The organism is Enterobacter sp. WI-ESBL-E8, assembly GCF_053364895.1.
The window spans coordinates 3,995,630-4,447,746 of sequence record NZ_JBRWXJ010000001.1 but is presented as its reverse complement, the minus strand read 5'-3'; the positions used below and the strand labels follow the sequence as shown (position 1 = coordinate 4,447,746).

The following is a 452,117-nucleotide window of genomic DNA, read 5'->3' as shown; positions in this document are numbered from 1 at the left end:
ATGCGGTCTCTAAACCGATAAATTTACATGAATACGTAATTTACTGGGGTGTACTGGAATCTCCCCGCGATGGCGCGGGGAGAAACAAGGGGGTTAACGGTCGCGCTGAACGGCGATGTGGGCCAGACCAATTAGCGCATCGCGCCATGGGCTGTCTGGGATTACCTGCAGTGCAGCGATGGCTTTATCCGCTTCTTCTTCCGCGCGCTGACGGGTCCACTCCAGCGATCCGCAGATGGCCATAGTTTCCAGTACAGGTTCCAGAAGATGGCGGCCATTTCCCTGCTCAATCGCTTCACGGATCATTTTCGCCTGGTCGGCAGTTCCGTTGCGCATTGCGTGAAGCAGCGGCAGGGTTGGTTTGCCTTCGTTCAGGTCATCACCCACGTTTTTGCCGAGCGTCTCACCGTCCGCACTGTAGTCCAGCAAATCGTCAATTAACTGGAATGCCGTACCCAGATAACGACCATAGTCCTGCAGCCCTTTTTCCTGTGCCTCGGTACAGTCCGCCAGAATGCCGGAGCACTGGGCGGCCGCCTCAAACAGGCGCGCGGTTTTACTGTAAATCACACGCATGTAGTTTTCTTCGGTGATGTCAGGGTCGTTGACGTTCATCAGCTGCAGCACTTCGCCTTCTGCAATAACGTTAACGGCTTCGGACATCACCTCCAGCACTTTCAGGGAACCCAGACTGGTCATCATCTGGAAGGCGCGGGTATAAATAAAATCCCCCACCAGTACGCTGGCTGCGTTTCCGAAAGCGGCATTTGCCGTGGCTTTTCCACGACGCATATCCGATTCATCCACAACGTCATCATGCAGAAGCGTCGCCGTGTGAATAAATTCGATGAGTGCTGCGATCGTGATGTGGGCATTTCCCTCATAACCAACGGCTCTGGCAGCCAGAATGGCGATCATCGGACGAATGCGTTTACCGCCGCCGCTGACAATGTAATAGCCCAACTGATTGATCAGCTGAACGTCAGAGTTGAGTTGCTCCAGGATTGCTGCATTCACACCCGCCATATCTTGCGCGGTTAACTCGTTGATTTTTTCTAAATTCATCGCAAAAGCCGGGCTTTTTATCCTGTTGATCCCATCTACAATGGGGTAACGAAGGGTTTCGGTTTATCAATAGTAGTGCTGATTGTACTGAAAAAACGGCTCAGATAAACGTTACCGTACGCGTTGTGTTTTTTTTCTTCATGTATTGACGGTAGCACTTGTCAAAGGCTCGCGTTTTGCGTAATATTCGCGCCCTATTGTGAATATTTATAGCGCACTCTGAATCATACGAGGACGTGCGCGGAAGCGGAGTTTATATGTACGCGGTTTTCCAAAGTGGTGGTAAACAACACCGAGTAAGCGAAGGTCAGACCGTTCGCCTGGAAAAGCTGGACATCGCAACTGGCGAATCTGTTGAATTCGCAGAAGTTCTGATGATCGCAAACGGTGAAGAAGTCAAAATCGGCGTTCCTTTCGTTGATGGCGGCGTTATCAAAGCTGAAGTTGTTGCACACGGTCGTGGCGAGAAAGTTAAAATCGTTAAGTTTCGTCGTCGTAAGCACTACCGTAAGCAGCAGGGCCACCGTCAGTGGTTCACTGATGTGAAAATTACTGGCATCAGCGCCTAAGACCTGAGGAGAGATTTAAATGGCACATAAAAAGGCTGGCGGCTCCACACGTAACGGTCGCGATTCAGAAGCTAAACGCCTTGGCGTTAAGCGTTTCGGTGGCGAATCCGTTCTGGCGGGTAGCATCATCGTTCGTCAACGTGGTACCAAATTCCACGCTGGCAACAACGTAGGTTGCGGTCGTGACCACACTCTGTTTGCTAAAGCAGACGGTAAAGTGAAATTTGAAGTTAAAGGCCCGAACAACCGTAAATACATCAGCATCGTTGCTGAGTAAGGTTTTCTCGGTCCGGTAACGGATTAAAGCCCCGCAACGTGTTGCGGGGCTTTTTACATTGGAAACCCGGAAAATTTTCTGTAGGGAAAACGGGCATGAAGCAGCAGGCCGGCATAGGTATTCTTTTGGCGCTCACCACCGCAATGTGCTGGGGCGCGCTGCCAATTGCAATGAAGCAGGTACTGGAAGTGATGGAGCCGCCTACGGTGGTCTTTTATCGCTTTCTGATGGCAAGCATCGGCCTCGGGGCCATTCTGGCTGTCAAAGGTAAGCTTCCACCTTTGCGACTCTTCCGTAAACCGCGCTGGCTGGTGTTGCTGGCTATCGCGACGGGCGGTCTGTTTGGTAACTTCATCCTGTTCAGCTCTTCCCTGCAATACCTTAGCCCTACGGCGTCACAGGTGATTGGTCAGCTTTCACCCGTGGGCATGATGGTCGCCAGCGTCTTTATCCTTAAGGAGAAGATGCGCGGTACGCAGATTATCGGGGCGAGCATGCTGCTATGCGGTCTGGTGATGTTCTTCAACACCAGTCTGCTGGAGATTTTTACCCGACTGACGGATTACACGTGGGGTGTGATCTTCGGTGTCGGGGCAGCAACGGTCTGGGTGAGTTATGGCGTCGCGCAAAAGGTGTTATTGCGTCGTCTTGCCTCACAGCAGATCCTCTTTTTGCTGTACACTTTGTGTACAATAGCATTGCTGCCATTAGCAAAGCCGGGTGTGATTACCCAGCTTAGCGACTGGCAACTGGCGTGCCTCATTTTTTGTGGGCTGAACACGCTGGTCGGTTATGGCGCGCTGGCCGAAGCGATGGCGCGCTGGCAGGCAGCACAGGTGAGCGCGTTAATTACGCTTACTCCGCTGTTTACGCTGTTATTTTCAGATTTGTTATCAATGGCCTGGCCCGATGTCTTCGTCAGACCGATGCTCAACCTGTTGGGTTATCTCGGTGCGTTTGTCGTGGTTGCGGGCGCGATGTATTCCGCCATTGGTCATCGTCTTTGGGGACGTTGGCGCAAAAATGAAGCGGTTGTAGTAGTCCCCCGCTCAGGCGAATGAGTTACGGAGAGTAAAATGAAGTTTGTTGATGAAGCGACGATCCTGGTCGTGGCTGGTGATGGCGGCAATGGTTGCGTGAGCTTCCGCCGTGAAAAATATATCCCACGTGGCGGTCCTGACGGCGGCGACGGCGGGGATGGTGGTGACGTGTGGCTGGAGGCGGATGAGAACCTCAACACGCTGATCGACTACCGTTTCGAGAAATCCTTCCGCGCTGAACGTGGCCAGAACGGCCAGAGCCGTGACTGTACCGGGAAACGTGGAAAAGACGTCACCATTAAGGTTCCGGTCGGTACGCGTGTGATTGACCAGGGAACCGGTGAAACCATGGGTGACATGACCAAACACGGTCAGCGCCTGATGGTTGCGAAAGGCGGCTGGCACGGTCTGGGTAACAGCCGTTTCAAATCTTCCGTTAACCGTACGCCGCGTCAGAAAACGATGGGTACACCGGGCGATAAGCGCGATCTGCAGCTGGAGCTGATGCTTCTGGCAGACGTGGGCATGCTGGGTATGCCAAACGCCGGTAAATCGACGTTTATTCGCGCTGTCTCTGCTGCAAAACCAAAAGTGGCGGACTATCCGTTTACCACCCTGGTACCAAGCCTTGGCGTTGTCCGTATGGATAACGAGAAGAGCTTTGTGGTTGCCGATATCCCGGGTCTAATTGAAGGCGCGGCGGAAGGGGCGGGGCTGGGTATCCGCTTCCTGAAACACCTTGAGCGTTGCCGTGTACTGCTGCATCTCATCGATATCGATCCTATCGACGGTTCCGATCCGGTTGAAAATGCCCGCATCATTATCGGTGAGCTGGAAAAATACAGCGAAAAACTGGCGAATAAACCACGCTGGCTGGTCTTCAACAAGATCGACCTGATGGATAAAGCCGAAGCGGAAGCGAAAGCCAAAGCGATTGCAGAAGCGATGGGTTGGGAAGATAAATACTACCTGATCTCTGCGGCAAGCCAGGTTGGCGTGAAAGATCTGTGCTGGGATGTGATGACCTTTATCATCGAAAACCCAATTGTTCAGGCGGAAGAAGCTAAGCAGCCTGAAAAAGTCGAATTCATGTGGGATGACTACCACCGCCAGCAGCTCGAAGAGCTGGAAGCGGAAGAAGATGATGAAGACTGGGACGATGACTGGGATGAAGACGACGAAGAAGGCGTCGAGTTCATCTACAAGCACTAATATCTGTCCAAAGCCCCCATTATGGGGGCTTTTTTTATTCCAGCGTTGATGGCAACCAGCAGCTGGCGATTAAGCCGCCCTCAGCGCCATTTTCTAGCGTCAGCTTGCCGCGGTGGAGCTGCACGATGCGTTGCACGATACTCAGGCCCAGACCACTGCCACCGTAGCGCTGGTCAAGACGACGGAATGGCTCCGTAATTGACTGCCGGTGGGCTTCATCAATACCGGGCCCCTGATCGATAACGCTGACCTGAGTACCGCCTTCAACTTCGTTTAATGTCACTTCAATCGTTGTCCCTGACGGGCTGTATCGTCCGGCATTCTCCAGCAGGTTTCGCAGCATCAGGCGCAGAAGCACTGCGTCTCCCTGAACCGTGAGCGCGCTCCTGGCCGGCCATATCACCGTATGCTCTTTGGCTTCATGCTCAAGACCAAGCGGCATAATGATATTGTCCGTCCAGTTAACGGTATCGTAGTGGCCGCTGGCCATTGCCTGTCCGGCCCGGGCCAGCATCAGCAGTTGTTCAACGGTATGCATGAGCTGATCGATGCGGCTGATTAACGTCGCGGCCTGTGGCGCGCCAGACTGCGCCATGAGCTCCAGATGGAGCCGGATCCCGGCAAGGGGCGTTCGCAGTTCGTGTGCGGCGTCTGCGGTGAATAGACGCTCCTGCTGAATGGTATTATCCAGCCTGGCGAGTAACTGGTTCAGGGAAGTGGTGACCGCACCAATTTCTTCCATGTCGGAATACATAGGGAGCGGGGTTAAGTTATCCGCCGAACGGTTAGCCAGGCTGGCGCGCAGTTTATTCAGGGGCCGGGTTATCCAGGTAACTGCCCAGAATGAAAACAGCAGCGTGAAACCGACCATCACCAGAGAAGGAACGAGAAGAGAGGCAATCGCTTCGCGGATCTCTTTCTCGACATGGTTATTGCGGGCTTTGGCAGACAACGTTTCACTGACCAGAAAACCAATCTGTTCACGGCTTTCATGCCACAGCCAGATAACGCTTATCAACTGGAAAAATAACAGAATGACCGCCAGCAGCACCATCAGGCGCCGACGCATGCTGTTCATTTCTGGCTCTCCAGGCGATAACCAACGCCACGGACAGTTTTGATCCTGTCTTTGCCGAGCTTACGACGCAGGTTGTGAATATGGACTTCAAGGGTATTTGACCCCGGATCGTCCTGCCAGGAGTAGATATCCTGCTGGAGGGTTTCTCTGTGCACCGTTTGCCCGCTGCGCATGATCAGACGCGTAAGCAGGGCGAACTCTTTTGGGGTCACCTCAACCGGTTGGGCCTGGCGCAGTACCTGCTGGGTTTGCAGATTCAGCGTAATATCGCCGTCGGTGAGTAAGTTGTCACTGTGCCCCTGATAGCGGCGAATCAACGCGCGCACCCGGGCCTGCAGCTCCGCAAGTGCAAAAGGCTTCACCAGGTAATCATCAGCACCGGCATCAAGGCCGGTGATACGATCTTCAATGGCATCGCGTGCTGTCAGGATCAATACCGGGTTGGCGATACCGCGACGTCGCCACTGGGTCAGGAGCGTGGCGCCGTCTTTGTCAGGCAAACCCAAATCGAGGATCACCAGACTGTATTCGCCGCTCTGAATCAGGGCATCCGCCTCCGCCGCCGTGCTGGCACAGTCGAGTGCATACCCTTCATTGGCCAGACCCAGCGCCAGCCCTTCCTGCAATAACAGATCGTCTTCAACTATGAGTAGTTTCATCGCTAGTTATTCTGATAAATGTCCTTATAGAGCCTGCTTTCGAAGCGAACAAGCGGAATACGGCGATTGCGCTGGTCGGTCGGTTCGACGGCATAGCCGGAAAGATACTGCACGAATGCCATGCGTTGTCCGCTGGCGGTAGTGATGAAGCCTGCAAGGTTGTAAACCCCCTGCAGTGAACCGGTTTTGGCGGATACTTTGCCATCCACACCGGCAGCGTGAAGCCCGGCGCGGTACTGCAACGAACCATCATGACCGGCCAGTGGCAGCATTGAAATAAAGTTTAGCTCAGTGTCATGCTGTGCAATGTACTGTAGCACTTGCATCATTGTGGCCGGAGAGATCAAATTATGACGCGATAATCCGGAGCCATCGACGGCAATGGTATTACCCAGATCGATCCCTGCCTGCTGGCGCAGGATCTGACGAACCGCGTCAGAGCCCGCGCGCCAGGTTCCCGGCACGCCAAACCGTGCGTGACCAATCATGCGGAACACGGTGTCGGCAATCATGTTGTCAGATTTTTTCAGCATAATTCGCAGCAAATCGTGCAGCGGCGGAGACTGCTTGCTGGCGATGACCGTGCCGGGCTGGTTGACCTGCGTCTGACGAAGCAACGTGCCGGAGTAGGTTATTCCCGCTTGTTTCAGCTCATCTTTCAGAATGGCGCCCGCGTAGCTGGCACCGTCCTGTATCGCAAAGGCCAGCGGCAGCGGATCGGCACGCTGCGTCAGGCAGCCGGTAAGCGTGAAGCGGTTAAGATCGCCTGGCACCACATCCAGTTCGCAATACTGTGCATCCGGGGATCCCTTGGCCAGCGTGCGGACCTGGCTAAACATCGTGACCGGGTAGTAGGATGCTATGCGGATAAACGCTAAGTCATCAGGCTTTGGCGCGCTGTAAAGCGAAACCGAGAAGCAGTTACGGTCAACAATCGCGGCGGCGGGTGGGGCGCTAAAGCATTGCGTCATATCGTTCCACGGCCAGCCTGGGGCTTTATCGTGGCTGGCAAAGATGGACGTATCTATCAGCACATTGCCATCAATCCTCTGCACGCCGGTTTTTTTCAGTACCGCAACCATATTGCGGATATCCTGGCGTTTAAAGGTCGGGTCACCGCCAAAGCGGGCGATAAGATCGCCTTTCAGTTCGCCACCCTCGACGTTACCTTTGGTCTCAAGTGTGGTGGTAAACCGGAAGTCGGGCCCAAGTTGAAGGAGGGCGGCAAGCGCAGTAATCACCTTCTGGGTACTGGCAGGCAGGGCCATCTGTTGACTGTGGTAGTCAATCTCTGGCGTCTGCGCCCCGACCTTTTGCACCATCAAGGCAAGGTTGGCACCTGCGGGCAGTTGATTAATATACTCATCAACATTCGCGGCCTGAACGCTGAACGTTATACTGGTAGTCAATCCGATGATAAATCTGGAAAATCGCATAATCTCGCGCTAACAACCCGAAAACAAACCGTCATACTACGGTGCATAGCACTGCAAAGTAAACGATGACCCATAGTGAACTTCGCGGTAAAATGCATATCAAATTGAAAATTGCTGCTGACCTGGGGCGTTGCTCCCGGGTCGGTTTTCTTTTTGCTTCTGGCCTGCTCATGAGGGCCGGGGCAGGGAACACTGCTCCCAACAGGAATGTTTAAGAGGTATAACAAATGCAAGCTATTCCGATGACCTTACGTGGTGCCGAAAAACTGCGCGAAGAGCTGGATTTCCTGAAATCCGTTCGTCGTCCTGAAATCATCGCCGCTATCGCGGATGCGCGCGAGCATGGCGACCTGAAAGAGAACGCTGAATATCACGCCGCGCGTGAGCAGCAGGGCTTCTGTGAAGGGCGTATTAAAGATATCGAAGCAAAACTGTCCAACGCGCAGGTTATTGATATCACTAAGATGCCTAATAATGGCCGCGTGATTTTCGGTGCAACCGTTACCGTGCTTAACCTCGACAGCGACGAAGAGCAGACGTATCGCATCGTGGGTGATGATGAAGCAGACTTCAAACAGAACCTGATTTCGGTGAACTCACCGATTGCTCGCGGCCTGATTGGCAAAGAGCAGGATGATGTTGTCACCATCCGCACCCCAGGTGGTGAAGTGGAATATGAAATTATCAAGGTTGAATACCTGTAATTCGCCTCTCTGCTAAGATGTTGATACATTGTAAAGAAAAGAAAAAGGCCGCATAGCGGCCTTTTAACAACTCAAGGAGCGTGGCATTTTGCTCACCTGCTGACAGAAATCCCTCGTTTTACACAGAAAATGTGTTCAATTCAGGATATCCTTAACGTGGCAGCGAGATTTTGCGCTCTTTAGATGGGCGATAGAGCACCAGCGTTTTACCGATGACCTGTACATTACAGGCACCGGTTTCGCGCACGATGGCTTCCACGATCAGGTTTTTAGTGTCTCTGTCTTCAGAGGCGATTTTCACCTTGATCAGCTCGTGGTGTTCCAGCGCTTGTTCAATCTCGGCAAGCACCCCTTCGGTCAAACCATTGTTGCCAAGCATAACTACAGGCTTGAGCGGATGTGCCAGACCTTTAAGGTGCTGTTTTTGTTTAGTACTCAGATTCATCGTATATTTTTGCTTACGTTGGGATTGAAAACGGTTCATTCTACCGCCATCTCCCTAATATCGCCAAACAGCAGCGTAGAAATTTACGCCAAAGGTAAGCAACGATGAACCCGGACGGAAATGTTAAATGACAGGTAAAAAGCGTTCTGCCAGTTCCAGCCGCTGGCTTCAGGAACACTTTAGCGATAAATATGTTCTGCAGGCGCAGAAAAAGGGGTTACGTTCCCGCGCCTGGTTTAAACTTGATGAAATACAGCAAAGTGACAAACTTTTTAAGCCGGGGATGACGGTTGTCGACCTCGGTGCAGCACCTGGCGGATGGTCCCAGTATGCGGTAACGCAGATCGGCGGAGCGGGTCGAATCATCGCATGCGATCTTTTACCAATGGATCCCATCGTTGGTGTCGACTTTCTTCAGGGCGATTTTCGTGACGAATTAGTGCTAAAAGCGTTACTTGAACGTGTGGGTGACAGTAAGGTCCAGGTTGTCATGTCTGATATGGCACCAAATATGTGCGGAACACCGGCGGTGGATATCCCTCGCGGCATGTATCTGGTGGAGCTAGCGTTAGAAATGTGTCGTGATGTACTAGCGCCTGGTGGTAGTTTTGTTGTGAAGGTGTTTCAGGGCGAAGGTTTCGAGGAGTACCTTAAGGAAATTCGCTCCCTGTTTGCGAAGGTTAAAGTTCGTAAACCGGACTCTTCCCGGGCGCGTTCCCGTGAAGTGTATATTGTAGCGACCGGGCGAAAATGATAACCGGTAGATTTCAGGCGAAAGTTTGAATGAAACTGGATATAGAGTATCCTGACGCTGTTTTTAACACAGTTGTAATGTGAGGTTAATCCCTTGAGTGACATGGCGAAAAACCTAATTCTCTGGCTGGTCATTGCCGTCGTGCTGATGTCAGTATTCCAGAGCTTTGGGCCCAGCGAGTCGAATGGCCGCAAGGTGGATTATTCTACCTTCCTGCAGGAGGTCAATCAGGACCAGGTTCGCGAAGCGCGTATCAACGGACGTGAGATAAACGTTACCAAGAAAGATAGTAACCGTTACACGACCTACATCCCGGTGAACGATCCTAAGCTGCTTGATAACCTTCTGACCAAAAACGTCAAAGTGGTCGGCGAGCCGCCAGAAGAACCAAGCCTGCTGGCTTCTATCTTCATTTCCTGGTTCCCGATGCTGCTTCTTATCGGCGTCTGGATCTTCTTTATGCGTCAGATGCAGGGCGGCGGTGGCAAAGGTGCCATGTCGTTCGGTAAGAGCAAGGCGCGTATGCTGACGGAAGACCAGATCAAGACCACGTTCGCTGACGTCGCCGGGTGTGACGAAGCGAAAGAAGAGGTGGGTGAGCTGGTTGAATACCTGCGCGAACCGAGCCGTTTCCAGAAACTGGGCGGTAAGATCCCGAAAGGCGTGCTGATGGTTGGCCCTCCGGGTACCGGTAAAACCCTGCTGGCGAAAGCCATTGCGGGTGAAGCGAAGGTGCCGTTCTTTACTATTTCTGGTTCTGACTTCGTAGAAATGTTCGTGGGTGTCGGTGCATCTCGTGTGCGTGACATGTTCGAGCAGGCGAAGAAGGCAGCACCGTGCATTATCTTCATCGATGAAATCGACGCCGTAGGCCGCCAGCGTGGCGCAGGTCTGGGCGGTGGTCACGATGAACGCGAGCAGACGCTGAACCAGATGCTGGTTGAGATGGACGGCTTCGAAGGTAACGAAGGTATCATCGTTATCGCAGCGACTAACCGTCCGGATGTACTTGACCCGGCGCTGCTGCGTCCAGGCCGTTTCGACCGTCAGGTTGTGGTCGGTCTGCCGGATGTTCGCGGTCGTGAACAGATTCTGAAAGTCCACATGCGTCGCGTACCGCTGGCGCCAGATATCGACGCGGCAATCATTGCGCGCGGTACCCCGGGCTTCTCCGGTGCGGACCTGGCTAACCTGGTCAACGAAGCAGCACTGTTTGCCGCTCGCGGTAACAAGCGCGTGGTGTCCATGGTGGAGTTCGAGAAAGCGAAAGACAAGATCATGATGGGTGCGGAACGCCGCTCCATGGTGATGACGGAAGCGCAGAAAGAGTCCACAGCATACCACGAAGCAGGCCACGCGATTATCGGTCGTCTGGTGCCGGAACACGATCCGGTGCATAAGGTGACGATTATTCCTCGCGGTCGTGCACTGGGTGTTACCTTCTTCCTGCCTGAGGGCGACGCGATCAGCGCCAGCCGTCAGAAACTGGAAAGCCAGATTTCTACCCTCTACGGTGGTCGTCTGGCGGAAGAGATTATCTACGGTGTTGAACATGTTTCTACCGGTGCGTCCAACGACATTAAAGTTGCGACAAACCTGGCGCGTAACATGGTGACGCAGTGGGGCTTCTCCGACAAACTCGGTCCGCTGCTGTACGCAGAGGAAGAGGGCGAAGTCTTCCTGGGCCGTTCTGTGGCGAAAGCGAAACATATGTCCGATGAGACGGCACGTATCATCGATCAGGAAGTTAAGTCTTTGGTTGAGCGTAACTATGCACGTGCTCGCCAGATCCTGAACGACAATATGGACATCCTGCATTCGATGAAAGATGCGCTCATGAAATATGAGACCATCGATGCACCGCAGATTGACGACCTGATGGCGCGCCGCGAAGTGCGTCCGCCAGCGGGCTGGGAAGATCCAGGCGCGTCCAATAATTCTGACAATAATGGCACCCCGCGTGCGCCGCGTCCGGTTGATGAACCGCGTACGCCAAACCCGGGCAACACCATGTCAGAACAGTTGGGCGATAAGTAAGTTACTGCTGTTGAAGCATTTGTCCGTACCTCAAACCCTGGAGCTTGCTCCGGGGTTTTTCATTTCTGTTTAACCGTATAAATACCAGGGATTTCGCCATGAAATTATTCGCCCAGGACTCGCATCTCGATCTTTCACATCCTCATGTGATGGGGATCCTGAATGTTACCCCTGACTCCTTCTCTGACGGCGGCACGCATAACACGCTTATTGAGGCGGTTAAGCACGCAAATTTAATGATTAATGCAGGTGCCACCATCATTGACGTTGGCGGCGAATCGACGCGTCCGGGGGCGGCGGACGTGTCCGTGGAAGAAGAGCTGGCGCGCGTGGTGCCGGTGGTGGAAGCAATTGCACAACGCTTCGAAGTATGGATATCCGTAGACACTTCCAAACCTGAAGTGATCCGTGAAGTGGCGAAAGTGGGCGCTCACATTATCAATGATATTCGTTCACTCACCGAGCCGGGCGCGATTGAAGCGGCAGCGGAAACCGGGCTGCCCGTTTGTCTTATGCATATGCAGGGTCAGCCGAAAACGATGCAGGAAGCGCCGAAGTACGACGATGTCTTTGCCGACGTGAATCGCTTCTTTATTGAGCATATCGCGCGCTGCGAACGTGCAGGTATCCCAAAAGAGAAATTGCTGCTCGACCCGGGGTTCGGTTTCGGTAAAAATCTCTCACACAATTATGCGTTGCTAGCACGCCTATCGGAATTTCATCACTTTGACCTGCCGCTACTGGTGGGGATGTCGAGAAAGTCGATGATTGGTCAGTTACTGAATGTTGGGCCAGCTGAACGCCTGAGTGGGAGTCTGGCCTGCGCGGTGATTGCGGCGATGCAGGGCGCACACATTATTCGTGTCCATGACGTCAAAGAAACAGTAGAAGCCATGCGTGTGGTGGAAGCCACACTGGCAGCGAAGGAAAACAAACGCTATGAGTAATCGTAAATATTTTGGTACCGATGGTATCCGTGGGCGTGTAGGCGATGCTCCAATCACCCCTGATTTTGTTCTGAAGCTCGGCTGGGCTGCTGGCAAGGTACTGGCGCGTCATGGTTCCCGTAAGATCATTATCGGTAAAGATACCCGTATTTCAGGCTATATGCTGGAGTCTGCTCTGGAAGCCGGCCTGGCGGCGGCTGGGCTTTCTGCCTCCTTTACTGGCCCAATGCCAACGCCTGCGGTCGCATACCTGACCCGCACCTTCCGCGCCGAAGCGGGGATTGTCATCTCGGCTTCTCACAACCCGTTCTATGACAACGGCATCAAGTTCTTCTCCATCGATGGCACCAAGCTGCCGGACGAAGTGGAAGAAGCAATCGAAGCCGAAATGGAAAAAGAGATCACCTGTGTTGATTCCGCAGAGCTGGGTAAAGCGAACCGTATTGTCGATGCGGCGGGTCGTTATATCGAATTCTGTAAAGGCACCTTCCCAAATGAGCTGAGCCTGGCGCACCTTAAAATTGTGGTGGACTGTGCCAATGGCGCGACCTATCACATCGCCCCGAATGTCTTCCGCGAGCTTGGCGCGAAGGTGATTACCATTGGCTGTGAGCCGGATGGTCTGAACATTAATGAGCAGGTCGGTGCAACTGACGTTCGTGCCCTGCAGGCGCGCGTTCTGGCGGAAAAAGCCGATCTGGGCATTGCGCTTGACGGCGACGGCGACCGCGTGATCATGGTCGACCACGAAGGCAATAAAGTCGACGGGGACCAGATCCTTTACATCATCGCGCGTGAAGGCCTGCGTCAGGGTCAGCTGCGCGGCGGCGCCGTCGGTACCCTGATGAGTAACATGGGCCTGGAACTGGCGCTGAAACAGCTCGGTATTCCGTTTGTCCGCGCGAAAGTGGGTGACCGCTATGTGCTGGAAAAACTGCAGGAGAAGGGCTGGCGTATTGGTGCAGAAAACTCCGGTCACGTGATCCTGCTCGACAAAACGACCACCGGAGACGGTATCGTGGCCGCGCTGCAGGTGGTTGCCGCGATGGCGCGCAACCACATGAGCCTGCACGATCTCTGCAGCGGAATGAAAATGTTCCCACAAATCCTGGTGAACGTGCGCTTCACTGCCGGCAAAGGCGATCCGCTGGAAAATGAGAACGTGAAAGCGGTAATGGCTGACGTTGAAGCGGCGCTGGGCAATCGTGGACGCGTGCTGCTGCGTAAGTCTGGCACCGAACCGCTGATCCGCGTCATGGTGGAAGGTGAAGACGAAGCGCAGGTCAATGAGTTTGCACACCGTATTGCGGATGCTGTAAAAGCTGCATAATCTTGCACGCTAAATGTTTAAAAAGGCGGCTTTTGTCGCCTTTGTTTTAAGCAATTAATGGCTTTTTGCTGTTTTTTTCCGCAGTTGATACAATGCGTCAAAAATGCCCTTGCGAAGGTCATTCGCTTTGGTTAGTATTCACACCCGCTTCAGTGGGAAACAAAAATCCTGCTAATTGGTCGAAGCATTGGTATGCGGCAAATCCGCAAGGAACAGGTTGATTATGTACGAAGCTCTTTTAGTTATTTTCCTTATTGTAGCCATCGCTCTCGTAGCGCTGATTATGCTGCAGCAAGGTAAAGGCGCTGATATGGGAGCCTCCTTCGGAGCAGGCGCTTCCGGTACGCTGTTTGGTTCAAGTGGTTCTGCGAACTTCATGACCCGCACAACGGCGATTCTGGCTACGCTGTTCTTCATCATCAGCCTGGTGCTTGGCAATATCAACAGCAACAAGACCAGTAAAGGAAGCGAGTGGGAAAATCTGAGCGCGCCAGCTAAAACTGAGCAAACTCAGCCAGCTGCACCGGCTAAGCCGACTAGCGATATCCCGCACTAAGTATTCTGTACCGAGGTGGTGGAATTGGTAGACACGCTACCTTGAGGTGGTAGTGCCCTAACGGGCTTGTGGGTTCGAGTCCCATCCTCGGTACCAATATTCCAGAAGAAAGACGTCGAAAGACGTCTTTTTTTTCGTCTGTACTTTTTGTTGTTCGTAGGCCCGGTCAGCGCAGCGCCACCGGGCAAAATGGCGGGTGGCGCTGCGCTGACCCGCCCTACAAAAGGCCACAAAAAAGGCGTCCAGTGGACGCCTTTTACATTCACATCAGCGATTACTTCTTATCGCTGTGCTCCAGGTTTTCAACCTGCGGCAGGCCGTTACCTGAGTTTGCGGAGAGCAGGCCATTCTCAACATAGTTGAACAGCTTCTCACGGGTATCGGTGATATCCAGGTTACGCATGGTCAACTGCCCAATACGATCGTCCGGCGAGAACACGGATTCACCTTTCTCCATGGTCAGACGCTCTGCTTTATAGGTCAGGTTGTCAGACACGGTATTCAGGATGGAGTAGTCGTTACCGCGACGCAGCTCCAGGGTAACTTCACCGGTGATCGCACTTGCTACCCAACGCTGCAGCGCATCACGCAGCATCAGCGCCTGTGGATCGAACCAGCGGCCCTGATACAGCAGTTTACCCAACTGGCGGCCATGAGAGTGATACTGCTCAATGGTGTCTTCGTTGTGAATACCAGTCAGCAGACGCTCGTAAGCGATGTGCAGCAGCGCCATTCCCGGGGCTTCATAGATGCCACGGCTCTTCGCTTCGATGATACGGTTTTCAATCTGATCGCTCATGCCCAGACCGTGACGACCGCCAATACGGTTAGCTTCCAGCATCAGCTCAACGTCATCAGAGAAGGTTTTACCGTTCAGCGCAACCGGATGGCCGCGTTCAAAACGTACGGTCACTTCTTCGGCCTGGATTTTGACATTCTCGTCCCAGAACTTCACCCCCATGATTGGGTTCACGATCTTCACGCTGGAGTTCAGGAACTCCAGGTCTTTCGCTTCGTGCGTCGCACCCAGCATATTGGAGTCGGTGGAGTAGGCTTTCTCAACGGACATCTTATAGTCAAAACCGCAGGCGATCATAAACTCGGACATCTCATGACGACCACCCAGCTCGTCGATGAAGTCGGTATCCAGCCACGGTTTGTAGATCTGCAGTTCGGCGTTGGTCAGCAGGCCATAACGATAGAAGCGTTCGATATCGTTACCTTTATAGGTGCTGCCGTCGCCCCAGATGTTCACACCGTCTTCTTTCATGGCGGCAACGAGCATAGTGCCGGTGACTGCGCGGCCCAGCGGGGTGGTGTTGAAATAGGTCAGGCCGCCGGTGGTGTTATGGAAAGCACCACACTGAATAGCCGCAATACCTTCAGCGACCAGTTGTTTACGGCAGTCAATCAGGCGCGCGTTCTCTGCACCATACTCTTTAGCGCGACGAGGAATAGCATCATAGTCTTCCTCGTCCGGCTGACCCAGGTTCGCAGTATATGCATACGGAACCGCTCCCTTCTGGCGCATCCACAGCAGTGCAGCGCTGGTATCCAGGCCGCCTGAGAAAGCGATGCCAATACGTTGTCCTACAGGAAGATGCTTGAGAATCGTCGTCATAGAATAAAACCCTGCTTGATTGACTGATTAGAGACCGCTTTCGCTCTCTTGTGCATTTTTATGCAAAATAAGTGAGTATTCATTTAATCATCTTTTGGCGAAGACCGGAAGAGACTCATGCGTTTTTTGTAAAAATTTTGGTCTGATCGAGCTGACGGAAGTCGCCTTGACAGGTGGGGTCAACTATCAATATACTAAACGCCGATTTTACGTCCCGTCTTCGGTACCAAATCCCAGCATTATTTGCAAATTCTGTCCAAAACGCGTAGAATTTGCCACGTTTCAGGCGCGGGGTGGAGCAGCCTGGTAGCTCGTCGGGCTCATAACCCGAAGGTCGTCGGTTCAAATCCGGCCCCCGCAACCACTTTCCCATAAAGTTCTTTTTCAAATATACTGTGAAGACTTAGAGCCTTCGTAGCTGGATTTGAAAAAATTCTTTCGGAGAGTGCTCCAGGCCACAGTTGTGGCTATAGGGTTCAGTTATCTAAAGCCCCGATTTATCGGGGTTTTTTGTTATCTGACTACAGAATAACTGGGCTTTACGCCCTTTTTTTATGTCTTGGGGGTGGGCTTGTCCACATTAGAGCAAAAATTAACAGAGATGATTACTGCACCGGTCGAAGCACTGGGCTACGAACTGGTCGGCATCGAATTCGTTCGCGGCCGTACATCGACGCTGCGCATCTATATTGATAGTGAAGATGGCATCAATGTTGATGATTGTGCTGATGTTAGCCACCAGGTGAGTGCGGTTCTTGATGTTGAAGACCCGATTACCGTTGCGTACAACCTGGAAGTTTCCTCACCTGGCCTCGATCGCCCGATGTTCACGGCCGAGCACTATGTGCGCTTTACCGGTGAAGAAGTGGCTCTCGTTCTGCGTATGGCCGTACAGAACCGCCGTAAATGGCAGGGAATTATCAAAGCCGTTGATGGTGAAATGATCACGGTGACAGTCGACGGCAAAGATGAAGTGTTCGCGCTGAGTAATATCCAGAAGGCGAACCTGGTTCCCCACTTTTAACAGTCTGGATTGAGGTGAAAAGCCCGCGATGAACAAAGAAATTTTGGCTGTTGTTGAAGCCGTCTCCAACGAGAAATCACTGCCGCGTGAGAAGATTTTCGAAGCGCTGGAAAGTGCACTGGCTACAGCAACCAAGAAAAAATACGAACAAGAGATCGATGTTCGCGTAGAAATCGATCGTAAAAGCGGTGACTTCGATACATTCCGTCGTTGGGTAATCGTTGAAGAAGTGACCCAGCCGACCAAAGAGATCACGCTGGAAGCGGCACGTTTTGAAGACGAAAGTCTGAACGTGGGTGAATACGTTGAAGATCAGATTGAATCTGTTACGTTTGACCGTATCACCACCCAGACCGCTAAACAGGTTATCGTGCAGAAAGTTCGCGAAGCCGAGCGCGCGCTGGTTGTCGATCAGTTCCGCGATCAGGAAGGCGAGATCATCACTGGCGTGGTGAAGAAGGTGAACCGCGACAACATCTCCCTGGAGATCAAATCCGAAGGGTTGCCGGGTAACGCTGAAGCCGTGATCCTGCGTGAAGATATGCTGCCGCGTGAAAACTTCCGTCCAGGCGACCGTATCCGTGGTGTTCTGTACGCTGTGCGTCCAGAAGCGCGCGGTGCGCAGCTGTTCGTGACCCGTTCTAAACCAGAAATGCTGGTAGAACTGTTCCGTATCGAAGTACCGGAAATCGGCGAAGAAGTTATTGAGATTAAAGCGGCGGCTCGCGATCCGGGCTCCCGTGCGAAAATTGCGGTGAAAACCAACGACAAGCGTATCGACCCGGTCGGTGCTTGCGTCGGTATGCGCGGTGCGCGTGTTCAGGCAGTCTCTACTGAGCTGGGCGGCGAACGTATTGATATCGTTCTGTGGGATGACAACCCAGCGCAGTTCGTGATCAACGCAATGGCTCCAGCTGATGTGGCGTCTATCGTTGTTGACGAAGACAAACACACTATGGATATCGCTGTTGAAGCGGGCAACCTGGCGCAGGCAATCGGCCGTAACGGTCAGAACGTACGCCTGGCATCTCAGCTGAGCGGCTGGGAACTCAACGTTATGACCGTTGATGACCTGCAGGCTAAGCATCAGGCTGAAGCCCATGCGGCGATCGATACCTTCACCAAATACCTGGATATTGACGAAGATTTCGCCACTGTTCTGGTTGAAGAAGGTTTCTCTACGCTGGAAGAACTGGCCTATGTGCCAATGAAAGAGCTGCTGGAAATTGACGGCCTGGATGAACCAACCGTTGAAGCCCTGCGTGAACGCGCTAAAAACGCACTGACCACCCTGGCACTGGCTCAGGAAGAAAGCCTTGGCGATAAGAAGCCGGCTGATGACCTGCTGAATCTGGAAGGTCTTGATCGTGCGATTGCGTTCAAGCTGGCTGCCCGTGGTGTTTGTACGCTGGAAGATCTCGCTGAGCAAGGCGTTGATGACCTGGCTGATATCGAAGGTTTAACCGACGAGAAAGCCGGCGAGCTCATCATGGCCGCACGTAATATTTGCTGGTTCGGCGACGAAGCGTAATAAACTGTAGCAGGAAGGAACAGCATGACTGATGTAACTGTAAAATCGCTGGCTGCTGAGATTCAGACCTCCGTGGACCGCCTGGTACAGCAATTTGCTGATGCAGGGATCCCGAAGTCCGCTGATGACTCGGTGACCGCGCAAGAAAAACAAACCTTGTTAACGCACCTGAACCGCGAACACGGTTCTACGCCTGACAAGTTAACGCTGCAGCGCAAAACGCGCAGCACGTTAAACATCCCTGGTACCGGTGGCAAAAGCAAATCGGTACAAATTGAAGTCCGCAAGACGCGCACCTTTGTAAAACGTGATCCGCAAGAGGCAGAACGCCTTGCCGCGGAAGAGCAGGCACAGCGTGAAGCGGAAGAACAAGCTCAGCGTGAGGCGGAAGCAACCGCTAAACGTGAAGCAGAATTAAAAGCTGAACGTGAGGCCGCAGAAAAAGCGAAACGCGACGCAAGTGATAAAGCGAAGCGTGACGCTGCGGAAAAAGACAAAGTGAGCAATCAACAGACAGACGAAATGACAAAAACCGCCCAGGCTGAAAAAGCCCGCCGTGAAAATGAAGCTGCCGAGCTGAAGCGTAAAGCGGAAGAAGAAGCCCGCCGTAAGCTGGAAGAAGAAGCTCGCCGCGTGGCCGAAGAAGCGCGCCGTATGGCAGAAGAAAACGAGAAGAACGGTGTGAATGTCGCTGAAACGACTGAAGATACCAGCGACTATCACGTGACCACTTCTCAGCATGCGCGTCAGGCTGAAGATGACAACGACCGTGAGGTTGAAGGTGGCCGCAGCCGTACTCGCAGCACCAAAGCTGCACGCCCGGCGAAAAAAGGCAACAAGCACGCTGAATCCAAAGCTGACCGTGAAGAAGCACGCGCAGCCGTTCGCGGTGGTAAAGGCGGTAAGCGTAAAGGTTCCGCTCTGCAGCAGGGCTTCCAGAAGCCTGCTCAGGCCGTTAACCGTGACGTTGTGATTGGCGAAACCATCACCGTTGGCGATCTGGCGAACAAGATGGCCGTTAAAGGCTCTCAGGTCATCAAAGCGATGATGAAGCTGGGCGCTATGGCAACCATCAACCAGGTCATCGACCAGGAAACCGCACAGCTGGTTGCTGAAGAGATGGGCCACAAAGTTATCCTGCGTCGTGAAAACGAGCTGGAAGAAGCGGTAATGAGCGACCGTGACACAGGCGCAGCGGCTGAACCGCGTGCACCTGTTGTGACCATCATGGGTCACGTTGACCACGGTAAAACCTCTCTGCTCGACTACATTCGTTCTACGAAGGTTGCCTCTGGTGAAGCGGGTGGTATTACCCAGCACATCGGTGCTTACCACGTAGAAACAGAAAACGGCATGATCACCTTCCTGGATACCCCAGGCCACGCAGCGTTTACCTCAATGCGTGCTCGTGGTGCTCAGGCAACGGATATCGTTGTACTGGTTGTTGCTGCAGACGACGGCGTGATGCCACAGACCATCGAAGCTATTCAGCACGCGAAAGCGGCGCAGGTGCCTCTGGTTGTTGCAGTCAACAAAATCGATAAGCCAGAAGCTGATATGGACCGCGTGAAGAACGAACTGTCCCAGTACGGCGTTATGCCGGAAGAGTGGGGCGGTGAAGCGCAGTTCATCCCAGTATCTGCTAAAGCGGGTACCGGTATTGACGACCTGCTGAACGCTATCCTGCTGCAGGCTGAAGTTCTGGAGCTGAAAGCTATCCGTAACGGTATGGCGAGCGGCGCGGTGATCGAATCCTTCCTGGATAAAGGTCGTGGTCCGGTTGCTACTGTTCTGGTTCGCGAAGGCACGCTGAACAAAGGCGACATCGTTCTGTGTGGCTTCGAATACGGCCGCGTTCGTGCGATGCGTAACGAACTGGGTCAGGAAGTGCTGGAAGCGGGTCCGTCCATTCCAGTTGAAATCCTGGGTCTGTCCGGTGTTCCGGCTGCCGGTGATGAAGTGACCGTGGTGCGTGACGAGAAGAAAGCGCGTGAAGTGGCACTGTATCGTCAGGGCAAATTCCGCGAAGTTAAACTGGCTCGTCAGCAGAAATCTAAACTCGAGAACATGTTTGCTAACATGACCGAGGGTGAAGTTCACGAAGTGAACGTTGTCCTGAAAGCCGACGTTCAGGGTTCTGTGGAAGCGATCTCCGACTCCTTGCTGAAACTGTCTACCGACGAAGTTAAAGTGAAGATCATCGGTTCTGGCGTAGGTGGTATCACCGAAACCGACGCCACCCTGGCTGCTGCCTCTAACGCTATCCTGGTTGGCTTCAACGTTCGTGCTGACGCCTCTGCGCGTAAAGTTATCGACGCTGAAAGTCTGGATCTGCGTTACTACTCCGTCATCTATAACCTGATTGACGAAGTGAAAGCAGCAATGAGCGGCATGCTGTCGCCAGAGCTGAAACAGCAGATCATCGGTCTGGCTGAAGTGCGTGACGTGTTCAAATCACCGAAATTCGGTGCGATCGCGGGCTGTATGGTTACCGAAGGTACCATCAAACGTCACAACCCAATCCGCGTCCTGCGTGACAACGTGGTTATCTACGAAGGTGAGCTGGAATCTCTGCGCCGCTTCAAAGATGACGTTAACGAAGTTCGTAACGGCATGGAATGTGGTATCGGCGTGAAGAACTACAACGACGTTCGCGTTGGCGATATGATCGAAGTGTTCGAGATCATCGAAATTCAGCGTACCATCGCTTAATCTTCGTCGGCTTTTGGGCCGCTACTGCGTTGGCTGCGCTCGTTCACCCCGGTCACATAGTTATCTATGCTCCCGGGGATTCACGAGCTTGCCGCCTTGTTGCAACCCAAAATCCTTAGAAGATTAACTAGCGTAGGCCGGGTAAGCGAAGCGCCACCCGGCAATAATTTCAAAAAGGGGCTTTAGCCCCTTTTTTGTCTGGAGAATTTATTATGGCGAAAGAATTTGGTCGCCCACAGCGCGTAGCGCAGGAAATGCAGAAAGAGATCGCACTCATTCTGCAACGTGAAATCAAAGACCCACGCGTTGGTATGATGACCACCGTGTCTGGCGTTGAGATGTCCCGCGATCTGGCTTATGCCAAAGTGTTCGTGACTTTCCTGAACGATCAGGACGAAGCCGCGGTGAAAAACGGCATTAAAGCGCTGCAGGAAGCCTCTGGTTTCATCCGCTCTCTGCTCGGCAAAGCGATGCGCCTGCGTATCGTGCCTGAACTGACCTTCTTCTACGACAACTCGCTGGTCGAAGGTATGCGCATGTCCAACCTGGTGACCAGCGTGGTTAAACATGACGATGAGCGTCGTGTTAACCCGGCGGACGACAGCAAGGAGGACTGATGAGTCGTCCTCGTCGTCGCGGTCGCGACGTGCATGGCGTACTGCTGCTGGATAAACCGCAGGGCGCATCCAGCAACGACGTGCTGCAAAAAGTTAAGCGTATTTTTAACGCCAACCGTGCGGGCCACACCGGCGCGCTCGATCCGCTGGCAACCGGTATGCTGCCGGTCTGTCTGGGAGAGGCAACAAAGTTTTCCCAGTACCTGCTCGACTCCGATAAGCGTTATCGCGTCATTGCTAAACTGGGCCAGCGCACGGATACCTCCGATGCGGATGGCCAGGTGGTGGAAGAACGCCCGGTGACGTTCAGCCCTGAACAGCTTGATGCGGCGCTGGAGAGCTTCCGCGGGGACACGATGCAGGTGCCGTCGATGTATTCGGCGCTGAAATATCAGGGCAAAAAACTCTACGAATATGCGCGTCAGGGCATTGAAGTCCCGCGTGAAGCCCGCCCGATAACCGTGTATGAGCTGCTCTTTATTCGCCACGAGGGTGACGAGCTGGAGCTGGAAGTTCACTGTTCTAAAGGGACGTATATTCGCACCATTATCGACGACCTCGGGGAAAAGCTGGGCTGCGGCGCGCATGTGATTTACCTGCGCCGACTGGCGGTGAGCAAGTACCCGGTCGAGCGGATGGTGACCCTGGAACAGCTGCGCGAGCTGGTTGAACAGGCGGAATCGCAGGGGATTGCATCGGCAGATTTGCTCGATCCCTTGCTGATGCCGATGGACAGTCCGGCAGCAGACTTTCCGGTGGTTAATCTTCCTTTTACATCGTCCGTTTACTTTAAGAACGGCAATCCGGTTCGTACGACGGAAGCGCCGCTGGAAGGGCTGGTCCGCGTCACCGAAGGTGACGAAGGTAAGTTCATCGGGATGGGCGAAATGGATGGCGAAGGGCGCGTTGCGCCGCGTCGTCTGGTCGTCGAATATCCGGTCGAAGCGTGATGGCGATAACGGCTCACCTTGCGATAAGCAGGGGAGACGAGTAGAATATCGCCGCTTAACGCCTGGTAAATTGTTTAACAATCTGCGGGGCGTACATTGGATTGCTGAATTAGAGATCGGCATCCTTACATTCTTTATACTTTGGAGTTTGAAAATGTCTCTAAGCGTTGAAGCTAAAGCTAAAATCGTTTCTGAGTTTGGTCGTGGTACTAACGACAGCGGTTCTACCGAAGTTCAGGTTGCACTGCTGACTGCACAGATTAACCACCTGCAGGGTCACTTTGCAGAGCACAAAAAAGATCACCACAGCCGTCGTGGTCTGCTGCGTATGGTTTCTCAGCGTCGTAAACTGCTCGACTACCTGAAACGTAAAGATGTTGCACGCTACACCGCGCTGATCGAGCGTCTGGGTCTGCGTCGCTAAGTCTTGCGAGTTTCAGAAAAGGGGGCCTGATGGCCCCTTTTTTCAACCAGACGGCAGCAATTCACTGGAAACTATTGTATTGTTGCTATAAATGATCTTCATTGCAGAGGTTCGCGCGGCTAATGAGAGGCTTCACCCATGGGGGTGTTGGTTGTCATTAGTCGCGAGGATGCGAAGAAGGTCGGGTTAAATCGACAGCACACCGGTGGTGTGCTGTCAAACATTTAAGAAAGGACAGAACTTTGCTGAATCCGATCGTTCGTAAATTCCAGTATGGTCAACATACCGTCACGCTGGAAACCGGCATGATGGCACGTCAGGCTACTGCTGCCGTTATGGTAAGCATGGATGACACTGCGGTATTCGTTACCGTAGTTGGCCAGAAAAAAGCTAAACCAGGTCAGGACTTCTTCCCGCTGACCGTTAACTACCAGGAGCGTACCTACGCTGCCGGTAAAATCCCGGGTGGTTTCTTCCGTCGTGAAGGCCGTCCAAGCGAAGGCGAAACCCTGATCGCGCGTCTGATTGACCGCCCGGTTCGTCCGCTGTTCCCGGAAGGCTTCGTTAACGAAGTGCAGGTTATTGCGACCGTTGTTTCCGTTAACCCACAGGTTAACCCGGACATCGTGGCGATGATCGGTGCCTCTGCTGCCCTGTCACTGTCTGGTATTCCATTCAATGGCCCAATCGGTGCAGCGCGCGTTGGCTACATCAACGACCAGTATGTGCTGAACCCAACCCAGGAAGAGCTGAAAGAAAGTAAGCTGGACCTGGTTGTTGCGGGCACTGAAGCCGCTGTGCTGATGGTTGAATCCGAAGCTGAACTCCTTAGCGAAGACCAGATGCTGGGCGCTGTGGTCTTTGGCCACGATCAGCAGCAGGTTGTTATCCAGAACATCAACGACCTGGTGAAAGAAGCCGGTAAACCACGTTGGGACTGGCAGCCAGAAGCGGTAAACGACGCGCTGAACGCACGCGTTGCTGCACTGGCAGAATCTCGCCTGAGCGATGCATACCGTATCACTGACAAACAAGAGCGTTATGCTCAGGTTGACGTGATCAAGTCTGAAACTATCGCGACGCTGGTTGCTGAAGACGAAGCGCTGGATGCTAACGAGCTGAGCGAAATTCTGCACGCAATCGAGAAAAACGTTGTTCGTAGCCGCGTTCTGGCAGGCGAGCCGCGTATCGATGGCCGTGAAAAAGACATGATCCGTGGTCTGGATGTGCGCACTGGCGTACTGCCACGTACTCACGGTTCTGCACTGTTCACCCGTGGCGAAACGCAGGCGCTGGTTACTGCAACGCTGGGTACCGCGCGTGATGCACAGAACATCGACGAACTGATGGGCGAGCGTACTGACAGCTTCCTGTTCCACTATAACTTCCCTCCGTACTCCGTAGGTGAAACCGGTATGGTAGGTTCGCCTAAGCGTCGTGAAATTGGTCACGGTCGTCTGGCGAAGCGCGGCGTGCTGGCAGTGATGCCAGAAGCGGATAAATTCCCGTACACCGTTCGTGTGGTTTCTGAAATCACCGAATCCAACGGTTCTTCTTCAATGGCTTCCGTGTGTGGCGCATCTCTGGCGCTGATGGATGCAGGCGTGCCGATCAAAGCCGCTGTTGCGGGTATCGCAATGGGCCTGGTGAAAGAAGGCGACAACTATGTTGTTCTGTCTGACATTCTGGGCGACGAAGACCACCTGGGCGATATGGACTTCAAAGTGGCGGGTTCCCGCGACGGTATCTCTGCTCTGCAGATGGATATCAAAATTGAAGGTATCACCAAAGAGATCATGCAGGTTGCTCTGAACCAGGCTAAAGGTGCGCGTCTGCACATCCTGGGCGTGATGGAACAGGCGATTAATGCGCCACGCGGCGACATTTCCCAGTTCGCACCGCGTATCCACACCATCAAGATCAATCCAGACAAGATCAAAGATGTTATCGGTAAGGGCGGTTCCGTCATCCGTGCGCTGACCGAAGAGACTGGCACCACTATCGAAATCGAAGATGACGGTACTGTGAAAATCGCAGCAACCGACGGCGAGAAAGCGAAATTCGCCATTCGTCGCATCGAAGAAATCACTGCAGAAATCGAAGTGGGCCGCGTCTACGCAGGTAAAGTGACCCGTATCGTTGACTTTGGCGCGTTCGTTGCCATCGGTGGCGGTAAAGAAGGTCTGGTCCACATCTCTCAGATCGCTGATAAGCGTGTTGAGAAAGTGACTGATTACCTGCAGATGGGTCAGGAAGTACCGGTTAAAGTTCTGGAAGTTGATCGCCAGGGCCGCATCCGTCTGAGCATTAAAGAAGCAACCGAGCAGTCTCAGCCAGCTGCTGCGCCAGAAGCACAGGCAGCAGAACAGCAAGGCGAGTAAGTTGCAATTTGCCCTCCGCTTTGCGGAGGGCCTATTATCAGGCAGGACGCCTTGTTAAGCCGCCGGGGGACAGGACGTTCATCCAATTGTTGTCTTCGGGAGTGGGAAATGAAGCCTTTTTTGCGCTGGTGTTTCGTTGCGACAGCTTTAACGCTGGCAGGATGCAGCAACTCTGCCTGGCGTAAGAGCGAAGTCCTCGCAGTGCCATTGCAACCGACTTTGCAGCAGGAAGTGATCCTGGCACGCATGGAACAAATACTTGCCAGTCGGGCTTTAACCGATGACGAACGCGCACAGCTTTTATATGAGCGCGGAGTGTTGTATGATAGTCTCGGTCTGAGGGCATTAGCGCGAAATGATTTTTCACAAGCGCTGGCTATCCGACCTGATATGCCTGAAGTATTCAATTACTTAGGCATTTATTTAACGCAGGCAGGCAATTTTGATGCTGCCTATGAAGCGTTTGATTCTGTACTTGAGCTTGATCCAACTTACAACTACGCGCACTTGAATCGCGGTATCGCCTTGTATTACGGCGGTCGTGATAAGTTAGCGCAAGATGATCTGCTGGCGTTTTATCAAGACGATCCTAATGATCCTTTCCGTAGCCTGTGGCTTTACATCGTTGAGCAGAAGCTCGATGAGAAGCAGGCAAAAGAGGCACTGAAACAGCGCTTCGATAAATCGGACAAGGAACAGTGGGGATGGAACATTGTCGAGTTCTACCTGGGCAACATTAGCGAAGCAACGCTGATGGAACGCCTCAAGGCGGACGCAACGGATAACACCTCGCTCGCTGAGCATCTCAGTGAAACCAACTTCTATTTAGGTAAGTACTACCTAAGTCTGGGGGATATGGACAGCGCTACGGCACTGTTCAAATTAGCGGTTGCTAACAACGTACACAACTTCGTTGAGCACCGTTATGCATTGTTGGAATTATCGCTCTTGGGCCAGGAGCAAGACGACCTGGCAGAATCGGACCAGCAATAGCTGACGACATAAACATCAGCCCGTAATCTTTTTGATTGCCATCATCTTAACTGGTGAGGGCGTTGTTGTTCGTCAATACACCTACTTTGAGCCGGTTCACACTTTTCAATGAAAATTGCTAATCATTTTCACGATGAGCTAAGTAGACTGGCCGCCATTAATATCGAGGCACTTGTACTACATGGCTGAATTCGAAACCACTTTTGCAGATCTGGGCCTGAAGGCTCCTATCCTTGAAGCCCTTAACGATCTGGGTTACGAAAAACCATCTCCGATCCAGGCTGAGTGTATCCCACACCTGCTTTCTGGTCGTGACGTGCTGGGCATGGCCCAGACTGGTAGCGGTAAAACCGCAGCATTCTCGCTGCCGCTGCTGAACAACATTGATCCGGACCTGCGTGCACCGCAGATCCTCGTCCTTGCTCCAACCCGTGAACTGGCTGTTCAGGTTGCAGAAGCAATGACGGAATTCTCTAAACATATGCGCGGCGTAAACGTGGTAGCCCTGTACGGCGGCCAGCGTTATGACGTGCAGTTACGCGCCCTGCGCCAGGGCCCACAGATTGTTGTCGGTACGCCGGGCCGTCTGCTGGATCACCTGAAGCGTGGTACTCTGGACCTCTCTAAACTGAGCGGCCTGGTACTGGATGAAGCAGATGAAATGCTGCGTATGGGCTTCATCGAAGACGTCGAAACCATCATGGCGCAGATCCCAGACGGTCATCAGACTGCGCTGTTCTCTGCCACCATGCCAGAAGCAATTCGTCGTATCACCAAACGCTTCATGAAAGATCCTCAGGAAGTGCGCATTCAGTCAAGCGTAACCACTCGCCCGGACATCAGCCAGAGCTACTGGTCTGTGTACGGCATGCGTAAAAACGAAGCGCTGGTACGTTTCCTGGAAGCGGAAGATTTTGATGCGGCGATTATCTTCGTTCGTACCAAAAACGCGACCCTGGAAGTGGCTGAAGCGCTGGAGCGCAGCGGTTACAACAGCGCAGCGCTGAACGGCGACATGAACCAGGCTCTGCGTGAGCAGACTCTGGAGCGTCTGAAAGACGGTCGTCTGGATATCCTGATTGCAACCGACGTGGCAGCACGCGGCCTGGACGTTGAGCGTATCAGCCTGGTTGTTAACTACGACATCCCGATGGACTCCGAGTCTTACGTTCACCGTATCGGCCGTACCGGTCGTGCGGGTCGTGCGGGTCGTGCGCTGCTGTTCGTTGAGAACCGCGAGCGTCGTCTGCTGCGTAACATCGAACGCACCATGAAGCTGACCATTCCAGAAGCTGACCTGCCAAACGCAGATCTGCTGGGCAAACGCCGTCTGGAAAAATTCGCCGCGAAAGTACAGCAGCAGCTGGAAAGTAGCGATCTGGATCAGTACCGTGCGCTGCTGTCGCAGATTCAGCCTACCGCTGAAGGCGAAGAGCTGGACATGGAAACCCTGGCTGCAGCACTGCTGAAAATGGCTCAGGGCGAACGTAGCCTGATCGTGCCACCAGATGCACCGATGCGTCCTAAGCGTGAGTTCCGTGACCGTGACGAACGCTTCGAGCGTCGTGCTGACCGTAACGATCGTGGCCCACGTGGTGACCGTCCAGAGCGTGGTGGTGAAGACCGTCCACGTCGTGAACGTCGTGACGCGGGTGACATGGAACTGTACCGCATTGAAGTGGGCCGTGATGATGGCGTTGAAGTTCGTCACATCGTTGGCGCGATCGCTAACGAAGGCGACATCAGCAGCCGTTACATTGGTAACATCAAGCTGTTCGCTTCCCACTCTACCATCGAACTGCCAAAAGGCATGCCGGGTGAAGTACTGCAGCACTTTACGCGTACCCGCATCCTGAACAAGCCGATGAACATGCAGCTGATGGGTGATGCACAGCCACGCCCTGACCGCGGCGGTGAACGTCGTGGCGGTGGTCGCAGCTTCGGTGGCGAACGTCGTGAAGGCGGTCGCAGCGAAGGTCGCGGTGGTGAAGGTCGTCGTTTCTCCGGCGAGCGCCGCGAAAACCGTGGCCCACGTCGTGAAGAAGGCACCAGCCGTCGCCGTGACGCGTAAGCCTTACGTAACTGACGTAAAGTAAAATATACAGCCCCGATACATGCTATCGGGGCTTTTTTTATTCCTTTTGTACTCTTGTACTGGTGCAGTGTGTCACATTAAAATGCAGAACCACATTTTTGACTGGAGATAAGGCTGTATGGCGACACTAACCACCACCCAAACGTCACCTTCGCTGCTTGGCGGCGTGGTGATCATCGGCGGAACCATCATTGGTGCCGGGATGTTTTCCCTGCCCGTGGTCATGTCCGGTGCGTGGTTCTTCTGGTCGCTGGCCGCGCTGGTCTTTACCTGGTTCTGCATGCTCCATTCCGGGCTGATGATCCTCGAAGCCAACCTGAACTACCGCATTGGCTCCAGCTTCGACACCATCACCAAAGATCTGCTGGGCAAAGGCTGGAACCTGGTGAATGGCCTCTCCATCGCGTTTGTGCTCTATATCCTGACCTATGCGTATATTTCGGCGAGCGGCTCGATTCTGCATCACACCTTCTCGGAGATGTCGCTGAACGTTCCGGCGCGTCTGGCGGGATTGTGCTTTGCGCTGGGCGTGGCGTTTATCGTCTGGATGAGTACCAAAGCGGTGAGCCGGATGACGGCCATCGTACTGGGTGCAAAGGTTATCACCTTCTTCCTGACGTTCGGCAGCCTGCTGGGGCACGTAACGCCGGCAACGCTGTTTAACGTCGCCGAAGTGAATACTTCCTACACGCCGTATTTGCTGATGACACTGCCGTTCTGCCTGGCGTCGTTTGGCTACCATGGGAACGTGCCGAGCCTGATGAAATACTACGGCAAGGATCCGCGCACCATTGTGAAGTGCCTGGTCTACGGTACGCTGCTGGCGCTGGGGCTGTACGTCATCTGGCTGCTTGGGACAATGGGCAACATCCCGCGCCCGGAATTTATCGGCATTGCGCAGAAGGGCGGGAATATCGATGTGCTGGTGCAGGCGCTGAGCGGCGTGTTGAACAGCCGCAGTCTGGATCTGCTGCTGGTGGTGTTCTCCAACTTTGCGGTAGCGAGCTCTTTCCTCGGGGTGACGCTGGGCCTGTTTGACTACCTGGCGGATCTGTTTGGCTTTGATGATTCTGCGATGGGGCGCTTCAAAACCGCGCTGCTGACCTTCCTGCCACCGATTGTGGGCGGCCTGCTGTGGCCGAACGGTTTCCTGTACGCCATCGGCTATGCCGGACTGGCGGCGACCATCTGGGCGGCAATTGTGCCGGCGCTGCTGGCCCGTAAATCACGTAAACGCTTCGGCAGCCCAAAATTCCGCGTCTGGGGCGGCAAGCCGATGATTGCACTGATACTGGTGTTTGGCGTTGGTAACGCGCTGGTCCACGTGCTGTCGAGTTTTAACCTGTTGCCTGTTTACCATTAAATCGTGCGGCCTGATCCCCTCACCCCGGCCCTCTCCCGAAGGGAGAGGGAGAAAACCGTAGGCCGGATAAGGCGAAGCCGCCATCCGGCAAAAAAACTACCCCACCAACTCCTCTTTCACCTGCATCGCCAGCTCAAACGAGTGCAAACGTGCCTGGTGATCGAAAATCTGGCCGTTAACCATAATCTCATCGGCCTGCGTCTCGCGCAGCACCGCTTCAAGCCCGTGACGCACCTTCGCTTTATCACCCACCAACGACATGCTCAGCGCCTGTTGAACGCCATACTGCTCGGAGGCTGACCACAGCTGGTGCATATTCTCCACCGGCGGCGGAAGCTGGCCCGTCTCCCCGCGACGCAGCTTCACAAACGCCTGCTGCATGGAGGTAAACAGGAATTCCGCATCGCGATTGCTATCAGCAGCAATGATGTTGATACACACCATCGCGTACGGTTTCTCCAGCCGTTCGGAGGGTTTGAAGTTCGTGCGGTAGAGATGCAGCGCCTGATGCAGCATATCCGGTGCGAAGTGTGAGGCGAACGCGAACGGCAGCCCAAGCTGCGCGGCGAGCTGTGCGCTATACAGGCTTGATCCCAACAACCAAACCGGGATCTTCTCACCGTAGCCCGGCACCGGGCGCACGTGCGGGTTAGGATCGCGCGCGTCGAACCAGTCCACCAGCTCGGCCACGTCGCGCGGGAAGTTGTCGATATCGCCGCTCATATGGCGGCGCAGGGCGCGCATGGTTGGCTGATCGCTGCCCGGCGCCCGGCCAAGCCCTAAATCTATGCGGCCCGGATAGAGCGTATTCAGCGTGCCAAACTGCTCGGCAATCACCAGCGGGGCGTGGTTCGGCAGCATCACGCCGCCGGAGCCCAGGTGCAGGGTAGTGGTATTTGCCGCCAGATAGCCGATCAGAACCGAGGTCGCGGCGCTGGCGATGCCCACCATGTTGTGGTGCTCGGCCAGCCAGTAGCGGTGATAGCCGCGCTTTTCAGCCAGACGTGCAAGATCCAGAGAGTGGGAAAAGGCCTCTCTTGCCGAGGAGCCTTGTGGGATCGGCGCCAGATCCAGCACCGAAAACGGAATGGTTTTGTCGGTCATAACAGCTCACTTTGTCGACGGTGAATCTTTAATATTGCATTAAAAAATCATAACCGTTGTTAACAAAGTGAGCCTTTTTTACGCCTGCAGCTCCAGCCCGGCGAGACGTTTCCAGTAGCCGTTGCAGTCGCTGTTAGCCTGCAGCGGCAGCGGTGCGGCACCGTTTTCGTTGGCGCGGAAGGCGTCCAGCATCGCGAACACGCCGGTATCCAGCGGCGACAAACGCACCATATCCACCAGCCCGTCCATCGACGCCAGCTCGTTGCCGAGGTTATAGACATAGCCGCTCATGGTCTGTATGCCGTTCAGGACAAACACCTGCTGGTTTTCCTGCGACAGCATGCTGCGCCCGTTCGGGTACTTGATGCAGCAGGTTTCGCATTCGTCTTTCGGGCGGTCTTCCGAGCGTGCGGTAAAGCAGCGGGCGGAGTAGGCCAGCGGCAGATGCCCGTAGCTCAGCACTTCCACTTCAAACTGATTGCGAATACCCAGCTCGTCGCACTGATTCAGCAGGTTTTCCAGCCAGTCGCGGGAGAGTTCAACCGGCATGCACCAGCGCATCATCCCCTGCTTAAGCAGCAGGCGCAGGGTCACGGCGTTATAGCAGTTCAGGGCATGGCCCGCGACAAACGGCAGTTTGCGTTCAGCGCACATGTTCACCACACCGAGATCGCTCGCTTCCAGCAGGAATTCGCCGTTCTCCACGTAGCGTTTTAGCTCGCCCAGTTCGGAAGAGGCCTGAACCAGCGCGAGCGTCGAAAGCACCACCTGCTTGCCGCTTCCGGCGAGGGTTTTCGCCATATCCAGCCAGTCGCCTACTTTGGTGGCGCGGCGCTTGCTGCATACCGCTTCGCCGAGGTAAATCACATCGGCGCTGCTGGCGGCGGCCTGTTGGTAAAAATCTTCCAGCGTCTCTTTTGGCCAGTAGTAGAGCACCGGCCCTAATGAATATTTCATGATTATCTCACTGCCATTTACGGTGATACGCGCCCAGCGTGGTTTGCGTGCCTTCGGACATCGACCCAAGCGTCTCCATCCACGCCGGCTGCGGGGCGTAGTTCTGCGGATCCGCCATGCAGCGGTCAATGGCCTGACGCCAGACTTTCGCTACCTGGCTCACGTAGGCCGGGCTGCGCTGACGACCTTCGATTTTCACCGAGGCAATATTGGCCGCCAGCAGTTCCGGCAGCAGCTCCAGCGTGTTGAGGCTGGTGGGCTCTTCCAGCGCGTGGTAGCGCTCGCCGTCGACCAGATAGCGGCCTTTACACAGGGTTGGATAACCGGCGTTTTCACCGTCCTGATAGCGGTCGATCAGCACCTCATTCAGGCGAGATTCCAGCCCCTGCGGCGTTTGCTGCCAGCGGACAAAGCGGGCAGGGGAGCAGGCTCCGACGGTATTAGGCGATTCCCCGGTTAAATAAGAGGAGAGGTAGCACCGGCCTTCGGCCATGATGCACAGGCTGCCGAAGGCGAAAACTTCCAGCGGCACTGGCGTGACGCGCGCGAGTTGCTTAACCTGATGAATAGAGAGAACGCGCGGCAGCACCACGCGGGCCACGTCAAAGTGTTGATGATAAAAACGTACGGCCTCTTCGTTGGTGGCGGATGCCTGAACAGAGACGTGGCGCTCAATATGGGGATAGCGTTCTGACGCATACTCAAGCATGGCGAGATCGGCCAGGATCAGCGCATCGGCCCCCAGCTGTGCTGCCATATCCACCGCGCGCTGCCAGCGGGCGTAGCCGTCAGGATGGGCAAAGGTGTTGATGGCGATATGCAGTTTGCGGCGGTGCTGGTGAACGAAGTTAACGGCTTCCTGAAGCTTTTTCTCCGTAAAGTTGAGGCCAGCAAAATGGCGGGCGTTGGTATCATCCTTCAGCCCGATATAGACCGCATCGGCCCCATTTTCGATGGCCGCCTTAAGCGCCGGAAGGTTTCCGGCAGGGCAGAGCAGCTCCATAATTTATCCTGATGTAGTCGATCGCAAAATTGTTAACGAGCTGGGATTTTAATTAACCCATACGCGACAATTTTTGATTTAAGGCAGCTAATGGCGTATTGATGACACCAATAATGAGGTACCCCGGAGGACGGTTTGTTGATTTACGCCGCTATGTTGTCCTTCGGATATGGCAAAATAGCAGGACTATAGATATCAGGGAGTAAAGCTCGTGCTGGATAAACTGCGTTCACGTCTCGTACAATTTGGTCCATCAATGCTGAGCGTGCCGGTAAAGCTGGCGCCGTTCGCGCTTAAACGCCAGGTGCTGGAGCAGGTCCTGACCTGGCAGTTTCGTCAGGCGCTGCAGGATGGCGAGCTGGAATTCCTGGAAGGCCGCTGGTTAAGCATTGAGGTGCGCGACATCGGGCTGCGCTGGTTTACCTCCGTTGAGAATGACCAGCTGATCGTACGTGAATCCGCCGACGCGGATGTGAGCTTTAGCGCCAACGCCAGCGATCTGCTGATGATCGCCGCGCGCAAGCAAGACCCGGACACGCTCTTCTTCCAGCGCCGTCTGGTGATTGAAGGCGATACGGAGCTTGGCCTGTACGTTAAGAATTTAATGGATGCCATTGAGCTGGAGCAGATGCCGAAAGCGCTGCGCGTGATGTTAATGCAAATGGCAGATTTCGTTGAGGCCGGGCTGAAAACCCCGCCGGACGGTAAACACACTTCAGTAGGTGAGCCATGCTGATTCGAGTCGAAATTGGGATTGATGCGCCGGGGATCGATGCGCTGCTGCGCCGCTCTTTTGCGAGCGATGCTGAAGCCCAACTGGTCCACGATCTTCGCGAAGACGGCCTGATAACGCTGGGGCTGGTTGCCACCGATGACGAAGGTCAGGTGGTGGGCTATGTTGCCTTCAGTCCGGTCATCGTCCAGGGCGAAGAGCTCCAGTGGGTAGGAATGGCGCCGCTGGCGGTAGATGAAAGCTATCGCGGGCAGGGACTGGCGCGTCAGCTGGTCTATGAAGGACTGGATTCGCTCAATGAGTTCGGTTATGCGGCCGTTGTGACGCTGGGCGATCCGGCGTTCTATGGTCGTTTAGGCTTTGAGCAGGCCGCGCATTACGATCTCCGCTGCCGCTGGCCGGGGACGGAATCCGCCTTCCAGGTGCATCGTCTGGCGGACGACGCGCTCAACGGCGTGAATGGCCTGGTTGAGTACCACGACCATTTCAATCGCTTTTAATCAGGCTCTCGCGTAGCGCCTCAAAGGAGCCGTCTCCGGTCACGAGGCGCTCTTTCTGGCGCTTCGTCAGCTGCTTAATTCGGTATTCCAGCCTGAGCGCCAGCGATCTGTCGCCCACGGCGGCTGAAAATGCCAGCTGCAGTTCCCCTTTTCCCCGCAGCGCCTTCGCCCCTTTCCCCGTTTGATGCTGTAAAAAACGCCGCGCCACATCGGTGGTGATCCCGGTGTAGAGAGCGTTATCAGCGGTTCGGACGAGATAGAGAAACCAGCACACGGTAAACGGATTCAGTATGTTAAGGTGAACGCACCATAGCATGAGAGAGAACGAAAATGGAAACACTGGCCGCCATTAACCGCTGGCTGGCGAAGCAGCATGTCGTCACCTGGTGCGTGTACAGCGAGGGTGAGATGTGGTGTGCAAACGCGTTTTACTACTACGATCCCGAGCGCGTCGCGTTTTACGTCATGAGCGAAGACAAAACGCGTCATGCGCAGATGACCGGCCAGCAGGCAAAGGTGGCGGGCACGGTGAATGGCCAGCCTAAAACGGTCGCGCTGATCCGTGGGGTGCAGTTTAAAGGGGAAATTCGTCGTCTGGACGGAGAAGAGAGCGACGCGCGTCGTAAGCACTACACGCGCCGCTTTCCGGTTGCCGCTGCGCTAAAAGCCCCGGTGTGGGAAATCCGCCTCGATGAGCTGAAATTTACCGACAACACCCTGGGCTTTGGCAAGAAGCTGCACTGGTTACGCGCCGAGCAGGCGTAGCGCTTCGCGGTTAAACGCCGGGAGATCGTCCGGGGTCCGGCTGGTGATCAGCTGGTCTTTGTCGTTGACCACTTCCTGATCGTAAAACTCGGCCCCCGCGTTTTTCAGATCGATAACGATCGGCTTCACGGCCGTGAGCTTACGCCCGCGGACAACCTCCGCGCTGATCAGCAGCTGCGGGCCGTGACAGATGGCAAAGACCGGTTTGCCGGTAGAGACAAAGTCCCGTGTGAAGGTCACGAAACGCTCGTCACCGCGCAGGGAATCCGGCGAATGGCCGCCGGGTAATAGCAGGGCGTCAAAATCGGAGGGGCTTACGTTATCGATACTCTCGTCGATGGTCACGCTGGCCTCGCCCTTATGGCCCTTCACCGTTTTACCCGCTTCTTTCTCAATGGTGATGACCTCATGTCCCGCCTTGCGGAACGCCTCTGCGGGAGAGGTGAATTCTGAATCTTCAAACTCGTCGGTAATCAAGACTGCGATTTTCTTGCCCATGCTTCCTCCGTTGTTTTGGCTTCAGACTGATTTTTCTCCGCTTGTGGTAAATACTTACCTGTAACAGACTTTTAAGTGTGGTCGACCACGGCGAGTTCGCAAACGGACAATTCTGTAAAGGGGATACGATGAGTCAGGTACTGATTACGGGCGCCACCGGGCTGGTGGGGGATCATCTGCTGCGGTTGCTGATTCAGGATCGCCGCGTGAACTACATTGCAGCGCCTACGCGTCGGCCGCTGGCGGACGTCTCCGGCGTATTTAACTCGCACGATCCGCAGCTGACGGACGCGCTGGCGCAGGTCCAGGATCCCATTGATATCGCCTTTTGTTGTCTGGGTACCACGCGGCGTGAGGCGGGCAGCAAAGAGGCATTTATCCATGCCGACTACACGCTGGTGGTGGACACGGCGCTCACGGCGAAAAAACTGGGGGCCAAACATTTTCTGGTGGTCAGTGCGCTGGGTGCCAATGCCGGATCGCCTTTTTTCTACAACAAGATGAAGGGTAAGATGGAGGATGCGCTGATCGCGCAGAAATGGGAGCAGCTGACGATTGTGCGCCCCTCGATGCTCAGCGGCCACAGGGACGAACGCCGATTTAACGAGTCGATATTGGCCCCGCTGTTTAAGATCCTTCCCGGCAACTGGAAATCTATCGAGGCGCGGGACGTCGCAATTGCGATGCTAAAAGAAGGGCTGGCACCGTTGAAAGCGGGGGTCAACATTATCCCTTCGGCAAAACTGCGTGAAATCGCCCAGGACGAGGCGTAAACTCCCCCGGCTAATAACCTAATACTCTCCGGGGAATGCTATGACTGGTCAGTCTTCATCTCAGGCGGCAACACCTGTTCAATGGTGGAAGCCCGCACTTTTCTTTCTCGTGGTCATTATTGGCCTCTGGTATGTGAAGTGGCAGCCTTACTACGGTAAAGCCTTCACGGCTGCCGAAACGCACAGCATCGGAAAATCTATTCTTGCTCAGGCTAATGCCAGCCCGCTGCAGGCGGCGTGGGATTACGCCATGGTCTACTTCCTTGCCGTCTGGAAAGCCGCTGTGTTAGGCGTCATTCTGGGGTCGCTGATTCAGGTGCTTATTCCGCGTAACTGGCTGGTGAAAACCCTCGGGCAGTCGCGCTTTCAGGGCACGCTGCTGGGGACGATTTTCTCCCTGCCGGGCATGATGTGTTCCTGCTGCGCCGCGCCTGTGGCGGCAGGGATGCGCCGCCAGCGCGTGTCGATGGGCGGCGCGCTGGCGTTCTGGATGGGCAACCCGCTGCTCAACCCGGCGACGCTGGTATTTATGGGCTTTGTGCTGGGCTGGCATTTCGCGTTCATCCGTCTGGGTGCCGGGCTGCTGACCGTGCTGGTCGTCGCGACGCTGGTGCAAAAATGGGTGAAGGATACTGACGCAGAACCCGCCTCAGTTGAGCTGGACGTCAGCGAGCCGCAGGGCGGTTTCTTCACACGCTGGGGTAAGGCGCTATGGCAGCTTTTCTGGAGCACCATCCCGGTCTATATCCTGGCGGTACTGGTGCTGGGGGCGGCGCGCGTCTGGCTGTTCCCGCATGCGGATGGCGCTATCGACAACACGCTGATGTGGGTGATTGCGATGGCCGTTGCAGGCTGCCTGTTCGTTATCCCGACGGCTGCTGAAATTCCGATTGTTCAGACCATGATGCTGGCCGGCATGGGCACCGCGCCTGCGCTGGCGCTGCTTATTACTCTGCCTGCGATCAGTCTGCCGTCGCTCATTATGCTGCGTAAATCATTCCCGGCGAAAGCGCTGTGGCTCACCGCAGGGCTGGTGGCGTTGAGCGGGGTGATTGTGGGGAGTGTTGCGTTGCTGTAAAAAAAAGCCCGGTAGCGCTGGCGCTTACCGGGCCTGTAGTCAGGTGTGGCTTACTTGATGTAAGTAAACGCGGTGGTGACGTGCTTCACGCCGCTCACACGGCTGGCGATATCGGCCGCCGCTTTCCCTTCACGCTCGGTCACCAGACCCAGCAGGAATACTTCACCGTTTTCAGTCGTCACCTTCACGTTGGAGGATTTCACCTGGTCCGAGCCCAGCAGCTGGGAACGCACTTTGGTGGTGATCCAGGTATCGGATGAGGCATCACCTAAACCAATTGGTTTGCCCTGGCGCACTTCGTTAAACACCTCTGTGGTACCTTCTACGCCCATCGCAATTTGCTTCGCACGAGAGGCGAGTTCCATATTCGGCGCCTGGCCTGCCAGCAGCACTTTGCCCTGATAAGCCGTCACGTTGATACGCGCTTCTTTCTTGATTTGTTCGTCTTTCGACAGCGCACTGTTGACGCGCAGCTCCAGCGTACCGTCATCCACCTGTGTACCCACAGTGCGCGGATCGGTTGCCGCTTTGGTGCCTACCGCGGCGGTACCCACAACGGCCGCAGCGATACATCCCTGAAGCAGTAATGCAGACATAAGGACTGCGAGGGTCGATAAAGCCTTCATAAGAACTCCTTAATCATCCTGGTGAGGGAAAAGCGTGTTATCGATCAAATCACATAAGCAGTTCACCGTGAGCATATGCATCTCCTGAATACGCGCGCTTCGGTGAGACGGAATGCGAATTTCCACATCTTGCGGCCCAAGCAGACCCGCCAGCTCGCCACCGTCATAGCCGGTTAAGGCCACGATAGTCATGTCGCGGGTAACGGCGGCTTCAACGGCTTTGACAATATCCCGGCTGTTGCCGCGCGTGGAGATTGCCAGCAGCACATCTCCGGCATGACCCAGGGCTCGCACCTGCTTTGCGTAAATTTCGTCATGCAGACGATCGTTAGCAATCGCTGTTAAGACCACATTATCGGTATTAAGTGCAATGGCAGGTAAACTCGGGCGTTCTGTTTCAAAACGATTGATCATGCTGGCAGCAAAATGCTGTGCGTTGGCGGCTGAAGTGCCGTTGCCACAACAGAGGATTTTGTTGCCGTTGAGCAGGGATTGCACCAGCGTCATCGCGGCACGAGAGATAGCATCCGGAAGGGCTTCCGCCGCGGCAATCTGAGTCTGGATGCTTTCTGTGAAGCACACTTTAATTCTTTCGAGCACGTTATCCCTTTTAAATCTTAATTATGCGTCTTCGCCAAAAGCGTTTTTAAGCCATTCGATCTCATTTCCGGTGAAGGCTATCACATCGAACCGGCAATCCACAGTATCAAAACTCCCATTATGGCGGGCAAGCCACAAGTGGGCAGTCTGTAATAATTTATGTTGTTTGGCGAGCGTCACGCTGGCGGCAGCACCGCCAAAACGGGAGGACTGTCGAAAGCGGACTTCTACAAACACAATGACCTGACCGTCTTTCATGATCAGATCAATTTCGCCGCCGCGCCCGCGGACGTTAGCGGCGATAAAGCGCAGTCCATTGCCTTCAAGCCAGCGACGCGCTTTTAACTCCCACGCGTCGCCGGTCCCTTTACGGCTTAACTGGCCGGGACGATTTGCCCCTGCTGGTATTTGAGCCATGATAACTTCCTGTTGATCACGCAGTCCTGAGTTGCGGTCAGATCGCCGGTGTTGCCGTTAAGCTCAAAGCCCGGCACCTGACGCATCTGGGTAAAGTGGTTCGCCAGCGCCCACGCATCGACACCCATCGCGTACAGACGCGCCAGAGAGTAATCGTTACGCACCGTGCTGAGCGCCTGCTGCATCAGCGCCGGATTGCTGCCAGCCAGCATAGGGATTTCACTGTACTGCAGGCCGTCCATTTCCAGACGGAAATCAGGGCCTGCGGTGCCCTGCGCGCTGCGCGAGCTGGCGTAGAGCGTTGCGCCACTCTGGCTGCCGTTACGCATCGCAATCATCGGTTTGATAAAGGCGATCTCCTGCGGTGTGGCAACGATATAGGCCGCATCCACTTTACCGCCACCGCTAATCTGCGCGTCGGTAGGTGGGGCAGGGATCGTCAGGCCGCCAATGGTCACGCCCTGCTGCTGCGGCAGGCTCGCGGTCACCGGGCTACCGTTAAGCGCGATACCCGCTCCGCCGTTTACGCCCGCGCGCAGTTCAGAGACGGAACCGAATTTCTGCTGCAGCACCACGCCGCCGCCCAGCTTCTGCCACTCATCGGCAAAGGCATTGGCCACGCGATCGCCAAGCGTGCTGCGTGGGATGAGCAGCAGCGGAGCCTGCTTACCCTGCTCGTGAATATGACGCGCCGCATCGCGGGCCTCATCTTCAGGAGAAAGCGCGAAGTAGCAAATATTGGCCCGGTTCTGAACCTGCTCAGGCTGGTTGAGCGCCAGCACGTTCAGCGTGGTATTGCTCTTCATCAGCTCTTCAACGTTGTTTTTCAGCAGCGGGCCGACAACGATGCTCGCACCGTCCTGCTGAACCTGCGCCAGAACCTGGTCAAGCGGCTGCGAGCTGGTGTCATAGACTTTCAACTCAGCGCCCGGGTTGGCGCTGGTGGCTGCCACGGCCTGCGGTTGAGCGGCAGGTTGTACAGGCTTCTGCTGAGTCTGTTGAGTCTCCTGGGGCTGTGCGGCTGGGGCGTCAGGTGCAGGCGCTGCCTGTGTCTCAGCCGGAGCCTGCGTCTCAGGTGCTGCAGTAGCCGCAGGCGTCGTCGGGGCCGTCACCGGGTTTTGCATCGTGCCCTGCGCCGGGGTTTGCGCGGTGGTCAGGTCGCTGGTCTCCGCGGCGGAAGGGCTGACAACGTCATTCACGTTGGCCGCCTGGGCCGCCTGGGCGGGAACCGCGCTGCCCGTTACCGAGGTGGTGCCGTTTTTCGCCGCTTCAAAGCCCTGCTGAATGGTACGGCCGAACACCGCCGCCTGGCCGTTGAGCGGCAGAAGCAGGGCGATTTTGCTGGTGGACGCAGGCTTAAAGTTCTGCACGTTCACCAGCTGGGTTGGCAGCATTTTCGCGCCCGGGTTTTGCGGGTAGCGCGTCTGCCAGTCCGTAATACCGGCTTTCAACATCTTTGGATCGCTGCGGTTGTTAAACCACATCTGCTGTAGATCCAGCCAGCCCTGAAGAACGTTTTCATCCGCGTTGATGACCAGCGCCTGCGCCTGTTCCTGGGTCATAGAGGCAAGCGCTTGCCAGGTGGCATCAATATTTTTCTGCTTGTCCGCGCCGCCGAGCAGTGGCTCTTGTGCGACGAGCGCCCGAAGCAGCGTCAGCGAAGGACGCCCCTGTTCAGCGGTAATGCCCGCCTGCCAGAAGCGGGCCTGCTGATTTTTATCCAGCGCGCTCACGTCAATGTCCCCGAGAGTCTTCTTCGCGGCGGCGTAATCTTTCAGTGCGACTTTCAGTTCGGCAGAGAGCAGGCCCTGCTCACGACGCTGGGTGTCGTTAAGATCTTTCGGCAACTGGTTAAACAGCTCGGCAGCCTGCTGGGTTTTACCCTCTTTCAGCAGTGCACGAATGGCGAGTAATTGCCAGTTGATCCTGGTATCATTTGAACTCTGCGACATTTGTTGCAGATAAAAGCCAGAATCAGCCTGAGCGGAACCCTGAAGATGGGCCGTGCTCTGGTCAGGTGCCTGGGTGCCACAGCCTGCAAAGATCAGGGCTGCCAGCAGAAGCGGCACGCTGCGCGTGGCTTTTTTTCGAAGAAACGTTAACGGTACCATACTGTATCCAGTGATTTTTTTACGCAATGCTCAATATTAAATCGGCAATACGGACGAAACAATGAAACAACACGAAACGGCAGATAATTCTCAAGGCCAGCTTTATATTGTACCTACTCCTATCGGGAATTTATCTGATATTACCCAACGTGCGCTCACCGTATTGCAAGCTGTTGATTTAATTGCCGCCGAAGATACCCGACACACCGGATTACTGCTGCAGCATTTCGCGATTAACGCCCGTTTGTTCGCCCTGCACGATCACAATGAGCAACAAAAAGCCGAAACGCTGGTGGCGAAGCTGAAGGAGGGGCAGAACATTGCGCTGGTCTCCGATGCCGGTACGCCGCTCATTAACGACCCTGGCTACCATCTGGTGCGTACCTGTCGCGAAGCCGGTATCCGCGTTGTGCCGCTGCCGGGGCCGTGCGCCGCCATTGCCGCGCTGAGCGCCGCGGGTCTGCCGTCCGACCGTTTCTGCTATGAAGGCTTCCTCCCAGCCAAATCCAAAGGCCGCCGCGACGTGTTGAAGGATCTGGAAGCGGAGCCGCGTACCCTGATTTTTTACGAATCCACACACCGCCTGCTGGAAAGCCTGGAAGACATGGTCACCGTCTGGGGAGAAGGCCGCTATGTGGTGCTGGCGCGCGAGCTGACCAAAACCTGGGAGACCATTCACGGCGCGCCGGTGGGCGAACTGCTGGCGTGGGTAAAGGAAGATGAAAACCGCCGCAAGGGTGAAATGGTGCTGATTGTCGAAGGGCATAAAGCGCAGGAAGACGCGCTCCCTGCCGACGCGCTGCGCACGCTGGCGCTGCTGCAGGCAGAGCTGCCGCTTAAGAAAGCGGCTGCACTGGCGGCGGAGATCCACGGCGTGAAAAAGAATGCGCTCTATAAGTATGCGCTGGAGCAGCAGGGGGAGTAATCCCCTGCGTATTTTTTTGCCGGGTGACGGCTGCGCCTTACCCGGCCTACGGTTAGTTAACAGGCATCGCCTCAAACACCAGCGTTTCCAGCGGTTTCAGGGTAATCACCACCGCGTTTTTATACTCCTCCGGTACGCTATCGTTACTGCCGTACACCGCTTTCAAATTGAAGTGCGTCGTGCCGTCTGTCGGGATCTCAAAGTCTCTTGCCAGATCCAGATAGTAGCTTTGTGGTTTATCCGATGGGTTACGCAAGCCAATAATCGCTTTGTCCTTGCTCCAGGATGCCCAGCCGTAAACCTGCAATGCCGTCGGGTCACCGCCAATCCAGTGGGTATCCACCAGCACGCTGGCGTTATCCCGGGACCACTTCGCGGCCTGCGCCAGGACATCCCACTTCGCCTTGTTGAGCATGGATGGGGTGATATACAGCTCCTGCAACTGGGTTCCGGTGGCGAAGTAGCTCCAGACCTGGTCGGCAAAATCGCTGTCCGTTTGCACCTTCTCCAGACCGTAATACGCGTTCTCCGCGCTGACGATCCCGTGATACATCAGGGAGTTCAGCGGGAACAGCGGACCTTTACGTACAATGGAGCGATACGTTTCCGCATCGCGGTAGGTCATCCACTGCTGCACCGGCGTGCCGGGGCCGTACAGGTTGATATCATCTCCCTGGCGCCAGATGGAATCGGCGTAGAACAGCCAGGATGGGCTGGCGTTGGTACCGGTCGTCAGGTTAATAAACAGATTCGGATTGGCGCTGCGCATGTTATGCAGCAGAGCGATAGAGGCGTCAAAATCCGAGGCGAACGGGCTGCCCTTAATATGCGAGTTGGCATTACCCATCCCGTCGAGCTTGAACGAGGTAATGTGCTCGTTTTTGATAAGCTTAACGATCTGCTCATTAAAGTTTTTAAAATAGTTCGGGCCTGACAGCGCCAGCTTCCCGTCTACCGTTTCGAAACCGTACTCTTTTGCATGCGAGACGCGCGTATCGCGCGGTTTGTTATATCCGCCCCACGGCGAGAGCCACAGGCCGACGGAGCTGTGCAGGCTGTCAGCTTTCTCCCGTACCTTGCCAAAACCCTTGTTGAAAGCCGGGCCAAACAGCCAGCGCCCGGTCAGGTCATCCCAGCCATCGTCAAGCAGGAACGCATCCAGCGCCACGCCGCGCCCGGTGATAAATTCCTTATTCCATTCATCCATCCGCCCCAGCACGTCCTGCTCGGAGTACGGGGTAAAGAAGCCGATATCCATCCAGCTGTTGTAGTGTAAATAAGGCTTATACGGACGCGGACGGACGGCATCAATAAACTGGTTTACGCTACGTCGCAGCTGGCTGGTCTCCGGGAAGGTACCAAAGTACGTGGTGTAGCTGACCGGGGTTGCGGGCTGAATAGGGGTTGTTAGCTCAACGTTGAGGTTGGTTGTCGCTTCATAGGCGTAAGTGTTAACGATGGGCTTATCCGGCAGAATAAAGAACGAGTCTGCGACGATCGGCGAGCTGTTAATTGCCCCGTCTACGTAAGGGGCCTGAGCCTGCTTTTTGGTCGGGAAGAAGGTGATTTTCGCCACGTCCCGGGGCTGACCAACGGCGGCTATGGTGTAGTCGATGCTGGCGTATTTGCCCTTCACCAGGTTCAGCTTCACCGTCACGTTAAATTCCGGATGGGTGAAATCAACGACAATCCCGCTGTCCTGCTTTTCGACATGCTTGATTTTAAAATCCGCGGTGTGGATTTTAGTCTCGTCCGGCAGCGTCAGAAAGAACAGCTCCTGCGGCGTGAGCGGATGGTTAGCTTTGCTGTCCTTAACCACAACCGTTGAGTTTGCATCATCAAATGACAGGGCGATATTGTCGTTATTGAGCGTGTAGTTCGCGGCCACCGCGCTATGGGATACGCACAGGGCCAGCACTGAGAGTGCGAGAATTTTTTTCATCAGCGTAAGCTCCATTTTAATCAGGCTTCTGCCGGAAGCAGCAATCGGTTTGCCGAGCCGCAAACGGTGATTTTGCTTCTGACCACCTCTTTCATGGCGTCCATACCGACCCGCATATAGAAGCGCGGATCGTTACCCTGCGGGTTTTCAGCAAACCAGGCCTTCACCGCGTCAGAGAAGGCGATTTTCAGTTCGGTAGCCACGTTGACTTTGCACACGCCCAGCGCGATGGTGCGGCGAACATCTTCATCCGGCACATCGCTCGCGCCGTGCAGCACCAGCGGCACGGTGACCATGTCGCGGATCTCGGCCAGCCGCTGGAAGTCGATTTTCGGGCGTTTGGTATACAGGCCGTGTGCGGTGCCGATGGCGACGGCGAGGCTATCGACGCCGGTCAGTTCGACAAAGCGTTTCGCTTCCTGCGGGTCGGTGAGAAACGCGCTTTCGGCGTCGACGCTCATGTCATCTTCCACGCCGCCAAGACGCCCCAGCTCGGCCTCGACGCTACAGTCGTTGAGGTGGCAAAAATCGACCACCGATTTCACCAGCTTCACGTTTTGTTCGAACGGATAGTGGCTGCCGTCTATCATCGCGCTACGCACGCCCGCGTTAACCTTGCGACGAATATCGTCGAGTGATTCGTGGTGATCGAGATGCAGCGCCAGCGGCATGTCGTAGGTTAACGAGTATGCGCTGCACAGGGCGTAGATCTCTTCCAGCGCAATGTGCTTAAAGGTGCCCGGCGTGCCCGCGAGGATCACCGGCGATCGCATTTCGCTGCACACTTCGAGGATCGCCTGGATCGTCTCAGCGTTGTGGATGTTGAACGCCGGCACCGCGTAGCCTTTTGCCTGCGCGTCCTGCAGAAGATATTTCGTTGAGATAATGCTCATAGTGCGATCCTCTTAAGCCTGCCACGGATGAATAACGACGCCCTGCACCACGCGGTTGACCGTGCCGCTGGCAGATGGCGTATCGGGCGTATTGCCCACGCTGAGGGACTGAGACAGCGCAAAGACCTGGGCGTACATCAGGAAGCAGAACGCCTGTTCCATATCGATAAACGGGCGGGAAGGCGGCAGCAGGATGTGCGGACCCGCTTCAATAACCGGATCGTTTTCAGCGGCGATGGCGACGACGCGCAGAGCCTGGCGTTCGCGGCGCAGTTCGGCCAGCAGATCGAGATCGTACTGACGCGTATACGGATGGCTGGAGACAAACACCACCACCAGCGTTTCGCTATCCACCAGTGATTTAGGCCCGTGACGGAAGCCGGTTGGGGACTCGTAGAACGCCGCCAGCTTGCCCGCCGTCAGCTCCAGCACCTTCAGCGCCGATTCACGCGCCGCGCCCTGCAGACCACCGCTTCCCAGGTAAACGATCCTTTTCCACGGTTCGTTGCCAAAGACCCCGTGGCGGAAATCGCCGAGTGAGGTGAGGATCGCCTGACAGCGATCGGCCACGTCGCGGAAGGTGCGGCTACCGATCGTCTCTGGCGCGAATACCGCCAGGCAGCTCACCATCATGGTGGTAATACTGCTGGTCATCGCGAAGCCGCGATCGTGCGTTTCGGCAGGCATCAGCAGGGCATAGGCGTTATCGCTGTCGACGGCGTTCTGATACAGGCTGCCCGCCTCGTTACAGGTGATCGACAGGTGGTAGCACTCCGGCACGAACTGATTGGCAAGCTCTACTGCAGCCACGCTTTCCGGGCTATTGCCGGAGCGGGCAAACGAAACCAGCAGCAGCGGATATGCCGGGCTGAAGTAATCCATCGGGTTCGTGACCAGATCGGTTGTGGGTACGGCGGAGATGTTTTTCCCGGTGTGGCTCGCAAGCCATGGCGCAATGATATCGCCAATAAACGCGGACGTGCCCGCGCCGGTCAGGACGATCCGCAGATCGCGCTTGCGCAGCAGCGGGGTCAGGAAACCGTCAATCGAGGAACGCAGGTTATCGATGTTGTTGAGCGAGCGGATCCAGCTGGCAGGCTGCTGGCGGATCTCTTCTTCGGTCCAGGTGCCGGTTGAGGCGGCGGGGGTGATTTGTGGCATAACTCAGTCCTTAGTCGTGTGAATTCCACATCAGACGCTGGCAAACGTGTCGCTATCTTTCGTTTCGTTTCACTTGTTCACTTTAGCAGTTAAATAAAATCTATAGAAAAGAAATCGAAAGTTCAATGAAAGAAAAGAAATAAAACGAAAAGTGTGATCGTGAAAGAAAAGGGCAAATTTAAGGAAAGGAAAAGAAAGGCCTTACGGTTTCAGGCCTTAAAGCCAAAAGGAGACACAATGAAAGGGCTAAAGGGGGAGAGCCTGGCCCTGAATCCAGATCTGCTGAAGGTGTAAACCCCCGTCCAGCGCAATCATATTGGCGCGTTTTCCCGGCGTTAAGGATCCGAGCTGACGATCGATGCCCAGCAGGCGGGCAGGGTGCAGCGAGGCCATATGAATAGCGTCTTCAGCGGCGACGCCCGCGTGCTCCACCATATTCCTGACTGCGGCATCCAGTGACAGCGTGCTGCCCGCCAGTCCGCCGGAGGCGGTTTTCACCACGCCGTGGTGCATCGTGACCTCTTCACCGCAGAGCGTATACCGCCCATCCGGCATACCTGCCGCCTGCATGGCATCGGTAATCAGCACCACCCTCTCTTTCGCACAGCAGCTGCATAAGCGCAGGGCTCCCGGATGAACATGGTGGCCGTCGGCGATAAGCTCCAGCCACGCCCGCTTGTCCGTCAGCCCCGCGCCGACCATGCCGGGCCCTCTGTGATGCAGCCCCGTCATGCCGTTGTAGCAGTGCACCAGCCCGTCCGCGCCGGCGTCAAAGGCGGCGAGGGTTTGCTCGTAGGTGGCGGCACTGTGGCCCAGCATCACGCGTAAACCCCGCTGCTTCAGGTGGCGGATCGCCCGTAGCGCGCCGGGCTTTTCCGGCGCCAGCGCCACCACCTTCAGCGTGTGGTGCGAAAGCGTAATTAGCGCGTCCAGCTCGGCGATATCCAGCTCCCGAAACAGCGCCGGCGGGTGCGCCCCTTTGTTCTGCGGAGTGAAGTAGGGCCCTTCCAGATAGCTGCCCAGAATCTGCGCGCCGGGGCCGCCCGACCGACAGCGTCGGGCGATGCGCGTGAGGGCTCCGTGAATGAGCTCCAGCGGTGCGGTGACGGTGGTGGGCAAAAATGCCCCCACCCCTTCACGCGCTTTATGGATGGCTAAAACGTCCAGCGTATCGGGTGCGTCATCCATCACGTCCACACCCATGCCACCATGCACGTGAATATCAATGTACGCCGGGCAGAGCTTATCGGCATCGCGGGCGTGAATGCCCGTGGGGATGGGCTCAATCGCCGCGATAACGCCGCTCTCGATAAGAAGCTGGTGATCATCCAGCCAGCCCTGTTCGGTCAGCACCCGTCGCGCGCGCAGCAGCTGGCTCATATCCCTTCCTCAGCGGGCGCTTCCTCGCGGCAGCGGCCTAGTTCGTCCACCAGGCTCGTCAGGCCGCGATGACCGCACTCCAGCGCCTGCAGACGAAACGCTTCGCTGGTTAATCCGTCGCGCTCCAGCACCATCTCCAGCAGGAGCTGCAGGTTGGTGCCGGTGATGACTTCGCTGCCCGGTCTTTGCATCGCGAGCGTTGAGGCCACGCGAAACGGCGTGCCGCCCAGCAAATCGGTAAGAAACACAATATCGTGCCGGGCGTCGAGTTCGCTCACCGCCTGCTCAAGCTGAGCGGTCAGCCGCGCCGTGGTGGACGTTTCAGGAAAATCGATGGCGATAAACTGCGGCTGCTCGCCGAGGATCTGCTTCATCGCCTGCTCAAGCCCGCTGGCAAAACCGCCGTGACCCGTCAAAATAATGCCTAACATTGCTACCTCTTTGCTTTTACAGGAAGTGACAGAATTTACCGACAACGCCCAGCACCACGGTAATACCAATCAGCCGCAGCGGGCTCCAGCCACGGCGCACCAGCCAGAACATGGTCAGGGTGTAGACCAGCGGCAGAAACGCAGGCATCAGCTTGTCGATAACGTCGGCCTGCAGCTTGACGACCGCATCCCCGGCTTTGATTTCGAGCGTGGTGTTGAGGCGGACATAGGTTGCCACCAGCGCGCCGATCACCGTCATCCCGACGATGGAGGCCGCATGGCCGACCTTTTTGGTGTTGGCCTTGATCAGCGGAATGGCCGCAACGCCCATCCGGTAAGCGTAGTGCGCCAGACCAAAACGCAGGCCGAGGTGCACAACGTTAAACAGCACGATAAAGACCACCGCGCCCAGAATCGATCCCTGCAGCGCCAGGCTGGCACCAATGCCGCCGCAGATGGGCAGAAGGGTTAGCCAGAACATGGCGTCACCGATGCCGCCGAGCGGCGCACCGACGGCAATTTTGGTGCTCTGGATGCTGTTCACATCCTGTTTGGAGCGCTCCATCGCCAGAATGATGCCGATAACAAAGGTCACGAGGAACGGGTGGGTATTAAAGAAGCCCATATGGCCTTTCATGGCCCGCGCCAGGTCCCGCTTGTTGGTGTGGATCTTTTTCAACGCGGGCAGTAAGCCATACAGCCAGCCGGAGGCCTGCATACGTTCATAGTTGAACGAGGCCTGCAGCAGCATGGAGCGCCAGGCGACGCGGTTAATATCCTTTTTCGTCAGTTCGGCACCGATGCTTTGGTCTTCGTAGACGTTTTCGTTGATGCCGGTCAGCAGGGTTTCTTCAGTTTCAGACACGCCCGGTAGCGTTGTTTGATTAGATGCCATCTTCGAATTCCTCTTTCTGGGCCGCTGGAGCCGTCGGTTCAGGTGATTTACGCATCAGGTCGATCAGCGCCATAGCCAGCGCAGCGGCCGCAATCGCCAGGACCGGAAGCTTGAGCCAGGCCGCGGCGACAAAGCCGATAATGAAGTAGGGGATATAGACGTTTTTCATCATGATCTTCAGCAGTACGGCGAAGCCGATAGCGGGCATGATGCCGCCTGCGACGCCGAGGCCGTCAATCAGACGCGCCGGCAGAACGTCAATGGCGGTTTTCGCGTGCTCCGCACCGAAATAGATGGGTAGAAACGCGCACAAGAAATAGAAGATGCCGAGCGCCAGCAGGGCCAGATAGTTAACCCGCTCAATGCCGTTGGTATCCGCATTGGCCGCCATTCGATCGCAGCGGGACATCACGCCGGACATCACCGAGAAGAGGAACGTAATCCCCATCTGTACCGCAACAGCAAACGGCACGGCGACGCCAACGGCAACTTCTGGCTTCACGCCTGTGCTGATGGCAAATGCGGTACCCACAATCGTGCCGATAATGACGTTTGGCGGTTGTGCGCCCGCGAGCGGCGCCAGGCCCATCCAGACCAGCTCTAACGTCCCGCCGGTCAAAATCCCGGTGTGCAGATCGCCAAGAATCAGGCCAACCAGCGGCCCGAGAACGACCGGGCGGTGCATGTGCGTTAACCCGTTAAACATATCCAGGCCCGCGATAAAGGCGAGAAGCCCCAGCGCGAATGCCTGCAACAGACTGATTTCCATTGTGAATCCCTCAGAGCAGTTTAAAGAGATCCAAAGCAGTTTCTGTCGGAACGCCCTGAACAAAGCATTCCACCCCGGCCGTTTTCAGGCCGTTGAACGCGGCGATATCGTTCGCGTCGACGGAGACCGTTTTGGCAATTTGTTGTTTGCCACTGGCGTAGTGCATGTTTCCTACGTTGATACGGGTGATGGGCACGCCGCCCTCAACCAGCTGCAGAAAATCGGCGGGAGATTTACAGACCAGCAGGATTTTCTGGCGGTCCGCGGCGCGATGAATGTTGTCGATGACTTTTTGTAATGACCAGAACCGCACGGCGATCCCTTCCGCGAGCACCATTTCCATCAGGTTCTGTTGAACAGGATCCTCAGCCACCTCATCGTTGGCGACCAGAACCAGGTTTGCCCCCGCAAACCCTACCCACTGCACGCCCACCTGACCGTGGATCAGGCGTTCATCAATGCGGCATAAGACAATGTTTGGCATCGTGCTTTCCTCTTTTTATTATGCGTTTTGCGTCGTTACGCCTTCGCAGGCGGCGTGGTATTGCTGGAGTATGTCCTGAATGTGGTCGAGGATGAGTTCCCGAGGCGTCGACTTGAGAGCGCCCTCGCGAACTTTGCTGTACTGCAGCGGCAGGTACTGGCTGATCAGCGGCAATGGAATGGGGTCGTTTGCCAGGTTGCGTACCAGCCGCGCGAAGGCTTCGTCGATCTGGCTGTCCGGCCAGTAATAACGCACGCGGTCAGAGTAGCTGTAGCCGCGCGCCAGGCGACGCGCGTTGCCGTCACCGTGGTAATGGCTTTGCCAGTACTCCGGTCGGTCGAGCATCACGTTTTCCAGCACGTGGCGCAGGCCAGAACTGGCTTTCGCTGGCAGCAGCTCCTCTTCGATAGCGGCCAGTGAGAAGAGGGCTTCGCGCAGGGCAAAGGTCAGGGCCGGACCGACTTTTAAGATGGCGAAGTGATCTTTTACCAGCTGGCGCAGCGCCTGCGGCGTCTGGTAGTCAGTGGAGTGCGCTTCAAAAACCAGCGTATCGTAGGCTTCCACCATTTCGCTCAGGGCGATGGCTTTTTCCGGCCGGTAGTCGCAGACGTGTGCGTGGTCGAACTCCACGCCGGGCTGTACCACCAGGCCAATAATGCGCGGCCAGATGTCGCTTAATCCTTCCTTTTCGAACGCGTGACGATGCGCTTCAAGCGTCGCGCGCGCCGCGTCTGGCGTGGTGACCTCAAGCTCGGTGAGCGTGTCGTGCGCGCCACCCGGCACCGGAACCTCCGTGCCGATAACGTAAACCAGATCGGATTCACCAAACTGTTCCCGGCAGGTCGCTTCGGCAATTTTCGCCAGACGCGCGGCGCGTTCGGCGACGATCGCGTCGGTCAGGGGAACCGGATCGTCCTCACAGGACATGCTGCAGTCGAGGTGGATCTTTTTGAACCCGGCCGCGACATAGCTTTTAATGAGATCGTCGGCATTGGCCATGGCTTCCCGCGCGGGCAGGTGTTGCCAGCGGTTTGGCCCTAAGTGATCGCCGCCGAGAATCAGCCGTGACGCCGGGAATCCAAGAGAGTCTGCCAGCCTGCAGACGAACCCGTGAAAGTCGGCGGGCGTCATGCCGGTGTAGCCGCCAAACTGATCGACCTGGTTAGAGGTGGCCTCAATCAGCAGCGGCGTCTGCTGCGAATAGGCGTAACGAATCGCAGCTTCAAGTACCAGCGGATGTGCGGAGCAGACGGCATAAATTCCGTTTGCCTTCCCCCGTTTATGCTGCTCCACCATTTCTGTCAGATGTTTCACTTTCCTCTCCATGTCGGATGGTAATGATATTTATCTTTCGTTTTGTTTCATTTAATCCTGCATCATGGTGATATAAAAATAAAACGAAAGATAATAGTTTTCCGATCTGTTTCACAAAAGAAACACAATGAAAGGTTTCAGCGCAGGTTAAGCGAATGCCAGGCGGGGTTTCAGGGCTTGCATTCCACCAAAAGAAAGGCGTTAATAGGCAAAACGAAATAAAACGAAAGTGTTTTTACTAAGGAGCTCGCATGGGCAGCACCGATCCATCCGCAGAAAAGCGCATCACCGGCACCAGCGAAAGGCGAGAGCAGATCATTCAGCGGCTGCGGGCGCAGGGAAGCGTACAGGTTAACGATCTTTCTCATTTATATGGCGTATCAACGGTAACGATCCGCAACGATCTGGCATTCCTGGAAAAACAGGGCATCGCCGTGCGCGCTTACGGTGGCGCGCTCATCTGCGAAGGCAATACGCCGGGCGCTGAGCCATCTGTGGAAGACAAAAGCTCGCTCAACACGGCGGTGAAGCGCAGCATCGCGCAGGCCGCTGCCGCGCTGGTGAAGCCCGGACACCGCATTATTCTGGACTCCGGTACCACGACGTTTGAAATTGCCCGCATGCTCCGTCAGCACACGGATGTCATTGCCATGACCAATGGGATGAACGTGGCGAATGCGTTGCTGGAGGCGGAAGGCGTTGAGCTGCTGATGACCGGCGGGCACCTGCGCCGCCAGTCGCAATCCTTCTACGGCGACCAGGCGGAGCAGTCCCTACAGAATTATCACTTCGATCTGCTGTTCCTGGGCGTTGACGCCATCGATCTCGATCGCGGCGTGAGCACGCATAACGAAGACGAGGCCCGCCTGAACCGCCGGATGTGTGAAGTTGCGGAGCGTATTATCGTTGTGACCGACTCCAGCAAGTTTGACCGCTCAAGCCTGCATAAAATCATTGATACGCAGCGGATTGATATGATTATCGTCGACGAGGGGATCCCGACGGAGAGCCTGGACGGGTTGCGTAAAAGCGGGATCGAAGTGGTGTTGGTGAAGGGGTAGTTTCTCTCCTCACCCTAACCCTCTCCCCATAGGGGAGAGGGGACTGCTCGGTGCGGTTTTTACCCTCTCCCCTATGGGGAGAGGGCAGGGTGAGGGGCAATCACGTCACCGGCGCTGGGTTAAACACCGCCAGCTGGTTATGCAGCCCCCATTGGTCAGAGAAGGTTTTCTTCCGCCCGCTCGCCACGTCCAGAATGAAGTGGAACAGCTTCCAGCCTACCTCTTCAATACTCTCTTCCCCGGTGGCGATGGTGCCCGCGTTGATATCCATTAAGTCATACCAGCGGTTTGCCAGCTCGGTGCGCGTCGCCATTTTAATCACCGGCACCGCCATCAGGCCGTACGGCGTACCGCGCCCGGTGGTGAAGACCTGCACCGTAATGCCGGATGCGACCTGCTGCGTGCCGCAGACGAAATCGCTGGCCGGCGTTGCCGCGTAGATCAGGCCGCGCTTCGTTGGGCGCTGGCCCGGAGAGAGCACTTCAGCAATGGCGCTCTGACCGGATTTGGCAATGGAGCCGAGAGCTTTTTCCACCACGTTTGCCAGACCGCCCTTTTTGTTCCCCGGAGAGGGGTTGGCGCTGCGGTCGGTTTTGCCCATGTCGAGATAGTTATCGTACCAGGCCATCTCCTCCAGCAGGCGTTTGCCGACCTCTTCATTGACGGCGCGCGGCGTAAGCAAATGGATGGCGTCACGGACTTCGGTCACTTCGGAGAACATCACCGTGGCGCCGCAGCGAACAAGCAGATCGGACGCATAGCCCACCGCCGGGTTGGCCGTCACGCCGGAGAATGCATCGCTGCCGCCGCACTGGGTGCCCACCACCAGTTCCGAGGCCGGACACGTTTCGCGCTGGCGGCGGTTGAGTTTGTCCAGATGGCGCTCTGCGACCTGCAGAATATCGTCGACCATTGAACGAAAACCGACGTGGCGTTCGTCCTGCAGGCGCACAATGCTGGCCTCGTCTGCCGGGATGGCTTTGACATCTTCCGTGCCCTGCAGCAGGCGCTCGGGCTGGAGCTTTTCGCAACCCAGACCAATCACCATCACCTCGCCGCCAAAGTTCGGGTTGAGGGCGATGTTGTGGATGGTCCGGATGGGCACGACCGCTGCCGGTGCGTTAATCGCCACGCCGCAGCCGTAAAGGTGGTTAAGGCCGACCACGCCGTCCACGTTCAGGTATTTCGGCAGCAGATCGCGCTCGATGATTTTCACCACGTAATCCACTACGCCCGCCACGCAGTGCACGCTGGTGGTAATGCCGAGCAGATTTTTGGTGCCGACGCTGCCGTCCGCATTGCGATAGCCTTCAAAGGTATAACCTTCCAGCGGAGGAAGCGGCTCCGGCACGCGGGTTGCCAGGGGCAGCGTATTGAGCGGCGGTGCTTTTGGCAGCTCAACCAGCGACTCCTCAATCCAGCTACCCTGCGGAATGAAGCGGACGGCATAGCCGATGACTTCGCCGTAACGCACGATTTCGCCGTGAGCCGGGATATCCACCAGCGCAACTTTATGTCCCTGCGGAATATGCTCAGTCAGCTCCAGCCCGTCCGGGAATCGGGTTCCTGCTTTTAAGCCATTGTCGTTGACAATAATAGCCACGTTATCGGTGTCGTGTACTTTTATATAGAACGCCGTCGGCGATGCGTGTCGAATTTCAATGTCGGCCATTGTTCACTATTCTCCAGCAAAGTGTCTGATAATAAATTCAGCCAATTTTCTAATGGTAGAAATAAATACGCGGCTTTCAGAAATAAAGCATGTCAGCAGATAGGATATGAAAATGTGATCCCGATCGCTCCCGAACCAGTAATGCCTGATTCTGTGCATTAGCGCCCAGTGCTTTGTGCATATGCTCAAAATATTATCAAAATGCACCGGAATGCTTGAGCATTAAAACAATGTGCAGTGGTGGATTGCGTCTTATACTGAATGACGATTTTATAACGCCAAACCAGCTCAGAATAATAAATATAACCCTGTCGCTGCGTCTGAATAAATAAAATGATATTGAACAAGGCTGCGGAATTAAAAAGGTAAACGCGATGAATAACGATATCTTCCCGAATAAGTTTAAAGCGGCCCTTGCGGCGCATCAGATTCAGATTGGCTGCTGGTCCGCGCTGGCCAACCCCATCAGCACGGAAGTGCTGGGTCTGGCCGGCTTCGACTGGCTGGTGCTGGACGGCGAGCATGCGCCGAATGATATCAGCACCTTTATTCCGCAGCTGATGGCGCTCAAAGGCAGCCACAGCGCGCCGGTTGTGCGCGTGCCGACCAACGAGCCGGTGATCGTTAAACGTCTTCTGGATATCGGTTTCTACAATTTCCTGATCCCGTTTGTGGAAACGGCAGAGCAGGCGGCGCTGGCCGTGGCCTCCACGCGCTATCCCCCGGAAGGGATCCGCGGCGTCTCCGTTTCACACCGCGCCAACATGTTTGGCACCGTACCGGACTACTTCGCCCAGTCCAACAGCAACATCACCATCCTGGTCCAGATCGAGAGCCAGCAGGGCGTCGATAACGTCGATGCGATTGCCGCCACCGACGGCGTAGACGGTATCTTCGTTGGCCCAAGCGATCTGGCTGCCGCGTTCGGACACCTGGGGAATGCCGGTCATCCGGAAGTACAGCGTGCCATTCAGCACATCTTTGCCCGCGCCAAAGCGCACGGCAAACCGTGCGGCATTCTGGCACCGGTTGAGGCGGATGCCCGCCGCTATCTGGAGTGGGGTGCCACGTTTGTTGCCGTCGGCAGCGATCTCGGCGTATTTCGCTCGGCCACGCAGAAATTAGCGGACGCTTTTAAAAAATAACCATCATTGAGGAAAAAACTATGACGCTGAAAGTGGGTTTTATTGGCCTGGGGATCATGGGGAAACCAATGAGTAAGAACCTCATCAAAGCAGGTTACTCACTGGTGGTATCCGATCACAATCCGCAGGCGGTGGCTGAGGTGATAGCGGCTGGCGCAGAAGCGGCCACTACCGCGAAAGCCATTGCCGAGCAGTGCGATGTCATCATCACCATGCTGCCAAACTCACCGCATGTTAAAGAGGTTGCGCTGGGTGAGAACGGCATTATCGACGGAGCGAAGCCTGGCCTGGTGCTGATCGATATGAGCTCTATCGCACCGCTCGCAAGCCGTGAAATCAGCGAGGCGTTAAATGCGAAGGGCGTTGAAATGCTGGACGCGCCGGTCAGCGGCGGTGAGCCGAAAGCGATCGACGGCACGCTGTCGGTCATGGTCGGCGGCGACAAGGCCGTTTTCGACCAATACTACGACCTGTTGAAAGCGATGGCGGGCTCCGTGGTGCATACCGGGGACATCGGCGCCGGTAACGTGACCAAGCTGGCAAACCAGGTGATTGTGGCGCTAAACATTGCCGCCATGTCGGAAGCGCTGACGCTGGCTACCAAAGCGGGCGTCAACCCGGACCTGGTCTATCAGGCGATTCGCGGTGGTCTGGCGGGTAGCACCGTGCTGGATGCCAAAGCGCCGATGGTCATGGACCGAAATTTCAAACCCGGCTTTCGCATCGACCTGCATATTAAAGACCTGGCCAACGCGCTGGATACCTCTCACGGCGTGGGGGCACAGCTGCCGCTGACCGCATCGGTTATGGAGATGATGCAGGCGCTGCGCGCGGATGGCCTGGGCACGGCCGACCACAGCGCGATTGCATGCTACTACGAAAAGCTGGCGAAGGTGGAAGTCGCGCGTTAATCGCGTCTTGCCCACGCCTGAGGGTGACAGCGGCGCGCAAACCCTCTATACTGCGCGCCGAAGCTGACCAGACAGTCGCCGCTTCGTCGTCGTCCCCTTCGGGGGAGACGGGCGGAGGGGAGGAAAGTCCGGGCTCCATAGGGCAGGGTGCCAGGTAACGCCTGGGGGGGAAACCCACGACCAGTGCAACAGAGAGCAAACCGCCGATGGCCCGCGCAAGCGGGATCAGGTAAGGGTGAAAGGGTGCGGTAAGAGCGCACCGCGCGGCTGGTAACAGTCCGTGGCACGGTAAACTCCACCCGGAGCAAGGCCAAATAGGGGTTCACAAGGTACGGCCCGTACTGAACCCGGGTAGGCTGCTTGAGCCAGTGAGCGATTGCTGGCCTAGATGAATGACTGTCCACGACAGAACCCGGCTTATCGGTCAGCTTCAACTTCTTAAAAAACCCCGCTTTGGCGGGGTTTTTGCTTTCTGGGCTTTGCAGGCCGGGTACGCGCAGCGTCACCCGGCAATCGCCTGTGCGATATAAATTCTCATATTTGCGACATTAAGCACATTTCACTGTTTTTATCCCTTCATCGTCTATTCAACATCTGCTTACGATCGACATCACAAAATTTCACGCTAAAAAATCATCAATCTTCAGTGTTGATAGTTTGTTGTGTTTGTTACCTTAATGATCGCGAAACTTTTCTCGTTTGATATGTACATATTGAATTTAAAAACATTCGCCCCGTGAATGTGTGACGTATTCCTCTCTTTATCGGTAACCTGCAAAATTACGTCTGCAAATTTTGATAAATTAAAAGAATGTTTCAAATGAATAGTGGTTATTTATTGCCCTTTAATTGTCTGAAATATCGTCTTTATTGATTTTTTATGAACGGTAAAATTTAGCCGGGTTATCGCCATAAAATAAATTTATTACCGTGGGTTTTATTGATCAATATCAGCGTAATGGCGTATTTTAATTTCAGTATTTTATTGATATTAAAGGTTTTTTATTGGGTTTTGCAGCGGCTGGATTGGATGCGAAAAGGCAAATTGTGAGTAACAGCACATACCCCTTTAAACATTATTGAGTAGAATTCACCCCGTCATAGGGAAATAAGCGCAGAATATTATGAACACTATTATTCTACCGAAAACACAGCACCTCGTGGTATTTCAGGAAGTCATTAAAAGTGGCTCCATAGGTTCTGCGGCAAGACAGCTGGGCCTGACGCAGCCCGCCGTCAGCAAAATCATCAGCGATATCGAATCCTACTTTGGCGTGGAAGTGATGGTGCGCAAAAACACCGGCGTCAAACTCACTGCCGCGGGCCAGGTTCTGCTCTCGTACTCCGAGTCGATCACCCGTGAGATGAAAAACATGGTGAGCGAAATCAACAGCCTGAGCTTCAGCACTGTCATGGACGTCTCCTTTGGCTACCCGTCGCTGATCGGCTTTACCTTCCTGTCAGAGATGATCAAAAAATTTAAGGAAGTGTTCCCAAAAGCACGCGTCTCGATGTATGAAGCGCAGCTGTCGTCTTTCCTGCCGGCCATTCGCGACGGTCGGCTGGATTTCGCCATCGGTACGCTGAGCGATGAAATGCTGCTGCAGGATCTGCACGTCGAGCCGCTGTTTGAGTCCGAGTTTGTGCTGGTCGCCAGTAAGTCACGAACGTGCACCGGCCCGACGACACTGGCATCGCTCACGCACGAGCAGTGGGTGATGCCGCAAACCGATATGGGCTACTACAAAGAACTTCTGACCACCCTGCAAGACAACCACATCAGCATTGAAAACATCGTCCAGACCGATTCCGTCGTCACCATTTATAACCTTGTGCTGAATGCCGATTATCTGACGGTCATTCCCCGCGACATGATTGCCCCGTTCGGCTCCGATCAATTCATCGTCCTGCCGGTTGAAGATGAATTACCCGTGGCGCGTTATGCCGCCGTGTGGTCGAAAAATTACAGAATTAAAAAATCGGCGTCAGTATTAGTTGAGCTGGCAAAACAATATGCCTCACTCACCAGCGAAAGACGACGATGATGTATTAATCCCCTGAGAAGCATTAAACCTTTATAAAAACACCCAGAGTTTATTTTAACAATGCTCTGATACCCTGACTTTGCCCGAAAAGAATGAATTATTATAACGAGGATATTATGCACATAACCTACGATCTCCCGGTAACGATTGAAGATATTCAGGATGCCAGAAAACGGCTGGCAGGAAAGGTATATAAAACCGGCATGCCGCGCTCGAATTATCTCAGCGAACGCTGTAAGGGCGAAATATTCCTGAAGTTTGAGAACATGCAGCGTACCGGTTCGTTTAAGATCCGCGGTGCGTTTAATAAATTAAGCTCGCTGACCGACGCTGAAAAACGCAAAGGCGTGGTCGCCTGCTCCGCAGGAAACCACGCGCAGGGAGTGTCTCTCTCCTGCGCCATGCTGGGCATTGACGGCAAAGTGGTGATGCCGATGGGCGCGCCGAAGTCCAAGGTGGCCGCGACGCGCGACTACTCGGCGGAGGTGGTGCTGCACGGCGAGAACTTTAACGACACCATCGCCAAAGTCAGCGAAATCGTCGAGATGGAAGGGCGTATTTTTATTCCACCTTACGATGATGCCAAAGTAATTGCCGGGCAGGGCACCATCGGCCTGGAAATTCTCGAAGATTTATACGATGTGGATAACGTCATTGTGCCAATCGGCGGCGGCGGCTTAATTGCCGGGATCGCGACGGCGATTAAATCCATCAACCCCACCATTAATATTATCGGCGTGCAGTCAGAAAATGTTCACGGCATGGCGGCATCGTATCAGGCGGGAGAGATTATAAACCATCGCGTCACCGGTACATTAGCCGATGGTTGCGATGTCTCTCGTCCGGGTAAATTAACCTTCGAAATTGTTCGTGAATTAGTCGATGACATTGTGCTGGTCAGTGAAGACAACATTCGCGACAGCATGATTGCGCTTATTCAGCGAAATAAAGTGGTGACGGAAGGTGCCGGTGCGCTGGCCTGTGCCGCGTTATTAAGCGGCAAGCTTGACCACTATATTCAGGGTCGTAAAACCGTCTGCATTATTTCCGGCGGCAATATCGATCTCTCTCGTGTTTCCCAAATTACCGGCTTCGTTGACGCATAAAGGTGACCTATGAGCAACACAGAAAGCATTATCGTTGGCCAGACAAAAACGTCCTCCTGGCGTAAGTCTGATACCACCTGGACGCTTGGCCTGTTCGGAACCGCCATTGGCGCAGGCGTGCTGTTCTTCCCCATTCGCGCAGGCTTTGGTGGCCTGATCCCTATCCTGCTGATGCTGGTTCTCGCGTTCCCGATTGCGTTTTACTGCCACCGGGCGCTGGCGCGCCTGTGTCTGTCAGGCAGTAACGTCTCGGGCAACATTACCGAAACGGTGGAAGAGCACTTTGGCAAGACCGGCGGGGTGGTCATCACGTTCCTCTACTTCTTCGCCATTTGCCCGCTGCTGTGGATTTACGGCGTAACCATTACCAACACCTTTATGACCTTCTGGGAAAACCAGCTCCAGCTGCCCGCGCTGAACCGTGGCTTTGTGGCGCTGTTCCTGCTGCTGCTAATGGCTTTTGTTATCTGGTTTGGTAAAGACCTGATGGTGAAGGTCATGAGCTTCCTGGTGTTCCCGTTTATTGCCAGCCTGGTGCTGATTTCCCTGTCGCTGATCCCTTACTGGAACTCGGCGGTCATCGACCAGGTCAACCTCAGCGATATCGCCTTCACCGGTCATGACGGCATCCTGGTCACGGTGTGGCTGGGGATCTCCATCATGGTCTTCTCCTTTAACTTCTCGCCCATCGTCTCTTCGTTTGTGGTCTCCAAGCGCGAAGAGTACGAGCCACAGTTCGGTAAAGAGTTTACCGAGCAGAAATGTTCCAGAATCATCGGTCGCGCCAGCCTGCTGATGGTCGCCGTGGTGATGTTCTTCGCCTTTAGCTGCCTGTTTACGCTCTCCCCGCAGAACATGGCGGAAGCCAAAGCGCAGAACATTCCGGTGCTCTCATACCTGGCGAACCACTTTGCGTCGATGTCGGGAACCAAATCGACGTTCGCGACGGTACTGGAATACGGTGCCTCCATCATCGCGCTGGTCGCTATCTTCAAATCCTTCTTCGGCCACTATCTGGGGACGCTGGAAGGGCTCAATGGTCTGATCCTCAAGTTCGGCTACAAGGGCGATAAGAAGAAAGTGTCCGTGGGTAAACTGAACACCATCAGCATGGTGTTCATCATGGGCTCCACCTGGGTTGTTGCGTACGCAAACCCGAACATTCTTGACCTTATCGAAGCGATGGGTGCGCCGATCATCGCCTCTCTGCTGTGCCTGCTGCCGATGTATGCCATCCGCAAAGCGCCGGCCATGGCGAAATACAAAGGCAGACCGGAGAACATCTTCGTCACGATTGTGGGTCTGCTGACCATTCTTAATATCGTTTACAAACTGTTCTAACCAAAGCTCAGGAAGAGCGGAGTCACATGATGATTGAGTTTCCGGTAGTACTGGTTATTAACTGCGGATCGTCCTCTGTTAAGTTTTCGGTGCTCGACGCCAGCAGCTGCGATGCCCTGCTGACGGGCATTGCGGACGGTATCAACACTGAAAAGGCCTTTATTTCCGTAAACGGGGGTGAGCCAGTCAGGCTGGCTTACCATGACTACGAAGGGGCGCTGGCAGCCATCGCCCTGGAGCTGGAGAAGCGTAACCTGATGAGCAGCGTGGCCTTAATTGGCCACCGCATTGCGCACGGCGGCGACCTCTTCAGCGAGTCGACCCTGATTACGGAAGAGGTGATTGCGCAGATCCGCCAGGTTTCCCCGCTGGCGCCATTGCATAACTACGCAAACTTAAGCGGCGTGGAAGCCGCAGAGCGCCTGTTCCCGGGCGTACAGCAGGTCGCGGTGTTCGATACCAGCTTCCACCAGACGCTGCCGCCGCAGGCGTATCTGTACGGATTGCCGTACCGCTATTTTGAAGAGCTGGGCGTGCGTCGCTACGGCTTTCACGGGACCTCTCACCGCTACGTGGCCGGACAGGCGCAGGCGCTTCTCGGGCTGTCCCCCGATGACAGCGGCCTGGTGATTGCCCATCTCGGCAACGGGGCGTCCATCTGCGCGGTGCGCAATGGCGAAAGCGTGGATACCTCCATGGGGATGACGCCGCTGGAAGGGCTGGTGATGGGCACGCGCTGCGGCGACGTGGATTTTGGTGCAATGGCGTGGATTGCCCAGCAAACCGGCCAGTCGTTTGAGGATCTGGAGCGGGTGGTCAACAAAGAGTCGGGGCTGCTTGGCATCTCCGGCATCTCTTCAGACCTGCGGGCGCTGGAGAAAGCCTGGCACGCGGGCAATGAACGGGCCCAGCTGGCGATCCAGACCTTTGTGCACCGCATTGTGCGTCACATTGCCGGTCACGCCGCGTCGCTGCACCGCCTGGATGGGGTGATCTTTACCGGCGGCATCGGCGAGAACTCAACGCTTGTCCGCGCCCTGGTGGCGGAACGCCTGACGGTGTTTGGCATTGTCCTCGACGACGCCAAAAATGCCCTGCCGGGCAGCGCGGGTGAACGCGTCATCAGCACCGAGTCGTCCCGCGTGGCCTGCGCGGTTGTCCCTACCAACGAAGAAAAAATGATCGCGCTGGACGCCCTCCGTCTTGGGAAGGTTACCCCGGCTGCGGCTTACGCCTGATAAAGCGAGAATAAAATGAAAGTAACAATCGATACGGGCGTCGCGCCCTACAGCGACGCATGGGCCGGGTTTCGCGGTGAAGAATGGAAAGACACCGTCAACGTGCGCGATTTTATTCAGCATAACTACACCCCTTATGACGGCGACGAAGCTTTCCTCGCGCAGGCGACGCCAGCAACGACGGCGCTGTGGCAGAAGGTAATGGTCGGCATTCGTCAGGAGAACGCCACCCACGCTCCGGTGGATTTTGACACCAACATTGCCACAACCATTACGGCGCACGGTCCAGGCTATATCGACCAGGATCTGGAGACGATCGTCGGCCTACAAACCGATAAACCGCTCAAGCGCGCGCTGCACCCGTACGGCGGGATCAACATGATCCGCAGCTCATTTGAAGCCTACGGCCGCGAGATGGATCCGCAGTTCGAATACCTGTTTACCGATCTGCGCAAAACCCACAACCAGGGCGTGTTTGACGTGTATTCGCCGGAGATGATGCGCTGCCGTAAATCCGGCGTGTTGACCGGTCTGCCGGACGGCTACGGGCGCGGGCGCATCATTGGCGACTATCGCCGCGTGGCGCTGTACGGGATCGCTTATCTGGTGCGCGAGCGTGAACTGCAGTTTGCCGATCTGCAGGGGAAACTGGAGCGCGGGGAAGATCTCGAGGCGACGATCCGCCTGCGTGAGGAGCTGGCGGAGCACAAACGCGCGCTGCTGCAGATCCAGCAGATGGCGGCGAACTATGGCTTTGATATTTCACGTCCGGCGATGAACGCCCAGGAAGCGGTACAGTGGGTCTATTTTGCCTACCTGGCGGCGGTGAAATCCCAGAACGGCGGGGCGATGTCGCTGGGGCGCACGGCCTCGTTCCTCGATATTTACATTGAGCGCGACATGCAGGCCGGGCGTCTGAATGAGGTTCAGGCGCAGGAGCTGATCGACCACTTCATTATGAAGATCCGCATGGTACGCTTCCTGCGCACGCCGGAGTTCGACACGCTTTTCTCCGGCGATCCGATCTGGGCGACGGAAGTGATCGGAGGCATGGGGCTGGACGGCCGCACGCTGGTGACCAAAAACAGCTTCCGCTATCTGCACACGCTGCACACCATGGGGCCTGCGCCGGAGCCTAACCTGACGATCCTCTGGTCAGAACAGCTGCCGATCGCGTTTAAGAAATACGCCGCGCAGGTATCGATCGTCACCTCGTCTCTGCAATACGAGAACGACGACCTGATGCGTGCGGACTTCAACAGCGACGACTACGCCATTGCCTGCTGCGTCAGCCCGATGGTGATCGGCAAGCAGATGCAGTTCTTTGGCGCCCGCGCCAACCTCGCCAAAACGCTGCTGTACGCGATCAACGGCGGGGTGGACGAGAAGCTGAAGATTCAGGTCGGCCCGAAAACCGAGCCGCTGCTGGACGACGTGCTGGACTACGACACCGTGATGGCGAGCCTCGATCACTTTATGGACTGGCTGGCGGTGCAGTACATCAGCGCGCTGAATCTCATTCACTACATGCACGACAAGTACAGCTACGAAGCCTCGCTGATGGCGCTGCACGACCGGGACGTTTACCGCACCATGGCCTGCGGCATTGCTGGCCTGTCGGTAGCGGCGGATTCCCTGTCGGCCATTAAATACGCCACGGTTAAGCCGGTGCGCGACCACACCGGCCTGGCGGTCGACTTTGTGATAGAAGGGGACTACCCGCAGTACGGCAACAACGACGACCGCGTGGACAGCATTGCCTGCGATCTGGTGGAGCGCTTTATGAAGAAAATTCAGGCGCTGCCCACCTACCGCAACGCGGTGCCGACCCAGTCGATCCTGACCATTACCTCCAACGTGGTTTACGGCCAGAAGACCGGTAACACGCCGGATGGACGTCGCGGCGGCACGCCGTTTGCGCCAGGCGCAAACCCGATGCACGGCCGCGACAGAAAAGGGGCGGTGGCCTCGTTAACCTCGGTCGCCAAGCTGCCGTTCACGTATGCCAAGGACGGGATCTCCTACACCTTCTCCATCGTGCCGCAGGCGCTGGGCAAGGACGAGCTGGTCCGCAAAACCAACCTGGTGGGGCTGTTGGACGGGTATTTCCATCACGAAGCGTCCATCGAGGGGGGGCAGCATCTGAACGTCAACGTCATGAACCGGGAGATGCTTCTGGATGCCATTGCGCACCCGGAAAATTATCCGAACCTGACCATCCGCGTTTCGGGATATGCGGTGCGGTTTAACGCCCTGACGCGCGAGCAGCAGCAGGATGTGATTTCAAGGACGTTTACGCATTCCATCTGACGCAAATGACGCCTCATGCCCCCTCAGCGCAGGGGGCATTTTTTTGCCCGCTAAACATACAAAATTGTTTATATAATTACTCACACATATTCATCCGCTCTTGAAAAACAATACGCCTGCTTTCCCCTATAACAGCATGTAAGGACAGTAAGATGATGAAAATGACCCGTATTGCGTTGGCCGCCGCCGCGCTGGCCCTGTGCAGTTTTACGGCGCAGGCCGCAAACGTTGAGGCTGCCCCTTCTCCATCGCAGGATCCGCTGGTCCAGCACCTGAAGCTCAGCAATGAGCAGGTGAAGAAGATTGAAGATCTGCATAAGCAGCTGGAACAAAATGTCAGCAACATTCCGATGACGGGCGTGAAGGACGGGGCGCTTATCGACATGTTCCAGGCGGGTAAATGGGACGAAAATACGGTGAAAAGCCAGCTTACCGCGTTCAGCAAAATTGAAGAGCAGACCCGTTATTACCGCGTGAAGTATTATTTCGACGTCAGCCAGGTATTGACGCCGGAGCAGCGCAAGCAGATCAGAACCGATATGGCTAACGCGCTGGCAGAGTGATTTCGTCGTCGCGTACGGAGCTGGATGATTCTGCCGTGGCTCAATCGGTCCCCTCTCCCGTTGGGAGAGGGTTAGGGTGAGGGCGTTCTCTAAACCGGCAAATCAATCAGCAGCGCGCGCAGCGGCGTATCTGCCACCAGCGTTATATTCGCTTCATCACGAATAAACGCCCCGTCGCCGCAGGTGAGCGCTTCTTTCTCTTCCGCATGCGTCACCGCATGCACCGTGCCGTGAATCGACTGCAAATAGGCGCGCGGCCCGTGAAGCTGGAAGCTCGCCTGTTCACCTTTCTTCAGCTCGATATGGTGCAGCCACACCTGCTGGCGCAGCTGCAGACTACCTTTGCTGCCGTCCGGGGATGCGATCAGATGCTGCTTATCGCCCGTTAAATCTAACTTCTGTACCAGCGGATTTTCCCGCTCGGGGCAGGCATCAAGCCACAGCTGCATGCGGGTCAGCGTTTTATCTTTGCTGAGGTTATGCTCGCTGTAGCTTATGCCCGGCTGAGTGGAAATTAACAACGCTTCGCCAGCCTTTGCCTGGACATGATTGCCCTCGCTATCGCGGTATTCTGCCTCGCCTTCCAGGATCAGGTTCAGGATATCGACTTTCGGGTACGTGCGCGGCTGGAAGGAGGCACCCGGGGCGAGCACTTCCTGATTCAGCACGCGTAGTGATGCGTAACCGAGGAGTTTAGGGTCAAAGTAGTGTCCAAAGGAAAAGGTGTAGCGGGCCTGCAGCCAACCGAAATCGGCTTGTCCGCACTGTTTAGCTGTTCTTGTCGTAATCATAAACTTGACCTCTCTTTACACTAAAACAATGGTAAAGGTATGGACGCTGCATTGTTAGCCAGATATTCTGCCCGGTATGTTCAAATTTCCTGAATGAGAACGAGATGGCTAAAGAGAGAGCATTGACGCTTGAGGCGCTTCGCGTCATGGACGCGATTGACCGACGCGGCAGTTTTGCGGCGGCAGCTGATGAACTGGGGCGCGTTCCGTCTGCGCTGAGCTACACCATGCAAAAGCTGGAGGAAGAGCTGGACGTGGTGCTGTTTGACCGCTCCGGTCATCGAACAAAATTCACTAACGTCGGGCGAATGCTGCTGGAGCGCGGCCGCGTGCTGCTGGAAGCGGCGGATAAGCTCACGACGGACGCCGAAGCGCTGGCGCGGGGCTGGGAAACCCATCTGACGCTGGTGACGGAAGCGCTGGTGCCGACTGAAGCGCTGTTCCCGCTGGTGGACCGCCTCGCAGCCAAAGCCAACACGCAGCTGTCAATTATCACCGAGGTGCTGGCAGGCGCGTGGGAGCGTCTGGAGACGGGCAGGGCGGACATCGTCATTGCGCCGGACATGCACTTTCGTTCCTCATCGGAAATCAACTCGCGCAAGCTTTACAGCGTGATGAACGTCTACGTTGCCGCACCCAATCATCCGATTCACCAGGAGCCGGAGCCGCTCTCTGAAGTCACGCGCGTGAAGTATCGCGGCGTGGCGGTCGCGGATACCGCGCGCGAGCGCCCGGTGCTGACGGTGCAGCTGCTGGATAAACAGCCTCGTCTGACGGTGACCTCACTGGAAGACAAACGGCAGGCGCTGCTGGCCGGTCTCGGCGTGGCGACGATGCCTTATCCATTTGTGGAAAAAGATATTGCGGAAGGACGGCTGCGCGTTGTCAGCCCGGAATATAGCCACGAGGTGGATATCATTATGGCGTGGCGTCGCGACAGCATGGGCGAAGCCAAATCGTGGTGCCTGCGCGAAATACCCAAACTCTTCGCCCACCACAATAAATAAACGCGTAGGCCCGGTAAGCGTAAGCGCCACCGGGCTCTGATTTACACGCCGGCTTTCGGGTCCGGACCAAAGCGGTTTTCACCCGGCGTGCCGCTCTGACAGTTGAAGATCAGAATCACGATCCAGCCGACAATCGGGATCAACAGCAGCAGTAACCACCACGCCGAACGATCGGTATCGTGCAGCCGACGGAACAGTACCGCCCATGATGGCAGCAGGACTAACAGGCCATAGATGGTAGTCAGCACGCCTTCTCCGCCAGCCCGCTCCCAGCCAAGAATTTTATCAATAATACCCAGCACCATAATGAGAATGAAGTTCACCAGAACAAACATCCAGTACTCTTTACGGCGGGCGCGGCCACCAAATCCAATATAGTTACGCAGTACTTTTAAATACCAGTCCATTTTCCTTGCCTCAATAATCGGTCAATCACTTGTTTTCTAAGCAATCAAAGTAAGGATAGATGGAGATTGTGAATTAAAAAAGGGCATCTATTGATGCCCTTAATATTTATCCAAATCGAACGTCGCGCCCGTGCGGTTCATCCAGATCCTGCCACGGGCCAATGGAGATAATGCCCGTTGGGTTGATGGTCTTGTGGCTGCGGAAATAGTGGGTGCGGATATGGTCGAAATCGACCGTGTCGGCGACGCCCGGCATCTGGTAGATGTCGCGCAGGAAGCCATACAGGTTCAGGTAGTCGCTGATGCGGTGTTTATCGCACTTAAAGTGGGTGACATAGACCGGATCAAAGCGAACCAGCGTGGTCCACAGGCGAATGTCCGCTTCCGTCAGGCGGTCACCCGTCAGGTAGCGATGCTGGCCGAGGATCTGTTCCAGACGCGCCAGCGATTCAAACACCTTCCCGACCGCTTCGTCATACGCTTCCTGGCTGGTAGCAAAACCGGCCTTGTAAACGCCGTTGTTGACGTTGTCGTAAATCCAGCTATTCAGCTCATCAATCTTTTCGCGCAGTTCAACCGGATAGTAATCCCCGGCGCGGGCGCCGTGAGCGTCAAACGCGGTGTTGAACATGCGAATGATTTCCGCAGACTCATTGCTGACAATCGTCTGGTTTTTCTTGTCCCATAGCACCGGCACGGTAACGCGCCCGGTGTAGTGCGGATCGGCGCGCAGATAGAGCTGGTAAAGGAAATCGTGGTGGTAAAGATCGTCGCCGGTCGCGGCAGGGAAATCACCGTCAAACGTCCAGCCGTTTTCCAGCATCAGCGGGTTCACCACGGAAACCGGAATTAAAGATTCGAGACCTTTGAGCTTCCGAACAATCAGCGTGCGGTGTGCCCACGGGCAGGCAAGGGAAACATAAAGATGATAACGGTCTTTCTCCGCCGCGAAGCCGCCTTCGCCGCTCGGGCCAGGCGCACCATCAGCGGTGAGCCAGTTACGGAAGGCCGAAGCTGAGCGCTTGAAGCGACCACCGGTGGATTTGGTGTCATACCAGACATCCTGCCAGACGCCGTCTACGAGTTGTCCCATTTTTTCTCCTCCTTCAGATAGCAAAAGCGAGGAGATGTCTCCTCGCTTTGTGTTCATTCAGTATAGCGCGCTTACCACTTCTTATTCAGAACGCGGTCGATGCTGTATGCGCCCGGGCCAGTGATGGCCAGCAGCAGGAAGCCACCCGCGATGGTCAGGTTTTTCATGAACATCAGAGAGTTCACGCCTTCCGCAAAGTTGCTGTGGAAGAGGAACGCTGTCAGCAGGGTGAAGCCCGCGGTGAACAGCGCGGTGGTGCGGGTCAGGAAGCCGAACAGAACCGCCAGGCCGCCGCCGAACTCAAGAAGAATGGTCAGTGGCAACAGGAACCCCGGAACGCCCATGGCTTCCATATATTGCTGGGTACCCGCATAGCCGGTGATTTTTCCCCAACCTGCGACGATGAACAGAATTGGCATCAGAATACGCGCTACCAGTACACCAACATCTTCTAATTTTTTCATTTTACTCTCCAGGAAACCACATCAGCGGCTGAACTTTATTTGTCTGCAATTCCGGGTAGATACCGCGTCATTGCTGTCGATGGAGAGCATCATAAACGTGACGGTTGGCGATTGTTAGCAAGGAAAACTGTCAATCTAATTCAAAGATATTGAGTAAGGGAGGTTGGGGAAATGTTGCCGGGTGGCACTGCGCTTACCCGGCCTACGATTCAAAAGTAGGCCGGGTAAGGCGTAGCCGCCACCCGGCAAGAAGGCTAGCGCAGCTGCTGCTGACGAATCGTGGCTTTCACCAGACGCCAGGCGCTCCAGGCACCGAAGCCACGGCGGGCCCAGCGGATCAGCATATTCGGATGACGAACCGTCCAGATAGCCATCACGCTGCTGCCGACCAATGCCCAGGAACGCAGGCTCAGGACGGTATTCCAGCCACGGTCAAAGCGTCGCGTCGCATCAATCCAGTCGCGACGGCTGGCAGACAGGTCCAGCCGTTGCTGCTGGATCTGACTTAACAGGTACGCTTTTCGCTTCTGACGTTCGGCTTTACCGCTCACGGCTTGTCATCCTCCAGCAGGGCGCGATCGTTAGCCAGCTCCTGGCGCGTATGGCGCAGGAACGTGGATTTACGCGCTTTGCGCAGCGTCCAGATACCGCCAATCAGCGCCGCGACCAGCAGAACGACGGTGGTGGCGATCATCGCGTTAAGACGATACTGCGGGTCAATGGCCCAGATGATTAACACCATCAGGCTCATCAGACCAAACGCGGCGAAGAGCATGGTCAGCCCGAGCATCAGCAGCATCTGGAAGAGGTTTGCTTTCTCCTCTTCCAGCTCGACCACTGCCAGCCGGACGCGCGTTTCGGCAATTCCAACCAGCGTCGTTAGAATACGCTGGCCGATGCCGAGGACGTTGTTAGCAGGCCCTTGTGCGTGACGAGGATCTTCCATATCAACGACGCGTCAGAAGGACACCCAGTACCACACCGACTGCGGCACCAATTCCTACGCCCGTCCATGGGTTATCACGCACGTATTCGTCCGCACGGGCAGCCGCTTCGCGGGTCTGTTTCGCCAGCGCATCGCCGGTTTCACCCAGACGATAGCGGCTCTCCTTCAGCGCCTGCTCCGCTTTGCTGCGCAGTTTGCTGACCTCTTCTTTTGACTTGTCAGCAGAGGAGTTCAGCACCTCTTCAAGGGTATCGGCCAGGGATTTCAGTTCAGCGCGCAGATGTTCAGACGTCGTATCTTTTGACATGATTCTCTCCTGTTGAGATTTCCGTTAACTCAATAATCGCGAGCTTCCAGCGCTTTCAGGTCGTCCTGCGCTTCTTTCAACTTCTTCTCGCGCTTGGCAATTTTTTCCGCATCCCCTTTCTCTTTCGCTTCCTGCAGGTCGCGACGGCGCTCGGCTATCTCGTCCTTCTGTTCAGCGATTTTTTTCTGGTGATCGGCACGAAGCTTGCTGTCTGAACAGTTCGCTTTCACTTCGCTCAGCGCTTTTTTAAGACCATCAACACGGTGCTGATTGTTATGCTTTTCGGCATAACCGATCTCACGCTGAATATCCTGTTCTTTCTCCTGACAGAGAGAGGTTGCGAAGGATGCTGTGCTTAAAGAAAAAAGGGCCAGAGCCAGAGTAATGCGGAATTTCATTATCGAAACCTTCCATTGTGTTACGGCGTAAGCCGTTATCCAAAATTATGCGGAGTACATTCGAGGGATGCTCCGCGTACTTAAGCATAGTAAGTAAACGGGGGATTCACCAAAGTGAGTGAAAAGATTCGGAATCGTGGTAATTATCCAAACCGATGCGACGTATCGCGAATCAATGACAGCCAGGCTGCAGGCTGGCTGACTTCTTCCTGCTGAGCAATGATATACCCGTGCGGCAGCGTACGGTCGAGCACCACTTTCGCGGCGGCGCTTTGTGCACGGGAATCAAACTTAATCAGTAAAACATCGTCCTGCGGGGTGATGCTCTTAAAGCGGATTCCGTTCGCATCCAGATGATGCCAGACAGAAAAACCGTCAGGCACGCTGGCACCCTGGTTTACCGGGCGAATGGCCAGCGTCGATTCCTGATGCGAAAGCGCGCTCCAGGCCAGCAGCATGGCGCTGAGTACCACCAGTGCAACCACGGCAAAGGCGAAACGGCGCAGAGCGAGCGGTGAGATAGCCATCGTTAACCTCTGGCTCCGTATTTCTTTTTCCACAGGACAACCAGGGAGCCAATCAGGCCAAAGACCAGCAGCACAACGGGCAGCAGCATCAGGCAGGACATCAGCTGGTCCTCATATTTCATGAAGACCGGGGTTTTACCCAGCGCGTAGCCCAGCGTCGTCAGAATAAGCACCCATAGCAGGCCGCTCATCCAGTTGAAGAACTGGAAGCGCGCGCTGCTCAGACCGGACAGGCCGGCAATCGTAGGCAGCAGGGTACGAACAAAAGCGATAAAGCGTCCAATCAGCAGCGCGGAAAGCCCGTGCTTATGGAACAGGTGGTGCGCCCGCTGGTGATAATGCGCGGGAAGATGAGAAAGCCAGTTCTGGACGATCCGGGTATTGCCCAGCCATCGCCCCTGGATGTAGCTCACCCAGCAGCCGAGGCTTGCGGCGACGGTCAGTAACAAAATGGTTTGTGGAAACGCCATCGCCCCTTTGGCACACAGCACGCCAACGAGCACCAGCAAGCTGTCACCGGGCAGGAAGGCAGCAGGCAGCAAACCGTTCTCAAGGAACAGGATCATAAACAAGACGAAATAGAGCATGCCAATCATGGAGGGGTTGGCCAGCGTTTCAAAATCCTGCGCCCAGAGGGCATGCAGTAGTTGGGTCAAAAGTTCCATTCAGTGTTCCTGGAAATCGGTTAACGTCACGCCTGTTATCCGGGACAAACAGCACGGCGACATTGTTGTGATTTCATTATGGTCGCTCGCGGACACATTGCGGTGTGGCCAACACTGTTCCCTGTTAATTGGCTGGTTAGCAAGCACTAACTTACAAAATAACGAATTGAATCCAATTGTAACAAAGCCCAACGTTCTGCGTCACAGAATTTGCAGGGGTGAGTTGATTTTGGCGTAAGCCATGGAGGGGAGCGAGGGGATTTACAAAGGCTGACACTATATATGTTTTGCTTACCCACTCAAGCCGGAGGGCGCAGCGAAGCGCCTGCCGGCAGAAAGGTCATCTATTTTGCGGCACTGGACGCCGTATCGAGATGAACAACGGGATTATCGGCAAAAAGATAGCGGTCAGCGTTAAATTCGAAGTCATCGCTGGTTTCATTGAACAGCATCTGCTTGGTGTTCTCCAGGTGCTGCCACATCGCCAGCTTAGCGGCATGCGGGTCTTTACGAATCAGCGCCTTGAGAATTTGATCGTGGTCGTCACACCAGTTGTCGACGGTACGAGAATCGATATGGTCGTGCAGTTTTTTCCAGTACGGGTTGTGAACGCGTTGAGTCCACATTTTCTCAACAATTGCCGCCAGCGCCGTGTTTTGGGTTGCCAGGGCGACCTGAACGTGGAACTGCAGATCCCATTCTGAATCACGGAAACATTTTTCCTTGCGGGCATTCTCCTGGATTTCCATCAGCTTCATGATGTCCTGCTTGGTCACCTGCGTCGCGGCAAATTCGGCAATATTGCTTTCGATCAGCTGGCGAGCCTGGAGCAGCTCAAACGGACCATAGCTGGCGAATTCCAGACTTTCGTCCGCGACGGGAGAGTGTTTCGGCAGATTAGAAATCACGTGAATGCCGGAGCCTTTGCGTACCTCAACGTAGCCTTCCACTTCCAGCATGATGATTGCTTCGCGCACGACGGTGCGGCTCACGCTTTTTTCATCCGCGATAAAGCGCTCGGCGGGAAGTTTATCACCGACAAGATAGACCCCTTGCTCGATGCGATCTTTGAGCTCGGCAGCAAGTTGTTGATATAAACGACGTGGTTCGGTGATTTCCATATGCGCTCCAGGCAGGGTACGGCAGATGATTTGTTATACCACTTTTGCGTGCCACTCTCCAGATTATGCCATTAAAAAAGCCGCCCGGAGGCGGCTTCGGTGAAACGCATTTTCGCTAACTCTGCGTTGCCGGTTTTCCGAGGGACTCTTTCGCCAACTCCTCTGCCGACTTGCTTCTTAGCACCGTCCAGATAACCACTGCCCCCAGCAGGTCGAAGATTGCCAGCACCGCGAACAGCGGGCTGAAGCCGATGGTATCAGCCAGCGCGCCGACCACCAGAGCAAACATCGTACTTGCGGTCCAGGCAGCCATCCCGGTCAGGCCGTTAGCGGTTGCCACTTCGTTACGGCCGAAGACGTCAGAGGAGAGCGTAATCAGCGCGCCGGACAGGGACTGGTGCGCAAAACCACCGATGCACAGCAGGGCGATAGCCACGTACGGGCTGGTGAACAGGCCGATCATACCCGGACCAATCATCAGCAGCGCGCCCATAGTCACCACCATCTTACGGGAAACGATCAGGTTCACCCCAAACCAGCGCTGGAACAGCGGTGGCAGGTAGCCGCCAACGATACAGCCGAGGTCAGCAAACAGCATTGGCATCCAGGCGAACATCGCGATCTCTTTCAGGTTAAAGCCGTAGACTTTAAACATGAACAGGGGGATCCACGCGTTGAAGGTACCCCAGGCCGGTTCAGCCAGGAAACGCGGCAGGGCGATACCCCAGAACTGACGGGTACCCAGGATCTGCCAGACGGTCATTTTTTTGCCGTTGTTGGTCTGATGCTGCGCTTCCTGACCCCCAATGATGTACTCGCGTTCTTCTTCAGACAGTTTTTTCTGATCGCGCGGGTGTTTATAGAAAATCAGCCACGCCATGGCCCACGCAAAGCTCAGCACGCCAGAGATGATGAACGCCATCTGCCAGCTGTGCATCACGATAGCCCACACCACCAGCGGCGGCGCAATCATCGCCCCGATGGACGAGCCGACGTTGAAGTAACCGACCGCAATGGAACGCTCTTTTGCCGGGAACCACTCGGAGCTGGCCTTCAGGCCTGCGGGGATCATGGCGGCTTCTGCCGCACCGACCGCGCCGCGCGCCAGCGCCAGACCACCCCAGCTGCCGGCCAGCGCGGTTGCTCCGCAGAACACCGCCCAGGCGATGGCGAAGAAGGCATAACCGATTTTGGTGCCGAGAATGTCCAGCACATAGCCTGCCACCGGCTGCATGATGGTATACGCCGCGGAATAGGCGGCAATGATGTAGGAGTATTGCTGCGTGGAGATATGCAGCTCTTCCATCAACGTTGGCGCTGCTGCTGCCACGGTGTTACGCGTCAGGTAGCCCAGCACGGTGCCTAACGTCACCAGCGCGATCATATACCAACGTAACCCTTTAATTTTACGCATCTAAAACCTCATCGTTATGTTATTTCCGCGCCAGAACGCGGCAACCTCTCAACCGTTTCCGGGAGCAGTTGTGTAACGGGAGGGGCGTAGCCGGGAGCATGTCCCGGAACGACCCGAACCTTGCCATAAGTAAGCGTGCATAAGTCGGTATCCGTACCGTTAAACCCGATGTCTCTCACACCGGTAATGCATTCCGTCGGCTGAGTGTTTGCGACGGCGAAAAGATAACTTGTCATACAACTTTAAAAGGTGAGTGACATCACAAATGTATGATTCTTTGTGGGGACATTCATCGTCGCGGGCAAAGCCAGTATTGGCGCGGGTTGCAGAAGGGTTTACTCCATTGAGGGTAATTTATTTGTTGACGTTTATTGATCTCACTCACGAAAAAAGCTTCGGTGGGTGGAAATTGGTGTGATAACTTTGCAGCATATGAACATACGCTTTCTGACGCTCCCGTAATGAGGAAGACGATAATGACGCCGTTTATGACCGACGATTTTCTGTTAGATACCGAATTTGCCCGCCGCCTGTACCACGACTACGCAAAAGACCAGCCGATTTTCGACTACCACTGCCATCTGCCGCCGCAGCAGGTTGCCGAAAATTACCGTTTCAAAAATCTGTATGACATCTGGCTGAAGGGTGACCACTATAAATGGCGCGCCATGCGCACCAACGGCGTCGCTGAGCGCCTGTGTACCGGCGACGCCAGCGACCGCGAAAAGTTTGACGCCTGGGCTTCCACCGTTCCGCACACCATCGGTAACCCGCTCTACCACTGGACGCACCTTGAGCTTCGCCGCCCGTTTGGTATTACCGGAACGCTGCTCTCCCCAACGACCGCCGATGAAATCTGGGAGCGCTGCAATGCGCTGCTGGCGCAGGATAACTTCTCCGCGCGCGGCATCATGAAGCAGATGAACGTGAAGATGGTGGGCACCACCGACGATCCGATCGACTCTCTGGAACACCATGCGGCAATCGCCAAAGACGGCGCGTTTGACATCAAAGTGCTGCCAAGCTGGCGTCCGGATAAAGCTTTTAATATCGAACAGGCCACGTTCAGCGATTACATGGCGAAGCTGGCGGAAGTCTCTGATACCGACATTCGTCGTTTCGCAGACCTGCAAACCGCGCTGACCAAACGTCTGGATCACTTCGCGGCGCACGGCTGTAAAGTTTCTGACCACGCGCTGGACGTGGTGCTGTTTGCGGAATCAAACGAGGCCGAGCTGGACAGCATTCTGGCGCGTCGTCTTTCCGGCGAAAGCCTGAGCGAGCACGAGGTGGCGCAATTCAAAACGGCGGTGCTGGTGTTCCTCGGCGCGGAATATGCACGCCGCGGATGGGTACAGCAGTACCATATCGGCGCGCTTCGCAATAACAATCAGCGCCAGTTTAAGCTGCTGGGCGCGGATGTCGGCTTCGACTCCATCAACGACCGTCCGCTGGCCGAAGAGCTGTCTAAACTGCTGAGCAAACAGAACGAACAAAACCTGTTGCCAAAAACCATTCTCTACTGCCTGAACCCGCGCGATAACGAAGTGCTGGGCACCATGGTCGGCAACTTCCAGGGCGAAGGGATGCCGGGCAAGATGCAGTTCGGCTCCGGCTGGTGGTTCAACGATCAGAAAGACGGCATGGAACGTCAGATGACGCAGCTGGCGCAGCTTGGCCTATTAAGTCGCTTTGTCGGCATGCTGACCGACAGCCGCAGCTTCCTGTCCTATACCCGTCATGAATATTTCCGCCGCATTCTGTGCCAGATGATTGGCCGCTGGGTGCACGCAGGCGAAGCGCCAGCGGATATCCAGCTGCTGGGCGAAATGGTGAAAAACATCTGCTTTAACAATGCGCGTGACTACTTCGCCATTGAACTGAACTAGGGCCGTTTGAGGTTGATATGCAATACATCAAAATCCATTCGCTGGATAACGTGGCCGTCGCGCTGACGGATCTCTGTGAAGGCGACGTGGTGACCGTCGATAACCAGAGCGTCACCCTGCGTCAGGCGATCGTTCGCGGGCATAAGTTTGCCGTGAAGCCTCTCGCCAAAGGGGACAACGTTGTGAAGTACGGCCTGCCGATTGGGCATGCGTTAGCGGATATCGCGCCGGGTGAACATATTCATTCCCACAATACCCGCACCAATCTTAGCGATCTGGACGAGTACAGCTATCAACCTGAATTACCCGCGGAAGCGATGCAGGCGGCGGATCGTGAGGTGCAGATCTACCGTCGCGCCAATGGCGACGTGGGGATCCGCAACGAGCTGTGGATCCTCCCGACCGTCGGCTGCGTGAACGGGATTGCGCGTCAGATCCAGACGCGCTTTCTGAAAGAGACCAACAATGCCGAAGGCACTGACGGGGTGCATCTGTTCAGCCACACCTATGGCTGCTCCCAGCTCGGTGACGACCACATTAATACCCGTACCATGCTGCAAAATATGGTGCGTCACCCGAACGCGGGCGCGGTGCTGGTGATCGGCCTGGGCTGCGAGAACAACCAGGTGGACGCCTTCCGCGAGACGCTGGGTGAGTTTGACCCTGAGCGCGTGCATTTTATGGTGTGTCAGCATCAGGACGATGAGGTGGAAGCGGGCATAGAGCAGCTGCATCAGCTTTATGAGGTGATGCGCCACGACAGGCGCGAGCCGGGCAAGCTGAGCGAGCTGAAGTTTGGTCTGGAATGCGGCGGGTCTGATGGCCTGTCCGGTATCACCGCCAACCCCATGCTGGGCCGCTTCTCGGACTATGTGATCGCCAACGGCGGCACGACGGTGCTGACCGAAGTGCCGGAAATGTTCGGCGCGGAGCGTATTCTGATGAGCCACTGCCGCGACGAAGAGACGTTTGAGAAGACCGTCACCATGGTGAACGACTTCAAGCAGTACTTCATCGCCCATAACCAGCCGATTTATGAGAACCCGTCTCCGGGCAACAAAGCGGGCGGCATCACCACGCTTGAGGAGAAGTCCCTCGGCTGCACCCAGAAAGCGGGCGCGAGCCAGGTGGTCGATGTTCTGCGCTACGGCGAGCGCCTGAAAACGCACGGTCTGAACCTGCTGAGCGCGCCCGGGAACGATGCGGTTGCTACCAGCGCGCTGGCCGGGGCAGGCTGCCACATGGTGCTGTTCAGCACCGGGCGCGGCACCCCGTACGGCGGCTTTGTACCGACGGTGAAAATTGCCACCAACAGCGAGCTGGCGGCGAAGAAAAAACACTGGATCGACTTTGATGCGGGCCAGCTGATACACGGCAAAGCGATGCCTGAATTGCTGACGGAGTTTGTGGACAGCATTGTGGAATTCGCTAACGGCAAGCAGACCTGCAACGAGAAGAACGACTTCCGCGAGCTGGCGATCTTTAAGAGTGGCGTGACGCTTTAAGTGTGATGTCGGGTGGCGCTAACGCTTACCCGACCTACGAAATCCTGTAGGCCCGGTAAGGCGTAGCCGCCACCGGGCTTTTCTTTTTACCCGCGCACTGCGTTCTTTGCCAGGCGTGCGTCTTCCGCCTGGCATACGGCGGCGGTGAACATCACGTCGGTGGAGGAGTTGATCGCCGTTTCGCAGGAGTCCTGCAGCACGCCGATAATAAAGCCTACCGCAACCACCTGCATGGCGATCTCGTTCGGGATGCCGAACATATTGCACGCCAGCGGGATCAGCAGCAGAGAGCCGCCCGCCACGCCTGATGCACCGCAGGCACAGAGAGACGCTACCACGCTCAGCAACAGCGCAGTAGGCAGATCCACAGGAATACCCAGCGTATGTACGGCCGCCAGGGTTAAAACGGTAATCGTGATCGCCGCCCCCGCCATATTGACCGTCGCCCCAAGCGGGATAGAGACGGAATAGGTATCGCGGTCCAGATTCAGCTTTTCGCACAGCGACATATTAACCGGAATGTTCGCCGCCGAGCTGCGGGTGAAGAAGGCGGTCACACCGCTTTCGCGCAGGCACATCAGCACCAGCGGATACGGGTTACGGCGGGTCTGCAGAAATACCAGCAGCGGGTTAATCACCAGTGCCACAACGGCCATACAGCCAATCAGTACCAGCAGCAGTTGCGCATAGCCCCAGAGTGCGCCGAAACCGGTCGTTGCCAGCGTTGAGGCGACAAGACCAAAAATACCAATCGGCGCAAAGCGGATGACCACCGTCACGATAAACGTCACGGCGTGAGAAAGGTCGTTGACCAGGTTTTTTGTCGTGTCGTTGCTATGACGCAGGGCAAAGCCCAAACCGACTGCCCATACCAGGATCCCGATGTAGTTCGCGTTGATAAGCGCGTGGATCGGGTTGGCAACAATGCTCATCAGCAGGCCATGCATGACTTCAACGATACCCGCCGGCGGCGTAATGTCGGTTGCGCCGGTGGTCAGCTGCAGCGTGGACGGGAAGATAAAGCTCACCACCACGGCCGTCAGGGCCGCAGAGAAGGTGCCCAGCAGGTACATCCACAGAATGGGGCGGATATTGGTTTTTTGCCCTTGCTGATGATTCGCGATAGAGGCCATCACCAGCGTCAGAACCAGCACCGGTGCGACCGCTTTCAGTGCGCCGACGAAGAGGGTACCGAGGAGGCCAGTTGCCTCTGCGGCAGGTTTTGAGATCAATGCCAGCGCGACGCCGAGCACCAGGCCAACCAGTATTTGCTTAACGAGGCTGCCGCGCGAGAGGCGCGCAAGCATACCCGACGAGGATGTAGTCATAGGTGTTCCTTAAGTGAAATTGCGTTCCATCCCGGATGTGCTCTAAGTCACATTTATGTCCGGATGTAAGTAAATGTTTGCCTGGTCGAGTATAGGGAATGCAAGAAAGGAGGGAAGCGTAAAATGCTGGGTTTTACGTGTTGCATCATATTTTTTAACTACTGCGTTACAAAAGTGTGTTCACCCTCTCCCTGTGGGAGAGGGGCGGGGTGAGGGAATTACTCCACCTGCTGCTTCTTATCATGCTGGCGGTTAACCCAGGTATTGATAATCAGCGTCACGATCAGAATGCCAAACACTACGCCGAGCGAAATGGCGATCGGGATGTGGTAGAAATCGACGATCAGCATCTTGATACCGATAAACACCAGGATCACCGACAGACCGTACTTCAGCATCGAGAAGCGTTCCGCCGCGCCTGCCAGCAGGAAGTACATTGCACGCAGGCCGAGGATCGCAAACAGGTTAGAGGTCAGCACAATGAACGGGTCGGTGGTCACCGCGAAAATGGCCGGGATGCTGTCGACGGCGAAAATCACGTCGCTCAGCTCAACCAGAATCAGCACCAGCAGCAGCGGGGTGGCGAACAGCAGGCCGTTCTTGCGCACGAAGAAGTGCTCGCTCTCGATCTTGTCGGTCATGCGCAGATGTCCACGGATCCACTTCACCAGCGGACGATCGCCAATCGCAGAGCCGTCCTCTTTCGCCAGCGCCATTTTGACCCCGGTGAACAGCAGGAACGCGCCGAAGACGTACAGCAGCCACTCGAACTGGGTAATCAGCCAGCTGCCGGCGAAGATCATAATGGTACGCAGAACAATCGCGCCCAGCACGCCGTAAACCAGCACGCGGCGCTGCAGGGCAGCAGGCACGGCGAAGTAGCTGAACAGCATCAGCCAGACGAAGACGTTATCAACCGCCAGGGCTTTTTCAATCAGATAGCCGGTGAGGAAGGCGAGCGCCTGAGGATCGGCCACCGCGCGGCCTTCGGTCGAGGCCAGATACCACCAGAAGGCAGCACAGAACAGCAGAGAAAGGGTAACCCACACCAGAGACAAGGCCGCGGCCTGCTTCATGGACATGCCGTGCGCGCCGCGACGGCCCTGCAAAAAGAGGTCGATCGCCAGCATGATGAGCACGACAACCGCGAATCCGCCCCACAACATTGGAGTGCCGACAGAATGCATACTATTTTCCTTACACATAAAAAACAAAAACGGCCATGGTCAGAAGACGATAGCCGTTAGCTTTTTATGCATAGACCTCGCCTTCCGGCAAGGTCTCACTTACAACCACGAGGGTTGCCCGGCGACCGGATGCGGTATTGCACGCATCGTAATGACGATCCACCGACGAAGAAGTTACTCCCCTTTGCAGGTAACAAAATATGTCAGACCATTGGTTTCGTCAATGGTCTGCGCCGTTTCATTACACAGCTTTACGCGATAGCTTCCGCGCTCACGCCGTCTGCCGGGAACACCACGCCGGTCTGACGGCGGATCTCCGTTTGCAGCTTCGCCGTGGTGCGGCTGACCGCAAGACCCGGGTGATTCACTTCGTTGTCTTCCACCAGGCGGGCGAAGACCTCTGCCTCATAGAGCATAGTGTTAATATGCTGAGGCTGCGTCAGCTCCTGCGCTTTACCGCCGCGTGGCACAAAGCTCACCTTCTGGCACTCGGAGATCTTCTCGATAACCAGCGAACCCGCTTCGCCCTGAATTTCGCTCGGCAGCACGGAATCGCTGACTTTGGAGTGCTGCAGCGTGACGCTGAAATCGCCGTAGTCCAGCACCACTAAACCGTGTGCATCCACGCCGCTCTCCAGCAGGCTGGCGGTGGCCGTTACGCCATGCGGCTCGCCCCACAGGGCCACGGCAGAGGCCAGGCAGTAGAAACCGATATCCATAATCGAGCCGTTAGAGAAGGCCGGGTTAAAGGTATTTGGGTTCTCGCCGTCGAGGTAGCGCTGGTAGCGCGACGAGTACTGGCAGTAGTTGATAAAGGCTTTACGCACTTTGCCAATTTTCGGCAGCGACTGCTGCAGCAGCAGGAAATTTGGCAGGCTGGCGGTTTTGAACGCTTCGAACAGCACCACCTGGTTTTCGCGGGCAAGCGCAATGGCCGCTTCCACTTCCTCGATATTCGACGCCAGCGGCTTCTCGCAAATCACATGCTTTTTATGGCTGAGGAACAGCTTCGTTTGCGGGAAGTGCAGAGAGTTTGGGCTGGCGATATAGACCGCGTCAATGGCGTCGCTTTGCGCCATTTCATCGAGCGAGGTGAACAGATGTTCAACCAGATAGTCGTTCGCGAAGCTCTGCGCCTGCTCAAGGCTGCGGGAATAGACTGCGGTAAGTTTAAGTTTGCCGGTTTCATGGGCGGCGTCGACGAACTGGCGCGTGATCCAGTTCGTACCAATGACTGCGAAACGTATCATAAACGTTTACGTACTCCGTAGCGGGGAACCTTTAGCCACTGTAGCACGTCATCATGACAATTCGCGTGCGCTATTCCGCATTACTATTTAACGATAAATGCGTAAGCCATAGCCGGGTATCAAACTCCAGCTGGTGGTACTGCGGCTCCATGTGGCAGCACAGGGAGTAGAACGCTTTGTCGTGCTCTTTCTCTTTGAGGTGCGCCAGCTCATGCACCACGATCATCCGCAGAAAGGCTTCCGGCGCGTTACGGAAAACCGTCGCGACGCGGATCTCGGCTTTGGCTTTCAGCTTGCCGCCCTGCACGCGGGAGATGGCGGTGTGCAGGCCGAGCGCGTTTTTCAGCACGTGGATCTTGTTGTCATACATCACCTTGTTGATCGGCGGCGCGCTCTTCAGATAACGGCTTTTCAGATCCTGCGTATACTGCCAGAGGGCCTTATCGGTCGCGAAATCGTGCGTACCGGGATAGCGTTTTTCCAGCACCGCGCCGAGCTTCTGCTCGTCAATCAGGCTGCGAACCTGAGTCAGTAAATGCTCCGGATAGCCCTGGAGATAAGTAAGTTGGTTCATCAACGCCCCAAATCGACAATAAAACGGGTATACTCACGCACCCTTTTCAGGGATACGCCAAATTTTACCATTCAGGAGGGCCGATGAGCCACTTAGACAACGGTTTCCGTTCACTCAACCTTAAACGTTTCCCGGAAACGGACGACGTTAACCCGCTTATGGCGTGGGAAGCGGCGGATGAATATCTGCTGCAGCAGTTGGATGAGACTGAAATCCGCGGCCCGGTTTTGATCCTGAATGACGCGTTTGGAGCGCTGGGCTGCGCGCTGGCTGAACACACCCCGTACAGCATCGGCGATTCTTACTTAAGCGAGCTGGCGACGCGTGAAAACCTGCGTCACAACGACATCGAAGAGTCCAGCGTCAAGTTCCTCGACAGCACCGCGGACTACCCGCAGGCGCCAGGCGTGGTATTGATTAAGGTGCCAAAAACCATGGCGCTGCTGGAGCAACAGCTGCGCGCGCTGCGTAAGGTTGTGACGCCTGAAACCCGCATTATCGCGGGCGCCAAAGCGCGTGATATTCACACCTCGACGCTTGAGCTGTTCGAGAAAGTCCTCGGCCCGACCACCACGACGCTGGCCTGGAAAAAAGCGCGCCTGATCAACTGTACGTTCAGCGCACCGGAGCTGGCCGACGCGCCGGAGACCCTGAGCTGGAAACTGGAAGGCACCGACTGGACCATCCACAACCATGCGAACGTTTTCTCCCGCACCGGGCTGGATATCGGCGCGCGTTTCTTTATGGAACATCTGCCGGAAAACCTGGAAGGGGAAATCGTCGATCTGGGCTGCGGTAACGGCGTGATTGGCCTGACGCTGCTGGCGAAGAACCCGGACGCCAGCGTAGTGTTCAGCGACGAATCGCCAATGGCGGTAGCGTCGAGCCGTCTGAACGTGGAAACCAACATGTCGGAAGCGCTGGATCGCTGCGAGTTTATGATCAACAACGCGCTGTCGGGCGTAGAGCCGTTCCGCTTCAACGCCGTGTTCTGCAACCCGCCTTTCCACCAGAAGCATGCGCTGACGGATAACGTCGCGTGGGAGATGTTCCACCACGCGCGCCGCTGCCTGAAAATCAACGGCGAGCTGTACATCGTGGCAAACCGCCACCTGGACTACTTCCACAAGCTGAAGAAGATTTTCGGCAACTGCGTCACCATTGCGACCAATAACAAGTTCGTGGTGCTGAAGGCGGTGAAGCTGGGGCGTCGTCGTTAAGATTGTTTTGCCCGGTGGCGCTGCGCTTACCGGGCCTACAATGGCCTCGAACCCGTAGGCCGGGCAAGCGAAGCGCCGCCCGGCAATGCCCTAGATCGCCAGAGCCAACTTCGTCCCCTGCGCAATTGCCCGCCGCGCGTCAAGCTCCATCGCCACGTCGCACCCGCCAATCAAATGCACCGTTTTACCGGCTTCGCGCAGCGGATCCGCCAGATCGCGCTTCGGCTCCTGCCCGGCACATAAAATGACATGATCCACACGCAGCAGCTGCGGTTCGCCGCCGATCGTGACGTGCAGCCCCTCGTCGTCGATTTTCTGATAGCTGACCGCCGGGATCATCTTCACCCCGCGCGAGAGCAGGGTGGCGCGGTGGATCCAGCCCGTGGTTTTGCCCAGCCCTTCGCCCGGCTTGCTGGCTTTACGCTGGAGCATCACGATCTGGCGCGGGCTTTTCGGCAGCTGCGGCCCTTCGGGGCGTAGCCCGCCGGACTGGTTCAGGCTGGTGTCGATCCCCCATTCCACGCAAAACTCGGCAATGTTCTGGCTGGTGGCCTCACCCGGCTGGCTTAAGTACATGGCGGTATCAAAGCCGATCCCGCCGCAGCCGATAATCGCCACCTTCTCGCCAACCGGCGCTTTGTCACGCAGCACGTCGAGATAGCTCAGGACCTTTGGATGATCGATACCCTCGATCGCAGGCAGGCGCGGGGCAATCCCGCTTGCCAGAATCACCTCGTCGAACGCCAGCAGATCGTCTGCCTTCACCCGCTGGTTAAGCCGCAGATCCACGCCCGTCAGCTCGATCATCCGACGGTAGTAGCGCAGGGTTTCATAGAACTCCTCTTTGCCGGGGATCTGTTTGGCGATATTAAACTGCCCGCCGATCTCGCCTGCGGCATCAAACAGCGTCACGCTGTGCCCGCGCGAGGCGGCGTTGACTGCAAACGCCAGGCCCGCCGGCCCTGCACCCACCACCGCCAGGCGCTTTTTGTTTTGCGCCGGAACGATCGGCATTTTGGTTTCGTGGCAGGCGCGCGGGTTGACGAGACAGGAGGTCACCTTTCCGACGAAAATCTGATCCAGACAAGCCTGGTTACAGCCGATGCAGGTGTTGATCTCATCCGCGCGCCCGCTTTGCGCTTTCGACAGCAGTTCGGCATCGGCGAGGAACGGCCGCGCCATGGACACCATATCGGCATCGCCGCGCGATATCACATCGTCCGCCACCTGCGGGTCGTTAATACGGTTGGTAGTGACCAGCGGAATAGACACTTTCCCCTTCAGCCTTCGCGTCACCCAGCTGAACGCGGCGCGCGGTACCGGCGTGGCGATGGTCGGGATGCGCGCCTCGTGCCAGCCGATGCCGGTGTTGATAAGGGTGGCCCCTGCGGCTTCAATCGCCTGCGCCAGCTGCACGGTTTCGTCGAAGGTGCCGCCGCCCTCCACCAGGTCGAGCATCGACAGGCGGAAAACAATAATAAAATCAGCGCCCGCACGTTCGCGCACCGCGCGCACGACCTCCACGGCAAAACGCATGCGGCGGGCATAGTCGCCGCCCCATTCGTCGTCGCGCTGGTTGGTGCGCGCGGCGAGGAATTCGTTAATCAAATAGCCTTCTGAGCCCATCACCTCAACGCCGTCGTAGCCCGCCTCGCGCGCCAGCGCCGCGCAGCGGGCGAAGTCGTCAATCAATGCCAGGATCTCGTCGTGGGTGAGAGCGTGAGGTTTAAAGCGGTTAATCGGCGCCTGAAGAGCCGACGGCGCGACCAGGTTCGGCTGATAGCTGTAGCGTCCGGTGTGCAGGATTTGCAGGGCGATTTTACCGCCCTCGCGGTGGACCGCGTCGGTCACAATGCGGTGGTGCGCCAGCTGTGACGCATCGTTCAGGACCGCGCCGCCCTCCATGCCCACGCCGGAAGGAGCAGGGGCCACGCCGCCAGTGACAATCAGCGCCACCCCGTGGCGGGCGCGCTCGGCGTAGAAGGCCGCCAGACGCTCGGCCCCGTCCGGATGCTCCTCCAGCCCGGTGTGCATTGAGCCCATCAACACGCGGTTTTTGAGTGTGGTGAACCCCAGATCGAGGGGGGCGAATAGCGACGGGTAGCGGCTCATAGTCTCTTCCAGTGTAAAATTATTGTTATGTGGTCGGATGAGTTACTAATTTAGCCAGCGGGGAGTAAAAGGGAAAAGGGGAATGCAGTGATTGTGATGGGATTCAAATATTGGTGTGGCCTGATGCCCTCACCCTAACCCTCTCCCTAAGGGAGAGGGGACTTAATCTCCCTCTCCCTTAGGGAGAGGGGCGGGGTGAGGGGGATGCCCGCACTAACCCCGGCGCCTGCCACATCGACGTCGTCAGCCCGCTGTCCACCAGCCCAAGCTGGTCGGCGTACACCGCCTGCCACTTCTGCATCATGCCGTCGTACAGCTCGCGGTGCTGCGGGTTGGGCGTGAACTCGCGGCTCCACTTCACCAGCCGCTCGCCCGTCGAGGCCATATCCGCAAACAGCCCCGCGCCTGTTCCGGCCGCGATCGCGCAGCCCAGCGCCGTTGCCTCCTTCACTTCCGGTACGCGCACCGGCAGCCCGGTGACGTCGCTTAAAATCTGGCTCCACAGGGCCCCTTTTGACCCGCCGCCCGCGAAGACCAGGCTCTCAAACGTCACGCCGGAGAAGCGCGAAATCTGCGCCAGGTTGCAGGCCGAAACAATCGCCGCATTCTCCTCCAGAGCGCGGAACAGCGTCGCTTTGTTGCACTTTTCCGGGTCGATGGAGAGGTTAATAAACGACGGCGCGGCGTGGTACCACTGCTTAAAATGCATCGCGTCAGAGAAGATCGGCATTACCCCGTGGGAGCCTGCCGGCACGCGGCTGGCCATCTCTTCCATCAGGGAATAGGTGTCCATGCCCATCCGCTCGGCAATCAGCTTTTCCTCGGCGCAGAAGGCGTCGCGGAACCAGCGCATGGTCAGCCCGGTAAAGAAGCTGATCGACTCAGCCTGCGCCATGCCGGGGATAACGTGCGGGTTCACGCGGATGTTCATCTCGGGATCGGTGCGCACCTGCGGCAGGTTCACTACCTGCTGCCAGAAGGTGCCGCCCAGCACCGCCGTCTGCCCGGCGCGGACCACGCCCAGCCCAAGACAGCCAAGCTGCACGTCGCCGCCGCCCATCACTACCGGGGTGCCTTCGCGCAGGCCGCTCTGCTGCGCGGCCTCTTTGGTGATAGTGCCCAGCACGGTGCCGGTCTCTTTCACCGGGGAGAGGATATCTGCCCGCAGCCCGGCCATGTCGAGCAGCGCCGGCCGCCAGTCGCGGGAGAAGAGATCGAGCATGCCGGTGGTGCCCGCGTTGGACGGGTCAACCGCCAGTTCGCCCGAGAGCTTCGCCGCCAGCCAGTCGCTGATCATGGTGATAGTGGCGGCCTTGCGGTAAATATCCGGGCGATGGTGTGCCAGCCACAGCAGGCGCGGCATGGCGCTCAGCGCCAGCGTCTGGCCGGAAACGTCATACACCTCGGATTCAAAACGGTCGTCGTGGATCTCTTTGAGCTCCGCCACCTCGCGGCTGGCGCGGGCGTCGACGTTGGCGCAGGCCCAGATGGCCTCGCCGTTGCGGTCGTACAGCACGATCCCTTCGCGCATCGAGCAGCAGGCGACGGATTGGATATCCGCCGCGCTCAGGCCTGCACGCGCCAGCGCCTGATGAATACACTGACAGGCCAGCCGCCAGTTGGTCTCCAGATCAAACTCCATCGAGCCCGGCACATTCTCAACGCTCAGGTGCTTCCACTCGGCCTGGCCGACGGCAATCTGGTTGCCCTGTAAATCGAAAATCACGGCGCGAACGCTGCCTGTCCCTGCATCTAACGCTAAAAGGTAACTCATGAGCTTGCCTCGTGTCAGGCGCAGGGCTGCTCTTATCCGGCCAGAGCCAGCACCGCGCGGGCTGTCGTCTCTTCCGTCACCAGGCCATTGATACGGCGACCTTTGAGTGCGGCATAAATCGCATCGGCTTTCTCTTCTCCTCCGGCCACGCCAACGATGGTGGGCAGCTGCGCCAGTTCATCGAGCGTGACGCCCAGCAGTTCTTTGTGGATCTCCAGCTCCTCGACGCATTCCCCTTCGGCATTAAGGAAATAGCCGAGAATGTCACCGACCGCACCTTTGCGGGCGTACATCAGCTGCTCGCCCTCGCTGATATAGCCGGAGCGCAGTATCGTTGCGTCACGGCGCTGGTTTACCGAACCAATGCCGACCACCGCCACGTCGGCAGCGGTGGCGGCGAGGATCACGTCCCGCACGCTGGTTTCGCGTTTTAAGATCCCGGCCACCTCGGCGGATGACACGCGAAGCGGGGCGGGGATCATGCTCACGCTGCAGGCCGCATCCAGCTGGCCGATACCGGTCATGTAAGGCCCCACGCCGCCGGAGAGCGTCACCAGGCGGATCTGCTGCGAGCTGATAAAGCCGCTCAGGTGCTGCAGGCTGCTCATGGTGGTTTCACCAAACCCCACCGCCAGAAGCTGGCCGGGCTCCAGCACGCCCATCAGCGACTGCGCGGCGCCTATGCCTAACCGCACGTTCATCGGCGGGGTATTCAGCGCCGGCATCACGCGCACCAGCTTCAGGCCAAAGCGCTGTTGGAGCTCGGTTTCCAGCGCCAGACAGCCCTCGTAGCGGGAGTTGATCTGCACCCGGATCACCCCGGACTGACGGCCCTTCTCCAGCAGGCGTGAAATCTTCAGGCGCGGCAGCCCGAGCCGCTCGCCGATGTCGTTCTGGGTCAGCCCGTCGTGGTAGTAACACCAGGCCACGCGCGCCACCAGCTCCTCTTCCGCCAGCGCCAGCCCGGCAAACCGTCCTTCTTCCGCAGTGCGTTTATCGCTCATAATTGAACTCTTATAAAAATTTAGATCATATGTTCGTGATGGCGCGGAGGGAAAGTGTGAGCCACGCGACAAAACGGATCTTTTAGATTGTTTGAAGCCTGTCTGGATCTTAATCGATAAAACTGTGATCCCTGCACGGTTGTAAATATAGTTCACCGTCTACGCTTTTGAACATTATTAAATCTAAAAATCATTTGTTCAATAGCGGAGCGATGATGACCTCACTTCTTGAAGCGCGAGATATCAGCAAGCAGTTCTCCGGCGTGCCGGTACTAAAAGGCATTGATTTCACGCTGCTTGCGGGCCAGGTGCACGCGCTGATGGGCGGGAACGGTGCGGGAAAATCGACGCTGATGAAGATTATCGCCGGGGTCGAAACACCGGACAGCGGTGAACTTTCCGTCGAGGGACAGTCATATGCGCGGCTCACGCCTGCGCAGGCGCACAGGTTAGGCATTTACCTGGTGCCGCAGGAGCCGCTGCTGTTCCCCAACCTGACGGTCAGGGAAAACATTCTTTTCCGCCTGCCGCGCGAACGCGATCGGGAAAAGCGGCTGGCGGAGAAACTTAAGCAGCTGCAGTGCCCGCTTAATCTCGATGCCGCGGCCAGCACCCTGGAAGTGGCGGATCAGCAGATGGTGGAAATCCTCCGCGGATTAATGCGCAACGCCAGGATCCTGATCCTTGATGAACCCACGGCGTCCCTTACGCCCGGCGAAACCGAGCGGCTGTTCCGTCAGATCCGCGCCCTGCAGGATCTCGGCGTTGGGATTGTCTTTATCTCCCACAAGCTGCCGGAAATTCGCATGCTTTCGAGCCACGTCTCGGTGATGCGCGACGGTGCGGTGGTGCTGAGCGGCGAAACGGCGCGGTTCGACGATAACGCCCTGATCGCGGCGATGACGCCGGTGAGCCGGGAGAAAGGCTTGAGCGACGCGCAAAAGCTGTGGCTGGCGCTGCCGGGCAACCGCCGCACCCAGCCGCAGGACTTTCCGGTGCTGCGCGTGGACGAACTTACCGGGGAGGGGTTTATCGATCTGAGTCTTGAGATCTACGCCGGTGAGATCGTCGGCCTGGCCGGGCTGCTGGGATCCGGGCGCACCGAGTTTGCGGAAACGCTCTACGGCCTGCGTCCGGCGCGCGGCGGGCGGATCTGGCTGGAAAACCAGGAGATCACCGCAGATCCGGTCAGTTCACGCCTGGACAAAGGGCTGGTCTACCTGCCGGAAGACAGACAGGTGTCCGGCCTGTTCCTCGACGCGCCGATCCGCTGGAACACCGTGGCGCTGAACGAGCCGTCTCTCTGGCAGCAGCGCAAGCGGGAGTCTGCGGTGGTGGAACGCTATCACCGGGCGCTCGGGATCAAGCTCAACCATGCGGATCAACCCGTGCGCACGCTCTCCGGCGGCAACCAGCAGAAGGTGCTGCTGGCGCGCTGCCTGGAGGCCAATCCGCTGCTGCTGATCGTCGACGAACCGACGCGCGGCGTGGACGTGGCGGCACGCGCCGATATCTATCAGCTGCTTAAAAGCGTGGCGGCGCAGAACGTCGCGGTGCTGATGATCTCAAGCGATCTCGATGAGTTTCCGGGCCTCGCGGACCGCGTGCTGGTGATGCATCAGGGCGTACTCAGCGGTGAACTGCCGCGCCACGCCGTCAGCCTCGACCGGATGATGGCGCTGGCGTTCGGAGGACAATCATGAAGATCTTACTGAAAAACCGCGAGCTGAGCGCCTTTCTCGCCATTCTGGCGCTGTTCGCCGTGCTGGTGGCGCTGAATCCGTCCTACCTGAGCCTGCAGACGCTGGGGATGATCTTCGCCAGCTCGCAGATCCTGATCCTGCTGGCGCTCGGCGCCGCGCTGGTGATGCTGACCCGCAATATTGACGTGTCCGTCGGCTCTACCGTCGGGCTGTCGGCGATCGCCGTCGGCGTGGCGCTGAACAGCGGCTACAGCCTGCCCGTTTCCATTCTCTTCGCGCTGTCGACTGGCGCGCTGGCGGGGGCGTTCAACGGTTTTCTGGTGGTGGGGCTGCGCATTCCGGCGATTGTCGCCACCCTCGGCACGCTGGGGCTGTACCGCGGGGCGATGCTGCTCTGGACGGGCGGGAAGTGGATTGAAGGGTTGCCGCCGGGGCTGAAATCCCTCTCAGAACCGGTTGCCATCGGCATTTCGCCGCTCGGTATGGTGGTGCTGTTTTTAGCGGCCGCGGGCGCGTGGACGCTGTCGCGCACCGCGTTCGGTCGTGATTTCTATGCCGTGGGGGATAACCTCGCCGCCGCGCGCCAGCTGGGCGTAGCCGTGAACCGCACCCGCATGCTCGCCTTTACCCTCAACGGCATGCTGGCGGCCTGCGCCGGGATCGTTTTTGCCGCGCAGATTGGCTTTGTGCCGAACCAGACCGGCAGCGGGCTGGAGATGAAGGCCATCGCCGCCTGCGTGCTCGGCGGCATTTCGCTGCTGGGCGGCACGGGCACGCTGGTTGGCGCGCTGCTCGGCGCCTTCTTCCTGACCCAAATCGACACTGTGCTGGTGCTGTTCCGGCTCCCGGCGTGGTGGAACGACTTTATCGCCGGGCTGGTGCTGCTGGGCGTGCTGGTGCTCGACGGGCGCCTGCGCCAGGCGCTGGCGCGTCATCAGCGGGCGCTGAAGTATGGCCGCTTTCAGCCGGGCAACAGAGGGGGAAAGCACGTCACCCCTTTTCCAAAACGCAAAAAAGAGGTGGCGTAAATGAGGCTTAACTGGGAAAGCGCGCTGCTGATTTTGCTGGTGCTGGAGATCCTGCTCTTTGGCGCCATCAACCCGCGCATGCTCGACGTCAACATGCTGCTGTTCAGCACCAGCGATTTTATCTGCATCGGCATTGTAGCGCTGCCGCTCACGCTGGTGATTATCAGCGGCGGGATCGATATTTCGCTGGGGTCGACCATCGGCCTGTGCGCTATCGCGCTGGGAGTGATGATGCAGGCGGGGTGGCCGATGGCGGTTGCTATCCCTCTGACGCTGCTGCTGGGACTGCTGTGCGGATTATTTAATGCCGCGCTTATTCACTACACCGGCATTAGCCCTCTGGTGATTACCCTCGGCACGCTCTACCTCTACGGCGGCGGCGCGCTGCTGCTCTCCGGCATGGCGGGGGCGACGGGCTACGAGGGCATCGGCGGCTTTCCGGACAGCTTCACGGCGTTCGCTAACCTCACGGTGCTGGGCATGCCGATCCCGCTGGTGATGTTCGCGGTGATTACCCTCTTCTTCTGGCTGATTACCCACCGCGGGCGCTTTGGCCGCCATCTTTTTTTGATTGGGCAGAATCCTCGCGCGGCGCGCTATGCGGCGCTGTCGGTGAACGGTATGCCCTACGCGCTGTACGGGCTGGTGGGCGTGGCCTCGGCGGTTGCCGCGCTGGTGATGGTCTCCTATTTCGGCTCCGCGCGTTCGGATCTGGGGCGGGATTTACTGATGCCAGCGCTCACTGCCGCCGTGCTTGGCGGGGCCAATATCTACGGCGGGTCAGGTTCGGTTGTCGGTACGGCGCTGGCGGCGCTGCTGGTGGGCTACCTGCAGCAGGGTTTACAGATGGTCGGCATCGCTAACCAGGTGTCGAGCGCGCTGTCAGGGGCGCTGCTGGTTGTGGTGGTGATGGGACGTTCGCTGAGTCTGCACCGTGAATGGGTGCGATCTCTCTTTAGAAAACTATCCGGAGCGTAAGATGAAAACAAAACTGATAGTCCTGGCAATGGCCCTCAGCTTCGCCTCGGTGCAGGCGGCGGACCGCATTGCTTTTATCCCGAAGCTGGTCGGGGTCGGCTTTTTCACCAGCGGCGGCAACGGCGCGAAAGAGGCGGGGAAAGATCTTGGCGTGGACGTCACCTACGACGGCCCAACCGAGCCGAGCGTCTCCGGTCAGGTGCAGCTCATCAATAACTTCGTCAACCAGGGCTATAACGCCATCATCGTCTCCGCCGTGTCGCCGGACGGCCTCTGCCCGGCGCTGAAGCGCGCGATGCAGCGCGGCGTCAAGGTGCTGACCTGGGATTCCGACACCAAACCGGAGTGCCGCAGCATCTACATCAACCAGGGGACGCCGGAACAGCTGGGCGGCCTGCTGGTGGAGATGGCGGGCAAGCAGGTCACCAAACCGAATGCCAAAGTGGCGTTCTTCTACTCCAGCCCGACCGTCACCGACCAGAACCAGTGGGTGAAAGAGGCGAAGGCCAAAATCGAGAAAGACCATCCGCAGTGGCAGGTCGTCACCACCCAGTTTGGCTATAACGACGCCACCAAATCCCTGCAAACCGCCGAGGGGATCTTAAAAGCGTATCCGGATCTGGATGCGATCATCGCACCGGATGCCAACGCGCTTCCAGCCGCCGCGCAGGCGGCAGAAAACCTGAAGCGGGAAGGGGTGGCGATTGTCGGCTTCAGCACGCCGAACGTGATGCGCCCGTACGTGGAGCGCGGCACGGTAAAAGCCTTCGGCCTGTGGGATGTCGTACAGCAGGGCAAAATTGCGGTCAATGTCGCCGATCGTTTGCTGAAAAAGGGCGATCTTAACGTGGGCGACAGCGTGGACGTAAAAAATATCGGGGCGCTGAAGGTCGAGCCGAACAGCGTGCAGGGCTACCAGTATGAGGCGAAGGGCAACGGCATCGTGCTGCTGCCGGAGCGCGTGGTGTTCACCAAAGAGAACATCAACAAATACGATTTCTGACGGGGGAGCAAATGGCTGATTTAGACGACATCAAAGACGGTAAAGATTTTGGTATCGGCACGCCGCAGCAGAATGTGCCTTTCACTTTGAAGGGCTGCGGCTCGCTGGACTGGGGCATGCAGTCCCGGCTGGCGCGCATCTTTAACCCGCAAAGCAACCGCACGGTGATGCTGGCCTTTGACCACGGCTATTTTCAGGGGCCAACCACCGGCCTTGAGCGCATCGATCTCTCCATCGCACCGCTGTTCGGCGAAACCGACGTGCTGATGTGTACCCGCGGCATCCTCAGGAGCCAGGTACCTGCCGCGACGAACAAACCGGTGGTGCTGCGCGCCTCCGGCGGTAACTCGATTCTGGGCGAACTCTCCAACGAGTGCGTGGCGGTGGCGATGGAGGACGCGCTGCGCCTGAACGTCTGCGCGGTGGCGGCGCAGGTCTATATCGGCAGCGAGTTTGAGCATCAGTCGATCAACAACATCATCAAGCTGGTGGACGCGGGCGCGCGCTACGGCATGCCGACGCTGGCGGTGACGGGCGTCGGGAAAGAGATGGCGCGCGACGCGCGGTATTTCTCGCTCGCCAGCCGCATCGCCGCCGAAATGGGGGCGCAATTCGTCAAAACCTATTACGTGGACGAGGGCTTTGAAAAAGTGACCGCCAGCTGCCCGGTGCCGATCGTCATCGCTGGCGGCAAAAAGCTGCCTGAGCACGAGGCCCTGGAGATGTGCTGGCGCGCAATCGACCAGGGCGCCTCCGGCGTGGACATGGGGCGCAATATCTTCCAGTCCAGCGCGCCGCTCGCCATGCTGAAGGCGGTGAAAAAAGTGGTACACGAGAACTGGAATGCCCGCGATGCGTTCCAGTTCTGGCAGGAAGAGAAACAGGGAGAAGCACAATGAACGTGACGTTAGTGGAGATCAACATCAAACCCGAGCGGGTGGACGAGTTTCTGGAGGTATTTCGCGCCAACCACGAGGGGGCAATCAAGGAGCCGGGAAACCTGCGCTTTGACGTATTGCAGGACCCGCGCGTGAAAACCCGGTTCTTTATCTACGAGGCCTATAAAGACGAAGAGGCGGTGCTGGCGCACAAGAAAACCCCGCATTATCTGGCGTGCGTGGATAAGCTTGAAGAGTTAATGTCGGAGCCGCGCAAAAAGCGCAGTTTTGTGGGGTTGTTGCCGGAGTAACAGGTGTTATAAAGGTTTTGTAGGCCGGGTAAGCGCAAGCGCCACCCGGCATTTTTCAGGCCAGATCCAGCAGCTGCACCTGAGCAGTGGCTCCCGGCATCAGCCGCTGCAGGCTATCCACCAGCTCCGCACCCGCCTCTTCCAGCGCCGCAAGCGGCATCGACGGCAGGCTTTCAAGAATAAACCACATGGTTTGCGCCCGACTGTCCAGACGCGTCCGTATCCCCTGGCGCCAGTTCCAGCGGCGGCAGGTGACGCCGAGATCGTCGCGCCAGATAACCTCGCCCGGTTCCGGATGTTCCACCACCGGCTGTCCCTCTTTGAGGGTATCAAACGGCTCGCTGCCGTCGGCCAGCGTCAGACGCGGCGCGCCTGAATAAGCCGCGAGATTTTCTCCGCCAACTGGGATCGCGTAGCGAATACTCACCGCGTTATAAATATCCACCACCGGGTCCAGCGGCGGCAGCGAGCCGTCTTTCAGCACCCGCTTACGCAGGGCGGATGCCGAGCAGGGCGTGCGTTTCGGTTTCGCCCCGAAGGCTTTAAACACCTCATCCCAGCCTGAAAGGTGTGCCGCAGCCCATGGCACATCATCATTAATCATCTGCTGGCAGGCCTGCGCCAGCGCGGCAGCCGCCACCTCCGGGTGGGTAATCGGCGCTGCTTCAACCAGAATGCTCAGCGCCCGAAAGCCGGGGGCAATCCCGGCAAGACGCGAGTCTATTGACGGCGTAACGAGAGACATAAATAATCCTGTATTGACTGTTTTATACCATGGTAGTGACCAATGACTGAAAAAGTCAATATAATGACTACGCAGGGCGCCGACGTTGCCCAGGTAAGCCTGGCCGTGGCGAACCGCATCCGCAACTGGCGGAAAGAGAAAAAACTGTCGCTGGATGAGCTGTCCCGCCGCGCCAGCGTCAGCAAAGGCATGCTGGTAGAGATCGAAAAGGGCGCAGCCAACCCCAGCATCGCCATTTTGTGCAAGCTGGCCGCCGCGCTCGGTATCTCAGTGGCGGATATCGTTAACGTCTCCAGCGAGCCGCAGGTGCACGTTATCGAAGAGGCCGCGATTCCGGTGCTGTGGCAGGGCGCACGGGGCGGTTACGCCAGGCTGCTGGCGGGCACCGCGGGCCCGGATATGATTGAGCTATGGCAGTGGGAGATGCAGCCGGGAGAGCGCTTTACCTCATCGGGGCATCCGGCGGGAACCTTTGAGCTGCTGCACGTGAACGAAGGTATGTTAACCCTGACGGTGGACGAGACGGTAACGCAGGTGGCTGCCGGGGCGTCGGCGGTGGCGAAAACGGAAGCCGCGCACGGCTATGCCAATGAAGGCGATACTGTACTTCGCTTCACCATGACGGTGGCGGAGTTTCACCGATAAAAAGCAGCCCGGTGGCGCTACGCTTACCGGGCCTACAGATGCAGTATTTGGTAGGCCGGGTAAGCGTAGCGCCACCCGGCGTTGATTACGCCTCTTCCACGCTCACGCGCAGCGCTGCCAGCGCTTTGCGCGCCGCTTTCAGCACCTGCTCACACTGCTCAATGGTCAGCGTCAGCGGTGGCTCGATGCGGATGGTTTTCGAGTTGTTCAGCGTGCCTGCCACCAGCACCCGCTGGCGGAACATCTCGCTCGCGAAGCTGTAGCCGATTTCGTTATCAACAAACTCAATGGCCATCAGCATCCCTTTGCCTCGCGCCTCCTGCACCAGATCCGGATATTCACGGCCCAGCTGGCGGAAGCCGTCCAGCAGCATGTCGCCTTTCTGCTCGGCCTGCGCAGGCAGGTTTTGCTCCAGCAGCACGTTGATGGTCGCCAGCGCCGCCGCACAGGCCAGCGGGTTGCCGCCAAAGGTGGTGGTATGCAGGAACGGATTGTCGAACAGCACCGAGAAGACCTCTTCTGTCGCAACCGTCGCACCAATCGGCATAACGCCGCCGCCCAGCGCTTTCGCCAGGCATAAAATGTCCGGCTGAACGTTCTCGTGCTCGCAGGCAAACATCTTGCCGGTGCGCCCCATCCCGGTCTGGACTTCGTCGAGGATCAGCAGCGCGCCAAACTCATCGCACAATTGACGCACGGCAGGCAGATAGCCCGGCGGGGGGAGGATCACGCCGCCTTCTCCCTGGATAGGCTCCAGGATCACCGCAGCCACGTCATCGCCGGTTTTACGGCATTCAGTCAGCACGGTGCGCATGGCGTTAATGTCGCCGAACGGCACGTGGCGGAAGCCCGGCAGCAGCGGCATAAACGGTTTGCGGAAGGTGGATTTGGCGGTAGCGGACAGTGCGCCCAGGGACTTACCGTGGAACGCGCCGCTGGTGGCGATAAAGGTGAATTTCCCGCGCGGCGACTGGTACGCTTTGGCGAGCTTAATCGCCGCTTCGACCGATTCCGTGCCGCTGTTGCTAAAGAAGCTGTATTTCAGTTTGCCGGGCGTTAAGGCCGCCAGCGTTTTCGCGAGCATGGCGCGAAGCGGGTCGAGCAGCTCCTGGCTATGGAGAGGTTGTTTCGCAAGTTGATTCTGTACGGCGGAAACCACAACTGGATTACGGTGCCCCACGTTGAAAATGCCAAAACCACCCAGGCAATCGATAAACTCCTGTCCCTGGGTGTCGACAAGCGTGTTAAGACTCCCCGCTTGCCACTCTACGGCTCCGTAATCCCCGCCGGCGGTAACAGATTTGCGATACTCCAGAAAACCAGGATTGACATGCTCTTTAAAGTAATCGATGACCTCTCGGTTAAGTTGTTTCATCTCCTCATGATCGAGCGTTCGCTTTTCAATGAGATTCAGTGCGTGCGCGGTACAGGCAAGAGCCGAGGCGCTGGAAGGTAACCTGTTCAAAATGTGCTCCCGGGGATCGCGTATCACATGATACTGAGTTAAGTATTGCAGGGATTACGCCACTTCAGATGCCTTAACGAAAATCGGGATAAACGCCAGGTTAAAATAATGTTGCGCAATATTTAATCATGCCGATACAACCGAAACGGGATTTAGCGGGACACGGCAGAGCGCATCAAGAAGGGATGAAAGGGGCGGATGCACTAAACCAGTGCACGTGCTGCGACTTTAGCGAGCGTTAACCAATCCTACTTTGTGGGTAATTTCTTACCGAAAGTATTTGAAATCAATGAATTATAAAATCGTATAAAAAGTATGGTTTAAGTCAAATCTGCGATCTTCATCAAGTTTAACAACTAAAGATAAATTGTTTACCGCCGAAATAACAATGACCCACAAAATTAACATTCAAATAACCTGCAAGGGATGCCCACGATGTCCTCTCCAACCTATGTCACCCAGAATGAATATCCTCTGGACGATGACACCACCTTAATGTCTACCACAGACGTCCACAGCTACATTACCCACGCCAACGACACTTTTGTGCAGGTGAGCGGCTACCAGCTCGATGAGCTGACGGGCCAGCCGCACAATATGGTGCGCCACCCTGATATGCCAAAGGCCGCGTTTGCCGATATGTGGTACACGCTGCAGCAGGGCGAACCCTGGAGCGGGATCGTCAAAAACCGGCGTAAAAACGGCGACCACTACTGGGTGCGTGCTAACGCGGTGCCGATGGTGCGCCGCGGGCAGGTGACGGGCTATATGTCGATCCGCACGAAGGCCACAGCGGAAGAGATTGCCGCCGTGGAGCCGCTCTACCGGGCGCTGAATGACGGGCGCTGTAAAAAACGTATTCATAAAGGGCTGGTGGTGGGAAAGGGCTGGCTGGGTAAACTGCCGGCCATGCCGCTGCGCTGGCGCGTGCGCGGCGTGATGGCGGCGCTCTTTGCCCTGCTCGCCGCCTCGCTGGTCGCGACCAATGCTGGCTGGATGCCGCTCGCCGCTGCCGCGGTGGTGATGCTGCTGGGAACGCTGCTGTTTGAGCAACAGATTGTCAGACCTGTAGAGAATGTGGCGCGACAGGCGCTGAAGGTCGCAACCGGCGAGCGCAACAGCGTGCAGCATCTGAACCGCAGCGACGAGCTGGGGCTGACGCTGCGCGCGGTAGGGCAGCTGGGCCTGATGTGCCGCTGGTTGATCAATGACGTCTCGAGCCAGGTGGTGAGCGTCCGCGACGGCAGCGACAGGCTGGCGCAGGGCAATGAAGATCTCAACGATCGTACGCGTCAGACCGTGGCCAACGTGCAGCAGACCGTCGCGACAATGAACCAGATGGCCGCTTCCGTTCAGAGTAACTCTGAAACCGCCGCCGAGGTGGATAAACTCTCGGTCGCCGCCAGCGGCGCGGCGACGAAAGGGGGCAACGCGATGCAGACCGTCGTCAAGACCATGGATGACATCGCCGACAGCACGCAGCGCATTGGCTCGATTACGTCCCTGATTAACGATATCGCTTTCCAGACCAATATTCTGGCGCTGAATGCGGCCGTTGAGGCGGCAAGGGCAGGCGAGCAGGGGAAAGGCTTTGCCGTGGTCGCGGGCGAAGTTCGCCACCTCGCCAGCCGCAGCGCCAGCGCAGCGAATGATATTCGTAAATTGATTGATGCCAGCGCCAGCAAGGTGCAGTCCGGCTCTGAGCAGGTTCACGCCGCAGGCCGAACGATGGATGATATTGTCGAGCAGGTGAAAAACGTGACGCAGCTGATCGCCCAGATTAGCCACGCGACGTCCGAGCAGGCAACCGGGCTGTCAGAGTTAACCCGCGCGGTGGCCGAGCTCGACAGCATCACGCAGAAAAACGCCGACCTGGTGGAGGAGAGCGCGCACATTTCTGCGATGGTGAAACACCGCGCCGGACGTCTCAAGGATGCCGTAACCGTGCTCCATTAAACCGCGATGTTCCAGAAAAGCCGTGTATACCGTAAGGCATACGCGGCTTTTCTATTCTATAGATGTGACTATTAATGTAGTTTGTTGTTAAATTAATATTAAATAACTAAAAAAAGTGCCTCAGTTATTTATTCCCGCCTAAGTCAATTCTTCAGAATGCTATTTCGAAAAAGCCCCGTCAGGTGGTCTGGTAACGATCGATGGAGCAATATTAATAGTCTCTACCTATCAATTGTGAGGGTTATGAAATAAAAAAACGATCAAAGTCATAAAGTTAGCGAATTCGTTACCGATAACAGCGATCGTCTGAGAAATAATCACATCGATGGAGAAAATATGTTCCTACATGACGTAAAGATCGGCACGAAATTATTTCTGGCGTTTGGGTTCTTTATTGTCCTGATGGCGATCAGCGCAAGCTTGTCTTTGCTGAGTCTGAATCGGGCAAATAATGGGATGCAGTCCATTATTACCAGTGACTATCCAACCACGGTAAAAGCGAACCAGTTAATCGATAACTTCCAGGAATTTATTAGCACTCAACAGCTGATGCTGCTGGACGAACAGGGCACTTATACCGGGCAATCTCAGCAGCACCTGAAAGAGATCAGCGAGCACATCACGGTGATCCTGGGCGAGCTGAACAACGCGCTGCAGGATCAAAAATCTCAGCAGGTGCTGGCGGAAATCCGCAGCGTGCGCCAGCAGTATCTGGACTCGCGCTACCGCATTTTGCAGGCGGTGCAGAACAACAATCGTGCGGGCGCTATTCAGGAGATGATGACCACGACCCTCGCCGTGCAGCAGGCTTACAAAGCGAAGGTGAAGGAGTTGATCGCCATTCAAAACAGCGAGATGCAGAGTGCAGGCGCGCAGGTGGAAGGGGATTTCAGGTCTAACCGCCTGCTGCTGATCCTGATCACCCTCTTTAGCGTCGCGGTCGGCAGCCTGATTGGCTGGTTCATCGTGCATTCTATCACCCGCCCGCTCGGCGAGGCGGTGCATTTTGCAAAAGCGATTTCAGAGGGCGACCTGACGGGCAGCATCACGCCGCACGGCAAAGACGAAACGGGCCTGCTGCTGCATGCGCTGATGGAGATGAAGACGCGTCTGCTGGACATTGTGCAGCAGGTACAAACCGGCTCGGAGAATATCTCCAGCGCAGCTGCGCAGATTGTCGCCGGGAACCAGGATCTGGCCGCGCGCACGGAAGAGCAGGCAAGCTCCGTTGAACAGACCGCCGCCTCGATGGAGCAGATCACCGCGACGGTGAAAAACACGGCCTCGCACACCGGGGAAGCGACCAACCTCTCGGCAGATGCCGCCACGGTGGTCAAAAACAACGGCGAGATGATGAAGCAGGTGACCAGCAAAATGCGCCTGATTAACGAGACGTCGAACCGGATGTCCGACATTATCGACCTGATCGACGCCATTGCTTTCCAGACCAACATTCTGGCGCTGAACGCGGCGGTGGAAGCGGCGCGCGCCGGGGAGCACGGTCGCGGCTTTGCGGTGGTAGCCGGTGAGGTGCGTCAGCTTGCCCAGAAGAGCGCGTCGTCGGCCAGCGAAATCCGCGAGCTGATTGAAAGCTCAACCAGCCAGACCCAGGACGGGATGAACCTGGTCGAGAAAGCGAGCGCGCTGATCAACGGGATGGTGGGCAACGTGGAGGAGATGGATGTGATCCTGCGCGAGATCCGCCAGGCCAGCCACGAGCAGACGGAGGGGATCTCCCAGATCAACAGCGCGATTGGCCTGATTGATGCCACCACCCAGCAAAACTCCGCGCTGGTGGAGGAGTCCGTGGCGGCGGCGGCCTCGCTTAACGAACAGGCGATGCACCTGAAAGAGCTGGTACGCGTCTTCCGCGTGAGCGAGCACGCACCGGCTTAATCCAGCTGGGAGATCTCCAGCGCCGCGCGGTCAATCACCCCGACGATTTGCCTGAGCTGCGCGTCGCTGAGCTCTCCCTGATTCACCTTCAGGTCTAACACCGCTTTGAAGTTATCCAGCGCCCGCTTCATCTGCGGGTTTTTGCGCAGCTGAAAGCCGACGGAACGCGCTTTGATACGCGCCCGTATGTGCTCAAGCTGCTCCTGGTTTTCATCCAGCCACTGCTGGCCCGCAGCGGTAATCGTAATTCGCTTACGCCCGCTCTCTTCTTCCGTAATAGCGATAAACGTCTGATCCTGAAGATAATCCAGGGTCGGATAGATCACCCCAGGACTGGGAGTGTAATTCCCCTGCGTCAGGTTCTCTATCTCTTTGATCAGCTCATAGCCGTGGCTCGCGCTGCGGGTCAGGATGTCCAGAATCACCAGCCGCAGGTCGCCGTGGCCAAAAAAGCGCGGTCGGCGCCCGCCGCCGTCGTGTTCGTGTCGCATAATATGCCCTTCAATTTGATATATCTAAACTATATCTAAGATATATTCAGATGCAATCTAAAAGATCTTGCATTTTTTCTTATTAGTAATCATTATCATTTGAAAATTGATTTAGATATATCGTATTCACCAGAGAAGGGGCTAAAAATGGCATCTACCCGTTACCCACAGCGCGTTCGTAATGACCTGCGTTTTCGCGAGCTGACGGTGCTTCGCGTTGAGCGCGCCAGCGCGGGTTTCCAGCGCATTGTTTTAGGCGGCGAGGCGCTGGAGGGCTTTAGCTCCCGCGGTTTCGACGACCACACCAAAGTCTTTTTCCCGGCGCCCGGGGCAACGTTTGTGCCGCCGGTGGTTACCGATGAAGGCATCGACTGGGGCGACGGCGTGCGTCCGCAGGCGCGCGACTATACGCCGCTGTACGATGAGGCCCGTCATGAGCTGGTGCTCGATTTCTTCGTTCATGACGGCGGCATTGCCAGCTGCTGGGCGGTTGAGGCGAAAGTGGGCGACAGGCTGACCATCGGCGGCCCGCGCGGTTCGCTGGTTGTGCCGGAAGATTACGCCTGGCAGCTGTACGTGTGTGATGAATCCGGCATGCCCGCGCTGCGCCGACGCTTAGAGGGCATTGCTAAACTGCCGGTTCGCCCGGAGGTTCATGCGGTAGTGACGGTTGGAGACGAAGCTTACAAAGAGTATCTGGCGCACCTGAGCGCGTTCGACATCACCTGGGTGGTGGGCCACAGCGAGCAGGCGGTAGCCGACCATCTGGCGGCGCTGAACGTCCCGGCGGAGGACTACTTCATCTGGCTGACTGGGGAAGGGAAGGTGGTGAAAACGCTGAGCCGTCAGTTTGAAACCGACGCGATTGACCCCCAGCTGGTGCGTGCCAGCGCATACTGGCACGCCAAGTAGTCACGCGGCGGAATCCAGCTGCGCTTCGTTCACCTGATGTTCGAGCGAGGCGCGGACCTCGTGCAGCGCTTTCTCCTGCTGAGCGAAGTACGCTTCCATATTGCTCAGCGACGAGACCAGAAGCCAGGACTCCTCTTTCTCCAGCTCCGCCAGCTCGTTCACTAAAATGTCGATCTGCTCGCGCACCTGCGCCATTTTTTTGCGGATACGTTCCAGATCGTTCAGCCTGTCGCTGGCCATCAGCGGCTCGAAGCCCTGCTGCAGTCGGGCCACCAGAGAGCGAATGGATTTAACGTCGCCGCGCTGCTTCGCCTGGTTGAGCTGCACCATCATCGCGTTGGCTTCTTCTTTCAGGTCGTCTGCCACCAGGTCAGGGTGGCAGAGCTTGCTCGCTTGCCGCCAGAGACGCTTCAGTTCGTTCCGATCTTCTTCCGAGAGATCTTTGCCCTTGCGCAGCCGCACTTCGGCATCGTGATGCTGCTCGCGATATTTCTCGTACTCTTCGTTGGCCTCGTCGCGCGCCTGGCGCGCGGGCTCCTCTTCGCGCGTTAAGCCGCTCTCCAGCTCCAGCGCCTCGGCCAGCAGGTTGGCAATCAGATCGCTTTGCTGCTCCAGATGCTTGCGCGCCTCGGCGGCCTGCACGGAATCCGCAGGCAGATCGCGCCAGCGCTGGGTGAGCGTTGCCAGCACCTCAACCGCCTGCGCCATGTAGCGCTGGCAGCGGCGATAATCTTCCTCGCGACGACGCGCCTCCGCCTGCTGACGCCGCAGGTTCAGCTCCGCCAGGGTTTTACGCAGGGCGAGGATCTGCTGCATCAGGGGACCCAGGCGGGAGAAATAGAGATCGTTGAACTCGTCAAGCTGCTGCACCCGCGCGTTGCGCCGGTCTATCAGATCGCGCAGGCGCTCTTCCAGCGCCTTCAGCTCCAGCTTGCTGGCAGCCACCTGCGGGTCGCGCCACGGGGTAACCGCGCGCTGGCCCTGCAGCCAGGCGACGATGGCCGCCATCGCCGCGGTGTAGTTCTTCTCCTCAAGCGCCACGACGATCGCCTGTAGCTCATCGTCAAACGCTTCATTTTTCAGGCGTGTCAGCTGGCTGTGGATGATGTCGTCATCTTCCAGCTCAATGGCATTTTTAATGATTTCTAGCCGTTTGATCGGTGTGCTCATGATGCCTTTCGCTTTGGCGCTTAAGTATTTGAGTTAAGGATAGTTGTGGTCAACGCTACAGGAAATAATACACACGGATGATGATCGGCGCGATGGGGGATTTCTTTAATATTGCTTCGTATTTATCCCTGCAAAAATCTGAAAATGCGCCAGAAGTATCCTTATTTTCTTTATTGATATTTACACTATTTACTTTTTGAAATAAGTTGCTCGTTTTTTAACAGTCAAGTTTGAAAGCGGACTTTGAGCGGAGAGTAAATAGTGTTAGGGAAAACATCAGCACGCACGCTGCTGACAGCCATCGTGTTACTGGTGCCAGACATCGCACTCGCCGCCCCGTTGTCGCCGGCCGACCGCAATACCATTCAGCAGCAACAGCAGCAGTTGCTGGATGAAAATCAGCGCCAGCGTGAAGAACTGGAGCGCAGCGTGGTGTTACCGCGTCCGGCTCAGCCCGACAGTACCGCGACCCCACAAGGCCCCTGTTTTGCTATCTCGCGCATCGAACTGACGGGTGCCAGCCTTCTCTCTCCGTTAGCTAAAGAACGGCTGGTTGCGCCGTGGCTGAATCAGTGCCTTGATATTGCCCGTTTAAATACCCTGACTAACGCCGTGTCTGACTGGTACATCAGCCGGGGCTATATCACCAGCCGTGCGTTTTTGACCGAACAGGATCTCTCCGGTGGTGTTCTCCAGCTCGCGGTTCTGGAAGGTAAGCTCCAGCAAATACGCCTTGAAGGTGTTCCGGCGCGCACCCTGAACATGACCTTCCCCGGGCTCGAAGGAAAAATTCTGAACCTGCGCGATATCGAACAGGGAATGGAGCAGCTCAATCGCGTGCGCCAGACGCCGGTTGAAATAGAAATCTTGCCCGGCGACAGGCAGGGCTACTCGATCGTTAATCTGACGGCTACGCCAGAATTCCCGCTCAGCGGAACAGTGAGTTTCGATAACAGCGGACAAAAGAGTACCGGGACCGGGCAGCTCAATGGCGCGGTGTACGGCAATAACCTGCTGGGTCTGGCGGATAAGTGGTTTGTCAGCGGCGGGCGCAGCAGCGATTTTTCGAATAGCCATGATGCGCAGAATTTTGCCGCCGGGGTCAGCGTACCTTACGGCTACGGCTTGCTGGACTATAGCTACAGCTGGAGCAATTACCTCAGTACCATCGACAATAACGGTTATCTCTGGCGTTCGACGGGGGATACCGAGACGCACCGCCTGACGGGCTCCTGGGTGCTGTTCCGCAATGGCGATATCAAAACCGGCGTGTCGGCGGGTCTCACGCACCGTATCAACCATAACTATCTCGACGATGTTCTGCTGGCCACCAGCAGCCGCAAGCTCTCCAGTTTCTCGCTGGGCCTTAACCACACGCAAAAAATCGCCTCCGGCGTGGCGACCCTGAACCCGACCTTTACTCAGGGGGTACCGTGGTTTGGCGCAGAAGATGATAACGACAAGCACGGCGATGTGCCGAAAGCAGAGTTTCGCAAATGGAGCGTAAACGGCAGCTTTCAGCGCCCCGTTGCGGACAGGCTGTGGTGGCTGACCAGCGTCTACTTTCAGTGGTCGCCGGACCGGCTGTACGGCAGCGAGCGGCTGACGCTGGGTGGCGAAGCCTCCGTGCGCGGCTTTAAGGAGCAGTACATCTCCGGCGATAACGGCGGCTACTGGCGAAATGAGCTGAATTATTCGCTCTTTACGCTGCCGTGGGTAGGGGATGTCGGCCTGCTGGCGGCAATCGATGGCGGCTGGCTGAAGAAGGACGGTTTCGACCGTTACGCCTCCGGCACGCTGTGGGGTGCTGCACTGGGTCTTACGACGGCTCATCGTAACTACTCAAGCCAGTTTACCGTTGGCACACCGATGGCGTACCCGGACTGGCTGGGGCCGGACCACCTCACGATTTATTACCGCGTATCAGTGGCTTTCTAAGGGACAGGGATGATGAAACAGGATCAGGTTCGTTTTTCGCAGCGCGCGCTGAGCGCGTTACTGAGCGTGCTGCTGACGACGCAGCCGCTGCTGCCCGCGATGGCAGCAACCCTCACCCCGTCCGGCAATACGCAGATGGACAAGGCGGCCAACGGCGTGCCGGTGGTGAACATCGCCACGCCGAATCAATCCGGTATTTCCCATAACAAGTACAACGATTACAACGTCGGGAAAGAGGGGCTGATCCTCAATAACGCGACCGGGCAGCTCAACCAGACCCAGCTGGGCGGGATTATTCAGAACAACCCCAACCTGAAAGCCGGGCAGGAAGCCAAAGGCATCATCAACGAAGTCACCGGGACTAACCGCTCGAATTTACAGGGCTATACCGAAGTCGCGGGCAAGGCGGCTAACGTCATTGTGGCGAACCCCTACGGCATCACCTGTAACGGCTGCGGGTTTATCAATACGCCGAATGTGACGCTCACCACGGGTAAACCGGTGCTCGATGCCAGCGGTAAGCTGCAGTCGCTTGATGTGACCAAAGGCGCCGTCACCATCGAGGGCGCGGGGCTGAATGGTAGCCAAAGCGATGCGGTGTCGATCATTTCCCGCGCGACCGAGATCAATGCGCAACTGCATGCGAAAGATTTACGTCTGGTAACCGGGGCGAACCGGGTCGCGGCGGACGGTAGCGTCAGCGCGTTAAAAGGTGAAGGCGAAGCCCCAAAGGTGGCGGTAGACACCGGCGCGCTGGGTGGCATGTACGCCAACCGCATTCGTCTGGTCTCCAGTGAGGCGGGTGTGGGCGTAAACCTGGGCAACCTTAACGCGCGTCAGGGCGATATCGCGCTCAACAGCGCGGGCAAAGTGGTGCTGAAAAATTCCCTTGCCAGCGGCAGCACCACGGTCAGCGCGGCGGACGTGACGTTACGCGGCGACCATAAAGCGGGTGGCAGTTTAACCGTCTCCGGTCAGAGCGCTCTGACGCTTGACCAGGCCCGCATCGCCGCCGATGAAAACCTGCAGTTAACAACCGGCGGCACGCTGACGCAGAACGGCGGTGCGTTCACGGCCGCAAACGACGCGACGCTTGCGGCAAAAAGCGTTATCCAGAGTGCCGATGCCCAGGCGGGTGCCGGTCGTCACCTTGCCGTGAACGGTGCGGAAAACGCGGTGCTTAATGGCGCTGTCGTCGCGGGCCAGCAGCTGTCGGTTCAGGCTGGCGAGCTGGTACAGCGCGGAAATCTCAGTGCCTCAGCGATTGCGCTCAGCGGTCAGACGCTGACTCAGGAGAGCAGCAGCACCACCAATGCCAGCGGGAATATCACGCTCACCACGTCCGGCCACAGCCGGCTGAACGGCAGCAACGTCGCCGGACGATCCCTCGCCGTCAGCGCGGGCAGCCTCACTCACCAGGGCACGCTTGCAGCCGCTGCGGATACCCGGATTACCACCGGGACATTCAGCAATACCGGCACCGTTCAGGGCAGCAGCCTGACCGTCTCGGGGACCGATATCACCAGCTCCGGCACGTTGAACAGTGCCTCGACGCTGGATATCCGCGCACGCAACGTCACCCTTTCCGGCGACACCGGCGCGAAAGGCAAAACCACCGTTATCGCGAGCGGTAACCTGAACAACAGCGGCAGTCTTATCAGCGATGACGCGCTGACGCTGAACGCGGCGCAGATCGTCAACAGCGGTACGCTTTCCGGTGCCCGGGGGCTCACGACCTCTGCGCAGACGTTCACCGCCAGCGAAAAGTCAGTCACCCACAGCGACGGGGATCTGCTGCTTAACAATACCGGGACCACGCTTGCCGGTGAAACCAGCGCGGGTGGCGCCATTACTCTGCACGGAAACAGCCTCAACACTACGGCCACGGCACAGACGCAGGGCAACAGCATCAGCGTGGACGTGCTCAATGCAAAGCTTGAAGGAACGCAGGCTGCCAAAGGCAGCCTGATTCTGAAGGCGGATAACAGCCTCAACCACGCGGGAAAATCATCGGCTTCAGGGCTTAAGGTTGAAACCGGTCATCTCAGCAACAGCGGGACGCTGACGGCCTCCTCGCTCGCGATCGACAGCCCTGACGTCATTAACAGTGGCCTGATCCACGCCGAAACGACGCTTTCACTGGTCACCCGTCTGCTGGATAACCGCAGCAGCGGGGTGCTGTACAGTCCGGCCGCGCTGTCACTTTCACTCGCTGAACTGAAAAACGCCGGCATTATCACCAGCGATGCCGCGCTTTCCCTGTCTGGCTCATCCCTGACCAACAGCGGCGAGCTGAGCGGCGCCTCACTTCTTGTTGATTACGACTCGCTGAATAACAGCGCGGGGGGGCTGCTGCTGGCTCACGGGGCAAACCGCATCACGGCGCAGTCGGTGTCCAGCGCGGGCAGCATCGTGGGGAACACGCTGACGCTGAATGCCGATCGCCTCGAAAGTGCCGGTCTGTTACAGGGCGATAGCGCACTGTCTCTGACCGCCGGAATGCTGGATTTACTGGCAGGCTCCCGCACGCTCACGGCCGGGGTGCTCAGCCTTTCAGGAACCGCGCTGACCACCGCAGGCCAGCTACAGGGAGAGAACGTCAGCCTCCGCGGGCGTGACTGGACTAACCGCGGAAGTTCACTCGCGACCGGTTCACTGGACGCTTCGGCCAGCGGAACGCTCAGCAATACCGGCGAAATGATGAGTCAGGGCGACATCACGCTGAATGCCATCAACACCGTGAATAACGGCAGCCTGCTGTCGGCGGGCGATCTGTTGCTCACGGGAAATACGCTGCGCAACAACGGCACGCTTCAGGGGAACCGCGTCACCGCGCATCAGGATAGCATCACGAACAGCGGAACGCTGACCGGGATTGCCGCCCTGACGCTGGCCGCCCGCCTGGAGATGGCGGCGCCATTACTGGCGCTGGTGAATGACGCGTCGGGATCGTTGCTGACGGCGGGCGAGTTGTCCGTGACAGGCGGCGATCTGCGAAATACAGGGCAGTGGCAGGGGAAACGGGTACTTATTAATGCGCAGGCGCTTACGAACGGCGGTGCGATCCAGGCAGAAAATCTACTGGATGCGCAAATCGACAGCACCCTTACCGGCACTACGGGGAGCAAAATCACCTCAAATGGTGAGCTGGCGCTCTCAGCACTGACGCTGGCAAACAGCGGGCAGTGGATTGCGAAGCACCTCACGCTGAAGGGGAAGACGCTGACCAACAGCGGTGAAATCACCGGCGTTGATGCGCTGTCGGTTGCCATGAATCAGGAGCTGAACAATCTGGCCGGTGGAAAACTGCTCAGTGCAGGCGCGCTGACGCTTGATACGGGCAATGCGACCAACGCCGGGCAAATCCAGGGGAAAACGACCGCCGTTACGACAGGGCAGCTTATCAACAGCGGACGCCTTCAGGGAGAAGGGCTGACGCTGAATGCGGCCGGGGCACTGAGCAATACCGCCAGCGGCGTGCTGCTGAGTGAGAACGCGCTGACGGTATCGGCTGCCACGCTGAATAATCAGGGAACGATACAGGGCGGCGGGGAGTCTGCGGTGAAAGTCACCACCCGCGTGCAGAACGACGGCAAAGTGCTCTCTGGCGGCAGCCTCACGCTGACCGCGCCGGAGCTGGAGAACAGCAGCAGCGGGCTGGTTCAGGCGGTGAGGTTGCTGCTGGACGCGGTGAACGCCGTGAATAATGGGCGGATACTGGCGACCAACAACGCCGAGCTACGGGGAACGACTCTCACCAACGACGGCACGCTGCAGGGTGCAGACCTGCTGGTTAACTATCAAAAACTGAATAACCGTGGTACGGCACTCGGCACCGCTTCGCTTACGGTGAAGGGCGATGCGATCACCAATGCCACCAGCGGCAGGTTGTTCAGCGCGGGTAACCTCACGCTTAACAGCGGCACGCTGAACAACGCGGGTCAGATTGTGGCGCTGGGGGACGTCACGCTTCATCTGTTAAGTGCGCTGGAGTTCAGTGGAACGCTGGCCGCCAGCAAAACGCTTTCTCTCTCCGCTGAGGGTGATATCACCAATAATGGCACGCTACAGGGAAACAGCCTCGTTCTGAGCGCCGGTGGGGCGTTAACCAACAACGGCCAGTTCACCGCAGGTAAGGGTGACACCACGTTCAGCGCGCAACGTATTTTGCTCAATGCAGCCGGTAGCCTCTCTGCAGGCGGCGACGTGGCCTTTAACAGCCTGAGCGACATTACCGTAAATGGCTTTACCGGTACGGCAGGCAGCCTGACGATGAATGCTGCGGGTACCTTGCTCAATACCGCACTGATTTATGCCGCGAATAATATGCAGATTTTCGCTGACCGTATCCATAACGTCTACGGCGATATTCTGGCAGGGAATAGCCTGTGGATGCAGAAAAATGCGGCGGGTGCGGCGAACAGCGAAGTGGTGAATAAATCCGGGAATATTGAGACGCAGAAGGGTGATATTACGATTCAAACCCGGCATTTTGAAAATAACAGGGATGCATTAACGTCAAAAGTTGTTGAAGAAACCTTCTACGATCAACTGTCCGATGCGAATGGAAGCACAATTACAATTTGGGGCAATGAAGATGGTCATCCGGATTACGAAATTTTTGTTGGTGGAGGTAACGCCGGACCGGCACCTATGCTCGTTGTTAAACCCGATGAAACAACGAGTACAAAAAAATACTTAGTTGAAAGAAAAACCGAATCGGTTGATATCTCCGGAACGGCGGGACGTATTTCCTCTGGCAGAGATTTGACTATCGGTGCTGACTATTTTCTCAATAATGCATCCCAGATTCTGGCTGGCAGGGATATTCTCTTAACGGGGAATCGGTTTGATAATTTAAGCTACCAGGACAAAGTGATTGAAACCTGGCGCACGTATACTTTTTCAAAAGCAGGTTTTTACTCTAACTGGATCCCCAAGCCAGAAGAAATCTACTTCATTTATGAACTTTCAGATAATGAAGTTACCGAACGAACTGGAGATGTTGTCCGCGCAGTTATTCAGGCGGGAGGTAATGTCCAGGCGAACTTCACAGAAGGTGTGAATAATGGCGATTTCTCACCATTAACAGGAGAGATTGTCAATAACATCTCGACCCCAACGCTGACCCCACTCAGCAACCAGTCCATCGCCAACGGCGAGCAGGCGGAGTCTCTTGTCGAAGCGGATGCGCAGGACATCACCACGCCGCAATGGCGTGATGCGTTAAGCGACGCCCTGAAAGATATTTCCGGTGGTTCATCACTTGCCGACCAAAACGGCAGCAGCGGAAACTATCCACTGCCGTCCGGCAGCAACGGCTATTTTGTCCCGTCAACCGATCCCGATAGCCCGTATCTGATTACGGTGAACCCGAAGCTTGATGACCTCGGCAATATGGACGACAGCCTGTTTGACGGACTGTATGACATGCTCGGCATAAAACCCGGCAATGTGCCGCGTGAAACCAACAGCGCGTATACCGATCGGAACCAGTTCCTCGGCTCGGCCTATTTCCTTGACCGTCTGGGCCTGAACCCGGACCGCGACTACCGGTTCCTCGGTGACGCGGCATTTGATACCCGTTACGTCAGCAACGCCATTCTCAACCAGACCGGCAGCCGCTATATCAACGGCATCGGTTCCGATCTCGATCAGATGCGCTACCTGATGGACAGCGCCGCAGAGCAGCAGAAAACGCTTGGGCTGAAATTCGGCGTGGCGCTCACGGCGGCTCAGGTTGCCGCGCTTGACCACAGCCTGCTGTGGTGGGAAGCGGCGACCCTCAACGGCCAGACGGTGATGATCCCGAAAGTCTACCTTTCACCGAAGGATGTGACCGTTCACAGCGGCAGCGTGATTAGCGGTAATAACGTCCAGCTGGCGGGCGGTAACGTCATCAACAGCGGCAGTACGATCGCGGCGCAGAATGGCCTGACAATCGACAGCAGCAACAGCCTGAGCAACCTCAACGCCGGGCTGCTGAGCGCAGGTGGCGAGCTGAACCTGAGCGCGCTGGGGGACATCAACAACATCGGCTCCACCATCAGCGGTAAAACGGTAGGGCTGGAGAGCGTCACCGGCAGCGTTAACAACGTTACCCGCGCGCAGCAGTGGAATGTCGACGCGGGCAATGTGCGTTTTAGCGGCACGGACGTGGGCGGGACGGCCTCCATCACCGCCACCGACGGGCTGACGATGCGCGCCGGACAGGATATCAACGTGACCGGCGCCAACGTGTCGGCGGGCGGCAGCCTGGCCATGGCGGCGGGGAATGACATCAACATCACCGCCAACGAGATTGCGACGAGCGAGGGACGTGCCGGGCGCAACCGCGCGACCACGGAGACGGCGTCCGTCACGCATCAGGGCAGTACCCTGAGTGCGGGCGGCGATCTCACCCTACAGGCGGGTAACGACGTGAACGCCCGTGCGGCAGCGATGGCCGCAGAAGGGGATGTGGGGATTCAGGCCGGGCGGGATGTGAATCTGCTGGCGGAAGCGTCAACGGAACGCTCCAGCAGCCAGGCGAAGAAAAAAACCGCCATCGATGAATCTGTTCGTCAGCAGGGAACGGAGATTGCCAGCGGCGGCAATACGGCGATCGTCGCCGGGCGAGACGTGACCGCGCAGGCGGCAGAGGTCACTGCGCAGGGCGATATCGGCGTGGCGGCAGGCCGCGACGTGAACCTGACGACGGCAACGGAGAGCGATTACCGCTACCGCGAGAAAACCAAAACCAGCAGCGGGTTCCTGAGTAAAAAGACCACCCACACCATCGAGGAAGACAGCGCGACGCGGGAGAAAGGCTCGCTGCTGAGCGGCGACAACGTGACGGTGTCGGCAGGGAACAACCTGCTGGTGAAAGGTTCTGCGGTTGCCGGAGACGGCGACGTGGCCCTGTCCGCAGGCAACAACGTGGACATCGTGGCGGCGACTAACACCGACACCTCATGGCGCTTCAAGGAGACCAAAAAGTCCGGCCTGATGGGCACGGGCGGTATCGGCTTCACCATCGGCAGCAGCAAAACCACCCACGACCTTCGCGAGCAGGGCACGACCCAGAGCGAGAGCTTCAGCACCGTCGGATCAACGGGCGGTAACGTCAGCATTGCCGCAGGTAAACAGGCGCATATCGGCGGGGCGGATATCATCGCGCAGAAGGATATCAGCCTGACCGGCGACAGCGTGGTGATTGAACCGGGGCATGACAAACGCACCCGCGATGAGACGTTTGAGCAGAAGAGCAGCGGGCTGACGGTGGCATTGTCGGGGGCGGCGGGGAGCGCGGTGAATAATGCGGTCACCACCGCACAGAGCGCGAAGCAGAGCAGCGACTCACGTCTGGCAGTACTGCAGGGCACGCAGGCGGTGCTGTCCGGCGTACAGGCCGGCCAGGCGGTGGCGCTGGACCAGGCGAAGGGCGATTCTGATAAACGCAATAACAACACCATCGGCGTCAGCGCGTCGATTGGGTCACAGTCGTCCAAATCTTCATCGCACATGGAGAGCGAGACGACGACGGGCAGAACCCTGAGCGCGGGCAATAACGTCACGATAAAGGCCACCGGAAGCGACATCACCGTGGCGGGGAGCCAGATTAAGGCCGGGAAGGACGTGACGCTGGACGCGGCGCGTGACGTTAACCTGATTTCTTCGCAGGACACGCAGCAGACGACGGGTAAAAACAGCAGCAGCGGCGGCAGCCTGGGTGTCGGGGTGGGTGTCGGCTCCGGTGGGGCGGGCATCAGCATCTCGGCGAACGCCAACAGCAGCAAGGGGCACGAGAAGGGTAACGGCGTCTGGCAGAACGAGACCACGGTGGATGCAGGTAACCGCGTGACCATTAACACCGGGCGTGACGCGACGATTGCCGGAGCGCAGGTGAGCGGCGAAGCCGTGGTGGCGGATATCGGGCGCGATCTGACGATTGCCAGCACCCAGGACAGCGACCACTACAACAGCAAGCAGAGCAGCGTCAGCGGCGGTGTGGGTTATACGTTTGGTGCAGGCACGGCCTCCGGCAGTATCAATGCCAGCCGCGACAAAATGACCAGCGACTACGACTCGGTGCAGGAGCAGAGCGGGCTGTTTGCAGGCAGCGGCGGGTTTGACGTGACGGTGGGCAACCATACGCAGCTCGACGGCGGGGTTATTGCCTCCACGGCAACGGCGGATAAAAATCGCCTCGACACAGGGACGCTGGGCTTCAGTGATATCCATAACCAGGCGGACTTTAAGACGGAGCACCAGGGCGCAGGCATCAGTTCGGGCGGCAGCATCGGCGAGCAGTTTGCCGGGAACATGGCGAACGCTCTGCTGGCCGGAGGCGGTAACAGTGGTCACGCGGAAGGCACGACACAGGCGGCGGTGAGCGAGGGGACGCTCATCATCCGCGATAAGGAGAACCAGAAGCAGGATGTGGCTGACCTGAGCCGCGATGCGGAGCATGCCAACGGCAGCATCAGCCCGATATTTGACAAGGAGAAGGAGCAGCAGCGCCTGCAGGAAGTGCAGCTGATTGGTGAGATTGGCTCGCAGGCGGTGGATATTGCGAACACTTATGGAGAGACAGAAGGGCTGAAGGCAGCGCGGGATGCGCTGTCGAAAGAGGGCGTGACTGAGCCGGACGCGGATGCCAGCGACGCACTGAAAAAGGCCTATCAGGATGCGCTGCGCGGGACCTATGCGTACAAAACCACGACGGCAAAATACGGCACGGGCAGCGACCTGCAGCGGGGTATCCAGGCGGCGACGGCCGCGCTTCAGGGGCTGGCGGGCAGCGACCTGAAGGCAGCGCTGGCGGGGGCCTCGGCACCGGAGCTGGCATACCGTATTGGTCACGGCATGGGGATCGATGACAATACGGCAGCGAAAACCATTGCGCATGCCATCCTGGGCGGTGCGGTTGCGGCGCTGCAGGGAAACAGTGCGGCAGCGGGTGCGGCAGGCGCGACGACCGGTGAACTTGCGGCGAAGGCGATAGCGGGTATGCTGTACCCTGACGTCAAAGATTTGTCGACGCTGAGCGAGGAGCAGAAACAGACGGTCAGTGCGCTGGCAACGATATCGGCCGGGATGGCGGGTGGACTAGCCGGAGACAGTACGGGTTCAGCGGCTGCGGGTGCGCAGGCCGGGAAGAATGCGGCGGAGAATAATTCTCTGAAGAGCATGATGTGTGCGGAAACCCCCTGGGATTGTCGTGATAACCCGCTGATTGAAGGTGGAGGAGCCAGAGGTGCTTACAATCCTACAGGTAGAAATGGTAATCCCATGAATACCAAAGGTTCTAACTCGCCAGCAGTAATTGGTGAGCGAACATATTCAGCTCATGCAGTTGATCGTATGCAAGGGCGTGGTGTTCCGCCTTCAGCAGTAGAAAATACGATTAAGACAGGGAATACTTATCCGACAAAGTCTGGAACTACGGGGTACTACGATGCAACAAACAATTTGCGGGTAATTATTAACTCTAATACAGGCGATGTTGTAACTGTAATTCCAGGAGCACCGACAAAATGAATGATCGCTTTTTACATAACCAAGTTAAGGCTGTTTTATTACATGAGTGGGATCCTATAGGTATCAACGACCTCATTGAGGCCGATGATGAATATGATGCATATGTGCAGCCTATCTGTGAGATGTTATATGCGGGAAAAGAAATCGAAGACATTTATCACTATCTACATTGGGTTACTACTGAGTATATGTGCCTGAATGGAGATAGTGATTTAGAGCGTAGAGTTGCCGAAAAGTTATTTTATTTGCCAAAAGTTCACTAAAAAATGAAAGCTCCCGACTGTCGAGGCGGGAGCGTTATCAGTAGTTACGTTTACATACAATGCCCGTTGCTGGCGAGTTGCTAACAATCATCCATGTCGTTACTTGGGGTTACATTAAATGGATATAGAAATTAATAGTCCTATAAATATTACTCTTGATGTAATGGAGCTTGACGGACATATTCCATCCATGAAGTTTAGTGTAGCTATTCGGGTAAGGAAATTTTGCTATAGCTCCGAGGTAAGCTCTCAGTTCTGGATAGAATGTCAGGGGGTTGACAGGTTTATCGATAATATGAAAAGGGGTGATGTAGCAATACTTAAAGATATGAACCATTTTTTCGAGTTGCGGGTATTTTCTTCTCAAGGCTGGCTAGAATGGTCATGCACCAAAGAAGATTTGGAAGGAAATGTTACATCCTTCCAAGGAAAGGAAAAGCTAACTGAAGAATCAACGCGCATGATATATGAAGCATTTCGAGATTATCCTAAATGGTGGTAACCAGGAAGATCCCGGCCTGTATGTCGGGATAAACTATTACGCTTTATTCGAAATTCTCGTATCTGCGCTGGATCACTGACAGATTGCCGACATTTAACGGCAGTGGATATTGCAGAATGCAGGGGAACGACAACTTAGGCCTGAACTAAGTACGAAAGAGCGGTAAGCGTAAGAAGTAGAAGGATATTCTCCTTCATTATTTTATCTCAAGGAAAGAAAATGAAAGTAACAAAATTCACAGCAACTACTTTACTTTTCGTTGTAGCGCTAACGGGTTGTGCCAGCAAAATAAAGCCTGAAAAAATAACCTCTTCAAATGGTAGTTCGATTGAGATTATGGCTGTGGCAGCACAGGCAGACCTTAATAATAATCGTATCGCAGATAATTCACTACGCGTAGTTACCCCAACTCATAATGCTGTAGGAAAAGGGCTAGCCGTTTTGTCTGTGTTAACCGGAAATATAAATTCCAGCAGTTTTGATAAAGAAAATTATAAAGGGGAAATCATCGAGTCGATCAAAAACCCTACTGATACCTATCTCGCTCAAGGTGCAAAGAAAAGTATCAGTAAGTGGATGGACTCCCAATCCAGCGGATATGTTTATAAAGAGCAACTCTATATTGGCCATGCTACCTGGGCATTGATCTTTAAAGATGCTACGGCAACCACTCCCGTTTATCAGCTGAAATATAAGGTACTTTTCTATAAAAAACCTGAGGGTGGGAATATGTTTTCCGCTTATATTGTAGCTGAATGTTCCCCAACTCCTGTGGAAGCGAATCTGTCAGAATGGGAACGTGAGAATTATAAGAAGGTGACTGTTGAAACCCAGAAGTATATGGATGCCTGTATCCTTGAGTTAAATAATCAACTCCCGAGCTTGCTTAAAAAGTAGCATCTATATTAAGTTATCCAATCCCGGTTTTAACACCGGGATTTTATTTTTTAAATGTCATTTACCCCGTTTTATCACCGGTACATCTCCCAAATCATTCAGCGCTCCCGGAAAGGTCTTTAACCACTGTGCCACTTTCTTTTTATTAATATTCACCACACTCATACCTTCCAGGCATCCCCATAACTCACGCGTATGCTGCGGCGTAATCACAATACAATCCTTCATCACCCGGATTTTTACAGGCATCCCGTCAATAAAACCTGCATTTGCGAGCCACTTGCCGCTAAGGGGGAGATATTTACAGTCCACCCGTGAATAAAGTTCGCAACAGGCAGAGCAGTCTTCCGGTGTTTCCGCTCGGGGGTGAACAGGGGCAGCATCAGTCCGGTTCCCGTGCAAACGGCGAATATCATTTTTGCGTATCAGATCGCGGTTTTCGGTAATACTGTTAAAAGCGTCTGATTCTGTTTTGAAAACAGTAAACTCTGGCTTAAAATTCGTCTCAGCCATATTCAACTCCTTGAAAGTTGTTTTTGGTTAGCGGCATGTAGGTGTTCCACCACCTTCATGCTGCGTTCGTTAATAATATTAAAAATTATATCCGGTTAACGCTTCCTTTACTGTGAAGTGATTTCCTTTGCGTTGATTATACCTGGCTGAATAAAAATACAGTATCTGATTAAAGGGTAAGTTCGGGAATTGCGAGGTAACTTCAGAAAATATGACTGTGATTGTTGTGTCACTCGTTAATTATCATTAACGGTTTTTCGTATCGCCCACCTATCCTGACAATCTTCCTAAATCACCTGTCGTTTTAAGAAGTCCAATTAATCACGGTCTGATGGGACGGGTCGCAGTGCGGATGAACCAAATAACGGTCAATAGCCTGAACGTGCCGGAAAACACCACAATGGATGCGACCGAAATGGAAACGGTTCACACCGATGGCGCGATTGTCCTGCTGCGTTTTCCCACAACCGTTAACTGATTGAAATAGCGATAAACAGATCAAAAAACAAGACCAATCCCTACGTAAAATTACCAGGTTAAACGCGTATTCATCCGAATAGTTTGCCCCTTCGGGACTGCTTATGCTTCGTCTCACTGACTTTTTCCTGCCAACGGCGGACGACTGTTCGACGTGCGGAATATTTTTTCAACGGAGTAGAGATGAATATGAAAGCTATTTTAGCCGCCCTGCCGATCGCAATGATTCCGGCCACTGTTCTGGCAGCAAATAACGAGGAAGGGTATTACGGTTCGGCAAAATATCTGCAGGTTGAACAGCGTGCGAAAGAGATGGATACCAGCGCGCGCCCGGGTGTCGGGCAGTTTGTGGGTGGTAAAGAGAAGGAGCACTTCGGCAGCGCGGCGATTGCAGCGGGCTACCAGTTTGGTAACGGCTGGCGTACCGAGGGTGAATATACTTTTAAGCAGAAGGCCGAATATACCAGCGGCTCCAGCACATTCGCTAATAGCTATAACCACCTGAAAACAGAAACTGAGCGCCTGATGGTCAACGTTTATCGTGACTATGAGCTGGGTTATGGCGTTTCCCTGTACGGGACGGCAGGCCTTGGCGTAAGCAAGATTAAAGCCGGCGGCTGGCAGGGTAACTCGGGCCGTGAATATGCCTCAATCACGCAAAACAACCTGACCTACGCCTTAGGAGCCGGTGTGAGTTACACGGCAATTGAACGCCTGTATGTTGATCTGGGCTACCGCTATATCGATATGGGCAAGATCGAAAGCGGATATAACAACTTCACTAACGCGCGTGGTTTAAAAGACGAACAGATGAAAGCACATATCGTCTCTAATGAATTTACCCTTGGCATGCGTTATGTCTTTTAGCCTGTTGTAAGCGTCACTGCCTTAAAAACAGGGCCAACGCCGCAGGAATGCGGGGTTGGCTTTTTTATTGCGAGCATGCGGTTTTGATTACCCGCACGCCATCAGTTCACCTCGCTGTAAATCCCCACCACGCGACCCACCGTTTTGATCTCGTCGATACCGCATTCAAAGGGAACCTTGCCCCCCGCCACGTGGAGCTTTTTACCCGGCAGCAGCGTTAAGTCGCGGATGCTGGTGGTGCCTTCAATCTCAACCAGCCACAGACCGTCGGTTAACGACGCCTCTTTCTCAATAAAGTGCAGCTTGCCCTCCGCCCTGACGGCGATGCCGCGCGCCAGCGGTTTGCTAAAGACAGCAGAATCGATACTCAAAATAGTATTTTCTTCTAGTCTTCCATCACTAAGGGTGAACGCGGAAACCGAAACGGGATCGCCCGGCGCGGGGTTACCTTCAAACTGCGCACCTTGTCCGGTCATCAGCCAGCGAAGGCTGGCGCCGGTGTCCAGCGCGCACTGAACCGCAAAGTCATAAGAGATGGTACCGCGCGCGTAGCGGTTCTGAAGCGAGCTGGCGGCGATATTAAAGTGCCGGGCCAGCTGGATTTTCTGCGTGAAACCATATACCTGACAGATTCTATCGAGTAACTCTTCATTATTCACTTGAGAATCTAAAATCAAAATATGTTCCTTTGAGTGTTTACTAATACTCATTTGGGTATTAATATCATTACAAATTCGGGCAATCAGCGGCAGACGTTGGCAAACAGAGGCTAATGATTGCAGACAGTATCAAAATGGGAATCATGCAGCATGGCTTCTGAAATCGCAATCCTCAAACGGCGGAAAAAGCCGTGCTGTGCCCGTTATCAGCGCATTAGCGTGCGTGAATTTACGCGAGGGGAGATATGGCGATAGAAGCTGCCCGTGCAAGGGTTCCACTTAGCGTGGGGGCTCGTCTTAGCGGGCTTAACCACGTCGCTGAACTGCGCGCCCGATACGGGAGCGATAGCGGAAAAGAGCTGGCGCGGTTTATGGCCGAGCTGCGCGATAAGCGCGATCCCTGTTTTGAGGAGAACAGCAGGGCGCTGGCCGCCATCTTTTTCCTGGCGAGATTGCCCGTCGCCCGTCACGAGTGCGATATCAGCGAGCTGACGACCGAGGAGAAAAGGGCGCTGATTACCGCCATGAACCATTTTCGTGCTGTTGTGAGTCTATTTCCTGAACGGCTGACCATGCCGGTGTAACCCAACCAAAAAACGAATGGCGTAAACCCGCCGGGCATTCTATTGCCTGAAATTAAGGAGAACGCGTGATGCGAAACAGTGAAAACCGCCCTTATCCGATTGGAAGTGAAGAACTGAAACGCCTGCTGAGGGAGGCAAAAACAGAGGAACGATGCGCACGAGCCCGCGCGGTCTCCCTGCGCCTGGAGGCGCTGGCGAGCCATATCTTCAAAACCGGCATGAGCGGGGAAGACGTTGCCGAACTGCTGTGCCTCGAGGCGGCCCGCTACGAGCGCGAATCACAGGAGCTGCACTGATGGCTGATTTTATCGATCTTGCGCAGGCGCGCGAGCAGGAAGACAGAGAGCGGCACATAAATCACGCCCGCAGACGGCCCGCATCGCCTTCGCGTTTCCTCTGCGAGGACTGCGAGGCCCCGATACCCGAGGCGCGCCGCATGGCGGTGCCCGGCGTGGCCCTGTGCGTCACCTGCCAGGAGATCGCGGAGATGAAAAATAAACACGTCCGGGGAGGATGAGTTGGCTACGTCATTTGCTTATCCGTGGAACGCTCCGCGGTCGGCCATTGCCAGCCCCTACCTTACTCATGCCCAACTGCAGCGCCGCGATCGCCTTTTCGCGGCGCTGCAGCAGGCAAGAATTGCCCTCTCACAGCAGCCTGACTGCGTGCGCGTTGACGTCTGGCGCACGGTCGACGCCCTCGAACAGCGTCGGGGCAGCCCGCAGGCCAATGCCTTTTTGATCCGCTTCTGCAACAGGATGCTGCCCCGCCTGCGGCAGGTCTCTGAACGCTATGCCTGCGCGGGCCTGCACAGCGCGGTCTCCCGGGCCGTGTTTGACGGCCATTTCGACACCCGGCTTCTGCAATACCTTGCCTCGCGCATGGTCGAGTTGGTTGCCCGCTATAACCGACTTCCGGATATGTCCCGCGCGGATATCGACCTGCTGGCCGCCGATATCGCCAGCTTTATTCGCGGCGAGCTGGCGAATATTAACGATGCTGACATGGGTGAATACCAGACGCTGTTCGTCTGGTATCAGCGCGCCGGGCTGATCGCCCGTCAGTTCAACGTGTCGCCTCCGCACTGGGAGCGGGTGTCGAAGACGTTTTTTAACAAAGATGATGTTGCCGCGGCGGTGATCCGCCTGTTTTCCGAGGCGTGGTGGCGCGGGCGCCTGCGCCGGATCGCGGCTGCCTGGCGCGAGCATTTGCAGATTGCCCTCGGCAACGTCAGCAAAAAGAGAACGGCGTATGCGAGCAAGCGCTGCGTGACCGAGTGGCGCGAGCAGAAGCGCCGCACCCGCGAATTTCTCAAGGGCATGGAGCTGGAAGATGAAGAGGGCAACCGCATCAGCCTGATTGATAAATACGACAGCTCGGTGGCCAACCCGGCGATACGTCGCTGTGAACTGATGACCCGCATTCGCGGCTTTGAACACATCTGCCAGGCGCTGGGCTATGTGGGCGAGTTCTATACGTTAACCGCGCCCGCGCGGTATCACGCGACCGTTAGTGCGGGCTACCCCAACGCGAAGTGGGACGGTGCCAGCCCGGCGGAGACGCAAAGCTACTTTACCCGGCTGTGGGCGCGCATCCGCGCAAAGCTGCACCGGGAGGGGCGCCGTATTTTTGGTATCCGCGTTGCGGAACCCCATCACGACGGTACGCCCCACTGGCACATGCTGATGTTTATGCGGCCGGAAGAGGTCGAATGCGTTCGCCGGATTATAGGGGACTACGCGCGGGAGGAGGATGCCGCCGAGCTGCAGAGTGAAGGCGCCAGACAGGCGCGCTTTCACGCAGACGCCATCGATCCGCAGAAAGGCAGCGCTACCGGCTATATCGCCAAATACATCTCCAAGAATATCGACGGCTATGCGCTGGATGGTGAAACCGATAATGAAAGCGGCGGGCTGCTGAAGGAGACGGCGTCCGCCGTGTCGGCCTGGGCGGGGCGCTGGCACATTCGCCAGTTTCAGTTTATCGGCGGGGCGCCGGTAACGGTCTACCGCGAGCTGCGACGTCTGGCGGATACCGAGGCCGCGCGCGGTCTGAGCGTCGAGTTTGCCGCCGTCCATGACGCTGCCGACGCCGGGGACTGGGCGGGTTACGTCACCGCGCAGGGCGGGCCGTTTGTGCGTCGCGATGATTTACAGGTGCGCACGCTGTATGCCCCGCGCGCCGGGTTTAACCAGTACGGCGAGGAGACCGTCCGCATCCGCGGCGTGTACGATTCCGCCGTCGGCGCGGGCAGCCCCATTTTAACCCGGCTCACCCAGTGGAAAATTGTGCCGAAGCGGGCCGTGGAAGATAAGACTGCGCCTCCTCGGAGTTCTGTCAATAACTGTACGGTGAGCGATCTCTCTCAACCTCTTAACCGGCGTGCGAGACGGGCGTTAACCGAACGCATCAAACGCATCCGGCCCGGCGCAGCGGCGCCCTTTGTCTACGAGCGGGATCCGCAGAACGGGGTTCCGGAGAGGGTGATTGACGAGATCCGGCTTGCCACCGGAATCGCCATCAGCCGGGGAGAGGCCCTGCATCTTATGGCGGGCGGCGTCAGCCGCTTTAACGACAAATGGTGCAGAGGCGCAGCTGACGGATCGCTCTTTCCGGCGGGGCGTTCTTATCAGGAAAAGGCGCGAAAAATCCTTGAACGTATTGGGCATTTAACGGAACTGCTCACCCAGCGGGTACGCTAATCTCCATCGATATCATGTACATACCGCGAAGGGTTCTGATTTTTCGCTTCACTCTTTTTATGAATACGTGCTACTGTATGTTTATACAGTATCTCGTGGTGGAGGTTGTGTGGACAGAGAGTTGAACGAGCAGGTCATGATTGAACGCGTCGAGATGATTGCGCGACTCACGACAGAAGGAACGTGTCAGGAAAGAGATCGTGAAATTGCCCTGAATTTGATTGCTGAGATTGCGCGGGGAAATTTAATCAAGAACAACGCGTTTACCGTTGTTTTCTCGGCATCGCCTGTTCCGGAACGCATTAAAAAAGAGGGTAACGTTCGGGTGAACATTACCCTCGATAAAGATCGGCAGATTGGCCATGCCGTCGTCGAGGCCTTCCAGTGCGAACTGACCCGCAGAATACGGTCCCTGTTTCCGTCATCCCGGGTGAACGTGAAGTTAGGCTCGGTGACGGGAGTCGAGCTCCAGGGGCTTGAAAGAGAGGCCGATCGCGAGGCGCTGGACGCTATTCTCCGGGAAGTCTGGGAAGACGAGAGCTGGCGCTAGCCCCGGCTCATTACCCGACCCCACGCCCTCATTCAGATTTTGCGCTTCCGGTGAACCACGCGTCGCTGCTCGCGGACGGTCTGTTGTGTCCGCGTTTGCCCATCTCTCAGCGATAGCGAAAAGACCGCCGGCCCGGGAAACTCTACGGTACCTGGAAAACCGGATGTTGGGAGCGTCTGATGAAAATCTATGCAATGCAGGGGGACACGCTTGAAGCCGTTTGCGCTCGCTTTTATGGGCGCACGGCAGGCGTCGTTGAAGCCGTTCTGAAGGCCAATTCTGGCCTCGCGGAGTTAGGCGTTATCTTGCCTCACGGCACGCCGGTAGAGATGCCGGAGGTGGATAGCGCCCCCACAAAAGAATCCGTAAACCTATGGGACTGAGCCTGGAGAAGATCACCACGTTTATCGCCTACTGGCTGGCCGTGGCGCTGGCCTGGTTCGGGGCGATGTCTCCTGAAAAAGTCGCGCTGTACGTGGGAAGCCTTTGCGCCATTTTTACCGCGCTGACGAATTACTGGTTTAAGCGAAAAACCTGGCGCTATCTCCAGTCTCTGGGCCTCGACAAGAAGAGCATTCGTGAACTCAATCATTAAGCGTTGCAGCGTCGCCGGCGTGCTGGCCCTGGCGGTGCTGATGCCTGACTTTCGGCTACTGAAAACGTCCCCGGAGGGGCTGGCGTTGATTGCCGATCTCGAAGGATGTCGCCTCTCGCCTTACCGGTGCAGCGCCGGGGTCTGGACGTCAGGCATTGGACACACGGCAAACGTCGTGCCGACGCGGGACATTACCGAGCGTGAGGCCGCGGTAAACCTGGTCGCTGACGTGCTCAACGTTGAGCGGCGGCTGGCGGCCTGCGCGCCGGTGGAGATGCCGCCCCGGGTCTACGACGCGCTGGTGAGCTTTACCTTTAATGTCGGCACGGGCGCCGCCTGCCGTTCGACCCTGGTGTCGTTTATTAAGCGTAAACAGTGGCCGCAGGCATGCGGCGAGCTTACCCGCTGGGTGTACGTCAACGGCGTCAAAAATGCCGGGCTGGAAAACCGCCGCGTTCGCGAGAAAGCCTGGTGCACGAAGGGGCTGCCGTGAGGGTCCTCATGCTGATATTGGCCGGGCTGCTGGCCGTCACGCTGTGGCTTCGTCATGACAACCAGACCCTGTCCCGCTCCTTGGCCACCGCTAACCGGGTCGCCAGCGAGCAAAAAAACGCTCTCGCCGCGCTTAATCAACAGCTTTCCCTGGCACATCGGATGGCCAGATCCAACGAAAACGCCCAGGTGAGGCTCCGTGAGGCGCTGCTCGTTGCCAATGAGGAGCAGGCGAGACGGGAAGCGACTATCGGGAGATTGCTCAATGAAAATGAAGCGTTACGCCGCTGGTATACCGCTCAGCTGCCTGATGCTGTCCGCAGGCTGCACACCCGCACCGCCTGCGCCTCCGCAGCACATTGTTTACAACGCCTGCCCGAAGGTGAGCCGCTGCCCGATGCCGGGAAGCGAACCCGCCACTAACGGCGATCTCAGCGCAGATATTCGCAGGCTTGAGTACGCCCTTATCGCCTGCGCGCTGCAGGTGGAAACCATTAAAGACTGTCAGGATAAACTCGATGCACAAACTCAAGAGCCTGCGTCAGGCATTAATTGACGCGATCCCCCAGCTGAATGCTCACCCGGAGCGCCTGCAGATGTCGGTCGGCAGCGGCAATATTGACGCCCGACTGGCCTCCTCGCTCTCCTTTGAAAAGCGCTATGCGCTGAACGCGAAGGTCAGCGGTTTCACCGGCGACAGCGAGGGGGTTTTCGTCCCGGTGCTGGCCTGGCTTCGGGAAAACCAGCCGGACATGTTTACCCTCGATGAAGGACACAAAAACGGATACACCTTCGCGATCGTCCTGAACGATGACGATACGATGGACATCAGCATCAGCGTGCAGGTGACCGAGCGCATTCTCGTGTCCCAGGAGCAGGGCGCTCTGCACGCGACGTACTCCCCCGAACCGCCGCTGCCGGAGCCCGTCACGCGTCCGAAAGAGTTGTACATTAACGGCGAGCTCGTCAGCAAGTGGGAGGACTAACTCCCCCGCGCTGAAAGCCGCCTGCGGCCTGCTGTCTGGACAGCTTGTTGTTTCATCCCGCAGAAAACCCCGTCTCGTTGCTGCCGTTCTTCCTGAACGGCATTCTCTTCTCATGAATACATTAACTTCCATGAACGGCATCGCTCGCGCGATCCGCAATCTGATTCGTATCGGTGTTGTGACCGATGTTGACCTCAACAGAAGGCTTTGTCGCGTCCAGACCGGCGGGATGAAAACCACCTGGCTGAACTGGCTAACCTGCCGCGCGGGACGTTCGCGCGTGTGGTGGGCCCCTTCCGAGGGCGAGCAGGTGCTGCTGCTGGCCATCGGCGGGGAGCTTGATACCGCCTTCGTGCTGCCCGGCATTTTCTCGGACGACCATCCGGCGCCGTCCGGATCGCCTGACGCGCTCCACGTCTCGTTTCCGGACGGCGCGGTCATTGAGTACGAACCCGGGCGCGGGGCGCTGACGGTTTCAGGCATTAAAACGGCCGACGTTACCGCCTCTGAATCGCTGACCGCCACCGTGCCGGAGGTGCGGGTGACGTCAACGTCACGCATTACGCTGGATACGCCTGAAGTGGTGTGCACTAACAAGTTAATTACCGCCTCTCTTGAAGTGCAGAAGGGCGGTGTGATGGCCGGAAATATCGAGCATTCCGGCGGTAAATTCACCTCCAACGGGGTGCAGGTGGACAACCACGCGCACGGCGGCGTGCAAAGCGGCGGAAGCTGGACTAAGGGGACACAATGACGGTGCGTTACAGGGGAATGAACAGGCAGACCGGGCTTAGCATTTCAGAGGCTGACCACATCCGGCAAAGCGTGCGCGACATTCTGGTCACGCCGATTGGCTCGCGGGTCATGCGCCGGGATTACGGCTCGCTGCTGGCGGCGATGATCGACAGGCCGCAGAGTCCGGCGCTGCGCCTGCAAATCATGGCTGCCTGTTATTCCGCCATCCAGAAATGGGAGCCGCGGATAAGCCTGACGGCCATCACCTTCGAGCGTTCGGAGAACGACGGGACGTTGTATGTCGATATCACCGGCACGCGCCCGACCTCCGGACAATCCTTTTCTATCACCATTTCACTGAGTTAAACGCTATGGCTATTGTTGATCTGAGCCAGCTCGCCGCGCCTGATGTCGTGGAGGAGGTGGATTATGAAACGCTGTTGGCAGAACGAAAGGCCACCTTTGTCTCGCTCTATCCGGAAGAGGAGCGAGAGGCGATTGCACGGACGCTGACGCTGGAGTCAGAGCCGATTGTGAAGCTCCTGCAGGAGAACGCCTACCGGGAAGTTATCTGGCGCCAGCGCGTTAACGAGGCCGCGCGTGCGGTCATGCTGGCCTATGCCGCAGGCAGCGATCTGGACCAGATTGGGGCAAACGCTAATCTTGAGCGCCTGGTGATTACCCCTGCCGACGACACCACCTTCCCGCCCACGCCGGCCGTGATGGAGTCCGATACCGATTTTCGTCTGCGCATCCAGCAGGCGCCGGAAGGGCTGAGCGTGGCCGGCTCAACAGGGGCGTATCAGTTCCATGGCCGCAGCGCGGATGGCCGGGTGGCGGATATTTCTGTGATCAGCCCACAGCCGGCGAACGTCACGGTCTCCGTGCTCTCCCGGGAGAATAACGGCGTGGCGTCTGAGGAACTGCTCGCCGTTGTTCGCAATGCGCTGAACGATGAGGACGTCAGGCCCGTTGCCGACCGCGTGACCGTCCAGTCGGCCAGGATTGTCGACTACAGCATTGACGCCTCGCTATTTCTCTTCCCCGGCCCTGAAAGTGAACCCGTGCTTAGCGCGGCAAGGGCCCGGCTACAGGCCTACATCACGGCCCAGCATCGGCTTGGACGTGATATCCGCAAGTCAGCCATTTACGCCGCACTTCACGTGGAAGGGGTGCAGCGGGTGGAGCTGGCCGCCCCCGCGGCGGATATCGTGCTTGATGAAACTCAAGCCTCATGGTGCAGCAACTACAGCGTAACCGTGGGGGGAAACGATGAGTAATACCCGCCTTTTACCGGTTGGCTCATCGGCGCTTGAGGTCGCGGCGGCGCGGGCCTGTGCGGACATCGAAAATACGCCTGTTCCGCTGCGCCAACTCTGGAATGCGGATACCTGCCCGGCGAATCTGCTGCCCTGGCTGGCGTGGGCGTTTTCGGTTGACCGTTGGGATGAGAACTGGCCGGAGGCCACCAAGCGGGAGGTGATCCGCGCCGCGTGGTTTATTCATGCCCACAAGGGAACGATTGGCGCCGTGCGTCGCGTGGTGGAGCCGCTTGGCTATCTGATTAACGTTACCGAGTGGTGGCAAACCGACGATCCGCCCGGCACCTTCCGCCTTGATATCGGCGTGTTAGACACGGGCATCACCGAGGAAATGTATTACGAAATGGAGAGGCTTATCGCCGATGCGAAGCCTGCCAGCCGCCACCTTATTGGCCTGAATATCATCCAGGACATACCGGGTTATCTCTATACCGGCGCCCTGAGCTATGACGGCGACATCATCACGGTTTATCCCGGATAAGTGAGAGCACAATGACAGTGAAATATAAAACGGTTATCACCAAAGCCGGTGCCGAAAAACTGGCTGCAGCAACCGTCCCGAACGGTAAGAAAGTCAATTTTGCGGCGATGGCGGTTGGCGACGGTGGCGGCACGTTGCCAACGCCAAACGCAAACCAGACGAAACTCATCAATGAAGTCTGGCGCCATGCGCTGAATAAAATCAGCCAGGACAAAAAGAATAAAAACTATGTCGTGGCGGAGCTGCTGATCCCTCCAGAGGTTGGCGGTTTCTGGATGCGCGAGATGGGGCTGTATGACGATACCGGGACGCTGATTGCGGTCGGGAATATGGCTGAAAGCTATAAACCCACGCTGGTGGAGGGCTCGGGTCGCGCGCAGACATTGCGAATGGTCATCATGGTAAGCGATATCGCATCCGTCGAGCTGACGATTGACACCTCAACGGTGATGGCAACCCAGGATTATGTTGACGAGAAGCTGACGGAGCATGAGCAGTCGCGCCGCCATCCGGACGCGACCCTTGCTGCGAAGGGCTTTACGCAGCTCAGCAGCGCCATTGACAGTGCTTCAGAGGTGCTCGCTGCAACACCGAAAGCGGTGAAGGCGGCGTACGATCTGGCTAACGGGAAGTACACGGCAGCGGATGCGACGACGGCGCGCAAGGGCATCGTTCAGCTCAGTAGCGCTACTGACAGCGTGTCTGAATTGCTGGCGGCGACGCCGAAGGCGGTGAAGACTGCGTACGATCTGGCAAATGCCAAGTACACCGCGGTGGATGCCACTACGGCGCGCAAGGGGCTTGTCCAGCTCAGCAGCGCGATCGACAGCGTGTCCGAGGTGCTGGCAGCGACGCCGAAGGCGGTGAAGGTCGCGTATGATCTGGCTAATGGGAAGTATACGGCTGCGGATGCAACAACGACGCAAAAGGGCATCGTTCAGCTCAGTAACGCGACTGACAGTACGTCCGAGACACTTGCCGCGACGTCGAGAGCGGTTAAGGCCGCGAATGATAATGCCAGCGGGCGCGTGCCGTCAGGGCGAAAGATTAATGGTTATGCGCTAACAAATGATTTCAATATTACTGCCCAGGACATTTTTAACGGTCAAGCTGTAGGAATTGGCAATGCTGCTGACTTAAATGCTTACACGACACCAGGGCTGTATTACCAGCCAGCAAATGCGCAGGCCGCAACAGGGAAAAATTACCCTGAGGCAAATGCCGGTTCGCTGGAAGTCTATAAGCATGCTGGTTTCACGCAGATTTACCGGATTTATAACAGCTCTCGCACATACATTCGCACGCTTTACAGTGGAGTGTGGTCAGCCTGGACCAGGCAGTATGATGAGGCCAATAAACCAACGGCTGTGGATGTTAGTGCGATCCCCCTGGCGGGCAGCACCGCAGTCAGTGGGGTAGTAAGAAATTCAGCTGAATTTCAAAGCATTTCGGCAAATAGCTATCGTATGGTTTATGGCAACTACGGTGCATTTTGGCGTCAGGATGGTAGCAATTTGTATCTCATGCTGACTAATAGCGGCGACCAGTACGGCAGTTATAACAGCCTTCGTCCTTTAGCGGTTAGCTTGTCTTCTGGTGATGTCACCATGGGTAAGCTGAATTTAACAAATTTTCAGTATTTCGATGCTCGTTATTATACCAAAGCGCAATCGGATGCTGCCTACATGGCGAAAACGGGCGTATATACCAAAACAGAGAGCGACGGACGATTTCAGCCTAAAGGGAGTTATACCCCTGCAGGCCAGGCCTATACCAAAGCAGAATCGGATGCCCGATACGGCGTTGGGAAAACGACGACGGGTAATAACAACGCCTACTACACACACGGCAATGGAGCTGTTTTCATGCAGGCTGTAAGAGGGATCTCTATTGGTAATAACACCGCCGTCACCGTGACTCTGCCTACGTCATTCCCTAATGGCATTTTGGGGACGGGGGTCAGCTATTACGGTTCTGGAGGCAATAACTCGGACTCGTTTTATCTTTGCACTCCGGTTGGGAAAAATCAGGTGAAAATTGAAACCCATAACTGCACTGGAACATTTTCGTTAATTGTCTCGGGTTATTGATATGAATAAATATTTTAGTAATACAGAGAGTAGTTTTTACCTTGAGGAAACTGTTCAGGTATACGAAGAGCAAGGTATTTCTGTTCCCTCAGATCTGATGAAAATAACCGACTCAGAATATGAATCATTTATGGTGTCACCAGACAGAAAGACGCCACGATTCAATATCAATCGTAATTGCATGGAGTGGGTCGATATAGCTCCGCCCTCAAAAGAAGAAGCTATTCAACATGCCGATTCATTGAAAGCACAATTGATGTCTGTTGCTACTCAGGCCATCTTACCGTTACAGGATGCTGTTGATTTAGAGATGGCTACTGATAAAGAGACGATTTTACTGACGGAGTGGAAAAAGTACCGTGTACGTCTAAACCGTATTGACGTCAATGCAGCACCAGATATTGAATGGCCTGAATCACCGTTAAGCGAATAAATAAACTTCAACTTATAGTGCACCCTAATAGCTGGACATCCCGTTATTGAGGTGCACTTTTCTATAACAAAGAAAATACTCCCTCAAAAAATTCTTATACCAGTAACTCTGGAACAACCATTGCTGTTTAATTAGACAATAAAATTATCATCAGCGATCAAAGCTTCGGGTAAATCAATTCAACTGCTCATTGTATGTTGTGCTGCCCTACCGCCAACGGCATTACGTTTCATACCTCCTCCGCCCAAGAGAAAATAGCCTCACCACTAAACGAAGGAGTTAACCGGATGGGCGACTATCACCACGGCGTGGAAGTCATCGAAATCAACGATGGCACGCGCACCATTTCTACCGTCTCGACGGCAATCATCGGCATGGTCTGTACGGCCAGCGATGCTGACGACAAGACATTTCCGTTAAACGAGCCAGTGCTCATTACCAACGTGCAAAACGCGATTGCGAAAGCCGGCAAGGCGGGGACGCTGTCCTCTTCTCTGCAGGCGATCGCTGACCAGTGCAAACCGGTTGTCGTGGTTGTGCGCGTTGCCGAAGGTATCGACGACCCGGAAGATCCGGAAGCGGCACAGAAAGGGACTATCTCTAACATCATCGGTACCACCGACGAAAACGGCAAATACACTGGCCTGAAGGCGCTTCTGACCGCGAAAACGGTAACCGGCGTGAAGCCGCGCATTCTCGGCGTGCCGGGGCTGGATTCTCAGGAAGTGGCGACCGCACTGGCAGCGACGTGCCAGAGCCTGCGCGCGTTCGGCTACGTCAGCGCATGGGGCTGTAAAACGATTCCTGAGGCAATCAACTACCGCAAAAACTTTAGCCAGCGCGAGCTGATGGTTATCCACCCTGATTTTCTGGCATGGAATACCACCACGAACGCAACGACAACGGCCTGGGCTACCGCCCGTGCGCTTGGCCTGCGCGCCAAAATCGACCAGACCATGGGCTGGCATAAAACCCTGTCAAACGTTGGCGTCAACGGCGTCACGGGCGTAAGCGCCTCCGTCTCCTGGGATCTTCAGGAGCAGGCCACCGATGCGAACCTGCTTAACCAGGCTGGCGTCACCACGCTGATTCGCAACGACGGCTTCAAATTCTGGGGTAACCGCACCTGCTCAGACGACCCGTTATTCGTCTTTGAAAACTACACCCGTACCGCACAGGTGCTGGCCGATACCATGGCGGAAGCGCATGCGTGGGCGATGGATAAACCTATCACCCCAACGCTTATCCGCGACATCGTTTCCGGTATCAACGCCAAGTTCCGCGAGCTGAAAACCAACGGCTATATCGTCGACGGCACCTGCTGGTATGACCCTGAATCGAACGATGCATCCACCCTGAAAGCGGGGAAACTGTATATCGATTACGACTACACCCCTGTCCCGCCGCTGGAAAACCTGACCCTGCGCCAGCGCATCACCGATACCTATCTGGCAGATCTGTCAGATTCGGTTAATAGCTAAGGAGCTGAAGCATGGCGTTACCACGCAAACTTAAATACCTGAATATGTTCAACGATGGCCTGAGCTATATGGGCGTTGTTGAGTCTGTCACCTTACCGAAGCTCACCCGCAAGCTGGAGAAGTATCGCGGCGGCGGTATGCCTGGCTCGGTCTCTATCGACCTCGGCCTGGACGATGATGCCCTGGCGCTGGAGTGGACCATTGGTGGTCTGCCGGACGTGGCGCTGTGGGCGCAGTATGCCTCTCCGGGCGCGGACAGCGTGCCTCTGCGCTTTACCGGCTCTTTCCAGCGCGACGACACGGGCGAAATCTCCGCCGTCGAGATCGTGATGCGCGGCCGTCACAAAGAGTTTGATGGCGGTGAAAACAAGCAGGGCGAGAGCGGCACCACCAAGATGTCCACCGAGTGCGCTTACTACCAGCTGACCATCGATGGCAAAGAGATTGTCGAAATCGACATCATCAACATGGTGCTGAAAGTCGACGGCGTCGATCGTCTGGCTGAACACCGTAAGGCGATTGGCCTGTAACCCTTTAACCGGCCGGGACTGCCGGCCGGTAAGTTAACTTTCTGAAGAGTAACGAAATGGACAACATCAACGAGACTGCCATGAACGAAAGTGAAAACCTACATATCGTCACGCTGGATAGCCCCGTTCTGCGCGGCGAGCAAAAAATCGAAAAGGTGACCGTCGCCAAACCCAATGCGGGAACCCTGCGCGGGGTGTCGCTGGCGTCGCTGGCGCAATCTGACGTCGATGCGCTGATCAAGGTGCTGCCGCGAATGACCTCGCCGGCGCTGACCGAGCATGAGGTTGCGCGCCTGGATGCCTGCGATCTGCTCTCTTTTGCAGGTAAGGTGATCGGTTTTTTGTCACCGGCTTCGGCTCGCTGAAATTTCCCGAAAAACTGTCGGTCGACGATCTGATGGCGGATATCGCGGTGATCTTTCACTGGCCGCCGTCAGAGCTGTACTCCCTGAGCGTGACCGAACTCCTCTTATGGCGCGAAAAAGCGCTGCAGCGAAGCGGAAACCACCATGAGTAATAATGTCAGTCTTCAGGAACTGCTTAAGGCAGTCGACCGGGCAACCCGACCGCTTAACGCTCTCCATAACGCCAGCCTCACTCTCGCGAGCGATATCCGCAGTGCGCAGGCGACGCTGGGGGCGCTCGATGAGCAGGCAGGGCGTATTGACGGCTTCAGGAAAGCAAACGCCCGGCTCACCGTGACGGAGCAGTCGCTTGCCCTGGCGAAACAGCAGGCAGCGGCGCTGGCGGTGCAATTTAAGAACACGCAAAACCCCACCCAGGCCCAGGCCGATGCGTTGTCCGCAGCCCGAAAATCGGCAGCCGACCTTAAGCTTGAGTACAACAGCCTGCGCTACTCGGTGCAGCGCCAGCGCGCTGAACTCGCCCAGGCGGGAATAAACACGCGCACGCTCTCGTCGGATGAGCGTCGTTTACGCACCCACATCAGCGATAAAACGCTGCAGCTTAACCGACAGCGTGATGCGCTGGCCCGCGTCAACCAGCAGCAGGAGCGGCTGAGTACCGTTCAGAATCGCTATGAGTCAGGCAAACGCGTTGCCGCACGGGTGCATCAGCTGGCTAATGCGGGCGTGGGCATGGCCAAAGCGGGCTTTGACCAGACGTCCCGGTTCATGGCCCCCGGCATCAGTTTTGAAAAGCAGATGTCGGCCATACAGGCAAGCCTTGGCCTGGAGAAGGGCGACGCCCGGCTTGAGGCCATTCGCCAGCAGGCGCGGGAGGTAAGCGTCAGCGCCGGCGTACCTGCGGATACGGTCGTTCGGGCTCAGAACGCGCTGGCCCGTTCAGGCTATGACGCCGATGGGCTGCTTGCGGCCACCGCGCCAGCGGTCAACCTCAGCCTGGCGGGGAACGTCGACGCGGCTAAGGCGGCCGATACGATCGCCAGCACGCAGGCCGCGTATCGCCTGGCGAATACGGATGCGGGGCGCATCGCAGACGTGCTTACGCGCGGTTTTACCTCTTCAAATACCACCCTCGCTGAGATGGAGGCCGCCATCACCTCCGCCGCGCCCGCTGCGGATGCTTCCGGTCTGGGGCTTGAAGAGACCACCGCGCTGCTTGGCGTTCTGGCGGAAAAAGGGATGAAAGGTGCGGCTGCCGGGGACGCGCTCAGCGCGATGCTGCGCCATGTTCAGACTCCGGATGCCATAAAAGCCGCGGGGGTGCTGGCTTCCGCTTCGGGTGATGGATCGCTTGATGAAAAACGTCAGCAGCTGCAGGGGGCGAAGGGCAGTACCGCACTCGCGGCTTCCGTTCAGACCGATAATCTTGACGGCGACATCAGCCGGTTCCAGGCCGCGTTGAACGGGTTGAAGATTGATGTATTTGATAAATCGGATGGCGCTTTGCGCAATCTGACCACTACCGCAACGGGGTGGGTCGGCACGCTTTCGCTTTGGGTAAACGCTAACCCTGAGCTGACGCAAACCCTGGTCAGCGTGATTATCGGCGCACAGGCATTTGCCGGCGTACTGGGCACCTTAGGGATGGTCGTCGCGCCGGTGTTGTCTGGCCTGAATCTGGTCATGACCGCCGCAGGAATGTTGGGAACGGTATTCAGCGTGGTGGGTGGTGCCATCATGACGGTGCTGGGCGCCCTTAGCTGGCCGGTTATTGCCCTTGGCGCGGCGATTGCCGCCGGTGCTTTGCTGATTTTTAAATACTGGGAGCCCATCAGCGCCTTCTTTGGCGGAGTGATTGAGGGGCTTTCTGCGGCCTTCGCGCCGCTGGGCGAGCTGTTCGCTCCGCTGTTACAGGCCTTTGGTTTCATTTCAGAAAAACTGGGCGGGATCTGGCAGTGGTTTACCGATCTGATTGCGCCGATTAAGGCAACGCAGGAAACGCTCGACAGCTGTAAAAATGTCGGCGTGGCGTTCGGTCAGGCGCTGGGCGATGCGCTAATGGCGCCGCTTAATCTCTTTAACAGCCTGAGCGGCAAGGCCAGCTGGCTGCTGGAGAAGCTCGGCGTCATAAAAAAAGAGTCGGGCAATATCGACTCGGCTGTGCCGAAAGAAGGCACATCCTCTGCTGACGCCGGCAGTGCCTGGGACCTGGAGCCACCTGTTTATAGCGGCTTCATGGGATACCAGCCGACGGCTGCCGCGGGAGGACGCTCTTACGTCGATCAGAGTAAAAGCGAATACAACATCACGCTGCAGGGGAGCACGGCCTCCGGAACGGATCTGACTCGTCAAATCCGGGAGGCAATAGAGAGCAGTGAACAGGATAAAGCGAGACGGCAGCAAGCCAGCTTTATGTATGGTTGAGGAGAGAGAAAATGTTAATGGTGCTGGGTCTGTTTGTCTTTGAACGACGAACCTTACCGTATCAGTCAATGCAATTTTCAAAGGACTACCGCTGGGTGTCCAACGATCGCATCGGAAAACCCAAAGCCTGGCAGTATCTTGGCGAAGGTGAGACTTCTCATTTGCTCACAGGGACGCTCTATCCGGAAATCACCGGCGGGCGACTCTCCCTGAAGGCGATCGAGCTGATGGCGAATGAAGGACGGGCGTGGCCGTTGATAGACGGCACCGGCATCATTCACGGCATGTTTGTCATTGAGAAAGTCACGCATACGCACACGGATTTTTACAGCGATGGTGCCGCCCGAAAAATTGAGTTTACCCTGTCGCTAAAACGCGTGGACGAATCGCTGATGACGATGTTTGGCGACCTGAGAACGCAGGCTTCAGAGCTGGTGGAAAGCGCACATAATAGCATTGGAGGGCTGGCGGGATGATCGCTGAAATGAATATCCGGGCGGGTGGGAAAATCGCCCCTGATTTTATGCTTAAGCTTGACGATCGCGATATCACGCAAAATTTCAGCCATCGTCTTATCAGTTTGACCATGACCGACAAGCGCGGGCTGGAGGCCGATCAGCTGGATATTCAGCTGGATGATTCCGACGGGCTGTTAGACCTGCCTGCCCGGGGGGCAACGCTCTCCTTATGGCTGGGATGGGCGGGAACCCCGCTCGAGCAGAAAGGGAACTTTACGGTCGATACCATTGAGTTTCGGGGCGCGCCGGACACGCTGACCATTCGGGGATGCAGCGCGGATTTTCGCGGAAAGCTAAACGTGCGGCGCGAACAGTCGTGGCATGACACGACGATCGGCGCGATCGTGAATACCATTGCTCAGCGTAACCGGCTGACCGCCAGCGTCGCGGCGGATCTTTCATCCATTGCTATTTCTCATATCGATCAGTCTCAGGAGACAGACGCGGCGTTTCTCACCCGCCTGGCCGAACGCAACGGTGCCTTTGTTTCAATTAAAGCCGGCAAGGTTATTTTTATGAAAGCGGGCCAGGCCGTGACGGCTGGCGGCACCTCGATTCCCTTGATGATGATTGAACGTGGGGATGGCGATAAGCATCTTTTTTCCGTCGCGGACCGTGAAAATTACTCCGGCGTGACGGCCAAATGGCTGCAAACGCGCGACCCCAAAAAGCAAAATCCTCAATTGAGTATTAATCGTTTGCCTGAGGGGCAGGCGGCAGAGGGGCTGCAGCACCCGGATGCCGCTGCGCCGATTGCGGGAGCAGGGGGGAAGGAGCAGAAGCCGCAAGAGATGCTGGTGGGATCGGCGGAAAACGTATTTGAGCTCACCACGGTGTATGCCTCGGAAGAGCAGGCGCTGAGGGCTGCGGAGGCGAAGTGGCGCGCGCTTCAGCGCGGTACCGTGAATTTTTCCATCCAGCTGGCGCTGGGACGCGCCGATCTGTTCCCCGAAACGCCGGTGCTGGTAAACGGCTTTAAACGCGTCATTGACGAGCAGGCCTGGATCATCAGCGAGGTGGTTCATACCCTCAGCGGGAGTGGATACACCACGAAGCTGAACCTTGAGCGTAACGTCACCGACGAAAAATTTGCTGTCGACAGTGAGTAATTTATTTGCCTTTACGTTGTTTTTGAGTATTATTAATTCACAAATTGTGAATTAAACGGAGGGGTACATGTTTCATTGTCCTAAGTGCAAGCATTCAGCGCATGCGCGTACCAGTCGCTACTTGAGTGAAAATACCAAAGAGCGGTATCACCAGTGCACCAATGTGGACTGCAGCTGTACGTTCGTGACGATGGAGTCCGTGGAGCGTCTGATTGCGACTCCCGGTGCCTCTGAACGTGTCCGAACGGCTTCGCTGAACCACGGTTAGCGACTGCGTTACCGGCTCAAAAAATCAATAAAAAAGCCACTCAATTGAGTGGCTTAATCATATGATTCTAAAAATAAAATTTGGTGGCCCCTGCTGAACTTGAACCAGCGACCTGCCGATTATGAGTTCCAATTTAAAGTCTTATAAAATAATAGGTTAGATTTAAAATGGGTTGTTGCATCGAATAATTTCAAATATGAAAGCATAGTGAATAGGTCTGCTGCCATTTTGCTGCCAATGATGCCTATAAAAAATGATAATCGCCATTCAAGAGGTAGAGGGCTAAACCAATCATAAAGGAGCCGAACAGCGAAAACACAGTGTTATACCAGTAGAAGTAGATAGGTGTTTCGGATCGGTAGATGTAGTAATTTTCATATGTGCCTTTATACCAGCCGACGAAGACCCCACTTCTAAGAACTTTTGCAGAATGAAAAATCATCCACAATCCGCAAAGAAGTACACAGGTCAATACTAATAATGTATCCCATTCCATAGCTTGTCTTCTAAACACAACGCCTTATAAAAGTGTTAGTGGGTTGAGCAATGTCGCTTCATTCAGGTGGTCAGGTGCAAAGTGAGCGTAGCCGAGAAACTCGAAAATTCGGAGCTATGGAGGCGCGCAGCAACGCGCTCGCTTGAGGTGATGTAATTTGCCAGACCAGACCGACAAAACGCGCGCAGCGGCAGCGGTACGTCGCAATAACTGCCAGAGAATGCTTAACAGCATAAAGCATGATTAAAATACCCCAAACGTATAAGAAGTGCGGAGAGCCAGCACCGGGTGATCGCGCGGGGTATTGCCATCGAGGGAGGCTACGTGCTGGCAGACCCAGGATGCGAAAGAATTGGCACTAAAAACAATATAGGGCGGCTTAACCGCCCCCTTTTTTTATACTGTTACACGCTCGTTCCACGCATCTGAATATTGGACGTTCCCATCACAATACTTCCAGGTGATCCGCTCATAGCGCAGCTGTACGCCCTCATTATGATTATGCATCTGTAAACCTGGCTCTTTGCAGTTATGCATAACTGGGTTAATGCTGACTACCCGCACATTCTCAAGCAGCATGTTGAAATACTCGACCTCTTGCCCCGCGTCGTTGATTCTGTACCACTTAATTTCAACACTTTTAAGCGTCCGGCCGGTTGCTACCGCTTTATAGAGATATGGGCTGGAGCTATCAAATTCTTTCTCGATCATAAGCGGCGCATGTAAGCGTGTACCCGTGATTTTGCCCGTGTTGCTATCGGTTGGAACAAGCAAGCCGTGACTAAAAGAGAGAATTTCTACGCTACTTTCACGATCCTGAACATCTACAGACCCCCTGATCAGGTTGCCGCCATCGTCTTTAAGCCACATGTAAGCTGGAATAGCCATTTTTAAAACTCCATTTAATGAGGGTAAACCCTCATTAAACGGCTAAAACCGGATCGCAGGTGATACAAATTGTGTTATCGGTATGAGTGATTAAAATTCGTTAAATATTGATATTAATAATAAAAATGATTGATTGATCTCAAACAGTACCGTGCAGCGCCGTTGCTCTTATGTTGCTGGTTTTGCCAGGCAAAAGGGAATAACGATGGCATGTATACCGATTTACCCGCCCCGCGGGCTGGAGATATTACGCGAACACATCAGGCTTGCGCGGGCGCGTCACGGAGTCCAGGATATGGCTACCCCGCTTACGTATACGTGGTTTTATGAGCGAGTAAGAAACGGCGGGGTGTGGGATTACAAACAACAAAAACGGGCTTACGCTGACTTCGGGAATTTTCATTACGGCGCAGTGGGTTATGCAGCGTGCATACCTGCAAAGATTTTGCTTATTGCCGCCGGCGCGGCGCAGTGGAAAGCCGGCACATCAAGACCAGAGTGGGGGAATTTTACGGGGGCCCCGCCGTTTGGTGATGATCCGATGGACCAATTTTGGATAAAGCAAGGCATAGACTATGTTAAGCAGCACCACTATTAAGGCGTTTAAGGCGTTGCATTTGGTGGCTACATTCGCTATGGCTATCGTGATTGCGGGGTACTGTTATTTCCAGCATATCCAGCGCTTAACGGTGAGTGACAAACTTTATGAGGTTCGCCAGCTCACGCCCCGTACGTGGTTATATATAACTGAATATGACGGCTCGAACATGACCACAGGGGAAGTATATCGTTATTTTTTAGCAAGCAAGATTGACGGCGATCCGCTGGTGGCTCTCGAAAAACAACATATCGCCCCAACGCTTACAGCGAACACCGCCCGTGTGAAAGTTGACGGTATAGGCAACAATATCTCATTTACTGTTTATGGCACCGTGTACAGCTTCACAACGTCCGCATTTTTTTATGATGCAGAGGGAATAGCGGCCGCGCCGTCAATCGACTTAACGGCCCGCGGCGAGGGCAGGGACAAGGGGAAATTTAGTCGATAGATAAATATTCATTTAAAAATCCCTTGCGGTCGGGTCAATGACCCGATGAGCCGCGTGTAAGTTTTCACGGCGTACCCGTAGCGGTTCATGGATCAAAGGTACATTGTGATTGCCCGCCGGGCACAAATTGGGTTATTGCCCCTGCAGGTCAATGGCTGGGGCGTGGGTGAGATCCGGTTGATGTTGCCAGGGAAGAACTTCCCTGCAAAAATTACAGCCAGAATCCCCCACATACGATCTGCGAATTCGCAACTTTTGGTTTAATGATTTCGGGAATCATCATGATGCTTCGATCGTCTCAAAACACATGTCGGCGGTAGGTCTAGCGGGTTTTTTGGCAGGGGAAGGCCTGATAATTCGCGGATATGCCTTACCCTGCTAACTGTTAAAAAATGATAAGGTTTTTGGGGCATACCTTCAAAAGGATTTTTGCGTTGATTGCTGCGAGCAAAAAGAAAAGGCAGCATTAACTGATAAGCTTTTCCGGTTGAGTCAACTTTCATGGGCGGATATCCGCCAGCAGCACCGGCATAAACTCGGATACGAAAAAATTTCCCGTAACTCAATCAAGGAGACCATCCCCGCGCATGTTACCGAAGACGTGGAGCTGGTCACCAGACCGCCAGACCGAGCCAGTGCTGGCAGTTTTACGGAAAACCGAAACTAAAAGATTGAAAAGAATTTCAGTATTTTTCAGTGAAATGGATTCGATGAGGATTTTGTGAATTCTTAACCAACAGATAAATAAGGATATTTATTGTTTTATGTGAAACTGGAGGAGCAAGTCATATACAGAAACATAACTTAGAAAAGTTAGCAGAAGTCAAATGGGGCGCGGGTTGACAGTGAAATTTACAATTGGACTGGAGTGAAAAAATTGAACGACATGGATCATTTTTGCGAGTGGGCAAACTGTACTTCATATGGGAATCTGCGGAAACTTGGGATGCAACAATCGAAAGCACTGGTCATGGATTAAGCCGCGTGGCGTAGCATACAAAACAGAGCAGCAGACGCTCACCGAGGCGGTTGAGCTTAACAGCAAGAGTTATAAGCAATTTTATTAGGAAATATAACTTTTTGGCTCAGTGGTTGAGCCGAACCGTCTGGGATTCGGCTCAATTGGAATTCTTCATCTACGATTAATTTGCATGGCTAGCCCACAAGTGCCTTGATTGTGGCTTCGGCTGCCGATCCCAATACCGACATTACACCAAAATTTATTACCTGAAGTGAAGCCAGACTCATTTATTCTTAGTTCATCACCATTTATCTTAACTTCTACCCCGTTGCAATATAGGCTCCCTCTTGTTATCACAACTTTATTAGGAGGTTTAAAATCAATCTCGAGCAAAATTACTCTCTCTTTTTCTCTTATAGTCAATTTTGTGCCGACAAGTTGTATGTCCCAAGCATTAATGTTGTAAATCAACTGGTTGTTTATGATTGATATCAAAGGGTTATTTTCACGGTCGAATAAGTTAACGTTGAGCAAGATATGATTGTCTTGAATAACAAAACCTATAAGTGGAATTCCATCCACCATCACTGGAGCTACCCAAACAAAGGATTGTTCTTCTGTGATCGGAGTGAAAAATTCATCAGTCCCAATTTTTACGCTCATCTCGGAGCCTGAAAAATGAAGAGTGTATGGCGGAGATACCCCTGCACGAAGGTTGAAAGGGTCTAGATTGGCTTTGCGTACATCTTCTTTTGGCAGCCACCCATTAGTTTTTTCTTTATGATGTTTATCACATAGCAGGGTAATCTCCTCTGCAACGTGTCTTTTCACTTCCGCCCATTCCTCCATATGTTCATATTCATATAGGGGGGTCCCACAAATTACACATCCAAACCCGCAGCGTTGCCGGACTTCCCTCTGAATAGGTCTTGGTATGTTCCTACTCGTGCATGCAGCACTTTCAGTCATAGTGCGTTTCCTCGGATTAGTCGACGTTTGTTGCCAACCGGTCTAAGAAAGATAGGTCAGCGACAAAATTTTCTTTAAGAAGAACTCTGCTAAATCAATGTACTTGTATGGAGTGGATCTGGAAAGACATGATACCGAAAAATCTTGCGACACTTTTGCGACAGTCATATGTTAGACAACAAAAAAGCCACTCAATCGAGTGGCTTAATCATATGATTCTAAAACTAAAATTTGGTGGCCCCTGCTGGACTTGAACCAGCGACCAAGCGATTATGAGTCCCTATCTTTACTGTTAAAAAACAATAATATACTTAATTTTCATAAACTTGTTTCATAGAATAGTGAAGAATATGACAGCATAGTGATTAGATATGCTGCCATTTTGCTGCCACTGCGGGAGTCGTCGGTCGTTCTTTTTAACTTTTGATAAGGGCTATGAGGGTAGTCTTTTCAAGCTGCGAGTGATGATAACCTTCTGATTGATCGAAAAGAACATGGCATTTATTGGTTGTTTTATTATCTAGAATGCTAAATACATCATCTGCGACTTTACTAGTGTCGAAAGCTTTCAAAAATCTTTCATAGAAAATATCGTAACTATCATACTTTTTAAAAGTAAGTTGTTCAAATGAAGGGCCTGTTGCGATATTGGCTGATCCACTCAGGCATTCCACATAATTATCATTTACGCCGCAATAAATTTTTGCATGAAATCGAGTGTTTTTAATAGCTTCTTCTATCACTTGTGGCGTAAATTTAAATTTGCTTAAAACGTTATAATCATGAAAAACCTCTGATACTGCTTTTTTAAAAGAGTTCAATGTTTGAGTTTTAGTGATTATTTTAAGTTTGTTTGAGCTTGATTGGGATATGATTTCGCCCCATAATTCTAGTAGTTCAGAATTTTCGGATCTTGTATGACCAACGTAAGGGAATATTAGATAAGTTTTTTCAAATAATAGCTCCCACCTAACAATTAATTTTTTTATGGCTTCTATAAAATCAGATTTCGTAATGGTTCCATCGATTCTGTCTTCGAGAGAAACGCAATTACTTATATTTCCGAGTAGAAAATCGTTATCAGAAAAATCGCAATGGTCAAACTTTTTGTAGAACAAAGCGGAATGATTTTTACCACAGGAGCAAGTCAAATCGATTTTTAGTATTGATTTTTCTGCATTATATCCATAACCTGATATGTCTTCAGATATGTATTGATAAACTTGCTGGCCCCATTCTTGATATTCACTTGCCATGCTTTCGTAGGCTATTTTTTCTAAGTTATCATCACAGCTATGACATTTGTAAAGATTATAAGATTCAAAATCAAATTTTGGGTTGTTTCTGAAAATATCACCTTTATATTTGAATGCTACTGTTAGTTTTTTGAGGTTTGATGGTGATTCACACTCATAATCCAAGTAATCTATTTTATCTGCTCCACTAACAATATACGATTCATCTGGATTCTTACATTGAATACCAAAAGTGTCCCCGCAACTTTGACATTTTGCGAGCATTTCCCCAATGTCATTTTCCATTTGGAATTTAAGTTCGTGATAATCAATTACATTATTGCAGTGTGGGCATGTGCCTTTAAATTGTTTTTTAGTGTGATACATGATGGCATCCATTTAAGAATTTCAATTGTTTAATAACGTTAATGGGTTTAGTTTAATTGCTTCAGTAAGATGATCTGGGGCGAAGTGAGCATAACGCATCGTCACCTTAATATCCGTATGGCCTAAGATGCGCTGAAGAACTAAAATATTACCTCCGCGCATCATAAAATGACTGGCAAAAGTATGCCGAAGAACATGCGACAGCTGGCCGTCTGGCAGCTCTATCCCCGCGCGCTTTATCGCGCTCCTGAATGCTGCATAACATCCGGTAAAGAGTGGTTTGGAAGTTCGGTTTTTGGGTAGCAAATCGTACAGCTCATCACTGATTGGAACCGCACGGTTTTTCTTACCTTTCGTTTTGATAAAAGTGATTTTGCCGGGGCTTATCTGCTTGCCAGTTAAGCTTTCAGCCTCTCCCCATCTTGCGCCGGTCGCAAGGCAGATTTTGACAATTGTGGTTAAATCACTTGCTTTGCTTTTCTCGCATTCCTCAAGCAAGCGCGTCGCTTCCTCAACCGTAAGCCAGGCTAGCTCAACTTCTGCAATCTTAAACTCTCTGACGTTTTCGAGAGGGTTTGGTGCTGTCCAGTCATCAAGTCTTTTCAGCTCATTGAACATAGCCCGAAAGTAAGCCAGTTCCAGGTTTACCGTGCGAGGAGTTACGGACTTAACGCGATCCGAGCGGGTTATTTTCCCGCTTAAACGCTGCTCTCTATACGTTGAGAATAATTTTGCGTTGAATTCAGTTGCGAGGGGGTCGCCCATAGCGAGACAGGCAAACTCCATTGCGCCTTTACGCTTCTCGCCATCAGCGAGTGTTACACCATGTGCGTTATACCAGGCTGTAACCAAATCACGAACGCGGCGTTTGTCTGTTTTCTCACCCAGCCACGGCTTATCTTGGGCTTGTTCCTTTACATGGCGCTCGAATGCCATAGCCTCCCCTTTGGTGGCGAATTGGCGACGAATACGCCGCCCATCCCTACCGTTGGGGAAAACCTGAGCCTGCCACTTACCATTGCTTAATTTGCTAACTGCCATTCTATAGGCCTATTGAGTTATGGAATTACCACCACGCATTAGAGCTTGCCAGTGTTCCTCGCTGAGGATTTTCAGTGGAACTCCTTTATTGTCACGATAATCAATAGCCTGTTCTATCTTTCTTCCGAAGCTTTGAAATTTCCAATCCTTCGAGCTAAGGGCGCCAATAATTAAATAGTCCAAATCTTGAGTAACACGATCAACAATTTGGCAACCAAGCTTTATAAGGTCACTTTCACATTGTCTACGGGAGCTGCATAGAAACTTACCAGTGAGGCAAACTTTACTATCTATAGGATTAAACTCGTCAATTAGGTCAACAGGTGAAGTTGTGGAATACCCATCCACAATACCCTCAGAAATATTTGAGCCTGTAAAAGCGGTTATTTCTTGTAATAATTTGGTGCGCTCTTCGTCTGTTATCACTCCATCACTCAGGATTGATTGAACCAGTTCGTAAAGATGTTTACCGGGGTAATTGCTTTTTAAAGCTGCATTTGTAGATAAGAACCAGTTTAAATAGCTGATTTCTTCATCGCTCAAATGATAGTCAGAAGCAAGCCCCTTACATAGCCCCTCAAGCAAATGCTTGTCAGAGTCTGCAGAGTATAGGTCAATGTTTGGAGTATCCATCAAGCCGCGTTGCATTTCATGGAGCAGTTCTTTCAATTCGTCTAATTCAACTTTTTCAACTACACCATCCGAAAGGATTTCGCTTATTTTATCTCTGATGCAGTTTACGAAATAATTTTGGGAAAGAACGTCTGATTCCATCAGCCATGTATCAAGGAAAATCATTTCTTTTTCAGTTAATTTTCCATCACAGGTCATCCCTTCAATTAGGTTGATTAAGTTAGCGATGGCTTTATCTCTATTGTGTGTATAGTTGAAAGCGCTAAATTGAGTCATACCAATATTCCTTATTCAGTAAATGTTATTTTGCTGATCACTCTGCCATTGGCTTTAATATCCGATGGTGTGCATTCAAAGGATGCGGGGCCATTCTCTACGCGTAAGCGCCCACCTGGAAGACGGTAAACCTGTCTGATGCTCATAAAGCCATCTAATTCAATCAACCAGATTCCATCGTTGATCTCTCCCCTGAACTCGTCCACGAGATAGAGCGAATTTTCAAACTTCACAATGAATGGGGCCGTTGTGCCTTGAGGTAAAAGGCGAGCGTCGTAGCGAACTTGCTCAGAGGATGAAATAACCCCATTTGAGATTTCTTTTAATTGCAAAGGCAATCCATTGTCGCCATCTGCTTTTGTTGTGGATGAACCTTGCCCTGTAGTTAACCAAAGCATCGATGCGCCCGTGTCAAGATGGCATGCAATGAGCCAATCGTGCGGGAAAGTATCGCGCATCCAACGGTTTGCCATAGTGCTTTGTGATACCCCTAGATGGTCGCATAAAGCCTGTCTGGTACTGAATCCGTATGCCTGGAGGATACGCGTTATCGCTTCCTTCCCACCACTTTGAGATGGAAAGTTGTATTTTGAGATCGCTTCAGGGGTCTCTTTTGTGTTTGACATATTTAAAATGCGATCCTATTATCGGTTTTGTGGTGTTCGGAATGATTGCGAATAGTTCCGAATAGTGAAGTTTTTAAACACAAACTGAGGAATAGTGCATCATGAAAAGCAATTTTTCAATGCGCCCCAGCATCAACCTTGTGGTATCTGAGCCATTCATCACGCTCGATGAGTTCTGCCGCCGCACAGGTTACAAGCCAAGCTATGCCCGTCAGATGATCCGTGAAAACCGCCTTCCTATCAGGAAGAAGGCCGGAGTTAACAGCCTAATCGAAATAAACATGTTTGCGTTGACTATGGAAGCGGCCCAGGGCTGCGAAGTCACAATGCAAGCCTGATAGTTCCATTTTGGGATAAAAAAGGACTTACGACATGTTTGATTATCGCGTTTCCAAACATCCTCACTTTGATGAAGCCTGCCGCGCTTTCGCACAGCGTCACAATATGGCGAAGTTGGCAGACCGGGCAGGCATGAATGTCCAGACGCTGCGCAACAAGCTTAACCCTGAGCAGCCCCATCAGCTCACGCCGCCGGAAATCTGGCTGCTGACGGATATCACTGAGGACTCCGCGCTGGTTGATGGTTTCCTTGCTCAAATTCATTGCCTGCCGTGCGTACCTACGAACGAAGTGGCAAAAGAAAAACTCCCGCATTACGTCATGAGCGCGACAGCTGAAATTGGTCGTGTGGCAGCCGGTGCTGTGTCGGGTGAAGTCGGGACAACAGCTGGGCGCCGCGATGTGATCAGCAGCATCAATTCTGTCACCCGCCTTATGGCGTTGGCTGCGATATCCATGCAGGCGCGTCTGCAGGCTAACCCAGCCATGGCTAGCACAATTGATACGGTTACAGGTATCAGTGCGACTTTCGGGTTTATGTGAGGTGGTCATGCTGAAAAACGAACCTTCTTTCGCCTCGCTCCTGGTAAAGCAAAGCCCGGCAATGCACTACGGCCACGGCTGGATTTCAGGAGATAACGGCAAGCGCTGGCACCCGTGCCGCGATCAGTCCGAATTATTAAACGGGCTGAAAACAAAAGCGGCTAAGCCGTCAGCTTTTTTAATTATTCGCATTGCTCGTTTGATTATTAAAGGAGTGAAACATGTCTCGTGATGAGCTGAGAATTATTCTGGGCGTGATCATCCCAAATATGGCGGAAGGTTTTGAAATTAAAACCCGCGACGGCGCTGTTTTGCGTGTCGATCCTGAATGGGAATGCTGCAAAGAATTTAAAGAAGGTTTGCAGGCTGAAATTATCAACCAAATTAAAAGTAAGCCCGTCCCTGTTTCTGGTTATATCTAAGTAATTAACCCGTGTTTTATGGCGTAAACCCGCCGGGCATTTTTTTGCCCTAATTCTGAGGAAATGTATATGAAAAATACTAAAACCCACTCAACGAAAACAGGCCCAGACGATGCTGGTCTGTTCGCTTTGTTAAATGAAACGCGCCTGGATGAGCGCCGTTGCCGCGCTGATGCAATGGCGGCTCGTCTGGATAGTCTCGCCGTGCGCATCGTTTCCCGTCAGTTGAGCCATATCGAGGCGGCCGAACTGCTTCGCGTTGAAGCGGTACGCATCCAGAACGAAGCGCAGGAGTTGCATTAATGGCTGATTCAATGGACCTCGCCCAACTGCGCGAACAGGAAGATCGTGAGCGCCATATCAACAATGCCCGCGCCAAAGTGCCGGGCGTTTCCCGTGTTCTCTGTGCGGAGTGTGATGCTCCGATCCCGCCAGCTCGCCGCCGCGCTATTCCAGGCGTGCAGTGCTGTGTGACCTGTCAGGAAATCGCAGAGCTAAAAAGCAAACACTACAACGGAGGTGCGTTATGACCACGCGCGTTCACCAGGTAAAAATCGCTCCGGCTTATTTCAATGCCGTTGTCACAGGGGAAAAACGTGCAGAGCTTAGGAAGGATGATCGGGGCTATAAAGTCGGTGACGTTCTTTCTTTGTGCGAATGGGACCACGACGGCAAATATACCGGCAGAGAATGCGCCGCAGTTATCACCCATATTCTGCCAGTAAATGACGTTCTTCCTATGCCGGGAAACTGGATTCCGGGTAGTTGGGTGATGCTTTCAATTCGCCCGTTCACAACCATAGAAGCGCTGGTTCACTTATTCACAGGGAGTGGCAAATGAGCACTATCCTGAAATGGGCGGGAAACAAAACCGCCATCATGCCCGAACTGAAAAAGCACCTCCCAGCTGGCCCGCGATTGGTTGAACCTTTCGCGGGTTCCTGTGCTGTGATGATGGCAACAGACTATCCTCATTATCTTGTCGCAGATGTTAATCCAGACCTGATAAATCTTTATCAGCAAATCGCACTTAACGCGGAAGATTTCATTAAATGCGTTAAAGTTTTATTTGATGAAGATAATAACCCTGAAAGTTATTACCACAATCGCATGCTCTTTAACGATGGCTCAACGCTATTTTTAAGAGACCGTGCCGCCCTGTTTTTGTATCTTAATCGTCATTGCTACCGTGGTCTGTGTCGTTATAACAAGCGCGGCCTATTCAATGTGCCGTTTGGTAATTATAAAAAGGTATATTTCCCAGAGAGAGAAATACGCGCATTTGCTGAAAAGGCTAAGCGTGCCATTTTTATTTGTGCCAGCTATAACGAAACGCTGGATTTGTTGGTGCCAGGCGACGTTGTTTATTGCGATCCGCCTTATGACGAAACATTTAATGATTATCACACGGAGGGTTTCACCGAATGTGACCAGTATCGTCTGGCCTCAATTCTTGAGTGCCGGTCATCAGAAGGTTATCAGGTGGTGGTTTCGAACAGCAGCACGTTGCTGACTCGTTCTCTTTATCGTGATTTTAAGCACTACAAAATCACAGCTCCGCGCAACATGGGAGTTAAAGGAGGTGCAGGAAAGTCTGCGCCTGAAATTATCGCTGTATCGAAACCGTCCAGAAATGACTGATACAGTTTTCCCCTACGCATGGAATGCCCCGCGCCCTGCAATCGGCGGTTTTAAGCAAGCCGATGCGGCGCCGGGGATTATGTATCTGACGCCGGACGGCAATCGCAAGCGTTTATCGATTGCCGAACTGGCAGAAACGGATGAAGCACCAGATCGGGGCCGGGCGGTTCGTCGTCGCCTGGCTTCGCTGCCTCATTTTGTCCGTCGTATGTATGCTCAAAAACTTGAACAGGTAGACCGTAAAGGCAAACAAGCTGCTGATGCCTGGCTTATCAATACCTTTGAACGATTCGTTCTGAGTCGCATAGATCAGGTCAATGAGCAGTATCTGCCGCAGGGGGTGATGCCTGCGGCTTTGTTGCCTCTGCGCGAACAATTCTGGCGCCTGCTTTGGGCTGGAAAAAAAGAGCTGAAACGGCTGGCGCATAATCTTGCTGACCTGTTGGGTAGCGAGTTTAACCGCGAGTTTGATTTCCAGATGGCCCGCACGTCCGATCCTCATTTCGCCACTCTGTCAGGTTATGGCCGCATGGGGTTTCTTGCCAATCACCTCAAAACACCGGTCCCGTGCTGGACGGACTACTGCAAAGAAGAACTGGAGGCGGAAGACGCACTGAAATCAGTGGCCCGCCTGCAGTCTCCGCAGTGGTGGCTTAATCGTCTGCGTCGTATGCACGCTCGCTGGCGTGAACATCTGATGGTTGCGGCTGGATACGTACACAAGAAATCAGCACCGTACTGCAGTGATCCATGCTTGCAGGAGTGGACGGCTCAAAAGAAAGCCAACCGCGAATTTCTGAAAGCGATGGAGCTGGAAGATGAGGACACCGGAGAGCGCGTATCGCTGATTGATAAAGTGGCCGGCAGCGTTGCCAACCCAGCCAACCGACGCCGTGAACTGATGGCGCGCATGCGTGGGTTCGAAGATTTAGCGAATGAGGCCGGACTGGCCGGGGCATTCTTCACGCTTACCGCTCCATCCAGATATCACTCAATGCAGTACGACGGGCGCCGGAACAACAAATACAGCGGCGCGTCACCGCGTGAAACGCAGAAATATCTTTGCAAGGTATGGGCGCGCACGCGTGCGGCCTGGCTGCGCAATGGTATTCGCGTGTTTGGCTTTCGCGTTGTTGAGCCTCACCACGACGAAACCCCGCACTGGCACCTCCTGCTCTTCATGCGCCCGGAGCATATCGAACCGGCAACAGCAATCTTTCGTAAGCACGCCATGCGTGAGGACGGGAATGAGCCTGGCGCCGCTGAAAACCGCTTCGAAATGAAACCCATCGAGAAAGAGAAGGGCAGCGCAACGGGCTATATCGCCAAATACATTTCAAAAAATATTGATGGCTATCAGCTTGATGACGATCTGGATGATGAAACCGGCAAGCCTCTGAAAGAGATGGCGCGCCGCGTAAGTGCCTGGGCGTCTCGCTGGGCGATCCGTCAGTTCCAGCAAATAGGCGGCGCACCGGTAACAGTGTGGCGTGAATTGCGCCGCCTCGGTGATCGTGAGCTTGTCCTTCACCCCGAAATTGAGCCAGTGCGTCAGGCCGCCGACAGCGGCGTGTGGGATTTGTATGTGAGTGCTCAGGGTGGCCCGCTGGTTTCCCGTGATCTCCTGCGCGTGCGCCTCAGCTATGAAGTCACCGAAAACGGCAACCTTTACGGGGATGACGTCTCCAAAATTTCCGGCGTTTACTCTCCGATCTGTGGGCCGGAATCGCTGATTCATACGCGCACTACCAAATACAAAATTGTGCCGAAACGTCAGGCCGACGGCGTTTCCGGTTTTGATCTTGATTTTTCAGGCGGCCCCGCCGCCCCTCGGAGTTCTGTCAATAACTGTACGCGGGAGCCGCGGGAGGTTGAAAAACGCGCCGATCCTGACGGCACGGTCATGAATGACTGTGCCAGCTGGGCGGATATTGGCTCTTTATCCCGGAAAGAAAAACGGGTGGTGGCGCAGCGATTGAGCGAAGCGGCAAAGGCAACTAACAAGCGCGTCAAAGTGAGGCCAAAAGCTAGCCCTATGACGGAGCAGGAAAAGCAAATTAGGGAGCTGCTAGCTCTGAGAGGTGTGGATGCCAGTGCCGGAATGGTCCGTTCGTTGATTTCTGGCGCGGTGGTTGCCTTTGGCGATCAAGTGTTAACGGTTGAAGAAGGGCGCCTTACTGTCCGAAACCGTACTTCGGCAGGTGTTGAACGTCTTCCGTCCCAGATTGTGGAGATTAAACAGCAGGCGGATGACCTTTTGAACCGAATGAAGCGTGCATTTTCAGCGCGCGAATAGCCCGTGATCAACATGGTCAGGTCTGACGGTGTGGTACCGCGTTCCGGCATTCACCGTCAGAAATGACAGTGCTGGCCATTCATCGAGTAACGTCATTTTCGACTGTGCTGCAGGTGAATTAAAACGAAATCAGGAGTTGAGGAAAACAGAAATGACCTATCTGGGAAGCAAGGCCGCAAGCGGTGTTTTTCAAAAGATTATTGCGGAAATGCCGCCGCATGATACCTACATTGAGACGCACCTGGGCGGTGGCGCTGTCATGTTGCGTAAACCACCGGCCCGCCGCAATTGGGGCATTGATATTGATCCCCTGACGGTTGAGGCGTTCTGCCAGGGCAATGCTGATTTCCTTGATACCGTGGGCGATAGCCTTTTTATCGATGTTGCCGATGCGGTGCGGTTTTTAAGGGACTTCGATTTTTCCTCCGCCGGTCGTGTGCTGGTTTACGCAGACCCTCCCTATCTGCATGAAACGCGCACCAGTGCCGCGCGTTATCGCAATGAATATACCGTTGCCGATCATGAGCGGCTGCTGGCCTGCCTTAAAAACCTGCCAAAAAATGCCAATGTGATTTTGTCCGGCTACCCATCAGCGCTTTATGACGAACTGTTAACGGGCTGACGCCAGAAAGAATTTCAGGCCATGACACGCGGCGGTGTGCGCACAGAGAAAATCTGGATGAATTACCCAGAGGGGAGAGCCTACTCGCACACTTTTGCGGGTAAGGATTACAACGACAGGGAGCGCATCAAACGCAAGGCGAAGCGCTGGCGCAAAAAGTTCGCAGCTCTGCCTCATGCTGAGCGACTGGCAATAATGACGGCGCTGAGTGAAGTTAATGATTAACCTCAGCAAACAGACTCATCTGATTGATTGATAAAAAATATTTTACAACACCGAAATCCTTCTATACTGTATATATAAACAGTGGATATATATACAGTTGTTGGTGTCTCTTCCTGGGGATGCTGGCTGGTTTATCCCGTAGTGAGGATAGGAGGGAAAATGCAGGACTATCTTTTGGAGTCGTTGAAACTCCAGCGTATTGATTTCTTTATCAAGCTTGTAGCGGCTAGTGAGTGTAGCGAAGAAGAGAAACGCCTTGCGATCCAGTGGGTGTCGGAACTGACGGACGAGCTGATGGCGAAAATTCGTAACCATGATTACGGCCAGGCAATGGACGTTATCAACTAAAGGGGGCTTTATGCGCATTGAAATAATGATCGATAAAGAGCAGAAGATAAGCCAGGCAACACTGGAAGCCCTTGAATCCGAGCTTTACCGAAATTTGCCCCCTCTATCCAAAAACGGCAATCCGCATACGTAAGGGAAGCGCTAACGGCCTGGAGCTTAGCGCCTTAAAACTGGACGAAGATAAAAAGCGGGTATTGGAGATTTTGCAGCAGGTCTGGAAGGACGACAGCTGGCTACATTAGCGAACCTTGCGGACGAAAAACTAGTTTTTACCGTCCGCAAGGTTGAACAACGAGCCACGCGAGGTGTTAGTTATGAGAGAAAATATCCGGCTGTATATCGAGATTAAATGCTAAAAACAAATAAGTTATGGTCAGTTGATTCTCTTTCATCTCTGAAAAGAGTTTGGCGGTGCCATAAATTGGAAAGCACTTTGTATGATTGTTTCAGATGAGTTGTAGCAATTGTATCGTGTAAGATGGGTTGTGATACTTGGTAATGGCTACAAGAGTGGAGGCAGCAAGTCAAAATTAAATTGTAATTTGTCAATGTTTGATTAGTATCACATTATCTGAATATGAGACACATGATGTGATTATGGTGTGGTATCACTAGCGAATAAAATACATTGCATACTAATCTTGGAGTTGTCAGATGAAAAAAGGGATAATAACTAATCCAGCAAAATTCACTTTTGATGGTCGTAGTGTTAAAGCTGAGTCGTTTATTGACTCTAAAGATGTTAGATACCTGCTTATGTATTGGGATAGGATTATTATCCCCCAAAACAACGTTATATATGATGAAGCAACCTCTGAACAGGAAGTTTTGATTGATCAGGGATTCCTTGAACGACCTTTACATTCGGTTGAATTTAATGGTGCTTTGAATGCAAGTTTTCTTATGCAGGCTGTTCTGGACTCACAAATAATTGCCACTAAAAAAGTAAAAGAGGCTGAACCTGAAGTTGAATGGGCTATTCATCAATTCTCAGAGGAATTATTGTTGGGTGAAGAAGCTATGGATGAAAAAAGAACTATCAGAATAAATCTGATTAATGCTTTACCTTCACCGCCGGAGCATGCGCCAATAGAGGAAGTGATTGATTTTAAACTGAGGCGCTCTGACATGTTGGCCGCATTTCATAAGCAGATGGATGATCTTTATATTGATGCACTCAAATGCCCAGACAGAAGTTTAGGATTTAACCGTTCCTTAGATCAACTGAATGAAATTTTAAGAGATCTAGAACGCGTGTCTAATGAAAAGTGGCCTGTTTTAAATAGATTTAATTGGTCACCTCAATATAATTTTGATGTCGCAGCAATTGCGGGGTTGTCTAATGCTGCGTTCGAGTATTTTACTACACAGAGTATACATAATTTTTCAGGGCTGATGGCGGCAGGATTGGCTTTCTTATCTATACAAGCAAAAATAACGTCAACACCAGAATGGAATAAAAATAATCCTATTCTTGCCTATCTGACCGCCGCCAAAAGAGAAGGTGTTATGTAATTTTTAATAAGTTTTCAGTCATGAGTCTTAGCTGGTTACTGTGCACTCAGTGCATGACTATGCCGCATGAGATTGCATGATCGTTTGAGGATCGTTTTTGCTGAGGCCCGCCAGGAATGGCGGGCTTTTGCTTATGTCATGCAGGCGCATGAAAACCATTACGTAAAGCGGGCAGGCGTGGCGGGGCTACGAGCGCGCGCTCATGGTTGAATTTGTGAATTTGTGGTATCAAAGGGCTGGGTTTTCAAGCCGTTGATGTTCAATAGTAAGGCATAAGTTTCACCAGTAGGAGGAGGGCTGACATGGTGACGTTAGTGGACGACTGTCCAAGGTGTGGTTCACAAAAAATTTCTTTTGATTTTAATGGATTGAATTGCACTAAAGTTTACACAAACCTAGGTGGAGCAAAAACGTATGAGTACGAAATTTACTGCGTTTGTAGGGAATGTCGTCAAACGACTATGTTTATGTGCTGGCCTTTGGAAAAAAATAAAACGTTAGATGGTTACAATTGGGGGAGTGGGCTTTTTGGGCTAAGGGAAGTTGTTGAAGTGGGCAGACCTGTTTCACCCGCTGACATAGCCGTAGATGAACCACCTGAATTTTTGCCTGAACACATAAACAACGCTTATGAGGAAGGGGCAAAATGTCTGGCAATCGGCTGCTATAATGCAGCGGCAACCATGTTTAGACTTTGTCTTGATTACGCGACTAAAGGTCTTGTCCCTGAAGGTGAACAAGGGCCTGCACAGAAAATAAAAAGAAGCCTAGGGTTAAGAATGGAGTGGCTCTTTGATAATCACCTTTTACCTGAGTCTTTGAGAGAGCTGGCTGAGTGTGTCAAAGATGATGGAAATGATGGTGCCCATGAGGGGATTTTGGATAAGGCGGCCGCTGAGGATCTTGAAGATTTTACCTATCTTTTTTTAGAACGGCTTTATACTGAGCCTCAGCGCCTTATCGAAGCCCGGACAAGGCGTGAGCAAAGACGAAAAAAATAAGTTAAGAATTATTCATCTTCAAGAGTATAGGGCGTGAATTTAATCACTTTCTCGCCCAGCCAGTCGTTAAGTTCCTGTAGTCGCTTCTGCAGCGGCATTAGCTCGTTGCGGACAAAGACACGGCTGGCCTTTTCCACATCACCAAAGCCGCCGGTATTATTGGGAATGATACCCATCATCTGCGGTGGAACGCGGTGAGCCGCCATCATGTCGTCCCGGCTAACATTCTTAATATTCAGAAATTCATCCTTCGCTGCCACCTCTGACAGCGGGATGATCTGAATCCCGTCTTTTTTGCCGTTGGGCGAGTACATGAACAGGTTTCGGAAGTTACCCGGGCCCTTGGCGCTTTTCATGGCCTGGCGGATGTTGTTCACGTCCTCCTGGTTCTGCGCGGCATCGGTCATGTACATGATAAAGCCCGCGTGGCTGCCGTTAATGTAATACTTCCGGCGGAACAGTGTGGCGGACTCATTGAGCAGGGCGGAAGGGATAGCTGATAAGTATTCCGGAAGGCCGTAAATCTCCTGGTTCAGGTCCGGTTCCATCAGGTGAAAAATGCTGCCTTTGGTGAACTCGTAGGGCTGCGTGGTCATGCCGTATTGCACAAACCAGTAAGTGTCGAGATCGATCCCGCGGCGGGTGTATTTCGCCAGCGACGGCTCCAGCGACAGAATGCCGCCGAGCCGATTGGTGCGCTTTTCCAGATAGGCATTCCCGAAAACCAAATAGTCCTGCACGAACCGGCTGAACGCCTGCTGACTGAGTAACGGATGCGGAATAAACGTGCTGGTAAGAATGTTGCGCTTAACGGCAATCGGTGAACTGTGATGCACGGCTGCGCGATAGGTGCGCGCCATCCCGTCAAAACTCACCGGCGGTTCATACCAGCGATCCATCTGCACACACTCCACATAATCCAGCAGTTCCCGGCGGTCCAGTACCGGGATCGGGTCGCCAAAGCTAAAAGCCTCTGCCGAGGTGGTTTTAGTTTCTTCTGTGGTTAGGGTATCGCCAGGGGCGTTAAGATCACTCATCAAAAAATCTCCACAATGTTGCTGGTATTGGCGGCTTCGCCCTGCAGCGGTTCGTTAAACAGTGCGTGCATCGTTGCCCAGGCCAAATCTGCGTGGCTGGCTTCTTCGCTGCGGCTGGCTTCATAGGTTGGGCGGTTGCCGCTGGCGGTGGTGGCCCGGCGGATAGCCATAAAGGACTGCGCAATGTCGGTGTGTCCCGCGTCAAACTCCAGACGGCGGTGGCTGATAATGTCGTATGCCTTGAGCACCAGGGCGTTTTTGACGTTGGGGTTGTAGACAAACTCCCGCACCGCAGGAAAGAACGCTTTCACATTCTCGTAGACACCGTGACCGACACCGGTCGAGTCGATGCCGATATAGGTCACGTTGTACTGCTGCGTCAGCTTTTTGATAGCGTCAGCCTGGGCGCGGAAGTCCATCCCGCGCCACTGGTGCCGCTCAAGAATGCGGAACTTGCCGCCCGGCACGGTTGGCGGTGCCACCACCACACACCCGGCGCTGTCACCGTTCTGCGTGCCTTTCGCCGGGTCGTATCCGATCCAGACTTCGCGCCAGCCAAACGGACGCAGCGCCAGCGCCTGAAAATCGGACCAGACTTCCCAGCTGTCCACCATGCACGCCTGCAGCTCGCTGAGCGGGAACACTGACGCCAGATCGTCAATAAATTCGCACATCAGCAGGTTCTGGTATTCGTCCGGGCTGTACTCCATGCGCAGCTGGTCAAGGTCGAACAGATTACAGCCGCCGCGCACCGCATCCTCTACGGTGACGATCTGGCGATACTGTCCGTCCGGACAGAGCACGCCGCGCGCAAGGTTGCTGTGGGTCAGGTCAATATCCACCTTGTCCGCTTTGGCGCGGCCCCGGTTGAACAGCGCGCCGGACCAGAACGGATAGGCGCTGTGGGTCAGGCTGGACGGCGTGGAGAAGTAGGTTTGTCGCCATTTCTTGTGAATGGCCATGCCGGAGGCAACCTTGCGCAGCTCCTGGAATTTCGGTATCCAGAAATATTCATCAAGGTACAGGTTGCCGTGGTAGCTCTGCGCCGTGCGGGCGTTGGTGCCAAGGAAGTACAGGCACGCTCCGTTGCTGAGCGTCATCGGGTCGCCTTTCAGCTCAACATCCACCTCTTTTGCAAAGTCGATGATGTACTGCTTAAAAACGTGTGCCTGCGCCTTACTGGCTGAGAGAAAAATCTGGTTGCGCCCCGTGGTGATGGCGTCAATCAGCGCTTCGCGAGCAAAAAAGTATGTTGCCCCGATCTGGCGTGATTTAAGCAGGTTGCGAATGCGGTGTTTTACGCCTGCCTGCCACCAGTGGCGCTGATATTCAAACATGCCGTTGCGGAAGATTTCCTCCAGCTTTTCGGTCTGTTCGTCGGTGAAAACGTTCTTTTCAGGCTGCCTGCGCGGGCCTTTGTTACGGTTGGCAACCTTCGGATTTAAGTCAGCTTCGTTGCCGCCATCGTTAAATTTCCCGATCCGGGCGTGGCGCTCGGACTGGCGCGCCAGCAGGTCAATTTCCTTGAAGTCTTTCCCTTCCTTCTGCTCCTTCATAATGAGCTGGCAGTAACGTGCGGCAGTGGTGAGCTGCATCTGATCCAGCGGCCCATACTCGCCCCACTTGTCGCGCTTCTTCCAGCTGTGAACGGTTGCAACTTTCTCGCCCAGCATTTCAGCAATGCGGGCGACGCGGTATCCCTGAAAGTACAGCAGCATGGCCTGCCGACGGGGATCGAGGTCTGCGGGGGTCAGTGTGGTGTTCATGGCACAAACATACGGCCTTGACAGGCTGCTTTCCCCGGCTGCGGTTTGTGTGGTTTACCGTACAAGTGCCGCGCGTTGTTTCACTCCCCCCATCACCGCAAACATAAGGCTCCAGTAAGTTATTTCTAACGGAGCACGGCTCATGACAGTGAAAGCAAAGCGTTTCCGTATCGGGGTGGAAGGTGCCACCACTGACGGGCGCGAAATCCAGCGTGAATGGCTGGTACAGATGGCTGCCAGCTACAACCCGACGGTCTATACCGCGCTGATTAACCTTGAGCACATCAAGTCTTATCTGCCGGACAGCACCTTTAACCGCTACGGCAGGGTGACGGGGCTGGTAGCAGAAGAAATCAAGGACGGGCCGCTGGCGGGCAAGATGGCGCTTTATGCCGATATCGAACCCACGGACGCCCTGGTGGAACTGGTGAAGAAAGGCCAGAAGCTTTTCACCTCCATGGAGGTCAGCACAAAGTTTGCCGACACCGGCAAGGCCTACCTTGTGGGGCTGGGTGCGACGGACGATCCGGCGAGCCTTGGCACCGAAATGCTGGCATTCAGCGCCAGCGCCGCGCATAACCCGCTGGCGAACCGTAAGCAGAACCCTGAAAACCTGTTTTCGGAAGCGGTTGAAACGCTGATCGAACTGGAAGAAGCCCAGGACGAAAAGCCGTCCCTCTTTGCCCGCGTCACCGCGCTGTTCACCAAAAAAGAGCAGACCGATGAGGCGCGTTTCTCCGACGTGCATAAAGCCGTGGAACTGGTCGCCACCGAGCAGCAGAACCTGAGCGAGCGCACGGATAAATCCCTGTCCGAACAGGACAAGCGCCTTTCTGAGCTGGAGTCCTCCCTGCAGGAGCAGCAGGCGGCCTTTGCCGAGCTTGAGCAAAAGTTGAGCCGTGAAGACAGCCGTAAAGACTACCGCCAGCGCGCGCCGGGCGGTGACGCACCGGCAGGCACCCTGACCAATTGCTGATGGAGCATAAAACCCGATGAAAAAGAAAACCCGCTTTGCCTTTAACGCTTACCTGCAGCAGTTGGCGCGCCTGAACGGTGTGGAGGTTGAAGAACTCTCCAGCAAGTTCACCGTGGACCCGTCCGTGCAGCAGACGCTGGAAGACCAGATCCAGCAGTCCGCCGCTTTCCTGACGCTGATTAACATCACGCCGGTCACTGAGCAATCCGGGCAGTTGCTGGGGCTGGGCGTTGGCAGCACCATTGCCGGAACCACCGATACCACCACCAAAGAGCGCGAGCCTACCGATCCGACGCTGATGGAAGACGTGGAATACAAATGCGAGCAGACCAACTTTGATACGGTGCTGACTTACGCAAAACTGGACCTGTGGGCGAAATTCCAGGACTTCCAGGTGCGTATCCGCAACGCCATCGTCAAGCGTCAGGCGCTGGACCGCATCATGATCGGCTTTAACGGCGTGAAGCGCACCAAAACCTCCAACCGTGCTGAAAACCCGCTGCTGCAGGATGTAAATAAGGGCTGGCTGCAGAAAATCCGCGAAGACGCGCCAGATCACGTCATGGGCAGCAAAACCGCAGAAGACGGCACCACTACTGCGGAACCGGTAAAAGTAGGTCCGGGTGGTAAGTATGTAAATCTTGACGCGGTGGTGATGGATACCGTCAACGAGCTGATCGATGTGGAGTATCAGGATGATGACGAACTGGTTGTTGTCTGTGGTCGTGAATTGCTTTCTGACAAGTATTTCCCCCTGGTCAACAAAGAGCAGGACAACAGCGAGAAAATCGCCGCCGATCTGATCATCAGCCAGAAACGCATGGGCGGCCTGCAGGCTGTGCGCGCGCCTTTCTTCCCGGCAAATGCCCTGCTGATCACCCGTCTGGATAACCTGTCCATCTACTGGCAGGAAGACACCCGCCGCCGTTCTGTTATCGACAACCCGAAACGTGACCGGATTGAAAACTTTGAATCCGTCAACGAGGCGTATGTGGTCGAGGACTACCGCTGCGCGGCGCTGGTAGAAAACATCGAAATCGGTGATTTCAGCGCGCCTGCCGCACCGGAAGGTGGGGAATAACGCATGAGCCTGAGTCCCGCACGGCAGCACCGCCTGCGCATTCAGGCCGAACAGGCCGCCCGTGAGGGCGGCAGTGTTCGCCATGCGTCGGGCTATGACCTGATGCTGCTGCAGCTGGCAGAAGACCGCCGCCGCCTCAAGGGCGTCCAGTCCACGGTGAAAAAGGCGGAAATCAAGGTGGAACTGCTGCCGAAATATTCCGCCTGGGCGGAGGGCGTGCTGGCTGCCGGAGGTACGCAGCAGGATGACGTGCTGATGTACGTGATGCTGTGGCGTATCGACGCCGGTGATTATGCCGGTGCGCTGGAAATCGGGCGTCATGCGCTGCGCCATGGTTGGGTAATGCCGCTGGGCAACCGTAACGTGCAGACCGTGCTGGCAGAAGAAATGGCAGACGCGGCGCAAAGCGCTCTGCTGGCCGCAGCCGGTTTTGATGCCGATCTGCTTTTGCAGACGCTGGACCTGACAACCGATCTGGATATGCCGGACCAGTCGCGGGCGCGTCTGCATAAAGCCATCGGCGCTGTACTGAGCGAAAGCAACCCGGCATCAGCTCTGAATCACCTTACCCATGCGCTGCAGCTCGATCCCCGCTGTGGAGTTAAAAAAGAAAAGCAGCAGCTGGAGCGCAGACTGCGCAATGACAGCCGCTAAAGAACGTGCCCCGCGCACGGGCGGCACGGGGTGGCGAAAGGCACTGCCACATCAAAACCCCGTCCACCGCCCACTTATTCAGGAGAAAGCCGCATGAAGTTTGTTGCGCCCGAACAGGCACCGGAACAGGCGGAGGTCATCAAAAATACGCCGTTCTGGCCTGATGTGGACCTGTCGGAATTTCGCAGTGTGATGCGCACTGATGGCACGGTGACGCAGCCGCGTTTAAAGCAGGTCGTGCTGACGGCGATCTCTGAGGTTAACGCTGAGCTGTACGACTTCCGCAACCGTCAGCAGATGCTGGGCTGGCGGACACTTGCTGAGGTTCCCGCAGAAATGCTGGACGGCAAAAGCGAGCGTATCCAGCACTACCACAACGCTGTTTTTTGCTGGGCGCGCGCTGTGCTCAATGAGCGTTATCAGGACTATGACGCCACGGCGTCAGGCGTGAAGCGAGGGGAGGAGCTGGCGGAGGCCAGCGGCGATCTGTGGCGTGATGCCCGCTGGGCTATCAGCCGGGTGCAGGATGCACCGCACTGTACGGTGGAGCTTATCTGATGAAAGTGCGTGCGCATCAGTATGACACGGTGGATGCGCTTTGCTGGCGTCATTACGGGCGCACGCAGGGTGTCACTGAGCAGGTTCTGCAGGCAAATCCGGGGCTGGCTGAGTACGGCCCATTTTTACCGCACGGGCTGCAGGTGGAGCTGCCGGACATTACGGCGTCAACCACGGCGCAGACCGTCCAGCTATGGGACTGAATTATGACGCTTGAACGAATCAGCGCCTTTATCACTTACTGCATCGCCGTGCTGCTGGCATGGCTGGGCGATCTGTCGCTCAAGGATGCGTCAACGGTTGGCGGCGTACTGATTGGTGTACTGATGCTGGCTATCAACTGGTACTACAAACACCAGTCTTTCAAATTGTTACGTGGCGGCAAAATTTCGCGGGGGGAATATGAATCCTTCAATCGTTAAGCGCTGCCTTGTCGGGGCGGTGCTGGCTATCGCCGCCACGCTGCCCGGTTTCCAGTCGCTTCATACCTCCGTTGAGGGGCTGAAACTGATCGCCGATTACGAGGGATGCCGCCTGCAGCCTTATCAGTGTAGCGCGGGCGTATGGACCGACGGGATCGGCAATACATCTGGTGTGGTGCCGGGCAAAACCATCACGGAACGGCAGGCGGCGCAGGGACTTATCACCAATGTGCTGCGCGTAGAGCGGGCGCTGGATAAATGTGTGGTGCAGCCGATGCCGCAAAAGGTCTATGACGCGGTGGTGTCGTTTGCTTTCAACGTGGGCACCGGCAACGCCTGCAGCTCCACGCTGGTTAAGTTGCTGAACCAGCGGCGCTGGGCGGATGCCTGCCATCAGCTGCCGCGCTGGGTATATGTCAAAGGTGTTTTTAATCAGGGGCTGGACAACCGCCGCGCGCGGGAAATGGCCTGGTGCTTAAAAGGAGCATAACGGAATGAAAAAGAAAGTCATGAGCGTTTTTTTCCAGCTGGCATGGGCTGCGCTGTTGGTTATCAGCCTGCTGTATCCGCGCAGCGGTGCGCCGGTTCTGGTTGGTGCGTCTGTCTGGGTGTCATGCTTCCTCGCCTGGCTGCTTGCTGCGCTGTGCGCTGTCGGGTGGTTCGCCGGAGAGAGGGCGCGCGATGAGGTCAGGGCGGCATTGCTGAAATTCAGGGTGCACCCTGTAAAACCCGTGCGTACATGGATAATCAGGCTGCTTATTGTTCTGTGCCTGGCGTTTTCGGGATGGGTGATCACTTTGGTGTTTTACCTGCTGACGCTGGTTCTGTATCAGATTGCCCGCGCGCAGCTTCATGAGCCGATGGCGGCCTGATGCGTGCGCTGGCGGTAGTGCTGGCGCTGGTACTTGCGGCGCTGGGCTGGCAGTCATGGCGGCTAAACAATGCCAGCCACACCATCGAAACGCAGGGCGCGGCGCTGAAAAGCAAAACGCAGGAGCTGACGAAGAAAAACAGCCAGCTGATCGGCCTGTCCATTCTGACAGAAACCAACAGCCGGGAGCAGACGCGGCTTTATGCGGCAGCGGAACAGACCACCGCACTGCTGCGAAGCCGCCAGCGACGGATCGAGGAACTGAAACGTGAAAACGAGGATTTGCGCCGCTGGGCTGACACTCCTTTGCCTGCTGACATTATCCGGTTGCGGGAGCGTCCAGCCCTCGCCGGAGGTGCAGCTTACCGTGAGTGGCTGTCCCAGAGTGACGCAGTGCCGCCTGGAAAGGTCAGCGCCGCGCAGTAACGGCGATCTGAATACGGTGCTGGATGAAACCGAGGCCGCCTGGGCGGTCTGTGCTGACAAAGTGGACACGATTATTGCGTGTCAGGAGCGAGACAGTGAACAAACCGCAGTCCTTACGCAGCGCCCTGAATAAAGCGGTTGCCTACGTCCGCGATAATCCGGACAAGCTGCACCTTTTCGTTGATAACGGCTCACTGGTGGCAACCGGTGCCAGCTCCATGTCATGGGAGTACCGCTACACCCTGAATGTGGTGATCGAAGATTTCAGCGGCGACCAGAATCTGCTGATGGCTCCTGTGCTGCTGTGGCTAAGTGACAACCAGCCGGATGCTATCAATAACCCGGAGCTGCGCGAAAAACTGTTCACCTTTGAAGTGGATATTCTGCGCAACGATGTGTGCGATATCAGCCTGAACCTGCAGCTGACGGAGCGCGTGCTGGTCAGCACTGACGGCAGCGTGTCGAGCGTTGAAGCGGTGCCGGAGCCGGACGAACCCGAAGAAATGTGGACGGTGAAACGTGGATGAACTGCAGAGGATGGATGACTGGCTGACGGCGCTACTGGCGAATCTGGAGCCTGCCGCGCGCAGCCGTATGATGCGGCAATTGGCGCAACAGCTGCGCCGGACGCAGCAGCAGAACATCAGGCTGCAGCGTAATCCTGACGGCAGCGGCTATGAGCCGCGCCGGGTGACTGCCCGCAGCAAGAAGGGACGCATCAAACGCCAGATGTTTGCAAAGCTTCGCACCACAAAATACCTGAAAACCGCCGCCAGTGCGGACTCCGCCAGCGTGCAGTTTGATGGCAAGGTGCAGCGCATTGCCCGTGTTCACCATTACGGCCTGCGGGATCGCGTCAGCCGAAAAGGCCCGGAGGTCCGCTACGCAGAGCGCCGCCTGCTGGGCGTGAATGAAGAAGTGGAAACCGTCACCCGTGACACCCTGCTGCGCTGGCTGGCGGGGTGATCTTTGTGCCACCGCTGGTACAAGCGCTCGCACTGCCTCCCTTTTCCCTCTGATGGCAACCTTTCGTTATGAATGCACAACTGACCGAAATTATGCGCCTTATCACCAACCTGATCCGCACCGGCACCGTGACCGAAGTGGACCGGGAAAACTGGCTGTGCCGGGTGAGAGTGGGCGAGCTTGAAACCAACTGGATTAACTGGCTGACGCTGCGTGCCGGTGGTGCCCGTACATGGTGGTGTCCGTCGCCGGATGAGCAGGTGGTGGTGCTGAGTATGGGCGGCAATCTGGAAACCGCTTTTGCGTTGCCTGCCATCTATTCCAATCAGTTTGCGCCGCCGTCGGATTCCGTGGACGGTTGCGTGACGGAGTACCCGGACGGAGGCTGGTTTGAGTATGAACCCGCCACCGGGCGGTGGCATGTCCGGGGTATCAAATCCATGGTGATCGAGGCGGCGGACAATATCACTCTCAAAACCGGTGAGTTTGTGGTGGAGGCTGACACCACGCGCATTAACAGCGAGATGGTGATCAATGGCGGCGTCACCCAGGGCGGCGGCGCGATGAGTTCCAACGGGATCGTGGTGGATAAACACGGTCACACCGGAGTTAAGTCCGGCGGCGATACGTCAGGAGGGCCGGTATGACGCTGTATATCGGCATGAGCCAGGGCAACGGCAAGGCCATTACTGATACTGACCATCTGCGCCAGTCAGTGCGGGATATTCTGCTGACGCCCCAGGGCAGCCGGATCGCCCGCCGGGAATATGGTTCCCTGCTATCCGCCCTGATTGACCAGCCGCAGAACCCGGCGCTACGCCTGCAGGTCATGTCTGCGGTCTATGTGGCGCTGAGTCGCTGGGAGCCACGGCTTACGCTGGATTCCATCACCATCAGCAGCAATTTTGACGGCTCCATGGTGGTTGAGCTTACCGGGCAGCGCAATAACGGCGCGCCGGTTTCCCTTTCGGTATCAACAGGAGCAGACAATGGCAGTGATTGACCTTTCCCAACTGCCCGCGCCGCAGATAGTGGACGTGCCGGATTTTGAGTCGCTGCTGGCTGAGCGCAAGGCCGCCTTTGTGGCCCTTTACCCGGCAAATGAACAGGAGGCTGTTATGCGAACATTAGCGCTGGAATCTGAACCCGTCACCAAACAGCTACAGGAAAGCACCTACCGTGAAATCCTTTTGCGCCAGCGTATTAACGAGGCCGCGCAGGCGGTCATGGTGGCATATGCCATCGGCGGCGATCTCGATCAGCTGGCAGCCAACTACAACGTAAAACGCCTGACGGTAACGCCTGCCGATAACGACGCGGTGCCGCCGGTTGCTGCCGTCATGGAAAGCGATGATGCGCTGCGCCTGCGTGTTCCGGCTGCGTTTGAGGGGTTGTCCGTTGCGGGGCCGACGGCGGCCTATGAGTTTCACGCCAAAAGCGCGGACGGGCGCGTGGCAGATGCCAGCGCAACCAGTCCGGCACCGGCGGAGGTGGTGCTTACCGTGCTGAGTCGTGAGGGTGACGGTACAGCAGGGGCTGAACTGCTGGCGGTGGTGGAGCAGGCGCTTAACAGCGAGAACGTGCGTCCGGTGGCAGACCGACTGACGGTGCGCAGCGCCGAAATAATCCCGTACAGCGTGGATGCAACGATTTTTCTTTATCCGGGGCCGGAAGCTGAGCCGGTGATGTCGGCGGCAAAAGCCAGCCTGCAAAAGTACATCGCCAGTCAGACGCGGCTGGGCCGCGATATCCGTCGCAGCGCGATTTATGCCGCGCTGCACGTTGAGGGCGTCCAGCGTGTGGAGCTGGCGTCCCCGCTGGCTGATGTGGTTCTGGATAAGACGCAGGCGGCGTCCTGTACGGAATGGAGCGTAACCAACGGGGGCACGGATGAATAGCCTGCTGCCGCCCGGTTCATCGCCGCTTGAGCGCCGACTGGCGCAGACCTGCAGCGGCATTTCCGATCTGCAGGTGCCGCTGCGCGACTTGTGGAACCCGGAAACGTGTCCGGTCAGCTTTCTGCCGTATCTGGCGTGGGCTTTTTCCGTTGATCGCTGGGACGAAAGCTGGACGGAGAGCGTCAAGCGCCGGGTGGTGCAGGATGCTTTCTATATCCATCAGCACAAGGGGACTACCAGCGCCGTGCGGCGAGTGGTGGAGCCGTTTGGTTTTCTGATCCGCATCATTGAGTGGTGGCAAACAGACGAGACGCCGGGCACATTCCGCCTGGACATTGGCGTGCAGGACCAGGGCGTCACGGAAGAAACCTATCTGGAGCTGGAGCGCCTGATCGGTGACGCCAAACCTTGCAGCCGCCATCTGATCGGCATGTCCATCAACCTGCAGACCAGCGGCCCCTATTTTGTAGGCGCAGCTACCTACACTGGCGAAGAAATCACGATCTACCCGTATATCAACGAAACCATTATTTCCGGCGGCACCGCTTATGAGGGCGGAGCGGTCCATGTTATTGACACAATGAGAGTGAATCCATGAGCGCAAAATTTTATACCCTGCTGACGGATATCGGCGCGGCGAAACTGGCAAGCGCCGCCTCGCTCGGTGTTCCGTTGAAAATAACCCAGATGGCTGTGGGGGATGGAGGCGGCGTGCTACCGACTCCAAGCGCGCAGCAGACAGCGCTGGTTGCTGAAAAACGCCGCGCTTCCCTCAATATGCTGTACATCGATCCGCAGAACAGCAGTCAGATTATTGCTGAGCAGGTGATCCCCGAAGCTGAGGGCGGTTGGTGGATTCGTGAGGTTGGTTTGTTCGATGAAACCGGCGCACTGATTGCCGTCGGCAACTGCCCTGAGAGCTACAAGCCGCAGCTGGCTGAGGGGAGCGGACGCACGCAGACAGTGCGCATGGTACTGATTACCAGCAGCACCGACAATATCACCCTGAAAATTGACCCGGCAGTGGTGCTTGCAACCCGCAAATACGTGGATGACAAGGTGCTGGAGTTGAAAGTGTATGTGGATGATTTGATGGCAAAGCATACCGCCGCCAGCGATCCTCATACGCAGTATGCGCCAAAAGCCAGCCCGACATTTACTGGCACACCGAAAGCGCCGACGGCGGCTGCAGGTAACAATACCACTCAGCTTGCTAACACTGCTTTTGTGCAGGCGGCGCTGGTTGCCCTTGTTGGCGGAGCGCCCGCTACACTGGATACACTGAAAGAAATTGCAGCGGCTCTCAATAATGATCCAAATTTCAGTACGACCATTAATAACGCGCTGGCGCTGAAAGCTCCATTGGCAAGCCCGGCCCTGACCGGAGCGCCAACAGCACCCACAGCAGCACAGACGGCGAACAACACGCAGATTGCTACTACCGCTTTTGTTAAATCTGCTATTGCGGCTTTGGTTGCTTCATCTCCGGCGGCGTTGGATACACTGAATGAACTGGCAGAAGCATTGGGTAATGATCCGAATTTCGCCACTACTATGACAAATGCACTGGCTGGAAAACAGCCGCTGGACAGCACTCTTACCGCGTTATCCGGAAAGACTGTAGCGGGTATTCTTGAATACCTCAGCCTGGGAACTGCGGCGAGCAGGAACGTAGGTTCAACAAATGGCACCAGTCAGATCCCGGATATGAACGCGTTTGGCGCGGGAACTCAATGGTTTAAGTTACCCACAGGAAATATTGTCCAGGCATGGCAGGCAACTATTAATGGTGCCGACGTAAACGGCACCACAGTAAATCTGCCTGTTGCATTTCCGAATGCCCTGTATGCAGCTAACGCGATATGGATAGATGGCTCAACACTTGCGCCTGTCACATACAAAATCATCGCACATACAAAAACCACAGTGACAATTAAAGCCAGTGGTACTGGTTCGTATGGTACACAAATAATTGCAATCGGGATCTAATATGAACAAATACGCCTACTCAGCCTCAGCAAATGCCCTTTTTCCCCTGACTATGCGCCAGGATTATGTAACTGCAGGCACGTGGCCGGAAGATGCACTGATTATCAGTGATGAAATTGCGTCTGAATTTATGGCGGAACCACCGGCAGGACAGATGCGAGTAGCCGGGGCAGATGGCTTCCCACAGTGGAGCAATAAACCAGAGCCAACTCATGAAGAACAGACTGCCATGGCGGATTTGGAGAAACAAAGCCTTATAAATCAGGCTAACGAATATATGAATAGTAAACAGTGGCCCGGTAAGGCAGCTATAGGACGCCTCAAAGGTGATGAACTGGTACAGTACAATCTCTGGCTTGATTATCTGGATGCGCTTGAGGCTGTTGATACCACTGAACCGCATAAAATTATCTGGCCTGAAAGTCCTGAAGCATAATCCCGTCCCCGCGTCTGCGGGGATTTTTCTACCCCTTCCATTGTGCCATTTCCCACACATAGCCCGGCGCGTGCGCCGCGCGCATATCAACCAGAACATAGGCACACCCCCTGTAAACCGGAGAGACTGCCTTATGGCTCAGGATTACCACCACGGGGTGCGCGTTGTTGAAGTCAACGAGGGCACCCGATCCATTACCACGGTGAGCACCGCCATCGTGGGCATGGTCTGCACCGGCGATGATGCTGATGCGTCCATGTTTCCCCTCAATAAGCCGGTTCTGCTGACCGATGTGTTGACCGCCAGCGGTAAAGCGGGCGAGTCCGGCACGCTGGCCCGTTCACTGGATGCGATTGCAGATCAGGCTAAACCCGTGACCGTCGTTGTGCGCGTGGCGCAGGGCGAAACCGAAGCGGAAACCACCTCCAACATTATCGGCGGCGTGACCGCTGACGGTAAAAAAACGGGCATGAAAGCGCTGCTTTCAGCGCAGTCGCAACTGGGCGTCAAGCCGCGCATCCTCGGCGTGCCGGGACACGATACGCAGGCGGTTGCTACTGAGCTGCTGAGCGTGGCGCAGAGTCTGCGCGGGTTTGCCTACCTGTCCGCCTACGGCTGCAAAACGGTGGAAGAAGCGATTGCCTACCGTGACAATTTCAGCCAGCGCGAGGGGATGCTGATCTGGCCTGACTTCATCAACTTTGACACCGTGCTGAATGCAGATGCGACGGCTTACGCCTCCGCCCGTGCGCTCGGCCTGCGCGCCAAAATTGACGAACAGACCGGCTGGCATAAAACCCTGTCCAACGTGGGCGTGAATGGCGTCACCGGCATTTCCGCTGATGTGTTCTGGGATCTGCAGGACCCGGCAACCGATGCGGGATTGTTGAACCAGAACGACGTCACGACGCTGATCCGCAAAGACGGCTTCCGCTTCTGGGGTTCCCGCTGCCTCAGTGACGATCCGCTGTTTGCCTTTGAGAACTACACCCGCACGGCGCAGGTGCTGGCTGACACCATCGCAGAAGCACACATGTGGGCGGTGGATGGCGTGCTTAACCCGTCGCTGGCCCGTGACATTATCGAAGGTATCCGCGCCAAGCTGCGTAGCCTGAAAACGCAGGGCTACATTATCGGCGCAGACTGCTGGCTGGATGAATCGGTGAACGATAAAGACTCCCTGAAAGCCGGGAAACTCACTATCGATTACGACTACACGCCGGTGCCGCCGCTTGAAAACCTGATGCTGCGCCAGCGCATCACCGATCAGTACCTGCTGGATTTCTCCAGCCAGGTCAGCGCGTAAGGGGACACCATGGCTTTACCACGCAAGTTAAAACACCTGAACCTGTTCAACGACGGGAACAACTGGCAGGGGATCGTTGAGTCCCTGACCCTGCCGAAATTCACCCGCAAGTTTGAGAAGTATCGCGGCGGCGGTATGCCGGGCGCGGTGGACGTAGACATGGGGCTGGATGACGGCGCACTGGACACGGAATTCTCAATCGGTGGCACCGAACTGCTGTTATTCAAGCAGATGGGTAAGGCCACCGTTGACGGCATCCAGCTGCGTTTCACCGGCTCCATTCAGCGTGACGATACCGGCGAAGTGCAGGCCGTTGAACTGGTTGTGCGCGGGCGTCATAAAGAAGTGGATTCCGGCGAGTGGAAAACCGGCGAGAGCAGCACCACCAAAGTCAGCAGCACCAACAGCTACGCGAAGCTGACCATTAACGGTGAGGTGCTCTATGAGGTCGATCTGGTCAACATGGTTGAAATCGTTGACGGCGTGGACCTGATGGAAGAACACCGTAATGCCATCGGCCTCTGATTAACCTTAACGGCGCGGGCAGCCGCGCCAGTAGTTCATTAACAGGAAACGAACATGAGTGACAAACTGACTGAAAAGACTGTGCAACTGGATACCCCAATCAAGCGCGGTAAAACTGAAATTACCGAAATTGTGCTGCGCAAGCCGCAGTCCGGCGCACTGCGTGGCACCCGTCTGCAGGCCATTATGGATATGGATGTGGGCGCGATGATGACCGTAATCCCGCGTATCTCTACCCCGACGCTGACCGCACAGGAAATGGCAGAGCTGGACCCCGCCGATCTCACCGCGTTGTCGGTTGAGGTGGTGACTTTTTTGTTGAAGAAGTCGGTGCTTGCCGGTTTACCGACAGCCTGACGGTTGATGATCTGGTGGCAGATATTGCCACCATCTTTCACTGGTCGCCGTCCACCACTGATGTTATGCCGCTGACTGATGTGCTGGAGTGGCGGCATAAAGCGATTCAGAGAAGCGGGGCCAGCGATGAGTGACAACAACCTGCGCCTGCAGGTGATTCTTAATGCGGTTGACAAGCTCACCCGCCCATTCCGATCCGCGCAGGCCAGCTCGAAAGAGCTGGCTGCAGCCATTCAGCAAAGCCGCGCCCGTTTAAAAGAGTTAGATGCTCAGGCGGGGCGCATTGACGGTTTCCGCAAGGCCAGCGCGCAGTTGGCAGTCACTGGTAATAGCCTTAAAGCCGCACGCGAAGAAGCGGCGAAACTCGCCACACAATTCTCTGCCACCAACCGCCCGACGGCAGCGCAGGCGCGGCTGCTTGAGCAGGCAAAAATTCGTGTTACGGAGTTGCAGAGCAAATATAACGGTCTGCGTCAGTCGGTGCAGCGCCAGCGTCTTGCGCTCAATGAAGCCGGACTGGACACGAAAAAGCTCAGTAGTGCGCAGCGGGAACTACGGCAGAATGCCGACGAAACCCGGCAGGCGCTGGACCGGCAGCAGAAATCCCTTAAACGCCTGGGCGAACAGCAGGCGCGAATGAACGCTGTCCGCGATCAGTATTCGCGCCGTCTTGAGGTACGGGATCGCATCGCCGGGGCAGGGGCTACCACCACTGCTGCAGGGCTGGCAATGGGCGCGCCGGTCATGGCAGCGGTGAAAAGCTACGCCAGCATGGAAGATGCCATGAAAGGTGTGGCAAAGCAGGTAAACGGGCTGCGGGACGATAACGGCAACCGCACGACACAGTTTTATGACATGCAGGATGCCATCAAGGCCGCCAGCGAACAGCTGCCGATGGAGAACGGCGCTATAGACTATGCCGCACTGGTTGAAGGTGGTGCGCGCATGGGCGTGACCAAACAGGACGATCCTTACGAAGACCAGAAGCGTGACCTGCTAGCCTTTGCCTCCACGGCGGCAAAAGCCGCAACGGCCTTTGAGCTACCCGCTGACGAGCTGGCGGAAGGGCTGGGTAAAATTGCGCAGCTGTATAAAGTACCGACCCGCAATATTGAACAGCTGGGCGATGCGCTTAACTACCTGGACGATAACGCTATGTCGAAGGGCGCGGATATTATCGACGTGCTGCAGCGCATGGGGGGCGTGGCTGACCGCCTGGACTATCGAAAAGCGGCGGCGCTTGGTTCCACGTTCCTGTCTCTTGGCGCTGCGCCGGAAATTGCCGCCAGCGCCTCGAATGCCATGGTACGCGAGCTGTCAATTGCGACCATGCAAAGCAAGCGGTTCTTTGAGGGTATGGATCTGCTTAAACTCAATCCCGCTGAGATTGAGAAGCAGATGACCGCCGACGCAATGGGCACTATCCAGCGTGTTCTGGAGAAGGTCAACAAACTACCCAAGGATAAACGCCTATCTGCCATGACGATGGTTTTCGGCAAAGAATTTGGTGACGACGCGGCAAAGCTGGCTAACAACCTGCCGGAGTTGCAGCGCCAGTTGAAACTCACATCAGGCAATGAAGCGAACGGCTCCATGCAGAAAGAATCTGATATCAACAAAGACTCTTTATCTGCGCAGTGGTTGCTGGTCAAAACAGGGGCGCAGAACGCTTTCAGTAGTCTGGGTGAAACGCTGCGCCAGCCACTGATGGACATTATGGATTCCGTAAAACGCGTCACCGGCGCATTACGTCGCTGGGTGGAGGCCAACCCGCAGCTGGCAGGCACGCTGATGAAAGTTGCTGCAGCGACTGCCGCGATCACCGTTGCGCTCGGCACACTGGCAGTGGCGTTAGCTGCTGTGCTGGGGCCGCTGGCGGTGATCCGGTTTGGCATGTCTGTGCTGGGTGTAAAAACTTTACCTTCTGTTACTGCCGCAGTGACCCGCACCGGAAGTGCGTTGTCATGGCTGGCAGGCGCTCCACTTTCCCTGTTGCGTCGTGGTATGGCCTCATCCGGCGGCAGTGCCGGGCTGCTGAGCGCTCCCCTTAATTCCCTGCGACGTTCCGCCGGGCTGGTTGGCAACGCACTGAAAGCGGTAGCAGGTGCGCCGCTTACCATGCTACGCGCGGGAATGTCAGGTATTCGTAATGTTACTGGTATGGTGATGAATCCGCTGGCGGCGCTGCGGGGTGGGTTATCTGCTGCCGGTGGCGTGCTGCGTTTTCTGGTATCCGGTCCACTGGCATTACTTCGTGTCGCGCTATATGGCATTTCCGGCCTGCTGGGTGCGTTACTTAGTCCGATAGGGCTGGTTGTGGCTGCGCTGGCTGGCGTGGCGCTGGTTGTCTGGAAATACTGGCAGCCGATCAGCGCATTTTTGGGTGGTGTGGTGGAGGGATTCAAAGCCGCTGCTGCACCGATCAGTGCTGCCTTTGAGCCATTGCGGCCTGTTTTTCAGTGGATTGGCGACAAGGTGCAGGCTTTGTGGGGGTGGTTCACTGATTTGCTTACGCCGGTTAAATCCACTTCCGAAGAACTGAACAGCGCAGCTGCAATGGGCCGCAGGTTTGGTGAGGCACTGGCGGAAGGTCTGAATATGGTGATGCACCCGCTTGAGTCTCTCAAGTCAGGCGTGTCGTGGTTGCTGGAAAAACTCGGCATCGTCAGTAAGGAAGCGGCAAAAGCAAAACTACCTGAACAGGTTACACGACAGCAGCCTGCTACGGTGAACAGCGACGGTAAGGTGGTGTTGCCGCTTGGCGGATTTCCGTCGATGGGGTTTGCAGGCATGTATGACAGCGGAGGCACGATCCCGCGTGGTCAGTTTGGCATCGTTGGGGAGAACGGCCCCGAAATAGTGAACGGTCCCGCAAATGTGACCAGCAGACGGCGCACTGCTGCGCTGGCTTCCGTTGTTGCTGGCGTCATGGGCGTAGCGGCAGCGCCTGCAGAAACTGCTCCACTACATCCTTACAGTCTGCCTACTGTGGCATATAAACAAAGCCATCCAGCGAAATCTGCCGGCGCGCCGCCAGTGATGCACTTTGAAACTCACGCGCCGATCACTATCTATGCTCAGCCAGGGCAAAGTGCGCAAGATATTGCCCGTGAAGTTGCCCGACAGCTTGACGAACGCGAGCGCAAGACCAGGGCTAAAGCACGCAGCAATTTCAGTGATCAAGGGGGATATGAATCATGATGATGGTACTGGGGTTATATGTCTTCATGCTGCGCACAGTGCCATATCAGGAGCTGCAGTATCAGCGAAGCTGGCGACACGCCGCCAACAGTCGGGTGAACCGGCGACCATCAACGCAGTTTCTTGGCCCGGATAACGACTCGCTGACATTATCTGGCGTACTGCTGCCGGAAGTCACCGGCGGCAGGCTGTCATTGCTCGCGCTGGAGCAAATGGCAGAGCTGGGAAAAGCATGGCCTCTGATTGAGGGTAGCGGGACCATTTACGGCATGTTTGTGATCGAGAGCCTGAGTCAGACCAAAACGGAATTTTTTGAAAGCGGGATGCCGCGCCGTATTGAGTTTACGCTGACCCTGAAAAGGGTTGATCAGTCGCTGTCTGATATGTTCGGCAGTCTCAGCGATCAGCTCAGTAACCTGCAGGACTCTGCAACGTCTGCGATAGGTAATATTAAAAATACGGTTGGAGGGTTGATGCAGTGAATTTAAGCTCTGATCTTTTTGACCTGAACAGCAGAAGCCCGGCTTTCAGTATCACTATTGAAGGTAAGGACGTGACCACCGCGCTGGATGCGCGCCTGATGAGTCTGACGCTGACCGATAACCGGGGTTTTGAGGCTGACCAGCTTGATCTGGAGCTGGACGACGCCGACGGGCAGATCGTTCTGCCGCGACGTGGTGCCGTTATTCAGCTAGCGCTGGGGTGGAAGGGCCAGCCGCTTTTCCCTAAAGGGGCGTTTACTGTCGATGAGATTGAGCACAGCGGTGCTCCTGATCGTCTGACTATCCGTGCCCGTAGCGCTGATTTCCGTGAAACCCTCAATACTCGGCGCGAAAAGTCATGGCACCAGACAACCGTTGGCGATGTGGTAAAGGAAATTGCAGCACGGCATAACCTCAAAATGGCGCTGGGTAAAGACCTGACGGACAAGGCGCTGGATCACATGGACCAGACCAATGAAAGCGATGCCAGTTTCCTGATGAAGCTGGCGCGCCAGTATGGGGCGATTGCTTCCGTTAAGGATGGAAACCTGCTGTTTATCAGGCAGGGGCAGGGAAGAACAGCGAGCGGTAAGCCGTTGCCGGTTATAACTATTGAACGTAAAGCCGGTGACGGTCATCGTTTTACCCTGGCTGATCGTGGTGCTTATACCGGTGTAATTGCCTGTTGGCTGCATACCCGCGAACCCAAGAAAAAAGAAACAACCAAGGTTAAGCGCCGCCGGAAGAAAACCACCGCGCTCAAAGAGCCGGAAGCAAAACAGGGTGATTATCTGGTGGGAACGGATGAAAACGTGCTGGTTCTTAATCGTACTTACGCAAACCGCAGCAATGCTGAGCGTGCGGCAAAAATGCAATGGGAGCGCCTGCAGCGTGGTGTTGCGTCTTTCTCCCTGCAGCTCGCTGAGGGCCGAGCAGATCTCTACACCGAAATGCCGGTAAAGGTGAGCGGCTTTAAGCAGCCTATCGACGATGCCGAATGGACCATTACAACTTTGACGCATACGGTCAGCCCTGATAATGGTTTTACTACCAGTCTGGAGCTTGAAGTAAAAATTGATGATTTAGAAATGGAATGATTTTGTTCACAAAATGGATGTGTGGTGTATCATTATGTGATTGCGAGGAATCGGTGGGGAGAGACGGATATGATGAATTGTCCGAAATGCGGACATGCTGCGCATACTCGTAGTAGTTTTCGGGTGTCTGATAACACTAAAGAACGCTACTGCCAGTGCCAAAATATTAATTGTGGCACCACTTTTGTTACCCATGAAACCGTCGTGCGCTACATTGTTACCCCTGGACTTGTCGATCATGCTCCGCCACACCCATTAAATAGTGGTCAGGGACACATGAATTTCTAACAAATTAACCCGCTTCGGCGGGTTTTTTGTTGATGGTAGCTGAAATCCTGCTGCCATTTTGCTGCCAACGAATATCCAGATAACAAAAAAGCCACTCGCTAGAGTGGCTTAATCATATGATTTTAAAGCTAAAATTTGGTGGCCCCTGCTGGACTTGAACCAGCGACCAAGCGATTATGAGTCGCCTGCTCTAACCACTGAGCTAAGGGGCCGTGGCGGTGAATTATAAAGTAACTCCCCGCAGCAATCCAGCCATTCACACCTGCCTGCTGTTTTTATAAACAACGCATAATCAATCCTTTATACTTCAATCACGATGTATCGATCGGGAGTAAAGATGATCAACGATATTCTGGCCCCTGGCTTGAGGGTGGTGTTCTGCGGAATTAACCCCGGCAAGTCCTCGGCGCACACCGGTTTTCACTTCGCCCATCCGGGCAATCGCTTCTGGAAGGTGATCTACCAGGCCGGGTTTACCGACAGGCTGCTCAAGCCCGAAGAGGAGCAGCACCTGCTGGATACGCGCTGCGGGATCACCATGCTGGTCGAGCGGCCTACGGTGCAGGCGAGCGAGGTTAACTTGCATGAGCTGCGAAGCGGCGGGCGAGAGCTGGTCAAAAAGATAGAGGATTATCAGCCGGCCGCGCTGGCGATCCTCGGTAAGCAGGCCTACGAGCAGGCGTTCAGCCAGCGCGGGGCGCAGTGGGGCAAGCAGGCCATCACCATCGGCGTGACGCAGGTGTGGGTACTGCCGAATCCGAGCGGGCTCAACAGGGCGACGCTGGATAAGCTGGTGGAGGCGTATCGGGAACTGGATGAGGCGCTGATGGTGCGGGGGCTTTAGGGGCTTCTGTGGCCTGATGCCCTCCCCCTGACCGGTTTAGGAATCCTCAGTAATTTTTTAACCGAAAGCGACGAATGTTGTTTCAGGAAAATGAATGACTTACAGCGATGCCCTGGTCCGGCTGTAAATCGCTGAGGCGTTTCCTGCAGGCCGGGGCGAGGCGCAGGGATGCGCCGAGAGGGCGGGCTTTACAGGGATGTTACCTCCGCCCGTCCCCGAAAAGCCGGAAGGAATAAGCCGAAGGCACCGCGAAGCGGCGATTTACCGCCGGAAGCCCGGGTCGCCAGGGTGGTGGCGAGTGAGCCACCCTGGCACGTTCACAGGCCATGTCGTTACAGAGTAGCAAGGAACATAAAGTGAACGGAATTACCTCCACAGCAGTATGTTCCCCCTCACCCTAGCCCTCTCCCTCAAGGGAGAGGGGGACGTCTGTGCTGGCATTATTTTGTGGGGATCCCTCAGCCCACAGGGAGAGGGGATAGGCAAAAAAAAAGCTCCCGACTGGGAGCTTTTTGCTGTTTACCTGGATTAATCGTCCAGGAAGCTACGCAGCACTTCAGAGCGGCTTGGGTGACGCAGCTTACGCAGCGCCTTCGCTTCGATCTGACGGATACGTTCGCGGGTCACGTCGAACTGTTTACCCACTTCTTCCAGCGTGTGGTCGGTGTTCATATCGATACCGAAACGCATACGCAGCACTTTCGCTTCACGGGCGGTCAGGCCAGCCAGAACGTCGTGCGTTGCAGCACGCAGGCTCTCGGTGGTAGCAGAGTCCAGCGGCAGTTCGAGGGTGGTATCCTCGATGAAATCACCCAGATGCGAATCTTCATCATCACCGATTGGTGTTTCCATGGAGATTGGCTCTTTGGCGATCTTCAGCACTTTACGGATCTTGTCTTCCGGCATCAGCATGCGCTCGGCCAGCTCTTCTGGCGTCGGCTCGCGGCCCATCTCCTGCAGCATCTGGCGGGAAATACGGTTGAGCTTGTTGATGGTCTCAATCATATGCACCGGAATACGGATGGTGCGCGCCTGATCCGCGATAGAGCGGGTGATAGCCTGACGGATCCACCAGGTTGCGTAGGTGGAGAACTTGTAGCCACGACGGTATTCAAACTTGTCTACCGCTTTCATCAGACCGATGTTGCCTTCCTGAATAAGATCCAGGAACTGCAGACCACGGTTGGTGTATTTCTTGGCGATAGAGATAACCAGACGCAGGTTCGCTTCAACCATCTCTTTCTTCGCACGGCGGGCTTTCGCTTCACCGATGGACATACGACGGTTGATGTCTTTAACCTGCTCGATGGTCAGGCCGGTCTCTTCTTCAATCTGATGCAGCTTCTGCAGGCCGCGATGCACATCGTCCTTCACGTCGTGCAGTTTTTCAGACCATGGCTTGTTCATCGCGATAGCGGCGTTGAACCAGGTTTCGCTGGTTTCGTTGCCGGTGAAGAGGGTGATGAAGTTCTTCTTCGGCATTTTGCACTGCTCAACGCACAGCTTCATGATGATGCGTTCCTGGGTACGTACGCGATCCATCATCACGCGCATGCTGTTCACCAGGTAGTCGAACTGTTTTGGCACCAGGCGGAACTGTTTGAACACTTCAGACAGCTTCAGGATCTCTTCCTGAGCGGCGGCATGGCTGCGGCCTTTCGCTTTGATGGTGTCACGCGTCACTTCGTACTGGGTACGCAGCTCGGCAAACTTCTCACGCGCCAGCTCCGGGTCGATGCTGTTGTCATCATCCGCGGTGTCGTCGTCGCTCTCTTCCTCATCTTCGTCTTCGTCATCATCCATCTCTTCCTGAGACAGTTCAGAACCGACGTGAGTGGCGGTAGGCGCCATATCTTCTTCAGCGTTCGGGTCGACAAAACCGGTGATCAGGTCAGACAGGCGCGCTTCTTCCGCTTCAACGCGATCGTACTGCTCCAGCAGATAGGTGATCGCTTCCGGGTACTCGGCAACAGAGCACTGAACCTGGTTGATCCCGTCTTCGATGCGTTTTGCGATGTCAATTTCGCCTTCGCGGGTCAACAGTTCAACGGTACCCATTTCGCGCATGTACATGCGGACCGGGTCAGTGGTACGCCCGATTTCAGATTCCACGCTGGACAGTACCTGTGCAGCAGCTTCTTCCGCATCTTCGTCAGTGTTGTTGGAGGTTTCAGCCAGCAACAGATCATCGGCATCCGGTGCTTCTTCCATCACCTGAATGCCCATGTCATTGATCATTTGGATGATGTCTTCGATTTGATCTGAATCGACGATATCTTCCGGCAGATGGTCATTGACCTCGGCATAGGTCAGATAGCCTTGCTCCTTACCACGTTGGACAAGAAGTTTCAGCTGTGACTGCGGGTTTTGCTCCATAAGACGGTATCCACACTTAATTCGTTTGATTGGTGTCGGCGATGGGGCTGCCAACCTTTAAAGCGAGGGCGTACTTATATTTTTGCCGCTGCCTCTCAGTGCGGCTGCCGGGGGCTTCCCGATCGATATTCGGCACTTAAGCCGTTAAATACTATTGTCTTTGACTTATTTCTTCGCCAGTTCCTGGTTTATCATCCAGAGCTCCCGGCGTTCTTCGCTGCTCAAACCGTGCGTGCGCTCGCGAGCAATCAACTCTTCCTGGCGCAGCTCGAGCATCGAATCAAACATATGGTTGAGTGAGTCGGTGAACGTTTTTTCTGCAATGTCCTTATCTGCTATATCGTCCCACATCGACAATTTTTCAAGGGTAGCGGCCTCTTTTGTGCCGCGATAATGCTCTAAAAGTTGTCCGGTGGTCAGACCTGGCTGAGACAAACAAGTGTTGACCAGTTCTGAAAATAAGCCAAGTCCGGGCAATTTTTCGTGGTTCAAACCCGCCAGCGACGGCACCTGCGGTGCAAGCTCGGGATTTTGTACCAGCAACCCTATCAGTATACGCATGGTTGTGCGTTTTAGCTGAGGCGCGGCGCGAACCGCACCGTTTTCAGCGTGTTTAGGCATTAAACGTTCAAGCTGGCTGTCATCCAGAATGCCGAGCTTGTTGCCTAACTCCTGACGCAAATAGATGCGCAGCGTTTCGCCGGGCACCTGGCTGATTAACGGCAGCGCCAGCGTACTGAGCTGCGCGCGCCCGTCAGGGGTACTCAAATCGACCTGCGGCATCAGGCTGTTAAACAAAAACGTGGAAAGCGGCTGAGCCTGCTCCATCCGCGCTTCAAATGCCGCTTTGCCCTCTTTACGCACCAGCGTATCCGGATCTTCGCCGTCGGGCAGAAACATAAAGCGCAGCTGACGGCCGTCGGTCATGTAGGGGAGCGCGGTTTCCAGCGCGCGCCAGGCGGCGTCGCGTCCGGCGCGGTCTCCGTCGTAACAACAAATCACGTTGTTGGTCACGCGGAACAGCAGCTGGATGTGATCCGCCGTCGTGGACGTTCCTAACGACGCCACCGCGTAGTTAATGTCGTACTGCGCCAGCGCCACGACGTCCATATACCCTTCGACGACCAGAAGACGCGGAGGTTCCGCGTTATTCTGTTGCGCCTCATAAAGGCCGTAGAGCTGGCGGCCCTTATGGAAAATATCGGTTTCCGGGGAGTTGAGGTACTTCGGCAGGGCATCACCCAGCACGCGACCACCAAAACCAATTACCCGGCCACGCTTGTCGCGGATCGGGAACATCACCCGTTCGCGGAAGCGGTCGTAGCTTCGTCCCTGGTCGTTGGTGACCAGCATGCCTGCATCGATGAGAGACTTACGATCTTCGCTATTGCCGCCAAAACGCTTTAACACGTTGTCCCAGCCGGGCGGAGCGTAACCAATAGCGAAACGCGCAATGACATCGTCGCTCAGTCCGCGCTTGTTCAGATACTGACGCGCAGGCTCAGCCGCAGAGTGCTTAAGAGACTGTTGGTAAAACGAATTCAGGCCATCCATCAGTTGATACAGCGTTTGCCGTTGATGGCGCTCGATCTGACTTGGCCCACTGCCTGCTTCATACGGCACTTCAAGGTTATGCATCGCCGCCAGTTCTTCGACGGTTTCAACGAACTCGAGCTTGTCGTAGTTCATTAAAAAATCAACGGCATTACCGTGAGCACCACAGCCGAAGCAATGGTAAAACTGCTTTTCACCGTTTACGGTGAAGGAGGGGGTTTTTTCGTTATGGAACGGACAGCACGCATGGTAATTCTTGCCCTGCTTTTTCAGCTTTACCCGCGCGTCGATGAGATCGACGATGTCGGTTCTGGCGAGCAGGTCATTGATGAAAACGCGTGGGATTCTTCCGGCCATATGCCCCGTTATTTTTAGCGACTCATAAACGAAAACAAGCCGCGCATTCCTTCCGGAAGCACGGCCTTACGACTATTACTCTGTCTGTCAATTGAGGGCTGAGGCCCTCAACCAATTAGTACAGACGAGTACGGCGTGCGTTTTCGCGAGCCAGTTTCTTCGCGTGACGTTTCACAGCGGAAGCTTTAGCGCGCTTACGTTCGGTCGTTGGTTTTTCATAAAACTCACGACGACGAACTTCAGCCAGAACACCTGCTTTCTCGCATGAACGTTTGAAGCGACGCAGTGCTACGTCGAACGGCTCGTTTTCACGTACTTTAATTACCGGCATGTAACTCTCACCTTTAATAAATTCGGTTTGCCGCTGGCATCAACGCCAGCTTATTTCAAAATGGTGCGGAATTTTACTGCAAATGCTGCTGCTTTGTAAAGCACCGATGCGATTTTGAAAGGGACTTTAATAAGGGTGAGGAGTATACACGAGCCTTCTTCCTGGGGCGAACAAAGTTTTACATCAACCCGCCCAGGCTCTACACTGCGCGGTATTGAAACGAGGTAAAACAAGTCATGCGTGTACTGGGTATTGAAACATCCTGCGATGAAACCGGCATCGCTATTTACGACGACGAAAAAGGCCTTCTGGCCAACCAGCTGTATAGTCAGGTGAAATTGCACGCTGACTACGGCGGCGTCGTGCCTGAACTGGCCTCTCGTGACCACGTGCGTAAAACGGTTCCCCTGATTCAGGCGGCGCTGAAAGAGGCCGGGTTGAGTTCAAACGATATCGACGCCGTGGCCTATACCGCGGGCCCGGGTCTGGTCGGCGCGCTGCTGGTCGGTGCGACGGTTGGTCGTTCGCTGGCCTTCGCGTGGGATGTTCCTGCCATTCCGGTTCACCATATGGAAGGGCATCTGCTGGCGCCGATGCTGGAAGAGAATCCGCCTGAGTTTCCGTTTGTGGCGCTGCTGGTTTCGGGTGGGCATACCCAGCTGATCAGCGTGACCGGCATTGGCAAGTATGAGCTGCTGGGCGAGTCAATCGACGACGCCGCCGGTGAAGCGTTCGACAAAACCGCCAAGCTGCTGGGGCTGGATTACCCGGGCGGCCCGATGCTCTCGAAAATGGCGTCGCAGGGCACGGAAGGGCGCTTTGTCTTCCCGCGTCCGATGACCGACCGTCCAGGGCTGGATTTCAGCTTCTCTGGCCTCAAAACGTTCGCGGCCAATACTATCCGCAATAATGACGACAGCGAGCAGACCCGTGCCGATATCGCCCGTGCGTTCGAAGACGCGGTAGTCGATACGCTGATGATCAAGTGCAAGCGCGCGCTGGATCAGACCGGCTTTAAGCGCCTGGTGATGGCCGGTGGCGTCAGCGCCAACCGCACGCTGCGCGCGAAGCTTGCTGAGATGATGCAAAAACGTCGCGGGGAAGTGTTCTATGCGCGTCCGGAGTTCTGTACCGATAACGGGGCGATGATCGCCTACGCCGGGATGGTGCGTCTGAACGCCGGTGCAACGTCTGACCTGAGCGTGTCCGTGCGTCCGCGCTGGCCGCTGGCGGAACTGCCGGAGGCGTGAGTTTTTTTGCCCGGTGGCGCTGCGCTTACCGGGCCTACAAAACCGTAGGCCGGGTCAGGCGAAGCCGCCACCCGGCGATAAACCGCACTATACCCGCAGCATCCCTTTCTCTTCCAGAAACGCAATAATTGTCGCCAGGCCGTCGCCCGCTTTCAGGTTGGTAAACGTCCACGGACGCTCGCCGCGCATGCGGTTGGTGTCGCGCTCCATCACCTCCAGCGAAGCACCCACGTACGGCGCGAGATCGGTTTTGTTGATCACCAGAAAATCGGATTTGGTGATCCCCGGTCCGCCCTTGCGCGGGATTTTTTCCCCTTCGGCCACGTCAATCACGTAGATGGTCAAATCCGCCAGCTCCGGGCTGAAGGTTGCGCTTAGGTTATCGCCGCCGCTTTCAACGAAGATCAGATCCAGATTGCCGAACTTCTCGCTGAGCGCTTCTACCGCCGCAAGGTTCATCGAGGCGTCTTCGCGGATGGCGGTATGCGGGCAGCCGCCGGTCTCTACGCCGACGATGCGCTCCGGCTCCAGGGCTCCCGCTTCGGTCAGGATGCGCTGATCCTCTTTGGTGTAGATATCATTCGTCACCACCGCCAGGTGATACGTGTCGCGCATTGCCTTGCAGAGCGCTTCCAGCAGCGCGGTTTTACCCGACCCCACCGGGCCACCCACGCCCACGCGCAGGGGATGTTTGTAATCAGCCATGTTGCTTCCTCAGGAACGGAATAGTCGTGAATATTGTGTTTCGTGCCGCGCAGAGGCGATCGCGGACAGCGGCGTCGCCGCGCCTATCTCGTCGTCACTGCATAAAAACGCCTGTTCAAACCGGGCAGCAAAATGGTCGCTCAGTTCGATAATCAATTGCTGCGCCGCCTGCTGCCCAAACGGCACCAGCTTGACGCCCGCCATTACCGCGCTCTCCATCCAGCTGTATCCGAGGCTCAGGGCCAGCTCGCGTACGCTAATGCCCCAGCGCGCGCCGAGCCATGCCATGCCGCAGAGCTGGCTTTGCTGACATAGCGCCAGCCACGCGGGCGGACAGTCGGGCTCCCAGCTCTTGATGAGGCGCGTAAAGGCTGCCCCGCGGTTGCGCTCCTCGTCGCGCAGCTCGCGCGTTTCCCGGCAGGCGAGCAGCCAGGACGTCCAGCGCGTGGCCGCCTGCAGATCGTCCTGCACGCAGGCCTGGCAGAGACGGTGAAACAGCGGCAGATCGACGCAGAAAAAGCTCTGCTCCATCTGCTGGATTTGCCAGCGCTTAAAGTCCCCTGCGTCGGCAACCCAGCCGGCTTCAACGGCCCACTCCAGCCCCTGCGACCAGGTAAACGACCCGACCGGCAGGCTGCTGCTGGAGAGCTGCATCAGGCGCAGCCGCTGGCGAGAAGCGTCCATTAGCCCATCAACGCCAGCAGGGCAGAGACGATCAGCCCGCCGCCGAAGGTTTTACGCAGGCCGTCGTGACGGCGCAGCAGCAAGCCTGCGGCGAAACTGGCGCACAGCACGGTGGCGCTGGCGAACATAAATCCGCTGGTGAAGAGCCAGAAGCTGTGGCCGGACATCTCCACGCCGTGCGCCCAGCCGTGGAACATCGCCAGAGCCGGTACCGCCAGCAGCAGGCGGTTTTCAGTTTTAAACATCATCACGCCGCAGACCGCCAGCGAGGTGATAATCAGCATCTCCATGCCGCTAAAGCCTCCGAGCAGGCTGCCCGCGATGGCGCCTACAAGCATCATCCCGAGAGTGGCAAATGGCAGCAGGAGCTTGCGGCCGCTCAGCGCCGAGAGCACGCCTGCGCCCGCAAGCATCAGCAGGTGATCGAGCCCGGTCAGCGGGTGGAGAAAACCGGCCTGAAAGCTGTCGGCGCCGTGGCCGGGATGGGCGAGTGCGGGTACGGAAACGGCCAGCAGTAACAGCGGTAAATACTTACGCATGATGGATCCTTAATGTGAATGGGCGTGAGAGTGGCTATGGCTGTGGGCATCGCTGGCATACGCGCCCGCTTCCGGTTCAAACGGTAGGCTGGCGTAGGCCACCTCCAGCCCGAACTGGCGCAGCATATCGTCGAGAACGTGATCGTGGTGATAGCGCAGCTCGCCGGGCATGACCTGCAGCGGCACGTGGCGGTTGCCCAGGTGGTAGCAGGCGCGGGCGAGCAGGAACGGATCGGCGCAGCGCACCACGGAGACGGACTCCGGCGCGGCGATCACCTCAATCACCTCGCTGCCGTCGTCGGTAGTCAGCAGGTCGCCCCCGCGCAGCAGCAGGCCGCGCGGCAGCATCAGCCCGGCTTCGCGACCGTCGTTCAGCGCCACGCGGGCGCGGCTTTTCACCCGCACGTCAATCGGCAGCGTGACGCTGGCGGTAATCGGGTGCGCATGGTCCAGGCGTTGGGTTAAATAGATCATCATCACTCCTCAAAACAGGAAATAGCGTTGCGCCATCGGCAGAACGTCAGCCGGTTCGCTGGTAATCAGTTCACCGTCGACGCGCACCTCGTAGGTTTGCGAATCGACGGTGATATTCGGCTGCAGGCCGTTGTGGATCATGTCCGCCTTTTTCACCGTCCGGCAGCCTTTCACCACCGCGGTAGCGCTCTGCAGGTTGAGCCGTTGCGGGATGCCGTTGGCGCTGGCGGCCTGTGAGACAAACGTCAGCCGGGTGGCGTGTCGCGCGGCGCCCAGCGCGCCAAACATCGGACGGTAGTGCACAGGCTGCGGCGTAGGGATCGAGGCGTTGATATCGCCCATCGGCGCGCAGGCGATCATTCCGCCCTTGACGATAGTGGCGGGCTTGACGCCGAAGAACGCCGGGGACCAGACCACCAGATCCGCCAGCTTGCCCGCCTCAATCGAACCGACTTCGTGGGCAATGCCGTGGGTAAGCGCCGGGTTAATGGTGTATTTGGCGACGTAGCGCTTCACGCGGAAGTTGTCGTTCTCGCCGGTCTCTTCCGGCAGCGCGCCGCGCTGGACCTTCATGCGGTGCGCCACCTGCCAGGTGCGAATAATCACTTCTCCGACGCGGCCCATGGCCTGCGAATCTGACGAGGTGAGCGAGAATGCGCCGATGTCGTGCAGCACGTCTTCAGCGGCGATGGTTTCACGACGAATGCGGGATTCCGCAAACGCCACGTCCTCGGCGATATCCGGATCGAGGTGGTGACAGACCATCAGCATGTCGAGATGCTCGTCGATGGTATTGACCGTGTAGGGCAGCGTCGGGTTGGTGGAAGAGGGCAGAATATTCGGGTGCGCGCAGGCGGTGATGATATCCGGCGCGTGGCCGCCGCCTGCCCCCTCGGTGTGGAAGGTGTGAATAGTGCGCCCACCAATGGCGGCCAGCGTGTCTTCCACAAATCCGGACTCGTTCAGCGTGTCGCTGTGCAGCGCCACCTGGATATCCATCTCTTCGGCCACCTCCAGCGAGCAGTTGATGGCCGCAGGCGTCGCGCCCCAGTCTTCGTGGATCTTCAGACCGATGGCGCCGGCGGCGATTTGCTCGCGCAGGGCATCCGGGTTTGAACCGTTGCCCTTGCCGAGCAGGCCGATATTTACCGGCAGGGTATCGGCAGCCTGCAGCATGCGGGCGATATACCACGGCCCCGGCGTGCAGGTGGTGGCGTTGGTGCCTGCCGCCGGTCCGGTACCGCCGCCGATCATCGTCGTGACGCCGGAGACCAGCGCCTCTTCCGCCTGCTGCGGGCAGATCCAGTGGATGTGGGTGTCGATCCCGCCGGCGGTAACGATCTTCCCTTCGGCAGCGATGACTTCCGTCGCGGCGCCTATCGGGATCGTTACGGCGGGCTGAATATCCGGGTTGCCGGCTTTGCCGACGGCAAAGATCCGCCCGTTCTTCACGCCGATATCGGCCTTCACGATCCCCCAGTGATCGACGATCAGCGCGTTGGTGAGCACCAGATCCACGCAGTCGTCTGCGGTCATCTGTCCCTGACCCATGCCGTCGCGGATCACCTTCCCGCCGCCGAACTTGACCTCTTCGCCGTAGGTGGTGAGATCGTCTTCCACTTCTATCCACAGCTCGCTGTCGGCCAGCCGCACCTTATCGCCGGTGGTAGGGCCGAACATATCGGCGTAAGCCCGGCGCGAAATTTCAGCCATGTTTCACCTCTCCCATCACCTCGCCGCGAAAACCGACTATGCGCTGTGCGCCCGTAACCTCAACCAGCGTCACTTCGCGCTTCTGGCCGGGTTCAAAACGCACGGCGGTGCCCGCCGGAATATTCAGCCGGTAGCCTTTGGTGGTTTCCCGGTCAAACTTCAGCGCCGGGTTGACCTCGTAAAAGTGGTAGTGCGATCCGACCTGGATCGGCCGATCACCGTGGTTTTCGACGATGACGCGCCGGGTTTCACGCCCGACGTTGAGGGCAATATTGCCGGGCTGGATCTGATATTCGCCTGGGTTCATCACGCGCTCCTTAGACGATCGGGTTATGAACGGTGACGAGCTTGGATCCGTCCGGGAAGGTCGCTTCCACCTGGATATCCGGGATCATCTCCGGCACGCCCTCCATTACCTGGTCGCGCGTCAGAACGTGTCGGCCCGCCTCCATCAGCGAGGCGACGGTTTCGCCATCGCGGGCGCCTTCCATAATGAAGGCGCTGATCAGCGCGACCGATTCCGGATAATTGAGCTTTACCCCGCGCGCAAGGCGGCGTTCGGCAACCAGCGCGGCGGTGAACAGCAACAGCTTGTCTTTTTCTCTGGGGGTCAGTTCCATAACGTTTCTCTTATGTCTGCCAGATACGCGGCGAACAGGCGGTTTTAGTGGTGAGAAGCGGGCGAAGCGACTGCCAGATGTCGCGCATCACCCGCTGACAAATCAGGTTATCGTGGGAGAGAAAACGCACCGACAGCAGATCGTCAGTGAGCGTTGCGCCGGCAAAGGTACCCAGCGGGGCGAGCCGCTCGTGTACCGTGTCGAGATGCGCTTCCCCGGCCGGATAGAACAGCAGCGTGCCGAGCCACGGATGCCCGGCAACGGGCGTGAGATCGCCATGGCTGAGATGCTGGCGCTCAATCAGGCGCGGCGCGTCGTCGACCCAGACCTCAAGACGGCTCTCCAGCGTGCCGTGGCTGAAGGTTTCACCGATCACCGGTCGTCCCAGGCAGTACAGCTCCCACGTCAGCAGCGTGCTGGAGGCCTTCAGGTGGAAGACGGAGCGCAGCGCGGCATTCGCACCGGGAAAAATAATGGTGTCCTGCGGCAGCCATTCAAGGATGGCGTCTTCATCGAGATAAAAGTGCTGATTGAGGCAGGCCTGAGGGCCGCTGCTGCGATAAAACTTGCTGGCGCCGGGCATGGTGATGAGCGCGTGGCTGTTGGCGTCCAGCCGGACAGAAATATCCAGCGTATCGCCGCCCACAACGCCACCGGGTGGGTGCAGCAGATAGAGGTGGCAGGTTTCGCCTTCAGGATAAAACGGCCGCTGAACGGTGAGCGGCCCGAGGTGATGAGCAGAGTGCAGGAGGGTTTTCTCAGGGGTGTGACAAAACTGCAGGGCAAGCGACGCCTGCCAGCCTTTATACGTATTATCAGTGACCTGAGCTGCTAACATGCTGCATCCATCCGCTCATCATCGGGGTCGTTTCAGTATGCCCTGGCAGAATTGAAGGCTGTCATATGAGTCGCTTATGGATGGCGGTTAAGACGAAACAAAAAAGCACGCCCCAGGGGGCGTGCTGTCTGATAAACATCGCGATGCTGTTATTTCAGGTGCTCATGCAGCGCTGCGCCAGCCTGCTCCAGAGCAACCTTGACCGTAGGCTCTTCGCTCAGTGGATTGAGCAGGCCGTAATCGTGGATCATGCCGTTATAGCGCGTGACGGTCACCGGGACGCCAGCCGCATCCAGTTTACGCCCGAATGCTTCACCTTCATCCCGCAGAACGTCCAGCTCTGCTGTCTGAATCAGCGTCTCGGGGAAGCCTTTCAACTGCGCGGCACTGGCGCGAAGCGGAGAGGCAAGGATATTGTTGCGATCGGCTGCGTTGGTGGTGTAGTTATCCCAGAACCATTTCATCATGTTTTTCGACAAGAAATAGCCGTTCTCGAACTGGTTATACGAGGCAGTATCAAAATTTGCATCGGTAACAGGCCAGAGCATGACGTTGTAGCGAATTTTTGGCCCATTGAACTGTTTTGCCTGCAGCGCCACGGAAGCCACCATATTGCCGCCCACGCTGTTACCGACCAGACCCAGACGGCTACCGTCCACGCCAATTTCCTGACCGTGCCCGGCTACCCATTTTGTCGCTTCATAGGCCTGATTAATGGCTACCGGGAAATGGGCCTCAGGTGACGGCGTGTAATCAACGTAAACCGCTGCGGCACCCGACGCGCGAACGAGATCGCGGATCAAGCGTTCGTGGGTTGGGAAATCACCCAGCACCCAACCGCCGCCGTGGAAGAACATAAATGCCGGCAGCGTGCCGGTTGCGTTTTCAGGTTTCACTATTTTCAGTTTGATCGCCTGACCATTTACCTGGATCGTTTTTTCTGAAACCTGAGCGGGGGGCAGTTTTGCGCCTTGCTGCGCGCCGATCAGTACCTGGCGGGCCTCCTGCGGAGTCATCTGTTCCATTGGCTTACCCTTGCCTGAATTGAGAACATTAAGAAATGCCTGTACGCCTGCGGTCGGGGTAGGGGTATTGGTGGTGTGAGCGGACGCTGCGGCTGACGCGAATACGGAAGAAACCAGGATGGCGGTTAATGTTTTCATGGTAGTACCTCTTTAAGCGAGTGTTAAACGGTGACGTTATTTAAGTAGTGCGCTACTAAGTTGTTGCTGTAATACTTGCGCGCAAGATACTTTTAGTCAAACTTTATTTATAATTTTTTTTATAAAACTGACTCAGGGTTGATAGAGAAATGAAAGAAAACAAGACATTAGATGATTTACTTTGCTTTTCACTGTACTCGGTCACCAACGCGTTCGTTCGGCAATATCGTCCCTTATTGCAGGAAATGGATCTGACCTATCCGCAATTTGTTGTTTTGATGGCGCTTTATGAGAAAGACAATATTCCACTTCGCGATCTCAGCGATAAGACGTTTTTTGATTCGGGCACATTGACCCCGCTGGTACAAAAGCTTGAGGCAAAGGGGTTTCTCAACCGTATCGCGGTTGTGGGTGACGAAAGAATGAAAAATGTTGTTCTGACGGAGAAGGCTAACGCACTGAAAAAGCAGGTGATGGCGCTGCCGGACCAGATTCGCTGCAGCATGCGGATGAATGATGAAGAGCTTGAGATGCTGAAAAAACTTTCCCGAACGCTGCTGGATAATTTGTAAGAACCCTTCGGTGGGGTTAACCCACCGAAGCGAGGTCATTAGCGGTAATCCTCCGCATCCACGTCATACCCGGACGGCTCCCAGCGGATCGTCAGCAGCGAGGCCAGACCGATAAACGGCGCCAGCGCAATCACCCAGAACACGGCAGTGTCGAGGGATGCAACCAGCAGCGGGAACAGGAACAGCGACACCGTGGAACTGCTGCGCATCAGCGTCTGGTTGAGACCCACGCCGACGCCGCGCAGCGAGGTCGGGTAGCTCAGCGAGGCAAACGTCATGGTATGCGCGCCCGGGCCGAAGCCCTGACCGAACAGGAACAGCGCCAGCATGCCGACGGCAACCACACCTTCCGCTGCGCCTTCTGGCCGCCCGACCAGCGCCAGCCCGAGCAGCGCGACTAGCTGGCAGGCGTAGCCCGCAAGCGACATCCGCCAGGCACCGAAGCGCGGGACGTAGCGTACCGCCAGCAGCCCGCCGACGAAGGCAAACAGCAGGTTAAGCACCAGAGAAATCAGAATGGTGGTGAGCATCGACTGGACAAAGAAGCTGGAGATGATCACCGGCAGGCCAAATGCCACGGCGTTATAGGCAAACGACGAGACGACGGACAGCAGCGTGGCGAGTGTCGTGCGGCGTAAATAGATGCCGCGAAACAGGTTCAGGTAGTTAGACCATTTCGCTTTATTGACGATGGGTGCGGGCTGGCTGAGCGCGTCCTGCGGCACGTGGGCGTTGATGTTATAGGACTGGCGCAGGATCGAGGCTGCCTCTTTCAGGTTGCCCTGATTCGCCGCCCAGACCGGCGATTCGCTCATATAGCGGCTGCGGATGGCGATAATCACCAGCGCCGGCACCGCGCCAAAGCCCAGAATCAAACGCCACAGCCAGTCGCTGTGGCTTTCCGGCAGCACGGCGTAGAAGAAAAGCACCAGGAGATACGAGATGCTGATGGCGGCATACCAGGTGGGGCACCACATCGCGACGCTGGAGGCCTTATTCCCCGGGCCTTTGAGTTTGGCAAACTCGCTTAAAAACGCCATCGCCACGGGAAGGTCGATCCCCACGCCGAGCCCCATCACAAAGCGGGCGCCCGCCAGCACGTATTCGTTAGGTGCCAGCGCACAGGCGATGGCGGCCACCACGAAGAAGAGCATGTCGGCCATAAAGACCCGGTAGCGGCCAATCTTGTCCGTGAGGTAGCCGCCGAGCAGCGCCCCGACAATGGCCCCGAAGGTAATGGCCGAGGCCACCATGCCGGTGCCTGCCGGCGTAAGGTTAAATTCTCGGGTGATGTCTTTTATGCCGAAGGCCAGCGCGCCGAGATCGTAGGCGTCGAGGAAAATCCCGCCCAGCGCGATACCGATGACGATGCGCGCATTCGCCCGTCCCTGAGAACCGTCATTGACCAGCCGCGAGACGTCAGCGGCGCTGCGCACCCACTGGATGTCGCCATTCGCTGAATGTTGTGGTGTTGAAAGGGGAGTGGTGTCTGTAATGTCTGCCATTTTCTTCTGATGTGGTTGTGTTGTGTCTCTAACAGTTACCACAGGCAGAAGGTGGCCAAAATCACATTTGGCTATAAGGCATAACTAACCCTTCGGAGCGTCTTTTTTCTTTCTCTTGAGCTTCGTCCAGATTTTGGTCTCCTGACGACGCCACAGGCGCTGAATATTATCGTGATGGCGCAGCAGGATAAGGCAGGAGAGCATCGACACCGGGAAGGTAAACTGGGGTTTGAACCACCAGACGTAGAACGGGGCAATCAGCGCGCTGACAATGGCGCCAAGGGACGAATAGCCGCTCAGAAGAATGGTCAGCAGCCAGGTGCCGGCCATGACGCCGGTTAAGTCCCAGCCGATAGGCGCAATGGCGCCAAAAGCCGTAGCCACGCCTTTGCCGCCTTTAAAGCCGAAGAAGACGGGCCAGATATGACCAACGCAGGCGGCAATGGCAATGAGCCCCAGCCAGAACGGCGTAACGCCCAGCGCGTACGCGCCCCAGACGGGTAGCATCCCTTTCAGAACATCAAAAATCAAAACCGCTACGGCTGCTCCCTTGCCGCCAATTCGTAGTACGTTGGTCGCTCCCGGGTTCCCGGAACCACTTTCACGCGGGTCAGGTAACCCGGCGATGCGGCAGACCAGAATGGCGCTGGAGATTGAGCCGCAAAGGTAGGCGAGGAGGATCATTCCAGGCGCGATTGCACTCATAACGCTGTTCCGTTTTGAAAATGTATCTGTATTCTCAGCATCTGTGGATAATACGCATAATTCGCCGGAAGTGGTATCCGGTTTAGCCAAAAAGCAGGCAGGTCGTGATGGATATTGTATTTATAGAGCAACTTTCGGTAATCACCACGATTGGTGTTTACGACTGGGAACAGACCATCGAGCAGAAGCTGGTGTTCGATATCGAAATGGGCTGGGATAACCGCAAATCGGCAAAAAGCGATGACGTGAACGATTGTCTGAGCTATGCCGACATCAGTGAAACGGTCATCGGCCACGTTGAAGGGCAACGCTTTGCGCTGGTCGAGCGGGTGGCGGAGGAAGTGGCGGAACTGCTGCTCACCAAATTCAATTCGCCGTGGGTGCGCATCAAGCTGAGCAAGCCGGGCGCGGTGGCGCGAGCCGCCAATGTCGGCGTCATCATCGAGCGTGGCACAAATCTGAAAGGACAGATTTAACGTCATAATAGCTAAACCATTTTAGGTTATATCGGTCTTAAAGCTGTATCTTTCACGGTAGCCGTTGGGGCGACCGTTTTTTTATATCTTTTTAGGGGTTTATAGATGAGCGATATGCACTCGCTGCTGGTGGCGGCAATACTGGGTGTGGTCGAAGGATTGACGGAATTTTTACCCGTTTCCAGTACGGGCCATATGATTATCGTTGGCCATCTGCTGGGCTTTGAAGGCGATACCGCAAAGACGTTTGAAGTGGTCATTCAGCTGGGTTCGATTCTGGCGGTGGTGGTGATGTTCTGGCGTCGCCTGTTTGGTCTGATCGGCATCCACTTTGGTCGTCTTCCTCAGCGCGAAGGTGAAGGCACCGGCCGTCTGACGCTCATCCATATCCTGCTCGGGATGGTCCCTGCGGTGGTGCTGGGTCTGGTTTTCCATGACGCCATCAAGTCTCTATTTAACCCGATTAACGTGATGTACGCGCTGGTGGTGGGGGGCTTCCTGCTGATCGCCGCGGAAGTGCTGAAGCCAAAGACGCCGCGCGCGGAAGGTCTGGACGACATGACGTATCGTCAGGCGTTTATCATTGGCTGTTTCCAGTGTCTGGCGCTGTGGCCGGGCTTCTCGCGTTCAGGCGCAACGATTTCTGGCGGGATGCTGATGGGCGTGAGCCGTTATGCCGCGTCGGAGTTTTCGTTCCTGCTGGCGGTGCCGATGATGATGGGTGCCACCGTACTCGACGTCTATAAGAGCTATCACTTCCTGACGGCTGGCGACATTCCGATGTTCGCCGTGGGCTTCATCACCGCGTTTATTGTGGCGCTGATTGCCATCAAAACCTTCCTGCAGCTGATTAAGCGTATCTCGTTTATTCCGTTCGCGATCTATCGCTTTATCGTGGCGGCTGCGGTATACGTGGTCTTCTTCTGACCGATGGCCCTCAGTCTTTCGGCTGAGGGCAATGCTTTTCCTTCCAGTCCGAAACCGCCTGAATTCGCCGTTTTGTCAGCTCTTCCCGAATCTCCGGTCCTTTGAATCCCGCGTCGACAACGTCTTTCGTCGGCACCGCTTTTGCCACGTCCCAGGCTTTACGCAGCAAACGACCCTGCGGGTAATCGCACGCTTCAAACCCGGTACGACCGCGCACGTCCGCTTCGCTGGTGAGCGCGATTTGCTCCACGCGCTGGGGTTTGCGCCAGGCGTCGATGTTATCGAAAAGCTTGACGATGGTGGCCGGCTTCAGGATCGGGAAGGTGTGGATCAGGTCGTGGAACTCGGCGACCAGTTTCGCCAGATCGCGGATCTCGTTTGGGACGCGCAGACGCTGGCACAGTCCCTCGACCAGCTTCACCCCTGCCGGGCCGTGCCCGTGGTGGCGAGGCCAGAATTCTTTTGGCGTTAAGCCTTTGCCGAGATCGTGGCACAGGGTGGAAAAGCGTACGTCCACGTCCGGGCTGAGCATGGCCGCCATGCTCAGCGTCATCAGCGTATGCACGCCGGTATCAATTTCCGGATGCCATTTCGCCGGGGCGGGAACGCCAAACAGCGCGTCTATTTCCGGGAACAGCACCTTCAGCGCGCCGCAGTCGCGCAGGACCTGGAAAAAGATCTGCGGGTTGCGCGTGGTGAGAGCATTTTCCGTCTCTTTCCAGACGCGCTCTGGCGTCAGGTGTGCAAGCTCGCCCGCCTCGGTCATGGCGGTCATCAGCGCCATTGTCTCATCGGCAATACGAAAGCTGAGATGCGCATAACGCGCGGCAAAGCGCGCCACGCGCAGGACGCGGAGCGGATCTTCAGAAAACGCGGGGGAGACGTGACGTAAAAGACGGTTGCGCAGATCGTCCTGGCCGCCATAGGCGTCAACGATCTGGCCGTTTTCGTCCTGCGCCAGCGCGTTGATGGTGAGATCGCGGCGCAGGAGATCTTGCTCCAGCGTGACGTCCGGTGCGGCATAGCAGGTGAAGCCGGTATAGCCCGAGCCCGATTTCCGCTCGGTACGCGCCAGGGCGTACTCTTCGCGGCTTTGCGGGTGCAAAAACACGGGGAAATCGCGGCCTACCTGCTGGTAGCCCGCGTCGAGCATCTCTTCAGGGGTGGCGCCAACCACCACCCAGTCTTTATCTTTGACCGGCAGACCTAACAACGCATCACGTACCGCACCACCGACCAGATAACTCTTCACGCCTTACACTCCCGTTTTCTCTTTTCCAGAATGATACGTAAGTCTGGCAGAGAAGACGAATTAGTTCATCCAGCGGTCTTTACGCTTACGGCTTGGGATCAGATGCGGCAGAACCAGACCCAGCACCAGACCAACGCCCAGCACGCCGCCGCCATACATGAACCACTGCATGATGATGGTGCGCTGTTTGTCATCGAGCTGCAGATTGGCGGCATTCACTTTCTTCTGCGCGACAATCAGCTCATTTTTCAGTTTCTGGTTCTCTTCTTTCAGACCGTTAATCACGCCGTCGCTTTGCGCCACTTTCTGCTGCATTTCAGCGGTGCGCTGGTTCCAGGTTCCGTCGATGTTGTTCAGCTTATCGGTCAGGGTTTTCACCTGGTTTTCCAGATCCGGGACGCGGGTGCGCAGGCTTGGTACGGTGCTCAGCTCTTTCAGCGGGATCCATGAAGTACGACCGGTGCTGTCGCGCACCTGGCCGTAGTTGGTGTCCGCGTTGGTCTGTAACAGCGTGACTTCCTCGCCGGCATTTACCGTACCCACGAGGCGATAATTGTCTCCAGGGCCACTGCGTACCCAGGTGTTCAGTTCGTCAGAAACGTAACGCTTCTCTTCAGCGTGCACTGCGGTTGCGGCGCTAAAAGCGAGTAAAGTAAGTCCAATCAGGCGTAATTTAAGCATCATTAGTCGTTATTTTCATAAATAGTGGAACGATAGTAGTGGCAACAGTGTCTCTACGCAAAGCATTCATCAGCAATCAGAATCATCTGTGTCACGACTCTACACATTTACGCCCGTCAAATTGCTCATTGCATGGCAATTTGGCGCAAAATACTATGTACTGACAAACAAATGGCGAGGAAGTTCGCCCTCATTGACGCGTCTGTGACGCCCGCAAAAGTACAAGGCTATGGCTCAGGAAATCGAATTAAAATTTATCGTCGAAAAAGACAGCGTTGACGCACTCCGCCAGCATCTGCATACGCTTTCCGGCGAACACCATGCACCGGTACAACTGCTTAATATCTATTACGAAACGCCGGACAACTGGCTGCGCCGCCACGATATGGGGCTGCGCATCCGCGGTGCGAACGGTCGCTACGAGATGACGATGAAAATTGCCGGCCGTGTGGTCGGCGGTTTGCATCAGCGCCCGGAGTACAATATCGACATCAGTAAGCCAGAACTTGAGCTGGAACGTTTCCCTGCCGAAGTCTGGCCGGAAGGCGAGCTGCCTTCCACGCTGGCGGAGCAGGTGCAACCGCTGTTCAGCACCGATTTCTGGCGTGAAAAATGGCTGGTGACGGAAGGCAAAAGCCGCATCGAAATCGCCCTGGATTTGGGTGACGTGAAGGCGGGAGAGTTCCATGAGCCGATTTGCGAACTGGAGCTTGAGCTGCTGGAAGGGGATGCGAATGACGTGCTGAAGCTGGCGCGCAGGCTGGTGAACCAGTCCGGATTACGTCAGGGGAGCCTGAGCAAAGCCGCTCGGGGTTACCATCTGGCCGCCGGGAATGCGCCGCGCGTGCTGAAAGAGACGACCATTTTGCACGTTGCGCCGAAAGCCAGCGTTGAACAGGGCCTGGAGGCCGCGCTGGAGCTGGCGCTTTCTCAGTGGCAGTACCACGAAGAGCTGTGGGTGCGAAACGTGAAAAACGCCAAATCCCACGTGCTGGCGGCGATTGCCCTGGTGCGCCATACCCTGACGCTCTTCGGCGGTATCGTGCCTCGAAAAGCGAGCGCTCACTTACGTGATCTGCTGACGCAAACCGAAACGCTGATGCACTCCGACGTCTCTGCGCAAACGGCGATCTACAGCCCGCAAAACGCGACGGCAAAACTGGCGCTGACCGAGTTTCTGGTGACGCGCGGCTGGCGTTCGTTCCTGGATGCGAAAGCAGAGGCCAAAATCGCGGAAAACTTCAAACGCTTCGCGGATATTCATCTTTCCCGCCATGCCGCTGAGCTGAAGACCACGTTTGCCTATCCGCTTGGCGACCAGTATGGCGATCAACTTCCCCGCCTTTCGCGCAACGTCGACAGCATGCTGCTGCTTTCCGGCGCTTATGACGGCGCGAAGGCCCAGGCCTGGCTGGAAAACTGGCAGGGACTGAAGCATGCCATTGAAACCCGTCAGCATATCGAGATTGAGCATTTCCGTAACGAGGCCATTTCGCAGGAGCCGTTCTGGCTGCACAGCGGAAAACGTTAACTCTGGCAAGGAACCCCAAAAATGCCGCTTTCTTCGCAGTTACAGCAGCAGTGGCAGACCGTTTGCGAACGTCTGCCTGAGTCATTACCGGCGTCATCGTTAAGCGAGCAGGCAAAGAGCGTGCTCGTATTCAGTGATTTTGTGCAGGAAAGTATCACCGCCAACCCGGACTGGCTGGCGGAGCTTGAGAACTCACCGCCGCAGGCAGACGAGTGGCGGCACTATGCTGGCTGGCTGCAGGCTGCACTCGAAGACGTTGCGGATGAGGCCACGCTGATGCGCGTCCTGCGCCAGTTCCGTCGTCGGGTGATGGTGCGCATTGCCTGGGCGCAGGCGCTGGAGCAGGTGAGCGAAGAGAGCACGCTGCAGCAGTTAAGCGAGCTGGCGCAGACGTTGATCGTCGCCGCGCGAGACTGGCTCTACGCCGCCTGCTGTAAAGAGTGGGGCACGCCGTGCAGCGAGGAAGGGGTTCCTCAGCCGCTGTTGATTCTGGGGATGGGCAAGCTGGGCGGCTGCGAGCTGAACTTCTCCTCCGATATCGACCTGATTTTTGCCTGGCCGGAGAACGGCTCCACGCGTGGCGGGCGTCGCGAGCTGGACAATGCGCAGTTCTTTACCCGTCTCGGCCAGCGCCTGATTAAGGCGCTGGACCAGCCCACGCAGGACGGTTTTGTTTACCGCGTTGACATGCGCCTGCGTCCGTTTGGCGACAGCGGGCCGCTGGTGCTGAGCTTTGCGGCGCTGGAAGATTATTACCAGGAGCAGGGACGCGACTGGGAGCGTTACGCGATGGTCAAAGCGCGGATCATGGGCGACAGCGACGACGCTTACGCCAACGAGCTGCGCGCCATGCTGCGCCCGTTCGTGTTCCGTCGCTATATCGACTTCAGCGTGATCCAGTCCCTGCGAAATATGAAAGGGATGATTGCCCGCGAGGTGCGCCGCCGTGGTCTGAAGGACAATATCAAGCTCGGCGCGGGCGGCATCCGCGAAATCGAATTTATCGTCCAGGTCTTCCAGCTTATTCGCGGCGGACGCGAGCCGTCGCTGCAGTCCCGTTCGCTGTTACCGACGCTGAGCGCCATTGCGCAGCTGCATCTCCTGCCGGACGGCGACGCGCAAACCCTGCGCGAGGCCTATCTTTTCCTGCGTCGTCTGGAAAATCTGCTGCAAAGCATCAACGACGAACAGACTCAGACCCTGCCGGGCGACGACCTGAACCGGGCGCGTCTGGCCTGGGGAATGCGCGTGGAAGAGTGGTCAACGCTGACCGAACGGCTCGATGCCCATATGGCAGGCGTGCGCCGCATCTTTAACGAGCTGATCGGCGATGACGAAAGTGAGTCGCAGGACGATGCGCTCTCCGAACACTGGCGCGAGCTGTGGCAGGATGCGCTTCAGGAAGATGACACCACGCCGGTGCTGACGCACTTAACCGACGACGCGCGTCATCGCGTGGTGGCGCTGATCGCTGATTTCCGCCTTGAGCTGAACAAACGCGCCATCGGCCCGCGCGGTCGTCAGGTGCTGGATCACCTGATGCCGCACCTGTTGAGCGAAGTCTGCTCGCGGGCGGATGCGCCGGTGCCGCTTTCGCGGATGATGCCGCTGCTGAGCGGGATTATCACGCGTACCACGTATCTTGAACTCCTGAGCGAGTTCCCCGGCGCGCTGAAGCACCTGATTACGCTCTGCGCCGCGTCGCCGATGGTGGCCAACAAGCTGGCGCGTTACCCGCTGCTGCTGGATGAGCTGCTCGATCCGAATACCCTTTATCAGCCGACGGCGACCGACGCCTACCGGGACGAGCTGCGCCAGTATCTGCTGCGCGTGCCGGAAGAGGACGAAGAGCAACAGCTGGAGGCGCTGCGTCAGTTTAAGCAGGCCCAGATGCTGCGCGTGGCGGCCGCGGATATCGCCGGAACGCTGCCGGTAATGAAAGTGAGCGATCACTTAACCTGGCTGGCGGAAGCGATTATCGACGCGGTGGTGCATCAGGCATGGGTGCAGATGGTGGCGCGCTACGGCCAGCCGAAACACCTGGCCGACCGTGACGGCCGCGGGTTCGCGGTGGTGGGTTACGGTAAGCTCGGCGGCTGGGAGCTGGGCTATAGCTCCGATCTGGATTTAATCTTCCTTCACGACTGCCCGGTTGACGTGATGACCGACGGCGAGCGCGAGATTGACGGGCGGCAGTTCTACCTGCGCCTGGCGCAGCGCATCATGCACCTGTTCAGCACCCGCACCTCGTCGGGCATTTTGTATGAAGTGGATGCCCGTCTGCGCCCGTCCGGCGCGGCGGGTATGCTGGTCACTTCGACGGAGTCCTTCGCCGATTACCAGAAGAATGAAGCCTGGACGTGGGAGCACCAGGCGCTGGTGCGCGCCCGCGTGGTGTATGGCGATCCGCAGCTCAAAACGCAGTTTGACGTCATCCGCAGGGAGGTCATGACCACCCCGCGTGACGGCAGTACGTTGCAGACCGAAGTGCGCGAAATGCGCGAGAAAATGCGTGCGCACTTAGGCAATAAGCATCGCGATCGCTTTGATATTAAAGCCGATGAGGGTGGAATTACCGATATTGAGTTTATTACCCAGTATCTGGTGCTGCTGCACGCGCACGACAAGCCGAAGCTCACTCGCTGGTCGGATAACGTGCGCATTCTGGAACTGTTGGCGCAAAACGACATTATGGACGAGCAGGAGGCGCAGGCCTTAACCCGCGCCTACACCACGCTGCGCGATGAGCTGCATCATCTGGCGTTGCAGGAGCAGCCGGGGCACGTGGCGCTGGACTGTTTCACCGCCGAACGCGCTCAGGTAACGGCCAGCTGGCAGAAGTGGCTGGTGGAACCGTGCGTAACAAATCAAGTGTGATATTATCGCGCGCAAATTGTGAATCTTTCTGGAGTCAGGAATGAAAGTAACACTGCCAGAGTTTGAACGTGCTGGGGTAATGGTTGTTGGGGATGTGATGCTGGATCGCTACTGGTATGGGCCGACCAGCCGCATCTCTCCGGAAGCACCGGTACCGGTAGTTAAGGTCGACACCATTGAAGAGCGTCCCGGCGGCGCGGCAAACGTGGCGATGAACATTGCCTCTCTGGGCGCGCATTCGCGTCTGGTGGGCCTGACCGGCATCGACGATGCGGCCCGCGCGCTGAGCAAGTCGCTGGCGGACGTGAACGTGAAGTGCGACTTCGTTTCTGTTCCGACCCACCCGACGATCACGAAACTGCGCGTACTGTCGCGTAACCAGCAGCTGATCCGCCTCGACTTTGAAGAAGGGTTCGAAGGCGTTGATCCTGAGCCGCTGCACGAGCGTATCAACCAGGCGCTGGGCAATATCGGCGCGCTGGTGCTGTCTGACTATGCGAAAGGTGCCCTGGCCAGCGTGCAGACGATGATCCAGCTGGCGCGTAAAGCCAGCGTGCCGGTGCTGATCGACCCGAAAGGGACCGATTTTGAGCGCTATCGCGGCGCGACGCTGCTGACGCCAAACCTGTCAGAGTTTGAGGCGGTGGCGGGCAAGTGCAAAACCGAAGAAGAGCTGGTTGAGCGCGGCATGAAGATCATCGCTGACTTCGAGCTGTCCGCGCTGCTGGTGACTCGCTCCGAGCAGGGAATGACGCTGTTGCAGCCAGGCAAAGCGCCGCTGCATATGCCAACCCAGGCGCAGGAAGTGTACGACGTAACCGGTGCCGGTGATACGGTGATTGGCGTCCTGGCGGCGACGCTGGCGGCGGGTAATTCTCTCGAAGAAGCGTGCTACTTTGCGAACGCGGCGGCGGGCGTGGTGGTCGGTAAGCTCGGGACGTCTACCGTTTCGCCTATCGAACTGGAAAACGCGGTGCGCGGTCGTGCCGATACCGGTTTTGGCGTCATGAGCGAAGACGAGCTGAAAGTGGCCGTCGCCGCTGCGCGCAAGCGCGGTGAGAAAGTGGTGATGACCAACGGCGTGTTCGACATCCTGCATGCGGGCCATGTTTCCTATCTGGCGAATGCGCGCAAGCTGGGCGATCGCCTGATTGTGGCGGTTAACAGCGATGCGTCGACGAAACGCCTGAAGGGTGAAACGCGTCCGGTGAACCCGCTGGAGCAGCGTATGATCGTGCTTGGCGCGCTGGAAGCCGTGGACTGGGTGGTGTCGTTTGAAGAAGACACGCCGCAGCGCCTGATTGCCGGTATTCTGCCAGACCTGCTGGTGAAAGGCGGGGATTACAAACCGGAGCAAATCGCGGGGAGCGAAGAGGTCTGGGCCAACGGCGGTGAGGTGATGGTGCTCAACTTTGAGGACGGGTGTTCAACCACCAACATCATTAAGAAGATCCAGAAAGACAGTCAGTAGTCCGTGCGGGCTGATGCCCTCACCCCAACCCTCTCCCACAGGGAGAGGGCGCAAACCAAAAAGAACGGCAACCGAGGTTGCCGTTTTGCATTGATTTTAGGCCTGGTCGTCCACCGGCGGAATCGCCGGTGCCGGCTTCACTTCTTCCGGGGTATTGCGGTTTTCCAGCTCGGTCAGGCGCTGTTCCAGCAGCGCCAGCTTTTCGCGGGTGCGCAGCAGAACCTGGGTTTGCACGTCAAACTCTTCGCGGCTCACTAAATCAAGGCGAACCAACTGCGCCTGCAGCGTCTGGCGGATTTTCTTCTCAACGTCATCACCAAACTCACGAATGCCTTTTGGCATGGACTCGTGAACCTGACGCGCAATTTGCTCAATTTTCTTCGGGTCAATCATAGCGGCTTCCCTTGATAAAACGGTGTTGATGAACATTGTAGCGCGTCATGCTCCAGGATAAAGCAGATTTGTTTGAAGCTTATGCATTGCCCAGATTAATCAATAGCGTTATAGTTATCTCGCTTATTCTCAGGGCGGGGCGAAATTCCCCACCGGCGGTAAATCAGCTTAACGCTGAAAGCCCGCGAGCGCTTTGGGTAAATACTCAAAGGTCAGCAGATCCGGTGTAATTCCGGGGCCGACGGTTAGAGTCCGGATGGGAGAGAGTAACGATCCAGTCGGGCATGGGCCCGCTCACGTTATCTTTTTGCCGCTTGTACGGCGCTCCTAAGACTGCCCTGATTCTGGTAACCATAATGTTAATGAGGTTTTTTTACCATGAATCAGACGCTACTTTCCTCTTTTGGCACTTCAACTCAACGTGTTGAACATGCACTGGATGCACTGCGCGAAGGCCGCGGTGTGATGGTGCTTGACGATGAAAACCGTGAAAACGAAGGCGATATGATTTTCGCCGCCGAAAACATGACCGTTGAACAGATGGCGCTGACCATCCGTCACGGCAGCGGCATCGTATGCCTGTGTATTACCGAAGACCGTCGTAAGCAGCTCGACCTGCCGATGATGGTCGAAAACAACACCAGCGCTTTTGGTACCGGGTTTACCGTGACCATCGAAGCGGCGCACGGCGTGACGACCGGTGTGTCTGCGGCTGACCGTCTGACCACCGTTCGTGCTGCGATTGCCGATGGTGCTAAGCCGTCCGACCTGCATCGTCCAGGCCACGTCTTCCCACTGCGCGCGCAGGCGGGCGGCGTGCTGACCCGTGGCGGTCATACCGAAGCGACTATCGACCTGGTGACGCTGGCAGGCTTCAAACCTGCGGGTGTGCTGTGTGAACTGACCAACGATGATGGCACCATGGCGCGCGCGCCGGAGTGCATCACTTTTGCGCGTCTGCACAACATGCCGGTGGTGACCATTGAAGATCTGGTGGAGTATCGCCAGGCGCACGAGCGCAAAGCCAGCTGAACGTGCTGATGTGAAAAAGCCGGGGAAACCCGGCTTTTTTGTGTCTAGTGGTAGTTGATTTTGAATAGCACGACGGTTTCAAAAGGGCCTGAAACAATGCCCGAACCTTCGGCGTGAGAAAGCTCGGCGGTGTAGGTGGTTTCGAACTGCAGCACCGAACCGGTAAAATCGGCATACTCGTCATACTGATTGAAGGTATAGGGCTGTGTGCCGTTAAGAATACGCAGCTTTAAGCCGTTGCCGATAAGCAGTGCCGTGTCGTTGGCGGTGAGCGTTTTATCGGTATAAAACGAAGAGTCAATCTTAAACCCGTCGGAGCATTGCGCATCCTGCACCTTCGTCGTTTTTACCGAAAATGTGCGGGTTCGCGCGCCCTGATTCACGATGTCTCGCGCGCTGAAGGTGCCAAAATCGATCTCCTGATTCTCAGGATAAATACTGAACGTTGCCCCGCAGTCCAGCACTTTGATGTTTTCCAGCCCGTTAATATGATATTTAAGGTTTTTCGCATCAGAAAGGGTATTTACGCCCCCTTTGCCGTCAAACTGCACTACGATGTAATCTCCCAGCGTGCTGATATACCCCTGAGGCGGCGCTGCTTTGAGTTTGACGTACAGCCTGAAGCGCGCCACAAAGGTGCGTGAGGTATGAACGTCCCACGGATTCCCCGAACACACGTATTTCTCCCAGCCCATCGCTTTGAGCTGTTCAGGCGTGTAATTGCTCAGGCTGTTGTTGTCCAGACACTGGCGAGTGTCCGCACCGTAGGGTTGCCCGGCGGCATCGTAATCCGCACCCTCGTAGGTCACGCCCAGCTCGTAGTAAGGATCTGACACGGACGGGTAAGGGTTCACCCAGGCGAACACATCTTCATTCTCATGGTTTGAGGCGGTATTTCTGTCGCAGTAAACTGGGATCTTGATGTCGCTGGATTCCCAAATTTTTTGGCCGATCGTGGCGTTGCTGGGGATCGAAAATTCAGACACCGTTTTGGTTTGCTCAACCGGGCCGTTTTGCGTGCCGAGATAGCAGTTCAGCGCCAGCGCTTGCTTAAGCGGCGACATCACCCACAGCAGAAAGTAAAGCTTAACGAGATGTCGCATGTTGCCCTGCCTTGCGCGGCGTCAGCGTGCATTGGGTTGACCCGGAGCACGTTAAATTGACCTTGCGCAGCGCGCCATAATCATCAATGTACCCGATGGTGTAGCCTGTTCCTTCTGCCGTGCTCAGCGTCAGCGTGCGGGTCGCAAACGGATCGATCATCAGGCTGTCGAAGCCAGGCAGCATGGTTTTGCCGTTGTTGCTAAGCCACGCCAGCGTGACGAAGTACGGCGTAGGGTTATGCAGCGTCATGGTTTTACCCGACAGGGTGATGGCGAGCCGCATTTCCGTTTCCTCTCCGGGCTTTTTGTGAATAGCGTCTGGACGCCAGAACAGCTTGATGCGGCTTTGCATGGCAACCTGCATCACGCTGCGATCGTCTTTCGGGCTCTCGCTTTTAGGCGGCACTTCGCGCAGGTTGAAAAAGAACAGGGTCTCCCTGTCTTTCGGCAGCTCGCGTGTTGCCGGCTGTTTTACCACCCGCACCTGTGATGAGGTGCCTGGTTCAATGCGCTGCAGGGGAGGAAGCACCATAAAATGGCTGTCCTCTTTGCGCCCCTCACCATCTTCAATCCAGGCGAGCGCCAGATAGGGAAGCGCATGGCTCTGGTTTTCAATCGTCAGGCTGCTGGCTTTGTCGCTTTCGGGAAAGACAATTCGCGTGCGATCCAAATTGATCGCCGCGAACGAGGCGCAGGAGCCAAAGAGAAAAAGGGTTGCTGATAACAGGTGTAATTTCATCATGATATCTACTGGCAGGGCAGCATAAGCTGCGTCGTGTTTTCCAGAGAAGCGGGCAGGGAGAAGCGGCATTGCTGGCCGTCCCCCCACGTCACCGTAAAATGTTTTTCTGCTTTTACCGCACCCAGCCAGAGATGGCCGTTTTCGGCAACAATGCTGACTTCGGCGCCGGTCTCCTGGTCGTGAACCCGCGCGCCGAGCGGCGGCATGCCGGTGGGCGTGCGCAGAATGCCAACAACATCCTGCCCCTTACGGGTAGCGATTTGTCGATAACCTATGGCCCCCTCGGTCCATGTGGCGCGGATAATGCGACTGTCGACATCCACACCCTCCGGCAGAGCATTGAGATTGACCTGTACACTGGCAGGTAAATAGCTCGAAAAAGCCGGTAGCACGCCGATGCCAAACGCGTTGGTGGCGTCACGGGACATATTTAATGGGATATTGCCGATGCTTTCCGTGCTGACCATGACGCGCGGCTCGTTGCCATAGCTTCGGCGATGCAGTGCGGCACCCTGGGCAGTCGCGGTGAACGAGCCGTTCCAGCTCGCGCTGACCGAACGGTATTCGTTGGCCTTATAGCTTCCGGAAAGGTTGAGATCTCCCGTCCCGGCATAGTGCTGATAGGTACCGCTGAGCTGCGCGCCGGCGTCGGGCTTTTCACTTTCCGTACTCGCCGATATCCCCCAGGTGTTATTCCTGTCCGAGGCGTCGTACCAGGAGAGCGTCTGGCGCGTATTGTCACCGTTTCTCAGGTCGTAGCTCAGACGACGATCGGGGGCCAGCGGTACGCTCAGCGAGACGTAAACCTGCGTATCATCACCCTGGTCCTGATAATAGGTTTTGCTCCAGGAGGCCGTGACGGCAAGATTTTTCCAGCGACCCAGATCGAAGCTGTAGCCTGCCGTCAGGGTTCCCGTGGTGGAGGAGGCTCTGTCCCACCATGTCTGGCGCAGCATGCCGAGATACAGGTTCAAAGACAGGGCGGGAAGGTACTGGCTGGCGGTAACGCTCAGGGTCTGCTTTTCCGTCTCCTTATTGTCCTGCTCATTTTCAAGAAAACGGGCGTAGCTGAGAAATCGGCTGTCGGAGTAACGGTAGCTCGCAAGCGTAAGCTGGCTGCCGGTGGTGTCGAACCGTTTGCTGTAATTGATGCGGTAGCTGTATCCCGTCTGTTGAGCTTTACCGTCTGGCTGGCTGGTGGCCTGCGTGACATCAAACGAGAGCGCGCCCAGCACATCCAGGTTTTGTCCGATGCCCGCAGCCAGCGCGCGATAATCATTGCCGCTATTCAGTACGCCGCCGTACAGCGAGGTGTGGGACATCATGCCCCAGGAAAATTCGCTGCTCAGAAACGCATTGCCTTCAATGCGGTGCGAGCTGTCCTCACGGGCTTTCCCTCCCGACAGTTTGTAGCGAACCTGGCCTTTGCGGGTAAGGAATGGTACTGACGCCGCAGCAACCTGGAATGTGCTGGTACGTCCATCTTCTTCAGCGACCTTGACGTCCAGGGTGCCCTGTACGGACTGATTGATATCCTGAATCACAAAGGGGCCGGGCGGCACGTTGGTCTGATAGATAATCCGGTCAGACTGGCTGACGGTCACGGTTGCATTGGTCCGGGCGATGCCGGTGATTTGCGGCGCGTAGCCGCGCAGTGACCATGGAAGCATGCGCTCGTCGCTAATAAGCGAGGCGCCGGTATATGAAAAACCATCGAAAATATCGGACTGAAAATCAGACTCACCCAGCGTCAGCTTTGAACCCAATGATGGCAGAGGGCGAAAAAGGTAAGCGCGGGACAACCGGCCTTCGCTCTGCGAACCCTCATCGGTACGATTAAGGGCATACTGATAATCTCCCCGGAGCCGCCAGGCGCCCAGGTTCGCTCCGGCGGTCCCGTAGGTGTTCACGTTATCGCTGCCTGGCCCTTCATCTGGCTGGTAGCGACTGGCGAAGAGATTGTAATCCAGCAGTACGCCGGAGACGCCGTTGTCCCAGGTTGCAGGCGGCATCCAGTCGGTGGCGCGGTACTTTAGCCAGGCCTGAGGTATGGTTACCTCCAGCGTTTGTGTCGCCTGGATAAACTCGAAATGCACCTGCGGCAGACCGGAAAAATCGACGCAGCCTGTTTTATCGGCAAGCGTGCCGCGGATCTTGTCATCCAGGCCGAAAGTATCAGCCAGGTCTGCCGGAATGCAGACCTCCGTTGTGTCACCTTTTTTTTGCCAGCCCAGCTGCCAGCCAGCGGCAAGCGGGGTTTTATTTATCGAAACGGTAACGAAATAATATCCTGGAGCAATATGACGTTTATCTCTGAACTGTGATAAATCAATATTGCTGCGCTGATCTTTATCGATAGCGTTAATGTTAAACTCAACGGCGAGAAGCGGGTGTGAGATAAGAAAGCCTGCGATGATTAATCCTGGTGAACTGTATTTCATCATTCAGCTCGAAAATAAAATAACCGCAATGGCTGGCAAATATATTGCCAGCCGAAATAAAATTAACGATATTTGCTTATTTATACAGCAATACATAATTCGCGGTTGATTCAACCTGACCGGCCGTTGCTGTTTTACCGTTGACTACTTCCATCTGAGCTTTGAAATGCAGCGTCTGAGTAGAGGAACCTTCTGACAGGTCGACGCTGTTCGCGGAGCCCAGTGTAATGGGGGACTCTGCGTTATTCAGCAGACGAACCCCGACGTTCTGCGCACCGCCGGCATAGGTGTTGCTCATCAGGTTGCTATCGGTGGTGTCGGTTGCGGTGCTGCTGAAGGTCACATCCACCTTGGTGACGGGAGTTGCAGTTTCATCTGCAGCATCAAGCTGGCAGTTTTCCAGGTTAATATCAACCGGTACCGCGGTGGATTTTTTATTCGCATTCATCATCGCCGTGGTGAACTGGCCAAGTTCAATCTCTTTATCAATACTGTCTGGTGCAATATTACACGGTGCGTCAATAATAACGCCCTTAAAGGTGATTTTACCGGAGCCCTGATCGCTTGCCAGTGCAGTGCCAGAGATAAGAGAGGTTAACGCAACCGCTAAAAGTGCTTTTGAAATATTTCGCATGAAATATCCTTTTATGAATAATGTTTAAAATGTATTTGTTTTCGAGGCAGTCGCATTCTAAAACTAATTGTAACGGTCTGTGATTAAAAAATAATTAAAGACTCATTAAGCTTTGATTCATTAATTATTGAAGTGAATGGCTTATGCAGAAAAAGAGAGGGTGAAATGCTAAAAGAGCAGACCAACATGAGATGCTGGTCTGCTTTTTGATCAATTATTGATAATTGATTTTGACAATAATGTCTTTAATGAAGGGTCCGAGAGCAATGGCTTCACCCGGTTTGCGGGTGAGTTCAGCCGTATAATCGTGAGTTAGCGTCGTCACCGTATCATCAGGGTGATAGGTTGCAAAAGGAAGATACTGATTGTACGTCACGTCGCCGTTGGTTTTATCAATGAGACGCATGAGTAAACCATTTCCCATGTCCAGATGCGTATCATCGTAGAGCGTATCGGTGGTGTAAAAGCTGGTCGTTACGTCAAACTGTTCTGAACAGCCTGCAGTGGCATCCCGGATTGTCGAAATGCTAAACGGTGAGGTGAGGGCGCTGGTGCTGACTGCACTCTCCGTAAACTGGCCAAAATTCACAATCTGATTTTCAGGATAGATCCGGATATCCACACCGCAGTCCAGGAAGTGAATATTGGAGAGGCCGGCGATATCGTAATGCAGGTTTTTGGCACCAGGCATGACATTTATTCCGCCAACACCATCAAAGGTAAGTACGGTGACCGAAGGGAATGTGAAGTCAAACTGCTCTTTTGGTACCGCTTTTAACTTTACGTAGAGGCGAAACCGCACGGTGAAAGTGACGTTTTTTTGTATTGTGGTACCGTTACACGCTGCGACTTTATATTCCCCGTAAAAGTCCTCTTTTTTATCGAGACAGGCGCCGGTATCAATTTTGATATCAGGGGTATCATAGTCAACGCCGTTATAGGTCACCCCAAATGCCAGATAGGGATTGTTGGTCATCAGGCTATCGGTATTATGAAAACTGTCCAGGATATAGGCATATATATTTTCACTCCATGGATCCTGGTCGACCGGCTTAGTGTGATCGCGCGTAGCGTTATCGCAATACACCGTCACCAGCAAATCGCCGCTTTCCCAGATTTTTTGGCCGGCAGGGGCGTTTGCGGGCACGGTGAAAGCCGGCAACGTGGTTGTCACCAGGCTTGCCCCCCCTTTTGAACCTTTATAGCATTCCAGCGCCCATGCGGATGATGAGAACAAACAAAATAATGCGATTGCAGCGAAGCAGATCCTTTTCATCATTATCCCTTTTTCACCGGCTTGCTCTGACAGGTGTTTTGCACCGCATTACAGTTCACTTTAAACATTTCCAGCCCGCCGTAATCTCCAACATAGCCTATCTGAAATTCTGCAGGTAAATTCCGCAGCGTCTGAGAGGCCTGGCCGAAAGGTTCAACCATCACGCTTTCTGCACCCGGTAACAGCGTTTTGCCATTCAGTCCGATATATCCCACGGTGATGTAATAGGGGCTGTAATTTTTGAGTTGCAGACCGTCAGCCGAGCGGGATATGACCACTTTTTCCAGCGGCACAAATTGTCCCTCTTTCAGCTCAATGGCTTTTGGCCGCCAGAACAGTTTAAGCCGGCTTTGCATGGCGATTTGCATCACGTTCTTCTGCTCGGCTTTGGGCGGGATCTCCCGCATGTTGTAATAAAACAGCGACTCGCGATCGGCGGGCAGTTTGCTGAGGTTTTGCTGTGCCATCAGGCGAACCTGCGCCTGTTCGTCAGGCTCGATACGCAACAGTGGCGGAATAGGGGAGATAAACTCGCGCGTTTTTTTTCCCTCTTTATCCTCAATCCAGGACTGAGCCAGATAAGGGGCGGTTTTACTCTGGTTCGTCAGTCTGACCGACACGCTTTTTGCTGAGGCGTTGAAAATGATGCGCGTTCTGTCTGGCGATACGGTGGCATGTGCAATACCGCACACGGCCAGCATGTAGATAAGTCCTTTTGTTAAAAAAGTCATGTTCATTTTATTCGTCCTGAATTAATGCACTGTTTTACAAGGTAAAAATATAGCGTCACCGCTAAGGTTACTTTGGTTCGGCGGCGTGATTTCGCAAGCGTTGCCGGACCAGGTGAGACGTAGCGTGCTGTTTTCCTGAATCCCGCTGAGATAAGCGAAGCCTTCTTCGGCAACCAGCCCGACCTCTTTACCCGTAGCGCTGTCGACGATACTGACGCCCAGGGGCGGGAACTGTCCGTTTTCCTGCCGAATGATGCCGACAATCTGGTAGCCCGTGGTGGCGTTCAGCTTACTGTAAACAATGGCACCTTCGGTCAGCGTGATGCGAATGACGGAGGTTTCAATGTCTACGCCATCAGGCAGCGTGTTGTTGTTAACACGCACCGTTGAGGTGGTGTAGTTGCTGAGTGAAGGCACGACGGCAATACCGAATGCGTTGGTACGCGTGCGCGAACTATTGACCTCAATTCCGGCAACGCCGTCGGCATCGATCATCATGCGGGCGTTATCGGCCGGGCTGTAATCATGCAGGGCTACGCCATGCCGCGTGGCGGTAAGCGAGCCATTCCAGCCCGCGCTGATCGAACGATATTGGTTAGGCTGAACGCTGCCTGAAAGGTTGAGACGTCCGTAGGGGGAATAGTGCTGGTATCCGCCGCGCAATGACGGTTCACCTTCGCGCAAATCGTCTTCCGTCGTCGAGGCAGAGAGGTTCCACGTATTGTTGCGATCGGAGGCGTCATAGTAGGAAACCATGTGAGACGCGCTGTCGCCGCCCGATCGCTGGTAGCTGTACATAATGCTGCGACTCTGTTCCAGCGGAAGGGTGAAGGAGAAGTAGACCTGATTTTCGTCGCTGTCGTCCCAGCGGACCCGGCTTAGCGCCAGCGATGCGGATAAACCTCTTAAATTGCCAATATCAAAATTGCGGCTCACCGAAAAGGAATAGTTCGTGTTGCTGCTGTTGTCCCAGTAGGTGTTACGGGTGACGTTGAAATAGGTATTTAAGGCCAGAGAATCCAGGTACTGGTTGAAAGAGATAACATAGCTCTCTTTTTCGTTTGTCGTTGAGGTATCGCCGTCCCGGGAGGCGAGATATTCGCTCATTGAGACATATTCTTTATCCGAGAATCGATAACCTGCGAAAGTAATCTGGCTGCCGGTTGCCTCAAAGCGTTTCGCATAGTTCGCGCGATAGCTGTAACCACGCTGTTTATCATTTTTTTCCCGATGCAGCGTGGCCTCAGCGCCCGTCACATCAAAAGATATCGAACCGAGCGAATCCAGGTTGAAGCCGATACCGGTGGTCATGGCCTGATAATCATCAGATGTGAGCATGGTACCGCCATAAAGCGAAACGTTACTTAACCAGCCCCAGGAGAGCTCTCCTGTCCAGAAAAGAGGGTTATTGATGTCGTTATGGCCCGTAGCGGTAGGTTTACCGACGGACGTTTTATAACGCACCTGGCCTTTTCGGGTCAGGAAGGGAATTGAGGATGAACCCACCTGGAAGGTGGTTTTGCGCCCATCTTCCTCTTCGACCATTACGTCCAGCTGTCCCTGGTAGGTTTCACCCAGGTCAGAAATTGTGAACGGGCCCGGCGCGACGGTTGTTTGATAAAGAACGCGGCCAGACTGGGAGACGGTCACTTTGGCATTGGTCTGCGCGATGCCGGTAATTTGCGGAGCATAGCCTTGTAAATCTGGCGGCAGCATACTTTCATCACTTTCCAGCGATGCGCCCGTAAAGTGGAAGGTATCAAAAATATCTGAACTTAAGTCGTACTGCCCCAGCTTCATTTTTGATGACAGCGAAGGGATAGGGCGGTAGAGATAGGTCCGTGCCAGACTGCTGTCGCTGCCCGTAGACTCGCCGTGTCGAAAGTTTTGATTGTACTGATAATCTGAACGTAGACGCCAGGCACCCAGGTTAAGCCCGAGCGTACCGTAGGCGCTGACATTCTGGCTGTCGTCGCCCCCGTGCGGATCGTACTGGCTGGCATAGAGATTATAATCGAGTAAAACGCCCGCAATACCTTCATCCCAAAATTCCGGCGGCGTCCAGTTTTGCGCCTGATACTTCATCCATGCCTGGGGAACGGTGACGGAAAGCACCATTGTCCCTTTATTAAGGGAAAAGCCCAGCTCCGGAAAAGTCGAAAGATCAAGGCAACGTCCGACCTGTGAATAATGGAGTCGCGAAATAAAATCGGTGCTCAGTCCGAAATCGGATAGTTGACCGGCATTCACACAAATTTGCGAACCGCTTTCGTTTTCCGTTGCGATCCATTCCATTGTTGCGGATTGAGGCAACGTGTTTTTATTCACCTGAATGCGGACCAGATAGCTACCCGGCGCGATGTGGCCTTTTTTCTCGAACTGGGAAATATCGATATTACTTCGGTCTTCAACGTCAATCATATCTGTGTTGAATTCAACCGCGGAAACTGGCAACACGAATAATGCTGAGTAAAGTGTGGCACTCAGCGAATGCTTAATAAAAGCAGAGAGGCGAGAGAGTTGATGCGCTGAGTGTTTTAGCATAAATCCGTTTCGCTTTTAAAAAGAATGCATAAAAGCCGATGAGTCCTTCATCGGCTACGTTTTCAGACGACAATCAAATTACTTGTATTCAAGAATATAGTTCGCCTGGGCCTGAACGTTACCCGGGGTAGCCGTGCTGCCGGACACGGGCTCCATACGGGCTTTGAAGTTCAGTTCCTGATAGGCATTTGTGGTTGGGAATGACACTTCAATCGGTTTACCCAGCGTGACTTTATTGCTGCCGCTGTCCAGCAAGCGAATGCCTACACCTGTTGCACCGCCAATGTTGCCATCGAGGGTGTTTTTCATCAGGCTGGTGTCAGTCGAATCGGTACTTGCGGAGGCAAAGGTGACCTTCACTTTGTCGATCGTGGTGGTGGTTTGCCCGGTCGTTGTAGAGAGAATGCAATCCTGCAGGTGGATATTTACGTCAACCGGCAGCGAGTTTTTACCGCTGTTCAGCACGCTATCCGCGACTTCGCCTAATTCAATGGTCTGATTTTCATCTCCCGGGGTGATAGAGCAAGGCGCACTGATCACCTCACCGGTAAACGTGATCTTCCCTGAGCCCTGGTTATCTGCCGCCACAGCAGTAAATGACAGGCCAGAAAGCAGTGCCGTTGTCGCAACTGCCAGAATAGTCTTGTTAAACATGAAGATATAATCCTTTATCTAAGATTGGATGGCGCAATAAGTTTAATGAATTAATATTGCAACACATTTATTTCATTAAAGCGGTCGAAATATATCAACCACAATATGGATTATCTCGTGAGCATTTCTTAATGAGCGATTTAGATGTGGTTAATATATTTTTTGAGATTATGAGAGGGATGGATACCTTTTCTATAAAGCCAGAGGCTAGGTTTAAATAGTGATTAACATCAACCTTTTGAGTTTTTTTTAATACACGGAGTGGTAATTGTTTTACGGAAAATAGTTATAAATAATATTTCTTAAGTGAATTCTATGGTGTTCAGAAAGTATGGTGCCGGACTTTGTATCATTAATACTGATAGTTGGCATTCACTGACATTAGAAAAAATTGCGCTCCCTTAATAAGGGGAGCGCAACCGTTCAGCCAATACCCGCCGATTGTAACAAGACGAGGCTGAATCCCATTACGGACATGCCGCACAGCACGCCATAGCTGGGGTTGTTATTAGGGTCGATCTCTTTTGCCAGCGGCATCAGCTCATCTACCGAAAGCGCGACCATAATCCCGGCTACCGCTGCCATGATGGCTGCCATCACAACGGGGGAGACCAGGCTACCCAGGATCAGCCAGGCCAGCACGCCGCCGAGAATTTCTGCCATCCCTGATATCCCTGCCCAGAACACGGCGGTGCGCTTTGAGCCGGTGGCGGCGTAAACCGGCCCGGCGACGGCCAGTCCTTCAGGAATATTGTGTAAGGCGACCGCCAACGCGATGCCAAAGCCCATTTCCAGATTGCTGCTGGCCGTCACGTAGGTGGCGACCCCTTCCGGGAAGTTATGCAGGCTGATGCCCAGCGTCAGCAGAACCGCTGTTCGCTTAATATTCCGCGGCATGGGCGTTACGTTTTTCTGCATTAAATCCTGCGGGTGCGCGTGCGGTAGCATACGGTCGAGGGCAAAGTATCCCAGCAGGCCAAAGACAAACATGCCGTAACCCAGCAGCGGAGACATGCCTTCTGTACCCAGTGCGGCAGGGAGCATCTCCATCAGGGAGATGAGCAGCATGATCCCGGCAGCAAAGCCCAGTGAAAAGGCCAGTACGCGGTTAGATGGCTTCTGGCCAAGCACGCCGAGGATCGCACCGATGAAGGTCGCGGCGCCCGCCAGTATGGTCAGGATCAAGGGGACTGACATGCATTGCTCCTTATGATAATGATTCTCATTAATAGTAATGATTCATTGTGTGCAAAGCGAGAGAGGGAGCTCCGTTTTACACATTCCTTACATTCAAATTTCCTGATGATGATCTTCACGCTTATCTGCGTTCATCTTTGCCCGATTGGGCGTAATGTAGCACCATTAAATTGACACCTTCTGTAAGGATATCACCATGACTTCTTCCCGTATGCCAGCCCTGTTTTTAGGCCACGGTAGCCCAATGAATGTTCTGGAAGACAACGTCTATACCCGCGCATGGCATCATCTGGGCGAGACGCTGCCGCGTCCAAAAGCAATCGTGGTGGTGTCTGCGCACTGGTTTACCCGTGGGACGGGCGTAACCGCGATGGAAACGCCAAAAACCATTCATGATTTCGGTGGTTTCCCGCAGGCGCTGTATGATACGCATTATCCGGCCCCCGGCTCGCCCGAACTGGCGCAGAAGCTGGTGGATTTGCTGGCACCTGTCCCGGTCGCGCTGGATAAAGAAGCCTGGGGCTTTGACCATGGCTCGTGGGGCGTGCTGATCAAAATGTATCCTGAAGCGGATATCCCGATGGTGCAGTTGAGTATCGACAGCACCAAACCCGCGGCATGGCACATGGAGATGGGCCGTAAGCTGGCATCGCTTCGTGATGAAGGCATTATGCTGGTGGCGAGCGGCAACGTGGTGCATAACCTCCGCACGGCGCGCTGGCACGGTGAAAATACCCCGTACCCGTGGGCAACCTCTTTTAACGACTACGTAAAAGCGAACCTGACCTGGCAGGGCCCGTTCGAACATCATCCGCTGGTGAACTATCTGGAGCACGAGGGCGGTTCGCTCTCTAACCCGACGCCGGAGCACTTCCTGCCGCTGCTGTACGTTCTTGGCGCGTGGGATGGTCAGGAACCGGTGACGATCCCGGTCGACGGAATTGAGATGGGGAGTTTGAGTATGTTGTCGGTGCAGGTAGGGTGAAAACATGCCCGGTGGCGCTACGCTTACCGGGCCTACAAAACCGTAGGCCGGGTCAGGCGAAGCCGCCACCCGGCAGATCTTACTCCACAAAGATGTGCGGATAGAAGCGTGACAGATCCTGCGTGATCAGCGCGCGATCTTCGCGGATGCCAATCCCGGCAGGTTGATCGTTGATGAGCCAGCTGCCAATCAGCGTATAGCTGTCGCCAAATTTCGGCAGTTGATAAAATTCCTGGACGATCATGCCTTCCTCGCCGTAAGGCCCTTCAACCGCTTCCAGCGTCTTACCGTTTTCGATGATCGACACGTTTGCGCCTTCGCGGGAGAAAATCGGCTTAACGACGTATTTTTCCATTTCTGGGAAATCGTCTTCCGCAAAGTAGGCTGGCAGCAGGTTCGGGTGGTTCGGGAACATCTTCCACAGCATTGGCAGCAGGGCTTTGTTGGAGATAATGCTCTTCCAGGCCGGTTCCAGCCAGCGCACGCCAGCATCTTCCAGCTTGGTGGAGAACATCTCACGCAGCATATATTCCCACGGGTAGAGCTTGAACAGGTTGCTGATGACCTGATCCTGCATATCCGTAAACTGACCTTTTTCACCCAGGCCGATATCCTCGATATAGAGGAACTCGGTCGCTACCTCCGCTTCGGCGGCGCAATCCTGCAGATACTGAACCGTTCCGCGGTCTTCTTCCGTATCGCGGCAGCAGGCGAGATGCAGCAGGTTGAAGCCATGCTGTTCGTGCAGCTCGGCAAAACGCTCAATCAGCTTTTCCTGCAGGCTGTTGAACTGGTCACTGCCTTCCGGCAGGTTTCCGGCATTGGCCTGGTCTTCCAGCCAGATCCACTGGAAGAACGCCGCTTCGTACAGGGAGGTTGGCGTATCGGCGTTATTTTCCAGGAGCTTAGGTTCACCCACGCCATCCCAGGCGAGATCGAGGCGAGAGTAAAGTGAAGGTTGGTTCGTTTTCCACGACTGGCGTACAAAGCTCCAGGTGTGCTTCGGAATGCGGAATTTGGTCATCAGCTCATCGCTGTCGATAACCTTTTCCACGACCTTCAGGCACATCTGATGCAATTCAGCGGTGACCTCTTCCAGTTTTTCAACCTGGGCCAGCGTGAGCTTGTAATAGGCGTCTTCACACCAGTACGGCTCGCCGTACATGGTGTGGAAGTTAAAACCGTATTCGGTGGCTTTTTCACGCCAGTCCGGGCGCTCGACAATACTGACTCGTTCCATAATCAGCCGCCCATTGAGCGAGTCGAAGACCCGGTCGCGCTGCGCTGCATGGTGGTTTGTTTCGCCACAGATTCACCAAAGCCACCGCGGGTGATGGTGCTGGTGGTTGCTGGCTTAGGTGCCATCGCCGTTTTAGGCACGGTCGTGGTACGGCCAGGCGTTGCTGCACCGTAGTTTTTACCGGTGGCGTCTGTGTATTTACCGTATGCCGGGCTGTTTGGGTTTTTGGAGCTAAACAGCGGCTGCTGCTGGTAGCCCGCGCCGCCGCTCATCATTCGGCCCATCATGTAGCCCGCCATCAGCGGCATCCAGAAGCTGCCGCTGGACTGCGCCTGCGCCTGGTTTTCCGGCGCCATGCCTGCCTGAGCAGGAGCCTGCTGGCACTGGCCTTCGCCAAATTCCGCCACGCAGTCTTCGCGCGAAGCATATTTCGGTGCGGTACGTTCCGCTTCTTTCAGCGCGCTGGTGTAGGCCGTCTTACATTCGGCAGCTTTACCGGTTGCGGCAGAGCAGTCGTCTGCGTTTTGATACATCGAGACCGTTTCGTCGCTTTGCTCACAGCCTGCCAGCATAAAGACGGCGGTGACCGCCAGTGCAACAGGGGTGAGGTGACGTGCGTTCCAGCTTTTGCGGAACGACGCGTGATTCATCGTTTTTGTCCGTTTCATATTTGTCTTCCAGGACCCAGTGGTAATAACGCTCAGGATAGAGGATGAGTGGTTGAAAATGAAGCGAAGAGGGGCGGAATCAGGGGGATCTTTACGTTGGCTTACGTTCGGGTGTGATTTTGCGCCGGGTGGCGCTGCGCTTACCCGGCCTACGATCAAGTAGGCCCGATAAGCGAAGCGCCATCGGGCAATGTTTAGTTACGGAACGGATTATTGCCTTTGCTGGCAGGCGCAGTGGTACGCGCAGCAGCTGGCTGTGCAGCAGGGGTATTGCTGTCACCGTTGAAGTTATCTACGGCGGCAACCTGCTCCGGGTTCTCCGGTGCAACGCTGTCCGGAGAGGTGGAGACCGGTTTACCCAGCGCGCTGTTCAGCATCTGCAGGTCTTGCTCGTTCAGCGTACCCAGAGCCTGTTTGATGTTCAGCTGGTTAATCAGGTACTGGTATCGCGCGCTGGAGAGCTGCTGTTTAGCGTTATAAAGCGTGGTGGTCGCGTCCAGCACGTCAACGATGGTACGTGTACCGACGGAGTAGCCCGCTTCCATCGCATCCAGGGAACTCTGTGCAGACACAACGGCCTGTTTATAGGCGTTGATGCTGCTGATCGAAGCGTTTACGTTGTTGAAGGAAGAACGCACGGTCTGCACCACATTGCGGTGAGCGCTTTCCAGTTGCTCGCTCGCGCCAACAAAGTTGTACTGCGCCTGTTTCACCTGGGAGTTGACCTGACCGCCCTGGTACAGCGGCAGGGAGAAGCTCAGGCCGACTTTGTTCTGGCCCTGGTTGCTGTCGTCATACTGGGCTGTGTTGGTTTTAGAGCCGCTATAGGTAGTATCAGAAACACCGGTAGACGCGCTCAGGCTCAGGGTTGGCAGATGGCCGTCCTGCGCCTGACGAATTTGCTCGCGGGCCAGGTCCTGGCTCAGACGCGCCTGCAGCAAGGTCAGGTTGCGGTTTTCCGCTTCTTTCAGCAGGGCGTTAACCGCCTGCGGTTTATCCGTTTTGAAGCTGTCCACGTTCAGGGACGCCAGTTCAGGATAGTAATTCCCGGTGACCTGGCGCAGGGATTCCAGCGCGTTATCGAGGTTGTTACGCGCGGTCACTTCGTTGGCCAGAACGGTGTCGTACTGTGAACGGGCGTTCTGCACGTCGGTGATCGCCACCAGACCCACGTTGAAACGCTGGGTGGTTTGATCTAACTGACGGTAAATAGCCTGTTTCTGCGCTTCGGTGTAGGAGAGCGCGTCAATCGCGCTCAGCACGTTAAAGTAAGCCGTGGCAGTGTTCAGGATCAGCGTTTGCTGGTCGGTCTGATAGGTCACATCCTGGATACCCGCGCTCTTTTCCTGCAGGGTCAGGGCGCGCCATTTGGACATATCAAACAGCGTCTGTGTTAATTGCAGTGAGGCGCTGGTAGCATTGGAGTTAACGCCGTTAGCGTCGCGGAAACCGTTGCTGTAGGTATAATCTGCACCTAAACCTAACTGTGGCAGCAATGGGCTACGCGCTTCGTTAATCTTTTCAAACGCAGCATCACGATCGGCCGCTGATTTACGTAAATCAGGGTTGCCCAGACGTGCCTGCTGGTAGACCTGTAACAGGTTTTCCGCCTGGCTCATTGCACTGAAGCCCGTCAGGCTCAGGCCGATAAGGATGGGGAGCAATTTCTTCATTTGCATTCCTTGTTGTGAAGCAGTATTAGCGCTGATCTAATTAAAAAATAATTGCCGATTCTAACAGAATCATCCACACCAAAAGGTTGGCGTTACGTGCCATCTGGCGGTAATTTGCACCAATCTATCATATAGCCTTACAAACGGCAGCCAAACAGCCTTGAAATTCACAATTTCATCACCATTGCTACCAGGACTCGACTCATGCAAAAACCAGAAAAGTTGCCCGTGACATTCGCCAAAAACGATGTAGAAATTATTGCACGAGAAACGCTTTATAGCGGTTTTTTTTCAATGGAACTTTACCGTTTCAGGCATCGCCTGTTTAACGGTGAAATGAGCGGCGAAATCAGACGCGAAATTTTTGAGCGCGGGCATGCGGCAGTCTTGCTACCCTTTGACCCAGTGCGCGATGAAGTTGTGCTGGTGGAACAGATCCGCATAGCCGCTTATGACGTGAGCGAGAGCCCGTGGCTGCTGGAGATGGTGGCCGGGATGATCGAAGAAGGTGAGTCGGTCGAAGACGTCGCCCGGCGCGAGGCGCTGGAAGAGGCGGGGCTGGTGGTGGGCCGCACAAAACCGGTGCTGAGCTATCTTGCAAGCCCGGGAGGCACCAGCGAGCGCTTGTCCATTATGGTGGGTGAAGTGGACGCCACGACGGCGGAAGGGATCCACGGTCTGGCTGATGAAAACGAAGATATTCGGGTTCATGTGGTGAGCCGGGAGCAGGCTTACCAGTGGGTAGAAGAGGGGAAAATCGACAACGCAGCGTCTGTCATCGCCCTGCAATGGCTACAGCTGCATTATCAGACATTACGAAACGAGTGGAAAAAATGAAGCGCTATACGCCTGACTTCCCAGAAATGATGCGCCTGTGCGAAACCAATTTCGCACAATTGCGCCGCCTGCTGCCGAAAAACGACGCACCCGGCGAAACGGTAAGCTATCAGGTGAGCAACGCGCAGTATCGGTTAACCATAACAGAATCAACGCGCTACACTACGCTGGTGGAGATTGAGCAAACGGCACCCAGCATTAGCTACTGGAGCCTGCCGTCGATGACGGTCCGCCTCTACCACGATGCGATGGTCGCTGAAGTGTGTTCAAGCCAGCAGATCTTTCGCTTCAAGGCGCGGTATGATTACCCGAATAAAAAGTTGCATCAACGCGACGAAAAGCATCAAATTAACCAGTTTTTAGCCGACTGGCTAAGATATTGTTTAGCACATGGAGCAATGGCGATTCCGGTTTGTTAGCGTCATAAACCTACCTAAGGACACCATTTGGAAAGCCTGTTGAACCTGACTGTTGCTGGTGGGGCGCCAGTCAGGATATTACAAATCACCGATACCCACCTTTTTGCCGAAAAGCATGAGACGCTACTGGGGGTCAACACCTGGGAGAGTTATCAGGCGGTACTGAGCGCCATTCACGCTGAAAATCGTGTATGCGATCTGATTGTCGCAACCGGCGATCTGGCGCAGGATCAATCCTCCGCGGCCTACCAGCATTTTGCTGAAGGCATCGCGAGCTTTAGCGTACCTTGCGTCTGGCTGCCAGGAAACCATGATTTCCAGCCTGCGATGTACAGTTCCCTCCAGGATGCGGGGATCTCTCCGGCGAAATGCGTTTTTGCGGGCGAACAGTGGCAGATCCTGCTGCTGGACAGCCAGGTGTTTGGCGTCCCGCACGGTGAGTTAAGCGAGTTTCAACTCGACTGGCTGGAGACCAAACTGGCTGCTGAACCTGAACGTCATACGCTGTTGCTGCTTCATCATCATCCTCTGCCAGCCGGGTGCAGCTGGCTCGATCAACACAGCCTGCGCAACTCCGCGGCGCTGGATCGCGTGCTGGCAAAGTTTCCGCGGGTGAAAAATCTGCTGTGTGGACATATTCATCAGGAACAGGATCTCGACTGGAACGGACGTCGGATGCTGGCGACGCCGTCGACCTGCGTTCAGTTTAAGCCGCACTGTGCCAACTTTACGCTGGATACCATCGCGCCAGGCTGGCGCTGGCTGGAACTGCATGCCGATGGCACGCTGACCACGGAAGTCTGTCGTTTAACCGGCGCACAGTTCCGCCCGGACACCGCTTCAGAAGGCTATTGATGTCTACGCTCCTTTATCTGCACGGATTCAACAGCTCGCCGCGCTCCGCAAAAGCGACACAGTTTCGCCAGTGGCTGAGCGAGCATCACCCCGACGTTGAGATGATCATCCCGCAGCTGCCGCCTTACCCGGCTCAGGCCGCGGAGATGCTGGAATCTATCGTGCTCGGGCACGGCGGAGAATCATTCGGTGTGGTCGGCTCATCGCTGGGCGGGTACTACGCCACCTGGCTCTCGCAATGCTTTATGCTGCCCGCCGTTGTGGTTAATCCGGCGGTACGGCCGTTTGAGCTGCTGCGGGACTTTCTTGGCGAAAACGAGAACCCCTACACCGGCCAGCAATATGTGCTAGAGTCACGCCATATTTACGATCTCAAAGTTATGCAGGTCGACCCGCTTGAGGCACCGGATCTCATCTGGCTGCTGCAACAGACGGGAGATGAAGTGCTGGATTACCGCCAGGCAGTGGCGTATTACGCATCCTGCCGCCAGACTATAGAAGAGGGCGGAAACCATGCTTTCACGGGCTTTGAGAATCATTTCACCCAGATTGTCGATTTTCTTGGACTGCACAGCCACTGACAATCAATGCGAATTGCTAGTTTAAATCATGACGCAAACCTACAACGCTGATGCCATTGAGGTCCTCACCGGGCTTGAGCCGGTTCGCCGCCGCCCGGGGATGTACACCGATACGACGCGCCCAAACCATCTGGGCCAGGAAGTTATTGATAACAGTGTGGACGAAGCGCTGGCTGGCCATGCCAAACGCGTTGACGTTATCCTGCATGCCGATCAGTCGCTGGAAGTCATCGACGACGGGCGCGGCATGCCGGTGGATATCCACCCGGAAGAGGGTGTGCCAGCCGTCGAGCTGATCCTCTGTCGCCTGCATGCGGGCGGTAAGTTCTCCAACAAAAACTACCAGTTCTCCGGTGGCTTACACGGCGTGGGCATTTCCGTCGTCAACGCCCTGTCCAAACGCGTGGAAGTGAACGTCCGTCGCGACGGCCAGGTCTATAACATCGCGTTTGAAAATGGCGATAAGGTGCAGGATCTGCAGGTTGTCGGCACGTGCGGTAAACGCAACACCGGGACCAGCGTCCACTTTTGGCCTGACGAAAGCTTCTTCGACAGCCCGCGCTTTTCTGTTTCTCGCCTCACGCACCTGCTGAAAGCCAAAGCGGTGCTGTGTCCGGGCGTAGAAATCACCTTTACCGATCACGTTAACAATACCGCACAAACCTGGTGCTACGCCGACGGTCTGAACGACTACCTGTGCGAAGCGGTAAACGGCCTGCCAACGCTGCCGGAAAAACCGTTTGTCGGTAACTTTAGCGGCGATACCGAAGCCGTGGACTGGGCGCTGCTGTGGCTGCCGGAAGGCGGCGAGCTGCTGACCGAAAGCTATGTTAACCTGATCCCGACCATGCTCGGCGGTACCCACGTCAACGGCCTGCGTCAGGGGCTGCTGGACGCGATGCGCGAGTTCTGCGAATACCGCAATATCCTGCCGCGCGGCGTGAAGCTGTCGGCGGAAGATATCTGGGACCGCTGCGCTTACGTGCTTTCCGTGAAGATGCAGGATCCGCAGTTTGCCGGCCAGACCAAAGAGCGCCTCTCTTCACGTCAGTGCGCGGCGTTCGTCTCCGGCGTGGTGAAAGATGCGTTTACCCTGTGGCTGAACCAGAACGTTCAGGCGGCAGAGATGCTGGCTGAAATGGCCATCTCCAGCGCCCAGCGTCGTCTGCGTGCCGCGAAGAAAGTGGTGCGTAAAAAGCTCACCAGCGGCCCCGCGCTGCCGGGCAAGCTGGCAGACTGTACCGCGCAGGACCTGAACCGTACCGAGCTGTTCCTCGTGGAAGGGGACTCGGCAGGCGGATCGGCCAAGCAGGCGCGCGATCGCGAATATCAGGCGATCATGCCGCTCAAGGGTAAGATCCTGAATACCTGGGAGGTCTCTTCAGATGAAGTGCTGGCCTCGCAGGAAGTTCATGATATTTCGGTAGCGATCGGCATCGATCCCGACAGCGACGATCTGAGCCAGCTGCGCTACGGCAAGATCTGTATCCTCGCGGATGCGGACTCCGATGGTCTGCACATCGCCACGCTGCTGTGCGCGCTGTTTGTGAAGCACTTCCGCACGCTGGTGAAAAACGGTCACGTCCACGTGGCGCTGCCGCCGCTGTACCGTATCGACCTTGGCAAAGAGGTTTACTACGCGCTGACGGAAGAAGAGAAAGCGGGCGTGCTGGAGCAGCTCAAGCGTAAGAAGGGCAAGCCTAACGTTCAGCGCTTTAAAGGGCTGGGCGAGATGAACCCGATGCAGCTGCGCGAAACGACGCTGGATCCGAATACCCGCCGTCTGGTACAGCTGACGATCAGCGACGAGGACGAACAGCAAACCAACGCCATGATGGATATGCTCCTTGCCAAGAAACGTTCGGAAGACCGACGTAACTGGCTGCAGGAGAAAGGCGATATGGCGGATATTGAGGCCTGATGCTGAAAAAGCCCTGCGATGCAGGGCTTTTTTTTGCCCGGTGGCGCTGCGCTTACCGGGCCTACGATCGATCCCCTCGCCCCTCTGGGGAGAGGGTTAGGGTGAGGGGAACACCCCGCACTGACATCAAAACTCCATCTTCACCGTAAACTGCACTTCGCGCGGATCGCCAATCTGGTTGCCCAGGTTGTTGGTCGCGATAGACGAGGTGTAGTAGGTCTTATCAAACAGGTTCTTCACGTTGACCTGCAGCGTCACCGGATACTGCAGCTTCATCTTATATGCCGCAAACGCATCCGCCACGACATACCCCGGCAGGTAGTAATCCGCCCCGTTGGTTGCGGAACGACGGCTTACGCCGTGCCCGCCGCCGCCCAGCGTCAGGGTATTCCCGGCAAACGCATTGTGAATATCGTAGGTCAGGAACAGGGAGCCGGTATGGCGCGGCACGTTCGGCAGCGGTTTGCCGGCATAGTCCGGATCTTCCAGCACCTTCGCGTCGGTATAGCCGTAGCTGGCGATAATGTTGGTGTTTTCGGTCAATGACCCGGCAAGATCCACTTCAACGCCCTGAGAGCGCACGCGGCCCGCGGTTTTGGCGACGGTTTCATCTCCAATGCTCTCGGTGTACAACACGTTGCGCTTGTGGATATCAAACAGCGCAATGTTGGCGGTAATGCCGTTGAACAGGTCAAACTTGGCGCCCACTTCGTAAGCATTCGACGTTTCCGGCGGCAGGTCGCCAATGTAGCTCGCAATGGACGACTGCGGCATAAACGTCTGGGAATAGTTGGCAAACAGCGAGACCGCCGGGGTGAGCTTATAAACAAGACCTAGCTTCGGCGTCCACTGGTCGTCGCGGCTGTCGGTGTTCACGTTAAACGGACGGCCTTTGCCCGCGTACTGGGTGTAATACTGGTAGCGCAGTCCGGCGACGGCGATCCACTTATCGGTCAGGTACAGCGCGTCCTGCGCGTAGGCGGAGTAGCTCTCCTGCTTAATGGTTTGATCGCTGTCGGATGCCGAGACGGTGGTGCACTTGCCCAGGCTGCCGTAACTCGGGTTGTAAATGTTGAAGTCCTTAACGTTCTTACAGCGGATCATATCCGTACGCAGCAGATCGTAATTCTCATACGACACGCCGGTCAGGATCTCATTGTAAAAGCCCGCGATGTCCACGTTCCCCTGCAGATCCGCTCGCGTCGTGTGCATACGCTGGGTCGAACCCTGGGTCGCATCCACGCGGCGGGTCAGGTTGCCGGTTTTTGAATCATAGGCCATTACGCGGGCCTGGTTATCGCTGTATTTATCCTGGCTGAAGCTATAGTCGAACTTCGCGGTCCACTGGCTGTTGAGGCGATATTCCGCGTTGAGCTGGGCGAGATCGGACTGCCCGTCGGTGACGTTAAACGGCTCGTCAAAGCGGGTTTTACGATCCACATTCACCGGCTGTTTAGTGTTGAGATCGAAGATCGTTCCGCGATCGAACGGCGTCTTATAGTCGCGATGCGAATAGAGCACGGTCACGGTGGCATCGTCGCCAAACCAGGTGAGCGACGGAGCGATAAAGGTGCTGCGCTCGTTGCCAAAATTACGCCAGTAATCCTCGTCCTGATATTCGCCCGTGAGGCGATACGCGAGACGCGTGCCGTCAATCGGGCCGGTCACGTCTACCTGTCCGGTACCGCCGCCAAAGCTGGAAGAGGTGGCGGAAATCGAACCGCCGAAGGTCTTCTCCGGGCGTTTGGTGACGACGTTAATCAGGCCGCCCGGATCGAGAATGCCATAAAGCGTCGAGGCCGGGCCTTTCAGCACCTCTACGCGCTCGGTTGCGGCATTAAAGCTGCGCGGCAGTACGGTGCGCAGGCCATTGGTCATGATCGAGCCGTCGCGGTTCGCGCCAAACCCGCGGCGCACAAAGGCATCCTGCGTGCCGCCCAGGGTGTTGGTCTGTACCACGTTGCTGACGTTATAGAGCGCTTCATCCAGCGTGGTGGCGTGCTGATCCTCCAGCACTTTATCGCTGACGGTATTCACCACCTGCGGGATATCCAGCATCGGCATGTTGGTTAGCGTGGCGGTGGAGGTATTCAGCGGCTGATAGCCATTCGTAGCCTCCACCACGGTATTTGCATCGGCGGTGACGGTAAGCGTTTCGCCGTCTTTAGCCGCGGTGGTATCTGCCGCCTGCACCAGCGGTGCCATAAACAGCAGTGAAAAGAGCGCGCGCCCTTTTACCCCAGAGAGGGAAGGTGTGAACGTAGCCATTACATCTGTTATCCCGAAATATCCCGCGAATGACGTTTCGCGGAAGAATGTGTGAGTCATTGCCCTTAATGGTCTGCTCGTTAGCCTGAAACGGCATCGAACATGTAATTGAGAATCATTCAATCATGTGCGGATGTAGTAGTAAATGGAAAAAAGCAAAAATCAGCTACAGCTATAAGCGATGCGTAAAAGTGCAGAGAAATAACATTCAATTCATTGAAATTAAAGCTTTTATTATTTTGGTGTTTTTTGTAATGCCTTCCGTTTACCCCTTGTGTTTTCAGGGTGTTTCTTCTCTTGACTACTACATAGCGCGGCGTCAAACTCTCAAAAGAGAATGAGTTTTATTTTTATTTGTTATTTTTTTCATTACGTTGGCGTTCACGTGGCTCACAACACAAACAAACCGGGACTGGTTCTGGAGAACCTCTCTGCGGGCTATCAGAAAAAAATCATCATTGATGAGATCTCCCTTGCGATCCCTCAGCAGAAAATGACGGTGCTGGTAGGGGCGAACGGCTGCGGGAAATCAACGCTGTTAAGTACTATCGCGCGGCTGCTGCAGCCGCTTGGGGGAACCGCGCTGCTGGACGGCAAAGCCATTCATGAGCAGCCAACCAAAGCGGTTGCCCGCGAGCTTGGCATTCTGCCCCAGTCTCCGCTGCTGCCGGAAGGGTTAACCGTCTTCGATCTGGTCTCGCGCGGGCGGTTTCCCTGGCAAAATTTTATGCGTCAGTGGAGTGACGAAGACGAGCTGGCGGTGGAAGAGGCCCTGCGCCTGACCGGCACGGCAGACTTTGCGCACCTGCCGGTCGAAAGCTTGTCCGGCGGCCAGCGCCAGCGCTGCTGGATTGCCATGGCGCTGGCGCAGCAAACGCCGTATATCCTGCTTGACGAGCCCACGACGTTTCTCGACCTCCGCTATCAGGTGGAGATCCTGGAGCTGCTGCACGCCCTGACCCGCCAGCACGGACGTACCGTGGTGGTGGTGCTACACGATCTCAACTTCGCGGTGAACTACGGCGATTCGCTGGTCTTTTTACGCCAGGGAAAAGTGGAGGGGGTATTGCATGAAGGCGACGTCTGCACGCCGGAGCTAATTAAAGCGGTGTTCGATGTCGACGTGCATATGTCCATTAACCCGCTGACCGGCAAGCCGTTCTTTATGCCCTTTCGCCAGGTCGCAGAAAAATGATGATGCGCACGTCTCTGGCATTTATCCTTTTTGCGCTCCTGCTGGCGGCGGCAGCGGTTGCACACCTCGGGATCGGCGCGCGCGTTATTCCTCCCTGGACGGTGGCCCAGGCTTTTTTCGCTTTCGACCCGCATAATTTCGACCATAACGTCATCATCAGGCTGCGCCTGTTACGCCTCATTGCCGCCACGGTGACCGGCGCGGCGCTGGGCGTGGCGGGGGTATTATTGCAGTCGGTCATCCGCAACCCGCTGGGCGAGCCGCATATTCTGGGGCTTAATGCCGGGGCGGCGCTGGCGGTGGTGCTGACGAGCGCGCTGGGGCTGACCCTGCCGGTTGGCCAGCCGCTTATTGCCGCCGCCGGTGCCGCCACGCTGTTTTTACTGGTGCTGATGTTCTCCTCTTCCGGTCGCACCGGGCTCACGCCGATGAAAATCACCCTGTACGGCGTCGCGATGTCGGCTTTTGCCTCGTCAGTCACCGCCGCCGTGTTGATTCTGGACGAACAGACGCTGCTCTCCCTGCGTACCTGGCTTGCGGGGGATTTAGCCGGGGTTAACGCACAGACGCTGCAGAGCGCCCTGTGGGCTGCAGCAGCCGGCTTGGTTCTCGCTATCGGACTGTCACCTTCTCTCAACATGCTGGCGCTGGGCGACAGAATGGCCCAGGGGCTTGGCGTGTCGCTGCTGAAAACCCGCCTGCTTGCCCTGTTGGCCATCGCGCTGCTCTGCGGCGCGGCCGTCTCCATCGCCGGGCCGATTGGCTTTATCGGCCTTGTGGTGCCGCAGCTCATTCGCCGTCTGGTGTCGGTCGATCTACGTGCGATGGTGCCGCTGTCTGCCCTGTGCGGCGCATTGGTTTTGCTGCTGGCGGATATCGCCGCCCGCACGCTCTTTACGCCCTGGGAGCTGGCAACCGGCATTATGACCGCGCTGGCTGGTGCCCCCGTCTTTATCTTCATGGCCTCGAGGATATTTAAATGAACCGCGCCGGACTGCGCGCGCTGCGCGTTGGCGCTTTCTCGGCGCTGGTTCGTCCAAAGGCGCTGGCGTGTCTGGTCATCCTGGCGCTGGCCGCCTGCCTGCTGACCGGTTTTGGCCTGACGCACGGTTCCCTGCCCATTCCCACATCCGATGTCGGGCGCGCGCTGTTTTATCCTGAAAGCCTGACGGCGGAGGCGCGCTACATCGTGATGGACATCCGCCTGCCGCGCTTGCTGATGGCAATACTGAGCGGCGCCATGCTCGGCATGGCTGGGGCGGCAATGCAGTCAATTACTCGCAATGGCCTGGCTGACCCGGGGCTTATCGGCGTGAAAGAGGGCTGTAGCGCGGCGGTACTGCTGCTGATTTTTCAGTTCCCGGCGCTGGGTCTGGCCTGGCGCCCGCTGGTCGGGATGGCCGGCGGGCTGTTCACCGCGCTGCTGGTGATAGCCCTGGCGCGCGATATCTCGCGCCCGCGATTCATCCTGATCGGTATCGGCGTGTCGTGGGCATTTGCCGCGGCAATGGGCGTCTTTATTACCACCGCTGACGTACGCGACGTGCAGACGGCGATGCTCTGGCTGACGGGAAGCCTGCACGCGGCTAACTGGACGCTGGTGGGACTGGCCGCACTCTGGGCGGCTCCCGCGGTTGCGCTGCTGCTGTTAACCGCGCGGGCCGCGGACGTGGCGTTGCTCGGCAATCAGGCCGCTACGGGTCTTGGCGTTCGCACAACCCGGCTGGCGCTGCTGCGGGTTCTCGCCCCGGTGGTGCTGACGGCGGCCAGCGTCTCCTGCGTGGGCAGTATTGGTTTCGTGGGGCTGATTGCCCCGCATATGGCACGCCTGCTGCTGCGCGGTGGGCAAACCGCGCTCCTGGCGGGAAGCGCCGTGCTGGGCGCGCTGCTGGTGCTGCTGGCGGATAACGTTGGCCGTTTGGCATTCCTCCCGCTGCAGCTGCCGGCGGGAATTGTGATTTCACTGATTGGCGGACCGTTTTTCCTGCTGCTGCTCTGGCAGCGTCGGGACAGATTTTAGGGGACTGTGATGCGCGTAGTATTTTCGATGCTGTTGCTGGTGGGGTTTGCGGTGAGCGCGGCGGAGCCGACTCAGGTATTTACCGACGATTTGGGACGCAAGGTCGTTGTGCCGGTTCATCCGAAGCGGATTGTCTCATTACACGATTTGGATATCACCATTCCGCTGATTGAGTTAGGCGTGCCGCCGGTGGCGAGCCATGGCCGTACGCGGCCGGACGGCAGCCATTTTCTGCGCTCCAGCGGGATGTTGACGGGCGTCGACTTCGATAATTCCGACATCAAATTTATCGGCACGGCAGATATCGACATTGAAGCGATCGCCGCCGCAAAGCCCGATCTGATCGTGACCGAGCCGACCCGTAACACGCCGGTGGAACAGCTGGCAAAAATTGCCCCGACGGTCAGCATCGATCATCTCGATGGCGGCGCCCCGGAGATCTACCGCAAGCTGGCGCAGCTCACGGGCACGCAGGCGCGGCTGGCGATCCTTGAGCGTCGCTATCAGGAGCAGATCGAGGCGCTGAAAGCGACGGTGGATACCCGCAAAATTAGCGTGTCCGTGATTCAGGCGAATCAGGGGAAGATTAACGCCATGCACAGCTACCACTCGCTGGGCCGCGTGCTCCGTGATGCCGGGTTCACCTTCCCGCCGCTGATTGAGTCCATCCCGGAAGGGGGACGAATTGACGTCAGCGCCGAGCGCCTGCCGGAGCTGGATGCCGATTTTGTGTTTGCCACCTGGCGCGGGGATACCGGCGGTAAACCGCAGGACGAGCTGGCGGCGATGGATGCGGTGATGCCGGGCTGGTGTCAGTTCCTGAATGCCTGCCGGACCGGGCATTATGTGCTGATCTCGCGTGAAGAGGCGATCTCGAATTCGTTCGCCTCGTTAGGGCTGATGGCCGCGCAGGTGCAGTCGCAGATTGCCGGGCGTCCGCTGCCGGAGGCGTCACGGTGATTCGCAAAGAGAAGGGACGCGTGGATGTCTATGGCGACCGCTTTCGCGCCCGCGCGCATCAGCTGTCGCCGCGCCTGCTGCAGGTCGCACGCTATATCCACGATAACCGCGAAGCGGTGATGGAGCAGACGGCAATGGAGATTGCTGCTGGGCTGAAAACCTCGGACGCCACGGTGGTTCGCGCCATCCAGGCGCTGGGTTTCGCCGGGCTGCGCGATCTGAAGCAGACCCTGGAGCAGTGGTTTGGTCCGGTGGTGACGTCCAGCGAAAAGATCTCCACCACGGTGAATACGCTTGCCAGCGACGTCAACGCGAGCATCGATTTTGTGCTGGAGGGGCATCAACACACCTGCAACGTGTTATCCGAGCCGCATAACCGCTACGCGATGGCGCAGGCGGTTTCCCTGCTGGCGCAGGCGAGGCAGGTTGCCATATTTGGCATTGGCGCATCAGGCATTCTGGCCGAGTACACCGCCAGGCTGTTCAGCCGCATGGGGTTACCCGCCACGCCGCTTAACCGCACCGGGATAGGGCTTGCCGAACAGCTGATTGCGCTTCAGCGCGGCGACGTGCTGGTGATGATGGCGCAGAAGTCCGCGCACCGGGAGGGGCAAACCACGCTGCGTGAAGCTAAACGTCTGGGCATCCCAACGATCCTGCTGACCAACGCCCTTGACTCGCGTTTCAGTAAGGAGGCCAGCGTGGTGATCCACGTTCCGCGTGGCGGCGAAAAGGGCAAAATCCCGCTCCACGGCACGGTGCTGCTGTGTCTGGAGATGATCATTTTATCCGTCGCCTCCACCGAGCCGCAGCGCACCATCAAGTCCATGAAGCGCATCAACGAGCTACATCGTGGGTTAAAACCGGGGAAGAAAAGCAGCTGATTTCCCCGGCTCGCGGATTACGCTTTAGGAATACGCAGCGTCTGGCCAGGATAGATTTTATCCGGGCTGGAGAGCATCGGGCGGTTAGCCTCAAAAATCTTATTGTACTGGTTGGCATCACCGTACACGGTTTTGGAGATAGCGCTCAGCGTATCGCCGGATTTCACCGTGTAGTAGGTGGCTTCATCTTTGGCATCGGTCGCGGTGATGTTGTTCTCCACCTCGCTGACGCCCGCGATGTTCCCGACGGCAACCTGGATTTTCTCTTTCTGCTCCTGGGTCAGCCCGTCGCCCGTCACGCTGGCTTTGCCGTCGGTGACGTTAACCTGAACCTTATCTGAACCGGGAATATTGAGTTTTTTGAGATGCTCGGTGATTTTGTCGCTCTGGCCTTTATGATCGGTCAGGTTATCCCATAGCTTTTCGCCTGCTTCTTTTACGAAGTTAAAAAGACCCATTCCATCCTCCTGTTAATCATGAAGTCAGAATAAGCATAGCAGTTGAGTTTTAAGCCGATAAAAAAAAGCCCGGTAGCGCTGACGCTCACCGGGCCTGGATATGTTCTCCCTCTCCCCGTGGGAGAGGGCTGGGTGAGGGGAAACTTAAACCCCTTGCTCCAGAATGCGGATGTGGGTTTCCAGCACGTCACCCTTCACCGCCTCGCTCCACGCTTTCATGTGCGCGGTCTGCAGGTGCGCTTCAAGATGCGCGACCGTTTCCCACTGCTCAACCATGATGATCGAGTCTGGTGCGGTCGCCTGGAAGCTGGCGTCAGTGGCGGCATCCACCATCGGCGCGTAGCCGTGGCAACCTTCTTCTTTCAGTACGGTCGGGATAATTTTCGCGAACTGATCCAGCACCGCCTGGCGGTGATGTTGACCTGGACGAGTACGGATTTCTGCAATAACGGTAAGCATTGTGACTACTCCTTTAATTCCAGGGTACCAGTTAAGCAAAAATTTCCGCGAGATGCTTGCGATATTCTGCGATATAGCTCGGGACATCAGGCATTTTAATCACGTCGTTGACGATAAAGGTCGGCAGCGGATCCATTCCCAGGAACTGGTTAGCCTTGTGGAACGGCAGGTACGCGCCGTCAACGCCCACGCCTTCGAAGAACTGATCTTTCTCGGTGAACGCTTCCATCGGCGCGTTCCAGGTCAGGGACAGCATGTATTTTTTGCCCTGAATCAGGCCGCCGGAGCCATATTTTTTAGAGGCATCGGAGCGGGTGCGGCCGTCGCTGGCATACAGTGAGCCGTGGCCTTCGGTGAACACGTCGTCCATGTATTTTTTCACGGTCCACGGCGCGCCCATCCACCAGCCCGGCATCTGCCAGATCACCACGTCGGCCCACAGGAAGTTCTGCACTTCGGCCTTCACGTCGTAATTGCTGTCCGCGCGCACGACCTTAACATCATGCCCGGCGTCGCGCAGGAAACCGTCCGCGACCTCGGTCAGGGTGTCATTCAGCTGGCCTTTAGAGTGTGCGAATTCTTTTGCGCCATTGATAATCAGAATGTTGCTCATTATTTGTCCTCGGTGATGAGAGTATGGCGAGTATTCTACGCGCGAGGACGGTGCGGTAAAATAAGCAAAATGTGCAAAGTCTTTTGCGTTAAATGCAATAATCCCTTACCAACTGACCTTTACTTCAAAGCCCCCTGCAGGCGCATTGTTCAGCGAGACGTGCATCCCATGCAGTGCGGCAATGCGTCTGACGATAGATATCCCCAGCCCGCTGCCCGTGGCATCCTGGCCAGGCGGACGATAAAAGCGTTCGCCGATGCGCGCCAGCGCATCAGGTGAAATACCGGGGCCGTTGTCGCGAACGGTAAAGCTGCGCGGGTCCAGCGTCACGTCCACCACGCTGCCGCGCGGGCTGTAGCGAATCGCGTTATCCAGCAGGTTGCGCACCAGCAGGCTCAGGAGCAGCTGCTGGCCCGTGCGCGTAACCTCTGGCGCATGGATGTTCAGGCGAATATCAATGCCCGCCTGCCGGGCCGGATGCCAGATATCCAGCACGGCCGACTGCAGTAAATCGGCCAGGGTAATCGGTTCGACATCGTCAAGATTATCCAGCGAGTCCAGACGCGACAGCGTGAGGAGTTGATCCACCAGCCGGGAGGCGCGGTCGATACCCGCATGCAGCTGCATCAGCGCTTTTTCCCGCGCCTGCGGATCGTCCTGGGAAAGCTGCGCCACATCGGTTTGCACCTTCAGGGCCGCCAGCGGGCTGCGCAATTCGTGGGCGGCATCGGAGGTAAAGCGGCGCTCGCGGGTCATCATCTCCTGAGTGCGTGCGAAGAGATGATTCAGCGCGTCGAGCAGGGGGCGCACTTCGGTTGGTACACCCTCCGTCGGCAGTTTATCGGTGGCATCCGGTGAGCGAGAACGCAACGTCTGCGCCAGATTTTTCAGCGGCTTCAGCTCGCGGCTTAGCAGGAAGATTAGCAACAGCAGCATCACGGGCAGCGCCACCAGCCACGGCGTGAGCTGCGAGCTGACCACGTCCAGCGCCATATCCTGCCGGTACTCCCACTCCTGGCCGACCACCACGCGGTACTTCCCGTCAGGCGACGTCAGCCATAAGAAGCGCCATTCGTCGTTGTCGTCCTGCAGCTGCCCATTATCGAACCCGTCGCGGCGATAGTGGTACGGAATATCGCGGCCGTTTTCACCGTCGTTGAGGATCATTTTGCCGTCGACGGCGTAGATGGCGAACGCCAGCGCGTCGTCGTCCAGGTGTCCGTGTTTGGCTTTTTTGGGCACTTCGCGCATGCGTTCAGGCGCGCGAAGCTCGTCGAGATCCATCGTCAGCAGCCGTTTGGCAAACAGCATCTGCTGGGTATCAAAGAGCTTGTCGAGCTTGTGGGTGGTCTGCTGCCAGGCGACCAGGCTGGCGGTAAACCAGGCCGCAAGCGACAGCAGCAGGAAGAGAATCGTCAGGCGCAGCTTCAGGCTCAGCTTCATGCGTCACCCAGGGTATAGCCGATGCCGTGCACGGTGCGGATAAACTCGCTGCCAAGCTTGCGGCGCAGGTGATGGACATGAACCTCGATGGCGTTGCTGGAGACATCATCGTCCCAGGTATAGAGTTTTTCCTCGATAAGCTTTCGCGGCAGCACCCGGCCCGCGTTACGCATTAACAGCTCAAGCAGTGCAAACTCTTTGGGCTTTAGCGTCAGGGGAGCGTTGTCCAGCGTGGCGACGAGGCGGGTTGGATCGAGCGTAACCTTACCGTGGCGTAGCGCGCTGCACGCCTGGCCGTGGCTGCGGCGGACCAGCGCTTCGAGGCGAGCCCCCACTTCAATCAGCGCGAAGGGCTTACAGAGATAATCATCCGCGCCCAGGCGCAGCCCTTCGACGCGCTGGTTAAGCGCATCCCGCGCGGTCAGGATCAGTACCGGCTCGCTGCGCCCGCTTTCGCGCCACGCGCGCAGGATCTCAAGCCCGTCGACTTCCGGCAGCGTCAGATCCAGCACCACGGCATCATAAGGCGCAGAAGCGAGGGCGGCCTGGCCGGTTTTTCCATCGGTAAACCAGTCCACGCTAAAGCCCATTTTGCCTAATCCCGTCTTAATACCGTCGCCGATTAAGGTGTCGTCTTCTACCAGTAAAATGCGCATGTTCCCTCCGTGATGCCGCCAGTAAACCCTCTGTAAGCGCCTGCTGTACAGTAAAAATAAATAAATTTTTCCCTTAAGAAGTTGTTAAGGATTACCCTGTTAAATGGTTTGCGAAACCAGATTAAAGGGAGAGTTAATATGAAAAAATTCGCTGCTATTGCCGCCATCATGATGATGACCACTGCCCCCGTTTTTGCCGCGCAGGGCGGATTTAACGGCCCGTCTGCCGCACCAACCCAGACCCAAACGCAGGCAGGCGGTTTTGTCGATAATGACGCGAACCTCACCACCGCGGTGAAGGTAAAAGAGATGAAGGACGACAGCTGGGTGAAGCTGCGCGGGAACATCACCCAGCGCCTGTCCGACGACCGCTACACCTTCCGCGATGAGACCGGCACGGTAAACGTCGAGATTGACCACAAGCGCTGGAACGGCGTGACCGTTACCCCGCAGGATAAGGTGGAAATCCAGGGCAAGGTCGATAAAGAGTGGAACGATTTCGAAATCGACGTGAAGCAGGTTATTAAGCTGAACAAATAACCCGGAAAGGGCCGCATAAGCGGCCCTTTTTCTTTGTGACTCAACTCGCCAGATAGGGTAGTATCTGCGGCAATATTGCCTGAAACCCATCGGTTTCTGAGTTGAGGAATCACACGTAATGAGCGATATGGCAGAGCGCCTCGCGCTACATGAATTCACGGAAAACGCCTACCTGAACTACTCCATGTACGTCATCATGGACAGGGCGTTGCCGTTTATCGGGGATGGCCTGAAGCCCGTTCAGCGCCGCATCGTCTATGCGATGTCCGAGCTGGGGCTGAACGCCACCGCCAAGTTCAAGAAATCCGCCCGTACCGTCGGTGATGTGCTGGGTAAATACCATCCGCACGGCGACAGCGCCTGCTATGAAGCGATGGTGCTGATGGCCCAGCCGTTCTCTTACCGCTATCCGCTGGTGGATGGGCAGGGGAACTGGGGGGCACCGGACGATCCGAAATCCTTCGCGGCGATGCGTTATACCGAATCCCGCCTGTCAAAATATGCCGAAGTGCTGCTGGGCGAGCTGGGCCAGGGAACCGTTGACTGGGTGCCTAACTTCGACGGTACGATGCAGGAGCCGAAGATGCTGCCTGCGCGTCTGCCGAATATCCTGCTGAACGGCACCACCGGTATCGCGGTCGGTATGGCGACGGACATTCCGCCGCACAACCTGCGTGAAGTGGCGAAAGCCGCCATCACCCTGATCGAGCAGCCGAAAACCTCGCTGGACGAGCTGCTGGATATCGTGCAGGGGCCGGATTACCCGACCGAAGCCGAAATCATCACCTCGCGCGCGGAAATCCGCAAAATCTACCAAAACGGTCGCGGCTCCGTGCGCATGCGCGCGGTGTGGAATAAAGAAGACGGCGCCGTGGTGATCACCGCGCTGCCGCATCAGGTCTCCGGTGCAAAAGTACTGGAGCAGATCGCCTCCCAGATGCGCAATAAAAAGCTGCCGATGGTGGACGACCTGCGCGACGAATCCGACCACGAGAACCCGACCCGTCTGGTGATCGTGCCGCGCTCTAACCGCGTGGATATGGAGCAGGTGATGAACCACCTGTTCGCCACCACCGATCTGGAAAAAAGCTACCGCATTAACCTGAACATGATCGGCCTCGACGGTCGCCCGGCGGTGAAAAACCTGCTGGAGATCCTCAGCGAATGGTTGACGTTCCGCCGCGATACGGTACGACGCCGTCTGAACCACCGTCTGGAAAAAGTGCTTAAGCGCCTGCATATCCTCGAAGGTTTGCTGGTGGCGTTCCTCAATATCGACGAAGTGATTGAGATCATCCGCACCGAGGACGAACCGAAGCCAGCGCTGATGTCGCGCTTTGGCATCAGTGAAACCCAGGCCGAAGCGATCCTCGAACTGAAGCTGCGCCATCTCGCCAAACTGGAAGAGATGAAAATCCGCGGCGAGCAGAACGAGCTGGAAAAAGAGCGCGATCAGCTGCAGGCGATCCTCGCGTCCGAACGCAAGATGAACACCCTGCTGAAGAAAGAGCTGCAGGCCGATGCTGACGCATTTGGCGACGACCGTCGCTCTCCGCTGCACGAGCGTGAAGAAGCGAAGGCGATGAACGAGCACGACATGCAGCCGTCCGAGCCGGTGACTATTGTCCTGTCTCAGAGCGGCTGGGTGCGCAGCGCCAAGGGCCACGATATCGACGCACCGGGGCTCAGCTACAAGGCGGGCGACAGCTTCAAAGCGGCGGTGAAGGGCAAGAGCAACCAGCCGGTGGCGTTTATCGACTCCACCGGTCGCAGCTACGCCATCGACCCGATCACGCTGCCTTCCGCGCGCGGGCAGGGCGAGCCGCTCACCGGTAAGCTGACGCTGCCGCCGGGGGCAACGGTTGACCATATGCTGATGGAAGCCGATGACCAGAAGCTGCTGCTGGCGTCTGATGCGGGGTACGGTTTTATCTGTACCTTCAACGATCTCGTCTCCCGTAACCGTGCCGGTAAGGCGCTGATCAGCCTGCCGGACAACGCTCACGTGATGGCGCCGCTGGTGATCGAGAACGAAAGCGACATGCTGCTGGCAATCACCACCGCCGGCCGTATGCTGATGTTCCCGGTCAGCGATCTGCCGGAGCTGTCAAAAGGCAAGGGCAACAAGATCATCAACATCCCGTCGGCGGAAGCCGCGAAAGGCGAAGATGGCCTGGCGCATCTCTTCCTCCTGCCGCCGCAGAGCACGCTGACCATTCATGTCGGCAAGCGTAAAATCAAACTTCGCCCGGAAGAGTTGCAGAAGGTGGTGGGTGAGCGCGGTCGCCGTGGCTCGCTGATGCGCGGTCTGCAGCGTATTGACCGCGTGGAGATTGACTCTCCTGCACGCAGCACCACGGGTGACAGCGAAGAGTAATGTCGTGATATCCCCCTCCGTCCGGAGGGGGAATTTCAATAAAATTTCCCGTAAAATCGTTGTTAATTCGTGCGTTGCGATTAACAATACGCGCTCGTAATAAAGTCCTTACCTGGCCACAGGTGAAGTATAATTGTCAGCTGTTGGGGCTTCAGAGGTCGCTATGCTATACATTGTTCGTCTCATTCTTACCGTTATCTACTGCATTCTGGTCTGTATCTTCGGCTGCATCTATTGCCTGTTCAGCCCGCGTAATCCGAAGCATGTTGCCACCTTTGGCCATATGTTCGGTCGCCTGGCACCGCTGTTTGGTCTGAAGGTTGAAAAACGCCTGCCTGAAGGGGCTGAGAATTTCGGTAACGCCATCTATATTGCTAACCATCAGAACAACTACGATATGGTGACCGCCGCAAACATCGTTTTACCTCCGACCGTGACGGTGGGGAAAAAGAGCCTGCTGTGGATCCCGTTTTTCGGTCAGCTGTACTGGTTGACCGGTAACTTGCTGATCGACCGCAATAATCGTGCGAAAGCGCACAGCACCATCGCCGAAGTGGTGAATCATTTTAAGAAGCGCAAAATCTCTATCTGGATGTTTCCGGAAGGGACGCGCAGCCGTGGTCGTGGCCTGCTGCCGTTTAAAACCGGTGCGTTTCATGCCGCAATTGCGGCAGGCGTTCCAATTATTCCCGTGTGCGTTTCCAATACATCGAATAAGATTAATCTTAACCGCCTGAATAACGGGCTGGTGATTGTCGAAATGCTGCCACCCGTCGATACCAGCAAATACGGTAAAGATCAGGTGCGCGAGCTGGCAGCACACTGCCGTGAGCTGATGGCTCAGCATATTGCGCAACTCGATAAAGAAGTCGCAGAGAGAGAAGCCGCCGGTAAGATTTAATCCGGCGTTAAAAGGGAAAACGAATTCCCGCGTTGTTAGTCGTTTCAGATGGAGCTTATATGTCACTCAGTCGGCGTCAGTTTATTCAGGCTTCGGGGATCGCCCTTTGTGCGGGTGCGATGCCGCTGACAGCCAGCGCCGCCGGGCAGCAGCAGCCGCTGCCCATTCCGCCGTTGATTGAATCCCGTCGCGGGCAGCCGCTATTCCTGACCCTGCAGCGTAGCCACTGGTCCTTTACTCAGGGGACGCGCGCGCAGATATGGGGAATCAATGGGCGCTACCTTGGCCCAACCATTCGCGTGTGGAACGGCGATGACGTTAAGCTGATTTACAGTAACCGTACGACTGAAAATGTCGCGATGACCGTCAGCGGCTTACAGGTCCCGGGCCCGTTGATGGGGGGGGCCCCGCGCATGATGTCACCCAATGCCGACTGGGCGCCCGTGCTGCCAATCCGCCAGAGTGCGGCAACGCTGTGGTATCACGCTAACACCCCTAACCGCACCGCTCAGCAGGTCTATAACGGCCTTGCCGGAATGTGGCTTATTGAGGATGAGGTCAGTAAAGCTCTGCCGATCCCGAACCACTACGGCGTGGACGATTTCCCGATTATTATCCAGGACAAACGTCTGGATAATTTCGGTACGCCGGAATACAGCGAGCCGGGCAGCGGTGGCTTTGTTGGCGATACGCTGCTGGTCAACGGCGCACAAAGCCCCTACGTTGAGGTCTCGCGTGGTTGGGTGCGCCTGCGCCTGCTCAACGCCTCTAACTCGCGCCGCTATCAGCTCCAGATGAGCGATGGCCGACCGCTACACGTGATCTCCGGCGACCAGGGCTTTTTACCGGCGCCGGTGTCCGTCAAACAGCTGGCGCTCTCGCCGGGCGAACGTCGCGAAATTCTCATTGATATGACCAACGGGGATGAGGTGTCGTTGACCTGCGGCGAGGCGGCCAGCATTGTGGATCGCATCCGCGGGTTCTTTGAACCGTCGAGCATTCTTGTCTCCACGCTGGTGCTGACCCTGCGCCCGACCGGCCTGCTGCCGCTGGTAACCGATAGCCTGCCAATGCGCCTGCTGCCGCAGGAGATCATGAGCGGCTCTCCGGCGCGCAGCCGTGATATCAGCCTGGGCGACGATCCAGGCATCAACGGCGCGCTGTGGGACGTTAACCGTATCGACATTACCGCACAGCAGGGCACCTGGGAACGCTGGACCGTTCGCTCGGATATGCCGCAGTCGTTCCATATTGAAGGCGTGTCATTCCTTATTCGCAACGTGAATGGCGCGATGCCGTTCCCGGAAGATCGCGGCTGGAAGGATACCGTCTGGGTGGATGGTCAGGTCGAGCTGCTCGTCTACTATGGTCAGCCTTCGTGGCCGCACTTCCCGTTCCTGTTCCACAGCCAGACGCTGGAGATGATGGACAGGGGCTCCGTGGGGCAGATGCTGGTGAATCCGGCGCCGTAAAACGAGTCGGGTGGCGGCTTCGCCTTACCCGACCTACAAGCCCTTAGGCCCGGTAAGCGTAGCGCCACCGGGCAATAAATACCCCTTCAATTCCTTCAACGATCCAGCGTATAATCCCCGCCCTTTTGTCTATTTTTTCTTCGGAAGCATTATGAGCGCAATTTCCCTGATCCAGCCGGATCGTGACCTCTTCTCCTGGCCCCAGTACTGGGCGGCCTGCTTTGGACCGGCGCCGTTCCTGCCGATGTCCCGGGAAGAGATGGACCAACTGGGCTGGGACAGCTGCGATATCATTCTGGTCACGGGCGATGCCTACGTTGACCATCCGAGCTTCGGGATGGCCATCTGTGGCCGTATGCTTGAAGCGCAGGGCTTCCGTGTGGGGATCATCTCCCAGCCTGACTGGAACAGCAAAGACGACTTTATGCGTCTGGGTAAACCGAACCTGTTCTTCGGCGTCACCGCAGGTAACATGGACTCGATGATCAACCGCTATACCGCCGACCGTAAGCTGCGCCATGACGATGCCTATACGCCGGATAATGTGGCGGGCAAACGCCCCGACCGCGCCACCCTGGTGTATACCCAGCGCTGTAAAGAAGCCTGGAAAGACGTGCCGGTGATCCTGGGCGGCATCGAGGCAAGCCTGCGCCGCACCGCGCACTACGACTACTGGTCAGATACCGTTCGCCGCTCGGTGCTGGTGGATTCCAAAGCCGACATGCTGATTTACGGTAACGGTGAGCGTCCGCTGGTGGAAGTGGCGCACCGTCTGTCGCAGGGTGAACCGGTGAGCAGCATCCGCGATGTGCGCAACACCGCCATCATGGTGAAAGAGGCACTGCCGGGCTGGAGCGGGGTGGATTCCCGTATCATCGATATGCCGGGCAAAATCGACCCGATCCCACATCCGTACGGCGAAGATCTGCCGTGTGCCGATAACAAGCCGGTAGAGCCAAAGAAGGCGGAAGCGAAAGCTATCGTCGTACAGCCGCCGCGCCCGAAGCCGTGGGAAAAGACCTATGTGCTGCTGCCGTCCTACGAGAAGGTGAAAGCCGACAAGGTGCTCTACGCGCATGCGTCCCGTATCCTGCACCATGAAACCAACCCGGGTTGCGCCCGCGCGTTGATGCAGAAGCACGGCGAGCGCTTTATCTGGATCAACCCGCCGGCGATCCCGCTCTCTACCGAAGAGATGGACAGCGTCTTTGCGCTGCCGTACAAGCGCGTGCCGCACCCGGCGTACGGCAACGCCCGTATCCCGGCGTATGAGATGATCCGCTTCTCGATCAACATCATGCGCGGCTGCTTCGGCGGATGCTCTTTCTGCTCCATTACCGAGCACGAAGGGCGTATTATCCAGAGCCGCTCTGAAGATTCGATCATCAACGAGATCGAAGCGATTCGCGACTCGGTGCCGGGCTTTACCGGCGTGATCTCCGATCTTGGTGGCCCAACCGCAAACATGTACATGCTGCGCTGCAAGTCGCCGCGCGCGGAGCAAACCTGTCGTCGCCTCTCCTGCGTCTATCCGAGCATTTGCGAGCACATGGACACCAACCACGAGCCGACGATCAACCTCTACCGCCGCGCGCGCGACCTGAAGGGCATCAAGAAGATCCTGATCGCCTCCGGGGTACGTTACGACATTGCCGTGGAAGATCCGCGCTACATCAAAGAGCTGGCGACGCACCACGTCGGCGGCTATCTGAAGATTGCCCCGGAGCACACCGAAGAAGGCCCGCTGTCGAAGATGATGAAGCCGGGCATGGGCAGCTACGATCGCTTTAAAGAGCTGTTCGATACCTATTCGAAGCAGGCGGGTAAAGAGCAGTATCTGATCCCTTACTTCATTTCTGCGCACCCGGGCACGCGCGATGAGGACATGGTGAACCTGGCGCTGTGGCTGAAGCAGCGTCGCTTCCGTCTGGATCAGGTGCAGAACTTCTATCCTTCACCGCTCGCCAACTCGACGACCATGTATTACACCGGCAAGAACCCGCTGAGTAAGATTGGCTATAAGAGTGAAGAGGTGGTGGTGCCGAAAGGGGATAAACAGCGTCGTCTGCACAAGGCGCTGCTGCGCTACCACGATCCGAAAAACTGGCAGCTGATCCGTCAGGCGCTGGAAGAGATGGGTAAAAAACACCTGATCGGCTCGCGTCGCGACTGCCTGGTACCGGCCCCGACGCTGGATGAGATGCGCGAAGCGCGTCGCCAGAATCGCAATACGCGCCCGGCGCTGACCAAGCACACGCCAATTGTGCATCAGCGTTCGAACGGTGTTGCGGGAACGAAGAAGAACGTAAAACGTAAGACCGGTTAAACCTGTAACAATGCCCGGTGGCGGCTGCGCCTTACCGGGCCTACAGGTCAGAACGTAGGCCGGGTAAGGCGCAGCCGCCACCCGGCTTTTTTCTGCATAAGGGCAGGAGGCCCAAAATGAAAATAAAGAAGTTGACGGGAGCGATGCTGATTGGCCTGACGTTAAGCGGTTGCGTAATGCACCGCCAGACACAGCCAGAAGTGGAAGGACGTCTAATCGACAGCGCAGGTAAGCCAGTCCCGGGCGCTAAAATAACATTAGAGAAGGAGCAAACGCTTTCTGACGACAACGGTCGTTTTGCTTTTCAGAGCCAGCATGAGTGGAGCTTTTTTCTGCCAATAGGTCCGATGGACTGGATTTATCACACCCCGCTCCAGATAAGTGTCAACGGAAAGAAATATGAAGCTGAAGCAGGCGGCGGTCTTGGTGGGCCACATGAACTTGAAGGGAAAGCGTTTAACGTTATTTGCACATTGCCTGACCTTCCCGGAGAAGCGAGATGTCAGTCCGGTTTATAGATTAAAACGAGCCCGGCGGAAGACCGGGCTCGTTTTAGGTATTACCCGCCAAACTGATCCGGATCGGGCCCTAAACGCTTGCCCTTATCCAGCTTCGCAATTTCACCCAGCTCATCTTTGTCCAGTCGGAAATCCCAGACGTCGAAGTTCTCGGCGATGCGCGACGGCGTGACCGATTTCGGGATCACCACCAGACCGTTGTCCAGATGCCAGCGAATGACAATCTGTGCCGGCGTCTTGCCGTATTTATCCGCCAGGTCGCGGATAATCTTCTGATCGAACACCCCTTCACCGCCCTGGGCCAGCGGGCTCCAGGATTCGGTCTGAATTTTGTGCGTGGCATTCCAGGCGTGAAGCTGGCGCTGCTGCATCAGCGGGTGCAGTTCAATCTGGTTAATCACAGGCGCGACGCCCGTCTCGTCAATCAGGCGCTGCAGGTGATGAACCTGGAAGTTACAGACGCCAATGCTTTTCACCAGCCCTTCTTTCTGCAGTTCAATCATCCCTTTCCAGGCGTCAACATAGTGATCGATGGCCGGAACCGGCCAGTGCATCAGATACAGGTCAACGAAATCGAGCTGGAGTTTCTCCAGGCTTTCCTGCAGGGCTTCGCGGGGGCGCTTTTGATCGTCATTCCAGAGTTTAGTGGTGATGAATAGCTCATCGCGGGAAACGCCGGCGCTGGCCAGGGCATTGCCTACGCCGTCCTCGTTTTTGTACGCGGCGGCGGTATCAATCGACCGATAGCCGACTTCCAGGGCTTTATGAATGGCGGAGACGACCTCGTCGTTACCGGCTTTCCATACACCTAGCCCCAGCTGGGGCATCACGTTGCCGTCCTGCAGCTTGATTACGGTTTGGTTTGCCATTTTTCCTCCTTCAGGTACGCATCGCCGGAGGGGGACTCCGGCGATGGGGTGTGCATTAAGTCTGGACGAAATGTCAAAAAACGAAAGTCGGGAGGGCAAAAACGCTTAGCGCGCCGCTTCGTAAATGCGACGGCTGACGTCCAGCGTAATGTCGCCGTGCTCGCCCAACTGGGTCATGCCGTGCTCTTCAAGTTTTGCCAGCAGAGCAGGGATGGAACTGCCGTCCAGGCCGTAGCCGGACAGACGGGTTGGCACGCCCAGGCCTTCGAAGAAGCTGCGGGTCGCTTCGATTGCCGCGTCAATACGCGCATCGTCAGAACCCTCGGTGATGTTCCACACGCGCTCGGCGTACTGCAGCAGTTTGGCACGTTTGGTATCACGTTTTTCGTTCCACAGCGCAGGCAGAACGACCGCCAGCGTCTGCGCGTGATCCAGACCGTGCATCGCCGTCAGCTCGTGGCCCAGCATGTGGGTCGCCCAGTCCTGCGGCACGCCAGCCCCGATCAGGCCGTTCAGCGCCTGCGTTGCCGCCCACATCACGTTGGCGCGAACGTCATAGTTTTCCGGCTCTTTCAGCGCTTTCGGACCGTCTTCGACCAGCGTCAGCAGAATGCCTTCCGCGAAGCGATCCTGAATTTTTGCATCGACCGGGTAGGTGACGTATTGCTCAACGGTATGCACAAAAGCATCGACCACGCCGTTCGCTACCTGACGCGCAGGCAGGGTGTAAGTGTAAACCGGGTCCAGGATGGCGAACACGGGCTGAACGTGCTCGTTCATAAAGGCCTGCTTATCCCCGGTGGTTTTGCGGGAGATCACCGCACCCTTGTTGGATTCAGAACCGGTGGCCGGGAGGGTCAGCACGGAGCCCATCGGGATGGCGCTTTTAATGTCGCTGCCGCGGGTTTCCAGAATGTGCCAAGGGTCAACGCCGTCAGCGTAGTGGGCTGCTGCCGCGATGAACTTGGTGCCGTCCAGCACGGAACCGCCGCCGACGGCCAGCAGGAAGGTGATCTTCTCTTCGCGGGCGATTTTCACCGCGTTCATCAGCGTTTCGTAAGACGGGTTTGGCTCGATGCCGCCGAACTCACGCACGTCGAGGCCGTCCAGCGCGCTGTAAACCTGATCCAGCACGCCGGTTTTTTTCACGCTGCCGCCGCCGTAGGTGATTAGAACGCGGGCGTCAGCAGGGATCTGCGCGCGCAGGTCAGCGATAGCGTCTTTACCAAACAGAATGCGGGTTGGGGTGTGAAGATTAAAGTTGTTCATTGCTCGTTCCCTTTAGTGGGTGAAAAATCGTGGTGGCGCAGAGGGCAACCTGATGCTGCACATTGTGGCCGTCCGGGGATATCCTCTCAATGCACATTCCTGCCGATGTCTTGCCCATTTCTACAGAGCGCTGGAGAAAGCGCGGAAAACGACGCACACTGTCAGCGTCGGAAACCGTACCCGGAGTAACGTAAAATGAATCGTGACGCGATCTGCCATCAGCTCACTGAGCAGATTAAAAGACTGATAGATAACGAAAAAGGTATCAGCGAACTGCTGCCGGATATTCGCCTGCTGTACGGCACGCAGCCCGGGACGCGCACGCCGGTGATGTACCAGCCGGGCATCGTTTTTCTCTTTTCAGGCCATAAAATTGGCTATATCAACGAGCGCGTCTTCCGGTACGACACCAATGAATATTTGCTCCTGACAGTACCTTTACCCTTTGAATGTGAAACTTTCGCGACAGAGGCGGTTCCGCTGGCGGGGATCCGCGTCAATGTTGATATCCTTCAGCTGCAGGAGCTGCTGATGGAGATTGGCGAAGACGAACTCTTCCAGCCGTCAATGGCGTCGAGCGGGATTAACTCCGCAACCTTATCAGAAGAGATACTTTGCGCCATTGAGCGTCTGCTGGACGTTATGGAAAGGCCGCTGGATGCGCGTATTTTGGGCAAGCAGATTATCCGCGAAATCCTCTACCACGTGCTGCTGGGGCCCGGCGGTGGGGCGTTACTCGCCCTGGTGAGCCGACAGACCCACTTTAGCCTGATAAGCCGCGTGCTCAAGCGTATTGAAAGCCAGTACACGGAAAACCTCAGCGTCGACCAGCTGGCCGCGGAAGCGAACATGAGCGTCTCGGCGTTTCACCATAACTTTAAATCGGTGACCAGCACCTCGCCGCTGCAATACCTTAAAACCTACCGTTTGCATAAGGCGCGAATGCTGATGATCCACGATGGCATGAAGGCCAGCGCGGCGGCGATGCGGGTGGGTTATGAAAGCGCGTCGCAGTTCAGTCGGGAGTTTAAGCGCTATTTCGGCGTCACGCCGGGAGAGGATGCGTCGCGCATCCGAACCATGCAGGGAGCTTAGGCTTTTTTCCCCTCTCCCCTATGGGGAGAGGGTCAGGGTGAGGGGGGTCACGCGCTGCAATATTTCTTCTTAATCACTACCGCAATAGTCCCCACCAGTCCCGCGACCAGCAGGAACATCGGCAGCACCATCAGGAAGGTCATCACCTGATCTTCATGGTGTTTCACAAAGGGGATCATATTCAGCGCGTAGCCGAGCGTGGTGACCACGCCAACCCACAGCAGAGCGCTCAGCCAGTTGAAGAACTGGAAGCGACGGTTCGACAGGCCGGAAATGCCCGCCATGGTGGGCAGAAGGGTGCGAACAAACGCCAGGAAACGCCCCGCCAGCAGCGCCAGCAGACCGTGGCGATCGAACATGCAGGTCGCACGCTGATGATATTTATGCGGTAGCTGCGCCAGCCAGCCTTTTACGATGCGCGTATTCCCCAGCCAGCGGCCCTGCAGATAGCTCAGCCAGCAACCCAGGCTGGCGGCGGAGGTGAGGATAACCATTGTTGGCGTAAAGTCCATGACGCCTTTGCCGATTAACGCCCCGGCAAGTAAAAGCAGGCTGTCACCGGGTAAAAACGAGGCTGGCAGTAATCCGTTTTCCAGAAACAGGGTTGCGAACATCACGAAATAGACGATACCGACGACGTGAGGATCCGCCAGCGCGGCAAAGTCGTGTTGCCAGAGCGCCGCGATAATATCTTGAATTACAGCCATGGACTTTCCTGTGGAACAGCAGATATAGAACTATTGTACTCCCTTATTCGCCCGTCGGGTTTGATCCCGGGCGCAACTCATGCAGACTTTTCTGCTTGCAGTGTCCACAAATGCGTCCAGGGAGTACATTTTCAGCCAGCACTCTACACGATACGCTCAAACCCTGCTGCTAAATCCGCAATTAAATCGTCCACATTTTCTAAACCAATATGCAGCCGGATCAGGGTGCCGCTGAAGTCCACTTCGCCCCCGGGGCGCAGGGCCGCGACCTGCTCCGGCTGGTTAGGCAGGATCAGGGATTCAAAACCGCCCCAGGAGTAGGCCATGCTGAAGAGGGTAAAATTATCCAGATAGCTTGCCAGCTCGTCGTTATTCAGCCGTTTTTTCAGCACGAACGAGAACAGACCGCTGCTGCCTGTAAAGTCACGCTGCCAGAATTCATGACCTTTACTGCCGGGCAGCGCGGGATGATTAACGCGCTCCACCAGCGGGTGCTGCGCCAGCCATTCGGCCACCTTCAGGCTGCTTTCATGGTGCTGACGCAGGCGAACCCCCAGCGTGCGGAGTCCGCGGCTGGTCATGTACGCCGTGTCTGCATCCACCATCTGGCCCATCAGGTAGGCATTTTCACGCAGCTGGTCCCAGCAGCGCGCGTTGGAGACCGCGGTTCCAATCATGCCGTCAGAGTGGCCAATCAGGTATTTCGTCGCCGCCTGGATGGAGATATCGATGTCGAACTCCAGCGCTTTAAACAGCACGCCTGCCGCCCAGGTGTTGTCGATCATGACGATTGCCTCTGGCGCTTTGCTGCGCACGGCCTTCACGATAGCCGGCACGTCGTGGACTTCCATGGTGAGCGAACCCGGAGATTCCAGGAACACAATGCGCGTGTTTGGCTGAATAAGTTCGGCAATGCCTTCGCCAATCAGCGGGTCGAACCAGCCGGTCGTGACGCCGAGCTTGCTGAGGATTTTGGTACAGAAGTCCTGGCTGGGTTCATAGGCGGTGTTGGTCATCAGGATATGGTCGCCCTGTTCCACAAACGCCAGAATAGTGTTGGCCACCGCAGCCGCCCCGCACGGGAACAGCGCGCAGCCTGCGCCGCCCTCCAGCTCGCACATGGCTTCCTGCAGGGAAAAATGGGTTAGCGTGCCGCGACGGCCATAAAACAGCCCGCCTTTAGCGCGATTGCGCGTGGCGATTTTTTTCTCCTCAACGGTGTCAAACACCAGCGAGGAGGCGCGCTGAATCACGCTGTTGACCGATCCCTGAGTGTATTTTTTGCTGCGTCCAGCCTGTACCAGCGTGGTATCAAGATGCTTCTTTGTCATGTTCGCTAACCCTGTTTTTATACGTCTGGACGTCCAGACTACCACGATTGGAAAAAACTGCACCCGCAGGCTTATCGAATAAGCAGAAAATTTCAGCAAAAAAACGCATAAGAAATTTTTACTGCGTAAGCGCAAGGAAAGTGAACGAAAATTGCGGCACCATGTAAATACTAATGAGAACGACTATCAATTCGACGACGTTTTGATATTATTACGGTCAGATTTTGTGATTTGCGTCCTGGAGATACAGAGTGGGTAATAATTTGATGCAGACGGATCTCTCCGTTTGGGGCATGTATCAGCATGCTGACATCGTGGTTAAGATTGTGATGATCGGCCTGATTCTGGCGTCCGTTGTCACCTGGGCTATTTTCTTCAGCAAGAGCGCCGAGCTGCTTTCGCAGAAGCGTCGCCTCAAGCGGGAACAATTGCAGCTGGCTGAAGCCCGCTCTCTGGATCAGGCCTCGGATATGACCTCATCCTTCCATGCGAAAAGCCTGACCACCCTGTTAGTGAATGAAGCACAGAACGAACTGGAACTCTCCGCAGGCAGTGAAGATAACGAAGGCATCAAAGAACGTACCGGCTTCCGCCTGGAGCGTCGCGTTGCGGCCGTTGGCCGACACATGGGGCGTGGCAATGGTTATCTGGCGACCATTGGTGCAATCTCACCGTTTATCGGTCTTTTCGGTACCGTATGGGGCATCATGAACAGCTTTATCGGTATCGCGCAGACCCAAACCACCAACCTGGCGGTTGTGGCACCGGGCATCGCAGAAGCGCTGCTGGCGACGGCAATCGGTCTGGTCGCCGCTATCCCGGCGGTGGTTATCTACAACATCTTCGCACGCATGATTGGCAGCTACAAAGCCACACTCGGCGATGTTGCCGCGCAGGTTCTGCTGCTGCAAAGCCGCGATCTCGACCTGAATGCCAGCTCGGTTAAGCCGGTGCATGCGGCGTCTAAACTGCGCGCAGGTTGATACGATGGCGATGCGTCTAAACGAAAATCTGGACGATAACGGCGAAATGCATGAAATCAACGTGACGCCGTTTATCGACGTCATGCTGGTTCTGCTGATTATCTTCATGGTGGCTGCGCCGCTGGCGACGGTCGACGTGAAGGTAAACCTGCCTGCCTCATCCAGCCAGCCACAGCCGCGCCCGGAGAAGCCTGTCTACCTGTCAGTGAAGGCGGATAAATCCATGTTCCTCGGCAACGATCCGGTGACGGCGGACTCCGTCATCCCGGCGCTGGAGCAGCTTACGGGCGGTAAGAAAGACACCACGGTCTTCTTCCGTGCGGATAAAACCGTTGATTACGAAACCATGATGAAGGTAATGGACACGCTGCATCAGGCGGGGTACCTGAAGATTGGGCTGGTCGGCGAAGAGAAAGCGGCCGCGAAATGATATGCTATCGTAGCGGAATGTAGGCCGGGTAAGCGCAGCGCCACCCGGCAAGACAGGCGGCTGGTGAAAGCCGCCTTTTTTGTTTTCTTCTACGCGAAATCGTTATTATTTTCTGCTGTTTGTCCCCATACTTCATATTTATTAATCAATAAAGCCATAGTTAATAATCTATTGATAGTTAAGTAAATATCAATATTCTGCTGCGCTTTTAAAATATATCTTTTGTTGAAATGGCGTCGCGGAATATCCCCACTACGCTTAAAAAAGATAATAAAAACAGACCTTCTTCGAAGGATCTTTTCATCTGCACAGCAAGAGACTCCCTATGGCTACGATGACATGGCTGTATCCGCACGCGCCTCAAAACGACCAGTTCTCGCTTTCTGCAATTCGACGACGCGCCGACAGGCTAATACTGGGGCTTATCTGGTCGATGTGGGGCATCTCGCTAGGCGTAGGTTATATAAACGAGAATATTGTGCAGGGTGCGGTTGTTGGCACCTCGCTGGCCGGTTTATCGACACTGCTAACGCTGTTGCTTCCCGGCACGCTGCTGCTCCGACTGAGCTCTGCGTTTGTGCTAATGGCATTTTCCGCGTTGCTCATTCATCTGGGCGAGGGGGAAACCGAATACCATTTTTCTGTTTTCGTCCTGCTTTCCGCGCTGCTTGCCTGGCGAGACTGGCGGCCCCTGGTGATGGGGGCTGCGGTCATCGCGTTACATCATCTGGTATTTAACTACCTACAGGAAAACGACCTTTACGGTGTCGTGGTGTTCATGCACACCGGCTTTCATATGGTGGTTTTTCATGGTCTTTTTGTGGTGGTCCAGACCGCGATCCTGGTCCTGCTGGCGATACGAATGGAGCAGGACGCCCGTTCAGCGAGCGAGGTGGCAAGGCTCGCGGGCGTGATCAACAGCGAGCCAGGGTACCTCACGCTTGCCATTGATGCGGTGCCGGCAGAGTCCCCTTTTGCCCGCACCTTTAGCCTGACGCTTGGCACTATGCGTGCCACGCTTGAGCAGGTCAGCGTCAATATCGGGCAACTGCTGGAGGCATCCCGCGCGTTAGGACAGCGCAACAGCGCGCTGTCGGAACGAACCGATCATCAGGCAAGCTCGCTGGCAACGGCGGCCAGTGCGATGGAACAGTTAAGGGCAGTCGCAACCCTGACCAGTGAAAAAGCCAGCCAGGTCAGGGAGGTGGCGTTTAGCACCAGTAACGTGGCGGAACAGGGGGGCCATAACGTACGGCAGGCGATTGCGGCGATGGAACACATTCGCGAGGAGTCGCAGCGTATTTACGCCATTCTGGAGCTGATCGACGGGATTGCATTTCAGACAAATATCCTGTCGCTCAACGCCTCGGTCGAGGCTGCAAGAGCGGGCGAACATGGCAAAGGCTTTGCGGTGGTTGCCTCGGAAGTGCGCGTATTGGCCCAGCGCAGCGAGGGGGCTGCAAAAGAGATCCGCCAGCTTCTGACCGCATCGCAGGCGACCACGCAGCAGGGCGTCGAGCAGGTTGAGCATGCCGGTATGACAATGAAGTCGATCATTGAGAGTATCGAAGGGCTCCGCTCTCTGCTTGAAGAGCTGTCTCAGATGAGCGAGCAGCAGCGGGCAAGCATTGCGCAGATGAACGACAGTATTGCCAGCATCGATGCCAGCGTGCAGGAGAATGTGCGACACGTTGCGCAAACATTGCAGGTAGCCGACGCGCAGCGACAGCAGACGGGTCAGTTAAAAGAGGCGATTGCCGTCTTCAGATTTAACTAGCTTTGCTTTTCAGAAGGGGGGCTGGTGTCAGACGCCAGCGCGTCCTCATCCAGCGCAACGCAGGTGACGTTTGAGGTACGGTACTCACCGTCTGACAGTTTGCGCGTCAGGCGCAGGGTGGCAATTTCACGGGCAAGCAGATACTGGTAATTGGCCTCGAGGCGTCCAAGAAGCTTCTCTTTCAGCTCGGGACGCTGTTCAATGATGGCGTTCATCACGGCACCGTAAATTTCTTCTTTTACCTGCAGAGGATAAATCTCGCGGCGATTCTGCCATTTCAGATGGACCAGCGTCGCCGGGATCGATACCAGGTCTTGTGTAATTCGCGTCATCTCGGCATTTTTTGTTTTTCGCAGCGCGTCGAGATTTTGCTTTAAGATAAATTCATCACTTTTTTTATCATCTAAAGTCAAATAAACGTCGTTATTTTTAACTTCTGTCACGTTAATCTTCCCCCAGGCTATAAAAAATTGGGTTGTTTTTTTCTCGCGTAATTAAGTTAAGCCAAATTTCATTGCCCGCTTCATTAATTTCTTTGGTTTTCTCGGCCATTATTTGACTTAGTTTCTGGGCATCTATTTCACCTTCGGCCTGCAGGTCGTTCAGCAGGTGGACAAAGGCTTCAATTTTTATGGCGCGAAATAAGCGGTCCTTTATATGACGATCGTGCTCTTCCAGCAACATATTACGGGATTTGCCGGTGCGGGAAACACCAATTAATATATCAGGCTCGAAATCAGAGAGCTTTCTTTTCCCCTGAGTGAAACTGACCTCTTTTTCTGCTTCCGTCGGTTGCTGTTCCACAGGCGTAATATGATACTTAGCCGGGACGAGATAGTCGGGCAGCATTTTTAATTTCCTTTAATTTCAACAGGGTGGGGTTGGTAAAGGCGTGAGATTCGTTGACAATATCATGAGGCAAATTTAAAATCAAAAAAAATGGAGCCTACCCATGAACAGCATCTTTTTTACGGTCATCACATTACTATTACTGACCGCTGGTGTTCTTTTATTGATGCAGGAGTTCAATAAAACGAAAGTGTCGAAAGACACCAGTGAACCCCCACAACCGGAGCTCATGACAAAAGAGGAAGGTGAAGACCATTTCTCTGTATTGATGAACTCCGTTACGCCTGTTTGGTACTGGCGGGTGAACCACGAATATATCGACTTTTTACATGCGACAATTAAACGTATGAAAATGTCGGAAATTAATGACACGCCTGGACTGTTTGAGGCGCAGCGTCGTTGTAGCGACCTGAATTCAGCCGTGTATAAATATTATGACAATATCAAAAAGCGCTGCCTTAACGGCGAGAAGGTATCTTATTCCGACCTGGACGTATTAAATTTGCGTCAGTGTTTTCGTGAGTTCAGCCTGGAAGCCTACCCGGAACTGGTGGTATTGGTCTGGCCGGAGTATGCCCGTCCGGAGGTTAACCCAGACAACGTCTGAGTAACGTACTGGTTAGCTATTGCAAACAGTCAGCGCCGTTGAGATATACTGGGCGCTGGTTTCTTTTGCAAACAGGACTTTATGGAACGCTTTTTTGAAAATGCCATGTACGCCTCCCGCTGGATACTGGCCCCCGTCTATTTTGGCCTTTCGCTGGCACTTGTCGCGCTGACGATTAAGTTCTTTCAGGAAATCTGGCATGTTCTGCCGAACATTTTTTCCATTGCCGAAGCAGATTTAATTCTGGTTCTGCTGTCGCTGGTGGATATGACCCTGGTGGGGGGACTGCTGGTGATGGTGATGTTCTCCGGCTACGAGAATTTTGTCTCCCAGCTCGATATCGACGAGCGTAAAGAAAAGCTCAGCTGGCTGGGCAAAATGGATGCCTCGTCGCTGAAGAACAAGGTGGCCGCATCGATTGTGGCGATCTCCTCTATCCACCTGCTGCGCGTATTCATGGACGCGAAGAACGTGCCGGATAACAAACTGATGTGGTACGTCATCATCCATCTGACGTTTGTGCTGTCGGCGTTTGTGATGGGATATCTGGATAAGATCAGTAAGAAATAAAGTACACCTCACCCCTCACTCTAACCCTCTTCCCAAAGGGGAGAGGGGACCGCTCGGTGTGGCCTTTCTCCCTCTCCCTGCGGGAGAGGGCCGGGGTGAGGGCTATTTATCCGACGACGCCTGCCAAAGATTCAACTCCCCATCCGCAACGTGCTGGTCAATCCGCTTGAGTTCGTCCTCCGTAAAGCGCAGGTTTTCCAGCGCCTGAACATTCTCTTCCAGCTGTTCCGGACGGCTTGCGCCGATCAGCACCGATGTTACACGTTCATCCTTGAGCAGCCAGCTTAGCGCCATCTGCGCCATCGTCTGACCGCGGGCATGAGCCATCTCATTCAGCAAACGCAGGCTGTTCAGGTTGGCGTCGGTCAGCATTTTTTCCGTCAGGCCGCGTACCTTCTTACCTTCACGCTGCATGCGTGAACCTTCAGGAATACCGTTCAGGTATTTTCCGGTCAGCAGCCCCTGCGCCAGGGGCGTAAACGCGATGCAGCCCGTACCGTTTTTCTCAAGCGTATCCAGCAGGCCGGTGTGATCCACCCAGCGGTTGAGCAAGTTATAGGATGGCTGATGAATTAGCAGCGGGATTTTCCACTCGCGAAGCAGGTCGGCCATTTTCTGCGTGCGCTCCGTTGAATAGGACGATATCCCAACGTACAGCGCTTTCCCGCTCTGCACGGCGTGGGCCAGCGCAGCGGCAGTCTCTTCCATCGGCGTGTTTTCATCCACGCGGTGGGAGTAGAAAATATCCACGTACTCGACGCCCATACGCTTCAGGCTCTGGTCGAGGCTGGCGAGCAGATACTTACGCGAACCGCCCGAACCGTACGGTCCCGGCCACATATCGTATCCCGCCTTGGTGGAGATGATCAGCTCGTCGCGATACGCGGCAAAATCCTCGCGCAGCAGGCGGCCGAAATTCTCTTCCGCGCTGCCCGCCGGCGGGCCGTAGTTATTGGCGAGATCGAAATGGGTAATGCCGAGGTCGAAGGCTTTGCGCAGCAGCGCGCGCTGGGCATCAAGAGGCTGTACGTGGCCGAAGCTGTGCCACAGACCCAGCGACAGCGCAGGAAGGCGCAGGCCGCTGTTTCCACAGTAGCGGTACTGCATATGTTCATAGCGGGTAGCGTCAGGGTACCAGGACATGATGTCTCCTTTTCTTATCGATAATTTTTTGAAACGTCGTTTTCATTCTGAACTTATCACAACACTCAGTGCGAAGATAATGGTTAACGGTGGCTGTGCGACCAGTGAAGCCACGCTAATTAAAAATGATCACAAAACGTTATAATTTCCCTGTTTCCTGCCGATAACGAGAGGAGTACTCGCCTCTGGGCGAATTCACCCTCACGGCAAGGAAGACTTATGAACATGCTCCGTAATTTTACGATCCGCTTCGTCATGCTGACGATTCTCGGGATCTTTTGTTTAATGTGGGCGGGCGTTGGCTTGTACAGCACCTGGTCCCTTTCTCGCGTTTCAGATGGCAATGAGGTGGACCGCCAGCTGGTTAAACAGATGACGGTACTCAGCCAGGGCAACGATCAGTATTTCCGCTTTGTGACCCGTCTGAGCCGCGCAATGGAAGTCAAAGCCGCAGGCGGCACGCCGGATCTGGCCTCTGCCCAGCAGGCGCTGGATAACATGGGCAAGAAACTGGCCGAGATGAAAGCGATCTCTCCAGGCCCGATGGATGAGCAGATCTCTTCCCGGGTGATTGGCACCTGGCAGGCGCTGCTTGAGCAGGGCGTCACGCCGCAAATGCAGCAGGCGAAGCAGGGGGCTCTGGAGGGTTACCGCCAGCAGGCCAACAACGTTACGCCGCCGCTGAGCCGCGCGTTCGGTGCGGCTGCTGAGGCGTTCAACAATGCTGCCGCGAAGTCCCTCGACAGCACCCGCGTGGTGGTGGACGGCCTGACCAGCATGACCCGCACGGTGATTATCGTCGCCACGATTATCGGCCTGCTGATCCTGCTCTTCACCGACCGCTACCTGGTGGCGATGCTGGTCAAACCGCTGGACCGCATCCGTCAGCAGTTCCGCCAGATTGCCCAGGGCGATCTCAGCCAGCCTATTGAGCCGTTCGGACGCAACTGTGTGGGACAGCTGGTGCCTCTGCTGAGCGCCATGCAGGATAGCCTGCGCGAAGCGGTCAGCACGATTCGCTCCGGAAGCGAGAATATCTGGCGCGGTGCGACGGAGATCTCCAGCGGTAACAACGATCTCTCTTCCCGTACCGAAGAGCAGGCGGCCGCGCTGGAAGAGACGGCGGCCAGCATGGAACAGCTGACCGCCACGGTGAAGCTGAACGCGGAAAGTGCGCGTCAGGCAAGCCAGCTGGCAGATGTGGCCTCAACCACCGCAAGCCGCGGCGGCTCGCTGGTGGAAGAGGTCGTGAGCACCATGAGCGGTATTTCTGAAAGCTCGAAGAAAATTGCTGAAATTACTAACGTCATCAACAGCATTGCCTTCCAGACCAATATTCTGGCGCTTAACGCGGCGGTTGAAGCGGCGCGCGCGGGCGAACAGGGTCGTGGTTTCGCGGTAGTGGCTGGCGAAGTTCGTAACCTGGCAAGCCGCAGCGCCAACGCCGCCAAAGAGATTGAGGGGCTGATTACCGATTCGGTTTCCCGCGTTGAGCAGGGGGCGCAGCTGGTGAGCGACACCGGCACAACCATGGATGCCATTTTGCGGGATGTCACGGAAGTGACGACCATTATGAAGCAAATCGCATCGGCTTCTGAGGAGCAAAGTAAGGGGATTTCTCAGGTCGGTATCGCCATTACCCAGATGGACGGCGTCACCCAGCAAAACGCCTCGCTGGTGGAGGAAGTTTCCGCCGCGGCGGCGGCGCTGGAGCGCCAGACCGAAGATCTTCAGCGCTCGGTGCAAAAATTCCGCCTTACGGCATAACGCTATTTTGCAAGGCCGCCCCGTGCGGCCTTGCTTTATTAGCGCCTTTCACATTCAGGTCTCTCTGAAACTGCTATTCTTTGGCTAACCCCACTGACGTTCTGGGCTCCTTCCACGAGGTGTTGCTATGAACAGATCGTTATTTGCCATCTCTGTCCTTTCGTTCATTTTCATGGTGCTGTTCCCGATTTCTGCCAGCGCGACCGAGCAGGCGCAGGAACGTCGCGTGGCGCGTGATGTCAGGCAGGAAACCCGCGATGCGTCACGCCAGGTGAAGCAGACCTGCGTGGCGAGCAATAACCAGAGTAATCACGACTGCCGTCAGGACAAGCGGCAGATGAAGCAGGCTGGCAGACAGAAAGCGCGGGACATCAAGTATTAATGCAGCAGATGAGGCGGCATGCGGGAATATCTCTTGCCGCCTTTTGCAATAGCGTTAGTCAATCTCTTTCAAGTATTAATTTATCCTCTTGTAACAACATATTTGGCATTTTCTGCATATTCCAAATCCTGAAAATTAATATTCTCTTAAGCCTCACCCGACATAATTAGTTTTCTTCCAGATACCGGAAATAATACAATTTATGAAAAAACCTATTATTTTACTTGCTGCCCTGGCAGGTTTTGCTATGGTCAATACAGCCATGGCTCAGAGCGTTACGGTCGATGTTCCGGCCGGGTATAAGGTCGTTATTGTTCCGCAGTCCACTTCAGTTCCGGAGGCGGTAAGCGTTGCGCCTGCGCCTGCACCCGCTCCGGTTTATCACCCGCGTGCGCGCCATGTGGCGAGCGTGGCAGAAGGGATGGTGATTGAACATCAGTATGACGATCGTCATTGATGCTTCGCCCGGGTATCACATCCGGGCCAACTTTGAAGCACCTCTCACGCTGTTGCGTTTAACCCTGCTGTTGCAATTCGGGAGATCGGGTATCCGGTTGCAGATGCCACTTCTGCGATACGCTTAAATGAGGGGTTACCGTTTGGTGAAAGTGATTTATAGAGTGATTCGCGAGAAATACCTGCACGTTTTGCGATGACAGTCATCCCGCCAGAGGCTTCAATAACATGCCGTAAAGCCAGCATGAACGCCTCATAGCCTCCGGGCTCGTCAATTTCAATGAAAGCCTGATGAAGATATACGGGCGCGAAATCCGGAGAATCTTTCAGGAGTTGTACCATTGCGTCATCATGAAGTACTGATTTAGCCATTCTGATTTCCTCTTATATTCTGCGCTTGTAGTCGTTGAGATACTCAACGGCCCTTTCAATATCTGCATTTTGCTTTTTTTTAGTTCCAGTCAATAGCACCAGACTCACTGCGCCATCTGCCGGATCGGAGACTTCGCTAAAATAGACACGGTAACCCGGCCCCTGGTTAATTCTGAGTTCTGAAACGCTCTCTCTGCATGATTTGCAATCACCATAGTTATCCGTTGACATTCTGGCGACACGCGTAGCAATCATGGCTTTTGCTATGGGATCTTTCACACTTCTCAGATATGTATCAAAAGGGTCATACCCGTCTGCTGTGATGTAGTGTTTAACCTTAGCCATTATTGTAGCCTGTAGTTTACGATAAGCAAATGCATTGTAATCTTCAGGCTACGACAGGCAATTGTTCACAGAGTTGTGACAGAGGGGAAAATGTGATTTCTGAAAGCGGATCGCAAAAATTAGAGACCTGGGGCAGGGGGTATTACTGAATAAGGAGGCCGGGCTCGCAGAGCGCTGCCCGGCGATATCTGTCAGTGAGTCGCTTCACCAATCAGTGCGCCTGTACCCGCGCCGACGGCCGCACTTTTCAGCACGCTCTTCCCGGTTACCGCCGCAGCGCCCGCGCCCACGGCGGCCCCTACCGCGCCGCCCTTACGCGCGGCTTTACCCTTGTCACCATTTTTGAACATGGCACCGGTACCTGCGCCCACGACAGCGCCGCCAACGGTCGATTTCAGATCTTTGCCCGTGGCCGCGCCAATGGCAGCGCCCGCAACCGCGCCTGCGGCAGTTTTGTCGATGGCCATTCCCGAGGTGGAAAACATGAGGGCGCTGATAACCAGCGTAGTTTTAATCAGTTTCATAACAGATCCTTTGTGACTGCTGTCGGTTGAGACGTCATCTCTCTGCGTTTGACAGGAGAGAAACGGCCAGATAGTGCCAGCAACACCGGCCCAACCTTTAGGCTAATCATGCCCTGAGCAAGGATCTGCCGGGCGGCGAACCGCCCGGCCAGTCGTCACGCCTGACGCTTATCTTCCGTATTCGTCTCAAAGTCGCTCGCCGCGTGGCGCTCGTGGAGCTGCTCGTTCAGCTCGCCGCTGGTGCGGTTAACGATGCGTCCGCGCTTGACGGCATGGCGGTTCGCCACGTCTTTCGCCCAGCGCTGCACGTGAGTGTACTTCTCTGCGTCGAGGAACTCGGCGGCGTTATAGACGCTGCCCAGCGCCACGCAGCCGAACCATGGCCAGATGGCGATATCCGCGATGGTGTACTCCTCACCCGCGACGTAACGACCGCGCGCAAGCTGTTTATCCAGCACGTCGAACAGGCGCTTGGCTTCCATGGTGAAGCGGTCAATCGCGTACTCAATTTTCACCGGCGCGTAGTTGTAGAAGTGACCAAAGCCGCCGCCGAGGAACGGCGCCGCGCCCTGGAGCCAGAACAGCCAGTTCAGCGTCTCGGTGCGTCCTGCCGGATCTTTCGGCAGGAAGTGACCGAACTTCTCTGCCAGATAGAGCAGGATATTGCCGGATTCAAATACGCGCGTTGGCGGGGTCGTGGAGTAGTCGCGAAGTGCCGGTATTTTCGAGTTCGGGTTCACATCAACAAAGCCGCTGGAGAACTGGTCGCCCTCGCCGATGCGGATCAACCACGCGTCGTACTCCGCGCCCGTCACGCCCAGCGCCAGCAGCTCTTCGAGCATAATCGTCACTTTCTGGCCGTTGGGTGTACCCAGAGAGTAGAGCTGCAGCGGGTGAGAGCCGACAGGAAGATCTTTCTCATGCGTTGCGCCGGAAATCGGACGGTTGATGTTGGCGAACGCGCCGCCGCCGTTTTTATTCCATTCCCATACTTTTGGTGGCTGATACGTGTTGTCTGACATGTTGGCCTGCCTTTTTAGTGATGTGTTGAGGCAGTGTAGCAGGAGATTTGTGAACCGTTTAACGTTGTGAGCGCAAGCAATTAACCGCTATTCCTTCTGGCGCTTATATATATCAAATCCGGCATAAGCTTAATCGAAAATCGCATTTTCATAATTAATGCGTAAATGAATAAAGCTGCATATGATGCTTCAACATAAATAAAAGATGCAGTAATAAACACTTTATAAGGCAAGGAGTTAGTGAGATGCGCAAGCTTCTGTTATCGGCAGTGGTCGTTTCGCTCGCGTTAGGCCTGGCGGGCTGTGATGATGCGAAAAATAAAGAGACAAATACGCCCCCGGCGGCAAAAAGCGACGCGCCGAAAGAGGGTGGGTCACTGATTATCGGGATTACCTCCGGCGACCCGTTAGCCGTTAATCCGCTCTACGCCAGCGACCGCACAACGTTAACCATCATGCAGGCGCTCTATGCCCCGCTGTACAGCTTTAATAACGGCAACATCGAGTGGGGCCTGGCGGAAAGCCTGACGCCGTCTGCCGACAACCTGAGCTACACCCTGACGTTAAAACCCAACCTGAAATGGCAGGACGGACAGCCGCTGACGGCGGACGACGTGGTCTTTACGTTCAACAAGCTGCTGGATGCCAAACAGCACAGCTTCTTCCGCAGCATGTTCACCTACGGCGATAAGCCGGTACAGGTGAGCAAGGTTGACGACCGCACCGTTAAATTCACATTACCGCAGGTTAGCGCCGCCTTTACCGGAACCCTGGTGCAGATCTACCCGATCCCGCAGCACGTGTTTGCCGGTGAAGGCGATCTGGAAAAGAGCACCAAAAACGATGCGCCGGTAGGCTCCGGACCGTTCAAATTTAAAGAGTACCGTGCCGGGCAGTATTACGCCCTGACCCGTTTTGACGATTACTGGAACGGCAAAGCGAAGCTTGATTCGGTTACCTACCGTTTCGCCAAAGACAGTAACGCCGCCAACCTGGCGCTGCAAAACGGTGAAATCAACCTCAAGATGGTTGACCCGCAGGATGTGAACCGCCTGAAAAATACCGGTAAGTTCGACTTCGTGGTCTATCCGGAAGGTCGTCTGGCCTATATGACGTTCAACCAGAACGTGCCGGTGATGAAGAGCAAAGAACTGCGTCAGGCCATTGCGTACGCCATCAACAAGGACGAGCTGACCCAGACTGCGTTTACCTCGCTCGACTACGCCAAACCGGCAACGTCTTTCCTGACGCCAGATACGCTTTACAAGACGGATGACGTCGAGCAGTACAAATTCGATCTGCAAAAAGCCAAAGATCTGCTGAAGGCGTCCGGCGCGCCGGATAACCTCAAGCTGCGCCTGGCGTATGTGAACACCAACAAAACCCAGGAGAGCATGGCGCTCTACATTCAGCAGGCGCTGAAGGGCATTGGGGTGAACGTGGAGCTGATGCCGCTGGACTCCAACGCCATGTCTCAGCGCAGCCTCGACATGAACAACACCGCATGGGAGCTGAACCTGGGCGGCTACATCATGGGCTCAGAGCCGGACGGCTATAAATCGCTGTTCATGAGCAACGAGGCCTATAACTACGCGCACTACAAAAATCCGCAGTTCGATGCCCTGTGGGATAAAGGCGCCGTGGAAACCGACGCCGCGAAACGTGCCGATATCTATAAGCAAATTCAGCAGACCGTGGCAAACGACATGACGTACTACCCGATCGCCTATACCAATGCGACCGTCGCGGTGGACAAGCGTTTCGGCGGCACCCAGGAAGCAGAGCCGAAACCGGTTTATCTGTTCCAGGATCTGTCAAAAATCTATCAGAAATAAGCGATTGCCCCGGCCTTCAGGTCGGGGCTTTGGTAAGGGCACGTCGTGAACACACTCCTCACGCGTCGGCTGCTGCAATTGCTGCCGATGCTTTTCTTTATTTCGCTGGTGGCGTTTTTGCTGGTCAAGCTCGCGCCCGGCGATCCGGTAGCGGCGTACATCACGCCGCGTATGGCCCCGGAAGATATCGAACGTATTCGCCAGAGCCTGGGGCTGGATAAGCCGCTGGTCACGCAGTACGTTCTGTGGCTGAAAAACGTCCTGCAGGGCGATCTCGGCTATTCGCTGATTTACCACCGCCCGGTGCTGGAGATGATCGGCGAACGCATTCCGGCCACGCTGGGGCTGATGGGGGCGTCGCTGCTGATGGCGATCGTGCTGGCTATTCCGCTGGGCCTGCTGGCGGGGGCATTTAAGCACCGCTGGCTGGATCACCTGCTGAACCTGTTCGCCTATATCGGCATCTCGGTGCCGATTTTCTGGTTCGGGATCTTGCTCATTACCGTCTTTGCCGTGCAGCTTAACTGGTTTCCCAGCATGGGGATGCGCACTATCGGCGTAGAGGATAACGGGCTGGACGTGCTGCGCCACGGCGTGCTGCCGTGCATTGCGCTCACGTTCTACAACCTCTCAAGCTACGTGCGCTACATTCGCTCTAACACCATTTCGCAGCTCTCCGCCGACTACGTGCAGACCCAGCTTGCTTACGGCGCAACGCGTTCCAGTATTCTGTTCCGCCACGTGCTGAAAAACGTGCTGCTGCCGGTGATTACCCTGTTCGGCCTGTCGTTCGGCGAGCTGATTGTGGGGGCTTATGTGACCGAAAGCGTCTTCTCCTGGCCGGGGATGGGGCTGCTCGGGATCCAGTCGATCGCCTCATTGGACTACCCGCTGATCATGGCGATCATTATGCTTTCGTCGATGATGCTGATCGTCGGTAACCTGATCGCCGATGTGCTTTACCGCTTCGCCGATCCCCGCATTCGTACGCTGAGGTAACCCGGATGAGCAGACGCTGGCAGCAGGTTCGTCACCAGCTGCGCCGCAACCGTCCGGCGCAGTTCTCTCTGTTTGTGCTTTTTATTTTCGTTGTCGCCGCGCTCTGTGCGGGCTTGAGTCCGTACGATCCGGATCGGATGGCGCTCGGCGCGCGCACGCTACCGCCGGATGCCGCGCACTGGTTCGGCACCGATGAATACGGGCGCGACTACTTCACCCGCGCGCTGTATGGCGGCCAGATCTCCCTGATGGTCGGTTTTCTCGCCATGCTCTTTTCCACGCTTATCGGCACGGTGGTGGGAACGGTGAGCGGCTATTTTGGCGGCTGGCTGGATAACCTGATGATGCGCGCCGTGGATATCCTGATGGCCATTCCGGCCTTCTTCCTGCTGCTGGTGGTGAATGCTTACCTCAAGCCGGGCGTGGATAACATCATCCTGATTATCAGCCTGCTGACGTGGATGAACATGTCGCGGCTGGTGCGTGCCGAAACGCTGTCGGTGAAAGAGCGCGAGTATGTGCTTTATGCCCGCGCGTCGGGAGAGCATCCGCTGCGCATTATCGTGCGCCACATTATTCCCGGCGTGCTGCCGACCATTATCGTGGCGGCCACGCTCAACATCGCCTCGGCCATCCTGATGGAATCAACGCTCAGCTTCTTAGGGCTGGGGGTGCAGGCGCCCGCGGCGTCGTGGGGAAGCATGCTTAACAACGCCCAGTCTTATATTGGCGAAGCGTCGTGGCTGGCGATGTTCCCCGGCATTCTGATCCTGCTGACGGTGTTCAGCTTTAACGTGCTGGGCGATGTGTTCCGTACCGCCTTTGAACCGGGAGCGAATCGCGATGAGTAACTTATTAGCGCTTGAGAACCTGCAGACCACGTTCCGCACCCGCGAGGGTGAGGTTCACGCGGTGCGCGGCGTGAGCTTTCAGGTTCAGCCGGGGGAGGTTGTCGGCATCGTCGGCGAGTCGGGCTGCGGGAAAAGCGTCACCTGCAAGTCGATCATTCAGCTTCTGGGGAACAACGGACGCATCGCCGGGGGCAGCATCCGCTTCCAGAACGAGGACCTGGCGCAGAAAACTCCCGCGCAGATGCGCGCCATTCGCGGCAACGAGATTGCGATGATTTTCCAGGATCCGATGACCGCCCTGAACCCGGTGCTGACCATCGGTAAACAGATGGCTGAGATCCTGATGCGCAACAAAGGGCTCAGCAAAAAAGAGGCCAGGGCGGCGGCGATCGCCATGCTGGAACAGGTGGGTATTGCCGAAGCGGAACGCCGGTACGACCAGTATCCGCACGAGTTCAGCGGCGGGATGCGCCAGCGGGTGATGATCGCCATTGCGCTCTCCTGCAACCCGAAGCTTCTTATTGCCGACGAACCGACCACCGCGCTGGACGTGACCATTCAGGCGCAGATCCTGCGCCTGCTGAAAAGCCTGCAGCAGCAGACCCGGACCGCGATTTTGCTGATCACCCACGATCTCGGCGTCGTGGCGCAGGTCTGCAGCCGCGTGGTGGTGATGTACGGCGGGCTGGTGATGGAGGAGGGCAGCGTGGAGGACATTTTTTATCGCCCCGCGCATCCCTACACCCAGGGGCTGCTGGCCTCGCTGCCGCGACCGGATGAGGTGAACCAACGTCTATCGCCGATTGAAGGTTCACCGCCTGGCCTGCTTAACCCGCCGCCGGGCTGCCCGTTCGCGGAACGCTGCCCGAAGCGCATGCCGCAGTGCGAGCGGCAGCCCGCCTTTTACGCCGCCGGCGAGGGCCATCGCGCCGCCTGCTGGCTATGGGCCGATAAGGAGATTCAGGCATGAGTGAACAACAGGCGCCATTAGTGAGCGTGCGCGATCTACGCAAGCACTATCCGCTCAACGGCGGTTTGCTGCGTAAAGGCGTGGCCGTGAAGGCTGTTGATGGCGTGAGCTTTGATATCCAGCCCGGCGAGACGTTTGGCCTGGTGGGGGAGTCCGGCTGCGGAAAATCCACCCTCGGGCGCGCCATACTGCGCCTTTTCGATATCACCTCGGGCGAGATCCACTTTGCCGGGCAGGCGATCGCCCACGCCCGCGAAAGAGAGCTCAAGCCGCTGCGTAAGCGGATGCAGGCGATCTTTCAGGATCCTTACTCCTCGCTCAACCCCGGTATGACGGTGCGACAGCTGGTGGCCGAACCGATGCAGATCCACGGCTACAGCCGCGAAGAACAGCGAGAACGTACGGAAACGCTGCTCTACAAAGTGGGGCTGAAGCACGAACACCTTGAACGGTTCCCGCATGAGTTCAGCGGCGGGCAGCGTCAGCGCATCAGTATTGCCCGCGCGTTGTCCGTGCATCCTGAATTTGTGCTGTGCGATGAGCCGCTCTCGGCGCTGGACGTCTCGGTGCAGGCGCAGGTGGTGAATATTTTGCAGGATCTGCAGCAGGAGCTGGGGCTAACCTATCTGTTTATCGCCCACGATCTCTCCATGGTGCGCCATATCTCCAGCCGCATTGGGGTGATGTATCTCGGTAAGCTGGTAGAGGTTGCCCCGGCGAATGAACTGTATCAGCGTCCGGCACACCCTTACACCCGCGCGCTACTGGCGGCGGTTCCCCAGCCCGATCCACGCATCCGCAATCTCGAAGACGTCACCCTGCGCGGCGATATTCCAGGCCCCACGTCCCCGCTGCCGGGCTGTAAGTTCTGCAGCCGCTGCCCGCACGCCATGCCGGTTTGCCAGACGCAGGAGCCCGCGATGCAGGAGATTGCGCCAGGGCATTTCGCGGCGTGCTGGTTGTTTAAGATTTGAACCTTAAACGTGTCGGGTGGCGCTTCGCTTACCCGACCTACAGGGGGTTGTGTTTCGTAGGCCGGGTAAGGCGAAGCCGCCACCCGGCATGAACGGCGGCACAACGCTATCCCAACACCCGCTTCGCCCAAACCTCTACGTCATCGCCGCTGCCTAAATCCGCCTGCACAAGACCGTTAACCATAAACGTCGGCGAGACGTGAATGCCGTTCTGGCGGGCGTATTTGCAGTGCCATTTGATCTCATTTTGCAGTTCCGGCCGGGCAAACGCGCCTGCAACCTGCACCCCACTGTAGCCCTCGATCCGGGCGATAATTTCGTCAGGCGTGGCCTGCATATTCGGGCCGATGCAGTGGTCGGTAAATTCAAATTCTTCGCGATGGTCGGCCACCGCTTGCATCACTTTACGTGCGGCGGCTTTGCCGTCCGGCAGCGTGGATGCTGCCAGAATGCAGCGCACAATCACCCCGGAAAACAGGTGCCACGGCTGGGACTGTAAACGGATTTTGACCGTGACCTTGTCTTCCCCAACCTGTTCCAGAAACGCATTCAGCTTATTGAATGCCTTCACCGAGAAGGGGCAGGTTGGTTCCAGGAACACTTCAAAGGTTCGCGGGCCGTGGCCCCATTCCAGCGCTTGCGCCTGTTCGCTCATGTTGACTCCAGATGTTGTGAATTTTTTAGTCATTGTTGCGACGAATAATTTGCCACGCAGGTGTATGATAAATCCACCTCTGTCAGGTTAATTACAACGTGCAGACGACGACAACCCCTCAAAAAATTGCCGCCTGCCTGTTTTAGGTTGGATACATGCGTAAAGGAAAGTTAAGCAGTGATGCGCCATTCGGGACATTGTTAGGCTATGCACCCGGTGGCGTGGCGATTTACTCTTCAAATTACGGCAGTCTGGACCCGCGCAACTACCCGGAAGACGCGGACTTCCGCAGCTATATCGGCAACGAATACATGGGCCACAAATGGCAGTGCGTTGAGTTTGCCCGCCGTTTCCTGTTCCTCAACTATGGCTTCGTGTTTACCGACGTCGGCATGGCGTGGGAAATCTTCTCCCTGCGCTTTTTGCGCCAGGTGGTGAACGATAACATTCTGCCCCTTCAGGCTTTTGCCAACGGTTCGAAACGCGCCCCGCGCGCCGGGGCGCTGCTGATCTGGCAAAAGGGCGGCGAGTTTCACGAGACCGGCCACGTGGCGGTGATCACCCAGCTTCTCGACGATAAGGTGCGTATTGCGGAGCAGAACGTGATTCACGCCCCGCTGCCGCTCGGGCAGCAGTGGACGCGCGAGCTGCGTCTGAGCGTGGAGAACGGGTGTTATACCATCCATGACACCTTCAACGACACGGAGATACTCGGCTGGATGATCCAGACCGACGACACGGAACACAGCATTCCCCAGCCGGAAATCGACGGCGAACTGCTGAAAATCAGCGGCGCGCGGCTGAAAAACAAACGTCAGTTCGACGGAAAATGGCTTAACGAAAATGACGCGCTGCAGCAGGCATATATCCGCGCCAACGGCCATGTGATCAACAAAGATCCCTGCCAGTACTTCACCATTACCGAAAGCGCCGAGCAGGAGCTGATCAAGGCCACCAACGAGCTGCATCTGATGTACCTGCACGCCACGGATAAGGTGCTGAAAGACGACAATCTGCTGGCGCTTTTCGACATCCCGAAAATCCTCTGGCCGCGCCTGCGCCTCTCCTGGCAGTGGCGTCGCCACCATATGATCACCGGTCGTATGGATTTCTGCATGGATGAGCGCGGGATTAAGGTTTACGAGTACAACGCGGACTCCGCTTCCTGCCATACCGAGGGCGGGCTGATTCTCGAAGAGTGGGTCAAAAACGGCTATCGCGGCAACGGGCATAACCCGGCGGAAGGCCTTCTGGAAGAGCTGACCGGCGCATGGAAGCACAGCCACGCGCGGCCGTTCGTTCACATCATGCAGGACAACGATGTCGAAGAGGACTATCACGCGCTCTTTATCCAGCGTTCGCTGATGCAGGCCGGGTTTGAAACCAAAATCCTGCACGGGCTGGAGGCGCTCAGCTGGGACGCCGCCGGGCAGCTGATTGACGACGAAGGTCGCCACGTCAACTGCGTGTGGAAAACCTGGGCGTGGGAGACGGCGATTGAGCAGATCCGCGAGGTCAGCGAAACCGAATACGCCGCCGTGCCGATCCGCACCGGGCACCCCGAGGGCGAGGTGCGCCTGATTGACGTTCTGCTGCGTCCGGAGGTGCTGGTGTTTGAACCGCTGTGGACCGTGATTCCCGGCAACAAGGCGATTCTTCCGGTCCTGTGGCAGCTGTTCCCGAATCACCGCTACCTGCTCGACACCGATTTTGAGGTGAACGACCTGCTGAAGCAGACCGGCTATGCCGTTAAGCCCATCGCCGGGCGCTGCGGCAGCAACATCGATCTGATTAGCGCCGAGGACGAGCTGCTGGATAAATCCAGCGGCAAGTTTGTTGATCGTAAAAACATCTACCAGCAGCTGTGGTGTCTGCCAAAGGTCGACGGCAAGCATATTCAGGTTTGCACCTTTACCGTGGGCGGGAACTATGGCGGTACCTGCCTGCGCGGCGATGACTCGCTGGTGGTGAAGAAAGAGAGCGATATTGAGCCGCTGATTGTGGTGAAGGATAAGTAACGCACACCCGCTCTAACAAAGCCCCCGCAGGGTATCCTGCGGGGGCTTTTTGTTACTGTTCTTCCTCTTCCAGCTGCTCGCTGATCTTCAGATCGATGATGCGGCCAATCTGATCGTGATACACCGTCAGCAGGTTGTACTGGCTCATCTCGGAGATGATCTGCGGTGAGACATTAAAGCTGCGGGCCAGCTCCTCCTGGTGGAAATAGCCCGGCTGGCGCCGCCTCACGTGGGCGCGGCGGCGGTTGTACTGGTACCACAAAATCAGCAGCCAGCCGTTGAGCGCGGCGAACAGCAGGTAGATCAACACCGTATTAAAGGACGCAATAATCACGCCCCAGCGGTAGTCGCTCTCCTCGGTTAGCTGCATCCAGAGCCTGGCATACAGGAAAAACAGAAAGCCTCCCCACGCCACCAGCGTTAACGCGGCATCGAAAAGACGCGGCATGAGCCGATGCTCGGTCAAAATTAAGGTATTTTCATTCATTGCAGGCTTCCTTTTCCCCGGTCCGGACTGATCCAGCGCGCGCGGGCACGCTGGCGTTTAAGCATGACTTTTGGAAATGCGACGAGGGTGGTGAACAGACCAATCATCCAGTACACCATCGGGAACCAGATCACCCAGAAAAGCGAGCTGGCCACGTTCCGCTCATAGCGCCGCTCGATGTACAGGCTGGCCAGGAACTGCAGCAGGCACATCACGCCCAGCAGCAGCCCGGTAAATGCCGGGGGAAAGAGGCTCTCAACGATCAGGTTCGCGGGAAGGGGCGCGACATGGCTGATGATGAACAGCAGCACCGTCATCGCGTAGGCGAAGGCCCACAGCGTTGACAGCGCGTACTCCAGAAACAGCGGCCACATGCGGTGATGCTCCCAGCGCACAATCTTGCGCAGGTTGACCAGAAACACCTCTGCGCCCCCCTGGGCCCAGCGCAGGCGCTGTTTCCACAGGCCCTTGAGCGTCTCCGGCATTAAAATCCAGCACAGCGCCCGCGGCTCGAAAAAGATATCCCAGTGGCGCAGCTGGAGCTTCCAGCTGATGTCGATGTCCTCGGTGATCATGTCCGGGCTCCAGTACCCGACGTCCGCCAGCGCCTGTCGGCGAAAGGCGGCGATAACGCCGGAGACGGTAAAGACCCGGCCATAGATCCGCTGCGTCCGCTTGATGAGCCCGATGATTGAAGAGAACTCGCCCACCTGAATGCGGCCAAGCAGCGTGGATCGCGTGCGAATGCGCGGATTGCCGGTCACCGCCCCGACGTGGGGATACTGAATCAGCGGAGCCACCAGATAAGCGGCGGTATCGCGATCGAGCAGCGCGTCGCCGTCAATGCAGACCAGCAGATCGCCCCGGGCCGCCGCTGCCCCGGCTTTGAGCGCCAGCGCTTTTCCCTGGTTTTCCGCGAGGTTAATCACCCGCAGGCGCGGCTGTTCCAGCGCCAGCGCCTGCAGCACCTGCGCGGTGTTGTCAGAAGAGCCGTCGTTGATGGCGATTACCTCTATATTTTCATACCGCTGATCCAGCGCGGCGCTGATGGTCTCTCTGGCGTTCCTTTCCTCATTAAAGCAGGGAATAAGGATGGAGATGAGCGGCTCGCCGGCGAGCGTCGGGGCGGGCGTGTCGCTATCCCACGACCAGTGCCGTTCAAGCTGAAACCAGAAGTAGAGCCCACCGGTTATCCAGAGCACGGACATGAACAGCGGCCAGAAGAACACAAAATCCAGAATCAGCTCACCGGTAAAGAGGGCGGCCACGCCTAACGGCAACCCGAATACCAGACATAAAATAGAGAATGCGATAATGCGATCAGTCATTGTCAGGGTACCAGTACGAAGAAAATTCAGGCCTGATACGTGAAATATCAGGTTGGTTGTTGAGGAAGTCGTCGGGGTAGTAACCGTAATTTTTGACGCCGTTCAGCTGGAGCACGCGCATCCACTCTGCAAGCTGGCTATCGGAAACGGCGCGCTGCGGTTTCTGGTCCCAGTCCCTGGCCTGCAGCTCGAAAATGGTTTTATCGAGCGCGCCGGGCCGTGCGGCGACGGCGTTAACCAGGCGCGTCAGCCAGGCATTGCTCTCGTCGACCGGGACGGATTCCATCAGCGGCATGGCCATCGGCACCGTCCAGTCATACTCCGCCAGAAAGTCATCAAGATTCTGCGCAAACCACGCCTCGCTTTCGGGCTGCAGAATGGGTAAGGCGAACATATTGCGCGCGGTTTTAATCTGCGGGCCGCGGATGTGCTTCACCGCCAGGCTCAGGGCGTGGGTAAACCCGATAAGCAGCTGGCTTTTCTGCCGCGCGGTGTTCTGAGATGCATCGTCCACGTCCGTCAGCACCGCGTCGTCATGGAACAGGATCCCGTTGAAGCTGGCATAGCGGGCCAGATCCTCATAGATTTCCGTCACCTGCTGGCGCACCTGCGGGTTCCACGGGGTGAGCCGGATATAGGGCTCGGTGGCGTCGCTTAACCGGCCGGTCTGACGATCCCGGCGCTGCACGCGCGGCAGGGAAGGATCGAGATCGAATGAGAGCACCGGCATCCACGCGAAGACTTTTACCCCCGCGCGGGTTTGCAGCTGCCAGGAGACAAAATTAAAGAGATCGGCCCGGACCGGAAGGCGGCGATTGGGGAAATAGAGCGCCTTGATCCTGCCGTCGCCCTGCGGATCGGCAAACGCCTGCAGGAATACGTGGCTGATTTTCATGTCGTAGACCCGCTGGATCAGCCTGTTGATGTTTTTGGTCTGCTGGGCCGGATCGGGATCGTAAACGTAGTCGAGATCGACGTGCATCACGCGCACCGGCTCAGACTCCTGAACCTGGCTGACCGTGCTGGCAAAGGTTTTGAGCGAGGGATTACCGGCGATCAGCAGACGGGGAATGCTGCCGAGATTGCGCACGTCACCCAGCCCGTCCTCAAGGGTAAAGGCCAACTGATAGCCCTGCTTTTTGGCAATCGCGAGCGACGTGCCGTTGGCGGCGCCATACGGCCAGACCCAGGCGCGCGGCGCCTTGCCGGTCACCTGCGTGATTTTTTCGGTCACTTTGCGAACGTCATCGCCGATCCGCTGGTTAAACTGCGGGTCCGTTTCATAGCGTCCCGTTGCTTTATCATAAGCGCGATTGGCAATCGCCGGTTCGCGGCTGCCCTGCGGGTTGGCCGGAATGCCGTAATGCGAGGCCCAGGTATGCGAGCCGATCTCAATCAGCGGGGACCGGCTGAGATCGCGCACCATGTCCCACGTCGCGAAGCGATCGCGGGGCGTCATCAGGCCGCCGAAGTTAACCTTTTGGTTTGCCGGCGTATCCACCCAGCTGCCCACCGGCGCCCACAGCGCAGGCACGTTCCATGCCTGAAGCAGCGGCCAGACGCGGGTGTAAAAGCTGCTGTAGCCGTCGTCAAAGCTGAGCAAAACGGCCTTTGGCGGCAGCGTTTTTTTCCCGTCATGCGCATCCAGAATGTCCTGCACGCTGACCGCGTGATAGCCGTTGTGCACAAGCCAGCTAATCTGCTCGTTTAACGCGCTGGTGCGAACGGAGAGGTAGCGCTGATCGGCGGCATCATCTTCTACGTCGTGGTAGGCCAGGACCAGAAACTGGTTCGTCGGCCAGGGTTTGGTCGCCTCCAGCTGCGGCCGCGCTTTGGGGGCAATGAACGAGATTGCCTGCGCGCAGGCGCTCGCGCTGAGGCAGAGCCAGCCGATGACGATCAGGCTCACGGAAAGACGTGTGTTCAGCATATTCATCCTTAAAAGCGTAAAGTCGCATCAAACGTGACGGAGAGGTTGCTTTCGCGTTTGCCGTCGTAAGGGCGTTTATCCCAGTTCAGCATCACGCCGGTATCAATGACGTTGTTCCACTGAACGCGCTGCCCGTAACCCAGCAGGGTAATGGCGCCAGCGGACTGATTTTTCTGCCAGTACCTGCCGCCTCCCGCCACGAACTGCTGGCTCCAGAGGGTGTCATAGTGGCGATACATCTCATGATCGACGGACAGGGCGGCCGTCACGGACAGGTCCCGCGCCGGGTTATAGTAGAGCGTGTCCCGCAGGCTGTTTTTACTGGCGGCGATCCCCGGTTCGAGATCCAGCGTCAGGGACGGGGCCTGCCAGAGGCGCTCCTTACCCGTGAGGGTGTATTCCTGCCGGCGGTTATGGTCCGAGAAGCGGCTGACGGCGGCGTTGAACTGGTACTCGCGCCGCTCGTTTTGGTACCAGCGCACGCCGCCTTCACCCCGGTTTGCGCTAATTCCGTTGCGTAACGCCCGCAGAGGCGTGGTGCGGGACAGGCGTTCGAGGCTGCTGCTGACCTGCCAGTTATCCGTGAGGCTGTACGTGGCCGAGAGGCGAGCCCCCGGCTTGTTTTCCCCGTGATAGCGGTTGCTGGAGAGCTCGGCTTCGAGCTGAAGATCACGAGGCCGCCATTCAACGCCGCCCAGGAGGTGCCTGCTGGAGCCTTTGCCTTCATCAAAGTTACCCTGCCCGTAGCGGGTGCCTGCAAACAGCCGCCAGCTATCCGCGATGGGCGGACCATAAAGCGTGGTGTCCCAGGTCAGGTCGTGTGTACCGCTGACGGGGTTATCGGAGTGCAGCCCTTTTCCCGCGTTGAGGCGCAGCTCGGACATATGGTGGACCGTTCTGAGCCTGTCCAGACGTCGGGCGCTGCGATCGACGGGGGCGCGAGCAAGCACGTCGTCGGCCAGTAAATCCATCTGCCTCCACTCCTGCAGATCCATCGCGACGTAGGCCTGCTGCTGCTCGAGTTCCAGATTCGATGGCTCCAGCGCCTCTGCCATTTTCAGCTTTTGCTCGGCCGCCCGCGGCAGGCCCCGCGCCTGCAGCAGGGTGGCATAGTCAATTTGCAATCCCTGGTTGCCCGGCGCCGTTGCGGCCAGATGTTGCGCCAGCATTTCGGCTTCCGGCAGGGCGTGGGTTGCCAGCAAATAGTTAAAGCGAAGCGACTGTCCGATAAGCCACCGATCGTTCGGCTGAGGTGTAGGGGAACCGAAGTCGTAACGGGTCCAGGGGACGCCGTGAGTCAGGCGCTCAACGTACCGGCGGGCGGCCGGGTACTGGCCGGTATCCAGCCAGGCGTAGAAAAGCGCGTGCTCCTCGTCCTGCGGATTTGAGGCGTATTGCGGATAGCGCTGCACAAGCGAGAAGGCGTCAGCGCTATTTTTCTCCTGCAGATACGCGGAGATAACCCAGCCGATTGCCCAGCCCGGCACCGGATGCTTCGCCGCCGTCAGCGCCTGATACTCGCGGATGACCTGCGGGTAATCGCCATGCGCATACAGCGCGCCAAGCCTGTCGATGCGCGCAAGGACGATGTCTTCCGCCGCCTGCGGATCGTTTTGCCAGCGAGAAAGCAGGACGTCGTAACGATTCAGTGCGCTTTGCGCAAGCTGCAGGCGCTCTTTTTCCGTCCTGGCAGGGACATCAGCAAGGCGAACCTTTTCGGCAGCGGCGTTAAGCTCAAGACGGCGACGCTGCGCGGAGGAGAGCGTCACCCTTTGTGAAAGCTGGAGCGCAGGGGTATTCACCCGGGTATCCGTCAGCGCCTCGATCTGCTCGCTGAGCAGCGCGTTATTCTCTGGCGCGATGGCTAGCGCGCGCGTGTCCGCTAACAGCCGATCCCAGCTTTTTCCCTGGCGCAGCCAGACGTAAGAGAGCGTCTGTAGATGGGCCTGAGAGGGGTTTTCCGCGACCAGCCGCCGGGCTTCCAGCAGCGCGAGGGTATCCATGCGCGCATCGGCCAGAGTTTTGATATAGCCGATACGATAATCGTCGTTATGCGGCGCAAGGCTACGCGCCTCTTTCCAGAGCGCTAAGGCCGGCTGCCACGCTTTTTGATTTCGCCTGGACTGCGCGACGGCCGCAACGCCGCGGGCGGGCAGCGGCATATAAATACCGTAACGCTGCCAGACCTGAATGACCTCGTTATCGCGACCTGCCCACGCTGCCACCTGTAACCAGTCCGCAACTTGCTCAGGCGTCAGGGCATGCTGTTGTTGATAACGCTGAAGATAATCAAGAAACGACGTGTAATTACCGTTACGCGCCTCTTGAATCTGCTGTTCGTAAACGGATTCCGAAGCCTGAACCAGAACAGGAAACAGGAATAACAGGAACAATAATGTTGGGGCGCGATAAAAGAATAACGTATTGAAGCGAAGTGAGCTTTCCATATCTATTTGCCATTTGTTTATCATGAATCCATTGCATAACACGGCCGCCTTTAAGCTCAGCGTTAAAGGCCATAAATGAGAACATTAAATCTGAATGCAGTGACGTTATGGGGTACTTACTTAAAGGTAATTATGGATCCTTATCTCAGTGGACCGGGTGGAAGGTAATGTACACCCGATATCTTGCCGGATAAATATGTTGAAAAGCGGCTGAGTTGTTTTGAGATAATTCTGGATTGAGCGGTCTGTGATGATTATTTTGAATTGATGGTTTATTTATAACTCATTGAAAATAATCTATTTTATTTTTATTGTGACAGTTTTGTATATATTTTTAATACCGCTTATCTGCGCCAATTAAAGTACTTTCTGGTGCATGTTTGGGAAGTTTCATGACAAAAATTCTTAATGTTTAGAGAAGTGACTTTTCTGCGATTGTTTTTTATTTATAATTAATGGCAGCCATTGAATGATAGTCTACAGGAAGTCTTACCCATCAATGTCTGTATTGAGGGGTGTCCAGAGCCGGAAACATTAATCGTTAATATAACAGCGCTATAAAACGAAGGCGGCCTTCTTTGCGAGGGATCGTTCTTGCTTTAATCTAAAAGGGATGGTTAGTGGCAACTTCAATAGTGTTAGTGACTCAGGATCGCTATCTTGTCAGGGGGATGAGGATATTCTTTCCGGATATTATCCTGCTCGACTCGATTGACCGAAACATATTTGATAACGGTGCAGATGAATATTCTGTATTGATTGATAGTCGTTCTCCGCTCCGTTTATATGACTACCTGATACGCCATCCGGCCAGAACGAAAAAAACGATCTGCTGCGTTATGCTTGATATGCGCCATCGCGAGGAGAATCTGCTCAGTATGAAGCTGTTTATGAACGCGTCGCTCACCGCGCCGGATATGGCGTCGCTGTTTAATCTGGTTCTGAATATGAAGGGCAGGCGCCTGACCACGAAGTGGCTGCTTAATTTACGGCTTAGCACGCACGAAGCGATCATGCTGCGGTTGCTAAGGGCAGGTATGTCGATGGAGGAGGTGGCAAGCGAGCTGAATACGTCGGTTAAGAGCCTCTACCGAAAACGCACGGCTCTCTCGGAACGGCTGGGGGCCGAGAACTTCAACGAGGCGTGTTTGTTTATCTTTAAAAACAAACTGCTGGACGCAGGTGGGAACGATCCCTAGCGTTGCCAGAAGCCAAAACAAAGAACCCGCCACGAGGGCGGGTTCTTTAAAGGGAAATCATTCAGAACGACCAGCGCAGATTAGCGTTGACCGAGTTGACGCGGGTATCCGCACCGTATTGTCCCTGATACCCCACATCCAGCGTCGCAGCCCGCGACAGCTGTACGCTCACGCCGATATCACCCACCATCACGTCCTCATCCACGGCTTGTCCCTGAGTAATGAACGCGTCGCTGCCCGCAAACGCCATGCGCGAAGAGGTATTCTTATCGCCATAGGCGTGCTGCCATCCCAGCGAACCGTAGAGGTTAACGTTCTTTGGCAACTCGGTCACGCCGCGCACCCCGAGTGTGGAATAGAAGGTGTTCATCGTTTCATTACGTACGCTCAGCGCGGCGGCACCGCCGTCTTCCCGGAAGTTGTCGGTATGCAGTCGGATGTACGATAAATTGACGAACGGCTCAATATGCATATCAGGCTGGCCGAAACGGTAGCCTGCTTCGGTGAACGCCAGCAGCGAGTTGGCGTCGTAATCCGACTTCAGCCGATCCGAGAAGCCGCTGAAATCAACATTGCGCTCGCCTTCGATCTTGTGCCAGGTGTAACCCAGCGCGCCGCGAAGGGAGAACGCATCCTGTTGGCCAGCCGCATACAAGCCAAGGTGGTAGTTGTCGGTATCCGTTGAGGAACGACGGCTATCGACATCGTAATCCCCCCGGCTGTAGCCGAAGTAGCCACCGACACGCACGTTATGGTCCGCCAGCTTGCGATCTCCCCCCAGCAGGAAGCCGGTGGTGTTGCCGTCTAGTTTGCCCACGTTACCGTCACCGCTGTTTCGGCTCCAGGAGCTGAAGGTCTGGCCCCAGACGCCATTGTTTTGCGGCTCCGGCTGCTGCACCAGCGACATTGCTAACGGTGGTATCGGCAGGCTGTCGTTATCAAACGCGCGCTGCATCCGCTGGTTTAACACGTTAAACACCTGGGTGCTGCCGGCAATCAGGTTGGACTGCATTGACGGATAAACTTCACCGGATAGCTGGTTGAATGCCTCGCGCGCTTCCGCTGCGCTCAGCACCAGCAGCGAGTTATACAGCGCCAGCGACGGGCCGCTTTGCGTCAGCGTGGAGAGCGCGCCAGCAGTGTTCCACTGGTTGCTGCTTTTGGCCACGGTCTGGAAAATCCCGGGCTTGCCGCTGCCAGGATTTTCTCCTCCTGGGTTTTCACCGCCAGGATTCTCACCGCCCGGGTTTTCGCCACCGGGGTTTTCTCCTCCAGGATTCTCACCTCCCGGATTTTCGCCTCCCGGATTTTCGCCTCCAGGATTCTCGCCGCCGGTCTCTTTCTGAGCGATGGTCAGATCGACGGCGTTGGTGCCCTGCTTGAGCGCCACGTCCAGGAAGGCAGATTTGGAGATCGCTCCGGCGAACTGACCGTCAATTCCCCCGTCCGAGGTTAAAATGCGATAGCTTTGGCCCGTTTTGTAGCTGGTTTGCGGGTCCAGCGCGGTGACCTGTACTTTAGCCAGGTCGCTGATAGTCGTTTTGCCCGATACCAGCAGCTGATCGCTGCGGCCATCTCCTGCGATATCGACGTCATAGAAAGACTCGCCCACAAAATTCAGATAGCGTTTCAGCGTCAGCGTGCCGATATCGCCATCCCCTGGCGAGATATGCCCGCCGGACAGGATCTCGGTCTGGCCCAGCGTACCGTTGCCGCCCAGGGTGCCGCCTGCCTTGATTGACGCGGCGCTGCTGTAACCCAGCCCATTGCTGACGTCTGAACCCGCCGTCGCGTTGAGGATCAGTGTACCGCCGTTCTCGGCGCTAAGGGTCTGAATGTCAAAAATATCGTCTTCTGGCTGGGTGTTGATGTTGCTGGCAATAATGACTTTGCCTCCGCGCGCAGTCACGTTCGCCTGAAGGGCTGAAAGATCCCCGTTCAGCGTTGTTTGTCCGGCGTTATTGATCACCTCACCTTCGCCGCTCATCGTGTTGCTGAAGACGTAATTTTCGTCGGTATGGTTGAAGTAGACATAGCTGCCGAACAGCCCGCCACGCAGGCTGATTGCCGTCTTCGCATCGAGGGTACCCGCGCCGCCCGCCGTACCAAGCGTTGGCTCAGTTAAACCCGTGCCGGTGTCCATGTTGCCGCGGCTGCCGATGATGAGTGCACCCCGGTTCGAACCGGAACCCGAAGTCCCTACGATCAGCGCATTGCTGCCAGCGGAAAATGAACCGCCGTCAATAACCGACAGCACGCCGTTGCCATAATCGCCAACGCTTACGCTGCTACCGCTGGTAAAACGCGAGTCTTTGCCTGCAATCACCAGCTCGGCGGTTTTCCCTGCCCCGGAGACACCCGCCACCTGCACGCCGCCAACGTTAACCGTTCCGCCGTTCAGTACGTCCAGGTCGCCATTAAGCGTCAACGTACGGCCAACATTCCACTGTGAGCCGCTGCCCGTGACGGTGGCTTTTGGGCTCAGCGTGTCGGTTTCATCCGGCCCGGTACCATTGCCGATACGCGCATCGTAGGCGGTATTGAGCGCTGCACCGTCTTCAATCGCCAGCGTGGAGCGTGCGCCCAGATCGGTGCCTACGCTAAGAAAATTACTGGTCACGCGAGAGCCGGCACCCGTTGCGATAAGGTGACTGTCATAGCCGCGAGTGGTGCCGACAACGATCTCCTTAGCGCTCGCCAGCGCGCCCTCTTCGACTCGAAGGGTGCCGAGGCCAAGATTCAGGTCGCCGCGCAGGACGTATTGATCGTTCACCGCGTTAAGCTCCGCGTTTGGCCCACGGACCGTGACCACGCTTTCATAAATTTGGCCGTCGAACAGCCGACCGATATTGATGTTATAGGCGGTGATTTTGCCGTTATCGATCATTAGGTTTCCGCGTTGATTACGTCCAACGTAAACATCTCCGGCGTAACCCAGCGTTTCGGTAATACGCGAATCGCCATCAAAAATTGCATCGGCTGCACGGGCGAAATCGGCAGGCGAAAGCAGTAACAGCGGCGCGGAAAATAGAGCGAGGTAAAGTCTGGAAAGCGGTGTCTTAACCGCTAAAGAATGCGATGTAGAGTTATTCACGGGCTATCTCCGTACTCATTAGCGTGATGTCGGGAAAATCGTTTTTATATGAAAACTCAGATACGTCAGATAACGTAAAAGGCGTTATTTCAGTACGCCTTTTGATGTGCTGTTAATTATTTATGTGTGACAACAGGTGTACAGGTTGGCGCGCTCAGCGTCGGTGCGGATCCTAAAATCCCAGGCATCATCATCGATGAGCAATCGAAAATGCGCCCTTTTTCCGTCGTAGCGCGATAAGAGAGTTTTTGTCCTCCCAGCGCGTCCGGCTGGGCGCCATTAACATTGGTCACGGTTATTTCATCCGATGAGCCCAGCCCCAGCATTTTAGCGGTCTCCGCCTGCAGGAGTGGAATTGCCTGATCGGTTTTCAGCGTGGAACAACCGGTTAGCATCAACGTAACGGTTAAAAAGACGAGAGGTTTTTTCATAAATTATCCTTGATATCCAATCAGTTAATTTCACTGATTGTATTTATGTTTTCATTTACTCAAATCAGCAAATAATATATTTCCCTTTCCTAATCGAAAAAACCCTCCTAAAGTAGGGTGGGTAGATAATAATTCATCTGTACTCTCAGATATGCGAAGGTTAAAGGAGGACCCTTTGGGACAGAATTATGCGTTAGTCGTTGATGACCATCCATTGGTCGCTAGCGGCATCGCCAATTATCTGATTACACATTGCCAATTTAAGCAGGCGTATGTGGTGACGAATGAAGACGATTGCTACCGTCAAATTAGGGATAATGGCCCGCCACGTTTGCTGGTAATCGATTTTTGGCTCTCGTCCGGAACGGCGTTGAAATTACTCAAAGAAGTGAAACACCTTTACCCACAGATACGACTCCTGGTGGTCAGCGGGGATAACAATAATGATCTCTGGCGGAAAGTTCATGCCGCCGGGGGGCACGGTTTTGTATTGAAAAGCGAACCGCCTGAAATGTTCTCACAAGCCGTTTTCGCACTCACTAATAATTTGACGTGGTTCCCTGATGGAAGCGAAATTTCCGTTCAGTCGAATAATGACAAGTTAAGTAAATTTAACTTAACGCCGCGGCAAATAGATGTGTTAAATATGATTATGCGTGGCCTGCCAAATAAAAGAATTGCCGCACAGCTTTCAATTTCTGAGCCCACGGTCAAAGAACACATCAGCAATATATTGAAAAAGATAGGTGTTAACAGCAGGGTAGAGGCCATCACGCTTCTGCATGGCAAGCAGGAACCGTCGGAATGAGGTTTTTCCAGAGTTTACAGAACGAGAGTATCTCCGCTCCGGCGCAGATCCGTTTGCTAAACAACACCTTTTTACGGCTGGTGTTCAGCTTTAGCGCGGTCCCCTTTGTCGGTATTCCTTTCGCCATCTGGATTTATATGCTTGGGGACGACCTTGGCCCAACGATTACCTGGATAAGCATTTATCTGCTATGTGCTGTAGCGATACGAATATTGCACCGACGCTATCAGCGCGAAGCGAAAGAAAACGTTGAAAAAGACGTCCTGAGACGCTGGCTTCCGCGTATTAATAATATCGCCTTTATTCACGGGCTGGGAATTTCATCACTCTATTTAATTACCCCGCAGACGCAGAACTTTGACTTTTTCCTGCTGCTTAATATCAGCATCGCCGCCATCGTCGCCGCCAATGCGACGCATCTGACGCCTGTCATCAGCACCTTTACGCGTTTTTTCTTCGCCTCCTGGGGGATGCTGAACCTCGGTATTATCTGGCGGCTGGATGAGCTGATGTTTATCGTGCTCATGCTGAATCTGCTTTACGGATTCGCGATTTACCGCCATGCGTTAACGTCACATGCGTTCTTTATTCAGCAAGCGCTGCTTGAGGAAAAAAGCTCACGGCTGGCGGAACAGTTTCGTCAGGCCAAAGAGGACGCGGAGCAGGCGCTGCTGGATAAAAATCAGTTTCTGACCACCGCCAGCCACGATCTGCGCCAGCCCGTGCACGCTATGGGCTTTCTGATCGAGGCCATCCTCCACCGAAACCGGGACGTCAGCCTGACGCCGCAGCTTCTTGACCTGCAGCAGAGCGTTCGCTCGGTACATTTGATGCTCAATTCTCTGCTCGATCTCAGCAAAATAGAATCCGGAAATGTACTCTCTGCCCCGACCAAAGTGGATATCGGTGCTCTGCTCGACTCGGTCATCACGCTGTTTCGCGAAGAGGCCAACAGCCGCGCGCTTAGGCTATGTACCCGGCGGCCCAAACGCCGTATCTACGTGATGGGCGATCCGCTGCTGGTGCGACAATCTCTGATTAACCTGATTCAAAACGCCCTTCGCTACACGCTTCAGGGCGGCGTGCTGGTCGCCATCCGACCGCGCGGCGAGGAGTGTATGGTGGAGGTGTGGGACACGGGGGTCGGTATTGCCGATGACGAGAAAGGTAAAATCTTCTCGCCTTACTACCGTCCCGAGCTGGCATGGAAGATCGACAGCGCCGGACACGGGCTGGGACTGGCCGTAGTGGCCCGTTGTGCCAAGCTGATGAAGGTGAAGTACGGAATGCAATCCATTGAAGGTAAAGGCTCACGCTTCTGGATGCGCTTTACCCAATATGCTGGCGAAGACATCGCGCCGGATATCTCGCCCGTCTGTGACAACACCGCCACGCCGGTACCCTTTGCGCCGCTGCACGGTTCCTGCCTGGTCGTCGATGACGATCCGCTGGTAACGTCTGCCTGGGAGAGCCTGATGAGCGTATGGGGAATCAACGTGCGCTGTGCTGCCTCTGCTGAAGAAGCGTTCGCCATTATCGACGAGGGTTTCACGCCGTTTGCCGTGCTGTGCGACCAGCGCCTGCGGTCCGGCGAAAGCGGCTTCGATATCCTGAAAGCGCTTTTTGAACGTCTCCCGGATATGAGCGGCGCGATAGTCAGCGGCGAATTTAATTCACCGGTTCTGCTAGAGGCGGAGCAGGAGGGATATCTGGTGCTGCGCAAGCCTCTGGAGCCGGCTAAACTGCATGCGCTGCTGACGCAGTGGTCGGGGTGACGTGGATGAAAGGGAGTGTAGATGTATTGATTTTTACGGGCTTAGAATGCAAAAACGGACCTCCGTGGAGGTCCGTTAATATGAATTTGGTGCCCGGACTCGGGAACGTCCAGTTGTCTATTGAACTGTTTCTGATATTAAATATATTACCCTATGGTTGTCAAGACCCATTTTTTGACCCGCGTTCTGTCATGTAAATCAAAAAACTAACCATGTACATCTTCCTTATTCCTTCCTGATTCAATTTCTTTATGTTGCCGGGAATCTGTACCTGAATTTTCCTTACAACCAATTAGTTACCTGTCTTGCACTGGCGCAGAAGGTATCGCAGTCAAAGAGAGCACTCTCATTTTAAAATCTTCATACTGTGTGCCGTTGCGTAGTGCCAGGTCTGTTAAGGAATAAAAGCGGTTTGTCGATGGTGATTCACTACGAGCTTTGTCCATATCAAGTCGCGAAACGTTGATTACCGTCCAGCACTCTGTATACCCCCGTGCGCGGGCTTTTTGGTGACTTTTCTCTGCCTCACCAATACGATTATGTATGTTGGAAATATCTGTCCCGCTTTTAACTTCTATAGCAACTACATTACGGTAGTTCCTGTGAGACATCTCTTCTCTGATGATGATATCCGGGTCTGCTGCGAATTCTATAAGAACAGATCGTCCTGTCGCGCTATTAACTTCTATCGCACTTTCACGAACTTCAGCAGTAGCATGCGCAACAATTTCACGAATAATTTCAAAGACAAGAATAATTCCATCGGTGCCACGCTGATTGTTGGCTCCTCCCCTTAACTGGGGTCCGACGGTCAACAGAGTCAAGTCATCTAATAGTTCCCTGCTTACCCGTAAAGGGCCGACACCTGACAGAAGGGATGAGGCAACCCCACAAAAAGCAGTGCATAATTCCGGTATTCTGGATTTTATTTGCTTACCAATAACACCTCTTACTTCCATTGACTTAAAGCTCCCCACTCCGAACCCTTTATCACTTCCGTAAAATTCTTTCTGACTATAGCCCATTAGCAAACGATAATAGCCCAGCAGATAAGGGTTTGTTTCTAATATTATGGGGACTGGGAAAAGGAGTTCAGCTCGTAGACCGTGGGTAGCAAGTGCCGCAAGGTCTTCTTTAGGAACGTATTCACCAAGTTGGCTATCCAGAGCTACTATGTCCATATTTCTTACGGTTTCTAGCAAGGCATTTTGAAGAAAAATACCTCGAAATCTTTTTAACGCCAGAGCAAATTCTATCTGTTGTTTTGGCTCGGGAAACTTGATTTTTACCGTCATGCCGCCGCTATCCTTATCACGTTAGTTTTATCACCCTGTAATCGGTCAACAGCAATATCGACATATTCAGGATTTAGCTCTATTCCTACGTACTGCCGAGCCTCATCCTGGCAGACGACTCCCACGGTACCTGAACCAAAGAATGGGTCTAATACAAAATCTCCTGGTTCTGTCGACGCAAGAATACATGGACGAATTAAATCAGGTGGAAACGTTGCGAAATGGGCACCGGAGAAAGGTCTGGTGTTCACATTCCAAACCGTTCGACGGTTTCTTAATTTGCCATTATCTGCTGTTTCCCGTACCGCCTGCCAGTCATAAAAGTACTTCTCTGACTTTGTCAGCATGAACAGGAATTCATGAGAACGCGTGGGGCGATCTTTTACACTTTCAGGCATAGCATTAGGTTTGTTCCATACAATATCACTGCGCAAGTACCACCCATCATTTTGCAGGGCAAATGCAAGTCTCCAGGGGATCCCTATAAGATCTTTTGGTTTTAGCCCTTCAGGTGTATCTGGACGAACAGCCATTGCCCTAGCAGGATTCTTTTTATCTGGCGCTCTGTAACCTCGGTTACCACTTGTATAGCCATCACCAATATTCAGCCAGAGAGTACCATCATCAGTTAACACTCGCTTAACTTCAGCGAAAATAGCAACCAGACGATTGATAAACTGGGGCATACTACTTTCCAGACCAATCTGTTCATCAATACCATAGTCACGCAGACCCCAATAAGGAGGCGATGTCACGACACAACGAACTGAGCCTCCCGGAAGTCTTCGTAATATTGTCAGAGCATCACCCTCAAAAAGGGTCGAACTGTCCAGCTCTATGTGGGCAGAGCGATTTATCTTCTCAACTATTGGAGGAAAACTACTCTTTTTTTGTGGCATAACAACTCCTCACATACCTGATTCAACCAGGCAGTGTGCCCGCGATCACTATGATAATTTTGAGTGGTAGTGTAAACCGCGACGGGTATACCAACAACATTGATCGCTGAAGTTTTCTTCAGGTAATTAATATCGTATGAGCTGCCAGCAGAGCATTATTTCACCACTGCAATTGCCGAAGTGCTAAGTCCATGTATGCTCGTCGTTATTTTCTCCCCGTGTGTTTTCTCTTTCATATCAGCTTCCGGTCATCGTTCTCCGTCACAACCTGTTCCGCAAGGGTAAATGGCACGCGTTCCGCGCCCCTGCTGAACAGAACGACTCCGGAGTAACGAACCGTCAGGCGATACGAAGACGAAAACCCACTCAACTGACGGAGAAAATACCATGACGATGAAACTGCATACCTGGACAAGTACTTCTGACCCCGCAGCGGCGACCGACGTATCGTCGCCGGAGCGCTCAGGCTCCTCAAAAACGAAATTTTCATCAGAAAAAACAGATATTTATCAGACGGTCACTGACAGCATCATTATGGCGCTGGAGTCTGGTGTTAAGCCGTGGCAGTGTCCATGGAAACGCAACGGTCTGGTCTCAGGCATTCCTTCAAACTACACCACACACGAAGCCTACAGCGGCATTAATATTATGCTGCTGTGGTTCAGTGCGGCAGAGCAGGGTTTTAAGGACTCCCGCTGGATGACATACAACCAGGCGAAATCCATTGGTGCTCAGGTCCGCAAGGGTGAACGTGGCACAATGGCAGTCTTTTACAAAACGCTGGAGAAAGAACGGGAAGACGGCGAAAAGGATTACATCCCGATGCTGAAACACTTCATCGTTTTTAATGCAGAGCAGATTGACGGCTTACCCCGTGACGGCAGCGACGCGCAGCCGGAACAGCCCGCAGAAGAGACCTTTGAGCCATTACCTCAGGCTGAAGCCCTCCTTGAGCGCAGTGGTGCCAGAATCACTGAACGCGGTCAGCAGGCATTTTTCAGACCCGCCACGGATGAGATTTACCTTCCTGAACGTCATTTATTCAGCCGAGCCGAAGATTTTTATGCAACCGGTTTGCATGAGCTGGTTCACTGGAGCGGTCACCCGTCCCGTTTAAACCGGGACATGAAAGGCCGCTTTGGCTCTGAAGGGTATGCAGCGGAAGAGTTAGTTGCGGAGCTGGGAAGCGCGTTTCTGATGGCAGATTTGGGCATTAATGGCGACGTACAGCATGAAAGTTACATTGCGTCATGGCTGACAAAACTGCGTAATGACAAACGTTATATATTCCGGGCTGCCAGTGCTGCATCAAAAGCCCATCGTTATCTGATGGCACTCTGAGTCCCGCTCCCCTGCAATTTTGCAGGGGATTTTCTGATAAAAAATAATGGCACGGGGACGTTTAGTCCCTGTGCTTTTCCATTGTTCTACAATGTTGTACTACAGTGCAGGAGGGCAGGGAAAAACAACCGGCATACTATGCTGATTGTTTTACATTTACCGCGCCCCTCCGGGCATCTGGCCTTAGATGCCAGGAGGGTGTGAATGATGCTAAAAAGAAGCTAAATCATTCTTAAAAAATGAGTGTGGTTATAGTTTTTTATTCAGTTATTCCTAATTAATATATCACGCACTCGTTTGATTAATATACAATCTTAAAGCTCGCCTCATTACATAAAGGATGTAAATGATGTTTATTCATGATTTGGTCATTGAAAATTTTAAAGGCTATCATGGGAAAGATACTCACTTGGAATTTAATGTACCAGACGGTGAAACTGAAGGAAGTGGATTAAATATTTTTGTTGGTGAGAATAATTCCGGTAAATCAACAGTTTTTGAAATTATGGACTTTATCAAGGATGGTACTAAAAAGAATATTGAGGATCTTTTATGTAAGTCCGTTCCAGATGATATACCGGAACATCTTTCCGCTGAGATTACATTTACAGGTAATCTTGATGTGATTATTGCCACATATGTTCAGGCTAATAAGCTTGCATCTTTTAATTCCTGTGTATATGAACGCGATGGTGCGAAGTTTTTTAAAGTCAAACGAAGCAGTGAAGAAGGGGAGAAGAAGATATTATTCTGGAATGGTACGGAATTTAAAAACTCAAGTGGAATAGATGCACCTTTTAAAAAACTGTATGATAATAATTTCATATGGGCTGACACAAGCCCTGAAAATGAAGCAAGATTTGGCTCAACAACGATTTGCGGTTCACTTCTGAGAGAAATTGCGTTTGGGCATTCGAACACCCAGGAGTACCAGGACTTCAGAGAGAAATTTCACAGTGTGTTTAATAGTCCAGATTCTGAGCTAAGACGGAAGTTATCGGTTGTTGAACAACAAGTTAAAGGTGTTTTTTCAGCACAGTTTGGACATGCCGATATATCATTCATGTTCGAAGAACTTCAGGTCGATAATTTCTTTAAAACAATATCTATTATGATTGATGATGGTGTTAATGTTCCTATGGGGGAGAAGGGGCACGGCATGCAAAGAGCACTGGCTCTGTCATTGCTCCAGGTGTATGCGGATATAGCCTGTAATGCTCATGGGGAAGGTGTCAGTAAACCTTTTTATCTCTTTATTGATGAACCGGAGATTTGTCTGCATCCCTCTGGTCAGCAAAGGCTGTTAGACGCATTAATGCTTATTTCAAAGAAAAAACAAATATTTCTTACTACGCATTCACCATTTTTGTTGTCATCACCACATCTTAAAAATATTGGTTTATTTATTTTCAAAAAAGATAATAATAAAAGCTATGTTGAAAAAGCCAGCACATCACCACTATTTGCCTGGAGTCCGTCATGGGGTGAAATAAATTATAAAGCATATAATCTTGCGACGGTTGAATTGCATAATGAACTTTATGGTGTTTTACAGGATAAAAGTAATAAATATTTTGAAAGTGAATTTGACCAATGGTTGTGTTCTCAGGGGATTGTGAAATCAAAAAAATGGATCAGGGAAAAGAAGGGGGTTGTACAACAACCTTCTGACGTTACTTTACAGACATTCATTCGTAACCATATTCATCATCCTGAAAACATGAGTATGCGTACTGATATTTATAGTAAAAGTGAGCTTGAACAATCAATTTTGGAAATGATTCGGATTTTATCATTACAGGATTAGATTTTTGATGTCCCAGGCGTACAGGGGAATTTATTCCCGATGATTAAATCGGTACTTGTCGGTTTTTTATACGCGTAGCGTATGAAGGCGACGGCACAGGCCTGAAGGGAAACTCACAGCAGATATAGCCGGGAACTGATAAAGGGGGAGGGCAGTCACCCCCCCCCACGCGCTGCCAGACAGAATTTCGCGGGCAGTGTACCGGCAGGGCGCAGAGGAGGACGGTGGCGGGCGCGAGGACATGAAGGTGGTGATAATTACCGGGTCCCTGATGTGTTGTGCTCCAGTTCGTTCAGGGTACGGAACAAAAATACGTCCCTGTTCTCTCCTTTAAAGGGCACCGGAACACTTTTTCTTATCACCACTCTGATACTTTCAAACAGCCTTATCATTGATGTTTTACCTGCTTCATCCGGCGTGACATACATGGCGTAATGCCACCTTCCCGCATCGATAGCAGCCAGGTGGCTGCTGATAATGTTGATATAACGGGCACGGGTTTTCAGGGTTCGTTCCGCTTCCACTGCAATGATTGCGCCGTTGTGGAGAGTGATCACCCCGTCGGGGCGATGCCGGATACCTGGAAATTGTGCTGCAAATGTTCCCCGGTCACCGTGGCACCAGTTGCTGCCGCCTTTTTCCTCAAGAGCCAGCCGTATCCGCTGGTTAAACAGGTGATGTTCCAGCGTCCCGTAACGGAGTTTTCCCGGCTCAAAGTAGCCAGGGAATACCGGGTCATCAGCCCTGACCACTCTGGAAAGCCCCTGCATGGTGATCCCCCATAATACGATACCAGGCCGGATATCGTGGCTTCCGTGTCTGATGATATATCCAGCCTGTATGGCGCGATTCAGTACCTTATAAACCGGGTGATGTGTATGTCTGCTGAAACCCATTACTCTTCTCAGTGAACTGAAATCTGACCAGGTTTCGTCTTTCAGAAAATTCAGCAACGCCAGCATTCTGGCTTCAGCGATTTTTTTGCGTTCTGCTGGATCATGAATAAGCATATGTGTCCTCACTGTCCTGGTTTTTAAACATCGGCGGAAGGTCTGGAAGGCGGATTGTTATCTTCTGGCAGAACAGGGGGCTGAGTCTCAAAGTCCATCAGACAGATGTACTGTTTTTGCACGCGGATATGTGACATTTTTGTCGCTCTGGCAAGTTCATTTTGTGTGAACACAAATCCCACGAATGGCGGCAGGTTGAGCAGCATGTTGCTGTCAATGAAGTAACGTTCTGCCTGGCGTATCATCCGGTCCGTTTCCACCGTTTCGGTCAGTGACATATCCGTTCTGACCTTACGCATTTCGTCATCGACGAGAATGGAGCCGGTCATTCGTGCTACCCATTCAGCGGTGTCCGGATCGCGCAGGCGGTACACCAGCATGAATTTACAGTTTTCAATCACTGAACCAGCCACGGCGTCCCCGTCCAGGTCTGCCGGGCAGTCATACAAATCCTTGATGGACTGATGGGCCATGATGATATGGACCTGTTTGTCCCTGGCGGCCCCGAGTCCTTCCAGAGCAGGTCGGGACAGATGATATTTGAGTTCATCCAGCAGTATCGCCACCGGGCGGGGTCTGCTGCGAATACGGTCGCGGGTCTCGGCTATCTGGATGAGACGGGTTAAAATCATGCGCTGGGCGGAGATGATTTTCTGGTTGCGCATGGAGCCGATAATGTAGCAGCACCCACCATCATCGAAGATTTTCTTCAGTGACAGACCATGACGTGCATTAATGGCGTTTATCAGCGCAATTTCTTCCAGTTCACCATAAAAGGCCGGGGTGGTTTCCTGAAGTGATTTAACAAAATCACTGTCAAACAGCTCCCGCAGCGTCATGCCGGGTTCATACATGGCGGCGGTGTTTCTGGCGGCCCTGCGGTCAGCAATACGGTAAAAGTCGGCACCTTCACCTTTTTTGGACAGGCTGAATCCGGCATTAAACAACTCTTCAAGCTGTTCATGCGAGATGTCCGCCAGCAGGTCGAGCTGAAAATTCAGGTTGTTCAGGTCGATGAGATAAAACGATTTACCTGCCTGTTCACAGGCTTTTTTTAATACATGTGGTGCCCATTCGTCATTTTTTGGATCTTCGACAAAAACGGCTTCATTTAACAGAATAGCCTGATAAAGCAGTACCGTTGCACCGATACCTTTACCAGAACCCGTAGTGCCGATAATATCAGCATGCTGGGACTGAAATTCCTTAACGGAAATATATTGTGGCTGGTTGTCATTATCCAGACCGATAAATACACCCCTGTTGAGATCTATATATTTCAGCGGGTCATATTCTACGCTGTCGGGTAGTATATTTCTCACTTCCCGTACATCCGTGCGGGTATTTCTTTCCAGTTTGCTTCTTTTTATCAATCGGTGCTTTAATGTATCAATTTCTCCGGCCAGTATCCGGCGGGCAGCGATATGAAAGCATAATCCTGCCGCTGTAAACAGGTTTGTCAGTATCCAGAGCTGAATATCAGACAGGATATTGTTATCCAGCACACTGAAGAAGTAACTCAGTCCCTGAAGTGTGAGCGGCGATATTGTGCCAAAGATAAAAACAAATATGGACAGACTTGCCGTCATTTTCAGCCAGAAGGGGGCATTCTGCCTTTCTTCCCGTGGCAGGTGAAAGATAAAAGGGAGCGTCAGTCCGGCAAACAGTGAAAAGAAAATCGAATTGTTTTGCAGCCATAACAGGAATAATGAAAAGACCTCTGAGAGGGTATTCAGCTTCTGCATAAGATGTGGATTCATTATATTGACTCCGGTAGCGGAATAATGAAATACATGAGAGGGGGTACTGGTATTACAGACGCAAAACAGGCCGGTCCGGACTCACCGGCCAGCCTGCTTTATTTAAAGGTGATAAACCTGCTGTCAGTGTGTTCTGGCAGCAGGTAAGAGGACTATTATGTGGTTTTACTGTGGCGGAAAATCAGTCTGTTTCTGGTTTTTTGCTGTCGTCGTGGAGGGGCATTCCGTGTTTGATGAGCAGATCCGCAATGGCTTCATCCAGCAGACGACTTTTTGGAATACGGGTAACCCGTGACAGCTCATCAAAGCGTGGCACCAGTGGATTATCCAGTGATGAGGTGAAACGGGTGCGATTTTTCAGATAGGGTTCAGCCATAAACCTGTCAGTCCATCTATAACATTAAAGCTGATAGTGTAAATGGCTGCATATAAGAATAAAGTGGTTGCATATAGTCACTATATAGTGCATAAAAGAAGTGTGCCGCCACACAGAACAGGCACAACACCAGGAGATACCGGGCAATTAACCAGAATCCAGTCATGCCCGTTCAGTACGACTAAGCCGCCATGAACACATAAGAGCGGCTTTTTTTATGTCTGCATTGCGTCAGATGATGGCGGCACGGGATGGGGATTTCGCGTTGCCGCCATCTCATGCCGCTATCCTGTGCCGCCATAAAACACAGAACAGCGTGAGTGGCGGGGCCACTCATTCCCGCTGTCCGCGCTTTCCCGGTACCGCCGACCCGTGGTCGTCAGTTCCGTGAAACGCCCGTCCGGCGGACAATGGCGTGTTTCCTTCTGTCCTGGCTGGACGCCCTGACGACAGGAAACATGGGGGCAATGTCTTCGCTGAACGCTGCGTCAAAGCCCCCAGGGTCAACGGCGGCACACCGTCGCACGCTACGCGCGACCAGCCCCTTTAAGACGCCCGTTTTACCCGTTATTTTCCCGCCCGCGCGAAAATGCCGGAAACGTGGCTTTAAAGGGGCTGGTCTCGCCACGCCGGAATACCGGCTTAGCTGCGACGGTGTGCGGGGCTGTGCCCCCCACAAAAACCGCTGTCGTGGGCGACAGCTTTTCGCTCACTGGGGTGGCGAAATTTTTGCGGCTCCCCCCGGCCTGCTCAGTTCGCTTCGGGCGAACGTTCGCAGGTGGGCGCGGTGCCTGAAAATTAGCAGTTTCTCCGAAACTGAATTTTCTGTCCGTGCTCCACTTCCTGCCTGGCAGTCTTAACAGTTTCTTCGAAACTGAAGCCGCCATTCAGGAAGCCTTAACCCCGCTGTCTGTCAGTATCGTGCCGTCGTGTTATTACCATTGTTGCCTGCTGAGATTACATCTGGTTGCGGGAGATAGCCTCCCTGCATTGTCTTTCGGCTTCCTGCGTCTGAAAATAACGCTCATCATCAGTGCGGATACCCTGTGATTCAGCGTACAGCATCAGCGTTTCGGCATCCTTTTTATTCAGGTATCCGATATATTCCCTTAACCCTGCTACCAGCAGGCTTTCGTATATCTCATCATGTAGCCCACATCTTTTCATTGCCTCCTGAGATATATGATTATATACGGCGGTGGCCAATATCCGATCCTGATACCGTGAGTATATGTTACGGATAAATAAATTCGTTGCTTTATTCATGGTATTTATTCTCCTGTAAAGAGGTTTGACGTTAACGCATTACACATTATTGCCTGTGTCTTTATCATGAATGCGGGTTTCGTAATAATCTGTCCTGCCATTTGTCTGGCTGGTGTGCATGTTAAATAATTTCATTGTCGCTGCATTTTGTAATGCTGCGGTATATCACTTAGTGAAGTGAACTAAAGTGTGGTTTACACACTTCATGTATGTTCGGATGTTTTTATTATCCTCTCACTCGACCATATTTTGATAATATCTTGCTGACTGCGTCCGGGGATGCACTGTTACACTGATCGAGAAACTGTTTTCGCATGTCAAATGTTTTTCCCGGACTGAATCGATGGTGTTTTTTAAAAGCGTTCAGGCTGAAAAATTTTCGCACAGCACCGTGACATTCCTGCTGAGAATTCCCGGTCACTTCTCCCCACATGCAGACGGTAACGTCACACGGGTTATTCGGGTCAATATTTTCACTCGCTTTTACTGTACCGGAAAGAATGAAAGTCAGGCACAGGCAGAGGGTTGCAGTAGTGTATTTTTTCACAGGGGGGTCTCTCTGAAACAAAGATTACGGGGGGGAATAACGACGGATAATTTACCGTGAAAGATAAATCCGGGTTTCATTGCAGGCCAGACAATTCTGAGGTGCCCGCCAGTGGATCACACCCTGCGCGCCATTCTGGCGCAGCCAGCGCTTTGTCCTGAACCACTCAGCCGCTATGGGCACTTCGATGACAATCTGCGTGGCATGCGCCACGGCATAATACTCGCCAGGTGTTCTGCCTGCGTCCTGTGGGCTGAATGCCCGGATGACCATCGACCAGTGACCCTGCGCTGATGCTGATGGAATGATGATTCGATTTTCATGCCACTGCGGCAGAGTGGTGTTGACCACTTTGCCGGTCGCTTCCCACGGCACCGGCTCCGGTGGGGGCGGGGATGCACAGGCTGACAGCAGCAGCGTCAGCCCTGGCGCAAAGATGAAGCCTGACGTTCTCATGGATGCATTTCCTCCATATAGTGGTGGCGGTGCAATGGGCGAAAATAAATGTCGTTCATCCGGCGCACGTTGCCGTCAAGGTCAATACTGACAATCACATCCAGGCTGTCGAGTACCTTACGCAGCAGGAAAGTGTAGGGCAGGCGGGCGCACTGAGGGTTCTCATAACAGCGGGTGATAAAGCCATCAACCGCTTCCCGTGCCGTTCCCGCGTGGATCGACGTCATGCTGCCTTCATGGCCGGACCCGGTGATTTTGAGAAAATCCCAGGCTTCACCCCCCCGGACTTCGGTCAACAGGATACGATCGGGATTCATGCGGTAGTTCCAGCGCAGCAGACTGGCCGGGGTGACAATCGAATCTCTTTCTCCGGCGGCTTCCGACGGATAAAACAGATGCACGTAGTTTTTGTGTGTGAAGAAACGGATCTCCGGGTTATCTTCAATCGTCGTGAGGCGAAGGTGAACGGGGATATACCCCGCCAGCATCTTCATATAGGTGGTTTTGCCGGTACTGGTTTCTCCTGCAACGGCCAGGGTTTTACCGTACTCCACGCATTTTTCCATAAACCGGGGAATGGCACGGGCCTGATATAATGCAGTCAGCTCTTCATCGTGCATCTGTGTTTTTTCCACACCGGCTACCCGGTTATAGAATCCGTCACTGATGTAGTGCTGATGCGGGATTTGAACCTGCGACGGTTTTCGGATGGTTATCGAGACGGTATCGCGTTCACAGGCTGGGGGAACGACAATCTGACAGCGTTCCCCGGATTCCAGCGTGGCTGACAGACCCGGTTTAATGTCCTCGATATTGTCTCCGTGGTGTTTTGCAAGACACCGTGCGAAGTCGTAACAGTCGTCATAGCTCAGGCTGACGGCGTGCTGTGTCCAGATACCGTCGATTTTTGTGAACAGTTCTCCAGGACGATTGACTGCGATTTCCGTCAGGCCGGGGAAAGCAAGAAAATCACCAAAAAAACGCTGTCGGTAGCGATCCAGAGAGAGGTTTTTAACGGTCATGTTTCATCCTCAGCGTGTAGATGGCTGAAAAATCAATGTCCTGTCCGGTGATCAGGTTGATGATTTCACCCTGGTTTTTGTACAGCGTCGGGGGGATATTGATGCTGTTTTCAAGCGTGGTGCGGGCCATTTCTGCCATCGCCTGACGGCTGTTTTCGGTGTAATCCGTGTTGCGATCCTTTTGCCCGGCGTTGTCGGATGCCCATGCGGCAATATCGGGGATCATACCGACCATCATGGCACCGCCAAACCGTTGCCAGAAATGGGTGTCGATCCAGCCCTCCACGCCTGCTTCACCGAGCGCTCCGGCTGCACGGGTATCCACAAGTGGAATATCAAGGTAAGGCTGCTGGCGGGTTCGTAGTTTCGTGATAATGATAAATGCGCGTCCCTGCCCGTGTTTCATACCCTCCTCCCGGCCAGTCTGATACACACCGGTGGCTGTAGTGCCTTTCTCAATCAGCTTCGTGTTTCCACTGGCACTCCAGATATCGCTGGCAACCGTGCAGCGGATCTTCCCTGTGAGGTCGGATACAAAGCGGTAATCCAGCGAACAGGGGATTGCGGTGTTTTCGGGAATATACAGGTCCGGATCGTATGGAATACGTCGTACTGGCTGTGGGTCAGTGGTATCTGACAGAGGTCTGCTGCTGCCCTCTGTCGGGACGGGGGGAGATGATGTTTTCTGCGCCATTTCATTCAGTCGGGTTTGTGGTGTGGTTTGCGCTCTTACCACATCCCCTCGTCGGACCAGAAAGCGGGCTTTATCAAGTCTGCCTGTATCCGGTAAGGGAGCCGGACGGCTACCCATTTCGTGGCTTCGGGACTGCGGTTCATTTTCAGACTGAACCGCAGTGTTCTGTCCCAGATCGGTGCGCTGCCGGTAGTCGGTTCTGGTCTGCGATCCCGTCTCAGCCCGTCTGGCTTCCGGTGGTTGCCGGATAAGGGTGCGGTAGATCCAGTTGCTGCCCCACGCCAGTACAATAAGAGCAACGGCCAGAAGGGCAAAGAATGCGGTCACTCTGCCGCGTCGGCGTTTTTTCAGTCGGGTGATGGCGGGGCGGATTTGCTCCAGCCCGTCATCTTCTGGCTGTGCTTCCCGGAGTTCCGCTTCATGCCGGGCGCGGGCTTCCTCTTCAAGTTTTGCCACGTTATCTTCTGCGGAGGTGACGGATGTCATGGTATTTTTTACGCTGTCATTCATGGATGGCTCTCCTGACGGGCGGAGGTAGCTTTCTCCACGCGCTCAACCTGCGGAGAAACCGTCGTCCCGTCGGCAGTCCGGATGTGACCTGCGCTGCGGTTTTCCACGCCGACCACTGCATGGCCCGAACGCAGGACAAGACGGGGTGTGACTTCCTGAATCACTATCACGGTAAAAGCGCCCTGTTTTTGTATTCCGTTATTGACCACCTGTTCCTGTTCGCCATTCCAGCGAAACACCGACGGAATTCGTTTGCGCGGAGAAAAACCGATGAAAGTGAAACGTCCGTCGTCAAAGGCGAAATCAGGTGTGATATCGTCGCTGCCAGGACCAGGGTATTTCAGGAAGTTCCAGTTGCGGGGACGCTGTGCGGCAGACAGCATTTTCTGTACAGTTGAGCGTTCCTGCTGGCGTTGCCATTCCGTTAGACGGCTGGCGGTATCGTTTTGTGCCTTAATCCGGGCATCATCCGGATAGTGAAATGTCACCTGAAAGGCGGATGGCTGAGAAGATGTGTCATCAGTCACATTCAGCTCAAGGTTATAGAATCGTTTAGTGGTGACGACAAACAGATTAGTTCGCCAGTCCTGCCCGTTGGGTGGAATGACAACCTGTGTGGTGTTGCCGTCTTCCCCGGGAGCGCCCTGTACCAGCGCCACCGGGCGAACGAATACCCGGTTGGCATCCGGTGAAGCTTCCCACGCCTCTTCAAAGCCGGGGCGGGCACTGAGAACAGCCTCGTCGCTGTCAAAGACCAGAGTGGTCATAAAGCCTGCGCGGGTGTTTATGACGGTGACGTTCTGCGGATTATAGATAACCTGCTGCATACGAGCGTCATAGCGACTGGCCTGAGGAACTGCTGCCCCCCAGGCTGTTTCAGCGGTTGTCAGCGTGAGCAGGAACACAAGTAAAGACAGAATATTTCGCATCACATTTCTCCCCTGATCTCGCGATCGGCCTGCCAGCTCGTGACGGTAAAGCCGAACCAGTTTATTTCACGTTCTGCGTCACTCATCTCTTTTTCAGGATCGGAGTGAAACGTAAGACGGGCATTCCAGAACTCGGTACGGATGTGGTTATCGGCGAGGCGACGGATGATCTTTTTATAACGCAGGGTGGCGACCTTATCGGGGGTTGTGCCGTCGGTCAGCATACTGGAGAGTATTTCAATTCTGATGCTGTGCGCCCCATCCTGCCAGATTTTATCCGGCGCAGCGGGGCCAGCGTACAGGGCCAGGTAGTCCCCATTGACCTGTGGACTGTTGTAGGTCTGCACCGTTTCATAATCATCCTGAAGTGCCGGGTAAATATACCGCTCACGCAGTTTTACGTAGTTCGCGACCATTGCTTTCTGGTAAGCCGCTTCTGCGGTCAGCGTGGTTTTTGAGGTGCGTGTGACGTGTTCAACCCGTCCTGTATGGTTATCCACTGTGTATAACTCCACCACAGTCTGTTTCAGCGGTAGCATCAGTATGATGGCGATCAGCGCCAGAATGGCCGCCAGCAGACCCACCACACCGGTGATAAACCCCGCTTTCGCGGTGTGTTTATCCCGAGCGCTCATATACTGCTCAAAACTGAGCGCATCATTAATCAGGGTTTGTTCACTCATAACGGGTTAACTCCGCAATGATTTTTGGGGTATTGACAGGTTCCCCCTGACCACTGAAGGCAGGAGAGGGGGAGGATGGGGAATGTGCGCAGCCGGATAACGCGCACAGCAAAGCCAGCGCAATGAAGCGTTTCATCAGATATATCCTCAGTGAATCAGGCAGATGAAAACGGGGTTATATTTTCATCATGAAGGTATTGCCTGGAGAGAGTCACAACTCGGGTGCTGTGTACCGGGATTTACAGGGGGGAGTATTTCAGATAGTGGAATGGCCGGACGGTGGTGCATTATGTTTCTGAACAGCATCTGCTCTTTCCTGTGCAAGCCTTCGCGCTTCGTTGCGCACGATGATTTGCTCAATGGCGTATTTACGTGCTCTGGCCGCGTTATATCCCGCTCCTCCTCCCGGTGGGCCGGATTTTCCGGTCTCCACCGCTTTCCATCCCTGAATGTTATCCTGTATGGTACGGGTCGTGTCCTTTCCTGCGCCTGATGCGAGTTTGCCCGCGCCAAAAAAAGCCGCACCGAGACCAATGGCTGCGAGTCCCTGCATGGATGCGGTTGCCCCTGCACCGGCCAGTGCTCCGGCCAGTTTTGCAGAAAACCAGATAAGCATTGCAGCACAAATACCAGCAAGGAAAACCTGCGCGCCTAATTGTACAATATTAACAGCGGCAGCGTTTTCTGTTGCCTGTGTTAATACCGATGTCATAAAATTAATAACGATACGCAGTGACAGGGAAGAAAATAAAACAGTTAATATGGATGCAAATATATTTTGCAACCAATTATTAAACATTGGGCGTAGAAAACCGTACATCAAGAAGAAGATGAATATTGGCGATGTAATGCCAAGTAGTATTATTGCCAGTTCAGCAACCATTGAAACAAAAGCAGTTACGATCATTAAAGAGAAAACACCCAGCCAGACATAAAACTGGGCTGTCATACCCTCATCTTTTACAACAGTGGATTCATCCATATCATGCAATGTCTTCCCCAAGAATTTTGCCTTGTCCCAAAGCGTATCAAGTAATTGCCAAATATTGTCACTGCCAGAAAAACCTTCTTTTAAACCGTTTATCGCATCAATGATGCCATCCAGATAACCATTAATGTTAGCCACGAATGAGAGAATAATCGCCATTCGCATCAGGTCCCACATCACATCCTCCATTGGTGAGGACAGCTTCCCTGCCAGTGTCTGATAACCACGCCATATAATATAGAGAGTGGCTGACGCAGCAGCCATTCCCATAATCATGTGAGAGTAATTCATCATCAGACCACTGGTGGCTTCAGTTATACCACCGATCAGTTTTTTTTCAGTAAATTCAAATGTACCGAGATCCGCCATAACTTCCTCGCTATTCACTGAATTTCATAGAGGGCGCATTCAGTTGCTTGAGCTGGAAATGCGCTTCGTTTGCATTTTTACAGTTTTCAGACGCGTCACCAGTTTTCTGGCACCGGTCATAAACTGTTTTTAATTCATCAGGGTGCTCCCGATACCACTTTGTGGTTTTAGCTTCTTCTTTACATCCCGTTATTAACGCCAGTAAAGAAAATATGGTAATAATCATGTGGTTATTCATTGGTCTTCCTTACTCATGGAATTTTAAAGTGGGAGCGTTTAACTGCTGCTGATTCCAGCGTTTAACACGCTCATTCTCAAGTATCTGTTCGCGGTTCTCGGCGGCTTTTACACTCATTTCCCACTGTGTGGTGAGTGTATTAAGCATAACCGATTTTAGCTGGATGGTATTCGCCAGGTCCTGAGATTCTTTTATATCCCCGGATAACGCCACCCGGTCTGACAGGGTGTTAATTTCGCCCAGCACCTGGCTGACCTGCTGCTGTATTTCATCGGTCTGTTCAAACTGGAGGGCTTTATTAATCACCTGCTGCTTGCAGATATCCACCCAGGTTTTCGACTGCTCAGCCTTACAGGTATCGAATATTCTGTATTTCTTATACAGTGCGTCGAACTGCCCTGATGAACCACCTGATCGCAACAACTCATTCAGCGCCTGACCAGGCTGGCGCAGTCTTTCAAGATCTGACTTCAGGTTTCTGGCCTGGTCCACGAAACCGGCAATATCACGAATGCCGGTCGCGGTGGCAAGCTGCTCTTTATATGCCTGTATCTGGGAACGGTAGTGCTGTGCCGTTTCCGTCCACTGTTTCAGCTTTTCAGTCCAGTGCGCCATCTCCTGCGCATTGGCGACGGCATCCACGACCGGAATACCGCTGGCGCTGACCAGTGAACTGTTGAGCAGCATGCAGCACAATAAAAGAGAGTTAAGGGGCTTTGTATTCATGATGTGGCCTCATGGTGTATGACGGATTAAGTCAGAGTGCTTTTTCCAGGTAAGCGTCCAGCCATTCATGGGGTGGCATACCCTCCTGATAAAGAGAGTCGAAGATTTCAAGGTTGTCAGTGCTGCCGCTCATCACTTTCGTGTATTTTCCGATACCCGAAAGATCGAGCGTCACACGGGCGGCAAAACGGCGGATATCCCCGCGCCTGAACTGGTTTTTAACGACCACATACTGGCGGGCCTGCGGGTCCAGGCGTTTCACCATATCGAAGACTTCCGGCTCAAACTTCATGCCGTCAACGTAGTGAGCACGGTCTGCGCCCGGGTTAGCTGCGAGTATCTGCGTACCACACTGTTCAATCACCGCAGGTGCAATATCATCCATGATGATTTCTGCCGGGGATTGTGTGCCGACAACAAGCATACCGTTGAGTTTACGAATAGTTTTCAGACGGTTATACGCGAAATCCTTAAATACCGGGTCACGCAGCCATTTCCAGAACTCATCCATATAGATGACCAGGCGGCGGCCATCCAGCAGGCTGGTGACACGGTAAAGCAGGTAAAACGATATCGGGGCACATATGGCTGCATCATCCAGAAACTCTGTGCCGTCAATACCAAAATTATCGCAGTCACTGAAATCAAAGGTGTCAGATTCGTTATCGAACACCCAGCCAAATTCGCCTCCCTGTGCCCATTGCGCCAGGCGAATACTCAGGCCATTCTCCTGCGCTTCGCGTGTAGCTGGCTCCGGCAGGTTTTCCAGCAGACGGGTGATACCAAAAATCCGGTACTGTGGTTCATTGCGCATCACGGCACTGACCGCATCGTTCAGTCGTCGCTCATCGCGTGGTGTTAGCGTGGCACCGTTGCGGGTACAGAGGATTTTCATCAGTTGCCGGATAAAGCTGAGATTGCGCTTTGTTGGCGACAGTGAAAACGGGTTCCATCCGGTGGGTTCACCGCTGTTGACCCGGTAATAGCGACCACCCAGCGCCCTGATATGCATTTCTGCCCCCCGGTCCTTGTCCAGATAAACGGTGGTCAACCGCTGTGTTCTGGCATCCGGTGCAAAACTGTCTCTGAGACCATACTTCTGCTGCATGATTTGCAGGAATGTCATCAGCATGGTTTTCCCTGAACCATTGGTGCCGAGAATGCATGTGCTGGCCGGGTTCTTTTCATTGAATTCATCAACCCCTGCCAGGGTGTTATGCAAATTCAGGTAATATCCGTCACCGGATGGAGTTCGCAGTAAGGCCATTGCATCCCCCCAGGGAGCATGGTCGCGTTTTCCGGGATAGAAATTGTGCAGTGCAGCCAGTTCAACAAAGTTCTGGCTGCTGAGTTCCCCCAGCCGGGGGCGCAGGGTGTGATTGCCCGGAAGCTGGGCCATGAACGCCGCTGAAAGAGACAGCTCTGCCGGAACCGGTGTGAGGCCAGTGTTATTCAGGATATTGCTGATTTCACTGGTATCGGCGGCCAGCCGCTCCGGCGAGCGGGAAAACACCATCATTGAAAAATGGTGACGACCAAAGGCGATTTTGCCTGACATCAGCAAATCGAGTGCCACGTCCAGGTCAAGGCGCTGTGAGACCGCGTCGTCATCGGCGCTTATCAGCAGACGCCGCGTGCGGCGAATGGCCTTCCTGGCCTCTTCGCGGGACAGACAGGTGTATGTCTGCGTGATGACATAGTCACACGGAGCGTACAGCAGCGAGTCCATCATCCCGGTGGCGGTTTCCTGCGAAAACTCTTTTATCTCCAGTCCCTGAAAAAAGTGTGTGTCATTCACATGGTTTATCTGTCCGGCTCCGGCGGAAAAGTACAGCGCTGCCGACCCCAGCACATGGTAAACCGGTGTGCGGGTTACACGAACTTTTCGCCACTGGTGTGTCAGCAGATATTCATAGAAGGCAAGCTGGGAAGAATACACACCGCTATCCTCACTGAAGGTGCCGAGTGCACGGGCATCATAGCGTGACAGGGCGGTATCCAGCGCGGCTTTGATATCCAGCATTTCCTGAATTGCGCTTTCCAGCTCCCGCAGCTTCTGTCCGTCCTTCAGGCGTCTGCGTCCTGTTTTCTCCGCACGGGAGAACGGCAGCCAGCAGACCGTCAGGAACAGACGGTTACGGCGAAAGGGTTTTTGCTTCAGTGATGCATAATAACGATGGCTCACTTCATCGGCATAAGGATTACCGGAATCCTTATGCAACGAATCCGTGAACGGCTCACGCACGTTATGAATGCTGAACGTTACGGGCATCCCTTCAAGCGAACGAATCAGGCCATGAAGCTGGCTGGTCCCCGCTTCCAGGTTCTCTTCAGATTCGCAGTCAAACGGTGTCCCTGTCAGTTCCCAGGAGCAGAACAGTTCACTGGTACGTGAACGGACGATATGCTGGTGAATATGGGACGAAAAAGGAATGTATTTTTTTACGGTTGCACACTGGTTCAGTTTCATGGCGTCAAGAAACTCCGTGATATCAACGGGGGTATGTTCTGCGGGCATTAAAGCGGTGGCTCCGAATACCCGGTTTGCGACGGGATGGCCCCTGACCCGCAGCCAGACCGCAATCAGGCTGAAACGCTGAGGTTCAGTTCGGGTCAGGGACTTCATCACCATAAATTCGACGGGAAGCAGTGCCAGAAACGCGATGGAGGTCCAGACTGAGATAATAATGGTGACACCCGTGACGCCCAGCAGGGGAACCATCGGTACGCCCCAGAGCGATGCCGGGCGCTTCATGGCTTTCATCAGTTTTGCCATACAGCCCCCCTCAACTCATCAGCAGTGCGCCAATCTCACTGCCGCCACCAATCAGGATGCCGCCAATGATGATGTAACCACACTGCGACAGGCTGTCGCCTTTCCAGAGCGTCTTGTAACCAATCCAGATCACCGCCACGGTGATGGTTATTGCCGCAAGCCCGTGAAGACCGACAGAAACCTTTTCCATTACGGAATTTGCCCGCTGGAATCCGTCAGCAAGTGCAGGTGATGCCAGAGCGGTCTGCATCAGAACAGAGGCAACCGAACTACGGAGACATCTTTTAACAGGACGACTAATTTGCATCATGAGTCCTCTGTACGGGGGGATTCGGGGTCTCTGTGCCATTCCGGTCAGGCACTTTCTGGCGGAGTTCTGCCGGAACACCACGCACGACGTATCCCGGCCAGATAACACGGGGACGGGGAGACGATACGGGGGCCGCTGGCGGCTTCGTCAGGGACGAGGAACGGGGTTCAGGCGTGCGTGTGGCAGGGACGGTAAAACCGATCCGCTGGATATAGCTTGTCTGTGAGAAGGCAGCTTCCGGTTTCTGACCGGTTTCAAAGTTACCGGCGTAATAACAGCTGAGTGCGCGTTTCAGTGAACCGCCCCGTCGCCAGCAGTCCGTCAGGATGCGTTCAAATACCGACAGACTGGTACAGGGCGAGAACAGGTCGGCGGCGGTGACGCCATACTGGTGAAAATTGGTGCTGGTGATTTGCATCAGTCCGACAGAATAGCGGCGGCCTTTTGCAGCGATCTGTCCGGCGAGACGAATAGCTTTGGCTTTGTCCGGAGGATAATGGGAAATAACGTATCTGCGGCCTGGCTTACGCTCATGGCGTGGAATAATCTCAGCAATGGCCCAGGGATGCAGGCTGGATTCCACACGTGCCACATCAAGTGATATGGACGGGTTAATGCTGGCAGCGCACTGCATCGCCAGCGCCAGAAATGCTTCAGTGGATAGCATAAAACCTCCTGAGAAATAACAGGAAGAGATGCCGCGCGGTGCGCGGCGGGAGAATGACGGTGCGTTATGCCGCAGGCGTGTTGTTTTCGTCTCTGGGTTCCAGCAGAATCAGTTTTCCGGAAACAGCAAGACCGGGAGTCAGAATAATATTCAGCCCCGGTTTGTTATTATGGGCGAAGGCCACACCGACTTTTGTCCAGAATGTACTGGTTTCACCCTGAATGTCGGGTTGTGATTCCTGGGTTATATACACGATATAGTCAGGTTTTTTCATGGGATATCCTCGGGTAAATAAGGATGGAAGGGGATAAAGGGAATAGAAATAATGTCATCACATCCCGGCCCAGCATTCCGGTTTAAACGGGTCAGCGAGGACATTCAGCGGCACCCTGAATTATGGTTATGTGACAGCCCGGCCCGGATTGTTAAAGAGCAATATCCCGTCAGTGCGCGTTAACACCCGAAAGAAATAACCGTGAGTGACGGTATATTCAGCGTGCGTTATCTGACCTCGTGACGAAACAGAAAAATCAAAATGGGAAATAAAAGAAAATTACATGGGGGATTTATACGGAAATAAGAAAACTGCGGGAGATATATAAGGAACAAGAAATTTCAGTCAAAAAATTAAAAAGGCGGAGTAAAATACTCCGCCCTGATATCAGTTATTCCATGTTATTTGCGCCGGCGACGTTCCAGAATGGACTGGCAACGGGTGCAGGTGGTGACACCAGGTAAGGTCCTGCGACGCTTATCCGGGATCGGGGAACCACAAAAACGACAGAAATGTAACGATGGTGCTGATGCTGGCCGGAAACGGCTCTGTTCAATCATGTCTTCCAGGTGCTGTTCATTGAATGCCTGGTCGCGGTCGATCTCATCCGGCATGTGCTGTCCTCCTGTTCTGCTTTTCCTGCTCGCAGAGCATGATGCGGTTCCAGACGGTCGTCAGGGACACCGGATCTGTTTTACCGAATGAGACGGATTCGGTGATTTGCATCATGATGTCAATGGCTTCCGGCGTATCGGTACTGCCGGGGTGGTATTTGTGCCAGAGATGCCAGATCCGGGCATCGGTAGCTTCATCCGGCAGTGGAGAACGTCCGTGAGGAACGGTGATATTGTTCAGCCGACGGCGAAGACAGGTGTCATTTGAGGTCAGTCCGAAATATGCATTTAACAGGGCAATAGAGCCGCCGAGTCGGATAGCCCGGTCAATCTGTTGCTGACGACGTATTTCCTGGCGGGACAGCAGCAGGCACTGATGTAAATGTTCATGACGTACAGTGATATCCAGCAGGGGGACTGACGCCCTGGTGATAAAAAACAGTTCATCAAGGGTCAGCCTGCTGAGGTGTCTGATTTCCTCATTTGTGAATCCGAGCGATTCACAGTAATGAATATCTCCGTTTTTCAGCGCATGTAATGCGTGTGTTAATACCACATAATTCAGCGACGGGATCATCATATCCACTCCTGATACACAGTTATTTTGACGGTACGTCTCAGAATGAAATAAACCGTTAAGGGACCTTACGGGATTTATTTCGACGAAGAGTGATGTGACGTGATTTACTCTGAATGCTGCCTGCGGTTGCTTAATTTCTGGCTGATCCAGTCGTCAATCTCCGATTCAAGCCAGGCTACGCTTGCGGGTCCAATTTTTATTGAATGCGGAAAATCATCTGTTTTCATATACAGATAGATTTGTGTCCGTTTCAGACCGGTTTTTTCCTGCACCTGTTTCAGACGTAATAGCTGGTATGGCATGATCTTCTCCTGCGGTAAATAGGGGGATACCCGGAGATGACACAGAAACACAGAAGAGAGGGAGGAGGAAAGCACGTAAATCCGTATTAAGGATAGCGAGACCCTTAATACGGATTTCCATGTGAGTTAATTCTCCCTTGTTTTAACCGGTGGTGGAGAACCACGCTCAAGGGCATTCCTGATAGTGTCGCCACTCAGTTTATCCGTTATCCCCTCGTTTCTTGCCCATTGTTCAAAAATAGCCTGTAACTTGTACGGCTTACCTATCAGTGGGCTGATGGCATCATTATTACGGCAGGCGAGCCAGAACAGACGGGCCATTGCCGTTGACATACGGGAAGCTGTAGGTGGCGGTTTAGTATTCCCGGTGCAGTCGCGGGCAAACCTTTCAAGCTCTGAGTAGCGTAAAACAATCCATGCATCCTGCGGGAAATGGTGAAGCGGGAACCAGCCCTTGCGGTGTTCCCGGATGCGGATTTCTGAAAGCTGATTTTTCACAGCAGAACGCATATTACGGGGCAGTTTGAGTAACTGACTGTTGATCCGATCACGCCAGCTCACGCACTCAAATAGCTGAAAGACCTCACCAGAAGAGGTGACGGTAATTCCATAATTAATATTGTTCCCGCCACGCAGGGGGCACTGAAGTTGCATGGTACGGGCCAGTAAACACTGGAGCAGAACATATTCATACCCCATAAGTGGTGTATCAAGGAGCTGTCTGGAGGACGGAATATACCGGCCTTCCGTGCTTATGATCAGGTTCCTGCCAGCCAGGAAACAGCCGGAATTCAGCATGCAAAGCCTGTTAACCAGTGAATTTCCGGTTGAAATACATTTGATTTTATTTTCCAGTAATTTGATTTTCCTTAAAAAAATGGTTGACTGGAAATTAACTGACAGTGTGATCCGGCCCTGTAATGCATGTCGATAAATATCGTAATCCATAATTTTTAGTCCCGTAAATTCATTAAGGGCACATACCGCTTCGGGGATTGTGAGCCAGTCTGATTTATTTCTGGCAGATAATACGGAGGAATGGCTGAACATAATTGATTTCCTTAACCAGAATGCATATATGTAACTATGGCATAAGCATATAGCTGAATGTTATATTGAGAACTTTCAGCTATATCGACCGGGAGACATTTTTCCGGTGGAGCAATCCTGGTGTTAACAAGAAATCGGTAATGGTTAACTTATTGAATTTAAATCATCTGCTCTTAATACAGATACCTTCATCCCTGATGTTAGTTGTTAAATCAAAGGCAATAATAAACCAGATTACGTTGATTGCAATATAAATACAGGTTCATAAAAATGTATGTATTGTACGTACTGTATTGTACGATACAAAAAATTAAATCCGATATCTGGAGATAGTATCTCCTCGAATGTCACCTTGATTAATGATATATCATATATTGATGTTATAAGTTCATGGCGTAACATCTTGATATTAAATGTAATAATCTCTTTTATAAAATATTCCGTGTCGGTGTGAGCATACCATCATGCTATATGGCAGAACGTATAGTTGCGGTGTCTGAGTGGCAGATACGGAATAACCATAAGGAGAGGGGAGGGATTATTGCGTAATACTCAGCGACCAGGAGAAATGTTCTCAGGCTGTCATCGGTAATATTCGTTCACCCGTAATGTTGAGAAGTATCTCGCATCTGCCCCTCTTCATCCAGGAATAGACTGTGAGATAATCGTTACAAATCATAGCATTAAGATGGAGTATGAATGATTATCATTTACATTTAATTACAATTTACCTGTGTTTACAACTTGAAATGTATCCGTTTATTTATATACATGAATACGTACCTGAACGGTACGTTCCATTCTGAATTAATGTAATTCGAGGAGATGGATATGAAAGCTAACGTTTTACCTGTCGTACATTTAACGAAGAAAGACAATACGGTATCTGTAAACCGTATTCCGACAAAAGCCAGTAAAATCACACGGGGACACTCAGTTGACCGTATCCCTGAGTATTTTGGTCCTCCTGGTGGTCCCATCCTCTTCTATAGCTAAGCAATAATGTAAGTACGGCGGGAGCCTCCCGCCGTCACCCTCTGGTTCAAGGGAGTGATACAATGCTTATTGTTCCTGATACACTGAAAATAGCCCGTTTCTGTAATGATATAATCATTCTGGATCTTCTTCTGGATGAATATACTGTTCTTGAAAATGCTGCTGACAGTTTTCTTTTGCATCATGAGATAGATCCTGTCATTGAAGATTTTTTGATTTCAGATAAACGTTGTCAGTATTTAAAGCCAGTCAGTCAGGAAACACCAGAAGCATTCCTTGAAATCCGCTGGATGAAGCCCTCTGCTGATTCGCAGTACGGTAACATTTTTTCACGCATGTCTGCATTTATGACGTTGCTCATCTGTAAGCGTAAGCTCCGTCGGAGTGGAATGATGGCAGTCAGACATGAATTCCCGAATGCAGGGATTTCCGGAAGCAGGACGAGTATCACGTCACAAGTTATGACAGAAATAAAACAGGAAATAGCCTCACTCAATAGCGTTTTTGATTTTATTTCGCACGAAAACCCCTGCCTTATATATTCCTGTACTCTTAGACGCCGTCTCCGTACCAGAAAAATAGACGCAAAAGTTGTCATCGGGGTGCGAACTCGCCCCTTTTTCAGCCATGCCTGGGTGGAAGTTGATAAGACGATAATCAGTGATGATCCTGGTCTGAGGGAAAAAACAAGTGTGATTCTGGAGTACTGAAATGCTGATTATTCCTGCTGCTCTTTCCGGAAATATGACACCATTAAAATGGTCTGAAGAAATCAAAGATAAATATTATCATGTATTCCTGGACAAGACATGGTGTCACCGTAATCATAATAACAAATTATATATCTATAGTGGCTGGGCATTGTCTGGGGAAGGAGAACAACTCTCTTTTTTTGATGTTGCGCCTGACATTTTTGAAGATAAGCTCAGAACAGCCGACGGATATTATTGTCTGATTATCATTGATAAGAACGAGCTGCGTTTGATAAAAAGTCTCTATCGATATTGTGATATTTATTATACCAGAATGACAGAAGGGTGGATTGCCGGAACGCACCTGGAAGATATATTCAGTATCTGTGGAAAGAAATCCATTAGCTCCCGGTTTGTCAACCATTTTTTAGCGGACAGCTTTAATTCCGCATTCATATCTCCTTTTGATAATATTTTAAAGGCTTACTCAGGATGCCTGACACATATCGATCATCAGAATATTAATACAGAACCTTTTGTGTCCTTAACTCCTTTGAAGAAAGGTACTCTGGAGGTTCTGGCTACAATAATGGATAAGCTTCCTTCAGAAGCTCCTCTGGCGCTTTACCTTTCTGGCGGACTGGACTCATCCCTTGTTTTTTTCACTTTACTCAGGTCAGGACGAGAATTTGATGTGCTTCATTGTCTGCCATTCAGTTTTGAGACGGATACGGAACGGGTTGATGCACTGAGGCTTTGTCGGACGTATGGCGTTAAAATGACAGAACTGCTCCCGGCTACAGAGAACAAACGACATCATGATACAAAGGTAAATCATCCTTCTGATTGTCAGGTCATACAGACAGTCTGGCATGACAGCAGTGACGGAACACTTATTGATTTGAGTGACTGGTACTGTCTGGATGGTCATGGTGGCGACAGCGTTTTTATTCAGTCGCCGTCTGTCAGGATAGTACGTGACCTTGCAGGGAAGGGACATTTAAGATATGCTTGCAAGATGGCGCACAGTATAGGTCAACTGAAATCAAGGTCTGTCTTTTCTGTCATCATGTCGGCGCTGAAGCCCGTGAAATCCACTGAACGACAGGAAATTCAGCATCCTCTTCTCAGGACGTTTCCGCCCGGGACAGCATGGTATGATTACATCCATGAAATCGTCAGAGTCAGCGAAAGTATGGCATGCCGCTCCGGAACGCTGAACTTTTCACCACTTCTGAGCCTGAATGTTATACGCAGCCGTTTGTCCGTAAATTATGAAGATAACATTAGTTCCGATCATGATCGGGCACATATCCGCAGGGATGCTCTTGAGCAGTTCCGTGATGATATTTTCATAAAAAAAACGAAGCGTTCTTCATCGCAGTTAATTTGTAACATATTACGGCAGTATGAGAGTGAACTTATTCTCTTTGTCTCCCGGCAGAGGGAAAAGCTAAATCCTGATTTTGAGTCTGTTATTAAAAAAATAAAATATAATACGCATGTTGAACTTGATTCCAGCCTTCCGGTTATTCTGTCTATTATAAAATTAATGAAATTTATGGAGGCAACCGGTCTGAATATTGCTGATGCAGAGGTAAATGATGAATACCCTGAAAATGTTTAACAATATGTTTCGTGTAACTGGCACTTTACTTTCCGGAAAGTTATTGTTTATTATTCTTTTGTCGGTATTGTCATCTGTTCTGATAATCATCTCACCTCTTCTGATATCCCGAATGACCGGATACCTGATGGGGGGGGAGGTGGATGTTTCGGGTATTCTTTTTATACTGGGGGGGATCTATGTTTTTGCCATTTCAGCACAAAAGATTATGGCATTCTGGGGAACTTACCTTCAGGCCGCGTTGCGGGTTGAATGTATCGCAATAATATCGGAGTTTTACCTGCGAAAACTTTATAACGGTCATTCGCAAAAAGATAATGCCGGAGGGATCAGCCAGCAACTCAGTCAGGCTACAAACGATATTTATATTATTATACGGGAACTTACGTTTGGTCTGCTCCCGCCATTAGTTCAGCTCTTTATCGCTGTCTGGACTATACTATCATCAGGGGATTATCCGGTCGCAGGGATGTTCCTGCTTTTCGCCGTATCGTTTATTTTCTGTAATTATATTTATACTAATAAAATAGTTATGGCAAGACAGGCATTGATGGACAGTTCCAGAAAAACTTACTCATTACTTTCAGACAGTGTCAGAAATATCCCTGTCGTCCGGGTTTTTAATGGGTTTGATATTTTCATGAAACGCTTCAGAACCCAGCTTACCGATGATGCCAGTACTCAGAATACTTTCTGGAAAATCAGTTTTCAGTCTCAGTTTATTTCAGGGTTGTTGCAGATAATTTTCTTTGGTTCTGCATTTTTCTACACGCTGAATGGTGCTATTGACGGGCGAGTATCGACAGAACATTTTATTCTCGTATCAGCCTATATTCTCATACTGTCTGCCCCCCTGGAAAACCTCGGGCAATCTTTCATTAATTTCAGACAGGCAGCCTGGGCCTTTACTGTATTCTCCGGCGAACTGTTACCACATCCTGAGAACAATAATAAAAAAACCTGTAAACCCCAAAATGGTACAACCGAACTGAGTCAGGTCAGCTTACGATATCCCGATGCCACATCAGACACACTACGCGACATTACTGTTCGTTTCAGGTCCGGGGAATTCGTTACCATTACCGGCAGTAGTGGTGCCGGTAAATCCACATTGCTGAAAATTCTTGCCAGGCAACTTCAGCCCACAACAGGAAAATATACTGTCGGGGAATGCGATATCAGTGCGCTTCCTGAACAGGAATTCTACGAAAATGTTGCTTACGTCTCCCAGGAGGAATATGTCTTTATGGACAGTATTGCCTACAATCTTCAGATTGCGAACCCGCAAGCAACACGTGCGGAGATGATCAGTGCTCTGGAAAAATCCGGGCTTCAGATAGGCAACCTTCGGGGAGAAAAGTTGCTTGAGCTGGATCTGACAAATGAAGGTGCTAATATCTCTGGCGGACAACGACAGCGTCTTTCCCTTGCCCGACTCTTTTTGCGCAATCCTGCCGTTATTCTACTGGATGAAATTACTTCGTCGCTGGATTTGATTTCTGAAACGCAGGTTATTAACGCCATAATCAGCAGTTTCCCTGAGGCCACGATAATCAGCATTAGCCACCGTCTCAGTACCTTTTCCTATTCAGACCGGATCGTGGTAATGGAAAATGGCTGTATTACTGATACGGGGTCAATGGATGAATTATCCATCAGGAATGGATTTATCATGAACATATTACATGCTGGGGCTGGTTCTACATCAGGATAGCGGTGATTTATTTTTTTACCGCATTAAGTTATGCTCCGTCCATCGGGGCGTAAATATCCGTGTCTGGTTAGCATACTGTAAGCTGTTCAGTTACTCTCGATTCTTTTAATGACTTCATTCATTTCGTCTTCATGCAGCGCCAGTAAAATTCGGGCCATTCTTTTAGCTTCCCCTTGATCTGACGAGCCATCCACAGATATTTCCTGAAGGCGTTCTGTGGTTAATACTGTTTGATTCTGCGATATAAAAAGGTAACTGCGTCCGTCTATCTTGATTTTTTTTAGCTCATTCTTTCTGACAAGTCTGTTTAGCTGGCAAAGAACTGAATCAGTCCGAATAGAAGGTTTTATTTTTTTATAGCGATCATGAATTTGTCTTGCTGTAAACTCTCCCGTTTGCTTTCTGATAAAATCAGTTAATGTTATTATTTGCATATTTTATATTTTAATCCCTTTGAAATATATGTTTGAGGCTAGTTTATCTAATTCCCTTCACCATCTGATCCGCTGAGCGGACCAGATGGTGTTCTAAAACGGGGAAACATATTTCCTCTATGGTTATATTTAAACCATAAGTCTGAAAGGATGATCAGAACCGGTAACCCATACCAACGTTAAAACCGTTAACAGAACGATTACCGTCAAGATTAGCATGAGTCCCTTCGTAACCAACATTGACTGATAAATAATCAATGGGGTTGAATGTTACACCAAATCCGTAGGCGAAAGAGGTGGTTTTTTCCGATATCCCTTCGTGATTTACGAAGTTATCTGTGACATTTATCCAGCGGGTATTCCCGGTCGCTTTGATATGTGCAACACCTCCCAGGGCATACAACGACACGTAATCATTAATACGGTATGCTGGACCAGCAAGGAGAGAATAATACTTTGCATCAATATGATTATTGACAGAGTCCCCTGAGAGCAAATAATTTTGTTCATCATCACCTTTCATATATGTAAAGGATGCGAGAACACTGAGTGGATTGTTAAACTCATAGCGGTATTGCAGGTTTACACCGCGAATATCCTTGAAATCCTGTATTTTGCTTTGCGCATAACCAACAGAAATCGTATGGTTATCAGCAAATGCCATGCTGCTTACGCCAGTCATTGTTGTAGTCAGTAGCATTGCGATATATGTGTTTTTCATATCTATTCCCTTTCCTTTATCATGGCGATTTTACTCAGACGGTGGCTTACGAGTTCGATACTTATCTGTCAGGTTAAAAATAATAGCTGCTATAGTGATGGCTGCACCTGCGATTAAACTTTTTATGAAGCCGCTGGTAATGCCGTTAAGAGTTAAAAATAGATTGTTTGAATGGATTAATCCCATGACAATGCGAATAATTAAACTTAATGCAAAAAATGCACTTGAGTAATACAGGAACATTAGTATGTACTTGAAGGCGATTCTCATCATTTATCACCTTCTTTATCTTTCACGATTTCTTTACCAATATCACCAATTTGCTCAGAAATATATGCTCCGCCGATTTCATAAATAAATCCAGGAAGCTCCTTCCCGGTAACTGAGTTTACAAATCCCGGAGCATGCTCTGCAAACTTCCCGCCAAGCCAGGCTCCTGCGGCGGCACTACCCATAGAACCAGCATCTGGCCCATCAGTAAAGAATGCACCTCCGGCAGCTATACCGACGTTTTGCCAGACGCCTCTTCCCGGTGAAAGCATTCCGGAAATTCCGGCACTTGTACTACTCCTGTAATCCCATGTTTTACGCTGACTTTCAGGTAAACTCAGGTTTTCTGCGCTGTTAATATCTAACCATTGATAAGTACCGTTAACAATCTCTGCAATCGCTCCGCCAGCGATCACTTTACCAACTGAGGCCGCAGGGCCGAGATACCACGCCCCGGCAATCATCACGCCATCCTGATAACCTTCAACAATTACTTTGGTTATATTCGCGCCTTCCGGCAAATCACCCCTGGCAATGTTATCTAGCCCGGCTTGCTTTTGTTCCAGCGTCAGCCCCTTGTCCTCAGCATGCTGATTCCATGATGATACTGCGTTTACGTAATCAGCCATTCCCTTACCAAAACTTCCGGGATTAAAGTTATTGTTTTCAACGGTCGTTTTACCTGACTGTGCACCGGCAAGGGCCGACGAGGTACTGTCACCCGCAATTCCACCCGCAATACCGGAGGCAATGGTCGCCAGCGCGCTGATGGTCTGTTTCTCGGTTTCGCTCAGTTCACTGACGGGTTTGCCGTACATTTCCTGCGCTATCATCCCCATCACTTCACCGGTCGCAGCGCCTGCTGCACCCGCCAGGGCATTCTGCCCCTGCATACTTGCCAGTACCGCATTCGCCACGGCATGGGCCGCTATTTTAGCGGCTTTGTCATCGTCACCCAGACCGGAATGGTGACCGATAGCTTCTGCCACATATGGCGCAGCCGCTCCCGCAATGGCCGCATTCATATCACCACCGGCAAGCCCCTGCGCTGCCGCTGATGCGGCCTGTATCATCTGCTGGTATTTGCCGCCGGTCCCCAGACCGGAGGCGTTCATCGCCTCGTTATACGCCGTCTGGTATATCTGATTCTGGATATCCGTTTCCGTAATCTCTGTCTTACCCTGTTTTTCCAGGGCTGTAAGGGCTGCTGCTCTGTCGGCACCGGTAACATTTTTCATCTTCTCCTGTGCCGCTTTCGTGGCGGCTATATCGCCTTCCGTGCGGGCAATATCCGTGGCCTGGTTACTGATTTCACCGATGAGCTGCGCCTGGTCAATCTTCTGCTGCTCTTTCTCTTTATCAAATATCTGACCAATACTGCCATTGGCGTTCGCCGTGTCGCGGGACAGATCATCCACATTCTGCTGCTGGCTGTCCTTATCGCGGATGATAATATTTCCGCCGCTGATGGCCGATGACGTTGTCCCTTCGGCACTGCCGCTGCTGTTGACACCCGTCAGCAGGCTGTTCGCCATATTCCCGGCAAACTGACCACCGATACTGCCGCCGCTGCTCATCCCGACACTCTGGTGTTCAGTCTTATATTCTGCCTCGTTGTGAATATCGCTCCAGCCAAGCGTCCCCGTATCCAGACGGTTTTTATCTTCGCTGGCAGATGACGCAATCACCGCGCCATCAAGCTGAGTGTGTCCGCCGACCTTAATATCAAAGCCACCACTGCCTGCGGTGATACCGCTTTGTTCATTGACCGACTGATAGTTGCTGTCCATTTTATCGCGGCTGGCATTCACGCTGGCTGAACCGGACATGGAGCCAATGTTGAACGTACCACTGGCACTGACGTTTTGCTGTTTGCTGTGGTAGCTGTCGCTGTCCTGCTCGCTGCGGAGGGTCAGGTCCCGGCCAATATCAGCGGTCACGCTCTCCCCGCTGACCTGTGCCCCGATGAGGTTTGCATCACGTCCGCTGGTAATGGTCAGATTGTTACCCGCATCCACCGTGGTTTCGGTATGTGTGGTGCCATTGCCTTTCTCGCTGCCCTTTCCGGCATTGACGCTGGCGGAGACGCTGATACCCCAGCCCCCGGAGCCTGCGCCAATCCCCACGCCGACACTGCCACCTTTGCTTTCATTTTTACCGTCAAGCTTCGAGGTGTTCTCAGCCGAAATCAGGTTCACGTCGCGGTTTGCCGACAACAGCACATCATTACCGGCCTGCACCTGGCTGCCCTGAATCAGAATGTCGCCGTCCTGCCCCTTCTGCCCGCTACCGCTGGCAATCACCGTCATGTTGTTACCGGCAGTGAGACTGCTGCCTTTTGAGGTGGTCTGTTCGCTGGTTTGTGTGGATTTTGACGACTGGCTGCCGTAAGAGAGGCTGACACCAACGGTGTTGTTATTCTCTGCACTGTCGCCTCTGGCTTCGTCCATACGTACCGCCTGGGATGCCTGGACGCCGGATAATGCGGCCTTCACGCCCTGAAGGGCGGCAAGGCGGTCATTGTCACTTTCTTTCGCCTGGTTTGCTGACTGCACCGCGCCGTTAAGCGCACTGCCTGCGGCTCCCGAAAGGGCGAGGGTGAAGCCGGAACTCTTCTGCTCCACCTCGTGGGTCTGTTTACTGTTCTCTGTGGCTGACGTGACGCTGACGTTCTTCCCGGCAAGCGTCATGTCGTTACCGGCAATGATATCTGAACCATGGATGGCAAGGTCATTCCCTGCGGCCAGGGTGACATTGCCATTAACTGAGCCAACGGTACTGCCCTGATGCGTCACATTCTGCGCCGTATCGGTGACTTTAAGCGCCTGCGAGCCGTATGTCATACCGATACCACCGGTGCCGGAGAGTCCCGATTTCTTCTCCTGCTTCTGGTGGCTTTCTGAACTGCGTTCTTCTGCGGTGGTGATGGTCAGATTATTTCCGGCTTTCAGGCGCACATCATTATCACCGACAATGCCGCTGCCCTGTACCAGAAGGTTATTTCCGGCCCGCATGTTCACGCTGTCCCCGCTGAACAGGGAACCCTGTGCGGTTTCACGGTTCACCACATCATGGGTGGTGGTGGTTTTCTTCGAGAAAGCGCCGCTGCTGCCGGTATATTTGTGTTTTGATTCAAATTCGCTGCTGTCTGTCGCGGCGGTGATGCTGATATCCCGGCCTGCACCAATCCCCAGACTGCCACCGGCAGAGACCGTGGCGGCCTGCGCGTTCACATCCCGGCCTGCGACCATCACAACAGATCCTGCACCGCTGATTTCACTGCCGGTATGCTGCGTGGCAGACTGTTTCAGCCAGTTATTTTTATCCCAGGTGATACTGTCGCTGGCTGAGGTGGTGATGGTCTTCAGGTTCAGGTCACGTCCTGCATTCAGCACCGTCTGGCTGTTCTTGCCGCTGTTGACCACCTGCGCCCCGGAGAGACTGATATCCCGCCCGGCGGACAGCGAGAGTTTACCGTCCTCTCCCTGAACGTAAATGCCGCCCGTTCGTGCGAGGGTGGTGCGCTCAAAACGGTTATTTCCGGCGGTACTCTGCGCGCTGCGGGTGGTGGTCACCACGTTGATGTCGCGTCCGGCGCTGGCAAGAACGGTGTTATTTCCGCTGATAATCCCGCCGATATTGTTGATATCGGTTCTGGCCTGAAGGCTGACATCCGCCCCCTGGATGGTGCCCGCTTTATTGGTGATGTTCTCTGCGCTGAGCTGCACCGCCTCGCGTCCGCTGAGCGTCCCGCTGTTCAGCAGGTCACCCTTAAGCTGCATCACCACATTCTGACCGCCCAGCAGGGCGCCGGAGCCGTCAATATCCCCCGGCTTCACGCGGACATACACCTGCGGCACCATCACGGTCTGCCAGCTCCCGTCCGCAAGCTGTACCTGCGTGTTCACCAGCCACACCATATCCCCGGTCAGCAGGCTCATCTGCTCTGCGGTTAATGCCACGCCGGGAATGAGGTTATGCTGTTTACCAAAGCTTATCCCCGCATCCATCAGTGCCTTAAACTGCGCCTCATCGCTGCGGTGGTCCCCCAGATAGCGGCCACCGGTCAGGGCAACGATCTGCTCGCGAACCAGGCGCTGCTCGTAGTAACCGTCCCCCAGACGTTTATGCATATTGTCATGGTTCATGGCGAACGCATTCTGCATATAGTCGCTGCCGAGCCACTGTTTGTTATTCGTGAAGCGCGGATCGGTTTCCACCAGATACGCTGCGCCCGGCTCCGGATGCGTTCTGAACAGACTGTTATCCGGCAGACGCGTGTCCGGCCCGGTGACGCGCACCACAAGTGACGGCCCTGAATCACCGCTCACACCGCTGTTCACCGGAATTTCAAACTGCTGGCCGGGGGTCAGCACCACGGGCTGACGTGCCGGGATATCCCGCCCGGACAGCGCAGGAGCACCGGCAACGAGACCCGGCATCCCTCCCGACAGGTCAGGGCGACTGCCCGCGCTCACGCTCTGCATCCCCGGCGTCAGCGTACTGCTGTCCACACCGGCAGAAATACCACCGTTTCCTCTGATGGTGGTATCCGCGGCATGCTGTCCTGCTGCGGCGAGCTGAAGCCCGCTGCCGTTAACGCTGCTGTTGCCCTCCAGCCGTCCGGGCCTCAGCGTGATACTCTGTATCACCGTCGGCGGGACATAGTCAGACACCTGGGTGCGCTGTGAGTCCCCGCCTTTGTTACTTTTACGCGAATAGTGGGTGACGCTGCCCTCGTCGGTTATCCACCGCTGTCCTTCCGGCATCACGTTATCCACGGTATCCGCCACAATCCCGAGCGTACCGCCCGCCACAATCTGGCTTTTATCATTCAGCACGTGACCGGCGTTAATGGACAGGTGCCCGCCGGAAAGGATTTTCCCCGGATCGCTTTCCTGAATCACCTCTTCTTCGATGGTCCGGGTGTAGTCATACTCGTAAAAATTATCGTTATTGTGGCCCGTATCTTCCGGCGTGTTCAGGTTCAGCAGGCTGTCAGCTGAGTTATTGTCCACAAACACGCCGTCCGCATTCGCATCCCAGCGGTTCGGGGAGCCGTTATGCTGGTATTCGTGGATATGTTCCGTGGAGACCTGAACCACTTCAGTGGTGAAACGGTCGTTAATATTGTTGAGCTGCCCGACGGAGAGTGCCATATTTCCGGCAGACTCAATGGTCGAACTGTGGTTACTGAGTACGTCAGCCTGGCCTGTTGCCATCCCGCCGGCATCAAGCTGCCCGCCGAGGACCATATCACCGCCGCTGTAAATCAGCGCGTGATCGCGGTTATTGACCGTACCCGCACCGATATCCACACGCTCGCGCCCGGCAATAGTGGCGGCGGTCCCGTTTTCGGCCAGGTTATTGAGCGCGCCCGCCTGAATGCCGACATAATCCCCGTAGATACGCCCGGTGCCCGTGTTTGTCAGCGTTCCGGCCTTCAGCAGCGTCCGGTTGCCGTCAATCAGACCGTAGTTCGTCAGCGTGTCTGCCACCGTCAGCCAGGTATGGCCTGCGGCAATCTCGCCGGTGCCGGCGTTGTACAGGTTGCCGGACGTGAGGTCGAGTTTCGCTCCGGCCAGCAGTTTCCCGCTGTTGGTGACCCGACCGGGCGTGGTGAGCGTCAGATTACCGTTAGCAATCATCTCCCCGGTATTGACCATATCCTGGCGGCTGTTCAGCACCATATCCCCGAGGGACAGCAGCTGACCGTCCCCGCCGATGCGGTCAGCCTGAATGGTGACACGCTCCCCGGCCTTCACCACGCCGGCGGTATTGACCAGATTAAGGGCGGAGCCCTCCAGTGACAGCGTACCGCCTGCGGCAAGCTCGCCCCGGATGTTGGTGAGCGTCCCTGCGTTCGTGATGCCAAGACTCTGACCTGCCAGGAGCGTGCCGTTTGTGTTATCAAGCGTCTGAGTGCCGGCAACGACGTTCAGCCCCTCAATCCCTTTATCTGCGGCCTGCGTGTCGCGGTTAATCAATGATGCGGCGTTAAGGGTGACCGTGGCCCCGCTGCGGATAAGTCCCAGCGTGTTATCAATCACGCCCTGTGCGGCACTGACCAGCAGGCTGCCGACGCTCTGAATCTGACCGTTGCGGTTAACGAGGCGGTTCACGGTTAACGCGGTGGCATGTTCGCCCACCACACGCCCGCCGTTGCTGTTATCCAGCCACCCGGCCCTGAGTGTGAAATCACCTTTTGCCCCGAGGGTGCCGTTCCGGTTGTCCAGCCCCGCCGTGGCAAGCTGCATGGATGCCAGGCTGTAAATCGTGCCGCCCCGGTTATCGAGAAGATGGTCACGGGTATCCAGTATGACGCCACTGCCCTGAATCAGCCCGTCCCGGTTATCGGTATCACTGCCGGTGCTGAGTCTGAGCTGCTCCAGCGCCACCAGGGTCCCGCTGATATTACTGAAACGCCCGGTATCCAGTACGGCCTGTTTCCCGGCGAGCAGCAGACCACGATCATTAAGCAGCGTGGCGGAGGTGATATGCATATTGCCCTGGCTGGTTATCCCGCCGGTGTCGCCGCTGTTGCGGTTACTGATGTCCCCGACGGTCAGCGTCATGTCCGCGCCGCTCTGTACCAGCCCGCCGTTATCGTTGTCCAGCCGCTGGCCGGTTAGCGTCATGTTGCCCTGTGCAGCAATCTGCCCCTGGCGGTTACCGGTCTGGCTGATGTCCAGAGCGGCATCACCGCCGGTGACCAGCACGCCCTGTACGTTATCCAGGCGCGTGGCGGCAATCGTCAGGTTTTCACCCGAACTGACCACGCCTTCCCGGTTGTCCAGCGTATCCGCCAGCGTCAGTGCCATTTCCCGTGCGGCGCTCAGCGTTCCCCCGCGATTGTCAACGGACTGCCCGCTCAGGGAGAGGGCATTTTCCGATGCCAGGACGCCGCTGCGGTTGTCGACGGTGGTGGCCTGAAGCGTGGTGTTCCCGGCCCCCGCCAGCAGGCCGTTCTGGTTATTCAGTGTTCCGGATGTGACATCGAGCGTCCCGAAACTGATTATGCCCCCGCCTGTCGTTTGCGTGTCGCGGTTACTGAGTGTGTTGCCGTGGGTATTGATGTGCATATCGCTGCCGGACTGTATCAGACCGCGATCGCTGTTTATTGCGCCCTGTGCCAGCAGAACCAGCGTCTGCCCGGCGGCCATCAGACCGTCCTGATTATCCACCGCCCCCGTCGTGAGGAGGGCAGCCCCTGCGGCAACCAGACTGCCTTCGCGGTTATCCAGCGCGCCGCTGTTAATCTGCAGTACTGCAGCGGAGAAAATGCCACCGCTATCTTCCGTCTGGCGGTTGCTGAGACTGTTGCCCTGCGTGTCAAGGCGCATGTCCGCCCCCGACTGTATCAGTCCCGCGTCATTAATGAGCGGTCCGCTGACCCGTGCCGACAGCGCATCCTGCGCAACAATGACGCCCGACAGGTTATTCAGCCGGCCCGACTTTATCTGAATGGCGCGGTCTGATACCACGGCACCGCTTTCGTTGTCGAACTCTCCCGTGGCGAGAGAAAGGGCCTCCCCGGCCAGGATACCGCCGGTGCTGAGGGTGTCCTTATTAATCAGCTGATAACCGTGCGTATCCACTGTCATGCTGCGGGCCGCCTGAAGCAGACCCGCTGTGTTATCCAGCAGGCCGGAGGCGGATAACGTCATGTCCCCGGCAGAGACCAGGGCACCTTCGCGGCTGAGCAGGGCGCTGGCGTGAAGGGAGACATCGCTGTCAGACAGTATCAGTCCCCGTGAGTTGTCCACATCGCCCGCGTTCAGCGTCAGCCGGTCACCCGCGACCAGTCCACCGGACTGAAGGTTTTCACGGTTACTAAACCAGTTTGCGTGCGTGTCAATGTCCATCCGGCCGGTGGACTGTATAAGCCCCCGGTCATTATTCACGGTCCCCTGTGCGCTGAGGTTCAGTAACGCCCCGGCGGCCAGCACGCCGTCCTGGTTATTCACGGAGGCTGTGGTGAGGCGGGTTTCGCCCCCGGTAATAAGGACGCCCCGGGCATTATCCAGCATCCCGCTGCGAAGCGTCAGCGCTGACTGCGCATATATCCCGCCGCTTTCGCCGCTGTTCCGGTTCGTGAGCGCCTGACCGTGGGTGTCCACCGTCAGGTCACGACCGGCCCGGAGAAGCCCGGCATCGTTGTTCAGCTCACCGCTGCTGACGGAGAGATTATTCTGTGCGGCGATAGCACCATTCTGGTTACTGAACGCGGCGCTGCCCAGCGCAAGGGTGACGTTATCCCCGACCAGCAGTCCCTGTCGCGAATCCAGTCCGTCAGCCGTGACCTGCACATCGCGTTTTGCCGCAATCTGCCCGGTCATATTCGTCAGTGCACCGTCACTGGCAATGGTCACACCGCCCGTCTCTGAACTTATCAGCCCCCCGTCATTATGAAGCTGCCCGGTGGTGACGGTGACGTTCCCGGCTGCGGCCATCAGACCTTCACGGCTGTCCGCCTGAGCCTGGGCCTTCACCGTAAGACTTCCCGCCCCGGCGGCCAGTACCTGACCTTTCCGGTTATCCAGACCACGGGTGCCTAACTGAACGCTGCCATTCGCGGCAATGACGCCACCCCGGTTATCGGTGTTCTGACGCACCGCCAGCACCATCGTGCCGTGACCACTCTGAAGAAGCTGCCCGTCGCGGTTTGAGAGGGTATCCGCATCAATACGGATACCGTCTGCCGTGGTGGTACTGCCGTCCAGCACAAGGTTTTGTCCCTTCAGCGCCAGCGTACCGGATGAGGACAGCGTACCGTTATCGCCGAGGAAGGTGGCTGAGGATACCGTCAGGGCACCGCTGCCCGCATGGATAATCTCCCCGCTGCGGTTATCCAGCGTGCGGGTGTTCAGCGTCAGGTCACGGGCGTTGGTCGCAATGCTGCCTTTATGGTTTTCAATGCCGTCCTGGTGGTTCAGCACCAGGGCATCCGTACCGCTCTGGACAATCCGGCCCTCATTATTCTGAAGGCGTTTTGCGGTCAGCGAGAGCTTATCCGCGGCCAGCAGTCCGGCGTTATTATTCAGCGTCCCGGTGGTGGTGGCTTTCAGCGCCCTGCCGGCAATGACCTGCGCCCCGGCGGTACTAAGGCTCTGCTGTTTTGCATCGAGGGTGATGTTTGTGGCCTGCATTCTGCTGGCTGACGCATCCAGTCCCTGAGCAGACATATGGATATCACCGCCTGCCACATTCAGGCCGTGCGTGTCCAGCTTTCCTGAGGCGGTGAGTTTCAGGTCACCACTGGTGCCGGTTTTTCCATCAGACTGCACGCCTGCCGCCAGCGTGCCGGACCCGGTACTGGTTATCCGCGAACCTGAAAGCGTAACGTGGTTCCGCGCGGCCATCGTGCCGCTGTTATGCACGCCAGACGCGGCGGATACCGTGGTGCTGTCGGATGACCACACCGAGCCGCTGTTAGTGATGTTGCCGGAGGCACTGACGCTGAGTGATTTTTGCGACAGCATGCTGCCGCTGCTGATGACATCCCCGTTCGCGCTGACATGCAGCGCATCACGGCTGCTGACCTCTCCGCTGTTCTCAATACGTCCGTCGGCGGTGATGGTCACCAGCCCGGCTTCGGTGCCGATATGGCCTGCGTTACGCACGCCGACGCCTTTCTCGGTCCCGCGCAGACGAATTTTCCCGGCATACATCCCGCCCACCTGAGCCACATCCAGCGCCAGCTGCGGTCTGGTGCTGCCGTTGTCCGCAAGGACTGTGGTCTGTTCATGTGCCGCATCCACCCGGTTACGTCCGGTGGTGACCTTCAGGTCGTTTGCATGGACAGCGGCATTGACCCTGACGGCACGGGCAATAATGTCGGTGTGGCCCTGGCGGGAGGCGTCCAGCCCCTTACCGTCCACGGTAATCTCACCGCGTTCGACCTGGTAGCCGGTCAGGTTACCGTTCTGCATCTGAGGCGTCCCGGTCGTCAGCGTGATGCGCCCTGCATTGATAAATCCACAGCCGCTACAGCCGATCCCCGCCGGGTTTGCAATGACGACCTGTGCTTTCTGGCCCGCCACTTCAATGTAGCCATTCAGACGACTCGGATTGCGACCGTTTACCTCATTGAGGATAATTTTCGCCTCACCTTTTGCCAGCCACGGGTTAGCGGAGACCATTCCCCCGAGCTGTGTTGACGTGTTTTTGCGGGCGTTATTGAGAATGACACCCTTCTGGTCAACATCGAACTGGCTGTACGTGTTGCGCGACACGCCACCGGCGGACGGCGTCTGGATGTTAACCTGAGGTGTACCGTTAGCGGTGCCGATAACCGTGGGATGCTGGTTACCCGGCGCGGATTTGTCGGCAATAATGGCCGCCTGCACCGGCTGTATGACGCCTGACGCCAGCCACAGACTGAAGCTGATGGCGCTTACCCTGCTGACCCTTCGTGAATGGGTGTGGCCGATACCGGAAGAGGGCGACGCGCCGGAACAGGCGCGGGCAATCTCCGCCACCACCATCAGCATGCCACGCGCCTTGTTAAACACAATCCGGTATAACAGCCTGTTCATCGTCCCTGCGTCCTTATCTGCTTATTGTTGTGTTGTTGTCGGTGTATTTCATTAATACTGACGTAATCTGCTGTCTGGCCGTGTGTTCAGTACCCATGCCTGAAATTCGCTGCGTGTGACATGATGTCCACGAAACGTTTTAATGTGCGCCCCTTTCTCTTCCCCCCGGTGCCAGAGGGAACGGGCACAGTAATGGGGCATGATTTCGTGGCGCAGCAGACGAAACATTTCCGGGGCATGACCGAAGGGGGCGATAAAATCCCGGAACCACATCCGGTCACCGTTGCACCAGTCATCTTCCTTTATCATCACGCCGGGTTCGCTGAGATAACGCGCCTCAGCGTCTTCGTTCATCCACATCCAGCTCAGAAAGAACACCGGACGTTCACCCTCAGAGACCAGGACATACTGCTGATTTTTAATCACCGGCAGCAGCACGGTGGGCAGTACGCACAGCGGTGCATACCGGTGCATGGGCGAGTGCATCCACAGCCAGACGGCTGCGCCAAGCGCTTCGGCTTCGGATACCTGCCCGCCGAGAAGCAGCGGAGCCTGTACGAAAAACCGTCCGCATCGCATGGTCAGATATCCAGATTCAGGCTGAAGCCAAACGTGGCCGGGCTGGTTTTAAAGCCCTCAGGGCGGGAGAAGGGAACACCGGCAAACAGGTCATAACCGATTTTCCGGACGCTGCCGCGCAGTCCGGCGGCTCCACCGGCCAGATGCGAACCCGTCAGGTATTCCGCCCCCTTGCCACCCACCTCGCCGTAGTCTGCCGCCAGGTAAAACTCAGCACCCGGTAACGGCGTCTGCCAGGAGAGGTCATTACGAACCGTCCAACCCCGGTCCGCATTCAGTGTGCGTTCACCGTCAAAACCACGCACGGTATAGCGTCCCCCGATGGAGAACTGGTCCTGCGATGTCAGCGGGGTGTTGCTGGTCTGGCGCTGCCAGGCCACGTCATAGCGGAAGGTCTGTCCGGCAAGGTCAAAGGGGAGACTCAGACGGGCATCGGTACGCAGAATACGGCTCAGGGCGGTGGCCTCATCTGCCCACTCTTCGGGCGCGGGTTGCGCCCCGAACCACCGCGTACCGCGCTGGTAACTGATACCGGCGTCCAGCGTGACCGGGCCGATATAGTGCCGGTGCGAAAGACCGGCTTTCCATGAGGAGACATGGCGACGCTGGACGTCCACCTCGGTGTCGTTGATATAGTTGCGGGTGGTACGGGTCTGAACATCGAGGGATGCCGACGTTTTTTGTGCACTGCTGCGGTGCAGCACCCGGCTCAGCAGTGCCGTGAGGCTCTGGCTTTTACCGCTGTAGCGGTAATCCTCAAAATACCCGGCGACAGTCTGGTGATAATGGTAGTCACTGCCGGTAAGACCAAACGACCAGTACCCCACAGGAACAGACCAGTGAGCGCTGAGGTTCTGGTTACCTTTTTCGCGTCCGGTCTGTAAGTCGTGGCTGGCTGAAAACCAGAATAAATCACTCAGCGCCAGTGGGTTATCCAGCGAGAGCGTCAGCCCGCCCTGATAGCGTCCGGTGGAGGTGGTGCCGGAGTCGTCCAGCGACATTCCCAGACGCCAGAATTTGCTTTGCCGGCGGGAAATAATGATATCACTTTCGCCTGGCCGGTCTGATGGCAGGATTTCCATCTCTGCCTGTACGGTCGGCAGACGCTGAAGGTTCTCCAGTCCCTGCTCAATATCGCGTAAATCCAGCAGGTTGCCGGCACGGGCCGGAAAGGCGCTGTACATCCAGAGGTAATGACTGCTGTCCGGGGTCAGGCTCACCCGGTTAATGTTGCCGGGCACCACAGCCAGTTGCAGATGGCCGCTCTTCAAATCCTGAGCCGGTGCCAGCACGCGGGAGGTGGTCCAGCCGTGTGAAATCATCCGGTTCTGAAGACTGCTCATCAGGATATTTATGCCCTGCGCGCCCAGACACTGTCCTGCTGCCTGATTTGCCAGACGCTGTAACGGCAGCCAGCGCGGCAAATCACCGTGGCCGGAGAGCGTGACATCGTGGACGGTAAAACAAGGCTGCTCTTCAGGAAAAATGATTTTTCCGGATGCACTCACGGGAGAGGAGAGGTTAACGTCCGGAACCTGTGGCGTCAGATGCTCTTCCAGCGCCTGCTGGCGCTGCTGTTGCAGGATAAACTGCTCATCACCGGGCGCGGCCAGGGCGGAGAAACACGCAAACAACAAAGCCAGACCCGTGGCAGGCAAGACAAAATTGTCTGTCAGAGACCGACTCCGGAATTCCATTTCGACACAACCCCTTACAAAAGCAATGACAGGATTTACAAAATAACCGGAGGCACTGTATGGTCATAGAGCGGTTTTTGTCCATATAAAATGTACTGGATTTGTCTGAAAATGTTGTTTCTGGTGGATTTATTGGGAATATTCTTATGTTTATTTGTGTTGAGCAGGGGGCTGGTGTGAGCGTGGAGAATTATTTAACGGATGAGATCCCGGTGATCGTTGCTCACCGGGATGTATTGACAACGAAAGTCATCAGCCTGTGATGCTATGGTGTGGTCTGCTGTCGTACATAAATATAAGGTGCAATAAACCCTTCCCGATTCGTATCAAGATAATCGGACCACCATTGCATCATTTCCATGCGTTCATCAAGATGCTCTGCTTTATGGATATAGGCAGCACGTACATTACTACGTTCTCTGTGGCTCATTTGTCGTTCAATGGCGTCTTTTGACCAGCGACCTGACTCATTCAGGGCACTACAGGCCATCGTTCTGAATCCATGTCCACAAATGTCGGTTTGGGTATTGTAGCCTATAACGCGCAGGGCTTTATTTATGGTGTTTTCACTCATTGGTTTATTCAGTGAATGTGCACCGGGGAAGACAAACGGTGAATCGCCGGTCAGCAGTTTAATCTGTTTTAAAAGTGCAACGCTTTGCTGTGAAAGTGGAACCAGGTGCTCATCTCTCATTTTCGCGCCACGCTCTGAGAACCTGACGCCTTTCACGGCCTGACGTTGTGCGGGTAGCGCCCAGATACGGGCTTTCAGATTAAACTCATCCCAGCGGGCAAGTCGCAGTTCACTGGAGCGGAGGAACACATGAAGATTAAGTTCCAGTGCCAGACGTGTCAGCGTCCTCCCTTTGTAGTTATCTATCTTTTTCAGCAGGTCAGGGAGTTGTCTGAGAGGGAGGGCAGGGTGGTGCCGTGTGATGACCTGTGTTACTACTCCATCCAGGTCATATGCAGGATTATACTTCAGGGTTCCCTGCTGTACTGCATGGCGCATAATTTTGGTCAGGTACTGGCGTATCCGACCAGCAACATCATGGACGCCTTTATCATCAATGTTACGGATGAGTTGTGCCAGATGGCGGGTTTCGATTCGGGTGATATCCATCCCCCCGATCTCAGGGAGTACGTAACGATTCAGACATGTGAGAATTTTAGTGGCGTGACCATCAGACCAGAGTTTCAGACAACTGGTGTGCCATGAGATGGCGACAGACTTAAATGTCCGTGATTCATCAACGCTGCGAACAGAAGATTTGCGGAGCCGGGAAGGGCTTATTCCTTCAGCCAATAGTTTTCGGGCCGCATCGCGTGTCTCGCGAGCTTTTGCCAGACTGATTTGTGGATATGTGCCAAGAGCTAAACGGTTTTCCTTACCGTCGAACCGGTAGCGAAAATACCACAGGCGTGAACCGCTGGTTGATACCAGAAGATATAAGCCCTGTGCATCGGTAAGTTTGTAGGATTTATCGAGGGGTTTTGAGGAACGAATTTTACTGTCGTTTAACATTAGGGTCTCTCCAGTTTATCGAACTGAACGACCCGCAGTCTGACCCCAAATTTTTCGGATACGAAGGGATAAATCAAAACGTATCAGAAAGAGTTTTTACGCTAACTTGCTGAATTACATGACTATAAGAATTCATAAGGAAACGTAAAAAAAGAAAGATGGTGCCCGGACTCGGAATCGAACCAAGGACACGGGGATTTTCAATCCCCTGCTCTACCGACTGAGCTATCCGGGCAACGGGGCGCATTAAACCCGATTCACTCTCCGCCGTCAACGAAAAATGTTGTTTTCGTTACAGACTGCGCAATCTCTCACCATTTCGCCGCTTCCTTAAGCGAAAAAGTGCGTCCAGAGTGCGGAAAGCGGCATGGCAAGCAGCAGCGCGGGCAGCATATTCACCACGGCGAACATCTTAATCCCGCAGATGCGCAAGCCTGTCGCCAGCAGCAGCAGGCCACCGACGGCGGTGAAGTCCGCCATCATCGCCGGCGTGGTCAGCGGGAGAATCAAGGTGGCGCAGGTGGCGAGCGCCAGCTGGATCAGCAACATCGGGACGCAAATCGCCGCAACGGCGACGCCAAGGGTGGTGGCGAAAATGGTGGCGGTGAAGAAATCCAGAAACGCCTTCGCAATTAATATGCTCGGATCGCCCGTCATGCCTTCCTGCATCGAACCGAAAATCCCGGTGCCGCTGGCGCAAAACAGAATGATGATGGCGACATAGTTCTGAATAAATGACTCGTGCGTGCCGTGTTTCGCCTTGCCGCCCGGTCGGGCAATCAGGTTTTTGGCTTTACTCACCGCACTGTTAATACCTTTTTCCAGATAGCAAAATTCGCCAACGAGCGCGCCGAGAAGGGTGGCCAGCACCATCACGGGCAGGTTGGCGCATTTGATGACTAAAAGAATACCGATCCCTAATGATGCCAAGCCGAATATTGAGGGCATGGAGGTGCGAATACGCTCCGGCAGCCGCTGGCTCAGCACTGCGCCGAGTACGCCGCCCAGTAATACGGCGCCTGCGTTGATAAATGGCCCGATAACCACGCTTAACTCCTGTTACTTACTCATTGGTTTTGCATGATTATGACATGCTTCTGCTTTATGGCCGTTAGGTTTGGGTGATTAATTGCATAAGGATTCCCTGTTGCGGCTAAAAATAAAAGGTGACATTATTGCGCGAATTTTCTCCTCCTGTCTCACCGCTCGGTGAGGGTAACTGCGCTTATGAAAACCATGAAAATCGCCGTCAGCCGCGAGCTGCTCTCTACCGTGTCTACGCACCGCGAAAAGGTGACGCTGGATAACACGGATTTCACCGATGTGGCGGCCGTCGTCATGACGACGACGGAAAGTCGCAGCGGCATTCTCGCGTTGCTGAAACGCACGGGCTTTCAGCTTCCGGTGTTCATTTTCTCGCAGGAGCCCACGGAAGCGCCCGACGGCGCTACTGCGGTTATCTCGGGTAAAGCTCAGGAGTTTCTGGAGCTCGAGAGCGCTGCCAGCCGCTACGAAGAGAACCTGCTGCCGCCCTTTTTTGACACCCTGAGCCAGTATGTTGAAATGGGCAACAGCACCTTTGCCTGTCCGGGCCACCAGCACGGCGCGTTTTTCAAAAAGCACCCGGCAGGGCGCCAGTTCTATGATTTCTTCGGTGAGAACGTGTTTCGCGCCGACATGTGCAACGCCGACGTGAAGCTGGGCGATCTATTGATCCACGAAGGGTCCGCCAAGCACGCGCAAAAGTTCGCGGCGAAAGTGTTCAACGCGGACAAAACCTACTTCGTGCTGAACGGTACGTCGGCGGCCAATAAGGTGGTGACCAACGCGCTGCTGACCCGCGGGGACCTGGTGCTGTTCGATCGTAACAACCACAAATCCAACCACCACGGGGCGCTGATCCAGGCGGGTGCCACGCCGGTTTATCTTGAGGCAGCGCGTAACCCGTTTGGATTTATTGGCGGGATTGACGAGCACTGCTTTGACGATGGGTATCTGCGGGAGCTGATCCGCGAGGCGGCGCCGGAAAAGGCCGACGAGGCGCGACCGTTCCGCCTGGCGATCATTCAGCTTGGCACCTACGACGGGACGATCTACAACGCCCGTCAGGTGATCGACAAGATCGGCCACCTGTGCGACTACATTCTGTTTGACTCCGCGTGGGTGGGCTACGAGCAGTTCATTCCGATGATGGCGGAAACGTCCCCGCTGTTGCTGGAGTTGAACGAGAACGATCCGGGCATTTTTGTCACCCAGTCGGTGCACAAACAGCAGGCCGGGTTCTCGCAAACGTCGCAGATCCATAAAAAGGACAACCATATTCGCGGCCAGGCGCGTTTCTGCCCGCACAAGCGCCTTAACAACGCGTTTATGCTGCATGCTTCAACCAGCCCGTTCTATCCGCTGTTCGCGGCGCTGGATGTGAACGCAAAAATCCACGAAGGGGAAAGCGGGCGCAGGCTGTGGGCGGAGTGCGTCGAGCTGGGGATTGAAGCGCGCAAGGCGATCGTTGCGAATTGCCATATGATCAAACCGTTTATCCCACCGGTGGTGGCGGGGCGGCCGTGGCAGGATCATCCGACACACGCCATTGCCAGCGAGCTTCGATTCTTCAGCTTCGAACCGGGTGCCAAATGGCACGGGTTTGAGGGCTATGCCCGCGAGCAGTACTTTGTCGACCCGTGCAAGCTCCTGCTGACCACGCCGGGCATCGATGCCGAAACGGGGGAGTACACGGATTTCGGCATCCCGGCGACGATTCTGGCGCACTATCTGCGTGAAAACGGCATCGTGCCGGAAAAATGCGACCTCAACTCGATCCTGTTCCTGCTGACGCCTGCCGAAAGCAGCGAGAAGCTGGCGCAGCTGGTGGCGATGCTGGGGCAGTTTGAACAGCACATTGAAGACGACACGCCGCTGGCAGACGTGCTGCCGACCATCTTCCAGAAATACCCGGTGCGTTACCGGGATTACACGCTCCGGCAGCTGTGCCAGGAGATGCACGATCTCTACGTCAGCTTTGACGTAAAAGATTTGCAGAAGGCGATGTTCCGTAAGGAGAGCCTGCCGGAGGTGGTGATGAACCCGCAGGATGCGAACCGGGCCTACATTCGCGGAGAGGTGGAGCTGGTCCGCATACGGGATGCCGCAGGGCGCATTGCTGCCGAAGGGGCGCTGCCCTATCCGCCAGGCGTGCTGTGCGTGGTGCCGGGTGAAGTCTGGGGCGGGGCGGTGCAGCGTTACTTCCTGGCGCTTGAGGAGGGCATCAACCTGCTGCCCGGCTTCTCGCCGGAGCTGCAGGGCGTGTACAGCGAGAAGGATGCCGACGGGATTAAGCGGCTGTATGGGTATGTATTGAGATAGTGCGGGCTGCTGCCCTCACCCTAACCCTCTCCCAAAGGGAGAGGGAACGTTTCATCAAACCGCACTACGCTTGTACATCCTCCTCGGATGCCCGATCTTCCCGTACAGCATCTCCACGCTGAGAAACCCGGTCTCCACGCAGTGCTCCAGATAGCGCCGGGTGGTGGTTTTACTCAGTCCCGTCTCGCTCACGACCTCATCCACCGTAAAGCAGTGCGTCGCCTTGTCGTTGAACAGCGTCTGCACGCGCGCCAGCGTATTTTCCTCAATGCCCTTGCTGCCGTTGTCCTGGCGGTAGTTTTTCGCCTGTAGCTGATAGAGCGAATCGACGTTCTGCTGGTCGACAATCTTCCAGACGCGCTGCTGTTCGGCAAACTGCACAAACCGCTCCAGCGACTGGCTGAGCCGCTTCCAGGAGACGGGTTTGAGAATGTAGTCGAACGCGCCGTTGCGGATCGCCTGGCTGCAGGTGTCCATATCGCTGGCGGCGGTAATAAAGATCACCGAGCAGTTGGCGCGGGCCAGCATGGGGTTATTAATCAGCGAGATCCCTTTGCCGTCAGGCAGATAGTTATCCAGCAGCACGAGCTGCGGCTGTTTGCTTTCAAGCTCAGCCTGGGCCGCTGCCAGCGACGAGGCAATGCCCACCAGCCTCAGACGCGGATGCTTGCCTATCAGCTCCGCGTGCAGTTGCGCCAGCTCGCTCTCGTCTTCAACAATCAGTACGTCGATAAGTTCATGTTGCATAGTCGGTGTCTTCCAGTTGCCGGGCGGTTCCCGTGGCAGGGATAAACAATGAGAAAATGGTGCCGCGCGGCGTATTATCGGCAACTTCTATTGCGCCGCCAGCCTGAGTGACATAGCTTTCGATCAGATACAGGCCAATCCCATGATCGCCGCGTGTTTTGGTGGTGATGCCGCGTTCAAAGATCCTGTCGCGGATCTCCGGTGTAATACCAACGCCCTGGTCGGCCACTTCAATAATCAGCTCCTGTTCGCTGAGTTTTATCAGCACCTCCACCGGCGCGTGGGGAAGCGGTGAGCGCTGCGTTGCTTCGATGGCGTTATCCAGCAGGTTGCCAATAATCGAAATCAGCTCTTGCTCCCCCAGCGGCAGGAACGGCCTGTCCAGACGACACGCCGGGTCGAAACACAGCTCGACGCCTTTCTCCCGCGCGCGGGCGGCTTTGCCCAGCAGCAGGCCGCACAGGGTCGGGGAACTGAAGCGCGAAGAGATAAAGTCCAGCAGCTCCTGGGCATGCTCCGACTGCGCCTGAATGTAGCCAATCGCCTCCTCATAGCGGCCCATATGCAGCAGGCCGGACAGGGTGGTCATTCGGTTTAACTGCTCGTGGCGCATAATACGCAGGTTATCGACATAGCGTTTTACCTGGCTGAGCTGGGCGCTCAGCGAGTCGATCTCGTTGCGATCGCGGAAGGTGATCACCCAGCCCTGCAGCGACCCCTCAAGCATGATGTGCACCCGGCTGGCAATCACCGTGAGATCGTTAAAACGGCAAATCTCGTCATGGGTATCTTTCGCCAGCATCGTTTGCGTATCGAAGAACGGAACCGGATCGATAACCTGGCTTATCAGCTGCCCGCGCAGCTCCCGGGCGGGCTGGCTCAGGCCCAGCAGCTTGCGCGCCGCCTGGTTGATCACTTCAATCCGCCGCCGATCGTCAATGGCTATCACCCCTTCATAAATAGACTCCATCAGCGCCTTTTGCTGGCGCACCAGCAGCCCGATCTCTCGCGGCTCGAGGGAGAAGATCTGCTTCTTAATGCTGCGGGTAAAGAACCAGGAGAAAACAAAGAGGGCAAACAGCAGCAGCACGGCGGCAATCAGGATATTGACCACTTTACTGACGGTAATGGTATCAAGGTAGCTGGTGAGATAGCCTACCGAAACAATGCCGACCACCTGTCCGGCATCGTTGAAGATGGGGGCCTTACTGCGCAGCGAAATGCCCAGCCCCCCTTTGCGGATGGTGGTGGTGCTTTTACCCTGCAAAACGGCTTCATTGTCACCGCCTACCAGCGTCGTGCCCACTCTGTCGGCAAAGACGGAGTGAAAAAGATGCTGGCCCTTATTATCGCCAATCACAATAAAGCTGGCGTCACTGTGCGCGGACATCTTCTGCATAAAATCATGGATGGCGCTGATATTCTTTTGTTCGACTTCATCACGCAATGTCGGAATAAGCGCAATCTCTTCAGCCTGTATTTTGGCGCGGGCGCTCATTTCCTGATAAAGCTGTTTGCCGACATCGGCATAATAATATCCGCCCAGTAGCGCAAAAAGTACTGAGAAAAAGGCAACCAGCGAAATAAACAGCTTAATCTGGAAAGAGACTTTCATAACTATCACGCGAGGTAGCGACAAAGATCGCCAATATATCATCTTTTTTCGTGCGGATGCCCGCTTTGCCGAAAACTTGTGATCCCTTGCACAGCAGGGGATGTAAAAGATTTATCCTAAAGGCAGCGGTGCTTCAGGCTTCACGAATAAATGTTATTTGTTTGTTCAATTCAGAAAAGAAACCATAAAAACCACGACAATAAATAAGGCATAAATCACATTAAATAAAAGAAACCATTAAAACCATAGTGGCCATTAAAACTTCGCTTTTAATATGCCATTCCTCACATAAAGTAAGCCTTTGTGGCTCTAAGCTGAACGCACAAAATAACTAAGGGGCTTATTATGAGCACAACTGACGATTCTTTCTCTGTTACCCACGACCCGATTGAAATTCAGCGACCTTCGCTCAAAGAGCGCTGGTGGCATATTATGGATACCTGGAAAATCGGGATTATTCCTCTGCCGCTGTTCGTTCTGGCGGGCGTACTGATTGCTATTGATTGCCTGGGTGGAAAACTGCCGAGCGATATCGTGGTGATGGTGGCGACGCTGGCCTTCTTCGGCTTTGCCTGCGGCGAGTTTGGCAAACGCCTGCCGATTGTCGGCAAGCTCGGCGCGGCGGCGATTTGCGCTACCTTTATCCCTTCCGCGCTGGTCTATTACGGCCTGCTGCCGGACGTGGTGGTCGAGTCCACCACCAAGTTCTACAAATCCACCAACATTCTCTATCTGTACATTTGCTGCATTATCGTTGGCAGCATCATGAGCATGAACCGCACGGTGCTGATTCAGGGCTTCCTGCGCATCTTCTTCCCGATGCTGTGCGGTGAAATCGTCGGCATGCTGGTGGGGATGGGCGTCGGCCTGGCGCTGGGTCTTGAGCCGTTCCAGATCTTCTTCTTTATCATTCTGCCGATTATGGCGGGCGGGGTAGGGGAAGGGGCGATCCCGCTTTCCATCGGCTATGCCACCCTGCTGCATATGGACCAGGGCGTGGCGCTCGGTCGCGTGCTGCCAATGGTGATGCTCGGCGGTCTGACGGCGATCATCATCTCCGGCTGCCTGAACCAGCTTGGTAAACGCTACCCGCACCTGACCGGTGAAGGCCAGCTGATGCCTAACCGCGCGAATGCAGATGCTACCGTCTCTCAGCCTGCGTTCTCCGGCAAGGCGGACGTGACCACCATCGCCTCCGGCGCGCTGCTGGCGGTGCTGCTCTACATGCTGGGCATGCTCGGCCACAAGCTGATTGGCCTGCCTGCTCCGGTCGGCATGCTGTTTATGGCGGTGCTGGTGAAGCTCTGCAACGGCGCCTCTCCACGCCTGCTGGAAGGCTCGCAGGTGGTGTACAAATTCTTCCAGACCTCCGTGACCTACCCGATTCTCTTCGCCGTTGGCGTGGCCATCACCCCGTGGCACGAACTGGTGGCGGCGTTCACCGTCAGCAACCTGCTGGTGATTGTCAGCACCGTTTCTGCACTGGTCGCAACCGGCTTCTTCGTCGGCAAAAAGATTGGTATGCACCCGATTGATGTCGCCATCGTCTCCTGCTGCCAGAGCGGCCAGGGCGGTACCGGCGACGTGGCGATCCTGACCGCAGGCAACCGCATGAGCCTGATGCCGTTCGCCCAGATTGCTACCCGTATCGGCGGCGCGATTAACGTCTCTATCTCACTGCTGATTCTGGGCAACTTCCTCGTTTAAGTTTTCAGGAAAGAACAATGAAACTCGCAAGCTTTTTATACCAGGGAAAACGCAGCTACGGCATCGTCCAGGCCGACGGCGTGATTGACTTAGGCCGCCGTCTCGGCGACCGCTACAGCGACCTCAAGGCGCTGCTGCAGGGCAACGGGCTGGCGCAGGCCACCCGCTATCTGAACGATGCCGTGGACGTGCCGCTGAGTGCCATCACCTTCTTACCGGTGATTGTGCAGCCGGAAAAAATTCTCTGCGTGGGCATGAACTACGCCGACAAGCGCAAAGAGTTTGACCAGCATAACCCGGCCCCAACGCTGTTTGTCCGCTTCCCGGATTCACAGACCGGGCACAACGAGCCGGTGCTGAAGCCGCGCCACTCCAGCGAATTCGACTACGAAGGCGAGCTGGCAGTGATCATCGGCAAAGGCGGGGAGAACATCAGCCGCGACGACGCCCTGCGCCACGTGGCCGGGTACAGCTGCTACATGGACGGTTCCGCCCGCGACTGGCAGCACACCTGGTTTACCGCCGGTAAAAATTGGCGTCAGACCGGCGCGTTTGGCCCATGGATGGCGACGGCCGATGAGATCCCGGACCCACATCAGCTGGCAATCCGCACCTGGCTGAACGGCCGCATGGTGCAGGAAGACAACACCAGCAGCATGATCCACAAGGTGGCAGAGCTGATCGAGTACATCAGCACCTTTACCCGCTTAAGTCCGGGCGACGTGATCATCACCGGCTCCCCTGGCGGGGTGGGTAAAAAGCGTAACCCGCCGCTGTTTATGAAAGAGGGCGATCGCATTGAGGTGGAGATCGAGCATATCGGTCATCTGAGCAACGTGATTGTGGAAGCGCCAGCCGTCGGGCTTGCGGCGGCACACTGAGAAAGGCGGCATGAACAGTCAACCCATCGATTTTCGCCACACGCTGGTGGCGAAGCACCCGGAACGCTTAAGCCAGATCCGTTACCTGCTGGCAGACAGCGGCCTTGGCCTGGACAACGACATCACGCTGTTTGTCGAAGCCTGGTCCGGCCCGCAGCTGGTGGGTTGCGCAGGACTTGCCGCCAACGTCATCAAATGCGTGGCGGTCAACGAGCAGCTTCGCGGCGAGAACCTCAGCGCGCGGCTGCTGGCAGAGGTGCAAAATGCGGCGCTGGATCGCGGCCATTTTCACCTCTTCCTCTGCACCCGCCCGTGCAACCGGGAGCGCTTTGCCCGCAGCGGCTTCTGGCCGATTGCCCAGAGCGGAAACAACGCCGTGCTGATGGAGAACACCCCGCAGGGGATCGAGCGCTACTGCCGTTCGCTCTCGGCGAAGCGCAGGTGCGGGGAGAAAATTGGCGCGATAGTGATGAACGCCAATCCGTTCACCCTCGGCCATCGCCATCTGGTGGAGCAGGCAGCGATGCAGTGCGATGCCCTGCATCTGTTCGTGGTGCGTGAAGACGCCTCGTTCTTCCCGTTCAGCGCCCGCCTCGAGATGGTGCGCGCGGGCGTGGCGCATCTGCCGAACGTGGTGGTGCATGAAGGCTCGCAGTACATCATCTCCCGCGCCACCTTCCCGGCCTACTTCCTGAAGGAGACCGGCAAAGTGCAGCAGGCGTGGAGCGAAATCGACGTGCTGATCTTCCGGGACTTTATTGCCCCGGCGCTGGGCATCACGCACCGCTTCATCGGCTCGGAGCCCTTTTGCGACATCACCCGTCAGTACAACCAGACGCTGCATAACCTGCTGGCCTCGCATATTGAGGTGGTGGAAATGCCGCGCATCAAGGCCACCGGCAACGCCATTTCAGCGTCCGAAGTGCGCCGCTTACTGAAGACACAGCAGTTTTCCCGGATCCGGGAGATTGTCCCGGACTCCACCTTCGCGCATCTCGAAGCACACTATCGTGCGAGTGCGGAAGTCGCTTAACTACCAGGAATTTATCATGAAAATTGTAAGGGAGGCGCTGGCCGGAACGCAGGAGTCCAGCGACCTGATGGTGAAAATCGCTCCCGCTCACGGCGAGCTGGAGATAGTCATCCACAGTGAAGTGATTAAGCAGTTTGGCGAGCAGATTCGCCAGGTGGTCAACGACACATTGCGCGCCATGAACGTGCACCAGGGACTTATCATTATTGAAGACAAAGGGGCGCTGGACTGTGTGATCCGCGCTCGCCTGCAAAGCGCGCTGATGCGTGCCGCCGATGACCAGGCCATCAACTGGGGGGCGCTGAAATGAGCAAACTCCGCCGCAGCATGCTGTTCCTGCCGGGCGCCAACGCCGCCATGCTCTCAACCGCGTTTATCTACCGCCCGGACTCCATCATGTTTGACCTTGAGGACGCCGTCGCCCTGCGCGAGAAAGACACCGCGCGCATGCTGGTGTTCCACGCGCTGCAGCACCCGATGTATCAGGATATCGAAACCGTGGTGCGCATTAACCCGCTCAGTACGCCGTTTGGCCTGCTGGATCTGGAAGCCGCCGTGCGGGCGGGCGTGGACGTGATCCGCCTGCCAAAAACCGACACCCCGGACGATATCTACGAGCTGGAAGGCCACCTGGAGCGCATTGAACGTGAATGCGGACGCGAGGTTGGCTCCACCCGCGTAATGGCGGCGATCGAGTCGGCCATTGGCGTCATCAACGCCGTGGCGATTGCCCGCAGCTCCCCGCGCTTAATTGGCATCGCGCTGGCCGCCTTTGACTACGTGATGGATATGCAGACCGAGCGCGGCGACGGCACCGAGCTGTTCTACGCCCGCTGCGCCGTGCTGCACGCCGCACGCGCCGCGGGCATCGACGCCTTCGACGTGGTGTGGTCAGACGTTAACGACGAGGCCGGGTTCCTGCGCGAGGTCGATCTGATCCGCAAGATGGGCTTTAACGGCAAATCGCTGATTAACCCGCGCCAGATTGACCTGCTGCACAACGCCTACGCCCCGACGCAGGAAGAGGTGGATCACGCCAAAAGGGTGATTGAAGCGGCAGAAGAGGGCGAGCGTAACGGCCTGGGCGTAGTGTCGCTCAACGGCAAAATGGTGGATGCACCGATTATTAACCACGCGCAGGTGGTGCTGGAGCGCGCGGCGGCCTCCGGCGTGCGTCGGTAAGGATGAGATAATGAATCAGACTGAACTTCTTCACGTGAATTTCCCCCATCTGCGGGACCTGAAGCCCTTTGATACCGCCCACAGCGCGACGCCGTGGCTGGCGGACAGCGACGCGAAGCACAGCCGCAAGCTCTGCGCCTCTGTTGAAGAGGCGGTGATGCGAAGCGGCCTGCAGGACGGGATGACCATCTCCTTCCACCATGCGTTTCGCGAAGGCGACCGGGTGATCAACACCGTCGTGGCGCTGCTGGCGCGAATGGGCTTCAAAAACCTGACGCTGGCCTCCAGCTCGCTGATGACCTGCAACGACGCGCTGATCGAACATATCGAAAGCGGCGTTATCACCCGGATTTACACCTCGGGGATGCGCGGCAGGCTGGCAGACGCCATCTCCCACGGGCTGATGGACGAGCCGGTGCAAATTCACTCCCACGGCGGGCGCGTGAAGCTGCTCCAGGATGGCGAGCTGAATATCGACGTGGCGTTTCTCGGCGTGCCGTGCAGCGATGAATTTGGCAACGCCAACGGCACGCACGGCAAATCCTGCTGCGGCTCGCTGGGCTACGCCATGGTGGACGCGCACTTTGCCCGTAAGGTGGTGCTGCTGACCGAAGAGCTGGTGCCGTTCCCCAATATGCCCGCCAGCCTGGTGCAGGACCAGGTGGACTACATTGTGCAGGTCGAGAGCGTGGGCGACCCGGCGAAAATCAGCGTCGGCGCGGCGCGCGTCACCAGCAACCCGCGCGAGCTGATGATTGCCCGCTATGCGGCGGACGTGATTGAACACTCCGGCTACTTCAAACCGGGCTTTTCGATGCAGACCGGCTCCGGCGCGGCGGCGACCGCCTGCACGCGCTTTATGGAAGAGAAGATGGAGCGCAGCGGCGTGAAGGCGCGCTTTGCGCTCGGCGGCATCACCGGCAGCCTGGTGGATTTGCACGAGAAGGGGCTGATCGAAAAGCTGCTCGATACCCAGTGCTTTGACGGCCAGGCGGCGGCCTCGCTGGCGCGCAACCCGAACCACGTGGAGATCTCCACTAACGTCTACGCCAACCCCGGCAGCAAGGCGGCAAGCTGCGACCAGCTCGACGTGGTGATCCTCAGCGCGCTGGAAATTGACGTCGATTTCAACGTCAACGTCATCACCGGCTCCGACGGCGTGATGCGCGGCGCCTCCGGCGGGCACTGCGACGTCGCCGCCGCGGCAAACCTGACCATCGTTGTTGCGCCGCTGCTGCGCAGCCGTATTCCAACGGTGGTGAAGCGCGTTACCACGCGCCTCACGCCGGGCGAAAGCATTGACGTGCTGGTCACCGACCACGGCATTGCGGTCAACCCGGCGCGCCCGGACATCCGCGAGCGGCTGCTGGAAGCTGGACTCAAAGTTGTGGATATCAGCGCGCTTTACGAGCGGGCGATTTCCCTGACCGGCGTACCGAAACCGATTGAATTTACCGACAAAATCGTCGGGGTGATCCGCTACCGCGACGGCAGCGTGATCGACACCGTAAGGCAAGTGAAGGAGTCAATATGACGTTAGCGACACCCGTGCGGGCGGGTGTCAGCCTGGACGAAATGCTGGCGGCGAAAGAGCGCCGCGCAGCGCGCCAGGCTGACATGCTTGAGCACTATCAACAACCGGTGATTTCCCTCACGCTGGTCACGCCTGGGGAGATCAAAGACAGCCTGCGCTATCGCAACACCATGGGCGTGGCGCTGCAGATGTGCGACCAGCTGCTGTGGGAAAACCGCTGGCAGGTGCTGGACCGCCAGGTGCTGTGGCTCCCGACCGGGCCGGAAGCCCTGTGGTGTGTGGCCCATCCGGCGGTGGAAATCAAAGCGCACTGCGCGGAGCTGGAGCAGACGCACCCGCTCGGCAGGCTGTGGGATCTGGACGTGATCTGCCCGCAGCACGGCCACGTCGGGCGTCAGTCGCTGGGGACGAACCTCAGACGCTGTCTGATCTGCGACGAGCCCGCGCACGCCTGCTCCCGCTCGCGCAATCATCCCGTTGAGCAGGTGGTTTCCCGCGTGGAGAAAACGATCGATGACTGGTTTGCTCGCGACTAAAACCCGCCCGGCTGACGTGCCCGCGCTTGCCGAAGCGGCGCTGTGGCAGGAGCTGGAGCTGACGCCCAAGCCGGGGCTGGTGGACAAGCTTAATAACGGTTCCCATCGCGATATGGACCACGCGCTGTTTGTCCGCAGCATTGCGGCGATTGCGCCGTGGTTTTCGCGCTTTGCCGAGCTCGGTCGCGCGCATGCAGATAAGCCCGCTGACGAACAGCTGCGGATCCTCCGCCCGATGGGGATGGCCTGCGAGCAGGCGATGTATGCCGCGACGAATGGAGTGAATACCCACAAGGGCGGTATTTTTGCCCTGGGCTTACTGTGCTTCGCCGCCGGGCGCGTGAAGCATGTCACCGCAGACAGCCTTTGCTGTGAGGTGAGTAACATCTGCTGCGGGCTGGTTTCGCGGGAGCTGGCCGCACGCAGCGGACGGGCGACGGCGGGGGAGCGGCAGTTTCAGCAGTACGGATTTACCGGCGCGCGCGGTGAGGCAGAGAGCGGCTTTGCAACGGCGCGTAAGGCGCTGGCGCAGTGGAACGGACGTTCACTTCACGGCCTGCTGTTACGCCTGATGGCGATAAATCAGGACAGCAATCTGGTCTCGCGCGGCGGCATTGAGGGGCTGCGCTACGTTCAGGGCTATTCGCGGGAACTGCTGGCTGACGGCTGGGACCGCGAGGCGTTGCTCAGAATGGACAACGCATTGATTGAACGGAACCTGAGCCCCGGCGGCAGCGCGGATTTACTGTCGGTGGCGTGGGTGCTCTCTGCAATAAAATAGCCGGGTGGCGGCTTCGCCTTACCCGGCCTACGGTCTGGTTTTGTAGGCCCGATAAGCGCAGCGCCACCGGGCACAACAATCAATGCGCGACTGGCTGTGCACCATTCGGCACGCGAACGTGCTTGTACTTGAACAGCACGATAAACGCGAAGAACAGCACCAGCGAGTACGCGGCGAAGATCAGCCACACCGGCTGCCAGTTGGTGATGCCGTTGGTGGTGTACATCTCAACCACTTTACCGCTCACCACGCCGCCCAGAATACAGCCGAAGCCGTTGGTCATCATCAGGAACATGCCCTGCGCGCTGGCGCGGATTTCAGGCTTCACTTCTTTTTCCACAAACACGGAACCCGAGATGTTGAAGAAGTCGAAGGCGCAGCCGTAAACAATCATCGACAGAACCAGCAGCACGGTGCCGAACGGGCTTGGGTCGCCGTAGGCGAACAGACCGAAGCGCAGCATCCACGCCGCGATACTGATCAGCATGACGTTTTTGATGCCGTAGCGGCTCAGGAAGAACGGGATGGTCAGGATGAACAGCGTCTCAGAGATCTGGGAGATGGACATCATCACCGACGCGTGCTCAACGATAAAGCTGCCGGAGAACAGCGGGTTGTTATCGAAGCTGTGCAGGAAGGTGTTGCCGAACATGTTGGTGATCTGCAGTTCCGCGCCCAGCAGCATGGAGAAGATAAAGAAGATCGCCATGCGCTTGTTTTTAAACAGCGCGAAGGCGTCCAGGCCGAGCATGGTGCTCCAGCTCTGGTTTTTCTGCTGGTTTGAAACCGGAATGGTTGGCAGCGTCAGGGTGAACAGCGCCAGCACCACGGAGAGCGCAGCACCGATGTAGAGCTGCATATGGCTCAGTTCAAAGCCCGCGAAGCTCACGCCCCACATCGCCATGATAAAGCCGATGGTGCCCCAGATACGGATTGGCGGGAAATCGGTCACGATATCCATATCCGCAGATTTCAGGCGGTAGTAGGAGATGGTGTTGATCAGCCCAAGCGTTGGCATATAGGCCAGCGAGTTAAGCAGGATCACCATGAACATCGCCCCCGGCGTGGTCACCTGGGCTGCCATGAACAGCGTCCCCGCGCCCACCAGATGGCAAAGCATGTACAGCCATTTGGCACTCAGCCATTTATCCGCCACGATCCCCAGCAGCGTTGGCATGAAGACAGCCGCAATACCGAGCGAGCTGTATACGGCACCGATTGACGCACCGTCGAACTTGAGCGTCACAAACATATAGGAGCCGAGTGTAGTCAGCCAGCTACCCCACAGGCAGAACTGCAGAAACGACAATATTTTAAGCTGCAGCTTAAGGTTCATGTTACTTTCCTCACAAGTGAGCGGGAGATATGTTGTTATAGAAACATTCAGGGTTGTTATTTGATGCAATTCTATCAGTTGGCAACGATATGTTTTGTTACCTCCCGCAAAAAAATGCAATCCACATTAATTTGCAGTTTGGATTGTGATGCAAATAACATTTTCGTATGGGTGGGGTGAGTGAGTGCGGCCTGATGCTCCCTCACCCTAACCCTCTCCCAGAGGGAGAGGGAACTTGAATACCCTCTCCCTCTGGGAGAGGGCAGGGTGAGGGGTAGTTCTAGCGGCGACGATAGTTCTTCTGCGCCGTATTCACTTTATACAGATAACGACGGGATTCCGCAGACGGGTGGCGGGTGGTGAGGGTGGCGTACACATCCCCCGGCGCCATGCTGTTAATGATGTTTGCGGCCTGCACTTTGTCATTCGAGAACACGCGCAGCACGCTGCCTGCGCCGCCGTTATAGGCGGTGATCACCGCATAGCGGCGCGAGGTTGGGTTATCAATTCCGCCCAGGTAGACATTGTTCAGCATCGCCAGGTAGGCCGTGCCGGTATCAATGTTGCTTTGCGGATCGAACAGATAGCTACGGCTCGGCGTCCCGGATTTACCCTGCGCGCGGAAGACGTCTTTACCGGCGCTGTGCTGCACAACCTGCATCAGCCCCAGGGCGTCGGAACGGCTTACCGCGTACGGGTTAAAGGACGATTCGGTCTGCATAATCGCCAGGATCAGCGACTCATCCACGCCGTACTTGCGCGAGGCCTGACGCACCATCCCAATGTACTTATGCGCACGCTTGTCGAGGTGGTTCGGGACGAGGTTGATGGTGACGCTGTAGATAATCTTTAGGCCGTTAGAGCGGCTTTTCAGGCGCGTCTGCAGCAGGTAGTCGGCAAATTTCGTGGCGCGACCTTCCCAGCGGATCGGCTGACCGGTCTGATCGACAACCTGACCGTACAGGAACGGCTCTTTGGAAATGGTGATATCGTCGGCATCGGAGTAGAGATCGATAGAGCCCGGATCGTCACCCATCAGCAGGGTTTTGATAATTGCCTGACGTAGCCGTGCCGCAGGGTCTGTGCCTGCAATGGTCTCAATCGTGATCGTACCCTCATCAAAGTTGATGTGGCTACGGGTCTGATAGGCATCGGTGTACTTAACGTAGTCCTTAGGTCCGGCAATAAGAACTTCGTTAAATCCCCATATATTCTCGATGTTGTGGGCAAACTGCCCCATCAAAATGTCAAAACCGTTGGTGTCCTTGATCCAGGCTTCGTTGTAATCTTCGCCTTTTTTTGACGAACACGAGACAAGCAACGGCGCAACAAGGGCTAGCGCTAAAAGTTTTTTCATCATTCCGGGAGTGCGTGTTGTGTTTGCTTTAACGGCGGGGTTTCCCCCGCACGCTGTTATTTTTCCGGTGGCGTATAGCCTTCGATGTGCACGTCTTTACCTTCGAACAGGAAGCTCACCATCTCCTGCTCCAGCAGCTTCCGGTGTTCCGGGTTCATCATGCTGAGTTTTTTCTCGTTGATCAGCATGGTCTGCTTTTTCTGCCACTGTCCCCAGGCTTCTTTGGAGATTTCATTGTAGATGCGTTTACCCAGGTCGCCCGGATAAAGCTGGAAGTCCTGGCCTTCAGCGTCACGCTGCAGGAAAGTACAAAAAATCGTTCTGGCCATACTCATTCCTCTTTTTTAGCCGATGCTAAACCATTGCACCGGCACGTAATTGCTGTAACAGGCGCTCCACGGGAGCCGCCAGCCCGACTGATGGCGGTTGCGCTAAGTTATACCAGAGAGCGGTGCCTTCATCCATGCACGAGGTGAATGAGGACACGGGAAGCCACATCGGCACAATATCCAGGTGGAAATGGCTGAAGGTGTGGCGAAACGCGGTCAGCTGCGTCAGGTTATCGGCAGCAATCCCGCGCTGTTTAAGCCATTCACGCAGCAGCGCTTCATTTTCAAACTGTGGGAAGCAGTATAGACCGCCCCACAGGCCGCTCGGTGGACGCTGGGCCAGGAAGACGTTGTCGCCGTGCTGCATCAGCAGCATATAGCCGGTGCGCTCCGGCAGCGTCTGCTTGGGTTTCTTACCGGGATACTGCGCCCACGAATGGTTGGCATACGCCACGCAGAGATTATTTACCGGGCAGAGTTCGCATTTCGGCTTTGAGCGCGTGCAGACCATCGCGCCGAGATCCATCATCGCCTGATTAAAACGCTCCACGCCGTTGGCTGGCGTGACGTCTTCACTGATCTCCCAAAGACGTTTTTCAACGTCCTTCTTCCCCGGCCAGCCGTCAACGGCGTAGCAGCGCGCCAGCACGCGCTTCACGTTGCCGTCGAGGATCGGGAAATGCTTGCCTAAAGAGAGGGAGAGAATGGCGCCCGCGGTTGAACGTCCGACGCCGGGTAAGTCCGCAACCTCGTCGAAGGTTTCCGGGAATTTACCGTTGTGGCGCGTCGCGACCTGCTGTGCCGCTTTGTGCAGATTGCGCGCGCGGGCGTAGTAGCCAAGCCCGGTCCACAGGTGCAGCACCTCGTCCAGCGGCGCGTTTGCCAGATCGGTCACCGTCGGGAAGCGTGCCATAAAACGCTCAAAGTAAGGAATCACCGTGGCGACCTGAGTTTGTTGCAACATCACTTCGGAGAGCCATACTTTGTAAGGCGTTTTTTCAATTTGCCAGGGCAGGGTTTTACGCCCGTATTTGTCGTACCAGTCCAGCACCTGGGCTGAAAATTGAGAGGCTTGCATGGTCATCGATTCGCATAATCAGGGACGCCGATTGCAGCACAGCGTCAATCTGCTGTAAACCGGATCTTTCCCATGCTTGCATAGAAGCCTTAACTTTGGATAATGCCCGTTTCCCGAACATTCTCACAAGCAGACAACTCTTTTATGAAAAACGACGTCATTTCACCGGAATTTGATGAAAACGGTCGCCCGCTGCGCCGTATTCGCAGCTTTGTCCGCCGTCAGGGTCGCCTGACAAAAGGGCAGCAACACGCGCTGGACAACTACTGGCCGGTGATGGGCGTTGAGTTCAGCGAGCAGCCTCTGGACTTTGCCGGGCTTTTTGGCCGCGAAGCGCCGGTCACGCTTGAGATCGGTTTTGGTATGGGCACCTCGCTGGTGACTATGGCTAAAGCGCGTCCTGAGCAGAACTTCCTCGGTATCGAAGTACACTCCCCGGGCGTCGGCGCGTGTCTCGCAACGGCTCATGAAGAGGGCGTTGAGAACCTGCGCGTGATGTGTCACGACGCGGTAGAAGTGCTGCACAAAATGATTCCTGACAATTGTTTAACCATGGTTCAGCTCTTTTTCCCTGACCCGTGGCACAAAGCACGTCATAATAAACGCCGTATCGTTCAGGCGCCGTTTGCCGAGCTGGTGAAAAGTAAGCTGAAGCTGGACGGTGTCTTCCATATGGCGACCGACTGGGAACCGTATGCGGAACATATGCTGGAAGTGATGTCGTCTCTGGAGGGTTACAAAAACCAGTCTGCGAGCAACGACTATGTACCGCGTCCGGAATCGCGTCCGGTAACGAAATTTGAACAGCGTGGCCATCGTCTTGGTCACGGTGTATGGGACTTAATGTTCGAGAGGGTGAAATAATGGCAAAGAACCGTAGCCGTCGTCTGCGTAAAAAAATGCACATCGAAGAATTCCAGGAAGTGGGTTTCTCCGTTGCGTGGCGTTTCCCGGAAGGCACCAGTGTAGAACAGATCGATCGGGACGTAGATGCGTTCATCAATGACGTGATCGAGCCCAACAAGCTGGCCTTCGACGGTAGCGGCTACCTGGCATGGGAAGGTCTGATCTGCACCCAGGAAGTGGGTAAATGCACCGAAGAACATCAGGCGCTGGTACGTAAATGGCTGGAAGAACACAAGCTGGAAGATGTTCGCGTCAGCGAACTTTTCGACGTTTGGTGGGACTAATAAAGTAGTCAGGGGCCAGCATTAGCTGGCCCATTTTGTCTGAGGGAGTGTTTAAGATGCGCAAAACGTTGCTGGCCGTTGCTTTGATGGCTACCGGATTCACCGCCCATGCGGAGTATAAATGTAGCGTCACCCCGCGTGATGACGTGGTGTTAAGCCCGCAAACCGTGCAGGTCAAAGGCGAGAACGGCAATCTGGTGATTACGCCGGAAGGGAACGTCACCTTTAACGGCAAACAATACAACCTGACAGCCGCACAGCGTGAGCAGGCGAAAGACTACCAGGCCGATTTGCGTACCGCCCTGCCATGGATTAACGACGGCGCGCTGACGCGCGTTGAGAAAAGCCGCGTGGCGCTGGACAAGATCATTACCAAAGAGGTGGGTGAGAGCAGCAATATGCGCACCCGCCTGACCAAGCTCGATAAGCAGCTTAAAGAGCAGATGAACCGGATTATCGAGACGCGCACCGACGGCCTGACGTTCCACTACAAAGCGATTGATCAGGTCCGTGCTGACGGGCAGCAGCTGGTGAACCAGGCGATGGGCGGTATCCTGCAGGACAGCATCAACGAGATGGGTGCCAAAGCGGTACTGAAAGGCGGCGGTAACCCGCTTCAGGGCGTGCTGGGCAGTCTTGGTGGCCTGCAGACCTCCATTCAGAACGAGTGGAAGAACCAGGAAGATGATTTCCAGAAGTTCGGCAAAGACGTGTGTAAACGCGTGGTGTCGCTGGAAGATAGCCGGAAGGCGCTGGTGGGGACGCTGAAGTAAGGTTTCTGCGCGCTGGGCCCCTCACCCCGGCCCTCTCCCCAGGGGAGAGGGAGTAAGCGTTCCCTCTCCCTGTGGGAGAGGGTTAGGGTGAGGGCATCAGGCTCTGCAGTCGTTGCAGTATAACCATCATTACTTCCTCCTCATTTGCCCTAAATTCATTATTCCAGAACCGCAAAACGTCCCAGCCGTTTGCGTTTAAGAACGTGGTTCTTCGTAAGTCATACGCCTCTTTTTCCTGATGTTGCCCTCCATCCAGCTCAACGATCAGCTTCGCCTTAAAGCAGGCAAAATCGACGATATATGTGCCAACCGGCATCTGACGGCGAAACTTATACCCATAGAAGCGACGACCTCTGAGCAAATACCAGAGGCGTAATTCTTCGGGCGTCATTTGTTTGCGGAGTTGTTTTGATTTGTCCATCCCCCTCACTCTGCCAGCCTTTCCCTCAGCCGGCAGAACGGGATGCGAAATCCTGAATCAGCCTTCAGGAATCTTCTGCGAGGAACAGCTCAAGAAGGGAGTTTAAGAACAGTTTGCCGTGCTCGGTGATCTGCCAGTATTCATCACACTCGGTCAGATACCCCTGCGCCAGCGCTTCGTCGATCTGTGGACGAATCACTGTCTCCGGCAGCCCGGTGTAACGCGCAAACTCTGCACGTGGCGCGGCTTCCAGCAGGCGGAAGCGGTTCATAAAGAATTCAAACGGCTTATCCGCCGCCTCGACGTCGTGCTGACGCTCAAGGTAACGGCCTTCCATATACCCGCGCGGATGGCGAGTCTTAGCCGTGCGCAGAATGCGCCCGTCAGGGAAGGTGACCTTACCGTGCGCGCCGCAGCCAATCCCCAGATAGTCACCAAACCGCCAGTAGTTCAGGTTATGCTGACACTGGTAGCCCGGCTTCGCATAGGCCGACGTTTCATACTGCTGATAGCCTGCGGCAGTTAACAGCTGATGGCCCTGCTCGAAGATATCCCACAGCGCGTCGTCATCCGGCAGCACCGGCGGGCGTGAGCCGAACAGCGTGTTTGGCTCGATGGTGAGCTGGTACCACGAAAGATGCGGCGGGTTCAGTTCAATCGCCTGGCGCAGATCGTCCAGCGCCTCTTCCAGCGACTGGTCCGGCAGGCCGTGCATCAGATCCAGGTTAAAGCTGCGAAGATTAAGCCCCGTCGCCAGGTGTGCCGCACGCTTCGCCTCTTCGGGGCCGTGAATGCGCCCCAGGCGCTTCAGTTTTGGCTCGCTAAAGCTCTGCACGCCGATGGAGATGCGGTTCACGCCCGCGCGCTGATACTCGACAAAACGGTCGGCCTCAACGGTGCCGGGGTTGGCTTCCATCGTAATTTCAGCATCCGCTGCCAGGTTCAGACGTGCGCGCACGCCGTCCAGCAGCGTCTGCATCGCCGGGCCGGACAGCAGGCTCGGCGTACCGCCACCAATGAAAATGGTCTTAACTTCACGTCCCTGTGCGTAAGGTACATCGGCGTCCAGGTCGGCCAGCAGATGCGCAACGTAGTCATCGTGCGGCACTTCGCCCTTCAGCGCGTGCGAGTTGAAATCGCAGTACGGGCATTTCTGCACGCACCACGGGATATGAATATAAAGACTCAGAGGCGGCAAATTAGCCATTACGCAGTGCTTCCAGTAACAGTTTCAGCGCGCGTCCACGGTGGGATATCGCGCTTTTTTCTTCGCGGGTCAGTTCCGCAGCGGTTTTGCCCTCGGACGGGACATAGAAAATCGGGTCGTAGCCAAAGCCGCCGTTGCCTGCCGCTTCGCGGGTAATCATCCCCGGCCAGCTGCCGTGGCAGACGATGGGGGTTGGGTCTTCAGCGTGACGCATATAGACCAGCACGCAGTGGAACTGCGCGGTACGCTGCTCGTCAGGCACGTCCTTCAGCGCAACAAGCAGCTTTTCCAGATTCTGCTGGTCGGTCGCGTCAACGCCGGAATAGCGTGCAGAGTAAATCCCAGGCGCGCCGCCGAGAAAATCAACGGCCAGGCCGGAGTCGTCGGCAATCGCGGGCAGGCCCGTAATCTGCGCGGCATGGCGTGCTTTCAGGATCGCGTTTTCGATAAACGTCAGCCCCGTCTCTTCGGCGGAATCCACGCCAAGATCGGTCTGAGCGACCACATCCAGCCCAAAATCATTTAATAGCGAGGCCAGCTCGCGCACTTTACCGGCGTTACCGGTTGCGAGAACAACTTTCTGCATGGTTTAGTCCTGTTCTGTCAAAGCCGCGACTTCAGTCGGGATCGATTGCGGGTTGAGGATTTTTACCTGTTTATGCCGCCCCAGCTCGCCTTTTTCAATGATGACCTGGCTTTTAGCCACGCGAAACTGTTTTGCCAGATATTTGGTCAGGTGTGCGTTCGCCTGGCCGTCAACGGGTGGGGCAGTGATGGCGACTTTTAACTCGTCGCCATGCAGTCCAACAATACTGTCGCGGCTGGCTTTCGGCTGAATATACAGCCGTAAAACCAGCCCGTCAGCGCAGGTGCTTACTGCACTCATAGCGCCATCCACAGCCCCGGCAGCAGCATATCGCCCGTGGACTGTAACAGTTCAGCAATCCCCATGTTGACCACATAGAGCAGCAGAACCAGGATCATCGGGGAAAAGTCGATGCCGCCCATAGACGGAAGCAGGTTACGGATCGGACGCAGCAGCGGTTCGGCCAGCTGAATCAATGCGTACTCTACTGGGCTGCGCCCCTGGCTGACCCAGCTCATGATGGCCATGACCAGCAGCACCCAGAAAATCAGCAGACCGACGGTTTTGATCAGAATCAGGACGGCGGCAATCCAGATAATCGGCTGGAAGGTGATGACCATAAACAGCACGATTGCTTTGATAACGCTCAGAATAAACGCCACCAGCAGAGACGAACTGTCGATGGGACCCATTGCCGGGATAACACGGCGCAGCGGTCCGACAACCGGTTGCGTGATTTTCACGACAAACTGGGAGAACGGATTGTAAAAGTCACAGCGGGCCCACTGCATCCAGACGCGCAGCAAAAGCGCCATCGTATACAGCTCAAGCACTGTAGAGAGCAGGAAAGTCAACGTCTTCATGGCGTTCCTCAGGTTTCCTTATTATTGGGTGTAGTCGCGCGCACCGAAAATGGCTGTACCGATGCGCACCATAGTGCTGCCTGCCGCGATGGCGGCTTCCATATCATCCGACATGCCCAGAGAAAGCGTGTCTACCTTGTCATAGCGCGCTTTAAGCGCCTCAAATGCTACAGCCATTTGCTGTGCCACGGCAAACTGCCTTTCATAACTTGACTCAGGCGCCGGGATTGCCATCAGCCCGCGCAGGGTTAAGCGCGGCAGTGCGGCCACCTCTGCTGCCAGCGCGTCCAGTTCGCTCAGCGCAATGCCGGACTTGCTGTTTTCGTCGCTGATGTTGATCTGAATCAGCACGTTAAGCGCAGGCATCTCCGCCGGGCGCTGGTCATTCAGGCGGGTTGCAATGCGCAGACGGTCAATGGTGTGGCACCAGTCGAAGTGCTCTGCCACCAGACGGCTTTTGTTCGACTGCAGGGGACCAATAAAGTGCCACTGCAGATGCGTATTCCCCTGTTCCTGGAAGTAGCGGATTTTATCCACGCCTTCCTGAACGTAGTTTTCACCAAACGCCCGCTGGCCTGCATTAATGGCTTCTGCGATGGCGCTCGCAGGCTTCGTTTTGCTGACTGCAAGTAACGTAATTTCTTCTGAAGCACGGCCGCAACGCGCTGCGGCGGCTGAGATTTTGTCCCGGACCTGTGCCAGGTTATGCGCAATGTCGTTCATTTTCCGAGGAGTAGTCTATGGATGTGGAAGAAATGGTGGCGCTTAGTGTAAAGCATAATGTCTCCGATCTACACCTGTGCAGTGATTCACCACCCCGCTGGCGCATATCAGGCCGCCTTGAGCCGGCACCGTTTCCGCCGCCTGACGTCGAAGCGCTGTTAAAAGCGTGGCTCAACGACGAGCAGCAGGGAATATGGTGGGCAAGCGGGCAGGTCGATTTTGCCGCGACGGTGGCGGGTGGCCAGCGCCTGCGCGGCAGTGCCTTTAAGCAGATGAACGGTGTCTCTGTGGCGCTGCGGCTGCTGCCGCGCACCTGTCCGCAGCTCGCTTCGCTGGGCGTGCCGCGGGCAATCCCGGAACTGTTATCCAATGAGGCCGGGTTGATTCTGGTGACGGGGGCGACCGGCAGCGGCAAATCCACTACGCTCGCGGCAATGGTCGATTTCCTCAACCACTATACCGACGGCCATATTCTCACGCTCGAAGATCCTGTGGAGTTCATCTACCAGAGTGAACGCTGCCTGATACAGCAGCGGGAGATGGGTCAGCACAGCCCGTCATTTGCTGAAGCGCTGCGCAGCGCGTTGCGCGAGGACCCGGACGTGATTCTGCTGGGGGAACTGCGCGACAGCGAAACGATCCGCCTGGCGCTGACGGCAGCGGAAACCGGACATCTGGTGCTGGCGACGCTGCATACGCGCGGCGCATCGCAGGCGATTGAACGGCTGATCGATACGTTCCCGGCGCAGGAGAAAGATCCGGTGCGTAACCAACTGGCCGGTAGCCTGCGGGCGGTGCTGGCGCAGAAGCTGGTTCCTGACTTACAGGACGGGCGCGTCGCGCTGTATGAACTGCTGGTGAACACCGCCGCGGCGGCGAATCTCATTCGCGAAGGAAAAACATGGCAACTGCCCGGCATCATTCAAACCGGCCAGCAGGCAGGCATGCAGAACTTTGACCAGAGCCTGGCTGAGAGACGGGCGCAGGGGCGGCTGTAGGCCCCTGTGCTCAATAGCCCTGTTCGAAATAGCTTTCGAGGATGATGACGGCAGAAGCGGAGTCCACGCTGCCTTTGTTGAGCGCCCGGAAGCCGCCGTGTTCAAACAGACCCGCTCGCGCTTCAACGGTGCTGAGACGCTCGTCGTGAAGCTTCACGGAGACGCCAAAGCGGCCATGGATTTTATTGGCGAACTTACGCGCCCGGGCGGTAAGCGGCTGTTCCGTGCCGTCCATATTCAGCGGCAGCCCAACAATCACGTCGTCCGGCTGCCACTCTTTGAGCAGACGCTCAATGAGATTCCAGTCTGGCGTGCCGTCGTTGGCCTTCAGGGCCGTAAGCGGGCGTGCGGTACCGGTGATGCGCTGACCAATGGCGACGCCAATGCTCTTCGTTCCGAAATCGAAGGCCAGAAGTGTTCCGCTCATCAGGCGTGCCCCGCGACGCCAGGCATGGTCAGAATATCAATGCCAATCAGCTTCGCCGCGTCACGCCAGCGATCGGCGATAGGGGTTTTAAACAGGATATTCATGTCCGCAGGGGCGGTGAGCCAGGCGTTATCGAGGATCTCTTGCTCAAGCTGGCCTTTCTCCCACGACGAATAGCCCAGCGCCACCAGCACTTCAGAAGGCTGCTCAGCGGTGCCCAGCGTTTCCAGCACGTCGCGCGAGGTGGTGATGACGGTGTTATCCGAAATTCGAATGCTGGAGGAGAATACCGGCGGCGTATGGAGGATGAAACCGCGATCTTCTGCAAGAGGTCCACCCAGCATCACGGGTTTATCGAGCCGGATCTCCGGCAAGCGCGCTTCAGCCGGGATCTTCAGCTTGTCCAGAATCCCTTCAACCTGAAGGTTTTCCAGCGGTTTGTTGATGATAATGCCCATCGCGCCGTCTTCATTGTATTCACAAATATAAACCACCGCGCGGCGAAAAATCGGGTCCTGGAGAGCAGGCATGGCAATAAGAAAGTGATGCTGTAAATTCATTGTCAGAGGTACTGTTTCCTGGTTTAAAAAGCGACAGCGACCAGTATGCGGAGAAACCCGGGCGCTGTCACTCATTGGTGGGTTATTTCTGCAGGCGTTTTTCGATAGCGTCCATCAGCATTCCGGTAATGGAGACCGGGAATTCCGCTTCAATTTCACGAATGCAGGTCGGGCTGGTGACGTTCACTTCCGTCAGGCGGTCGCCGATGATATCCAGGCCAACGAAGATCAGGCCCTTGGCCTTAAGGGTCGGACCGACGCGGCGGGCAATTTCCCAGTCGCTTTCGGTCAACGGGCGCGGCTCGCCGCGGCCACCGGCGGCCAGGTTACCGCGGGTTTCACCACCCTGCGGGATACGTGCCAGGCAGTAAGGAACCGGTTCGCCATCCACCACCAGAACGCGTTTGTCGCCGTCTTTGATTGCCGGAATATAGTTCTGCGCCATGCAGTAGCGGGTGCCCAGCTCGGTCAGCGTTTCGGCAATCACGCCAATGTTCGGGTCGCCTTCCTTCACGCGGAAAATCGACGCGCCGCCCATGCCGTCCAGCGGCTTCATGATTATATCGCCATGCTTCTGCCAGAATTCCTTCAACTGGGCTTTGCTGCGGGTTACCAGCGTTTCAGGCGTCAGGTCAGAGAACCAGGCGGTGTAGAGCTTCTCGTTGCAGTCGCGCAGGCTCTGCGGTTTGTTGACGATCAGCGTTCCCTTCTCTTCAGCACGCTCAAGGATATAGGTGCAGTAGATGTACTCGGTGTCGAACGGCGGATCTTTACGCATCAGAATGACGTTGAGATCGGCAAGGGCAATGTCCTGCTCTGTGCCGAACTCGTACCATTTGTCGTAGTTCTGCTCGACGTTAACGATGCGGGTACGCGCGCGGGCTTCACCGTTGATCAGGTAAAGATCGTTCATCTCCATGTAGTGGAGTTCATAGCCGCGACGCTGCGCTTCCAGCAGCATGGCGAAGCTGGAATCTTTCTTGATGTTAATGTTTGCGATGGGGTCCATCACGATGCCGAGCTTGATCATCTTTCTCTCCAATATGCGTCAACCCAGATCGCCAAACCGTACCTGTAGCGCGGTAATGGCCGTGAGTGCCGTTGTCTCAGTGCGCAGAACGCGAGGTCCCAACAGAATATCAGTAAACTGGTAACGTGCCGTCATCGCAATTTCGTCCGCCGAAAGCCCGCCTTCGGGGCCAATCAGCAGGCGTACGCGCTCAACGGGCAAGGGCAGCGTATTGATGCTGGCGCTGGCGCGCGGATGAAGGTTGAGCTTCAGCCCACTTTCCTCTTCTGCACACCAGTCTTCCAGATCCATCGCCGGGCGGATCTCCGGGATACGGTTGCGGCCACTCTGTTCACAAGCCGCAATGGCAATTTTCTGCCACTGCTGGAGCTTTTTATTCAGACGTTCCGCATCCAGTTTAACGCCACAGCGCTCAGAAAAAAGTGGCGTAATGAGGCTTACACCCAGTTCAATGGATTTCTGAATCGTGAACTCCATCTTTTCCCCGCGCGACATGACCTGACCCAGATGAATGTGCAGCGGCGATTCGCGGTCATCTACTTCGCCACGCAGCACGTTAACGTGCACGCTTTTTTTATCGGAGCGCGTAATTTGTGCGTCGAAAACCTGGTTAGAGCCGTCGAACAGCTGAATGGCCTGACCTGCGCCCATGCGCAGCACGCGGCCAACGTGGTTGGCGGCGTCATCAGACAGGGCGATTTCGCGACCTGCGGTAATCGGTTCAGGATGGTAAATGCGGGGAATGCGCATAGTCAGAAATTCCGTGTGTAATACGATGTAAGCAAATTGCCGCTAGTGTAGGTTAGCTCTTTTGCGCCTGGCAAGCTCGCTGGACGTAAGGGTTATGATTCCCCTGAACCCTGGCGATGCGTTCGTCGCGCTGGCACTCCCACTCCGTCACCGGGTATTGCTTGTCCCAGGCGTTGAACAGCTGCGTCTGCTGGCGGGAGAGGTTGAGGTCGTAACGATCGCGCATATAGAAATAGGTGCGGGCAATGCTGCCGCGCGCGCGGGCAGGGGGCTCGGCGACTTTCTCTTTGAAATCCACCTTCATACTGCACTGACCGTACTGGCCTTCGCCACCGTTCCACTGGCTGTACATAAAGTTGCCGCGGTCACCGTTCACTTCGCCAACCGCAGGCTGCAGGTTGTGCATATCGCTTTCCATCTGGCGGTAGACAGGATCTTTAGAACAGTTTTTACGCCCGCCGTCCTGCCAGCACTGGCGCTGGTGGCCAAACTGCCACGCCGGGACGACATGTTCCCATTCAATGCGGCTGGCGCGGTTTTCATTTTTACGCACCTTATAGCCGCAGGACTCAAGGTCAACGACCCCTTTTTTACCCTGCCAGTTAATTTTACAGCCGCAGTAGAAATCGCCCGGCACGTCAGCGTTGACCTTTACGCCGGCCGCTTTGGCCTGAGAGAAACTGTTGATACCGTCGGCCAGCGCGTGGCCTGAGAGCGCCGTCGTCAAAAAGGCGACCGCGAGAGAAACATTACGGGACATCTTACACTCCGTGTCAAAACGAGCCCGCAACGTAACTAATGTTGTTCCTGTATGCAATCAGTCAGATCAGGAAAGTTCCTGAAAGTTCAGATGATTAGTCCGCAACCAGCGGCTCGCCGCATTTGACGCAGCGGTAGGTCGCCTCGCCGCGCACCACGCGATTATGGCGGCGGACGGTAAGCTGGTGCTGCTGGCACTGGCAGCGGTAGGGGAAGGTATTGCGGCGTACCGATTCCAGCTCGAACTGGTGGGTACGGCGCGCCGGAACGCCGAGCACCGCCTCCATCATCCACTTCCACTCTTTCCCGTGGGGGGCGACGCGTCCGAAGTGCTTCCAGACCAGCAGATGCGCCAGCTCGTGCGGCACCACTTCCTCAATAAACGCCTGCTGGTTTTCCATCATCAGGACCGGGTTAAGGCGGATCTCATAAGACTCAAGCCAGGCGGTACCGGCCGCGGTGCCACGCTGCTGATAAACGATCCTGGGTTCAGGGTAGTTGCGACCGAGCTTCAGGTTCGCCTGGGCGAGCTTTTCCCGCAGGCTGCGCATAACGGCCTGCTGAAGGGCGATGGGGAGACGGGGAGCTTTCATAGGGGCAGAGCATAAAGCGCGAAGCGGGGAGGTGCAAGGGGCACCTCCCGCGTGAGGATTAGTCGTGGGCGCCGATTTCGCGCAGAGGACGACCTTTCATCAGGTTACGTTCAATATGTTCCAGGGACACATGTTTGGTTTCTGGAACCAGCCAGATGGTCAGAACAATAAAGAAGATGTTCAGCCCGGCGTAGACCCAGAAGGTGTTCGCGTTGCCCAGGGTGTTGAGCATGGTCAGGAACGTTGCGCCGACGATCATGTTGGCAATCCAGTTCGTTGCAGTAGAGCAGGTGATACCAAAATCACGCCCTTTCAGCGGCTGGATCTCAGAGCACAGCACCCAAATCAGCGGGCCGGCGCTCATCGCAAACCCGACGATAAACATCAGCAGCATGCCTACCGCGAAGTACTGGGCGGTTGGTGAGTGAATGCCCACATGCATCATTGTACCGAGGACGCCCATACCGGCCGCCATCACCAGGAAGCCCAGCGTCAGCGTTGGCTTACGTCCCCAGCGGTCCACCAGGCCGATGGCGATAAAGGTCGCCAGCACGTTGGTCAGACCCACGATGACGGTCCCCCACATCTGCTCGGTGGTGTTGGTATAACCCGCCAGCTCAAAGATTTTTGGCGCGTAGTACATGATGACGTTCATCCCGGTGAACTGCTGCATGACCTGAAGCAGTACGCCGAGGAAAACCGCGCGACGGAAGTTGCTGTTCTCTTTAAACAGCGCCCAGCCAGACTGTTTGACCTTCAGGCTTTCGCGGATCTCTTCCAGCTCGTTTTTCGCTTCCGCGCTGGTATCGCGCAGGCGCATCAGCACGCGTTCGGCATCGTGGAATCGACGTTTCGCGGCAAACCAGCGCGGGCTGTCCGGCAGGAAGAAGACGCCAATCAGCAGCAAAATGGCCGGGATGATGATCACGCCGAGCATCCAGCGCCATGCGCCGCTGTAGCTAAACGCGGTATCGGAAAGGTACGCGCCCAAAATACCGATGGTGATCATCAGCTGGTACATCGAAATCATACTGCCGCGGATTTTCTCCGGCGCGATTTCAGACAGGTACAGCGGTGCGGTATAGGATGCCACGCCCACGGCCAGACCGAGCAGAACGCGGGAAACCAGCAGGACCTCAACGTTAGGCGCCGCGGCAGAGAAGAGTGAACCGGCAACGAACAGAATAGCGCCGATCATCAGGCTCTTTTTACGCCCGAGCTTGAAGGAGAGCCAGCCGCTGCCGACGGCCCCGACGGCAGCACCAAACATCATGGAGCTGACCACCCACTCCTGGGTGTGGGCGCTGATCTGGAACTCTTCTGTGATGAAAGGTAATGCACCGGCAATCACGCCGATATCCAGGCCAAAAAGTAATCCTGCCAGGGCTGCGAGGAAACAGACGAAGAATGTCATCGCCTTGTTGGACGTACGCCCCTGTTTTTTATTGTCAGGCATTATGCCCTCCAGTTGGGTTATCAGTTTTATTGAGGTTAAGGGTAGGTGAGCGACCCGTAAAAATATGTGAGATTAATCACATTGGTGTAATCGGTTACACAAGTGTGCATCCGTAAATAAAATTAAAGCTTTGAAAATATAGAGGTAAATGAGGTGACATGCATCGCGAAAGAATACATTTCAGACTTAACTGAAAGGGGATGTAACAGCAGAAGAAAAGCGATCGTGCAAAGAGAATATTCTGAAAGCGGAAGGCATCCGCTACGATGTAATCGGTTCCAAATAGTGCGCCTTTCAGCCGGGTGGCGGCTGCGCCTTACCCGGCCTAGAAATACCGCAAAACCCGTAGGCCCGCGCAAGCGAAGCGCCGCCGGGCAAAGATGACCGCACAAATGCAAAAGGCCAGCCCGAAGGCTGGCCTTTTATAAAGCAGCGGGTAGTCGATTACTTCAGACCGGCAGCTTCACGCAGCAGAGCGGCTTTGTCGGTCTTTTCCCACGGGAAATGTTCGCGACCAAAGTGACCGTATGCAGCGGTTTCTTTGTAGATTGGGTGCAGCAGATCCAGCATCTGAATCAGGCCGTATGGACGCAGGTCGAAGAACTCGCGCACCAGCAGGGTCAGCTGTTCTGAAGGCACTTTCTCAGTACCAAAGGTTTCAACCATGATGGAGGTTGGCTCAGCCACGCCGATAGCGTAGGAAACCTGGATCTCACAGCGGTCAGCCAGGCCGGCAGCAACGATGTTTTTCGCAACATAACGCGCCGCATACGCTGCAGAACGGTCAACTTTAGACGGATCTTTACCGGAGAATGCACCGCCGCCGTGACGCGCCATGCCGCCGTAGGTATCAACGATGATTTTACGACCGGTCAGACCGCAGTCACCCATTGGGCCGCCGATAACGAAGCGTCCGGTTGGGTTGATGAAGTATTTGGTTGCACTGCTCAGCCACTCTGTAGGCAGCACCGGCTTGATGATCTCTTCCATCACTGCTTCCTGCAGGGATTTCTGATCGATATCTTCGGAATGCTGGGTAGACAGAACTACCGCGTCAATACCGACGATTTTGCCGTCGTCATACTGGAAGGTCACCTGGCTTTTTGCATCCGGGCGCAGCCACGGCAGGGTGCCGTTTTTACGCACTTCAGCCTGACGCTGCACCAGACGGTGCGCGTAGGTCACCGGTGCTGGCATCAGCACGTCGGTTTCGTTGGTTGCATAGCCGAACATCAGGCCCTGGTCGCCCGCGCCCTGTTCCAGCGGATCGGCACGGTCAACGCCCTGGTTGATGTCCGGAGACTGTTTGCCAATCGCGCTCAGTACCGCGCAGGAGTTGGCATCAAAGCCCATATCAGAATGCACATAGCCGATCTCACGCACCGTGTTACGGGTGATCTCTTCGATATCAACCCATGCGCTGGTGGTGATCTCACCGCCAACCAGAACCATGCCGGTTTTGACATAGGTTTCACACGCTACGCGCGCTTTTGGATCCTGAGTCAGGATCGCATCCAGCACCGCATCGGAGATTTGGTCAGCAATTTTATCAGGATGTCCTTCTGATACAGACTCGGACGTAAACAGGTGTTTTGCCATGTTTTATTTCACCTAAGAGGAATTTGGTTAGCTCAAGCTGCTGTGTGGAATAGCCAAAGGAGATAATTCTACCAAGGCCTGCAGGTTTTTGACACTGGCAGTATGAGTGTTAATCAGTATAGATGGATTAACATCTGGATGGCTATTTTAGGTCACTTCTTCGCCCGATTTCCAGTTTTTTTTGATTCATCTCCCACTGCGTTGAAATGGCGGCTGGAAATTTTTCCTGACGCTGCCGGCAACACGCGCATTTTTGTTTTGCTTTTTAGCCCCCTTCTCGGTATAAAACGCGGCGCGCGGCTCATATAAAATAAGCGCTCGATGAACTCATCGTGTCGCCACTTCCAGCCGGGTTAAGCAGTGAACTTTTAGCTTTGGCTTGTGGTCCGTTTCAGCAGAGGCGGCCGTGGAGGTGATACGAGATAATGAACCATCGTTTTCCGCACATTCAGCGCAGCCGTTCTGGCGCGCATTTGATTCCCGCAACCCGCATTTCTAGTCTGCAAACCTGCCGATGTTATACCCATCTCGGCGCTTCTCAGGATTCAAGGGCCGGTTACGCTCTGTGAAAACTGAACAAGGGCGCTCTTGTTAATACAAGAGTTTTCTCGTGGTTTCGCCGAACCTTGTCATACAGAGTTCGGATACGTGTTTTACAATGATATGAATAAGAAACCGGTCGCACGGTCTGGATTTCAGCATACTCTGCTGGGAAACGGAGCCGTTTATGGGTTGTTATCGCCGTATAACGCTGCGATAGTAGTCAACTGTTTTACACTTAATACAAAGAGTTGAGGTTCGCTATGTCTGACGACATGTCTTCTTTTTCGCCTTCGTCAGCGGGCGAACGGGGTGTACTACGTTCTATGCAGGAGGTTGCGATGAGCTCCCAGGAAGCCAGCAAGATGCTGCGCACTTACAATATTGCCTGGTGGGGCAATAACTACTACGACGTCAACGAACTGGGCCACATCAGCGTCTGCCCAGACCCGGACGTCCCTGAAGCGCGCGTGGATCTCGCTAAGCTGGTAAAGGCCCGCGAAGCACAGGGCCAGCGTTTACCTGCACTGTTCTGCTTCCCGCAGATCCTGCAACATCGCCTTCGTTCTATTAACGCCGCGTTCAAGCGCGCGCGTGAATCCTACGGCTACAAGGGCGACTACTTCCTGGTTTACCCGATCAAGGTGAACCAGCACCGCCGCGTGATTGAATCCCTGATCCACTCCGGCGAACCGCTGGGCCTGGAAGCGGGCTCCAAAGCGGAACTGATGGCCGTTCTGGCGCACGCGGGCATGACCCGTTCGGTGATCGTGTGCAACGGCTATAAAGACCGTGAATACATTCGCCTCGCGCTGATCGGCGAGAAGATGGGCCACAAGGTCTATCTGGTTATCGAGAAGATGACCGAAATCGCGATCGTGCTGGAAGAGGCCGAACGTCTGAACGTGGTGCCGCGCCTTGGCGTGCGTGCGCGTCTGGCGTCGCAGGGTTCCGGTAAATGGCAGTCCTCCGGCGGTGAAAAATCCAAGTTCGGCCTGGCGGCGAACCAGGTGCTGCAGCTGGTGGAGATCCTCCGCGAGCGCGGTCGTCTGGACAGCATTCAGCTGCTGCACTTCCACCTCGGTTCGCAGATGGCCAACATTCGCGATATCGCCACCGGCGTGCGTGAATCGGCGCGGTTCTACGTTGAGCTGCACAAGCTTGGCGTGAATATTCAGTGCTTCGACGTGGGCGGTGGCCTGGGCGTGGACTATGAAGGTACCCGCTCGCAGTCTGACTGCTCGGTGAACTACGGCCTGAACGAATACGCGAATAACATCATCTGGGCGATCGGCGATGCCTGTGAAGAGAACGGCCTTCCGCACCCGACGGTGATTACCGAATCCGGTCGCGCGGTGACCGCGCACCATACGGTGCTGGTCTCTAACATTATCGGCGTTGAGCGCAGCGAAACCACCGAAGCGACGCCTCCGGCAGACGATGCCCCGCGTTCCCTGCAAAGCATGTGGGAAACCTGGCAGGAGATGCACGAGCCGGGCACGCGCCGTTCCCTGCGCGAATGGCTGCACGACAGCCAGATGGATCTCCACGACATCCACGTCGGCTACTCTTCAGGCACCTTCAGCCTGCAGGAGCGCGCGTGGGCCGAGCAGCTCTATCTGAACATGTGCCATGAAGTGCAGAAGCAGCTCGACCCGAGCAACCGCGCGCACCGTCCGATTATCGACGAGCTGCAGGAGCGCATGGCGGACAAGATTTACGTCAACTTCTCGCTGTTCCAGTCGATGCCGGATGCCTGGGGTATCGATCAGCTGTTCCCGGTTCTGCCGCTGGAAGGGCTGAATCACGCCCCGGAACGTCGTGCGGTGCTGCTGGACATCACCTGTGACTCCGACGGCGCAATCGACCACTACGTTGACGGCGACGGTATCGCAACGACGATGCCAATGCCGGAATACGACCCGGAGAACCCGCCAATGCTGGGCTTCTTTATGGTCGGGGCGTATCAGGAGATCCTGGGCAACATGCACAACCTGTTCGGCGATACCGAAGCGGTTGACGTGTTTGTCTTCCCTGACGGCAGCGTGGAAGTTGAGCTGTCCGACGAAGGGGACACCGTGGCGGACATGCTGGAATACGTGCAGCTGGATCCGAAAACGCTGCTGATCCAGTTCCGCGACCAGGTGAAAAACACCGGTCTGGACGATGCGCTGCAGCAGCAGTTCCTGGAAGAGTTTGAAGCGGGTCTGTACGGGTACACCTACCTGGAAGACGAGTAGGTTAACCTCCCTCTCCCGGTGGGAGAGGGGCGGGGTGAGGGCAGCAGGCTGCTGTGCCGCTGATGCCCGGTGGCGCTGCGCTTACCGGGCCTACGTATGTAGGCCGGATAAGGCGGAGCCGTCATCCGGCAGAATGCTATACTCACTTGAACCCGCATGCATTACCGGCGATAATTCGCCCCAATTAGCGATTTACGAATCAATCCCTTCCTCGTCGGGTTTAACGACGCGGAGGGGATTTTTTTTCATCTGTTTTTAATGTATCGACGTTAAAAGAGGTCAGGACATGAGCACTTTAGGTCATCAGTACGATAACTCTCTGGTATCTAACGCGTTTGGTTTTTTACGCCTTCCAATGAACTTCCAGCCGTACGACAGCGACGCTGACTGGGTGATCACCGGCGTGCCGTTCGACATGGCAACGTCCGGTCGCGCGGGCGGTCGTCACGGCCCGGCGGCGATCCGTCAGGTATCCACCAACCTGGCGTGGGAGCATAACCGTTTCCCGTGGAACTTCGACATGCGCGAGCGCCTGAACGTGGTGGACTGCGGTGACCTGGTGTACGCCTTCGGCGACGCGCGTGAGATGAGCGAAAAGCTGCAGGCTCACGCCGAGAAGCTGCTGGCTGCCGGCAAGCGCATGCTCTCCTTCGGCGGTGACCACTTCGTGACCCTGCCGCTGCTGCGCGCTCACGCCAAGCACTTCGGTAAAATGGCGCTGGTGCACTTCGATGCGCATACCGACACCTACGCGAACGGCTGCGAGTTCGACCACGGCACCATGTTCTTCACCGCGCCGAACGAAGGTCTGATCGACCCGAACCACTCCGTGCAGATCGGCATCCGCACCGAGTTCGACAAAGACAACGGCTTCACCGTGCTGGATGCGGGCCAGGTCAACGATCGCGGCGTGGACGACATTATCGCGCAGGTGAAGCAGATCGTCGGTGATATGCCTGTCTATCTGACCTTCGACATCGACTGCCTGGATCCGGCCTTTGCGCCGGGTACCGGTACGCCGGTGATCGGCGGCCTGACCTCAGACCGCGCCATCAAGCTGGTGCGCGGCCTTAAGGACCTGAACATTGTCGGGATGGACGTGGTGGAAGTGGCGCCAGCCTATGACCAGTCCGAGATCACCGCGCTGGCCGCGGCGACCCTGGCGCTGGAAATGCTCTACATCCAGGCGGCGAAAAAAGGCGAATAAGCCTTACGCGCTGAGTGCTGCTGCGCGACGCATGCGCAGCAGCAACATTCCGCCCGCCAGCAGGGTGATAGCCTGCGACACGACCAGCACCGAAAACCCTGAACTGACCGATCCCGCCGATTTCATCACCATCCCCATCAGCAGCGGAATAAACGCCGCGCAAATATTCCCAATCCCATTAATTATGCCGTATGCGCTACCTACTGCTTCCCGCGCGGCGTGGTGCTGGATCACCACGGGTATCGCGGCGCCCTGCAGTCCCCAGAAAGCGTTGGCGGACAGCATAAACAGCGCCAGCCATGCGGGCTGATGGCTGAGCATCAGCGCGACCACGGACAGTGCCGTCAGCGCCCCGCCCACCACAAACAGCACCGGTGCCTGCTCCGGGCGCATTTTATCGAGCAGCACGCCGCCCAGGAACTTGGACCCCAGGCTCAGGAGGAAGGGAATGGCCGCAAGCATGCCCGTGGCGTGCAGCGAGAAGTGGTGCTCGTCACGCAGCCATGCGGGCAGCCACGCGCTGCTGCCCCACAGATAGCTCAGCGTGGCGATTTCAACCAGCAGGATCCAGCCCAGCAGCGGCGTCTGCCAGGCGAGCGTGAGGGTGCGGGCAAACCCCGGTTTTTTCACCGTTGAGCGGCTGCGAGGTGCAGGAAGAAAACGCCAGATTAACCCGCCGCCCAGCAGAAGATTGACTGCCGCCAGCGCATAGAACGAGCCGGCCCAGCCCAGATGGGCCATCAGCCAGGTGACCATTGGGAAGCCCACGGCCAGCCCGAGGGAGACGCCCAGCGCGGTCACGGCGTTGGGCTTGCCGATCTCCTCTGCGCGAAAGTTGTCGCTGATAAAGCGCGTCTTCAGTGAAAAGAGCGGTCCTTCGGCAATACCCAAAATCACGCGAGCGATGAGCATGCCCATCAGCGATCCCAGCAGCGGAGAAACCGCGCAGACCGCGGCCCAAATCGCAATGCTGCTTAATAATCCCTGCCGATAATGGAGCTTGCTTTCAATAACTGGCGTTAATAATAAAGCCGAAAAACCATAACCCAGCAGAAAGCAGGTCATAAGCATTCCTTGTAACATTCTGTTTTCATTTAGCTGAAAATGTTCGGCAAATTCCGGGTTTAAAATCATTACCGAAATATTTACCCGGTCAACGTAGGAAATAATAATGAGTAATAACAGTGCAATTGTGCCTTGCCATCTTGCCGTCATAAATCCTGCCTTGTGCGTGCGGTTATTTATATTTTTATGAGAGTGATTGTCACGGAGCTAAAATGATTCACCTGTGAAACTCATTGTTTATTAACAATAAAATAAAAATGAGTTTCACAGGTGAAACGCGATGCTCTGCAACTCTTTTATTTTTAAGGAAGAAAAACAAAAGAAGTCAATATCTCTTTCTTTAAATTTAAAACCATCGATAAAACGTATTCATTCACGCAGCAATAATGAAAATTTCATATCGCTGCATTTTTTCGTGATCCTTTGCACACTTAGCTAATTAATTACCTTGTTATTAACAAATTTGTCACATTGGCGCTTGACGAAACATTCTTCGCTTTTATATTGACCGTATTAAATAAGAAACAGAGTTTCATATATGAAACAAAAGCCTGGAGGATCGTGATGAGCTGGATAGGCGTATGTGACGCAGAACAAGTACAGGAAGATTTCCCTTTTAGCGGCAGCGTAGACGGTAAAGAGATCGGCGTTTATTTGATTGACGGTGAATATTACGCGCTGGAAGACGTATGCCCGCACGCTTATGCCCTGCTGAGCCAGGGCTTTGTGGAAGACGGAAAAGTTGAATGCCCCCTGCATGAGGCGGTGTTCGACGTCAAAACCGGCCAGTGCCTGCACGGCCCCGGAGGTCGCAACCTCAACCGCTACCCGGTTCGGGTGTTTGAAAACCAAATCCAGATTACCTTCGTCGAGGAGACCGTGGCATGAGCAATACCCTGAACTACAACCCGGCGCTGCCGGAAAGCCGTCAGTTTACTCCGCCTGCCGAGGGCGGCAACGGTGCCATCCATAAGCCGGGTGAGTACCAGAACCTGATCTGGCAAACCCGCAGCCGCGAGCCGGAGAGCTGGGAAGTGAACCTGATTGCCACGCTGGAAAATCTCTTCGAACAGGGCGTTGAAACCCTACCGGAACTGGTGAACGGCCTGAACGCGGTGCGCATGCACGACCAGCAGGGCGAGCCGTGGAGCGACGCCAGCTTCCAGGCATTCTTACAGGTTAACGGCTACTGAGGACAACGCGATGACGACTACCGTACAAAACTATCTCGATAAAGGCCTGCGCGGCCTCTGGTATCCGGTGCTGGCGAGCTGGGAAGTGCAGTCTGCTCCTGTGGGCATTACCCGCCTGGGCGAGCAGATTGTGGTCTGGCGCAATAAAGACGGCCAGGTGCAGGCGCTGGAAGACCGCTGTCCGCACCGCGGCGCGCGCCTGTCGATGGGCTGGAACCTGGGTGACCGCATCGCCTGCTGGTATCACGGCGTGGAAGTGGCGGGCAACGGCGAGGTGAAAGATGTGCCCGCCGTGGACAAATGTCCGCTGGTCGGTCAGCAGTGCGTGCGCAGCTATAGCGTGCAGGAAGCGCACGGCGCGATCTTCCTGTGGTTCGGCGTCACCGCTGACCAGCAGCCGGACGAGCTGGCCTTCCCGGATGAGCTCGCCGACACGGAGAATTTCAGCAACTTCCTCTGCACCGCCGCGTGGAAATGCAATTACCAGTACGCGCTGGAAAACGTGATGGACCCGATGCACGGCACCTATCTGCATTCATCGTCGCACTCGATGGCGGAGGGGGATCGCAAGGCCGACATGGTGCTCCAGCCGACCAAAACCGGCTTCATCTTTGAGAAGAAAGGGCAGAGCGGCGTCAACTTCGACTGGGTTGAGCTCGGCAACAGCGGCACCTGCTGGATGCGCCTCTCTATTCCTTACAAGAAGCGCTTCGGACCGGGCGGCCACTTCTTTATCGTCGGCATGGTGGTGCCGGAAGATAACGACAACTGCCGCGTCTTCTTCTGGCGCATCCGCCGCGTGCAGGGCTGGCAGCGCGATATGTGGCGCTTCATGTACCGCAACCGTCTGGAAAAACTGCACTGGGAAGTGCTGGAGCAGGACCGCGTGGTGCTGGAAAGCCTGGCTCCAAACGCCCGCGACCATGAATACCTGTACCAGCACGATGTCGGTCTCTCCCGCCTGCGCCGCATGATGCAAAAGGCAGCGAAAGAGCAGCTGGCGCTGCGCGAAGAACAGCAGGGAGCCGCCTGATGAACGGGCTGCTGAGCGGCAGGCGCATCGTGGTGACCGGCGCCGCGCGCGGGCTGGGCTATCACTTTGCCAAAGCCTGCGCGGAGCAGGGCGCCGCAGTGGTGATGTGTGACATCCTCGAAGGCGAGCTGGCTGAAAGCGTGCACGGGCTGGGCGAGCAGGGTTACGCGATCGAATCGCACGTTATCGATCTGGCCGAACCGCATTCCATAGAGCGGGTGTTCAGCGCCATTGGCGAGCTGGGGCAGATTGACGGCCTGGTGAACAACGCGGCGATGGCGACCGGCGTGGGCGGCAAAAACATGCTCGATTACGATCCGGATCTCTGGGATCGGGTCATGCGCGTGAACGTCAAAGGCACCTGGCTGGTGACGCGCGCCGCCGTGCCGCTGCTTCGCGAAGGGGCGGGCATTGTGAACGTGGCATCCGACACCGCGCTGTGGGGCGCGCCGCGCCTGATGGCCTACGTCGCCAGCAAGGGCGCGGTGATTGCCATGACCCGCTCAATGGCGCGCGAGCTTGGCGAAAAGCGAATTCGAATCAACGCCATCGCCCCGGGATTAACCCGCGTCGAGGCAACCGAATACGTTCCGGCCGAGCGGCATCAGCTTTACGAAAACGGTCGCGCATTAACGGGGGCGCAGCAGCCGGAAGATGTCACCGGCAGCGTGGTCTGGCTGTTAAGCGATCTGTCGCGGTTCATCACCGGACAGCTGATCCCGGTCAACGGCGGTTTTGTCTTTAACTAAGGTAGAGCGATGATGGCAAACGATCGGGAAGTGAAGTATCTGGTGCCGGGGCTGGAGCGCGGCCTGCAGCTGCTGTTGGCCTTCGGCGAGCAGCATCGCGAACTGACCTTTGCCGAGCTGCACCGGCTGGTGGATATGCCGAAGGCGACCGCCTACCGCGTGGTGCAGACCCTGGAGTTTATGGGCTTTCTGGAGCGCAACGCGCGCACCAATACCTTCTCGCTGGGCATGAACGTGCTGCGTCTCGGCTTTGAGTACATCGCCTCGCTGGACGTGGCGCAGGTTGGCCAGCCGGTCATCGAGCAGCTGCGCGACGTAAGCCAGTGCAGCAGCCACTTGGCGATCCGCGACGGGCGCGACATTATCTACATCGCCCGCGTCAGCGCCGCCGGGTCGCGCATCAACCAGGTCAGTATCGGCACCCGCCTGCCGGTGCACTGTACCTCGCTCGGCCGCATGCTGCTGACCGATATTTCCCGCGCCGATTTTGAACAGCTGTTCCCGCATGAGCGCCTGCCGGGCAACACGCCGGGGCAGCTACACGACCGCGAAGCCCTGTGGCAGATGGTGCAGCAGGACAAAGCCCGCGGGTACGTGATTGGCGAATCCTTCTTCCGCCACGGCATCTCCTCCATTGTTTACCCGGTGTATGACCGAAGCCACCGCGTGGCGGCGGTGGTCAGCATTCTGGTGCCGTCGGAGGAGATCCCGCAGGCCGACCGCGAGCGCCTGCAAAACGAGGTTCGCCTCGCGGCGGATAAAATTTCTGGCTTCTTAGGGTACCTGTCACAGGCCAGTTAAATCAGTGAGTTAACGTCAGGCGCTTGACCGCGTCGGGCATGTTTTACGCCCAATTTGGGCCAGATGAGGCAACGAACGATGAGTGTAACCGGAATTGAAAAGCTGGAATTTGGCGTGGAAGACCTGACGCACTGCGCCAAATTTATGCGTGATTTTGGCCTGACGGGCGATGCCAGCGGCCAGCGTTTTACCACCCTGAGCGGCGCGCGCGTGGAGCTTAACCCGATCGACAGCCCCGACCTGCCGCCGGCGTTTGAAGCGGGCAACACCCTGCGCCGCATGACCTGGGCGGTGGCTACCCGGGAAGACCTGGAGGCGCTGCGCCCGAAGCTTGCGCAGCAGCCTGGCTTTCGCGAAGTGGGTGACGCGCTGGAGTGCCTCGACCCGAACGGCATGACGCTGCGCGTGCAGGTTAGCCAGCAGACCGACGTGGAGCTGAACGTTGAGCCGATCAACCAGTGGGGCGACGTTCGCCGGATCGACACGCCCAGCCCGGTTTACGATCGCGCCCAGCCCATCAACGTGGGGCACGTGGTGTTCTTCGTGGAGGAGCTGGCGGCGGTGGAAAAATTCTACCGCGAGGTGCTCGGCTTCCAGGTCTCGGACCGCTACATCAACCGCGCCGTGTTCCTGCGCTGCGGCGCGCGCGGCGGCCATCACAACCTGTTCCTGCTGCAGCTGCCGAACCGCAAGCGGGGTCTGAACCACGTGGCCTTCACCGTGCGCGACATCCACGAGGTGATCGGCGGCGGTATCGCGATGAATAAAAATGACTGGAGCACCTTCATCGGCCCGGGCCGCCATCCGGTGTCGTCGGCGTACTTCTGGTACGTCAACAGCCCGACCGGCGGCGCGTTTGAGTATTACACCAACGACGACTATTTGACTGAAAACTGGCAGCCGCGCGAGCTGGAGCATTCGCTGGTTTCCTTTACCGAATGGGCGGTGGAAGGCGGGATCGACCACGATACGCGCCGCCAGCAGAAAAAGCCGGAGGCGGTATGACGTCGCGCATTGTCATTATCGGCGGTGGCCAGGCGGGCGGCTGGGCAGCGAAAACCCTGCGCGACGAGGGCTTCGACGGCGAGATTTGCGTGGTGGCAGAAGAAGAGTGGGATTTCTACGAGCGCCCGCCGCTGTCAAAAGCGTCTCTGCTGGAGCCGGACGCGGCGCTCCCAAGGCTGTTTACCGACGAGGCGCAGCAGGCGCTGAACCTGAGCTGGTACCGCCCGCTGCGCGCAGAGCAGATCGACCGCGAGGCGAAAACCGTGCGTTTGAGCAACGGCGAACGTCTTAGTTACAACATTCTTTTAATTGCCACCGGAGGGCGGGCGCGCCTGCCGGGCGAGGCGTGGTCAACGCATCCGCAGGTCTACACCCTGCGCCACTGGCAGGACGCGCAGCGCCTGAAAGGTCGGCTGGCGGAAAGTCACAAACTGGCGATTATCGGCGGCGGCTGGATTGGCCTTGAGATTGCCGCTTCCGCGCGGAAAAGCGGCGTAGCGGTCACGCTGTTCGAGCAGCAGCCCGCCCTGTGCATGCGCTCGGTGAGCGGCGAGGTGTCGCAGCGCTTAGAGGCTATCCATCGCGAGCAGGGCGTGGATATCCGCACCGGCTGCGGCGCGCTGGAGCTGGAGGACGATAACGGCCTACCGGTTATTCACTGCGACGGCCAGCGTGAAACCTTTGATGCGGTGGTGGTGGGGATCGGCGTCGATCTCAATCTGGAGCTGGCCCGCGACGCCGGGCTGAAAACCGAGCGCGGGATCGTCGTGGATGCCCAGGGGCGAACGTCGGATCCGTTCATCTTCGCCGCCGGCGATGTGGCGCAGCATCATCACTACGGCCTGTGCATTCAGTCCTGGGCCTTCGCCCAGAACCAGGCGGTGGCGACGGCGAAAGCGATGCTCAACCCCGATGCTCCGGGCTACGACGACGCGCCGTGGCTGTGGTCGGATCAATATCAGCACAATATCCAGATCCTCGGCATTCCGCAGCCGGGCAGCAGAACGGTCGTGCGTGAAGAGGCGCTGTACTTCTCGCTGGACGACAACGGGCGGCTGACGCAGCTGGTGGCGTTCAACGACGCGCGCACCGTCAAGCTGGCGAAGCGCTGGATGGCAGCGGAGCGGGATTTATCGGATGTACCGCTCGCCGACCCGGCTTTTTCACTGATGTCATTGCGATAGCTAACCCGCACCCGTAGGGGGAGACATGACCACATTAGAGACTAACACCGCGCCCGCTGAGGCGAGCGGTGAGGGAACCCGCACGCCCGAAAAAGCGGTGCGCTGGGCCATCCCGCTGTCGCTGCTGGCCTGCGTGCTGCTGGCGTTCTTCGACAAAATCAGCATCGCGGCGCTGTTTTCCGACGGCCATTTCCAGCAGGCGATGGGCATCGATTTCGACACCACGCGCCTCGGCATTCTGATGAGCGCCTTTCTGCTCAGCTACGGCTTTTCGTCGGTGTTTTTAAGCGGGCTGGGCGACAAAATTGCGCCGCTGCGCCTGCTCACCGGGATGATGGCGGTGTGGTGCGTGCTGATGGTGGCGATGGGCTTCACCCATAACTACACGTTGATGATCGTGCTGCGCATTCTGCTGGGCGTGGCGGAGGGGCCGCTGTTCCCGCTGGCCTTCGCCATTGTGCGCCACAACTTCCCGCAGCATCTGCAGGCGCGCGCCACCATGCTGTGGCTGCTGGGCACGCCGGTCGGCGCGGCGATTGGCTTCCCGCTCTCCCTCTGGCTGCTGAACACCTTCGGCTGGCAAAGCACCTTCTTCGTGATGGCGATGCTCACCGTGCCGGTGCTGATCTTTGTGCGCATCGGCCTGCGCGGGATCCGTCTGGATACGAAGCCCGGCACTTCGCAGACGTCTCAGGACGAGCGCCGCGCCGCGCGCCGCGAGCTGTTCGTCAGCCCGCACTTCTGGATCATCTGCATCTTTAACATTGCCTTCCTGACCTACCTGTGGGGCATCAACGGCTGGCTGCCGGGCTACCTGATTAAGGGCAAAGGCATTCACCTGGAGCACGCGGGCTGGCTGTCGTCGATGCCGTTCATCGCCATGCTGGCGGGGGAAGTCATCGGCGCGTGGCTCTCTGACCGGGTCGATAAGCGCGCGGCGGCCTGCTTTATCTCGATGGCGGGGGCGGCCGTCGGGCTGGCGGCGGTGATGCACCTCGACACCCCGCTGGCCGTCATCGCGGCGATGAGCTTCAGCACCTTTATGTGGGGTACCGGCGCACCCAACATTTTCGCCCTGCTGGCGAAGGCCACCCATCCGCGGGTGAGCGCCACGGCGGGCGGCATTTTCAACGGGCTGGGAAACTTTGCGGGCGCGCTGTCGCCAGCGGTGATGGGTGCGTTAATCGCCTTCACCCACAGCATGGATTCCGGGCTGATTTTTCTGGCGGTGATGGCGGCGGTGGGCTGCGTCCTGTTACTGCCGCTGCTGAGACGTTACTGAGGAGAGTGTCATGACTGATTCAACCGTAACCAACACATCAGGCATCAAGCCTGACCACCTGACGATGGAAGAGTGGGTCGAGTCGCGCATTGCGCGCTTCGAAGGCCGCAAGTACGACTGGAACGCGCTGAAGTTCCAGGCCGATTTTGACCCGAAATACCGCCGCGCGCAGATGCGCTATATCGGCACCGGCGCAACGGGCGTGGCGAACGACACCAACACCGTGCAGGCGGACCATTTTACCTTCTCCACCATGGTGCTGCCGTCGAAGTGCGAAGGGCCGCTGCACCTGCACGACGACGTGGAAGAGGTGTTCTTCATGCTTAAAGGGCAGATCACGCTGATGATCCAGGACGGCGAGAACTACACCGAAACCGTGCTGCGCGAGCGTGACCTGATCTCCGTCCCGCCGGGCATATACCGCGGACTGTTTAACCACGGGGAAGAAGAGGCGCTGATGTGCGTCATGCTGGGGACCAGTAAGCCAGAAATCCCGACCTATCCATCCGATCATCCGCTTTCGAAAGTGAAGCGGAGCTAAGGGGGCATGATGACGGGGTTTCGTGAACAGGGAAGCGGCATTCCGCTGATGCTGCTGCACGGCATCAGTTCCGGCGCGGCCTCCTGGCATAAGCAGATGGCACTGGCAGGTTTTCGCGTGCTGGCGTGGGACATGCCCGGCTATGGCGAAAGCCCGATGCTGGCGGTTGAGCGCGCGAACGCGGGGGATTACGCCGACGCGCTGGCGGCGATGCTTGACCGCGCGGGCGTCTGGCAGGCGGTGCTGGTCGGGCATTCGCTCGGCGCACTGGTCGCCAGCGCCTTTGCGGCGAAGTTCCCGGATCGCGTCATCCATCTGGTGCTGGCGGACGCCGCGCAGGGCTACGGCCAGGCCGCGCCGGCGCAGCGCGAGCAGGTCTGGCGCAGCCGCGAGCAGCAGATAGCGCTCGGCGGCGACATCCTCGCTCAGACCCGCGCCGCGAAGCTGCTGCGCCCCGGCGCGCGCGCGGAAGATATCGCTGTCGTCGCGGCGGGCATGCGCGGGCTGCGCCCTGAAGGCTATCTCGCCGCCGCGTGGATGCTGGTGCACGACGACATTCACGGCTGGCTCAAGCGCTACGCCGGTAATTTCGAAGTCTGGTGCGGCGAGCAGGATGCCATCACCCAGCCGGAGCTGGTACACGGGCTGGCGCTGCGCTACGGCATGCCGTTTACCGCTATTCCCCAGGCCGGGCACGCCAGCTATCTCGATAACGACGCGTTTTTTAACCAACAGCTTTTACGCATTAACGAAGAGGTGCGCGATGAATGCACAAATTGACGGGCGCGTAGCGGTCGTTACCGGCGGTTCTTCTGGCATTGGCTTTGAAACGCTGCGCCTGCTGCTGGGCGAAGGGGCAAAAGTGGCCTTCTGCGGCCGCGATCCGGACCGGCTCGCCAGCGCCCACGCGGCGCTGCAAAACGAATACCCCAACGGGGAGGTTTTCTCTTACCGCTGCGACGTGCTGAAGGCCGACGAGGTTCAGGCCTTTGCGGACGCCGTCCAGGCGCGCTTCGGCGCGGCGGATATGCTGATTAACAACGCCGGGCAGGGCTACGTGGCGCACTTCCAGGATACCCCGCGCGAGGCGTGGCTGCACGAAGCCGAGCTCAAGCTGTTTGGGGTGATCAACCCGGTACAGGCGTTTCAGCCTCTGCTGGAGCAGTCGGATATCGCCTCCATTACCTGCGTGAACTCCCTGCTGGCGCTGCAGCCCGAGGAGCACATGATCGCCACCTCTGCCGCCCGCGCCGCGCTGCTGAACATGACGCTCACGCTCTCGAAAGAGCTGGTGGGCAAAGGCATCCGCGTGAACTCCATTTTGCTCGGCATGGTGGAGTCCGGACAGTGGCAGCGCCGCTTTGAGAACCGGACGGACAAAAGCCAGAGCTGGCCGGAGTGGACGGCGGATATCGCGCGTAAGCGCGGCATTCCGATGGCGCGCCTCGGCAAGCCGCAGGAGCCCGCGCAGGCGCTGCTGTTCCTCGCCTCGCCGCTGGCCTCGTTTACCACCGGTGCCGCGCTGGACGTTTCCGGCGGCTTCTGCCGCCATCTGTAAGGACGCATCATGAAAAAAATCATGTTAATCGGTTTTGGTGCCATGGCGCAGGCGGTGATTGAGCGTCTGCCTGCCGGGGTGGCTATCGGCTGGATTGTGGCGCGTGAAGCTCACCACGCCGCCATTCAGGCACAGTTTGGCGATGCGGCGGTGGCGCTGGCCTCCCCGATGGATTGCGCGCAAACGCCGGACCTGGTGCTGGAGTGCGCCAGCCAGCAGGCGGTGGCGCAGTACGGCGAAGGCATTCTGCGTCGCGGCTGGCATCTGGCGGTGATCTCCACCGGCGCGCTGGCGGACAGCGCGCTGGAGCAGCGTCTGCTCGCGGCGGGCGGCAGGCTGACGCTGCTCTCGGGTGCGGTTGCCGGCATTGACGGGCTGGCGGCGGCGAAAGAGGGCGGGCTTGAGCGCGTGACCTACAGGTCGCGCAAAAGCCCGGCCAGCTGGCGCGGCAGCTACGCCGAGCAGCTCATCGATCTCAGTTCGGTATCAGAGGCGAAGGTTTTCTTTGAGGGCAGCGCCCGCGAGGCGGCGCGTCTGTTTCCGGCCAACGCCAACGTGGCGGCAACCGTGGCGCTCGGCGGCGTGGGAATGGACGATACGCGCGTGCAGCTGATGGTCGACCCGGAAACGACACGCAACACCCACACGCTGCACGTTGAAGGGATGTTTGGCGAGTTCCACCTGGAGCTGAGCGGGCTGCCGCTGGCCAGCAATCCGAAAACCTCCACCCTTGCGGCACTGAGCGCGGTTCGCGCCTGCCGCGAGCTGGCCCTGAGCTGAGGAGTGACGATGGACGAACTGAAGATTTTTATCGGCGGTCACTGGCGACGCGGCAGCGGCAACCCGATGCAGAGCCACTTCCCGGCAGACGGGTCGATCAACGCTGCGCTGAACGCGGCGAGTCTGGACGACCTGCAGGAGGCGATAGACGCCGGAGAGCGGGCGTGGCGCGATCCCGCGTGGCGTAACAGCCTGCCGCATATGCGCGCGAAGATCCTGCACAGGGTGGCCGATCTGATTGAATCCCGCGTCGACGAGCTGGCGCAGATGCAGAGCCGCGATAACGGGAAGCCGCTGGCGGAAGCGCGCGGGCTGGTGCTGAGCGCGGCGGGAACGGCACGCTACTTTGCCGCCGCCTGCGAGCTGGTGGAAGGGGAGCTTCCAACCCCGCGTCAGCCTGATGTGCTGACGCTGAGCCGCTATGAGCCGCTCGGCGTGGTGGCCGCCATCACGCCGTGGAACTCGCCGATTGCCAGCGAAATGCAAAAAGTTGCACCGGCCATCGCGGCGGGTAACGCGGTGATCCTGAAGCCTGCCGAAGCGACGCCGCTGATGGCGCTGGAGCTGGCGCGCATCTTTGAGCAGGCCGGGCTGCCCGCCGGGCTGCTGAGCGTGCTGCCGGGCAAAGGTTCGGTGATTGGCGATGCGCTGGCGCGCCACCCTAAAGTGCGCAAAATCTCCTTTACCGGCGGCACCACCACGGGCCGCCATCTGGCGCACGTCGCGGCAGAAAAGCTGATCCCGGCATCGCTGGAGCTGGGCGGGAAATCCCCGACTATCGTGCTGGAAGATGCCGATATTGAACGGGCCGCGCGCGGGATCTGCTACGGCATTTTCAGCTCCGCGGGACAGGCGTGCATCGCGGGTTCGCGGCTGTTTATCCACGAGAGCATTTACGCCCCGCTGATGGCGCGGCTGCTGGAATTAACCCGCGGCCTGCGCGTCGGGCATCCGTTTACCGACGGCGTCCACGTTGGGCCGCTGATCAATGACAGGCATCGTCAGAGCGTGCAGGAATATGTCGAGCTGGCGAAGCGCGAGGGGGGCCGCGTGCTGTGCGGCGGGGAGATCTCGGCCGATCCCAATCTTGCGAACGGCAGCTTCTTCCAGCCCACGATTATCGAAGGGCTGAGCAACAGCGCCCGCGCCTGCCAGGAGGAGATCTTCGGCCCGGTGCTGGTGGCGATGCCGTTTCGCGATGAAGCCACGCTTATCCGCGAGGCGAACGACTCGGTTTACGGCCTGGCCGCGGGGATCTGGACGCGGGATACCGGACGCGCGCTGCGCCTGAGCGAGCAGCTGGAAGCGGGCACGGTGTGGATCAACACCTATAAGGTCTTTGCCATTTCGACCCCGTTCGGGGGCTTTAAAGAGAGCGGTCTGGGCCGCGAAAAAGGCATTCAGGGACTAAAAGCCTGGATGCAGCAAAAGAGCATTTATCTGGCGACGGGTAACGGCGTCAACCACTGGTGCGACTGAGAAAGGGTGAGCAATGAGCGAAATGATAACCGTCGGCGACGCCATCGCCAGAACGCTGGAGCAGTATCAGGTTGAGGCCATCTACGGCGTCATCTCCATTCACAACCTGCCGATCGCCGATGCGGTAGGGCAGCGCGGCAACATCCGCTTCGTGCCCGCGCGCGGCGAAGCCGGTTCCGTCACCATGGCTGATGCCCACGGGCGCTTTTCCGGCCTCGGCGTGGCGCTGACCAGCACCGGCGCGGGGGCGGGGAATGCGGTAGGCGCGCTGGTGGAAGCGATGAACGCCTGCACGCCGCTGCTGCACTTAACCGGGCAGGTGGAAAAGGCCTGGCTGGATGCCGACACCGGGTTTATCCATGAAACCCGCGACCAGCTGACCTTCCTGAAGGCCAGCTCAAAGCGGGCGTACCGCATCAGCAACGCCAGCCAGGCGATAGCGATTCTGCATAAAGCGATTCAGGAGGCGCAGACGCCGCCGTGCGGGCCGGTCTCCGTGGAAATCCCGATTGATATTCAGGGGGAGAAAATTCCGCTGTCGCTGGTGACCGCGCCGGTTAAGCCGGCGTCGGGAGCGAACGTTGATGCGGGCGTTGTCCATACGCTGTGGGCGCAGCTGAAGCAGGCAAAACAGCCGCTGCTGTGGCTGGGCGGCGGGGCGCTGGGCAGCGCCGACGCCGTGAAAAAACTGGCGGATGCGGGCATCACCGTTATCTCCAGCACCCACGCGCGCGGCGTGCTGCCGGACGGCCATCGCGCCAGCCTGCGGGCGTTCCACAACTCGCCGTCGGTTGAGGGGCTCATCGCGCAATGTGACTTTACGCTGGTGGCGGGCTCGCGCCTGCGCAGCAACGAAACCCGCTCCTGGACGCTTGAGCTGCCGTCCCCGCGCGTGCAGATTGATATCGACCCGGCAGCGGCCAGCCGTAACTACCTGATGGACAACACGCTGGTCGCCGACTGTTCCGCGTTGCTTGGCGCGCTTGCAGACAAAATTCAGGGCCGCGAGTGGGGCAACGCGCAGTGGGATGCGCAGGTGCGGCAGGCGGTTGAGCAAGCCGAGCAGGGGCTGCGCGAGCAGTGCGGCGCCTACGCGAAGCTCAACGATGCCATCGAGAAGGCGCTGCCGAAGGACGGCCTGCTGGTGCGCGATATCACCGTGTCCGGCAGCCTGTGGGGGAGCCGACTGTTCCGCGCCAACGGCCCGCTGATGAACATTCACTCTCTGGCCGGGGCGATTGGCATGGGGCTGCCGATGGCGATCGGCACCGCGATTGCCAACCCGCAGCGCAAGGTTGTGGGGCTGGTGGGCGACGGCGGCCTGAGCCTGAACCTTGGCGAACTGGCGACGCTGGCGCAGGAGAAAGCCAACGTGACGCTGCTTATCATGAACGATGGCGGCTACGGCGTGATGCGCGGCATTCAGGATAAATATTTCGGCGGGCGGCAGTATTACAACGAGCTGCATACCCCGGACTTCACCCTGCTGGCACAGGCAATTGGCCTACAGGCGTGGAGCGTTGAGCGAGCGGAGGATTTTGATGCCGTGATGACGGAAGCGCTGGCGATGCCGGGGCCGTCGGTGGTGGAAGTGCGAATGGGGCAGATTGGCGCCCTGAAGTTTGCCGGGCCGCCGCAGAAGACGCTTTACTAGCTGTTTCCCCTCACCCCAACCCTCTCCCAAAGGGAGAGGGAGAAAACTGTAGGCCGGGTAAGGCAAAGCCGCCACCCGGCTCTTTTCATCAGAACACGTTAAACGGGTATTCCACATAAGCGCGGATCTCGTCTCCGCCCACGTTGTAATCGCTGGCGTTGCTGGAGACGCGCAGGACGGAATAGCGCAGCTTCAGCTTCAGATCTTTCGCCGGGCCATCCTGCACCTGGTACTGGATCTGGTTAAACCACTCGTGCTCTTTGCCGTTGCTGGTTTCAGACGTTTTGATGTTGTCGCCGCGCACGTAGGCGGTGGTCCAGCTCAGACCCGGCAGGCCTAGACCCGCAAAGTCCAGACCGTACGAGGCCTGCCACGAGCGTTCGTCTTCACCGTTGAAATCTGACCAGTAGGAGTTTGCCAGCCAGATGGTGTTGCCGCCGTCACCCACGCCGCCCCGATCGCGGTAGCCGCCGTAGTTGTAGCCGGTGCTGCCGCTGCTCTGCTGGTACGCCACTTTGAACGTGTGAATATCCCAGATGTAGCTTGCCGCCAGGCTCCAGATGGTGTTGCTGCGGCCGGTGTTGAGGCTGTCAGCGTAACCCTGGTCGAGACGGGAGTAATAGCCGTTGAAGTCGAGCACCAGCTGCTGTCCGGTGCTGAACGGCTGTTTGAAGTTCATGCCCAGGTACTGCTTGTTCATCACCTCTTCGTTATGAGAGGCGTACAGCGCGCCGCTGAACTGGTCGTTGAACTGGTAGCTCGCGCCGCCGAAGGAGAGGCTCTTCAGCCCGCTGTCGTGGCGATCGTCGCTTTTACGCTGCTCGTCGGTGAAGTAACCGGCGTTGATTTCCAGACCGTCGATCTCTTTTGAGGTCAGCATGGTGCCGGTATAGCTTTCAAACAGCAGGCGGGAACTGTCGGCATTTACGATGGGCAGCTCAGGGCGCTGATTCCCGTAGCTCAGTACGGTATTCGAGATGCGCATTTTGGCGGTTGCGCCAAACTTTGCCAGATCGGATTTTGCCCGGCCGTCGTCTTCCTGCTTAAAGAAGTCGATGCCGCCCGCGCCGCTCTTGCCGCGGCCGCCGTCCAGGCGCACGCCGTACTGCGCGATTCCGTCCACGCCAAATCCCACCAGCCCTTCGGTATAACCGGATTCAAAGGTGGCAATAATACCCTGGCCCCATTCGGCCTTATCCTGCTGGCCCTGATGGTAATCGCGGCTGATGTACGCATTGCGTAAAAACAGGTTCAGATGGCTGTCGTCAATAAAACCCTGGCTGTCGGACTGCTGGCTTGCAGCGGCGGGTAATGCGGCAAATAAGCTTAAAGCAACTAATGATAATTCTTTTTTCACGGAGGGAACGTCTCTGTCTGGATATATTAATTTGAATAACTGCGAAGGGATAATTACCGGAAAGAGTAACGTTTGCAATAATTATGTGACCAGACATTTCAATGGTAAGTGCAGATTTGGCGGGGCTTTGCGGGGAGTTATCGATACGTGCGGTTAAGTTAACAATTCATGCGAAATAAAAAGGAGGCAAATCTGCCTCCTTCCCAAATTATTTAATTCCGTCTGCGGCCATACGGTCGCGAATATGTTGTGCGCGCTCTTCTGAGGCTGGGTGATCGTCAAACATGGAGCTTTGGCGTCCCGCTTCCAGTTTGGCCAGCTTTTCGAAGCTGGTGGCTAAACCTGACGGATTAATACCGCGTTTGCGCAACAGGTCGTAGGAGTAGTCATCCGCTTCGGACTCCTGACGCTGTGAGAACTGGGAGTTAACCAGTTTTTCACCGACATCGCCAAGCTGTGACTGTGACAGGCTGCCAACGATACCGCCCGCAGAGGCCGCCGCTGCGCGGATAGCATTGGTGCCCAGCGCAACCTGCATCCCTTTCTTCACGTGGCCGAGTGCAACGTGGCCCATTTCATGGCCGATGACCGCTTCGACTTCATTGTCGGTCATCATATCCATCAGCCCGCTATAAACGCGGATACAGCCATTCGCCATCGCGAACGCGTTCACGTCTTTCGCCATGTAAACCTTGTAGTTCACCGGCTGGCCGTTGATGTTATCGCCCAGCGCGGAAGCGATCTTATTCAGACGCTGCGTGTAGGTACTGTTAGCCGGCGCAAGCGTGGCTTTTCCGTCCATATCTTTACAGGCCTGGTCGCTCAGCGCTTTTACCTGCGCGTCGCTCAGGGAATAGGCCTGAAAGGCTTCTGCGCCTGAGGTCATCAGGCCGTTAGAATCCATATTCTGACAGCCGCTCAGCAGGAGCGTTGTACCCAGGGCCAGCACTATTGCACGCATTTTCATGATGTTGCTTCCGTACTCGTTAATCTGAATAAAATCCGAAAAATGCACCGTCAGCGAAGCCGGTGTCGGGCTAAGTATAAGGAAGATCTACGAGGCCGGGCGAGCAGATTGCGCAACATGCGAGCATGATCCAGAGATTTCTTAAGCTGCAAAAGAATGCTCCATGTACATGGCATGCCGCTTGGGTTACATTGTTGGCACTTTTTTCCGGCGTAGCCCAAAACGCGCTGTCGTCAAGGGCATGGCCTTTAACAGTCCGATCTGGAGTTAAAATGTCCTCACGTAAAGAGCTTGCTAATGCTATTCGTGCGCTGAGCATGGACGCAGTACAGAAAGCCAAATCCGGTCACCCAGGCGCCCCTATGGGTATGGCTGATATCGCCGAAGTCCTGTGGCGCGATTTCCTGAACCACAACCCGCAGAACCCGTCATGGGCTGACCGCGACCGTTTCGTACTGTCTAACGGCCACGGCTCTATGCTGATTTATAGCCTGCTGCATCTCACTGGCTACGATCTGCCTATCGAAGAGTTGAAAAACTTCCGTCAGCTGCACTCCAAAACTCCAGGTCACCCGGAAGTGGGCTACACCGCTGGCGTAGAAACCACCACCGGCCCACTGGGTCAGGGTATTGCTAACGCCGTGGGTATGGCGATTGCTGAGAAGACCCTGGCGGCACAGTTCAACCGTCCTGGTCACGACATCGTTGACCACTTCACCTATGCGTTCATGGGCGACGGCTGCATGATGGAAGGCATTTCTCACGAAGTGTGCTCCCTGGCAGGTACCCTGAAGCTGGGCAAACTGGTTGCGTTCTATGACGACAACGGTATCTCCATCGACGGTCACGTTGAAGGCTGGTTCACTGATGACACCGCTAAACGTTTCGAAGCCTACGGCTGGCACGTTGTGCGTGGCGTTGATGGCCACGATGCTGACTCGATTAAACGTGCGGTAGAAGAAGCGCGCGCAGTGACTGACAAACCGTCCCTGCTGATGTGCAAAACCATCATCGGCTTCGGTTCACCGAACAAAGCGGGCACTCACGACTCCCACGGTGCGCCACTGGGCGACGCGGAAATCGCGCTGACCCGTGAAGCACTGGGCTGGAAACACCCTGCATTCGAAATCCCATCTGACATTTATGCGCAGTGGGATGCAAAAGAAGCGGGCCAGGCGAAAGAAGCGGCATGGAACGAGAAGTTCGCTGCTTACGCGAAAGCCTTCCCTCAGGAAGCGGCTGAATTCACCCGTCGTATGAAAGGCGACATGCCGTCTGACTTTGACGCGAAAGCGAACGAGTTCATCGCTAAGCTGCAGGCGAACCCATCTAAAATCGCCAGCCGTAAAGCATCTCAGAACGCGATCGAAGCGTTCGGTCCTTGGCTGCCAGAATTCCTGGGCGGCTCCGCTGACCTGGCGCCTTCCAACTTGACCCTGTGGTCCGGTTCTAAGCCAATCAACGAAAATACCGCCGGTAACTACATCCATTACGGTGTACGTGAATTCGGTATGACGGCTATCGCAAACGGTATCTCCCTGCACGGCGGTTTCCTGCCGTACACCTCTACCTTCCTGATGTTCGTGGAATATGCACGTAACGCCGTGCGTATGGCTGCGCTGATGAAACAGCGTCAGGTGATGGTCTACACCCATGACTCCATCGGTCTGGGCGAAGACGGCCCGACTCACCAGCCGGTAGAGCAGGTGGCTTCCCTGCGCGTAACCCCGAACATGAGCACATGGCGTCCATGTGACCAGGTTGAATCTGCCGTTGCGTGGAAATACGGCGTTGAGCGTCACGACGGCCCAACTGCACTGATCCTCTCCCGTCAGAACCTGGCGCAGCAGGATCGTACTCCAGAGCAGCTGGCGAACATCGCTCGTGGTGGCTACGTGCTGAAAGATTGCGCAGGCCAGCCTGAGCTGATCTTCATCGCAACCGGTTCTGAAGTTGAGCTGGCTGTCGCGGCCTGGGACAAACTGACTGCCGAAGGCGTGAAGGCGCGCGTGGTATCCATGCCGTCTACCGATGCGTTCGACAAGCAGGATGCCGCTTACCGTGAATCCGTTCTGCCTAAGGCTGTTACCGCTCGTGTTGCAGTGGAAGCGGGTATCGCTGACTACTGGTTCAAATACGTGGGCCTGAACGGCGCTATCGTCGGCATGACCACCTTCGGTGAATCTGCTCCGGCAGAGCTGCTGTTCGAAGAGTTCGGCTTCACCGTTGAGAACGTTGTCGCGAAGGCGAAAGAACTGCTGTAATTGCTGTTTTGCCCGGTGGCGCTACGCTTACCGGGCCTACAAATGGCACGAAAGTAGGCCGGGTAAGCGCTAGCGCGTCACCCGGCTTTTTTGTTGGCATTATTCCACCTAAAATGTGACGCAAGTCATATAGCTCGCTTATTCATCTGGACAGACATTCCTTTTATTCCCTGATTCGCTTATTCTTGCTGAAGCGTTTCAGTCGATTAAATGTTCGACAATTGACCAATCAATCGCAGTTTGTGACAGCAAGGATTCCCCTTCGGGCGTAGCTGGATTACTCTTTCAGCCACCTCAGACTCAGGGATAGCTTTGCAGGAGATCTATGACCGTACGCGTAGCGATTAATGGCTTCGGTCGCATCGGGCGTAATGTGGTTCGTGCTTTGTATGAATCCGGACGTCGGGCGGAAATAACCGTGGTGGCAATCAATGAACTGGCGGATGCTACGGGCATGGCGCATTTGTTGAAATACGATACCAGCCACGGACGATTCGCCTGGGATGTTCGCCAGGAAAGAGATCGGCTGTTTGTCGGCGACGATGCCATCCGCGTACTGCATGAGAGCAGCATCGCCGGGCTACCGTGGCGTGAACTGGGTGTGGATGTGGTGCTTGACTGTACTGGCGTGTACGGCAGCCGCGAACACGGTGAAGCGCACCTTGCGGCAGGCGCGAAAAAAGTCCTGTTTTCTCATCCCGGCAGTAACGACCTCGACGCGACCGTCGTGTTTGGCGTCAACCAGCATGAGCTGCAAGCCGAACACCGCATTGTCTCCAACGCCTCCTGCACGACTAACTGCATTATTCCGGTCATCAAACTGTTAGACGATGCGTATGGCATTGAATCTGGCACCGTGACCACGATTCATTCCGCCATGCACGATCAGCAGGTTATTGACGCTTACCATCCGGATTTACGGCGCACGCGTGCAGCGAGCCAGTCAATCATTCCGGTGGACACAAAGCTGGCTGCAGGGATCACCCGAATTTTTCCGCAGTTCAATGACCGTTTTGAAGCGATTGCCGTGCGCGTTCCGACGATCAACGTCACCGCAATCGACCTTAGCGTGACGGTAAAAAAACCGGTAAAAGCCTGTGAAGTCAACCTCTTGCTGCAAAAAGCGGCACAGGGGGCATTTCATGGTATAGTTGACTATACGGAATTACCGTTGGTCTCAGTGGATTTTAACCACGACCCGCACAGCGCCATTGTTGATGGCACTCAAACGCGCGTCAGTGGCGCACACCTTATCAAGACGCTGGTCTGGTGTGATAACGAATGGGGCTTTGCTAACCGAATGCTCGACACCACGTTAGCAATGGCCGCTCAAGGTTTCAGGTAAGACGCATCGTGCGTCTGCAAAACTTTAAGAATCAACGAGAGGATTCACCATGTCTGTAATTAAGATGACCGATCTGGATCTGGCTGGTAAACGCGTTTTCATCCGTGCCGATCTGAACGTACCGGTTAAAGATGGCAAAGTGACCAGCGACGCGCGTATTCGTGCATCTCTGCCGACCATCGAACTGGCTCTGAAGCAGGGCGCTAAAGTGATGGTAACCTCCCACCTGGGTCGTCCAACCGAAGGCGAGTACAACGAAGAGTTCTCTCTGCTGCCGGTTGTTAATTACCTGAAAGACAAACTGTCTAACCCTGTTCGCCTGGTGAAAGATTACCTGGACGGCGTTGAAGTCGCTGCCGGTGAACTGGTTGTTCTGGAAAACGTTCGCTTCAACAAAGGCGAGAAGAAAGACGACGAAGCACTCTCCAAAAAATACGCTGCACTGTGCGACGTATTCGTGATGGATGCCTTCGGTACGGCTCACCGTGCGCAGGCGTCTACCCACGGTATCGGTAAATTTGCTGACGTTGCGTGTGCCGGTCCTCTGCTGGCTGACGAACTGGAAGCGCTGGGTAAAGCACTGAAAGAACCTGCTCGTCCAATGGTTGCTATCGTTGGTGGTTCTAAAGTTTCTACCAAACTGACCGTTCTGGATTCTCTGTCTAAAATCGCTGACCAGCTGATCGTTGGCGGTGGTATCGCGAACACCTTCGTTGCTGCCCAGGGCCACAACGTTGGTAAATCCCTGTACGAAGCAGACCTGGTTGACGAAGCGAAACGCCTGCTGAGCACCTGCGATATCCCGGTTCCAACTGACGTTCGCGTAGCGACCGAGTTCTCTGAAACTGCGACGGCGACCCTGAAGTCTGTAAACGACATCAAAGACGAAGAGCAGATTCTGGACCTGGGCGACGTTTCTGCACAGAAACTGGCTGAAATCCTGAAAAACGCAAAAACTATCCTGTGGAACGGTCCTGTTGGCGTGTTCGAATTCCCGAACTTCCGCAAAGGTACTGAAATCGTTGCTAACGCTATCGCAGACAGCGAAGCGTTCTCTATCGCAGGCGGTGGTGACACCCTGGCAGCAATCGACCTGTTCGGTATCGCTGACAAGATCTCCTACATCTCCACTGGTGGCGGCGCATTCCTCGAATTCGTGGAAGGCAAAGTACTGCCAGCAGTAGCAATGCTCGAAGAGCGCGCTAAGAAGTAAGCCATTCAAGGGCAGGGAAACCTGCCCAAATTTCAGCGCGCTTTTAAGAGCTCGCACCTTTTCTAACGGCCGAAGATACAGGACTAAGCAACATGTCTAAAATTTTTGATTTCGTAAAACCTGGCGTTATCACTGGTGATGACGTACAGAAAGTGTTCCAGGTAGCTAAAGAAAACAACTTCGCTCTGCCAGCAGTTAACTGCGTGGGTACCGACTCCATCAACGCCGTACTGGAAACTGCTGCTAAAGTTAAAGCACCGGTTATCGTTCAGTTCTCCAACGGCGGCGCTGCGTTCATCGCAGGTAAAGGCGTGAAAACCGATGTTCCTCAGGGCGCTGCAATCCTGGGTGCTATCTCTGGTGCGCACCACGTACACCAGATGGCTGAACACTACGGTGTTCCGGTTATTCTGCACACTGACCACTGCGCGAAGAAACTGCTGCCGTGGATCGACGGTCTGCTGGACGCGGGTGAAAAACACTTCGCGGCGACCGGTAAGCCACTGTTCTCTTCTCACATGATCGACCTGTCTGAAGAGTCCCTGCACGAAAACATCGAAATCTGCTCCAAATACCTGGCACGCATGGCCAAAATGGACATGACCCTGGAAATCGAACTGGGTTGCACCGGTGGTGAAGAAGACGGCGTGGATAACAGCCACATGGATGCTTCTGCACTGTACACCCAGCCAGAAGACGTTGATTACGCTTACACCGAGCTGAGCAAAATCAGCCCACGCTTCACCATTGCAGCGTCCTTCGGTAACGTGCACGGCGTTTACAAACCAGGTAACGTGGTTCTGACCCCAACCATTCTGCGTGATTCTCAGGAATACGTTTCTAAGAAACACAACCTGCCGCACAACAGCCTGAACTTCGTCTTCCACGGCGGTTCCGGTTCTTCTGCTCAGGAAATCAAAGACTCCGTAAGCTACGGCGTAGTGAAAATGAACATCGATACCGACACCCAGTGGGCAACCTGGGACGGTATCCTGCAATACTACAAAACCAACGAAGCTTACCTGCAGGGCCAGCTGGGCAACCCGAAAGGCGAAGACCAGCCGAACAAGAAATACTACGATCCACGCGTATGGCTGCGCGCAGCGCAGACGTCCATGGTGACTCGTCTGGAGCAGGCTTTCAAAGAACTGAACGCGATCGACGTTCTGTAATTTGAGCTGCTAACAGCATCAGAAGGCCCGCAAATGCGGGCCTTTTTTTATGCATTTTCAATATCCTGCCAGCGCAGTTTTTGTGATCTGTTTGGCAAATCGGGCGCTTTTTGTTTACCCTTTACTGACCTGCCTGTCTCCATGGGGGATGGATTTTGTGTTTTGGTTTAACAAAAGGAAGAATAAATGGAACAACTCGATGTTGTAGACAGCATCAATAATGCCGGTAACTGGCTGGTGCGTAACCAGGCACTGTTACTGAGCTATGCCGTGAATATCGTCGCGGCGATTGCCATCATCATCGTCGGGATGATCGTGGCGCGTATTGTATCGAACGCGGTCAACCGCGTGATGCTGGCCCGTCACATTGACGCCACGGTCGCTGACTTCCTCTCTGCACTGGTGCGCTACGGCATTATCGCCTTTACGCTGATTGCCGCGCTGGGGCGCGTAGGGGTACAGACCGCATCCGTGATTGCCGTTCTCGGTGCCGCCGGTCTGGCCATTGGTCTGGCGCTGCAGGGATCGCTGTCGAACCTGGCAGCAGGCGTTCTGCTGGTCACCTTCCGTCCGTTCCGCTCCGGCGAATACGTTGACCTTGGCGGCATTGCCGGAACCGTGCTGCAGGTGCAGATTTTCTCAACGACTATGCGTACCGTCGATGGCCGCATCGTGGTCGTGCCGAACGGGAAAATCATTGCAGGCAACATCATTAACTTCTCCCGCGAGCCGGTGCGTCGTAACGAGCTGATCGTCAGCGTAGCGTACGACTCCGACATCGATCAGGTGAAGTCGCTGATTAGCAACATCATTGCCTCAGACGATCGCATTCTGAAGGATAAAGAGCAGACCGTTCGCCTGAACGAACTGGGCGCTTCCTCGATTAACTTCGTAGTGCGTATCTGGAGCAAGAGCAGCGATCTGCAAAACGTGTACTGGGACGTGCTGGAGCGCATCAAGCGCGACTTCGACGCCAACGGCATCAGCTTCCCGTACCCGCAGATGGACGTAAACGTCAAAAAAGTTAAAGAAGCAGAATAACTTCATCAGCAGGCCCGGTAAGCGCTAGCGCCACCGGGCTTTTCAATTATTAGCGTGGCTAATACCCAATTAATATTATCCATTTCCTCTAATGTGGTTCGCGCAGTATAGTCTGCTCCCAGGACAACACTGTGAGAATTTCGTCATGTTATCGTATTACTTTCAAGGGCTTGCCTTAGGCGCGGCTATGATCCTTCCCCTCGGCCCGCAAAATGCGTTTGTGATGAACCAGGGCATCCGCCGCCAGTATCATCTGATGATTGCCCTTCTGTGCGCGGTAAGCGATTTACTGCTGATTTGCACAGGGATCTTTGGCGGTAGCGCACTGCTGATGCAGTCTCCCTGGCTGCTGGCGCTGGTCACCTGGGGTGGCGTGGCGTTTCTGCTCTGGTATGGCTTTGGCGCGCTGAAAACGGCAATGAGCAGTAACCTCGAACTGGCGAGCGCAGAAGTGATGAAGCAGGGGCGCTGGAAGATTATCGTCACCATGCTAGCGGTGACCTGGCTTAACCCGCATGTCTATCTTGATACCTTCGTAGTGCTGGGCAGCCTGGGCGGACAGCTGGACGTTGAGCCTAAGCGCTGGTTTGCGCTCGGCACAGTCAGCGCCTCTTTCCTCTGGTTCTTCGGTCTCGCCATTCTGGCGGCATGGCTGGCGCCTCGTCTGAGGACTGCCAAAGCCCAGCGCATCATTAATACCCTGGTTGGGCTGGTGATGTGGTTTATTGCTTTTCAGCTGGCAAAAGAGGGCATTCACCACGTCCAGGAATTGTTCAACTAATCCTTGTCTTATGGACAACTGAGCAAGACCCGCTAAGCTTGCTGGCATGCGCCCTGTTATCGGGCACTCTTTGCAACATGGAGGAATAACAGTGAAGTTTAAAGTGATGGCCCTGGCGGCATTAGTAAGTTTGGGTGCGGTATCTGTTCAGGCTGGTGAACTGCCGGATGGCCCGCACATCGTCACTTCAGGCACCGCAAGCGTGGATGCGGTACCCGATGTTGCAACGCTGGCAATTGAAGTGAATGTGGCTGCGAAAGATGCGGCGTCAGCCAAGAAACAGGCTGACGATCGTGTTGCGCAATATCTCTCATTCCTCGAGCAGAATGGTGTCGGTAAAAAAGATATCAACTCTGCTAACCTGCGCACTCAACCCGATTACGACTACCAGAATGGCAAAAGCATCCTGAAAGGCTACCGTGCCGTGCGTACCGTTGAAGTGACCGTGCGCCAGCTGGATAAGCTGAACGCCTTGCTGGACGGTGCGCTGAAGGCGGGACTGAACGAAATCCGTTCCGTGTCGCTGGGCGTTGCGCAACCTGAGAAATACAAAGACGAAGCGCGTAAAGCGGCGATTAACGATGCCATTCACCAGGCGGAACAGCTGGCTTCTGGCTTTAAGAGCAAGCTCGGCCCGGTATACAGCGTGCGTTACCACGTCTCTAACTACCAGCCAAGCCCGATGGTGCGGATGATGAAGGCCGATGCGGCGCCGGTATCCGCTCAGGAAACTTACGAGCAGCCAACGATCCAGTTCGACGATCAGGTGGATGTGGTGTTCCAGCTGGAGCCTGTTGCAGCACAGCCGAAACCGGCTCAGTAATCTGTAGGCCGGGTAAGGCGAAGCCGCCACCCGGCTTATTTTTTAATCCTGCCTCAACACCTTATGCCCAAACGCCAGCAGCGCGTCGGTGACGTTGCGCATCATGCGGCTTTCCGGCGCAAAACGGTGCCAGTAGAGCATCCGGCGCTGATACAGCCCCGGCGTCAGGTCAATCAGCTCACCGCTTTTCAACTCTTTCTCAATCTGCAGATGCGGGATCATGCAGCAGGTGGTGCCCTGGCGCGCAAGCTGCACAAACGCTTCGGACGAGTTAACGATATGACACGGCACGCTGCCCGGCGGCAAATCGAAGTTTTGCTGCAGGAACGCCTGGTGCATATCGTCCAGATGGTCGAACGCTACGGCAGGCGCTTTCAGCAGCGCGGCGCGGGTCACGCCGTTGGGGAAATAGCGCTCGGCAAAGGCTTTTGAACCGACAAAAAGGTAATCCAGCGCGCCCAGCTGATCCACCAGGCAGCTTGGCAGCGCCTGAGGCTGGATACTGACCGCCCCGACCACTTCACCGCGACGCAGGCGTTCCTGGGTACGGGTTTCATCTTCAACCTGCAAATTCAGGCGGATAGGGGAATCTGCTAAGACCGGCGCAAGGGCCGGCAGCAGCCAGGTTGCCAGACTGTCGGCGTTGACCGCCAGCGAGAGCAGCAGCGGCGTTGAGCCCGTTTGTTCGTCACCCAGCCACTCATCTTCCAGCAGTTCAACCTGACGCAGCAGGGCAAGGAGCTTTTGCCCTTGTTCCGTTGGGCGAGGCGGCACGGTACGCACCAGCAGTGGCTGGCCGAACATGTTTTCAAGCTGTTTGATACGCTGCGATACGGCGGACTGCGTGATGCAAAGCTTTTGCGCCGCGCGCTCAAAACCTCGTTCACGAATAACTGCATCAAGTGCCTGTAGTGTTCTGTAGTCCGGACGTTTCATTGCTCTGGCTGGCTCCTTAATTTTGCTTAATCTGCACTATGACACAATTTTCCCTTCGTGGCAGACGAATTCCATTCGACGTGTTCTATAATGCGCCCTGAGTTTTCACACCACAGGCAAAACGATCATGACGCAGGATGAACTGAAAAAAGCAGTAGGATGGGCCGCTCTCCAGTACGTACAGCCGGGTACCATTGTCGGAGTTGGTACCGGGTCGACGGCGGCACACTTTATCGATGCGCTGGGCACGATGAAAGGGCAGATTGAGGGCGCGGTGTCCAGCTCTGATGCTTCCACGGAAAAGCTGAAAAGCCTCGGCATTACCGTTTTCGATCTGAACGAAGTTGACCGTCTGGGCATTTACGTTGATGGCGCCGATGAGATCAACGGCCATATGCAGATGATCAAAGGCGGCGGTGCGGCGCTGACGCGTGAAAAAATCATCGCCTCCGTTGCGGATAAATTCATCTGCATCGCCGATGCCTCCAAACAGGTCGATATTCTGGGTAATTTCCCGCTGCCGGTCGAGGTGATCCCGATGGCGCGCAGCGCCGTGGCGCGCGAGCTGGTAAAACTGGGCGGGCGTCCGGAATATCGCCAGGGCGTGGTGACCGATAACGGCAACGTGATCCTCGACGTTCACGGTCTGGAAATTCTCGACGCGATTGCGCTGGAAAACGCCATCAACGGCATTCCAGGCGTAGTAACCGTAGGGTTATTCGCCAACCGTGGCGCGGATGTCGCGCTGATTGGTACGGCTGACGGCGTGAAAACCATCGTAAAATGATCTGACGGGGGGAGTCCTCCCCCCGCTAAAAATATTTTGAAAAGCTAAATTCGGTGACTTGTGTCACGTTTTTATGCCTCGTTTGCCGATCCTGCCACGTACGTAAAATTCCGTAGCATTTTCCTCTGCCATTTTGCCCTGTATGACTTTTCTTCAGAGTGCCGACGCAAACGTTCATATTGCTGCAATAGTTTTTTTTGATATGTTGGCTACAGCGGATTTCAATCCAGCACAACAACAGTTCAGATAAAATACAGGGTCGGGTAAATGGCAAAGGTATCACTGGAGAAAGACAAGATTAAATTTCTGCTGGTAGAAGGCGTGCATCAAAAAGCACTCGATAGCCTTCGCGCAGCGGGTTACACCAACATCGAATTTCACAAAGGCGCGCTGGATACCGAAGAGCTGAAAGCGTCCATCCGTGATGCCCACTTCATTGGCCTGCGATCCCGTACCCACCTGACTGAAGATGTGATTGCCGCGGCGGAAAAGCTGGTCGCCATCGGCTGTTTCTGCATTGGTACCAACCAGGTTGACCTGAATGCAGCCGCTAAGCGCGGTATTCCTGTATTTAACGCCCCGTTCTCCAACACCCGTTCCGTGGCGGAGTTAGTGATTGGCGAGCTGCTGCTGCTGCTGCGCGGTATTCCTGAAGCTAACGCCAAAGCGCACCGTGGCGTGTGGAACAAGCTGGCGTCTGGCTCTTTCGAAGCGCGCGGTAAAAAGCTGGGGATTATCGGGTACGGCCATATCGGTACGCAGCTGGGCATCCTGGCGGAATCTCTCGGGATGCATGTCTTTTTCTACGACATTGAAAGCAAACTGCCGCTGGGCAATGCGACCCAGGTTCAACACCTTTCTGACCTGCTGAACATGAGCGATGTGGTCAGCCTGCACGTGCCGGAAAATGCCTCCACCAAAAACATGATGGGCGCGGAAGAGCTGGCGCTGATGAAGCCGGGTTCGCTGCTGATCAACGCCGCGCGCGGTACGGTTGTCGATATTCCGGCGCTGTGTGATGCGCTAAAACGCAAGCATCTGGCGGGCGCGGCGATTGACGTCTTCCCGACGGAGCCAGCGACCAACAGCGATCCGTTTACCTCTCCGCTGTGCGAGTTCGATAACGTGATCCTGACGCCGCACATCGGTGGTTCAACTCAGGAAGCTCAGGAGAACATCGGTCTGGAAGTGGCGGGCAAACTGAGCAAATACTCCGACAACGGCTCTACGCTCTCTGCGGTGAACTTCCCGGAAGTGTCTTTGCCGCTGCACGGCGGCCGTCGTCTGCTGCACATTCACGAAAACCGTCCGGGCGTGCTGACCGCCATCAACCAGATCTTTGCCGAGCAGAGCGTCAACATTGCCGCGCAGTATCTGCAAACCAACTCGCAGATGGGCTACGTGGTTATTGATATCGAAGCGGATGAAGACGTTGCCGAGAAAGCGCTGCAGAGCATGAAGGCCATTCCGGGGACGATTCGCGCGCGTCTGCTGTACTGATCGTGCGGTCTGTGGTGTCGGGTGGCGGCTGCGCCTTACCCGACCTACGTTGAGGTTTTGTAGGCCGGGTAAGCGTAAGCGCCACCCGGCTTTATTCTACCAGGTCCAGGTTTTACTGGGCGTTACCACCGCCGGCAACGGCACATCCCATTTCTCCACCGGCAACGCCTCCACGCCCTGACAATCATGCGCATAACCCACCGGCTGTAGCCCGTACTGCTGCCAGTTTTGCAGCGTCCTGTCGTAAAAACCGCCGCCCATTCCCAGGCGCTGACCCTGCTCATCAAACGCCACCAGCGGCGTGACCAGCACGTCAAGCTCTGCCAGCGGGAGTACGTCGCGCACGTCGAGTTTCGGCTCGGTGATTTTCAGACGGTTCACCACCAGCTCGCTGTGCGGGTGATAGTGCAGGAAAAGCAGATTGCCTTCGCTGAACGGATGCAGCACCGGCAGATAAACCTTCTTCCCGGCGCGCCAGAGTTGCTCGATGAGCGGTTGGGTATCCAGTTCGCCGTCAAACGAGAGAAACAGGGCAACAGTATGCGCCATAACGACAGGGGGGTAAGCCATCATACGGGCGGCAGCCTGCTGGGCAAAATGCGCTTGCTGATTGGAGGTTAACGCACGGCGGCGTTGACGGATTAACTGACGGATGTCCTGGCGTGAAGCGGAAACTTCAGGAAGTTGAGTCATGGTAGTCGGTAGAAGAAAAGAGAGGGAATCTCCGAGATGCCGCCGCAGGCTGTAACCCTTGAACCCTTGGTTCAAGGTGAATGTGTCGTCATAGTTTTAAGGCTTCTCGGACGAACCGAGCATGCTCACCAACCATGGAGCGCCACATTCTTGTGGTATGAAATATCGGCTCAGGGGACTGGCCCGCTTGCGAACATCTCAGAGAAATTTTGTCTTCACAGTTACTCTACCATAGTCAACTGAGAAGTGTTATTCAAACTTTGGTCCCGGTCTTTCGGGAGTGCGACCTTGATCAAGCAATGCCTGTTCTATGGTCTGCTGGAGCATTTTAATGCGTTGCTCCATGCTTGCCGCGTAGTCGCGGGTCTTCGCTTTTTCCTGAGTCAGTTCATAGCTGATGTTCAACGCGGCGATGAAAACCAGCTGCTCAGTATTTGTGACTCTAGTGCGTTCTTTTAGATCTTGCAACCGCTGATTCAAATCGTCCGCTGCCTGATTCAAAGCATCCCTTTGTTCAGGCGGACAATTCACTCGCAGTGAACGGCCAAAAATCTGGAGATCGACGGGTTGTGCAGACATGCCACCTTCCTGCTGATTGACTGCGCTGCCTTCGCTTACTGCCCCGGGGGCTGCGAAGGGGCGACACTATAGCTACCCTGATGTGAAGATACAAGCCCTTTTCTGGTATCACCAGGGTCCAAAGTGGTAGCATATCATGAAACTTCCCCCTTTGATGACGAATGCTCATGTCTATACAGAACGAAATGCCTGGTTACAAGGATTTAAACCAGTTACTGAACCAGCAGGGAATCGGTTTAACCTCTGCCGAAATGCACGGTCTGATCAGTGGCATGCTGTGTGGCGGAAACAGCGACAGCTCATGGCAGCCGCTGATCCACGACCTCACGAATGAAGGGCTGGCGTTTGGTCACGAGCTGGCGGAAGCGCTGCGTAAAATGCACGCCGCCATCAGCGATTCGCTGGAAGACGATGGCTTTCTTTTTCAGCTTTATCTGCCTGAAGGCGACGACGTCAGCGTGTTCGATCGCGCCGATGCGCTGGCGGGTTGGGTAAACCACTATCTGCTGGGTCTGGGCGTCACGCAGCCTAAACTGGATAAAGTGACCGGCGAAGCGGGTGAAGCGATCGACGATCTGCGCAACATTGCCCAGCTTGGCTACGATGAAGACGAAGACCAGGAAGAGCTGGAAATGTCTCTCGAGGAGATTATCGAGTACGTGCGCGTGGCGGCACTGCTGTGCCACGACAACTTTACGCGCTCGCAGCCGACCGCGCCGGAAGTCCGCAAGCCAACCTTACATTAAGAAAAATAACGCACAGGAGGGTGTCATGGTTATCTCGAGTCAAGAGTATTCGCGCCGCCGTCAGGCGCTGCTGGCGAAAATGCAGCCGGGCAGCGCGGCGCTGATTTTTGCTGCGCCCGAAGTGACGCGCAGCGCCGACAGCGAATATCCCTATCGCCAGAGCAGCGATTTCTGGTACTTCACCGGCTTTAACGAGCCGGAAGCGGTACTGGTGCTGATTAAGAGCAATGACACCCACAACCACAGCGTGATATTCAACCGCGTGCGCGATCTGACGGCCGAAATCTGGTTTGGCCGCCGCCTGGGACAGGAGGCCGCACCGGCGAAGCTGGGCGTTGACCGCGCGCTGGCGTTTAGCGAAATCAACCAGCAGCTCTATCAACTGCTTAACGGCCTCGACGTGCTCTATCACGCGCAGGGCGAATATGCGTACGCCGATGAGATTGTTTTCACCGCGCTGGATAAGCTGCGCAAGGGCTCGCGGCAGAACCTGTCCGCGCCCGCAACTCTCACTGACTGGCGTCCGGTGGTGCATGAGATGCGCCTGTTCAAGTCTGAAGAAGAGCTGAACGTGATGCGCCGTGCGGGCGAAATCAGCGCCCTGGCGCATACTCGCGCCATGGAGAAGTGCCGTCCCGGCATGTTCGAATACCAGCTTGAAGGCGAAATTCACCACGAATTTAACCGCCACGGCGCGCGTTACCCCTCCTACAACACCATTGTCGGCGGCGGGGAAAACGGCTGCATTCTGCACTACACCGAAAACGAAAGTGCGCTGCGCGACGGCGATCTGGTGCTCATCGATGCCGGCTGCGAGTATCAGGGCTACGCGGGGGACATCACCCGCACCTTCCCGGTGAACGGTAAGTTCTCACCGGCGCAGCGAGCGATTTACGACATCGTTCTGGAATCGCTTGAAACGGCGCTCAGGCTGTATCGTCCGGGTACCTCCATGCAGGAAGTGACTGGCGAAGTGGTGCGCATCATGATTACCGGCCTGGTCAGGCTCGGCATCCTGAAAGGCGATGTGGAGACCCTGGTTGCTGAAAATGCGCATCGACCTTACTTCATGCACGGCCTGAGCCACTGGCTGGGGCTGGACGTGCATGACGTTGGGGCTTACGGCACTGACCGCTCGCGGGTGCTGGAGCCGGGCATGGTGTTAACCGTGGAGCCTGGTCTCTATATCGCCCCGGATGCCGACGTGCCTGAAGAGTACCGCGGGATTGGCATCCGTATTGAAGACGACATTGTCATTACCGAAAGCGGGAACGAAAACCTGACCGCGAGCGTCGTGAAAAGCGCTGACGATATCGAGGCGCTGATGGCAGCGGCGCGCGCATGAGCGTGATCGTCGTGGGCGGCGGCATGACCGGAGCCACGCTGGCGCTGGCCATTTCGCATTTGACGAAGGGGCAGCTGCCGGTGCACCTGGTGGAGGCCGTTGCGCCAGAGGCGTCGAACCACCCCGGTTTTGATGCCCGCGCCATTGCGCTGGCGCAGGGGACGTGCCAGCAGCTTTCGCGCATTGGTATCTGGCAGGCGATAGCCGACCGAGCCACTGCGATCGGTACCGTTCACGTCAGCGATCGCGGCCATGCAGGCTTTGTCACGCTGGACGCGCAGGATTACCGTATTGATGCCCTGGGTCAGGTCGTTGAGCTACACGACGTAGGATTACGCCTGTTCCGCCTGCTTCAGGACGCGCCGGGGGTCACGTTGCATTGTCCGGCGCGCGTGGCAAGCGTAAGCCGAAGTGAAGCGTTGGTTAGCGTGACGCTGGAAAACGGCACCGTGCTTGATGGCCAGCTTCTGGTTGCCGCGGACGGCTCGCGCTCGGCGCTCGGTGCCCAGTGTGGCGTAGAGTGGCGTCAGCAGCCTTACGGGCAGGTGGCGGTCATTGCGAACGTTTCTACCGCAGCCGAACATAACGGCCGGGCGTTTGAGCGCTTTACGCAGCACGGCCCGCTGGCGATGCTGCCGATGTCGGATGGGCGCTGCTCCCTGGTCTGGTGCCACCCGCAGGATAGGGCTGAAGAGGTTAAGGCCTGGTCAGACGAACGTTTTTGTACCGAGCTGCAAAGAGCCTTTGGCTGGCGGCTGGGGCGTATTACCCATGCAGGCAAGCGGACGGTATACCCGCTTTCGCTGACCACGTCCTCGCAGTCCATCTCCCATCGTCTGGCGCTTGTCGGGAATGCCGCGCAGACGCTGCATCCTATCGCCGGTCAGGGGTTCAACCTTGGGTTACGCGACGTGATGAGTCTGGCGGAAACGCTTTCTCAGGCGTGGGACGAGCAAAAAGACTGTGGCGCATACCCGGTGCTCAGCCATTACCAGAAGCGCCGCCAGGCGGATAAAGAGGCGACGATTGGCGTCACCGATGGCCTGGTTCATCTGTTTGCCAATCGCTGGGCGCCGCTGGTTGCGGGCCGCAACCTCGGGCTGATGGCGATGGAATTATTCATTCCGGCACGTGACGTGCTGGCGCAGCGGACTCTTGGTTGGGTCGCGCGTTAAGGAGTTATCACCGTGCAAAATGTTGATGTCGCCATCGTTGGCGGCGGTATGGTAGGACTGGCGCTGGCCTGTGGCTTACAGGGCAGCGGCCTGCGCGTGGCGGTGCTGGAGCAAAAGCAGCCTCAGCCCGTAGCCCAGGATGCGCCGCCGGAACTGCGCGTCTCGGCCATTAATGCAGCCAGCGAAAAGCTGCTGACGCACCTTGGCGTCTGGTCGGATATCGTGGCGCAGCGCGCCAGCTGCTATCACGGCATGGAAGTGTGGGATAAAGACAGCTTCGGTCATATTGCTTTTGATGATGAAAGCATGGGCTATAGCCACCTTGGCCACATTATCGAGAATGCCGTTATCCATCATGCGCTGTGGCAAAAGGCGCAGTCATGTAGCGATATTACCCTGATGGCACCCGCGCAAATCCAGCAGGTGGCGTGGGGCGAAAACGAGGCGTTTATCACCCTGCAAAGCGGCGACATGCTGACCGCACGTCTGGTAGTGGGGGCTGACGGCGCGAACTCCTGGCTGCGCAACAAAGCGGATATTCCGCTGACCTACTGGGATTACCGTCATCACGCGCTGGTCGCGACGATCCGCACCGAAGAGCCGCACGGCGGCGTGGCGCGGCAGATTTTCCACAACGACGGCATTCTGGCGTTCCTGCCGCTTGCAGATCCGCACCTGTGCTCGATTGTCTGGTCGCTGGTGCCGGAAAAAGCCCGGCTGATGCAGGAGGCTACCCCTGATGCTTTCAATCAGGCACTGTGCGTGGCGTTTGATAATCGTCTTGGGCTGTGCACGCTTGAAAGCGAGCGGCAGGTCTTCCCGTTAACCGGCCGCTACGCGCGCCAGTTTGCGGCGCACCGTCTGGCGCTGGTAGGAGATGCGGCTCACACCATACATCCGCTGGCCGGGCAGGGCGTTAATCTTGGCTTTATGGATGCGGCGGAGCTGGTGGAAGAACTGCGTCGCCTGCATCGCGAAGGGAAGGACATCGGCCAGCATCTTTATCTGCGTCGCTACGAACGCAGCCGCAAGCACAGCGCGGCGATGATGCTGGCGGGTATGCAGGGCTTCCGCGAGCTGTTTGCCGGTGCTAATCCGGCGAAAAAACTGCTGCGCGACATCGGCCTCAAGCTTGCCGATACCCTTCCGGGTGTTAAGCCTCAGCTCCTTCGCCAGGCAATGGGTCTTAACGACCTGCCGGACTGGCTACGCTAATTTAGACCCCCGTCACACTTTATTTTCCCGGCCTCTGCGCCGGGGAAATTCCCTCGTTTGAAATAATCTAATTTCACTGCTTTTTTCGCATTAGATAATCTAATGTCGTGTTTTTCCCGTCACGGAAATTCGGCCCATTTTTCCGCATGAAATATCACCATGTGCTAAATCCTGTTAGCGTGATGTTAATTTTGTGCGGGTTTAATCGCATTTTTCCAGTGAATAACTCTGTAGGCTTTTTAGCGTTTTTTGGTCATAAGCTAATGTGATGACCCGTTTTACCTTATGGTTAACCGCCGGTTTCGGTGGTAAGTTCAGGTAAAAGAGAACGTTTGCGTCGGTGCCTGATAACGGGGCCGATACCGGGTTTCACGGTGAATTTTTTCAACGAGGACAAGATGGCTCAACAGACTCCTTTGTACGAACAACACGTGTTATGCGGCGCCCGCATGGTGGACTTCCACGGCTGGATGATGCCGCTGCACTACGGCTCGCAGATTGATGAGCACCACGCGGTGCGCACCGATGCCGGTATGTTCGACGTGTCCCACATGACAATTGTCGATCTGCGCGGCAGCCGCACCCGGGAGTTTTTGCGCTATCTGCTGGCAAATGACGTCGCCAAACTGAAGACGCCGGGTAAAGCGCTCTATACTGGCATGCTGAATGCCTCCGGCGGCGTGATTGACGACCTCATCGTCTATTACTTCACTGAAGATTTCTTCCGCCTCGTTGTAAACTCCGCCACCCGCGAAAAAGACCTCTCCTGGATCACCCAACACGCCGAACCTTACGCCATCGACATCACCGTCCGTGACGATCTGTCGCTGATCGCCGTGCAGGGGCCGAACGCGCAGGCGAAAGCCGCGTCTCTGTTCAACGACGAGCAGCGTAAAGCCACAGAAGGCATGAAGCCGTTCTTCGGCGTACAGGCGGGGGATCTGTTCATCGCCACCACCGGCTACACCGGTGAAGCGGGCTACGAAATTGCGATGCCAAACGAGAAGGCTGCTGATTTCTGGCGTGCGCTGGTGGAAGCGGGCGTGAAGCCTGCGGGCCTTGGCGCGCGCGATACGCTGCGTCTGGAGGCGGGCATGAACCTCTACGGTCAGGAGATGGATGAGGGTGTTTCACCGCTGGCGGCCAATATGGGCTGGACCATCGCGTGGGAACCGGCTGACCGTGAATTTATTGGCCGTGAAGCGCTGGAGATGCAGCGCGAAAAAGGCACTGAACAGCTGGTGGGCCTGGTGATGACTGAGAAGGGCGTGCTGCGCGGTGAACTGCCTGTACGTTTTACCGATGCCGACGGCAATCACCGCGAAGGCGTGATCACCAGCGGAACCTTCTCCCCGACGCTGGGCTACAGTATTGCACTGGCACGCGTGCCGGCAGGCATTGGCGAAACGGCGGTGGTGCAAATCCGCAACCGTGAAATGCCGGTCAACGTAACCAAACCGATTTTTGTTCGCGCCGGTAAGCCGGTCGCCTAATCATTTTTATCAGGAGAACTTCAATGAGCAATGTGCCAGCAGAACTGAAATACAGCAAAGAACACGAGTGGCTGCGCAAAGAGGCGGACGGCACTTACACCGTAGGGATCACCGAGCACGCACAGGAGCTGCTGGGCGACATGGTGTTTGTTGACCTGCCTGAAGTAGGCGCAACCGTCAGCGCAGGCGACGACTGCGCCGTGGCGGAGTCCGTAAAAGCGGCATCCGACATCTACGCACCGGTAAGCGGTGAAATTGTCGCCGTCAACGACGCGCTGAGCGACTCCCCGGAGCTGGTCAACAGCGAGCCTTATGAAGGCGGCTGGATCTTCAAGATCAAAGCCAGCGACGAATCGCAGGTTGCCGCGCTGCTGGATGCGACCGCGTACGAAGCCCTACTGGAAGACGAATAACGTTTTGCCGGATGGCGCTGCGCTTATCCGGCCTACAGGTCAACGTAGGCCCGGTAAGCGTTAGCGCCACCGGGCAACAGCGTTACAGATAACTACGATTCACTGCACGTTTCAGGAACCATCGCTCATGACACAGACTTTAAGCCAGCTTGAAAACCGTGGCGCCTTCATTGAACGTCACATTGGGCCGGATGCTCAGCAACAGCAGGAGATGCTGAAGACGGTTGGCGCGGATTCATTAAACGCACTGATCGGCCAGATTGTGCCAAAAGACATCCAGCTTGCCACACCGCCTCAGGTGGGGGAAGCCACCACGGAATTCGCCGCGCTGGCGGAGCTGAAGGCTATTGCAGGCCTGAACAAGCGCTATAAGTCTTACATTGGCATGGGCTACACCAACGTGCAGTTGCCGCCGGTTATCCTGCGCAACATGCTGGAAAACCCGGGCTGGTACACCGCTTACACCCCGTATCAGCCAGAAGTCTCTCAGGGCCGCCTGGAAGCGCTGCTGAACTTCCAGCAGGTAACGCTGGATCTGACCGGTATGGATATCGCCTCCGCGTCTCTGCTGGACGAAGCGACCGCCGCCGCCGAAGCCATGGCGATGGCAAAACGCGTCAGCAAGCTGAAAAACGCTAACCGCTTCTTCGTGGCGGCGGACGTGCATCCGCAGACGCTGGATGTGGTGCGCACCCGTGCGGAAACCTTCGGCTTTGACGTGATTGTCGACGACGCTGACAAGGTGCTGGATCACCAGGACGTCTTCGGCGTGCTGTTGCAGCAGGTGGGCACCACTGGTGAGGTGCATGATTACAGCGCGCTGATTGCCGAGCTGAAATCCCGTAAAGTGGTTGTCAGCGTTGCTGCCGATTTTATGGCGCTGGTGCTGCTGACGGCGCCAGGCAAACAGGGCGCGGACATTGTCTTCGGCTCTGCGCAGCGCTTCGGCGTACCGATGGGCTACGGCGGCCCGCACGCGGCGTTCTTCGGCGCGAAAGATGAATTCAAACGCTCCATGCCTGGCCGCATCATCGGCGTATCGAAAGATGCCGCCGGTAACACCGCGCTGCGCATGGCGATGCAGACCCGCGAGCAGCATATTCGCCGCGAGAAAGCGAACTCCAATATCTGTACCTCCCAGGTGCTGCTGGCCAACATCGCCAGCCTGTATGCCGTGTTCCACGGCCCGGCTGGCCTGAAACGCATTGCCAGCCGCATTCACCGCCTGGCGGATATTCTGGCCTGCGGCCTGCAGCAGAAAGGCCTTAAGCTGCGCCATGGCCACTACTTCGACACGCTGTGTGTGGACGTGGCGGACAAAGCGGCCGTGCTGGCTCGTGCGAATGCAGCAGAGATCAACCTGCGCAGCGACATCCACAACGCCGTCGGCATTACGCTGGATGAAAGCACCACCCGCGACGATATCCTGAACCTGTTCAGCGTGCTGCTGGGTGACGCGCACGGTCTGGACATTGACGCGCTCGACAAAGAGGTCGCGCTCGACAGCCGCTCCATTCAGGAAAGCATGCTGCGTAACGATGCCATCCTGACGCACCCGGTCTTTAATCGCTATCACAGCGAAACCGAGATGATGCGTTACATGCACTCACTGGAGCGCAAAGATCTGGCGCTGAATCAGGCGATGATCCCGCTGGGTTCCTGCACCATGAAGCTGAACGCCGCTGCAGAGATGATCCCAATCACCTGGCCTGAATTCTCCGAGCTTCACCCGTTCTGCCCGCCAGAGCAGGCGGAAGGTTATCATATGATGATCAACCAGCTTTCCGACTGGCTTGTGAAGCTGACCGGCTATGACGCGCTCTGCATGCAGCCGAACTCCGGCGCGCAGGGGGAATACGCGGGTCTGCTGGCAATCCGTCACTACCACGAAAGCCGCAACGAAGGGCACCGCGATATCTGCCTGATCCCAAGCTCCGCGCACGGCACCAACCCGGCCTCTGCCCAGATGGCGGGCATGGAAGTGGTGGTCGTGGCGTGCGATAAGAACGGCAACATCGATTTGGCCGACCTGCGCGCGAAAGCCGAGCAGGCGGGCGACAAGCTCTCCTGCATCATGGTGACCTATCCGTCCACCCACGGCGTGTACGAAGAGACCATCCGCGAAGTGTGCGAAGTGGTGCATCAGTTCGGCGGTCAGGTATACCTCGACGGCGCGAACATGAATGCGCAGGTGGGCATTACCTCTCCGGGCTTTATCGGTGCAGACGTGTCGCACCTAAACCTGCACAAAACCTTCTGCATCCCGCACGGCGGTGGCGGCCCGGGCATGGGTCCTATCGGCGTGAAAGCGCACCTGGCGCCGTTTGTCCCAGGCCACAGCGTTGTGCAGATCGAAGGCATGCTGACCCGTCAGGGCGCGGTCTCTGCGGCACCGTTCGGCAGCGCCTCTATCCTGCCAATCAGCTGGATGTACATCCGCATGATGGGCGCGGAAGGGCTGAAGCAGGCGAGCCAGGTGGCGATCCTGAATGCCAACTACATTGCGACTCGCCTGAAGTCTGCCTTCCCGGTGCTCTATACCGGCCGCGACGGTCGCGTGGCGCACGAGTGCATTCTGGATATTCGTCCGCTGAAAGAGCAGACCGGCATTAGCGAGCTGGATATCGCCAAGCGCCTGATCGACTACGGTTTCCATGCGCCAACCATGTCGTTCCCGGTAGCGGGTACGCTGATGGTGGAGCCAACGGAGTCCGAGAGCAAAGCCGAGCTGGACCGCTTTATCGACGCGATGCTGGCCATCCGCATGGAGATCGATCGCGTGCAGGACGGCGAATGGACGCTGGAAGATAACCCGCTGGTTAACGCCCCGCACACACAGCACGAAATGGTGGCAGAGTGGAACCACGGCTATTCCCGCGAGCTGGCGGTCTTCCCGGCAGGCGTGGCAAACAAATACTGGCCGACCGTGAAGCGTCTTGATGACGTGTACGGCGACCGTAACCTGTTCTGCTCCTGCGTGCCGATGAGCGAATACCAGTAATATTGCTGATGTAGTAATGTAGGCCGGGTAAGGCGAAGCCGCCACCCGGCTTTTTTATTGGGAGAAACGAATGGCTATTGCACTGGTTACCGGCGCGAGCCGGGGCATTGGGAAAGCCACCGCGCTGCAGCTGGCACGCGAAGGCTATGCCGTGGCGGTGAACTACCATCACAACATTAAGGCCGCGACGGACGTTATCAAACAGATTGTCGATGCGGGTGGCAAAGCCTTCGCCGTTCGCGCAGACATTAGCGATGAAGCCCAGGTGCTGGCTATGTTTAACAGTATCGATCGTGAAGGTGAGCCGCTTACCGCGCTGGTCAATAATGCGGGGATTCTGTTTGAGCAATCGACTATCGAGAATCTATCCGCGGAGCGCATTAACCGCGTCCTGGCGACCAACGTTACGGGCTATTTTCTCTGCTGCCGGGAAGCGGTAAAGCGCATGTCCTTTAAACATGGCGGCAAGGGCGGGGCGGTAGTGAACGTCTCGTCAGCGGCGTCCCGCCTGGGCGCGCCGGGTGAATATGTGGATTATGCCGCGTCCAAGGGAGCGGTGGATTCGCTGACAACCGGTTTAGCGCTGGAGGTGGCGGCGCAGGGCATTCGCGTAAACTGCGTGCGACCGGGACTGATTTATACCGACATCCACGCCTCAGGCGGGGAGCCGGGACGCGTGGATCGCGTGAAATCGCTGCTGCCGATGCAGCGCGGCGGCCAGCCGGAAGAGGTGGCCCAGGCAATTGTCTGGCTGCTGAGCGAGAAGGCGTCGTACGTGACGGGAAGTTTTATTGAGCTAGCGGGCGGGAAGTAGACCCCTCACCCTAACCCTCTCCCCAAAGGGGAGAGGGGATCAATCGTAGGCCGGTGCAAGCGCAGCGCCGCCCGGCATTACGGAGTTACAGTTTCTCGCCGTTGCTGGCAATCACGCTCTTATACCATTCGAAGCTTTTCTTGCGCGAACGCGACATGTCTCCCGTACCGTCGTCGTGTTTATTCACGTAGATAAAGCCGTAGCGCTTGCTGTACTGACCGGTAGTGAACGACACGCAGTCGATACAGCCCCATGGCGTGTAGCCCATCAGATCCACGCCATCGTGCGTCACGGCTTTGATCATCTCTTCCACGTGGGCACGCAGGTAGTCGATACGATAGTCATCGTTGATGCTGCCGTCCTCTTCGACTTTATCGTAAGCGCCAAAACCGTTTTCAACGATAAACAGCGGCTTCTGGTAACGCTCATACAGTTCGCACAGAGAATAGCGCAGGCCTACCGGATCGATCTGCCAGCCCCAGTCGGACGCCTTCACGTGCGGGTTCGGCACGCTGCCCTCGAAACCGGAAATCGCATCCCCGGTGCCGCCCTCCGCTTTCACTGCGTTGGTCATGTAGTAGCTGAAACCTAAGTAATCGCAGGTACCTTCGCGCAGGATCTGCTCGTCGTTCGCCTCCATCCTGATGGAGAACCCGCGGCGCTCCCACTCATTCAGGACGTAAGACGGGTAGTAACCCCGCAGCTGGACGTCGGTAAAGACATAGCGCTCGCGCATGGATTCCTGGGCGAACATCACGTCTTCCGGCTTGCAGGAGAATGGATAGAGCGCCACCATGGCCAGCATGCAGCCGACTTTCATCTCCGGGTTGATGCGTCGCGCGGCTTTCACCGCCAGAGCGCTGGCCACAAACTGGTGGTGCAGCACCTGATACATGGTCTCTTCAGGATTTTCGTGTTCGGTATAGACCACACCTGAGCAGCAGTAGCCGAACAGCGGCGCACGCCAGTTACGCTGGTTGTTTATTTCGTTGAAGGTCATCCAGTATTTGACCTTGTTTTTGTAGCGCTCAAAAACCACTTCCGCGAAGCGCACAAAGAAATCGACCACTTTACGGTTGGTCCAGCTGCCGTACTCCTGCACCAGGTGCAGCGGCATTTCGAAGTGGGAGAGGGTGATCACCGGTTCGATGTTGTACTTCAGCAGCTCATCGAACATGTCGTCGTAAAACTTCAGCCCCTCTTCGTTTGGCTGCGTTTCGTCACCCTTCGGGAAGATGCGCGTCCAGGCAACAGAGGTGCGGAAACACTTGAAGCCCATCTCGGCAAACAGCTTGATGTCTTCTTTATAGTGGCCATGGAAGTCGATGGCTTCATGGTTCGGGTAATATTTACCCGGCACCACGTTCTGCGTGATTTCACGCGGCACGCCGTGGGCGCCACCGGTCAATACGTCACAAATGCTGGGCCCTTTACCGCCTTTGTTCCAGCCGCCTTCAACCTGGTGAGCGGCAACGGCGCCACCCCATAAAAAATCTTTTGGTAAGGTCAATTTTTTCATCGCTGCTATTCTCAATAAATGGCTTATTGGCATCGAGTCTAGCAAAGGGAAATTAAATGTCACGATATAACAAATTGGGCATAATGTGATTTGTTACATCTAAAAAACAGGGTGTTTTATTCTGTGAGTTTCTTCGCCAGCTTACGCCCGAGAGATTCCAGAATATAGATGACGGGAATTTGCGTGGTAATATCGTAGACGCCCCCAATACGCGTCTGGGGCACATGCCAGGAGAGATTAAAGTCCGCCAGTTTTGCCAGGCGCGAGTGCTCGTGGCTGGTAATGGAGAGCACCTTGCAGTGATGCAGGCTGAACTGGCTGGCGAAGCGCAAGATCTCCTCGGTCTCGCCCGAAACCGAGAGCACAATCGCCAGCGCATTTTTTGCCATATCGTTGGTGACCGGGAAATAAGGGTCGTCAATATGGTTACTGAATTTTCCAATATTAGAAAAGAAACGTGCGCCATATTTTGCCAGCGAGCCCGATGTTCCCGCGCCGACGAATATAATTCGCTCGGAAGACAATATAATCTCTACAGCCTCATCTAATAATATATCGAACTCTTCATTGTTAACGCTTTTAAAGAAGCTGATAATTTCACTGGCACCGAAATTAGCCTGCTGGGGCTCATTCTGCTCTAAATAGAGCTTAAAGCGCACGCGAAACTCCGAGTAGCCTTCGCAGTTGAGTTTGCGGCAAAAGCGCAGGATAGTGGTGGTTGAGACGCCCGCCGCATCCGCCAGCTCGCGGATGGTCATGTACATCACTTTGTCACGATTTTTAATGACATAGTTGTAAACCATCATCTCCAGATTATTGAGACTGGCAATGGCGGAGTGGGAGAACATGCTCACAGTGGCTAAACTCACTCATCAGACTTTTCTTCAGGGAATAATAACATGCAGTCAAACGACATCACTTTTTTTCAGCGCTTTCAGGACGACATTCTGGCGGGACGTAAAACCATCACTATCCGGGATAAAAGTGAATCCCATTTCAAAACCGGCGATATCCTGCGGGTGGGGCGTTATGAGGATGATGGTTACTTTTGCACCATCGAAGTAACAGGAATGTCGACCGTGACGCTCGCGACATTGACGCAAAAACACGCAGAACAGGAGAACATGACCCTGGATACGCTGAAAAGCGTGATTGCAGAGATCTATCCCGATCAGGACCAGTTTTATGTGATTGATTTTAAACGTCTATAATTTAATTCGAAACGCGCGTTCGCTGAAATCAAAATGTAACTGTCTGATTGTTATTTAGAAATGTTATGTTTAACTTTATTTTAGCTAACAGGTGTTCACTGGAATCATTCTCAGTTAGCATAGTCTTGCGATGAATAATCATCTTTTGTTTTCCCGGAGTTTTGTATGGTGAGCAGACCATTAATCGCACAGGGATATTCGCTGGCTGAGGAAATAGCCAACAGCATCAGCCACGGCATTGGCCTGGTGTTTGGGATTGTCGGTTTAGTGTTATTGCTGGTGCAGGCGGTTGACGCCAATGCCAGCGCGATGGCCATTACCAGCTACAGCCTGTATGGCGGGAGTATGATCCTGCTGTTCCTGGCGTCTACGCTGTATCACGCGGTTCCGCATCAGCGGGCTAAGATGTGGCTCAAGAAATTTGACCACTGCGCGATCTATCTTCTTATTGCAGGCACCTACACGCCGTTTCTGCTGGTGGGACTCAATTCACCGCTCTCGCGTGGCCTGATGATTGTAATCTGGAGCCTGGCGCTGCTGGGGATCCTGTTTAAGCTGACCATCGCACACCGCTTTAAGGTGCTGTCGCTGGTCACCTATCTGACGATGGGCTGGCTGTCGCTGATTGTGGTGTATCAGCTGGCGATTAAACTGGCGGTAGGGGGCGTGACGCTTCTGGCCTTAGGCGGCGTAGTGTATTCGCTCGGCGTGATTTTCTACGTCTGCAAGCGTATTCCATACAACCATGCCATCTGGCACGGCTTTGTACTGGGCGGCAGCGTGTGCCACTTTCTGGCGATTTATTTGTATGTGGGGCAGGTGTAGTTTGTTGTCGGGTGGCGGCTTCGCCTTACCCGACCTACGGGATCGGTAGGCCCGGTAAGCGCAGCGTCGCCGGGCGATACAGCATCACTCTTCCAGTGAATACGGCAGCGGCTCGATACTCAGCGTATTCGCGTCGTCGCGCACGCGGAACACGCTGTCGGCTTCCATGTCGTTATTCATAACGGCCTGCACCAGAAGACGTCCATCATCCAGCTGTACGGCGGCCAAAACAGTGCCGGTACGGCGCCAGTTTTCACCCATCTTCAGCTCTAAATCTTCTCCTGCTTCCGGTACGCGGCTGGCGTGGCCCGCGAGCGTCCACAGCGCGCGCTTGTTAGCCCCGCGGAATTTTGCCCGCGCAACCATCTCCTGGCCGGTGTAGCAGCCTTTTTTAAAGCTGATGCCGCCCAGCGCCTGCAGGTTGGTTGCCTGCGGAATAAACTGCGCGCTGTTTGCGGCGTCAATGACCGGCAAACCCGCTTCGATGTTCAGCGCCAGCCACTGTTGACTGCTGTTGAGCTGCGCTTCGCCGCGCAGCGCCTCGGTCACGCGTTCGGCAGTGGCGGCATCCGTGACTAACAGGAAACGCTCCGCCGGATGTTCAAACCACAGGATGGAGGTCGCGCCTTCGCTGACCACCTGCTTTTCTGCATCCGGCAGTTCGCTAAAGAGATTTTTCAATGCTGCACGCGCCTGGAAGCCCGCCACGCCCAGCAGGACATGTTCGTCGTCCGCGGCGATGGTGACTTTGGAAAAGACGGCGTACTTTTTCAGCTCTTTAAGCTGGGCATCACGCAGGCTGCGGCGCTCAATAAAGGCAAAGCCGTCCTGACGGCGGAACAGGCGCAGGTTGCTCCACATTTTGCCCTTGGGGTCGCAATGCGCGGCCAGCAGGTGCTGGTGTTCGGTCATCTGGCTGACGTCAGCGGTCACCTGGCCCTGCAGGTATTTTTCGGCGTCGGCACCGGAGAGCGTTGCCAGTGCCCAGTCATCAAGAGAAATAAGCGTCAGCGGCAGACGCGCAGAGGCGGCGGGCTGGCGAGGAGAAAATGGTGTAAATGCCATAACGATATCCTGAATTGCTTAACGCTTTGATAATACCTAATGGTAAAAGAGCCTGCAGGCAATGCAAGCGCTTTCAACAGGCCATTTGTGCCATAAACCGGTTATGCGTAGCGCTACGCAAAATAGTGTAATCCGCTGTCTTTGTAGGGATTATTCTGGAAGCCAGCTCGTCGATCGCAATATTCCAGTAAAGAAACGGTCAAAAACACGTTACACTAGCTGGTGTCCCCGTAGAGAAATTAAGAACACGGAACGGGGTGCCGACTGTGCCAAACGTAATGCAGGAAACTGAACATGGATATTAACAACAAGGCCCGTATTCACTGGGCGTGCCGTCGCGGCATGCGTGAACTTGATATTTCCATTATGCCTTTCTTCGAATATGAGTATGACAGCTTAAGCGATGAGGATAAGCGTCTGTTTGTTCGCCTGCTTGAGTCTGACGACCCGGATTTATTCAACTGGCTGATGAACCACGGCAAACCCGCCGACACCGAGTTGCAACGGATGGTGCAATTAATTCAAACACGGAATCGGGAACGTGGTCCTGTGGCAATCTGATCTTCGCGTCTCGTGGCGCTCGCAGTGGATGTCCTTATTGCTCCACGGCCTGGTTGCGGCCTTAGTGCTACTAATGCCGTGGCCGCTGAGCTATACGCCTCTGTGGCTGCTATTGCTTTCGTTTGTCGTTTTCGACAGCGTACGCAGCCAGCGTCGCATCAATGCCCGTCAGGGAGAGATCAAATTACTGATGGATTCCCGCCTGCGCTGGCAGGGAAAAGAGTGGGATATTGTCGGTATGCCCTGGATGCTTAACTCCGGCATGATGTTGCGGTTACGCAATGTAGACGGCGGGCGTTGCCAGCATCTGTGGCTGGCGGCTGACAGTATGGATGCTGCCGAGTGGCGAGACCTGCGCCGGATGTTATTGCAACAGACGACGCAGGGGTAATACGCGTTAGCTAAACTTTTCTGCCATTTCGCCCAGAATCTGCTCGCACCAGGTTTGCAGGCGCTCATCGCTAAGATCGTACTGGTTGGTTTCATCCAGCGCGAGTCCAACAAACAGCTCGCCGTCGGCAATAATCGGTTTTTTACTGGTGAACTCGTAGCCTTCGGTTGGCCAGTAGCCGATGAACGACACCCCTTTTGGCGCCAGTTTGTCGTGCAGCATGCCGAGAGCGTCCAGGAACCATTCCCCGTAACCCAGCTGATCCCCCATGCCGTACATGGCAACGATTTTGCCGTCGAGGTTGAGCGTATCAAGCTGGTCCCAGATGGCTTCCCAGTCTTCCTGTATCTCGCCGAAATCCCATGTCGGGATGCCGAGGATCAACACGTCGTACTGCTCCATCAGCGTGAGCGCGTCATCTTTCAGGTTATGCAACGTCACCAGTTCCGGGCCAATGATGTCGCGAATTTTCTCTGCCGCCATTTCGGTGTAGCAGGTGCTGGAACCATAAAACAGACCAATATTCATCGCGTATCTATCTCAATTCTTGCTTTGACTTTGCGCGTAGTGTACCAGAAACAGCTCGCAATCAGGCATAATGGCCTGACTGCAGAATCAAAGGGGCCATTGTGGAAAAGGATCTCGCACTGATCGAACAGTTTCTCGATGCACTGTGGCTGGAGAAAAATCTGGCTGAGAATACGCTCAGCGCCTACCGTCGCGATCTCACCATGCTGGTGGAGTGGCTTGCGCACCGCGGGTTGTCCCTGGCGAGCGCGCAAAGCGACGATCTGCAGGCGCTGCTTGGGGAACGTATCGCGGGGGGCTACAAAGCCACCAGCTCCGCACGTTTGCTTAGCGCAATGCGTCGCCTGTTCCAGCACCTTTACCGGGAGAAAATTCGCGAAGACGATCCCAGCGCGCTGCTGGCGTCCCCCAAACTCCCGCAGCGGCTGCCGAAAGATCTCAGCGAAGCACAAGTTGAGAGATTATTACAGTCACCGGCTGTTGACCTGCCGCTGGAGTTACGCGATAAAGCCATGCTTGAGCTATTGTATGCTACCGGCTTGCGCGTTTCGGAACTGGTTGGCCTGACGATGAGCGACATCAGCCTGCGTCAGGGCGTGGTGCGTGTCATCGGCAAAGGAAACAAGGAAAGACTGGTACCGCTGGGGGAAGAGGCGGTTTACTGGCTGGAAACGTATCTGGAGCATGGTCGCCCGTGGTTGCTCAACGGGGTGTCTATCGACGTTCTTTTTCCGAGCCAGCGCGCGCAGCAGATGACCCGGCAAACGTTCTGGCATCGCATTAAGCATTACGCCACGCTAGCCGGTATCGACAGTGAAAAGCTGTCGCCGCACGTATTGCGTCATGCCTTCGCGACGCATCTGTTAAACCACGGCGCTGATTTACGCGTGGTGCAGATGCTGCTGGGACACAGCGATCTTTCCACGACGCAAATTTACACCCATGTCGCGACGGAACGCCTGCGGCAGCTACACCAACAGCACCACCCTCGTGCGTGAGTGCCGACGAATTGTAACAGGATCATATATGAAAAAGTCTTTCGCGCTGTTCACCCTGCTGGCAGCCTCATTTACCGGTTTCGCCCATGCTGACGACGCCGCCATCAAACAGTCGCTGGCCAAGCTTGGCGTCACCGGTAGCGATATTCAGCCTGCGCCGGTTGCCGGCATGAAAACGGTGCTGACCAACAGCGGCGTGCTCTACGTTACCGAAGACGGCAAGCACATTATTCAGGGCCCAATGTACGACGTGAGCGGCGCGCAGCCGGTCAACGTTACCAACCAGCTGCTAATGAAAAACCTGAACGCGCTCGAAAAAGAGATGATCGTCTATAAAGCCGCGCAGGAAAAACACGTTATTACCGTCTTCACCGACATCACCTGCGGCTACTGCCACAAGCTGCATGAAGAGATGAAAGACTACAACGCGCTGGGCATTACCGTGCGTTACCTGGCCTTCCCACGCGCGGGCGTGCAGAGCCAGCCGGAGCAGGACATGAAGGCTATCTGGTGTGCAAAAGACCGCAACAAAGCGTTTGACGACGCGATGAACGGTAAAGGGGTTAAACCCGCTTCCTGCGACATTGATATCGCTAACCACTACGCGCTGGGCGTGCAGTTTGGCGTGAACGGTACGCCAGCGATTGTCCTGAGCAACGGCTATGTTGTTCCGGGCTATCAGGGACCAAAAGAGATGAAAGAGTTCCTCGACGCGCACCAGAAACAGTTTGGTGGTAAATAATCCGCGTGAAAGCCCCCATAAAATTGCGCCGCCGCGAGGCGGTTGAACAGGTTGATTTGCCGGACGATCTCCCTGCGCTGCTGAAGCGCCTCTACGCCAGCCGCGGCGTGCGTTCCGCTGAAGATCTTGAACGCAGCGTAAAAGGGATGCTTCCCTGGCAGCAGCTGAACGGTATCGAAAAAGCCACCGACATGCTCTACAACGCGCTGCGTGAAGGAACGCGCATTGTGGTGGTCGGGGACTTTGATGCCGACGGCGCAACCAGCACCGCGCTGAGCGTACTCAGCCTGCGCGCGCTGGGCTGCGACAACGTCACCTATCTGGTGCCGAACCGTTTTGAAGACGGCTACGGCCTCAGCCCGGAAGTGGTCGATCAGGCTCACGCCCGTGGTGCGCAGATGATCATGACCGTGGATAACGGTATTTCTTCCCATGCGGGTGTCGATCATGCTCACGCGCTGGGGATCCCGGTGCTGGTCACCGATCACCACCTGCCGGGCGAAACGCTGCCGGATGCGGAAGCCATCATTAACCCGAACCTGCGCGACTGCGATTTCCCCTCGAAATCGCTGGCCGGCGTGGGGGTGGCGTTTTATCTGATGCTGGCGTTGCGTACCCTGTTACGCGATAAGGGCTGGTTCGACTCTCGCGGTATTGCCGTGCCGAACCTGGCCGAATATCTCGACCTGGTGGCGCTGGGTACGGTAGCGGACGTGGTCCCGCTCGATACCAATAACCGTATCCTGACCTGGCAGGGCTTAAGCCGCATTCGGGCGGGCAAGTGCCGTCCGGGGATCAAGGCGCTGCTGGAGATTGCCAACCGCGATCCGCTCAAGCTGGCGGCAAGCGATTTGGGCTTTGCCCTCGGGCCGCGCCTGAACGCTGCCGGAAGGCTGGACGATATGTCCGTCGGGGTCGCGCTGCTGCTTTGCGACAACATTGGCGAAGCACGCGTGCTGGCCAACGAGCTGGACGCCCTGAACGAGACCCGTAAAGAGATTGAGCAGGGAATGCAGGCCGAAGCGCTGACCCTGTGCGAAAAGCTTGAGCGCAGCGGCGAAACGCTGCCGGGTGGTCTGGCGATGTACCATCCCGAGTGGCACCAGGGCGTGGTCGGCATACTGGCGTCGCGCATTAAAGAGCGTTTCCACCGGCCGGTGATTGCGTTCGCTCCTGCGGGCGACGGCACGCTGAAAGGCTCTGGCCGTTCGATTCAGGGGCTGCACATGCGCGACGCGCTGGAGCGGCTTGACACGCTGTATCCGGGTCTGATGATTAAGTTCGGCGGCCATGCGATGGCGGCGGGCCTGTCGCTGGAAGAGGCGAAGTTCGACGAGTTTCAGCGCCTCTTTGGTGAGCTAGTGACCGAGTGGATTGACCCGGCCCTGTTGCAGGGGGAAGTGGTGTCCGACGGCGAGCTCTCACCGCTTGAGATGACGATGGACGTGGCGCAAATGCTGCGCGATGCTGGCCCGTGGGGGCAGATGTTCCCGGAACCGTTGTTCGACGGCCGTTTCCGCCTGTTGCAGCAGCGTATCGTCGGCGAACGTCATCTGAAGGTGATGGTCGAGCCCGTGGGCGGTGGACCGCTGCTGGACGGCATTGCCTTCAACGTTGACACGGCGGTATGGCCGGACAACGGCGTGCGCGAGGTTGAGCTGGCGTACAAACTGGATATCAACGAGTTTCGCGGTAACCGCACCCTTCAGATCATCATCGACAATATCTGGCCAATTTAGCGGCAGTAATCTCTATAAAAAAGGGCGTGGATTCGGTACAATCCCGCTCTTATCACCGCATTTTGACAAGTCCATAAAAGAAAACAGACCATGTTTGAAATTAATCCGGTAAAAAACCGTATTCAGGACCTCACGGAGCGCTCTGACGTTCTTAGGGGGTATCTTTGACTACGATGCCAAGAAAGAGCGTCTTGAAGAAGTAAACGCCGAGCTGGAACAGCCGGACGTCTGGAACGAACCTGAACGCGCACAGGCGCTGGGTAAAGAGCGTTCCTCTCTCGAAGCTATCGTAGATACGCTGGATCAAATGGCTCAGGGGCTGGAAGATGTTTCCGGTTTGCTGGAGCTGGCCGTCGAAGCCGACGACGAAGAAACCTTTAACGAAGCCGTGGCAGAACTCGACGTGCTGGAAGAGAAGCTGGCGCAGCTTGAATTCCGTCGTATGTTCTCCGGCGAATACGACAGCGCTGACTGCTATCTCGATATTCAGGCAGGTTCTGGCGGTACCGAAGCGCAGGACTGGGCCAGCATGCTGACGCGTATGTACCTGCGTTGGGCTGAAGCGCGCGGCTTCAAAACCGAAATTATCGAAGAGTCTGAAGGTGAAGTTGCGGGTCTGAAATCCGTCACCATCAAGATCATCGGTGACTACGCTTACGGCTGGCTGCGTACCGAAACCGGCGTTCACCGCCTGGTGCGTAAGAGCCCGTTCGACTCAGGCGGTCGTCGTCATACTTCCTTCAGCTCCGCGTTTGTCTATCCGGAAGTTGATGAAGATATTGATATCGAAATTAACCCGGCGGACCTGCGTATCGACGTTTACCGTGCATCCGGCGCGGGTGGTCAGCACGTTAACCGTACGGAATCTGCGGTGCGTATTACCCACATTCCAACCGGGCTGGTAACGCAATGCCAGAACGACCGTTCCCAGCATAAGAACAAAGACCAGGCCATGAAGCAGATGAAAGCGAAGCTTTATGAGCTGGAGATGCAGAAGAAAAATGCTGAGAAACAGGCGATGGAAGATAACAAGTCTGACATCGGTTGGGGCAGCCAGATCCGTTCTTACGTCCTTGATGACTCCCGCATCAAAGACCTGCGTACCGGGGTTGAAACCCGCAACACGCAGGCGGTGCTGGACGGCAGCCTGGACCAATTTATCGAAGCAAGTTTGAAAGCAGGGTTATGAGGAACCAACATGTCTGAACAACAAGCACAGGGCGCTGACGCGGTAGTCGATCTTAACAACGAACTGAAAACCCGCCGCGAGAAGCTGGCAGCGCTGCGCGAGCAGGGCGTGCCATTCCCGAACGATTTTCGTCGTGACCACACCTCAGACCAACTGCACGCAGACTTCGACGCTAAAGAGAACGAAGAGCTGGAAGCGCTTAACGTTGAAGTGGCCGTTGCAGGCCGCATGATGACCCGTCGTATTATGGGTAAAGCCTCCTTCGTGACTCTGCAGGACGTTGGCGGCCGTATTCAGCTGTACGTTTCCCGTGACGATCTGCCGGAAGGGATCTACAATGAGCAGTTCAAGAAGTGGGACCTGGGCGATATCCTGGGTGCGAAAGGTAAGCTGTTCAAAACCAAAACCGGTGAACTGTCTATCCACTGCACCGAGCTGCGTCTGCTGACCAAAGCCCTGCGCCCGCTGCCGGACAAATTCCACGGCCTGCAGGATCAGGAAGCGCGCTATCGTCAGCGCTACCTGGATCTCATCTCTAACGATGAATCCCGCAAGACCTTCAAAATTCGCTCCCAGATCATGGCCGGTATTCGCCAGTTCATGGTTAACCGCGACTTTATGGAAGTAGAAACCCCGATGATGCAGGTGATCCCTGGCGGCGCGTCTGCGCGTCCGTTCATCACCCATCACAACGCCCTGGACCTGGACATGTACCTGCGTATCGCGCCGGAACTGTACCTGAAGCGTCTGGTGGTTGGTGGTTTTGACCGCGTGTTTGAAATCAACCGTAACTTCCGTAACGAAGGTATCTCCGTTCGTCATAACCCAGAGTTCACCATGATGGAACTCTATATGGCGTATGCGGATTACAAAGATCTGATCGAACTGACCGAATCCCTGTTCCGTACCCTGGCGCAGGATATTCTGGGCACCACGCAGGTCCCTTACGGTGAAGAAGTCTTCGACTTCGGCAAGCCGTTCGAAAAACTGACCATGCGCGAAGCGATCAAGAAATACCGTCCGGAAACCAACATGGCCGATCTGGATAACTTCGATTCTGCAAAAGCGATCGCGGAAAGCATCGGTATCAAGGTTGAGAAGAGCTGGGGTCTGGGCCGTATCGTGACCGAGATCTTCGAAGAAGTGGCCGAAGCGCACCTGATTCAGCCGACCTTCATCACCGAATACCCGGCTGAAGTCTCTCCGCTGGCGCGTCGTAATGACGAGAACCCGGAAATTACCGATCGCTTTGAGTTCTTCATCGGCGGCCGCGAAATCGGCAACGGCTTTAGCGAGCTGAACGATGCGGAAGACCAGGCTCAGCGCTTCCAGGATCAGGTTGACGCGAAAGCGGCAGGCGACGACGAAGCGATGTTCTTCGACGAAGACTACGTGACCGCGCTGGAGCACGGTCTGCCACCAACGGCGGGTCTGGGTATTGGTATCGACCGTATGGTCATGCTGTTCACCAACAGCCACACCATCCGTGACGTGATCCTGTTCCCGGCGATGCGCCCGGTGAAGTAAGGCGTTAAGATGTAAAAAAAGCCCCGAAAGGGGCTTTTTTATTGCGCGGCGAACGCTCTGAGGGCGTCTCGCGCGGCCGTCGCTTCCAGCACCATCCACGGGCTAAAACTCCAGGGCGCGGCATCCAGGGCGCGGAATAACGATTCCAGCGTAACCCACTCGAAGGCCATCACTTCATCGTGATTAATCCGCAGTTCGCTGGTGATGCGGGCCGCGAATACCGGGCAAATTTCGTTTTCAACGATCCCGGAAGGATCGGTTTCGCGGTAACGAAACTCGGACGCCACGGAGGTGATATCGGTAATTTCAGCGCCGATCTCAAAGCGGCAGCGCCGGATAATGGCCTCTTCCGTCGCTTCACCCGATTGCGGGTGTCCACAGACGGAGTTCGTCCAGACGCCCGGCCAGGCTTTTTTGCTTAACGCGCGCCGGGTCACCAGACATTCACCGCTGGCGTTAAACAGCCAGGAGGAGAACGCCAGATGCAGAGGGGTTTGGGTCGTGTGCGCGGCGTACTTTTCCTGAGTGCCAATCACCATTCCCTGGTCATTTACCAAAATAACGTGTTCTTGAATACTCATTCCTGCTCCAGTGCCAACGATGCGGATGGTTCTGCACCATCAGCAGGACGGTATTATACGGCATTCTTATACGAACGGTTTGTCTCCAGGAGCGGAAAAGGGCTGACCCTTATCTCTCCGGGCTGGTATTATAGGCCGCCATTCACGCTGACCGAGGATCTGTTTTGTTTGCAGGAAGCCTGACGAGAAACCCCATCACCGCCATTTTTTGCCTGACGCTGACGCTTTTACTGGCAGGCTGTTCAGGAAGCAAATCGTCGGATATGGGCAGTTATTCCGGTTCGGTCTATACCGTTAAGCGCGGGGATACGTTGTATCGCATTTCGCGCGCAACGGGGACCAGCGTGAAGGACCTGGCACGGCTGAATAATATTTCTCCGCCTTACACCATCGAGGTGGGGCAGCAGCTGAAGGTTAGCGGCGGATCGTCCTCAGGCAAAAAATCCTCTTCGAAGGGCAAAACCGCTAAGGTGACGCCGTCTTACGCGGTGCCGCAGTCATCCTGGCCGCCGGTCGGTCAACGCTGCTGGATCTGGCCTGCCAGCGGTAAAGTGGTGTTGCCGTATTCCCTGTCTGAGGGTGGTAACAAAGGCATCGATATCGCTGCCGCGCGCGGTACGCCGGTTTATGCTTCCGGTGCCGGGAAGGTGGTTTACGTCGGTAACCAGCTGCGCGGCTACGGTAACCTGATCATGATTAAGCATGGCGAAGACTACATCACCGCCTATGCGCACAACGACACGATGCTGGTGAACAACGGGCAGAACGTCAAAGCAGGGCAGAAGATTGCCACTATGGGCAGTACGGGCACTGACTCGGTGAAGCTGCACTTCCAGATTCGCTATAAGGCGACGGCCATCGATCCGCAGCGTTATCTTCCTGCGCCCGGCAGTAAGCCGAAGTGCTAAGTGATTATTTAATCGCCGGTTAGTTGTGAAGAGGCTTGTATGAAGAGGCGTAAGGTCTATAATGCCTTACGCACCTTAAAGCGGGCGTAGTTCAATGGTAGAACGAGAGCTTCCCAAGCTCTATACGAGGGTTCGATTCCCTTCGCCCGCTCCAGCTTCACGTCTACTACTCTCAATTTTCCCAGAATAAATCAGCAGTCTCAGCATTCCACAATGGGATAACTATGTTACTGATCTTTGGCGGTCTGCCCGGCACCGGGAAATCAACCATTGCTCGTCGCCAGCCCGGGGAGAGGTCCCGACCGAGAACGCCATAGGTATCTATCTGGGTCAGCGTCCTGGCGATTGGACAGCACGTCTGTTTAAAGGCCGTAACGTCCATAGCCTGTTCAATATCCCTATTGGTAAACACCGTTACCAGAGCAATAACTTTTTTCATAGCATTTTCTTCCTGGTTTTAAGTAAGGACAGGTTGTCCCGGTATTCTATTGCCTGGAATAACTTATAAGAAATATCAGACAGGGTCGGATAATAAAATTTCTATTTGATTGTATTAAATGTATTTCATTTAAGATTGTTGATGGCTATTGAAAAGTGAGTAGTTGAGTTATTTATTTAAATGTCCAGTATTCAGGTTTTTTTATTCTGCATTAATTTAAATTGCAAAATGCTTAGCGCGATTTAAGATTTTTAATTCAATGAGATAAGCCAGCGTACGTCTTCGCTGGCCTGGAGGGGGCGGACATATTGATTTGCGGAGTAAGAACGCTTTCAGAAAGCGTGATTCAGCGGTAGCAGAGAAATACGGGACGCTTTCCTACAGTAAACAGGAAGCTGTTCTCCCCCTGCGGCAGGACGGTATAGGTGATACTTTTCTCTGGGTATACATAAAAATCTGGAAGCACTTCACTCAGATTCTCATCAGAGACGGAGTCATCGTTAAATATTTTATTCACTTTTACCGAGTAAAAATGAAGGGCGTCTTTGTTTTCAGTCCAGGTATAGGACACGTCCCGGCGGATACCCCCCAGAACCGTATCATTCTGAGCATAAGTCCCGTTTATTGATACCACGCCGGTTTGCGTTTTAAGAGAGTAAATGAAATCAAGCGTCACGTTGGCTCGAACATTTTTGTGATAGACAACAATGGACGCTGAACAGATCTCAGAGTTTTGCCTCTTTTCTGCCCGCAGATGCAATAGCCATGAGATGAATAAGCCTGAGACAAAAAGCAGCAGGCAGGCGAGGGTAATCGTTTTTTTAGTCACTGATTTTTCCACCGAAAATAGAGCGTGACGCACCGTGAGTTTTCTGAGGTTTCAAAAGGTTCTCTGCAAATTAATGCCGAAAGTGCAGGAGCAGTACTGGACGAGAGGAAGTAAATCCACGGATATTTTTTACAATCCAGACCGGTCTGCAGGATCGTGTTTTTGGCTTTGGTAAAACCGCCCGTTTTTTTGATGTCATCATTTTGAGAGACAAAATGGCACTCATTCTCATTTCTTATGATGGTATAGTCGTTAAAAAAATCCCTTTCTGAATGTGGCGTCCACGGCAGATGGAACATGGATAAACCAAGGCCAAAGGAAAGCAATAGCAGAAGGGCAATGCGCGAGTATTGCACCCATTTCCTGTTTACTGTGCCTGTCTTTGCTACGGATGCAGGTAATGTATTCGCCGTCATTTCAGGCTCAGGTATTAATGCTTCAACCGGTGACGGGTCAACAAACTGCTGTTCCGGCGTCTCTTCTTCGGTAGCGACTCTGGTCACCTTAACGCTGCTGTCAATCTGGAAACCCTTGCGCGGCACCGTGGACACGAGCGTTTCGTCGGCTTCTGCTACGGTGCGAAGTCCGCGACGAATGATAGATATGTTCTGATAAAGCGTATTTGTCGGAACGAGCATGCCGTCTTCAGCCCATACAAAGGTGAATAATTCTTTTTGCGTAACGACGTTGGGCCAGGATTCCAGTAATAGTGTTAAGCAACGGCTGGCCGGGGCGGTAATGATTACGCTCAGCTCGGGTTTGCTTACTGAGGCTAACGTGTTTTTTTCTGGATGGAACTTTATCCTGTCGTTAATTATCCAGAACATATATCAGTTACCGTCTCGAAAAGAGGATTTCACATTGTTTAAGAATTATATCCTCAAAGTTTTCATTGTCAAAGCCGTGCGTAAGCGTCTCAAAACATATTTTAGCGTATTTTTTTAGTCTTCTTTTAAGAATATCTTTCAATAAGGTCATTCGCAACCTGCTTCTGCAGGGAAGGGCAGCGTATGCCCTGGCTGTAATAAATAGAGGCTGCAAGCGCGCCGGAACGACGGAAAATAAGGGTATAATATAATATGAAGTGGTGCGAAGGGTATTAAATGGCATTAATGTTAATTCTGTGATTTTATTTTAAAAGCTCTCGTTATTTAAATATTTTAACAGGGTCGTGCTGTTTACTGAATTAAAATGTGAAGAATAAAAAGGCTGCATTACGCAGCCTTTTTTATCAGTTTTTAGGGAACACCCACACATGCTTCTCCGGCAGCGAAAGATGGCAGTGCTGCGGATCCCGAACCTCGTGCCCATAGGCGCGGATGACAAAATCATCCCCCACCGTGCGGAACAGGTACTCCCAGCGGTCGCCGAGATACATGCTGGTGAGCAGCGGCAGCTCAAGCTGATTGTCCCCAGGTCCCTCGACCACCGCCACGCGCTCGACGCGGATCACCGCCGTGGCGTCATCACCGCTCTGCACCCCTTCACCGGCCTGGCCCCAAAGCACCCAGCCTTTTCCTTCGATACGCGCTCTGCCGTCGCGCACTTCGGTGACTTTGCCGTGCAGGCGGTTGTTGCTGCCCATAAACTCGGCGGTAAACAGCGTTTTCGGCGAGCCGTACATCTCCTGAGGCGTGCCCTGTTGCTCAATTTTGCCGTTGTTAAGCAGCAGGATACGGTCGGAAATGGACATCGCTTCGTTCTGGTCGTGCGTCACCATCAGCGCCGATAGCCCAAGCTTGATAATCAGCTCGCGCAGAAACACGCGGGCCTCTTCGCGCAGCTTGGCGTCGAGGTTGGAAAGCGGCTCGTCCAGCAAAATCACCGGCGGGTTGTAGACCAGCGCCCGGCCAATCGCCACGCGCTGCTGCTGCCCACCAGAGAGCTGATGCGGGTGACGTTTGCCAAGATGGCCCAGACCAAGCTGGTCCAGCACGTCCTGCACGCGCTGCTGGATCTCTTTGGCCGGGACTTTGCGCAGCTTGAGCGGATAGGCCACGTTCTCAAACACGGTTTTGTGCGGCCACAGGGCGTAGGACTGGAACACCAGCCCCAGATTGCGCTCTTCCGCCGGGACCTCACTGCGCGGCGTGCCGTCGTAAACTTTATTTTTACCAATGACAATCGACCCCTGGGTCGGTTTTTCAAGACCCGCGACGGCGCGCAGCAGGGTGGTTTTGCCGCTGCCGGAGGGGCCCAGCAGGGAGACCACTTCGCCGCGCTTCAGGTTCATGGAGACACCTTTTAAAACAGGATTGTCGCCGTAGGTTAAGTGCAGATCGTCAACCGCTAATTCAATCATGTATTTTCACTCCGAAACGAAGGGCAATGCCCAGACCTACCACGACCAGCAGGATGTTAATGAAAGAGAGCGCCGCCACGATATCGATGGCACCCGCGGCCCAGAGGGAAACCAGCATCGAGCCGATGGTTTCCGTGCCGGGTGAAAGCAGGTACACACCCGTTGAGTATTCGCGTTCAAAGATCAGGAACATTAGCAGCCACGAACCGATAAGACCGTAGCGGGAGAGCGGAATGGTGACGTGGCGGGTGATCTGCCCGCGCGTCGCCCCGGTGCTGCGCGCCGCCTCTTCAAGCTCCGGCGCCACCTGTAACAGCGTGGAAGAGATAAGCCTCAGCCCGTAAGCCATCCACACCACGGTATAGGCCAGCCAGACGCTGAAAATGGTGCTGCGAAGCGAGCGCAGCCAGACGATGAGGTTTTCGCGCATCCAGTCGGACCAGGCAAAGCCGGAAAGCCAGCCGGATTTCAGCGCGTTATCGAGCCACATCGGCAGGAACAGGAACACCCACAGGAACGCCAGACCCGCCAGCAGGCCGGGCACGGCGCGCGGCACCAGCACGCTGTAGTCGAGGAAACGCGTGGTGTTGTCCGGCTTGCGGTGCATGGCAATGCCGACAAACAGGTAGCACACCACGGCCAGCGCGCCGCCAATTACCCCAATCGCCATGGAGTTGACGATGGCGCGCAGCAGGTTGGGCTGGGACCAGATGGTGCGGAAGGTGTTCAGCGAAAGTTCATCCCACAGCGAAACGCCCACGCCCCAGTTGGAGATAAACGCGCGCAGCACCACGCCGAGCAGCGGAACGCCGATGGTCACGGTGAGCCAGAAGGCAATCACCGCGCCAGCCACCCAGCGCCATTTGCCGAGCGGTAGCGCGCGCGCCTGGGAAGCCTTCCCCTTCATGGTGACGAAGCGGTTGGCGGTGCGCATCAGGCGACGCTGGAGCATCACCAGCGGGATGGTGATGCAGATCAGTACCACGGCAACCGCTGCCATCAGGTTATAGGAAGGGGTACCCATCTTGTTCGTCAGCTTATAGAGATAGGTCGCCAGCACCATGTTGCCTTCCGGGTCGCCGAGCACCAGCATCAGGCCGAACACTTCCAGCCCGAGGAAGAACAGCAGCACGGTGGCGTACAGAATGGACGGGCGCACCATCGGCAGGCTGACGGAAGACATTACCTGCCAGGGAGAGGCTCCCGCGGTGCGCGCGGCCTCTTCCACATCAGAGCCCACGCTGCGCAGCGCTGACGAGATATACAGATAGGCGTGTGGGACGTGCGTCAGGCCGGCAATGACCACAATGCTCGACATGTCGTAGATATTCCACGGCACAAAGCCAATCAGCGCCTCAGCCCACTGGGAGAGAAAGCCCACCGGACCGGCGGCCACCACGTAGCCGAAGCCCAGCACCATCGGTGAAACGAAAATTGGAACCAGGATCAGCGGCTCAATCAACCGGCGGCCGGGCAGGTCGGTACGCACCATCAGGAAGGCCAGCACGCCGCCCAGCGGGATAGAGATAAAGACCAGCCCGAAGGCCAGAATAAAGCCGCTTTTCAAGGCTTTATAAAAATCAGGGTCAGTGAAAATAAAATCAAATGATTCAAAGCTCCACTCTTTTGACGGCGAAAAGAACGGGGCGGACAGGAAGCTCTGGATCACGATAAACGACAGCGGCGTGTAGATAACCAGGGCGGTTATCAGCACGACGATGCCTCGCGGCAGGCTTTGCCACTTTCTGCGTAATGTGTTCATGGGGTATCCCTGGTATTGCAGCCCAGATAAATGAACTCGGTCGATAAGGGAGCGCGGCGGCCAGCGCCGCGCTCAGACGCTTATTTGCCGGCGGCGGTACGCCACTCTTTGATGTACTCCAGGCGTTTTTTCGGCTGCAGGTATTCCAGCAGCGTTTCATCAACCGGGATCGGCTTCAGCGCGTTGCCGAGAATTTTGGTCAGGCCGTCGATATCATTTTTCCCTTCGATATCGTTACGAATGGAGGGAATGTCCGCCTGGTTGGCGAGAATGCTTTGCCCATGTTCAGACAGCACATAGTCGAGCCACAGTTTTGCCGCATTGCTGTTTTGCGATTGCTGGCTGATGAACGACACGCGCGACAGCACCAGGGTGTAGTCTTTTGGATAGGAAATGCCGAGCGACGGATCGTTCTTCGCACGCGCTTCCGCATAAGAACCGAGGATATTAAAGCCGATCAGGTTTTCCCCGGAGGAGACGCGCTCCATCATGGTGCCGGTAGAGGACTGCACCGATAAGCCCCCTTTGGCGACGTCGGCGAGGGTTTTAAAGTAATTAGGATCGGCGTTGTGATCCTGGACGGAGAGCATAAAGCCCAGACCCGATTTTTCGATGTCATAGGTGGTGACTTTGCCCTTGAATTTGTCCGTCTGGCTGGCAATCAGCTTCGCCAGCGCGGCGTGAGAGTCCGGTACGTCACTGGCCGGGATCAGGCGCTTGTTGTAGATAAAGACCACCGGCTCATAGGTGGTGCCGTAGGCCTTATCTTTCCAGACCGCCCATTTCGGCAGCTGGCTTTGCTCCGGAGATTTGTACTCCATGGCGTAGTCGGTGGCGAGCTTCAGGCCGGTGTCCATAGAGGAGCTCCAGACCACGTCGCCGCTCACGCCGCCGGAGGCCTGTTCGCTGATGAAACGGTTGTACAGCTCGGTGCTGTTCATATCGTTGTATTCAACTTTAATGCCCGGGTAGGTTTTTTCGAAGCCCTGGATCAGCGGTCCGGCAGCTTTGATGTCGGTGGTCGAGTAAATGACAACCTTGCCCTCTTTTGTCGCGGCATCGACAACCTTTTGATACTCAGCAGAATAACCCTGCGGCAGGGCAGCGAGTGCAGAAGCAGAGAACAGTACGGTAGCGGTAATCAGAGAAATTCGGAATGTGTTCGACATTATAGTTAACCTTTTAGTTACATTTGAGGAACTAATTGTCAACATAGCGCAGTGCGCTCCGCCCACAATAGGGGGGAGCGGATAATGGTTCCGAAGTGTGATTGTCGCCGTCGTTTCAGCAATTAACACCATAAAATCCGCGAACGTTAGCCTGTGAACGGTTTCGGATTACGGTTTATCGGGGGTTTTGCGGTATAACCTTCGCGGATGACCAATATTGCCATACAGCATTTCAACGCAAATTAACCCGCTCTCCACGCAGTATTCGAGATAGCGACGCCCCGTGGTTTTGCTGATCCCCACGCTTTCCACCACCTCTTCAACCGACATTGCACTGTCGGGACGGTCGGCGAACAGGCGTTTAATCCGCTCTAGCGTCTGGGGCTCAATGCCCTTCGTCGACGGCGTCAGCGAGGACTCCGCGGCAGGCAGGTTAAACAGACGATCCAGCGCATGCTGATCGACCACCTTCACCTGCTGCACGGTGTGGATGAAGCGCATAAACCGCTCCAGCGAGGCGTGCAGACGCTGGAAAAAGACGGGCTTAATCAGGTAGTCAAACGCGCCGCTACGCATGGCGTGGCTGCAGGTCTGCATATCGCTGGCGGCGGTGATGAAGATCACCGAGCATTCATAGCTTTTCAGCAGCGGGTTGTCGATTAACTCCACCCCTTTGCCGTCCGGGAGATAGTTATCCAGCAGGATAAGCCGCGGCTGATATTGGCGGATCAGGCCGTGCGCCTGTTCGATTGACGCGGCGATGCCCACCACGCGCAGATGAAAATTCTGCTCGATATACTCGCGATGCAGCTCCGCCAGGTGCGGCTCATCCTCAACGATCACAACATCAAGTGCTCGGGTCATGCTTTAGCCCATTCGGAATAAACACAGAAAAAATAGTCCCTTGTGGCGTGTTGTCGGCAATCTCAATGCTGCCGCCGGCCTTCTCGATATATCCTGCCACCAGAAACAGGCCAATACCGTGCTCGGTACCCACAATGTCGTTTTCACGTTCCGGCTTGCTGCTGAACCCCTGGCGAAAAATATGCGGCTTCATCGCATCGTCCACCCCGCAGCCCCGGTCGGCCACCTCGATCAGCAGCTCCTGGTTACGGTCAGAAATGTAGAGTTCTACCGGCGCGGGGACCGGTGCGTTGAGGGTCGCATCCACGGCGTTATCCAGCAAATTACCGATAACCGACATCAGCTCCGTTTCATTGAGCGCGGCAGGCATGCGGATAAGCTGGCAGGCGGGATCAAACAGCAGTTCAATGCCTTTTTCGCGCGCGCTGACGTATTTTCCGAGCAGCAGCCCGCACAGCGCGGGGGAGACAAAGCGGGCAGAGACAAAATCCAGCACGCGCTGCGCGCCTTCTGACTGCACCTGAATGTAGCGGATGGCCTCGTCATAGTGCTTCATCTGCAGCAGCCCCACCAGCGTGGCGGTCCAGTTCAGCTGTTCGTGGCGCATAATGCGCAGGTTATCCGCATAGCGCTTGATCTGACTAAGCTGGCTGCTGAGCGTGTTAATGTCGTTTTTGTCGCGAAAGCTATACACCCAGCCGCTTTCAACGCCGGGCTCAACCTCAATCGCGACGCGGTTGACGATCACCTCCCGCTGGTTCAGCACGGCAATCTGGTCGTGGCTGCCACTGCTCACCGAGGCGTAGCGCTGGGATAAAAACCCCGGCGACGTCTGCAGAACGTCTTCCAGCGGTTTGCCGATAAGCTCTTTCTCACTTTGCCGAATATCCAGCATCTCTCGCGCGGCGCGGTTTATTAGGATCAGCTGCTTCTCCTGATTGACGGCAAATACCCCTTCGTACATGGCTTCTAATAGCGCCCTTTGCTGCAACACCAGTTGAGCGATATCTTTCGGCTCAAGTCGGAACATCTGTTTTTTGAGATTGCGGGTAAACAGCCAGGAGAAAATAAACAGCAGCAGCAGAAGCGCAATGCCGTACAGCCCGGACTGCCAGAGTATGCGGGCGTTAATATTGGCAATATACGACGTCAGATAGCCGACCGAGACAATGCCAATCACCTGATGCTGCGCGTTAAATATCGGGGCTTTGCTGCGAAGCGACACGCCAATTCCGCCCTGACGTACGGAAATAATGGTTTTGCCTTTTAACACCTCCGCGTTATCCCCGCCGATCATCGGTAAATTAATGCGCTCCGGAGATTCCGAGTGATAAAGGTGCTGCTCGCGCGTATCGCCAATCACAATATAGCTGGCATCGCTTTCGGCGCGCAGCGGCTGAATTAACCGGGCTATCCCCGGAATATCTCTGGCCGCTACCATGGCCGCCAGGCCCGGCATCAGCGCGATCTGGCTGGCCTGAACCCGGGCGCGCTGGCCGAGATCGTGATGAAGCTGCCGGTCAATAAAATGAAACAGGATCGTTCCCAGCAGAACTAACAGCAGGCAGGAGAAGCACACCAGCGCTAAAAATAGCTTTACCTGAAAAGAGAGTCTGCGTTTCATCCAACCTACGGTAGCTTTATAAGTGACACATTTGCGGAGCCTGACATGGGCTCATAGCGGACGCAATCTGGCGAGAAAAGAGTTGTGACCTGGCTTTTCGTTTTCGGCGTTATAGCTATCAGGATCCCGTAAGGCTATGCTTCATTCAGCACGATAATAATTACAGAGGCAATGTCATGGATAAAGAACTACTGGATGCGGGCTACCGGGCCTATACCGGCGAGAAAATTGACGTTTACTTCAACACCGGGATCTGCAAACACTCGGGTAACTGCGTGCGTGGGAGCGCAAAGCTGTTTAATCTGAAGCGTAAACCGTGGATTATTCCCGATGAAGTGGACGTTGAAACGGTTGTACGCGTGATTGATACCTGCCCGAGCGGTGCGCTGAAGTATCGCCAAAAATAAGCGAGGAACCATGGATATTCTGGAAGGCCATAATAAGTTTTACGTGAATGATGCGAACGGCAACCAGGTCGCGGAGATTGTCTTCGTGCCGACCGGCGAGCACCTGAGCATTATCGAGCACACTGATGTGGATGAGAGCCTGAAAGGGCAGGGCGTCGGTAAACAGCTGGTGGCGAAAGTGGTGGAGAAGATGCGCGGTGAGAACCGTAAAATTATCCCGCTGTGCCCGTTCGCGAAACATGAATTTGATAAAACGCGGGAATATGACGATATTCGGGCGTAACTAACACCGGCGATGGCCGGTGTTTTTTTATCTCATCTGCTCAAAAAGCAATACCAGCGCGATCAGCACCATCAACCCTCCTGATGCCCTGCTCACCAGCCGCGCCGCCTGTGGCCGAGTCGCCAGCACCGCTTTCGAACCATACCCCACCAGCAGGTAGACCAGGGTACAGGTGATAAGATGCATTATCCCAAGCGCAGACATCTGCATCGCTATCGACCAGCTTCCGGTCGGGTCTGTAAATTGCGGAAGCAGGGCCAGGAACAGTAAAAAAACCTTCGGGTTTAGGCCGCTAATGCAGAGCCCTTTCATCGCCCACTGTGTCCAGTTTCCCGCGTGTTGGGTGGCCTTTTCCGGTGCGGCCGGGTGTCGCAGCAAGGTTATACCAAGCCACAGCAGATACAGCGCTCCCGCCACGGTCAGCCCGGCTAACGCCAGCGGATGTTGGGCAATCAATACCCCCACGCCTGCCACCACAATCAGCGTGGCTAATAGATGCCCGGACATAAGCCCCATCACCGCCGGGACCACGCGGCGGCCGTTAATTCCGGCGCTAATGGCGTAGGCCCAGTCGGCCCCAGGGGTCATGATGAGCAGAAAGGAAACCACCCAAAAGCCGGCCACAATACTCATTTCCATCGTCCTGAAAACTCCCGCAGTGCGTCAAATGTTGCGAAAAAGAATATCGCTAACCCTGCGAAATAGGCTTTCAATGTTATGCTCATAACACGGTTAAAATGAGAAAATCTTCCACATGGATAGCATCGATCGAAAAATTCTTGCTGAGCTGCAGTCTGACGGCCGCCTGTCGCTTACCGAGCTGGCTGAGCGGGTGAATCTGAGCCTCTCGCCCTGCCATCGTCGCGTGCGGGCGCTGGAGCAAAGCGGGGCCATAACGGGATACCGGGCCAGCCTCGACCCCGCCAAAATGGGGTTTAATTTCCTGGCGATAGTGTTTGCGACGCTGAAAGAGGGTGACCGTAAGGCGGTTAGCGCGTTTGAAGAGGCGGTGGAAGAGATCCCGCAGATCGTGCTGGCCCAGCGCCTGTTTGGCGATCCTGATTATCTGATGCACGTCGTGACCCGCGACCTTTCCGCTTTCCAGAAGCTCTACGACGAGAAGCTCTCCGCCATGCCCGGCGTGCAGCATCTTCGCTCAACGCTTGTTATGAAAACGGTGGTGCAGGACAGGCCTTTTCCGCTATAAATGGCCTGCCCGGCAGCGCGCCGGGCAGGAAAGGGAATTAGCCGACAAACATCACCGACACGCACAGCACGCCGACGATAAGCGTCAGCAGGTTGCCAATGGAGCGGTACTGTTTCAGCGAGGGGATGAGATACGTCGACAGCGTCGGCATGATGAACAGGATCATGGCGATAAGCGGGCCGCTGATGGCGTAAATCATCGAAATGGCGTTCGGGTTAATGCAGCAGACTGCAAAGGTGATTAACGACACCCCCATAATGGAAATCGCGCGGTTAAAGGCGCGGCTCTTTTTCACACCCACCTGATTGAGCGACGACTTCACGATCTCCGTTGCCCCTTCAATCACCCCAAAATAGGTGCCGAGGAACGATTTCGACATCGCAATAATCGCCACGATAATCCCGGAAATGCCCAGCCAGGCCGGAGAAGAGGGCATCATCGATAGCGCCGACAGGATTGTTACCCCTTCCTCTTTGGCGGCCACAATGTACGAAGGCGGGATAGAGAGCAGGCAGCTGAAGACGAAGAACAGCACGCTCAGGCAGATAATCAGGTACGCCACCTTCATGATTTTCTTGCATTTAGCCATGGCCTCGTCCCCGAACTTCTCGCGGCGGTCAACGGCGAACGTCGAGATAATCGGGGTATGGCTGAACGCGAACACCATCACCGGAATCGAAATCCACACCTGATGCAGAGTATGGCGATCGAACGCCATCTGGCTGGTGAGCAGCGAGGGCTGCCAGCTGCCGGTCAGATAGAGCGAAACAAACAGGAAATAGGCAATTAGCGGAAACACCAGGAAGCCCATCACTTTTATCGTGATATGCCGCCCCATCAGGAAGATCAGGTTCAGAACCAGCACCACGCCAAGGCTGACCAGCACGCGAACGGTGGTGTCTACCGTCAGGCGTTTCGCCAGCTGCTCCGTTAACGAGTTGGTGATGGCCACCGCATAAATCTGCACCACCACAAAGAAGGCGATGAAATAGAGCGTGGTGATCAGATTGCCAATCTTCCTGCCGTAGTAATGCGAGACGGCGCCGGTGATCCCTTCATTACCTTTTGTTTTTGACGACAGGATAAATTGCGCCAGCGCCCGGTGCGGCCAGTAGGTTAATGGGTAGGCCACAAGGGCGGTAATAAACAGGACAATAGCGCCTGCGGAGCCCAGCTGAATGGGCAGGAAAAGCGTTCCTGCGCCCACGGCCGTGCCGTAGAGAGCGAAACTCCAGAGAGTCTCATCTTTTGACCAAATTTTCGACATTAGAGCAACGTTTCAACTATCAAACCATCGGAATGAAGTGCAATTTACCATAGTTATGCGTGGAGAGCGCAGTTGCTTCGAAGGGGACTGGCCGGAACGGGCGTCCGGCCAGAGGAGGTTTAGCCTGCCAGGGCGCGCCGTTGCTGGCGACGCTTAAGGAATTTCTCGCGCAGGCTATCGTACGCCCAGTTGTAGAACATGGTGTACGGCAGGAAGAACAGGAAGAAACCTATTTCCAGTGTGAATGCCTGAAGCAGCGTGACGCCCAGCACGGCGGCAACAATCGATACGCCAATCACAATAAAGCCGCATTCGAACCCCAGCGCATGCAGCGCACGCACTTTCGCCGTACGTTTCACGCGCTGAACCGGCCAGAAACGGTCGAAGCCGAAGTTATAAATGATGTTCCAGACCATAGCCGTAGTGGCCAGGATAATGGTCAACCCACCCATCTCTACCACGGAACGCTGCATAAGCCACGCCGCCGTGGGGGCGAGGATCGCCGTTGCGATCCCTTCGAAACACACAGCGTGAAAGATCCGCTCCGGCAGTTTACGTTGGAGTGCATCCTGATGTTGCATAGTCATAGACCTCATTAATTCGCCGGTATGGGCGTTGATGCAGCCTATTTTCATCGGTAAAGCTGATATATTAAAGATAGTATCCATCGCTAAAGTAGATAGGTTATGCGTTATTCACCCGAAGCCCTTACCGCCTTTGTTGAGACCGTTGCGGCCGGATCTTTTTCGGCAGCCGCACGCCGGCTGCGCAAAAGCCAGTCGACGATCAGCACGTCTATTGCCAATCTTGAAGCCGACCTGGGATTCGAGCTGTTTGACCGCTCGGCGCGCCAGCCGGTGTTAACGGCTCAGGGGGAACAGGTGCTGGGCTACGTGCAGGTCATCCTTGCCGCCAGCACGCGGCTGGATGAGCTGGCGGTGTCGCTCACGGCGCAAACGGAGGCGCGCCTGACGTTTGTCCTTTCCGATACCCTCAACCCGGACGTGCTGGAAAAGATGATGAAACAGTTTGACGCGCGCTTCCCCCATACGGAATTCGAATGTCTGATTGGCGAGGAGGAGGACGTGATCGATCTGCTGCAAAAAGAGCGAGCGCAGATTGGTCTGACGGAAGCGCGAGACGGCTATCCCACCGATATCGGCGCCACCCGGCTGCCGATGCAGACCCGCATGGCGATTTATGTCTCGACCACGCACCCGCTGGCCGGTCAGGATGACGTTCAGCATGACGAGCTCCACGGCTGGCGGGAGCTGCGGCTTAGCACCTATCTTGAGCGCGAGGCTGAGATCGCGCGCGGGCCCGTCTGGTCAGCACCAAATTACCTGTTACTCTTGAGTATGGCGGTACAGGGATTCGGCTGGTGCGTGCTACCGTGCGCGCTGGTGGATGAATTTGCCGCCGCGAAATCTCTGGTACAGCTTAATGTTCCAGGTTGGCCGCGGGCGATCGGCATCGATCTGCTGTGGAATAAACGATCCCCTCCCGGCGTGGCCGGAAGCTGGCTGCGGCAGTATCTGCAGGATGCGCGCTGATCCTTGTGATTAAACTCACTATTTTTAAACAATTAAGATAATTGCCAGTAACAATCCTCTACTATCGTCATGTCATTTAACACAGAGGTCGTGATGAAAGATGTCGTAATAGTGGGTGCGTTGCGTACAGCTATCGGCTGTTTTCAGGGAGCGCTTGCGCGTCACTCGGCGGTTGACCTGGGAAGCGTGGTGGTGAAAGCGCTGGTGGAACGCAGCGGGATCGCAGCACATGAAGTGGATGAGGTGATCCTGGGACAGGTGCTCACGGCCGGCGCCGGGCAAAACCCTGCGCGCCAGGCCGCGCTGAAGGGCGGGCTGCCCAATACCGTTTCCGCCATTACCATCAACGACGTCTGTGGGTCAGGATTAAAAGCGCTGCATCTCGCCACGCAGGCGATTCAGTGCGGCGAAGCGGACGTGGTCATTGCCGGCGGACAGGAGAATATGAGCCGCGCGCCGCACGTATTGACCGACAGCCGTACCGGCGCGCAGCTGGGCAACAGCCAGCTGCTCGACAGCCTGGTGCATGACGGGCTGTGGGATGCCTTCAACGACTACCATATGGGCGTGACGGCGGAAAACCTGGCGCGCGAGTACGGCATCAGCCGTGAACTGCAGGACGCGTATGCGCTAAGCTCGCAGCAAAAAGCGCGCGCGGCGATTGATTCCGGGCGTTTTCGCGACGAAATTGTCCCGGTCAGCACCCGGCGTCAGAGCGGCGAGGTTATCGTCGTGGATACCGATGAACAGCCGCGCACCGACGCCAGCGCGGAAGGCCTGGCGAGGCTGAATCCGGCTTTTGAAACGCAGGGCTCGGTCACGGCGGGAAATGCCTCTTCTATTAACGACGGTGCCGCAGCCGTCATGATGATGAGCGAAAGCAAAGCCCTCGAACTCGACCTTCCCGTGTTAGCCCGCATTAAGGCCTTCGCCAGCGTGGGGGTTGATCCTGCGCTAATGGGGATTGCGCCGGTCTACGCGACGCGCCGCTGCCTGGATCGCGCGGGGTGGCAGCTCGCTGATGTGGATCTGATTGAGGTGAACGAAGCCTTTGCCGCGCAGGCGATCTCGGTCGGCAAAATGCTGGAGTGGGATCCGCTGCGGGTCAACGTTAACGGTGGGGCGATCGCGTTGGGGCATCCTATCGGCGCGTCCGGGTGCCGAATCCTGGTTTCGCTGGTCCACGAAATGAAAAAGCGCAACGCCCGTAAAGGGATTGCCACCCTCTGTATAGGCGGTGGGCAAGGGGTGGCGCTGGCCATCGAACGTTAATCTTTCCTCACTGAAAAAACCTCCTCCGGGAGGTTTTTTTTATCGTGCTCTTTTTCTCCCGGCGGTTATATCGTGATCCGCACATCATTTTCGCGATAAACAAAAAATAAAAATGAAACGATGTTTTAAATATAATTGAAAAGCCCACTTTATGCCGATAGTATGTGTTCAATACGAAAAACGGAACGCTGTTTCGTTTATTTTCTGCCTTCGGGCATGACCACATCTGGAGGTTACCGTGGACGTCAGAGAAAGCATCCACAGTGCGCACGCCAAAACGCTGGATACTCAGGGGCTGCGCAATGCGTTTTTAGTCGAGCAGGTGTTCGAGGCCGATAAGTACACCATGGTTTATAGCCATATCGACCGCATTATCGTGGGCGGGATTATGCCCGTCGCGAAAGCCGTCTCCGTGGGCGGCGAAGTCGGTAAACAGCTGGGGGTAAGCTATTTCCTCGAGCGTCGCGAGCTCGGCGTGATTAACATCGGCGGGCCGGGCACCATCACCGTAGACGGACAGTGCTATGAGATTGGTCATCGCGAGGCGTTGTACGTGGGGAAAGGTGCGAAAGACGTGGTCTTTGCCAGCATCGACGGCAGCAGGGCTGCGAAGTTTTACTACAACTGCGCGCCGGCTCACGTCACATTCCCAACCAAAAAAGTGACCCCGGCAGACGTCGCGCCGGTCACGCTGGGCGATAACCTCACCAGCAACCGCCGCACCATCAATAAGTACTTCGTGCCGGACGTGCTGGAGACCTGCCAGCTCAGCATGGGGCTGACCGAACTTGCGCCGGGCAACCTGTGGAACACCATGCCGTGCCATACCCACGAGCGCCGGATGGAAGTCTACTTCTACTTCAATATGGAAGAGGACGCCTGCGTGTTCCATATGATGGGACAGCCTCAGGAAACGCGCCATATCGTGATGCACAACGAGCAGGCGGTGATTTCGCCGAGCTGGTCTATTCACTCCGGCGTAGGGACGAAAGCCTATACCTTTATCTGGGGAATGGTGGGGGAAAACCAGGTCTTTGATGACATGGACCACGTTGCGGTCAGCGATCTGCGCTAGTCGCGGGCGGTGAAGTAAAAACCGGCCTGTGAGTGACAGGCTCTCAAAGAGTAAGGAACAAACATGATTCTGGATGCATTCTCTCTGCAGGGTAAAGTGGCCGTGGTTTCCGGGTGTGACACCGGGCTGGGGCAGGGGATGGCGTTAGGCCTGGCGGAAGCGGGCTGCGATATCGTGGGTATCAACATTGTTGAGCCAACGGAAACCATCGAGCGCGTGACCGCGCTGGGCCGCCGTTTCCTGAGCCTGACCGCTGACCTGCGTAAAATCGACGCCATTCCTGAACTGCTGGATCGCGCAGTGGCTGAATTCGGGCATATCGACATTCTGGTGAACAATGCCGGGCTGATTCGCCGCGAAGATGCGATCAGCTTCAGCGAGCGCGACTGGGACGACGTGATGGATTTGAACATCAAGAGCGTATTTTTTATGTCCCAGGCGGCGGCAAAGCATTTTATTGCCCAGGGGAAAGGCGGCAAGATCGTTAATATTGCCTCCATGCTCTCGTTCCAGGGCGGCATCCGCGTGCCGTCTTACACCGCGTCCAAAAGCGCAGTGATGGGCGTGACCCGCCTGCTGGCGAACGAATGGGCGAAGCATAATATCAATGTGAATGCCATTGCGCCGGGCTACATGGCGACCAACAACACGCAGCAGCTGCGCGCCGACGAGCAGCGCAGCGCGGAAATCCTCGACCGCATTCCGGCGGGGCGCTGGGGCCTCCCGCGCGATCTGATGGGGCCAGTGGTCTTTCTGGCCTCGTCGGCATCGGACTATATCAACGGCTACACCGTGGCGGTTGATGGCGGCTGGCTGGCGCGGTAGCTCGTTTCGGTCAAATACCTCTGCTTTCGGGCGGAGGTTTTTTTTGCTCAAAAATTGTCAAAGTCCATATGGATAAACACGAAAAATCCATACTAAAAAATCATGAATGACTGCCATCACACTTTTAATTCTGCAAAATTAAGGTATTAGTAAAATAATGTGATTATTCAGCGTTAGTTGAAATTGTAATGTCCATCACAGATCGCTATGTCGCAGCGAAATAATCCATATCTTCACCTTTTCCCACCTGACACTTTTTCTCGCTATCTCGTAATTTCACTTAACGCATTTCACTGTTCAGGCAGGAAACCATGACATCAATAAATGACTCTACCCTTATGCCCGCGGCGCTGCGCGATACGCGCCGCATGAATCAGTTTGTCTCCATCGCCGCCGCCGTGGCGGGCCTGTTATTCGGGCTGGATATCGGCGTGATTGCCGGCGCATTACCGTTTATTACCGATCACTTTACCCTGAGTAGCCGCCTGCAGGAGTGGGTGGTGAGCAGCATGATGCTCGGCGCGGCTATCGGCGCGCTGTTTAACGGCTGGCTCTCGTTTCGTCTGGGGCGCAAATACAGCCTGATGGTCGGAGCGGTTCTGTTTGCCGCAGGCTCCATTGGCTCCGCGTTTGCCGCGAACGTTGAAGTGCTGCTGCTCTCCCGCGTGCTGCTGGGTGTGGCTGTGGGGATTGCCTCTTATACGGCGCCGCTTTATCTCTCCGAAATGGCGAGTGAGAACGTGCGCGGGAAGATGATCAGCATGTACCAGCTGATGGTTACGCTGGGTATTGTGCTGGCGTTCCTGTCCGACACGTACTTCAGCTACAGCGGCAACTGGCGCGCAATGCTGGGCGTGCTGGCGCTACCGGCACTGGTGCTGATCGTGCTGGTGGTTTTCCTGCCGAACAGTCCGCGCTGGCTGGCGCAAAAAGGGCGCCACGTGGAGGCGGAAGAGGTGCTGCGCATGCTGCGCGACACCTCGGAAAAAGCGCGTGAAGAGCTGAATGAGATCCGCGAAAGCCTGAAGCTGAAGCAGGGGGGCTGGGCGTTATTCAAAATCAACCGCAACGTGCGCCGCGCGGTCTTCCTCGGCATGCTGCTGCAGGCGATGCAGCAATTCACCGGCATGAACATCATCATGTACTACGCGCCGCGCATTTTCAAAATGGCCGGGTTCACCACCACGGAACAGCAGATGATAGCCACCCTGGTGGTCGGGCTGACCTTCATGTTCGCTACCTTTATCGCCGTATTCACCGTGGATAAAGCCGGACGTAAGCCGGCGCTGAAAATTGGCTTCAGCGTGATGGCGCTCGGCACGCTGATCCTCGGCTACTGCCTGATGCAGTTTGATAACGGCACGGCCTCAAGCGGTCTCTCCTGGCTCTCTGTCGGTATGACCATGATGTGTATTGCAGGATACGCGATGAGTGCCGCGCCCGTGGTGTGGATCCTGTGCTCCGAAATTCAGCCGCTCAAATGCCGTGACTTTGGCATCACCTGTTCCACGACCACCAACTGGGTGTCCAACATGATCATCGGTGCGACTTTCCTGACCCTGCTGGACGCGATTGGCGCGGCGGGAACGTTCTGGCTCTACACGGTGCTGAACGTGGCGTTTATTGGCGTCACGTTCTGGCTGATTCCTGAAACCAAAGGCGTGACGCTGGAACATATCGAGCGCAAGCTGATGGCAGGAGAGAAACTGCGCAATATCGGCGTGTGATCGTCTGGCCTGTCTAAGCGTTTAATACAGTCAGAGTTGGTAAGTCAGTGCTTTATTACAATAGTAACGTAATGAAACTCACTACCAACTCTGGCAGGGGGAGATAAATATAGGGATTTGAACTTAAGATAATTCTTAGGATAATGTATCATCGGACCACCGCTATTATTTGCGCAAAATGAAACGCATCCTAAAAAGAAAAATGCATATGTCTGAGATGGATATCAAAAAAAGCACAGATCTTGATTTTCCCCGTTATGCCACCCCGGTTGTACACGCTAAAGAGATAGATCTTTTGGGTCTGGTTGAGGTGCTGTTGGCGGCGAAAAAGCGCATCGTTGCCGTTACCCTTGCGTTCACCCTGGTAGGGCTTGCCGTTTCATTTTTGCTGCCGCAGAAATGGACCAGTAAAGCCGTGATCACGCAGGCAGAACAGCTGCAGTGGAACCCGCTGCGCCAGATGCTGGTTGAGTTACAGGTGCTTGACGTGGATGCGAAAATTTCCCGCCCGGAAGTCTTTGACCTGTTTATCAAAAAGTTTCAGTCTCAGTCATTGCTCGAAGAGTACATGAAAACCTCTCCTTACGTGACGTCGCAGCTGGAAGGCGCGGAGGTGGACCCGATTGAGCTGCATCGGGCGATAGTCAACATCTCAGAAAGAATGAAAGCGGTGAACGACACTCAGGCAAAAGATGCGGATAAAATGCCGTATGTCTCCTGGACATTAAGCTTCACCGCGCCGACAGCGGGCGATGCCCAATCCGTCCTGCAGGGATATATCAATTATATCGCAGCGATTGTCGAGAAAGAGACGGTGCAGAATATCCGCAGCCAGATCGCTCTGAAAACGAAAGCCGTTGAGCAGCAGCTGGAGCTGGATCGCGTCCGCCTGACCAATATTCACAATACCAACCTGCAGCGACTGAATTATTCGCTGTCAGTGGCGAATGCTGCAGGCATCAAGAAGCCGGTTTACAGCAACGGCCAGGCGGTGAAGGATGATCCTGATTACTCTGTTGCGCTCGGCGCTGACGGGATTGCGCAAAAACTGCAGATTGAAAAAAATCTGAAGGATGTGACCGAGCTGAATGCGGATTTCCAGAACCGGGAATACTATCTGGCACAGCTGAAAAAACTCTCCTTTGCCGATGTCCAGCTTGAGCCATTCAGGTACCAGCTTTCTCCTTCTATGCCGGTGAAAAAAGATGGCCCGGGTAAAGCCCTGATTGTCCTTCTGTCGGCGATCCTGGGCGGGCTGTTTGCCTGCGGTAGCGTTTTACTGCGCGAAGCGATGCTCACCCGTAATCCGCTGCCGGAGCCGGTGACGGAATAAACTCTGCAGTTTAAAAAAGGCGCTGAATACAGCGCCTTTTTTTATTGGCGTTGGTTGTGCTAGAAAGAGAGACCAGAGATAAGGAGGGATGATGAAAACGATTGGCCTGTTAGGTGGAATGAGCTGGGAATCGACAATCCCGTATTACCGCCTGATTAACGAAGGGGTAAAGCAGCGCCTGGGTGGTCTGCATTCCGCGAGTCTGCTGCTGCACAGCGTTGATTTCCATGAAATAGAAGCCTGCCAGTCGAGCGGCGAGTGGGATAAAGCCGGGGAGATTCTGGCCCAGGCTGCGCTGGGACTGGAGCGTGCCGGCGCCGAGGGGATATTGCTTTGTACCAATACCATGCACAAAGTGGCGTCGCATATCGAGGCGCGCTGTTCGCTGCCGTTCCTGCATATCGCTGACGCGACCGGGCGTGCAATTACGGCATCCGGGATGAAGCGCGTGGCGCTGCTGGGCACGCGCTACACCATGGAACAGGATTTTTATCGCGGGCGTTTGCAGGATGAGTTTGGTATCGAAAGCCTGATCCCGGATGAGGCCGACCGGGCGCGCATCAACCAGATTATCTTTGACGAACTCTGCCTCGGCACCTTCAGCGAGTCTTCCCGGGCGTATTACGTCAGCGTGATTGAAAAGCTGGCGCAGCAGGGGGCAGAAGGCGTAATTTTCGGCTGCACCGAGATTGGTCTGCTGGTGCCGGCCGATCGAAGCCCCGTTCCGGTATTTGATACCGCCGCCATCCATGCAGCGGACGCCGTGGAGTTTATGCTGTCATAACGGGTTTTGCAGGTCAGGTAAGCGAAGCGCCACCTGACGGGCGTGCTCAATCAAGTGTTCGGTAAAAGCCTCCACTAGCGCGGAAGCCGGACGGTGCAGCGGGCGAATCAGGCTAACGGTGAACGGGACGGAAACGCTAAAGCGGCGGATGACAATCCCGTTTCCGGCATAGTCCAGCGCCGTAAGCGGGTTAACGACCGCGACGCCGACGCCCGCCCGCACCATTGCGCAAATCGAGGCCGCGCTGTGCGTCTCCACAACCATTCGCCGTTTTACCTGATGCTCGGCAAACAGGGTGTCCAGGAGTTGCCGGTAGCTGTCAGTCTGCGACAGGCTAATGTAGTTTTCCCCATGAAAATCCTCTGGCGTGAGCACCGCCTTACCGGCAAGCGGATGCCCGGCGGGGAGAACGCACACTTCATCTAAAGAGAGCAATTCCAGGCGTTCCGTTCCTGCTGGGGTGGAGAGGGTTTCGGTTAGCCCTAAATCATGACGCTGTGCCGAAAGCCACTCTTCCAGCAGGGGCGATTCCTGCGGCACGATGGTGAGGCTGACTTCCGGATATCGGGCCAGAAAAGGCTGCAGCAGCATGGGCAGGAACGACTGCGAAAAGACGGGCAGACAGACGATGGACAACTCGCCCTGACGAAACTCGCGCAGGCTTTCCGCTGCACTCACTATTCTGTCCAGCCCGTACCAGGAGCGCTGTACTTCTTCGAACAGACGTAACCCCTGCACCGTCGGGTGAAGCCTGCCTCGGGTACGTTCGAACAGCTTCAGCCCCAGCACCTTTTCGAAGCGCGCCAGCTCGCGGCTCACCGTCGGCTGCGAGGTATGCAGCATCTGCGCGGCTTCGGTGAGATTGCCGGTGGTCATGACGGCATGAAAAATCTCGATATGGCGTAAGTTGACGGCGGGCATAGGGCACCTGAAGGCGTAATGGTATCCATATCATTTTTGCATAGACTCGCGATAAAACGATATTTTTTATTCTCTTCACGCTGTGGCGTAATCATCAAAACGCCTTTATCCGGAGAAGACCATGCCACGCCCGCTGAACCAGACCGATACCGATTTGAACGCTGATAACCTCCTGCGCCTGCCTGCCGAGTTTGGCTGCCCCGTCTGGGTCTACGACGCGCAGATCGTTCGCGAGAAAATTGCGGCACTGCATCAGTTTGACGTGGTGCGTTTTGCCCAGAAGGCGTGCTCCAATATTCATATTCTGCGCCTGATGCGCGAGCAGGGGGTAAAGGTTGACTCCGTTTCGCTGGGCGAAATCGAGCGCGCGCTGGCGGCCGGATTCGATCCGAAAGCCGACAGCGATGCGATCGTCTTTACCGCCGATGTGATTGACGATGCCACCCTGGCGCGCGTCCACGAACTGCAGATCCCGGTGAATGCGGGCTCTGTGGATATGCTGGAGCAGCTTGGACAGGTTTCTCCTGGCCACCGCGTCTGGCTGCGCGTGAACCCGGGCTTTGGTCATGGGCACAGCCAAAAAACCAACACCGGCGGTGAAAACAGCAAGCACGGGATCTGGTATGCCGATATGCCTGCTGCGCTGGAGGTGCTCCAGCGTTACGGCCTGAAGCTGGTGGGTATTCATATGCACATTGGGTCGGGCGTGGATTACGGCCACCTCGAGCAGGTGTGCGGGGCGATGGTGCGCCAGGTGGTCGATTTTGGTCAGGATCTGGAGGCGATCTCTGCCGGCGGCGGTCTCTCTATTCCTTATCGCGAAGGGGAAGAGGCGATCGATACCGATCACTATTACGGCCTGTGGAGCGCCGCGCGTGATCAAATCGCTGCGCATCTGGGCCACGCGGTGAAGCTGGAAATTGAGCCGGGTCGTTTCCTGGTAGCCGAGGCAGGCGTACTGGTTTCGCAGGTGCGCAGCGTGAAAGAGATGGGGTCTCGCCACTTCGTGTTGATTGACGCAGGTTTTAACGATCTGATGCGTCCGTCGATGTACGGCAGCTATCACCACATTACGGCGCTGGCTGCCGACGGCCGCGATTTAACGCAGGCGCCGCGCGTTGAGACGGTCGTTGCGGGGCCGCTGTGCGAATCGGGCGATGTGTTTACCCAGCAGGAAGGCGGCAAAGTGGAAACCCGCGCGCTGCCAGAGGTCAAGCCGGGTGATTATCTCGTGCTGCATGATACCGGAGCCTACGGGGCGTCTATGTCATCAAACTACAATAGCCGCCCGCTGCTGCCGGAAGTGCTGTTTGATAACGGCAAGGCGCGGCTGATCCGTCGTCGCCAGACCATTCAGGAGCTGCTGGCGCTGGAGCTCGTTTGAGTAAAGTAGGGCCCGGTGGTGACCGAATCGCGTAATACCAGCGTGCCGGTAAACGGCGGGATGGCATCGACCGGCTGGTTTTTTGCCAGCCGGATCGCCTGATCGATGGCCGTGACAATCATATTATCGATAGGCAGATACACCGATGAGAGCGCAGGCTCCAGCCATTTCGCGCTTGGGGCATCGTCAAAGCCGAACAGTGAAATATCCTGCGGGATTTTCAGCCCCGCCTGGTGCAACGCTTTGGACGCACCCAGCGCCATATCATCGTTACAGGCAAACAGGGCGCTGAACGAAACACCGTCGGCAATCAGCTCTTTGCATAGCTCATATCCCCGCGTCATTCCCGCATCACCGTACTTTATCCGACGCTCGTCCAGACGTATGCCGTGCTTTTCCAGCGCCTTGCGATAGCCCATTAGCCTCGCTTTCCCGGTTGGGGTGTGGATCGGGACGGTGATACAGGCGATCTCCCGGTGGCCCTGATTGATCAGGTAATCCACGGCCTTAAACGCGGCATCCTGCTGTTCGAAGAACACGCAGCGATCCGGCGCCAGGCTGACTTCACGGTTAATGACCACCAGCGGCGTTTGCACGGTGTTCATCAGCTTGATGATCGCTTTTTCGCTCATATAGCGCGTGTAAAGCACGATGGCATCGCACTGGCGATCGGCCAGCATCTGCACCGCCTGCTCTTCCTGCTCCGGCGCGTCGTGGCCGTCGGTGACGATCAGCTGTTTTCCGTGGGTTTCGGTCTGCCGCGACGCCTGTTGCAGAAGGCGACCAAAGTAAAAGCCATCGAAGGTGGAGACGACCAGACCAATGCTGTTGCTGGTCTGGTTTGCCAGCGAGCGCGCGAGAAAGTTTGGGCGGTAGCCCAGCTCTTCCATCGCAGCAAACACCTGCTGGCGCGTACTCTCTTTAACCTGACCTGTGCCGTTCAGCACGCGCGATACCGTGGCCTTTGACACGCCCGCACGCAGTGAGACATCCAGCATTGTTGCCATTCTACATTCCTGATTCCACGTAATGATCTGCAGTTTAACACAGACCTCACGGCGTATAAGCGACGCGGGAGGCGCAAAAATTCCGCCACGATCACGCTTTTTGGTAAGGATCGCTGAGCGCGGGATAAACGTCTTTAAGTGGTATGCCAAAATGGGAAAAAATATTCATCTGGAATACCTCTTGCCTCGTTGAGAGCTTAATCACAGATCGTAAAGCCCCTTAAAGCTATTTTTGGTATGCCAATAGTATCCGGCTGACCCTCTTATTCCATAAAAGCCCTTTTACTGAGGTATTACCCTATGGCATTACAGGAAAAACTGATCGATTCTCTGGGCAGTTTCGCCACTACGTTCAACAGCTATCGCTATATTATGGCGATCAAGTCTGCCTTCATTACCTTAATGCCGGTCATCATCGTTGGCGCATTTTCGGTACTGATCTCCAACATGGTACTGGATCCGAAAAACGGCCTGGCGAGCTTCCAGTCCCTGTCATTCCTCGCAGTGCTGAAACCGATCACCAGCGCGCTTAATTACGCGACCCTGAATTTCCTCAATATTGGCGCGGTGTTTTTAATCGGCATCGAACTGGGGCGTATTAACGGCATAAAATCATTGTTCCCCGGCCTGCTGGCGGTGATCTGCTTTATCTGCGTGACGCCGACCACCGTGGAAATGCTGGTGGATGGCGAAATGCACGTGGTGAAGGATGTCCTGCTGCGTCAGTTCTCCGATACCCGCAGCCTGTTCCTCGGCATGTTTATCGCCATTCTTTCGGTAGAAATTTACTGCTGGCTGGAAAACCGCAAGGGGCTAAAGATCAGAATGCCGGATACGGTGCCGCCTAACGTGGCCGCGTCCTTCTCCGCGCTGATCCCGGCGATCATCACAACCACTGCCATTGCCACCTTCGGCTTTGTATTCCATCAAATCACCGGCATGTATCTCTACGATGCGGTCTATCAGGTGGTGCAACAGCCGCTGGAGCGCGTGGTGCAAAGTCTGCCGGGCATTCTGCTGCTGATGTTTGTGGCTCAGCTGTTCTGGGTGATTGGCATTCATGGCAACCAGATGATTAAGCCCATCCGCGAGCCGCTGCTGCTGGGGGCGATCACCGTCAACATGAGCGCCTTCGAGCAGGGTAAAGAGGTCCCGAACATCATCACTATGCCGTTCTGGGACGTGTATATGAGCATCGGCGGATCGGGGCTCACCATCGGTTTGCTGATCGCGGTGATGATCGCTACCAAACGCAAAGAGATGAAGGAGATCGCCAAACTCTCTATCGGCCCCGGCATCTTTAACATTAACGAGCCGGTGATCTTCGGTATGCCAATCATGCTTAACCCGATCCTCGCCATTCCCTTCATCATCACCCCTCTGGTGACCGGATCGATTGGCTACTTTGCAACGGTAACCGGTTTTGCCGGTAAAGCCGTGGTGATGGTGCCCTGGACCACGCCGCCGCTGATTAACGCCTGGCTTTCAACTGCAGGGTCGATGGGGGCGGTGGTCACCCAGCTTATTTGCATCGTTACTGCCGTCATTATCTATCTGCCGTTTGTGAAGATTGCCTCTCGCCGCGCAGAGCAGGCCGCGCTGCAGCAAGCCCCCGATAACGTGTGAGGATGCGATGAGCACAAAAAAGATAACTCTGCCGCAGGATTTTATTCTCGGCGCGGCGGCGTCAGCCTGGCAAACCGAAGGCTGGAGCGGCAAAAAACCGGGCCAGGATTCGTGGATAGACCTCTGGTATAAGAACGATCGTCACGTCTGGCACAACGGCTATGGCCCGGCGGTGGCGACCGATTTTATCAATCGCTTCCGTGAAGATGTGGCTCTGATGAAGCAGGCGGGGCTGACGCATTACCGGACCTCGATCAACTGGTCCCGTTTTTTGACCGATTATGAAAATGCGACGGTGGATGAGGAGTACGCCGCGTATTACGCCGATCTGTTTGATGAAATGCGCCGTCAGGGCATTGAGCCGATGATCTGCCTGGAACACTACGAGCTTCCCGGCGTGCTGCTTGAAAAATACGGCGGCTGGGCGTCGAAGCACGTGGTTGAGCTGTTTGTCCGCTATGCGGAAAAGGTGTTTGAACGCTTCCACGGCAAAGTGACCCGCTGGTTTACCTTCAACGAACCGATTGTGGTCCAGACCCGCGTCTACCTTGACGCGCTGCGCTGGCCGTACGAGCAGAACACCGGTACCTGGATGCAGTGGAATCACCACATGGTGCTGGCGACGGCGAAGGTAGTGAAGCTGTTTCGCGCCAAAGGCTACCGCGGCTCGGTGGGCTGTATTCTTAACCCGGAAGTCACGTATCCGCGCTCCCGCGCGCCGCATGACGTGCGGGCGGCAGAAATGTACGATCTGTTCTACAACCGCGTCTTTCTCGATCCGCTGGTGCACGGGCATTATCCACCTGCGCTTTTTACCCTGCTGGAGCAGCACCAGGTTCCGTGGGACTACACGGCAGACGAGCTGGCGCTGATCGCGGAAAACACCGTTGATGAGCTGGGGATTAACCTGTATTACCCGCACCGCGTAAAAGCGCCCTCCCGCGCCTGGCACCCGGAGACGCCGTTCCACCCGGCGTACTACTACGAGCCGTTTGAGCTGCCGGGGCGGCGGATGAACCCCTCTCGCGGCTGGGAGATCTACCCGCGCATTATTTACGACATGGCGATGCGGATTAAGCAGGAATACCGCAACATCAACTGGTTCGTGGCGGAGAGCGGGATGGGCGTAGAAAACGAAGCGCGGTTTCGCAACGATGACGGCATCATCGACGACAGCTACCGCATTGCGTTTATCAGCGAGCACCTTTACTACGCGCTGCTGGCGCGAGAGGCGGGGGCGAACTGTCACGGCTATATGCTGTGGGCCTTTACCGACAATGTCTCGCCCATGAACGCCTTCAAAAATCGCTATGGTCTGATTGAGATTGATCTGGACGATAACCGCGCCCGGCGAGCGAAAAAATCGGCAACCTGGTTTCGCCAGCTGCGCGATACCCGCGTCCTCACGCTCGGCGTTGACGATGAATGGAAGTAGGCGAAAACCAGGCGGGTTCTGGTAAAATAGCCTACAAACTGGCCGGGAGGACGCCCGGCCTGCGCATTAACTGAAAAAACAGGTGGTAACGTGGATAAGGCTGTCATCCTGCCGGAAAAAAAACAGTACCAGGAAATTGGCGAGGATTTGCGGGCGCAGATTATCCAGGGGCACTATCCCGTTGGTTCCCGTCTGCCGCCGGAGCGTAATATCGCTGAAACCTATGGCGTGAGCCGCACCATCGTGCGCGAGGCGCTGCTGATGCTGGAGTTACAGGGTACGGTCGATATCCGTCAGGGGTCCGGCGTGTACGTTATGCGCATCCCGGAAGAACACGAAAACGAAGAAGAGCGTTTTCTTAACAGCGACGTGGGGCCGTTTGAGATCCTGCAAGCGCGCCAGCTTCTTGAAAGCAATATTGCCGCGTTTGCCGCCAAAATGGCAACACGTGCCGATATCGACAACCTGCGCCGAATCATCGAGCAGGAGCAGCGCGCGATAGCCGTCGACGACCACAGCCAGGATAACAACAAGATGTTCCACCTGGTGCTGGCGGGCGCAACGCAAAACCAGATGCTGCTGGCGACGGTGGAAAGCATCTGGCACCACATGGACAGCAGCCCGCTATGGCAGCAGTTTAATGTCCACATCGCCAGCCGCGCATACCGTCTGAAATGGCTGGGCGACAGGCAAACTATCCTTGCGGCGCTCCGTCGTCGTGACGTGATGGGGGCCTGGCAGGCGATGTTTCAGCACCTCGAAAATGTCAAAAAGAGCTTGCTTGAACTCTCGGATGAAGATGCGCCAGATTTTGACGGCTATCTGTTTGAGTCCGTACCGATTTTCCAGGGGAAGCTGGTATGACGATTTTGCCTCTTTACGCCGCGCCTCAGTATGCGGAGCTGGTGACAGACTGGATCTGGCAGGCCTTTGGCGAGGGGCTTCCCCGTGAATTTTTCCACAGCATCGTTGAGCACAGCCAGACGCCGGGAGCATTACCTTTGACCTTTATTGCCGTTGAAGGCGAACGACTTCTCGGCACGGTGGGGCTCTGGCGCTGCGATTTGATCACCCGACAGGATCTCTGCCCGTGGCTGGCGGCGCTGTTCGTTGACGACGCGGCGCGTGGAAAAGGGCTGGCGGGGCAGCTTCAGCAGTATGTTATGACCTATGCCGCGCAGGCCGGGTACGAGGAGCTCCATCTGTGGTCTGCCTGCCGCGACTTCTATGAACGTTACGGCTGGCAGTACGTTGGCGATGCGCTCGAATACCCGAACAAGACGGTACACCTTTACCGCTATTCGCTCTGCGCTTCTGCAGGGGATGCAACGGAGTGACGGCGCACCAGGGTTGGGCTGAAGATATGGGTAATATCCGGCGGCTGGCGTTGCTCCGCCAGCGCTAGCGCCAGCTCGGCGGCCTGCGTTGCCATCGTGATGATTGGGTAACGTACGGTGGTCAGGCGCGGTCGCACGTAGCGGGAGACCAGCACATCATCAAAGCCAATCAGTGAGATTTCTGCCGGTACCTCAATCCCATTGTCGTTCAACACCCCCATTGCGCCTGCGGCCATGGAGTCGTTATAGCTGGCCACCGCCGTGAAATTGCGCCCGCGGCCTAGCAGCTCGGTCATGGCCTGCTCACCGCCGCTCTCATCCGGTTCACCGTAGGCCACCAGGCGGTCGTTGCACGGCAGGCCGTTTTCGCGCAGGGCATCGTAGTAGCCCTGCAGGCGGTCTTCCGCATCAGAAATCGGGTGATTGGAACAGAGATAACCAATTCGGGTATGGCCCTGTTGAATCAGATGGCGGGTCGCAAGCCAGGCACCGTAGCGGTCGTCGAGCGCCACGCAGCGTTTTTCAAACCCGGGAATAATACGGTTGATGATTACCATCCCGGGGATTTGCTTCATCAGATGAATCAGTTCGGCATCCGGGATCATTTTGGCGTGCACAACCAGCGCCGCGCAGCGGTGGCGGATCAGCTGCTCAATGGCCTGGCGTTCTTTTTGTTCATTGTGATAGCCATTGCCGATCAGCAAAAAATTGCCTGTCTGATACGAAACCTGTTCAACCGCTTTTACCATGGCGCCGAAAAAGGGGTCAGAAACATCTCCCACCACCAGCCCAATGGTTTCAGTGGACTGCTGTGCGAGCGCGCGGGCGTTGGCGTTGGGATGATAGTTAAGGGATTCCATGGCGCTTTGTACCGCCTGGCGTGATGCGTCACTGGCTTTTGGGGAGTTGTTAATCACGCGCGAGACGGTTGCCACCGACACGCCTGCCAGACGGGCCACATCCTTTATTGTCGCCATTCATTACCTTCTTATTGGGGGTAAGCGTTTACACACCAAATAGTGTTGCGGAAAAGCAGCGCGCATTCAAGGGGAGCGGGATTCTGCACTCCACAAACGTGACGCAGGACAACCCTGATGGTGTAATCGTTACACGCGTAGTCATGTCTGAAGAATGTCAATCTGAACCTTTAGTTACACTTTGCCTCAGGCTGTTGCGATTGTCTGATAGCGAGGGCGTTAATGAGGTTGATACAGTCGAGATCCCAGAGGTATTGATAGGTGGAATCAGCTCCGGTTGATTAACACGATTTACACCAGCCTGCGTTTTTACGCAGGTTTTTTTTTGCCTGACAGTTCAACCTGTAACAGCAACAGAGAATATTCACACCTGGTTGCACTTAGGCTCATTCCCTTGCGTTTTCCTGCTGGCGAAGCGCAGTGCCAACAGCCAAAATCAAGATCCCAGAGGTATTGATTGGTGAGAATTCTTAGTACGGTTTCGTACTCATCTCTTGCACCAACCTGCGCGGATGCGCAGGTTTTTTTTCGCCTCTATTTTTGCTTGTCGCTCCCGTATCACTTCTCGTGTAATCTGCCACCATTTACTATCAACCCTTCACACTGGCTGGCAAAGGGAGTTGAGATGCTATTTGGGTTCTTCCGTACACTTTTCCGTATTCTCTTTCGCATCCGCGTGACTGGCGATGCCCAGGCGCTTCGCGGTGAACGCGTTTTAATCACTCCAAATCATGTTTCCTTTATCGATGGCATCCTGCTGGCGCTGTTTTTGCCCGTGCGTCCGGTGTTTGCGGTGTATACCTCCATCAGCCAGCAGTGGTACATGCGCTGGCTCACGCCGTTGATTGATTTTGTGCCGCTCGACCCGACAAAGCCGATGATGATTAAGCATCTGGTGCGTCTGGTAGAGCAGGGGCGTCCGGTGGTTATTTTCCCGGAAGGACGCATTTCAGTGACCGGTTCACTGATGAAGATCTACGACGGCGCGGGGTTTGTCGCGGCGAAGTCAAAAGCGACAGTGGTGCCGCTGCGTATTGAAGGCGCAGAACTGACCCATTTCAGCCGTCTGAAGGGGCGGGTGAAACAGCGTCTGTTCCCAAAAATCACGCTGCATCTTCTGCCGCCAACGTCGCTACCGATGCCCGACGCGCCGCGCGCCCGCGATCGCCGTAAAATCGCCGGGGAAATGCTGCATCAGATTATGATGGAAGCGCGTATGGCCGTTCGTCCGCGCGAAACGCTGTACGAATCTCTGCTTTCAGCGCAGTACCGCTACGGCGCGAAGAAAAACTGTATCGAAGACATCAACTTTACCCCGGATACCTATCGCAAGCTGCTGACCAAGACCCTGTTTGTAGGCCGCATTCTTGAGAAGTACAGCAAGAAGGGCGAAAAGATTGGCCTGATGCTGCCTAACGCGGGTATCAGCGCGGCGGTGATTTTTGGTGCGGTTTCCCGGGGCCGTATTCCGGCAATGATGAACTACACGGCGGGCGTAAAAGGGCTGACCAGCGCCATTACCGCCGCCCAGATTAACACCGTCTTTACCTCCCGTCAGTTCCTGGACAAGGGCAAGCTCTGGCATCTCCCCGAGCAGCTCACCCAGGTGCGCTGGGTCTTCCTGGAAGATCTGAAAGCGGACGTTACCACCGGCGACAAGCTGTGGATTTTTGCTCACCTGCTGATGCCGCACCTGGCCCAGGTCAAACAGCAGCCGGAAGATGACGCGATTATCCTCTTCACGTCGGGGTCAGAGGGCAACCCGAAAGGCGTTGTCCACAGCCACAAAAGCATTCTGGCGAACGTTGAGCAGATCAAAAGCATTGCTGACTTTACCGCGGATGACCGTTTTATGTCGGCGCTGCCGCTGTTCCACTCCTTTGGCCTGACGGTGGGGCTGTTTACGCCGCTGCTGACCGGCGCAGAAGTGTTCCTCTATCCAAGCCCGCTGCATTACCGCATCGTGCCTGAGCTGGTGTATGACCGTAACTGCACCGTTCTGTTCGGGACCTCAACCTTCCTGGGTAACTATGCGCGTTTTGCCAATCCGTATGATTTCTATCGCGTGCGGTATGTGGTGGCTGGCGCGGAAAAACTGCAGGAGAGCACGCGTCAGATTTGGCAGGACAAGTTTGGCCTGCGCATCCTCGAAGGCTATGGCGTTACCGAGTGCGCGCCCGTGGTCTCGATTAACGTGCCGATGGCGGCGAAACCGGGTACGGTTGGCCGAATTCTGCCGGGGATGGACGCGCGTTTGCTGGCCGTGCCGGGCATTGAGGACGGCGGCCGTCTGCAGCTGAAGGGGCCAAACGTGATGAACGGTTATCTGCGCGTGGAAAACCCAGGCGTGCTGGAGGTCCCGACGGCGGAAAACGTCAACGGCGAGATTGAAACCGGCTGGTACGACACCGGTGATATTGTCCGTTTTGATGAACAAGGCTTTGTTCAGATTCAGGGGCGTGCAAAACGCTTCGCCAAAATTGCCGGTGAAATGGTCTCTCTGGAAATGGTTGAGCAACTGGCGACGGCCGTATCCGCCGACAAAATGCATGCGACCGTGGTGAAGAGTGATGCCAGCAAAGGCGAGGCGCTGGTGCTGTTCACGACCGACAGCGAGCTTAAGCGCGACAGGCTGCTGAGCTATGCGCGTGAACATGGTATCCCTGAACTGGCCGTCCCGCGCGATATTCGCTACCTGAAGCAGCTCCCGGTGCTGGGGAGCGGGAAGCCCGATTTCGTGACCCTGAAAGTCATGGTTGAAGAGGCGGAGCAGCAAAATGCGTGAGTCAGTACACACTAACACTTCACTGAGGTCGAAAGGCATGATGGCCGTCATTGCCGCGCAGTTTCTCTCTGCATTCGGCGATAACGCGCTGTTGTTTGCCACTCTGGCGTTGCTGAAAGCCGAGTTTTACCCCGACTGGAGTCAACCGATCCTGCAGATGGTGTTTGTGGGCGCTTACATTATCTTTGCCCCGTTTGTGGGGCAGGTGGCGGACAGCTTCCCGAAAGGTCGGGTGATGATGTTTGCCAACGGCCTCAAGCTGCTGGGGGCCGCCAGCATTTGCTTTGGTTTCAATCCGTTTATTGGCTACACGCTAGTGGGCATTGGCGCTGCCGCCTACTCCCCGGCGAAGTATGGCATTCTCGGAGAACTGACCACGGGCGATAAGCTGGTGAAAGCCAATGGCCTGATGGAGTCGTCAACCATTGCCGCTATCCTGCTTGGCTCCGTTGCGGGCGGCGTACTGGCCGACTGGCATGTCCTGGCAGCGCTGGGCGTATGTGCGGTGGTGTATGGCGGCGCGGTCGTCGCTAACCTGTTCATTCCAAAGCTCCCGGTGGCTCGCCCGGGGCAATCCTGGCGCGTTAAGCCAATGACCGGCAGTTTCTTTAATGCCTGCCGCGTGCTGTGGCGTAACGGAGAAACGCGTTTCTCCCTGATGGGGACCAGTATGTTCTGGGGCGCGGGCGTTACGCTGCGCTTCCTGCTGGTCCTGTGGGTACCGGTGGCGCTGGGGATTACTGACAACGCGACGCCGACCTATCTTAATGCGATGGTGGCCATCGGCATTGTGGTTGGGGCCGGCGCTGCGGCGAAGCTGGTGACGCTCGAGACGGTAGCTCGCTGCATGCCCGCTGGAATTCTGATTGGCGTCGTGGTGCTTATTTTCTCTCTGCAGCATGCGTTATTGCCCGCTTATGTCCTCCTCGTCCTGATTGGCATTCTGGGAGGCTTCTTCGTGGTGCCGTTGAACGCGTTGCTGCAGGAGCGTGGCAAGCAGACCGTCGGAGCGGGAAATGCCATCGCGGTTCAAAACCTGGGTGAAAACCTGGCAATGCTGTTGATGCTGGGGCTTTACTCGCTGGCGGTAAAAGTCGGTGCGCCGGTGGTGGGGATTGGCGTCGGATTTGGCGGGCTGTTCGCTCTGGCGATTGCGGGCTTGTGGATTTGGCAGCGTCGGCGTTGATATGTGCGGCCTGATGCCCTCACCCCGGCCCTCTCCCGCAGGGAGAGGGAGCAAACCCTAAAAAACGGCAACGTGCGTTGCCGTTTTGCTTTTATTACGGCGCAGGATACGTATAAACCTGATGCACCGCTTCAATCTCCGCTAACACTTCTTCACTCAGGTTCAGATGGAAACTCTCAATATTGGTTTTCAGCTGTTCCATGGTGGTCGCGCCCAGCAGGGTGCTGGCAACAAACGGCTGACGACGCACGAAGGCTAGCGCCATCTGCGCAGGGTCAAGACCGTGACGCTTTGCGATATCCACATAGGCTGCAACGGCTTTTTGGGTCTGCTCGCCGCTGTAGCGGGTAAAGCGGCTAAAGAGGGTGTTACGCGCTCCGGCCGGCTTCGCGCCGTTCAGGTATTTCCCCGTCAGCGTGCCAAAGCCGAGACAGGAATAGGCGAGCAGTTCCACTTCTTCATACTGCGTCACTTCGGCCAGGCCCACCTCATAGCTGCGGTTAAGCAGGCTGTACGGATTCTGGATGGTGACGATGCGCGGCAGATCGTGTTTATCCGCCAGGTGCAGATAGCGCATTACCCCAAAGGCCGTTTCGTTAGATACGCCAATATAGCGAATTTTTCCCGCGCGCTGGCATTCGGTCAGCGCTTCCAGGGTTTCCAGCAGCGTAACGGCGGGGGCGCTCTCGTTCCAGCTGTAGCCGAGCTTGCCGAAGCAATTGGTTGGACGCTGCGGCCAGTGCACCTGGTAGAGGTCGAGATAGTCGGTTTGCAGACGCTTCAGGCTGGCATCCAGCGCGGCGCGGATATTCTTGCGATCGAGAACCTGACTCGGGCGGATCCCGGCATCGTTGTTGCGCGCGGGGCCACTGACTTTTGAGGCAATCACCAGCTTTTCACGGTTACCGTGTTTTGCCAGCCAGTTACCGACGTAGGTTTCGGTGAGTCCCTGCGTTTCCGGACGTGGCGGAACAGGGTACATCTCTGCGACATCAATCAGGTTAATGCCCTGGCTGACGGCATAATCGAGTTGTGCATGGGCATCGGCTTCGCTGTTTTGTTCACCAAATGTCATCGTGCCCAACCCCAGTTGGCTTATTTCCAGAGCGCTGTGGGGGATACGGTGATAATGCATAGCCGGCTTCCTCATTAGACATATAGACCGCGTCAGGGTGTACCCGACAAAGGAATATAAACATGGCAGAGGGGAAGCAAAAGGGGAAGAAAAAAATCAAAAAGGCCAGCAAGCTACTGACCTCTCTCTGTTTATCGCTCGATAATTTGCGAGACTTCGTCGCGATTGATCTGCATTTTGTTGCCTTGCTGATCGCGATAGCTGACCAAACCGGTATCATCGTCGACTTCGGGTTTGCCGTCAGTCAGGATCATTCGCCCATCTTTTGTCGCCATAACGTAATCGCTACTACAGCCCGATACGGCAAATGCTAAACCGACTGCTGAAACTAACACTGCCCATTTTTTCATCGTTATCGTCCTCATCTGGCTCGTATCAAATCATAGTTTAGTTTTAACCCGATATGGCAACAGGAGGAAGCGGTAAAATCTTAAAAACCAGGTGATTATGTTTGGGAGCTCTCAAAATAAGTAAAAAACTATGTTTTTAGAAGAAAATGGCGAGCAAGAAGCGCCCCGGTGAAATTCTTTTTGAGATAAAAACCGCGCGGCAGGGTCAGTATTGGCTCGCCCTGCGCGCCGATTGCCTCGGTGAGCGCCTTACTGTTGGCCGCTTTCGGGCGAAGCTGTAACACTTCACCGTGACGGGCGGTAATGCGCTCGACCTGCCCAAGCACAATCATGTCCATCAGTTCCTCCCAGTCCAGACGCAACTGGCGCTCCTCATCGTCGCTCGGGCTCCAGAGCAGCGGTGCGCCAACGCGACGATCGGCCAGCGGGATCTGACGCTCACCTTCAACCGGAACCCACAGGACGCGCTTCAGCTTGTGGCGGACGTGGCTGGTTTCCCACGTCACGCCGGTATTGCCAGTTAATGGCGCGACACAAACGAAGGTGGTCTCAAGGGGCTTCCCCTGGCTGTCGATGGGAATGGTTTTTAACTCTACGCCAAGCGCGGCAAAATCCTGCTCTGGTTTGCTCCCCGCGCTGGCACCCAGCCACAGCTCAAGCAGCATGCCGATCCAGCCTTTATCCCGTTTCAGATCCTTCGGGATCTGAAGCCCTGCCATTGCCGCCAGCTCGCCAAGCGAAAAGCCTGCCAGGCGCTGTGCCTGCTGGAGCAGGTGGCTCTCGCTAGAGGGAGGTAAGAGCAAGGGTGTAAGCGGATGCATGATGGTAACCTTTTGATTAAAAAATAAACGAAGAAATTGTCCCCTGTGGATAGAGTTTAACTTTTTCTGTACCAATATGACATCTCTATGATTTATAGGGTTTTTTATAGGTTTAAAATCGTTTCACTTTCGTCACAAAACGGGTTGTTCAAATCTGGTCACTGACAATGAACAGGATCTTACACCATGTTATCCACAGAAAAGTGGGATAACTGGGCATAACCCTGACTACTGTTTCAATTTACAGCCTTGACGTGCGATGAAAATCGAATTTTCAGACAAATTGTGACTAACTTATTGGCACAATCTGTGGATAAAACCGACGCTGTTCGATCTTTCATCAGCACGACGATCCCTGATGTGACGATCGTCACGCTATTCTGCTTTTTGTTGATGGGGACATGTTTAACACTATGAAAATTATAATTTTATATAAAATGGCTTAAAGATGATGTTAGACGGCGATGAAGGTTGTTCATCGGTAATCAGACACTTCTTCACAACTATATCCACAGAAAAGGTGAATAAAATTCCCTTTGCTGTCTCTCATCTGTTTATAACTCAGCACTTATTTGTGAGTTATTCAAATGTTATTAGGCTGTAGCCCTGTAAGAGAGTGGTTTACCGCCTCACTGTAGTGTGAAACAATCATTCATATATAAGGTTTAGTTTGGGGTAGTCCGGTGATTGATGACGATGGCTACCGCCCGAACGTAGGAATAGTAATTTGTAATCGTCAGGGCCAGGTAATGTGGGCCCGGCGATATGGTCAGCACTCCTGGCAGTTCCCGCAAGGCGGGATCAACCCGGGAGAGTCCCCAGAACAAGCGATGTACCGGGAGCTTTTTGAAGAGGTCGGTTTAAGCCGTAAAGATGTTCGCATCCTGGCTTCGACCCGCAACTGGTTGCGTTACAAGTTACCGAAACGTTTGGTGCGTTGGGACACAAAGCCGGTTTGTATCGGCCAGAAACAGAAGTGGTTTCTGTTGCAGTTGGTGGGCAACGATTCAGACATCAATATGCAAACCAGCAGTACGCCGGAGTTCGATGGCTGGCGCTGGGTGAGCTATTGGTATCCTGTTCGTCAGGTCGTGTCATTTAAACGCGATGTTTACCGTAGGGTGATGAAAGAGTTTGCAAGTGTGGTGATGCAGCTTCAGGAGATCCCGCCTAAGCCGCAGAGCGCACCTGCCTGGCGACGTAAAAGAGGTTAAGCTACGCAAATCATGCTCACCCGCTTGCGAGAAATAGTCGAGAAGGTGGCCAGCGCGCCGCGTCTGAACGAGGCGCTGAATATTCTGGTCACTGACATCTGCCTTGCGATGGAAACCGAGGTCTGTTCGGTGTATCTGGCCGACCACGATCGGCGCTGCTATTACCTGATGGCGACCCGTGGTTTGAAAAAACCACGTGGACGCACCGTCACGCTCGCATTTGATGAAGGTATCGTGGGCCTGGTTGGTCGGCTGGCTGAACCTATCAACCTTGCTGACGCGCAAAAACACCCCAGCTTTAAATACATCCCTTCTGTAAAAGAAGAGCGCTTCCGCGCTTTCCTTGGCGTGCCGATTATCCAGCGTCGCCAGCTGCTCGGCGTGCTGGTTGTTCAGCAGCGCGAGCTACGTCAGTACGATGAAAGCGAAGAGTCTTTCCTCGTGACGCTGGCCACGCAGATGGCGGCAATCCTCTCTCAGTCTCAGCTTGCCGCGCTTTTTGGCCAGTATCGCCATACGCGCATTCGCGCTCTTCCGGCATCGCCAGGCGTGGCGATTGCTGAAGGCTGGATGGACGCCACGCTGCCGTTAATGGAGCAGGTTTACGAAGCCTCAACGCTTGATGAAGCGCTTGAGCGCGAGCGCCTTACCGCCGCGCTGGAAGAGGCGGCAAATGAATTTCGCCGTTACAGCAAGCGCTTTGCCGCAGGCGCGCAAAAAGAGACGGCGGCCATTTTTGACCTCTATTCGCACCTGCTCTCCGATGCGCGTCTGCGCCGTGAGCTTTTTGCAGAAGTGGATCAAGGTTCTGTCGCGGAGTGGGCGGTTAAGAAGGTTATCGAAAAATTTGCCGACCAATTTGCGGCACTGACCGACGGTTACCTGAAAGAGCGGGCAGGGGATCTCCGGGCCCTCGGACAACGCCTGCTGTTCCACCTGGATGACACCATTCAGGGGGCAAATGCCTGGCCAAAACGGTTTGTTCTAGTTGCCGACGAACTCTCAGCAACGACGCTGGCCGAACTGCCTCAGGACAGGCTGGCCGGTGTCGTGGTGCGCGATGGTGCAGCCAACTCACATGCGGCCATTATGGTGCGCGCGCTGGGTATTCCCACCGTTATGGGGGCGGATATCCAGCCGTCGGTACTGCACCGGCGTACGCTGGTGGTCGACGGCTACCGCGGTGAGCTGCTGGTCGATCCTGAGCCGGTTCTGCTCCAGGAATACCAGCGTCTTATCAGCGAAGAGAATGAATTAAGCAAGCTGGCAGAAGATGACGTTAACCTGCCCGCGCAGCTTAAAAGCGGTGAGCGGATCAAAGTGATGCTCAATGCGGGTTTAAGCCCCGAGCACGAAGAAAAGCTCGGCAGCCGTATCGACGGTATTGGCCTGTACCGCACTGAAATTCCGTTCATGCTGCAGAGCGGTTTTCCCTCCGAAGAGGAGCAGGTGGCGCAGTATCAGGGCATGCTGCAGATGTTTAACGACAAACCTGTCACCCTGCGTACCCTGGACGTCGGAGCGGATAAACAGCTGCCCTATATGCCGATCAGCGAAGAAAACCCGTGTCTGGGCTGGCGTGGGATCCGCATTACGCTCGATCAGCCTGAGATCTTCCTGATCCAGGTGCGCGCCATGCTGCGCGCAAATGCGGCGACGGGTAACCTCAGCATCTTACTGCCGATGGTCACCAGCATTGATGAGATCGACGAGTCACGTCGACTGATCGAACGCGCTGGCCGTGAAGTGGAAGAGATGATTGGCTATGCTATCCCGAAACCGCGGATTGGCGTGATGCTCGAAGTGCCTTCCATGGTCTTTATGCTGCCGCAGCTGGCAAGCCGCGTTGATTTTATCTCCGTCGGCACGAACGACCTGACGCAGTATATTCTGGCCGTCGACCGTAACAACACCCGCGTCGCCAGTATCTACGATAGCCTGCATCCGGCGATCATTCGCGCGCTGGCGATGATTGCTCGTGAAGCGGAGCAGTACGGCATTGATTTACGCCTGTGCGGTGAAATGGCGGGGGATTCAATGTGCGTTGCGATCCTGATTGGTCTGGGATATCGCCACCTGTCGATGAACGGCCGCGCCGTCGCACGCGTGAAGTACCTGTTGCGGCATATCGATATCGATGATGCCCGCGAGCTGGCTGAACGCAGCCTTGAGGCGCAGCTGGCCGCTGAGGTTCGCCACCAGGTCGCTGCGTTTATGGAACGACGCGGCATGGGCGGCCTGATCCGCGGCGGCCGCTAATTTGCATTTCGCCCTCTCCCCGTGGGAGAGGGCACCAGCGCGCATAAAACCCTATACACATCTTTTACATCTCTGGCGCATCCTCCGCGCCCGCCTTATGCTATGATTCGCAACTTTGGAGCCTCTGCTTACGGCAGAATCGCATTTCTACCGCTGTCCACTTTCAGCGGAATAACAACATCTTGTGGTGACAGATGAACAGTGGTTATCTGCATTTTCCGGAATTTGATCCGGTCATTTTCTCAGTAGGACCTGTTTCGCTTCACTGGTACGGTCTGATGTACCTGGTGGGCTTCATTTTTGCCATGTGGCTCGCTGGCCGTCGCGCCAGTCGTCCTGGCAGCGGCTGGACTAAAAACGAAGTTGAAAACCTGCTGTATGCTGGCTTCCTCGGCGTGTTCCTCGGTGGCCGTATTGGGTACGTACTGTTCTATAACTTCCCGGTATTCCTGAACGATCCGCTCTATCTGTTCCGCGTGTGGGACGGCGGCATGTCCTTCCATGGCGGCCTGATCGGTGTGATCCTGGTGATGGTGATTTTTGCCAAACGCACCAAACGCAATTTCTTCCAGGTTTCAGATTTTATTGCACCGCTGATCCCGTTTGGGCTGGGGGCTGGTCGTCTGGGCAACTTCATCAACGGTGAGCTGTGGGGCCGCGTCGACCCGAGCGTGCCGTACACGATGCTCTTCCCGGGCTCTCGCGCAGAAGATATCGCGCTGCTGCCATCACACCCGGAGTGGCAATCCCTTTTCGATACCTACGGCGTTCTGCCGCGCCATATGTCTCAGCTGTACGAGCTGGCGCTGGAAGGTGTGGTGCTGTTTATCATTCTCAACCTGTTTATCCGCAAACCGCGT

The 452,117-nt window shown here is 55.7% G+C and carries 443 protein-coding genes, 5 tRNA genes, 2 other RNA genes, 3 pseudogenes and 1 riboswitch (1 of these 454 cut by a window edge); of the genes and pseudogenes, 258 read left to right on the top strand and 195 right to left on the bottom strand.

Annotation, left to right across the window (positions count from 1 at the left end):
• Positions 1-93 precede the first annotated feature (93 nt).
• Positions 94-1,065 (bottom strand): octaprenyl diphosphate synthase, encoded by a 972-nt coding sequence (ispB, locus tag ACWHWP_RS21165; protein WP_047347704.1) that lies wholly within the window; start codon positions 1,063-1,065, stop codon positions 94-96.
• Positions 1,066-1,322: 257 nt separating this feature from the next.
• On the opposite strand from ispB, the gene rplU reads away from it, so the two are divergent.
• From rplU to cgtA, 4 genes are all read left to right on the top strand, one after another.
• Positions 1,323-1,634 carry a 50S ribosomal protein L21 gene (gene rplU / locus ACWHWP_RS21160; RefSeq protein WP_003025032.1) on the top strand — a complete coding sequence of 104 codons (312 nt, stop codon included), beginning with the start codon at positions 1,323-1,325 and terminating at the stop codon, positions 1,632-1,634.
• 19 nt (positions 1,635-1,653) lie between these two features.
• Complete coding sequence (gene rpmA, locus ACWHWP_RS21155; RefSeq protein WP_004385076.1) at positions 1,654-1,911, top strand: 50S ribosomal protein L27; 258 nt, start codon at positions 1,654-1,656, stop codon at positions 1,909-1,911.
• Positions 1,912-2,006: 95 nt separating this feature from the next.
• Complete coding sequence (locus ACWHWP_RS21150; RefSeq protein WP_047347705.1) at positions 2,007-2,972, top strand: DMT family transporter; 966 nt, start codon at positions 2,007-2,009, stop codon at positions 2,970-2,972.
• Between the two features lie 15 nt (positions 2,973-2,987).
• Entirely contained in the window at positions 2,988-4,163 is a 1,176-nt protein-coding gene (gene cgtA, locus ACWHWP_RS21145) for an Obg family GTPase CgtA (RefSeq protein WP_023333597.1), read from the top strand.
• A gap of 34 nt (positions 4,164-4,197) precedes the next feature.
• Here the strand turns inward: cgtA and pmrB are convergent, their stop codons facing one another.
• The 3 genes from pmrB to dacB are packed head-to-tail and all read right to left on the bottom strand — an operon-like array spanning position 4,198 to position 7,336.
• A complete protein-coding gene (pmrB, locus tag ACWHWP_RS21140) occupies positions 4,198-5,241 on the bottom strand; it encodes a two-component system sensor histidine kinase PmrB (RefSeq protein ID WP_063957218.1) in 1,044 nt (347 codons plus the stop codon).
• A complete protein-coding gene (gene pmrA, locus ACWHWP_RS21135; RefSeq protein WP_047347708.1) occupies positions 5,238-5,900 on the bottom strand; it encodes a two-component system response regulator PmrA in 663 nt (220 codons plus the stop codon). Before pmrA ends, pmrB begins: the two co-directional genes overlap by 4 nt.
• Before the next feature lie 2 nt (positions 5,901-5,902).
• Positions 5,903-7,336, bottom strand: a complete 1,434-nt coding sequence (dacB, locus tag ACWHWP_RS21130; protein ID WP_047347709.1) for a serine-type D-Ala-D-Ala carboxypeptidase — start codon at positions 7,334-7,336, stop codon at positions 5,903-5,905.
• A 227-nt stretch (positions 7,337-7,563) separates the two neighbouring features.
• Here dacB and greA point away from each other — a divergent pair, with 227 nt between their 5' ends.
• Positions 7,564-8,040 (top strand): transcription elongation factor GreA, encoded by a 477-nt coding sequence (gene greA, locus ACWHWP_RS21125; RefSeq protein ID WP_047347710.1) that lies wholly within the window; start codon positions 7,564-7,566, stop codon positions 8,038-8,040.
• 151 nt (positions 8,041-8,191) lie between these two features.
• Here the strand turns inward: greA and yhbY are convergent, their stop codons facing one another.
• Positions 8,192-8,485, bottom strand: coding sequence for a ribosome assembly RNA-binding protein YhbY (yhbY, locus tag ACWHWP_RS21120; RefSeq protein WP_003861814.1), 294 nt, complete (start codon positions 8,483-8,485; stop codon positions 8,192-8,194).
• Between the two features lie 127 nt (positions 8,486-8,612).
• Between yhbY and rlmE the strand changes: the two genes are divergently transcribed.
• The 6 genes from rlmE to ACWHWP_RS21090 all read left to right on the top strand — a co-directional run bounded on the left by rlmE (position 8,613) and on the right by ACWHWP_RS21090 (position 14,205).
• Positions 8,613-9,239 (top strand): 23S rRNA (uridine(2552)-2'-O)-methyltransferase RlmE, encoded by a 627-nt coding sequence (gene rlmE / locus ACWHWP_RS21115; RefSeq protein WP_010436004.1) that lies wholly within the window; start codon positions 8,613-8,615, stop codon positions 9,237-9,239.
• Positions 9,240-9,341: 102 nt separating this feature from the next.
• Positions 9,342-11,276: an ATP-dependent zinc metalloprotease FtsH gene (gene ftsH / locus ACWHWP_RS21110; protein ID WP_010436002.1), complete on the top strand. Its 1,935-nt coding sequence runs from the start codon at positions 9,342-9,344 to the stop codon at positions 11,274-11,276.
• A gap of 98 nt (positions 11,277-11,374) precedes the next feature.
• On the top strand, positions 11,375-12,223 hold the full coding sequence (folP, locus tag ACWHWP_RS21105) for a dihydropteroate synthase (RefSeq protein WP_059312170.1): 849 nt from the start codon (positions 11,375-11,377) through the stop codon (positions 12,221-12,223).
• Positions 12,216-13,553 (top strand): phosphoglucosamine mutase, encoded by a 1,338-nt coding sequence (gene glmM, locus ACWHWP_RS21100; protein ID WP_047347712.1) that lies wholly within the window; start codon positions 12,216-12,218, stop codon positions 13,551-13,553. The genes folP and glmM overlap by 8 nt, the downstream gene beginning before the upstream one ends.
• Positions 13,554-13,776: 223 nt before the next feature.
• Complete coding sequence (gene secG, locus ACWHWP_RS21095) at positions 13,777-14,109, top strand: preprotein translocase subunit SecG (protein ID WP_023333590.1); 333 nt, start codon at positions 13,777-13,779, stop codon at positions 14,107-14,109.
• Between the two features lie 9 nt (positions 14,110-14,118).
• Positions 14,119-14,205 (top strand) — tRNA-Leu (locus ACWHWP_RS21090).
• A gap of 178 nt (positions 14,206-14,383) precedes the next feature.
• Here the strand turns inward: ACWHWP_RS21090 and argG are convergent.
• A complete protein-coding gene (gene argG, locus ACWHWP_RS21085; RefSeq protein ID WP_047347713.1) occupies positions 14,384-15,730 on the bottom strand; it encodes an argininosuccinate synthase in 1,347 nt (448 codons plus the stop codon).
• A gap of 287 nt (positions 15,731-16,017) precedes the next feature.
• On the opposite strand from argG, the gene ACWHWP_RS21080 reads away from it, so the two are divergent.
• The 12 genes from ACWHWP_RS21080 (at position 16,018) to mtr (ending at position 29,820) form a co-directional block, all read left to right on the top strand.
• Positions 16,018-16,094, top strand: a tRNA-Met gene (locus ACWHWP_RS21080).
• A 207-nt stretch (positions 16,095-16,301) separates the two neighbouring features.
• A complete protein-coding gene (gene rimP, locus ACWHWP_RS21075; RefSeq protein ID WP_032639709.1) occupies positions 16,302-16,754 on the top strand; it encodes a ribosome maturation factor RimP in 453 nt (150 codons plus the stop codon).
• A gap of 28 nt (positions 16,755-16,782) precedes the next feature.
• A complete protein-coding gene (nusA, locus tag ACWHWP_RS21070; RefSeq protein ID WP_029739628.1) occupies positions 16,783-18,285 on the top strand; it encodes a transcription termination factor NusA in 1,503 nt (500 codons plus the stop codon).
• Between the two features lie 24 nt (positions 18,286-18,309).
• Positions 18,310-20,997 carry a translation initiation factor IF-2 gene (gene infB / locus ACWHWP_RS21065; protein WP_047347714.1) on the top strand — a complete coding sequence of 896 codons (2,688 nt, stop codon included), beginning with the start codon at positions 18,310-18,312 and terminating at the stop codon, positions 20,995-20,997.
• Between the two features lie 212 nt (positions 20,998-21,209).
• Positions 21,210-21,614 (top strand): 30S ribosome-binding factor RbfA, encoded by a 405-nt coding sequence (gene rbfA, locus ACWHWP_RS21060; RefSeq protein WP_003024988.1) that lies wholly within the window; start codon positions 21,210-21,212, stop codon positions 21,612-21,614.
• The gene (truB, locus tag ACWHWP_RS21055; RefSeq protein WP_447856320.1) at positions 21,614-22,564 is read left to right on the top strand and encodes a tRNA pseudouridine(55) synthase TruB; all 951 of its coding nucleotides are present in this window, start codon (positions 21,614-21,616) and stop codon (positions 22,562-22,564) included. Before rbfA ends, truB begins: the two co-directional genes overlap by 1 nt.
• Positions 22,565-22,718: 154 nt before the next feature.
• The gene (gene rpsO / locus ACWHWP_RS21050) at positions 22,719-22,988 is read left to right on the top strand and encodes a 30S ribosomal protein S15 (RefSeq protein WP_003861789.1); all 270 of its coding nucleotides are present in this window, start codon (positions 22,719-22,721) and stop codon (positions 22,986-22,988) included.
• A 242-nt stretch (positions 22,989-23,230) separates the two neighbouring features.
• A complete protein-coding gene (pnp, locus tag ACWHWP_RS21045; protein ID WP_063429171.1) occupies positions 23,231-25,369 on the top strand; it encodes a polyribonucleotide nucleotidyltransferase in 2,139 nt (712 codons plus the stop codon).
• Between the two features lie 108 nt (positions 25,370-25,477).
• Positions 25,478-26,362 (top strand): lipoprotein NlpI, encoded by an 885-nt coding sequence (gene nlpI / locus ACWHWP_RS21040; protein ID WP_017693920.1) that lies wholly within the window; start codon positions 25,478-25,480, stop codon positions 26,360-26,362.
• A 108-nt stretch (positions 26,363-26,470) separates the two neighbouring features.
• Complete coding sequence (gene yrbN, locus ACWHWP_RS21035) at positions 26,471-26,551, top strand: protein YrbN (protein WP_097397692.1); 81 nt, start codon at positions 26,471-26,473, stop codon at positions 26,549-26,551.
• On the top strand, positions 26,544-28,433 hold the full coding sequence (locus ACWHWP_RS21030) for a DEAD/DEAH family ATP-dependent RNA helicase (protein ID WP_063429173.1): 1,890 nt from the start codon (positions 26,544-26,546) through the stop codon (positions 28,431-28,433). Before yrbN ends, ACWHWP_RS21030 begins: the two co-directional genes overlap by 8 nt.
• A 142-nt stretch (positions 28,434-28,575) precedes the next feature.
• A complete protein-coding gene (gene mtr / locus ACWHWP_RS21025) occupies positions 28,576-29,820 on the top strand; it encodes a tryptophan permease (protein WP_059312176.1) in 1,245 nt (414 codons plus the stop codon).
• Positions 29,821-29,916: 96 nt separating this feature from the next.
• On the opposite strand, the gene ACWHWP_RS21020 is transcribed toward mtr, so the two are convergent.
• The 3 genes from ACWHWP_RS21020 to ubiU form a co-directional block, all read right to left on the bottom strand.
• A complete protein-coding gene (locus ACWHWP_RS21020; RefSeq protein WP_047347718.1) occupies positions 29,917-30,924 on the bottom strand; it encodes a luciferase-like monooxygenase in 1,008 nt (335 codons plus the stop codon).
• 78 nt (positions 30,925-31,002) lie between these two features.
• Positions 31,003-31,881 (bottom strand): U32 family peptidase, encoded by an 879-nt coding sequence (locus ACWHWP_RS21015; RefSeq protein ID WP_063429176.1) that lies wholly within the window; start codon positions 31,879-31,881, stop codon positions 31,003-31,005.
• Between the two features lie 7 nt (positions 31,882-31,888).
• Complete coding sequence (ubiU, locus tag ACWHWP_RS21010; RefSeq protein WP_059312179.1) at positions 31,889-32,884, bottom strand: ubiquinone anaerobic biosynthesis protein UbiU; 996 nt, start codon at positions 32,882-32,884, stop codon at positions 31,889-31,891.
• A 211-nt stretch (positions 32,885-33,095) separates the two neighbouring features.
• On the opposite strand from ubiU, the gene ubiT reads away from it, so the two are divergent.
• Together ubiT and ACWHWP_RS21000 are read left to right on the top strand one after the other, a co-directional pair.
• On the top strand, positions 33,096-33,620 hold the full coding sequence (gene ubiT / locus ACWHWP_RS21005) for a ubiquinone anaerobic biosynthesis accessory factor UbiT (protein ID WP_447856318.1): 525 nt from the start codon (positions 33,096-33,098) through the stop codon (positions 33,618-33,620).
• On the top strand, positions 33,614-34,117 hold the full coding sequence (locus tag ACWHWP_RS21000) for a GNAT family N-acetyltransferase (RefSeq protein ID WP_447856316.1): 504 nt from the start codon (positions 33,614-33,616) through the stop codon (positions 34,115-34,117). Before ubiT ends, ACWHWP_RS21000 begins: the two co-directional genes overlap by 7 nt.
• Here ACWHWP_RS21000 and ACWHWP_RS20995 read toward each other — a convergent pair.
• A complete protein-coding gene (locus tag ACWHWP_RS20995) occupies positions 34,104-34,433 on the bottom strand; it encodes a GIY-YIG nuclease family protein (RefSeq protein WP_023309323.1) in 330 nt (109 codons plus the stop codon). The genes ACWHWP_RS21000 and ACWHWP_RS20995 overlap by 14 nt on opposite strands.
• A 14-nt stretch (positions 34,434-34,447) precedes the next feature.
• On the opposite strand from ACWHWP_RS20995, the gene ACWHWP_RS20990 reads away from it, so the two are divergent.
• A complete protein-coding gene (locus ACWHWP_RS20990) occupies positions 34,448-34,882 on the top strand; it encodes a YhbP family protein (protein WP_008501485.1) in 435 nt (144 codons plus the stop codon).
• Here ACWHWP_RS20990 and ACWHWP_RS20985 read toward each other — a convergent pair.
• Positions 34,862-35,380: a type 1 glutamine amidotransferase domain-containing protein gene (locus ACWHWP_RS20985; RefSeq protein ID WP_063143565.1), complete on the bottom strand. Its 519-nt coding sequence runs from the start codon at positions 35,378-35,380 to the stop codon at positions 34,862-34,864. The genes ACWHWP_RS20990 and ACWHWP_RS20985 overlap by 21 nt on opposite strands.
• Positions 35,381-35,508: 128 nt before the next feature.
• Between ACWHWP_RS20985 and ACWHWP_RS20980 the strand changes: the two genes are divergently transcribed.
• Positions 35,509-36,153, top strand: coding sequence for an NAD(P)H-binding protein (locus ACWHWP_RS20980; RefSeq protein WP_447856313.1), 645 nt, complete (start codon positions 35,509-35,511; stop codon positions 36,151-36,153).
• A gap of 40 nt (positions 36,154-36,193) precedes the next feature.
• A complete protein-coding gene (locus ACWHWP_RS20975) occupies positions 36,194-37,231 on the top strand; it encodes a permease (protein ID WP_447856312.1) in 1,038 nt (345 codons plus the stop codon).
• Positions 37,232-37,281: 50 nt separating this feature from the next.
• Here ACWHWP_RS20975 and dolP read toward each other — a convergent pair whose 3' ends face one another.
• The 4 genes from dolP to ACWHWP_RS20955 are packed head-to-tail and all read right to left on the bottom strand — an operon-like array spanning position 37,282 to position 40,985.
• Entirely contained in the window at positions 37,282-37,857 is a 576-nt protein-coding gene (gene dolP, locus ACWHWP_RS20970) for a division/outer membrane stress-associated lipid-binding lipoprotein (protein ID WP_008501489.1), read from the bottom strand.
• 9 nt (positions 37,858-37,866) lie between these two features.
• On the bottom strand, positions 37,867-38,457 hold the full coding sequence (gene diaA, locus ACWHWP_RS20965) for a DnaA initiator-associating protein DiaA (RefSeq protein WP_003861754.1): 591 nt from the start codon (positions 38,455-38,457) through the stop codon (positions 37,867-37,869).
• Positions 38,458-38,478: 21 nt separating this feature from the next.
• Positions 38,479-38,874 (bottom strand): YraN family protein, encoded by a 396-nt coding sequence (locus ACWHWP_RS20960; RefSeq protein WP_063957205.1) that lies wholly within the window; start codon positions 38,872-38,874, stop codon positions 38,479-38,481.
• Positions 38,832-40,985, bottom strand: coding sequence for a penicillin-binding protein activator (locus ACWHWP_RS20955; RefSeq protein WP_447856309.1), 2,154 nt, complete (start codon positions 40,983-40,985; stop codon positions 38,832-38,834). Before ACWHWP_RS20955 ends, ACWHWP_RS20960 begins: the two co-directional genes overlap by 43 nt.
• Positions 40,986-41,046: 61 nt before the next feature.
• On the opposite strand from ACWHWP_RS20955, the gene rsmI reads away from it, so the two are divergent.
• Complete coding sequence (rsmI, locus tag ACWHWP_RS20950; protein WP_000809144.1) at positions 41,047-41,910, top strand: 16S rRNA (cytidine(1402)-2'-O)-methyltransferase; 864 nt, start codon at positions 41,047-41,049, stop codon at positions 41,908-41,910.
• Between the two features lie 52 nt (positions 41,911-41,962).
• On the opposite strand, the gene ACWHWP_RS20945 is transcribed toward rsmI, so the two are convergent.
• The 9 genes from ACWHWP_RS20945 to kbaZ all read right to left on the bottom strand — a co-directional run bounded on the left by ACWHWP_RS20945 (position 41,963) and on the right by kbaZ (position 51,191).
• Complete coding sequence (locus tag ACWHWP_RS20945; protein ID WP_447856307.1) at positions 41,963-43,852, bottom strand: enterotoxin; 1,890 nt, start codon at positions 43,850-43,852, stop codon at positions 41,963-41,965.
• Positions 43,853-43,872: 20 nt separating this feature from the next.
• Positions 43,873-44,745, bottom strand: coding sequence for a tagatose-bisphosphate aldolase subunit KbaY (gene kbaY / locus ACWHWP_RS20940; RefSeq protein WP_447856306.1), 873 nt, complete (start codon positions 44,743-44,745; stop codon positions 43,873-43,875).
• A gap of 12 nt (positions 44,746-44,757) precedes the next feature.
• The gene (locus ACWHWP_RS20935) at positions 44,758-45,906 is read right to left on the bottom strand and encodes an SIS domain-containing protein (RefSeq protein WP_447856304.1); all 1,149 of its coding nucleotides are present in this window, start codon (positions 45,904-45,906) and stop codon (positions 44,758-44,760) included.
• A 246-nt stretch (positions 45,907-46,152) separates the two neighbouring features.
• On the bottom strand, positions 46,153-47,286 hold the full coding sequence (nagA, locus tag ACWHWP_RS20930) for an N-acetylglucosamine-6-phosphate deacetylase (RefSeq protein WP_447856302.1): 1,134 nt from the start codon (positions 47,284-47,286) through the stop codon (positions 46,153-46,155).
• On the bottom strand, positions 47,283-47,717 hold the full coding sequence (agaF, locus tag ACWHWP_RS20925; RefSeq protein WP_047347731.1) for a PTS galactosamine/N-acetylgalactosamine transporter subunit IIA: 435 nt from the start codon (positions 47,715-47,717) through the stop codon (positions 47,283-47,285). Before agaF ends, nagA begins: the two co-directional genes overlap by 4 nt.
• Before the next feature lie 16 nt (positions 47,718-47,733).
• The gene (agaE, locus tag ACWHWP_RS20920; RefSeq protein WP_063430950.1) at positions 47,734-48,612 is read right to left on the bottom strand and encodes a PTS N-acetylgalactosamine transporter subunit IID; all 879 of its coding nucleotides are present in this window, start codon (positions 48,610-48,612) and stop codon (positions 47,734-47,736) included.
• Positions 48,602-49,381, bottom strand: coding sequence for a PTS N-acetylgalactosamine transporter subunit IIC (gene agaW, locus ACWHWP_RS20915; protein ID WP_059312192.1), 780 nt, complete (start codon positions 49,379-49,381; stop codon positions 48,602-48,604). The genes agaE and agaW overlap by 11 nt, the downstream gene beginning before the upstream one ends.
• A gap of 10 nt (positions 49,382-49,391) precedes the next feature.
• Positions 49,392-49,865 carry a PTS N-acetylgalactosamine transporter subunit IIB gene (gene agaV / locus ACWHWP_RS20910; RefSeq protein WP_094918730.1) on the bottom strand — a complete coding sequence of 158 codons (474 nt, stop codon included), beginning with the start codon at positions 49,863-49,865 and terminating at the stop codon, positions 49,392-49,394.
• 18 nt (positions 49,866-49,883) lie between these two features.
• The gene (kbaZ, locus tag ACWHWP_RS20905) at positions 49,884-51,191 is read right to left on the bottom strand and encodes a tagatose-bisphosphate aldolase subunit KbaZ (RefSeq protein ID WP_063430954.1); all 1,308 of its coding nucleotides are present in this window, start codon (positions 51,189-51,191) and stop codon (positions 49,884-49,886) included.
• Positions 51,192-51,430: 239 nt separating this feature from the next.
• On the opposite strand from kbaZ, the gene ACWHWP_RS20900 reads away from it, so the two are divergent.
• Positions 51,431-52,240 (top strand): DeoR family transcriptional regulator, encoded by an 810-nt coding sequence (locus tag ACWHWP_RS20900; protein ID WP_252000866.1) that lies wholly within the window; start codon positions 51,431-51,433, stop codon positions 52,238-52,240.
• 100 nt (positions 52,241-52,340) lie between these two features.
• Here ACWHWP_RS20900 and garD read toward each other — a convergent pair whose 3' ends face one another.
• Positions 52,341-53,912 carry a galactarate dehydratase gene (gene garD, locus ACWHWP_RS20895; protein ID WP_063430958.1) on the bottom strand — a complete coding sequence of 524 codons (1,572 nt, stop codon included), beginning with the start codon at positions 53,910-53,912 and terminating at the stop codon, positions 52,341-52,343.
• A 374-nt stretch (positions 53,913-54,286) separates the two neighbouring features.
• Between garD and garL the strand changes: the two genes are divergently transcribed.
• From garL to ACWHWP_RS20850, 9 genes are all read left to right on the top strand, one after another.
• Entirely contained in the window at positions 54,287-55,057 is a 771-nt protein-coding gene (gene garL, locus ACWHWP_RS20890; protein WP_320386346.1) for a 2-dehydro-3-deoxyglucarate aldolase, read from the top strand.
• Positions 55,058-55,077: 20 nt separating this feature from the next.
• Positions 55,078-55,968, top strand: a complete 891-nt coding sequence (garR, locus tag ACWHWP_RS20885) for a 2-hydroxy-3-oxopropionate reductase (RefSeq protein ID WP_447856299.1) — start codon at positions 55,078-55,080, stop codon at positions 55,966-55,968.
• Positions 55,969-56,027: 59 nt separating this feature from the next.
• Positions 56,028-56,404: RNase P RNA component class A (gene rnpB / locus ACWHWP_RS20880), an RNA gene on the top strand.
• Between the two features lie 688 nt (positions 56,405-57,092).
• Positions 57,093-58,013 carry a transcriptional regulator TdcA gene (tdcA, locus tag ACWHWP_RS20875; protein WP_047347740.1) on the top strand — a complete coding sequence of 307 codons (921 nt, stop codon included), beginning with the start codon at positions 57,093-57,095 and terminating at the stop codon, positions 58,011-58,013.
• Positions 58,014-58,129: 116 nt separating this feature from the next.
• Entirely contained in the window at positions 58,130-59,119 is a 990-nt protein-coding gene (tdcB, locus tag ACWHWP_RS20870; RefSeq protein ID WP_059312215.1) for a bifunctional threonine ammonia-lyase/L-serine ammonia-lyase TdcB, read from the top strand.
• Between the two features lie 9 nt (positions 59,120-59,128).
• A complete protein-coding gene (tdcC, locus tag ACWHWP_RS20865; protein ID WP_059312199.1) occupies positions 59,129-60,460 on the top strand; it encodes a threonine/serine transporter TdcC in 1,332 nt (443 codons plus the stop codon).
• Positions 60,461-60,489: 29 nt separating this feature from the next.
• Positions 60,490-61,698 (top strand): propionate kinase, encoded by a 1,209-nt coding sequence (gene tdcD / locus ACWHWP_RS20860; protein WP_447856730.1) that lies wholly within the window; start codon positions 60,490-60,492, stop codon positions 61,696-61,698.
• Between the two features lie 15 nt (positions 61,699-61,713).
• The gene (pflB, locus tag ACWHWP_RS20855; RefSeq protein ID WP_447856298.1) at positions 61,714-64,008 is read left to right on the top strand and encodes a formate C-acetyltransferase; all 2,295 of its coding nucleotides are present in this window, start codon (positions 61,714-61,716) and stop codon (positions 64,006-64,008) included.
• Positions 64,009-64,160: 152 nt separating this feature from the next.
• A complete protein-coding gene (locus tag ACWHWP_RS20850; protein ID WP_447856296.1) occupies positions 64,161-64,571 on the top strand; it encodes a Spy/CpxP family protein refolding chaperone in 411 nt (136 codons plus the stop codon).
• An 89-nt stretch (positions 64,572-64,660) separates the two neighbouring features.
• On the opposite strand, the gene ACWHWP_RS20845 is transcribed toward ACWHWP_RS20850, so the two are convergent.
• The gene (locus ACWHWP_RS20845) at positions 64,661-65,362 is read right to left on the bottom strand and encodes a pirin family protein (RefSeq protein ID WP_431617936.1); all 702 of its coding nucleotides are present in this window, start codon (positions 65,360-65,362) and stop codon (positions 64,661-64,663) included.
• 104 nt (positions 65,363-65,466) lie between these two features.
• Here ACWHWP_RS20845 and ACWHWP_RS20840 point away from each other — a divergent pair, with 104 nt between their 5' ends.
• On the top strand, positions 65,467-66,369 hold the full coding sequence (locus ACWHWP_RS20840) for a LysR family transcriptional regulator (protein ID WP_023333543.1): 903 nt from the start codon (positions 65,467-65,469) through the stop codon (positions 66,367-66,369).
• Positions 66,370-66,410: 41 nt separating this feature from the next.
• On the opposite strand, the gene ACWHWP_RS20835 is transcribed toward ACWHWP_RS20840, so the two are convergent.
• From ACWHWP_RS20835 to ACWHWP_RS20785, 11 genes are all read right to left on the bottom strand, one after another.
• Positions 66,411-66,776, bottom strand: a complete 366-nt coding sequence (locus ACWHWP_RS20835) for a DUF805 domain-containing protein (RefSeq protein WP_063430965.1) — start codon at positions 66,774-66,776, stop codon at positions 66,411-66,413.
• 106 nt (positions 66,777-66,882) lie between these two features.
• Complete coding sequence (locus tag ACWHWP_RS20830; protein WP_447856293.1) at positions 66,883-67,869, bottom strand: glutathione S-transferase family protein; 987 nt, start codon at positions 67,867-67,869, stop codon at positions 66,883-66,885.
• A gap of 71 nt (positions 67,870-67,940) precedes the next feature.
• A complete protein-coding gene (locus ACWHWP_RS20825) occupies positions 67,941-68,333 on the bottom strand; it encodes a DoxX family protein (protein ID WP_042716298.1) in 393 nt (130 codons plus the stop codon).
• Between the two features lie 254 nt (positions 68,334-68,587).
• Positions 68,588-68,884, bottom strand: a complete 297-nt coding sequence (locus ACWHWP_RS20820; RefSeq protein WP_059312206.1) for a YqjK-like family protein — start codon at positions 68,882-68,884, stop codon at positions 68,588-68,590.
• Positions 68,881-69,279 (bottom strand): phage holin family protein, encoded by a 399-nt coding sequence (locus ACWHWP_RS20815; RefSeq protein WP_014885329.1) that lies wholly within the window; start codon positions 69,277-69,279, stop codon positions 68,881-68,883. Before ACWHWP_RS20815 ends, ACWHWP_RS20820 begins: the two co-directional genes overlap by 4 nt.
• Position 69,280: 1 nt before the next feature.
• On the bottom strand, positions 69,281-69,586 hold the full coding sequence (locus ACWHWP_RS20810; RefSeq protein WP_008503141.1) for a DUF883 family protein: 306 nt from the start codon (positions 69,584-69,586) through the stop codon (positions 69,281-69,283).
• A 29-nt stretch (positions 69,587-69,615) separates the two neighbouring features.
• On the bottom strand, positions 69,616-69,984 hold the full coding sequence (locus ACWHWP_RS20805) for a DUF1090 domain-containing protein (RefSeq protein WP_047347748.1): 369 nt from the start codon (positions 69,982-69,984) through the stop codon (positions 69,616-69,618).
• A gap of 143 nt (positions 69,985-70,127) precedes the next feature.
• The gene (gene mzrA, locus ACWHWP_RS20800; RefSeq protein ID WP_059312207.1) at positions 70,128-70,511 is read right to left on the bottom strand and encodes an EnvZ/OmpR regulon moderator MzrA; all 384 of its coding nucleotides are present in this window, start codon (positions 70,509-70,511) and stop codon (positions 70,128-70,130) included.
• Between the two features lie 2 nt (positions 70,512-70,513).
• A complete protein-coding gene (gene yqjA / locus ACWHWP_RS20795; RefSeq protein ID WP_008503144.1) occupies positions 70,514-71,176 on the bottom strand; it encodes a DedA family general envelope maintenance protein YqjA in 663 nt (220 codons plus the stop codon).
• 344 nt (positions 71,177-71,520) lie between these two features.
• The gene (gene exuR / locus ACWHWP_RS20790) at positions 71,521-72,297 is read right to left on the bottom strand and encodes a transcriptional regulator ExuR (protein WP_023309288.1); all 777 of its coding nucleotides are present in this window, start codon (positions 72,295-72,297) and stop codon (positions 71,521-71,523) included.
• A gap of 115 nt (positions 72,298-72,412) precedes the next feature.
• Positions 72,413-73,711: an MFS transporter gene (locus ACWHWP_RS20785; RefSeq protein ID WP_047347750.1), complete on the bottom strand. Its 1,299-nt coding sequence runs from the start codon at positions 73,709-73,711 to the stop codon at positions 72,413-72,415.
• A 476-nt stretch (positions 73,712-74,187) separates the two neighbouring features.
• On the opposite strand from ACWHWP_RS20785, the gene uxaC reads away from it, so the two are divergent.
• Both uxaC and ACWHWP_RS20775 read left to right on the top strand, forming a co-directional pair.
• Positions 74,188-75,600, top strand: a complete 1,413-nt coding sequence (gene uxaC, locus ACWHWP_RS20780) for a glucuronate isomerase (RefSeq protein ID WP_059312208.1) — start codon at positions 74,188-74,190, stop codon at positions 75,598-75,600.
• A 17-nt stretch (positions 75,601-75,617) separates the two neighbouring features.
• Entirely contained in the window at positions 75,618-77,105 is a 1,488-nt protein-coding gene (locus ACWHWP_RS20775; RefSeq protein WP_063430971.1) for a UxaA family hydrolase, read from the top strand.
• 86 nt (positions 77,106-77,191) lie between these two features.
• On the opposite strand, the gene sstT is transcribed toward ACWHWP_RS20775, so the two are convergent.
• From sstT to ACWHWP_RS20755, 4 genes are all read right to left on the bottom strand, one after another.
• Positions 77,192-78,433, bottom strand: a complete 1,242-nt coding sequence (sstT, locus tag ACWHWP_RS20770; RefSeq protein ID WP_059312210.1) for a serine/threonine transporter SstT — start codon at positions 78,431-78,433, stop codon at positions 77,192-77,194.
• Between the two features lie 218 nt (positions 78,434-78,651).
• Complete coding sequence (locus ACWHWP_RS20765) at positions 78,652-79,620, bottom strand: TerC family protein (RefSeq protein ID WP_447856287.1); 969 nt, start codon at positions 79,618-79,620, stop codon at positions 78,652-78,654.
• 251 nt (positions 79,621-79,871) lie between these two features.
• Entirely contained in the window at positions 79,872-80,870 is a 999-nt protein-coding gene (locus ACWHWP_RS20760; protein ID WP_059312212.1) for a Gfo/Idh/MocA family protein, read from the bottom strand.
• Positions 80,871-80,940: 70 nt separating this feature from the next.
• Entirely contained in the window at positions 80,941-81,444 is a 504-nt protein-coding gene (locus tag ACWHWP_RS20755) for a YgjP-like metallopeptidase domain-containing protein (protein WP_447856285.1), read from the bottom strand.
• 83 nt (positions 81,445-81,527) lie between these two features.
• On the opposite strand from ACWHWP_RS20755, the gene rlmG reads away from it, so the two are divergent.
• Positions 81,528-82,664, top strand: a complete 1,137-nt coding sequence (gene rlmG, locus ACWHWP_RS20750; RefSeq protein WP_447856284.1) for a 23S rRNA (guanine(1835)-N(2))-methyltransferase RlmG — start codon at positions 81,528-81,530, stop codon at positions 82,662-82,664.
• Between the two features lie 90 nt (positions 82,665-82,754).
• On the opposite strand, the gene ACWHWP_RS20745 is transcribed toward rlmG, so the two are convergent.
• The 3 genes from ACWHWP_RS20745 to lsrR all read right to left on the bottom strand — a co-directional run bounded on the left by ACWHWP_RS20745 (position 82,755) and on the right by lsrR (position 87,554).
• The gene (locus tag ACWHWP_RS20745; protein ID WP_447856283.1) at positions 82,755-84,776 is read right to left on the bottom strand and encodes an oxidoreductase; all 2,022 of its coding nucleotides are present in this window, start codon (positions 84,774-84,776) and stop codon (positions 82,755-82,757) included.
• Positions 84,777-84,954: 178 nt separating this feature from the next.
• On the bottom strand, positions 84,955-86,550 hold the full coding sequence (gene lsrK, locus ACWHWP_RS20740; protein WP_447856282.1) for an autoinducer-2 kinase: 1,596 nt from the start codon (positions 86,548-86,550) through the stop codon (positions 84,955-84,957).
• Between the two features lie 32 nt (positions 86,551-86,582).
• Complete coding sequence (lsrR, locus tag ACWHWP_RS20735) at positions 86,583-87,554, bottom strand: transcriptional regulator LsrR (protein ID WP_023295481.1); 972 nt, start codon at positions 87,552-87,554, stop codon at positions 86,583-86,585.
• A gap of 215 nt (positions 87,555-87,769) precedes the next feature.
• Between lsrR and lsrA the strand changes: the two genes are divergently transcribed.
• The 6 genes from lsrA to lsrG are packed head-to-tail and all read left to right on the top strand — an operon-like array spanning position 87,770 to position 93,455.
• Positions 87,770-89,257, top strand: a complete 1,488-nt coding sequence (gene lsrA / locus ACWHWP_RS20730) for an autoinducer 2 ABC transporter ATP-binding protein LsrA (protein WP_447856728.1) — start codon at positions 87,770-87,772, stop codon at positions 89,255-89,257.
• On the top strand, positions 89,254-90,285 hold the full coding sequence (lsrC, locus tag ACWHWP_RS20725; RefSeq protein ID WP_059310527.1) for an autoinducer 2 ABC transporter permease LsrC: 1,032 nt from the start codon (positions 89,254-89,256) through the stop codon (positions 90,283-90,285). The genes lsrA and lsrC overlap by 4 nt, the downstream gene beginning before the upstream one ends.
• Positions 90,286-91,263 (top strand): autoinducer 2 ABC transporter permease LsrD, encoded by a 978-nt coding sequence (lsrD, locus tag ACWHWP_RS20720; RefSeq protein WP_059310528.1) that lies wholly within the window; start codon positions 90,286-90,288, stop codon positions 91,261-91,263.
• Between the two features lies 1 nt (position 91,264).
• The gene (gene lsrB, locus ACWHWP_RS20715; RefSeq protein ID WP_447856281.1) at positions 91,265-92,266 is read left to right on the top strand and encodes an autoinducer 2 ABC transporter substrate-binding protein LsrB; all 1,002 of its coding nucleotides are present in this window, start codon (positions 91,265-91,267) and stop codon (positions 92,264-92,266) included.
• An 11-nt stretch (positions 92,267-92,277) separates the two neighbouring features.
• Complete coding sequence (gene lsrF, locus ACWHWP_RS20710; protein WP_264439274.1) at positions 92,278-93,165, top strand: 3-hydroxy-5-phosphonooxypentane-2,4-dione thiolase; 888 nt, start codon at positions 92,278-92,280, stop codon at positions 93,163-93,165.
• Positions 93,162-93,455: a (4S)-4-hydroxy-5-phosphonooxypentane-2,3-dione isomerase gene (gene lsrG, locus ACWHWP_RS20705; protein ID WP_447856278.1), complete on the top strand. Its 294-nt coding sequence runs from the start codon at positions 93,162-93,164 to the stop codon at positions 93,453-93,455. Before lsrF ends, lsrG begins: the two co-directional genes overlap by 4 nt.
• 55 nt (positions 93,456-93,510) lie before the next feature.
• On the opposite strand, the gene ACWHWP_RS20700 is transcribed toward lsrG, so the two are convergent.
• Positions 93,511-94,200: a B3/B4 domain-containing protein gene (locus ACWHWP_RS20700; protein WP_447856277.1), complete on the bottom strand. Its 690-nt coding sequence runs from the start codon at positions 94,198-94,200 to the stop codon at positions 93,511-93,513.
• Between the two features lie 42 nt (positions 94,201-94,242).
• Here ACWHWP_RS20700 and ACWHWP_RS20695 point away from each other — a divergent pair, with 42 nt between their 5' ends.
• Positions 94,243-94,845 carry a helix-turn-helix domain-containing protein gene (locus ACWHWP_RS20695; protein ID WP_447856275.1) on the top strand — a complete coding sequence of 201 codons (603 nt, stop codon included), beginning with the start codon at positions 94,243-94,245 and terminating at the stop codon, positions 94,843-94,845.
• A gap of 85 nt (positions 94,846-94,930) precedes the next feature.
• On the opposite strand, the gene ygjG is transcribed toward ACWHWP_RS20695, so the two are convergent.
• Positions 94,931-96,310 (bottom strand): putrescine aminotransferase, encoded by a 1,380-nt coding sequence (ygjG, locus tag ACWHWP_RS20690; protein WP_447856273.1) that lies wholly within the window; start codon positions 96,308-96,310, stop codon positions 94,931-94,933.
• Between the two features lie 435 nt (positions 96,311-96,745).
• On the opposite strand from ygjG, the gene ACWHWP_RS20685 reads away from it, so the two are divergent.
• Together ACWHWP_RS20685 and ACWHWP_RS20680 are read left to right on the top strand one after the other, a co-directional pair.
• On the top strand, positions 96,746-98,266 hold the full coding sequence (locus ACWHWP_RS20685; RefSeq protein WP_447856271.1) for a methyl-accepting chemotaxis protein: 1,521 nt from the start codon (positions 96,746-96,748) through the stop codon (positions 98,264-98,266).
• Between the two features lie 336 nt (positions 98,267-98,602).
• Positions 98,603-100,162 (top strand): methyl-accepting chemotaxis protein, encoded by a 1,560-nt coding sequence (locus tag ACWHWP_RS20680; RefSeq protein WP_447856269.1) that lies wholly within the window; start codon positions 98,603-98,605, stop codon positions 100,160-100,162.
• Here the strand turns inward: ACWHWP_RS20680 and ACWHWP_RS20675 are convergent.
• Positions 100,159-100,653 carry a PadR family transcriptional regulator gene (locus ACWHWP_RS20675; RefSeq protein WP_059310537.1) on the bottom strand — a complete coding sequence of 165 codons (495 nt, stop codon included), beginning with the start codon at positions 100,651-100,653 and terminating at the stop codon, positions 100,159-100,161. The two genes, ACWHWP_RS20680 and ACWHWP_RS20675, sit on opposite strands and share 4 nt — an antisense overlap.
• Positions 100,654-100,800: 147 nt before the next feature.
• Here ACWHWP_RS20675 and ACWHWP_RS20670 point away from each other — a divergent pair, with 147 nt between their 5' ends.
• Complete coding sequence (locus ACWHWP_RS20670) at positions 100,801-101,565, top strand: siderophore-interacting protein (RefSeq protein WP_447856267.1); 765 nt, start codon at positions 100,801-100,803, stop codon at positions 101,563-101,565.
• Here ACWHWP_RS20670 and ACWHWP_RS20665 read toward each other — a convergent pair whose 3' ends face one another.
• Entirely contained in the window at positions 101,566-102,735 is a 1,170-nt protein-coding gene (locus ACWHWP_RS20665; RefSeq protein ID WP_059310539.1) for a hypothetical protein, read from the bottom strand.
• 261 nt (positions 102,736-102,996) lie between these two features.
• On the opposite strand from ACWHWP_RS20665, the gene ACWHWP_RS20660 reads away from it, so the two are divergent.
• The 5 genes from ACWHWP_RS20660 to ACWHWP_RS20640 all read left to right on the top strand — a co-directional run bounded on the left by ACWHWP_RS20660 (position 102,997) and on the right by ACWHWP_RS20640 (position 115,857).
• Positions 102,997-104,673 (top strand): ShlB/FhaC/HecB family hemolysin secretion/activation protein, encoded by a 1,677-nt coding sequence (locus tag ACWHWP_RS20660; protein ID WP_447856266.1) that lies wholly within the window; start codon positions 102,997-102,999, stop codon positions 104,671-104,673.
• Between the two features lie 12 nt (positions 104,674-104,685).
• On the top strand, positions 104,686-114,195 hold the full coding sequence (locus ACWHWP_RS20655; RefSeq protein ID WP_447856727.1) for a hemagglutinin repeat-containing protein: 9,510 nt from the start codon (positions 104,686-104,688) through the stop codon (positions 114,193-114,195).
• Positions 114,192-114,458 (top strand): hypothetical protein, encoded by a 267-nt coding sequence (locus tag ACWHWP_RS20650; RefSeq protein WP_063432349.1) that lies wholly within the window; start codon positions 114,192-114,194, stop codon positions 114,456-114,458. Before ACWHWP_RS20655 ends, ACWHWP_RS20650 begins: the two co-directional genes overlap by 4 nt.
• 118 nt (positions 114,459-114,576) lie before the next feature.
• Positions 114,577-114,960, top strand: coding sequence for a hypothetical protein (locus tag ACWHWP_RS20645; RefSeq protein WP_131797896.1), 384 nt, complete (start codon positions 114,577-114,579; stop codon positions 114,958-114,960).
• Between the two features lie 219 nt (positions 114,961-115,179).
• Positions 115,180-115,857, top strand: a complete 678-nt coding sequence (locus ACWHWP_RS20640) for a hypothetical protein (protein WP_063432351.1) — start codon at positions 115,180-115,182, stop codon at positions 115,855-115,857.
• Between the two features lie 57 nt (positions 115,858-115,914).
• Here the strand turns inward: ACWHWP_RS20640 and ACWHWP_RS20635 are convergent, their stop codons facing one another.
• Positions 115,915-116,370, bottom strand: coding sequence for a SymE family type I addiction module toxin (locus ACWHWP_RS20635; RefSeq protein ID WP_074164753.1), 456 nt, complete (start codon positions 116,368-116,370; stop codon positions 115,915-115,917).
• Between the two features lie 352 nt (positions 116,371-116,722).
• Between ACWHWP_RS20635 and ACWHWP_RS20630 the strand changes: the two genes are divergently transcribed.
• On the top strand, positions 116,723-116,848 hold the full coding sequence (locus tag ACWHWP_RS20630) for a hypothetical protein (protein ID WP_265327688.1): 126 nt from the start codon (positions 116,723-116,725) through the stop codon (positions 116,846-116,848).
• Positions 116,849-117,030: 182 nt separating this feature from the next.
• The gene (locus tag ACWHWP_RS20625; protein WP_447856264.1) at positions 117,031-117,714 is read left to right on the top strand and encodes an outer membrane protein; all 684 of its coding nucleotides are present in this window, start codon (positions 117,031-117,033) and stop codon (positions 117,712-117,714) included.
• A 101-nt stretch (positions 117,715-117,815) separates the two neighbouring features.
• Here the strand turns inward: ACWHWP_RS20625 and ACWHWP_RS20620 are convergent, their stop codons facing one another.
• Entirely contained in the window at positions 117,816-118,391 is a 576-nt protein-coding gene (locus ACWHWP_RS20620) for a phage repressor protein CI (protein ID WP_429055912.1), read from the bottom strand.
• Positions 118,392-118,618: 227 nt separating this feature from the next.
• On the opposite strand from ACWHWP_RS20620, the gene ACWHWP_RS20615 reads away from it, so the two are divergent.
• The 25 genes from ACWHWP_RS20615 to ACWHWP_RS20495 all read left to right on the top strand — a co-directional run bounded on the left by ACWHWP_RS20615 (position 118,619) and on the right by ACWHWP_RS20495 (position 136,038).
• Positions 118,619-118,957: a DUF5347 domain-containing protein gene (locus ACWHWP_RS20615; RefSeq protein WP_059310548.1), complete on the top strand. Its 339-nt coding sequence runs from the start codon at positions 118,619-118,621 to the stop codon at positions 118,955-118,957.
• Between the two features lie 68 nt (positions 118,958-119,025).
• Positions 119,026-119,253, top strand: a complete 228-nt coding sequence (locus ACWHWP_RS20610; protein ID WP_063957154.1) for a DUF2732 family protein — start codon at positions 119,026-119,028, stop codon at positions 119,251-119,253.
• A complete protein-coding gene (locus ACWHWP_RS20605; protein WP_047347784.1) occupies positions 119,253-119,474 on the top strand; it encodes a TraR/DksA family transcriptional regulator in 222 nt (73 codons plus the stop codon). Before ACWHWP_RS20610 ends, ACWHWP_RS20605 begins: the two co-directional genes overlap by 1 nt.
• 1 nt (position 119,475) lies before the next feature.
• Positions 119,476-121,659, top strand: coding sequence for a replication endonuclease (locus ACWHWP_RS20600; RefSeq protein WP_447856261.1), 2,184 nt, complete (start codon positions 119,476-119,478; stop codon positions 121,657-121,659).
• 109 nt (positions 121,660-121,768) lie between these two features.
• A complete protein-coding gene (locus tag ACWHWP_RS20595; RefSeq protein WP_059310551.1) occupies positions 121,769-122,209 on the top strand; it encodes a DinI-like family protein in 441 nt (146 codons plus the stop codon).
• Positions 122,210-122,388: 179 nt separating this feature from the next.
• Entirely contained in the window at positions 122,389-122,592 is a 204-nt protein-coding gene (locus tag ACWHWP_RS20590) for a tail protein X (protein WP_447856259.1), read from the top strand.
• Complete coding sequence (locus tag ACWHWP_RS20585) at positions 122,583-122,804, top strand: HP1 family phage holin (protein WP_029741404.1); 222 nt, start codon at positions 122,583-122,585, stop codon at positions 122,802-122,804. The genes ACWHWP_RS20590 and ACWHWP_RS20585 overlap by 10 nt, the downstream gene beginning before the upstream one ends.
• Positions 122,788-123,297, top strand: a complete 510-nt coding sequence (locus ACWHWP_RS20580; protein WP_063957150.1) for a lysozyme — start codon at positions 122,788-122,790, stop codon at positions 123,295-123,297. The genes ACWHWP_RS20585 and ACWHWP_RS20580 overlap by 17 nt, the downstream gene beginning before the upstream one ends.
• An 8-nt stretch (positions 123,298-123,305) precedes the next feature.
• A complete protein-coding gene (lysB, locus tag ACWHWP_RS20575; RefSeq protein WP_447856257.1) occupies positions 123,306-123,719 on the top strand; it encodes an Rz-like lysis system protein LysB in 414 nt (137 codons plus the stop codon).
• Entirely contained in the window at positions 123,607-123,852 is a 246-nt protein-coding gene (gene lysC, locus ACWHWP_RS20570; protein ID WP_230122831.1) for an Rz1-like lysis system protein LysC, read from the top strand. Before lysB (ACWHWP_RS20575) ends, lysC (ACWHWP_RS20570) begins: the two co-directional genes overlap by 113 nt.
• Positions 123,815-124,282, top strand: a complete 468-nt coding sequence (locus ACWHWP_RS20565; RefSeq protein WP_059310554.1) for a phage tail protein — start codon at positions 123,815-123,817, stop codon at positions 124,280-124,282. Before lysC (ACWHWP_RS20570) ends, ACWHWP_RS20565 begins: the two co-directional genes overlap by 38 nt.
• Before the next feature lie 112 nt (positions 124,283-124,394).
• Positions 124,395-125,036 carry a phage baseplate assembly protein V gene (locus tag ACWHWP_RS20560; RefSeq protein ID WP_447856255.1) on the top strand — a complete coding sequence of 214 codons (642 nt, stop codon included), beginning with the start codon at positions 124,395-124,397 and terminating at the stop codon, positions 125,034-125,036.
• Positions 125,033-125,383: a GPW/gp25 family protein gene (locus ACWHWP_RS20555; RefSeq protein ID WP_047347791.1), complete on the top strand. Its 351-nt coding sequence runs from the start codon at positions 125,033-125,035 to the stop codon at positions 125,381-125,383. The genes ACWHWP_RS20560 and ACWHWP_RS20555 overlap by 4 nt, the downstream gene beginning before the upstream one ends.
• 5 nt (positions 125,384-125,388) lie before the next feature.
• On the top strand, positions 125,389-126,297 hold the full coding sequence (locus ACWHWP_RS20550) for a baseplate assembly protein (RefSeq protein WP_447856252.1): 909 nt from the start codon (positions 125,389-125,391) through the stop codon (positions 126,295-126,297).
• A complete protein-coding gene (locus ACWHWP_RS20545; RefSeq protein WP_447856251.1) occupies positions 126,290-126,820 on the top strand; it encodes a phage tail protein I in 531 nt (176 codons plus the stop codon). Before ACWHWP_RS20550 ends, ACWHWP_RS20545 begins: the two co-directional genes overlap by 8 nt.
• 11 nt (positions 126,821-126,831) lie before the next feature.
• On the top strand, positions 126,832-128,910 hold the full coding sequence (locus tag ACWHWP_RS20540; protein WP_447856249.1) for a tail fiber protein: 2,079 nt from the start codon (positions 126,832-126,834) through the stop codon (positions 128,908-128,910).
• Position 128,911: 1 nt separating this feature from the next.
• Entirely contained in the window at positions 128,912-129,343 is a 432-nt protein-coding gene (locus tag ACWHWP_RS20535) for a tail fiber assembly protein (RefSeq protein WP_047347795.1), read from the top strand.
• A 287-nt stretch (positions 129,344-129,630) separates the two neighbouring features.
• Positions 129,631-130,824 carry a phage tail sheath protein gene (locus tag ACWHWP_RS20530; RefSeq protein WP_447856247.1) on the top strand — a complete coding sequence of 398 codons (1,194 nt, stop codon included), beginning with the start codon at positions 129,631-129,633 and terminating at the stop codon, positions 130,822-130,824.
• An 11-nt stretch (positions 130,825-130,835) separates the two neighbouring features.
• On the top strand, positions 130,836-131,354 hold the full coding sequence (locus tag ACWHWP_RS20525; protein ID WP_047347797.1) for a phage major tail tube protein: 519 nt from the start codon (positions 130,836-130,838) through the stop codon (positions 131,352-131,354).
• Between the two features lie 56 nt (positions 131,355-131,410).
• The gene (locus ACWHWP_RS20520; protein WP_059310559.1) at positions 131,411-131,719 is read left to right on the top strand and encodes a phage tail assembly protein; all 309 of its coding nucleotides are present in this window, start codon (positions 131,411-131,413) and stop codon (positions 131,717-131,719) included.
• Between the two features lie 32 nt (positions 131,720-131,751).
• Positions 131,752-131,871, top strand: coding sequence for a GpE family phage tail protein (locus tag ACWHWP_RS20515; RefSeq protein ID WP_023616176.1), 120 nt, complete (start codon positions 131,752-131,754; stop codon positions 131,869-131,871).
• A complete protein-coding gene (locus ACWHWP_RS20510) occupies positions 131,864-134,143 on the top strand; it encodes a phage tail tape measure protein (protein ID WP_447856244.1) in 2,280 nt (759 codons plus the stop codon). The genes ACWHWP_RS20515 and ACWHWP_RS20510 overlap by 8 nt, the downstream gene beginning before the upstream one ends.
• 11 nt (positions 134,144-134,154) lie before the next feature.
• Complete coding sequence (locus ACWHWP_RS20505; RefSeq protein ID WP_063432380.1) at positions 134,155-134,619, top strand: phage tail protein; 465 nt, start codon at positions 134,155-134,157, stop codon at positions 134,617-134,619.
• Complete coding sequence (locus ACWHWP_RS20500; RefSeq protein WP_252000859.1) at positions 134,616-135,770, top strand: phage late control D family protein; 1,155 nt, start codon at positions 134,616-134,618, stop codon at positions 135,768-135,770. Before ACWHWP_RS20505 ends, ACWHWP_RS20500 begins: the two co-directional genes overlap by 4 nt.
• 67 nt (positions 135,771-135,837) lie before the next feature.
• A complete protein-coding gene (locus ACWHWP_RS20495) occupies positions 135,838-136,038 on the top strand; it encodes an ogr/Delta-like zinc finger family protein (RefSeq protein WP_029741756.1) in 201 nt (66 codons plus the stop codon).
• A gap of 244 nt (positions 136,039-136,282) precedes the next feature.
• Here the strand turns inward: ACWHWP_RS20495 and ACWHWP_RS20490 are convergent, their stop codons facing one another.
• Both ACWHWP_RS20490 and ACWHWP_RS20485 read right to left on the bottom strand, forming a co-directional pair.
• Positions 136,283-136,534 (bottom strand): DUF2542 family protein, encoded by a 252-nt coding sequence (locus ACWHWP_RS20490; protein ID WP_123138582.1) that lies wholly within the window; start codon positions 136,532-136,534, stop codon positions 136,283-136,285.
• Between the two features lie 396 nt (positions 136,535-136,930).
• Entirely contained in the window at positions 136,931-137,422 is a 492-nt protein-coding gene (locus tag ACWHWP_RS20485; RefSeq protein WP_447856242.1) for an Hcp family type VI secretion system effector, read from the bottom strand.
• Between the two features lie 295 nt (positions 137,423-137,717).
• Between ACWHWP_RS20485 and ACWHWP_RS20480 the strand changes: the two genes are divergently transcribed.
• Together ACWHWP_RS20480 and ACWHWP_RS20475 are read left to right on the top strand one after the other, a co-directional pair.
• Positions 137,718-138,020 (top strand): polymorphic toxin type 44 domain-containing protein, encoded by a 303-nt coding sequence (locus ACWHWP_RS20480; RefSeq protein ID WP_228117504.1) that lies wholly within the window; start codon positions 137,718-137,720, stop codon positions 138,018-138,020.
• The gene (locus ACWHWP_RS20475) at positions 137,998-138,471 is read left to right on the top strand and encodes a hypothetical protein (RefSeq protein ID WP_059310565.1); all 474 of its coding nucleotides are present in this window, start codon (positions 137,998-138,000) and stop codon (positions 138,469-138,471) included. The genes ACWHWP_RS20480 and ACWHWP_RS20475 overlap by 23 nt, the downstream gene beginning before the upstream one ends.
• Before the next feature lie 260 nt (positions 138,472-138,731).
• Here the strand turns inward: ACWHWP_RS20475 and ACWHWP_RS20470 are convergent, their stop codons facing one another.
• The 6 genes from ACWHWP_RS20470 to ACWHWP_RS20445 all read right to left on the bottom strand — a co-directional run bounded on the left by ACWHWP_RS20470 (position 138,732) and on the right by ACWHWP_RS20445 (position 144,599).
• Positions 138,732-138,974 carry a hypothetical protein gene (locus tag ACWHWP_RS20470; RefSeq protein ID WP_139154539.1) on the bottom strand — a complete coding sequence of 81 codons (243 nt, stop codon included), beginning with the start codon at positions 138,972-138,974 and terminating at the stop codon, positions 138,732-138,734.
• A gap of 629 nt (positions 138,975-139,603) precedes the next feature.
• Positions 139,604-140,263 (bottom strand): hypothetical protein, encoded by a 660-nt coding sequence (locus ACWHWP_RS20465; protein ID WP_447856239.1) that lies wholly within the window; start codon positions 140,261-140,263, stop codon positions 139,604-139,606.
• Between the two features lie 554 nt (positions 140,264-140,817).
• Positions 140,818-142,023 (bottom strand): hypothetical protein, encoded by a 1,206-nt coding sequence (locus tag ACWHWP_RS20460; RefSeq protein WP_367641655.1) that lies wholly within the window; start codon positions 142,021-142,023, stop codon positions 140,818-140,820.
• A gap of 21 nt (positions 142,024-142,044) precedes the next feature.
• Complete coding sequence (locus tag ACWHWP_RS20455) at positions 142,045-143,064, bottom strand: phage integrase (RefSeq protein ID WP_214598529.1); 1,020 nt, start codon at positions 143,062-143,064, stop codon at positions 142,045-142,047.
• A gap of 9 nt (positions 143,065-143,073) precedes the next feature.
• Positions 143,074-143,973 (bottom strand): NAD-dependent DNA ligase, encoded by a 900-nt coding sequence (locus ACWHWP_RS20450; RefSeq protein ID WP_447856237.1) that lies wholly within the window; start codon positions 143,971-143,973, stop codon positions 143,074-143,076.
• A gap of 11 nt (positions 143,974-143,984) precedes the next feature.
• The gene (locus ACWHWP_RS20445) at positions 143,985-144,599 is read right to left on the bottom strand and encodes a phage repressor protein CI (RefSeq protein WP_080113013.1); all 615 of its coding nucleotides are present in this window, start codon (positions 144,597-144,599) and stop codon (positions 143,985-143,987) included.
• Positions 144,600-144,700: 101 nt separating this feature from the next.
• Here ACWHWP_RS20445 and ACWHWP_RS20440 point away from each other — a divergent pair, with 101 nt between their 5' ends.
• The 14 genes and pseudogenes from ACWHWP_RS20440 (at position 144,701) to ACWHWP_RS20375 (ending at position 153,551) form a co-directional block, all read left to right on the top strand.
• On the top strand, positions 144,701-144,937 hold the full coding sequence (locus ACWHWP_RS20440) for a hypothetical protein (RefSeq protein WP_062856346.1): 237 nt from the start codon (positions 144,701-144,703) through the stop codon (positions 144,935-144,937).
• Between the two features lie 34 nt (positions 144,938-144,971).
• The gene (locus tag ACWHWP_RS20435) at positions 144,972-145,481 is read left to right on the top strand and encodes a phage regulatory CII family protein (RefSeq protein WP_017441497.1); all 510 of its coding nucleotides are present in this window, start codon (positions 144,972-144,974) and stop codon (positions 145,479-145,481) included.
• Positions 145,482-145,488: 7 nt separating this feature from the next.
• Complete coding sequence (locus tag ACWHWP_RS20430; protein ID WP_214598532.1) at positions 145,489-145,713, top strand: phage filamentation protein Fil family protein; 225 nt, start codon at positions 145,489-145,491, stop codon at positions 145,711-145,713.
• The gene (locus tag ACWHWP_RS20425) at positions 145,703-145,903 is read left to right on the top strand and encodes a hypothetical protein (protein WP_214598534.1); all 201 of its coding nucleotides are present in this window, start codon (positions 145,703-145,705) and stop codon (positions 145,901-145,903) included. The genes ACWHWP_RS20430 and ACWHWP_RS20425 overlap by 11 nt, the downstream gene beginning before the upstream one ends.
• Positions 145,904-145,972: 69 nt before the next feature.
• Complete coding sequence (locus tag ACWHWP_RS20420) at positions 145,973-146,206, top strand: DUF2732 family protein (RefSeq protein WP_017382389.1); 234 nt, start codon at positions 145,973-145,975, stop codon at positions 146,204-146,206.
• Positions 146,206-146,433, top strand: coding sequence for a TraR/DksA family transcriptional regulator (locus tag ACWHWP_RS20415; RefSeq protein WP_014884919.1), 228 nt, complete (start codon positions 146,206-146,208; stop codon positions 146,431-146,433). The genes ACWHWP_RS20420 and ACWHWP_RS20415 overlap by 1 nt, the downstream gene beginning before the upstream one ends.
• On the top strand, positions 146,430-146,744 hold the full coding sequence (locus ACWHWP_RS20410) for a DUF3850 domain-containing protein (protein ID WP_214598536.1): 315 nt from the start codon (positions 146,430-146,432) through the stop codon (positions 146,742-146,744). The genes ACWHWP_RS20415 and ACWHWP_RS20410 overlap by 4 nt, the downstream gene beginning before the upstream one ends.
• Positions 146,741-147,544, top strand: a complete 804-nt coding sequence (locus ACWHWP_RS20405; RefSeq protein ID WP_447856233.1) for a DNA adenine methylase — start codon at positions 146,741-146,743, stop codon at positions 147,542-147,544. The genes ACWHWP_RS20410 and ACWHWP_RS20405 overlap by 4 nt, the downstream gene beginning before the upstream one ends.
• Positions 147,537-149,840 (top strand): replication endonuclease, encoded by a 2,304-nt coding sequence (locus ACWHWP_RS20400; RefSeq protein ID WP_447856725.1) that lies wholly within the window; start codon positions 147,537-147,539, stop codon positions 149,838-149,840. The genes ACWHWP_RS20405 and ACWHWP_RS20400 overlap by 8 nt, the downstream gene beginning before the upstream one ends.
• 151 nt (positions 149,841-149,991) lie before the next feature.
• Positions 149,992-150,687 (top strand): annotated as a pseudogene (locus tag ACWHWP_RS20395) (DNA adenine methylase).
• A gap of 159 nt (positions 150,688-150,846) precedes the next feature.
• Complete coding sequence (locus ACWHWP_RS20390) at positions 150,847-151,035, top strand: hypothetical protein (protein ID WP_014884914.1); 189 nt, start codon at positions 150,847-150,849, stop codon at positions 151,033-151,035.
• A gap of 10 nt (positions 151,036-151,045) precedes the next feature.
• Positions 151,046-151,277: pseudogene (locus tag ACWHWP_RS20385) on the top strand (DinI-like family protein).
• A gap of 412 nt (positions 151,278-151,689) precedes the next feature.
• Entirely contained in the window at positions 151,690-152,550 is an 861-nt protein-coding gene (locus tag ACWHWP_RS20380) for a DUF6236 family protein (RefSeq protein WP_447856231.1), read from the top strand.
• Positions 152,551-152,852: 302 nt separating this feature from the next.
• A complete protein-coding gene (locus ACWHWP_RS20375) occupies positions 152,853-153,551 on the top strand; it encodes a DUF4145 domain-containing protein (protein WP_019077492.1) in 699 nt (232 codons plus the stop codon).
• Between the two features lie 8 nt (positions 153,552-153,559).
• On the opposite strand, the gene ACWHWP_RS20370 is transcribed toward ACWHWP_RS20375, so the two are convergent.
• On the bottom strand, positions 153,560-154,588 hold the full coding sequence (locus ACWHWP_RS20370; protein WP_447856230.1) for a phage portal protein: 1,029 nt from the start codon (positions 154,586-154,588) through the stop codon (positions 153,560-153,562).
• Positions 154,588-156,354: a terminase ATPase subunit family protein gene (locus ACWHWP_RS20365; protein ID WP_447856228.1), complete on the bottom strand. Its 1,767-nt coding sequence runs from the start codon at positions 156,352-156,354 to the stop codon at positions 154,588-154,590. Before ACWHWP_RS20365 ends, ACWHWP_RS20370 begins: the two co-directional genes overlap by 1 nt.
• Before the next feature lie 142 nt (positions 156,355-156,496).
• Between ACWHWP_RS20365 and ACWHWP_RS20360 the strand changes: the two genes are divergently transcribed.
• The 26 genes from ACWHWP_RS20360 to ACWHWP_RS20235 all read left to right on the top strand — a co-directional run bounded on the left by ACWHWP_RS20360 (position 156,497) and on the right by ACWHWP_RS20235 (position 173,887).
• A complete protein-coding gene (locus ACWHWP_RS20360) occupies positions 156,497-157,330 on the top strand; it encodes a GPO family capsid scaffolding protein (protein ID WP_407206568.1) in 834 nt (277 codons plus the stop codon).
• Between the two features lie 16 nt (positions 157,331-157,346).
• The gene (locus ACWHWP_RS20355) at positions 157,347-158,411 is read left to right on the top strand and encodes a phage major capsid protein, P2 family (protein WP_407206569.1); all 1,065 of its coding nucleotides are present in this window, start codon (positions 157,347-157,349) and stop codon (positions 158,409-158,411) included.
• 3 nt (positions 158,412-158,414) lie between these two features.
• Positions 158,415-159,065, top strand: a complete 651-nt coding sequence (gpM, locus tag ACWHWP_RS20350) for a phage terminase small subunit (RefSeq protein WP_013098794.1) — start codon at positions 158,415-158,417, stop codon at positions 159,063-159,065.
• Positions 159,066-159,158: 93 nt separating this feature from the next.
• A complete protein-coding gene (locus ACWHWP_RS20345; RefSeq protein ID WP_025711939.1) occupies positions 159,159-159,623 on the top strand; it encodes a head completion/stabilization protein in 465 nt (154 codons plus the stop codon).
• Positions 159,623-159,826 (top strand): tail protein X, encoded by a 204-nt coding sequence (locus ACWHWP_RS20340; protein ID WP_000868184.1) that lies wholly within the window; start codon positions 159,623-159,625, stop codon positions 159,824-159,826. The genes ACWHWP_RS20345 and ACWHWP_RS20340 overlap by 1 nt, the downstream gene beginning before the upstream one ends.
• Positions 159,827-159,829: 3 nt before the next feature.
• Positions 159,830-160,045: an HP1 family phage holin gene (locus ACWHWP_RS20335; protein ID WP_000171565.1), complete on the top strand. Its 216-nt coding sequence runs from the start codon at positions 159,830-159,832 to the stop codon at positions 160,043-160,045.
• Positions 160,026-160,535, top strand: a complete 510-nt coding sequence (locus tag ACWHWP_RS20330; RefSeq protein WP_001069919.1) for a lysozyme — start codon at positions 160,026-160,028, stop codon at positions 160,533-160,535. Before ACWHWP_RS20335 ends, ACWHWP_RS20330 begins: the two co-directional genes overlap by 20 nt.
• A 4-nt stretch (positions 160,536-160,539) precedes the next feature.
• Complete coding sequence (locus ACWHWP_RS20325; RefSeq protein WP_407206571.1) at positions 160,540-160,917, top strand: DNZ54_00345 family protein; 378 nt, start codon at positions 160,540-160,542, stop codon at positions 160,915-160,917.
• Positions 160,914-161,342: an Rz-like lysis system protein LysB gene (gene lysB, locus ACWHWP_RS20320; RefSeq protein WP_407206989.1), complete on the top strand. Its 429-nt coding sequence runs from the start codon at positions 160,914-160,916 to the stop codon at positions 161,340-161,342. The genes ACWHWP_RS20325 and lysB (ACWHWP_RS20320) overlap by 4 nt, the downstream gene beginning before the upstream one ends.
• On the top strand, positions 161,227-161,475 hold the full coding sequence (lysC, locus tag ACWHWP_RS20315) for an Rz1-like lysis system protein LysC (RefSeq protein WP_235784732.1): 249 nt from the start codon (positions 161,227-161,229) through the stop codon (positions 161,473-161,475). The genes lysB (ACWHWP_RS20320) and lysC (ACWHWP_RS20315) overlap by 116 nt, the downstream gene beginning before the upstream one ends.
• Complete coding sequence (locus ACWHWP_RS20310; protein WP_013098790.1) at positions 161,438-161,869, top strand: phage tail protein; 432 nt, start codon at positions 161,438-161,440, stop codon at positions 161,867-161,869. Before lysC (ACWHWP_RS20315) ends, ACWHWP_RS20310 begins: the two co-directional genes overlap by 38 nt.
• Entirely contained in the window at positions 161,862-162,308 is a 447-nt protein-coding gene (locus tag ACWHWP_RS20305; RefSeq protein ID WP_057060144.1) for a phage virion morphogenesis protein, read from the top strand. Before ACWHWP_RS20310 ends, ACWHWP_RS20305 begins: the two co-directional genes overlap by 8 nt.
• A gap of 68 nt (positions 162,309-162,376) precedes the next feature.
• Positions 162,377-162,955, top strand: a complete 579-nt coding sequence (locus tag ACWHWP_RS20300) for a phage baseplate assembly protein V (RefSeq protein ID WP_013098788.1) — start codon at positions 162,377-162,379, stop codon at positions 162,953-162,955.
• The gene (locus ACWHWP_RS20295; protein ID WP_023306992.1) at positions 162,952-163,311 is read left to right on the top strand and encodes a GPW/gp25 family protein; all 360 of its coding nucleotides are present in this window, start codon (positions 162,952-162,954) and stop codon (positions 163,309-163,311) included. Before ACWHWP_RS20300 ends, ACWHWP_RS20295 begins: the two co-directional genes overlap by 4 nt.
• On the top strand, positions 163,298-164,206 hold the full coding sequence (locus tag ACWHWP_RS20290; RefSeq protein ID WP_447856220.1) for a baseplate assembly protein: 909 nt from the start codon (positions 163,298-163,300) through the stop codon (positions 164,204-164,206). Before ACWHWP_RS20295 ends, ACWHWP_RS20290 begins: the two co-directional genes overlap by 14 nt.
• Positions 164,199-164,804, top strand: coding sequence for a phage tail protein I (locus tag ACWHWP_RS20285; RefSeq protein ID WP_407206573.1), 606 nt, complete (start codon positions 164,199-164,201; stop codon positions 164,802-164,804). The genes ACWHWP_RS20290 and ACWHWP_RS20285 overlap by 8 nt, the downstream gene beginning before the upstream one ends.
• Positions 164,801-166,195 (top strand): phage tail-collar fiber domain-containing protein, encoded by a 1,395-nt coding sequence (locus ACWHWP_RS20280; protein WP_447856218.1) that lies wholly within the window; start codon positions 164,801-164,803, stop codon positions 166,193-166,195. The genes ACWHWP_RS20285 and ACWHWP_RS20280 overlap by 4 nt, the downstream gene beginning before the upstream one ends.
• 1 nt (position 166,196) lies before the next feature.
• Positions 166,197-166,631, top strand: coding sequence for a tail fiber assembly protein (locus tag ACWHWP_RS20275; protein WP_054628662.1), 435 nt, complete (start codon positions 166,197-166,199; stop codon positions 166,629-166,631).
• Positions 166,632-166,764: 133 nt separating this feature from the next.
• Complete coding sequence (locus tag ACWHWP_RS20270) at positions 166,765-167,937, top strand: phage tail sheath protein (RefSeq protein ID WP_023226484.1); 1,173 nt, start codon at positions 166,765-166,767, stop codon at positions 167,935-167,937.
• Between the two features lie 9 nt (positions 167,938-167,946).
• Positions 167,947-168,462 (top strand): phage major tail tube protein, encoded by a 516-nt coding sequence (locus ACWHWP_RS20265; RefSeq protein WP_213760427.1) that lies wholly within the window; start codon positions 167,947-167,949, stop codon positions 168,460-168,462.
• Between the two features lie 54 nt (positions 168,463-168,516).
• On the top strand, positions 168,517-168,819 hold the full coding sequence (locus ACWHWP_RS20260) for a phage tail assembly protein (protein ID WP_032636603.1): 303 nt from the start codon (positions 168,517-168,519) through the stop codon (positions 168,817-168,819).
• A gap of 14 nt (positions 168,820-168,833) precedes the next feature.
• Complete coding sequence (locus ACWHWP_RS20255) at positions 168,834-168,953, top strand: GpE family phage tail protein (RefSeq protein ID WP_023206368.1); 120 nt, start codon at positions 168,834-168,836, stop codon at positions 168,951-168,953.
• Positions 168,946-172,020: a phage tail tape measure protein gene (locus tag ACWHWP_RS20250; protein ID WP_447856214.1), complete on the top strand. Its 3,075-nt coding sequence runs from the start codon at positions 168,946-168,948 to the stop codon at positions 172,018-172,020. The genes ACWHWP_RS20255 and ACWHWP_RS20250 overlap by 8 nt, the downstream gene beginning before the upstream one ends.
• On the top strand, positions 172,017-172,502 hold the full coding sequence (locus tag ACWHWP_RS20245; RefSeq protein WP_447856212.1) for a phage tail protein: 486 nt from the start codon (positions 172,017-172,019) through the stop codon (positions 172,500-172,502). Before ACWHWP_RS20250 ends, ACWHWP_RS20245 begins: the two co-directional genes overlap by 4 nt.
• Positions 172,499-173,599 carry a phage late control D family protein gene (locus ACWHWP_RS20240; RefSeq protein ID WP_447856210.1) on the top strand — a complete coding sequence of 367 codons (1,101 nt, stop codon included), beginning with the start codon at positions 172,499-172,501 and terminating at the stop codon, positions 173,597-173,599. The genes ACWHWP_RS20245 and ACWHWP_RS20240 overlap by 4 nt, the downstream gene beginning before the upstream one ends.
• Before the next feature lie 69 nt (positions 173,600-173,668).
• Complete coding sequence (locus tag ACWHWP_RS20235; RefSeq protein WP_024146528.1) at positions 173,669-173,887, top strand: DNA-binding transcriptional regulator; 219 nt, start codon at positions 173,669-173,671, stop codon at positions 173,885-173,887.
• A 136-nt stretch (positions 173,888-174,023) separates the two neighbouring features.
• On the opposite strand, the gene ACWHWP_RS20230 is transcribed toward ACWHWP_RS20235, so the two are convergent.
• Positions 174,024-174,099, bottom strand: a tRNA-Ile gene (locus ACWHWP_RS20230).
• Positions 174,100-174,224: 125 nt separating this feature from the next.
• On the opposite strand from ACWHWP_RS20230, the gene mug reads away from it, so the two are divergent.
• The gene (gene mug / locus ACWHWP_RS20225) at positions 174,225-174,731 is read left to right on the top strand and encodes a G/U mismatch-specific DNA glycosylase (RefSeq protein ID WP_059310567.1); all 507 of its coding nucleotides are present in this window, start codon (positions 174,225-174,227) and stop codon (positions 174,729-174,731) included.
• Positions 174,732-175,259: 528 nt separating this feature from the next.
• Here mug and rpoD read toward each other — a convergent pair.
• The 3 genes from rpoD to rpsU form a co-directional block, all read right to left on the bottom strand.
• The gene (gene rpoD / locus ACWHWP_RS20220) at positions 175,260-177,107 is read right to left on the bottom strand and encodes an RNA polymerase sigma factor RpoD (RefSeq protein WP_023309228.1); all 1,848 of its coding nucleotides are present in this window, start codon (positions 177,105-177,107) and stop codon (positions 175,260-175,262) included.
• 165 nt (positions 177,108-177,272) lie between these two features.
• Positions 177,273-179,018, bottom strand: a complete 1,746-nt coding sequence (dnaG, locus tag ACWHWP_RS20215; RefSeq protein WP_047347803.1) for a DNA primase — start codon at positions 179,016-179,018, stop codon at positions 177,273-177,275.
• A 115-nt stretch (positions 179,019-179,133) separates the two neighbouring features.
• Positions 179,134-179,349: a 30S ribosomal protein S21 gene (gene rpsU / locus ACWHWP_RS20210; RefSeq protein WP_001144069.1), complete on the bottom strand. Its 216-nt coding sequence runs from the start codon at positions 179,347-179,349 to the stop codon at positions 179,134-179,136.
• Positions 179,350-179,585: 236 nt separating this feature from the next.
• Here rpsU and tsaD point away from each other — a divergent pair, with 236 nt between their 5' ends.
• On the top strand, positions 179,586-180,599 hold the full coding sequence (tsaD, locus tag ACWHWP_RS20205; protein WP_029741753.1) for a tRNA (adenosine(37)-N6)-threonylcarbamoyltransferase complex transferase subunit TsaD: 1,014 nt from the start codon (positions 179,586-179,588) through the stop codon (positions 180,597-180,599).
• A gap of 87 nt (positions 180,600-180,686) precedes the next feature.
• On the opposite strand, the gene ureG is transcribed toward tsaD, so the two are convergent.
• From ureG to ACWHWP_RS20160, 9 genes are all read right to left on the bottom strand, one after another.
• Complete coding sequence (gene ureG / locus ACWHWP_RS20200; protein WP_014071813.1) at positions 180,687-181,304, bottom strand: urease accessory protein UreG; 618 nt, start codon at positions 181,302-181,304, stop codon at positions 180,687-180,689.
• Positions 181,305-181,313: 9 nt separating this feature from the next.
• Entirely contained in the window at positions 181,314-181,988 is a 675-nt protein-coding gene (locus ACWHWP_RS20195; RefSeq protein ID WP_063432386.1) for an urease accessory protein UreF, read from the bottom strand.
• On the bottom strand, positions 181,988-182,527 hold the full coding sequence (locus ACWHWP_RS20190; RefSeq protein ID WP_059310570.1) for a HupE/UreJ family protein: 540 nt from the start codon (positions 182,525-182,527) through the stop codon (positions 181,988-181,990). Before ACWHWP_RS20190 ends, ACWHWP_RS20195 begins: the two co-directional genes overlap by 1 nt.
• A gap of 9 nt (positions 182,528-182,536) precedes the next feature.
• Positions 182,537-183,001 (bottom strand): urease accessory protein UreE, encoded by a 465-nt coding sequence (gene ureE / locus ACWHWP_RS20185; RefSeq protein ID WP_063432388.1) that lies wholly within the window; start codon positions 182,999-183,001, stop codon positions 182,537-182,539.
• Positions 183,002-183,010: 9 nt separating this feature from the next.
• Positions 183,011-184,714 (bottom strand): urease subunit alpha, encoded by a 1,704-nt coding sequence (ureC, locus tag ACWHWP_RS20180; RefSeq protein WP_063432390.1) that lies wholly within the window; start codon positions 184,712-184,714, stop codon positions 183,011-183,013.
• On the bottom strand, positions 184,707-185,021 hold the full coding sequence (locus ACWHWP_RS20175; RefSeq protein ID WP_059310573.1) for an urease subunit beta: 315 nt from the start codon (positions 185,019-185,021) through the stop codon (positions 184,707-184,709). The genes ureC and ACWHWP_RS20175 overlap by 8 nt, the downstream gene beginning before the upstream one ends.
• A 10-nt stretch (positions 185,022-185,031) precedes the next feature.
• Entirely contained in the window at positions 185,032-185,334 is a 303-nt protein-coding gene (locus ACWHWP_RS20170) for an urease subunit gamma (RefSeq protein ID WP_003862556.1), read from the bottom strand.
• 10 nt (positions 185,335-185,344) lie between these two features.
• Positions 185,345-186,172: an urease accessory protein UreD gene (locus ACWHWP_RS20165; protein WP_447856208.1), complete on the bottom strand. Its 828-nt coding sequence runs from the start codon at positions 186,170-186,172 to the stop codon at positions 185,345-185,347.
• A 149-nt stretch (positions 186,173-186,321) separates the two neighbouring features.
• Positions 186,322-187,335: an alpha/beta hydrolase gene (locus ACWHWP_RS20160; RefSeq protein WP_059310575.1), complete on the bottom strand. Its 1,014-nt coding sequence runs from the start codon at positions 187,333-187,335 to the stop codon at positions 186,322-186,324.
• 149 nt (positions 187,336-187,484) lie between these two features.
• On the opposite strand from ACWHWP_RS20160, the gene ACWHWP_RS20155 reads away from it, so the two are divergent.
• The gene (locus tag ACWHWP_RS20155; RefSeq protein WP_447856207.1) at positions 187,485-187,907 is read left to right on the top strand and encodes a MarR family winged helix-turn-helix transcriptional regulator; all 423 of its coding nucleotides are present in this window, start codon (positions 187,485-187,487) and stop codon (positions 187,905-187,907) included.
• Positions 187,908-187,945: 38 nt separating this feature from the next.
• Here the strand turns inward: ACWHWP_RS20155 and ACWHWP_RS20150 are convergent, their stop codons facing one another.
• Together ACWHWP_RS20150 and plsY are read right to left on the bottom strand one after the other, a co-directional pair.
• The gene (locus ACWHWP_RS20150; RefSeq protein ID WP_447856206.1) at positions 187,946-189,412 is read right to left on the bottom strand and encodes an MFS transporter; all 1,467 of its coding nucleotides are present in this window, start codon (positions 189,410-189,412) and stop codon (positions 187,946-187,948) included.
• 84 nt (positions 189,413-189,496) lie between these two features.
• Positions 189,497-190,117, bottom strand: coding sequence for a glycerol-3-phosphate 1-O-acyltransferase PlsY (plsY, locus tag ACWHWP_RS20145; protein WP_047347813.1), 621 nt, complete (start codon positions 190,115-190,117; stop codon positions 189,497-189,499).
• Positions 190,118-190,224: 107 nt separating this feature from the next.
• On the opposite strand from plsY, the gene folB reads away from it, so the two are divergent.
• Both folB and bacA read left to right on the top strand, forming a co-directional pair.
• Positions 190,225-190,593, top strand: coding sequence for a bifunctional dihydroneopterin aldolase/7,8-dihydroneopterin epimerase (gene folB / locus ACWHWP_RS20140; RefSeq protein WP_059310577.1), 369 nt, complete (start codon positions 190,225-190,227; stop codon positions 190,591-190,593).
• A 105-nt stretch (positions 190,594-190,698) separates the two neighbouring features.
• The gene (gene bacA / locus ACWHWP_RS20135; RefSeq protein ID WP_047347815.1) at positions 190,699-191,520 is read left to right on the top strand and encodes an undecaprenyl-diphosphate phosphatase; all 822 of its coding nucleotides are present in this window, start codon (positions 190,699-190,701) and stop codon (positions 191,518-191,520) included.
• A gap of 10 nt (positions 191,521-191,530) precedes the next feature.
• On the opposite strand, the gene ACWHWP_RS20130 is transcribed toward bacA, so the two are convergent.
• Positions 191,531-192,772 (bottom strand): multifunctional CCA addition/repair protein, encoded by a 1,242-nt coding sequence (locus ACWHWP_RS20130; protein ID WP_447856205.1) that lies wholly within the window; start codon positions 192,770-192,772, stop codon positions 191,531-191,533.
• Between the two features lie 60 nt (positions 192,773-192,832).
• A complete protein-coding gene (locus ACWHWP_RS20125) occupies positions 192,833-193,453 on the bottom strand; it encodes a TIGR04211 family SH3 domain-containing protein (protein WP_024906484.1) in 621 nt (206 codons plus the stop codon).
• 229 nt (positions 193,454-193,682) lie between these two features.
• Here ACWHWP_RS20125 and ACWHWP_RS20120 point away from each other — a divergent pair, with 229 nt between their 5' ends.
• Genes ACWHWP_RS20120 through hldE form a run of 3 tightly spaced genes read left to right on the top strand, consistent with a single transcriptional unit; the run spans position 193,683 to position 199,332 of the window.
• Positions 193,683-194,984, top strand: a complete 1,302-nt coding sequence (locus tag ACWHWP_RS20120) for a CYTH domain-containing protein (protein WP_447856204.1) — start codon at positions 193,683-193,685, stop codon at positions 194,982-194,984.
• A gap of 21 nt (positions 194,985-195,005) precedes the next feature.
• Entirely contained in the window at positions 195,006-197,861 is a 2,856-nt protein-coding gene (gene glnE / locus ACWHWP_RS20115) for a bifunctional [glutamate--ammonia ligase]-adenylyl-L-tyrosine phosphorylase/[glutamate--ammonia-ligase] adenylyltransferase (RefSeq protein ID WP_447856203.1), read from the top strand.
• 40 nt (positions 197,862-197,901) lie between these two features.
• The gene (gene hldE, locus ACWHWP_RS20110; RefSeq protein WP_047347819.1) at positions 197,902-199,332 is read left to right on the top strand and encodes a bifunctional D-glycero-beta-D-manno-heptose-7-phosphate kinase/D-glycero-beta-D-manno-heptose 1-phosphate adenylyltransferase HldE; all 1,431 of its coding nucleotides are present in this window, start codon (positions 197,902-197,904) and stop codon (positions 199,330-199,332) included.
• A gap of 96 nt (positions 199,333-199,428) precedes the next feature.
• On the opposite strand, the gene ubiK is transcribed toward hldE, so the two are convergent.
• Complete coding sequence (ubiK, locus tag ACWHWP_RS20105; protein ID WP_013098757.1) at positions 199,429-199,725, bottom strand: ubiquinone biosynthesis accessory factor UbiK; 297 nt, start codon at positions 199,723-199,725, stop codon at positions 199,429-199,431.
• Positions 199,726-199,846: 121 nt separating this feature from the next.
• Positions 199,847-199,997, top strand: a riboswitch (FMN riboswitch).
• Positions 199,998-200,103: 106 nt separating this feature from the next.
• Between ubiK and ribB the strand changes: the two genes are divergently transcribed.
• Positions 200,104-200,757, top strand: a complete 654-nt coding sequence (ribB, locus tag ACWHWP_RS20100; RefSeq protein WP_033146666.1) for a 3,4-dihydroxy-2-butanone-4-phosphate synthase — start codon at positions 200,104-200,106, stop codon at positions 200,755-200,757.
• A gap of 44 nt (positions 200,758-200,801) precedes the next feature.
• Here the strand turns inward: ribB and ACWHWP_RS20095 are convergent, their stop codons facing one another.
• The 9 genes from ACWHWP_RS20095 to zupT form a co-directional block, all read right to left on the bottom strand.
• On the bottom strand, positions 200,802-201,860 hold the full coding sequence (locus tag ACWHWP_RS20095; protein ID WP_059310582.1) for a hypothetical protein: 1,059 nt from the start codon (positions 201,858-201,860) through the stop codon (positions 200,802-200,804).
• On the bottom strand, positions 201,844-202,599 hold the full coding sequence (locus ACWHWP_RS20090) for a fimbrial biogenesis chaperone (protein ID WP_059310606.1): 756 nt from the start codon (positions 202,597-202,599) through the stop codon (positions 201,844-201,846). Before ACWHWP_RS20090 ends, ACWHWP_RS20095 begins: the two co-directional genes overlap by 17 nt.
• 8 nt (positions 202,600-202,607) lie before the next feature.
• The gene (locus tag ACWHWP_RS20085) at positions 202,608-205,046 is read right to left on the bottom strand and encodes a fimbria/pilus outer membrane usher protein (protein WP_447856202.1); all 2,439 of its coding nucleotides are present in this window, start codon (positions 205,044-205,046) and stop codon (positions 202,608-202,610) included.
• A 73-nt stretch (positions 205,047-205,119) separates the two neighbouring features.
• Positions 205,120-205,677, bottom strand: coding sequence for a fimbrial protein (locus ACWHWP_RS20080; RefSeq protein ID WP_447856201.1), 558 nt, complete (start codon positions 205,675-205,677; stop codon positions 205,120-205,122).
• A 214-nt stretch (positions 205,678-205,891) separates the two neighbouring features.
• Entirely contained in the window at positions 205,892-206,953 is a 1,062-nt protein-coding gene (locus ACWHWP_RS20075; RefSeq protein WP_447856722.1) for a pilus assembly protein, read from the bottom strand.
• A gap of 2 nt (positions 206,954-206,955) precedes the next feature.
• Positions 206,956-207,690, bottom strand: coding sequence for a fimbrial biogenesis chaperone (locus tag ACWHWP_RS20070; RefSeq protein WP_059310586.1), 735 nt, complete (start codon positions 207,688-207,690; stop codon positions 206,956-206,958).
• A 15-nt stretch (positions 207,691-207,705) separates the two neighbouring features.
• A complete protein-coding gene (locus ACWHWP_RS20065) occupies positions 207,706-210,228 on the bottom strand; it encodes a fimbria/pilus outer membrane usher protein (protein ID WP_447856200.1) in 2,523 nt (840 codons plus the stop codon).
• 78 nt (positions 210,229-210,306) lie between these two features.
• Positions 210,307-210,882 carry a fimbrial-like protein gene (locus ACWHWP_RS20060; RefSeq protein ID WP_447856199.1) on the bottom strand — a complete coding sequence of 192 codons (576 nt, stop codon included), beginning with the start codon at positions 210,880-210,882 and terminating at the stop codon, positions 210,307-210,309.
• Positions 210,883-211,305: 423 nt separating this feature from the next.
• Positions 211,306-212,079 carry a zinc transporter ZupT gene (zupT, locus tag ACWHWP_RS20055; RefSeq protein ID WP_063957104.1) on the bottom strand — a complete coding sequence of 258 codons (774 nt, stop codon included), beginning with the start codon at positions 212,077-212,079 and terminating at the stop codon, positions 211,306-211,308.
• Between the two features lie 196 nt (positions 212,080-212,275).
• Here zupT and ygiD point away from each other — a divergent pair, with 196 nt between their 5' ends.
• Positions 212,276-213,064, top strand: coding sequence for a 4,5-DOPA-extradiol-dioxygenase (ygiD, locus tag ACWHWP_RS20050; protein WP_447856198.1), 789 nt, complete (start codon positions 212,276-212,278; stop codon positions 213,062-213,064).
• Positions 213,065-213,143: 79 nt separating this feature from the next.
• Here the strand turns inward: ygiD and ACWHWP_RS20045 are convergent, their stop codons facing one another.
• The 3 genes from ACWHWP_RS20045 to tolC all read right to left on the bottom strand — a co-directional run bounded on the left by ACWHWP_RS20045 (position 213,144) and on the right by tolC (position 216,645).
• Positions 213,144-214,304, bottom strand: a complete 1,161-nt coding sequence (locus ACWHWP_RS20045; RefSeq protein ID WP_447856197.1) for a glutathionylspermidine synthase family protein — start codon at positions 214,302-214,304, stop codon at positions 213,144-213,146.
• 2 nt (positions 214,305-214,306) lie between these two features.
• Complete coding sequence (locus tag ACWHWP_RS20040) at positions 214,307-214,972, bottom strand: DUF1190 family protein (protein WP_059310592.1); 666 nt, start codon at positions 214,970-214,972, stop codon at positions 214,307-214,309.
• Positions 214,973-215,166: 194 nt separating this feature from the next.
• Positions 215,167-216,645, bottom strand: coding sequence for an outer membrane channel protein TolC (tolC, locus tag ACWHWP_RS20035; RefSeq protein WP_059310593.1), 1,479 nt, complete (start codon positions 216,643-216,645; stop codon positions 215,167-215,169).
• Positions 216,646-216,849: 204 nt separating this feature from the next.
• On the opposite strand from tolC, the gene nudF reads away from it, so the two are divergent.
• From nudF to parE, 5 genes are read left to right on the top strand one after another with little or no spacing between them, the layout of a single operon-like run.
• Positions 216,850-217,482 (top strand): ADP-ribose diphosphatase, encoded by a 633-nt coding sequence (gene nudF, locus ACWHWP_RS20030; RefSeq protein WP_025758512.1) that lies wholly within the window; start codon positions 216,850-216,852, stop codon positions 217,480-217,482.
• On the top strand, positions 217,479-217,901 hold the full coding sequence (locus ACWHWP_RS20025) for a DUF1249 family protein (RefSeq protein ID WP_014833293.1): 423 nt from the start codon (positions 217,479-217,481) through the stop codon (positions 217,899-217,901). Before nudF ends, ACWHWP_RS20025 begins: the two co-directional genes overlap by 4 nt.
• A gap of 27 nt (positions 217,902-217,928) precedes the next feature.
• Positions 217,929-218,756: a 3',5'-cyclic-AMP phosphodiesterase gene (cpdA, locus tag ACWHWP_RS20020; protein WP_059310594.1), complete on the top strand. Its 828-nt coding sequence runs from the start codon at positions 217,929-217,931 to the stop codon at positions 218,754-218,756.
• On the top strand, positions 218,756-219,337 hold the full coding sequence (gene yqiA, locus ACWHWP_RS20015) for an esterase YqiA (protein ID WP_047347829.1): 582 nt from the start codon (positions 218,756-218,758) through the stop codon (positions 219,335-219,337). Before cpdA ends, yqiA begins: the two co-directional genes overlap by 1 nt.
• Before the next feature lie 28 nt (positions 219,338-219,365).
• Positions 219,366-221,258: a DNA topoisomerase IV subunit B gene (gene parE, locus ACWHWP_RS20010; protein WP_047347830.1), complete on the top strand. Its 1,893-nt coding sequence runs from the start codon at positions 219,366-219,368 to the stop codon at positions 221,256-221,258.
• 126 nt (positions 221,259-221,384) lie between these two features.
• On the opposite strand, the gene ACWHWP_RS20005 is transcribed toward parE, so the two are convergent.
• Entirely contained in the window at positions 221,385-223,526 is a 2,142-nt protein-coding gene (locus tag ACWHWP_RS20005) for a TonB-dependent siderophore receptor (RefSeq protein ID WP_447856196.1), read from the bottom strand.
• Positions 223,527-223,911: 385 nt separating this feature from the next.
• Here ACWHWP_RS20005 and ACWHWP_RS20000 point away from each other — a divergent pair, with 385 nt between their 5' ends.
• Genes ACWHWP_RS20000 through ACWHWP_RS19980 form a run of 5 tightly spaced genes read left to right on the top strand, consistent with a single transcriptional unit; the run spans position 223,912 to position 228,585 of the window.
• Positions 223,912-224,721, top strand: a complete 810-nt coding sequence (locus ACWHWP_RS20000; RefSeq protein ID WP_063432443.1) for an ABC transporter ATP-binding protein — start codon at positions 223,912-223,914, stop codon at positions 224,719-224,721.
• A complete protein-coding gene (locus ACWHWP_RS19995) occupies positions 224,721-225,704 on the top strand; it encodes a FecCD family ABC transporter permease (RefSeq protein WP_447856721.1) in 984 nt (327 codons plus the stop codon). Before ACWHWP_RS20000 ends, ACWHWP_RS19995 begins: the two co-directional genes overlap by 1 nt.
• Positions 225,701-226,741 carry a FecCD family ABC transporter permease gene (locus tag ACWHWP_RS19990; RefSeq protein WP_447856195.1) on the top strand — a complete coding sequence of 347 codons (1,041 nt, stop codon included), beginning with the start codon at positions 225,701-225,703 and terminating at the stop codon, positions 226,739-226,741. The genes ACWHWP_RS19995 and ACWHWP_RS19990 overlap by 4 nt, the downstream gene beginning before the upstream one ends.
• A 9-nt stretch (positions 226,742-226,750) precedes the next feature.
• Positions 226,751-227,701 (top strand): iron-siderophore ABC transporter substrate-binding protein, encoded by a 951-nt coding sequence (locus ACWHWP_RS19985; protein WP_063431014.1) that lies wholly within the window; start codon positions 226,751-226,753, stop codon positions 227,699-227,701.
• A complete protein-coding gene (locus ACWHWP_RS19980; RefSeq protein WP_063431012.1) occupies positions 227,698-228,585 on the top strand; it encodes a MurR/RpiR family transcriptional regulator in 888 nt (295 codons plus the stop codon). The genes ACWHWP_RS19985 and ACWHWP_RS19980 overlap by 4 nt, the downstream gene beginning before the upstream one ends.
• 17 nt (positions 228,586-228,602) lie before the next feature.
• Here the strand turns inward: ACWHWP_RS19980 and lysM are convergent, their stop codons facing one another.
• From lysM to qseB, 5 genes are all read right to left on the bottom strand, one after another.
• Positions 228,603-229,043 (bottom strand): peptidoglycan-binding protein LysM, encoded by a 441-nt coding sequence (gene lysM, locus ACWHWP_RS19975; RefSeq protein WP_003862507.1) that lies wholly within the window; start codon positions 229,041-229,043, stop codon positions 228,603-228,605.
• Between the two features lie 144 nt (positions 229,044-229,187).
• Positions 229,188-229,502: a putative quinol monooxygenase gene (locus tag ACWHWP_RS19970; RefSeq protein WP_059310600.1), complete on the bottom strand. Its 315-nt coding sequence runs from the start codon at positions 229,500-229,502 to the stop codon at positions 229,188-229,190.
• 31 nt (positions 229,503-229,533) lie between these two features.
• Positions 229,534-230,115, bottom strand: coding sequence for an NAD(P)H-dependent oxidoreductase (locus ACWHWP_RS19965; RefSeq protein ID WP_047347835.1), 582 nt, complete (start codon positions 230,113-230,115; stop codon positions 229,534-229,536).
• Between the two features lie 105 nt (positions 230,116-230,220).
• Positions 230,221-231,558, bottom strand: coding sequence for a quorum sensing histidine kinase QseC (gene qseC, locus ACWHWP_RS19960; RefSeq protein ID WP_447856194.1), 1,338 nt, complete (start codon positions 231,556-231,558; stop codon positions 230,221-230,223).
• Positions 231,555-232,214, bottom strand: a complete 660-nt coding sequence (gene qseB / locus ACWHWP_RS19955) for a quorum sensing response regulator transcription factor QseB (protein ID WP_059310602.1) — start codon at positions 232,212-232,214, stop codon at positions 231,555-231,557. Before qseB ends, qseC begins: the two co-directional genes overlap by 4 nt.
• 138 nt (positions 232,215-232,352) lie before the next feature.
• On the opposite strand from qseB, the gene ACWHWP_RS19950 reads away from it, so the two are divergent.
• From ACWHWP_RS19950 to ACWHWP_RS19925, 6 genes are all read left to right on the top strand, one after another.
• Positions 232,353-232,754: a YgiW/YdeI family stress tolerance OB fold protein gene (locus ACWHWP_RS19950; protein WP_047347838.1), complete on the top strand. Its 402-nt coding sequence runs from the start codon at positions 232,353-232,355 to the stop codon at positions 232,752-232,754.
• 118 nt (positions 232,755-232,872) lie between these two features.
• Entirely contained in the window at positions 232,873-235,131 is a 2,259-nt protein-coding gene (gene parC / locus ACWHWP_RS19945) for a DNA topoisomerase IV subunit A (protein WP_063957085.1), read from the top strand.
• A 163-nt stretch (positions 235,132-235,294) separates the two neighbouring features.
• A complete protein-coding gene (gene plsC / locus ACWHWP_RS19940; protein WP_029740707.1) occupies positions 235,295-236,032 on the top strand; it encodes a 1-acylglycerol-3-phosphate O-acyltransferase in 738 nt (245 codons plus the stop codon).
• Between the two features lie 59 nt (positions 236,033-236,091).
• The gene (ftsP, locus tag ACWHWP_RS19935; RefSeq protein WP_059310604.1) at positions 236,092-237,504 is read left to right on the top strand and encodes a cell division protein FtsP; all 1,413 of its coding nucleotides are present in this window, start codon (positions 236,092-236,094) and stop codon (positions 237,502-237,504) included.
• A 151-nt stretch (positions 237,505-237,655) separates the two neighbouring features.
• Positions 237,656-239,830, top strand: coding sequence for a YgiQ family radical SAM protein (locus ACWHWP_RS19930; RefSeq protein ID WP_447856193.1), 2,175 nt, complete (start codon positions 237,656-237,658; stop codon positions 239,828-239,830).
• Between the two features lie 116 nt (positions 239,831-239,946).
• The gene (locus ACWHWP_RS19925; RefSeq protein WP_059312557.1) at positions 239,947-240,348 is read left to right on the top strand and encodes a carboxypeptidase-like regulatory domain-containing protein; all 402 of its coding nucleotides are present in this window, start codon (positions 239,947-239,949) and stop codon (positions 240,346-240,348) included.
• Positions 240,349-240,389: 41 nt separating this feature from the next.
• Here ACWHWP_RS19925 and dkgA read toward each other — a convergent pair whose 3' ends face one another.
• Both dkgA and yqhD read right to left on the bottom strand, forming a co-directional pair.
• On the bottom strand, positions 240,390-241,217 hold the full coding sequence (dkgA, locus tag ACWHWP_RS19920; protein WP_063957079.1) for a 2,5-didehydrogluconate reductase DkgA: 828 nt from the start codon (positions 241,215-241,217) through the stop codon (positions 240,390-240,392).
• 105 nt (positions 241,218-241,322) lie between these two features.
• On the bottom strand, positions 241,323-242,486 hold the full coding sequence (gene yqhD / locus ACWHWP_RS19915) for an alcohol dehydrogenase (RefSeq protein ID WP_063431001.1): 1,164 nt from the start codon (positions 242,484-242,486) through the stop codon (positions 241,323-241,325).
• A 195-nt stretch (positions 242,487-242,681) separates the two neighbouring features.
• Between yqhD and ACWHWP_RS19910 the strand changes: the two genes are divergently transcribed.
• Positions 242,682-243,581 (top strand): AraC family transcriptional regulator, encoded by a 900-nt coding sequence (locus ACWHWP_RS19910; RefSeq protein WP_063957075.1) that lies wholly within the window; start codon positions 242,682-242,684, stop codon positions 243,579-243,581.
• Between the two features lie 47 nt (positions 243,582-243,628).
• On the opposite strand, the gene yghB is transcribed toward ACWHWP_RS19910, so the two are convergent.
• Complete coding sequence (yghB, locus tag ACWHWP_RS19905) at positions 243,629-244,288, bottom strand: DedA family general envelope maintenance protein YghB (RefSeq protein WP_059312553.1); 660 nt, start codon at positions 244,286-244,288, stop codon at positions 243,629-243,631.
• Between the two features lie 143 nt (positions 244,289-244,431).
• A complete protein-coding gene (gene metC / locus ACWHWP_RS19900; protein WP_039262935.1) occupies positions 244,432-245,619 on the bottom strand; it encodes a cystathionine beta-lyase in 1,188 nt (395 codons plus the stop codon).
• Between the two features lie 251 nt (positions 245,620-245,870).
• Here metC and exbB point away from each other — a divergent pair, with 251 nt between their 5' ends.
• The 3 genes from exbB to ACWHWP_RS19885 all read left to right on the top strand — a co-directional run bounded on the left by exbB (position 245,871) and on the right by ACWHWP_RS19885 (position 248,809).
• Positions 245,871-246,602: a tol-pal system-associated acyl-CoA thioesterase gene (gene exbB / locus ACWHWP_RS19895; protein ID WP_047347847.1), complete on the top strand. Its 732-nt coding sequence runs from the start codon at positions 245,871-245,873 to the stop codon at positions 246,600-246,602.
• Positions 246,603-246,606: 4 nt separating this feature from the next.
• A complete protein-coding gene (exbD, locus tag ACWHWP_RS19890; RefSeq protein WP_047347848.1) occupies positions 246,607-247,032 on the top strand; it encodes a TonB system transport protein ExbD in 426 nt (141 codons plus the stop codon).
• Between the two features lie 325 nt (positions 247,033-247,357).
• A complete protein-coding gene (locus tag ACWHWP_RS19885; protein WP_447856192.1) occupies positions 247,358-248,809 on the top strand; it encodes a methyl-accepting chemotaxis protein in 1,452 nt (483 codons plus the stop codon).
• Here ACWHWP_RS19885 and ACWHWP_RS19880 read toward each other — a convergent pair.
• Together ACWHWP_RS19880 and ACWHWP_RS19875 are read right to left on the bottom strand one after the other, a co-directional pair.
• Positions 248,806-249,252: a cytoplasmic protein gene (locus ACWHWP_RS19880; RefSeq protein ID WP_447856191.1), complete on the bottom strand. Its 447-nt coding sequence runs from the start codon at positions 249,250-249,252 to the stop codon at positions 248,806-248,808. The genes ACWHWP_RS19885 and ACWHWP_RS19880 overlap by 4 nt on opposite strands.
• Position 249,253: 1 nt before the next feature.
• Entirely contained in the window at positions 249,254-249,658 is a 405-nt protein-coding gene (locus tag ACWHWP_RS19875) for a hypothetical protein (protein WP_047347851.1), read from the bottom strand.
• 103 nt (positions 249,659-249,761) lie between these two features.
• Between ACWHWP_RS19875 and ACWHWP_RS19870 the strand changes: the two genes are divergently transcribed.
• Positions 249,762-250,265 carry an ESA_00282 family adhesion-associated protein gene (locus ACWHWP_RS19870; RefSeq protein ID WP_008499806.1) on the top strand — a complete coding sequence of 168 codons (504 nt, stop codon included), beginning with the start codon at positions 249,762-249,764 and terminating at the stop codon, positions 250,263-250,265.
• 81 nt (positions 250,266-250,346) lie between these two features.
• Positions 250,347-250,835 (top strand): TIGR00645 family protein, encoded by a 489-nt coding sequence (locus tag ACWHWP_RS19865; protein WP_047347852.1) that lies wholly within the window; start codon positions 250,347-250,349, stop codon positions 250,833-250,835.
• A gap of 102 nt (positions 250,836-250,937) precedes the next feature.
• Here ACWHWP_RS19865 and ACWHWP_RS19860 read toward each other — a convergent pair whose 3' ends face one another.
• A complete protein-coding gene (locus ACWHWP_RS19860; RefSeq protein WP_063430993.1) occupies positions 250,938-251,978 on the bottom strand; it encodes an aldo/keto reductase in 1,041 nt (346 codons plus the stop codon).
• A gap of 219 nt (positions 251,979-252,197) precedes the next feature.
• On the opposite strand from ACWHWP_RS19860, the gene ACWHWP_RS19855 reads away from it, so the two are divergent.
• The 3 genes from ACWHWP_RS19855 to ACWHWP_RS19845 all read left to right on the top strand — a co-directional run bounded on the left by ACWHWP_RS19855 (position 252,198) and on the right by ACWHWP_RS19845 (position 254,584).
• Positions 252,198-253,745: a methyl-accepting chemotaxis protein gene (locus ACWHWP_RS19855; RefSeq protein WP_063430991.1), complete on the top strand. Its 1,548-nt coding sequence runs from the start codon at positions 252,198-252,200 to the stop codon at positions 253,743-253,745.
• A 127-nt stretch (positions 253,746-253,872) separates the two neighbouring features.
• The gene (locus tag ACWHWP_RS19850) at positions 253,873-254,127 is read left to right on the top strand and encodes a hypothetical protein (RefSeq protein ID WP_063957071.1); all 255 of its coding nucleotides are present in this window, start codon (positions 253,873-253,875) and stop codon (positions 254,125-254,127) included.
• A 202-nt stretch (positions 254,128-254,329) separates the two neighbouring features.
• Positions 254,330-254,584, top strand: coding sequence for a hypothetical protein (locus ACWHWP_RS19845; protein WP_063957069.1), 255 nt, complete (start codon positions 254,330-254,332; stop codon positions 254,582-254,584).
• 44 nt (positions 254,585-254,628) lie between these two features.
• Here the strand turns inward: ACWHWP_RS19845 and ACWHWP_RS19840 are convergent, their stop codons facing one another.
• The 4 genes from ACWHWP_RS19840 to yghU all read right to left on the bottom strand — a co-directional run bounded on the left by ACWHWP_RS19840 (position 254,629) and on the right by yghU (position 256,846).
• Complete coding sequence (locus ACWHWP_RS19840) at positions 254,629-254,955, bottom strand: helix-turn-helix domain-containing transcriptional regulator (protein WP_063957065.1); 327 nt, start codon at positions 254,953-254,955, stop codon at positions 254,629-254,631.
• Positions 254,956-254,967: 12 nt separating this feature from the next.
• Complete coding sequence (locus ACWHWP_RS19835) at positions 254,968-255,300, bottom strand: type II toxin-antitoxin system RelE/ParE family toxin (protein WP_447856190.1); 333 nt, start codon at positions 255,298-255,300, stop codon at positions 254,968-254,970.
• Positions 255,301-255,491: 191 nt separating this feature from the next.
• Positions 255,492-255,824 (bottom strand): glycine zipper domain-containing protein, encoded by a 333-nt coding sequence (locus ACWHWP_RS19830; RefSeq protein WP_447856189.1) that lies wholly within the window; start codon positions 255,822-255,824, stop codon positions 255,492-255,494.
• A 155-nt stretch (positions 255,825-255,979) separates the two neighbouring features.
• Positions 255,980-256,846, bottom strand: a complete 867-nt coding sequence (gene yghU, locus ACWHWP_RS19825) for a glutathione-dependent disulfide-bond oxidoreductase (RefSeq protein ID WP_059312546.1) — start codon at positions 256,844-256,846, stop codon at positions 255,980-255,982.
• Positions 256,847-257,091: 245 nt separating this feature from the next.
• Here yghU and ACWHWP_RS19820 point away from each other — a divergent pair, with 245 nt between their 5' ends.
• The 5 genes from ACWHWP_RS19820 to ACWHWP_RS19800 are packed head-to-tail and all read left to right on the top strand — an operon-like array spanning position 257,092 to position 262,475.
• Entirely contained in the window at positions 257,092-258,681 is a 1,590-nt protein-coding gene (locus ACWHWP_RS19820) for an ABC transporter substrate-binding protein (protein ID WP_063430985.1), read from the top strand.
• Positions 258,682-258,726: 45 nt separating this feature from the next.
• The gene (locus ACWHWP_RS19815) at positions 258,727-259,680 is read left to right on the top strand and encodes an ABC transporter permease (protein ID WP_080471866.1); all 954 of its coding nucleotides are present in this window, start codon (positions 258,727-258,729) and stop codon (positions 259,678-259,680) included.
• Positions 259,681-259,685: 5 nt separating this feature from the next.
• On the top strand, positions 259,686-260,531 hold the full coding sequence (locus ACWHWP_RS19810; protein WP_023294546.1) for an ABC transporter permease: 846 nt from the start codon (positions 259,686-259,688) through the stop codon (positions 260,529-260,531).
• On the top strand, positions 260,524-261,501 hold the full coding sequence (locus ACWHWP_RS19805; protein ID WP_063430983.1) for an ABC transporter ATP-binding protein: 978 nt from the start codon (positions 260,524-260,526) through the stop codon (positions 261,499-261,501). Before ACWHWP_RS19810 ends, ACWHWP_RS19805 begins: the two co-directional genes overlap by 8 nt.
• A complete protein-coding gene (locus ACWHWP_RS19800) occupies positions 261,498-262,475 on the top strand; it encodes an ABC transporter ATP-binding protein (RefSeq protein ID WP_447856188.1) in 978 nt (325 codons plus the stop codon). Before ACWHWP_RS19805 ends, ACWHWP_RS19800 begins: the two co-directional genes overlap by 4 nt.
• A 106-nt stretch (positions 262,476-262,581) precedes the next feature.
• On the opposite strand, the gene ACWHWP_RS19795 is transcribed toward ACWHWP_RS19800, so the two are convergent.
• Complete coding sequence (locus ACWHWP_RS19795) at positions 262,582-263,130, bottom strand: DsbA family protein (protein ID WP_447856187.1); 549 nt, start codon at positions 263,128-263,130, stop codon at positions 262,582-262,584.
• A 155-nt stretch (positions 263,131-263,285) separates the two neighbouring features.
• Between ACWHWP_RS19795 and gss the strand changes: the two genes are divergently transcribed.
• The gene (gene gss / locus ACWHWP_RS19790; protein WP_447856186.1) at positions 263,286-265,148 is read left to right on the top strand and encodes a bifunctional glutathionylspermidine amidase/synthase; all 1,863 of its coding nucleotides are present in this window, start codon (positions 263,286-263,288) and stop codon (positions 265,146-265,148) included.
• Between the two features lie 52 nt (positions 265,149-265,200).
• Here gss and pgaD read toward each other — a convergent pair whose 3' ends face one another.
• From pgaD to pgaA, 4 genes are read right to left on the bottom strand one after another with little or no spacing between them, the layout of a single operon-like run.
• A complete protein-coding gene (gene pgaD, locus ACWHWP_RS19785; protein ID WP_447856185.1) occupies positions 265,201-265,635 on the bottom strand; it encodes a poly-beta-1,6-N-acetyl-D-glucosamine biosynthesis protein PgaD in 435 nt (144 codons plus the stop codon).
• Entirely contained in the window at positions 265,632-266,963 is a 1,332-nt protein-coding gene (gene pgaC, locus ACWHWP_RS19780) for a poly-beta-1,6-N-acetyl-D-glucosamine synthase (protein WP_447856184.1), read from the bottom strand. The genes pgaD and pgaC overlap by 4 nt, the downstream gene beginning before the upstream one ends.
• Complete coding sequence (gene pgaB / locus ACWHWP_RS19775; RefSeq protein WP_063431632.1) at positions 266,956-268,893, bottom strand: poly-beta-1,6-N-acetyl-D-glucosamine N-deacetylase PgaB; 1,938 nt, start codon at positions 268,891-268,893, stop codon at positions 266,956-266,958. The genes pgaC and pgaB overlap by 8 nt, the downstream gene beginning before the upstream one ends.
• A gap of 8 nt (positions 268,894-268,901) precedes the next feature.
• The gene (gene pgaA / locus ACWHWP_RS19770; protein WP_447856183.1) at positions 268,902-271,340 is read right to left on the bottom strand and encodes a poly-beta-1,6 N-acetyl-D-glucosamine export porin PgaA; all 2,439 of its coding nucleotides are present in this window, start codon (positions 271,338-271,340) and stop codon (positions 268,902-268,904) included.
• A gap of 671 nt (positions 271,341-272,011) precedes the next feature.
• On the opposite strand from pgaA, the gene ACWHWP_RS19765 reads away from it, so the two are divergent.
• Positions 272,012-272,539, top strand: a complete 528-nt coding sequence (locus tag ACWHWP_RS19765; RefSeq protein WP_059312226.1) for a LuxR C-terminal-related transcriptional regulator — start codon at positions 272,012-272,014, stop codon at positions 272,537-272,539.
• A gap of 61 nt (positions 272,540-272,600) precedes the next feature.
• Here ACWHWP_RS19765 and ACWHWP_RS19760 read toward each other — a convergent pair whose 3' ends face one another.
• Positions 272,601-275,633 carry an autotransporter outer membrane beta-barrel domain-containing protein gene (locus ACWHWP_RS19760; protein WP_447856182.1) on the bottom strand — a complete coding sequence of 1,011 codons (3,033 nt, stop codon included), beginning with the start codon at positions 275,631-275,633 and terminating at the stop codon, positions 272,601-272,603.
• Between the two features lie 116 nt (positions 275,634-275,749).
• A complete protein-coding gene (locus ACWHWP_RS19755; protein WP_010435531.1) occupies positions 275,750-276,064 on the bottom strand; it encodes a lipoprotein in 315 nt (104 codons plus the stop codon).
• 175 nt (positions 276,065-276,239) lie between these two features.
• Between ACWHWP_RS19755 and ACWHWP_RS19750 the strand changes: the two genes are divergently transcribed.
• Both ACWHWP_RS19750 and ACWHWP_RS19745 read left to right on the top strand, forming a co-directional pair.
• Positions 276,240-276,872 carry a response regulator transcription factor gene (locus ACWHWP_RS19750; RefSeq protein WP_059312228.1) on the top strand — a complete coding sequence of 211 codons (633 nt, stop codon included), beginning with the start codon at positions 276,240-276,242 and terminating at the stop codon, positions 276,870-276,872.
• Positions 276,869-278,647: a hybrid sensor histidine kinase/response regulator gene (locus ACWHWP_RS19745; RefSeq protein WP_059312229.1), complete on the top strand. Its 1,779-nt coding sequence runs from the start codon at positions 276,869-276,871 to the stop codon at positions 278,645-278,647. The genes ACWHWP_RS19750 and ACWHWP_RS19745 overlap by 4 nt, the downstream gene beginning before the upstream one ends.
• 296 nt (positions 278,648-278,943) lie before the next feature.
• On the opposite strand, the gene ACWHWP_RS19740 is transcribed toward ACWHWP_RS19745, so the two are convergent.
• Entirely contained in the window at positions 278,944-279,942 is a 999-nt protein-coding gene (locus tag ACWHWP_RS19740) for an XcyI family restriction endonuclease (protein ID WP_447754512.1), read from the bottom strand.
• On the bottom strand, positions 279,939-280,841 hold the full coding sequence (locus ACWHWP_RS19735; protein ID WP_447754509.1) for a DNA-methyltransferase: 903 nt from the start codon (positions 280,839-280,841) through the stop codon (positions 279,939-279,941). The genes ACWHWP_RS19740 and ACWHWP_RS19735 overlap by 4 nt, the downstream gene beginning before the upstream one ends.
• Before the next feature lie 387 nt (positions 280,842-281,228).
• On the opposite strand from ACWHWP_RS19735, the gene ACWHWP_RS19730 reads away from it, so the two are divergent.
• Together ACWHWP_RS19730 and ACWHWP_RS19725 are read left to right on the top strand one after the other, a co-directional pair.
• A complete protein-coding gene (locus ACWHWP_RS19730; protein ID WP_447754506.1) occupies positions 281,229-282,182 on the top strand; it encodes an ArdC family protein in 954 nt (317 codons plus the stop codon).
• Positions 282,183-282,528: 346 nt separating this feature from the next.
• Positions 282,529-283,989 carry an ATP-dependent nuclease gene (locus tag ACWHWP_RS19725; protein ID WP_447754503.1) on the top strand — a complete coding sequence of 487 codons (1,461 nt, stop codon included), beginning with the start codon at positions 282,529-282,531 and terminating at the stop codon, positions 283,987-283,989.
• Positions 283,990-284,246: 257 nt separating this feature from the next.
• Here the strand turns inward: ACWHWP_RS19725 and mobC are convergent, their stop codons facing one another.
• The 20 genes from mobC to ACWHWP_RS19625 all read right to left on the bottom strand — a co-directional run bounded on the left by mobC (position 284,247) and on the right by ACWHWP_RS19625 (position 302,136).
• A complete protein-coding gene (gene mobC / locus ACWHWP_RS19720; RefSeq protein WP_447754500.1) occupies positions 284,247-284,999 on the bottom strand; it encodes a MobC family replication-relaxation protein in 753 nt (250 codons plus the stop codon).
• A gap of 23 nt (positions 285,000-285,022) precedes the next feature.
• Positions 285,023-286,759: a type IV secretory system conjugative DNA transfer family protein gene (locus ACWHWP_RS19715; RefSeq protein ID WP_447754498.1), complete on the bottom strand. Its 1,737-nt coding sequence runs from the start codon at positions 286,757-286,759 to the stop codon at positions 285,023-285,025.
• Positions 286,760-286,940: 181 nt separating this feature from the next.
• Positions 286,941-287,135, bottom strand: coding sequence for a ribbon-helix-helix domain-containing protein (locus ACWHWP_RS19710; protein ID WP_447754495.1), 195 nt, complete (start codon positions 287,133-287,135; stop codon positions 286,941-286,943).
• A 957-nt stretch (positions 287,136-288,092) separates the two neighbouring features.
• A complete protein-coding gene (locus tag ACWHWP_RS19705; protein WP_447754494.1) occupies positions 288,093-288,401 on the bottom strand; it encodes a dpoa decarboxylase in 309 nt (102 codons plus the stop codon).
• 598 nt (positions 288,402-288,999) lie between these two features.
• Positions 289,000-289,404: a cag pathogenicity island Cag12 family protein gene (locus ACWHWP_RS19700; protein ID WP_447754491.1), complete on the bottom strand. Its 405-nt coding sequence runs from the start codon at positions 289,402-289,404 to the stop codon at positions 289,000-289,002.
• Positions 289,401-290,426: a P-type DNA transfer ATPase VirB11 gene (virB11, locus tag ACWHWP_RS19695; RefSeq protein ID WP_447856181.1), complete on the bottom strand. Its 1,026-nt coding sequence runs from the start codon at positions 290,424-290,426 to the stop codon at positions 289,401-289,403. The genes ACWHWP_RS19700 and virB11 overlap by 4 nt, the downstream gene beginning before the upstream one ends.
• Positions 290,416-291,630 (bottom strand): VirB10/TraB/TrbI family type IV secretion system protein, encoded by a 1,215-nt coding sequence (virB10, locus tag ACWHWP_RS19690; RefSeq protein WP_447856180.1) that lies wholly within the window; start codon positions 291,628-291,630, stop codon positions 290,416-290,418. The genes virB11 and virB10 overlap by 11 nt, the downstream gene beginning before the upstream one ends.
• Positions 291,627-292,550, bottom strand: a complete 924-nt coding sequence (gene virB9, locus ACWHWP_RS19685; protein WP_447856718.1) for a P-type conjugative transfer protein VirB9 — start codon at positions 292,548-292,550, stop codon at positions 291,627-291,629. Before virB9 ends, virB10 begins: the two co-directional genes overlap by 4 nt.
• An 8-nt stretch (positions 292,551-292,558) precedes the next feature.
• Positions 292,559-293,242 carry a virB8 family protein gene (locus ACWHWP_RS19680; protein WP_447856179.1) on the bottom strand — a complete coding sequence of 228 codons (684 nt, stop codon included), beginning with the start codon at positions 293,240-293,242 and terminating at the stop codon, positions 292,559-292,561.
• Between the two features lie 256 nt (positions 293,243-293,498).
• The gene (locus ACWHWP_RS19675) at positions 293,499-294,599 is read right to left on the bottom strand and encodes a type IV secretion system protein (RefSeq protein ID WP_447856178.1); all 1,101 of its coding nucleotides are present in this window, start codon (positions 294,597-294,599) and stop codon (positions 293,499-293,501) included.
• A gap of 10 nt (positions 294,600-294,609) precedes the next feature.
• On the bottom strand, positions 294,610-294,837 hold the full coding sequence (locus ACWHWP_RS19670; protein ID WP_447856177.1) for an EexN family lipoprotein: 228 nt from the start codon (positions 294,835-294,837) through the stop codon (positions 294,610-294,612).
• A gap of 9 nt (positions 294,838-294,846) precedes the next feature.
• On the bottom strand, positions 294,847-295,563 hold the full coding sequence (locus tag ACWHWP_RS19665; RefSeq protein WP_447856176.1) for a type IV secretion system protein: 717 nt from the start codon (positions 295,561-295,563) through the stop codon (positions 294,847-294,849).
• A 31-nt stretch (positions 295,564-295,594) separates the two neighbouring features.
• Positions 295,595-298,339 (bottom strand): VirB4 family type IV secretion/conjugal transfer ATPase, encoded by a 2,745-nt coding sequence (locus ACWHWP_RS19660; RefSeq protein ID WP_447856175.1) that lies wholly within the window; start codon positions 298,337-298,339, stop codon positions 295,595-295,597.
• 10 nt (positions 298,340-298,349) lie between these two features.
• Positions 298,350-298,646 carry a TrbC/VirB2 family protein gene (locus ACWHWP_RS19655; RefSeq protein ID WP_447856716.1) on the bottom strand — a complete coding sequence of 99 codons (297 nt, stop codon included), beginning with the start codon at positions 298,644-298,646 and terminating at the stop codon, positions 298,350-298,352.
• The gene (locus ACWHWP_RS19650; RefSeq protein WP_447754488.1) at positions 298,636-299,316 is read right to left on the bottom strand and encodes a lytic transglycosylase domain-containing protein; all 681 of its coding nucleotides are present in this window, start codon (positions 299,314-299,316) and stop codon (positions 298,636-298,638) included. Before ACWHWP_RS19650 ends, ACWHWP_RS19655 begins: the two co-directional genes overlap by 11 nt.
• 64 nt (positions 299,317-299,380) lie before the next feature.
• A complete protein-coding gene (locus ACWHWP_RS19645; RefSeq protein WP_447754485.1) occupies positions 299,381-299,590 on the bottom strand; it encodes a hypothetical protein in 210 nt (69 codons plus the stop codon).
• Positions 299,591-299,991: 401 nt separating this feature from the next.
• Complete coding sequence (locus ACWHWP_RS19640) at positions 299,992-300,204, bottom strand: TraR/DksA family transcriptional regulator (RefSeq protein ID WP_447754482.1); 213 nt, start codon at positions 300,202-300,204, stop codon at positions 299,992-299,994.
• Positions 300,194-300,781 carry a DUF2857 domain-containing protein gene (locus ACWHWP_RS19635; protein WP_200906172.1) on the bottom strand — a complete coding sequence of 196 codons (588 nt, stop codon included), beginning with the start codon at positions 300,779-300,781 and terminating at the stop codon, positions 300,194-300,196. Before ACWHWP_RS19635 ends, ACWHWP_RS19640 begins: the two co-directional genes overlap by 11 nt.
• 107 nt (positions 300,782-300,888) lie before the next feature.
• Positions 300,889-301,089, bottom strand: coding sequence for a helix-turn-helix transcriptional regulator (locus ACWHWP_RS19630; protein WP_447754752.1), 201 nt, complete (start codon positions 301,087-301,089; stop codon positions 300,889-300,891).
• A gap of 123 nt (positions 301,090-301,212) precedes the next feature.
• Positions 301,213-302,136 (bottom strand): hypothetical protein, encoded by a 924-nt coding sequence (locus tag ACWHWP_RS19625; RefSeq protein WP_447754479.1) that lies wholly within the window; start codon positions 302,134-302,136, stop codon positions 301,213-301,215.
• Between the two features lie 831 nt (positions 302,137-302,967).
• Here ACWHWP_RS19625 and ACWHWP_RS19620 point away from each other — a divergent pair.
• The 4 genes from ACWHWP_RS19620 (at position 302,968) to ACWHWP_RS19605 (ending at position 307,165) form a co-directional block, all read left to right on the top strand.
• The gene (locus ACWHWP_RS19620) at positions 302,968-303,132 is read left to right on the top strand and encodes an acinetodin/klebsidin/J25 family lasso peptide (RefSeq protein ID WP_447754476.1); all 165 of its coding nucleotides are present in this window, start codon (positions 302,968-302,970) and stop codon (positions 303,130-303,132) included.
• Positions 303,133-303,194: 62 nt separating this feature from the next.
• Complete coding sequence (locus ACWHWP_RS19615; protein ID WP_447754473.1) at positions 303,195-303,842, top strand: lasso peptide biosynthesis B2 protein; 648 nt, start codon at positions 303,195-303,197, stop codon at positions 303,840-303,842.
• A gap of 1 nt (position 303,843) precedes the next feature.
• Entirely contained in the window at positions 303,844-305,451 is a 1,608-nt protein-coding gene (locus ACWHWP_RS19610) for an asparagine synthase-related protein (RefSeq protein ID WP_447754470.1), read from the top strand.
• Positions 305,426-307,165, top strand: a complete 1,740-nt coding sequence (locus ACWHWP_RS19605; protein WP_447754467.1) for an ATP-binding cassette domain-containing protein — start codon at positions 305,426-305,428, stop codon at positions 307,163-307,165. The genes ACWHWP_RS19610 and ACWHWP_RS19605 overlap by 26 nt, the downstream gene beginning before the upstream one ends.
• Before the next feature lie 86 nt (positions 307,166-307,251).
• Here the strand turns inward: ACWHWP_RS19605 and ACWHWP_RS19600 are convergent, their stop codons facing one another.
• From ACWHWP_RS19600 to ACWHWP_RS19575, 6 genes are all read right to left on the bottom strand, one after another.
• A complete protein-coding gene (locus ACWHWP_RS19600) occupies positions 307,252-307,599 on the bottom strand; it encodes a BlaI/MecI/CopY family transcriptional regulator (protein ID WP_447754464.1) in 348 nt (115 codons plus the stop codon).
• A gap of 154 nt (positions 307,600-307,753) precedes the next feature.
• Positions 307,754-308,320 (bottom strand): Ail/Lom family outer membrane beta-barrel protein, encoded by a 567-nt coding sequence (locus ACWHWP_RS19595; RefSeq protein ID WP_447754461.1) that lies wholly within the window; start codon positions 308,318-308,320, stop codon positions 307,754-307,756.
• 30 nt (positions 308,321-308,350) lie between these two features.
• Positions 308,351-308,593 carry a hypothetical protein gene (locus ACWHWP_RS19590; RefSeq protein WP_447754458.1) on the bottom strand — a complete coding sequence of 81 codons (243 nt, stop codon included), beginning with the start codon at positions 308,591-308,593 and terminating at the stop codon, positions 308,351-308,353.
• Positions 308,590-319,128, bottom strand: coding sequence for a hemagglutinin repeat-containing protein (locus ACWHWP_RS19585; RefSeq protein ID WP_447856174.1), 10,539 nt, complete (start codon positions 319,126-319,128; stop codon positions 308,590-308,592). Before ACWHWP_RS19585 ends, ACWHWP_RS19590 begins: the two co-directional genes overlap by 4 nt.
• Positions 319,129-319,179: 51 nt before the next feature.
• The gene (locus ACWHWP_RS19580; RefSeq protein WP_447754452.1) at positions 319,180-319,707 is read right to left on the bottom strand and encodes a toxin-activating lysine-acyltransferase; all 528 of its coding nucleotides are present in this window, start codon (positions 319,705-319,707) and stop codon (positions 319,180-319,182) included.
• A 2-nt stretch (positions 319,708-319,709) separates the two neighbouring features.
• Positions 319,710-321,350 (bottom strand): ShlB/FhaC/HecB family hemolysin secretion/activation protein, encoded by a 1,641-nt coding sequence (locus ACWHWP_RS19575; RefSeq protein WP_447754749.1) that lies wholly within the window; start codon positions 321,348-321,350, stop codon positions 319,710-319,712.
• 155 nt (positions 321,351-321,505) lie between these two features.
• On the opposite strand from ACWHWP_RS19575, the gene ACWHWP_RS19570 reads away from it, so the two are divergent.
• Positions 321,506-321,667, top strand: a complete 162-nt coding sequence (locus ACWHWP_RS19570) for a hypothetical protein (RefSeq protein WP_447754449.1) — start codon at positions 321,506-321,508, stop codon at positions 321,665-321,667.
• A 2-nt stretch (positions 321,668-321,669) separates the two neighbouring features.
• On the opposite strand, the gene ACWHWP_RS19565 is transcribed toward ACWHWP_RS19570, so the two are convergent.
• The 3 genes from ACWHWP_RS19565 to ACWHWP_RS19555 all read right to left on the bottom strand — a co-directional run bounded on the left by ACWHWP_RS19565 (position 321,670) and on the right by ACWHWP_RS19555 (position 323,976).
• Positions 321,670-322,929, bottom strand: coding sequence for a tyrosine-type recombinase/integrase (locus ACWHWP_RS19565; RefSeq protein WP_447754446.1), 1,260 nt, complete (start codon positions 322,927-322,929; stop codon positions 321,670-321,672).
• A 159-nt stretch (positions 322,930-323,088) separates the two neighbouring features.
• Positions 323,089-323,164: transfer RNA gene (locus tag ACWHWP_RS19560), tRNA-Phe, on the bottom strand.
• A 95-nt stretch (positions 323,165-323,259) separates the two neighbouring features.
• Positions 323,260-323,976 (bottom strand): DUF554 domain-containing protein, encoded by a 717-nt coding sequence (locus tag ACWHWP_RS19555; RefSeq protein WP_047347883.1) that lies wholly within the window; start codon positions 323,974-323,976, stop codon positions 323,260-323,262.
• Positions 323,977-324,156: 180 nt separating this feature from the next.
• Between ACWHWP_RS19555 and ACWHWP_RS19550 the strand changes: the two genes are divergently transcribed.
• Positions 324,157-326,292 (top strand): ornithine decarboxylase, encoded by a 2,136-nt coding sequence (locus ACWHWP_RS19550; protein ID WP_447856173.1) that lies wholly within the window; start codon positions 324,157-324,159, stop codon positions 326,290-326,292.
• Between the two features lie 54 nt (positions 326,293-326,346).
• Here the strand turns inward: ACWHWP_RS19550 and ACWHWP_RS19545 are convergent, their stop codons facing one another.
• Both ACWHWP_RS19545 and ACWHWP_RS19540 read right to left on the bottom strand, forming a co-directional pair.
• Positions 326,347-327,039 (bottom strand): response regulator, encoded by a 693-nt coding sequence (locus tag ACWHWP_RS19545; RefSeq protein ID WP_059312232.1) that lies wholly within the window; start codon positions 327,037-327,039, stop codon positions 326,347-326,349.
• Positions 327,029-328,654 (bottom strand): ATP-binding protein, encoded by a 1,626-nt coding sequence (locus ACWHWP_RS19540; RefSeq protein ID WP_063431644.1) that lies wholly within the window; start codon positions 328,652-328,654, stop codon positions 327,029-327,031. The genes ACWHWP_RS19545 and ACWHWP_RS19540 overlap by 11 nt, the downstream gene beginning before the upstream one ends.
• A gap of 345 nt (positions 328,655-328,999) precedes the next feature.
• Here ACWHWP_RS19540 and ACWHWP_RS19535 point away from each other — a divergent pair, with 345 nt between their 5' ends.
• Genes ACWHWP_RS19535 through citG form a run of 8 tightly spaced genes read left to right on the top strand, consistent with a single transcriptional unit; the run spans position 329,000 to position 336,308 of the window.
• The gene (locus ACWHWP_RS19535) at positions 329,000-330,361 is read left to right on the top strand and encodes a 2-hydroxycarboxylate transporter family protein (RefSeq protein WP_047347887.1); all 1,362 of its coding nucleotides are present in this window, start codon (positions 329,000-329,002) and stop codon (positions 330,359-330,361) included.
• Between the two features lie 17 nt (positions 330,362-330,378).
• A complete protein-coding gene (locus tag ACWHWP_RS19530; protein WP_059312234.1) occupies positions 330,379-331,242 on the top strand; it encodes a fumarylacetoacetate hydrolase family protein in 864 nt (287 codons plus the stop codon).
• 10 nt (positions 331,243-331,252) lie between these two features.
• On the top strand, positions 331,253-332,275 hold the full coding sequence (citC, locus tag ACWHWP_RS19525; protein ID WP_059312235.1) for a [citrate (pro-3S)-lyase] ligase: 1,023 nt from the start codon (positions 331,253-331,255) through the stop codon (positions 332,273-332,275).
• A 16-nt stretch (positions 332,276-332,291) separates the two neighbouring features.
• A complete protein-coding gene (gene citD / locus ACWHWP_RS19520) occupies positions 332,292-332,585 on the top strand; it encodes a citrate lyase acyl carrier protein (protein ID WP_023333363.1) in 294 nt (97 codons plus the stop codon).
• A complete protein-coding gene (gene citE / locus ACWHWP_RS19515) occupies positions 332,582-333,457 on the top strand; it encodes a citrate (pro-3S)-lyase subunit beta (protein ID WP_032660024.1) in 876 nt (291 codons plus the stop codon). The genes citD and citE overlap by 4 nt, the downstream gene beginning before the upstream one ends.
• Before the next feature lie 10 nt (positions 333,458-333,467).
• A complete protein-coding gene (gene citF, locus ACWHWP_RS19510) occupies positions 333,468-334,991 on the top strand; it encodes a citrate lyase subunit alpha (protein WP_063957039.1) in 1,524 nt (507 codons plus the stop codon).
• Complete coding sequence (citX, locus tag ACWHWP_RS19505; protein WP_063957037.1) at positions 334,988-335,527, top strand: citrate lyase holo-[acyl-carrier protein] synthase; 540 nt, start codon at positions 334,988-334,990, stop codon at positions 335,525-335,527. Before citF ends, citX begins: the two co-directional genes overlap by 4 nt.
• Complete coding sequence (gene citG, locus ACWHWP_RS19500) at positions 335,505-336,308, top strand: triphosphoribosyl-dephospho-CoA synthase CitG (RefSeq protein ID WP_063957035.1); 804 nt, start codon at positions 335,505-335,507, stop codon at positions 336,306-336,308. The genes citX and citG overlap by 23 nt, the downstream gene beginning before the upstream one ends.
• A 79-nt stretch (positions 336,309-336,387) precedes the next feature.
• Here citG and ACWHWP_RS19495 read toward each other — a convergent pair whose 3' ends face one another.
• The 4 genes from ACWHWP_RS19495 to mutY all read right to left on the bottom strand — a co-directional run bounded on the left by ACWHWP_RS19495 (position 336,388) and on the right by mutY (position 340,414).
• Complete coding sequence (locus ACWHWP_RS19495) at positions 336,388-337,644, bottom strand: nucleoside permease (RefSeq protein ID WP_063957033.1); 1,257 nt, start codon at positions 337,642-337,644, stop codon at positions 336,388-336,390.
• Between the two features lie 280 nt (positions 337,645-337,924).
• The gene (gene mltC, locus ACWHWP_RS19490) at positions 337,925-339,001 is read right to left on the bottom strand and encodes a membrane-bound lytic murein transglycosylase MltC (protein ID WP_047347895.1); all 1,077 of its coding nucleotides are present in this window, start codon (positions 338,999-339,001) and stop codon (positions 337,925-337,927) included.
• 56 nt (positions 339,002-339,057) lie between these two features.
• Positions 339,058-339,330 carry an oxidative damage protection protein gene (locus ACWHWP_RS19485; protein ID WP_023309138.1) on the bottom strand — a complete coding sequence of 91 codons (273 nt, stop codon included), beginning with the start codon at positions 339,328-339,330 and terminating at the stop codon, positions 339,058-339,060.
• A 25-nt stretch (positions 339,331-339,355) separates the two neighbouring features.
• The gene (gene mutY / locus ACWHWP_RS19480) at positions 339,356-340,414 is read right to left on the bottom strand and encodes an A/G-specific adenine glycosylase (protein ID WP_063428421.1); all 1,059 of its coding nucleotides are present in this window, start codon (positions 340,412-340,414) and stop codon (positions 339,356-339,358) included.
• A 138-nt stretch (positions 340,415-340,552) separates the two neighbouring features.
• Here mutY and trmB point away from each other — a divergent pair, with 138 nt between their 5' ends.
• Genes trmB through ACWHWP_RS19465 form a run of 3 tightly spaced genes read left to right on the top strand, consistent with a single transcriptional unit; the run spans position 340,553 to position 342,371 of the window.
• A complete protein-coding gene (gene trmB / locus ACWHWP_RS19475) occupies positions 340,553-341,272 on the top strand; it encodes a tRNA (guanosine(46)-N7)-methyltransferase TrmB (RefSeq protein WP_447856172.1) in 720 nt (239 codons plus the stop codon).
• A complete protein-coding gene (locus tag ACWHWP_RS19470; protein ID WP_047347898.1) occupies positions 341,272-341,598 on the top strand; it encodes a YggL family protein in 327 nt (108 codons plus the stop codon). The genes trmB and ACWHWP_RS19470 overlap by 1 nt, the downstream gene beginning before the upstream one ends.
• 56 nt (positions 341,599-341,654) lie before the next feature.
• Complete coding sequence (locus ACWHWP_RS19465) at positions 341,655-342,371, top strand: YggN family protein (RefSeq protein WP_047347899.1); 717 nt, start codon at positions 341,655-341,657, stop codon at positions 342,369-342,371.
• Positions 342,372-342,453: 82 nt separating this feature from the next.
• Here the strand turns inward: ACWHWP_RS19465 and ACWHWP_RS19460 are convergent, their stop codons facing one another.
• From ACWHWP_RS19460 to ACWHWP_RS19435, 6 genes are all read right to left on the bottom strand, one after another.
• Positions 342,454-342,792 (bottom strand): endonuclease domain-containing protein, encoded by a 339-nt coding sequence (locus tag ACWHWP_RS19460; protein WP_063957031.1) that lies wholly within the window; start codon positions 342,790-342,792, stop codon positions 342,454-342,456.
• A 64-nt stretch (positions 342,793-342,856) separates the two neighbouring features.
• Complete coding sequence (hemW, locus tag ACWHWP_RS19455; protein ID WP_063957029.1) at positions 342,857-343,999, bottom strand: radical SAM family heme chaperone HemW; 1,143 nt, start codon at positions 343,997-343,999, stop codon at positions 342,857-342,859.
• On the bottom strand, positions 343,992-344,585 hold the full coding sequence (locus ACWHWP_RS19450) for an XTP/dITP diphosphatase (RefSeq protein ID WP_059312244.1): 594 nt from the start codon (positions 344,583-344,585) through the stop codon (positions 343,992-343,994). Before ACWHWP_RS19450 ends, hemW begins: the two co-directional genes overlap by 8 nt.
• Before the next feature lie 3 nt (positions 344,586-344,588).
• Entirely contained in the window at positions 344,589-344,885 is a 297-nt protein-coding gene (yggU, locus tag ACWHWP_RS19445; protein WP_014885193.1) for a DUF167 family protein YggU, read from the bottom strand.
• Positions 344,882-345,448, bottom strand: coding sequence for a YggT family protein (locus tag ACWHWP_RS19440; protein WP_059312245.1), 567 nt, complete (start codon positions 345,446-345,448; stop codon positions 344,882-344,884). Before ACWHWP_RS19440 ends, yggU begins: the two co-directional genes overlap by 4 nt.
• A 21-nt stretch (positions 345,449-345,469) precedes the next feature.
• Positions 345,470-346,171 (bottom strand): YggS family pyridoxal phosphate-dependent enzyme, encoded by a 702-nt coding sequence (locus ACWHWP_RS19435; protein WP_447856171.1) that lies wholly within the window; start codon positions 346,169-346,171, stop codon positions 345,470-345,472.
• A 17-nt stretch (positions 346,172-346,188) separates the two neighbouring features.
• Between ACWHWP_RS19435 and ACWHWP_RS19430 the strand changes: the two genes are divergently transcribed.
• Positions 346,189-347,169: a type IV pilus twitching motility protein PilT gene (locus ACWHWP_RS19430; protein WP_063957025.1), complete on the top strand. Its 981-nt coding sequence runs from the start codon at positions 346,189-346,191 to the stop codon at positions 347,167-347,169.
• Positions 347,170-347,179: 10 nt separating this feature from the next.
• On the opposite strand, the gene ruvX is transcribed toward ACWHWP_RS19430, so the two are convergent.
• The 8 genes from ruvX to metK form a co-directional block, all read right to left on the bottom strand.
• Positions 347,180-347,596, bottom strand: a complete 417-nt coding sequence (gene ruvX / locus ACWHWP_RS19425; protein ID WP_047347906.1) for a Holliday junction resolvase RuvX — start codon at positions 347,594-347,596, stop codon at positions 347,180-347,182.
• Positions 347,596-348,156 carry a YqgE/AlgH family protein gene (locus tag ACWHWP_RS19420; RefSeq protein WP_008499752.1) on the bottom strand — a complete coding sequence of 187 codons (561 nt, stop codon included), beginning with the start codon at positions 348,154-348,156 and terminating at the stop codon, positions 347,596-347,598. The genes ruvX and ACWHWP_RS19420 overlap by 1 nt, the downstream gene beginning before the upstream one ends.
• Positions 348,157-348,238: 82 nt before the next feature.
• On the bottom strand, positions 348,239-349,186 hold the full coding sequence (gene gshB, locus ACWHWP_RS19415) for a glutathione synthase (RefSeq protein WP_063428433.1): 948 nt from the start codon (positions 349,184-349,186) through the stop codon (positions 348,239-348,241).
• 18 nt (positions 349,187-349,204) lie between these two features.
• The gene (rsmE, locus tag ACWHWP_RS19410; protein WP_059312249.1) at positions 349,205-349,936 is read right to left on the bottom strand and encodes a 16S rRNA (uracil(1498)-N(3))-methyltransferase; all 732 of its coding nucleotides are present in this window, start codon (positions 349,934-349,936) and stop codon (positions 349,205-349,207) included.
• 52 nt (positions 349,937-349,988) lie between these two features.
• Complete coding sequence (gene endA / locus ACWHWP_RS19405; protein ID WP_447856170.1) at positions 349,989-350,696, bottom strand: deoxyribonuclease I; 708 nt, start codon at positions 350,694-350,696, stop codon at positions 349,989-349,991.
• Positions 350,697-350,790: 94 nt separating this feature from the next.
• The gene (locus ACWHWP_RS19400; protein ID WP_047347910.1) at positions 350,791-351,288 is read right to left on the bottom strand and encodes a SprT family zinc-dependent metalloprotease; all 498 of its coding nucleotides are present in this window, start codon (positions 351,286-351,288) and stop codon (positions 350,791-350,793) included.
• Positions 351,289-351,346: 58 nt separating this feature from the next.
• Complete coding sequence (gene galP / locus ACWHWP_RS19395; RefSeq protein ID WP_047347911.1) at positions 351,347-352,744, bottom strand: galactose/proton symporter; 1,398 nt, start codon at positions 352,742-352,744, stop codon at positions 351,347-351,349.
• 444 nt (positions 352,745-353,188) lie between these two features.
• The gene (gene metK / locus ACWHWP_RS19390; protein WP_047347912.1) at positions 353,189-354,343 is read right to left on the bottom strand and encodes a methionine adenosyltransferase; all 1,155 of its coding nucleotides are present in this window, start codon (positions 354,341-354,343) and stop codon (positions 353,189-353,191) included.
• A 138-nt stretch (positions 354,344-354,481) separates the two neighbouring features.
• Between metK and ACWHWP_RS19385 the strand changes: the two genes are divergently transcribed.
• The 5 genes from ACWHWP_RS19385 to speB all read left to right on the top strand — a co-directional run bounded on the left by ACWHWP_RS19385 (position 354,482) and on the right by speB (position 358,330).
• Positions 354,482-354,652 (top strand): hypothetical protein, encoded by a 171-nt coding sequence (locus ACWHWP_RS19385; protein ID WP_059311643.1) that lies wholly within the window; start codon positions 354,482-354,484, stop codon positions 354,650-354,652.
• A gap of 116 nt (positions 354,653-354,768) precedes the next feature.
• Positions 354,769-354,912 carry a hypothetical protein gene (locus ACWHWP_RS19380; protein ID WP_420095149.1) on the top strand — a complete coding sequence of 48 codons (144 nt, stop codon included), beginning with the start codon at positions 354,769-354,771 and terminating at the stop codon, positions 354,910-354,912.
• Between the two features lie 94 nt (positions 354,913-355,006).
• Positions 355,007-355,138, top strand: coding sequence for an acid stress response protein YqgB (yqgB, locus tag ACWHWP_RS19375; RefSeq protein WP_127312443.1), 132 nt, complete (start codon positions 355,007-355,009; stop codon positions 355,136-355,138).
• Positions 355,139-355,146: 8 nt separating this feature from the next.
• Positions 355,147-357,123, top strand: a complete 1,977-nt coding sequence (gene speA, locus ACWHWP_RS19370) for a biosynthetic arginine decarboxylase (protein WP_447856169.1) — start codon at positions 355,147-355,149, stop codon at positions 357,121-357,123.
• A gap of 286 nt (positions 357,124-357,409) precedes the next feature.
• Positions 357,410-358,330, top strand: coding sequence for an agmatinase (speB, locus tag ACWHWP_RS19365; RefSeq protein ID WP_014071686.1), 921 nt, complete (start codon positions 357,410-357,412; stop codon positions 358,328-358,330).
• Positions 358,331-358,333: 3 nt separating this feature from the next.
• On the opposite strand, the gene ACWHWP_RS19360 is transcribed toward speB, so the two are convergent.
• Positions 358,334-359,545, bottom strand: coding sequence for an MFS transporter (locus tag ACWHWP_RS19360; RefSeq protein WP_063428440.1), 1,212 nt, complete (start codon positions 359,543-359,545; stop codon positions 358,334-358,336).
• A 414-nt stretch (positions 359,546-359,959) separates the two neighbouring features.
• Here ACWHWP_RS19360 and ACWHWP_RS19355 point away from each other — a divergent pair, with 414 nt between their 5' ends.
• The 14 genes from ACWHWP_RS19355 to ACWHWP_RS19290 all read left to right on the top strand — a co-directional run bounded on the left by ACWHWP_RS19355 (position 359,960) and on the right by ACWHWP_RS19290 (position 372,654).
• A complete protein-coding gene (locus ACWHWP_RS19355; protein WP_023333340.1) occupies positions 359,960-360,283 on the top strand; it encodes a Rieske (2Fe-2S) protein in 324 nt (107 codons plus the stop codon).
• Positions 360,280-360,588: a recombinase-like helix-turn-helix domain-containing protein gene (locus ACWHWP_RS19350; protein WP_059311645.1), complete on the top strand. Its 309-nt coding sequence runs from the start codon at positions 360,280-360,282 to the stop codon at positions 360,586-360,588. Before ACWHWP_RS19355 ends, ACWHWP_RS19350 begins: the two co-directional genes overlap by 4 nt.
• Positions 360,589-360,598: 10 nt before the next feature.
• The gene (locus tag ACWHWP_RS19345; RefSeq protein WP_059311646.1) at positions 360,599-361,621 is read left to right on the top strand and encodes an aromatic ring-hydroxylating oxygenase subunit alpha; all 1,023 of its coding nucleotides are present in this window, start codon (positions 360,599-360,601) and stop codon (positions 361,619-361,621) included.
• A complete protein-coding gene (locus tag ACWHWP_RS19340; protein WP_063428443.1) occupies positions 361,621-362,370 on the top strand; it encodes an SDR family oxidoreductase in 750 nt (249 codons plus the stop codon). The genes ACWHWP_RS19345 and ACWHWP_RS19340 overlap by 1 nt, the downstream gene beginning before the upstream one ends.
• Positions 362,371-362,382: 12 nt before the next feature.
• Positions 362,383-363,171 (top strand): IclR family transcriptional regulator, encoded by a 789-nt coding sequence (locus ACWHWP_RS19335; protein WP_047348187.1) that lies wholly within the window; start codon positions 362,383-362,385, stop codon positions 363,169-363,171.
• A gap of 78 nt (positions 363,172-363,249) precedes the next feature.
• Positions 363,250-364,176 (top strand): VOC family protein, encoded by a 927-nt coding sequence (locus ACWHWP_RS19330; protein WP_063428446.1) that lies wholly within the window; start codon positions 363,250-363,252, stop codon positions 364,174-364,176.
• A complete protein-coding gene (locus ACWHWP_RS19325; protein ID WP_063428448.1) occupies positions 364,173-365,360 on the top strand; it encodes an NAD(P)/FAD-dependent oxidoreductase in 1,188 nt (395 codons plus the stop codon). The genes ACWHWP_RS19330 and ACWHWP_RS19325 overlap by 4 nt, the downstream gene beginning before the upstream one ends.
• Before the next feature lie 25 nt (positions 365,361-365,385).
• Positions 365,386-366,642, top strand: a complete 1,257-nt coding sequence (locus tag ACWHWP_RS19320; RefSeq protein ID WP_059311650.1) for an MFS transporter — start codon at positions 365,386-365,388, stop codon at positions 366,640-366,642.
• A 10-nt stretch (positions 366,643-366,652) separates the two neighbouring features.
• Positions 366,653-367,183, top strand: a complete 531-nt coding sequence (locus ACWHWP_RS19315) for a cupin domain-containing protein (protein WP_063428451.1) — start codon at positions 366,653-366,655, stop codon at positions 367,181-367,183.
• A gap of 9 nt (positions 367,184-367,192) precedes the next feature.
• Complete coding sequence (locus ACWHWP_RS19310; RefSeq protein ID WP_063428453.1) at positions 367,193-367,963, top strand: alpha/beta fold hydrolase; 771 nt, start codon at positions 367,193-367,195, stop codon at positions 367,961-367,963.
• Entirely contained in the window at positions 367,947-368,741 is a 795-nt protein-coding gene (locus tag ACWHWP_RS19305) for an SDR family oxidoreductase (protein ID WP_063428456.1), read from the top strand. Before ACWHWP_RS19310 ends, ACWHWP_RS19305 begins: the two co-directional genes overlap by 17 nt.
• 9 nt (positions 368,742-368,750) lie before the next feature.
• Positions 368,751-369,521 carry an aspartate dehydrogenase gene (locus ACWHWP_RS19300; protein WP_063428459.1) on the top strand — a complete coding sequence of 257 codons (771 nt, stop codon included), beginning with the start codon at positions 368,751-368,753 and terminating at the stop codon, positions 369,519-369,521.
• Between the two features lie 9 nt (positions 369,522-369,530).
• Positions 369,531-371,000: an aldehyde dehydrogenase gene (locus tag ACWHWP_RS19295; protein ID WP_063428461.1), complete on the top strand. Its 1,470-nt coding sequence runs from the start codon at positions 369,531-369,533 to the stop codon at positions 370,998-371,000.
• 13 nt (positions 371,001-371,013) lie between these two features.
• On the top strand, positions 371,014-372,654 hold the full coding sequence (locus tag ACWHWP_RS19290; protein WP_063428463.1) for a thiamine pyrophosphate-binding protein: 1,641 nt from the start codon (positions 371,014-371,016) through the stop codon (positions 372,652-372,654).
• An 88-nt stretch (positions 372,655-372,742) separates the two neighbouring features.
• On the opposite strand, the gene ACWHWP_RS19285 is transcribed toward ACWHWP_RS19290, so the two are convergent.
• Positions 372,743-374,011, bottom strand: a complete 1,269-nt coding sequence (locus ACWHWP_RS19285) for an OprD family outer membrane porin (protein ID WP_447856168.1) — start codon at positions 374,009-374,011, stop codon at positions 372,743-372,745.
• Positions 374,012-374,219: 208 nt separating this feature from the next.
• Positions 374,220-374,978, bottom strand: a complete 759-nt coding sequence (loiP, locus tag ACWHWP_RS19280; protein ID WP_021242066.1) for a metalloprotease LoiP — start codon at positions 374,976-374,978, stop codon at positions 374,220-374,222.
• Between the two features lie 272 nt (positions 374,979-375,250).
• On the opposite strand from loiP, the gene tkt reads away from it, so the two are divergent.
• From tkt to ACWHWP_RS19245, 7 genes are all read left to right on the top strand, one after another.
• A complete protein-coding gene (tkt, locus tag ACWHWP_RS19275) occupies positions 375,251-377,242 on the top strand; it encodes a transketolase (RefSeq protein WP_047347927.1) in 1,992 nt (663 codons plus the stop codon).
• Positions 377,243-377,567: 325 nt separating this feature from the next.
• A complete protein-coding gene (gene epd / locus ACWHWP_RS19270) occupies positions 377,568-378,587 on the top strand; it encodes an erythrose-4-phosphate dehydrogenase (protein WP_059311658.1) in 1,020 nt (339 codons plus the stop codon).
• A gap of 49 nt (positions 378,588-378,636) precedes the next feature.
• On the top strand, positions 378,637-379,800 hold the full coding sequence (gene pgk, locus ACWHWP_RS19265; protein ID WP_047347929.1) for a phosphoglycerate kinase: 1,164 nt from the start codon (positions 378,637-378,639) through the stop codon (positions 379,798-379,800).
• A 92-nt stretch (positions 379,801-379,892) separates the two neighbouring features.
• Positions 379,893-380,972 (top strand): class II fructose-bisphosphate aldolase, encoded by a 1,080-nt coding sequence (fbaA, locus tag ACWHWP_RS19260; RefSeq protein ID WP_042715531.1) that lies wholly within the window; start codon positions 379,893-379,895, stop codon positions 380,970-380,972.
• 186 nt (positions 380,973-381,158) lie between these two features.
• Positions 381,159-382,013: a small-conductance mechanosensitive channel MscS gene (gene mscS, locus ACWHWP_RS19255; protein ID WP_047347930.1), complete on the top strand. Its 855-nt coding sequence runs from the start codon at positions 381,159-381,161 to the stop codon at positions 382,011-382,013.
• 145 nt (positions 382,014-382,158) lie between these two features.
• Positions 382,159-382,794 carry an arginine exporter ArgO gene (argO, locus tag ACWHWP_RS19250; protein ID WP_447856167.1) on the top strand — a complete coding sequence of 212 codons (636 nt, stop codon included), beginning with the start codon at positions 382,159-382,161 and terminating at the stop codon, positions 382,792-382,794.
• A 91-nt stretch (positions 382,795-382,885) separates the two neighbouring features.
• Positions 382,886-383,617: an oxidative stress defense protein gene (locus tag ACWHWP_RS19245; protein ID WP_063428467.1), complete on the top strand. Its 732-nt coding sequence runs from the start codon at positions 382,886-382,888 to the stop codon at positions 383,615-383,617.
• A gap of 42 nt (positions 383,618-383,659) precedes the next feature.
• On the opposite strand, the gene argP is transcribed toward ACWHWP_RS19245, so the two are convergent.
• Positions 383,660-384,553, bottom strand: coding sequence for a DNA-binding transcriptional regulator ArgP (gene argP / locus ACWHWP_RS19240; protein ID WP_003860089.1), 894 nt, complete (start codon positions 384,551-384,553; stop codon positions 383,660-383,662).
• 127 nt (positions 384,554-384,680) lie between these two features.
• On the opposite strand from argP, the gene rpiA reads away from it, so the two are divergent.
• Complete coding sequence (gene rpiA / locus ACWHWP_RS19235; RefSeq protein ID WP_047347933.1) at positions 384,681-385,340, top strand: ribose-5-phosphate isomerase RpiA; 660 nt, start codon at positions 384,681-384,683, stop codon at positions 385,338-385,340.
• Positions 385,341-385,607: 267 nt separating this feature from the next.
• A complete protein-coding gene (gene serA, locus ACWHWP_RS19230) occupies positions 385,608-386,840 on the top strand; it encodes a phosphoglycerate dehydrogenase (RefSeq protein ID WP_047347934.1) in 1,233 nt (410 codons plus the stop codon).
• A 96-nt stretch (positions 386,841-386,936) separates the two neighbouring features.
• Here serA and ACWHWP_RS19225 read toward each other — a convergent pair whose 3' ends face one another.
• From ACWHWP_RS19225 to zapA, 3 genes are all read right to left on the bottom strand, one after another.
• Positions 386,937-387,533 carry a 5-formyltetrahydrofolate cyclo-ligase gene (locus ACWHWP_RS19225; protein ID WP_063428471.1) on the bottom strand — a complete coding sequence of 199 codons (597 nt, stop codon included), beginning with the start codon at positions 387,531-387,533 and terminating at the stop codon, positions 386,937-386,939.
• Between the two features lie 24 nt (positions 387,534-387,557).
• Positions 387,558-387,741: non-coding RNA, 6S RNA (gene ssrS / locus ACWHWP_RS19220), on the bottom strand.
• A 41-nt stretch (positions 387,742-387,782) separates the two neighbouring features.
• Positions 387,783-388,112 carry a cell division protein ZapA gene (gene zapA, locus ACWHWP_RS19215; RefSeq protein ID WP_014071673.1) on the bottom strand — a complete coding sequence of 110 codons (330 nt, stop codon included), beginning with the start codon at positions 388,110-388,112 and terminating at the stop codon, positions 387,783-387,785.
• A 167-nt stretch (positions 388,113-388,279) separates the two neighbouring features.
• Between zapA and ACWHWP_RS19210 the strand changes: the two genes are divergently transcribed.
• From ACWHWP_RS19210 to ACWHWP_RS19175, 8 genes are all read left to right on the top strand, one after another.
• On the top strand, positions 388,280-388,858 hold the full coding sequence (locus ACWHWP_RS19210) for a YecA/YgfB family protein (RefSeq protein ID WP_072250677.1): 579 nt from the start codon (positions 388,280-388,282) through the stop codon (positions 388,856-388,858).
• Between the two features lie 31 nt (positions 388,859-388,889).
• Entirely contained in the window at positions 388,890-390,203 is a 1,314-nt protein-coding gene (pepP, locus tag ACWHWP_RS19205) for a Xaa-Pro aminopeptidase (RefSeq protein WP_123138897.1), read from the top strand.
• Positions 390,200-391,378, top strand: a complete 1,179-nt coding sequence (gene ubiH, locus ACWHWP_RS19200; RefSeq protein WP_447856166.1) for a 2-octaprenyl-6-methoxyphenyl hydroxylase — start codon at positions 390,200-390,202, stop codon at positions 391,376-391,378. Before pepP ends, ubiH begins: the two co-directional genes overlap by 4 nt.
• 12 nt (positions 391,379-391,390) lie before the next feature.
• The gene (gene ubiI / locus ACWHWP_RS19195; RefSeq protein WP_063428481.1) at positions 391,391-392,593 is read left to right on the top strand and encodes an FAD-dependent 2-octaprenylphenol hydroxylase; all 1,203 of its coding nucleotides are present in this window, start codon (positions 391,391-391,393) and stop codon (positions 392,591-392,593) included.
• Between the two features lie 398 nt (positions 392,594-392,991).
• Positions 392,992-394,086 (top strand): glycine cleavage system aminomethyltransferase GcvT, encoded by a 1,095-nt coding sequence (gene gcvT, locus ACWHWP_RS19190; RefSeq protein WP_063428535.1) that lies wholly within the window; start codon positions 392,992-392,994, stop codon positions 394,084-394,086.
• A gap of 23 nt (positions 394,087-394,109) precedes the next feature.
• Positions 394,110-394,499, top strand: coding sequence for a glycine cleavage system protein GcvH (gcvH, locus tag ACWHWP_RS19185; RefSeq protein ID WP_014885143.1), 390 nt, complete (start codon positions 394,110-394,112; stop codon positions 394,497-394,499).
• Between the two features lie 127 nt (positions 394,500-394,626).
• On the top strand, positions 394,627-397,500 hold the full coding sequence (gene gcvP / locus ACWHWP_RS19180; protein WP_447856165.1) for an aminomethyl-transferring glycine dehydrogenase: 2,874 nt from the start codon (positions 394,627-394,629) through the stop codon (positions 397,498-397,500).
• 70 nt (positions 397,501-397,570) lie between these two features.
• Complete coding sequence (locus tag ACWHWP_RS19175) at positions 397,571-398,314, top strand: SDR family oxidoreductase (protein WP_447856164.1); 744 nt, start codon at positions 397,571-397,573, stop codon at positions 398,312-398,314.
• Between the two features lie 85 nt (positions 398,315-398,399).
• On the opposite strand, the gene bglA is transcribed toward ACWHWP_RS19175, so the two are convergent.
• Positions 398,400-399,833, bottom strand: coding sequence for a 6-phospho-beta-glucosidase BglA (gene bglA / locus ACWHWP_RS19170; protein ID WP_059311669.1), 1,434 nt, complete (start codon positions 399,831-399,833; stop codon positions 398,400-398,402).
• A 116-nt stretch (positions 399,834-399,949) separates the two neighbouring features.
• On the bottom strand, positions 399,950-400,681 hold the full coding sequence (locus ACWHWP_RS19165; protein WP_252000882.1) for a MurR/RpiR family transcriptional regulator: 732 nt from the start codon (positions 400,679-400,681) through the stop codon (positions 399,950-399,952).
• A gap of 51 nt (positions 400,682-400,732) precedes the next feature.
• Here ACWHWP_RS19165 and yqfB point away from each other — a divergent pair, with 51 nt between their 5' ends.
• Positions 400,733-401,044, top strand: a complete 312-nt coding sequence (gene yqfB / locus ACWHWP_RS19160) for a N(4)-acetylcytidine aminohydrolase (RefSeq protein WP_059311671.1) — start codon at positions 400,733-400,735, stop codon at positions 401,042-401,044.
• 165 nt (positions 401,045-401,209) lie between these two features.
• Positions 401,210-401,869, top strand: a complete 660-nt coding sequence (trhA, locus tag ACWHWP_RS19155) for a PAQR family membrane homeostasis protein TrhA (RefSeq protein WP_047347945.1) — start codon at positions 401,210-401,212, stop codon at positions 401,867-401,869.
• Between the two features lie 84 nt (positions 401,870-401,953).
• Here the strand turns inward: trhA and ygfZ are convergent, their stop codons facing one another.
• Positions 401,954-402,934, bottom strand: a complete 981-nt coding sequence (gene ygfZ / locus ACWHWP_RS19150) for a tRNA-modifying protein YgfZ (protein ID WP_447856163.1) — start codon at positions 402,932-402,934, stop codon at positions 401,954-401,956.
• Between the two features lie 294 nt (positions 402,935-403,228).
• On the opposite strand from ygfZ, the gene sdhE reads away from it, so the two are divergent.
• Positions 403,229-403,495, top strand: coding sequence for an FAD assembly factor SdhE (gene sdhE / locus ACWHWP_RS19145; protein WP_013098615.1), 267 nt, complete (start codon positions 403,229-403,231; stop codon positions 403,493-403,495).
• A complete protein-coding gene (locus tag ACWHWP_RS19140; RefSeq protein WP_059311674.1) occupies positions 403,476-403,886 on the top strand; it encodes a protein YgfX in 411 nt (136 codons plus the stop codon). Before sdhE ends, ACWHWP_RS19140 begins: the two co-directional genes overlap by 20 nt.
• Positions 403,887-403,892: 6 nt before the next feature.
• On the opposite strand, the gene fldB is transcribed toward ACWHWP_RS19140, so the two are convergent.
• Positions 403,893-404,414: a flavodoxin FldB gene (gene fldB / locus ACWHWP_RS19135; protein ID WP_059311675.1), complete on the bottom strand. Its 522-nt coding sequence runs from the start codon at positions 404,412-404,414 to the stop codon at positions 403,893-403,895.
• A 101-nt stretch (positions 404,415-404,515) separates the two neighbouring features.
• Here fldB and xerD point away from each other — a divergent pair, with 101 nt between their 5' ends.
• The 5 genes from xerD (at position 404,516) to lysS (ending at position 410,609) form a co-directional block, all read left to right on the top strand.
• On the top strand, positions 404,516-405,412 hold the full coding sequence (gene xerD, locus ACWHWP_RS19130) for a site-specific tyrosine recombinase XerD (RefSeq protein ID WP_047347949.1): 897 nt from the start codon (positions 404,516-404,518) through the stop codon (positions 405,410-405,412).
• Between the two features lie 28 nt (positions 405,413-405,440).
• Positions 405,441-406,154, top strand: coding sequence for a bifunctional protein-disulfide isomerase/oxidoreductase DsbC (dsbC, locus tag ACWHWP_RS19125; RefSeq protein WP_059311676.1), 714 nt, complete (start codon positions 405,441-405,443; stop codon positions 406,152-406,154).
• 5 nt (positions 406,155-406,159) lie between these two features.
• A complete protein-coding gene (gene recJ, locus ACWHWP_RS19120; protein ID WP_059311677.1) occupies positions 406,160-407,893 on the top strand; it encodes a single-stranded-DNA-specific exonuclease RecJ in 1,734 nt (577 codons plus the stop codon).
• Positions 407,894-407,983: 90 nt separating this feature from the next.
• A protein-coding gene (gene prfB / locus ACWHWP_RS19115; protein ID WP_096151315.1) for a peptide chain release factor 2 occupies positions 407,984-409,082 on the top strand; the annotation gives its coding sequence in 2 pieces (ribosomal slippage) (positions 407,984-408,058 and positions 408,060-409,082; 1,098 coding nt in all).
• Between the two features lie 9 nt (positions 409,083-409,091).
• Positions 409,092-410,609, top strand: a complete 1,518-nt coding sequence (gene lysS, locus ACWHWP_RS19110) for a lysine--tRNA ligase (protein WP_023309094.1) — start codon at positions 409,092-409,094, stop codon at positions 410,607-410,609.
• A gap of 38 nt (positions 410,610-410,647) precedes the next feature.
• Here lysS and idi read toward each other — a convergent pair whose 3' ends face one another.
• On the bottom strand, positions 410,648-411,190 hold the full coding sequence (gene idi, locus ACWHWP_RS19105; protein ID WP_063428502.1) for an isopentenyl-diphosphate Delta-isomerase: 543 nt from the start codon (positions 411,188-411,190) through the stop codon (positions 410,648-410,650).
• Positions 411,191-411,354: 164 nt separating this feature from the next.
• On the opposite strand from idi, the gene actS reads away from it, so the two are divergent.
• Both actS and ACWHWP_RS19095 read left to right on the top strand, forming a co-directional pair.
• Positions 411,355-412,098, top strand: coding sequence for an amidase activator ActS (gene actS / locus ACWHWP_RS19100; protein ID WP_059311680.1), 744 nt, complete (start codon positions 411,355-411,357; stop codon positions 412,096-412,098).
• 80 nt (positions 412,099-412,178) lie between these two features.
• A tRNA-Gly gene (locus tag ACWHWP_RS19095) sits at positions 412,179-412,252 on the top strand.
• An 18-nt stretch (positions 412,253-412,270) separates the two neighbouring features.
• On the opposite strand, the gene ACWHWP_RS19090 is transcribed toward ACWHWP_RS19095, so the two are convergent.
• From ACWHWP_RS19090 to ACWHWP_RS19055, 8 genes are all read right to left on the bottom strand, one after another.
• Positions 412,271-412,537, bottom strand: coding sequence for a hypothetical protein (locus tag ACWHWP_RS19090; RefSeq protein ID WP_059311684.1), 267 nt, complete (start codon positions 412,535-412,537; stop codon positions 412,271-412,273).
• Positions 412,538-412,883: 346 nt separating this feature from the next.
• Positions 412,884-413,366, bottom strand: coding sequence for a hypothetical protein (locus ACWHWP_RS19085; RefSeq protein ID WP_059311685.1), 483 nt, complete (start codon positions 413,364-413,366; stop codon positions 412,884-412,886).
• The gene (locus ACWHWP_RS19080; RefSeq protein ID WP_059311686.1) at positions 413,363-414,193 is read right to left on the bottom strand and encodes a winged helix-turn-helix domain-containing protein; all 831 of its coding nucleotides are present in this window, start codon (positions 414,191-414,193) and stop codon (positions 413,363-413,365) included. The genes ACWHWP_RS19085 and ACWHWP_RS19080 overlap by 4 nt, the downstream gene beginning before the upstream one ends.
• Before the next feature lie 404 nt (positions 414,194-414,597).
• Positions 414,598-415,668, bottom strand: a complete 1,071-nt coding sequence (locus ACWHWP_RS19075; protein ID WP_059311687.1) for an ABC transporter ATP-binding protein — start codon at positions 415,666-415,668, stop codon at positions 414,598-414,600.
• Complete coding sequence (locus ACWHWP_RS19070; protein WP_063956958.1) at positions 415,661-417,430, bottom strand: ABC transporter permease; 1,770 nt, start codon at positions 417,428-417,430, stop codon at positions 415,661-415,663. The genes ACWHWP_RS19075 and ACWHWP_RS19070 overlap by 8 nt, the downstream gene beginning before the upstream one ends.
• An 80-nt stretch (positions 417,431-417,510) precedes the next feature.
• Entirely contained in the window at positions 417,511-418,599 is a 1,089-nt protein-coding gene (locus tag ACWHWP_RS19065; RefSeq protein WP_447856162.1) for an ABC transporter substrate-binding protein, read from the bottom strand.
• Positions 418,600-418,767: 168 nt separating this feature from the next.
• Complete coding sequence (locus ACWHWP_RS19060; protein ID WP_059311690.1) at positions 418,768-419,463, bottom strand: response regulator; 696 nt, start codon at positions 419,461-419,463, stop codon at positions 418,768-418,770.
• Complete coding sequence (locus ACWHWP_RS19055; RefSeq protein ID WP_063956953.1) at positions 419,447-421,087, bottom strand: ATP-binding protein; 1,641 nt, start codon at positions 421,085-421,087, stop codon at positions 419,447-419,449. The genes ACWHWP_RS19060 and ACWHWP_RS19055 overlap by 17 nt, the downstream gene beginning before the upstream one ends.
• 176 nt (positions 421,088-421,263) lie before the next feature.
• Between ACWHWP_RS19055 and yjdI the strand changes: the two genes are divergently transcribed.
• Together yjdI and ACWHWP_RS19045 are read left to right on the top strand one after the other, a co-directional pair.
• Positions 421,264-421,494: a 4Fe-4S mono-cluster protein YjdI gene (gene yjdI / locus ACWHWP_RS19050; protein WP_008499689.1), complete on the top strand. Its 231-nt coding sequence runs from the start codon at positions 421,264-421,266 to the stop codon at positions 421,492-421,494.
• Positions 421,495-421,504: 10 nt separating this feature from the next.
• Positions 421,505-421,777 carry a GNAT family N-acetyltransferase gene (locus tag ACWHWP_RS19045; RefSeq protein ID WP_008499687.1) on the top strand — a complete coding sequence of 91 codons (273 nt, stop codon included), beginning with the start codon at positions 421,505-421,507 and terminating at the stop codon, positions 421,775-421,777.
• Positions 421,778-421,804: 27 nt separating this feature from the next.
• Here ACWHWP_RS19045 and ACWHWP_RS19040 read toward each other — a convergent pair whose 3' ends face one another.
• Positions 421,805-422,416 carry a LysE family translocator gene (locus tag ACWHWP_RS19040; protein WP_447856161.1) on the bottom strand — a complete coding sequence of 204 codons (612 nt, stop codon included), beginning with the start codon at positions 422,414-422,416 and terminating at the stop codon, positions 421,805-421,807.
• Positions 422,417-422,531: 115 nt separating this feature from the next.
• On the opposite strand from ACWHWP_RS19040, the gene ACWHWP_RS19035 reads away from it, so the two are divergent.
• Entirely contained in the window at positions 422,532-422,984 is a 453-nt protein-coding gene (locus tag ACWHWP_RS19035) for an Lrp/AsnC family transcriptional regulator (protein WP_021242030.1), read from the top strand.
• Between the two features lie 37 nt (positions 422,985-423,021).
• On the opposite strand, the gene ACWHWP_RS19030 is transcribed toward ACWHWP_RS19035, so the two are convergent.
• Positions 423,022-424,251 carry an amino acid permease gene (locus ACWHWP_RS19030; RefSeq protein ID WP_059311694.1) on the bottom strand — a complete coding sequence of 410 codons (1,230 nt, stop codon included), beginning with the start codon at positions 424,249-424,251 and terminating at the stop codon, positions 423,022-423,024.
• Between the two features lie 119 nt (positions 424,252-424,370).
• Entirely contained in the window at positions 424,371-424,832 is a 462-nt protein-coding gene (locus tag ACWHWP_RS19025) for a multidrug/biocide efflux PACE transporter (protein ID WP_047347965.1), read from the bottom strand.
• A gap of 105 nt (positions 424,833-424,937) precedes the next feature.
• Here ACWHWP_RS19025 and ACWHWP_RS19020 point away from each other — a divergent pair, with 105 nt between their 5' ends.
• The 7 genes from ACWHWP_RS19020 to ACWHWP_RS18990 all read left to right on the top strand — a co-directional run bounded on the left by ACWHWP_RS19020 (position 424,938) and on the right by ACWHWP_RS18990 (position 432,820).
• Positions 424,938-425,804, top strand: a complete 867-nt coding sequence (locus tag ACWHWP_RS19020) for a LysR family transcriptional regulator (protein WP_063956948.1) — start codon at positions 424,938-424,940, stop codon at positions 425,802-425,804.
• Between the two features lie 93 nt (positions 425,805-425,897).
• Positions 425,898-427,076 (top strand): acetyl-CoA C-acetyltransferase, encoded by a 1,179-nt coding sequence (locus ACWHWP_RS19015; RefSeq protein WP_047347967.1) that lies wholly within the window; start codon positions 425,898-425,900, stop codon positions 427,074-427,076.
• Positions 427,077-427,314: 238 nt separating this feature from the next.
• Positions 427,315-428,151 carry a 5-dehydro-4-deoxy-D-glucuronate isomerase gene (kduI, locus tag ACWHWP_RS19010; RefSeq protein WP_063956946.1) on the top strand — a complete coding sequence of 279 codons (837 nt, stop codon included), beginning with the start codon at positions 427,315-427,317 and terminating at the stop codon, positions 428,149-428,151.
• A gap of 63 nt (positions 428,152-428,214) precedes the next feature.
• On the top strand, positions 428,215-428,976 hold the full coding sequence (gene kduD / locus ACWHWP_RS19005) for a 2-dehydro-3-deoxy-D-gluconate 5-dehydrogenase KduD (RefSeq protein ID WP_059311697.1): 762 nt from the start codon (positions 428,215-428,217) through the stop codon (positions 428,974-428,976).
• A 293-nt stretch (positions 428,977-429,269) separates the two neighbouring features.
• On the top strand, positions 429,270-430,703 hold the full coding sequence (araE, locus tag ACWHWP_RS19000; protein ID WP_447856713.1) for an arabinose-proton symporter AraE: 1,434 nt from the start codon (positions 429,270-429,272) through the stop codon (positions 430,701-430,703).
• 208 nt (positions 430,704-430,911) lie between these two features.
• Complete coding sequence (gene wzz(fepE) / locus ACWHWP_RS18995) at positions 430,912-432,036, top strand: LPS O-antigen length regulator Wzz(fepE) (RefSeq protein WP_447856160.1); 1,125 nt, start codon at positions 430,912-430,914, stop codon at positions 432,034-432,036.
• A 91-nt stretch (positions 432,037-432,127) separates the two neighbouring features.
• Positions 432,128-432,820 (top strand): aspartate/glutamate racemase, encoded by a 693-nt coding sequence (locus ACWHWP_RS18990; RefSeq protein WP_063956944.1) that lies wholly within the window; start codon positions 432,128-432,130, stop codon positions 432,818-432,820.
• Here ACWHWP_RS18990 and ACWHWP_RS18985 read toward each other — a convergent pair.
• The gene (locus tag ACWHWP_RS18985) at positions 432,815-433,741 is read right to left on the bottom strand and encodes a LysR family transcriptional regulator (protein ID WP_059311701.1); all 927 of its coding nucleotides are present in this window, start codon (positions 433,739-433,741) and stop codon (positions 432,815-432,817) included. The genes ACWHWP_RS18990 and ACWHWP_RS18985 overlap by 6 nt on opposite strands.
• Before the next feature lie 121 nt (positions 433,742-433,862).
• On the opposite strand from ACWHWP_RS18985, the gene lysA reads away from it, so the two are divergent.
• The gene (gene lysA, locus ACWHWP_RS18980; protein ID WP_059311702.1) at positions 433,863-435,125 is read left to right on the top strand and encodes a diaminopimelate decarboxylase; all 1,263 of its coding nucleotides are present in this window, start codon (positions 433,863-433,865) and stop codon (positions 435,123-435,125) included.
• Here the strand turns inward: lysA and ACWHWP_RS18975 are convergent.
• Positions 435,095-436,132: a LacI family DNA-binding transcriptional regulator gene (locus ACWHWP_RS18975; RefSeq protein WP_047347975.1), complete on the bottom strand. Its 1,038-nt coding sequence runs from the start codon at positions 436,130-436,132 to the stop codon at positions 435,095-435,097. The genes lysA and ACWHWP_RS18975 overlap by 31 nt on opposite strands.
• Before the next feature lie 300 nt (positions 436,133-436,432).
• Between ACWHWP_RS18975 and ACWHWP_RS18970 the strand changes: the two genes are divergently transcribed.
• The 4 genes from ACWHWP_RS18970 (at position 436,433) to ACWHWP_RS18955 (ending at position 440,530) form a co-directional block, all read left to right on the top strand.
• Positions 436,433-437,758 carry a PTS sugar transporter subunit IIC gene (locus tag ACWHWP_RS18970; protein WP_447856159.1) on the top strand — a complete coding sequence of 442 codons (1,326 nt, stop codon included), beginning with the start codon at positions 436,433-436,435 and terminating at the stop codon, positions 437,756-437,758.
• A 7-nt stretch (positions 437,759-437,765) separates the two neighbouring features.
• On the top strand, positions 437,766-439,193 hold the full coding sequence (locus tag ACWHWP_RS18965) for a glycoside hydrolase family 1 protein (protein ID WP_447856158.1): 1,428 nt from the start codon (positions 437,766-437,768) through the stop codon (positions 439,191-439,193).
• A gap of 90 nt (positions 439,194-439,283) precedes the next feature.
• Positions 439,284-440,057 (top strand): GntR family transcriptional regulator, encoded by a 774-nt coding sequence (locus tag ACWHWP_RS18960; protein ID WP_447856157.1) that lies wholly within the window; start codon positions 439,284-439,286, stop codon positions 440,055-440,057.
• Positions 440,054-440,530, top strand: coding sequence for a GNAT family N-acetyltransferase (locus ACWHWP_RS18955; protein WP_447856156.1), 477 nt, complete (start codon positions 440,054-440,056; stop codon positions 440,528-440,530). Before ACWHWP_RS18960 ends, ACWHWP_RS18955 begins: the two co-directional genes overlap by 4 nt.
• On the opposite strand, the gene galR is transcribed toward ACWHWP_RS18955, so the two are convergent.
• On the bottom strand, positions 440,491-441,507 hold the full coding sequence (galR, locus tag ACWHWP_RS18950) for an HTH-type transcriptional regulator GalR (protein ID WP_447856155.1): 1,017 nt from the start codon (positions 441,505-441,507) through the stop codon (positions 440,491-440,493). The genes ACWHWP_RS18955 and galR overlap by 40 nt on opposite strands.
• A 625-nt stretch (positions 441,508-442,132) precedes the next feature.
• On the opposite strand from galR, the gene aas reads away from it, so the two are divergent.
• Positions 442,133-444,292 carry a bifunctional acyl-ACP--phospholipid O-acyltransferase/long-chain-fatty-acid--ACP ligase gene (gene aas, locus ACWHWP_RS18945; RefSeq protein ID WP_447856154.1) on the top strand — a complete coding sequence of 720 codons (2,160 nt, stop codon included), beginning with the start codon at positions 442,133-442,135 and terminating at the stop codon, positions 444,290-444,292.
• A complete protein-coding gene (lplT, locus tag ACWHWP_RS18940; protein WP_063429812.1) occupies positions 444,285-445,478 on the top strand; it encodes a lysophospholipid transporter LplT in 1,194 nt (397 codons plus the stop codon). Before aas ends, lplT begins: the two co-directional genes overlap by 8 nt.
• 94 nt (positions 445,479-445,572) lie before the next feature.
• On the opposite strand, the gene ACWHWP_RS18935 is transcribed toward lplT, so the two are convergent.
• The 4 genes and pseudogenes from ACWHWP_RS18935 to ACWHWP_RS18920 form a co-directional block, all read right to left on the bottom strand.
• Positions 445,573-446,613, bottom strand: coding sequence for an NADP(H)-dependent aldo-keto reductase (locus tag ACWHWP_RS18935; protein ID WP_447856153.1), 1,041 nt, complete (start codon positions 446,611-446,613; stop codon positions 445,573-445,575).
• 131 nt (positions 446,614-446,744) lie between these two features.
• On the bottom strand, positions 446,745-446,963 hold the full coding sequence (locus ACWHWP_RS18930) for a YgdI/YgdR family lipoprotein (protein ID WP_032643191.1): 219 nt from the start codon (positions 446,961-446,963) through the stop codon (positions 446,745-446,747).
• 128 nt (positions 446,964-447,091) lie between these two features.
• Positions 447,092-447,784 carry a DNA mismatch repair endonuclease MutH gene (gene mutH / locus ACWHWP_RS18925; RefSeq protein WP_447856152.1) on the bottom strand — a complete coding sequence of 231 codons (693 nt, stop codon included), beginning with the start codon at positions 447,782-447,784 and terminating at the stop codon, positions 447,092-447,094.
• 154 nt (positions 447,785-447,938) lie between these two features.
• A pseudogene (locus ACWHWP_RS18920) lies at positions 447,939-448,004 on the bottom strand (hypothetical protein); the annotation flags it as partial.
• A 463-nt stretch (positions 448,005-448,467) separates the two neighbouring features.
• Here ACWHWP_RS18920 and rppH point away from each other — a divergent pair.
• The 3 genes from rppH to lgt all read left to right on the top strand — a co-directional run.
• Positions 448,468-448,998, top strand: a complete 531-nt coding sequence (gene rppH, locus ACWHWP_RS18915) for an RNA pyrophosphohydrolase (RefSeq protein WP_013098553.1) — start codon at positions 448,468-448,470, stop codon at positions 448,996-448,998.
• A gap of 12 nt (positions 448,999-449,010) precedes the next feature.
• Positions 449,011-451,257, top strand: coding sequence for a phosphoenolpyruvate--protein phosphotransferase (ptsP, locus tag ACWHWP_RS18910; RefSeq protein ID WP_447856151.1), 2,247 nt, complete (start codon positions 449,011-449,013; stop codon positions 451,255-451,257).
• Between the two features lie 194 nt (positions 451,258-451,451).
• A protein-coding gene (gene lgt, locus ACWHWP_RS18905) for a prolipoprotein diacylglyceryl transferase (RefSeq protein ID WP_047347987.1) crosses the window boundary here: on the top strand, positions 451,452-452,117 show its 5' portion. Its footprint extends 210 nt past the window's final position; only the first 666 of its 876 coding nucleotides appear in the window; it begins with the start codon at positions 451,452-451,454; its stop codon lies off the right edge, out of view.

What these genes read in the sequence shown, in the direction of transcription:
- ispB (WP_047347704.1), bottom strand. Translation starts at nt 1,065, where the DNA reads ATGAATTTAGAAAAAATCAACGAGTTAACCGCGCAAGATATGGCGGGT.
- rplU (WP_003025032.1), top strand. Translation starts at nt 1,323, where the DNA reads ATGTACGCGGTTTTCCAAAGTGGTGGTAAACAACACCGAGTAAGCGAA.
- rpmA (WP_004385076.1), top strand. Translation starts at nt 1,654, where the DNA reads ATGGCACATAAAAAGGCTGGCGGCTCCACACGTAACGGTCGCGATTCA.
- ACWHWP_RS21150 (WP_047347705.1), top strand. Translation starts at nt 2,007, where the DNA reads ATGAAGCAGCAGGCCGGCATAGGTATTCTTTTGGCGCTCACCACCGCA.
- cgtA (WP_023333597.1), top strand. Translation starts at nt 2,988, where the DNA reads ATGAAGTTTGTTGATGAAGCGACGATCCTGGTCGTGGCTGGTGATGGC.
- pmrB (WP_063957218.1), bottom strand. Translation starts at nt 5,241, where the DNA reads ATGAACAGCATGCGTCGGCGCCTGATGGTGCTGCTGGCGGTCATTCTG.
- pmrA (WP_047347708.1), bottom strand. Translation starts at nt 5,900, where the DNA reads ATGAAACTACTCATAGTTGAAGACGATCTGTTATTGCAGGAAGGGCTG.
- dacB (WP_047347709.1), bottom strand. Translation starts at nt 7,336, where the DNA reads ATGCGATTTTCCAGATTTATCATCGGATTGACTACCAGTATAACGTTC.
- greA (WP_047347710.1), top strand. Translation starts at nt 7,564, where the DNA reads ATGCAAGCTATTCCGATGACCTTACGTGGTGCCGAAAAACTGCGCGAA.
- yhbY (WP_003861814.1), bottom strand. Translation starts at nt 8,485, where the DNA reads ATGAATCTGAGTACTAAACAAAAACAGCACCTTAAAGGTCTGGCACAT.
- rlmE (WP_010436004.1), top strand. Translation starts at nt 8,613, where the DNA reads ATGACAGGTAAAAAGCGTTCTGCCAGTTCCAGCCGCTGGCTTCAGGAA.
- ftsH (WP_010436002.1), top strand. Translation starts at nt 9,342, where the DNA reads ATGGCGAAAAACCTAATTCTCTGGCTGGTCATTGCCGTCGTGCTGATG.
- folP (WP_059312170.1), top strand. Translation starts at nt 11,375, where the DNA reads ATGAAATTATTCGCCCAGGACTCGCATCTCGATCTTTCACATCCTCAT.
- glmM (WP_047347712.1), top strand. Translation starts at nt 12,216, where the DNA reads ATGAGTAATCGTAAATATTTTGGTACCGATGGTATCCGTGGGCGTGTA.
- secG (WP_023333590.1), top strand. Translation starts at nt 13,777, where the DNA reads ATGTACGAAGCTCTTTTAGTTATTTTCCTTATTGTAGCCATCGCTCTC.
- argG (WP_047347713.1), bottom strand. Translation starts at nt 15,730, where the DNA reads ATGACGACGATTCTCAAGCATCTTCCTGTAGGACAACGTATTGGCATC.
- nusA (WP_029739628.1), top strand. Translation starts at nt 16,783, where the DNA reads ATGAACAAAGAAATTTTGGCTGTTGTTGAAGCCGTCTCCAACGAGAAA.
- infB (WP_047347714.1), top strand. Translation starts at nt 18,310, where the DNA reads ATGACTGATGTAACTGTAAAATCGCTGGCTGCTGAGATTCAGACCTCC.
- rbfA (WP_003024988.1), top strand. Translation starts at nt 21,210, where the DNA reads ATGGCGAAAGAATTTGGTCGCCCACAGCGCGTAGCGCAGGAAATGCAG.
- truB (WP_447856320.1), top strand. Translation starts at nt 21,614, where the DNA reads ATGAGTCGTCCTCGTCGTCGCGGTCGCGACGTGCATGGCGTACTGCTG.
- rpsO (WP_003861789.1), top strand. Translation starts at nt 22,719, where the DNA reads ATGTCTCTAAGCGTTGAAGCTAAAGCTAAAATCGTTTCTGAGTTTGGT.
- nlpI (WP_017693920.1), top strand. Translation starts at nt 25,478, where the DNA reads ATGAAGCCTTTTTTGCGCTGGTGTTTCGTTGCGACAGCTTTAACGCTG.
- yrbN (WP_097397692.1), top strand. Translation starts at nt 26,471, where the DNA reads ATGAAAATTGCTAATCATTTTCACGATGAGCTAAGTAGACTGGCCGCC.
- ACWHWP_RS21030 (WP_063429173.1), top strand. Translation starts at nt 26,544, where the DNA reads ATGGCTGAATTCGAAACCACTTTTGCAGATCTGGGCCTGAAGGCTCCT.
- mtr (WP_059312176.1), top strand. Translation starts at nt 28,576, where the DNA reads ATGGCGACACTAACCACCACCCAAACGTCACCTTCGCTGCTTGGCGGC.
- ACWHWP_RS21020 (WP_047347718.1), bottom strand. Translation starts at nt 30,924, where the DNA reads ATGACCGACAAAACCATTCCGTTTTCGGTGCTGGATCTGGCGCCGATC.
- ACWHWP_RS21015 (WP_063429176.1), bottom strand. Translation starts at nt 31,881, where the DNA reads ATGAAATATTCATTAGGGCCGGTGCTCTACTACTGGCCAAAAGAGACG.
- ubiU (WP_059312179.1), bottom strand. Translation starts at nt 32,884, where the DNA reads ATGGAGCTGCTCTGCCCTGCCGGAAACCTTCCGGCGCTTAAGGCGGCC.
- ACWHWP_RS21000 (WP_447856316.1), top strand. Translation starts at nt 33,614, where the DNA reads ATGCTGATTCGAGTCGAAATTGGGATTGATGCGCCGGGGATCGATGCG.
- ACWHWP_RS20995 (WP_023309323.1), bottom strand. Translation starts at nt 34,433, where the DNA reads ATGCTATGGTGCGTTCACCTTAACATACTGAATCCGTTTACCGTGTGC.
- ACWHWP_RS20990 (WP_008501485.1), top strand. Translation starts at nt 34,448, where the DNA reads ATGGAAACACTGGCCGCCATTAACCGCTGGCTGGCGAAGCAGCATGTC.
- ACWHWP_RS20985 (WP_063143565.1), bottom strand. Translation starts at nt 35,380, where the DNA reads ATGGGCAAGAAAATCGCAGTCTTGATTACCGACGAGTTTGAAGATTCA.
- ACWHWP_RS20980 (WP_447856313.1), top strand. Translation starts at nt 35,509, where the DNA reads ATGAGTCAGGTACTGATTACGGGCGCCACCGGGCTGGTGGGGGATCAT.
- ACWHWP_RS20975 (WP_447856312.1), top strand. Translation starts at nt 36,194, where the DNA reads ATGACTGGTCAGTCTTCATCTCAGGCGGCAACACCTGTTCAATGGTGG.
- dolP (WP_008501489.1), bottom strand. Translation starts at nt 37,857, where the DNA reads ATGAAGGCTTTATCGACCCTCGCAGTCCTTATGTCTGCATTACTGCTT.
- ACWHWP_RS20960 (WP_063957205.1), bottom strand. Translation starts at nt 38,874, where the DNA reads ATGGCTCAAATACCAGCAGGGGCAAATCGTCCCGGCCAGTTAAGCCGT.
- ACWHWP_RS20955 (WP_447856309.1), bottom strand. Translation starts at nt 40,985, where the DNA reads ATGGTACCGTTAACGTTTCTTCGAAAAAAAGCCACGCGCAGCGTGCCG.
- rsmI (WP_000809144.1), top strand. Translation starts at nt 41,047, where the DNA reads ATGAAACAACACGAAACGGCAGATAATTCTCAAGGCCAGCTTTATATT.
- ACWHWP_RS20945 (WP_447856307.1), bottom strand. Translation starts at nt 43,852, where the DNA reads ATGAAAAAAATTCTCGCACTCTCAGTGCTGGCCCTGTGCGTATCCCAT.
- kbaY (WP_447856306.1), bottom strand. Translation starts at nt 44,745, where the DNA reads ATGAGCATTATCTCAACGAAATATCTTCTGCAGGACGCGCAGGCAAAA.
- ACWHWP_RS20935 (WP_447856304.1), bottom strand. Translation starts at nt 45,906, where the DNA reads ATGCCACAAATCACCCCCGCCGCCTCAACCGGCACCTGGACCGAAGAA.
- nagA (WP_447856302.1), bottom strand. Translation starts at nt 47,286, where the DNA reads ATGAGCCAGCTGCTGCGCGCGCGACGGGTGCTGACCGAACAGGGCTGG.
- agaF (WP_047347731.1), bottom strand. Translation starts at nt 47,717, where the DNA reads ATGTTAGGCATTATTTTGACGGGTCACGGCGGTTTTGCCAGCGGGCTT.
- agaE (WP_063430950.1), bottom strand. Translation starts at nt 48,612, where the DNA reads ATGGCATCTAATCAAACAACGCTACCGGGCGTGTCTGAAACTGAAGAA.
- agaW (WP_059312192.1), bottom strand. Translation starts at nt 49,381, where the DNA reads ATGGAAATCAGTCTGTTGCAGGCATTCGCGCTGGGGCTTCTCGCCTTT.
- agaV (WP_094918730.1), bottom strand. Translation starts at nt 49,865, where the DNA reads ATGCCAAACATTGTCTTATGCCGCATTGATGAACGCCTGATCCACGGT.
- kbaZ (WP_063430954.1), bottom strand. Translation starts at nt 51,191, where the DNA reads ATGGAGAGGAAAGTGAAACATCTGACAGAAATGGTGGAGCAGCATAAA.
- ACWHWP_RS20900 (WP_252000866.1), top strand. Translation starts at nt 51,431, where the DNA reads ATGGGCAGCACCGATCCATCCGCAGAAAAGCGCATCACCGGCACCAGC.
- garD (WP_063430958.1), bottom strand. Translation starts at nt 53,912, where the DNA reads ATGGCCGACATTGAAATTCGACACGCATCGCCGACGGCGTTCTATATA.
- garL (WP_320386346.1), top strand. Translation starts at nt 54,287, where the DNA reads ATGAATAACGATATCTTCCCGAATAAGTTTAAAGCGGCCCTTGCGGCG.
- garR (WP_447856299.1), top strand. Translation starts at nt 55,078, where the DNA reads ATGACGCTGAAAGTGGGTTTTATTGGCCTGGGGATCATGGGGAAACCA.
- tdcA (WP_047347740.1), top strand. Translation starts at nt 57,093, where the DNA reads ATGAACACTATTATTCTACCGAAAACACAGCACCTCGTGGTATTTCAG.
- tdcB (WP_059312215.1), top strand. Translation starts at nt 58,130, where the DNA reads ATGCACATAACCTACGATCTCCCGGTAACGATTGAAGATATTCAGGAT.
- tdcC (WP_059312199.1), top strand. Translation starts at nt 59,129, where the DNA reads ATGAGCAACACAGAAAGCATTATCGTTGGCCAGACAAAAACGTCCTCC.
- tdcD (WP_447856730.1), top strand. Translation starts at nt 60,490, where the DNA reads ATGATTGAGTTTCCGGTAGTACTGGTTATTAACTGCGGATCGTCCTCT.
- pflB (WP_447856298.1), top strand. Translation starts at nt 61,714, where the DNA reads ATGAAAGTAACAATCGATACGGGCGTCGCGCCCTACAGCGACGCATGG.
- ACWHWP_RS20850 (WP_447856296.1), top strand. Translation starts at nt 64,161, where the DNA reads ATGATGAAAATGACCCGTATTGCGTTGGCCGCCGCCGCGCTGGCCCTG.
- ACWHWP_RS20845 (WP_431617936.1), bottom strand. Translation starts at nt 65,362, where the DNA reads ATGATTACGACAAGAACAGCTAAACAGTGCGGACAAGCCGATTTCGGT.
- ACWHWP_RS20840 (WP_023333543.1), top strand. Translation starts at nt 65,467, where the DNA reads ATGGCTAAAGAGAGAGCATTGACGCTTGAGGCGCTTCGCGTCATGGAC.
- ACWHWP_RS20835 (WP_063430965.1), bottom strand. Translation starts at nt 66,776, where the DNA reads ATGGACTGGTATTTAAAAGTACTGCGTAACTATATTGGATTTGGTGGC.
- ACWHWP_RS20830 (WP_447856293.1), bottom strand. Translation starts at nt 67,869, where the DNA reads ATGGGACAACTCGTAGACGGCGTCTGGCAGGATGTCTGGTATGACACC.
- ACWHWP_RS20825 (WP_042716298.1), bottom strand. Translation starts at nt 68,333, where the DNA reads ATGAAAAAATTAGAAGATGTTGGTGTACTGGTAGCGCGTATTCTGATG.
- ACWHWP_RS20815 (WP_014885329.1), bottom strand. Translation starts at nt 69,279, where the DNA reads ATGGAAGATCCTCGTCACGCACAAGGGCCTGCTAACAACGTCCTCGGC.
- ACWHWP_RS20810 (WP_008503141.1), bottom strand. Translation starts at nt 69,586, where the DNA reads ATGTCAAAAGATACGACGTCTGAACATCTGCGCGCTGAACTGAAATCC.
- ACWHWP_RS20805 (WP_047347748.1), bottom strand. Translation starts at nt 69,984, where the DNA reads ATGAAATTCCGCATTACTCTGGCTCTGGCCCTTTTTTCTTTAAGCACA.
- mzrA (WP_059312207.1), bottom strand. Translation starts at nt 70,511, where the DNA reads ATGGCTATCTCACCGCTCGCTCTGCGCCGTTTCGCCTTTGCCGTGGTT.
- yqjA (WP_008503144.1), bottom strand. Translation starts at nt 71,176, where the DNA reads ATGGAACTTTTGACCCAACTACTGCATGCCCTCTGGGCGCAGGATTTT.
- exuR (WP_023309288.1), bottom strand. Translation starts at nt 72,297, where the DNA reads ATGGAAATCACCGAACCACGTCGTTTATATCAACAACTTGCTGCCGAG.
- ACWHWP_RS20785 (WP_047347750.1), bottom strand. Translation starts at nt 73,711, where the DNA reads ATGCGTAAAATTAAAGGGTTACGTTGGTATATGATCGCGCTGGTGACG.
- uxaC (WP_059312208.1), top strand. Translation starts at nt 74,188, where the DNA reads ATGACGCCGTTTATGACCGACGATTTTCTGTTAGATACCGAATTTGCC.
- ACWHWP_RS20775 (WP_063430971.1), top strand. Translation starts at nt 75,618, where the DNA reads ATGCAATACATCAAAATCCATTCGCTGGATAACGTGGCCGTCGCGCTG.
- sstT (WP_059312210.1), bottom strand. Translation starts at nt 78,433, where the DNA reads ATGACTACATCCTCGTCGGGTATGCTTGCGCGCCTCTCGCGCGGCAGC.
- ACWHWP_RS20765 (WP_447856287.1), bottom strand. Translation starts at nt 79,620, where the DNA reads ATGCATTCTGTCGGCACTCCAATGTTGTGGGGCGGATTCGCGGTTGTC.
- ACWHWP_RS20760 (WP_059312212.1), bottom strand. Translation starts at nt 80,870, where the DNA reads ATGATACGTTTCGCAGTCATTGGTACGAACTGGATCACGCGCCAGTTC.
- ACWHWP_RS20755 (WP_447856285.1), bottom strand. Translation starts at nt 81,444, where the DNA reads ATGAACCAACTTACTTATCTCCAGGGCTATCCGGAGCATTTACTGACT.
- rlmG (WP_447856284.1), top strand. Translation starts at nt 81,528, where the DNA reads ATGAGCCACTTAGACAACGGTTTCCGTTCACTCAACCTTAAACGTTTC.
- ACWHWP_RS20745 (WP_447856283.1), bottom strand. Translation starts at nt 84,776, where the DNA reads ATGAGCCGCTACCCGTCGCTATTCGCCCCCCTCGATCTGGGGTTCACC.
- lsrK (WP_447856282.1), bottom strand. Translation starts at nt 86,550, where the DNA reads ATGAGTTACCTTTTAGCGTTAGATGCAGGGACAGGCAGCGTTCGCGCC.
- lsrR (WP_023295481.1), bottom strand. Translation starts at nt 87,554, where the DNA reads ATGAGCGATAAACGCACTGCGGAAGAAGGACGGTTTGCCGGGCTGGCG.
- lsrA (WP_447856728.1), top strand. Translation starts at nt 87,770, where the DNA reads ATGACCTCACTTCTTGAAGCGCGAGATATCAGCAAGCAGTTCTCCGGC.
- lsrC (WP_059310527.1), top strand. Translation starts at nt 89,254, where the DNA reads ATGAAGATCTTACTGAAAAACCGCGAGCTGAGCGCCTTTCTCGCCATT.
- lsrD (WP_059310528.1), top strand. Translation starts at nt 90,286, where the DNA reads ATGAGGCTTAACTGGGAAAGCGCGCTGCTGATTTTGCTGGTGCTGGAG.
- lsrB (WP_447856281.1), top strand. Translation starts at nt 91,265, where the DNA reads ATGAAAACAAAACTGATAGTCCTGGCAATGGCCCTCAGCTTCGCCTCG.
- lsrF (WP_264439274.1), top strand. Translation starts at nt 92,278, where the DNA reads ATGGCTGATTTAGACGACATCAAAGACGGTAAAGATTTTGGTATCGGC.
- lsrG (WP_447856278.1), top strand. Translation starts at nt 93,162, where the DNA reads ATGAACGTGACGTTAGTGGAGATCAACATCAAACCCGAGCGGGTGGAC.
- ACWHWP_RS20700 (WP_447856277.1), bottom strand. Translation starts at nt 94,200, where the DNA reads ATGTCTCTCGTTACGCCGTCAATAGACTCGCGTCTTGCCGGGATTGCC.
- ACWHWP_RS20695 (WP_447856275.1), top strand. Translation starts at nt 94,243, where the DNA reads ATGACTGAAAAAGTCAATATAATGACTACGCAGGGCGCCGACGTTGCC.
- ACWHWP_RS20685 (WP_447856271.1), top strand. Translation starts at nt 96,746, where the DNA reads ATGTCCTCTCCAACCTATGTCACCCAGAATGAATATCCTCTGGACGAT.
- ACWHWP_RS20680 (WP_447856269.1), top strand. Translation starts at nt 98,603, where the DNA reads ATGTTCCTACATGACGTAAAGATCGGCACGAAATTATTTCTGGCGTTT.
- ACWHWP_RS20675 (WP_059310537.1), bottom strand. Translation starts at nt 100,653, where the DNA reads ATGCGACACGAACACGACGGCGGCGGGCGCCGACCGCGCTTTTTTGGC.
- ACWHWP_RS20670 (WP_447856267.1), top strand. Translation starts at nt 100,801, where the DNA reads ATGGCATCTACCCGTTACCCACAGCGCGTTCGTAATGACCTGCGTTTT.
- ACWHWP_RS20665 (WP_059310539.1), bottom strand. Translation starts at nt 102,735, where the DNA reads ATGAGCACACCGATCAAACGGCTAGAAATCATTAAAAATGCCATTGAG.
- ACWHWP_RS20655 (WP_447856727.1), top strand. Translation starts at nt 104,686, where the DNA reads ATGAAACAGGATCAGGTTCGTTTTTCGCAGCGCGCGCTGAGCGCGTTA.
- ACWHWP_RS20650 (WP_063432349.1), top strand. Translation starts at nt 114,192, where the DNA reads ATGAATGATCGCTTTTTACATAACCAAGTTAAGGCTGTTTTATTACAT.
- ACWHWP_RS20645 (WP_131797896.1), top strand. Translation starts at nt 114,577, where the DNA reads ATGGATATAGAAATTAATAGTCCTATAAATATTACTCTTGATGTAATG.
- ACWHWP_RS20640 (WP_063432351.1), top strand. Translation starts at nt 115,180, where the DNA reads ATGAAAGTAACAAAATTCACAGCAACTACTTTACTTTTCGTTGTAGCG.
- ACWHWP_RS20635 (WP_074164753.1), bottom strand. Translation starts at nt 116,370, where the DNA reads ATGGCTGAGACGAATTTTAAGCCAGAGTTTACTGTTTTCAAAACAGAA.
- ACWHWP_RS20630 (WP_265327688.1), top strand. Translation starts at nt 116,723, where the DNA reads ATGAACCAAATAACGGTCAATAGCCTGAACGTGCCGGAAAACACCACA.
- ACWHWP_RS20625 (WP_447856264.1), top strand. Translation starts at nt 117,031, where the DNA reads ATGAATATGAAAGCTATTTTAGCCGCCCTGCCGATCGCAATGATTCCG.
- ACWHWP_RS20615 (WP_059310548.1), top strand. Translation starts at nt 118,619, where the DNA reads ATGGCGATAGAAGCTGCCCGTGCAAGGGTTCCACTTAGCGTGGGGGCT.
- ACWHWP_RS20610 (WP_063957154.1), top strand. Translation starts at nt 119,026, where the DNA reads ATGCGAAACAGTGAAAACCGCCCTTATCCGATTGGAAGTGAAGAACTG.
- ACWHWP_RS20605 (WP_047347784.1), top strand. Translation starts at nt 119,253, where the DNA reads ATGGCTGATTTTATCGATCTTGCGCAGGCGCGCGAGCAGGAAGACAGA.
- ACWHWP_RS20590 (WP_447856259.1), top strand. Translation starts at nt 122,389, where the DNA reads ATGAAAATCTATGCAATGCAGGGGGACACGCTTGAAGCCGTTTGCGCT.
- ACWHWP_RS20585 (WP_029741404.1), top strand. Translation starts at nt 122,583, where the DNA reads ATGGGACTGAGCCTGGAGAAGATCACCACGTTTATCGCCTACTGGCTG.
- lysB (WP_447856257.1), top strand. Translation starts at nt 123,306, where the DNA reads ATGCTGATATTGGCCGGGCTGCTGGCCGTCACGCTGTGGCTTCGTCAT.
- lysC (WP_230122831.1), top strand. Translation starts at nt 123,607, where the DNA reads ATGCTGTCCGCAGGCTGCACACCCGCACCGCCTGCGCCTCCGCAGCAC.
- ACWHWP_RS20565 (WP_059310554.1), top strand. Translation starts at nt 123,815, where the DNA reads ATGCACAAACTCAAGAGCCTGCGTCAGGCATTAATTGACGCGATCCCC.
- ACWHWP_RS20560 (WP_447856255.1), top strand. Translation starts at nt 124,395, where the DNA reads ATGAATACATTAACTTCCATGAACGGCATCGCTCGCGCGATCCGCAAT.
- ACWHWP_RS20555 (WP_047347791.1), top strand. Translation starts at nt 125,033, where the DNA reads ATGACGGTGCGTTACAGGGGAATGAACAGGCAGACCGGGCTTAGCATT.
- ACWHWP_RS20550 (WP_447856252.1), top strand. Translation starts at nt 125,389, where the DNA reads ATGGCTATTGTTGATCTGAGCCAGCTCGCCGCGCCTGATGTCGTGGAG.
- ACWHWP_RS20545 (WP_447856251.1), top strand. Translation starts at nt 126,290, where the DNA reads ATGAGTAATACCCGCCTTTTACCGGTTGGCTCATCGGCGCTTGAGGTC.
- ACWHWP_RS20540 (WP_447856249.1), top strand. Translation starts at nt 126,832, where the DNA reads ATGACAGTGAAATATAAAACGGTTATCACCAAAGCCGGTGCCGAAAAA.
- ACWHWP_RS20535 (WP_047347795.1), top strand. Translation starts at nt 128,912, where the DNA reads ATGAATAAATATTTTAGTAATACAGAGAGTAGTTTTTACCTTGAGGAA.
- ACWHWP_RS20530 (WP_447856247.1), top strand. Translation starts at nt 129,631, where the DNA reads ATGGGCGACTATCACCACGGCGTGGAAGTCATCGAAATCAACGATGGC.
- ACWHWP_RS20525 (WP_047347797.1), top strand. Translation starts at nt 130,836, where the DNA reads ATGGCGTTACCACGCAAACTTAAATACCTGAATATGTTCAACGATGGC.
- ACWHWP_RS20520 (WP_059310559.1), top strand. Translation starts at nt 131,411, where the DNA reads ATGGACAACATCAACGAGACTGCCATGAACGAAAGTGAAAACCTACAT.
- ACWHWP_RS20515 (WP_023616176.1), top strand. Translation starts at nt 131,752, where the DNA reads ATGGCGGATATCGCGGTGATCTTTCACTGGCCGCCGTCAGAGCTGTAC.
- ACWHWP_RS20510 (WP_447856244.1), top strand. Translation starts at nt 131,864, where the DNA reads ATGAGTAATAATGTCAGTCTTCAGGAACTGCTTAAGGCAGTCGACCGG.
- ACWHWP_RS20505 (WP_063432380.1), top strand. Translation starts at nt 134,155, where the DNA reads ATGTTAATGGTGCTGGGTCTGTTTGTCTTTGAACGACGAACCTTACCG.
- ACWHWP_RS20500 (WP_252000859.1), top strand. Translation starts at nt 134,616, where the DNA reads ATGATCGCTGAAATGAATATCCGGGCGGGTGGGAAAATCGCCCCTGAT.
- ACWHWP_RS20495 (WP_029741756.1), top strand. Translation starts at nt 135,838, where the DNA reads ATGTTTCATTGTCCTAAGTGCAAGCATTCAGCGCATGCGCGTACCAGT.
- ACWHWP_RS20490 (WP_123138582.1), bottom strand. Translation starts at nt 136,534, where the DNA reads ATGGAATGGGATACATTATTAGTATTGACCTGTGTACTTCTTTGCGGA.
- ACWHWP_RS20485 (WP_447856242.1), bottom strand. Translation starts at nt 137,422, where the DNA reads ATGGCTATTCCAGCTTACATGTGGCTTAAAGACGATGGCGGCAACCTG.
- ACWHWP_RS20480 (WP_228117504.1), top strand. Translation starts at nt 137,718, where the DNA reads ATGGCTACCCCGCTTACGTATACGTGGTTTTATGAGCGAGTAAGAAAC.
- ACWHWP_RS20475 (WP_059310565.1), top strand. Translation starts at nt 137,998, where the DNA reads ATGTTAAGCAGCACCACTATTAAGGCGTTTAAGGCGTTGCATTTGGTG.
- ACWHWP_RS20470 (WP_139154539.1), bottom strand. Translation starts at nt 138,974, where the DNA reads ATGAAAGTTGACTCAACCGGAAAAGCTTATCAGTTAATGCTGCCTTTT.
- ACWHWP_RS20460 (WP_367641655.1), bottom strand. Translation starts at nt 142,023, where the DNA reads ATGTATCACACTAAAAAACAATTTAAAGGCACATGCCCACACTGCAAT.
- ACWHWP_RS20455 (WP_214598529.1), bottom strand. Translation starts at nt 143,064, where the DNA reads ATGGCAGTTAGCAAATTAAGCAATGGTAAGTGGCAGGCTCAGGTTTTC.
- ACWHWP_RS20450 (WP_447856237.1), bottom strand. Translation starts at nt 143,973, where the DNA reads ATGACTCAATTTAGCGCTTTCAACTATACACACAATAGAGATAAAGCC.
- ACWHWP_RS20445 (WP_080113013.1), bottom strand. Translation starts at nt 144,599, where the DNA reads ATGTCAAACACAAAAGAGACCCCTGAAGCGATCTCAAAATACAACTTT.
- ACWHWP_RS20440 (WP_062856346.1), top strand. Translation starts at nt 144,701, where the DNA reads ATGAAAAGCAATTTTTCAATGCGCCCCAGCATCAACCTTGTGGTATCT.
- ACWHWP_RS20435 (WP_017441497.1), top strand. Translation starts at nt 144,972, where the DNA reads ATGTTTGATTATCGCGTTTCCAAACATCCTCACTTTGATGAAGCCTGC.
- ACWHWP_RS20430 (WP_214598532.1), top strand. Translation starts at nt 145,489, where the DNA reads ATGCTGAAAAACGAACCTTCTTTCGCCTCGCTCCTGGTAAAGCAAAGC.
- ACWHWP_RS20425 (WP_214598534.1), top strand. Translation starts at nt 145,703, where the DNA reads ATGTCTCGTGATGAGCTGAGAATTATTCTGGGCGTGATCATCCCAAAT.
- ACWHWP_RS20420 (WP_017382389.1), top strand. Translation starts at nt 145,973, where the DNA reads ATGAAAAATACTAAAACCCACTCAACGAAAACAGGCCCAGACGATGCT.
- ACWHWP_RS20415 (WP_014884919.1), top strand. Translation starts at nt 146,206, where the DNA reads ATGGCTGATTCAATGGACCTCGCCCAACTGCGCGAACAGGAAGATCGT.
- ACWHWP_RS20410 (WP_214598536.1), top strand. Translation starts at nt 146,430, where the DNA reads ATGACCACGCGCGTTCACCAGGTAAAAATCGCTCCGGCTTATTTCAAT.
- ACWHWP_RS20405 (WP_447856233.1), top strand. Translation starts at nt 146,741, where the DNA reads ATGAGCACTATCCTGAAATGGGCGGGAAACAAAACCGCCATCATGCCC.
- ACWHWP_RS20400 (WP_447856725.1), top strand. Translation starts at nt 147,537, where the DNA reads ATGACTGATACAGTTTTCCCCTACGCATGGAATGCCCCGCGCCCTGCA.
- ACWHWP_RS20390 (WP_014884914.1), top strand. Translation starts at nt 150,847, where the DNA reads ATGCAGGACTATCTTTTGGAGTCGTTGAAACTCCAGCGTATTGATTTC.
- ACWHWP_RS20380 (WP_447856231.1), top strand. Translation starts at nt 151,690, where the DNA reads ATGAAAAAAGGGATAATAACTAATCCAGCAAAATTCACTTTTGATGGT.
- ACWHWP_RS20375 (WP_019077492.1), top strand. Translation starts at nt 152,853, where the DNA reads ATGGTGACGTTAGTGGACGACTGTCCAAGGTGTGGTTCACAAAAAATT.
- ACWHWP_RS20370 (WP_447856230.1), bottom strand. Translation starts at nt 154,588, where the DNA reads ATGAGTGATCTTAACGCCCCTGGCGATACCCTAACCACAGAAGAAACT.
- ACWHWP_RS20365 (WP_447856228.1), bottom strand. Translation starts at nt 156,354, where the DNA reads ATGAACACCACACTGACCCCCGCAGACCTCGATCCCCGTCGGCAGGCC.
- ACWHWP_RS20360 (WP_407206568.1), top strand. Translation starts at nt 156,497, where the DNA reads ATGACAGTGAAAGCAAAGCGTTTCCGTATCGGGGTGGAAGGTGCCACC.
- ACWHWP_RS20355 (WP_407206569.1), top strand. Translation starts at nt 157,347, where the DNA reads ATGAAAAAGAAAACCCGCTTTGCCTTTAACGCTTACCTGCAGCAGTTG.
- gpM (WP_013098794.1), top strand. Translation starts at nt 158,415, where the DNA reads ATGAGCCTGAGTCCCGCACGGCAGCACCGCCTGCGCATTCAGGCCGAA.
- ACWHWP_RS20345 (WP_025711939.1), top strand. Translation starts at nt 159,159, where the DNA reads ATGAAGTTTGTTGCGCCCGAACAGGCACCGGAACAGGCGGAGGTCATC.
- ACWHWP_RS20340 (WP_000868184.1), top strand. Translation starts at nt 159,623, where the DNA reads ATGAAAGTGCGTGCGCATCAGTATGACACGGTGGATGCGCTTTGCTGG.
- ACWHWP_RS20335 (WP_000171565.1), top strand. Translation starts at nt 159,830, where the DNA reads ATGACGCTTGAACGAATCAGCGCCTTTATCACTTACTGCATCGCCGTG.
- ACWHWP_RS20330 (WP_001069919.1), top strand. Translation starts at nt 160,026, where the DNA reads ATGAATCCTTCAATCGTTAAGCGCTGCCTTGTCGGGGCGGTGCTGGCT.
- ACWHWP_RS20325 (WP_407206571.1), top strand. Translation starts at nt 160,540, where the DNA reads ATGAAAAAGAAAGTCATGAGCGTTTTTTTCCAGCTGGCATGGGCTGCG.
- ACWHWP_RS20300 (WP_013098788.1), top strand. Translation starts at nt 162,377, where the DNA reads ATGAATGCACAACTGACCGAAATTATGCGCCTTATCACCAACCTGATC.
- ACWHWP_RS20295 (WP_023306992.1), top strand. Translation starts at nt 162,952, where the DNA reads ATGACGCTGTATATCGGCATGAGCCAGGGCAACGGCAAGGCCATTACT.
- ACWHWP_RS20290 (WP_447856220.1), top strand. Translation starts at nt 163,298, where the DNA reads ATGGCAGTGATTGACCTTTCCCAACTGCCCGCGCCGCAGATAGTGGAC.
- ACWHWP_RS20285 (WP_407206573.1), top strand. Translation starts at nt 164,199, where the DNA reads ATGAATAGCCTGCTGCCGCCCGGTTCATCGCCGCTTGAGCGCCGACTG.
- ACWHWP_RS20280 (WP_447856218.1), top strand. Translation starts at nt 164,801, where the DNA reads ATGAGCGCAAAATTTTATACCCTGCTGACGGATATCGGCGCGGCGAAA.
- ACWHWP_RS20275 (WP_054628662.1), top strand. Translation starts at nt 166,197, where the DNA reads ATGAACAAATACGCCTACTCAGCCTCAGCAAATGCCCTTTTTCCCCTG.
- ACWHWP_RS20270 (WP_023226484.1), top strand. Translation starts at nt 166,765, where the DNA reads ATGGCTCAGGATTACCACCACGGGGTGCGCGTTGTTGAAGTCAACGAG.
- ACWHWP_RS20265 (WP_213760427.1), top strand. Translation starts at nt 167,947, where the DNA reads ATGGCTTTACCACGCAAGTTAAAACACCTGAACCTGTTCAACGACGGG.
- ACWHWP_RS20260 (WP_032636603.1), top strand. Translation starts at nt 168,517, where the DNA reads ATGAGTGACAAACTGACTGAAAAGACTGTGCAACTGGATACCCCAATC.
- ACWHWP_RS20250 (WP_447856214.1), top strand. Translation starts at nt 168,946, where the DNA reads ATGAGTGACAACAACCTGCGCCTGCAGGTGATTCTTAATGCGGTTGAC.
- ACWHWP_RS20245 (WP_447856212.1), top strand. Translation starts at nt 172,017, where the DNA reads ATGATGATGGTACTGGGGTTATATGTCTTCATGCTGCGCACAGTGCCA.
- ACWHWP_RS20235 (WP_024146528.1), top strand. Translation starts at nt 173,669, where the DNA reads ATGATGAATTGTCCGAAATGCGGACATGCTGCGCATACTCGTAGTAGT.
- mug (WP_059310567.1), top strand. Translation starts at nt 174,225, where the DNA reads ATGATCAACGATATTCTGGCCCCTGGCTTGAGGGTGGTGTTCTGCGGA.
- rpoD (WP_023309228.1), bottom strand. Translation starts at nt 177,107, where the DNA reads ATGGAGCAAAACCCGCAGTCACAGCTGAAACTTCTTGTCCAACGTGGT.
- dnaG (WP_047347803.1), bottom strand. Translation starts at nt 179,018, where the DNA reads ATGGCCGGAAGAATCCCACGCGTTTTCATCAATGACCTGCTCGCCAGA.
- rpsU (WP_001144069.1), bottom strand. Translation starts at nt 179,349, where the DNA reads ATGCCGGTAATTAAAGTACGTGAAAACGAGCCGTTCGACGTAGCACTG.
- tsaD (WP_029741753.1), top strand. Translation starts at nt 179,586, where the DNA reads ATGCGTGTACTGGGTATTGAAACATCCTGCGATGAAACCGGCATCGCT.
- ureG (WP_014071813.1), bottom strand. Translation starts at nt 181,304, where the DNA reads ATGGCTGATTACAAACATCCCCTGCGCGTGGGCGTGGGTGGCCCGGTG.
- ACWHWP_RS20195 (WP_063432386.1), bottom strand. Translation starts at nt 181,988, where the DNA reads ATGGACGCTTCTCGCCAGCGGCTGCGCCTGATGCAGCTCTCCAGCAGC.
- ACWHWP_RS20190 (WP_059310570.1), bottom strand. Translation starts at nt 182,527, where the DNA reads ATGCGTAAGTATTTACCGCTGTTACTGCTGGCCGTTTCCGTACCCGCA.
- ureE (WP_063432388.1), bottom strand. Translation starts at nt 183,001, where the DNA reads ATGATCTATTTAACCCAACGCCTGGACCATGCGCACCCGATTACCGCC.
- ureC (WP_063432390.1), bottom strand. Translation starts at nt 184,714, where the DNA reads ATGGCTGAAATTTCGCGCCGGGCTTACGCCGATATGTTCGGCCCTACC.
- ACWHWP_RS20175 (WP_059310573.1), bottom strand. Translation starts at nt 185,021, where the DNA reads ATGAACCCAGGCGAATATCAGATCCAGCCCGGCAATATTGCCCTCAAC.
- ACWHWP_RS20170 (WP_003862556.1), bottom strand. Translation starts at nt 185,334, where the DNA reads ATGGAACTGACCCCCAGAGAAAAAGACAAGCTGTTGCTGTTCACCGCC.
- ACWHWP_RS20165 (WP_447856208.1), bottom strand. Translation starts at nt 186,172, where the DNA reads ATGTTAGCAGCTCAGGTCACTGATAATACGTATAAAGGCTGGCAGGCG.
- ACWHWP_RS20160 (WP_059310575.1), bottom strand. Translation starts at nt 187,335, where the DNA reads ATGAAAACATTAACCGCCATCCTGGTTTCTTCCGTATTCGCGTCAGCC.
- ACWHWP_RS20155 (WP_447856207.1), top strand. Translation starts at nt 187,485, where the DNA reads ATGAAAGAAAACAAGACATTAGATGATTTACTTTGCTTTTCACTGTAC.
- ACWHWP_RS20150 (WP_447856206.1), bottom strand. Translation starts at nt 189,412, where the DNA reads ATGGCAGACATTACAGACACCACTCCCCTTTCAACACCACAACATTCA.
- plsY (WP_047347813.1), bottom strand. Translation starts at nt 190,117, where the DNA reads ATGAGTGCAATCGCGCCTGGAATGATCCTCCTCGCCTACCTTTGCGGC.
- folB (WP_059310577.1), top strand. Translation starts at nt 190,225, where the DNA reads ATGGATATTGTATTTATAGAGCAACTTTCGGTAATCACCACGATTGGT.
- bacA (WP_047347815.1), top strand. Translation starts at nt 190,699, where the DNA reads ATGAGCGATATGCACTCGCTGCTGGTGGCGGCAATACTGGGTGTGGTC.
- ACWHWP_RS20125 (WP_024906484.1), bottom strand. Translation starts at nt 193,453, where the DNA reads ATGCTTAAATTACGCCTGATTGGACTTACTTTACTCGCTTTTAGCGCC.
- ACWHWP_RS20120 (WP_447856204.1), top strand. Translation starts at nt 193,683, where the DNA reads ATGGCTCAGGAAATCGAATTAAAATTTATCGTCGAAAAAGACAGCGTT.
- glnE (WP_447856203.1), top strand. Translation starts at nt 195,006, where the DNA reads ATGCCGCTTTCTTCGCAGTTACAGCAGCAGTGGCAGACCGTTTGCGAA.
- hldE (WP_047347819.1), top strand. Translation starts at nt 197,902, where the DNA reads ATGAAAGTAACACTGCCAGAGTTTGAACGTGCTGGGGTAATGGTTGTT.
- ubiK (WP_013098757.1), bottom strand. Translation starts at nt 199,725, where the DNA reads ATGATTGACCCGAAGAAAATTGAGCAAATTGCGCGTCAGGTTCACGAG.
- ribB (WP_033146666.1), top strand. Translation starts at nt 200,104, where the DNA reads ATGAATCAGACGCTACTTTCCTCTTTTGGCACTTCAACTCAACGTGTT.
- ACWHWP_RS20095 (WP_059310582.1), bottom strand. Translation starts at nt 201,860, where the DNA reads ATGCGACATCTCGTTAAGCTTTACTTTCTGCTGTGGGTGATGTCGCCG.
- ACWHWP_RS20090 (WP_059310606.1), bottom strand. Translation starts at nt 202,599, where the DNA reads ATGAAATTACACCTGTTATCAGCAACCCTTTTTCTCTTTGGCTCCTGC.
- ACWHWP_RS20085 (WP_447856202.1), bottom strand. Translation starts at nt 205,046, where the DNA reads ATGATGAAATACAGTTCACCAGGATTAATCATCGCAGGCTTTCTTATC.
- ACWHWP_RS20080 (WP_447856201.1), bottom strand. Translation starts at nt 205,677, where the DNA reads ATGCGAAATATTTCAAAAGCACTTTTAGCGGTTGCGTTAACCTCTCTT.
- ACWHWP_RS20075 (WP_447856722.1), bottom strand. Translation starts at nt 206,953, where the DNA reads ATGAAAAGGATCTGCTTCGCTGCAATCGCATTATTTTGTTTGTTCTCA.
- ACWHWP_RS20070 (WP_059310586.1), bottom strand. Translation starts at nt 207,690, where the DNA reads ATGAACATGACTTTTTTAACAAAAGGACTTATCTACATGCTGGCCGTG.
- ACWHWP_RS20065 (WP_447856200.1), bottom strand. Translation starts at nt 210,228, where the DNA reads ATGCTAAAACACTCAGCGCATCAACTCTCTCGCCTCTCTGCTTTTATT.
- ACWHWP_RS20060 (WP_447856199.1), bottom strand. Translation starts at nt 210,882, where the DNA reads ATGTTTAACAAGACTATTCTGGCAGTTGCGACAACGGCACTGCTTTCT.
- zupT (WP_063957104.1), bottom strand. Translation starts at nt 212,079, where the DNA reads ATGTCAGTCCCCTTGATCCTGACCATACTGGCGGGCGCCGCGACCTTC.
- ygiD (WP_447856198.1), top strand. Translation starts at nt 212,276, where the DNA reads ATGACTTCTTCCCGTATGCCAGCCCTGTTTTTAGGCCACGGTAGCCCA.
- ACWHWP_RS20045 (WP_447856197.1), bottom strand. Translation starts at nt 214,304, where the DNA reads ATGGAACGAGTCAGTATTGTCGAGCGCCCGGACTGGCGTGAAAAAGCC.
- ACWHWP_RS20040 (WP_059310592.1), bottom strand. Translation starts at nt 214,972, where the DNA reads ATGAAACGGACAAAAACGATGAATCACGCGTCGTTCCGCAAAAGCTGG.
- tolC (WP_059310593.1), bottom strand. Translation starts at nt 216,645, where the DNA reads ATGAAGAAATTGCTCCCCATCCTTATCGGCCTGAGCCTGACGGGCTTC.
- nudF (WP_025758512.1), top strand. Translation starts at nt 216,850, where the DNA reads ATGCAAAAACCAGAAAAGTTGCCCGTGACATTCGCCAAAAACGATGTA.
- ACWHWP_RS20025 (WP_014833293.1), top strand. Translation starts at nt 217,479, where the DNA reads ATGAAGCGCTATACGCCTGACTTCCCAGAAATGATGCGCCTGTGCGAA.
- yqiA (WP_047347829.1), top strand. Translation starts at nt 218,756, where the DNA reads ATGTCTACGCTCCTTTATCTGCACGGATTCAACAGCTCGCCGCGCTCC.
- parE (WP_047347830.1), top strand. Translation starts at nt 219,366, where the DNA reads ATGACGCAAACCTACAACGCTGATGCCATTGAGGTCCTCACCGGGCTT.
- ACWHWP_RS20005 (WP_447856196.1), bottom strand. Translation starts at nt 223,526, where the DNA reads ATGGCTACGTTCACACCTTCCCTCTCTGGGGTAAAAGGGCGCGCGCTC.
- ACWHWP_RS19995 (WP_447856721.1), top strand. Translation starts at nt 224,721, where the DNA reads ATGATGCGCACGTCTCTGGCATTTATCCTTTTTGCGCTCCTGCTGGCG.
- ACWHWP_RS19990 (WP_447856195.1), top strand. Translation starts at nt 225,701, where the DNA reads ATGAACCGCGCCGGACTGCGCGCGCTGCGCGTTGGCGCTTTCTCGGCG.
- ACWHWP_RS19985 (WP_063431014.1), top strand. Translation starts at nt 226,751, where the DNA reads ATGCGCGTAGTATTTTCGATGCTGTTGCTGGTGGGGTTTGCGGTGAGC.
- lysM (WP_003862507.1), bottom strand. Translation starts at nt 229,043, where the DNA reads ATGGGTCTTTTTAACTTCGTAAAAGAAGCAGGCGAAAAGCTATGGGAT.
- ACWHWP_RS19970 (WP_059310600.1), bottom strand. Translation starts at nt 229,502, where the DNA reads ATGCTTACCGTTATTGCAGAAATCCGTACTCGTCCAGGTCAACATCAC.
- ACWHWP_RS19965 (WP_047347835.1), bottom strand. Translation starts at nt 230,115, where the DNA reads ATGAGCAACATTCTGATTATCAATGGCGCAAAAGAATTCGCACACTCT.
- qseC (WP_447856194.1), bottom strand. Translation starts at nt 231,558, where the DNA reads ATGAAGCTGAGCCTGAAGCTGCGCCTGACGATTCTCTTCCTGCTGCTG.
- qseB (WP_059310602.1), bottom strand. Translation starts at nt 232,214, where the DNA reads ATGCGCATTTTACTGGTAGAAGACGACACCTTAATCGGCGACGGTATT.
- ACWHWP_RS19950 (WP_047347838.1), top strand. Translation starts at nt 232,353, where the DNA reads ATGAAAAAATTCGCTGCTATTGCCGCCATCATGATGATGACCACTGCC.
- parC (WP_063957085.1), top strand. Translation starts at nt 232,873, where the DNA reads ATGAGCGATATGGCAGAGCGCCTCGCGCTACATGAATTCACGGAAAAC.
- plsC (WP_029740707.1), top strand. Translation starts at nt 235,295, where the DNA reads ATGCTATACATTGTTCGTCTCATTCTTACCGTTATCTACTGCATTCTG.
- ftsP (WP_059310604.1), top strand. Translation starts at nt 236,092, where the DNA reads ATGTCACTCAGTCGGCGTCAGTTTATTCAGGCTTCGGGGATCGCCCTT.
- ACWHWP_RS19930 (WP_447856193.1), top strand. Translation starts at nt 237,656, where the DNA reads ATGAGCGCAATTTCCCTGATCCAGCCGGATCGTGACCTCTTCTCCTGG.
- ACWHWP_RS19925 (WP_059312557.1), top strand. Translation starts at nt 239,947, where the DNA reads ATGAAAATAAAGAAGTTGACGGGAGCGATGCTGATTGGCCTGACGTTA.
- dkgA (WP_063957079.1), bottom strand. Translation starts at nt 241,217, where the DNA reads ATGGCAAACCAAACCGTAATCAAGCTGCAGGACGGCAACGTGATGCCC.
- yqhD (WP_063431001.1), bottom strand. Translation starts at nt 242,486, where the DNA reads ATGAACAACTTTAATCTTCACACCCCAACCCGCATTCTGTTTGGTAAA.
- ACWHWP_RS19910 (WP_063957075.1), top strand. Translation starts at nt 242,682, where the DNA reads ATGAATCGTGACGCGATCTGCCATCAGCTCACTGAGCAGATTAAAAGA.
- yghB (WP_059312553.1), bottom strand. Translation starts at nt 244,288, where the DNA reads ATGGCTGTAATTCAAGATATTATCGCGGCGCTCTGGCAACACGACTTT.
- metC (WP_039262935.1), bottom strand. Translation starts at nt 245,619, where the DNA reads ATGACAAAGAAGCATCTTGATACCACGCTGGTACAGGCTGGACGCAGC.
- exbD (WP_047347848.1), top strand. Translation starts at nt 246,607, where the DNA reads ATGGCGATGCGTCTAAACGAAAATCTGGACGATAACGGCGAAATGCAT.
- ACWHWP_RS19885 (WP_447856192.1), top strand. Translation starts at nt 247,358, where the DNA reads ATGGCTACGATGACATGGCTGTATCCGCACGCGCCTCAAAACGACCAG.
- ACWHWP_RS19875 (WP_047347851.1), bottom strand. Translation starts at nt 249,658, where the DNA reads ATGCTGCCCGACTATCTCGTCCCGGCTAAGTATCATATTACGCCTGTG.
- ACWHWP_RS19870 (WP_008499806.1), top strand. Translation starts at nt 249,762, where the DNA reads ATGAACAGCATCTTTTTTACGGTCATCACATTACTATTACTGACCGCT.
- ACWHWP_RS19865 (WP_047347852.1), top strand. Translation starts at nt 250,347, where the DNA reads ATGGAACGCTTTTTTGAAAATGCCATGTACGCCTCCCGCTGGATACTG.
- ACWHWP_RS19860 (WP_063430993.1), bottom strand. Translation starts at nt 251,978, where the DNA reads ATGTCCTGGTACCCTGACGCTACCCGCTATGAACATATGCAGTACCGC.
- ACWHWP_RS19855 (WP_063430991.1), top strand. Translation starts at nt 252,198, where the DNA reads ATGAACATGCTCCGTAATTTTACGATCCGCTTCGTCATGCTGACGATT.
- ACWHWP_RS19850 (WP_063957071.1), top strand. Translation starts at nt 253,873, where the DNA reads ATGAACAGATCGTTATTTGCCATCTCTGTCCTTTCGTTCATTTTCATG.
- ACWHWP_RS19845 (WP_063957069.1), top strand. Translation starts at nt 254,330, where the DNA reads ATGAAAAAACCTATTATTTTACTTGCTGCCCTGGCAGGTTTTGCTATG.
- ACWHWP_RS19840 (WP_063957065.1), bottom strand. Translation starts at nt 254,955, where the DNA reads ATGGCTAAATCAGTACTTCATGATGACGCAATGGTACAACTCCTGAAA.
- ACWHWP_RS19835 (WP_447856190.1), bottom strand. Translation starts at nt 255,300, where the DNA reads ATGGCTAAGGTTAAACACTACATCACAGCAGACGGGTATGACCCTTTT.
- ACWHWP_RS19830 (WP_447856189.1), bottom strand. Translation starts at nt 255,824, where the DNA reads ATGAAACTGATTAAAACTACGCTGGTTATCAGCGCCCTCATGTTTTCC.
- yghU (WP_059312546.1), bottom strand. Translation starts at nt 256,846, where the DNA reads ATGTCAGACAACACGTATCAGCCACCAAAAGTATGGGAATGGAATAAA.
- ACWHWP_RS19820 (WP_063430985.1), top strand. Translation starts at nt 257,092, where the DNA reads ATGCGCAAGCTTCTGTTATCGGCAGTGGTCGTTTCGCTCGCGTTAGGC.
- ACWHWP_RS19810 (WP_023294546.1), top strand. Translation starts at nt 259,686, where the DNA reads ATGAGCAGACGCTGGCAGCAGGTTCGTCACCAGCTGCGCCGCAACCGT.
- ACWHWP_RS19805 (WP_063430983.1), top strand. Translation starts at nt 260,524, where the DNA reads ATGAGTAACTTATTAGCGCTTGAGAACCTGCAGACCACGTTCCGCACC.
- ACWHWP_RS19800 (WP_447856188.1), top strand. Translation starts at nt 261,498, where the DNA reads ATGAGTGAACAACAGGCGCCATTAGTGAGCGTGCGCGATCTACGCAAG.
- ACWHWP_RS19795 (WP_447856187.1), bottom strand. Translation starts at nt 263,130, where the DNA reads ATGAGCGAACAGGCGCAAGCGCTGGAATGGGGCCACGGCCCGCGAACC.
- gss (WP_447856186.1), top strand. Translation starts at nt 263,286, where the DNA reads ATGCGTAAAGGAAAGTTAAGCAGTGATGCGCCATTCGGGACATTGTTA.
- pgaD (WP_447856185.1), bottom strand. Translation starts at nt 265,635, where the DNA reads ATGAATGAAAATACCTTAATTTTGACCGAGCATCGGCTCATGCCGCGT.
- pgaC (WP_447856184.1), bottom strand. Translation starts at nt 266,963, where the DNA reads ATGACTGATCGCATTATCGCATTCTCTATTTTATGTCTGGTATTCGGG.
- pgaB (WP_063431632.1), bottom strand. Translation starts at nt 268,893, where the DNA reads ATGCTGAACACACGTCTTTCCGTGAGCCTGATCGTCATCGGCTGGCTC.
- pgaA (WP_447856183.1), bottom strand. Translation starts at nt 271,340, where the DNA reads ATGGAAAGCTCACTTCGCTTCAATACGTTATTCTTTTATCGCGCCCCA.
- ACWHWP_RS19765 (WP_059312226.1), top strand. Translation starts at nt 272,012, where the DNA reads ATGAGGATATTCTTTCCGGATATTATCCTGCTCGACTCGATTGACCGA.
- ACWHWP_RS19755 (WP_010435531.1), bottom strand. Translation starts at nt 276,064, where the DNA reads ATGAAAAAACCTCTCGTCTTTTTAACCGTTACGTTGATGCTAACCGGT.
- ACWHWP_RS19745 (WP_059312229.1), top strand. Translation starts at nt 276,869, where the DNA reads ATGAGGTTTTTCCAGAGTTTACAGAACGAGAGTATCTCCGCTCCGGCG.
- ACWHWP_RS19740 (WP_447754512.1), bottom strand. Translation starts at nt 279,942, where the DNA reads ATGACGGTAAAAATCAAGTTTCCCGAGCCAAAACAACAGATAGAATTT.
- ACWHWP_RS19735 (WP_447754509.1), bottom strand. Translation starts at nt 280,841, where the DNA reads ATGCCACAAAAAAAGAGTAGTTTTCCTCCAATAGTTGAGAAGATAAAT.
- ACWHWP_RS19730 (WP_447754506.1), top strand. Translation starts at nt 281,229, where the DNA reads ATGACGATGAAACTGCATACCTGGACAAGTACTTCTGACCCCGCAGCG.
- ACWHWP_RS19725 (WP_447754503.1), top strand. Translation starts at nt 282,529, where the DNA reads ATGATGTTTATTCATGATTTGGTCATTGAAAATTTTAAAGGCTATCAT.
- mobC (WP_447754500.1), bottom strand. Translation starts at nt 284,999, where the DNA reads ATGCTTATTCATGATCCAGCAGAACGCAAAAAAATCGCTGAAGCCAGA.
- ACWHWP_RS19715 (WP_447754498.1), bottom strand. Translation starts at nt 286,759, where the DNA reads ATGAATCCACATCTTATGCAGAAGCTGAATACCCTCTCAGAGGTCTTT.
- ACWHWP_RS19710 (WP_447754495.1), bottom strand. Translation starts at nt 287,135, where the DNA reads ATGGCTGAACCCTATCTGAAAAATCGCACCCGTTTCACCTCATCACTG.
- ACWHWP_RS19705 (WP_447754494.1), bottom strand. Translation starts at nt 288,401, where the DNA reads ATGAATAAAGCAACGAATTTATTTATCCGTAACATATACTCACGGTAT.
- ACWHWP_RS19700 (WP_447754491.1), bottom strand. Translation starts at nt 289,404, where the DNA reads ATGAGAACGTCAGGCTTCATCTTTGCGCCAGGGCTGACGCTGCTGCTG.
- virB11 (WP_447856181.1), bottom strand. Translation starts at nt 290,426, where the DNA reads ATGACCGTTAAAAACCTCTCTCTGGATCGCTACCGACAGCGTTTTTTT.
- virB10 (WP_447856180.1), bottom strand. Translation starts at nt 291,630, where the DNA reads ATGAATGACAGCGTAAAAAATACCATGACATCCGTCACCTCCGCAGAA.
- ACWHWP_RS19680 (WP_447856179.1), bottom strand. Translation starts at nt 293,242, where the DNA reads ATGAGTGAACAAACCCTGATTAATGATGCGCTCAGTTTTGAGCAGTAT.
- ACWHWP_RS19675 (WP_447856178.1), bottom strand. Translation starts at nt 294,599, where the DNA reads ATGGCGGATCTCGGTACATTTGAATTTACTGAAAAAAAACTGATCGGT.
- ACWHWP_RS19670 (WP_447856177.1), bottom strand. Translation starts at nt 294,837, where the DNA reads ATGAATAACCACATGATTATTACCATATTTTCTTTACTGGCGTTAATA.
- ACWHWP_RS19665 (WP_447856176.1), bottom strand. Translation starts at nt 295,563, where the DNA reads ATGAATACAAAGCCCCTTAACTCTCTTTTATTGTGCTGCATGCTGCTC.
- ACWHWP_RS19660 (WP_447856175.1), bottom strand. Translation starts at nt 298,339, where the DNA reads ATGGCAAAACTGATGAAAGCCATGAAGCGCCCGGCATCGCTCTGGGGC.
- ACWHWP_RS19655 (WP_447856716.1), bottom strand. Translation starts at nt 298,646, where the DNA reads ATGCAAATTAGTCGTCCTGTTAAAAGATGTCTCCGTAGTTCGGTTGCC.
- ACWHWP_RS19650 (WP_447754488.1), bottom strand. Translation starts at nt 299,316, where the DNA reads ATGCTATCCACTGAAGCATTTCTGGCGCTGGCGATGCAGTGCGCTGCC.
- ACWHWP_RS19645 (WP_447754485.1), bottom strand. Translation starts at nt 299,590, where the DNA reads ATGAAAAAACCTGACTATATCGTGTATATAACCCAGGAATCACAACCC.
- ACWHWP_RS19640 (WP_447754482.1), bottom strand. Translation starts at nt 300,204, where the DNA reads ATGCCGGATGAGATCGACCGCGACCAGGCATTCAATGAACAGCACCTG.
- ACWHWP_RS19635 (WP_200906172.1), bottom strand. Translation starts at nt 300,781, where the DNA reads ATGATCCCGTCGCTGAATTATGTGGTATTAACACACGCATTACATGCG.
- ACWHWP_RS19625 (WP_447754479.1), bottom strand. Translation starts at nt 302,136, where the DNA reads ATGTTCAGCCATTCCTCCGTATTATCTGCCAGAAATAAATCAGACTGG.
- ACWHWP_RS19620 (WP_447754476.1), top strand. Translation starts at nt 302,968, where the DNA reads ATGAAAGCTAACGTTTTACCTGTCGTACATTTAACGAAGAAAGACAAT.
- ACWHWP_RS19615 (WP_447754473.1), top strand. Translation starts at nt 303,195, where the DNA reads ATGCTTATTGTTCCTGATACACTGAAAATAGCCCGTTTCTGTAATGAT.
- ACWHWP_RS19610 (WP_447754470.1), top strand. Translation starts at nt 303,844, where the DNA reads ATGCTGATTATTCCTGCTGCTCTTTCCGGAAATATGACACCATTAAAA.
- ACWHWP_RS19605 (WP_447754467.1), top strand. Translation starts at nt 305,426, where the DNA reads ATGATGAATACCCTGAAAATGTTTAACAATATGTTTCGTGTAACTGGC.
- ACWHWP_RS19600 (WP_447754464.1), bottom strand. Translation starts at nt 307,599, where the DNA reads ATGCAAATAATAACATTAACTGATTTTATCAGAAAGCAAACGGGAGAG.
- ACWHWP_RS19595 (WP_447754461.1), bottom strand. Translation starts at nt 308,320, where the DNA reads ATGAAAAACACATATATCGCAATGCTACTGACTACAACAATGACTGGC.
- ACWHWP_RS19590 (WP_447754458.1), bottom strand. Translation starts at nt 308,593, where the DNA reads ATGATGAGAATCGCCTTCAAGTACATACTAATGTTCCTGTATTACTCA.
- ACWHWP_RS19585 (WP_447856174.1), bottom strand. Translation starts at nt 319,128, where the DNA reads ATGAACAGGCTGTTATACCGGATTGTGTTTAACAAGGCGCGTGGCATG.
- ACWHWP_RS19580 (WP_447754452.1), bottom strand. Translation starts at nt 319,707, where the DNA reads ATGCGATGCGGACGGTTTTTCGTACAGGCTCCGCTGCTTCTCGGCGGG.
- ACWHWP_RS19565 (WP_447754446.1), bottom strand. Translation starts at nt 322,929, where the DNA reads ATGTTAAACGACAGTAAAATTCGTTCCTCAAAACCCCTCGATAAATCC.
- ACWHWP_RS19550 (WP_447856173.1), top strand. Translation starts at nt 324,157, where the DNA reads ATGAAAACCATGAAAATCGCCGTCAGCCGCGAGCTGCTCTCTACCGTG.
- ACWHWP_RS19545 (WP_059312232.1), bottom strand. Translation starts at nt 327,039, where the DNA reads ATGCAACATGAACTTATCGACGTACTGATTGTTGAAGACGAGAGCGAG.
- ACWHWP_RS19540 (WP_063431644.1), bottom strand. Translation starts at nt 328,654, where the DNA reads ATGAAAGTCTCTTTCCAGATTAAGCTGTTTATTTCGCTGGTTGCCTTT.
- ACWHWP_RS19535 (WP_047347887.1), top strand. Translation starts at nt 329,000, where the DNA reads ATGAGCACAACTGACGATTCTTTCTCTGTTACCCACGACCCGATTGAA.
- ACWHWP_RS19530 (WP_059312234.1), top strand. Translation starts at nt 330,379, where the DNA reads ATGAAACTCGCAAGCTTTTTATACCAGGGAAAACGCAGCTACGGCATC.
- citC (WP_059312235.1), top strand. Translation starts at nt 331,253, where the DNA reads ATGAACAGTCAACCCATCGATTTTCGCCACACGCTGGTGGCGAAGCAC.
- citD (WP_023333363.1), top strand. Translation starts at nt 332,292, where the DNA reads ATGAAAATTGTAAGGGAGGCGCTGGCCGGAACGCAGGAGTCCAGCGAC.
- citE (WP_032660024.1), top strand. Translation starts at nt 332,582, where the DNA reads ATGAGCAAACTCCGCCGCAGCATGCTGTTCCTGCCGGGCGCCAACGCC.
- citF (WP_063957039.1), top strand. Translation starts at nt 333,468, where the DNA reads ATGAATCAGACTGAACTTCTTCACGTGAATTTCCCCCATCTGCGGGAC.
- citX (WP_063957037.1), top strand. Translation starts at nt 334,988, where the DNA reads ATGACGTTAGCGACACCCGTGCGGGCGGGTGTCAGCCTGGACGAAATG.
- citG (WP_063957035.1), top strand. Translation starts at nt 335,505, where the DNA reads ATGACTGGTTTGCTCGCGACTAAAACCCGCCCGGCTGACGTGCCCGCG.
- ACWHWP_RS19495 (WP_063957033.1), bottom strand. Translation starts at nt 337,644, where the DNA reads ATGAACCTTAAGCTGCAGCTTAAAATATTGTCGTTTCTGCAGTTCTGC.
- mltC (WP_047347895.1), bottom strand. Translation starts at nt 339,001, where the DNA reads ATGAAAAAACTTTTAGCGCTAGCCCTTGTTGCGCCGTTGCTTGTCTCG.
- ACWHWP_RS19485 (WP_023309138.1), bottom strand. Translation starts at nt 339,330, where the DNA reads ATGGCCAGAACGATTTTTTGTACTTTCCTGCAGCGTGACGCTGAAGGC.
- mutY (WP_063428421.1), bottom strand. Translation starts at nt 340,414, where the DNA reads ATGACCATGCAAGCCTCTCAATTTTCAGCCCAGGTGCTGGACTGGTAC.
- trmB (WP_447856172.1), top strand. Translation starts at nt 340,553, where the DNA reads ATGAAAAACGACGTCATTTCACCGGAATTTGATGAAAACGGTCGCCCG.
- ACWHWP_RS19470 (WP_047347898.1), top strand. Translation starts at nt 341,272, where the DNA reads ATGGCAAAGAACCGTAGCCGTCGTCTGCGTAAAAAAATGCACATCGAA.
- ACWHWP_RS19465 (WP_047347899.1), top strand. Translation starts at nt 341,655, where the DNA reads ATGCGCAAAACGTTGCTGGCCGTTGCTTTGATGGCTACCGGATTCACC.
- ACWHWP_RS19460 (WP_063957031.1), bottom strand. Translation starts at nt 342,792, where the DNA reads ATGGACAAATCAAAACAACTCCGCAAACAAATGACGCCCGAAGAATTA.
- hemW (WP_063957029.1), bottom strand. Translation starts at nt 343,999, where the DNA reads ATGGCTAATTTGCCGCCTCTGAGTCTTTATATTCATATCCCGTGGTGC.
- ACWHWP_RS19450 (WP_059312244.1), bottom strand. Translation starts at nt 344,585, where the DNA reads ATGCAGAAAGTTGTTCTCGCAACCGGTAACGCCGGTAAAGTGCGCGAG.
- yggU (WP_014885193.1), bottom strand. Translation starts at nt 344,885, where the DNA reads ATGAGTGCAGTAAGCACCTGCGCTGACGGGCTGGTTTTACGGCTGTAT.
- ACWHWP_RS19440 (WP_059312245.1), bottom strand. Translation starts at nt 345,448, where the DNA reads ATGAAGACGTTGACTTTCCTGCTCTCTACAGTGCTTGAGCTGTATACG.
- ACWHWP_RS19435 (WP_447856171.1), bottom strand. Translation starts at nt 346,171, where the DNA reads ATGAACGACATTGCGCATAACCTGGCACAGGTCCGGGACAAAATCTCA.
- ACWHWP_RS19430 (WP_063957025.1), top strand. Translation starts at nt 346,189, where the DNA reads ATGGATGTGGAAGAAATGGTGGCGCTTAGTGTAAAGCATAATGTCTCC.
- ruvX (WP_047347906.1), bottom strand. Translation starts at nt 347,596, where the DNA reads ATGAGCGGAACACTTCTGGCCTTCGATTTCGGAACGAAGAGCATTGGC.
- ACWHWP_RS19420 (WP_008499752.1), bottom strand. Translation starts at nt 348,156, where the DNA reads ATGAATTTACAGCATCACTTTCTTATTGCCATGCCTGCTCTCCAGGAC.
- gshB (WP_063428433.1), bottom strand. Translation starts at nt 349,186, where the DNA reads ATGATCAAGCTCGGCATCGTGATGGACCCCATCGCAAACATTAACATC.
- rsmE (WP_059312249.1), bottom strand. Translation starts at nt 349,936, where the DNA reads ATGCGCATTCCCCGCATTTACCATCCTGAACCGATTACCGCAGGTCGC.
- endA (WP_447856170.1), bottom strand. Translation starts at nt 350,696, where the DNA reads ATGTCCCGTAATGTTTCTCTCGCGGTCGCCTTTTTGACGACGGCGCTC.
- ACWHWP_RS19400 (WP_047347910.1), bottom strand. Translation starts at nt 351,288, where the DNA reads ATGAAAGCTCCCCGTCTCCCCATCGCCCTTCAGCAGGCCGTTATGCGC.
- galP (WP_047347911.1), bottom strand. Translation starts at nt 352,744, where the DNA reads ATGCCTGACAATAAAAAACAGGGGCGTACGTCCAACAAGGCGATGACA.
- metK (WP_047347912.1), bottom strand. Translation starts at nt 354,343, where the DNA reads ATGGCAAAACACCTGTTTACGTCCGAGTCTGTATCAGAAGGACATCCT.
- ACWHWP_RS19385 (WP_059311643.1), top strand. Translation starts at nt 354,482, where the DNA reads ATGGCTATTTTAGGTCACTTCTTCGCCCGATTTCCAGTTTTTTTTGAT.
- ACWHWP_RS19380 (WP_420095149.1), top strand. Translation starts at nt 354,769, where the DNA reads ATGAACCATCGTTTTCCGCACATTCAGCGCAGCCGTTCTGGCGCGCAT.
- yqgB (WP_127312443.1), top strand. Translation starts at nt 355,007, where the DNA reads ATGAATAAGAAACCGGTCGCACGGTCTGGATTTCAGCATACTCTGCTG.
- speA (WP_447856169.1), top strand. Translation starts at nt 355,147, where the DNA reads ATGTCTGACGACATGTCTTCTTTTTCGCCTTCGTCAGCGGGCGAACGG.
- speB (WP_014071686.1), top strand. Translation starts at nt 357,410, where the DNA reads ATGAGCACTTTAGGTCATCAGTACGATAACTCTCTGGTATCTAACGCG.
- ACWHWP_RS19360 (WP_063428440.1), bottom strand. Translation starts at nt 359,545, where the DNA reads ATGACGGCAAGATGGCAAGGCACAATTGCACTGTTATTACTCATTATT.
- ACWHWP_RS19355 (WP_023333340.1), top strand. Translation starts at nt 359,960, where the DNA reads ATGAGCTGGATAGGCGTATGTGACGCAGAACAAGTACAGGAAGATTTC.
- ACWHWP_RS19350 (WP_059311645.1), top strand. Translation starts at nt 360,280, where the DNA reads ATGAGCAATACCCTGAACTACAACCCGGCGCTGCCGGAAAGCCGTCAG.
- ACWHWP_RS19345 (WP_059311646.1), top strand. Translation starts at nt 360,599, where the DNA reads ATGACGACTACCGTACAAAACTATCTCGATAAAGGCCTGCGCGGCCTC.
- ACWHWP_RS19340 (WP_063428443.1), top strand. Translation starts at nt 361,621, where the DNA reads ATGAACGGGCTGCTGAGCGGCAGGCGCATCGTGGTGACCGGCGCCGCG.
- ACWHWP_RS19335 (WP_047348187.1), top strand. Translation starts at nt 362,383, where the DNA reads ATGGCAAACGATCGGGAAGTGAAGTATCTGGTGCCGGGGCTGGAGCGC.
- ACWHWP_RS19330 (WP_063428446.1), top strand. Translation starts at nt 363,250, where the DNA reads ATGAGTGTAACCGGAATTGAAAAGCTGGAATTTGGCGTGGAAGACCTG.
- ACWHWP_RS19325 (WP_063428448.1), top strand. Translation starts at nt 364,173, where the DNA reads ATGACGTCGCGCATTGTCATTATCGGCGGTGGCCAGGCGGGCGGCTGG.
- ACWHWP_RS19320 (WP_059311650.1), top strand. Translation starts at nt 365,386, where the DNA reads ATGACCACATTAGAGACTAACACCGCGCCCGCTGAGGCGAGCGGTGAG.
- ACWHWP_RS19315 (WP_063428451.1), top strand. Translation starts at nt 366,653, where the DNA reads ATGACTGATTCAACCGTAACCAACACATCAGGCATCAAGCCTGACCAC.
- ACWHWP_RS19310 (WP_063428453.1), top strand. Translation starts at nt 367,193, where the DNA reads ATGACGGGGTTTCGTGAACAGGGAAGCGGCATTCCGCTGATGCTGCTG.
- ACWHWP_RS19305 (WP_063428456.1), top strand. Translation starts at nt 367,947, where the DNA reads ATGAATGCACAAATTGACGGGCGCGTAGCGGTCGTTACCGGCGGTTCT.
- ACWHWP_RS19300 (WP_063428459.1), top strand. Translation starts at nt 368,751, where the DNA reads ATGAAAAAAATCATGTTAATCGGTTTTGGTGCCATGGCGCAGGCGGTG.
- ACWHWP_RS19295 (WP_063428461.1), top strand. Translation starts at nt 369,531, where the DNA reads ATGGACGAACTGAAGATTTTTATCGGCGGTCACTGGCGACGCGGCAGC.
- ACWHWP_RS19290 (WP_063428463.1), top strand. Translation starts at nt 371,014, where the DNA reads ATGAGCGAAATGATAACCGTCGGCGACGCCATCGCCAGAACGCTGGAG.
- loiP (WP_021242066.1), bottom strand. Translation starts at nt 374,978, where the DNA reads ATGAAAATGCGTGCAATAGTGCTGGCCCTGGGTACAACGCTCCTGCTG.
- tkt (WP_047347927.1), top strand. Translation starts at nt 375,251, where the DNA reads ATGTCCTCACGTAAAGAGCTTGCTAATGCTATTCGTGCGCTGAGCATG.
- epd (WP_059311658.1), top strand. Translation starts at nt 377,568, where the DNA reads ATGACCGTACGCGTAGCGATTAATGGCTTCGGTCGCATCGGGCGTAAT.
- pgk (WP_047347929.1), top strand. Translation starts at nt 378,637, where the DNA reads ATGTCTGTAATTAAGATGACCGATCTGGATCTGGCTGGTAAACGCGTT.
- fbaA (WP_042715531.1), top strand. Translation starts at nt 379,893, where the DNA reads ATGTCTAAAATTTTTGATTTCGTAAAACCTGGCGTTATCACTGGTGAT.
- mscS (WP_047347930.1), top strand. Translation starts at nt 381,159, where the DNA reads ATGGAACAACTCGATGTTGTAGACAGCATCAATAATGCCGGTAACTGG.
- argO (WP_447856167.1), top strand. Translation starts at nt 382,159, where the DNA reads ATGTTATCGTATTACTTTCAAGGGCTTGCCTTAGGCGCGGCTATGATC.
- argP (WP_003860089.1), bottom strand. Translation starts at nt 384,553, where the DNA reads ATGAAACGTCCGGACTACAGAACACTACAGGCACTTGATGCAGTTATT.
- rpiA (WP_047347933.1), top strand. Translation starts at nt 384,681, where the DNA reads ATGACGCAGGATGAACTGAAAAAAGCAGTAGGATGGGCCGCTCTCCAG.
- serA (WP_047347934.1), top strand. Translation starts at nt 385,608, where the DNA reads ATGGCAAAGGTATCACTGGAGAAAGACAAGATTAAATTTCTGCTGGTA.
- ACWHWP_RS19225 (WP_063428471.1), bottom strand. Translation starts at nt 387,533, where the DNA reads ATGACTCAACTTCCTGAAGTTTCCGCTTCACGCCAGGACATCCGTCAG.
- zapA (WP_014071673.1), bottom strand. Translation starts at nt 388,112, where the DNA reads ATGTCTGCACAACCCGTCGATCTCCAGATTTTTGGCCGTTCACTGCGA.
- ACWHWP_RS19210 (WP_072250677.1), top strand. Translation starts at nt 388,280, where the DNA reads ATGTCTATACAGAACGAAATGCCTGGTTACAAGGATTTAAACCAGTTA.
- ubiH (WP_447856166.1), top strand. Translation starts at nt 390,200, where the DNA reads ATGAGCGTGATCGTCGTGGGCGGCGGCATGACCGGAGCCACGCTGGCG.
- gcvT (WP_063428535.1), top strand. Translation starts at nt 392,992, where the DNA reads ATGGCTCAACAGACTCCTTTGTACGAACAACACGTGTTATGCGGCGCC.
- gcvH (WP_014885143.1), top strand. Translation starts at nt 394,110, where the DNA reads ATGAGCAATGTGCCAGCAGAACTGAAATACAGCAAAGAACACGAGTGG.
- gcvP (WP_447856165.1), top strand. Translation starts at nt 394,627, where the DNA reads ATGACACAGACTTTAAGCCAGCTTGAAAACCGTGGCGCCTTCATTGAA.
- ACWHWP_RS19175 (WP_447856164.1), top strand. Translation starts at nt 397,571, where the DNA reads ATGGCTATTGCACTGGTTACCGGCGCGAGCCGGGGCATTGGGAAAGCC.
- bglA (WP_059311669.1), bottom strand. Translation starts at nt 399,833, where the DNA reads ATGAAAAAATTGACCTTACCAAAAGATTTTTTATGGGGTGGCGCCGTT.
- ACWHWP_RS19165 (WP_252000882.1), bottom strand. Translation starts at nt 400,681, where the DNA reads ATGTTCTCCCACTCCGCCATTGCCAGTCTCAATAATCTGGAGATGATG.
- yqfB (WP_059311671.1), top strand. Translation starts at nt 400,733, where the DNA reads ATGCAGTCAAACGACATCACTTTTTTTCAGCGCTTTCAGGACGACATT.
- trhA (WP_047347945.1), top strand. Translation starts at nt 401,210, where the DNA reads ATGGTGAGCAGACCATTAATCGCACAGGGATATTCGCTGGCTGAGGAA.
- ygfZ (WP_447856163.1), bottom strand. Translation starts at nt 402,934, where the DNA reads ATGGCATTTACACCATTTTCTCCTCGCCAGCCCGCCGCCTCTGCGCGT.
- sdhE (WP_013098615.1), top strand. Translation starts at nt 403,229, where the DNA reads ATGGATATTAACAACAAGGCCCGTATTCACTGGGCGTGCCGTCGCGGC.
- fldB (WP_059311675.1), bottom strand. Translation starts at nt 404,414, where the DNA reads ATGAATATTGGTCTGTTTTATGGTTCCAGCACCTGCTACACCGAAATG.
- dsbC (WP_059311676.1), top strand. Translation starts at nt 405,441, where the DNA reads ATGAAAAAGTCTTTCGCGCTGTTCACCCTGCTGGCAGCCTCATTTACC.
- lysS (WP_023309094.1), top strand. Translation starts at nt 409,092, where the DNA reads ATGTCTGAACAACAAGCACAGGGCGCTGACGCGGTAGTCGATCTTAAC.
- idi (WP_063428502.1), bottom strand. Translation starts at nt 411,190, where the DNA reads ATGAGTATTCAAGAACACGTTATTTTGGTAAATGACCAGGGAATGGTG.
- ACWHWP_RS19090 (WP_059311684.1), bottom strand. Translation starts at nt 412,537, where the DNA reads ATGAAAAAAGTTATTGCTCTGGTAACGGTGTTTACCAATAGGGATATT.
- ACWHWP_RS19080 (WP_059311686.1), bottom strand. Translation starts at nt 414,193, where the DNA reads ATGTTCTGGATAATTAACGACAGGATAAAGTTCCATCCAGAAAAAAAC.
- ACWHWP_RS19075 (WP_059311687.1), bottom strand. Translation starts at nt 415,668, where the DNA reads ATGATTGAATTAGCGGTTGACGATCTGCACTTAACCTACGGCGACAAT.
- ACWHWP_RS19070 (WP_063956958.1), bottom strand. Translation starts at nt 417,430, where the DNA reads ATGAACACATTACGCAGAAAGTGGCAAAGCCTGCCGCGAGGCATCGTC.
- ACWHWP_RS19065 (WP_447856162.1), bottom strand. Translation starts at nt 418,599, where the DNA reads ATGTCGAACACATTCCGAATTTCTCTGATTACCGCTACCGTACTGTTC.
- ACWHWP_RS19060 (WP_059311690.1), bottom strand. Translation starts at nt 419,463, where the DNA reads ATGACCCGAGCACTTGATGTTGTGATCGTTGAGGATGAGCCGCACCTG.
- ACWHWP_RS19055 (WP_063956953.1), bottom strand. Translation starts at nt 421,087, where the DNA reads ATGAAACGCAGACTCTCTTTTCAGGTAAAGCTATTTTTAGCGCTGGTG.
- yjdI (WP_008499689.1), top strand. Translation starts at nt 421,264, where the DNA reads ATGGATAAAGAACTACTGGATGCGGGCTACCGGGCCTATACCGGCGAG.
- ACWHWP_RS19045 (WP_008499687.1), top strand. Translation starts at nt 421,505, where the DNA reads ATGGATATTCTGGAAGGCCATAATAAGTTTTACGTGAATGATGCGAAC.
- ACWHWP_RS19040 (WP_447856161.1), bottom strand. Translation starts at nt 422,416, where the DNA reads ATGGAAATGAGTATTGTGGCCGGCTTTTGGGTGGTTTCCTTTCTGCTC.
- ACWHWP_RS19035 (WP_021242030.1), top strand. Translation starts at nt 422,532, where the DNA reads ATGGATAGCATCGATCGAAAAATTCTTGCTGAGCTGCAGTCTGACGGC.
- ACWHWP_RS19030 (WP_059311694.1), bottom strand. Translation starts at nt 424,251, where the DNA reads ATGTCGAAAATTTGGTCAAAAGATGAGACTCTCTGGAGTTTCGCTCTC.
- ACWHWP_RS19025 (WP_047347965.1), bottom strand. Translation starts at nt 424,832, where the DNA reads ATGCAACATCAGGATGCACTCCAACGTAAACTGCCGGAGCGGATCTTT.
- ACWHWP_RS19020 (WP_063956948.1), top strand. Translation starts at nt 424,938, where the DNA reads ATGCGTTATTCACCCGAAGCCCTTACCGCCTTTGTTGAGACCGTTGCG.
- ACWHWP_RS19015 (WP_047347967.1), top strand. Translation starts at nt 425,898, where the DNA reads ATGAAAGATGTCGTAATAGTGGGTGCGTTGCGTACAGCTATCGGCTGT.
- kduD (WP_059311697.1), top strand. Translation starts at nt 428,215, where the DNA reads ATGATTCTGGATGCATTCTCTCTGCAGGGTAAAGTGGCCGTGGTTTCC.
- ACWHWP_RS18990 (WP_063956944.1), top strand. Translation starts at nt 432,128, where the DNA reads ATGAAAACGATTGGCCTGTTAGGTGGAATGAGCTGGGAATCGACAATC.
- ACWHWP_RS18985 (WP_059311701.1), bottom strand. Translation starts at nt 433,741, where the DNA reads ATGCCCGCCGTCAACTTACGCCATATCGAGATTTTTCATGCCGTCATG.
- lysA (WP_059311702.1), top strand. Translation starts at nt 433,863, where the DNA reads ATGCCACGCCCGCTGAACCAGACCGATACCGATTTGAACGCTGATAAC.
- ACWHWP_RS18975 (WP_047347975.1), bottom strand. Translation starts at nt 436,132, where the DNA reads ATGGCAACAATGCTGGATGTCTCACTGCGTGCGGGCGTGTCAAAGGCC.
- ACWHWP_RS18970 (WP_447856159.1), top strand. Translation starts at nt 436,433, where the DNA reads ATGGCATTACAGGAAAAACTGATCGATTCTCTGGGCAGTTTCGCCACT.
- ACWHWP_RS18965 (WP_447856158.1), top strand. Translation starts at nt 437,766, where the DNA reads ATGAGCACAAAAAAGATAACTCTGCCGCAGGATTTTATTCTCGGCGCG.
- ACWHWP_RS18955 (WP_447856156.1), top strand. Translation starts at nt 440,054, where the DNA reads ATGACGATTTTGCCTCTTTACGCCGCGCCTCAGTATGCGGAGCTGGTG.
- galR (WP_447856155.1), bottom strand. Translation starts at nt 441,507, where the DNA reads ATGGCGACAATAAAGGATGTGGCCCGTCTGGCAGGCGTGTCGGTGGCA.
- aas (WP_447856154.1), top strand. Translation starts at nt 442,133, where the DNA reads ATGCTATTTGGGTTCTTCCGTACACTTTTCCGTATTCTCTTTCGCATC.
- lplT (WP_063429812.1), top strand. Translation starts at nt 444,285, where the DNA reads ATGCGTGAGTCAGTACACACTAACACTTCACTGAGGTCGAAAGGCATG.
- ACWHWP_RS18935 (WP_447856153.1), bottom strand. Translation starts at nt 446,613, where the DNA reads ATGCATTATCACCGTATCCCCCACAGCGCTCTGGAAATAAGCCAACTG.
- ACWHWP_RS18930 (WP_032643191.1), bottom strand. Translation starts at nt 446,963, where the DNA reads ATGAAAAAATGGGCAGTGTTAGTTTCAGCAGTCGGTTTAGCATTTGCC.
- mutH (WP_447856152.1), bottom strand. Translation starts at nt 447,784, where the DNA reads ATGCATCCGCTTACACCCTTGCTCTTACCTCCCTCTAGCGAGAGCCAC.
- ptsP (WP_447856151.1), top strand. Translation starts at nt 449,011, where the DNA reads ATGCTCACCCGCTTGCGAGAAATAGTCGAGAAGGTGGCCAGCGCGCCG.